The 461,373-nt window shown below is 36.6% G+C and carries 393 protein-coding genes, 10 tRNA genes, 1 other RNA gene and 2 pseudogenes (2 of these 406 only partly in view); 210 read left to right on the forward strand and 196 right to left on the reverse strand.

What is annotated here, in order from left to right:
• Both atpA and prwr041_RS11290 read left to right on the forward strand, forming a co-directional pair.
• Positions 1 to 1,518 carry the 3' portion of a F0F1 ATP synthase subunit alpha gene (atpA, locus tag prwr041_RS11285; protein WP_207153869.1) on the forward strand. Its footprint begins 69 nt before the window's first position, so the window shows 1,518 of its 1,587 coding nt (coding positions 70-1,587); the start codon falls outside the window, past its left edge; it ends in the stop codon at positions 1,516 to 1,518.
• Between the two features lie 31 nt (positions 1,519 to 1,549).
• Complete coding sequence (locus prwr041_RS11290) at positions 1,550 to 2,518, forward strand: F0F1 ATP synthase subunit gamma (RefSeq protein ID WP_207153870.1); 969 nt, start codon at positions 1,550 to 1,552, stop codon at positions 2,516 to 2,518.
• A gap of 1,054 nt (positions 2,519 to 3,572) precedes the next feature.
• Here prwr041_RS11290 and prwr041_RS11295 read toward each other — a convergent pair.
• Positions 3,573 to 3,953, reverse strand: coding sequence for a rhodanese-like domain-containing protein (locus tag prwr041_RS11295; protein WP_207153871.1), 381 nt, complete (start codon positions 3,951 to 3,953; stop codon positions 3,573 to 3,575).
• Positions 3,954 to 4,105: 152 nt separating this feature from the next.
• Here prwr041_RS11295 and prwr041_RS11300 point away from each other — a divergent pair, with 152 nt between their 5' ends.
• From prwr041_RS11300 to prwr041_RS11405, 22 genes are all read left to right on the forward strand, one after another.
• The gene (locus prwr041_RS11300) at positions 4,106 to 4,390 is read left to right on the forward strand and encodes a GNAT family N-acetyltransferase (protein ID WP_207153872.1); all 285 of its coding nucleotides are present in this window, start codon (positions 4,106 to 4,108) and stop codon (positions 4,388 to 4,390) included.
• Between the two features lie 405 nt (positions 4,391 to 4,795).
• Positions 4,796 to 5,218: a SoxR reducing system RseC family protein gene (locus tag prwr041_RS11305; RefSeq protein ID WP_207153873.1), complete on the forward strand. Its 423-nt coding sequence runs from the start codon at positions 4,796 to 4,798 to the stop codon at positions 5,216 to 5,218.
• Between the two features lie 18 nt (positions 5,219 to 5,236).
• Positions 5,237 to 6,088, forward strand: a complete 852-nt coding sequence (locus tag prwr041_RS11310) for a Fe-S cluster domain-containing protein (protein WP_207153874.1) — start codon at positions 5,237 to 5,239, stop codon at positions 6,086 to 6,088.
• Positions 6,085 to 7,437 carry an electron transport complex subunit RsxC gene (rsxC, locus tag prwr041_RS11315; protein ID WP_207153875.1) on the forward strand — a complete coding sequence of 451 codons (1,353 nt, stop codon included), beginning with the start codon at positions 6,085 to 6,087 and terminating at the stop codon, positions 7,435 to 7,437. Before prwr041_RS11310 ends, rsxC begins: the two co-directional genes overlap by 4 nt.
• A gap of 23 nt (positions 7,438 to 7,460) precedes the next feature.
• On the forward strand, positions 7,461 to 8,456 hold the full coding sequence (locus prwr041_RS11320) for an RnfABCDGE type electron transport complex subunit D (RefSeq protein WP_207153876.1): 996 nt from the start codon (positions 7,461 to 7,463) through the stop codon (positions 8,454 to 8,456).
• A 35-nt stretch (positions 8,457 to 8,491) separates the two neighbouring features.
• Positions 8,492 to 9,076 carry an RnfABCDGE type electron transport complex subunit G gene (locus prwr041_RS11325; protein WP_207153877.1) on the forward strand — a complete coding sequence of 195 codons (585 nt, stop codon included), beginning with the start codon at positions 8,492 to 8,494 and terminating at the stop codon, positions 9,074 to 9,076.
• A 23-nt stretch (positions 9,077 to 9,099) separates the two neighbouring features.
• Complete coding sequence (gene rsxE, locus prwr041_RS11330) at positions 9,100 to 9,687, forward strand: electron transport complex subunit RsxE (RefSeq protein ID WP_207153878.1); 588 nt, start codon at positions 9,100 to 9,102, stop codon at positions 9,685 to 9,687.
• 32 nt (positions 9,688 to 9,719) lie between these two features.
• Positions 9,720 to 10,322, forward strand: a complete 603-nt coding sequence (gene rsxA / locus prwr041_RS11335; protein WP_207153879.1) for an electron transport complex subunit RsxA — start codon at positions 9,720 to 9,722, stop codon at positions 10,320 to 10,322.
• An 86-nt stretch (positions 10,323 to 10,408) separates the two neighbouring features.
• The gene (gene galE / locus prwr041_RS11340; RefSeq protein ID WP_207153880.1) at positions 10,409 to 11,446 is read left to right on the forward strand and encodes a UDP-glucose 4-epimerase GalE; all 1,038 of its coding nucleotides are present in this window, start codon (positions 10,409 to 10,411) and stop codon (positions 11,444 to 11,446) included.
• Positions 11,447 to 11,671: 225 nt separating this feature from the next.
• Positions 11,672 to 12,220, forward strand: coding sequence for a 30S ribosomal protein S16 (locus tag prwr041_RS11345; RefSeq protein ID WP_207153881.1), 549 nt, complete (start codon positions 11,672 to 11,674; stop codon positions 12,218 to 12,220).
• Positions 12,221 to 12,564: 344 nt separating this feature from the next.
• Positions 12,565 to 13,560 (forward strand): AAA family ATPase, encoded by a 996-nt coding sequence (locus prwr041_RS11350; protein ID WP_207153882.1) that lies wholly within the window; start codon positions 12,565 to 12,567, stop codon positions 13,558 to 13,560.
• Between the two features lie 46 nt (positions 13,561 to 13,606).
• Positions 13,607 to 14,476 (forward strand): DUF58 domain-containing protein, encoded by an 870-nt coding sequence (locus prwr041_RS11355; RefSeq protein ID WP_018463252.1) that lies wholly within the window; start codon positions 13,607 to 13,609, stop codon positions 14,474 to 14,476.
• The gene (locus prwr041_RS11360) at positions 14,477 to 15,556 is read left to right on the forward strand and encodes a BatD family protein (RefSeq protein WP_237072232.1); all 1,080 of its coding nucleotides are present in this window, start codon (positions 14,477 to 14,479) and stop codon (positions 15,554 to 15,556) included.
• A gap of 4 nt (positions 15,557 to 15,560) precedes the next feature.
• Entirely contained in the window at positions 15,561 to 16,559 is a 999-nt protein-coding gene (locus tag prwr041_RS11365; RefSeq protein ID WP_207153883.1) for a vWA domain-containing protein, read from the forward strand.
• A gap of 12 nt (positions 16,560 to 16,571) precedes the next feature.
• Positions 16,572 to 17,597, forward strand: coding sequence for a vWA domain-containing protein (locus tag prwr041_RS11370; protein ID WP_207153884.1), 1,026 nt, complete (start codon positions 16,572 to 16,574; stop codon positions 17,595 to 17,597).
• Positions 17,597 to 18,301, forward strand: coding sequence for a tetratricopeptide repeat protein (locus prwr041_RS11375; protein ID WP_207155676.1), 705 nt, complete (start codon positions 17,597 to 17,599; stop codon positions 18,299 to 18,301). Before prwr041_RS11370 ends, prwr041_RS11375 begins: the two co-directional genes overlap by 1 nt.
• Positions 18,302 to 18,325: 24 nt before the next feature.
• Positions 18,326 to 20,167 carry a BatD family protein gene (locus prwr041_RS11380; protein ID WP_207153885.1) on the forward strand — a complete coding sequence of 614 codons (1,842 nt, stop codon included), beginning with the start codon at positions 18,326 to 18,328 and terminating at the stop codon, positions 20,165 to 20,167.
• A 12-nt stretch (positions 20,168 to 20,179) separates the two neighbouring features.
• The gene (locus tag prwr041_RS11385; RefSeq protein ID WP_207153886.1) at positions 20,180 to 20,938 is read left to right on the forward strand and encodes a tetratricopeptide repeat protein; all 759 of its coding nucleotides are present in this window, start codon (positions 20,180 to 20,182) and stop codon (positions 20,936 to 20,938) included.
• 192 nt (positions 20,939 to 21,130) lie between these two features.
• Entirely contained in the window at positions 21,131 to 21,664 is a 534-nt protein-coding gene (locus prwr041_RS11390) for a phosphatase PAP2 family protein (protein WP_394370796.1), read from the forward strand.
• A 29-nt stretch (positions 21,665 to 21,693) separates the two neighbouring features.
• Complete coding sequence (locus tag prwr041_RS11395; protein WP_207153888.1) at positions 21,694 to 22,944, forward strand: S-adenosylmethionine:tRNA ribosyltransferase-isomerase; 1,251 nt, start codon at positions 21,694 to 21,696, stop codon at positions 22,942 to 22,944.
• Positions 22,945 to 22,956: 12 nt separating this feature from the next.
• Positions 22,957 to 24,159, forward strand: a complete 1,203-nt coding sequence (locus tag prwr041_RS11400; protein ID WP_207153889.1) for a DUF2027 domain-containing protein — start codon at positions 22,957 to 22,959, stop codon at positions 24,157 to 24,159.
• Between the two features lie 31 nt (positions 24,160 to 24,190).
• Entirely contained in the window at positions 24,191 to 26,119 is a 1,929-nt protein-coding gene (locus prwr041_RS11405) for an NAD(+) synthase (protein WP_207153890.1), read from the forward strand.
• 76 nt (positions 26,120 to 26,195) lie between these two features.
• Here the strand turns inward: prwr041_RS11405 and prwr041_RS11410 are convergent, their stop codons facing one another.
• On the reverse strand, positions 26,196 to 27,305 hold the full coding sequence (locus prwr041_RS11410; protein WP_207153891.1) for a porin: 1,110 nt from the start codon (positions 27,303 to 27,305) through the stop codon (positions 26,196 to 26,198).
• A 32-nt stretch (positions 27,306 to 27,337) separates the two neighbouring features.
• Entirely contained in the window at positions 27,338 to 28,777 is a 1,440-nt protein-coding gene (rlmD, locus tag prwr041_RS11415) for a 23S rRNA (uracil(1939)-C(5))-methyltransferase RlmD (protein ID WP_207153892.1), read from the reverse strand.
• Between the two features lie 218 nt (positions 28,778 to 28,995).
• Here rlmD and ppdK point away from each other — a divergent pair, with 218 nt between their 5' ends.
• Positions 28,996 to 31,716: a pyruvate, phosphate dikinase gene (ppdK, locus tag prwr041_RS11420; RefSeq protein ID WP_207153893.1), complete on the forward strand. Its 2,721-nt coding sequence runs from the start codon at positions 28,996 to 28,998 to the stop codon at positions 31,714 to 31,716.
• Between the two features lie 1,970 nt (positions 31,717 to 33,686).
• Here ppdK and prwr041_RS11425 read toward each other — a convergent pair.
• From prwr041_RS11425 to prwr041_RS11460, 8 genes are all read right to left on the reverse strand, one after another.
• A complete protein-coding gene (locus tag prwr041_RS11425; protein WP_207153894.1) occupies positions 33,687 to 34,004 on the reverse strand; it encodes a hypothetical protein in 318 nt (105 codons plus the stop codon).
• A 266-nt stretch (positions 34,005 to 34,270) separates the two neighbouring features.
• Complete coding sequence (locus tag prwr041_RS11430) at positions 34,271 to 35,014, reverse strand: peptidylprolyl isomerase (protein WP_207153895.1); 744 nt, start codon at positions 35,012 to 35,014, stop codon at positions 34,271 to 34,273.
• 83 nt (positions 35,015 to 35,097) lie between these two features.
• Positions 35,098 to 36,576, reverse strand: coding sequence for an alpha/beta hydrolase (locus prwr041_RS11435; RefSeq protein WP_207153896.1), 1,479 nt, complete (start codon positions 36,574 to 36,576; stop codon positions 35,098 to 35,100).
• A gap of 18 nt (positions 36,577 to 36,594) precedes the next feature.
• Positions 36,595 to 37,146: a hypothetical protein gene (locus prwr041_RS11440; RefSeq protein ID WP_207153897.1), complete on the reverse strand. Its 552-nt coding sequence runs from the start codon at positions 37,144 to 37,146 to the stop codon at positions 36,595 to 36,597.
• Positions 37,147 to 37,161: 15 nt separating this feature from the next.
• Positions 37,162 to 38,886 (reverse strand): glycoside hydrolase family 9 protein, encoded by a 1,725-nt coding sequence (locus prwr041_RS11445; RefSeq protein WP_237072233.1) that lies wholly within the window; start codon positions 38,884 to 38,886, stop codon positions 37,162 to 37,164.
• 137 nt (positions 38,887 to 39,023) lie between these two features.
• Positions 39,024 to 39,452 (reverse strand): DUF4186 domain-containing protein, encoded by a 429-nt coding sequence (locus prwr041_RS11450; protein WP_207153898.1) that lies wholly within the window; start codon positions 39,450 to 39,452, stop codon positions 39,024 to 39,026.
• A gap of 6 nt (positions 39,453 to 39,458) precedes the next feature.
• The gene (locus prwr041_RS11455) at positions 39,459 to 39,689 is read right to left on the reverse strand and encodes a hypothetical protein (protein WP_207153899.1); all 231 of its coding nucleotides are present in this window, start codon (positions 39,687 to 39,689) and stop codon (positions 39,459 to 39,461) included.
• 20 nt (positions 39,690 to 39,709) lie between these two features.
• Positions 39,710 to 40,003: a glutaredoxin gene (locus tag prwr041_RS11460; RefSeq protein WP_207153900.1), complete on the reverse strand. Its 294-nt coding sequence runs from the start codon at positions 40,001 to 40,003 to the stop codon at positions 39,710 to 39,712.
• A 336-nt stretch (positions 40,004 to 40,339) separates the two neighbouring features.
• Between prwr041_RS11460 and prwr041_RS13725 the strand changes: the two genes are divergently transcribed.
• From prwr041_RS13725 to prwr041_RS11470, 3 genes are read left to right on the forward strand one after another with little or no spacing between them, the layout of a single operon-like run.
• The gene (locus prwr041_RS13725) at positions 40,340 to 40,474 is read left to right on the forward strand and encodes a hypothetical protein (RefSeq protein WP_262897001.1); all 135 of its coding nucleotides are present in this window, start codon (positions 40,340 to 40,342) and stop codon (positions 40,472 to 40,474) included.
• The gene (locus prwr041_RS11465; RefSeq protein ID WP_207153901.1) at positions 40,471 to 41,505 is read left to right on the forward strand and encodes a glycoside hydrolase family 130 protein; all 1,035 of its coding nucleotides are present in this window, start codon (positions 40,471 to 40,473) and stop codon (positions 41,503 to 41,505) included. Before prwr041_RS13725 ends, prwr041_RS11465 begins: the two co-directional genes overlap by 4 nt.
• Positions 41,502 to 43,694: a glycosyltransferase gene (locus prwr041_RS11470; protein WP_207153902.1), complete on the forward strand. Its 2,193-nt coding sequence runs from the start codon at positions 41,502 to 41,504 to the stop codon at positions 43,692 to 43,694. The genes prwr041_RS11465 and prwr041_RS11470 overlap by 4 nt, the downstream gene beginning before the upstream one ends.
• Positions 43,695 to 43,839: 145 nt before the next feature.
• Here the strand turns inward: prwr041_RS11470 and prwr041_RS11475 are convergent, their stop codons facing one another.
• The gene (locus prwr041_RS11475) at positions 43,840 to 44,751 is read right to left on the reverse strand and encodes an alpha/beta fold hydrolase (RefSeq protein WP_207153903.1); all 912 of its coding nucleotides are present in this window, start codon (positions 44,749 to 44,751) and stop codon (positions 43,840 to 43,842) included.
• A 255-nt stretch (positions 44,752 to 45,006) separates the two neighbouring features.
• Between prwr041_RS11475 and prwr041_RS11480 the strand changes: the two genes are divergently transcribed.
• Together prwr041_RS11480 and prwr041_RS11485 are read left to right on the forward strand one after the other, a co-directional pair.
• Positions 45,007 to 45,615 carry an HAD family hydrolase gene (locus tag prwr041_RS11480; protein WP_207153904.1) on the forward strand — a complete coding sequence of 203 codons (609 nt, stop codon included), beginning with the start codon at positions 45,007 to 45,009 and terminating at the stop codon, positions 45,613 to 45,615.
• Between the two features lie 147 nt (positions 45,616 to 45,762).
• Entirely contained in the window at positions 45,763 to 46,287 is a 525-nt protein-coding gene (locus prwr041_RS11485; RefSeq protein ID WP_207153905.1) for a flavin reductase family protein, read from the forward strand.
• A 114-nt stretch (positions 46,288 to 46,401) separates the two neighbouring features.
• On the opposite strand, the gene prwr041_RS11490 is transcribed toward prwr041_RS11485, so the two are convergent.
• Genes prwr041_RS11490 through prwr041_RS11505 form a run of 4 tightly spaced genes read right to left on the reverse strand, consistent with a single transcriptional unit; the run spans position 46,402 to position 50,578 of the window.
• Positions 46,402 to 47,418 carry a zinc-binding alcohol dehydrogenase family protein gene (locus tag prwr041_RS11490; RefSeq protein WP_207153906.1) on the reverse strand — a complete coding sequence of 339 codons (1,017 nt, stop codon included), beginning with the start codon at positions 47,416 to 47,418 and terminating at the stop codon, positions 46,402 to 46,404.
• Between the two features lie 33 nt (positions 47,419 to 47,451).
• Positions 47,452 to 48,708: an L-fucose:H+ symporter permease gene (gene fucP, locus prwr041_RS11495; protein ID WP_207153907.1), complete on the reverse strand. Its 1,257-nt coding sequence runs from the start codon at positions 48,706 to 48,708 to the stop codon at positions 47,452 to 47,454.
• Between the two features lie 8 nt (positions 48,709 to 48,716).
• Complete coding sequence (locus prwr041_RS11500) at positions 48,717 to 49,640, reverse strand: amidohydrolase family protein (protein WP_207153908.1); 924 nt, start codon at positions 49,638 to 49,640, stop codon at positions 48,717 to 48,719.
• A 5-nt stretch (positions 49,641 to 49,645) separates the two neighbouring features.
• On the reverse strand, positions 49,646 to 50,578 hold the full coding sequence (locus prwr041_RS11505; RefSeq protein ID WP_207153909.1) for an aldo/keto reductase: 933 nt from the start codon (positions 50,576 to 50,578) through the stop codon (positions 49,646 to 49,648).
• A gap of 167 nt (positions 50,579 to 50,745) precedes the next feature.
• Here prwr041_RS11505 and prwr041_RS11510 point away from each other — a divergent pair, with 167 nt between their 5' ends.
• The 3 genes and pseudogenes from prwr041_RS11510 to prwr041_RS13680 form a co-directional block, all read left to right on the forward strand.
• A complete protein-coding gene (locus tag prwr041_RS11510) occupies positions 50,746 to 51,771 on the forward strand; it encodes a LacI family DNA-binding transcriptional regulator (protein WP_207153910.1) in 1,026 nt (341 codons plus the stop codon).
• Entirely contained in the window at positions 51,768 to 52,832 is a 1,065-nt protein-coding gene (locus prwr041_RS11515; RefSeq protein WP_207153911.1) for an acyltransferase family protein, read from the forward strand. The genes prwr041_RS11510 and prwr041_RS11515 overlap by 4 nt, the downstream gene beginning before the upstream one ends.
• Positions 52,833 to 52,875: 43 nt before the next feature.
• A pseudogene (locus prwr041_RS13680) lies at positions 52,876 to 53,004 on the forward strand (flavin reductase family protein); the annotation flags it as partial.
• A 121-nt stretch (positions 53,005 to 53,125) separates the two neighbouring features.
• Here prwr041_RS13680 and prwr041_RS11520 read toward each other — a convergent pair.
• Positions 53,126 to 53,536 (reverse strand): secondary thiamine-phosphate synthase enzyme YjbQ, encoded by a 411-nt coding sequence (locus prwr041_RS11520; protein ID WP_207153912.1) that lies wholly within the window; start codon positions 53,534 to 53,536, stop codon positions 53,126 to 53,128.
• Positions 53,537 to 54,003: 467 nt separating this feature from the next.
• Between prwr041_RS11520 and prwr041_RS11525 the strand changes: the two genes are divergently transcribed.
• Complete coding sequence (locus prwr041_RS11525) at positions 54,004 to 54,969, forward strand: hypothetical protein (protein ID WP_207153913.1); 966 nt, start codon at positions 54,004 to 54,006, stop codon at positions 54,967 to 54,969.
• On the forward strand, positions 54,962 to 55,390 hold the full coding sequence (locus tag prwr041_RS11530) for a hypothetical protein (protein ID WP_207153914.1): 429 nt from the start codon (positions 54,962 to 54,964) through the stop codon (positions 55,388 to 55,390). Before prwr041_RS11525 ends, prwr041_RS11530 begins: the two co-directional genes overlap by 8 nt.
• 428 nt (positions 55,391 to 55,818) lie before the next feature.
• On the opposite strand, the gene prwr041_RS11535 is transcribed toward prwr041_RS11530, so the two are convergent.
• Positions 55,819 to 57,291 (reverse strand): hypothetical protein, encoded by a 1,473-nt coding sequence (locus tag prwr041_RS11535; protein ID WP_207153915.1) that lies wholly within the window; start codon positions 57,289 to 57,291, stop codon positions 55,819 to 55,821.
• Between the two features lie 308 nt (positions 57,292 to 57,599).
• Here prwr041_RS11535 and prwr041_RS13730 point away from each other — a divergent pair, with 308 nt between their 5' ends.
• The 15 genes from prwr041_RS13730 (at position 57,600) to prwr041_RS11605 (ending at position 71,642) form a co-directional block, all read left to right on the forward strand.
• Entirely contained in the window at positions 57,600 to 57,734 is a 135-nt protein-coding gene (locus prwr041_RS13730; protein WP_262897002.1) for a hypothetical protein, read from the forward strand.
• A gap of 367 nt (positions 57,735 to 58,101) precedes the next feature.
• The gene (locus prwr041_RS11540) at positions 58,102 to 58,980 is read left to right on the forward strand and encodes a tyrosine-type recombinase/integrase (protein WP_207153916.1); all 879 of its coding nucleotides are present in this window, start codon (positions 58,102 to 58,104) and stop codon (positions 58,978 to 58,980) included.
• A gap of 413 nt (positions 58,981 to 59,393) precedes the next feature.
• Entirely contained in the window at positions 59,394 to 59,957 is a 564-nt protein-coding gene (locus prwr041_RS11545) for a DUF3575 domain-containing protein (RefSeq protein ID WP_207153917.1), read from the forward strand.
• A 41-nt stretch (positions 59,958 to 59,998) separates the two neighbouring features.
• Positions 59,999 to 61,468 (forward strand): tetratricopeptide repeat protein, encoded by a 1,470-nt coding sequence (locus prwr041_RS11550; protein ID WP_207153918.1) that lies wholly within the window; start codon positions 59,999 to 60,001, stop codon positions 61,466 to 61,468.
• Positions 61,469 to 61,533: 65 nt separating this feature from the next.
• The gene (locus prwr041_RS11555) at positions 61,534 to 62,754 is read left to right on the forward strand and encodes a fimbrial protein (RefSeq protein WP_237072234.1); all 1,221 of its coding nucleotides are present in this window, start codon (positions 61,534 to 61,536) and stop codon (positions 62,752 to 62,754) included.
• A 231-nt stretch (positions 62,755 to 62,985) separates the two neighbouring features.
• Positions 62,986 to 63,714: a FimB/Mfa2 family fimbrial subunit gene (locus prwr041_RS13805; RefSeq protein ID WP_394370821.1), complete on the forward strand. Its 729-nt coding sequence runs from the start codon at positions 62,986 to 62,988 to the stop codon at positions 63,712 to 63,714.
• Positions 63,715 to 63,771: 57 nt separating this feature from the next.
• Positions 63,772 to 65,574, forward strand: coding sequence for a DUF4906 domain-containing protein (locus prwr041_RS11565; protein ID WP_207153919.1), 1,803 nt, complete (start codon positions 63,772 to 63,774; stop codon positions 65,572 to 65,574).
• Positions 65,575 to 65,643: 69 nt separating this feature from the next.
• Complete coding sequence (locus prwr041_RS11570) at positions 65,644 to 65,946, forward strand: four helix bundle protein (RefSeq protein ID WP_207153920.1); 303 nt, start codon at positions 65,644 to 65,646, stop codon at positions 65,944 to 65,946.
• A 2,167-nt stretch (positions 65,947 to 68,113) separates the two neighbouring features.
• Positions 68,114 to 68,599 (forward strand): outer membrane beta-barrel protein, encoded by a 486-nt coding sequence (locus tag prwr041_RS11575; RefSeq protein ID WP_207153921.1) that lies wholly within the window; start codon positions 68,114 to 68,116, stop codon positions 68,597 to 68,599.
• 26 nt (positions 68,600 to 68,625) lie between these two features.
• Positions 68,626 to 69,237, forward strand: a complete 612-nt coding sequence (gene recR / locus prwr041_RS11580) for a recombination mediator RecR (RefSeq protein ID WP_207153922.1) — start codon at positions 68,626 to 68,628, stop codon at positions 69,235 to 69,237.
• A complete protein-coding gene (locus prwr041_RS11585; RefSeq protein WP_207153923.1) occupies positions 69,234 to 69,680 on the forward strand; it encodes a hypothetical protein in 447 nt (148 codons plus the stop codon). The genes recR and prwr041_RS11585 overlap by 4 nt, the downstream gene beginning before the upstream one ends.
• Complete coding sequence (locus prwr041_RS11590; protein WP_207153924.1) at positions 69,680 to 70,873, forward strand: glycosyltransferase family 2 protein; 1,194 nt, start codon at positions 69,680 to 69,682, stop codon at positions 70,871 to 70,873. Before prwr041_RS11585 ends, prwr041_RS11590 begins: the two co-directional genes overlap by 1 nt.
• The gene (locus prwr041_RS11595) at positions 70,866 to 71,399 is read left to right on the forward strand and encodes a GNAT family N-acetyltransferase (RefSeq protein ID WP_207153925.1); all 534 of its coding nucleotides are present in this window, start codon (positions 70,866 to 70,868) and stop codon (positions 71,397 to 71,399) included. The genes prwr041_RS11590 and prwr041_RS11595 overlap by 8 nt, the downstream gene beginning before the upstream one ends.
• A 66-nt stretch (positions 71,400 to 71,465) precedes the next feature.
• Positions 71,466 to 71,542, forward strand: a tRNA-Asp gene (locus prwr041_RS11600).
• Between the two features lie 26 nt (positions 71,543 to 71,568).
• Positions 71,569 to 71,642, forward strand: a tRNA-Asp gene (locus prwr041_RS11605).
• 54 nt (positions 71,643 to 71,696) lie between these two features.
• On the opposite strand, the gene prwr041_RS11610 is transcribed toward prwr041_RS11605, so the two are convergent.
• The 4 genes from prwr041_RS11610 to rsmG are packed head-to-tail and all read right to left on the reverse strand — an operon-like array spanning position 71,697 to position 75,073.
• Positions 71,697 to 73,181 (reverse strand): ATP-binding cassette domain-containing protein, encoded by a 1,485-nt coding sequence (locus tag prwr041_RS11610; RefSeq protein ID WP_207153926.1) that lies wholly within the window; start codon positions 73,179 to 73,181, stop codon positions 71,697 to 71,699.
• Between the two features lie 33 nt (positions 73,182 to 73,214).
• Positions 73,215 to 73,784: a crossover junction endodeoxyribonuclease RuvC gene (gene ruvC, locus prwr041_RS11615; RefSeq protein ID WP_207153927.1), complete on the reverse strand. Its 570-nt coding sequence runs from the start codon at positions 73,782 to 73,784 to the stop codon at positions 73,215 to 73,217.
• 4 nt (positions 73,785 to 73,788) lie between these two features.
• Entirely contained in the window at positions 73,789 to 74,433 is a 645-nt protein-coding gene (locus tag prwr041_RS11620; protein WP_207153928.1) for an MBL fold metallo-hydrolase, read from the reverse strand.
• A 10-nt stretch (positions 74,434 to 74,443) separates the two neighbouring features.
• Entirely contained in the window at positions 74,444 to 75,073 is a 630-nt protein-coding gene (rsmG, locus tag prwr041_RS11625) for a 16S rRNA (guanine(527)-N(7))-methyltransferase RsmG (protein ID WP_207153929.1), read from the reverse strand.
• Positions 75,074 to 75,237: 164 nt separating this feature from the next.
• Between rsmG and prwr041_RS11630 the strand changes: the two genes are divergently transcribed.
• From prwr041_RS11630 to prwr041_RS11640, 3 genes are all read left to right on the forward strand, one after another.
• On the forward strand, positions 75,238 to 75,897 hold the full coding sequence (locus prwr041_RS11630) for an HAD family hydrolase (RefSeq protein WP_207153930.1): 660 nt from the start codon (positions 75,238 to 75,240) through the stop codon (positions 75,895 to 75,897).
• A 60-nt stretch (positions 75,898 to 75,957) separates the two neighbouring features.
• The gene (gene panB, locus prwr041_RS11635; protein WP_207153931.1) at positions 75,958 to 76,776 is read left to right on the forward strand and encodes a 3-methyl-2-oxobutanoate hydroxymethyltransferase; all 819 of its coding nucleotides are present in this window, start codon (positions 75,958 to 75,960) and stop codon (positions 76,774 to 76,776) included.
• Positions 76,777 to 76,878: 102 nt separating this feature from the next.
• Positions 76,879 to 78,300, forward strand: a complete 1,422-nt coding sequence (locus tag prwr041_RS11640; protein WP_207153932.1) for a choice-of-anchor Q domain-containing protein — start codon at positions 76,879 to 76,881, stop codon at positions 78,298 to 78,300.
• A gap of 19 nt (positions 78,301 to 78,319) precedes the next feature.
• Here the strand turns inward: prwr041_RS11640 and prwr041_RS11645 are convergent, their stop codons facing one another.
• From prwr041_RS11645 to uvrB, 14 genes are all read right to left on the reverse strand, one after another.
• On the reverse strand, positions 78,320 to 79,531 hold the full coding sequence (locus tag prwr041_RS11645) for an L-serine ammonia-lyase (RefSeq protein ID WP_207153933.1): 1,212 nt from the start codon (positions 79,529 to 79,531) through the stop codon (positions 78,320 to 78,322).
• 59 nt (positions 79,532 to 79,590) lie between these two features.
• Positions 79,591 to 79,662: transfer RNA gene (locus prwr041_RS11650), tRNA-Glu, on the reverse strand.
• Between the two features lie 25 nt (positions 79,663 to 79,687).
• Positions 79,688 to 79,774, reverse strand: a tRNA-Ser gene (locus tag prwr041_RS11655).
• A gap of 251 nt (positions 79,775 to 80,025) precedes the next feature.
• Positions 80,026 to 80,098, reverse strand: a tRNA-Lys gene (locus prwr041_RS11660).
• Between the two features lie 33 nt (positions 80,099 to 80,131).
• Positions 80,132 to 80,204 (reverse strand) — tRNA-Lys (locus prwr041_RS11665).
• Between the two features lie 130 nt (positions 80,205 to 80,334).
• A complete protein-coding gene (locus tag prwr041_RS11670) occupies positions 80,335 to 80,778 on the reverse strand; it encodes a T9SS type A sorting domain-containing protein (protein ID WP_207153934.1) in 444 nt (147 codons plus the stop codon).
• 118 nt (positions 80,779 to 80,896) lie between these two features.
• Positions 80,897 to 80,969, reverse strand: a tRNA-Gly gene (locus prwr041_RS11675).
• 8 nt (positions 80,970 to 80,977) lie between these two features.
• A tRNA-Thr gene (locus prwr041_RS11680) sits at positions 80,978 to 81,050 on the reverse strand.
• Positions 81,051 to 81,117: 67 nt separating this feature from the next.
• The gene (locus tag prwr041_RS11685; protein WP_207153935.1) at positions 81,118 to 81,750 is read right to left on the reverse strand and encodes an HD domain-containing protein; all 633 of its coding nucleotides are present in this window, start codon (positions 81,748 to 81,750) and stop codon (positions 81,118 to 81,120) included.
• Between the two features lie 21 nt (positions 81,751 to 81,771).
• Positions 81,772 to 82,689: a 1,4-dihydroxy-2-naphthoate octaprenyltransferase gene (menA, locus tag prwr041_RS11690; protein ID WP_207153936.1), complete on the reverse strand. Its 918-nt coding sequence runs from the start codon at positions 82,687 to 82,689 to the stop codon at positions 81,772 to 81,774.
• A 19-nt stretch (positions 82,690 to 82,708) separates the two neighbouring features.
• A complete protein-coding gene (locus prwr041_RS11695) occupies positions 82,709 to 85,027 on the reverse strand; it encodes a putative porin (protein WP_207153937.1) in 2,319 nt (772 codons plus the stop codon).
• Positions 85,024 to 85,275: a mechanosensitive ion channel protein MscS gene (locus prwr041_RS11700; RefSeq protein WP_207153938.1), complete on the reverse strand. Its 252-nt coding sequence runs from the start codon at positions 85,273 to 85,275 to the stop codon at positions 85,024 to 85,026. The genes prwr041_RS11695 and prwr041_RS11700 overlap by 4 nt, the downstream gene beginning before the upstream one ends.
• A 10-nt stretch (positions 85,276 to 85,285) precedes the next feature.
• Positions 85,286 to 86,095, reverse strand: coding sequence for a DUF4468 domain-containing protein (locus prwr041_RS11705; RefSeq protein WP_207153939.1), 810 nt, complete (start codon positions 86,093 to 86,095; stop codon positions 85,286 to 85,288).
• Between the two features lie 108 nt (positions 86,096 to 86,203).
• Complete coding sequence (uvrB, locus tag prwr041_RS11710; RefSeq protein ID WP_207153940.1) at positions 86,204 to 88,246, reverse strand: excinuclease ABC subunit UvrB; 2,043 nt, start codon at positions 88,244 to 88,246, stop codon at positions 86,204 to 86,206.
• A gap of 142 nt (positions 88,247 to 88,388) precedes the next feature.
• Between uvrB and prwr041_RS11715 the strand changes: the two genes are divergently transcribed.
• The 3 genes from prwr041_RS11715 to prwr041_RS11725 are packed head-to-tail and all read left to right on the forward strand — an operon-like array spanning position 88,389 to position 90,036.
• A complete protein-coding gene (locus tag prwr041_RS11715; protein WP_207153941.1) occupies positions 88,389 to 89,228 on the forward strand; it encodes an outer membrane protein assembly factor BamD in 840 nt (279 codons plus the stop codon).
• A gap of 8 nt (positions 89,229 to 89,236) precedes the next feature.
• The gene (locus tag prwr041_RS11720) at positions 89,237 to 89,575 is read left to right on the forward strand and encodes a DNA-directed RNA polymerase subunit omega (RefSeq protein ID WP_018463315.1); all 339 of its coding nucleotides are present in this window, start codon (positions 89,237 to 89,239) and stop codon (positions 89,573 to 89,575) included.
• Positions 89,575 to 90,036 (forward strand): DUF4293 domain-containing protein, encoded by a 462-nt coding sequence (locus tag prwr041_RS11725; RefSeq protein WP_207153942.1) that lies wholly within the window; start codon positions 89,575 to 89,577, stop codon positions 90,034 to 90,036. Before prwr041_RS11720 ends, prwr041_RS11725 begins: the two co-directional genes overlap by 1 nt.
• A gap of 297 nt (positions 90,037 to 90,333) precedes the next feature.
• Here prwr041_RS11725 and nifJ read toward each other — a convergent pair whose 3' ends face one another.
• The 6 genes from nifJ to prwr041_RS11755 form a co-directional block, all read right to left on the reverse strand.
• Positions 90,334 to 93,903 carry a pyruvate:ferredoxin (flavodoxin) oxidoreductase gene (nifJ, locus tag prwr041_RS11730; RefSeq protein ID WP_207153943.1) on the reverse strand — a complete coding sequence of 1,190 codons (3,570 nt, stop codon included), beginning with the start codon at positions 93,901 to 93,903 and terminating at the stop codon, positions 90,334 to 90,336.
• A gap of 67 nt (positions 93,904 to 93,970) precedes the next feature.
• Positions 93,971 to 95,158: an ATP-binding protein gene (locus prwr041_RS11735; RefSeq protein WP_207153944.1), complete on the reverse strand. Its 1,188-nt coding sequence runs from the start codon at positions 95,156 to 95,158 to the stop codon at positions 93,971 to 93,973.
• 99 nt (positions 95,159 to 95,257) lie between these two features.
• Positions 95,258 to 95,827 carry a phosphoribosylglycinamide formyltransferase gene (purN, locus tag prwr041_RS11740; protein WP_207153945.1) on the reverse strand — a complete coding sequence of 190 codons (570 nt, stop codon included), beginning with the start codon at positions 95,825 to 95,827 and terminating at the stop codon, positions 95,258 to 95,260.
• Between the two features lie 33 nt (positions 95,828 to 95,860).
• Entirely contained in the window at positions 95,861 to 96,274 is a 414-nt protein-coding gene (locus prwr041_RS11745) for an RNA-binding S4 domain-containing protein (protein ID WP_207153946.1), read from the reverse strand.
• 4 nt (positions 96,275 to 96,278) lie between these two features.
• Positions 96,279 to 96,851, reverse strand: coding sequence for an aminoacyl-tRNA hydrolase (gene pth / locus prwr041_RS11750; RefSeq protein WP_207153947.1), 573 nt, complete (start codon positions 96,849 to 96,851; stop codon positions 96,279 to 96,281).
• Between the two features lie 6 nt (positions 96,852 to 96,857).
• Positions 96,858 to 97,469: a 50S ribosomal protein L25/general stress protein Ctc gene (locus tag prwr041_RS11755; RefSeq protein ID WP_207153948.1), complete on the reverse strand. Its 612-nt coding sequence runs from the start codon at positions 97,467 to 97,469 to the stop codon at positions 96,858 to 96,860.
• 220 nt (positions 97,470 to 97,689) lie between these two features.
• On the opposite strand from prwr041_RS11755, the gene nusB reads away from it, so the two are divergent.
• From nusB to prwr041_RS11780, 5 genes are read left to right on the forward strand one after another with little or no spacing between them, the layout of a single operon-like run.
• A complete protein-coding gene (gene nusB / locus prwr041_RS11760; protein ID WP_207153949.1) occupies positions 97,690 to 98,634 on the forward strand; it encodes a transcription antitermination factor NusB in 945 nt (314 codons plus the stop codon).
• A gap of 24 nt (positions 98,635 to 98,658) precedes the next feature.
• Positions 98,659 to 98,976 (forward strand): preprotein translocase subunit YajC, encoded by a 318-nt coding sequence (yajC, locus tag prwr041_RS11765; protein ID WP_207153950.1) that lies wholly within the window; start codon positions 98,659 to 98,661, stop codon positions 98,974 to 98,976.
• A complete protein-coding gene (locus tag prwr041_RS11770; protein ID WP_207153951.1) occupies positions 98,969 to 99,949 on the forward strand; it encodes a CdaR family protein in 981 nt (326 codons plus the stop codon). Before yajC ends, prwr041_RS11770 begins: the two co-directional genes overlap by 8 nt.
• 38 nt (positions 99,950 to 99,987) lie before the next feature.
• Positions 99,988 to 100,536, forward strand: coding sequence for a dephospho-CoA kinase (coaE, locus tag prwr041_RS11775; protein WP_207153952.1), 549 nt, complete (start codon positions 99,988 to 99,990; stop codon positions 100,534 to 100,536).
• A 26-nt stretch (positions 100,537 to 100,562) separates the two neighbouring features.
• Entirely contained in the window at positions 100,563 to 101,006 is a 444-nt protein-coding gene (locus tag prwr041_RS11780; RefSeq protein WP_207153953.1) for a DUF5606 family protein, read from the forward strand.
• 90 nt (positions 101,007 to 101,096) lie between these two features.
• Here prwr041_RS11780 and prwr041_RS11785 read toward each other — a convergent pair.
• The 4 genes and pseudogenes from prwr041_RS11785 to gnd all read right to left on the reverse strand — a co-directional run.
• Positions 101,097 to 101,517: pseudogene (locus tag prwr041_RS11785) on the reverse strand (transposase); the annotation flags it as partial.
• A gap of 9 nt (positions 101,518 to 101,526) precedes the next feature.
• Complete coding sequence (locus tag prwr041_RS11790) at positions 101,527 to 102,255, reverse strand: 6-phosphogluconolactonase (protein WP_207153954.1); 729 nt, start codon at positions 102,253 to 102,255, stop codon at positions 101,527 to 101,529.
• Positions 102,236 to 103,723, reverse strand: coding sequence for a glucose-6-phosphate dehydrogenase (gene zwf, locus prwr041_RS11795; RefSeq protein ID WP_207153955.1), 1,488 nt, complete (start codon positions 103,721 to 103,723; stop codon positions 102,236 to 102,238). Before zwf ends, prwr041_RS11790 begins: the two co-directional genes overlap by 20 nt.
• Positions 103,724 to 103,746: 23 nt before the next feature.
• A complete protein-coding gene (gene gnd, locus prwr041_RS11800) occupies positions 103,747 to 105,216 on the reverse strand; it encodes a decarboxylating NADP(+)-dependent phosphogluconate dehydrogenase (RefSeq protein WP_207153956.1) in 1,470 nt (489 codons plus the stop codon).
• Between the two features lie 392 nt (positions 105,217 to 105,608).
• Between gnd and prwr041_RS11805 the strand changes: the two genes are divergently transcribed.
• The 9 genes from prwr041_RS11805 (at position 105,609) to prwr041_RS11845 (ending at position 110,249) form a co-directional block, all read left to right on the forward strand.
• On the forward strand, positions 105,609 to 105,815 hold the full coding sequence (locus tag prwr041_RS11805) for a helix-turn-helix transcriptional regulator (protein ID WP_207153957.1): 207 nt from the start codon (positions 105,609 to 105,611) through the stop codon (positions 105,813 to 105,815).
• Positions 105,816 to 105,817: 2 nt separating this feature from the next.
• Positions 105,818 to 106,156, forward strand: a complete 339-nt coding sequence (locus prwr041_RS11810; RefSeq protein WP_207153958.1) for a HipA N-terminal domain-containing protein — start codon at positions 105,818 to 105,820, stop codon at positions 106,154 to 106,156.
• Entirely contained in the window at positions 106,149 to 107,090 is a 942-nt protein-coding gene (locus tag prwr041_RS11815) for a HipA domain-containing protein (protein WP_207153959.1), read from the forward strand. Before prwr041_RS11810 ends, prwr041_RS11815 begins: the two co-directional genes overlap by 8 nt.
• 273 nt (positions 107,091 to 107,363) lie before the next feature.
• Positions 107,364 to 107,660: a thioredoxin gene (trxA, locus tag prwr041_RS11820; protein ID WP_207153960.1), complete on the forward strand. Its 297-nt coding sequence runs from the start codon at positions 107,364 to 107,366 to the stop codon at positions 107,658 to 107,660.
• Between the two features lie 5 nt (positions 107,661 to 107,665).
• Complete coding sequence (locus tag prwr041_RS11825) at positions 107,666 to 107,929, forward strand: GlsB/YeaQ/YmgE family stress response membrane protein (RefSeq protein WP_207153961.1); 264 nt, start codon at positions 107,666 to 107,668, stop codon at positions 107,927 to 107,929.
• A 128-nt stretch (positions 107,930 to 108,057) separates the two neighbouring features.
• Positions 108,058 to 108,462: a translation initiation factor gene (locus prwr041_RS11830; protein ID WP_207153962.1), complete on the forward strand. Its 405-nt coding sequence runs from the start codon at positions 108,058 to 108,060 to the stop codon at positions 108,460 to 108,462.
• Between the two features lies 1 nt (position 108,463).
• Positions 108,464 to 108,850, forward strand: a complete 387-nt coding sequence (locus prwr041_RS11835; RefSeq protein ID WP_207153963.1) for a VOC family protein — start codon at positions 108,464 to 108,466, stop codon at positions 108,848 to 108,850.
• Positions 108,847 to 109,881, forward strand: coding sequence for a winged helix DNA-binding domain-containing protein (locus prwr041_RS11840; protein WP_207153964.1), 1,035 nt, complete (start codon positions 108,847 to 108,849; stop codon positions 109,879 to 109,881). The genes prwr041_RS11835 and prwr041_RS11840 overlap by 4 nt, the downstream gene beginning before the upstream one ends.
• An 11-nt stretch (positions 109,882 to 109,892) precedes the next feature.
• Positions 109,893 to 110,249: an MmcQ/YjbR family DNA-binding protein gene (locus tag prwr041_RS11845; protein ID WP_207153966.1), complete on the forward strand. Its 357-nt coding sequence runs from the start codon at positions 109,893 to 109,895 to the stop codon at positions 110,247 to 110,249.
• Between the two features lie 52 nt (positions 110,250 to 110,301).
• Here the strand turns inward: prwr041_RS11845 and prwr041_RS11850 are convergent, their stop codons facing one another.
• The 4 genes from prwr041_RS11850 to prwr041_RS11865 form a co-directional block, all read right to left on the reverse strand.
• Positions 110,302 to 111,240 carry an NAD(P)H-dependent flavin oxidoreductase gene (locus tag prwr041_RS11850; RefSeq protein WP_207153967.1) on the reverse strand — a complete coding sequence of 313 codons (939 nt, stop codon included), beginning with the start codon at positions 111,238 to 111,240 and terminating at the stop codon, positions 110,302 to 110,304.
• Between the two features lie 57 nt (positions 111,241 to 111,297).
• The gene (locus prwr041_RS11855) at positions 111,298 to 111,909 is read right to left on the reverse strand and encodes an HAD family hydrolase (RefSeq protein ID WP_237072236.1); all 612 of its coding nucleotides are present in this window, start codon (positions 111,907 to 111,909) and stop codon (positions 111,298 to 111,300) included.
• Positions 111,910 to 112,030: 121 nt separating this feature from the next.
• Entirely contained in the window at positions 112,031 to 112,339 is a 309-nt protein-coding gene (locus prwr041_RS11860; RefSeq protein WP_207153968.1) for a hypothetical protein, read from the reverse strand.
• 2 nt (positions 112,340 to 112,341) lie between these two features.
• Positions 112,342 to 112,905 (reverse strand): flavin reductase family protein, encoded by a 564-nt coding sequence (locus tag prwr041_RS11865; RefSeq protein ID WP_207153969.1) that lies wholly within the window; start codon positions 112,903 to 112,905, stop codon positions 112,342 to 112,344.
• Positions 112,906 to 113,374: 469 nt separating this feature from the next.
• Here prwr041_RS11865 and prwr041_RS11870 point away from each other — a divergent pair, with 469 nt between their 5' ends.
• The 4 genes from prwr041_RS11870 to prwr041_RS11885 all read left to right on the forward strand — a co-directional run bounded on the left by prwr041_RS11870 (position 113,375) and on the right by prwr041_RS11885 (position 116,614).
• The gene (locus prwr041_RS11870; RefSeq protein WP_237072237.1) at positions 113,375 to 114,850 is read left to right on the forward strand and encodes an amino acid adenylation domain-containing protein; all 1,476 of its coding nucleotides are present in this window, start codon (positions 113,375 to 113,377) and stop codon (positions 114,848 to 114,850) included.
• A gap of 1 nt (position 114,851) precedes the next feature.
• Positions 114,852 to 115,295 (forward strand): GNAT family N-acetyltransferase, encoded by a 444-nt coding sequence (locus tag prwr041_RS11875; RefSeq protein ID WP_207153970.1) that lies wholly within the window; start codon positions 114,852 to 114,854, stop codon positions 115,293 to 115,295.
• A gap of 4 nt (positions 115,296 to 115,299) precedes the next feature.
• Positions 115,300 to 116,007, forward strand: coding sequence for an alpha/beta hydrolase-fold protein (locus tag prwr041_RS11880; RefSeq protein ID WP_207153971.1), 708 nt, complete (start codon positions 115,300 to 115,302; stop codon positions 116,005 to 116,007).
• A 124-nt stretch (positions 116,008 to 116,131) separates the two neighbouring features.
• A complete protein-coding gene (locus prwr041_RS11885) occupies positions 116,132 to 116,614 on the forward strand; it encodes a glutathione peroxidase (RefSeq protein WP_207153972.1) in 483 nt (160 codons plus the stop codon).
• A 108-nt stretch (positions 116,615 to 116,722) separates the two neighbouring features.
• Here the strand turns inward: prwr041_RS11885 and prwr041_RS11890 are convergent, their stop codons facing one another.
• On the reverse strand, positions 116,723 to 119,143 hold the full coding sequence (locus prwr041_RS11890) for an alpha-L-rhamnosidase (protein WP_207153973.1): 2,421 nt from the start codon (positions 119,141 to 119,143) through the stop codon (positions 116,723 to 116,725).
• A gap of 217 nt (positions 119,144 to 119,360) precedes the next feature.
• Here prwr041_RS11890 and prwr041_RS11895 point away from each other — a divergent pair, with 217 nt between their 5' ends.
• A complete protein-coding gene (locus prwr041_RS11895; protein ID WP_207153975.1) occupies positions 119,361 to 120,053 on the forward strand; it encodes a DUF134 domain-containing protein in 693 nt (230 codons plus the stop codon).
• A gap of 15 nt (positions 120,054 to 120,068) precedes the next feature.
• Positions 120,069 to 120,896: an MBL fold metallo-hydrolase gene (locus prwr041_RS11900; protein ID WP_207153977.1), complete on the forward strand. Its 828-nt coding sequence runs from the start codon at positions 120,069 to 120,071 to the stop codon at positions 120,894 to 120,896.
• Positions 120,897 to 120,983: 87 nt separating this feature from the next.
• Here prwr041_RS11900 and prwr041_RS11905 read toward each other — a convergent pair whose 3' ends face one another.
• The 3 genes from prwr041_RS11905 to prwr041_RS11915 all read right to left on the reverse strand — a co-directional run bounded on the left by prwr041_RS11905 (position 120,984) and on the right by prwr041_RS11915 (position 122,639).
• Positions 120,984 to 121,637, reverse strand: coding sequence for a hypothetical protein (locus tag prwr041_RS11905; RefSeq protein ID WP_207153978.1), 654 nt, complete (start codon positions 121,635 to 121,637; stop codon positions 120,984 to 120,986).
• 111 nt (positions 121,638 to 121,748) lie between these two features.
• Complete coding sequence (locus tag prwr041_RS11910) at positions 121,749 to 122,336, reverse strand: LysE family transporter (RefSeq protein WP_207153979.1); 588 nt, start codon at positions 122,334 to 122,336, stop codon at positions 121,749 to 121,751.
• A gap of 12 nt (positions 122,337 to 122,348) precedes the next feature.
• The gene (locus prwr041_RS11915) at positions 122,349 to 122,639 is read right to left on the reverse strand and encodes a GNAT family N-acetyltransferase (RefSeq protein WP_207153981.1); all 291 of its coding nucleotides are present in this window, start codon (positions 122,637 to 122,639) and stop codon (positions 122,349 to 122,351) included.
• Positions 122,640 to 122,940: 301 nt separating this feature from the next.
• Between prwr041_RS11915 and ygiD the strand changes: the two genes are divergently transcribed.
• From ygiD to prwr041_RS11930, 3 genes are all read left to right on the forward strand, one after another.
• Positions 122,941 to 123,708: a 4,5-DOPA-extradiol-dioxygenase gene (gene ygiD / locus prwr041_RS11920; protein ID WP_237072238.1), complete on the forward strand. Its 768-nt coding sequence runs from the start codon at positions 122,941 to 122,943 to the stop codon at positions 123,706 to 123,708.
• A 63-nt stretch (positions 123,709 to 123,771) separates the two neighbouring features.
• Complete coding sequence (locus prwr041_RS11925; protein ID WP_207153985.1) at positions 123,772 to 124,293, forward strand: GNAT family N-acetyltransferase; 522 nt, start codon at positions 123,772 to 123,774, stop codon at positions 124,291 to 124,293.
• Between the two features lie 68 nt (positions 124,294 to 124,361).
• The gene (locus prwr041_RS11930; protein ID WP_207153987.1) at positions 124,362 to 124,895 is read left to right on the forward strand and encodes a flavodoxin family protein; all 534 of its coding nucleotides are present in this window, start codon (positions 124,362 to 124,364) and stop codon (positions 124,893 to 124,895) included.
• A gap of 1,088 nt (positions 124,896 to 125,983) precedes the next feature.
• On the opposite strand, the gene prwr041_RS11935 is transcribed toward prwr041_RS11930, so the two are convergent.
• The 3 genes from prwr041_RS11935 to prwr041_RS11945 form a co-directional block, all read right to left on the reverse strand.
• Positions 125,984 to 127,390, reverse strand: a complete 1,407-nt coding sequence (locus prwr041_RS11935; RefSeq protein ID WP_207153989.1) for a tetratricopeptide repeat protein — start codon at positions 127,388 to 127,390, stop codon at positions 125,984 to 125,986.
• Positions 127,391 to 127,399: 9 nt separating this feature from the next.
• Positions 127,400 to 128,278: a hypothetical protein gene (locus prwr041_RS11940; protein ID WP_207153991.1), complete on the reverse strand. Its 879-nt coding sequence runs from the start codon at positions 128,276 to 128,278 to the stop codon at positions 127,400 to 127,402.
• Between the two features lie 532 nt (positions 128,279 to 128,810).
• Positions 128,811 to 129,251 carry a hypothetical protein gene (locus prwr041_RS11945; protein ID WP_207153993.1) on the reverse strand — a complete coding sequence of 147 codons (441 nt, stop codon included), beginning with the start codon at positions 129,249 to 129,251 and terminating at the stop codon, positions 128,811 to 128,813.
• Between the two features lie 347 nt (positions 129,252 to 129,598).
• Here prwr041_RS11945 and prwr041_RS11950 point away from each other — a divergent pair, with 347 nt between their 5' ends.
• From prwr041_RS11950 to prwr041_RS11970, 5 genes are all read left to right on the forward strand, one after another.
• Positions 129,599 to 129,931, forward strand: a complete 333-nt coding sequence (locus prwr041_RS11950; RefSeq protein ID WP_207153995.1) for a nucleotide pyrophosphohydrolase — start codon at positions 129,599 to 129,601, stop codon at positions 129,929 to 129,931.
• 6 nt (positions 129,932 to 129,937) lie between these two features.
• Positions 129,938 to 132,454, forward strand: a complete 2,517-nt coding sequence (locus tag prwr041_RS11955) for a DNA/RNA helicase domain-containing protein (protein ID WP_237072239.1) — start codon at positions 129,938 to 129,940, stop codon at positions 132,452 to 132,454.
• Positions 132,455 to 132,707: 253 nt separating this feature from the next.
• The gene (locus prwr041_RS11960) at positions 132,708 to 133,532 is read left to right on the forward strand and encodes a hypothetical protein (protein ID WP_207153997.1); all 825 of its coding nucleotides are present in this window, start codon (positions 132,708 to 132,710) and stop codon (positions 133,530 to 133,532) included.
• Positions 133,533 to 134,016: 484 nt separating this feature from the next.
• Positions 134,017 to 134,337, forward strand: coding sequence for a helix-turn-helix domain-containing protein (locus prwr041_RS11965; protein WP_207153999.1), 321 nt, complete (start codon positions 134,017 to 134,019; stop codon positions 134,335 to 134,337).
• A gap of 3 nt (positions 134,338 to 134,340) precedes the next feature.
• Positions 134,341 to 135,603 (forward strand): type II toxin-antitoxin system HipA family toxin, encoded by a 1,263-nt coding sequence (locus prwr041_RS11970; protein WP_207154001.1) that lies wholly within the window; start codon positions 134,341 to 134,343, stop codon positions 135,601 to 135,603.
• A 213-nt stretch (positions 135,604 to 135,816) separates the two neighbouring features.
• On the opposite strand, the gene prwr041_RS11975 is transcribed toward prwr041_RS11970, so the two are convergent.
• Entirely contained in the window at positions 135,817 to 136,701 is an 885-nt protein-coding gene (locus tag prwr041_RS11975; protein WP_207154003.1) for an MBL fold metallo-hydrolase, read from the reverse strand.
• 14 nt (positions 136,702 to 136,715) lie between these two features.
• Complete coding sequence (locus tag prwr041_RS11980; protein ID WP_207155683.1) at positions 136,716 to 136,943, reverse strand: hypothetical protein; 228 nt, start codon at positions 136,941 to 136,943, stop codon at positions 136,716 to 136,718.
• Positions 136,944 to 137,517: 574 nt separating this feature from the next.
• Between prwr041_RS11980 and prwr041_RS11985 the strand changes: the two genes are divergently transcribed.
• Entirely contained in the window at positions 137,518 to 138,072 is a 555-nt protein-coding gene (locus prwr041_RS11985) for a hypothetical protein (RefSeq protein ID WP_207154005.1), read from the forward strand.
• A gap of 179 nt (positions 138,073 to 138,251) precedes the next feature.
• On the opposite strand, the gene prwr041_RS11990 is transcribed toward prwr041_RS11985, so the two are convergent.
• Entirely contained in the window at positions 138,252 to 139,358 is a 1,107-nt protein-coding gene (locus tag prwr041_RS11990; protein ID WP_207154007.1) for a DKNYY domain-containing protein, read from the reverse strand.
• Positions 139,359 to 139,817: 459 nt separating this feature from the next.
• Between prwr041_RS11990 and prwr041_RS11995 the strand changes: the two genes are divergently transcribed.
• The 3 genes from prwr041_RS11995 to prwr041_RS12005 all read left to right on the forward strand — a co-directional run bounded on the left by prwr041_RS11995 (position 139,818) and on the right by prwr041_RS12005 (position 143,932).
• Entirely contained in the window at positions 139,818 to 140,630 is an 813-nt protein-coding gene (locus prwr041_RS11995) for a phage exclusion protein Lit family protein (protein ID WP_207154009.1), read from the forward strand.
• A gap of 111 nt (positions 140,631 to 140,741) precedes the next feature.
• Complete coding sequence (locus prwr041_RS12000) at positions 140,742 to 142,799, forward strand: AAA family ATPase (RefSeq protein ID WP_207154011.1); 2,058 nt, start codon at positions 140,742 to 140,744, stop codon at positions 142,797 to 142,799.
• Positions 142,796 to 143,932: an HNH endonuclease gene (locus prwr041_RS12005; protein WP_207154013.1), complete on the forward strand. Its 1,137-nt coding sequence runs from the start codon at positions 142,796 to 142,798 to the stop codon at positions 143,930 to 143,932. Before prwr041_RS12000 ends, prwr041_RS12005 begins: the two co-directional genes overlap by 4 nt.
• 80 nt (positions 143,933 to 144,012) lie before the next feature.
• Here prwr041_RS12005 and prwr041_RS12010 read toward each other — a convergent pair whose 3' ends face one another.
• From prwr041_RS12010 to kdpA, 12 genes are all read right to left on the reverse strand, one after another.
• Positions 144,013 to 144,765 carry an alpha/beta fold hydrolase gene (locus prwr041_RS12010; protein WP_207154015.1) on the reverse strand — a complete coding sequence of 251 codons (753 nt, stop codon included), beginning with the start codon at positions 144,763 to 144,765 and terminating at the stop codon, positions 144,013 to 144,015.
• A gap of 2 nt (positions 144,766 to 144,767) precedes the next feature.
• Entirely contained in the window at positions 144,768 to 145,190 is a 423-nt protein-coding gene (locus prwr041_RS12015) for an NUDIX domain-containing protein (protein WP_207154018.1), read from the reverse strand.
• A gap of 3 nt (positions 145,191 to 145,193) precedes the next feature.
• A complete protein-coding gene (locus prwr041_RS12020) occupies positions 145,194 to 146,048 on the reverse strand; it encodes an agmatine deiminase family protein (protein ID WP_207154020.1) in 855 nt (284 codons plus the stop codon).
• On the reverse strand, positions 146,045 to 146,704 hold the full coding sequence (locus prwr041_RS12025; RefSeq protein ID WP_207154022.1) for a hypothetical protein: 660 nt from the start codon (positions 146,702 to 146,704) through the stop codon (positions 146,045 to 146,047). The genes prwr041_RS12020 and prwr041_RS12025 overlap by 4 nt, the downstream gene beginning before the upstream one ends.
• A gap of 1,031 nt (positions 146,705 to 147,735) precedes the next feature.
• Complete coding sequence (mnmE, locus tag prwr041_RS12030; RefSeq protein ID WP_207154024.1) at positions 147,736 to 149,106, reverse strand: tRNA uridine-5-carboxymethylaminomethyl(34) synthesis GTPase MnmE; 1,371 nt, start codon at positions 149,104 to 149,106, stop codon at positions 147,736 to 147,738.
• Positions 149,107 to 149,985: a nucleoside phosphorylase gene (locus tag prwr041_RS12035; protein ID WP_207154025.1), complete on the reverse strand. Its 879-nt coding sequence runs from the start codon at positions 149,983 to 149,985 to the stop codon at positions 149,107 to 149,109.
• A 10-nt stretch (positions 149,986 to 149,995) separates the two neighbouring features.
• Positions 149,996 to 151,153 carry a hypothetical protein gene (locus prwr041_RS12040; RefSeq protein ID WP_237072240.1) on the reverse strand — a complete coding sequence of 386 codons (1,158 nt, stop codon included), beginning with the start codon at positions 151,151 to 151,153 and terminating at the stop codon, positions 149,996 to 149,998.
• 128 nt (positions 151,154 to 151,281) lie between these two features.
• Positions 151,282 to 152,760 carry a sensor histidine kinase gene (locus prwr041_RS12045; protein ID WP_207154027.1) on the reverse strand — a complete coding sequence of 493 codons (1,479 nt, stop codon included), beginning with the start codon at positions 152,758 to 152,760 and terminating at the stop codon, positions 151,282 to 151,284.
• Positions 152,761 to 152,783: 23 nt separating this feature from the next.
• Positions 152,784 to 153,917, reverse strand: coding sequence for a sensor protein KdpD (locus prwr041_RS12050; protein WP_207154029.1), 1,134 nt, complete (start codon positions 153,915 to 153,917; stop codon positions 152,784 to 152,786).
• A gap of 10 nt (positions 153,918 to 153,927) precedes the next feature.
• Complete coding sequence (locus prwr041_RS12055; protein WP_207155685.1) at positions 153,928 to 154,515, reverse strand: potassium-transporting ATPase subunit C; 588 nt, start codon at positions 154,513 to 154,515, stop codon at positions 153,928 to 153,930.
• Positions 154,516 to 154,565: 50 nt separating this feature from the next.
• Positions 154,566 to 156,608: a potassium-transporting ATPase subunit KdpB gene (kdpB, locus tag prwr041_RS12060; RefSeq protein ID WP_207154031.1), complete on the reverse strand. Its 2,043-nt coding sequence runs from the start codon at positions 156,606 to 156,608 to the stop codon at positions 154,566 to 154,568.
• Positions 156,609 to 156,619: 11 nt separating this feature from the next.
• Positions 156,620 to 158,326: a potassium-transporting ATPase subunit KdpA gene (gene kdpA, locus prwr041_RS12065; protein ID WP_207154033.1), complete on the reverse strand. Its 1,707-nt coding sequence runs from the start codon at positions 158,324 to 158,326 to the stop codon at positions 156,620 to 156,622.
• A 461-nt stretch (positions 158,327 to 158,787) separates the two neighbouring features.
• On the opposite strand from kdpA, the gene prwr041_RS12070 reads away from it, so the two are divergent.
• Complete coding sequence (locus prwr041_RS12070; RefSeq protein ID WP_207154035.1) at positions 158,788 to 160,179, forward strand: sigma-54-dependent transcriptional regulator; 1,392 nt, start codon at positions 158,788 to 158,790, stop codon at positions 160,177 to 160,179.
• 15 nt (positions 160,180 to 160,194) lie between these two features.
• Here prwr041_RS12070 and prwr041_RS12075 read toward each other — a convergent pair whose 3' ends face one another.
• From prwr041_RS12075 to prwr041_RS12115, 9 genes are all read right to left on the reverse strand, one after another.
• Entirely contained in the window at positions 160,195 to 160,563 is a 369-nt protein-coding gene (locus prwr041_RS12075) for a DMT family protein (RefSeq protein ID WP_207154037.1), read from the reverse strand.
• Entirely contained in the window at positions 160,564 to 162,906 is a 2,343-nt protein-coding gene (locus tag prwr041_RS12080; protein WP_207154039.1) for a bifunctional dihydroorotate dehydrogenase B NAD binding subunit/NADPH-dependent glutamate synthase, read from the reverse strand.
• Between the two features lie 101 nt (positions 162,907 to 163,007).
• Entirely contained in the window at positions 163,008 to 164,300 is a 1,293-nt protein-coding gene (gene serS / locus prwr041_RS12085; protein WP_207154041.1) for a serine--tRNA ligase, read from the reverse strand.
• 81 nt (positions 164,301 to 164,381) lie between these two features.
• A complete protein-coding gene (locus tag prwr041_RS12090) occupies positions 164,382 to 166,046 on the reverse strand; it encodes an AMP-binding protein (RefSeq protein WP_207154043.1) in 1,665 nt (554 codons plus the stop codon).
• Positions 166,047 to 166,100: 54 nt separating this feature from the next.
• On the reverse strand, positions 166,101 to 167,768 hold the full coding sequence (locus prwr041_RS12095; RefSeq protein WP_207154045.1) for an AMP-binding protein: 1,668 nt from the start codon (positions 167,766 to 167,768) through the stop codon (positions 166,101 to 166,103).
• A gap of 168 nt (positions 167,769 to 167,936) precedes the next feature.
• Positions 167,937 to 169,184, reverse strand: coding sequence for an ABC transporter permease (locus tag prwr041_RS12100; RefSeq protein WP_207154047.1), 1,248 nt, complete (start codon positions 169,182 to 169,184; stop codon positions 167,937 to 167,939).
• Between the two features lie 4 nt (positions 169,185 to 169,188).
• Complete coding sequence (locus prwr041_RS12105) at positions 169,189 to 170,394, reverse strand: pyridoxal phosphate-dependent aminotransferase (RefSeq protein WP_207154048.1); 1,206 nt, start codon at positions 170,392 to 170,394, stop codon at positions 169,189 to 169,191.
• Between the two features lie 96 nt (positions 170,395 to 170,490).
• Positions 170,491 to 171,165 (reverse strand): YggS family pyridoxal phosphate-dependent enzyme, encoded by a 675-nt coding sequence (locus prwr041_RS12110; RefSeq protein WP_207154051.1) that lies wholly within the window; start codon positions 171,163 to 171,165, stop codon positions 170,491 to 170,493.
• 9 nt (positions 171,166 to 171,174) lie between these two features.
• Positions 171,175 to 171,696, reverse strand: a complete 522-nt coding sequence (locus prwr041_RS12115) for a DUF4494 domain-containing protein (RefSeq protein WP_207154052.1) — start codon at positions 171,694 to 171,696, stop codon at positions 171,175 to 171,177.
• A 238-nt stretch (positions 171,697 to 171,934) separates the two neighbouring features.
• On the opposite strand from prwr041_RS12115, the gene prwr041_RS12120 reads away from it, so the two are divergent.
• Positions 171,935 to 172,312 (forward strand): desulfoferrodoxin, encoded by a 378-nt coding sequence (locus prwr041_RS12120; protein WP_207154054.1) that lies wholly within the window; start codon positions 171,935 to 171,937, stop codon positions 172,310 to 172,312.
• Positions 172,313 to 173,408: 1,096 nt separating this feature from the next.
• Here prwr041_RS12120 and prwr041_RS12125 read toward each other — a convergent pair.
• From prwr041_RS12125 to pyrB, 4 genes are all read right to left on the reverse strand, one after another.
• Positions 173,409 to 174,188, reverse strand: coding sequence for an SGNH/GDSL hydrolase family protein (locus prwr041_RS12125; RefSeq protein WP_207154055.1), 780 nt, complete (start codon positions 174,186 to 174,188; stop codon positions 173,409 to 173,411).
• A 196-nt stretch (positions 174,189 to 174,384) separates the two neighbouring features.
• Positions 174,385 to 175,665 (reverse strand): serine hydroxymethyltransferase, encoded by a 1,281-nt coding sequence (gene glyA / locus prwr041_RS12130; protein ID WP_207154057.1) that lies wholly within the window; start codon positions 175,663 to 175,665, stop codon positions 174,385 to 174,387.
• Positions 175,666 to 175,756: 91 nt separating this feature from the next.
• Positions 175,757 to 176,212, reverse strand: coding sequence for an aspartate carbamoyltransferase regulatory subunit (gene pyrI / locus prwr041_RS12135; protein WP_018462321.1), 456 nt, complete (start codon positions 176,210 to 176,212; stop codon positions 175,757 to 175,759).
• Positions 176,213 to 176,214: 2 nt separating this feature from the next.
• Complete coding sequence (gene pyrB / locus prwr041_RS12140; protein WP_207154059.1) at positions 176,215 to 177,171, reverse strand: aspartate carbamoyltransferase; 957 nt, start codon at positions 177,169 to 177,171, stop codon at positions 176,215 to 176,217.
• 108 nt (positions 177,172 to 177,279) lie between these two features.
• Between pyrB and prwr041_RS12145 the strand changes: the two genes are divergently transcribed.
• From prwr041_RS12145 to prwr041_RS12155, 3 genes are read left to right on the forward strand one after another with little or no spacing between them, the layout of a single operon-like run.
• Positions 177,280 to 179,592 (forward strand): transglycosylase domain-containing protein, encoded by a 2,313-nt coding sequence (locus tag prwr041_RS12145; protein WP_207154060.1) that lies wholly within the window; start codon positions 177,280 to 177,282, stop codon positions 179,590 to 179,592.
• A complete protein-coding gene (locus tag prwr041_RS12150) occupies positions 179,585 to 180,268 on the forward strand; it encodes a tetratricopeptide repeat protein (RefSeq protein ID WP_207154061.1) in 684 nt (227 codons plus the stop codon). Before prwr041_RS12145 ends, prwr041_RS12150 begins: the two co-directional genes overlap by 8 nt.
• 23 nt (positions 180,269 to 180,291) lie before the next feature.
• Complete coding sequence (locus prwr041_RS12155; RefSeq protein WP_207154062.1) at positions 180,292 to 181,176, forward strand: FAD-dependent thymidylate synthase; 885 nt, start codon at positions 180,292 to 180,294, stop codon at positions 181,174 to 181,176.
• Positions 181,177 to 181,240: 64 nt separating this feature from the next.
• Here the strand turns inward: prwr041_RS12155 and prwr041_RS12160 are convergent, their stop codons facing one another.
• Positions 181,241 to 181,705 (reverse strand): MaoC family dehydratase, encoded by a 465-nt coding sequence (locus tag prwr041_RS12160; RefSeq protein WP_207154063.1) that lies wholly within the window; start codon positions 181,703 to 181,705, stop codon positions 181,241 to 181,243.
• Between the two features lie 7 nt (positions 181,706 to 181,712).
• The gene (locus prwr041_RS12165; RefSeq protein WP_207154064.1) at positions 181,713 to 183,461 is read right to left on the reverse strand and encodes a phospho-sugar mutase; all 1,749 of its coding nucleotides are present in this window, start codon (positions 183,459 to 183,461) and stop codon (positions 181,713 to 181,715) included.
• A gap of 161 nt (positions 183,462 to 183,622) precedes the next feature.
• Between prwr041_RS12165 and prwr041_RS12170 the strand changes: the two genes are divergently transcribed.
• Positions 183,623 to 183,907, forward strand: coding sequence for a DUF4491 family protein (locus prwr041_RS12170; protein ID WP_207154065.1), 285 nt, complete (start codon positions 183,623 to 183,625; stop codon positions 183,905 to 183,907).
• Positions 183,904 to 184,374, forward strand: coding sequence for a 23S rRNA (pseudouridine(1915)-N(3))-methyltransferase RlmH (rlmH, locus tag prwr041_RS12175; protein WP_207154066.1), 471 nt, complete (start codon positions 183,904 to 183,906; stop codon positions 184,372 to 184,374). Before prwr041_RS12170 ends, rlmH begins: the two co-directional genes overlap by 4 nt.
• Before the next feature lie 20 nt (positions 184,375 to 184,394).
• Here the strand turns inward: rlmH and prwr041_RS12180 are convergent, their stop codons facing one another.
• Both prwr041_RS12180 and prwr041_RS12185 read right to left on the reverse strand, forming a co-directional pair.
• Positions 184,395 to 185,465, reverse strand: coding sequence for a hypothetical protein (locus prwr041_RS12180; protein WP_207154067.1), 1,071 nt, complete (start codon positions 185,463 to 185,465; stop codon positions 184,395 to 184,397).
• A gap of 6 nt (positions 185,466 to 185,471) precedes the next feature.
• Entirely contained in the window at positions 185,472 to 186,260 is a 789-nt protein-coding gene (locus prwr041_RS12185) for a tRNA threonylcarbamoyladenosine dehydratase (RefSeq protein WP_207154068.1), read from the reverse strand.
• Between the two features lie 328 nt (positions 186,261 to 186,588).
• Here prwr041_RS12185 and ftsY point away from each other — a divergent pair, with 328 nt between their 5' ends.
• The 10 genes from ftsY (at position 186,589) to prwr041_RS12235 (ending at position 193,756) form a co-directional block, all read left to right on the forward strand.
• On the forward strand, positions 186,589 to 187,539 hold the full coding sequence (ftsY, locus tag prwr041_RS12190; RefSeq protein WP_207154069.1) for a signal recognition particle-docking protein FtsY: 951 nt from the start codon (positions 186,589 to 186,591) through the stop codon (positions 187,537 to 187,539).
• An 18-nt stretch (positions 187,540 to 187,557) separates the two neighbouring features.
• Positions 187,558 to 188,856 (forward strand): 30S ribosomal protein S12 methylthiotransferase RimO, encoded by a 1,299-nt coding sequence (gene rimO, locus prwr041_RS12195; protein WP_207154070.1) that lies wholly within the window; start codon positions 187,558 to 187,560, stop codon positions 188,854 to 188,856.
• 6 nt (positions 188,857 to 188,862) lie between these two features.
• On the forward strand, positions 188,863 to 189,156 hold the full coding sequence (locus prwr041_RS12200; protein ID WP_207154071.1) for an HU family DNA-binding protein: 294 nt from the start codon (positions 188,863 to 188,865) through the stop codon (positions 189,154 to 189,156).
• Entirely contained in the window at positions 189,149 to 190,453 is a 1,305-nt protein-coding gene (locus prwr041_RS12205; protein ID WP_207154072.1) for an HU family DNA-binding protein, read from the forward strand. The genes prwr041_RS12200 and prwr041_RS12205 overlap by 8 nt, the downstream gene beginning before the upstream one ends.
• A 101-nt stretch (positions 190,454 to 190,554) precedes the next feature.
• A complete protein-coding gene (map, locus tag prwr041_RS12210; protein ID WP_207154073.1) occupies positions 190,555 to 191,415 on the forward strand; it encodes a type I methionyl aminopeptidase in 861 nt (286 codons plus the stop codon).
• A 31-nt stretch (positions 191,416 to 191,446) separates the two neighbouring features.
• Positions 191,447 to 192,478, forward strand: coding sequence for a tRNA (adenosine(37)-N6)-threonylcarbamoyltransferase complex transferase subunit TsaD (gene tsaD, locus prwr041_RS12215; RefSeq protein ID WP_207154074.1), 1,032 nt, complete (start codon positions 191,447 to 191,449; stop codon positions 192,476 to 192,478).
• Between the two features lie 5 nt (positions 192,479 to 192,483).
• Entirely contained in the window at positions 192,484 to 192,984 is a 501-nt protein-coding gene (locus prwr041_RS12220) for a CinA family protein (protein WP_207154075.1), read from the forward strand.
• Positions 192,985 to 193,114: 130 nt separating this feature from the next.
• Positions 193,115 to 193,378 carry a 50S ribosomal protein L28 gene (gene rpmB / locus prwr041_RS12225; protein WP_207154076.1) on the forward strand — a complete coding sequence of 88 codons (264 nt, stop codon included), beginning with the start codon at positions 193,115 to 193,117 and terminating at the stop codon, positions 193,376 to 193,378.
• Between the two features lie 5 nt (positions 193,379 to 193,383).
• The gene (rpmG, locus tag prwr041_RS12230; protein ID WP_207154077.1) at positions 193,384 to 193,572 is read left to right on the forward strand and encodes a 50S ribosomal protein L33; all 189 of its coding nucleotides are present in this window, start codon (positions 193,384 to 193,386) and stop codon (positions 193,570 to 193,572) included.
• A gap of 25 nt (positions 193,573 to 193,597) precedes the next feature.
• Positions 193,598 to 193,756, forward strand: coding sequence for a DUF4295 domain-containing protein (locus prwr041_RS12235; RefSeq protein WP_207154078.1), 159 nt, complete (start codon positions 193,598 to 193,600; stop codon positions 193,754 to 193,756).
• A gap of 275 nt (positions 193,757 to 194,031) precedes the next feature.
• Here prwr041_RS12235 and prwr041_RS12240 read toward each other — a convergent pair whose 3' ends face one another.
• Both prwr041_RS12240 and ispE read right to left on the reverse strand, forming a co-directional pair.
• Positions 194,032 to 194,532 (reverse strand): NUDIX hydrolase, encoded by a 501-nt coding sequence (locus tag prwr041_RS12240; protein ID WP_207154079.1) that lies wholly within the window; start codon positions 194,530 to 194,532, stop codon positions 194,032 to 194,034.
• 3 nt (positions 194,533 to 194,535) lie between these two features.
• A complete protein-coding gene (gene ispE / locus prwr041_RS12245) occupies positions 194,536 to 195,375 on the reverse strand; it encodes a 4-(cytidine 5'-diphospho)-2-C-methyl-D-erythritol kinase (protein WP_207154080.1) in 840 nt (279 codons plus the stop codon).
• A gap of 175 nt (positions 195,376 to 195,550) precedes the next feature.
• Between ispE and dnaB the strand changes: the two genes are divergently transcribed.
• From dnaB to prwr041_RS12280, 7 genes are all read left to right on the forward strand, one after another.
• Complete coding sequence (gene dnaB / locus prwr041_RS12250; RefSeq protein WP_207154081.1) at positions 195,551 to 197,080, forward strand: replicative DNA helicase; 1,530 nt, start codon at positions 195,551 to 195,553, stop codon at positions 197,078 to 197,080.
• A gap of 316 nt (positions 197,081 to 197,396) precedes the next feature.
• Positions 197,397 to 198,899: a 2-isopropylmalate synthase gene (locus tag prwr041_RS12255; RefSeq protein WP_207154082.1), complete on the forward strand. Its 1,503-nt coding sequence runs from the start codon at positions 197,397 to 197,399 to the stop codon at positions 198,897 to 198,899.
• Positions 198,900 to 198,929: 30 nt separating this feature from the next.
• The gene (gene leuC, locus prwr041_RS12260) at positions 198,930 to 200,321 is read left to right on the forward strand and encodes a 3-isopropylmalate dehydratase large subunit (protein ID WP_207154083.1); all 1,392 of its coding nucleotides are present in this window, start codon (positions 198,930 to 198,932) and stop codon (positions 200,319 to 200,321) included.
• Positions 200,322 to 200,331: 10 nt separating this feature from the next.
• Positions 200,332 to 200,922 (forward strand): 3-isopropylmalate dehydratase small subunit, encoded by a 591-nt coding sequence (gene leuD, locus prwr041_RS12265; RefSeq protein WP_207154084.1) that lies wholly within the window; start codon positions 200,332 to 200,334, stop codon positions 200,920 to 200,922.
• The gene (locus prwr041_RS12270; protein WP_207154085.1) at positions 200,901 to 202,442 is read left to right on the forward strand and encodes an alpha-isopropylmalate synthase regulatory domain-containing protein; all 1,542 of its coding nucleotides are present in this window, start codon (positions 200,901 to 200,903) and stop codon (positions 202,440 to 202,442) included. Before leuD ends, prwr041_RS12270 begins: the two co-directional genes overlap by 22 nt.
• Positions 202,443 to 202,464: 22 nt before the next feature.
• Positions 202,465 to 203,526: a 3-isopropylmalate dehydrogenase gene (gene leuB, locus prwr041_RS12275; protein WP_207154086.1), complete on the forward strand. Its 1,062-nt coding sequence runs from the start codon at positions 202,465 to 202,467 to the stop codon at positions 203,524 to 203,526.
• Between the two features lie 1,258 nt (positions 203,527 to 204,784).
• A complete protein-coding gene (locus tag prwr041_RS12280) occupies positions 204,785 to 205,306 on the forward strand; it encodes a nucleoside 2-deoxyribosyltransferase domain-containing protein (protein ID WP_207154087.1) in 522 nt (173 codons plus the stop codon).
• 106 nt (positions 205,307 to 205,412) lie between these two features.
• On the opposite strand, the gene prwr041_RS12285 is transcribed toward prwr041_RS12280, so the two are convergent.
• The 4 genes from prwr041_RS12285 to prwr041_RS12300 all read right to left on the reverse strand — a co-directional run bounded on the left by prwr041_RS12285 (position 205,413) and on the right by prwr041_RS12300 (position 210,718).
• Positions 205,413 to 206,549, reverse strand: a complete 1,137-nt coding sequence (locus tag prwr041_RS12285; RefSeq protein WP_317194515.1) for a GH25 family lysozyme — start codon at positions 206,547 to 206,549, stop codon at positions 205,413 to 205,415.
• Between the two features lie 3 nt (positions 206,550 to 206,552).
• Entirely contained in the window at positions 206,553 to 207,494 is a 942-nt protein-coding gene (locus tag prwr041_RS12290; protein ID WP_207154088.1) for a hypothetical protein, read from the reverse strand.
• 2 nt (positions 207,495 to 207,496) lie between these two features.
• Positions 207,497 to 208,105 (reverse strand): LolA-like putative outer membrane lipoprotein chaperone, encoded by a 609-nt coding sequence (locus tag prwr041_RS12295; protein ID WP_207154089.1) that lies wholly within the window; start codon positions 208,103 to 208,105, stop codon positions 207,497 to 207,499.
• A 114-nt stretch (positions 208,106 to 208,219) separates the two neighbouring features.
• Positions 208,220 to 210,718 (reverse strand): FtsK/SpoIIIE family DNA translocase, encoded by a 2,499-nt coding sequence (locus prwr041_RS12300; RefSeq protein ID WP_207154090.1) that lies wholly within the window; start codon positions 210,716 to 210,718, stop codon positions 208,220 to 208,222.
• Between the two features lie 104 nt (positions 210,719 to 210,822).
• On the opposite strand from prwr041_RS12300, the gene prwr041_RS12305 reads away from it, so the two are divergent.
• The 3 genes from prwr041_RS12305 to tilS all read left to right on the forward strand — a co-directional run bounded on the left by prwr041_RS12305 (position 210,823) and on the right by tilS (position 214,088).
• The gene (locus prwr041_RS12305) at positions 210,823 to 211,488 is read left to right on the forward strand and encodes a 3'-5' exonuclease (RefSeq protein WP_207154091.1); all 666 of its coding nucleotides are present in this window, start codon (positions 210,823 to 210,825) and stop codon (positions 211,486 to 211,488) included.
• Between the two features lie 70 nt (positions 211,489 to 211,558).
• Positions 211,559 to 212,740 carry a class I SAM-dependent rRNA methyltransferase gene (locus prwr041_RS12310; protein ID WP_207154092.1) on the forward strand — a complete coding sequence of 394 codons (1,182 nt, stop codon included), beginning with the start codon at positions 211,559 to 211,561 and terminating at the stop codon, positions 212,738 to 212,740.
• The gene (tilS, locus tag prwr041_RS12315) at positions 212,730 to 214,088 is read left to right on the forward strand and encodes a tRNA lysidine(34) synthetase TilS (RefSeq protein WP_207154093.1); all 1,359 of its coding nucleotides are present in this window, start codon (positions 212,730 to 212,732) and stop codon (positions 214,086 to 214,088) included. The genes prwr041_RS12310 and tilS overlap by 11 nt, the downstream gene beginning before the upstream one ends.
• A gap of 87 nt (positions 214,089 to 214,175) precedes the next feature.
• Here tilS and prwr041_RS12320 read toward each other — a convergent pair whose 3' ends face one another.
• Genes prwr041_RS12320 through prwr041_RS12330 form a run of 3 tightly spaced genes read right to left on the reverse strand, consistent with a single transcriptional unit; the run spans position 214,176 to position 216,570 of the window.
• Positions 214,176 to 214,304, reverse strand: coding sequence for a hypothetical protein (locus prwr041_RS12320; RefSeq protein ID WP_018462285.1), 129 nt, complete (start codon positions 214,302 to 214,304; stop codon positions 214,176 to 214,178).
• Between the two features lie 11 nt (positions 214,305 to 214,315).
• The gene (locus prwr041_RS12325) at positions 214,316 to 215,728 is read right to left on the reverse strand and encodes a DUF4270 domain-containing protein (RefSeq protein WP_207154094.1); all 1,413 of its coding nucleotides are present in this window, start codon (positions 215,726 to 215,728) and stop codon (positions 214,316 to 214,318) included.
• A gap of 29 nt (positions 215,729 to 215,757) precedes the next feature.
• Complete coding sequence (locus prwr041_RS12330; protein ID WP_207154095.1) at positions 215,758 to 216,570, reverse strand: glycogen/starch synthase; 813 nt, start codon at positions 216,568 to 216,570, stop codon at positions 215,758 to 215,760.
• A gap of 168 nt (positions 216,571 to 216,738) precedes the next feature.
• On the opposite strand from prwr041_RS12330, the gene panC reads away from it, so the two are divergent.
• The 3 genes from panC to pyk all read left to right on the forward strand — a co-directional run bounded on the left by panC (position 216,739) and on the right by pyk (position 219,529).
• Positions 216,739 to 217,599, forward strand: coding sequence for a pantoate--beta-alanine ligase (gene panC / locus prwr041_RS12335; protein ID WP_207154096.1), 861 nt, complete (start codon positions 216,739 to 216,741; stop codon positions 217,597 to 217,599).
• 2 nt (positions 217,600 to 217,601) lie between these two features.
• A complete protein-coding gene (panD, locus tag prwr041_RS12340) occupies positions 217,602 to 217,946 on the forward strand; it encodes an aspartate 1-decarboxylase (RefSeq protein ID WP_207154097.1) in 345 nt (114 codons plus the stop codon).
• Between the two features lie 122 nt (positions 217,947 to 218,068).
• Positions 218,069 to 219,529 carry a pyruvate kinase gene (gene pyk / locus prwr041_RS12345; RefSeq protein ID WP_207154098.1) on the forward strand — a complete coding sequence of 487 codons (1,461 nt, stop codon included), beginning with the start codon at positions 218,069 to 218,071 and terminating at the stop codon, positions 219,527 to 219,529.
• A 157-nt stretch (positions 219,530 to 219,686) separates the two neighbouring features.
• On the opposite strand, the gene prwr041_RS12350 is transcribed toward pyk, so the two are convergent.
• The 6 genes from prwr041_RS12350 to hisG all read right to left on the reverse strand — a co-directional run bounded on the left by prwr041_RS12350 (position 219,687) and on the right by hisG (position 225,299).
• Positions 219,687 to 220,112, reverse strand: coding sequence for an acetyl-CoA carboxylase biotin carboxyl carrier protein (locus prwr041_RS12350; RefSeq protein ID WP_207154099.1), 426 nt, complete (start codon positions 220,110 to 220,112; stop codon positions 219,687 to 219,689).
• 6 nt (positions 220,113 to 220,118) lie between these two features.
• A complete protein-coding gene (locus prwr041_RS12355) occupies positions 220,119 to 220,268 on the reverse strand; it encodes a hypothetical protein (protein WP_207154100.1) in 150 nt (49 codons plus the stop codon).
• A 21-nt stretch (positions 220,269 to 220,289) separates the two neighbouring features.
• Complete coding sequence (locus prwr041_RS12360) at positions 220,290 to 221,855, reverse strand: acyl-CoA carboxylase subunit beta (protein ID WP_207154101.1); 1,566 nt, start codon at positions 221,853 to 221,855, stop codon at positions 220,290 to 220,292.
• 261 nt (positions 221,856 to 222,116) lie between these two features.
• Entirely contained in the window at positions 222,117 to 223,151 is a 1,035-nt protein-coding gene (hisC, locus tag prwr041_RS12365; RefSeq protein WP_207154102.1) for a histidinol-phosphate transaminase, read from the reverse strand.
• On the reverse strand, positions 223,148 to 224,443 hold the full coding sequence (gene hisD, locus prwr041_RS12370; protein WP_207154103.1) for a histidinol dehydrogenase: 1,296 nt from the start codon (positions 224,441 to 224,443) through the stop codon (positions 223,148 to 223,150). Before hisD ends, hisC begins: the two co-directional genes overlap by 4 nt.
• A gap of 4 nt (positions 224,444 to 224,447) precedes the next feature.
• The gene (hisG, locus tag prwr041_RS12375) at positions 224,448 to 225,299 is read right to left on the reverse strand and encodes an ATP phosphoribosyltransferase (RefSeq protein WP_207154104.1); all 852 of its coding nucleotides are present in this window, start codon (positions 225,297 to 225,299) and stop codon (positions 224,448 to 224,450) included.
• A gap of 159 nt (positions 225,300 to 225,458) precedes the next feature.
• Here hisG and prwr041_RS12380 point away from each other — a divergent pair, with 159 nt between their 5' ends.
• The gene (locus prwr041_RS12380; protein WP_394370822.1) at positions 225,459 to 226,631 is read left to right on the forward strand and encodes an MltF family protein; all 1,173 of its coding nucleotides are present in this window, start codon (positions 225,459 to 225,461) and stop codon (positions 226,629 to 226,631) included.
• 223 nt (positions 226,632 to 226,854) lie between these two features.
• Here the strand turns inward: prwr041_RS12380 and prwr041_RS12385 are convergent, their stop codons facing one another.
• On the reverse strand, positions 226,855 to 228,486 hold the full coding sequence (locus tag prwr041_RS12385) for a M6 family metalloprotease domain-containing protein (RefSeq protein WP_207154106.1): 1,632 nt from the start codon (positions 228,484 to 228,486) through the stop codon (positions 226,855 to 226,857).
• A gap of 10 nt (positions 228,487 to 228,496) precedes the next feature.
• Positions 228,497 to 229,273, reverse strand: coding sequence for an EFR1 family ferrodoxin (locus prwr041_RS12390; protein WP_207154107.1), 777 nt, complete (start codon positions 229,271 to 229,273; stop codon positions 228,497 to 228,499).
• A gap of 296 nt (positions 229,274 to 229,569) precedes the next feature.
• Between prwr041_RS12390 and rnpB the strand changes: the two genes are divergently transcribed.
• The 3 genes from rnpB (at position 229,570) to prwr041_RS12405 (ending at position 230,867) form a co-directional block, all read left to right on the forward strand.
• Positions 229,570 to 229,971: RNase P RNA component class A (gene rnpB, locus prwr041_RS12395), an RNA gene on the forward strand.
• Positions 229,972 to 230,010: 39 nt separating this feature from the next.
• Positions 230,011 to 230,436, forward strand: coding sequence for a hypothetical protein (locus prwr041_RS12400; RefSeq protein ID WP_207154108.1), 426 nt, complete (start codon positions 230,011 to 230,013; stop codon positions 230,434 to 230,436).
• Positions 230,437 to 230,459: 23 nt separating this feature from the next.
• Complete coding sequence (locus prwr041_RS12405; RefSeq protein WP_207154109.1) at positions 230,460 to 230,867, forward strand: YkvA family protein; 408 nt, start codon at positions 230,460 to 230,462, stop codon at positions 230,865 to 230,867.
• A 59-nt stretch (positions 230,868 to 230,926) separates the two neighbouring features.
• Here the strand turns inward: prwr041_RS12405 and prwr041_RS12410 are convergent.
• Positions 230,927 to 230,997: transfer RNA gene (locus prwr041_RS12410), tRNA-Cys, on the reverse strand.
• A 1,665-nt stretch (positions 230,998 to 232,662) separates the two neighbouring features.
• A complete protein-coding gene (locus prwr041_RS12420; protein WP_207154111.1) occupies positions 232,663 to 233,244 on the reverse strand; it encodes a DUF3256 family protein in 582 nt (193 codons plus the stop codon).
• Positions 233,245 to 233,399: 155 nt separating this feature from the next.
• Here prwr041_RS12420 and prwr041_RS12425 point away from each other — a divergent pair, with 155 nt between their 5' ends.
• From prwr041_RS12425 to prwr041_RS12435, 3 genes are read left to right on the forward strand one after another with little or no spacing between them, the layout of a single operon-like run.
• Positions 233,400 to 234,920, forward strand: a complete 1,521-nt coding sequence (locus tag prwr041_RS12425) for a DUF4301 family protein (RefSeq protein ID WP_207154112.1) — start codon at positions 233,400 to 233,402, stop codon at positions 234,918 to 234,920.
• A gap of 59 nt (positions 234,921 to 234,979) precedes the next feature.
• A complete protein-coding gene (locus tag prwr041_RS12430; protein ID WP_207154113.1) occupies positions 234,980 to 237,190 on the forward strand; it encodes a RelA/SpoT family protein in 2,211 nt (736 codons plus the stop codon).
• 5 nt (positions 237,191 to 237,195) lie between these two features.
• A complete protein-coding gene (locus tag prwr041_RS12435; protein ID WP_207155687.1) occupies positions 237,196 to 238,038 on the forward strand; it encodes an N-acetylmuramoyl-L-alanine amidase-like domain-containing protein in 843 nt (280 codons plus the stop codon).
• 3 nt (positions 238,039 to 238,041) lie between these two features.
• Here the strand turns inward: prwr041_RS12435 and prwr041_RS12440 are convergent, their stop codons facing one another.
• Both prwr041_RS12440 and prwr041_RS12445 read right to left on the reverse strand, forming a co-directional pair.
• Positions 238,042 to 239,184, reverse strand: coding sequence for a DUF4421 domain-containing protein (locus tag prwr041_RS12440; protein WP_207154114.1), 1,143 nt, complete (start codon positions 239,182 to 239,184; stop codon positions 238,042 to 238,044).
• A gap of 8 nt (positions 239,185 to 239,192) precedes the next feature.
• The gene (locus prwr041_RS12445) at positions 239,193 to 240,176 is read right to left on the reverse strand and encodes a Gfo/Idh/MocA family protein (protein WP_207154115.1); all 984 of its coding nucleotides are present in this window, start codon (positions 240,174 to 240,176) and stop codon (positions 239,193 to 239,195) included.
• A gap of 68 nt (positions 240,177 to 240,244) precedes the next feature.
• Between prwr041_RS12445 and yihA the strand changes: the two genes are divergently transcribed.
• Complete coding sequence (gene yihA / locus prwr041_RS12450; protein ID WP_207154116.1) at positions 240,245 to 240,841, forward strand: ribosome biogenesis GTP-binding protein YihA/YsxC; 597 nt, start codon at positions 240,245 to 240,247, stop codon at positions 240,839 to 240,841.
• The gene (gene abc-f / locus prwr041_RS12455; RefSeq protein WP_207154117.1) at positions 240,842 to 242,617 is read left to right on the forward strand and encodes a ribosomal protection-like ABC-F family protein; all 1,776 of its coding nucleotides are present in this window, start codon (positions 240,842 to 240,844) and stop codon (positions 242,615 to 242,617) included.
• Positions 242,618 to 243,204: 587 nt separating this feature from the next.
• On the opposite strand, the gene prwr041_RS12460 is transcribed toward abc-f, so the two are convergent.
• Genes prwr041_RS12460 through prwr041_RS12475 form a run of 4 tightly spaced genes read right to left on the reverse strand, consistent with a single transcriptional unit; the run spans position 243,205 to position 249,116 of the window.
• A complete protein-coding gene (locus prwr041_RS12460) occupies positions 243,205 to 243,930 on the reverse strand; it encodes a DUF5932 domain-containing protein (RefSeq protein ID WP_207154118.1) in 726 nt (241 codons plus the stop codon).
• Positions 243,931 to 243,936: 6 nt separating this feature from the next.
• The gene (locus prwr041_RS12465; RefSeq protein WP_207154119.1) at positions 243,937 to 247,371 is read right to left on the reverse strand and encodes a sensor histidine kinase; all 3,435 of its coding nucleotides are present in this window, start codon (positions 247,369 to 247,371) and stop codon (positions 243,937 to 243,939) included.
• Between the two features lie 25 nt (positions 247,372 to 247,396).
• On the reverse strand, positions 247,397 to 248,068 hold the full coding sequence (locus prwr041_RS12470; RefSeq protein ID WP_207154120.1) for a bifunctional 4-hydroxy-2-oxoglutarate aldolase/2-dehydro-3-deoxy-phosphogluconate aldolase: 672 nt from the start codon (positions 248,066 to 248,068) through the stop codon (positions 247,397 to 247,399).
• A 25-nt stretch (positions 248,069 to 248,093) separates the two neighbouring features.
• The gene (locus tag prwr041_RS12475) at positions 248,094 to 249,116 is read right to left on the reverse strand and encodes a sugar kinase (protein WP_018462255.1); all 1,023 of its coding nucleotides are present in this window, start codon (positions 249,114 to 249,116) and stop codon (positions 248,094 to 248,096) included.
• Between the two features lie 247 nt (positions 249,117 to 249,363).
• Between prwr041_RS12475 and prwr041_RS12480 the strand changes: the two genes are divergently transcribed.
• The 6 genes from prwr041_RS12480 to prwr041_RS12505 all read left to right on the forward strand — a co-directional run bounded on the left by prwr041_RS12480 (position 249,364) and on the right by prwr041_RS12505 (position 255,771).
• Positions 249,364 to 250,428, forward strand: coding sequence for a LacI family DNA-binding transcriptional regulator (locus prwr041_RS12480; RefSeq protein ID WP_207154121.1), 1,065 nt, complete (start codon positions 249,364 to 249,366; stop codon positions 250,426 to 250,428).
• 14 nt (positions 250,429 to 250,442) lie between these two features.
• Positions 250,443 to 251,939 carry a UxaA family hydrolase gene (locus tag prwr041_RS12485; RefSeq protein WP_207154122.1) on the forward strand — a complete coding sequence of 499 codons (1,497 nt, stop codon included), beginning with the start codon at positions 250,443 to 250,445 and terminating at the stop codon, positions 251,937 to 251,939.
• A 76-nt stretch (positions 251,940 to 252,015) separates the two neighbouring features.
• Positions 252,016 to 253,245, forward strand: coding sequence for a Na+/H+ antiporter NhaC family protein (locus prwr041_RS12490; protein ID WP_394370823.1), 1,230 nt, complete (start codon positions 252,016 to 252,018; stop codon positions 253,243 to 253,245).
• A 12-nt stretch (positions 253,246 to 253,257) separates the two neighbouring features.
• Complete coding sequence (locus tag prwr041_RS12495; protein ID WP_207154124.1) at positions 253,258 to 253,953, forward strand: hypothetical protein; 696 nt, start codon at positions 253,258 to 253,260, stop codon at positions 253,951 to 253,953.
• Positions 253,954 to 254,009: 56 nt separating this feature from the next.
• On the forward strand, positions 254,010 to 254,711 hold the full coding sequence (locus prwr041_RS12500; protein WP_207154125.1) for a glycoside hydrolase family 25 protein: 702 nt from the start codon (positions 254,010 to 254,012) through the stop codon (positions 254,709 to 254,711).
• 25 nt (positions 254,712 to 254,736) lie between these two features.
• Entirely contained in the window at positions 254,737 to 255,771 is a 1,035-nt protein-coding gene (locus tag prwr041_RS12505; RefSeq protein WP_207154126.1) for a zinc ribbon domain-containing protein, read from the forward strand.
• 190 nt (positions 255,772 to 255,961) lie between these two features.
• Here the strand turns inward: prwr041_RS12505 and prwr041_RS12510 are convergent, their stop codons facing one another.
• The gene (locus prwr041_RS12510) at positions 255,962 to 256,633 is read right to left on the reverse strand and encodes a DnaJ domain-containing protein (protein ID WP_207154127.1); all 672 of its coding nucleotides are present in this window, start codon (positions 256,631 to 256,633) and stop codon (positions 255,962 to 255,964) included.
• 249 nt (positions 256,634 to 256,882) lie between these two features.
• Here prwr041_RS12510 and prwr041_RS12515 point away from each other — a divergent pair, with 249 nt between their 5' ends.
• The 3 genes from prwr041_RS12515 to prwr041_RS12525 all read left to right on the forward strand — a co-directional run bounded on the left by prwr041_RS12515 (position 256,883) and on the right by prwr041_RS12525 (position 261,328).
• Entirely contained in the window at positions 256,883 to 259,408 is a 2,526-nt protein-coding gene (locus prwr041_RS12515; protein WP_207154128.1) for an ATP-dependent Clp protease ATP-binding subunit, read from the forward strand.
• Positions 259,409 to 259,601: 193 nt separating this feature from the next.
• Positions 259,602 to 260,303, forward strand: coding sequence for an iron-sulfur cluster assembly scaffold protein (locus prwr041_RS12520; protein ID WP_207154129.1), 702 nt, complete (start codon positions 259,602 to 259,604; stop codon positions 260,301 to 260,303).
• A gap of 11 nt (positions 260,304 to 260,314) precedes the next feature.
• A complete protein-coding gene (locus prwr041_RS12525) occupies positions 260,315 to 261,328 on the forward strand; it encodes a GGGtGRT protein (protein WP_207154130.1) in 1,014 nt (337 codons plus the stop codon).
• A gap of 55 nt (positions 261,329 to 261,383) precedes the next feature.
• On the opposite strand, the gene prwr041_RS12530 is transcribed toward prwr041_RS12525, so the two are convergent.
• Positions 261,384 to 262,736: an oligosaccharide flippase family protein gene (locus prwr041_RS12530; protein ID WP_207154131.1), complete on the reverse strand. Its 1,353-nt coding sequence runs from the start codon at positions 262,734 to 262,736 to the stop codon at positions 261,384 to 261,386.
• Between the two features lie 148 nt (positions 262,737 to 262,884).
• Here prwr041_RS12530 and prwr041_RS12535 point away from each other — a divergent pair, with 148 nt between their 5' ends.
• Positions 262,885 to 263,670 carry a glycoside hydrolase family 25 protein gene (locus prwr041_RS12535; protein WP_237072242.1) on the forward strand — a complete coding sequence of 262 codons (786 nt, stop codon included), beginning with the start codon at positions 262,885 to 262,887 and terminating at the stop codon, positions 263,668 to 263,670.
• On the opposite strand, the gene prwr041_RS12540 is transcribed toward prwr041_RS12535, so the two are convergent.
• Complete coding sequence (locus prwr041_RS12540; RefSeq protein ID WP_237072243.1) at positions 263,654 to 264,457, reverse strand: gliding motility protein GldB-related protein; 804 nt, start codon at positions 264,455 to 264,457, stop codon at positions 263,654 to 263,656. The two genes, prwr041_RS12535 and prwr041_RS12540, sit on opposite strands and share 17 nt — an antisense overlap.
• Positions 264,458 to 264,662: 205 nt before the next feature.
• Here prwr041_RS12540 and prwr041_RS12545 point away from each other — a divergent pair, with 205 nt between their 5' ends.
• Positions 264,663 to 265,892, forward strand: a complete 1,230-nt coding sequence (locus prwr041_RS12545) for a DUF4861 domain-containing protein (protein ID WP_207154132.1) — start codon at positions 264,663 to 264,665, stop codon at positions 265,890 to 265,892.
• Here the strand turns inward: prwr041_RS12545 and prwr041_RS12550 are convergent.
• The 3 genes from prwr041_RS12550 to prwr041_RS12560 are packed head-to-tail and all read right to left on the reverse strand — an operon-like array spanning position 265,879 to position 269,171.
• Positions 265,879 to 266,904, reverse strand: a complete 1,026-nt coding sequence (locus prwr041_RS12550) for a glycosyltransferase family 2 protein (RefSeq protein ID WP_207154133.1) — start codon at positions 266,902 to 266,904, stop codon at positions 265,879 to 265,881. The genes prwr041_RS12545 and prwr041_RS12550 overlap by 14 nt on opposite strands.
• A 7-nt stretch (positions 266,905 to 266,911) precedes the next feature.
• Complete coding sequence (gene mtaB / locus prwr041_RS12555) at positions 266,912 to 268,252, reverse strand: tRNA (N(6)-L-threonylcarbamoyladenosine(37)-C(2))-methylthiotransferase MtaB (RefSeq protein WP_207154134.1); 1,341 nt, start codon at positions 268,250 to 268,252, stop codon at positions 266,912 to 266,914.
• A 25-nt stretch (positions 268,253 to 268,277) separates the two neighbouring features.
• Positions 268,278 to 269,171, reverse strand: a complete 894-nt coding sequence (locus tag prwr041_RS12560) for a DUF4339 domain-containing protein (protein ID WP_207154135.1) — start codon at positions 269,169 to 269,171, stop codon at positions 268,278 to 268,280.
• A gap of 107 nt (positions 269,172 to 269,278) precedes the next feature.
• Here prwr041_RS12560 and prwr041_RS12565 point away from each other — a divergent pair.
• Positions 269,279 to 269,353: transfer RNA gene (locus prwr041_RS12565), tRNA-Arg, on the forward strand.
• A gap of 950 nt (positions 269,354 to 270,303) precedes the next feature.
• On the opposite strand, the gene prwr041_RS12570 is transcribed toward prwr041_RS12565, so the two are convergent.
• The 8 genes from prwr041_RS12570 to prwr041_RS12605 all read right to left on the reverse strand — a co-directional run bounded on the left by prwr041_RS12570 (position 270,304) and on the right by prwr041_RS12605 (position 280,120).
• Positions 270,304 to 271,164: a retropepsin-like aspartic protease gene (locus prwr041_RS12570; RefSeq protein WP_237072244.1), complete on the reverse strand. Its 861-nt coding sequence runs from the start codon at positions 271,162 to 271,164 to the stop codon at positions 270,304 to 270,306.
• A gap of 91 nt (positions 271,165 to 271,255) precedes the next feature.
• Positions 271,256 to 271,750 (reverse strand): pyridoxamine 5'-phosphate oxidase family protein, encoded by a 495-nt coding sequence (locus prwr041_RS12575; RefSeq protein WP_207154136.1) that lies wholly within the window; start codon positions 271,748 to 271,750, stop codon positions 271,256 to 271,258.
• Between the two features lie 129 nt (positions 271,751 to 271,879).
• Positions 271,880 to 272,872 (reverse strand): TerC/Alx family metal homeostasis membrane protein, encoded by a 993-nt coding sequence (locus tag prwr041_RS12580; RefSeq protein WP_207154137.1) that lies wholly within the window; start codon positions 272,870 to 272,872, stop codon positions 271,880 to 271,882.
• 111 nt (positions 272,873 to 272,983) lie between these two features.
• Positions 272,984 to 273,619, reverse strand: a complete 636-nt coding sequence (locus tag prwr041_RS12585) for a YhcH/YjgK/YiaL family protein (protein ID WP_207154138.1) — start codon at positions 273,617 to 273,619, stop codon at positions 272,984 to 272,986.
• 42 nt (positions 273,620 to 273,661) lie between these two features.
• Positions 273,662 to 275,008 (reverse strand): citrate/2-methylcitrate synthase, encoded by a 1,347-nt coding sequence (locus prwr041_RS12590; RefSeq protein WP_207154139.1) that lies wholly within the window; start codon positions 275,006 to 275,008, stop codon positions 273,662 to 273,664.
• A gap of 63 nt (positions 275,009 to 275,071) precedes the next feature.
• Positions 275,072 to 277,333, reverse strand: coding sequence for an aconitate hydratase (locus tag prwr041_RS12595; protein ID WP_207154140.1), 2,262 nt, complete (start codon positions 277,331 to 277,333; stop codon positions 275,072 to 275,074).
• Between the two features lie 193 nt (positions 277,334 to 277,526).
• Positions 277,527 to 278,822: a DNA recombination protein RmuC gene (gene rmuC / locus prwr041_RS12600; protein WP_207154141.1), complete on the reverse strand. Its 1,296-nt coding sequence runs from the start codon at positions 278,820 to 278,822 to the stop codon at positions 277,527 to 277,529.
• Complete coding sequence (locus prwr041_RS12605) at positions 278,819 to 280,120, reverse strand: MATE family efflux transporter (RefSeq protein WP_207154142.1); 1,302 nt, start codon at positions 280,118 to 280,120, stop codon at positions 278,819 to 278,821. Before prwr041_RS12605 ends, rmuC begins: the two co-directional genes overlap by 4 nt.
• 446 nt (positions 280,121 to 280,566) lie before the next feature.
• Between prwr041_RS12605 and prwr041_RS12610 the strand changes: the two genes are divergently transcribed.
• The 6 genes from prwr041_RS12610 to prwr041_RS12635 all read left to right on the forward strand — a co-directional run bounded on the left by prwr041_RS12610 (position 280,567) and on the right by prwr041_RS12635 (position 285,341).
• A complete protein-coding gene (locus prwr041_RS12610; RefSeq protein WP_207154143.1) occupies positions 280,567 to 282,048 on the forward strand; it encodes a trypsin-like peptidase domain-containing protein in 1,482 nt (493 codons plus the stop codon).
• Positions 282,049 to 282,215: 167 nt separating this feature from the next.
• On the forward strand, positions 282,216 to 283,079 hold the full coding sequence (locus prwr041_RS12615) for a sigma-70 family RNA polymerase sigma factor (protein WP_207154144.1): 864 nt from the start codon (positions 282,216 to 282,218) through the stop codon (positions 283,077 to 283,079).
• Between the two features lie 51 nt (positions 283,080 to 283,130).
• Positions 283,131 to 283,688: a hypothetical protein gene (locus prwr041_RS12620; protein WP_207154145.1), complete on the forward strand. Its 558-nt coding sequence runs from the start codon at positions 283,131 to 283,133 to the stop codon at positions 283,686 to 283,688.
• Positions 283,689 to 283,713: 25 nt separating this feature from the next.
• The gene (locus prwr041_RS12625; RefSeq protein ID WP_207154146.1) at positions 283,714 to 284,601 is read left to right on the forward strand and encodes a hypothetical protein; all 888 of its coding nucleotides are present in this window, start codon (positions 283,714 to 283,716) and stop codon (positions 284,599 to 284,601) included.
• Positions 284,574 to 285,059, forward strand: a complete 486-nt coding sequence (locus prwr041_RS12630) for a S24/S26 family peptidase (protein WP_207154147.1) — start codon at positions 284,574 to 284,576, stop codon at positions 285,057 to 285,059. The genes prwr041_RS12625 and prwr041_RS12630 overlap by 28 nt, the downstream gene beginning before the upstream one ends.
• 15 nt (positions 285,060 to 285,074) lie before the next feature.
• Positions 285,075 to 285,341: a PqqD family protein gene (locus prwr041_RS12635; RefSeq protein ID WP_207154148.1), complete on the forward strand. Its 267-nt coding sequence runs from the start codon at positions 285,075 to 285,077 to the stop codon at positions 285,339 to 285,341.
• A 39-nt stretch (positions 285,342 to 285,380) separates the two neighbouring features.
• Here prwr041_RS12635 and prwr041_RS12640 read toward each other — a convergent pair whose 3' ends face one another.
• Positions 285,381 to 287,585 carry a S9 family peptidase gene (locus prwr041_RS12640; RefSeq protein ID WP_207154149.1) on the reverse strand — a complete coding sequence of 735 codons (2,205 nt, stop codon included), beginning with the start codon at positions 287,583 to 287,585 and terminating at the stop codon, positions 285,381 to 285,383.
• A gap of 179 nt (positions 287,586 to 287,764) precedes the next feature.
• On the opposite strand from prwr041_RS12640, the gene prwr041_RS12645 reads away from it, so the two are divergent.
• A complete protein-coding gene (locus prwr041_RS12645) occupies positions 287,765 to 288,673 on the forward strand; it encodes a TIGR01212 family radical SAM protein (protein ID WP_207154150.1) in 909 nt (302 codons plus the stop codon).
• Here the strand turns inward: prwr041_RS12645 and prwr041_RS12650 are convergent.
• Complete coding sequence (locus prwr041_RS12650; RefSeq protein WP_207154151.1) at positions 288,666 to 289,466, reverse strand: DUF5715 family protein; 801 nt, start codon at positions 289,464 to 289,466, stop codon at positions 288,666 to 288,668. The two genes, prwr041_RS12645 and prwr041_RS12650, sit on opposite strands and share 8 nt — an antisense overlap.
• 103 nt (positions 289,467 to 289,569) lie before the next feature.
• Between prwr041_RS12650 and prwr041_RS12655 the strand changes: the two genes are divergently transcribed.
• The 15 genes from prwr041_RS12655 to prwr041_RS12725 all read left to right on the forward strand — a co-directional run bounded on the left by prwr041_RS12655 (position 289,570) and on the right by prwr041_RS12725 (position 308,836).
• On the forward strand, positions 289,570 to 290,616 hold the full coding sequence (locus prwr041_RS12655) for a PhoH family protein (protein ID WP_207154152.1): 1,047 nt from the start codon (positions 289,570 to 289,572) through the stop codon (positions 290,614 to 290,616).
• 8 nt (positions 290,617 to 290,624) lie between these two features.
• On the forward strand, positions 290,625 to 291,578 hold the full coding sequence (locus prwr041_RS12660; RefSeq protein WP_207154153.1) for a phosphoribosylaminoimidazolesuccinocarboxamide synthase: 954 nt from the start codon (positions 290,625 to 290,627) through the stop codon (positions 291,576 to 291,578).
• Positions 291,579 to 291,618: 40 nt separating this feature from the next.
• Complete coding sequence (gene ubiE, locus prwr041_RS12665) at positions 291,619 to 292,353, forward strand: bifunctional demethylmenaquinone methyltransferase/2-methoxy-6-polyprenyl-1,4-benzoquinol methylase UbiE (protein WP_207155691.1); 735 nt, start codon at positions 291,619 to 291,621, stop codon at positions 292,351 to 292,353.
• 32 nt (positions 292,354 to 292,385) lie between these two features.
• On the forward strand, positions 292,386 to 293,132 hold the full coding sequence (locus prwr041_RS12670) for a shikimate dehydrogenase family protein (RefSeq protein ID WP_207154154.1): 747 nt from the start codon (positions 292,386 to 292,388) through the stop codon (positions 293,130 to 293,132).
• Between the two features lie 16 nt (positions 293,133 to 293,148).
• Positions 293,149 to 294,312, forward strand: a complete 1,164-nt coding sequence (locus prwr041_RS12675; RefSeq protein WP_207154155.1) for an AIR synthase-related protein — start codon at positions 293,149 to 293,151, stop codon at positions 294,310 to 294,312.
• A gap of 62 nt (positions 294,313 to 294,374) precedes the next feature.
• The gene (gene prfA, locus prwr041_RS12680; protein WP_207154156.1) at positions 294,375 to 295,487 is read left to right on the forward strand and encodes a peptide chain release factor 1; all 1,113 of its coding nucleotides are present in this window, start codon (positions 294,375 to 294,377) and stop codon (positions 295,485 to 295,487) included.
• A gap of 27 nt (positions 295,488 to 295,514) precedes the next feature.
• Complete coding sequence (gene pyrF / locus prwr041_RS12685; RefSeq protein ID WP_207154157.1) at positions 295,515 to 296,339, forward strand: orotidine-5'-phosphate decarboxylase; 825 nt, start codon at positions 295,515 to 295,517, stop codon at positions 296,337 to 296,339.
• Positions 296,340 to 296,474: 135 nt separating this feature from the next.
• Positions 296,475 to 297,515 (forward strand): UDP-3-O-(3-hydroxymyristoyl)glucosamine N-acyltransferase, encoded by a 1,041-nt coding sequence (gene lpxD / locus prwr041_RS12690; protein ID WP_207154158.1) that lies wholly within the window; start codon positions 296,475 to 296,477, stop codon positions 297,513 to 297,515.
• A 9-nt stretch (positions 297,516 to 297,524) separates the two neighbouring features.
• Positions 297,525 to 298,916: a bifunctional UDP-3-O-[3-hydroxymyristoyl] N-acetylglucosamine deacetylase/3-hydroxyacyl-ACP dehydratase gene (locus tag prwr041_RS12695; RefSeq protein ID WP_207154159.1), complete on the forward strand. Its 1,392-nt coding sequence runs from the start codon at positions 297,525 to 297,527 to the stop codon at positions 298,914 to 298,916.
• 6 nt (positions 298,917 to 298,922) lie between these two features.
• Positions 298,923 to 299,693: an acyl-ACP--UDP-N-acetylglucosamine O-acyltransferase gene (lpxA, locus tag prwr041_RS12700; RefSeq protein WP_207154160.1), complete on the forward strand. Its 771-nt coding sequence runs from the start codon at positions 298,923 to 298,925 to the stop codon at positions 299,691 to 299,693.
• Positions 299,694 to 300,593, forward strand: a complete 900-nt coding sequence (miaA, locus tag prwr041_RS12705) for a tRNA (adenosine(37)-N6)-dimethylallyltransferase MiaA (RefSeq protein ID WP_207154161.1) — start codon at positions 299,694 to 299,696, stop codon at positions 300,591 to 300,593.
• Positions 300,594 to 300,643: 50 nt separating this feature from the next.
• The gene (locus prwr041_RS12710) at positions 300,644 to 303,196 is read left to right on the forward strand and encodes a transglycosylase domain-containing protein (protein WP_207154162.1); all 2,553 of its coding nucleotides are present in this window, start codon (positions 300,644 to 300,646) and stop codon (positions 303,194 to 303,196) included.
• Positions 303,197 to 303,249: 53 nt separating this feature from the next.
• The gene (locus prwr041_RS12715) at positions 303,250 to 304,944 is read left to right on the forward strand and encodes an ATP-dependent DNA helicase (RefSeq protein WP_207154163.1); all 1,695 of its coding nucleotides are present in this window, start codon (positions 303,250 to 303,252) and stop codon (positions 304,942 to 304,944) included.
• A gap of 71 nt (positions 304,945 to 305,015) precedes the next feature.
• Positions 305,016 to 305,462, forward strand: a complete 447-nt coding sequence (locus prwr041_RS12720) for a hypothetical protein (protein ID WP_207154164.1) — start codon at positions 305,016 to 305,018, stop codon at positions 305,460 to 305,462.
• Positions 305,463 to 307,690: 2,228 nt separating this feature from the next.
• Positions 307,691 to 308,836, forward strand: a complete 1,146-nt coding sequence (locus prwr041_RS12725) for an IS4 family transposase (protein WP_237072245.1) — start codon at positions 307,691 to 307,693, stop codon at positions 308,834 to 308,836.
• 65 nt (positions 308,837 to 308,901) lie between these two features.
• Here prwr041_RS12725 and prwr041_RS12730 read toward each other — a convergent pair whose 3' ends face one another.
• The 3 genes from prwr041_RS12730 to prwr041_RS12740 form a co-directional block, all read right to left on the reverse strand.
• Complete coding sequence (locus prwr041_RS12730; protein ID WP_207154165.1) at positions 308,902 to 310,434, reverse strand: DUF723 domain-containing protein; 1,533 nt, start codon at positions 310,432 to 310,434, stop codon at positions 308,902 to 308,904.
• Positions 310,435 to 310,440: 6 nt separating this feature from the next.
• Complete coding sequence (locus prwr041_RS12735) at positions 310,441 to 311,190, reverse strand: hypothetical protein (RefSeq protein ID WP_207154166.1); 750 nt, start codon at positions 311,188 to 311,190, stop codon at positions 310,441 to 310,443.
• Between the two features lie 475 nt (positions 311,191 to 311,665).
• Entirely contained in the window at positions 311,666 to 313,531 is a 1,866-nt protein-coding gene (locus prwr041_RS12740; RefSeq protein WP_207154167.1) for an NERD domain-containing protein, read from the reverse strand.
• A gap of 657 nt (positions 313,532 to 314,188) precedes the next feature.
• Between prwr041_RS12740 and prwr041_RS12745 the strand changes: the two genes are divergently transcribed.
• Entirely contained in the window at positions 314,189 to 314,521 is a 333-nt protein-coding gene (locus prwr041_RS12745; protein ID WP_237072246.1) for a DUF4372 domain-containing protein, read from the forward strand.
• A 102-nt stretch (positions 314,522 to 314,623) separates the two neighbouring features.
• Here prwr041_RS12745 and prwr041_RS12750 read toward each other — a convergent pair whose 3' ends face one another.
• The 5 genes from prwr041_RS12750 to prwr041_RS12770 all read right to left on the reverse strand — a co-directional run bounded on the left by prwr041_RS12750 (position 314,624) and on the right by prwr041_RS12770 (position 321,489).
• Positions 314,624 to 315,751, reverse strand: a complete 1,128-nt coding sequence (locus prwr041_RS12750; RefSeq protein WP_237072247.1) for a PDDEXK family nuclease — start codon at positions 315,749 to 315,751, stop codon at positions 314,624 to 314,626.
• Complete coding sequence (locus prwr041_RS12755; protein ID WP_207154169.1) at positions 315,729 to 317,333, reverse strand: DUF4209 domain-containing protein; 1,605 nt, start codon at positions 317,331 to 317,333, stop codon at positions 315,729 to 315,731. The genes prwr041_RS12750 and prwr041_RS12755 overlap by 23 nt, the downstream gene beginning before the upstream one ends.
• A gap of 45 nt (positions 317,334 to 317,378) precedes the next feature.
• Positions 317,379 to 318,383 (reverse strand): FRG domain-containing protein, encoded by a 1,005-nt coding sequence (locus prwr041_RS12760; protein ID WP_207154170.1) that lies wholly within the window; start codon positions 318,381 to 318,383, stop codon positions 317,379 to 317,381.
• 71 nt (positions 318,384 to 318,454) lie between these two features.
• Complete coding sequence (locus tag prwr041_RS12765; RefSeq protein WP_207154171.1) at positions 318,455 to 320,794, reverse strand: DEAD/DEAH box helicase; 2,340 nt, start codon at positions 320,792 to 320,794, stop codon at positions 318,455 to 318,457.
• Positions 320,788 to 321,489, reverse strand: a complete 702-nt coding sequence (locus prwr041_RS12770) for a hypothetical protein (protein WP_207154172.1) — start codon at positions 321,487 to 321,489, stop codon at positions 320,788 to 320,790. The genes prwr041_RS12765 and prwr041_RS12770 overlap by 7 nt, the downstream gene beginning before the upstream one ends.
• A gap of 878 nt (positions 321,490 to 322,367) precedes the next feature.
• Between prwr041_RS12770 and prwr041_RS12775 the strand changes: the two genes are divergently transcribed.
• Positions 322,368 to 324,746, forward strand: coding sequence for a TonB-dependent receptor (locus prwr041_RS12775; protein ID WP_207154173.1), 2,379 nt, complete (start codon positions 322,368 to 322,370; stop codon positions 324,744 to 324,746).
• A gap of 157 nt (positions 324,747 to 324,903) precedes the next feature.
• Here prwr041_RS12775 and prwr041_RS12780 read toward each other — a convergent pair whose 3' ends face one another.
• The gene (locus prwr041_RS12780; protein WP_207154174.1) at positions 324,904 to 325,800 is read right to left on the reverse strand and encodes an RluA family pseudouridine synthase; all 897 of its coding nucleotides are present in this window, start codon (positions 325,798 to 325,800) and stop codon (positions 324,904 to 324,906) included.
• Between the two features lie 2 nt (positions 325,801 to 325,802).
• Positions 325,803 to 327,293, reverse strand: a complete 1,491-nt coding sequence (locus tag prwr041_RS12785; RefSeq protein ID WP_207154175.1) for a glycoside hydrolase family 10 protein — start codon at positions 327,291 to 327,293, stop codon at positions 325,803 to 325,805.
• A 125-nt stretch (positions 327,294 to 327,418) separates the two neighbouring features.
• Between prwr041_RS12785 and prwr041_RS12790 the strand changes: the two genes are divergently transcribed.
• From prwr041_RS12790 to prwr041_RS12810, 5 genes are all read left to right on the forward strand, one after another.
• On the forward strand, positions 327,419 to 329,479 hold the full coding sequence (locus tag prwr041_RS12790) for a DUF5686 family protein (protein WP_207154176.1): 2,061 nt from the start codon (positions 327,419 to 327,421) through the stop codon (positions 329,477 to 329,479).
• A complete protein-coding gene (locus tag prwr041_RS12795; protein ID WP_207154177.1) occupies positions 329,479 to 332,712 on the forward strand; it encodes a UvrD-helicase domain-containing protein in 3,234 nt (1,077 codons plus the stop codon). Before prwr041_RS12790 ends, prwr041_RS12795 begins: the two co-directional genes overlap by 1 nt.
• On the forward strand, positions 332,709 to 335,561 hold the full coding sequence (locus tag prwr041_RS12800; protein ID WP_207154178.1) for a PD-(D/E)XK nuclease family protein: 2,853 nt from the start codon (positions 332,709 to 332,711) through the stop codon (positions 335,559 to 335,561). The genes prwr041_RS12795 and prwr041_RS12800 overlap by 4 nt, the downstream gene beginning before the upstream one ends.
• 248 nt (positions 335,562 to 335,809) lie before the next feature.
• Positions 335,810 to 336,091, forward strand: a complete 282-nt coding sequence (locus prwr041_RS12805; RefSeq protein WP_018464664.1) for an HU family DNA-binding protein — start codon at positions 335,810 to 335,812, stop codon at positions 336,089 to 336,091.
• A 223-nt stretch (positions 336,092 to 336,314) separates the two neighbouring features.
• Entirely contained in the window at positions 336,315 to 337,889 is a 1,575-nt protein-coding gene (locus tag prwr041_RS12810) for an Rne/Rng family ribonuclease (RefSeq protein ID WP_207154179.1), read from the forward strand.
• A gap of 233 nt (positions 337,890 to 338,122) precedes the next feature.
• Here the strand turns inward: prwr041_RS12810 and prwr041_RS12815 are convergent, their stop codons facing one another.
• Positions 338,123 to 338,659, reverse strand: a complete 537-nt coding sequence (locus tag prwr041_RS12815) for a nitroreductase family protein (RefSeq protein ID WP_207154180.1) — start codon at positions 338,657 to 338,659, stop codon at positions 338,123 to 338,125.
• A gap of 410 nt (positions 338,660 to 339,069) precedes the next feature.
• On the opposite strand from prwr041_RS12815, the gene prwr041_RS12820 reads away from it, so the two are divergent.
• The 17 genes from prwr041_RS12820 (at position 339,070) to rpiB (ending at position 360,602) form a co-directional block, all read left to right on the forward strand.
• Positions 339,070 to 339,525, forward strand: a complete 456-nt coding sequence (locus tag prwr041_RS12820) for an AraC family transcriptional regulator (protein WP_207154181.1) — start codon at positions 339,070 to 339,072, stop codon at positions 339,523 to 339,525.
• A gap of 338 nt (positions 339,526 to 339,863) precedes the next feature.
• Positions 339,864 to 341,489: an ABC-F family ATP-binding cassette domain-containing protein gene (locus prwr041_RS12825; RefSeq protein WP_207154182.1), complete on the forward strand. Its 1,626-nt coding sequence runs from the start codon at positions 339,864 to 339,866 to the stop codon at positions 341,487 to 341,489.
• A gap of 108 nt (positions 341,490 to 341,597) precedes the next feature.
• Entirely contained in the window at positions 341,598 to 342,215 is a 618-nt protein-coding gene (locus prwr041_RS12830) for a nucleotide exchange factor GrpE (protein ID WP_207154183.1), read from the forward strand.
• Between the two features lie 20 nt (positions 342,216 to 342,235).
• On the forward strand, positions 342,236 to 343,408 hold the full coding sequence (dnaJ, locus tag prwr041_RS12835) for a molecular chaperone DnaJ (protein ID WP_207154184.1): 1,173 nt from the start codon (positions 342,236 to 342,238) through the stop codon (positions 343,406 to 343,408).
• Between the two features lie 2 nt (positions 343,409 to 343,410).
• Positions 343,411 to 344,682: a bifunctional folylpolyglutamate synthase/dihydrofolate synthase gene (locus tag prwr041_RS12840; RefSeq protein ID WP_207154185.1), complete on the forward strand. Its 1,272-nt coding sequence runs from the start codon at positions 343,411 to 343,413 to the stop codon at positions 344,680 to 344,682.
• A 121-nt stretch (positions 344,683 to 344,803) separates the two neighbouring features.
• Positions 344,804 to 345,892, forward strand: a complete 1,089-nt coding sequence (locus prwr041_RS12845) for an aldose epimerase family protein (protein WP_207154186.1) — start codon at positions 344,804 to 344,806, stop codon at positions 345,890 to 345,892.
• Positions 345,893 to 345,901: 9 nt separating this feature from the next.
• Positions 345,902 to 347,215: an MFS transporter gene (locus tag prwr041_RS12850; protein ID WP_207154187.1), complete on the forward strand. Its 1,314-nt coding sequence runs from the start codon at positions 345,902 to 345,904 to the stop codon at positions 347,213 to 347,215.
• Positions 347,216 to 347,295: 80 nt separating this feature from the next.
• A complete protein-coding gene (gene galK, locus prwr041_RS12855) occupies positions 347,296 to 348,456 on the forward strand; it encodes a galactokinase (RefSeq protein ID WP_207154188.1) in 1,161 nt (386 codons plus the stop codon).
• A gap of 268 nt (positions 348,457 to 348,724) precedes the next feature.
• Entirely contained in the window at positions 348,725 to 349,915 is a 1,191-nt protein-coding gene (locus prwr041_RS12860) for an aldose epimerase family protein (protein ID WP_207154189.1), read from the forward strand.
• 35 nt (positions 349,916 to 349,950) lie between these two features.
• Entirely contained in the window at positions 349,951 to 351,696 is a 1,746-nt protein-coding gene (locus prwr041_RS12865) for a sodium:solute symporter (protein WP_207154190.1), read from the forward strand.
• A gap of 75 nt (positions 351,697 to 351,771) precedes the next feature.
• Positions 351,772 to 352,449, forward strand: coding sequence for an NUDIX hydrolase (locus prwr041_RS12870; RefSeq protein ID WP_207154191.1), 678 nt, complete (start codon positions 351,772 to 351,774; stop codon positions 352,447 to 352,449).
• Positions 352,450 to 352,464: 15 nt separating this feature from the next.
• Positions 352,465 to 353,163: an L-ribulose-5-phosphate 4-epimerase gene (locus prwr041_RS12875; protein WP_207154192.1), complete on the forward strand. Its 699-nt coding sequence runs from the start codon at positions 352,465 to 352,467 to the stop codon at positions 353,161 to 353,163.
• A gap of 35 nt (positions 353,164 to 353,198) precedes the next feature.
• Positions 353,199 to 354,743 carry an L-arabinose isomerase gene (gene araA, locus prwr041_RS12880; RefSeq protein WP_207154193.1) on the forward strand — a complete coding sequence of 515 codons (1,545 nt, stop codon included), beginning with the start codon at positions 353,199 to 353,201 and terminating at the stop codon, positions 354,741 to 354,743.
• A gap of 2 nt (positions 354,744 to 354,745) precedes the next feature.
• Complete coding sequence (locus prwr041_RS12885; protein ID WP_207154194.1) at positions 354,746 to 356,401, forward strand: ribulokinase; 1,656 nt, start codon at positions 354,746 to 354,748, stop codon at positions 356,399 to 356,401.
• Positions 356,402 to 356,541: 140 nt separating this feature from the next.
• A complete protein-coding gene (locus tag prwr041_RS12890; protein ID WP_207155692.1) occupies positions 356,542 to 358,044 on the forward strand; it encodes an alpha-N-arabinofuranosidase in 1,503 nt (500 codons plus the stop codon).
• 27 nt (positions 358,045 to 358,071) lie between these two features.
• Positions 358,072 to 360,087 carry a transketolase family protein gene (locus prwr041_RS12895; protein ID WP_207154195.1) on the forward strand — a complete coding sequence of 672 codons (2,016 nt, stop codon included), beginning with the start codon at positions 358,072 to 358,074 and terminating at the stop codon, positions 360,085 to 360,087.
• Positions 360,088 to 360,158: 71 nt separating this feature from the next.
• On the forward strand, positions 360,159 to 360,602 hold the full coding sequence (gene rpiB, locus prwr041_RS12900) for a ribose 5-phosphate isomerase B (protein WP_207154196.1): 444 nt from the start codon (positions 360,159 to 360,161) through the stop codon (positions 360,600 to 360,602).
• Between the two features lie 486 nt (positions 360,603 to 361,088).
• Here the strand turns inward: rpiB and prwr041_RS12905 are convergent, their stop codons facing one another.
• Positions 361,089 to 362,621 (reverse strand): OmpP1/FadL family transporter, encoded by a 1,533-nt coding sequence (locus prwr041_RS12905; RefSeq protein ID WP_207154197.1) that lies wholly within the window; start codon positions 362,619 to 362,621, stop codon positions 361,089 to 361,091.
• A 27-nt stretch (positions 362,622 to 362,648) separates the two neighbouring features.
• Positions 362,649 to 363,578 (reverse strand): hypothetical protein, encoded by a 930-nt coding sequence (locus prwr041_RS12910; protein ID WP_207154198.1) that lies wholly within the window; start codon positions 363,576 to 363,578, stop codon positions 362,649 to 362,651.
• Positions 363,579 to 363,718: 140 nt separating this feature from the next.
• Here prwr041_RS12910 and prmA point away from each other — a divergent pair, with 140 nt between their 5' ends.
• Positions 363,719 to 364,588 (forward strand): 50S ribosomal protein L11 methyltransferase, encoded by an 870-nt coding sequence (gene prmA, locus prwr041_RS12915; protein WP_207154199.1) that lies wholly within the window; start codon positions 363,719 to 363,721, stop codon positions 364,586 to 364,588.
• An 11-nt stretch (positions 364,589 to 364,599) separates the two neighbouring features.
• Here the strand turns inward: prmA and prwr041_RS12920 are convergent, their stop codons facing one another.
• Positions 364,600 to 365,472 (reverse strand): glycoside hydrolase family 25 protein, encoded by an 873-nt coding sequence (locus tag prwr041_RS12920; RefSeq protein ID WP_207154200.1) that lies wholly within the window; start codon positions 365,470 to 365,472, stop codon positions 364,600 to 364,602.
• Positions 365,473 to 365,548: 76 nt separating this feature from the next.
• The gene (locus prwr041_RS12925; RefSeq protein WP_207154201.1) at positions 365,549 to 367,189 is read right to left on the reverse strand and encodes a diphosphate--fructose-6-phosphate 1-phosphotransferase; all 1,641 of its coding nucleotides are present in this window, start codon (positions 367,187 to 367,189) and stop codon (positions 365,549 to 365,551) included.
• 196 nt (positions 367,190 to 367,385) lie between these two features.
• Here prwr041_RS12925 and prwr041_RS12930 point away from each other — a divergent pair, with 196 nt between their 5' ends.
• The 7 genes from prwr041_RS12930 to prwr041_RS12960 all read left to right on the forward strand — a co-directional run bounded on the left by prwr041_RS12930 (position 367,386) and on the right by prwr041_RS12960 (position 377,447).
• Complete coding sequence (locus tag prwr041_RS12930) at positions 367,386 to 367,655, forward strand: hypothetical protein (protein WP_207154202.1); 270 nt, start codon at positions 367,386 to 367,388, stop codon at positions 367,653 to 367,655.
• Between the two features lie 48 nt (positions 367,656 to 367,703).
• A complete protein-coding gene (locus prwr041_RS12935; RefSeq protein WP_394370799.1) occupies positions 367,704 to 368,210 on the forward strand; it encodes a 1-acyl-sn-glycerol-3-phosphate acyltransferase in 507 nt (168 codons plus the stop codon).
• Positions 368,211 to 368,222: 12 nt separating this feature from the next.
• On the forward strand, positions 368,223 to 371,135 hold the full coding sequence (locus tag prwr041_RS12940; protein ID WP_207154204.1) for a golvesin C-terminal-like domain-containing protein: 2,913 nt from the start codon (positions 368,223 to 368,225) through the stop codon (positions 371,133 to 371,135).
• A gap of 44 nt (positions 371,136 to 371,179) precedes the next feature.
• Positions 371,180 to 371,509: a hypothetical protein gene (locus prwr041_RS12945; RefSeq protein WP_207154205.1), complete on the forward strand. Its 330-nt coding sequence runs from the start codon at positions 371,180 to 371,182 to the stop codon at positions 371,507 to 371,509.
• A gap of 57 nt (positions 371,510 to 371,566) precedes the next feature.
• Positions 371,567 to 373,615, forward strand: a complete 2,049-nt coding sequence (locus prwr041_RS12950) for a YgiQ family radical SAM protein (RefSeq protein ID WP_207154206.1) — start codon at positions 371,567 to 371,569, stop codon at positions 373,613 to 373,615.
• Positions 373,616 to 373,724: 109 nt separating this feature from the next.
• A complete protein-coding gene (gene feoB / locus prwr041_RS12955) occupies positions 373,725 to 376,187 on the forward strand; it encodes a ferrous iron transport protein B (protein ID WP_207154207.1) in 2,463 nt (820 codons plus the stop codon).
• 6 nt (positions 376,188 to 376,193) lie between these two features.
• Positions 376,194 to 377,447 carry a type IX secretion system plug protein gene (locus prwr041_RS12960; RefSeq protein WP_237072248.1) on the forward strand — a complete coding sequence of 418 codons (1,254 nt, stop codon included), beginning with the start codon at positions 376,194 to 376,196 and terminating at the stop codon, positions 377,445 to 377,447.
• A gap of 78 nt (positions 377,448 to 377,525) precedes the next feature.
• Here the strand turns inward: prwr041_RS12960 and prwr041_RS12965 are convergent, their stop codons facing one another.
• The 10 genes from prwr041_RS12965 to prwr041_RS13010 form a co-directional block, all read right to left on the reverse strand.
• Positions 377,526 to 378,083 carry an NADH peroxidase gene (locus prwr041_RS12965; RefSeq protein ID WP_207154208.1) on the reverse strand — a complete coding sequence of 186 codons (558 nt, stop codon included), beginning with the start codon at positions 378,081 to 378,083 and terminating at the stop codon, positions 377,526 to 377,528.
• A gap of 347 nt (positions 378,084 to 378,430) precedes the next feature.
• On the reverse strand, positions 378,431 to 378,988 hold the full coding sequence (locus tag prwr041_RS12970) for an NADH peroxidase (protein ID WP_207154209.1): 558 nt from the start codon (positions 378,986 to 378,988) through the stop codon (positions 378,431 to 378,433).
• A 123-nt stretch (positions 378,989 to 379,111) separates the two neighbouring features.
• Positions 379,112 to 380,380 carry a Y-family DNA polymerase gene (locus tag prwr041_RS12975; RefSeq protein ID WP_207154210.1) on the reverse strand — a complete coding sequence of 423 codons (1,269 nt, stop codon included), beginning with the start codon at positions 380,378 to 380,380 and terminating at the stop codon, positions 379,112 to 379,114.
• Positions 380,381 to 380,384: 4 nt separating this feature from the next.
• On the reverse strand, positions 380,385 to 381,017 hold the full coding sequence (locus prwr041_RS12980; RefSeq protein ID WP_207154211.1) for a LexA family protein: 633 nt from the start codon (positions 381,015 to 381,017) through the stop codon (positions 380,385 to 380,387).
• Positions 381,018 to 381,111: 94 nt separating this feature from the next.
• The gene (locus prwr041_RS12985; protein ID WP_207154212.1) at positions 381,112 to 382,527 is read right to left on the reverse strand and encodes a C10 family peptidase; all 1,416 of its coding nucleotides are present in this window, start codon (positions 382,525 to 382,527) and stop codon (positions 381,112 to 381,114) included.
• A gap of 345 nt (positions 382,528 to 382,872) precedes the next feature.
• Positions 382,873 to 388,071: a DEAD/DEAH box helicase gene (locus prwr041_RS12990; protein ID WP_237072249.1), complete on the reverse strand. Its 5,199-nt coding sequence runs from the start codon at positions 388,069 to 388,071 to the stop codon at positions 382,873 to 382,875.
• On the reverse strand, positions 388,064 to 388,888 hold the full coding sequence (locus tag prwr041_RS12995) for a hypothetical protein (protein ID WP_207154213.1): 825 nt from the start codon (positions 388,886 to 388,888) through the stop codon (positions 388,064 to 388,066). Before prwr041_RS12995 ends, prwr041_RS12990 begins: the two co-directional genes overlap by 8 nt.
• Positions 388,875 to 390,779, reverse strand: a complete 1,905-nt coding sequence (locus tag prwr041_RS13000; RefSeq protein ID WP_207154214.1) for a hypothetical protein — start codon at positions 390,777 to 390,779, stop codon at positions 388,875 to 388,877. Before prwr041_RS13000 ends, prwr041_RS12995 begins: the two co-directional genes overlap by 14 nt.
• Entirely contained in the window at positions 390,760 to 392,331 is a 1,572-nt protein-coding gene (locus prwr041_RS13005) for a hypothetical protein (protein WP_207154215.1), read from the reverse strand. Before prwr041_RS13005 ends, prwr041_RS13000 begins: the two co-directional genes overlap by 20 nt.
• A gap of 1,239 nt (positions 392,332 to 393,570) precedes the next feature.
• The gene (locus prwr041_RS13010; RefSeq protein ID WP_207154216.1) at positions 393,571 to 394,512 is read right to left on the reverse strand and encodes a TraB/GumN family protein; all 942 of its coding nucleotides are present in this window, start codon (positions 394,510 to 394,512) and stop codon (positions 393,571 to 393,573) included.
• A 1,772-nt stretch (positions 394,513 to 396,284) separates the two neighbouring features.
• Here prwr041_RS13010 and prwr041_RS13015 point away from each other — a divergent pair.
• Positions 396,285 to 397,097: a Cof-type HAD-IIB family hydrolase gene (locus tag prwr041_RS13015; RefSeq protein WP_207154217.1), complete on the forward strand. Its 813-nt coding sequence runs from the start codon at positions 396,285 to 396,287 to the stop codon at positions 397,095 to 397,097.
• A 50-nt stretch (positions 397,098 to 397,147) separates the two neighbouring features.
• Here prwr041_RS13015 and prwr041_RS13020 read toward each other — a convergent pair whose 3' ends face one another.
• The 7 genes from prwr041_RS13020 to prwr041_RS13050 form a co-directional block, all read right to left on the reverse strand.
• Positions 397,148 to 398,140 carry a rhamnogalacturonan acetylesterase gene (locus tag prwr041_RS13020; protein ID WP_237072250.1) on the reverse strand — a complete coding sequence of 331 codons (993 nt, stop codon included), beginning with the start codon at positions 398,138 to 398,140 and terminating at the stop codon, positions 397,148 to 397,150.
• A 69-nt stretch (positions 398,141 to 398,209) separates the two neighbouring features.
• A complete protein-coding gene (gene hisS, locus prwr041_RS13025) occupies positions 398,210 to 399,574 on the reverse strand; it encodes a histidine--tRNA ligase (protein ID WP_207154218.1) in 1,365 nt (454 codons plus the stop codon).
• Positions 399,575 to 399,585: 11 nt separating this feature from the next.
• The gene (locus tag prwr041_RS13030) at positions 399,586 to 400,863 is read right to left on the reverse strand and encodes an adenylosuccinate synthase (protein ID WP_207154219.1); all 1,278 of its coding nucleotides are present in this window, start codon (positions 400,861 to 400,863) and stop codon (positions 399,586 to 399,588) included.
• Between the two features lie 12 nt (positions 400,864 to 400,875).
• Entirely contained in the window at positions 400,876 to 401,361 is a 486-nt protein-coding gene (locus tag prwr041_RS13035) for a Fur family transcriptional regulator (protein WP_207154220.1), read from the reverse strand.
• Between the two features lie 81 nt (positions 401,362 to 401,442).
• Complete coding sequence (locus prwr041_RS13040; protein ID WP_207154221.1) at positions 401,443 to 402,066, reverse strand: DNA alkylation repair protein; 624 nt, start codon at positions 402,064 to 402,066, stop codon at positions 401,443 to 401,445.
• A gap of 3 nt (positions 402,067 to 402,069) precedes the next feature.
• Complete coding sequence (locus prwr041_RS13045; protein ID WP_207154222.1) at positions 402,070 to 404,004, reverse strand: dipeptidyl-peptidase 3 family protein; 1,935 nt, start codon at positions 404,002 to 404,004, stop codon at positions 402,070 to 402,072.
• A gap of 107 nt (positions 404,005 to 404,111) precedes the next feature.
• Positions 404,112 to 404,609, reverse strand: a complete 498-nt coding sequence (locus prwr041_RS13050; protein WP_207154223.1) for a helix-turn-helix domain-containing protein — start codon at positions 404,607 to 404,609, stop codon at positions 404,112 to 404,114.
• A 128-nt stretch (positions 404,610 to 404,737) separates the two neighbouring features.
• On the opposite strand from prwr041_RS13050, the gene recQ reads away from it, so the two are divergent.
• The 4 genes from recQ (at position 404,738) to prwr041_RS13070 (ending at position 410,184) form a co-directional block, all read left to right on the forward strand.
• Positions 404,738 to 406,570 carry a DNA helicase RecQ gene (gene recQ / locus prwr041_RS13055; protein WP_207155696.1) on the forward strand — a complete coding sequence of 611 codons (1,833 nt, stop codon included), beginning with the start codon at positions 404,738 to 404,740 and terminating at the stop codon, positions 406,568 to 406,570.
• A gap of 3 nt (positions 406,571 to 406,573) precedes the next feature.
• Entirely contained in the window at positions 406,574 to 407,752 is a 1,179-nt protein-coding gene (locus tag prwr041_RS13060) for an alkaline phosphatase family protein (protein WP_207154224.1), read from the forward strand.
• Positions 407,753 to 407,884: 132 nt separating this feature from the next.
• Entirely contained in the window at positions 407,885 to 409,366 is a 1,482-nt protein-coding gene (locus prwr041_RS13065; RefSeq protein WP_207154225.1) for a tagaturonate reductase, read from the forward strand.
• 74 nt (positions 409,367 to 409,440) lie between these two features.
• Complete coding sequence (locus tag prwr041_RS13070; protein ID WP_207154226.1) at positions 409,441 to 410,184, forward strand: TIGR02757 family protein; 744 nt, start codon at positions 409,441 to 409,443, stop codon at positions 410,182 to 410,184.
• Positions 410,185 to 410,204: 20 nt separating this feature from the next.
• Here the strand turns inward: prwr041_RS13070 and prwr041_RS13075 are convergent, their stop codons facing one another.
• Positions 410,205 to 411,125, reverse strand: coding sequence for a glucosaminidase domain-containing protein (locus prwr041_RS13075; protein ID WP_207154227.1), 921 nt, complete (start codon positions 411,123 to 411,125; stop codon positions 410,205 to 410,207).
• Between the two features lie 89 nt (positions 411,126 to 411,214).
• Here prwr041_RS13075 and prwr041_RS13080 point away from each other — a divergent pair, with 89 nt between their 5' ends.
• Both prwr041_RS13080 and prwr041_RS13085 read left to right on the forward strand, forming a co-directional pair.
• Complete coding sequence (locus tag prwr041_RS13080) at positions 411,215 to 411,601, forward strand: 2-amino-4-hydroxy-6-hydroxymethyldihydropteridine diphosphokinase (RefSeq protein WP_207154228.1); 387 nt, start codon at positions 411,215 to 411,217, stop codon at positions 411,599 to 411,601.
• The gene (locus prwr041_RS13085) at positions 411,598 to 412,875 is read left to right on the forward strand and encodes a M64 family metallopeptidase (RefSeq protein WP_207154229.1); all 1,278 of its coding nucleotides are present in this window, start codon (positions 411,598 to 411,600) and stop codon (positions 412,873 to 412,875) included. Before prwr041_RS13080 ends, prwr041_RS13085 begins: the two co-directional genes overlap by 4 nt.
• A 53-nt stretch (positions 412,876 to 412,928) precedes the next feature.
• On the opposite strand, the gene pdxT is transcribed toward prwr041_RS13085, so the two are convergent.
• The 11 genes from pdxT to prwr041_RS13140 all read right to left on the reverse strand — a co-directional run bounded on the left by pdxT (position 412,929) and on the right by prwr041_RS13140 (position 424,685).
• Positions 412,929 to 413,498, reverse strand: coding sequence for a pyridoxal 5'-phosphate synthase glutaminase subunit PdxT (pdxT, locus tag prwr041_RS13090; RefSeq protein ID WP_207154230.1), 570 nt, complete (start codon positions 413,496 to 413,498; stop codon positions 412,929 to 412,931).
• The gene (gene pdxS / locus prwr041_RS13095) at positions 413,498 to 414,373 is read right to left on the reverse strand and encodes a pyridoxal 5'-phosphate synthase lyase subunit PdxS (RefSeq protein ID WP_207154231.1); all 876 of its coding nucleotides are present in this window, start codon (positions 414,371 to 414,373) and stop codon (positions 413,498 to 413,500) included. The genes pdxT and pdxS overlap by 1 nt, the downstream gene beginning before the upstream one ends.
• 5 nt (positions 414,374 to 414,378) lie before the next feature.
• Positions 414,379 to 415,320 carry a hydroxymethylpyrimidine/phosphomethylpyrimidine kinase gene (locus prwr041_RS13100; protein WP_207154232.1) on the reverse strand — a complete coding sequence of 314 codons (942 nt, stop codon included), beginning with the start codon at positions 415,318 to 415,320 and terminating at the stop codon, positions 414,379 to 414,381.
• Between the two features lie 100 nt (positions 415,321 to 415,420).
• Positions 415,421 to 417,562: an alpha-amylase family glycosyl hydrolase gene (locus tag prwr041_RS13105; RefSeq protein WP_207154233.1), complete on the reverse strand. Its 2,142-nt coding sequence runs from the start codon at positions 417,560 to 417,562 to the stop codon at positions 415,421 to 415,423.
• Positions 417,562 to 418,449, reverse strand: a complete 888-nt coding sequence (gene fabD, locus prwr041_RS13110; RefSeq protein ID WP_207154234.1) for an ACP S-malonyltransferase — start codon at positions 418,447 to 418,449, stop codon at positions 417,562 to 417,564. The genes prwr041_RS13105 and fabD overlap by 1 nt, the downstream gene beginning before the upstream one ends.
• A gap of 202 nt (positions 418,450 to 418,651) precedes the next feature.
• Positions 418,652 to 419,161: a 50S ribosomal protein L9 gene (rplI, locus tag prwr041_RS13115; protein ID WP_207154235.1), complete on the reverse strand. Its 510-nt coding sequence runs from the start codon at positions 419,159 to 419,161 to the stop codon at positions 418,652 to 418,654.
• A 20-nt stretch (positions 419,162 to 419,181) separates the two neighbouring features.
• Positions 419,182 to 419,454 carry a 30S ribosomal protein S18 gene (gene rpsR / locus prwr041_RS13120; RefSeq protein WP_018464589.1) on the reverse strand — a complete coding sequence of 91 codons (273 nt, stop codon included), beginning with the start codon at positions 419,452 to 419,454 and terminating at the stop codon, positions 419,182 to 419,184.
• Between the two features lie 2 nt (positions 419,455 to 419,456).
• Complete coding sequence (rpsF, locus tag prwr041_RS13125) at positions 419,457 to 419,801, reverse strand: 30S ribosomal protein S6 (RefSeq protein WP_207154236.1); 345 nt, start codon at positions 419,799 to 419,801, stop codon at positions 419,457 to 419,459.
• Positions 419,802 to 420,048: 247 nt separating this feature from the next.
• On the reverse strand, positions 420,049 to 420,747 hold the full coding sequence (rprY, locus tag prwr041_RS13130; RefSeq protein WP_207154237.1) for a response regulator transcription factor RprY: 699 nt from the start codon (positions 420,745 to 420,747) through the stop codon (positions 420,049 to 420,051).
• A gap of 43 nt (positions 420,748 to 420,790) precedes the next feature.
• Entirely contained in the window at positions 420,791 to 422,356 is a 1,566-nt protein-coding gene (locus prwr041_RS13135; RefSeq protein ID WP_207154238.1) for a sensor histidine kinase, read from the reverse strand.
• 163 nt (positions 422,357 to 422,519) lie between these two features.
• The gene (locus prwr041_RS13140) at positions 422,520 to 424,685 is read right to left on the reverse strand and encodes an elongation factor G (RefSeq protein ID WP_207154239.1); all 2,166 of its coding nucleotides are present in this window, start codon (positions 424,683 to 424,685) and stop codon (positions 422,520 to 422,522) included.
• A gap of 141 nt (positions 424,686 to 424,826) precedes the next feature.
• On the opposite strand from prwr041_RS13140, the gene hemW reads away from it, so the two are divergent.
• Positions 424,827 to 425,963, forward strand: coding sequence for a radical SAM family heme chaperone HemW (gene hemW / locus prwr041_RS13145; RefSeq protein ID WP_207154240.1), 1,137 nt, complete (start codon positions 424,827 to 424,829; stop codon positions 425,961 to 425,963).
• 28 nt (positions 425,964 to 425,991) lie between these two features.
• On the opposite strand, the gene prwr041_RS13150 is transcribed toward hemW, so the two are convergent.
• Positions 425,992 to 426,945, reverse strand: coding sequence for a DUF362 domain-containing protein (locus prwr041_RS13150; protein ID WP_207154241.1), 954 nt, complete (start codon positions 426,943 to 426,945; stop codon positions 425,992 to 425,994).
• A 265-nt stretch (positions 426,946 to 427,210) separates the two neighbouring features.
• Here prwr041_RS13150 and prwr041_RS13155 point away from each other — a divergent pair, with 265 nt between their 5' ends.
• The 8 genes from prwr041_RS13155 (at position 427,211) to prwr041_RS13190 (ending at position 437,544) form a co-directional block, all read left to right on the forward strand.
• Positions 427,211 to 428,065, forward strand: a complete 855-nt coding sequence (locus prwr041_RS13155) for an AraC family transcriptional regulator (protein ID WP_207154242.1) — start codon at positions 427,211 to 427,213, stop codon at positions 428,063 to 428,065.
• Between the two features lie 17 nt (positions 428,066 to 428,082).
• Complete coding sequence (locus prwr041_RS13160) at positions 428,083 to 429,861, forward strand: alpha-L-fucosidase (protein WP_207154243.1); 1,779 nt, start codon at positions 428,083 to 428,085, stop codon at positions 429,859 to 429,861.
• Between the two features lie 659 nt (positions 429,862 to 430,520).
• Entirely contained in the window at positions 430,521 to 430,871 is a 351-nt protein-coding gene (locus prwr041_RS13165; protein ID WP_207154244.1) for a P-II family nitrogen regulator, read from the forward strand.
• Between the two features lie 11 nt (positions 430,872 to 430,882).
• The gene (locus prwr041_RS13170; protein ID WP_237072251.1) at positions 430,883 to 432,433 is read left to right on the forward strand and encodes an ammonium transporter; all 1,551 of its coding nucleotides are present in this window, start codon (positions 430,883 to 430,885) and stop codon (positions 432,431 to 432,433) included.
• An 817-nt stretch (positions 432,434 to 433,250) separates the two neighbouring features.
• Complete coding sequence (locus prwr041_RS13175; RefSeq protein WP_207154245.1) at positions 433,251 to 434,369, forward strand: M12 family metallopeptidase; 1,119 nt, start codon at positions 433,251 to 433,253, stop codon at positions 434,367 to 434,369.
• Positions 434,370 to 434,698: 329 nt separating this feature from the next.
• Positions 434,699 to 435,283, forward strand: a complete 585-nt coding sequence (locus prwr041_RS13180) for a TetR/AcrR family transcriptional regulator (protein WP_207154246.1) — start codon at positions 434,699 to 434,701, stop codon at positions 435,281 to 435,283.
• Positions 435,284 to 435,335: 52 nt separating this feature from the next.
• Complete coding sequence (gene fabF / locus prwr041_RS13185) at positions 435,336 to 436,583, forward strand: beta-ketoacyl-ACP synthase II (RefSeq protein ID WP_207154247.1); 1,248 nt, start codon at positions 435,336 to 435,338, stop codon at positions 436,581 to 436,583.
• A gap of 154 nt (positions 436,584 to 436,737) precedes the next feature.
• On the forward strand, positions 436,738 to 437,544 hold the full coding sequence (locus prwr041_RS13190; protein ID WP_207154248.1) for an SDR family NAD(P)-dependent oxidoreductase: 807 nt from the start codon (positions 436,738 to 436,740) through the stop codon (positions 437,542 to 437,544).
• 81 nt (positions 437,545 to 437,625) lie between these two features.
• Here prwr041_RS13190 and prwr041_RS13195 read toward each other — a convergent pair whose 3' ends face one another.
• Positions 437,626 to 437,847, reverse strand: a complete 222-nt coding sequence (locus prwr041_RS13195) for a hypothetical protein (protein WP_207154249.1) — start codon at positions 437,845 to 437,847, stop codon at positions 437,626 to 437,628.
• Positions 437,848 to 438,204: 357 nt separating this feature from the next.
• On the opposite strand from prwr041_RS13195, the gene prwr041_RS13200 reads away from it, so the two are divergent.
• The gene (locus prwr041_RS13200) at positions 438,205 to 440,307 is read left to right on the forward strand and encodes a KamA family radical SAM protein (RefSeq protein WP_207154250.1); all 2,103 of its coding nucleotides are present in this window, start codon (positions 438,205 to 438,207) and stop codon (positions 440,305 to 440,307) included.
• Between the two features lie 153 nt (positions 440,308 to 440,460).
• Here the strand turns inward: prwr041_RS13200 and prwr041_RS13205 are convergent, their stop codons facing one another.
• From prwr041_RS13205 to prwr041_RS13300, 20 genes are all read right to left on the reverse strand, one after another.
• Positions 440,461 to 441,720, reverse strand: a complete 1,260-nt coding sequence (locus tag prwr041_RS13205; RefSeq protein WP_207154251.1) for an Nramp family divalent metal transporter — start codon at positions 441,718 to 441,720, stop codon at positions 440,461 to 440,463.
• A gap of 181 nt (positions 441,721 to 441,901) precedes the next feature.
• Positions 441,902 to 442,336: an NTF2 fold immunity protein gene (locus tag prwr041_RS13210; protein ID WP_207154252.1), complete on the reverse strand. Its 435-nt coding sequence runs from the start codon at positions 442,334 to 442,336 to the stop codon at positions 441,902 to 441,904.
• Between the two features lie 3 nt (positions 442,337 to 442,339).
• Positions 442,340 to 442,777, reverse strand: coding sequence for an NTF2 fold immunity protein (locus prwr041_RS13215; protein ID WP_207154253.1), 438 nt, complete (start codon positions 442,775 to 442,777; stop codon positions 442,340 to 442,342).
• Positions 442,778 to 442,828: 51 nt separating this feature from the next.
• Positions 442,829 to 443,263, reverse strand: coding sequence for a hypothetical protein (locus prwr041_RS13220; protein WP_207154254.1), 435 nt, complete (start codon positions 443,261 to 443,263; stop codon positions 442,829 to 442,831).
• A gap of 117 nt (positions 443,264 to 443,380) precedes the next feature.
• On the reverse strand, positions 443,381 to 443,845 hold the full coding sequence (locus prwr041_RS13225; RefSeq protein WP_207154255.1) for an energy transducer TonB: 465 nt from the start codon (positions 443,843 to 443,845) through the stop codon (positions 443,381 to 443,383).
• 290 nt (positions 443,846 to 444,135) lie between these two features.
• Entirely contained in the window at positions 444,136 to 445,158 is a 1,023-nt protein-coding gene (locus prwr041_RS13230) for a nucleotidyl transferase AbiEii/AbiGii toxin family protein (RefSeq protein ID WP_207154256.1), read from the reverse strand.
• Positions 445,159 to 445,162: 4 nt separating this feature from the next.
• Positions 445,163 to 445,777, reverse strand: coding sequence for a DUF6088 family protein (locus prwr041_RS13235; protein ID WP_207154257.1), 615 nt, complete (start codon positions 445,775 to 445,777; stop codon positions 445,163 to 445,165).
• Between the two features lie 680 nt (positions 445,778 to 446,457).
• Positions 446,458 to 446,565 carry a DUF6486 family protein gene (locus prwr041_RS13690; protein WP_237072218.1) on the reverse strand — a complete coding sequence of 36 codons (108 nt, stop codon included), beginning with the start codon at positions 446,563 to 446,565 and terminating at the stop codon, positions 446,458 to 446,460.
• A gap of 73 nt (positions 446,566 to 446,638) precedes the next feature.
• The gene (locus tag prwr041_RS13240; protein WP_237072252.1) at positions 446,639 to 447,088 is read right to left on the reverse strand and encodes an HU family DNA-binding protein; all 450 of its coding nucleotides are present in this window, start codon (positions 447,086 to 447,088) and stop codon (positions 446,639 to 446,641) included.
• Positions 447,089 to 447,835: 747 nt separating this feature from the next.
• Positions 447,836 to 448,126, reverse strand: coding sequence for a helix-turn-helix domain-containing protein (locus tag prwr041_RS13250; protein ID WP_207154259.1), 291 nt, complete (start codon positions 448,124 to 448,126; stop codon positions 447,836 to 447,838).
• Between the two features lies 1 nt (position 448,127).
• Positions 448,128 to 448,394, reverse strand: coding sequence for a type II toxin-antitoxin system RelE/ParE family toxin (locus prwr041_RS13255; RefSeq protein ID WP_207155699.1), 267 nt, complete (start codon positions 448,392 to 448,394; stop codon positions 448,128 to 448,130).
• 645 nt (positions 448,395 to 449,039) lie between these two features.
• A complete protein-coding gene (locus tag prwr041_RS13260; protein ID WP_207153688.1) occupies positions 449,040 to 449,543 on the reverse strand; it encodes a DUF2335 domain-containing protein in 504 nt (167 codons plus the stop codon).
• 10 nt (positions 449,544 to 449,553) lie between these two features.
• Positions 449,554 to 449,823: a hypothetical protein gene (locus prwr041_RS13265; protein ID WP_207153689.1), complete on the reverse strand. Its 270-nt coding sequence runs from the start codon at positions 449,821 to 449,823 to the stop codon at positions 449,554 to 449,556.
• A 1,088-nt stretch (positions 449,824 to 450,911) separates the two neighbouring features.
• Entirely contained in the window at positions 450,912 to 452,993 is a 2,082-nt protein-coding gene (locus prwr041_RS13270) for a VapE domain-containing protein (protein ID WP_207154260.1), read from the reverse strand.
• A gap of 465 nt (positions 452,994 to 453,458) precedes the next feature.
• Positions 453,459 to 455,324 (reverse strand): bifunctional DNA primase/helicase, encoded by a 1,866-nt coding sequence (locus tag prwr041_RS13275; protein ID WP_207154261.1) that lies wholly within the window; start codon positions 455,322 to 455,324, stop codon positions 453,459 to 453,461.
• Positions 455,325 to 455,327: 3 nt separating this feature from the next.
• Positions 455,328 to 456,401, reverse strand: a complete 1,074-nt coding sequence (locus prwr041_RS13280; protein WP_237072253.1) for a hypothetical protein — start codon at positions 456,399 to 456,401, stop codon at positions 455,328 to 455,330.
• A 9-nt stretch (positions 456,402 to 456,410) separates the two neighbouring features.
• On the reverse strand, positions 456,411 to 456,863 hold the full coding sequence (locus tag prwr041_RS13285; RefSeq protein ID WP_207153732.1) for a D-Ala-D-Ala carboxypeptidase family metallohydrolase: 453 nt from the start codon (positions 456,861 to 456,863) through the stop codon (positions 456,411 to 456,413).
• Positions 456,864 to 457,167: 304 nt separating this feature from the next.
• Positions 457,168 to 457,428 (reverse strand): RteC domain-containing protein, encoded by a 261-nt coding sequence (locus prwr041_RS13290; protein WP_207154262.1) that lies wholly within the window; start codon positions 457,426 to 457,428, stop codon positions 457,168 to 457,170.
• Positions 457,429 to 458,824: 1,396 nt separating this feature from the next.
• Complete coding sequence (locus tag prwr041_RS13295; protein ID WP_237072254.1) at positions 458,825 to 460,675, reverse strand: DUF4906 domain-containing protein; 1,851 nt, start codon at positions 460,673 to 460,675, stop codon at positions 458,825 to 458,827.
• On the reverse strand, positions 460,675 to 461,373 hold the 3' portion of the coding sequence (locus tag prwr041_RS13300) for a FimB/Mfa2 family fimbrial subunit (protein ID WP_207154263.1). It continues 18 nt past the right edge of the window; only the last 699 of its 717 coding nucleotides appear in the window; its start codon lies beyond the right edge, outside the window — the gene reads right to left on this strand; its stop codon occupies positions 460,675 to 460,677. The genes prwr041_RS13295 and prwr041_RS13300 overlap by 1 nt, the downstream gene beginning before the upstream one ends.

Raw genomic sequence — 461,373 nt, forward strand, 5'->3', positions numbered from 1 at the left:
AGTGAGAAGTTTGATGAGGTGGGTACTGTGCTCCAGGTGAGTGATGGTGTTGCCCGCATCTATGGACTTCGCAATGCTGAGGCCAATGAATTGTTGGAGTTTGAGAACGGAACAAAGGCAATTGTGATGAATCTGGAGGAAGACAACGTAGGATGCGTGCTTCTTGGATCTACCGCTGGCATTAAGGAGGGAATGACTGTTAAGCGCACAAAGCGTATTTCTTCAATTCTCGTTAATGACAACATGCTTGGGCGTGTGATCAATCCTATTGGTGAAGCTATAGATGGCAAAGGCGATATAGATTTGACTGATGCCTTTGAAATGCCTCTTGATAGAAAAGCTCCAGGAGTTATCTTTCGTCAACCTGTTAAGGAACCGTTACAGACTGGTTTGAAGGCTGTCGATTCAATGATTCCTATTGGTCGTGGTCAGCGCGAACTTATCATTGGTGACCGTCAGACTGGTAAAACTGCAATTGCTGTAGATGCGATTATCAATCAGAAAAGTCTTTATGATGCTGGAAAACCAGTATATTGTATATATGTAGCGATAGGTCAGAAGGCTTCTACCGTAGCTACATTGGTTGCTACTCTTAAGGAGCATGGTGCAATGCCATATACTATTATTGTAGCTGCCACAGCTGCAGATCCTGCTGCTATGCAATATTATGCACCTTTTGCTGGTGCTGCTATCGGTGAATATTTCCGTGATCGTGGATATAGTGCTCTTGTGGTATATGATGACCTTAGTAAACAGGCTGTTGCATATCGTGAGGTATCTTTGATATTGAGACGTCCTTCTGGACGTGAGGCTTATCCAGGTGATGTGTTCTATTTGCACTCTCGTCTTTTGGAACGTGCTGCACGTATCAACAATCAGCAAGAAATTGCTGAGCAGATGAACGACCTTCCTGATTGTATGAAGGGCCATGTTCGTGGCGGTGGTTCGTTGACGGCTTTGCCTATCATTGAGACACAGGCTGGTGACGTTTCTGCATACATTCCTACAAATGTTATTTCCATTACTGATGGCCAGATATATTTGGAAACAAATCTGTTTAACCAAGGTTTCCGTCCAGCTATTAATGTTGGTATCTCTGTATCTCGTGTAGGTGGTTCTGCACAGATTAAGAGTATGAAGAAGGTTGCCGGTACACTTAAGATTGACCAAGCTCAATATAGGGAACTAGAGGCTTTCTCTAAATTCTCAAGTGATATGGATGCCGTTACAGCAATGACTTTGGATCGTGGACGTAAGAACAATCAACTTCTTATCCAACCACAGTATAGCCCAATGTCAGTAGGTGAGCAGGTTGCTATCCTTTATTGTGGAGTACATGGTTTGATGCATGATGTTCCTGTTGAGCAGGTTCGTGAATGTCAGAATCAGTTCTTGGATGCAATGCGTTCTTCTCATAACGATATACTTGATACCTTGGCTGACGGACAGTTGAGTGATGAGGTCATAAAGGTTATTGAGGACACAATGGCTAATGTTGTTGGACAATATAAAGGTTGATAGTTTTAACAATTAAGATTAATAGTTAGCAATGCCGTCATTAAAAGAGATAAAAACACGTATCGAATCTGTTAATAGCACTCGTAAAATTACAAGTGCTATGAAGATGGTGGCTTCTAGTAAACTTCATCATGCCCAGACTGCCATTCAGAGTATGCTGCCTTATGAGAATTTACTTGAGCATATCCTCAAGTCTTTCTTGTTGACAGTGCCTGAAGCGTGGAATGAGCTAAAGTCTGAGCGTCAGGTAAAAAAGGTTGCGCTTGTTGTTTATACCAGCAATAGTTCTTTGTGTGGTGGATTCAACAATAACATAATAAAGATGCTCGGCTTGGCTATAGATGATTATAAAGCTCGTGGCATTGATGACATCATTGTTTACCCGATCGGTAGAAAGGTTGAAGAATATGTCGTTAAGCAAGGGCTAACTAAAGCTGGGAGTTATCTTGAACTTGTAGATAAACCAAATTCAGCAGGATGTGCGGCTATCGCAAAGGAACTGCGTGATAAGTTTATTGCTCATGAAATAGATAAGGTTGAAATTATCTATCATCATTTCAAAAGTGCAGGTTCGCAGATTCTTACGCGTAAGACTTATTTGCCTATCGACTTGTCTACAGAGTCTATCGGTAATGAAAACGATCGTGATTTGAGTGGTAACACAACTACCGCTAAGGCGCAGGAATATCTAAAGAAGCGTAAACTAGAGGAAGAAAGAGAGAAGGCTGAGGCAAAACCTCTTAATGATAATTTCATTGTCGAGCCTGATCTTAATGCTGTTTTGGGTATTTTGATACCAAAACAACTTAATCTTCAGCTATATACAGCGTTATTAGATAGTAATGCCAGTGAACATGCTGCTCGTATGGTAGCAATGCAGACAGCCACAGATAATGCTAATGATTTATTGCGTGGATTGAATTTGCAGTATAATAAGAGTCGTCAGCAGGCAATTACTAATGAGTTGCTTGATATTGTAGGAGGAAGTTCCAACAGATAACGATTTCTTCAAATAAATATGAAAAAGGAATATTGCATTATAGCAGTATTCCTTTTTTGTTTATCACATATATGTAATTTTATAGGCATATCTCTCTGCATTTATATTTTATATTAGCTAGGTTATGTTCTAATAGCTTTAAAATAAAGTCTTTAGCAGCAATTATCTTTAAATTATAGCTATGCCAAGCTATATTGATTTGCGGCGTTATTACGATGAGATGTATAAATTAGCTTGAAATTCATGTTGTTTTATAACGACATAATGCAAACGTTTGATCGACATAATGCAAACTTTATATCGTAGAAACGCAAACGTTTGATCGACATAATGCAAACTTTGTATCGTAGAAACGTAAACTTTTGATCGATGAAACGTAAACTTTGCATCGTAGAAACGCATTTCAGAATTGAAAACACGAATTATATGGCTTAAAATGTTGGCCTGTAAACATACAAAACTTACTATTTATTACTAGGATATTATTATTTATTACGCATCTATATAACTTTAAAATCAACAATTCCCTACATAGGTTTTTAAAAAATATAAGCGTCTAAGTGACTTTTTGCTGATTATCAGCAAGTTATAATTCTTTCTATACATTTATTGTGTCGAAGTAACGTCATATATAATAAATCAGCTATAAAATATACTATCATTTGCATTATATCGTAGAAACGCAGGTTTTAACGACACTTGCACATAACCATTCATTATCACAAAAAGTTTCTAATTGATTGATGGTCAGTGCGTAGACACATAGACACTAAAAAGACGAAAGATCTGTAGTGCATGTGCGTGCGTACATTATGGATAATAGAATATATATTTTGTGTTTGCGTATCTTCTAGTTATAAAATCATCTCTAGTTTCGCTTTCAAATATCCACTATTACGTAGACACGCATTTCCATGATGTAGTTTAAACATAGCTTAAACTATCTTTTGTATTCTCTTATCACCTTTGTTTAAAGGCAAAGAGAATGAAGACATAGTTGCGTAGCTAAAAAACAGTAAAAGCAAGTAACCTAATTCAATAACTTCAAATGGATTTATTTAGAGATACTTTTTCCTGCTTGTTCCCATTCCATGATTCCTCCACGTAGGTTTATTACTTTAAACTTAGCCTTTTGAAGTATACCAGCACCAATCAAACTACGCTTACCAGAACGACAATATATAGCAACAGGTTTATCTTTACTTAGTTTCTCTTCTGCTAATTGTTTAAAGTTACCTTTTTTCACATCAATGTTTGTTGCTCCAGGTATTCTTCCACTGGCATATTCTTCGGCAGTACGAGCATCAACAAGTTGCACTTTAGAAGATTTTACTAGTCCTTCAAACTTATTTGCATCAACTGTTACAATTTTATTTGTATTACAACTGGCTAGAGACAAAACAGTTCCTAATACAGCTAACATTACTTTCTTCATTTCTTTACATTTAATATTTTGCCGGTAAAGTTAGGGAATAATATTGAAGTATCAAAAGTTAATTTACATAATTTAATGATCATCATAATGTAAATATCGTTTTTATTTCATATTTTTACAGTTGCAATTATTGAATTTAAAACGTAAACATTATGAAGTATATTACAGAAAATAATCGTATATATGTAGATGGCAGTGACGATAAGGTCATTGCTGAAATCACATTTAAAACAAATGATGGTGTAACAACAATTGACCATACATTTGTTGATAATTCTCTTCGGCGCCAAGGGGTAGCTCCAGAACTTGTACAAATGGCGGTAAATAAAATCATTGCTGATGGTAATAAGATTGCTGCAACTTGTCCGTATGCGCTTAAATGGTTAAAACAACATCCTGAGTATAAAATTGTAGATACTGATGATACAATTTCATAAGAGACAGACTACATACATAAGGGTGGATATTATATAAATTAAATCCTATAATTTGTACAGAATCTACTTGAGGTTCAGTATGATTATGTTTCTTTTCTAAAGGAGAAGGAATAGATGATTTTGTGCCTAATACTGATAATCTAGCGTTTGTAAATACAGATAAAAAGAAACCATAGAAAATAATTCTGAATTATAACAGAAGAGTATATGATGAATAAATTAAGATGTTCTATTGTATATATTAACTCAACAATAATCATTTTATGCAAACGTTTACGTTTAAGAGTTGTTAACTAAAAGCCCGTTTTGGGTAATAATAATGTCGAATTTTTTGCATATTGGAAAAATCATACTATCTTTGCAATTGCCAACTGGAGATTACAATCTAGTATAATAAAAAACAACATGAGCAATAGAATCGAACATTTAGGAGTGATAGATGCTATAGAGGGGAATTGCCTCCATGTCGCAATATCACAATCATCAGCATGTGCGGAGTGCAAAGTTGCCGGACACTGTAACGCATCAGAATCAAAAGATAAAATAATAGATATTATTACAGATAAAGCCAACGAATATAGCATTGGAGAAAGTGTCAAGGTTTCAACTACAAATGGAGTCGGGATGATGGCAACTATATATGCTTATGTGTTGCCGTTGGTGATTATGATGGCCGTTTTGTTCATTGTTAAGGCGATAACTGAAAGTGATGGTTGGGCTGCTATGTCAGCTTTGTTTTCATTAATACCATATTATTTTTGCGTATATATATTGAGAAATAAGATAAGCAATCAGGTGTATTTTGAAATAGAAAAAATGAATAACTAAAACAAATACAAACAAATTATGAATTTTATTTTAACTTCGGTAATCGCTCTTGGGGCAATAGCACTAATATCCTCTGTGGTGCTATATCTTGTGTCCAAGAAGTTTGCCGTTAATGAAGATCCGCGTATTGGCACGGTCTCAGAGTTGCTGCCCGGTGCTAATTGCGGTGGCTGTGGCTTTGCTGGATGTTCCGGTATGGCTTGCGCTCTGGTGGCAGGTGCCGACAAAGGTTCCATAGAAGGACTTCGTTGCCCTGTTGGTGGAGACGAAGTGATGGAAAAGATCGCCGATACATTGGGTATGGCAGCTTCATCATCAGAACCTTTAGTGGCTGTTGTACGTTGTAATGGAACTTGTGATAATCGCCCTCGCATAGCTGAGTATGATGGTTTGCATACATGTGCAGCTGTAAATTCAACAAGTGCCGGTGAAACAGAGTGTGGTTATGGATGCCTTGGTTGTGGAGATTGCGTAAGCGTATGTCAATTTGATGCAATTCGCATGAATCCAGAAACAAGTCTTCCAGAAGTGGATGAAGAAAAGTGTACAAGTTGTGGCGCATGCGTAAAAGCATGTCCTCGCACCATAATAGAACTTCGCAAAAAGGGACCTAAAGATCATCGCGTTTACGTGCAATGCGTGAATAAAGACAAGGGAGCTGTCGCAAAAAAGTCTTGTAGCGTTGCTTGTATAGGTTGTGGTAAATGTGAAAAGGTTTGCCAGTTTGACGCTATAACAATAGAAAATAATCTCAGTTATATTGATTTCAACAAGTGTAGCGTGTGTACAAAGTGTGTTGATGAATGCCCTACTGGGGCTATCGTAAAGACAAACTTTACAATAGAGAAAAAAGCGGAGGTTGAAGCATGAAATTACATACATTCAAGATAGGTGGTATACACCCTGAGGAAAACAAGATAACAGCTGAGGTTAAGACAAGGAATGCCGCATTGCCTAAAGTTGCAATATTCCCATTGGGACAACATATTGGCGCTCCTGCAAAGCCAGTTGTTAAACGTGGCGATGTCGTAAAGGTCGGTACGTTGATAGCAGAAGCCGGTGGTTTCGTTAGTGCTCCGATATACAGTTCTGTTTCAGGAACTGTTGCGAAGATTGATACACGTATTGATGCTACAGGATATCGTAAGCCTGTGATTATAATCAATGTTGAAGGAGATGAATGGGAAGATAGCATTGACAGAAGTGAAAAACTTGAAAGTCTTGCTGAGCATCCAGAACTTACTCCAGAAAATATTTCAGATATAATAAAGAAATCTGGCATTACCGGTATGGGTGGCGCTGGTTTCCCAACTTTTATTAAGTTATGTCCTCCGCCAACAGCAAAGGCTGAATGTGTGATAATTAACGGAGTGGAGTGTGAACCATATATTACGTCAGACTATCGATTAATGATGGAGCATGCTGAGGAAGTAATAGTAGGTTTGCAACTGCTAATGAAAGCAGCTAAGGTAGAGCGTGGATATATAGGTATTGAGGAAAACAAACCAGAGGCTATCAAGTTGTTAACGCAGCTCACGGCTGATGATTCACGTATAGAAATAGTGGCACTTGCACAGAAATATCCACAAGGTGGTGAAAAGCAGCTTGTGGATGCCGTCATAAATCGTCAGGTTCCAGCACCTCCTGCAATTCCAGTGAATGTTGGAGCGATAGTTCAGAATGTGGGTACTGCCTATGCTGTATATCAGATGGTTATGAAGCATAAGCCTTTGTTTGAAAGATATACTACTGTAACAGGAAAAAAACTAAAGAATCCAGGTAACTACCTTGTAAGAATGGGAACAACCTTTGCTGAACTTATACATGCATGTGGTGGAATGCCCGAAGGCGATAATAAAGTATTAGCAGGTGGTCCTATGATGGGTAAATCAGTTATGTCTTTGGATGTACCTGTTACGAAAGGCACAAACTCAATAACAATCCTTAGTGGTGACGAAGCCCACCGAAAGTCTGTTCAGCCATGTATACGTTGTGGAAAATGCGTTGATGTATGTCCTATGGGATTGGAACCATATCTTTTGGCTACGCTTTCCGCAAACAAGTTGTATGAGCGTCTTGAAAAAGAGGACGTTACATCTTGTATGTCATGTGGCTCATGCCAGTTTACTTGTCCTTCTCATCGCCCTATACTTGATAATATCCTTCAAGGTAAGGGTGTTGTAATGGGAATGATTAAGGCTAGGAATGTTAAGAAGTAGTATTTTAAAAAGAATTATCAAAAATGGGAAAATTAATTGTATCTCTTTCACCGCATGCCCATGGAACAGACAGTGTCGAGAAAAATATGTTTGGAGTTGTCATTGCACTTATTCCGGCAATACTCGTCTCTTTCTTTTATTTCGGACTTGGTTCAGTTGTTGTATTGCTTAGTAGTGTTGCTTTCTGTATGTTCTTTGAGTGGGCAATTACAAAATATATGTTGAAACGCGAACCTACATTAACAGATGGTTCGGCTATAGTTACTGGTTTACTTCTAGGCATGAATCTGCCTAGTAACCTTCCTGTATGGATCATAATTATAGGTGCGCTTGTTGCAATAGGCGTAGGAAAAATGACTTTCGGAGGACTTGGAAACAATCCATTCAATCCAGCACTAGTAGGACGTTGCGTATTGCTTGTAAGCTTTCCTGCCCAGATGACGTCATGGCCAATGGCAGGACAGTTGACTAGTTATCTTGATGCCCAGACTGGAGCCACTCCGCTTGCAATAATGAAGCAAGCGATAAAGAGTGGTGATGTGTCCATATTGGATAAGTTGCCATCTGCCACACAACTGCTTTTAGGTTCAAATCCAACATTGGGACTTGGCACTATTGGTGAGGTTTGCGCGTTGGCTCTTTTACTTGGTTTAGCTTTCCTGTTGTGGAAGAAGATCATAACATGGCATATTCCTGTATCAATAATTGCAACGGTATTGGTCTTCAGCGGTTTGCTTCATTTGGTAAATCCTATTTATGCCAATCCTTTGAGTGAAATTCTTAGTGGAGGATTGATGCTAGGCGCAATCTTCATGGCTACGGATTATGTGACATCACCAATGACTCATAAAGGACAGTTGATATATGGTATAGCAATTGGATTTCTTACCGTAGTAATACGTAACTGGGGAAGTTATCCCGAAGGAATGAGTTTTGCTATACTTATAATGAACGCTTTCACGCCGATAATCAACTTATCAACAAAGCCAAAGCGCTTTGGTGAAGTTATGAAGAAGTAAATAAATAAATGTATTTAAAGTAAAAACATACGAAGATGGAAAAATTAAAATCATCTTTACCAAATATGGTTGGCGTTCTTGTTGGCTTCTCTATTATAATAGGAGGTTTACTTGCTTATGTCAATCACATCACGGAAGGACCGATAAAGCAAAAGCAAGAAAAAACTCTTGCGGCAGGAATAAAAACCGTTATGCAGAACAATAATGTGCAAGTTGCTGATCCTGAAACTTTAAACGAGACAATAGATGGCAAGGTTGCCACTTTTATCATTCATCCATGTAAAGACAATGCTGGAAAGAATATAGGCTCAGCTATTGAAAGCACAACTAACGGATTTGGTGGTGACCTACAAGTTCTTGTAGGTTTTGATAATGACGGAAAGATTCTTGGCTATACAATCCTAAAGAGTTCAGAGACACCTGGACTGGGAGCAAAGGCTGGAGTATGGTTTCAGAAGGATGGTAAGGGCAATGTCATCGGTATGAGTCCTAAAGATAAACCGTTGGTAGTAAGCAAGGATGGAGGAGATGTTGACGCCATTACTGCTTCAACAATAACTAGCCGTGCTTTTTTAAAAGCCATTAATCAGGCTTATGCTGCTTATGCAAAGAAAAAATGATGTGTATTTAAAAATTAGAAAGAATGAGCAATTTTAAAATATTACTGAATGGACTGATCAAGGAAAATCCTACATTTGTATTGTTCCTTGGTATGTGTCCTACATTGGCGACAACAACCAGTGCTATAAATGGACTTTCCATGGGATTGGCAACAATGGCTGTGCTGGTATGTACAAACTTTGTGATATCTTGTATAAAGAAGGTCACTCCAGATATGGTTAGAATTCCTGTGTTTATTGTCGTTATAGCAGCTTTCGTAACTATTCTTCAGATGTTTATGAGCGCCTATGCACCAGATTCTATAAACAAGGCTTTAGGTATCTATATACCACTTATCGTAGTAAACTGTATCATCCTTGGGCGAGCAGAAAGTTTTGCCTGCAAAAATAGTCCAATAGCAAGTGTTTTTGATGGTTTAGGTATCGGCTTGGGATTCACTTTTGGTCTTACATTGCTTGGTTGCGTAAGGGAATTCCTTGGAGCAGGAAGTCTTTTCGGAGTAGTGGTGATGCCTGAGACGACAAACATACTCTTGTTTGTGCTTCCTCCAGGAGCATTCCTTACATTAGGTTATCTTGTTGCTATTTTCAATAAATTGAAGAGTGAGTAAATGAATAATAAACACATATAATAATAAAATATATGGAATACTTATTGATCTTTATATCAGCGATATTCGTTAATAATATCGTGCTGTCCCAATTCTTGGGAATATGCCCTTTTCTGGGAGTCTCAAAAAAGATAGATACAGCAATTGGCATGGGCGGTGCATTGGCTTTCGTGCTTACTCTTGCTACAATAATAACATGGCTAGTCCAGAAATATGTTCTTGATGTATTAGGACTAGCTTATTTGCAGACTTTGTCATTTATTCTTATCATAGCCGCACTTGTGCAGATGGTGGAAATAATTTTGAAAAAGGTATCTCCAGCTTTGTATCAGGCTTTGGGAATTTTCTTACCGCTTATCACAACAAACTGCTGCGTACTTGGTGTTGCAATTCTTGTAATTCAAAAGGATTATAATCTAGTTGAGAGTATAGTCTATGCTTTCTCAACAGCTTTGGGATTCGCATTAGCTTTGGTCTTGTTTGCAGGAATACGTGAACAACAGGAACTGGTGAAAATACCAAAAGGTATGCAGGGAATGAGTATTGTCTTAATAACAGCTTCGTTATTGGCCCTTTCTTTTATGGGATTCAGCGGATTGGAAAGTGGACTTCGTACATTGTTTGGATTGGCATAAAGTCAATAAAACAAAAAAATATTTCAAAGGTATATAATTTTAAATAAATTGTGTACCTTTGTGCGGTTTAAACATTTTAAAATCTTATGAAACAAACAATACTTGTTACAGGTGGTACAGGCTTCATTGGCTCTCACACCACTGTGGAATTGATTGAAGCAGGCTATAAAGTAGTTATTGTCGACAATCTGAGTAATTCAAAGGTAGAGGTTCTTGACGGTATCGAAAAAATTACTGGTGTGCGTCCAGCATTTGAAAATGTAGATCTTCGCGATAAAGCAGCAGCAGAAAACGTATTCAAAAAATATCCTGATATTGAGGGTATTATTCATTTTGCAGCTTCAAAGGCAGTGGGCGAGAGTGTAAAGATACCTCTTGTTTATTATCGTAACAACATAGTTTCACTCGTTAATCTTTTGGAACTTATGCCAGAGTATAATGTAAAGGGAATTATTTTCTCTTCAAGTTGTACTGTATATGGTCAGCCAAAACCAGAGAACCTTCCTGTAACCGAAGACGCACCTCATCAGAAGGCTACATCTCCTTATGGTAACACAAAGGAAATCAACGAGCAGATAATTTATGACTACATACATAGTGGAGCAAATATAAAGAGTATTGTACTGAGATATTTCAATCCAATTGGAGCTCATCCTAGTGCTTTAATCGGTGAATTGCCAAACGGTGTTCCTGCTAACCTTATTCCTTATGTAACACAGACCGCTATCGGAATTCGTAAGGAACTTACAATCTTTGGTAATGACTATGATACAGAAGACGGAACATGCATCCGTGATTATATTTACGTAGTAGATTTAGCAAAGGCACACGTAGCAGCAATGAGCCGCGTTCTTGATAAAGAAACAGATAAAATTGAATATTTCAATATAGGTACAGGTCGTGGAAATTCAACAAAGGAACTTGTTGATACATTCGAGAAAGCAACCGGTGTAAAGGTTAATTGGAAGTTTGGACCACGTCGTGAGGGAGATATTGAAAAGATATGGGGTGATTGCAGTAAAGCCAACAATGTTTTAGGTTGGAAAGCAGAAGCCTCACTCGAAGAAGTTATGGCCAGTGCATGGAAATGGCAGTTGAAACTTCGTGAAGATGGAATAATGTAATTTTATGAATTATAGATTCTGTTATCGGTAAGTCGAACAGAAATTTTGTGTTTGTGTTGTTTAAGTCCACGATGCGATATCGTGGACTTTTTTTTTGTTAAATATGATTAAAGTTTAGCGTTATCAGTTTTTCAGTTCAGTCTATTCCAACAATTCTTGTTACCTTTGCAGGCGCTGTCACGAGATGGCAGCATTAATTCAAACCTAATTAAATATTAAATTAAAATGGCAACAAAAATCAGATTGCAGCGTGGCGGTCGTAAAGGCTATGCTTTTTATGGTATCGTAATCGCTGATGTTAGAGCACCACGTGATGGTAAATTTACTGAGAAGATTGGTACATTCAATCCAAACACCAATCCAGCTACTGTAGATTTGAATTTCGAACGCGCCCTTTACTGGGTAGAGAGTGGCGCACAGCCAACAGACACAGTTCGTAACATTCTTAAAAGCGAAGGCGTTTACATGATGAAGCATCTTCGTGGTGGTGTTAAGAAGGGTGCATTTGACGAGGCTGCTGCTCAGAAGAAGTTTGACGCTTGGAAAGAAAACAAGTTGAAGGGCTTTGAAGCTATCAGTGAAAAGGATGCAAAGGCTAAACAGGATGCTCTCGCAGCAGCTCTTGAGGCAGAGAAGAAGGTTAATGAAGCTATCGCTAAGAAGGTGGCTGACAAGAAAGCTGCAAATGCTACTGCTGAGGCAGAGGCTACTGCAACAGAAGAGACAACAGAGGCTCCTGCAGAGGAGGCTACTGAAGCTCCAGCTGAGGCTTAATCTTCTTAGATTAAAATCTATAATAAGGATGATTTCTGTTGAAGTCATCCTTATTTTTTTGAATTTTATCAATTTTTCTTGATGTTAATATGTAAGCGATATTAACATTGTTATGTAAATTTATTAACGTTGTAACGAAATTTAGGAAGTTACCATCATAAACTGCTATAACATTAAATGTTGTTCATTTTATCGGATATTTGGGTGCTTGCGATTGAAAGTTTCTTAAAATATACGTTTTTGGAAACTTTTTTAATATTATTTAGTTGCTGATGTTAGTTACTCTAAGCGATTTATTGTAATTTTGTGGTCACTAATTTATAATCGGTTAAATACAAATAATTATGGCTGAGACGATTGATATTCGTGAACTAAATATTATGATTGAGCAGCAGAGCGGTTTTATAACTAATCTTGTTGCTGGTATGGATAAGGTTATCGTGGGTCAGAAACATCTTGTTGACTCACTTCTTATCTCACTTCTTAGTGATGGACATATTTTGTTGGAAGGTGTTCCTGGTTTGGCAAAGACTCTTGCTATAAAGACTCTTGCTCAGCTTATAGATGCCGATTTCAGTAGAATTCAGTTTACTCCTGATCTCCTTCCTGCTGATGTCATTGGTACACAAATATATTCACAGAAAGATGAAACTTTCCATGTAAAAAAAGGTCCTGTATTTGCTAATTTCATTCTTGCTGATGAGATTAACCGTGCTCCAGCTAAGGTTCAGAGTGCTCTTCTTGAAGCAATGCAAGAGCATCAGGTCACTATTGGTGATCATACATTTGCTTTGCCAAAACCTTTCTTGGTTATGGCAACTCAAAACCCAATTGAACAAGAAGGCACATATCAGTTGCCTGAGGCTCAGATTGACCGTTTTATGCTAAAGGTAGTGATTGATTACCCTACAATAGAAGAGGAAAAACTTATCATTCGTGAGAATATCAACGGAAGTCTTCCTACTGTTACAGCTGTAACTTCAGCAAAGGAAATAATGGCCGCTCGTGATGTTGTCAACAAAGTTTATATTGATGAGAAAATAGCCCAATATATTGCTGATATCGTTTTTGCAAGTCGTTATCCTGAGCGTTATGGACTTTCTGAATTGAAGGGAATGATTACTTATGGAGGTTCTCCACGTGCAAGTATCAACTTAGCTAAGGCAAGTAGAGCTTATGCTTTTATAAAGCACCGCGGTTATGTTGTTCCTGAAGATGTACGTGCTGTTGTTCATGACGTTATGCGTCATCGCATTGGTCTTTCTTACGAAGCAGAGGCTAGTAATGTTTCTTCAGAGGAAATCGTATCAAAGATTGTAAACAAGGTTGAAGTTCCATAATTCGTACTTTGCAATCTAAAGAAAACAAGAACAAAGGATTAAGTTAATGGAAACATCTGAAATCATAAAGAAAGTAAGGAAGGTAGAGATAAAAACTCGCGGACTGAGTCAAAACATCTTTGCTGGTCAGTATCATTCTGCCTTTAAAGGTAGAGGTATGGCTTTCAGCGAAGTGCGTGAGTATCAGTATGGCGATGATGTACGCGATATTGATTGGAATGTAACTGCCCGTTTTCATCATCCTTACGTCAAGGTGTTTGAGGAAGAAAGAGAGCTTACTGTCATGTTACTTGTTGACGTGAGCGGTTCACTTGACTTCGGTACTATTCACCAAACAAAACGTGACATGGTAACCGAGATTGCTGCAACTCTGGCATTCAGTGCCATTCAGAATAATGATAAAATCGGTGTGATTTTCTTTTCTGATAAGATCGAAAAATATATCTTGCCAAAAAAGGGTAGAAAGCACATCCTGTATATTATCAGAGAATTGTTGGATTTCAAACCGCAAAGCCGTCGCACAGATGTTGGTATGGCTGTTTCATATCTCACTAGAATGATGAAGAGACGCTGCACCGCATTCCTACTAAGTGACTTCTATACACGTGATGATTTCTACAAAGAAATGCAGATCGCTAATTCAAAGCATGATATGATAGCCATTCAGGTATATGACCAGCGTGCCAAAATGTTGCCTGATATCGGACTAATGAAAGTTCGAGATGCAGAAACAGGACACGAAATGATTATAGACACGAGTTCAGCTAAATTTCGTCATGCTCATACTGCCTATTGGTTGGAGCGTGAGGAAGATTTGCGTAGGCTCTTTGCTATGAGTAACGTAGACTGGACTTCTATTGCTACAAATGAGGACTTTGCTAAAGCTCTCATGCTATTATTTAAGAAAAGAGCGTAAATGAGATATCTGAAAACCATAATATGTTTGATGTGTCTGTTGGGAATGACTTTCAGCGGGCATGCACAAACTGTTCAGGTGGAACAGAAAATAGATTCTGTTTCTATACTTATCGGACAGCAGGCTCACATGACTGTAACTGTTACAGCCCAGCATGGTGCTAAAATTGATTGGCAGAAATTCAAACCATCACAGTATATTACTCCAGGTGTTGAAGTTGTCAATTCTGTGAATGGCGAGACATCAGAAGTAGATGGAATGACAAAGGTGAGCAAGATTTATACTCTCACTAGTTTTGACGAAAGATTATATGCTATTCCTCCTGTAAAGGTGAGTGTAAACGGTAAGCCTTATGTTGGAACTCAATTGGCTCTGAAAGTACTGACTGTTGATGTTGATACAGTGCATCCAAATCAATTTTTCCCACCAAAAGACGTTCAGAGTAATCCTTTCCAATGGGCGGATTTCAGTTTGGCTTTTTGGTTGAGCGTAGTATTGGTAATTCTTTGCTGCATAGTATATTATCTGTATAGTAGACTGAAAAGTAATAAGCCTGTTATAACAAGAATACGTATCGTAAAACATATACCTGCCCACAAGAAGGCTTTGAACGAAATCGATAAGATCAAGTCAGAACACATGCAGGTGTCTGAAAATCAAAAAGAATACTACACAAAGCTTACTGATACTGTTAGACAGTATATTCAGGAAAGATTTGGATTCAATGCAATGGAAATGACGAGTAACGAAATCATTTACAGACTTCGTGAAAGTGGTGACCAAAAAAGTATTGATGAACTTCATGAGTTATTTGAAACTGCCGACTTGGTAAAATTCGCAAAGCATAGCGCGTTGATTAATGAGAATGATCTTAATCTTGTGAATGCTATTAATTTTATTGATGGCACGAAGACGGCTGCTGAAGAAACAGAAGAAAAAATTATACCACAACTAAGTGATGACGAAGAGAAATCTAGAAAGAGTAGAACGACTATAAAGTCGCTTATTTCTGTTATTACTGTAGCTGTTGTTGTACTATTGGTATATATTATATATAGTGTATATCAGTTGTTAGGATAAGATTATGGAATTTGCAAGTAAAGAATACTTCATATTATTGATATTGCTTATACCGTATATATTATGGTATTTCCTATATCGAAAGAAAAGTGAACCGACAATGCAGTTGAGTGATACTTTTGCATATCGCTATGCACCAAAAAGTTGGCGCATGCGACTTGTAAACCTGCCCATGGTGTTGCGTTGCATTGCTTTTACTCTTATTGTCATTGTTATGGCGCGTCCACAGACACATAATTCATGGGATAATAAGCAAGTTGACGGAATAGATATTATGATGGCAATGGATGTTTCAACATCAATGCTTGCCGAAGACTTAAAACCAAACCGTCTTGAGGCTGCCAAAAATGTTGCGTCTGAATTTATCGCTGACCGTCCAAACGACAATATCGGTCTGACTATATTTGCTGGTGAAGCATTTACTCAATGTCCAATGACAACAGATCATGCGTCACTTATTAATTTGTTGCAAAGTGTGAGGACTGATATTGCATCTCGTGGACTTATTTCTGACGGTACAGCTATTGGCATGGGATTGGCGAATGCTGTAAGCAGACTTAAAAATTCAAAGTCAAAAAGTAAAGTTGTAATTTTGCTTACCGACGGTAGTAATAATATGGGTGATATATCTCCTATGACAAGTGCACAGATTGCGCGTAGCCTTGGTATAAGAGTTTACACTATTGGTTTGGGTACAAATAAGGTAGCTCCTTATCCAATGCCTGTAGCAGGTGGTGTTCAATATGTGAATATTCCTGTAGAAATAGACACAAAGACGTTGAGTGATATTGCTGCTGTAACCGAAGGAAATTTTTATAGAGCAACAAATAATAGGGAATTAAAGCAAATATATAAGGATATAGACAAATTGGAAAAGACCAAGATGGATGTTAAGACATACTCAAAGCGTTATGAGGCTTATCAACCTTTTGCAATAGCTGCTTTGCTAGTCTTGCTTTTTGAATTGATATTGCGTACAACGGTATTACGTCGTATCCCGTAAATATATATAACTATGTTAAGATTTCAAGATTCAATATATCTGTGGTTGCTGCTCATTTTGCCTGTAATGGCAATAGTGAGATTTGTAGTTTGGCGACAGCGTCGCAGCAAACTACGTAAGTTTGGTGACCCTGAATTGCTAAAACAACTCATGCCGGATGTTTCTAAATATCGTCCAACAGTGAAGTTTTGGCTACTGATGTCGGCAATAGCGATTCTTATTTGTATGATAGCTCGTCCGCAAATGGGCACAAAGGTGTCTCATGAGAAACGAAATGGAATAGAGGCTATCATTGCTCTTGATATAAGTAATTCTATGATGGCAGAAGATGTAATGCCATCACGATTGGCAAAGAGTAAATTGCTAGTTGAGAATATGGTCGACCATTTTAATAATGATAAAGTGGGACTTGTTGTCTTTGCGGGTGATGCATTCGTTCAGTTGCCTATTACAAGTGATTATGTTTCGGCAAAAATGTTTTTGCAGAATATTGAACCGTCGCTCATTGCTACTCAAGGTACTGATATCGCAAGAGCTATTACTTTGTCTGAAAGCAGTTTCACTCAGCAGGATAAGGTTGGCAAAGCTATTATTGTAATAACTGATGGCGAAGATCATGAAGGTGGTGCTCTGGAAGCTGCTAAAGATGCTCGCAAAAAAGGTATTAACGTATTCATACTAGGAGTTGGTGATCCAAAAGGGGCACCTATTCCTGACGGGAATGGTGGATATCTTAAAGACAATACCGGACAGACCGTTATGTCGGCTTTGAATGAGCAGATGTGTCAACAGATTGCTGAAGCGGGTAGCGGCACATATATTCATGTAGACAACACTAATGAAGCTCAAGAAAAACTTAATGACGAATTGACAAAATTGCAGAGTGGTGAGACCAACAGTGTGATTTTTAGTGAGTACAATGAACAGTTCCAGGCATTTGGACTGATACTTATATTTTTGCTTATTGCTGAAATTTGTGTATTGGAATCTAAGAATCCATTGGTTAAGAATGTCAGATTGTTTAAAAAGAAAAAATGATGAGAGGTATTAAATACATATTCATTCTTTTGTCTATCTTTGTTTGTGCAGGTGCATTTGCTCAATCAGATAGGCAATATATCAGAAATGGCAATAAACTATTTCATCAGCAAAATTATGCAAAGGCTGAAGTGGAATATAGAAAGGCAATCTCAAAGAATCCGAATAATTCTCAAGCTATATATAATCTCGGTAATGCTTTGCTAATGCAGCAGAAGGACTCTGCCGCAACATCTTTGTTTCAGAAATCAGGACGAATTGAAACTAGTAAGATAAGGAAGGCTATGAGCTATCATAATATCGGTGTAATTTGTCAGAAACATCAGATGTATGGTGACGCAATTAATGCCTATAAAGAGGCTTTGAGAAACAATCCTAATGATAATCAGACGAGGTATAATCTTGCGTTATGCAAAAGACTGTTGAAAAATCAACCAAAGGATAAGAACAAGCAGAATAATAAACAGAAGGACAAGAAAAATAAAGATAAAAATAAGAAAGATAAGGATAAAAATAAACAAAATAACAATAACAAGGACAAAAATAAGCAGGACAAGAAGCAACAGCAGCCTGAAGACAGAATGAGTAAAGAGAATGCAGAGCAGTTACTTAATGCTGCACTGCAGGAAGAAAAGGCTACTCAGCAACGTATCAGCAAGGCTATGCAGCAAGCTGGAAGTAAAAAGTTGCAGAAAAATTGGTAAAATGATTATTTTATATTGACTTATATGTATAGATATATTCGTTATATTGTATTGATATTGGCTATAACTCTTTGTGATATAGGATGTTCTTATGCACAAAGCATTTCTGTACAAGCACCTTCTAAAGTGCCTGCAGGTGATAATTTTAGACTTTCTTATACCGTAAATACTCAAGACGTAGAAGATTTCCGTGCTGGCAATATTCCTTCAGGGATAGAAGTTATTGCTGGGCCTTATACATCTCAACAGTCTAGTTATCAGATGGTAAATGGACATACTAGTTCTTCTTCTTCGATTACGTTTACATATACATTATACGCAGTAAAACATGGTACGTATAAAATTCCAGGTGCTCATGTTGTTGTGAATGGTAGAAGAATATCTTCACGTCCTGTAACTATAACGATTGTTGGCAATGCTGCTGCCGGAAGAGGTTCGCAGGGTGCTAACAATTATGATGACGATGGTGGTGCAGCTATGAAAGCTGCAGGTTCTCGTATTTCAGGTAATGACTTGTTTATCCGTGTGAGTGCTAATAAGCGTAATGTGCATGAACAGGAGCCTGTATTGCTTACATATAAGGTGTATACATTAGTTGAACTGACACAGTTGGAAGGTAAAATGCCTGATTTGACAGGTTTCCATACTCAGGAAGTACAGTTGCCTCAACAGAAGAGTTTTCATGTTGAACGTATAAACGGAAGAGCTTACAGATGTGTCACATGGAGTCAATATGTGATGTATCCACAGATGACAGGCAAACTGACAATTCCAAGTATAACATTCAAAGGAATTGTAGTTCAGCAGAATAGAAACGTTGACCCATTTGAGGCTTTCTTTAATGGTGGATCTGGATATGTTGAAGTTAAACGAGACATCAAAGCGCCTAGCCTTAGCATAATGGTTAGTCCTCTGCCTAAACGTCCTGTTGGTTTTTCTGGAGGTGTTGGTAAGTTTAATATATCAGCACAGCTTAACAAAAAGAGTATAAAGGCAGGCGAACCGCTTCAACTTCGTATTGTTGTTGGTGGAATGGGCAATTTGAAACTAATCAAGCAACCTGTTGTAAATTTCCCTAAGGACTTTGAAAAGTATGATGCTAAGGTTACAGATAAGACTAAACTTACAGCTAATGGACTAGAAGGAAATATGGTTTATGACTTCCTTGCAGTTCCTCAGAATCAAGGACATTATACTATTCCAGCAACACAATTCACATATTATGATACTGGTAGTAACACTTATAAGACGATCAAAACTCAGGCATTTGATATAAATGTAGATAAGGGAGATGGCAAATCTGGCAGTGTTACAGACTATGCAGAAAAGGATAATGATATTCATCCATTAATGGAGGAAAATTCGAAGATTCATAATATTAATGAATTCTTTTTTGGTTCTGCTGAATATTGCGTAGTTTTATTCTTGCCATTAATCGTTTTCGTTGTATTGCTTATACTATTTAGAAAGCGTGCAATGGATTTGGCTGATGTTGTTAAGACTCGTGGTAAGAGGGCTAACAAGGTTGCTACAAAGCGACTTCGTAAAGCTAAAAAACTGATGCAAGCATCTAAGGCTAATGAATTCTATGATGAGGTGTTGCGCGCATTGTGGGGATATGTAGGTGATAAACTAAATATGTCAGTAGAGAAGTTGTCACGTGAGAATATCTCCGATAATCTTAAAGGTAGTGATGTTGATGACAATACGATAGATAAATTTATCAATGCTATTGATGAATGCGAATTTGAAAGGTATGCTCCAGGTGATGTAGCCGGCAATATGAGTCGTACTTTTGAATCGGCAATGTCTGCAATCATGGAGATTGAAAATGTCTTTAAAGGCAAGTCTAAAAGAAAACATTAATGTGAATTGAAAATGAAAAGACATATTTTACATATCATATTTTGCGTAGTTGCTTTTCTTGCTTTCAGCATGACTGTTGGTGCTGTGACAAAAGATATGGCTGATGCAGAGTATAAGAAAGCTAATTATCAGCAAGCTATAAAAGATTATGAAGAGTTGTTGAAACATGGAGTAAGTCCTGAACTCTATTATAATTTGGGTAATGCTTATTATAAGGTTGATAATATTACTCGTGCATTGCTTAATTATGAGCGTGCTTCAATGCTTGATCCTGGTAACAAGGATATAAGATTCAATCTGCAATTTGTGCGAAACAAGACAATAGATAAGGCAGCTGACGATGACGAGATGTTTTTCGTTACATGGTATAAGTCTGTTGTAAATTTTGAGAGTGTTGACGGATGGGCTAAAATAAGTGTTGTGTCGATAATTATGGCTTTGCTGTTATTATTGGTATATTTATTCTGCGAAAAAGTCAGTCTCAGAAAAGTTGGTTTCTTTGGATCGCTTACTTTTATCGGCTGTTTTATTTTAAGCATATTATTTGCTTATCAGCAGAAATATTTTTTTGAAAACCGTTGCGGGGCTATTGTTACATCTCCTGTTGTTAATGTGAAAAAGACGCCGTCAGCAGGAAGTGCTGATGAATTTATTATTCATGAAGGAACAAAAGTCTATATTACTGATCGTGGTATGAAAGGCTGGACAGGAATTAGGCTCCCTGATGGTCGTGAAGGTTGGATTCTTAAAGGCAAGATAGAAGAAATTTAGTATATTAACATATATAATTAAAAAGCTTTGGATGCTGTTAGCATTATAGAATTGGACAGAGAATTGCTTTCATTTTTTAATCAGAATGACAATCTCTTTATCGATGGGGTCATAAAAACACTTACATCGGGGATTACGTGGATACCTCTGTATTTGGCGTTGTTTTATATCGTCGTGAAGAATAATGAGACGATGGCTCAAATATTTTTTATTGTTGGTGGGGTACTACTGAGTGTTATGCTTGCTGGTGGTGTTGATGACTTAATAGTGAAACCACTTATTGCACGTCCCAGACCGGTAAATGATTTAGCTACAAAATATATTATCGATACCGTTTATGGAGTAAGCAGTGATCAGTTCAGCTTTTTCTCAGCTCATGCAGCAAATACATTTGCAATAGCAACATTCATGGCTTTATTGGTGAGAAGTGGAATTCTTAATTTTGGATTATTTGCTTGGGCAGCAATAAATGCTTATACTAGATTATATTTAGGAATGCATTATCCGTCTGATGTAATTGTCGGCACTTTGTGGGGAATGATTTGTGGTGCCGTAGCATATTTCATGTATTCCTATTTATATTACAAGCGCAATCCTCACATTAATTACATATCTTCTCAATATACGTCAACAGGATATAGTTTTATTGATGTAGATATGGTAATAACAACACTTTCGCTTACTGTATTATATGCCTTGATTTTGGCAACAGTAAATGTATTTTAGAAACAACAATATTGAGAAATTAATTGATAATGGATACAAAACATATTAAAATTAGTGATTTTAACTACGAGTTGCCTGATTGCAGAATTGCGAAATTCCCATTAGAGGAACGCGATCATAGCAAACTTCTGATATACAATCATGGCAGTCTGAGTGATGATGTTTTTTATAATCTACCACAATATCTTCCAAAGAATGCCTTAATGGTATTCAATAATACAAAGGTCATACAAGCGCGTATGCATTTTAGAAAAGAGACGGGTGCTCTGATTGAGGTGTTTCTTATGGAACCGGCTGAACCTGTAGATTACGAATTGATGTTTCAGACTACAGGACATTGCTCATGGCTTTGTATGATTGGTAATCTAAAAAAATGGAAGGATGGTTCGCTGAAACGTGACTTTGAAATTAAAGGTCAAAAACTAACTTTGGCAGCCACACTAAACAGAGATGAAAGTGAGCATAGTGCTACTGGAACAAACTATTGGGTGGATTTTGATTGGGACAATGATAATATAAACTTTGCTGATATTTTGGAAACAGTTGGCGAGTTGCCTATTCCTCCATACCTTAATAGGGAAACACAGGAAAGCGACAAAACTACTTATCAGACTGTTTATAGCAAGATAAAGGGTAGTGTAGCTGCTCCAACAGCTGGACTTCATTTTACTGATAGAGTGCTTAGTGCACTTGATGAACATGGCATAGACCGTGAAGAGGTGACTTTACACGTTGGTGCTGGAACTTTTAAACCAGTTAAGAGTAAGGAGATTGATGGACATGAGATGCATACTGAATATATAGTTGTTCATCGCCATAGTCTTGTGAAATTGGTTAATCATGAATGTAATGCTATCGCTGTTGGTACAACGAGTGTTAGAACTTTGGAGAGTCTGTATTACATAGGTGTGAAGTTGGCTACTAATTCTGATGCTACAGAGGAAGAACTGCATGTAAATCAGTGGGAACCTTATGATAATGGCAGAGACGGAAAGATTGCAGAGGGTATTTCTCCTGTTCAGGCTATACAGAATATCATTGACTGGTTAGACAGATGTGGAGTAGAGGCATTGCATAGCAGTACGCAGATTATCATCGCTCCAGGATATGAATATAAAATCGTGAAGATGCTTGTTACTAATTTTCATCAGCCACAGAGCACATTGTTGCTTTTGGTGAGTGCTTTTGTTAAAGGTGACTGGAAGAGCATTTATGATTATGCTTTGGGACACGATTTCCGTTTCCTTAGTTATGGTGACAGTTCTTTATTAATTCCATAAATATATTTGAATATGAAAATTGGAGATAAAGTAAGATTTCTTAGTGAGACAGGTGGCGGAAAGGTTGCAGGTTTCCAAGGAAATAATATAGTGCTCGTTGAAGATGAGGACGGTTTTCAAATACCGTTCCCTATAAACGAGGTTGTTCTTATTGGGGAGGATAACTATGCAACATCAAAACTTGTGAGTTCAAAAATGGCGGCTGAATCCAAACAAAATGGAATCGAACCTGATGGACGCAGTATAAAGACATTATTGAAAGACGGTCAGGATGATGTTGATGTTTCTCTTAATGAAGAAGATAAATATGACACTGTTGACGACGAAAAGGAAGTTACTTTTCGTGCGCCAGTAGAGGAACGCAAAGGCGGTAATATGCTTAGTGCATATATAGCATTTGTTCCAATGGATATAAATAATGTTACTTCGACTCGTTTTGAAACATATTTCGTTAACGACAGTAACTATTATATTCAGTTCTGTTACATGATAGCTGAAGGTAATAGTTGGAACCTTAAATATAAAGGAGAGGTAGAACCAAATACCAAACTGTATATTGAAGAGTTCGGTCGTGATGCTCTTAATGATATGAACCACATTGCGGTACAGTTTATATCATATAAATTAGAAAAGGGCTTTATATTAAAGCCTAGTGTGGATGCACAGTTCCGAATTGATCCAGTGAAGTTTTATAAGCTTCATACTTTTCAAGATACACAGTTTTTTGAATCTCCTGCTTTACTTTACAGTCTCATTGTTGATGATGTACCAGCAAGACCTCTTGTAATAGATCCTAAAGCTTTGAAAAAGGAAATGTTTGCAAGTGCTGATAATGAAAAGAAAGAATCACAAGAGCATGTAGGAAGTTATATCCGCAGATATGAAGACGGAAAAAATGGAAATGCCTTTAAGATAAAACATCGTGGAGATGATGATATCGTTGTTATAGACCTTCATGCTGATGAGTTATTGGATACAACTGCAGGTATGAATACTGCTGATATTCTGAATTATCAGATGAAGAAATTTCGTGATATCTTAGCTGAATATGCAAACAAAAAAGGACAGAAAATAGTATTCATTCATGGAAAGGGTGAAGGTGTGCTGAGAAGTTCTATAATTAATGAATTACATTATAGATATAAAAAATATGCTTATCAGGATGCTTCTTTCCAAGAATATGGATACGGTGCCACTCAAGTTACTATACGATAAGACATTAAGTAGAATATAATTTGTAGTAATAATGAATTACGGATTTATAAAAGTCGCAAGTGCCATACCGTCAGTGAAAGTCGGTGACGTAAAATACAACACTGCCCAGATTGAGAATCTTATTGCTCAAGCTGAAGGACAGGGCGTTGAAGTTATAGTTTTTCCGGAGCTTTCCGTTACAGGATATTCTTGTCAGGATTTATTTCGTCAGGATATCCTTTTAGAGTCTGCTGAGACAGCGGTTATGATATTGCTGGATTTTACAAGAAAACTTAATATCATAACTATTGTCGGCGTTCCGGTTATAGCTGGTGACTTGTTGTTGAATTGTGCAGTAGTGATTCAGCAAGGAGAAATCTTGGGTATTGTTCCAAAAACATATCTTCCAAACTATAACGAGTTTTATGAGCGACGTTGGTTTGCGTCTTCTGCTGATTTGTGCCATGAAGAAATTCGTTTTGCTGGACACAAGATGATTATGCCTGCTAAATCTCCAGTCTTTACTACTTCTCAGGGAGTAAGGTTTGGCGTTGAGATTTGTGAGGATGTCTGGGCCCCGACACCACCAAGCAATAATCTTACTTTGGCTGGTGCTGATATAATTTTTAATATGTCGGCTTCTGATGAACTTATCGGAAAGCATGACTATCTCAAGACTCTTTTGTCTCAACAGAGTGCACGCACAATGTGTGGATATGTTTATAGCAGTTGTGGATTTGGTGAGAGTACTCAGGATGTTGTATATGGAGGTAATGCTATTATACATGAAAATGGCAAGTTACTTGCTGAGGGCGAGAGATTCTCTTTGTCAGCCCAGATTGTAACTGCGCAGATTGATGTCGAGAGATTGCGTGCAGAACGAAGAAACAATACAACTTTCGTTACAGCGCAACATAATGCTATTATAGGTGATCATGATGTTGATTGCCATGGAATTGACGTGAAATCTGATTTTAAATTGGAACGTGAAGTTGACCCACATCCGTTTATTCCTCATACAGATGACATGAAAAAGTCGTGCGAGGAGATTTTCAATATTCAGGTTATGGGGTTGGCTAAGCGTATCGTGCATACCAATTGTAAATCTGTAGTCATTGGTATCAGTGGTGGACTTGATTCTACGTTGGCTTTACTTGTATGCGTTAGGACATTTGACAAACTGCAACTGGAAAGACGTGGTATTGTAGGTGTCACTATGCCTGGTTTCGGAACTACCGATCGTACTTATAATAATGCCTTAAGTTTGATGAAACGACTTGGCATTACAATTCGTGAAGTTAGTATCGCAAAAAGTGTTACACAACATTTTGAGGATATCGGTCAAGATATAAGTGTTCACGATGTTACTTACGAAAATGGTCAGGCACGTGAGCGCACTCAGATACTTATGGATTTAAGCAATAAGCTGAATGGAATGGTTATCGGAACAGGTGACCTTTCTGAGTTGGCTCTTGGTTGGGCAACATACAATGGAGATCACATGAGTATGTATGGTGTCAACTCAAGTATACCAAAGACTTTGATTAAATATCTTGTTAGATATGTTGCTGAAACGATGGAAGGTGGAACTTCTGCTATTTTGAATGATATTATTGATACTCCTATAAGTCCAGAACTTATTCCAGCAGATGAAAATGGAAATATCAAACAGAAGACAGAAGACCTTGTAGGACCTTACGAGTTGCATGATTTCTTTTTGTATTATTTCTTACGCTTTGGTTTCCGACCACGTAAGATTTTTATGTTAGCACAAAAGGCTTTCTACAACACTTATAACGATGAAGTTATAAAGAAGTGGCTTACTACCTTTTGTCGGAGATTTTTTGCGCAACAGTTCAAGCGCAGCTGTCTACCTGATGGACCTAAAGTGGGTAGCGTAAGTCTCAGTCCTCGTGGTGATTGGCGAATGCCAAGTGATGCAGCAAGCACACTTTGGATAAAGGAATGCGAAGAATTATAATATAAATAATAAAGGCATCCGATTCGGATGCCTTTATTATTTCATATAGTCTGCTACTTAATATAGCAATTTTATCTTAGAATCTGAAATCAACTTGTGCGTCTAATATGTTGTAATCAGATTGAGCACGATTGTTAACTCGTGCATATTCCAAATCTATTTGGAAATTCTTATTAATCATATAGTTTACACCAGCTTCGTATTGTGTGTTAGAAGTAGCCCATGTTGCACTTGGACGATACATATCGTAACGAACTTTTGCATATAATTTTTTGCTTACAACTGGAGCTATAACCATTCCGTAGAAACCATCAGCTTTGTCACCAATAGTAGTGTTTAAATCGCATTTAGAATTGTCTTCATTGCTGTTTATTGTAGTCTTGAATGCTTTACCTGTTGAGTGAACGTATTCAGAACGGAATGTCCAATCGTTGGCAATATATTCACCGCTTATTGCATATCTATATTTTGGTAATGAGCGAACACCTGTTTGTGTTTCACCATTTTCATCTTTCCATGTACCTTTTCTTGCACTAGAACCTTCCCAGCCAAATGCTCCAAGTCTCATCCCCTTTACAGGCATTATCCAGAAGCCACCAATGATATCTTTGCGTTGGTCTACATCTTTAGTATTGGTACCTTGTCCGTTGAATACACCGATTTGGTAATGAAGAAGATTTCTACCTTCACCATTTCTTAGGAAATCACCTTGGATTTGCAAACCGATATCACGGCCGTTACTTGCCTGTTCGCCATTGCGGTCATTGAATCCTGCTAGTTTTGAAACAGCTTGACTATAACTCATAAAACCTTCGTCAATAGGGTGAAGAGGGTTTTCAAATGTAAACGGACGTTTGAATTGTCCAATTTTAACTTTGAAGAAATCGTATTTCTGCCATTCTGTAAACAAGTCAACAACACGAGGACTATTTCCAAGTGTAGATGTGTTGCCATTAAATTGAATCTGGGCTTTCCAATAAAAGTCATTCTGGATTCTTCCGTCAAGAACAAGACGCAACATTCTAATATTGAAACTGTTGCTTTCTTCGTCCTTTTGCCCTTTATAAGTATACTGGGCCATACCATAACCTGACAGTTTGATATTGTTGAACAATGGTTTAGACTCTTGGGCATTGCTGGATATTGCAGCTAATGCCATCGTTGTAATTAATAAAAGTTTTTTCATATTATATTTATACTCTCTTAATAAATGTTTTTCTACTTTTTTTCCAATAGCACAACATTTTCAACATGTGGAGTGTGTGGAAACATGTCCACGGGTTGTACCTTGGCTACTTTATATTCAGCATCCATCAAAGCTAAATCACGCGCCTGTGTTGCTGGGTTACAACTTACATAAACGATTCTCTTTGGTGCTGCGTTTAGTATCACGTCTACCACGTCTTGGTGCATTCCTGCACGTGGTGGGTCAGTGATAATAATGTCTGGATGTCCGTGTTCAGCAATGAAATCATCTGTAAGAATGTCTTTCATGTCACCGGCATAGAATAACGTATTGGTGATATTGTTGACTTCACTGTTTACTTTTGCGTCTTCTATTGCTTCTGGTACATATTCTATACCTATAACCTTTTTTGCTTTGTGAGCAACAAAGTTTGCAATCGTTCCTGTTCCTGTATATAGGTCATATACAAGTTCGTTACCAGATAGGTTGGCAAAGTCTCTTGCCACGGAATATAGGTGGTAAGCTTGGTCTGTATTTGTTTGGTAGAAACTCTTTGGACCTACTTTAAATTTAAGGTCTTCCATCGTTTCATATATAAAGTCTGTTCCCTTGAATGTGGTAAGTTCTAAATCTCCGAATGTGTCGTTTCCCTTTTGGTTGTCTACATAGATTAGACTGGTTATTTCTGGGAATTTGTCGGCTACATGTTCAAGTAATGCTTTAGCTCTGTCTTCGTCACCTTCAACATCATAATGGAACTGAATCAGAACCATGAATTCACCGGTATTTGAATTTCTCATCATGATGTCGCGTAGCAATCCGTGCTGTGCTCTAATGTCATAGAAAGTCATACCCGTTTCTTTTGCGTATCTTTGTATTTCATTACGAATAGAGTTATGGAAATCGTCCATAAGCCAGCATTTCTTAATAGGGTATATTTTGTCGAAAGCTCCTGTAATGTGAAAGCCGATAGCACTTTCATTCAGATTACCTTCTTTTCCTTCTTCACGAGGTGGCATCGCATTTATTTCCTCTTGCGTATACCAACGCTTATTAGCGCAACCGAATTCAAGTTTATTGCGATATTCACTTGTCTTAACACTTCCAAGAATTGGATTTATTTCTGGTAGTTCTATTTTACCAATGCGAGTAAGTTGATCAAAAACCTGTTGCTGTTTTGCCTTTAATTGTTCTTCATAAGGTAGGTTCTGCCATTTGCAACCACCACAAATTCCGAAGTGAGAACACATTGGGGTAGTGCGTACCTTACTATATTGAATGAATTTAATAACACGTCCTTCCATGAAGCTGTGTTTCTTTCTTGTTATCTGTATGTCAACAATGTCACCAGGAACACAGAAAGGTACAAATACTACTTTATCCTCATGATGAAAGAGGCATTTGCCTTCAGCTGCAATAGCTTCAATCTCGACATTCTCCAATATAGGGTATGGCTTATGTTTTCTTGTCATATATATATTATTATTTCCGTGCAAAATTACTAAAATAATCCCAAATTCCTTTATTCACTGTGTAATTAAATTATTCTGTGTCCGCTAACATCCTAAAATGTAAGGTCTAGTTTGCAAAAAAGCATATAAAAGTTTTGGCTATTAATATATTTACATTATATTTGCATTATGAATTTGAAATTTTAACGTATAAAAACATTTAGAATACCTAATCAACTATGAGTGAAAAAAGAATTTATACCTTTGGAAATGGTATGGCGGAAGGTAAGGCAGATATGAAAAATCTGCTTGGCGGAAAAGGAGCTAATTTAGCCGAAATGAATCTTATTGGAGTACCAGTTCCTCCTGGCTTTACAATAACTACCGATGTTTGTAATGAATACTTTGAAAAAGGCAAACAACTGGTCGTCGATCTTCTTAAAGACGATGTAATAAAATCAGTAAAACATATTGAAACTTTGATGAATTCAAAGTTTGGTGATATAGAAAATCCCCTTTTGATGAGTGTACGCTCTGGTGCACGCGCAAGTATGCCAGGTATGATGGATACTATTCTTAATCTTGGATTGAACGATGAAGTCGTTGAAGGCTTAGCTCGTAAAACAGGCAATGAATGTTTTGCTTACGATAGCTATCGTCGTTTTGTTCAGATGTATGGTGATGTTGTTATGGGTATGAAGCCTGTAAATAAGGAGGATATTGATCCTTTTGAAGCTATTATCATTAAGGTAAAGAAACAGCGTGGAATATCTCTAGACAATGAAATGAATGTTGACGAGTTGAAACAGCTCGTTGCTGAATTCAAGGCTGCGATCAAGGAACAGACAGGATTTGATTTCCCTGTAAATCCAATGGATCAACTTTGGGGTGCCATCTGTGCTGTATTTGATTCTTGGATGAATGAGCGTGCTATTCTTTATCGTAAGATGGAAGGTATTCCTGCAGAGTGGGGCACAGCTGTTAGTGTGATGGCTATGGTATTCGGTAACATGGGTAAAACTAGTGCTACTGGTGTTTGCTTTAGCCGTGATGCTGCTACTGGTGAAAACCTTTTCAATGGTGAATATCTAGTAAATGCTCAGGGAGAGGATGTTGTTGCTGGTATTCGTACACCTCAGCAGATTACGAAGGAAGGTTCTTTGCGTTGGGCTAAGCAACAGTCTGTTGATGAAAAAATTCGTGCATCTAAATATCCTTCAATGGAAGAGGCAATGCCTGAGATTTTCGCACAATTGAATGATATTCAAGATAAGTTAGAGAAGCATTATCATGATATGCAGGATATGGAATTCACTGTTCAGGAAGGACATCTTTGGTTCCTACAGACTCGTAATGGTAAGCGTACTGGTACAGCTATGGTAAAGATTGCTATGGATTTGCTTCATGAGGGAGATATTGACGAGAAAACAGCTCTTGAGCGTTGTGAACCAAATAAACTTGATGAACTTCTTCATCCTGTTTTCGATAAAGAGGCTTTAGTTTCTGCAAAGGTTCTTACTCGTGGTCTTCCTGCAAGTCCAGGTGCAGCTTGTGGACAAGTTGTCTTCTTTGCTGATGATGCTGCAAAGTGGCACGATGAGGGTCATCAAGTTATCATGGTTCGTATAGAGACCAGTCCTGAAGATCTAGCTGGAATGAATGCTGCCGAAGGTATTCTTACTGCTCGTGGTGGTATGACTAGTCATGCTGCTGTTGTTGCGCGTGGCATGGGTAAATGCTGTGTAAGTGGTGCAGGAGCTATCAATATAAACTATAAAAATAGAACTGTAGAGATTGACGGAGTTCTTGTTCGCGAAGGTGATTACATATCACTGAATGGATCTACCGGTGAGGTCTATCTTGGTGAGGTTAAGACTAAGCCAGCTGAGGTTACTGGTGATTTCGCCAAACTGATGGATCTCTGTAAAAAATATACCAAATTAGTTGTTCGCACTAATGCTGATACTCCACATGATGCTGAGGTTGCTCGCAATTTCGGAGCTGTTGGTATTGGTCTTTGCCGTACAGAACACATGTTCTTCGAGAACGAAAAGATAAAGGCAATGCGCGAGATGATCCTTGCTGATACGAAAGAAGGTCGTGAGATTGCTTTGGAAAAACTTCTGCCTTATCAGAAGCAGGATTTCTATGGCATTTTTAAAGCGATGGACGGTTGTCCTGTTAATATTAGATTGCTTGACCCTCCTTTGCATGAGTTCGTTCCTCATGATATTGAAGGTCAAAAAATCATGGCTAAGGAAATGGGCATTTCTGTAGATCAAATTCAGCATCGTGTAAATTTGTTGAGCGAACATAATCCAATGTTGGGACATCGTGGTTGTAGACTTGGTAATACTTATCCGGAAATTACTGCTATGCAGACTCGTGCTATTATTGGGGCTGCTATTGAATTAAAGAAAGAAGGTTATAATCCTCAACCAGAAATAATGGTTCCTTTAGTTGGTATAGTTAATGAGTTTGATGCTCAGGAGGAAGTTATCCGCTCTACAGCTAAAGAGATATTTGAAAAAGAAGGTGTTGAAATACCGTTTAAGGTTGGTACGATGATTGAAATTCCACGTGCAGCCCTCACAGCTGATTATATTGCTCAAAGAGCAGAATATTTCAGTTTTGGAACTAATGACCTTACTCAAATGACATTTGGTTATAGTCGTGATGACATTTCAAGTTTCTTGCCTGTATATATTGATAAGAAGATTCTTAAGGTTGATCCTTTCCAAGTTCTGGATCAGGCAGGTGTCGGTCAGCTTGTTGAGATGGCAGTAAAGAAAGGTCGTGCAACTCGTCCAGATTTGAAGTGTGGAATATGTGGTGAGCATGGTGGTGAACCAAGTTCAGTTAAGTTCTGCCACAAGGTAGGCTTGAACTACGTAAGTTGTTCACCTTTCAGAGTTCCTATTGCAAGACTTGCTGCGGCTCAAGCTGCGATTGAAGAATAAAGCTAAGATTTAAATATCAATTATTTAGGCGGTTCTCCCTGATATAGTAGGGGGGGCCGCCTAATAATTTAAAGTGCGCTTTTGCTTATATAATTGGTAGAACAAAAGTATATGTTTATAATGATCATGATATTAAAAAACTATTAATCTTAATTACTAGAAAAAGTTTTTTTAATGCCACTAATGTCATAATGTCACAAACCCTGTGTTTATAAGGGTTTAGCGAGTGACATTAAGTGACATTATCGGGCTAAAAGTGACATTAAGTCCTAGAGTACACCTATTTTTTGCGTTTTTTTCATAATTATGCTATTTGTATAATATAGGTTTATTCTTAATGGAGTCTTATCTAACATCAAAGCAGACTTCGACTCTGTTCATAAACTTGTGGATTTAATAATTCTACGCATTGTTTTTAGCAACCCAAAAGAGGAAGAATCTTGTTATGTGCAAATTAGAAATTCTATATTACTTTATCAAAATTAATCACACGATTCTCTCCAATATAGTTCTTTCCATCAGTCAAATTATGAAACCAATAGGATTATGATGATCAAAAACATTTTTTGTTTTCAGATCTTTTAATGCCGTTTCCTACATGTTTTTGCGAAACGTATTGTTATACAATATGTTAGGCCATGTAGGTAAGTCCGTTGTTATACATTTTAGGGAGTGATTAGGGCCTAATCACTCGGTAATCCTACATGCTTTGCAGAGTGATAAGGCCCTTATTACCCAAAGACGCTCCGAAAAAGGTAATTTTATATTTGTTGTACTTCATACATTTTGACTATGATCGGAATCAATATACACATTTGTAGTTATACATTCTGAAACACTATACATATTTTTAAATCATTACTGGTATACTTTACGTATTCTGAAATCCTTTACTAAAAGGGTTGATGTATCAAGATGGTTTATAAATCAGTTTGTTTTATGAATTTAATTTATAAATAAAAATAAGATTCCGATATTCATAATTTCTAAGAAAGGCATCATGATGATTTGCTTTACAGTCGGATACACGACCTAATGTTCCAACCTAAAAAGAGAATTTCGTATTGCGATATCATCAAAATTCATCTTTTCATGCAAAAATGTGTGCTTATAATGTAGGAATCATGTAGGAAAGATGTAGGAAAAGGCACTAATATACATGGGTTAATATATTGATTGTTAATCGTTTAAGTCAAAAATGTATATAATGTAGGTTTGTTCTATATTTTTTTTTGGGATTATTTATTTATTAGAGGGGGATGTCTTCGGTAAATGGTCTTTGATCTTAGTAATTTTTATCCCTGATCTATTAAATATTAATCTTTTTATTATCTTAATTTTATTGACGATTTAATTTAAACACAGTAAGCCCAAACTTATGAACTAAGCCCAGATTCTTCCTTTTCTGAGTTGCTAAACTTTATGAGTAGAATTGTTAAATCCCCCAAGTTTACGAACTGAGCCAATATAAGACCTATTTAAATTGGTTGACAAGAAAGGGATATATCAATCAAAATGACTTTGAATTGTTGTCAGGGATCCTTAATAAATTCTGCCATAATGAATTTCTAGACTAGGTAAAGATTGATTTTTTGCCGTCTTTTGATGTCACCCAATATAATTTTTCCCATCAGATTGTATCATGGTATGAGAAAAAGATAAATATAATAATGGAGAATTTGGGCAATGATGCTAGTATTGCGTAATGTTGTTTATTATAATAAAATATAGCTGTCCGATAAAAATAGCATAGTCATATAATTAGGACTGGTTCCATTTGAAGTGAACCCGAAGTCCTATTTAAAAGGGCTCCGGGAACTATCTATATCTTATTTTTAGTTTATCGGACAGCAATATATGTAAATAAAAAAAACGCTAAAAACAGATGTAATCTAGGGCTTAATGCCACTTTTGATATATAACAGGAGTAATTGTTCTGTTTATATATATGTATTTGCTTAGTAAAATTTTTACACAATACCAATGGTGTTGTTCTGTGGATCTTTTATTTCAAAGAAAGAGTCATCAGAATTATCATGTAACCGTTCTAATTTTAAACCAATGGCTCTTTTTCTAATAGCATTTTTATTTGATTCTCTTACTGTAAACCTAATGCCGGTAGTGTCTTTATCTGATTGGATAAAGGTAAAACCGCCGCAATCATCATTACAGTTGTAAATATCTATTGACTTAAAATCAACTTTTTCAATTTTAAGATTGAATAGCTTGGCATATAAATCTGCCATTTCTTTTGCATTTCTGCTATCTATTATTATCATTATGTTCATAACTATTTGTTTTTTTTGCAAATATATATAATATATTGCATAAAAACAATGTCTTTATGAATAAATATTATTTTTATCTATATTTATACTGCTAGTTCAGTAAGAATAAATACAGTATATGTTCAATGTTAACTTATCAGAGAATTTAGATATAGCATATCTAACAGTAGATGCAATGCATTATAGGCTTAAATATGTAGGTTAGGCAGACTTGATAATAAAGTCTCACGGTCTTAAATCTATTTTAAACCGTGAGACTTTTGGGGTTACATAATTTCAACAGTCATACTGATGTCTGTTTTTGGGCGATCGTTACGTGATGTATCACTGTTTTGTATTTTCTCAACAACATCAAGTCCACTTTCAACCTCTCCAAATACAGTGTATTGGTTGTCAAGATATGGTGTTCCGCCAATTGTGGTGTATGTTTCTACTTGTTGGGCTGTAAATTTTGGAATACCAATCTCCTTGCATTTTGCCTTTGTGTCAGCAACAAGTTTTTCTTGTAATGCCTGGACTCCAGCACGGTCTTTATTGCGACGCAAATCCATTAACTCAGCTTTATGTTCTTGCGTAATTTGATTGAAAACAGTTTGTTCTTGTTGCATAGCCATTTGACGTTCAAGCTGTTTTAGTTCCTGTGACTTGAGAGTGTCACCCCATACAATATAAAACTGACTACCACTGCTTTCGCGGTTAGGATTCACTTCATCTCCTAGACGTGCTGCACTTAATGCTCCACGCTTATGGTAGAGTTGCGGGTACACAAATTCTGCTGGAATAGTATAATCTGGTCCACCAGCACCTAGATTCTTTCCAGCTGGTGCACCTTTACTATCTGGGTCACCACCTTGAATCATGAAGTCTTTTATTACACGATGAAACAATGTTCCGTCATAAAATCCTTCGCTAGCTAATTTGATGAAGTTATCTCTGTGAAGAGGTGTCTCGTCGTAAAGGCGAACAATGATGTCACCCTCTGTTGTCTTGATTTTAATTCTGCTTGCCATATTTTTTTGATTACAAAGTTACAAAAAGTATTTGAAATAGTCTACTTGGTATTTAAATACTTTTTTCAGACTATCAACAACCATTAGTTTGATTTGTTGGCAGTCATAAGCATCTCGCCGTCTTTCGATATGTGTACTTTGTCTATTTTGCCTGAATCGTCTTTTGTGAATGTAATTTCAAGATTTAAACCGCTAATCCTTATTAAAAACTTATTTGTTGCTATAGCATACATTTTTGATGTAGCCATGCCTGTTGATATCATAAGCGAGTTGTTAACTATCGAAATTTTAAAGCTATTACTGGGAATAGATGCTATATAGTTGCCAACATATTCTTTCTTAGACTGTTCAGAAAGCGATATTAATGGTGAAGAAATAACTTTCTTAGCGCCGAAATATGTTATGCCATTTGCATACATCGTAAGTGAATCTTTAGGAGAAAATTCAAACTGAATGAGTGCATTCTTTAAGTGCATATCATTAAGAGCCGTCTCTGTTTTAATAAAGAATTTGTTTTTAGACTCAGGATATACTGTAAACGAAGGCAAACTATCACATGAGATAACAAGAGAATTCTGCAACTTCTCTATTGAAATTAATCTTCCATACGAATCTTGGTATAGTCCACTATAGTTAATCAAATCTGCTGTTGACACTTTTGCTATCTTTGGATTCGCTACTGTTTTATCTTTTGATGGGACCGTGAAAGATTTTTCAGCAGAGGCGAAGTCAACCAAAGGATAAGACCAGTTGCTAAATATAAATTTCACGCCATCCCAAATTCCCTTATAATTAATAGTGTTGTGTATTTCGTCAGGATGCTTGTCATATCTCCATACAAGTTGTTTGGGTGAATATTTTTTTAGCAATGATGCCAGCGAATCAACTCCCATTGACTCTCCCTCATTTGCCAACGTAATGAATAGGCGAGTGGGGAGCTGTGTCGATTTAGAAAGTAGCTTTTCTGTGTTTTGCAAAGCAATCTGATTGTCCCACCACATACTAGGACTCATTGCTATGTAGCCATTAAAATATAAAGGGTCTTTTACAAATGCATTCATCACGAATAGTCCACCATAAGATGCACCACCAAGTATTCGATAATTGTATGTATGGTAGTTTTGTTCTACAAATGGTATCACTTCTTTTTTAATAAACATGTATAAACTATCAGCTCCTCCACCATTTCCTGTACCAATAGTAGGTGTGAGGTCGTGTTCACGTTTATCTCCTCCCGAACTTATACCAACGACAATTGATTGTGGAATAACTTTGTTATCTGGGCTAGACAGCCATGCAAGATTTTGTGAAGCGTGATTAAAACTCCATTGAGCGTCTAATATGTAAACTACTGGATATTTCTTATTTGAAGTAGCATATCCTTCAGGAACAGAAACCATAATCGTGCGGTCTTCATTAAGAATCGCAGAATGGAATTTCATAGTATATCCTGTAGTAACCTTTATTGTGTCAGGTTTAAGGTCGGCAATTGTGGGAGATTGCGCTGATGCAAAGGCTGAAGTTAGAAGCCATATTGCACATGATAGAATCACTTTATTCATTATTGCTAGATATTATCATTATTTTGCTAGAGATGGGCATTTACGCATTATTTTCTTCATGACATTCTTTCGTGTTGATTTTAAAGCCGGAGAGAGTGGTTCTTGCGAAAGCATGTCAAGGCATGAATTGAGTTCCGTCAACAGCTCTGGGTAAAACTTGCATTGTTCGTATGCTAGTTTCATGCAAAGTGCCCTTATAGCGTATGGCTCTACTGCTGATGGAATCTTTGAAATACAGAAATCAATAAAATCTGTCCTTAACGAATCTTCATGAAAAGGTTGTTGGTTTAAAAGTGATAGCAGAAGACGTCGCTTTCCAACGTGACTTTCGTTTATTGTATGATCTATTATTTCATTTTGTTTCTGATATAGCCATTTAGTTGCAACAGAATCAAAATGAGATAATATCCATAGCGCATTATATGCTATGCGTTCATCTTTTCCTATTGTAAGATTGTAGATTTCTTCTTTAATTCTATTATCATCATGTGCGAGAAGGCATATTTCGTGTATCATATTCATTTGAAGTCTGCCTGATAGATTCTCACGTAGATTGATGCTTTTGTTCATATACTACTTTATAATTTATTTGTATGTTGTTGCGTCCAGCCAACATGAAATTCCTACTAGAGCCGCATTCCAGTTAATTGCTATCTCGTTAGAAGCATAAGATTCTGTCTGGTCCAGATACGACTCGTCTGGACTGTTTGAAGGATATATTAGATTCTTTTCAACCTTGTCTTGTTGCGCTGGGTTTGGACCTCCGACAAGTAGTCCTGGAAAAGGAGCATCTATTCCGTCAGAAGCTGAAATACGGTGATGCGGATGCATAGGACTAAGATATCCGAATCCTGTTACATAGCAATATCCTGTCGCATTGCGACCAAGTAAATAGTCCATATTTTCTATAGCGTATTTCTTGTATTTTCCAGGATCAATATATTTGTCGGCATAAAGCATTGCTATTGCAGGAAAACAGCAACTACCTCCAAGACATCCCCAACCAAAATCAAATTTTCTACTTCCAAATGGCGATTGAAAATCAGATTTGTCAACATTGGCTATGATATTGTCACAATATCTTTTTAGCATGTTAAGCGACTTTGTTCGCATTTCGGAGTCATTGCTTGATATCCATGAAAAAAGTCCAAGTTCGCTCACCATGCCCCATGATGAATTCATGAAAAACGATGGCATCATCTTCGCGGCATCTTCCTTATATTGTGACATGCCCGTGAGCCTATATAGTTCTGTTGCTGCCCAGAATATTTCATCATTACTGCGAAAATCTCCATATTCACCAGTAGTTATGCTGGGCTTGAAATTCATGTTAATATTGATTTGCTTATAAAAAGCATTCGGGTTTTTCTTAGCCCACTCATAAGCTTTTATTGCAGCTTCGCGAGCTTTTGATGAAAACTCAGGATAGTCTTTGCTTCCTTGTAATAGTCGTGCAGCTTGAGCCATACACGCGGCAAAGTCCAATGTTCCTGTTACGCTTTTTGCGACAACATATCTTGGTTGATGGCATTTGTCGGGCATGATAAAATTCTCGAAGTGAGGTGTTGTAAGTTTATGATACACACCGCCGTCTGATGGATCCTGCATAGTTAGAAGCCATTTCAGATTAAACATCATTTCGTCAAGAATGTCGGGAGTAGAGTTCTTACTCTCAGGTATGTTTGTATTTAGCTTTGCAAAATAATTTTGATTTTGCTCATATACATCAAGCATCAGCCCTATTGAATATGCTGAGTTTACAGTGTATTTATTGTAATCGCCAGCATCATACCAACCATAAGGTGATGAAATGATTGTTCCTGAAGGTCTGGCAGCTGAGGCAGCTGATGGATGCACTATCACTGTTGTGTCTGGATGACCGCAATGACGAGCATATTTACCCGCATACTTCCTTGATATGTCTATGCCAGAGCGTATTAGATAGAAAGCTTTTAGCGAACTTGTAGCTAAATTGTGAAAGGCCTTTTCTGATATGTTGAATGATGATTGATATTTATCCAACTTAATTGTGTATCTACCTGGAGCCTTTATTTCGCTAAGGTCCACAATATATCTAATTTTACCAGACATGCTTGATTTTGCAGTGCGGACAACTTTTGGTCTGCAAACAACATGACCTTTTTCGTTTTTTACAATAAGCTTGTTCTGCGGATTAATCTGGTCTATAACCACGTATTTCTCTTCTTGTGGTAGATAGCCTACTTGATTAAGCCTGATAGGATTGGCTGATTTGGCAGAAAGTCCCAATGCAGTCATAATTACTATTGATGCTAAAATGATTCTTTTCATGGTATTCAGTATTATTCCATTGAGCATAATTATTTTGCAAATATAAGTAATGTTTCTGATAAAATCAATATATTGTAGCCAATATATATCAACATTTGTTATTGTTTAAATAAACATATTTAATTACACATATTTAATTACACATGCCTTTTAAGCCATTCCATAATAACGTCTACAGCATATTGCTGCTCATCTTCAGATAATTGTCTGCCTTTAGGAATATTGTGCCACTTTTCAAAACATCCTCGGCAACAGCATCCTGTAGCATGTTGTGCAATGAAAGGTGGAAAAATTCCATGACGCATAGGTGTTTGTCTGCCGTCATTAGGTATGTCGGCAGGTGCGAGACGTTTTGATATTATGTCTGCAGTATTTTTACGAATTGTATTCCAATCTCTTTTTGCAATATAGTCCTTGTCTTTGTTGTTAAGATAGAAACTACTGCGAAACTTAGAGTGGGAGAGTCTGTCAAAGATATTGTCGAAATCAAGTTTGCTTTTAACTTCACTGCTGGGACATTCTTTCTGATTATCTATTGGAAATAAATCAAGTTCTTGCGTCTTCATTGTTGTTTATGTATATATAGTAAAACATGAACCGTTAGATCCAATTCCTTTATAATCAGTAAATAATGACATCTGTGAACATAAATCGGATGCATTGTCGTCTGTCAAACTTTCGTTTAGTTCCAAATAAAAGTAATCAGCTTCACGGTCATATTTTAAATCCCAAATAGTATAACCTAAAGCGTTGACTGTTGATGTTATCTGATCTTGCCACATCCATGCATCTTCATATCTCATCTCGCAGACCTAATTCTATTTTAGCATCCTGTTCCGTCAATGCTACATACAGGTCCGTCTGGCATTGGTTCTAATCCAACTTCAGCCGAAGATAAAGTAATAGTTCCATCTTCCTTAACATAGCAAGGAATACCTACATCACCTATCTTTTTGGCTTCATCGAAAGCGGAATTATTGTCTCTAAGATCCAAAAACTCCTTCAGCTTCTTTACATGTGTGCTAATATCAATAACCTCAAATTGATTATTTCCCTTAACCTGCTTCTCAACATATTCACAATATGGACAGGTTTTCATTACATACATTTTAATCATAACTATTCCATTTTGAATTTACCCTCAATTTATTCTTCAATGTTGAAGTTTATAAAATTGGCTCTTAATGCAAAGTTAGTAAAAAAACATCAATTAGCAAGAATGTAGATTGAATTTTTTAAATGGCTCAATGGTTTAACATCGCTGTATTGTATTGAAAATGAAGCATATCGGTTAAATAATGTATTTATAAGCACCAAATGTGTAATTTGAGAGTTTTAAATCGAAATAAGTCTTATTTTTCTCGTCTTTCTCGAATATTTTGACTATATTTACAAGAAATCAATATGTCTATATATTTTGTAGACAAGTATTTAACATTTTAAATTTAAGATTATGAAGGATAAAGGTACTCGAGAAATTAAGAAAAAACCTCAAACAGATAAGATAAAGGTTAAAAGTGATTATCAGATTGAGAAAGATAGAACTGGAGACAGTTTCACCCGAAGTATAACAAAGAAAGCACAATGATAGCAGTAAAAAGAGAAGGTGTTATTCTTGAAACAACCAATTTAGACTTTGAAGATGAAAGTGTTATTAATCCAGCTGTAATTGTTGATGGTGGCGTGATACACATGTTTTACAGAGCAGTAAAGACAGGTAATATTTCGTCAATAGGCTATTGTAGGCTTGAAAATCCATTAAAAGTAGTTTATAGGGCAAGTAAACCTATATTATTTCCAAGTCTTGATAATGAATGCCATGGTATAGAAGATCCTCGAATAGTAAAAATAGATGATACTTTCTATCTGACATATACAGCTTATGATGGCGATAATGTCGTTGGAGCGCTTGCTACTTCAAAAGACTTAAAGCATTTTACGCGTTCTGGGGTAATTACATCTCAGATTTCTTATTCAAAATTTGTTGAATGGCTAAAGAATGATAAGCATCCCCACAACGATAAGTACTTTAGATTATATAATCGACGACAATTTGCCACAAATACGGGTAAGCTTCTTTATATACTGGACAAGGATTTAGTTATGTTTCCAAGTAAAATAAATGGAAAATTCTTCTTTCTTCATCGCATAAGACCTGATATTCAGAGCTTATCTATCAATAAGATTGATGATCTTACTCTTCCATTTTGGAAAGAATACTATTCTAATTTTAGCAAGCATATATTTTTTAAGCCACATTATAATCATGAATCAAGCTATATAGGGGCAGGCTGTCCGCCAATAAAGGTAGATGAAGGCTGGCTTATGATTTATCATAGTGTTTATGATACAACAGAAGGATATGTTTATTCTGCAAGCGTGGCTTTGCTAAATAAATTCAATCCATCTATAGAAATTGCAAGATTGCCATATCCTTTACTAAAGCCAGAAAAAGATTATGAGACTAAAGGTGTCGTTAATCATGTTTGCTTTCCTACTGGTGCGATAATCTGGGACGACAGACTTTATATATATTATGGGGCAGCAGATAAATGCATTGCATGCGCTTCTGTGTCTTTAAAAGAATTAATTGATGAATTACTAAATTATACAAAATGAAACACGTATTATGTATTACAACTTTTCCTCCACGTGTATGCGGGATAGCAACCTTTTCTTACGACTTGATACAAGCTATAAATAAGAAATTTCAAGACGATTATATTGTTGATGTGTGTGCTGTAGAATCAAGCCTTGAACATCATTCATACGACGACAGAGTAAAGTATGTTTTAAATACATCAGATAAGAAAGATTTTGATATAATTTCAAAAAGAATTAATAATGATACCAATGTTGATTTAGTCTGTATTCAGCATGAGTTCGGACTTTATATTGAGAATCAAGATGCTTTTTTGAAATTTGTTAAAGCTATAAAGAAGCCTGTAGTTATTGTTTTTCATACCGTATTGTCTAATCCTAAAGATTTCTCACGAGAGTATTTGTGTAATGTGATAGATGCTTGTCAGGCTGTTATAGTGATGACAAAATCATCATCAGATATTCTGCAAAAAGAGTATCATGTTGAAAACAGTAAAATAAGCATCATTCCACATGGAACTCATTTGGTTTCACAAATTAGTAAAGATGAGCTAAAAGAAAAATATGGATACTCCGGGCGCAAAATACTATCTACATTTGGATTACTAAGTCCTGGTAAAAGCATTGAGACAACTCTTGATGCTTTACCTGCTATCATAAAGGAACATCCATCTGTTTTATTTTTAATTATAGGAGAGACTCATCCTACGTTGGTTAAAAAATATGGAGAAGTTTATCGTGATAGTCTTGAGGCAAAAGTGAAGAAACTTGATTTGTCTAACAATGTAAAGTTTATCAATAAATATCTTGATACAAATATATTGCTTGAATATTTGCAGATGACAGATTTATATTTGTTTACATCTTCTGATCCTAATCAGGCTGTGAGCGGCACTTTTGTTTATGCACTTAGTTGCGGATGCCCAATCATTGCTACGCCAATACCTCACGCATTTGAACTGTTGAGCGATAATACTGGAGTCATTTTTAATTTCAATGATTCATTGCAGTTAGCAAAGTCTACAAATATACTACTGAATGATGATAATCTTCGTGCACAAATGAGTATTTCTGGATTGCAAAAAACTGCATTCACAGCTTGGGAAAATACAGCCATAGCTTATACTTTGCTTTTTGAAAAGATTCTGCAATCTGATAAAAGGTTGACATATTCGCTACCAGAGATTAATCTAGATCATATTCTGAGTATGAGTCAACAGTTAGGAATGATACAATTCTCAAATGGAAACCAACCTGATTTAGAATCTGGATATACTCTTGATGATAATGCAAGAGCACTTATTTCTATCTGTATGGTAGAGGAGGGCGATGAGCATCCCAAATACGGTGAATACATTGAGCGTTATTTAAATTTCATTTCGTTGTGCCAGCAAGAAGACGGAACACTGAAAAACTATGTAGATAAAGATGGTAAGTTTACTGCTCAAAATGAAGATGTGCTACTTGAAGATAGTAATGGACGTGCTATATGGGCTCTTGGATATTTTATTTTACATGGTAACAGCATTCATAAATCATATATTTGGGCAGCAGAAAAAGCGATCAGACTCACATTTCCAAATCTTAGTAGAATAAAATCTCCTAGAAGCATTGCGTTTGCGATTAAAGGATTATACTATTATTATATGAAAAAGCCTTCTCCATATTTATATGATAAGATAGAAATGCTTGCTAACAAATTATCTGACTTGTATATTTCTGCCAAATGTAATGGATGGAAATGGTTTGAACCTTATCTTACATACGAGAATGCTACTTTGCCAGAGAGCATTTTATGTGCATATAATGTGACCCAAAGTCAGAAGTTTAAAGATATTTCTAAAGAGTCGTTTGACTTTTTGTTAGAGAAAATATTTATTGATGGAAAAATCAAAGTTATCTCAAATCATAATTGGCTGAATAAGGGTGAGCAGAACAATAAATATGGCGAGCAGCCTGTTGATGTTGCCGGCACTGTAATTGCTTTAGCTAAATTCTATGATGAATTTCAAGATAAAGAATATATTCAAAAACAAAAGGTAGCTTTCAGTTGGTTTATGGGCAACAATCATCTTCATCAAATCATATATAATCCTGCTACAGGTGGATGTTATGACGGACTTGAAAAGAATAATATAAATTTGAATCAAGGTGCCGAGTCAACCGTATGTTATCTTATGGCCCGACTTTCGCTTATAAAAGAATAAGATAGATAGTTATTTCTTATACAAGAGCCCCAATACATTATTTTGTATTGGGGCTCTTAATATTATATATTACTTATTCTGTTTTATCTTAGCCGATTTATTCTTTTAGTGGCAAACTCAGGAATAAGTTCCACTATTTGCTTAGTTAGTTGTGTCGTTTCAACATCTTCACATATTTATTTAGCGCATTGTCAAGAATCTTTGGAGCTTCGATAAAAGGGAAGTGACCGCAATCAGCTCCTACTAGTAGCATATCAGGGAAATGGACACTTTTATAGAATTTCGGACCAATAGCATAATCTTTTTTGCCATAGAAGAATAGTACAGGTTTATTTACTGTTTTTGTAAGTGGACGGAAATCTCTCCAATATTCATCCATAAATATAACTTTGCTGCCATCACTATTGTGTTTGGAATAGTCTGTAGCCGAGTCTACTATGTCATTATACTTCTTCTGTGGAGTAAAAATCTGCCATCTGTTGTCATTATTCAAAAATGGAAAGACCGCCATCATTCTATCTATTGTTTTGATATTTGGATCGAGTGCTGTTTTATTAGCTTTGTTGCCAATTATTTCGATAGCTTTAGGTAGCCAACTTTCCTGGAAACTTGCATCCATGCATAGAGTGCAATTCATAAAGATCAGCCCATCAATATCATCTTTATGTGCTTCCCAATATGCCATAGTAAGTATTCCCCCGAAAGAATGACCTAACACAAGCCATGAGTGAAATCCTAAAGCTTTTCTTACTTCCTCGAAGTCTTTGATTTGTCGTGAGAGAGTATAATCGCTATCACGTGGACTCTCAGACCGTCCGACTCCTCGTTGATCAAGGTATATCATCTTGAAATGCTTTTCAAGTATATTTCCCCCAAGCTTTTGCATCCATTCTGATCCAGAACCAGGTCCGCCATGTAGATATAGGCAGGGAGTGCCTTCTCCGCGTACTTCAACATATAGTCTTGTCCCGTCAGACATTTTAATCATCTGTTGAGCGGATGATTGTAATGTAGAGAGTAACATCATTATTATTGCTATTTTTCTTAGTACTTTCATATTATTCTTAAATCTCAAATTTGTAATCGATAATATACCGATATAGTAGCAATACATGTTAGCTACTCATTAAATGGCATTATATTCAAAGCACAAAGATAATGTAGTTTATTCATACTTCAAAGTAATTAATTAGATATTTGTTGAATAGATAAGTTGCATTTCAGTTGACACTCGCTACAATTAAAAGATTACCGGTCTTATTTCTTTGAAATCCCAATCGTTTCAGTTATCTTTGCAGAAAAAGATAGTCTTATGATTAAAAATGTAGTTTTTGATTTCGGTGGTGTGCTTGTTCAGTATGACTTTGTGGGTTTCTTCGCTAAGATATTAGGTAGCAGGGAACAAGGAGAATGGTTTATGCAGAATGTTTTGCCACATAGCATTAATAATGATATGGATCTTGAGTTTCATAATTTCCGTTATTATATTGAACAGCAGCAGAGACTCTGGCCTGACTATGCTGAGGCTTTGGATATCTTTGATGAGCATTATATTGATGTCTTTACTTGCGAAACAGAAGGCATTAGAGACTTGATACTAAGTCTTAAAGCTCGTGGTTATAGAATTTTGGGACTATCTAATTGGTCGAGTAGAGTATATGATGTGATTGATAAATTTGATATTTTCAATTTGATTGAAGATAGTCTTATTTCTAAGGATGTGCATCAGCTTAAACCTAATAAGGATATATATGAATCATTTCTCAATAAGTTCCATGTTAAAGCTGACGAATGCGTATTCATAGATGATAAACCAGAAAATATAGAAGGCTGTAAAACTGTTGGAATGAACGGAATCGTTTTTAAGAATAGCAAACAGCTTAAGCAAGAACTTGATAAACTTTTGCAATCTGATAACTAGATTTATAGTTCATAACTAGTTGCGTAATTTAGTTTAATGATTATCAATTAAAACTATCATTTACAGTTCTTTATGTGCTTAGTATATTTTATATAACTTGCCATATTGAGCAATGCGTAGTAGATGAATAAATATAAAAGGAGTAATATGAAAGAGATTAACTACAAGGACATGAAGTTTAATCCGTTTAACCTCATTGGTGGTGAATGGATGTTAGTGACTGCTGGTAACGAACAGTCTGGTTGTAACACAATGACTGCATCTTGGGGGCATCTCGGATGCTTATGGGGACATAATGATCCTACGGCTGTTATTTATCTGCGCCCATCACGTTACACGAAGGAATTTGTTGACAAGGAAGAGTATTTCACACTTTGCGTAATGGACAAGTCCTTCAAGAAACAAATGGCATATTTAGGTAGTATGTCTGGTCGTAATGAGAATAAGATAGAAAAGGCTGGTCTTACCCCAGTATATACAAATGAATCTGTTTACTTCTCAGAGGCTAAACTTGTACTTATCTGCAAGAAAGAATATAAGGCAGAACTTCAGGATAGCGGTTTTATTTATCAAGACACGATAGATGAGTGTTATCCCAAAGGTGACTTCCATACGATGTATGTGGGCAAGATTGAGAAAGTTTTGGTACGTGATGATGAGTATCTAAAATAAATGAGCTATGCCCGATTTACTAATCGTGGCTACCTTCTATATATAAAATTTGCCTTCAATCTTCGCAGACATACACCATGCAGATTGAAGGCAATATTTTAAATCTTGGTTCTATTAGAATTTAACGAGAATACGGAAAACTTTACCTGGATTAGAAGCCCATTCTTTCATAGCATCAAAGGCTCCATCAGGGCCAGTCTCGTTTGATATAAGTTCGTCTACAGGACAATTACCCGCCTTAAGATAATTTATCACTGCACGGAAATCAGCAGGAAGGGCATTTCTTGAACCACGAATATCAAGTTCTTTCTGAACAAACAATTTGGTTTGAAAACTTACTTCTGTTTTGCTATAACCAATGTATGTTACTCTGCCCGTAAAACTAACTTCTTCTACAGCCATAACATATGTAGCCGGACTTCCTACTGCCTCTATAACTACATCCACGCCGAATCCGCCTGTAATACTCTGTATCCGTTCGTGAACATTTTCTGTCATCGAATTAACAGTATATGCCGCTCCTATTCTTTTAGCCAAAGCAAGTTTCTCATCATCTATGTCTACTGCGATCACTGATGCACCTCGCTGAGATGCACGGATAACAGCACCTAGACCGACCATTCCACAGCCTACAACCATAACAAACTCATTGTCAATAACCTGAGCACGAGAAACAGCATGAAATCCAACACTCATCGGTTCGATAAGCGCACATGTGCGACTTGATATTCCTTCGGCTGGTATTATTTTCTGCCATGGCAATACTGCATATTGGCACATTACTCCATTACGCTGTACACCTAATGTCTCGTTATGTTCGCAAGCATTAACACGACCATTTCTACATGATGCGCATTTACCACAATTGGTATATGGATTTAGCGTTACGTTCATTCCTTTTGTGAAACCTTCGGGCACTCCTTCGCCTATTTTTTCTATTACGGCGCCTACCTCATGACCTGGGATAATGGGCAGATTTACCATTGGGTTTCTTCCTAAAAATGTATTCAAATCTGAACCGCAGAAACCTACATACTCTATTTTAACCATTACCTCACCGACACCTAATACAGGTTTGTCGATATCTACTACTCTCATTTCATGAGGGTTTACTATTTGAACTGCTTTCATAATTTATATATTTAAATCTTTAATTTCTTGATATTACGATTTTATTTTGTAACCTTTCCATCCGTAATATGCACAGAAGGCGAAACATATCATCGGCACTATATATGCGATGTAATATATATGTTCGTTGCAGTGCATGATATAGGCTGTAAACTGTGGTAGGCAGGCATTACCGACGATGGCCATGACCAGAAACGCCGAGCCACTTTTGGTCTGATCACCAAGTCCTTTAAGTGCCAACGAAAACTGTGTAGGATACATGATAGACATGAAGAACGATACTCCAAGCATACAATACAGTCCGACCATTCCTCCTGTTGTTACAATAACGCAGCATAATATTATATTGATTATTGCGTATGTAAGCAACATATTTTGAGGGCGGAACTTCACCATCAGTGCGGTGCCAATCCAACGGCCCGCCAAAAACGATAGCATATACAGACCAAAGAATGTTGTAGCTGTTTTCTCATCTATCCCTGCATACGAGCAACAGTAGACTAAGAATAGGCTGTTTACGGCTGTTTGTCCTCCGTTGTAGAAGAACTGAGCTATTACTCCCCAACGAAGATGTGAATGTTTCAATACTTTGAAGTCGATAAGCTTCTCATCTTTTGTTTCTGCTTTGCTCTTCATTTCATCGCCAGTCTTTGGAAGTCGATAGAAAATAAATACCACTGCAACTATGATCAGTAATATCGCGAGCATGAGGTAGGGTAGTTTCATTGCATCCGTTTCTGTTTGGATGTATCCTGCCCACCCGCCAGGATATGTAGACGGAAGTGTTTCTTTTGTATAGTTTGCGCCAGAAAGTACTAACTTGCTAAGAAACATAGCTGCAATGAAAGCTCCAAGTCCATTAAACGACTGAGCTAGATTGAGTCTGCGTTCTGCTGTTTCTGGTCTTCCTAATATTGTAACATAAGGGTTTGCTGCTGTTTCGAGGAAACACATTCCTGTAGCTATAACGAAAAATATACACAGGTATGCCCAATATGCTTTCAATATCGCTGCAGGGAAGAATAGCAAGCCTCCACAAGCAGCAAGTAGCAGACCGAAGATGATACCTGCCTTGTAACTATAACGTTTAAGAAACATAGCTATTGGTATTGGGAATATGAAGTATGCCAGCCAATATGCGCTCTCTGTAAATGAAGCTTGAAAAGGATTCAGTTCACAGGTCTTCATCAACTGTCTTATCATTGTAGGCAATAGGTTGCTGCTTATCGCCCATAAGAAGAAAAGGCAAAAGATTAATGCCAAAGGTATTTTATAAGATTGTTTTTTCATAATAATGTTTATTCAGACATGTTTTTAATATAAGGTATCTCTGGGAAAGAACCGAATCCATAGAACTTACGTGCATTCTCACCAAGGAACAGGCATTTCTCTTGTTCGGTAAAATCAGAAGACTTTGTAATAAAGTCATACGACATACGATAGGTTATCGCTGTAATTGTACGTGGATAATCTGATCCCCACATCAGTTTGTTCATTCCCACAAGATCGGCTGCCTCACGTATAGCTTTTACAGCTCCCTTGAAAGGGTAGAATTCATCGTTAAAGAGCCATGTTATACCGCCTGATTCTATCATGACATTCTCATTGCGGGCAAGCATTATCTGGTCTTTCCATCCACTGCAAGTTACCATTCCGAAATGTCCCAAAGCTATTTTCAGATTTGGACACTCTTCAATCACTTCTTTTATTTCTGGTATCTGGGTAGTGCCTTCCTCTAATACCAAGGAGAGAATGATGCCGTTGTCGTCCATATAATGGAACATCTGCATCATTTCTTCACAGTTAAGTTTTACGCGCCCATCGGGTGTCTGCAATCTATGACCGGGGATGGCTATAGCTTTAAATCCCTTTGAAACTAATTGTTTAGCTTCTTCAAGGTAACCTCCTCTGTGATAATCACATAACCCACATACAAAGAATCTATCACCGAAGCGTGATGCTACATCAGCAAGATAATCATTCTGACATCCGTCTATGAATTCTTGAGTAACCACAGCTGCCTCAACCTGAGCATAATCCATGTTAGAGAGAAATACTTCAGCGCTGTTTTTCCCGTCTATCATAAACGGTGGCAACATCTGGCGCATCTCGCCCATAAACATAGACCTTCCGTTGTTGCATGTCTTTATCTGTTTTCCATTCACCATTGTGTCTTGTTTAAGCCACAGGTGAGAATGTGCGTCTATAATATGATAATACATGTCTCTTATGTATTAGACCAACTCACACGTTGCTGATCACCTATAATATCTCTTACCTCTTTTACTAAGTCCCAATCTATTGGCTCATTTATTGAGTCAATGTTTTTCTTCACATTCTCTGGGTTAGTCGTGCTGAATAGTGTTGTAGCTATTCTGTCATTACTTACAGAGAACTGCATGGCGAGTTTTTCAATTGGGAAATTCTTCGTCTTACAATATTCAGCAGCTCTGGTGCAAGCCTCAATCAATGATTTTGGTGCAGGATGCCAATCTGGTACTCCTCTTTCTGTGAGCAATCCCATAGACAGAGGTGAAGCATTAACGATTCCAACTCCTTTCTGTTCGAAATAATCAAGGAAATCAGCAAGTTTATCATCGCACAGACAGTAATGGCAAAAGTTAAGTACTGATTCTACTGTACCCTCTGGCACACGGTCAATGACCCATTTCAAGTTTTCAAGTTGCAGGTCTGTTATGCCGACGTGCTTTACAACGCCTTCTTCTTTCAACTTAACAAGAGCAGGCAAAGTCTCGTCTACCACCTGATGAAGATCTGCAAATTCAATATCGTGTACATTGATAATATCCAGATAATCCACATTTAGACGTTCCATACTTTCATATACACTGGCGGTGACCTTCTTTGCAGAATAATCCCACGTGTTTTTATCGTTTTCGCCGTATCTTCCAACCTTTGTTGAAAGATAATATTTGTCTCTCTTAATATCTTTAAGAGCCTTCCCAAGCACCGTTTCGGCCTTGTAATATCCATAATATGGAGATACATCAATAAAGTTAATACCCGATTCTATCGCAGTAAAGACAGCTTCGATGCCCTGTTTTTCTTTAAGGTCATGGAATACGCCACCCAAAGAAGAGGCACCAAAACCAAGAGAAGATACTTTCATACCGGTTTTACCGATTTCATGATATTGCATAATTGTTTATTATTTAGTTATTACGTCGCAAAGATAAAGATAAATAAATCACCTACAATTCTAATGATAAGCAAAACGTAACGTAATGGATTACGTTAAAACTAGTTTCTTATACTTTTTAATTTATTTATTTTTGTACATTTGTGCACTTAAACGATTTACTACAGATGGAAAGCAAGAAATATATCTCCATGAAGGATATGGCAAAAAAGCTAGGTGTGTCTATACCTACAATATCCAGGGCGTTGAAAAACAGTCCTGAGATAAGCGACGAGCTATGTGAAAAAGTGAAAAGACTAGCTAAAGATATGAATTATCGTCCCAATCCTTTTGCAATGAGTCTGCGCAAAAACGCTCCACGTACAATAGGTTTGATAGTGCCTGATATTGTTACTCATTTTTTTTCTTCTATAGTTAAAGGTATTGAAGAGACGGCTGTGGCTAATGGATATTTTGTTATTATAACCACAAGTAGCGAAAATAGTGAACATGAGAAACGCAACATCGAGAATCTTGTTAATATGAGGGTAGAGGGCATCATCGCATGTCTATCACAAGACACAACAGATTATTCGCATTTTCTTGCACTCAAAGATATTAATATGCCGGTAGTTCTGTTCGATCGCACCTGTATGCCGGATAAGTTTTCTACGGTAATAGCTGACGGAGAAAAATCTGCTCAAATGGCTACGCAGCACTTTATAGACAATGGCAGTCACCGCATTGCTTTTATCGGTGGTCCTAATCATCTTGATATAGTAAGAAGGAGAAAACATGGTTATCTGGAAGCATTGCGTGCCAACAAAATACCTATAGAAAAAGAATTAGTGGTATGCAGAAAAATAGATTATCAGGAAGGTAAAATAGCTACACAACAATTATTGTCATTACCCAATCCCCCCGATGCAATACTTGCGATGAATGATACTCTTGCCTTTGCAGCAATTGATGTTATCAAGAGTCATCATCTCAATATTCCCAATGATGTCGCTATCATCGGATACACTGATGAGGAGCATGCCAATTATGTGGAACCTAAATTGTCGGCTGTATGCCATCAAACGTACCAAATGGGACAGTCAGCTTGTGAACTGCTATTATCGCAGATAAAAGGTGATACCAAAGTAAGGCAAATTATAGTACCTACACAACTGCAAATAAGGGAAAGTAGTAAAAAAACACACAATTTATGAATAAAACTCGTTATTATTATCTTGATGCCTTGCGCGTCTTTCTTTCATGTATAGTATTCTACCATCATGCTGCTATCGCTTTTGGAGCTTCTGGTGGTTGGTATAATAAAGCTGTTGTTACAACTACAGGTTTAACACAAGCATTGCTTTCTGCATCAATGGGGATAGACCAATCCTACTTTATGAGCCTTTTCTTCTTCATTTCCGCACTACTGATTCCTTCATCTTTTCATAGGAAAGGAACTAAAGTATTCCTTATTGATAGACTTAATCGACTAGGTATTCCACTGGCAATATATTTTTTCATTCTCAACCCATTACTAAATTATTGGATATATGGTTGTTGGGGAAGTTTCGGTCTAGGTCCAATGTGGTTTGTCTTTACATTACTATTATTTGAATCATTATATGTAGTTTGTCAAAAGTTACCCAATGTGTCATTTCGTCATTGCAGTAAACCATCTACGCTAGGAATAATATTTTTCATGTTTATAAGTGGGGCTGTAGCATTTCTTGTAAGACTTATCGTTCCTACAGGGAATACTGTTTTTGGATTGCAACTGGGCTATTTCCCACTATATATAGGGATGTATGCACTCGGTATAGTTGCCCAACACAACAAATGGATGGATAATATAAATATCAAAGACTCAAAACCATGGTTTCTTTTAGCTATATTAATTGGAATCCCAGCAATGCTCATAACGATGGGCAGTTGTAGTAATAAAATGGAAAACTTCTCTGGAGGATGGAATATGCAGGCCGTTTTCTATGCATTTTGGGAACCTATAATGTGTGTTGGTATATCTTATTTTTTATTGACATTGAGTAAGAAAATTTTCAATAGACCCAATCGTATTATACAAAAACTATCTGATAATAGTTTTGCATTCTATTTTATACATCCATATGTTGTTGTAGGATTCACATTTTTAGTAGGATTATTTGTAATTTCCCCAATCACAGGTCTTGCCATAGTATGTATTTTGGGTATACCCGTATGCTTCATTATAGCAATGATTATAAAGTATTGCTTTAGATTTATAGGGATAAAACTATAATAATATACCCGTTGGCGGAATTAAATTTTCAAATAATAAGGTTGAACTCCAGAATAGTGGATTTATCTATCAAGACACGAGAGATGAAAGTTATCCAAAACGTGACTTCCATACTATGTATGTAGGTAAGATTGAGAAAGTTTTGGTACGTGATGATGAGTATCTAAAATAGTCAATAGATCATTGGTTAAATGAACAAAAGAGTAGGGAAGTTTACATTTGTAAACTTCCCCTTTTATTATGTTAGTATTTATGCCGTTTTTAGAAAATGTTCTCTAATGGCATCACTTATTTTATTCAATAATTGTAGCCACAACGTGTCTGCTTCCTCCATGATTACGGAATTCACATAAATAAATACCTTGCCATGTACCAAGATTCAATTTGCCGTTTGTGATGGGAATATTGATGCTAGCTCCTGTAATAATGCTTTTTGCATGAGCCGGCATGTCATCTGCTCCTTCGAGTGTATGTTCGTAGTAGCTTTGATTTTCAGGTATAAGATGATTATAAATACTTTCCATATCACCACGCACAGAGCTATCCCAGTTTTCGCAAATAGACAGAGCACAACTTGTGTGCTGAATAAATAAATTAAGCAGTCCTATTCTTGGTAATTGTGGAATATGTTCCATAATCTCATCTGTGATAAGATGAAATCCTCTGCGTCGAGCCCTTAATGAAAACTCTATTTGTTGTGCCATTGTTATTGTCTAGTTTTTACTGATAAAGCAAAAGTAAAAAGAAAAATCGATAAAACATATCTATTAATCAAAAAATGTAAGTCATGCCGATTATAATGGAGAAATTTACACAATTTTCCAAATCTAAATGTTTCAGACAGTGGTAATCGGAATCGTAAAATAATAGTATGCATTATTTTTACTTTCGAACATAGTGCCGACATGATGATAATTATGTTTTTATTTTTTTTAATATGTATTTTACTATCATAACATCAAATAACTTGCAGAAATAATCTGCAATACAAAATATTTCACTAACTTTGTCCTCGGTGATTATAGCGGTTATTGTTTGTTATATTGATTCTTAACACATTAAATTTACAACAATTTTTGCAAATCACTAAATTTTTAAACATTTATAATTAGTCAAACTTACGTGAATTACGCAATAAACCTGAATAAGCAAATATAATTGTAATAAAAAGATGGGAAAAAATAGAAGTAAACAAAAAAAAGAAAAGAAATCAAAGAGTTACTTGATAAAGATGCCTGTTTATACCACTACATCAATTGATAATTTAGAAGGATTTTTCGGAGGAATATCTTTTATAGATTTAGTTAATTTCCTTAAAAGAAAGCTTGATAATTTTCAGCCAATTACTAGCCCTAATAGGAACCAAACTTCAATAACAGTTGTCAATACAATTGAACCTATCGATGTGAATATAGGTGCTGTCCCATGTCTTTTATTGAAAGTTTCTTACTATAAAACAAATGTATATGATGGATACTTTGAAAGCAACGAAAAAATTAAATTCAGTCAAAACTCCAAAATAGGAAGCGATTCGAATTATATACTTTTTTACCCTCGAATAGTTGGAACAGAAAATCAAACTTGTTTTTATCTAATGGTTGCATATGAAGACCCTGGTAAATTAAATAATGAAGTGGCTAAACTTGGAAAACTAATATCAAATAAGGTATTTGATAGGCCTGTTAAGAATATTAAGATATCAGAAATTCTACAAGAACTAAAAGAAATTGGTACAATTCCAGAACTTGAGATTCGTTTCTCTAGTTTAGAGAATATGGACGATGATATTGATATTAAGTATCGTGAATATCTTCAAAAAAGTGAGTTAACTAAGTCACGTAAGCAAAACTTTAGGAATATCCCTGCTGATACAGCGGAGGAATTGGTTATGGATTCGGGTGCAAATGATCCTTATCAGAAGAAAACTTCATTTTATAAGATAGGTAAGAAAGAATTCCGTATTACTAAAAAGATTATAAACGATACAAGCGCTGAAATTAATGAATTTGGTGAAAAAATTTTTAATGCAGAGTCTGCAATTACGGAACAGGAACTTAAAAATAAAGTTTATAATATAGATTTTATGACAGAAAAAATGAACAATGTAATATCTAATTTTTTAGAATCAGATGAATGATAAGATAGATATCATTAAGATATTGCTTCAGGACTCTAATACAGCATTCCTAGCAATCTCAAGTGTAATGGCTTCTGTTGTTACATTATTATATTCTATTGCTTTTAGTAAACATGATGAACTAATAGTTATCTGTGGTATTATTAAACACGGCAATAAAGACCCCCTTGTTAAGGCAAAGAAGAAATCTACTATAAATCACATAAAGAGGGTAAAAAAGGCACTTAAACAAAGTTTTCTAATATTCGTTGTTTCCTTAATCAACTGTGTGCTTAGTTGGATTGCATTGGGTTGTCGTGATTCTCCATTTAAGGTGTTACTTCTAGTAGTAATATCAATTACAGCAATTCTAATTATTTATTTGGTCATAAAGCTTATTTGCAAGTTGGTTCGTTTATATTATACTGAACTAAAAACTTAAAAAGTTTGAATGACAAATACAAGGGGTATATTCATCTTTCTAAGGTTTATTTTAAACGCAAAGCTTAGGGTCGATCGGTTTTTATATTCACATAATCTGTTCCTTAATCACGAAAACCGCATCTTCGAGCACTAATGATACCTTAAATTGTCGGTTCTGTTGTAACCTCTCGCAGATAACGCAGATTTCGTAGAGGAATGCAGTAAGGCTGCATTATTTCGCAGAGAAAGACAGTTAGTGTAGTTTGGGGCTTGTCTGCGTAATCAGCGAGATCTGCGAGAGAATAATCATATGAGTCAATCTATCTACAAAGAACCCACAACGTCTCCCGCAGATCTCGCTAATTCTCGCAGATAATCACACTTTAATATGCAATCATCTACGAAATAAGTTAAGCCTCATAAAGTTTACTTAATTAGCTTCTTGTTTTAATCAAATAATTTCTTTAGTTCATCATGGCCGTTATCAATTTGTTTGATACAGTCATCTTTATCTTTTTCTGGCATGTTAGAATTACCAATTAATTGCTTTATTTTGTTTATAGGCTCAAGCAATTCCTGTTTATATTTATTGTCTTCTTGTGCTGAATCAATACGTATAATGGCATCAGATAATTTATATATATTAGGTAATATATTAATAAAATCTAGGACTTTGGCTAATTCATTAAATTCATTTAGTTTTGATAGCTCGTCTAAAAGAAATGGTAGATTAAATGCTCTTTTTTCTCTTAGATGTATATAATAATGGCGAATGCTTTTAATTATATTATTGTTTTCGTATGAATTTAGTATCTGTTCCACAGAATCACTTTCTTTTTTTAAATCATTATATTCTAAGGGAATAGACTCGTATATATTTTTTTCCCAAAGAGATTTCTCTCCTGCATTTTCTGGAACATATATTTTCTTCCATCCTTCATAAATTATTAAATTTATTCTAATAAGATTCCAACGCTTTTCTATATTTGATTCTGATTTAATATATCCTCGGATAGCTGTACCTAGGTCTAGGTAAATATAGGGTAATAGTATTCCTAATTTACATTTATCTAGTATCTCTTTTATTTTAGTAAGTCCGTTATCTCCTAATGAAGATAACAACTCCTTAGGTAAATTCTCTGGCATATTGTATACTCTCATATTTTTATCTAGAATTGTAGAAAACGTTTGTAATGAGTCACCTATTTTGGGGTATAAATCATTTTTGAACTTTCTAAATATAATATCATCTTTTTCCGTAGCGAAAGATCCTGTTTTTACGTCTTTATTAAGAACTGCTATAAGTATAGTTGATGGGAGTAATAATAATTTATTCAAAGGTTGTACAATAGATAAAAAATGACATAATCTTTTTGCCTCAGCTTCTTCACTAATATCAACCAAGTATTTATATAATTTATTTATATCAAAATCATAATGGACACTAATATCTCGCTTTTCTTTATCTTTATCATAATAAATATTTTTATATGTGTTAACATGATCATTAATACAATTTATTGTTTCATTTAAATCATCGTTATTATCTGATGACAGCAAATATTCAGAAACCTTATTCCACATTCCATTTGATGACGTAAATGTAGCTTTAAAAAATTCAGAAATGATAAATACAATATATTTAAGGTTGATTCTCTTCTCTATCACTTTTTCCGAATGTAAATCTGCACGAAAAGCAATTCCTACCTCTATTATAGCATATAACACAGAAGCATGAAGTTCTAGTATATTCTTATAATTGTTAAAGCTATCTTGGTCTATTCTTCCTTCTGATAGCATATTATTTAGTGCCGCTAATGAATTAATGCGTTCTTGTAACAAAGGGAACATTTCTTGAACCGAATTTCCTAATACATCACACAAATGAGAAAGCGACTCTTTTGATATTGGCTTATCCATAATATTTATTTTTTGGTTAATACTATTTTAATTGTTCTATTCTTAATTTTAAAGTCCTTATTAATTGAATATAGAGAACTGTCTTTTAATTATATCGTTTCATCTTATGTCGACTTAACTTGTCATGGTGCAAATATAATACAACCGGAACACAATTCAAAATAAAAAGTGTTTTCATTTTTAGATTTATTTAATATTTTGTATATTCCTTGCATATTTTTAAATAAGCAAACTAAATTGAACGTAAATTATTAGAAGAAGAAATTAGAGTTATTAATAATGTGGTGGATAAAAAGATTAAAAATGTAATGGATAATTTTTTAATCAAAGTTGAAAGTCTTGACAGGCGAATATCTAATCTTGAAAAAGAGAGTCAGACTATTTATCAAGCGCTGAATTTTTATGTTGCTGAGATTAAGGCAAATTCTGCAAATAATGTATAAAGAAAAATATATCAGCGCCATCTGCGAGAGAATATGCCGTTCACATGTAAAGAAAAGAATATCTGCGGGAACAACATAATCCCAGCGGGAATATCTGCGGGAGACAAATGCCATTTATGCATGTAAAGAAGAAAATTTGTGGGAGAATGCATATGGTTTTGCAGATACTGCAAATATATACAGAAAAGAAAATATGCGAGGAGCAACCTTTGTCTATTATTTTGAACATCATATATAATCTGTACTTAAATAACAGTGATTCGTGTGTTATTAAATTTAAAATGAGATTGTAGGTTCTTTTTATTGGTCTTTGATTTGTAAATTTGTAATTCACTTTTTAAATATTATTTTTATTATTATCATTATTATGTCAGTAACATTCTCTTCTTTTACCCAGACCTGTATTCGTGACCTTCGGCAAGAGGGTCGTTTTTCAACCGCCCATTTGTATGACATTTCACTGCGCTCTTTCTGTAAATGTCTCGGTCACGATGTTATCCGTTTCAGTGAGATCAACCGTAATTCCCTTCATGTTTTTAAAATGTATCTCATTCAGCGGAATTATTCCCCCAATACTCAGTCCACTTATATGCGCATGCTCCGTGCCCTATATAACAAAGCTGTGTATGCAGGGCTTACCAAACATGTTTATAATCTGTTTCACGATGTTTATACGGGCATTGACAAAAGCCATAAGAAGGCGATGTCGCCCGTTGACCTGAATAAACTCTTTTTTGGCAAGGTAAGCAGTCCAGCCCTTATCCGTGCCCAGCAGATAGCCAGGCTGATGTATTGTCTCTGTGGTATTCCCTTCGTTGATTTTCAGCATGTCGGCGCTGACTCTGTCAAGGACGGATCTCTGAACTACAGCCGCCGTAAGACAGGAGTCTGTGTCAGCATTCCTGTCAATAAAGAAACAGTTGCTCTTATAGAGAAAGCGGCAGTATGCCCTTCAGACATGAATACCGAGGAGGGCTACCGCCATTACCAGTCATTGCTTCGCAAGTTCAACGCCAGTCTTTCGCGTCTTGCCAGTAAGCTTGGTATCAAGGCTCATGTGTCCTCTTACACCATCCGCCATTCCTGGGCTACCACGGCTCTGTACTGTCATGTTCCTGTGGAGGTGATCAGTTCTGCTCTCGGTCATGCCGACATCAAGACCACACAGATATATCTCAAGGGCTTCAATGCCAAAGAGATCGGGCTTGCCAACAGAAAGGTATGCAGGTGCGTGGAAAATAAATGAAGTGTTGAATTGTCTTTTTGACAGGCGATTACGCCCATAACACAGACTCTCAGGTACAAATAAAAACAGCCGTTACTTTACAAGTAACAGCTATAAATATTATTTGGCAAATGTAGTGATTAATTTATTGAGTTACATATAATTTTGCATTAATTAACCAAAAACCGCGGAAAAACATATTAATGAGGACACAGACGTTCAAAACATACTCGTATTTGAACATATTTTAAATATTTTCTCATCTATATCCTCCTGTCACACGTAACAATATTTACGCGTGCCAGCCCTCTTCGTGCAATTTTATACTCTAAAAGTCCTTTTTTCCTTTCTGTTACTTGTAAAGTAACGGAACGTGTAATTATAGAAGAGATAATTGGATGAGTAAATTAAAATTTCATAGTACGAAATGTAGGATGAGTGATATTATATTAAAGTCAATTTTGCTTTTATTGGTATCTATGCCATCCTTGCGCCTTCATGCGCAGCATGTCGCGCTGAAGTCCAATTTGCTTTATGACGCATTATGCATTCCATCCCTGGGTGCTGAGGTCCGCCTTGACAGTACTCTTACCCTGAGTGTTTCCTCAACCTATTGCCCGATATCCTACGGCAGTGACCGTAAATGGAAGAACTGGTCAGTTCAGTACGAAGCCCGTCACTGGTTCCGTAAGGCATTCAATGGTCCCTATATCGGAGCCTTCGGCATTCACGGAGGTTTCAACTTAAGCCGACTTCCCTTTTTTCATCTTACCAGTCATCGTGCTGAAGGCAACTTCAACGGTGCCGGACTCACCTTTGGCTGGCACAGGATTCTCTCTCCCCACTGGGGCATAGATACTTCGCTGTCTGCGGGCTACCTTCATCTGCGCTATCGCCATTACCGTGAGGGAACCTATGGCTACCTTGAATATACAAAGGGTAGGGACTATGTCGGTCCGGTCTCCCTTTCCGTATCGCTGGTATATATAATCAAGTGATAATAATAAGATAATAACAATGAAATAATATTTATAGAGAAATGAAACTATTACATTCTGCATTCTTTCTTCTTGCCTTTAGCGGAGTCGCATCCGCAGCATCCGCCCAGACTGTCTACGGCGGACAGATCTACGTCAACTCCGAGAACTTCACCCGTCAGGGCGACCTTCTCCGTGTACGCATGAAGGTAAGCTATGACAGCAGCGTTGTCGGCAGCTGTGAGTCGCTCGTCTTCACTCCAGTGCTTAAGACCGACAGTGCCGTCTCTGTGCTTTCCTCAGTGGTCATCAATGGTCGTGAGCGTGAGCGCGATGCTCATCGCACAGAGGTCCTTTCCGACAATCGCCGCAACATGCCCATCGTTGTCAAGGACAGCCATGCCGCCAAGCGTTACTTCATCTACGACACGACAGTTCCTTATAAGGACTGGATGCAGGAGTGCCGCATGTATGTAGAGAGCGAAGAGCTTAACTGCACAGGTCACCGCGGACATACCTATGAGGACCTTGTGCTGAAAAATATCTACCTCCACGATATGAGCAACGACAATCCCGATCCCAATGTGCACTATTATAATCTGATGGACTATGTACAGTTTCTTCAGCCACAGGGCTCAGATATAGATAAGTTCCACCGCAGCGGTGAGATTCAGATCTTCGGTAATAAGTCGCTTGCCAAACTCAGCGGCAGCAGATTCAACCGCACTGTGTTCAATACCATCGCCTCTGACGTGAAAAGTGAATTGCAGCGCTACGGAACGAGCCTTGTCGGGCTTCGTATCAATGGCTTCGGTGCTCCTATCGGCAACTACCGCCGCAACGAGAGTGAGGCTATGGAGCGTTCTCTTGATTTGAAGAAATATCTGATGAGGCAGAAGCTCACCAACCGCAACGATCTTACTGTAGGCTGGCTTGCAGAGGACTGGGACAGCATCTCTTCTCTTGTAGCAGGTAGCGGTATGAATCTTCGCGAAGCCGTTGTAGATATCATCAAGAGCATCGACGTTGTCAACGGTCGTGAGCGTGAAATCCAAGATATTGGTCACGGCATGCCTTATGAGTATATGGTGAAGTTCATCTTTCCGAAAGTCTACCGCATCAAATATACGCTGACGTTCCGTCACGATGGTTTCGACAGCAACTCTGCTATGCAGCATCTAGGCTCAAACCCTGCCACGATGACGCTGGGTGAACTCTATGCCACCGCGGGATTCTATAAGAAGGGCTCTCGCGAATACAACGATATCGTGGATCTCACAGCCCGTCTCTTCCCAGATAATCCAGAGGCAAACATCAATGCAGCCGGTGTAGCCCTGACACGCAACGACGTAGCCCTTGCGCATAAGTATCTCAAGCGCTGGGAAACTGATCCAAGAGCCTACTGCAATATGGGACTCCTTTACCTTAGCGAGGGAAACCGCGATAAGGCTGAAGTATACCTGAAGATGGCAAAGGCAGCTGGAGTTGTACAGGCAGACAAAGCCCTGAGTGAACTGATGAAGATGAAATAAAGGAATAAAATGAAAAGAGATATAAGGACTAAATATAGTATTAATAATTAAAAAGAAATAAGATTATGAGAATTAAAACCATCATGACCGCCTGCCTTGCAGTGCCTGCATTGTCAGTGCTGTGCCTAATGTCCTCATGTTCAAGTGAGGAGCTTCCTACAACAGAGAAGCCTTCAACGGGTCTTCAGACCTTAACCCTGAATCTGAAACCTGCCGGTACCCGTGCCGCCATCTATACAGATCCTGCTTCCCTTACTCCCAATCCTGAGAGCGCCATCAGTATTGTGACCATCGGTATCTTTGACCAGACTGCCGACGTAAATGGTAACTATCCGGTAAAGACTATTCAGGAGGTAACCACGAGTTCCACCAGTCCTTCCATTACGACCAGTCAGCTTGCCTCCGGTGATAAGGTCCTTGTTGCTGTGAATGCGAAGGCAGGAACCTTTACCGGTGCCAAGAATCTGACCGAATTCGAGAACAAAACTCTTGCTATTGATGACGCCCTTGCAGGCGGAAACCCTTCTGCCACAACAGTTGCCACCGGTAATCTTCCCATGTTCGGTACCAGCACCATTACTGGATCATCACCGACCTTTTCTGCCTCTGTAGACGTATATCACATGGTATCAAAGATTACGCTTAGATCACTCAGCGTGAACTTCAGTGCCACTGGTGCCTACTCGGCTGCAACGTTCAAACCTACTGCTGTTTTCCTGTCAAACGTTCCAGACAAGCTTGACTTTTATCCTGTAGACGCCGCTAATATGACAAGCTACTCTACCTTTGCCACCGTGGGAACCCTTCAGCAGGGAGAATCAGGAGTTTCTTCAAACCTTAAGGCATATCTCGGTACAGCTTCACCCATAGGTTTCACTCCAGTGAATGCTACGCTGAGCGGTGTGAATACAGGTAGCACTTATAACTGGGGAACGGTATCACCGTCAGTGACCAACATTCTCTATCTTTATAGCATGCCTAGTAGTGCAGCAACTTCAACCCGCCTTGTCATCAGAGGTGATTTCGATCCTGACGGTCCAGGATCAGCTTCAGCTGTTCCAGTTTACTATCCTATTAACATTAACTATAATTCATCTGGCAGCACCATTCCAGACGGAGGCACTGTTGCAAAGCAGATCTATCCAAACAAAAACTATATCATTGATGTGACTATTCAGGGTAAGGGTTCATCAAGTCCTACAGTAGCTATTGATCCTCAGACAGCAACGGCAAACATCACAGTGAAGGATTTCACACCCGCTAATCAGAGTAATGTGTTCAACTAAAACTGCATATTCTGAATAACAGTAATCAAATAACAACAATAAAACTAAAGCTCAATGAAAATTAGGCATATACTTATCACCTGCATCCTTCTGGCAATGCTTTCGCCCCTAATGTGTAGCTGCATCAACGACGACGATAGCCTTCGTGTGCAGTACAATGTCGGCGTTCGCCTAACCACGAGGACAGGCGAAGTATTGCCTGATTCTGTGGCAGGCAGCGTGCATGCCTATATGTTTATAGACGGCCGCTACTCCCATGAGGTATCCAGAGAGCCTGATGGTCGCTACTATCTCTGCTTCGACAACCGCCAGACGATGCGTCTTGTTGCAGTGGGCTTAGGCAGTAGTGACAGCGTTCAGCTCGTTCCTCCAGTCTTGGGAGATTCCCTTGGCAGTGTCTGCGCAAGACTCCGCAGCTCTGGTGAGTCCCGCTCTGTGACACGAACCTCAGGCACAATCACCGAGGTCACTCCGATGAGCTATATCTGCTACGGCGGTTTCAGCTACAGTCCCGGCGATGCACTTCGCGACTCCAGTTTTGCCACTCTTACGATGATGAATAAGAACGTGCGCATCCACGTTGTTATCCGTAATCTTCTCAGCCAGATGGGAGAGGGTAACTACACCGTAAAGCTAGAAGGCTTCCGCAGTGCCCTTGCCTTTGACGGAAGTATAAAGGGTGACAGCGTGGTCTATGAGCCTCATGGCGGCTTCGACAGCAATGGTGTGTTCTCTACGGATATCATCAATGCCCTTCCCACGGCTAATGGCGAGAAGGTTACCTTCACCCTTTACAAAAACGACAACCCGATATTTAAGCGTACTACGGACTCCTCTGGAGATCCTATAACCCTTTCACCGGAAGACGACAAGGCAATTGTTGTTGATGTGGGTAAGATGGGCGTCAATATTAATGTGATGCCATGGAGCGATGCAAACAATGGCACCATTTTCTACTAGATATGAAAGTATGTTTGTAATCCCTATACATTCATCATAGTTAAGTTAATAAGTAAAATGAACAAATATCACACTATATATTCCCTTTCAGTCCCAGTATTCTTATTGTCCCTGTGTCTCATTCTTGCATCCTGTGCAGGCGAGGAATTCTCCTCGACTTCGAATAGCGGAGATACAACAACAGTGAAGCTGACTTTCTGCATCAGTGATGGCAACCAGACGCGTGCCATCAATACTACCAATGAGAATATCGTGAGCGATATCACCGTAATGATCTTCGATACAAGTGGTTCTCTGATTGGTAGCACATATCAGTCTTCAGTGGCAGCAGGTTCTGTTTCAGTACCTGTCACCACACGTTCAGCGAGCAACTGTAAAATCTACGCTATCGCCAATACAGGCTCTTCAAGTTATTTTGCTGGTGTGAATACAGTAGATAAGCTGAATACGATGTACACCACGATAACCAACGCTGCAGATTTAGAGAACAACGGCAGTACAGCTGGTAGTACAGGGGCAATGATGATAGGTCATATTGATGTACCGACAATAGATCCTGGCACCAATCAGTTTGCCATCCCATTATATCATCAGTGCGGCAAGGTCACCTTCACGATAACCCCAGCAAGCGGAGTAACAATCACGGGGTATCAGCTCTGCAATGTGCCTCTTAGCAGTTATATCACAGACAGCCATGTGCCAGCATCAGCCTCTGTTGTTGCAGGTCCTCCAGCAGGAGCAAGTAGCTATGGTAACTTTACGGCTGTAAGCAGTCTGAGTCAGACCACAGCCTTATCAAAGACTTACTATGTGTACGAGAATCTCTGCGGCAGCAACAGTAATGCTACGACAGAAGTACTTCGCAACAGCAGCAACGTTCCTGTTTCTGCTTCAGCCAGTGCCAGCTATCTTCTCGTTAATGCGAAGGGTAGTGGTTGGTCATCTACCTATCGCATCTATCTTGGCGGTGTAACGAATGTAGCCACACCTGCGACCGATCTTACCAACTTCAATGTCTACCGCAACTTGAGCTACCAGTGCAATATAAGCCTTGGCGCAAACGGCGGCAACGGCGATGCAAGGGTAACCTATCAGGCAACGATAACTAGTGGTAGAAGTAATATGTATATGGGCGATGCTCCTATAGGTAACTATCTTTATGACGACGGAACTAATGGAAGTGCATATAGCCCTAATCATACGGTAGGTCTCATCTTTTCTAGTGAGGTTACTCAGGCTCAATATAATGACGGTTGCCGTCACGGAAGAGCAATCGCATTGAAAGATGCATATAATGGTAGTCCTTGTGCTTGGTCAAGTAATTCTACTCCTAATAATTCACCTTATCCAGACAAGACCGTTCATCCATACTGCCAGGCATTTAGCACATGTTTTAATGATGTAAGCAGCGGCTATGATGCGGCAAGTAGTGCTTTTGCTGGTTTATCTAGTAATCCTGCATGGTATTATTGTAACATCTACAGCGATGGTACTACACATACCGGTTCATTATTAAATAGAAAATGGTATCTTCCAAGTGCTGGTGACTGGTGGGATATAATGGAAAATCTTTGTACATGGACAGATCCTCAAAAGACGACTATAAAAGGTATGCGTATAAGTTCTAGTGGTATAACTACTATAATATCAGGTTTGTCAGGTTATTATTCAACCTTTGATACGAAATTAACAGCGGCAGGAGGCACAGCTTTGAAACATACTAGTTACTATTGGGCTGCGTCAGAGTATGATGGCGGCAACGTCGTGATTGTGTACTTCAATCCCTCGGCCGTGATCTTGTACTCCAACGGTAAGGGGGTCAGTAACGGCTACTGCGTTAGGGCTGTCCTCGCTTATTAATCACTTTATCTATTTATAACTTTATCTATTTTAAAAAATACCGCCTTTGGCGGTCGAAACATACTTACAATGTCACAATCTGATCATCTTCCTATCTATAAGGACACTTTTACCATGCTAGGCATGGTAATAGAACGAGTAAAAAATTATCCACGTTTCTATCGCTACACAATAGGCGAAAAGATGGTGAATATCAATCTGGATATGTTGTCTCTGATATATAGAGCAAACAGCAGTTACAATAAACTGCCTATAATAACCCAACTTGATGACCGATACCGCATGTTGGTAATGCTGTTCAGATTAAGTGTAGAACAGCGGGTGATACCGCAGAATAACTATGCAAAGTATGCAGAAAATTGTATGGTATAAGAATAAGATATAACTCAATTCTACGATGTCCCTTGTGACTCGTTCATGTGAAGAGTAGGTTCGTGAGAATCGAAGGACGTCTAAATAATTATCACTATAAATAATTAATGAATAGTTAGTTCTATTCATTTTCTTCTAAGGCTATTTAGTCTAAGAAGAGTATATCCCAGTGGGGATGTATTGGAGAGCCTTCACACGCGAGTGTGGGGCTCTTTTTTAAAGAGCCCGCTGATTCCTGTAGATATTTCTTGGGGATATCGCCTTTGTATCTGCTTAAGCAGATGTTGTTTCCCGCAGATTCCCGCAGACAAACGGCCAACAGCATGAACAGCATTGTCTCCCGCAGATAATGCAGAGGAATGCAGCAAGTTGCATTATTTCGCAGACAAACAGCAAAACAACAAACAGCGTGAACCGCATTATATACAGCAGTGTCGCAACTGTCTTTGTCAGCGAGATTTGGGCATCTGCTTGCAGATCCATTTGTCCTAACTGTCTTTTATCTGCGTGAATCAGCGAGATCTGCGGGAGAACGGCCGTTTATATTACGGTTTAGGATGATGGAAGAGCAAGCAAGTGAGAGCAGATCCAAGCTAGCTTGAGCTATGTTGAGGGCAGCTGATATTTATGGAAGAAATAAAATACAAGGAAAAAGCGTCAATAAAATCAACGTAATTAAAAGATTAATTTTTAATAGAGCAAGCGTGAAATGACTTAAAATCAAGGGGTATTTATGGAGAATACTACCCCCCTAAATAGAAAAAGATTCCAGAAAAAAAGAAAAATAACCTACATTACCTACATTTTTGACTTAAATTGTTATTTATCAATAGTTTATATGATGTATATTAGTGCCTTTTCCTACATCTTTCCTACATGGTTCCTACATTATTAGCACGTATTTGTATCTAAAACGATAGAATTTGATTAAAGTATAATACCAAAACCGCTTTTTAGTCTCACCATTAAGTCGTGTCTCTGGCAGTAAAGCAAATCACCGTAATGTCTTTCTTGAGAATTATAAATCTAGAAATGTTACTTCTATTTGTAAAAATAAAATGAAATAATTTGTTGCTGTCCGATAAAAATAAGGAATAGCATGTGAATAGTTCCCGAAGCCCTTTTAAACAGGGTTTCTGGCTCATTTTTTTTGCAGAACAAGCCCCCTTAATCAAAGAGTGATGGTTCGGTGGACTCTCAGCCTTCTCTTTCATATAAAAAAATTAAAACATAAATTTTGCTCAATTCCTTAAGCGCAGAGAGAATCGTGCATCATCCTTTAAATTATTATATAGCTGAAGATAAAATGATGCAATTAAAAGTAGGCTTGTTGGTATTTGTAGAAGTACCAATAACTCTATTCTAATTTGTATTTAAACACAAGTGAATTTATTTATCGATAAAGTAAAAACGTTAGTACTACATAATAGAAAACGTTTGATCGTAGGATTAGAAACTTTATAACGATACAATGCAAACTTTATAACGTAGAAACGCAAACGTTTGATCGTAGGATCAGAAACTTTGTAACGATACAATGCAAACTTTATATCGTGAAAACGCAAACGTTTGATTGTAGAAATAGGAACTTGATGATATAGCTTTGCCTTTATACCAATGGATTTTGGTTGATATTGCTTTGTTATGTGGCATAATGTAAGTATGTTTGAATTTATATTTTTTTTTAAAGTTTAGGTTTACTGTTGATAATAGTAATATATTTTTAAATAGTTTACAAAAACGTGGAGGATAGTGGAAGTATACCTCCACCGATAAAATATTATCAATCAAGTGTTTATGTTACTAGTGGAGGTTATTTGCTCTTTTTGAAAGTTTTGGGATATTTCTATTTTTCAGTAATTGAAAATGTAATAAAAAAGTCTTTTTTAAATTTGATGGAAAGTTCTATAATGATATCTGAAGCTGTTGTGAACTAGGGTAATACTCGTTGCCGGATTTAAATATTTACTAATTTAATTCCGCTAACAGGTTGTTATATCTACTTATAAAAATTAAAGCCGAATAGAACTAGTTACCTTTTAGTGAAATAGTGTTGAGAAATTTGTATGATAGTAAAAAAATGTCTATATTTGCATTGTATAGAAAGATAATATAAGATTTAAAATCTATACATATAGCAAAATATTTATATATCTAAATGCAGATTATGAAAAAGAAACTATTAATGGTTTTTGCCGCTCTTCTGATGACAGTTAGTGCCAGTGCACAATTTGAAGAAGGCAAGATGTATTGCGGAGCCTCGCTTACAGGATTGAATTTGAGTTATAATGGTGCTGATGAACTTAATCTTGGTTTACAGGCTAAAGCAGGATATTTCATTACTGATGACATAATGCTTTCGGCACAGTTAGGTTACCAAACAAGTTCGAGCGATGTAATTCCTAATCATTATGAAGTGGGTGCAGGTGCACGTTATTATATTGAGCAGAATGGCATCTTCCTAGGAGCTGGTGCTAAATATGTGCATACGGGGCACTATAATGATTTTATGCCAGGAGTAGAAGTGGGGTATGCCTTTTTCATAAGTAAAACCGTAACAATTGAGCCGGCTTTATATTATGATCAGAGCCTTAAGGATCATAGTCAGTATTCTACTATCGGACTTAAAGTTGGAATCGGTATATATTTGTAAGATATAATAGTACTTAGAAATATTATATGTCCGAAACTTATCCCTCGGCGTTATTAGAAAAAGCCGTAAGTGAATTCTCAAAACTACCAGGCATAGGGCGTAAGTCAGCTTTGCGTCTTGTCCTGAATATGTTGCGACGTGATGTCTCTGATGTTGATGAATTCTGTAATTCGATAATGACACTAAAGCATGAAGTGAAGTATTGTAAAGTCTGTCATAATATCAGTGATACGGATGTTTGTCCGATATGTTCTGATCGTCGTCGCGATGCATCAACGATATGTGTTGTAGAGAATATTCAAGATGTCATGGCTGTTGAGAAAACGCAACAATTTAATGGACTTTACCATGTGCTCGGTGGAATAATATCACCAATGGATGGTATAGGACCTGGTGATATTGAGGTTGACTCTTTGGTTGATAGAATAAGTACAGGAGATGTTCGGGAAGTTATACTCGCATTAAGTTCCACAATGGAGGGAGATACGACTAATTTTTACATATCGAGGAAACTTATGCAATATGATGTGAAACTCAGTGTGATAGCTCGTGGTATATCTGTTGGCGACGAATTGGAATATACGGACGAAGTTACTTTGGGGCGCTCAATATTAAACAGAACACCATTTAAACAATGAAACAAGCAGTAAAAATACTCACAATAAATTATTTTATCGTGTTGGCGTTTGCTTTGGCAATAATAGTCTGTGGCGAAAACGACTGGTTTAATAATGTTGGGATTATGCATGATAACAAAAGTTCTGATTTCATGATGACTTCATTAATGGAAATCATAACAATATGTTTAATCCCTGTATCATTACGTCTATTTAAATTCAAGAACGTACGTAATGCTATACTATCAGATAATACAGAACTTCATTCTTCGTTTATAGCCTGGGCTATTATACGTTTGGATATGTTGCAAATACCGATGATAGTAAATGCTATTTTGTATTATATGTATATGAATGTAGCTTTTGGTTATATGGGAATAATCTTGTTTCTAGCAAGTTTCTTTATATTTCCAACATTAGAAAGATGTAACTTTGAATACGAAAAGATAAAAGGCGAGCAATAATGCTTCTGTCTGTAATAATTGTAAACTATAATGTGAAGTACTACCTTGGGCAGTGTCTTCATTCCTTAACTAAGGCTTTGAAAGATATAGAGTCAGAAGTTATTGTTGTGGACAATCATTCAGATGATGGAAGCATTGAATATTTAAAGCCTATATTCCCTTATGTAAGATTTGTTCACTGCGGGCATAATATGGGCTTCTCGCGTGCTAATAATATTGGCATAAGGCAGAGCAACGGGGAATACGTCTTGATGGTTAATCCTGATACGATTGTTGGAGAAGATGTTATTGCTAATGCGTTGAATTTTATTAGGACGCATGTTGAAACTGGAGCTGTAGGTGTGAAGATGCTTAAGGCTGACGGTAGCAATGCTATGGAAAGCCGAAGAGGATTGCCTACTCCGATGGCTGCATTTTATAAGATGAGTGGATTGTGTGCAAGATTTCCCAGACATCATAAACTTGCACATTATTATATGAGTTACTTGTCATGGGATGAACCGCATAGAATAGAAGTCGTTAGTGGTGCTTTCTTTATGATTCGTCGTAAGGCATATAATGAAGTAGGGGGACTTGACGAAGATTATTTTATGTATGGTGAAGATATAGATTTAAGCTGCCGTCTTTTAGAAAGTGGATGGCAGAATTGGTATCTGCCATTATCTATACTTCATTATAAAGGTGAGAGCACCCAAAAGACATCTTATAGGTACGTGCATGTGTTCTATGAGTCTATGCTTATTTTTATGCGAAAGCACTATTACAATTCATCTTATTTGATAAATTTACCAGTGAAGGCTGCTATATTTTTCAAAGCGATGGTAGCTCTTGTAAAAAATGGACTGTTAAGCATGTCTAGATCTCTTGGATTCAGAGGAAAAGAAAATAACCCAAAATCAGCATATATGTTTATTGGTGGAAATGACATGTTGGAGCAGTGCAAAGGGATTGCACTTAATAATGGATTAGATGCTGAATATATAAATGCCAGTCAAGATAGTTGTCCTGATGGTCATCTGAAATATTTGCTTTCTGATCCAGAAAGAATGATATATGTTGTATATGACATGACTGTTTATAGTTATTCGCATGTGTTGAGCATATTTGCAGGTTGTCCTATGAAGCATGTATCCATTGGAACATATTATGATAATGTATTAATAACAGCAGAGGAGGTGATGTGTAATGAATAAAACTGATAAATTACCAGAGGTTACTTTGAGGGCAATTGAACCAGAAGATCTGGAACTGCTTTATCATTTAGAGAATGATGATAAGCTGTGGCATGTAGGAGTCACAAATGTTCCGTATTCTCGCTTTCTGCTTCATGACTATATTGCTAATTCAAGTGGCGATATCTATACGGATAAGCAAGTGAGGTTAATGATCGTTGATTCTGATAATAATTGTGTCGGTATTATAGATCTGGTAGATTTTAATCCACAACATCGTAGGGCTGAGATAGGAATAGTTATAATGAGTGAGTATAGAAATCGTGGTTTTGCCAAGGCTGCATTACTTAAGGTTATTTCGTATTGTCACAAAGTAATACATTTAGCACAAATCTATGCTATAATAAGAAATGATAATAAAATTTCAATAAATCTATTTAACTCTTTGGGTTTCAGTAGTAAAACACAATTAGAGGGGTGGCTTTTTGATGGCGAAAAATACAATGATGCTGTTTTAATGCAAATTTTTTTAGAAAAAACACTTTAAAAGTTTTGGAGAAATAAAATATTATCATTACCTTTGCACTCGCAATTCAGAATAAGGCTCTTTTATGGTGCGTTAGTTCAGTTGGTTAGAATGCCTGCCTGTCACGCAGGAGGTCACGAGTTCGAGTCTCGTACGCACCGCCACAAGCCTTTCATGAATTTGTAAAACTGGTGCGTTAGTTCAGTTGGTTAGAATGCCTGCCTGTCACGCAGGAGGTCACGAGTTCGAGTCTCGTACGCACCGCTTAAAATCCTCAAAACTTTATTGTTTTGAGGATTTTTTGTATAAAGAAGTTTCCTATGAATGTCTTATTAAATGTATCTCGTGATCAATGCAGTTTGGTAGTTCTTCTTTATAGTGAGTCACTATAATCATAGTCTTATTGCATCTTTTGCAGAAAGTCTCTATGATATCTTTCACCATTCGTCTATTTGTGTTGTCAAGTCCGTGTAGTGGCTCGTCAAGAATTAATAACTCAGGATCTTTTACAAATGCTCTTGCAAGAAGTACTAGTCTTTGTTCACCGCTAGATAGTTTAAGGAAAGTTCGATCTTGAATTTTATCAAGCCCGAATATTTTCATCCAGAATTTGCATTGTTCAAATTCTTCTTCAGATGGTTTCATGTACAGACCGACAGAATCTTTCATACCACTAGCTACAATTCTTATAGCGGGCATGTCACGTTGATAAGCACGGTGCATTTCAGGTGAAACATATCCTATATGTTTTTTGATATCCCATATACTCTCTCCGCTTCCGCGAGGATTATCAAATAGTGTTATGTTGCATGCGTAGCTTTGCGGGTTGTCAGCGCAAATCAAACTTAACAGTGTTGACTTACCTGCGCCATTTTGTCCGCTGAGCGCCCAATGTTCTCCATTCATAACAGTCCAGTCCAATTTGTCAAGAATAGTTCGCTCGCCATATTTTATGCAAACCTGATCCATCTTAACAACTTCATTGGTATGATATTCGTTGCTTTTATAAGGTAAGTTTATTATTTCCTGTTCATATTCTTTACTTAGTACTCTACTAGGTATAGCCTGACGATTATTGATATAATCCTCAAGTTTAACTTTTGGATATACTTTCATCTTCTTTACTTCAACAACATGTGTTATGAAATCTGGAATATCATCGCTTTTACTTAATACCAATATTATTTGCAGGGCATTCTCCAAAGACAATTCTTTTAATAATTCTTTCAGTTGATCTCTTGTGTTGGCGTCAAGACCAATAAAAGGGTTGTCCATTATTAATATTCTTGGATTGGCAAACAGGGTAGAGGCTAGTTTAAACTTTCTTAGTTCACCGCTTGACAACAAAATAATATATTTATCCAATAGATGCTCTATGTGGAACATCTTGTATATATGCTTTTGTAGTTCTCTTCTTTTTGGTGTGTCCACTCCTGCCAAACTGTAAGCTTCTTCTAGTTTGTCACCAACGGTAGGAGTGTTTTCGTCAATTTCTTGTTGGTTCCATCTTTGTTGCAGGTAATATGTGCGGTCATTGTCACTTCCATAACTATCACGGAAAGTTATGTATTTAATGTTGTCTGAAACAAGTGGTTTTTCACTTGGTGAGAAATCGTATTCCGGATCATGCATAAGCAGTGGATGTGTGCCAACAATAATGTCAACTAGCATTGATTTTCCCCCACCGTTTGGTCCGACGATAGCTATATGTTCGCCATCATTTGTTTCAAAGTTAACAGGTTCAGCCATACGCCATTCTGGCATACGTGTTGTTCCATCCTGAATTTTGATAATCTTTTGCATGATAAGTCTCTATTTAAATCTTTATATTGTTCTTCAAGATTGAATTTTATCTTTGTTTTTTATGGCAAAATCTTTCCAATTGGAATAATGTTTGGCTTCTGTTGATGGTCTTCCCATTTGCATAAAATGACAATATGCAGCTCCGAGTGCGTCTGTTGCATCCATAAACTTAGGCATATCTTTCTCATCAATATTAAGAAGCCATTGAAGCATGCCTGCCACTTGTTCCTTAGATGCTTGCCCCATACCGGTGATAGCCATTTTTATTTTTAATGGTGCATATTCATGTATTGGTATGTCTCTGCATATTGCGGCTGCAATTGCAACTCCTTGAGCTCGTCCTAGTTTTAGCATGGATTGTACGTTTTTGCCGAAGAAAGGAGCTTCAATAGCTAGTTCGTCAGGGAGGTATTCTTCTATCACACCCGTAACTCTTTCAAAAATTTTTCCTAGCCTAAGATATGGGTCACGTATCTTTCTCATATCAATGACCCCCATAGATATCATCTTGGCTTTGTTTCCTGTGACTTTTAGTACACCGTATCCCATGACGTTAGTACCAGGATCAATGCCTAATATTATTTTATCAGTTTTTTTGTCCATATACTTATCTGTCAAGATATGGATTTTCTGCTAGTTCTTGTCCGATAGATGTCTCTTCACCATGTCCAGGGAAGATACGTGTATTGTCGGGAAGTTGACAAATAATTCTAAGACTCTGTATAATCATGAATTTAGAACCTCCTTCAAAGTCTGTTCGCCCTATTGAATTATGGAATAGAGTGTCACCAGAGAATGCGACATGTTCTTTTTCACAATAAAAGAAAACGCTACCCGAAGAATGACCAGGCGTTTCTATGATAGTAAATGTGTGATTTCCAAACTTTACTGTATCTCTTCCCGTAAGATATTTTCCTACAGGTGGCATTTCGTAATCTAAATGGATGCCGGCGATAGATTCAGCCTGAGAATTCAGCTTATTCATCAGTTTCTCATCAGAAGAATGAACCTCAGGTTTTAATCCAAACTGTTCATAAATATAGGCATTTCCAAAATTGTGATCAATATGTGCATGTGTAGCAATAAGATGCTTTGGCACAAGCTCGTTATCACTAATATATTCAGTAATAGCTTTCTTTTCCTCTTCCCAAAATGCACCACAATCGATGATAACACATTCTTTGGTCTCATCGTTAACAACGTAGCAGTTTTCCTGTAGCATGTTGCACGTAAAGCGTTTGATATTCAGCATATATTTAGATTTAAGCCATTGGTAAATAAATAAGTTTCTTATCTTCCTTAAACCACTCCTCGTCAAACATGTCTTCAAGCGGCATGACGTCAATAATATTCAGATATGGTTTAAGTTCTTCTTTAAGGTCACCGCCTTTAAGACAAAGTAGGCCATTAGGAAGTGCATTATTTTGTTTCTTGCTGATATTCTTTTGGATGATTTTTGTCAACAATGGCAATTGCATTACGGCACGACTCACAACGAAGTCATATTCTCCCTTTTCTTCTTCTCCGCGTCTATGCAATGCTTCTACGTTTTGTAATCCCAATGCGTTTGCCACCTCATTGGCAACCATGATTTTCTTTCCAGTCCCATCAATAAGTCTGAATTTGCATTTTGGAAACATAATAGCTAAAGGTATACCAGGAAATCCGCCACCTGTTCCGAAATCAAGTATTCTGGAACCGTCTTTAAATCTTATAGCCTTCGCTATAGCTAGTGAATGTAATACGTGATGCTCATAAAGATTGTCTATATCTTTGCGAGATATAACGTTAATCTTTGCGTTCCAATCACGATATAAAGCATTAAGCATTTCAAACTGTTGCTTTTGCTTTTCGTTAAGCTCAGGAAAGTATTTTGTTATGATTTCTATCATGTGTTATATATTTACTCTATATTTATGATAATGTAATAATTATAAGAACGTGACGATTGTATAATTAAAGTTACTATATGCACAATTATCAAATTCATTATAATAGGGGCAAAGTTACAAAGAAAATTTGTAACTTTGCATAGCAATTACAATAAAAAGGTAAAATGATAGATAATGAAATCGCAGAACTTAAAGCCGCTCTATTTGATTTAGATGGAGTGATTTTCGACACCGAGCCACAATACACAAACTTCTGGCGTAGTCAGTGTCAACTTTACCATCCGGAGATTCCTGGATTGGAGAATGATATAAAAGGACAGACTCTTGTTCAAATTTATGATAAGTATTTTGATGATGTAAAAGATCAGCAACCAATTATTACACAGCGACTTAATGAATTTGAAAAGACAATGAGCTTTCCATTTATTGATGGTGTTGAGGCTTTTATCCTCGATTTGCGTGCTCATGGAATAAAGACTGCTATTGTGACAAGTAGCAATATTGAAAAAATGAATAATGTGTATGCACAGCATCACAACTTCAGAAGTATGTTTGATCGCATTTTGACAAGTGAGGATTTTTGTGCAAGTAAACCTGATCCTGATCCTTATTTGAAAGGTGCAGAATGTGTTGGTGTAAAGCCTGAGGAATGTGCTGGCTTTGAAGATAGTTTTAATGGTTTGAAATCTGTTAGGGCTGCTCATGAATTCACTATAGGACTGTCAACAACTAATACAGCCGAAAGTATAAAAGAATATTCTGATATAGTTATTGAAAACTATATTAATGTTGATTATGAATGGCTGATAGAAAAATTTCATTAACATTTGTTTTGCAATCTCCATCAATTGATGTAATTTTGCACTCAAAATAAAATATATATAATGGGATACTTATCTACTGATAAAAAGAAGATTACTTCTAAGACATTTGTTGATATGAAGCAAGCTGGTGAAAAAATCACGATGCTTACCTCTTACGATTTTACGACAGCCAGCATTATAGATGCAGCAGGAATAGATGGAATATTAATAGGTGATTCTGCTTCAAACGTAATGGCTGGTAATGATGATACAATTCCAATCACCGTAGATCAGATGATTTATCATGCGCGTTCAGTTGCTCGTGCATGTAAGCATTGTCTGGTTGTTTGTGATATGCCTTTTGGTAGCTATCAGATTAGTAGGGAAGATGGTGTACGCAATGCCATAAAGATTATGAAGGAATCTGGTGTTGATGCTTTGAAACTTGAAGGTGGTATAGAAATTATTGATACGATAAAGGGAATTATTGATGCAGGAATACCTGTTATAGGACATTTAGGATTGACACCTCAAAGTATTCATAAATTTGGTGGTTATGGATTAAGAGCCAAAGAAGAGGCTGAGGCAGAGAAACTGTTATCAGATGCTCGTGCATTAGATGAAGTTGGATGTTTTGGTATTACTTTAGAGAAGGTTCCTGCAAAATTGGCTGATGAGGTAACAAAAGCTGTAAGTTGCGCAACTATTGGTATTGGTGCTGGGAGTGGAACTGATGGTCAAGTACTTGTTTATGCAGATGCTTTAGGAATGACACAAGGATTTAAACCAAAGTTCCTTCGTCATTTTGCTGATGTTAACAAATGCATGACAGATGGTGTTCAGGAATATATTCGTACAGTTAAGGAATCTTCGTTCCCTAATGTAGACGAAAGCTATTGAACTATTTAATGGCACCATATTATTGTCATTAATTCTTGATAATTTATTTGTTCATCAATGGTATATGCAAAATAAAATTCTTTAGTTTGCGTTATATCACTGATGAACAAAATCATAACATTTATTTTATTGACTTTTGGTTTGTTATTTTTGTCATGCAATGATGATGAGAGGTTTTCTACATCTACGGCAGACAAACTGACATTCTCTGGCGATATCATATCTCTTGATACCGTGTTTTCGACTATTCCTTCTTCTACAAAATCTTTTTGGGTTTACAATAAGAATAATGCAGGAATAAGATGTAGTAACATTAGATTGGAGTCTGGAAACCAAACAGGATTTAGAGTCAATGTTAATGGTTTGTATCTTAATTCGACGAATGGATATCGTGCAAATGATGTCATGTTATATCATGGTGATAGTTTGCGTATCTTTGTAGAAGTAACGTCTCCCGTAAATAATGAGGTTACACCTAAAAAGATTTCAGACAATCTTATATTTCAACTTGAAAGTGGAGTAGAGCAGAATATTAAATTGCAGGCTTGGTCATGGGATGCGACAAAAATATCTTCATTACATGTTAATAATGATACTACTATAGATGGTAGTTCCAGACCAATATTGGTTTCTGGTGGAATAACCATAGCTAAGGGCGCTGTACTAAATATTGCAGCTGGTTCAGTACTTTACTTTGATTCAGCTGTTGGAATTGATGTTTATGGACGCCTTCATATAGAGGGTCGTAGCGACAACGAGGTTGTCATTCGTGGTAGTCGTCTTGATAAAATGTTTGACTATTTGCCATACGATCGTATGAGTGGTCAATGGAAAGGTGTTCATTTTTATGAATCTTCTTATGGTAACTCAATAAAGTATTGTGATATTCATAGTGCTTTTAATGGAATCGTCTGTGATAGTAGTGATGTAGATAATGTAAAGCTAAATATAGAAGAATCAACTATTCATAATTGTCAGGGATATGGATTGAAGTCTGTAAACAGTAATATAGCTTTGTTGAACACCCAGATAACCAACACGTTGAATAATTGTATTTATATTGATGGTGGAAAGGCGATTATAAATGCCTGTACTATAGCTCAGTTCTATCCATTTGATTCTAATCGTGATGTAGCTTTCTGTTTTCTTTCAAATCATGCTCTGAAATCTATGTCTGTATACAATAGTCTTATTACTGGATATGCAGACGATCAATTGTATGGGGGGAAGACGGCAGGTAAGGATTTTAATTATAAATTCAGTAATAGTATTATAAGGACCCCAGTTGTTTCAACCTCTGATAGTGTTTATTTTAGTAATGTTATTTATGAGTCTACTGTTAATGCTGATAGTGTGGGGAAAAATCATTTTGTTAAAATAGATGCAGACAATCAGTATTATGATTTCCATCTCTCAGCTAAATCTGCCGCAATAAATAAAGCTGATAAAACAACAGCTCCAACTTCTGATCGCAATGGTAAAAAACGCATTGGTATTCCAGATGTCGGAGCTTATGAGTATTAATCTATTGTGTCTAAATATCTTATTTGTCGCTATATCCTTTTGCTAATCCACCTTCTCCTGTCTCCTTGTAAAGTGAAGGTAAATCATGTCCTGTTTGCTTCATGACGTTAACAACTCGGTCAAAACTTACACGGTGACTTCCGTCACTGAATGATGCATATAATTGTGCGTCGAGAGCACGTGTGGCAGCAAAGGCATTTCTTTCGATGCATGGAATCTGAACTAGTCCGCATACAGGATCACATGTCATGCCTAAATGGTGTTCTAGTCCCATTTCTGCAGCGTACTCAATCTGTGCTGGACTACCGCCGAAAATCTGGCATGCAGCTGCGGAAGCCATAGCACAGGCGACTCCAACCTCACCTTGACATCCAACTTCAGCTCCGCTTATCGAAGCATTCTTCTTTACTATACTACCAAACAGTCCAGCAGTTGCAAGAGCTCGTATAATTCTATTGTCGCTGAAGTTGTGAGATTTGTATATGTGATACAGTACTGCAGGTACTACACCGCATGCACCACAAGTAGGAGCTGTGACAATCACACCTCCTGATGCATTTTCTTCACTTACAGCTAAAGCATAAGAATAAACCAATCCACGGCTTTGTAACGATTGTTTGTAGCCGCTAGCCTTAACATTATATGTTGAAGCTTTTCTCGGTAGGTGAAGTGGGCCAGGAAGAACACCTTCATGATTTAATCCCCTTTCTACTGAATCTTTCATTACCTGCCATATCTGTAGAAGATAATCGTTTATATCATCATCTTCATGAATGTCTACATATTCCCAATAACTGCAACCAGTGTTATCACACCATTGTTTGATTTCATCAAGAGAGTTAAGAGGATATACATCTTTTGTTCGGAAATAGTCATCGTCTCCTTTCCCCTCAGACAATGCACCACCACCAACACTATAGACAGTCCAGTCATCAATGGGTTTCCCGTCAATGTCGTAAGCTACGAATTTCATTCCATTAGGATGAAATGGAAGAAACGTTCTAGGTTTCCATGAAATCTGGACCGGTGCAATAGGACGTAATACATCCTCAATAGCAATGTCGGTCATGTGTCCTCTTCCGGTTGCAGCAAGTGAACCGTATAGAATAACGTTGAATGAAGATGCATCTTTGTGGCGTTCTGCAAAGATGGTTGCTGCTTTTTGAGGCCCCATAGTGTGACTACTAGAAGGACCTATGCCAATGCGAAAAATTTCCTTAATAGATTCCATTGTCTAAAGCTTTAAAAATGAAAAAAGCCCACAAATCTTAAGATTTGCAGGACTTGTTGTAGTCGATAGGGGAATCGAACCCCTATGCCAAGATTGAGAATCTTGTATCCTAACCATTAGATGAATCGACCATTGTGCATTCTTGAACTTTGCGTGCGGAAGGAGGGGGATTCGAACCCCCGGTACGATTACTCGCACGGCAGTTTAGCAAACTGCTGGTTTCAGCCACTCACCCATCCTTCCAATAAGGATTGATATCGTTACCGATAAACAAGCATTGTTCTTAAATGCGGTGCAAAGGTAATTCTATTTTCCTATATTACCAAATCTTTTAGCTATTTTTTTTGAAAAAAGTTTCATTAAAAATGTATTATATTGAAAATCAGTATGGTTAGCGATTTTATCTTTTAGGAGAAAACGTGAGTTGGCAGAATAGGATAGAGAAAGTATATGTAAATAAAAAGAGAGAGAACAAAAGTTCTCTCTCTGATTTGTGCGCCCTTAGGGATTCGAACCCTAGACCCACTGATTAAGAGTCAGTTGCTCTACCAACTGAGCTAAGGGCGCTTGGTGCAATTTGTTGTTTCTGAGTTGTGTTTGTGCGCCCTTAGGGATTCGAACCCTAGACCCACTGATTAAGAGTCAGTTGCTCTACCAACTGAGCTAAGGGCGCATATTAAACTCTCCCAGAAATCATATTTCTGAATTGCGTGTGCAAAGGTACGTCCTTTTTTATTAATTGCCAAATCTTTTAGAGACTTTTTTCAAAAAAATATTAATTGGTATTTATAAAGTTGTGTATATTAACGCTTTATAAATTTAATAATTGTGCTGTTGTCTTGTAGTAGATATATACCGGTATTTAGTTTGCTTATATCTATAAATGTTTGATCATTATTTGTAGGCATGTCCTGAATTTTTTTACCTTCAACATTGTATATATTAATATTAGATCCACCTTTTGTACCACTTACAATTATACTATTGTCATAAATACCTCCAATAGATGCAATGTAAGCTTTGTCGATGTCATAATTAGAAACTAGTTTTGCCATTGTTGCCGCAAGTTTGTTTGTCATTATAGTGTTGTCACTCCAATGTAGCGTTATGATAGAATCCTCATAACTTATTTCTGTAACGCTCTTCTCTGCTTTGTTTCCATTAATGCTAATCGCACTTTTATCACTTCCGGCAAATGTGTTTGTCGAAATGAATAGCGTCAAAAATATGGCAATAATGTGTTTCATAGGCAACTATTATAAACAATATAGTCGCAAATATACTAAATAATTGTTTAGTATGTTACTATTTTGAAGAATATAATGCTATTTTTGAAGAATTTTAACCTAATGCTAATATTCATTGAGCGGCATGCGGGGGTCGAACCCGTGACCTTCGGCTTGGGAAGCCGACGCTCTACCAACTGAGCTAATGCCGCAATATCTGAGCCGATACCGGGACTCGAACCCGGGACCTATTCATTACGAATGAATTGCTCTACCAACTGAGCCATATCGGCAATGAAATCAAATTAATGTTTGGTGTTCGGAATGCAAAGGTAATTGATTTTTTCTAAAGGTCCAAATTTATTCAACAATTTCTTTGTCATATATTCTTTCGAATTCGGTCCTTAGTAACTCGTCATCACTTATGATATTTTGTATGGTTTTCAGATTGTTAGCGTTTGGACTTCCTGGAATCCATAGGTGAATGTATCCGTTACATGAATATTTCTCATTCATGTGCTTTTGAAAGCGTGTCCATTGTTCTTCCTTATTTTTAGTTGGTTCGTTTTCAAGACCAAATTCTACCGCTCTTGTAAAAACAGTTTCAGGATCCAGATCACGGTCTGCTTCAGCTACTATTTTCCCATAAAGGCTGCGTGGTACATGACTGGAGCTCGCTCTATGATCTTCTACAGCTTCTTTCATTATCCTTAGTTGGTCATCACTGAACCATTTTTTAAGTCTGTTATCAGAAGATAGAATTTTACCGCTTGTTATATGGTGTATTGCTCTTGGACCACTCATGCCTAAATCATGGTAAGCAGCAATGACGTATGCTATATTGACATCCGCGCCTGTTTGGTGTGCCAGTTGAATGGAATTATCAATAACTCTCATTACATGTTGCAGCCCATGGCTTTTGCCGAAGTCGTTGTATTTTGGAAGAATGTTTCTTTCAATGAATTCCATTATCTCTAGTGATACTTGTTGCATTATAGTATAGATATTTATTCGTTATAGTAAGATTGATAGGGCAGAAAGTGCACAGAATATAAGCATGTTTCGTGATGTCTGTCCTAATATTGAATTTAACTCTTTTCCATGTTTTATTCTGATCATTTTACGATATGCTAAGTAATGCATAGGCACATATAATAAAGGTAGTGCTGTTAAAATCAGATTCTTTCCTGTGATATATGCGGCAAAACACATTGCGATTGCTCCCATAAAACCAATAAAGAAATATAATCTTTCACCTATTTTCTCACCAACCCTAACTATTAGTGTTATCTTGCCGTCATGTTTATCGTTATCTCGGTCTCTATAATTATTTATTATTAATAAGGTATCAATAACTAATCCACAACCAATTGAGGCGGCAAACACATTAAGCTGTATATCTTTTTGTATAAAGGGTACTACAACATAATATGTTATGCATACTGGTATTATCCCAAAGAACACAATAACCAATACGTCTCCGAGACCGAGATATGACAGCATTGTGGTATATAGAAAACAACAAACAACGCATATAAATCCTATTAAAAGCATTTCTATACCACCATAAAGTATAAGTGGCAAACCAATAACGCATGCTATGAGCGTAGTTGCAATAATGCCGTATTTCATGGCATTTAATGTTATCCAGCCTTCAGAACATGCTCTTTTGGGACCAAGACGAGTTTCTGAATCATCGTTTCCTTTAATACAGTCAAAGTAATCATTAATGAAATTTGCGTCAATTTGCATTATTATTGCAAATAGAAAACATAAAGCTGCTGGTATTATGTTGAAGCCGGTTACTCCTGTTTTATTAAAGACAAGCGCTAAAGCTACAATGACAGGTAATGCTGCACCAGTAAGAGTCTTTGGCCTAGCCGCGAGTATCCATGCCTTGAAGCTGTTAGTTATAATATTTTGATTATTCATATTTACCTCTTTCCTGTTTCTAGTTAAAGAAATTCCAACTTATTCCAATTCTGAGTATTCTCTCGTTTAGTGGATAGTGGGGACTCAGGAAGTAGTTCTTGTTTCCATTTCCTGCATTAACATGACTCATCATTATAAAGAAACGTGTATGCTTTAGATGAAAATTAGCGTAAACATTAACGATAGGATAGTTTCCTATATTTACTCTGCTATCTGTTCCGTTTGTTGTACTTGTATTTGTCTGTACTGTATACTGTCCAATTCCAGGGATATATTCTGGAGCATAATATTCCGTAAAATATCTAACATCACTACCCAAATCACATTTCAGTACATGTGCAATCTTGAATCTAAGATACAAATTACTGTATATGTTCAAATCCGGTACAGGAAGAGCATCTTTGTTGCTTGATTTTTGATACGTGATTTCATTCTCCCAGTTAAGAGGCCCTAGTGTGAAATCCTGTGATAACGAAGCTGTTATGAGATTTATTGCTCCACTATTTTGCTTCACAGTAATGGCGTTGCCAAGTCTATTTAGATCTTTGTCTATTGTATACGAAGATGCAAAATAAGTATAATTCTTTATTTCGTCTACTGCTACACGTAGTGACGTGCGCGTCTTCTTATAGCTAAACACACCCTGAATACGTGAATGAATAACCTTGTCCAAATCGTTATTATCCCACCAATAGTGCATTGAGTGGTAATGACGATAGTAGAAAGTTGGATTCAGTCTGTATAAAAAGCCGCTTGCCGCAAGAGTTACAGTGTCGCCAAATAGCTTGAAGTTAAGATCTGCTGTAGCATCAAATTTCACTTGTCCTGCATCTGCACCAGTAAGCCAAGTCTCACCGATAACACTGTAATGGAATGTCTTTCCTTGCGTCTTGTTTATCATTCCTCCAATGCTTATATTATGCTCATTGTAAGATTTTGTACCAATAGAGTCGGGGAGTGTGAAATGACGTAAGTCTGATGTTACAAATGCTTTGATTCCAGATTTCGCCCATTTATTAAATCCTTCAAGAAGAGATATTGCAAATGTATTTTTAAGACTGTAATGGCTCGTTTTATCGTATATAGAGTCGCCTGATAGCTTTTCGTCTACTTTATAAGTATTTGCATAGAACTTGTCTGGAGTTTCATAAGCTTGATATATACGTGTGTAGTTGTTAAATTCCAACGTATGAATAAAACTTGTTACTGGAACGAACTCATTTTTTAACCATGCGGTGTCTTTTTTTGTATTTTTCTCTGCTAAGAGAATACTGTCAGCTGATTCTTTGCTGATTGATAAACGTTTGCTGGTATTCTCTTTTTTGTCTGGTTCTGTGCCGGCAATCTTTGCATTGTCAGGCCTTCCGGCAAAAGATTTTGGCTCTTTTTCGTTGGGGCTGTCATTAAGCTTATTATCTTTATTTTTCTCTGCAGTGGCGTTTTCTTTTTTAGACTCCATCGCAAATTTCTTCGCCTTGATTTCGTCTTCAGTCATTTTCACCTTTCTACTAAAACCAATGTTGTAGCGTTGTGTGAACAGAATATGTTGGTTATCATTTCTATTCCAGTTCTTTTCTAATACAGTTGGTATCTCGTTGGTTGCATAATTATCACTAAAACTTTCGGGATGCTTTATGTAATTATCGTCTTTAATACCTCCATTCTCAGCCATCTTCTGATGATTTGTAGAGACAAGAAGATGTGCTTGGTAATTGTCGTCAATATATGAACCATACATCGTATAGTTGAAATTTGACGCACTTTGGTTTTGGTAATATCCACGACCGTATAGATAGTCAAATTTAAAGCCAACTCCAAGCTTTTTACCGGCGTTGACACCGAATTTAGCCGTGAAATGATCTTCTCCATTTATTCTATCTCCAGCATTATTATACGTAACATTAGTAAATGGTGACAATGTGTTGGTGAAATCGAATTTGTCTTCAGGCGTAATGAAAAAGTCATAAGGTTGTGTGAAGATAAACTGTCCAGTATTGACTCGATCAATAAATACACGGTTGATGCGTGGCGCACCAAGGTTACCGGTGGTATTGAATTCACCTCGCATGCCAGTTGTGAATATTGAATTCATAAACATATGAGGAATGGTGTCAAGTACAGCATCTGTCCTGTCACCAAACCTTTTGTCTATTGTCCAAACCTTAATACCCTTTGGTATTTCTTTGTCAGAGCCTAATGAATCTATTTTATTTTTGCCTCCTCGTTTGGTAATATTTCCTGCTTCGTCCATTTGGTTGTAAGAACCGTTATCATTGAATTGGGCGAATATATTAGATACCGAAAGAAGGAGGACGACTATAAATAATATTCTTTTCATTTATGGAACATTCGTAGTGACACTTCGATAAATTTCAATACTACCGCAATGATAAGTACCACTGCACCTGTAATCTTAAAATCTGATTTTGTGTAAATTATTACTCCAGTAATAGCCAACACCATAAATGCAACGTTTATGATATTGCGATATTTAAACATTGAATCTTTGCCATTATTTAATTTCGGCTGAGTATGATGTGGCTTAACAGCGTATTCTCTCTCGTCTTTATTTATATTTTCTTCCATAATCTTTTTATTATTTTTGTTCTAATGTCAATTTTATATTATTGAAAATTTCGTTTATTCGATCTATAGTCTTGATTCTGAACTTAGCGTTAAGTCTGTTCATTTTTCCTTTACGATTGATGCTTTCCTTATCAGAAATCAGATTTTCGGCAGAATCTTTGAAACCTGTAACACGACCCTGTTCGTAGTTGTAGTTAATACGGCTTATTGTGACTTTAGCCTTGTTGTCATCGCATTCTGCAATGATAGTATATGAAAACTCTGTTCTGTCAAGAGACAGAAAGTTGTTTGAGAAAACAAGCCATTCAATGCACTTTGCAGCAATAATATGTTTTTCTTTGTTTACGAGCGCAATTCTGCTATTTGTTTGATTAGCGTCAGTTGTTATTGAACTGATCGCAGAATAAAGCTTGTCGTATATCTCGCTAGCGTCCATTCCGGGTAAATCTTCGTTGAGCGAAAATACAACGTTACCATTCTCTTCAGGTACGGCTCCTGCAAGGTATTTGGAGTTTTCTTCAGGAATTTCTTCTTTTACAACTGTATTTGTTTTTGGTGCTTGTGTTGGAACCGTCCATTCAGAAGCACTATTATCATCTTTTTTGTTATTTGAAGTAGCTTGTTCTAATTCTTTGGCAGCTTTCAATGCATCATCGGCAGCTTTTTGTGCTTCCTCTGCTGCTTTCTTAGCTTCTGCAGCCTTCTTGGCGGCCTCAGCCTTTAGTTGTTCAATTTTTGTATTACTTTGTGTTGTCTTAATATCTTGTGCAATTCCCAAAATTGGCAAAAAGCAGAGTGACAATATAAATAATTTCTTCATAATGCTAATTTATTACAATAATATAATTACGGCAAAAGTAATAAAAAAAGATGAGAGCAATTAGATAGGTGTAGGTAGATTTCTTAAACTTAACTATAATTAATAGATTTACTCCTTTAATTTTAGCTGGTCTTGCAACCTTATAATTTCATCTCTATATTGAGCAGCCTGAATGAAGTCAAGATTTTTAGCAGCCATTTTCATTAACTCCGTTGTGTTGTCTATACTTCGTTGCAGTTCATCGTGTGACATGTGTTTCACAATTGTATCTGCAGCAAAAGTACCGTACTCAGGTTCAATATATGCGTTTGGTGCTATATTGTTACCACCCCTACCTGAAGCATTGTTCGTGTCATTGCCCATTGCTAGTGATGAACCAATCTTCTTGGTAATCTGCTGAGGAGTAATATTGTGGTCTTGATTATATTTAAGCTGAATGCTACGTCGTCTTGCAGTTTCGTCAATAGTACGTTGCATACTATCAGTTATTTTGTCTGCATACATAATAACCCTTCCGTTGACATTTCGTGCTGCACGTCCGGCTGTCTGAGTCAAACTTCTGTGACTTCTCAGAAATCCTTCTTTGTCTGCGTCGAGAATCGCAACTAATGAAACCTCCGGCAAATCAAGTCCTTCACGAAGTAAGTTTACACCAACAAGAACATCATAAACACCAGCTCTTAAATCATTCATTATTCTTACTCTGTCAAGAGTTGCCACATCACTATGTATATAATTGGCCTTTACGTCATGGTTCAAAAGATATTCTGTAAGTTCTTCTGCCATTCGTTTCGTCAATGTAGTTACAAGAACTCTCTCATTTTTGTTGCATCTAGTAAGGATTTCGTCCATAAGGTCGTCAATCTGATTTTCAGATGGTCTGACATCTATTTCTGGATCAAGTAATCCTGTAGGTCGTATAATCTGCTCAACGACAACACCTTCAGCTTCCTCAATTTCGTAGTTGGCAGGAGTGGCACTAACGTAAATAATTTGGTTTATTAATTCGTGGAATTCTTCAAATCTCAAAGGACGGTTGTCAAATGCAGCTGGAAGTCTGAAACCAAATTCAACAAGATTTTGCTTTCTGGCTCTATCTCCACCATACATAGCGCTGATTTGTGGAACGCTTACGTGACTTTCATCAATAACCATTAGGTAATCTTTAGGGAAAAAGTCCAAAAGGCAGTAAGGTCTTTCTCCAGCATTTCTGCCATCAAAATATCTTGAATAATTTTCTATTCCACTACAGTGACCGAGCTCTTTCATCATTTCCATATCATATTCTACTCTCTCTTTAATTCTCTGAGCCTTAATATTATCTCCTATTTCGCTAAAGTAGTTTACTTGCTTTGTAAGATCATCTTGAATTTGTCTTATGGCTAGTTCAGTCTGTTCTTTCGTCGTGACAAAAAGATTTGCTGGATATATTTCATATTCTTCAAATGATGTAAAGGTATGAAATGTAATGCTGTCAACTTCTTCTATGCTGTCAATTTCGTCATCCCACCATGTCACCCTAAGAGCGTTGTCGCTATAGGCCATAAAGATATCAACTGTATCACCTTTTACCCTGAAGTTTCCGCGTTGCAATTCAATATCATTTCTTACATAGAGAGCACTAACTAATTGTCGCAAAAATTCATTGCGGTCTATAGTCTGTCCTTTTTTTATTTTTATTACGCTTTCCTGCATGGCTGCTGGACCGCCCATACCATATATGCATGATACAGAAGACACGACAACAACATCCTTGCGTCCTGACAATAAGGCAGAAACAGTACTCAATCTCAGTTTGTCAATCTCTTCATTTATGGCAAGATCCTTTTCTATGTATGTATCAGAAGATGGCAGATAAGCCTCTGGCTGGTAATAGTCATAATATGATACGTAATACTCCACAGCATTATTTGGAAAAAATCCTTTCATTTCTTCATAAAGCTGTGCCGCAAGAGTCTTGTTGTGGCTTAATATAAGGGTAGGCTTGTTTATGTTGGCAATAACATTAGCTACTGTAAACGTTTTTCCTGATCCTGTCACTCCAAGAAGTACTTGAGCAGGTGCTCCTTGTTGTAATTCTTCAGTTAATTGTTTTATAGCTTCCGGCTGATCTCCGGTTGGACTATATTTTGAAGTTAGTTTAAAATCCATGTCAAATCCCTTATGTAAACTGCAAAAATACTAAATTATCAGCTAATATGAGTTATAAAGACTAATAAATTGCGAAAAAGTGTATTATTTACTTTGTAAATCAGGGAAAAGTAAGTAACTTTGCATCTCAATATATTTAAATATGAAGAAATATAGTCTATTCCCAATATGCCTGGCGATGCTTTTTTCAAGTTGCGCCAGTGAATTCAATAAGGTTTATAAGACTGATGATTATCAGTATAAATACGAGTACGCTAAAGAATGCTATGCTAATGGTAAGTACACGCGTGCTATAACGTTGCTTACAGATCTTATTACAATAGAAAAGGGAACAGACAATGCCCAGGAAAGTCTTTATATGTTAGCTATGGCTGAATATAATAGCATGGACTATGAAGGGGCTGCTCAAGCTTTCAAGCGATATTATCAGTCATATCCAAAAGGATATTTGGCAGAGATGTCACATTATTATGAGGGACTTAGCTTGTATATGAGTACTCCGGAACCACGTCTTGATCAATCTATGACTATTTCTGCTATTTCTGCTTTTCAAACATATTTAGACTTATATCCTGATGCAAAGTTGAAAGAGTCTGCTCAAAAGAAATTGTTCGAGTTGCAAGATAAGTTGGTTTTGAAGGAACTTTATTCTGCAAGACTATATTATAACCTTGGCCCTTATTTCGGTAATTGCACTGATGGTGGCAATAATTATGAGGCTTGCATTGTAACTAGTCAGAATGCTCTTAAGGATTACCCTTATACAAGTATGCGTGAAGATTTCTCTGTTTTAATTATGAAGAGTAAGTTTGAACTTGCTGAACAGAGTGTTGACGAGAAACGCCTTGACAGATATCAGGATGCAGAAGATGAGTGTTATGGTTTCCTTAATGAATTTCCAGATTCAAAGGATAAGAATTTAGCTCAAAAATTTATTGAGAAATGCAAGAAATATACTGGAGAAAATAATAACGATAAATAAACAAATAAATGGATTACAAGAAGTCAAAAGCACCAGTGAACACAGTCACTCGTAACATTATGGATCTATGTGACGAAACTGGTAATATTTATGAGAGTGTAGCTATCATAGCTAAACGCGCAAATCAGATCTCTGTTGAAATCAAACAAGAACTTAACAAAAAATTGGCAGAGTTCGCTTCTTACAATGATTCTCTTGAGGAAGTGTTTGAAAATCGCGAGCAGATTGAAATTTCACGTTATTATGAGAAACTTCCTAAGCCAATCTTGTTGGCTACTCAGGAATTTGTAGACGGTAACATTTATTGGCGTGATCCTGCAAAGGATACTGTTAATAACGAGAACTAATGATACAGCGTAGACAGACTTTATTTCTGCTTGTAGCTCTTATTCTCACTATTGTATGTCTTTCTTTGCCGGTTGCGGTGTTTGAACCAACTGGTATGGGCGTAAATACAGATGTATATAATTTGTGGATAAAGAACGGAAGTGGTGCATTAGATTTTAAGGTGTGTCCTCTGTTTGTGATTCTTTTACTTACTTGTCCTATCAACTTGTGGGCAATATTCAAGTTTCATGACAGAAAGTTTCAAGCTCGTCTCTGTGTTGTTAATATATTGCTGATACTTTTGTGGTATGTGGCATATATGTATTTCACAATGTTAGGTGGTCTTGCATTTGAAAATCAAACTTTGCACTTCGCATTTACGGCTTGTCTGCCATTTATATCAATAGTTTTGTATATTATGGCACGTCATTCAATAATTGCAGATGAAAAGCTCGTTAGGGCTGCTGATAGAATTAGATAGTAATACACATAACATAGAAGCGCTGGAGTTACCTAAACTCCAGCGCTTTTTTATTTTTAGCTATGTTGACTCTTGAATCGTATATGGAAGTTTACGTAATAACATGGAATTTTAGTATATTGAGCTACGTTATTGACAGCCGATTTAACGATAAAACGATAAATCAATTTCATCTACGTTTCACTCCCTTTGTTTAAAGGCTATCTAAACGATTACGTAGCTTCGTAGCTAAAATAAATAAAAGGGCTGGTACAGAATAGTACCAGCCCTTTTGAATATTTAGTTTAAAACTATTTTTTAAATAGTCTCGCTCCAGTCTTCCTGACTCTTTCTTACATAGCTCTGATAACGGCGTTTTGCCATCTTTTCAGCCTGTGCGAACAATTCATCAGCCTCGTTAGGATAAGCCTTCTGAACACTCATATAGCGAACTTCACCAAGTAGGAAGTCGCGGAAGTTAGTCCAGTTAGGTTCCTTACTATCCAAGATGAATGGATTCTTTCCTTCATCAGCCAATTGTGGGTTAAAGCGCCACAAGTGCCAGTAACCGCATTCAACAGCTAGTTCTTCCTCACGCTGTGAACGTCCCATACCACCACGCTTCAAACCGTGATTGATACATGGAGAGTAAGCAATGATTAATGATGGACCTGGATAAGCTTCAGCTTCACGGATAGCTTTCAATGTCTGAGCATTGTCTGCACCCATTGCAATCTGAGCTACGTATACGTAACCATAAGTTGCCTGCATAAGACCAAGGTCTTTCTTGCAAATACGTTTACCCTGAGCTGCGAACTGTGCGATAGCACCTAGTGGTGTAGCCTTAGAACTCTGACCACCAGTGTTAGAGTAAACCTCTGTATCAAGAACAAGGATGTTTACATCTTCACCAGAAGCAAGAACGTGGTCGAGACCACCGTAACCGATATCATAAGAAGCACCGTCACCACCGATAATCCACTGTGAACGCTTAACCAAGTAATGATCAAGAGTCTTTAGCTCAGAGCAGATCTCGCAACCTGCCTCAGCACCCTTGGCAATAAGAGGTTTAAGTTCAGCGGCAGCAGCCTTAGAACCATCAGCATCATCCTTAGCTTCAATCCACTTTTCAGCAGCAGCCTTGAACTCTTCTGTAGCTCCATTTTCGATGGCGTCGTTAAGTAACTTAACAATGCGCTCTCTCATCTTCTTGTTACCCATAGTCATGCCAAGACCAAACTCGCAGAAATCCTCGAACAAAGAGTTGTCGAATGCAGGACCCTGACCTTCAGCATTTGTTGTATATGGAGTAGCTGGAATAGAAGCTGAATAGATTGAAGAACAACCTGTAGCGTTAGCTATCATCTCACGGTCACCGTAGAGTTGAGAAACCAATTTAACATAAGGAGTCTCACCACAACCAGAGCAAGCACCAGAGAATTCAAACAAAGGTTGAGCGAACTGTGAGTTCTTTGCACTCTGCTTGATATCAACAAGATGCTGTTTAGATTTAACATTCTTAACAAGGTATTCCCAGTTCTTAGCTTCCTTAATCATTTCTGGTCTATCAATGTTGAATGGAATCATAGTCAATGCCTTTTCGCCCTTCTTACCAGGACAAACATCAGCACAGTTACTACATCCAAGACAGTCAAGAACAGAAACTTCTATACGGAATTGCATACCAACAAGAGACTTAGGAGCCTTGATTTCAAGAGTTGTTCCATCGAAGCCCTTAGCTTCATTCTCATCAAGAACGAATGGACGTATAGCAGCGTGAGGGCATGAATATGCACACTTGTTACACTGGATACAGTTTTCAGAATTCCATACAGGAACGAAAGCTTCTACACCACGCTTTTCAAATGCAGATGAACCATTCTGCCATGTACCATCAGCAGTACCATGTTTGACAAAGTCAGAAACCTTAAGAAGGTCACCGCTCTGTCCGTTGATAGGACGAACAAGTTCTTTGATGAATGCAGGTGCGTTATCTTCCTTAGCTGAATCGTCAGCGAGGTTAGCCCATGCTGGATCAACAGCAAGTTCCTTGTATTCGTTTCCGTGTTCAACAGCACCGAAGTTCTTGTCAACAACATCCTGACCCTTTTTAGAGTAAGACTTAACAATAAATGCTTTCATCTGCTCAACAGCAAGATCCAAAGGAATAACCTCTGTAATGCGGAAGAATGCACTCTGAAGGATTGTGTTTGTACGGTTGCCAAGACCAATTTCCTGTGCAATCTTTGTTGCGTTGATATAATATACCTTGATATTATGCTTTGCGAAGTAAGCCTTAACCTTATTAGGGATAAAGTTTGCAAGCTCATCACCTTCGAAGATAGTATTCAACAAGAATGTACCGTTGTCACGAAGACCGCGAGTAACGTCATACATATGAAGGTAAGCCTGAACGTGGCAAGCTACGAAGTTAGGAGTGTTTACCTGATAAGTAGAGTGGATAGGCTCATCACCGAAACGAAGGTGAGAACATGTGAAACCACCAGACTTCTTAGAGTCGTAACTGAAATATGCCTGACAATATTTATTGGTGTTGTTACCAATAATCTGAACAGAGTTCTTGTTAGCACCTACAGTACCATCAGCACCAAGTCCGTAGAACTTAGCCTCATACAAAGTGTCACCACCCATAGGAATTTCTTCCTCTTCTGGAAGAGAAGTGAATGTAACATCATCAACGATACCTACAGTAAAGTGATTCTTTGGCTCTGGCAATTCAAGGTTCTTGAATACAGCAATAATCTTAGCTGGTGTAGTATCGCTAGAACCAAGACCGTAGCGACCGCCAACGATAATAGGCTTGCGCTCGTCGTTGTATAGTGCGCTCTTAACGTCAAGATACAATGGTTCGCCTTCAGCTCCTGGCTCCTTAGTACGGTCAAGAACAGCAATGCGCTTAACTGTAGCAGGAAGTGTCTTCTTAAGGAAGTCAACAGAGAATGGACGATACAAATGAACAGATACCATACCTACTTTCTTTCCCTGCTTTACAAGGAAGTCGATAGCTTCGCGAGCTGCTTCAGTAGCAGAACCCATCAAAATGATAACATCCTCTGCATCCTTTGCACCATAGTAGTTGAACAAGTGATACTCACGACCTGTGATAGAAGAAATCTTACCAAGGTAATCCTCAACAACAGCAGGAACTCTATCATAATATTCGTTGCTTGCCTCACGATGTGTGAAGAATGTCTCTGGATTCTCAGCAGTACCGCGTGTTACAGGGCGTTCTGGTGACAAAGCACGATCACGGAAACGCTTGATGTCCTCAGGATCAACAAGTTCTCTTATAGCTTCCTGATCAATCTCTTCAATCTTATGATACTCATGAGATGTACGGAAACCGTCGAAGAAGTTGATGAAAGGAACACAAGTCTTTAATGTTGCAAGATGTGGAACAGCAGTAAGGTCCATAACCTCCTGAACAGAACCTGAACAGAACATTGCGAAACCAGTCTGGCGACATGCCATTACATCCTGATGGTCACCAAAGATACAAAGTGAGTGTGATGCCAATGTACGAGCAGATACATCGAATACGCAAGGGAGAAGCTCTCCTGCAATCTTATACATATTAGGGATCATCAAAAGAAGACCCTGAGATGCTGTAAATGTTGTAGTCAGTGCACCAGCCTGAAGAGAGCCGTGAACTGCACCTGCAGCACCGCCCTCAGACTCCATTTCTTGAACTGAAACGGTCTGTCCCATAAGGTTCTTGCGACCTTTGGCAGCCCATTCATCTACATGCTCCGCCATTGGTGAAGACGGAGTGATAGGGTAGATGGCAGCTACCTCAGTAAACATATAGCTTACCTGAGCCGCAGCTGTGTTACCATCACATGTGATAAATTTTTTTTCTTTAGCCATTTTATATTTGATAAAATTATTAATAAATGTTTTATATATCTATTCTCAATTTAAGTTTTATAGAATTTCAATATATGAATCCTAGCAACCAAAGTGGTATTCTGTTTTCTTTTCCCACTTCTGTATTGTATCTAGCGTATATGGTGTCGGGATTGCATCTTTGTTTATGCTCGCTTTGAGCATCAGAAATCTTGAATTTGATGTTGCCGTCAACCATGAAGAAATGATCTTTGGATGCTTGGTTTACTTTATGGTCTTTCCATAATGAATTTACAAAAAAAGTTTCCATAACATCCTGATCTTTTATTTGAATCGGGTAGATAGCATACATGAGATTCGTATTATGCATCATCACCTTGCTAGGCTTTTTCGGAAACTCCTGTCCGATTGGGTATATTATATTAATCAATCGTGCGTCAGCTAGATATTTAATATAGTTCATCACTGTAGCTCGACTTGTTTCTATTTCGTGCGCAAGATTACTTATGTTCGGAGCTTTCGGACCTTCTACTGCTAGTAAGTAAAAAAGCTTTTTGATTTTCGTGAGATATTTTAAGTCTATTTGCTTAATAAGAAGAATATCTACTTCAGTCATCATATTCATAGTCTTGAGCAGATTCTCAGAAAAGTTGCGTTGTTCAAGAAAGAATGGATAGAAACCATGATGAATGTAATCATGAAAATATTTCAAAGGACTGACTTTAGGAAGAATATCCTTAATTATGTGTTCGTGGTTTTGTAGAATTTCGTCTAATGTGTATGGACGGAAATTGTTTCCTGTTTGTAAATTCAAAAATTCTCGGAAAGAAAATCCTCTTAAATTATAGCTTTTTACGATGCCGTTTAGTTCTGGATTCTCTTCTTTTAGACGCATTACGCTACTACCTGTAAATACAATTTTCAAATTAGGAAAGTTGTCATAGCACTTGCGTAATTCTTTGCTCCAGTTAGGCTGCTTGAAGACTTGATCAATAAGTAATACTTTTCCTCCTTGTGCGGCAAAATCACCAGCAAACTCAGCAATGCCTTTTCCTTGGAAATAGAAGTTGTTCATATTGATATATAAACAACGGCGATCATCTGGACCGAATTTCTCTTTGGCATATTGCAGTAGGAAAGTACTTTTTCCAACACCTCGTGTTCCCTTAATGCCAATCATACGATCATTCCAATCAATCTCGTCCATCAGGGTTCGACGTACTGAGGCATCTGTATGCTCAACAAGGTAAGCGTGTGTGCTAAAGAAAGCTTCCATATATTTAATAAGTTTGTTTTATTTAATCCAATGCAAAGATAATACTTATTTCTATATTTGCAAACTCTAGTTTGCAAAAAGTTTTCTTTTTTTCATAATTTAGCACATGGAGAGTATTTTTTCAATGTCTCTTGGAAAATGCTCAATTTCAAGTTTATGTTCTTTTTCTGCAATATCCGCGACAGTGTCTTTTTCTTCTATAGGTGTAGAATGCTGAAATATTATTTCGCCACCGTCAATTTCCTTGGTTACCCAATGTACAGTCATTCCGGTTTCTTTCTCTTTGGCGGCTTTGACAGCTTCGTGAACATGTATGCCATACATACCCGGACCTCCGAATTTGGGTAATAGGGCTGGGTGAATATTGATTATTCGCTTATTAAAATTGTTAATAAGAAAATCTGGGATGAAAAGTAGGAAACCTGAAAGAATAATAAAATCAATATCGTTTTCCTTTAGAATAGGCATAAGGATGTTTTCATCGCTGAAATCTTTTTTAGGAACCACAACTGTATTGATGCCTAGTCTTAGTGAATTTTCAACGACTGGTGCTGTAGACTTGTTGGAAAGAACAAGCTTAATGTCGGCAATATCAGAATTTGTGAAATAATTAATAATATTTTCGCAGTTTGTTCCATTGCCAGAAGCGAAGATTGCTAAATGTTTCATTTCAATGCTAATAAATACAGTTCATAAAGCCGTTTAATCATCATCGCCTTCATCTTCAAATCCGAACACAACGGGATCTACGAAAGAGTCTATTGCTCGACGGTCTTTCTTAGTTGGTCTGCCAGTACCTCTTGATCTGTCAATGAAACCGCTTATTCTGCTCATTTCCAATAATTCGTATTGTTTTGCATCTGTGACATTTTCATATATTTCAGGTAAAAGTTTAGCACCAACACGCTGTTCAATGCATTTCAATACCTTAAAGGAATAAGTTATTGGCGACTTTTTAACACTTACGGTTTCTCCAGCTTTTATAGTGTGACTGGGTTTGACATTTATGCCATTGATTGTCACACGCCCATTTTTACATGCATCGGCAGCAAGAGAACGTGTTTTGAAAACTCTCGTTGCCCAAAGCCATTTATCAATTCTTGCTACTTCTGCCATAAAATTATTTCTTTCCTAGTTTATTAAACTGATTCATAGTGATGTCTATACCAGCAAGTGCAAAACTTTTTATTATTTCGCATGCGTTATCAATGCTTGGCTGCAACACTTTCATGTCATCTTCACTATAGTGTCCAAGCACCCAGTCTATTTGAGTACCTTTTGGATATTCGTTACCAATGCCCATTCTTAGTCGAGCATAGTTTTGACCAATAAGCTGCTGTATATTTCCAAGTCCGTTGTGTCCACCATTACTACCGCTGCTCTTTAATCTAAAAGCACCTAACGGCAATGCAACATCATCACTTATGACAAGGAGTCTGCTTTGATCAATATTCTCTTTGTTAAGCCAATATCTCACAGCATTTCCACTAAGGTTCATGAATGTAGTTGGCTTTAGTAATATGATCTTTCGACCTTTTATACTTGTTTCAGCCACAAAACCATAGCGCTTGTCTTCAAAACAAATATTGGACGCCTTTGCAAAAGCGTCCAATATCATAAATCCTGTATTGTGTCGAGTACCCTGATATTCATCACCAGGGTTGCCCAGACCACAAATTAAGTATTTGTCCATACTTGATTATTCAGCAGCGGCAGCAGTTTCATCAGCAGCGCTTGCCTGCTGTGCCTGACGTGTCATCTTGATAGAGCATACGATTACGCTCTTGCTTGTAGCAATCTCAAGACCTTCGTATGAAAGCTCACCAACCTTGATGCTCTTACCAATCTTCAATGCTGTTACATCTACATCAAGATGCTCTGGAATCTGCTGATAAGGAGCTGTAATGTTAATCTTACGTATAGTAAGGTTCATACGACCACCGTCACGAACACCCTGTGCAAGACCAACAAGCTTAACAGGAACACCCATTGTGATAGGCTTTTGATCGTTAACCTCAAAGAAGTCTACGTGAAGAGGAGCATCTGTTACTGGGTGGAACTGAATTTCTTTAAGGATAGCAGTGTGGTGCTCGCCTTCGATGTTAAGATCAATAACATAGATGTGAGGAGTGTAAATAATTTTACGAAGTTCACTGAATGGAGCTGCAAAAGCAAATGCCTCAGGAGCACCGTTAGCGCCTTTCTTCTCACCATAGATATTACAAGGAACCAATCCCTGCTTACGAATTGCTTTAGAAGCTTTCTTACCAAGGTCTGCACGCTTCTGACCTGTCACACTAATCTCTTTCATAATTGTGTTACTCTAAATTAAATATTGTTTATTAATTCGCCATCACACGGGAATATCTCCCGGAAAAAGCGCTGCAAAGTTACGCCTTTTTTGTTTATCGTCCAAATTAATTCCTGTTTTTGTCGAAATATCCTTGTTTTTTCTTGCATATTCAGTTGAAAAGCTATATTTTTGCACCATAAAAATATTATTGTATATAGGAAAACAACAAATTAAGAGAATGATCAATCGCGAACTTATAAGAATTAAGGTAGTTCAGTTAACCTACGCATACTATCAAAATGGTAATAAGAATATTGATACGGCAGAAAAAGAACTCTTTTTCAGTCTTTCAAAGGCTTATGATTTATATAATTATCTGCTTTTGCTGATAGTTGATATTACTAGAGAGGAGCGTCATAGGATAGAAATAGCTACTCAGCGTGCTCAGCGAGAAGGTACAGAGGTGCCATCTCAAAAGTTTGTGTATAACAAATTCGCTGTACAACTGGAAGAAAACAAAATGTTGAATGAATTTGTTGAAAGTCAGAAATTGACTTGGGCAGATGATCTTGAATTTGTACGTAAATTATGTAATCAGATAGAAAGCAGTGAAGATTATAATGAATATATGAATACTGAAGAATCTGATTATGAAACAGATAGAGAGTTATGGCGCAAGCTATATAAATTATTTATACTGAATAATTCGGAGTTGGATTCATTATTAGAGGAAAAGAGTTTATATTGGAATGATGACAAGGAGGTTGTTGATACTTTCGTGTTGAAGACAATAAAGCGCTTTGAGGCTGATAACAAGAATAAGCAAGAACTTCTTCCTGAATATGATGATGAGGAAGATAAGGACTTTGCACGTAAGTTGTTCCGTGCTACAATTCTTAATGCTGACCAATATCAACATTATTTGAGTGACGCTAGTCGTAACTGGGATTTTAGCAGACTTGCATATATGGATATCGTGATAATGCAGATTGCTATAGCAGAAATGCTTACATTCCCAAATATTCCTGCAAGCGTAACTATAAATGAATTTGTAGATTTGGCTAAATTGTATAGTACATCACGTAGTGGTGGATATATAAATGGTATGTTGGATTCAATAGCTCATTTCTTCGTGGATAATGGCATGATGATGAAAACATTAAGAAATAAAGAAAGTAAATAATATATTAACTAAAAGAATTTATTTATGAATACAATGCTATTGGCTGCTCAAGCAGCACAGGGTGGTGGTATGGGCATGATTATCATGATGGTTGCTATCCTTGTTATTTTCTGGTTGTTCATGGTTCGTCCTCAGCAGAAGAAACAAAAAGAAATACGTAAGTTCCAGAATTCTCTTCAAGAGGGATCTAAGGTAATCACCGGAGGTGGTATATATGGTACTGTTAAGCGTATTAACATGGAAGATGAATCTGTTGACGTAGAAATAGCAAAAGGTGTTGTTATTACTGTGAACAGAAGTTATGTATTCGCTAACGCATCATCTCAGATGCATAATGCATAATATAGTAAAAATATATAAATTTGTCAGAAACTTCCTCTTTTCTTCAGTGAATAGGGAGTTTCTGATTTTTTTGTTTTTTCTCGGTCTGAGTGGAACTTTCTGGCTTCTCATGGCATTGAATGAAACTTACGAGGAAGAACTAGCAATACCTGTACGACTTTATGATGTACCAAATAATGTCGTTGTTACTCAACCTTGTACAGATACTGTATATGTAACGGTAAGGGATAAAGGATTTACTCTTGTTACATATTTATATACCAATAGGATTACACCAATTTTGGTAGATTTCGATTCTTATGCAGATAGTGATACCGGTAAAGGTGATGTTCCTTTGTCTGATATCCAGAAAATGACATTGCAAAGGCTTTATGGGTCTTCAAAGATAACTTCTATTAAGCCTCATTCATTGTCATTCTTCTTTAATTATGGTCAATCAAAACGTGTACCAATTCGTCTTTCCGGTAATGTCAATCCAGGGAAAAGCTATTATATTTCTCGCATAAAGTTTTGGCCTTCTACTGTTACGATTTATGCCAACAAGGCATTGTTAGACAGTGTTAAGTATGTTTATACCGACGCATTATATTTAAATAATGTTGAGGATACTGTTATGCGACGGGTTCCACTTCGCCCAATTAATGGTGTCAAAATAGTTCCTTCTATTGTTAAGATCGGGTTTTATGTTGATATCTTAACTGAAGAAAGTGTGGAGGTGCCTATTGTTGCCGTGAATATGCCTGAAGGCAAAGTATTACGTACATTTCCTTCTAAGGTTAATGTTAAGTTTACTGTTGGGTCAAGCATGTTTAGAAATGTCAAGCCTGATCAATTTATGGTTGTCGTGGATTATAATGATATTTTGGCTCATCCTTCAGACAAGTGTATTCTGAGATTGCGACAGCACTCACCTGATGTAACGATGGCGCGATTGGAGATGAAACAGGTTGATTATCTTATAGAACAGCAATAAGGAGTTTCAATATAGTGACAGATAATCGTAAGATAGCCATGACTGGTGGCATAGGTGTAGGAAAGAGTTATATTTGTTCTCTTTTGAAAATTCGTGGCATACATGTATATGATTGTGATGCTGCGGCTAAAAGGCTTATTGCACAGAATGAAGACCTTCAAACAAAATTAAATATACTTTTAGGTATTGACATTTTTATAAATGGTATCTTCAATAAGCAAGCATTAACTCAATTTCTATTGGAAAGCGATGCTAATAGGATTGCTGTAAATAATATCATACATCCCGCTGTTGCTGAAGATTTTATGCGTAGTGGATATAACTGGTTGGAAAGTGCAATCCTTTTTGATAGTGGATTCAACAAGAGAATATCTTTTGATAAAATTATTTGCGTAACAGCTCCGAATGAAGTCCGTATCTCAAGAATAATGCAACGTGATAATATTTCACGTGATAACGCTCTAGAATGGATAAATAAGCAGTTGCCGCAGGATGAAATTTTAAGTATGTCTGATTTTGAAATAGTCAATGACGGCATAGTAGATATTGAAGAACAACTAGATAGAATATTATTAATAATTAAATAATTTATAACAATAAATCATTAAACAAAATGGAAACAATTCTTTCAATCTCAGGAAAGCCAGGACTTTACAAACTGGTTTCTCGTGGTAAAATGAATCTTATAGTAGAAGCATTAGACGAAAGTCATAAGCGTATTCCTGCATTTGCTGCAGATCGTGTAACAAGTCTAGGAGATATAGCTATGTATACTGATGCCGAAGATGTACCATTGTGGAAGGTTCTTGACAATTTGAATAAGAAAGAAGCTGGTAAGGAGTCTTCTTTTAATTATAAAAAATCAAGCAGCAAGGAACTTCGTGATTATTTCACAGAAGTATTGCCTAACTTTGATCAAGATCGTGTTCACGATAGTGATATAAAGAAGCTCATTCAATGGTATAATATTCTAATCAAGGCTGGTGTAACGAACTTTGAAGAGACGATGGCACCAACACAAGGTGATAATATTGATGATCGTAAGGATGCAGAATAAAAGTTATTATAAAAATCCCCGGGATATATTTGTATTCCGGGAATTTTTGATTTTAATACTGTCCGATAAAACAAGTAATAGCATATTTTCATAGTCAATGTAAGCCAGATCCATTGCCATAATATCACCTTTATGCAATACAGCAGGTCTGAGCATAAATGAGTCATTAGTGGCTGCTGAGGTAAACTTTATATCAGAAGGAACTCCTTCATTTACATGGATTACAGTGTGAACCTTAATACCGCCTTTCTTCTTGCCTGTTTTAGGATGACGTCCAACACCTTTAAAGAGTAGGCTCGAAAATAGAGAGATGGTCGTTGAGTCTATTATCTGTAGACGTCTCATCCATTTGGGGTCCTTGTTGCTTCGCTGTCCGATGAAAGAAGAGTATGGTGAGTGGCATACAGATTACGGTATATCGCCTCAAACACAGCTTCTGGACGTCTCCTGTTTGCATCAGACAATCTATTGCGGATGTCATCATGCTTAGATGACAAAGCTTGCGTCCTTGTTTGGTTGACTATATATCCTTTAAAACAGCATTGTCGCCAATTAGCTCAGGAGCCTTTGCTTGTTGCATTACCCGACTAGCAGGGCAGTCGAAGCCTTCATTGATGATACGGTTGATGATATTGAATTTTCCGCTTCCTGTAACCATAAAAATGGTTTGTTTAGCGTGCATCATCGGCTTTCCTGTCATTGCCACACGTTTGATACCTGTTATGGGATGTACTGAAGGCATATACGGTTGTGAGACGGAGAGTAGGTGTTCCTGTCCTGGGAAGATGGACGAAGTATGACCGTCGTCACCAATACCGAGAATGATGCAATCAAATTGCCGAACCTGTGACGTAACCAATTCTGAATATCTCAAAGCTTCTGCTTTTGGGTCGGCTTCACCGATAATGCGAAAAACATTCTCCCCCTCTTTCAAATCCGGTATGCTGTCGGAAAGAAGAACTTTGAAACGACCGTAATTACTGGCATCATCTGTGGGAGGGACACAACGCTCATCCACCCAGAAAAAACGGAATTTCTTCCATGGTGTTATTTGAGCGTATTCGTCTGCCCACAAACGGAAAAGCACATCGGGCGTGGAACCGCCGCTAATTGCTACATCATATTTCTCGTCATCATTTTTTTCCAAAGCTTGCTCATTCATACGAATAATCAATGAGCGTGCTGCCTCCAATGGAGAGCTGAACATGTGGCGGGGAAGTTTTGAAAGTTTAGAGTTCACAGTATTCATCTGTATGTATTAAATTTTTACATGGATTGGTCCAATTACCATTTACGCTTTCTATCAGGGCATTACTCTCCAATGGTCCCCAAGTTCCTGCAGGATAACCATAGAGTGGTGCTTCTGGATATTTTTTCCAGTAATCAAGAATCGCATCGAAATATTTCCATGAAGATTCTACGGCATCTCCACGTGTAAAGAGGGTAGGATCGTTCAGAAGACAGTCCTCGATGAGACGGGCGTATGGATCACCAGTCTTCACATCACTCAGTCTGTCATAAACAAAATCCATTTCAACCTGTTTGGTCTGGAACCCAGTTCCAGGCAGTTTCATGTCGAAGCGCAACACAATACCTTCGTTAGGTTGGATACGCAATACAAGCTTGTTGGCATGTGGATTAGCCCCATTCACATTGTCAAGTAGCAAATGGTGCACTTTCTTAAAATGAACAACGATCTCTGTTACCTTTGTAGGCATTTGTTTGCCCACTCTAAAGAAAAATGGTACGCCGCTCCATCGCCAGTTGTCTATCTCTGCCTTCATCGCAAAGAAAGTCTCTACACGTGAATCGGGTGCTACATGAGCCTCTTGGCGGTAAGCAACTTTATCGCCTCCTGCTGTATATTGTCCACGAATCACATTCTCACGGATATAGTCTTCTGTCAGTGGCACCAGTGAATCATACACTTTCACAACCTCATTGCGGAAGCTGTCGGCATCAAACTTTACTGGAGGTTCCATTGTACAAAGGGCAAGAAGTTGCACCAGATGGTTCTGAACCATATCACGCATTGTACCTGCTGTCTCATAATATCCTCCACGGTTTTCAATACCCAGATTCTCTACCGAAGTAATCTCTATATAATCAATGTAGTTTCGGTTCCATATAGGTTCGAAGATAGAGTTGGCGAAACGGAAAGCAAGAATATTCTGTGCAGTTTCCTTGCCTAAGAAATGGTCCATGCGAAAAACCTGATGTTCCTGAAAGGCGTCTCTGTAAATCGCATTTAGCTGTTTGGCACTGCTTAGGTCATAGCCAAAGGGCTTCTCAACAATGATGCGAGTGTTCTCGCCATTCAGTCCGAAGGTTTTTAAATGTTGTGGAATCACGCCGTAAAGCAGTGGAGGAGTGGCAAGATAATAAATGACACTCTCGCTGTTGCTTGTTTTCAGATGTTCCACAAGTGGTGAGTATTCCTCTTCCTTAGCGGGATCCATCGTTTCGTAGCGGATATGGGAGATGAAACTATTGATCAGTTCATTGTCCCACGCTTCTGGTTTTGTATATTTTGGCAATTGTCCGAGCAGATAATCACGATATTCAGAATCACTGTAAGGAGTACGTCCTACACCTACAATCTCAAACTTCTCCGGTAAATGTTTCTCGGAGAAGATATCAAGAAGTGCCGAAAAGAGCTTACGTTTGGTAAGATCACCTGAGGCACCAAATATGATGAATGATAATGACTTTGGCATAATTACTCATATTTTTAATGTGATTATACATTATAACTACCAGAATGAGTGTTGCCGCCCTTACCGGTCCAGTCTTCATGGAAGAACTCTCCGCGTGGCATATCAATGCGCTCAAAGGTATGTGCGCCAAAGAAGTCACGTAGTGCCTGTATCATATTTGCAGGGAGGTTAGCTGTGGTGAGAGACAAATAGTAGTTGAGAGCCGAACTGAGTGCCGGCACAGGAAGCTCTGCTTGAAGTGCTGTGATTACAAGTCCTTTCCATCCTTTAAGAGCCTGTGCTGTTTCTGCTGCAAACTTAGGTGCAAACAGTAGGTGTTTAGGTTTCTCTGAAGCTTGGTAAGCATCAGAGATATCATTCAGAAAAGCGGAACGGATGATACATCCAGCACGCCACATTCGGGCGATGGAAGCGAGGTCGAGATTCCACGAAAAGTTATCTGAGGCCTTTTGTAAGACAGCAAATCCTTGAGCATAAGATACCAATTTGGACGCATAGAGTGCTTGCTCGATATCATCAACAAGTGATAGGTCAGTCGTAGTGTCTATCTTACGGTCTTTCGCTAATCGTTTGGCAGCTTCCACACGCAGGTTCTTGTCAGAAGAAAGGCTGCGCTCGAACACAGCAGAAGCAATCAGTCCCAGTGGCATGCCGAGTTCCATCGCATTGATGACCGACCACTTACCAGTTCCTTTCTGTCCCGCAGTATCAAGTATCTTATCAATCAGATAGTCGCCGTCCTTATCTCGGTGGCGTAGCACCTGAGCCGATATTTCCATGAGATAACTGTGTAATCTTCCTTCGTTCCAATGTTCAAAAACAGTGGCAATCGCTTCATTATCCATCTTCTTAAGATGTTTCAATAGGAAGTAAGCCTCACTGATGAGTTGCATGTCACCATATTCTATACCGTTATGGATCATCTTCACGAAATGTCCTGAACCTCCTGGTCCAACCCAATCACAACAAGGGGTGCCATCTTCTGCTACTGCAGCAATCCGCTGTAATATAGGTTTTACATCATTCCATGCAGGCTGTGATCCTCCGGGCATGATAGAAGCTCCATTCAATGCACCAAACTCGCCACCGCTAACGCCAGTTCCTATAAATCTGAATCCACGTTTTTCGGTTTCAATCACACGGCGGTTACTATCTTCATAATTAGAATTTCCACCATCAATGATGATATCTCCCGGTGAAAGTAACGGGAAAAGTTGTTCCATGAGTTGGTCTACAGCATTTCCTGCACGTACCATCATCATAATCTTGCGGGGAGTCTTGATATGTTCTACAAAATCATTGATTTCTGTGCAACCTATAATATTCTTTCCTTTGCCACGTCCATTTACAAACCGTTCTACTACACCTTCTTCAATACCAGGTACAGTACGGTTATACACAGCAACAGTAAAGCCTTTGCTTTCCATATTTAAAACTAGGTTCTCGCCCATAACGGCAAGTCCTATTAAACCAATATCTGCTTTTTTGTCCATAATCAATATTTTAAAATTTATATTAATAATGATCCGGGTTGTTCTTAATATCTATAACAACACTTTGCAAATATACATTTTATGTTTAATACTTCAAACTTAAATATGGTATTTCTCAGAAAAAACAGAATAATAGTAAACAGCAGTTGTTTTACTTTGTTGAATGTTCAGTGCAATGTATAGACTTTTGTATTACTGTTTTTCTGATATCTGTAACTCAATGATGCTTAAGGGCGTATGAGCAAGTTAACGAATAGAATTAAGATTAAATACCATTAATAATATATCATTTCGGGTATATTATTATGTTTTTTTGAATAAAATATACCCTTTGTGGTATAAAACAAAAAATATTATGTATATTTGTACCCGAAATGATATAATATGAGGATATGAACAATTTATCTCCCATTGTAAAATCACTGCGAAAGCAGTATAACTTAACACAGGAAGACCTCTCATTGAAGTCGGGTGTAGGTTTGCGCTTTGTCCGAGACTTGGAACAAGGCAAAGAATCGTTACGTTTGGACAAAGTTAATCAGTTGCTGGATTTCTTCAATTATGAAGTTACAGCAACTATCAAAGGTAAAGACATATAGCTATGAAACAAGCCAATGTTTATTATAAAAGTCAATTAGCCGGAGTATTGACAGAAAACGATGAAGGTTATGAATTTTGTTATCTTCCAGCCTATCTGTCGTCAGGAAGTGCTAAGCCTGTAAGTTTAACATTGCCATTGCAGGAAGATATATTTAAAAGTAGCGTATTGTTTCCATTTTTCGATGGACTTATACCAGAAGGATGGCTGCTCGATATTGCTATTCGCGATATGGATATCAGTATTCTTGATCGTATGTCTCTACTATTGCTATGTTGCAAGGACTGTATCGGGGCGGTAAGTATTGAACCTATTCAAGGAAAGGAGGTAGACAATGTGTAAATGTTTGTATTGCTATGGTACACTTGCAAAAGAGGAAAAGGACATGCATCCTGCTTGTGCGAAAAAGTTTTTCGGCACAACGGTTATACCAACTTTGGATTATACAACCGAGCATTTGGAAGAACTTGCTAAGCAGGTGATACAAGGTCAGACTTCGCTTACTGGTGTTCAATCTAAATTGTCTTTGAACTTGAATGAACATGAGGGAAGCAAGCGGCTTACAATAGTGGGCTTATGGGGAGGCTATATCTGTAAACCACAGACAATTGCCTATGAGCAAATGCCAGAAGTTGAAGATTTGACAATGCATCTGGCTGAGTTGGCTCGTATTAAAGTCGTGCCTCATACTCTGATGCGTATGGCTGACAATTCGCTCTGTTATCTTACGCGTCGTATAGACCGAACTTCAAATGGTGAAAAGTTGGCAATGGAAGATATGTGTCAACTTACCGAGAGACAAACCGAACATAAGTATAAAAGTAGTTACGAGCGTATAGGAAAAGCGTTACTTCATTATTCTACTGTTCCCAAGATGGATGTTACTAATTTCTTTGAAATGGTCTTGTTTTCATGGTTGACAGGTAATAACGATATGCACCTGAAAAACTTTTCACTCTATGAGCCCCAAGATGGTGTTATCCGCTTAACCCCTGCCTATGATTTGCTAAATGTAGCTATTATTAATCCTAATGATGACGAAGAGCTGGCTTTGACATTGAATGGGCGAAAGAAAAAGTTGGCGAAAGAAAACTTTCTGAAATGTGCTGAAAGTCTAGGTATTGAAACTATCGTTGTGGATCGTCTTATCAATAAATATGTTAAGCTTCTGCCGAAGTTTGAAAATATGATTAATAACTCATTCTTGGATGAAGAACTGCAAAGGAAATTTTCAGAGTTACTAAAAGAAAGACTTGATAGGCTTATTTTGGAATAGTGATCAATGATTTCTATTGTTGTGGCTGTAAATAAGCGGTTTTGATAATTTATTAAAAGTGTTAAATATAGCCATTGTAAAACAAAATTTTAGACTCAACTCATCATAAAATTGAGAAAATAAGTATATTTGTAGTCATAATAACAAATTGGACTTTTATGATTAAAACTGATCATTTATGTAATCCTTGATTATGTAGTGCCAGGTGTATTAAAACCTCATCATCTTTGTAAAGATGGTTTGGATAAAATAATAAAACTTAAAATACAAATTATGGAAACATTCAATGAAGTAATATCAAGCGATAAACTAGTATTGGTGGACTTCTTCGCAACATGGTGTCAACCATGCAAGATGATGCATCCTATTCTGGAACAATTGAAACAAGCATTGGGCGATAGCATTCGCATCATCAAGATAGATGTAGATAAACAAGATATAACGGCTGGACAGTATAAGATTCAGTCAGTACCTACACTAATGTTATTTCGCAATGGGCAGTCGCTTTGGAGACAAAGTGGAGCAGTGTCGCTGGCAGAGTTAAGAAATATAATCAACGGATATTTATAATAAATATGTTAGAACACATTGCAGAATTTACAGCATGGCCTATACTGACAGGCATCTTCATCGGTTACATTGCTAACAAGATTATGATTGGTAAGGGTAAAGGATGTTGTATGAACCTCTTAATTGGTATAGTTGGTAGCTATGCTGGAGCTTTAATAAGCCATTTGCTGAATATTGAACTATTTGGGAAAGGCTATATCACAAACTTTGTATTCTGCGTCTTTGGCGCAATTGCTGTATTGTGGATTTGGGATAAACTCTTTGATTAAGTAAATCAAAAACAGATATCAAAACTGGTTGGTTATATAATTACAGATAACTGTGATATGTAAAGGTCAATGATAAGTCGCTATGGCGGATTAAGACCAGTAATTTTTTACATTGAAAAAATATAAGAATGGCAGATTGGAAAAGTGCGTTAGCTGCTCTTGGAGCAACAGACAATAATGTAGAAGAATTCGAGAAGAAGGATGTTGAGCGAAAGAAGCGGGTGGGAGTGGTTTATTCCACAGATGCTGATTTTAGCTATTCAGAGGATTCGCAGGAAGGACAAAATACTTTGCCAAAGAATCAGCAGAAATTACGATTGTATATGGAACGCGCTGGTCGTGGTGGAAAAACAGTAACGATCGTAAAATTCTTCATCGGATCGGATGAGGATATGCTGACTCTATGCAAACTCTTAAAGCAAAAATGCGGCGTTGGCGGTTCTGTAAAAGATGGAGAGATTATCATTCAAGGTGATCATCGTCAGCGACTTATAGAGATTTTGAAAAACGAAGGTTATACACAAACAAAGTAATATGAATATTGACCATATCGCAGTTTATTGTATTGACCTTGAAGGTATGAAACGCTTCTTCATGGAGCACTTCGCATGTAAATCAAATGAATTGTATCATAATTCCCGTACAGGACTAAAAACCTATATATTGTCTTTTCCTGATGGGGGTGCCAGATTGGAACTCATGTCTCGACCAGAAGTAATGAAACCTTTGGTAGATGTGTTTCGTGGTGGATTTATCCATATATCAATCGCACTCGGAAGTAAGGCAAACGTAGATGCAAAGACAGACGAATTAAAAGCTGCTGGCTATGAGTGCATCAGCGGTCCGCGTATTACGGGTGATGGTTATTACGAAAGTTGCATAGTGGGACCAGAAGGTATTTTGATAGAGGTAACGATATGAATCCTATAGCAATACGACTTCTCAATCAACAGTTGATCTGTCCAGAATTTGATAATCCAGAGGATGTGGTCAGTTATATGTGTGCGATGCAGGCACAGGAATATCGCATGATGCGATGGGCGGTGGAGATGCGAACGCGCAAACCATCTGCAAAAGCTTTTAAGGAGGCTTTTGACAGTGGGCGAATCATTCGTCTTCATCTCATGCGAGGCACTTGGCAACTTATATCTGCTGACGACTATTGGACTTTGATCGAACTTTGTGCTCCTAAGGCTATAGCCGTAATTAAAGGGTGGATGAGCAGTAATAAGATCAGTATTCCGGATGATGAACTGATGAAGGTTAGAGAAATCCTTGCTCAAACAGCTGCCGACAAAATAAGCGTAACGAAAGAGGACTTTGTTGATGCTCTTGCACAGAAGGATATTTGCATGGATGAACACAGACTCTCGTATCACATCCGTATGGCAGAGTTGTCTGGTACTATTTGTAGTGGAGATTTGTTGCCAATGAAAGCCACGTATGCACTGACTGCAAATAAGGTGAAACCATCCGCAAAAATAGATAGAGATGAAGCCTTGATGCTCTTTACTCGCAAATACTTCAAGAGTCGTCAACCTGCTACATTGCAAGATTTTGCATGGTGGTCGGGATTAAATATGAGCGATTGCCGCAAAGGAATAGCTCTTTTAGGCAACACGATTCATCTTGAGAAATGGGAAGGAAGAGATTTCTACCTAACAGACGATTGCAGAACACGAGGATTCAGAAAGGATAAATATCTTCTTATTTCTCCTTATGATGAATATCTAATCAGCTATAAGAGCCGTGATATTGTACTTCTTGAAGAGTACAAGCATAAGGCTCATAACAACAATGGTATATTTCAGCCCATCATTGCTAAAGACGGTAGAATATGCGGTAACTGGAGTCCTTTTAAAGACGAATGTCAAGTGGCGTTTTTTGATGGAGTGCATGATACTGATATGCAGGAAGAGTGGGTTAGGTACAAGAAATTTAAAACCAAGTAAAACGATATATTATGAATCTAGAAGAAGTTAGAGAATATTGTCTGTTGCTGCCTGGCGTTACAGAGGATTCACCCTATGGTCCTGACATGATAGTATTCAGAATAGAAGGAAAGATATTTCTGCATATGCCATTGGAATATGCAGACCAACGTATTTCTATCAAACTTCCACCAGAGGAAGGACAGCGTCTTCGTGAAAACTATGATGCTATAAGCGCAGGTTATCATCTGAACAAAGTACACTGGAATGATGTTCTAATAGAGCATACTTTCTCAGCTGATCAGATTAAAAATTGGATACTTCAATCTTATAATTTAGTAGTGAGTAAACTACCAAAGAATTTAAGATTAAAGTATTCTGATAATTAAAGACTTCTTCTTTGTTATAACAAGATGTAAAAATACTTAGATGAAAATGCTTTCATCTAAGTTTATCTAATGCCTGATTATACCTTTCTACTAATTCATTCACAATCTTACTGACAGACTTTAGTTCCTTAATACCAGCTACAGCCTGACCAATTTCCATTTCTCCATTTTCTATATCACCTTCAAAGATACCTCGTTTAGCAGCATTTGTACCAAGTATGGTGCGGAGTTCGTCTGCATCGGCACCTCTATCTTCAGCCTCTTTAATACGGTCGTAAAGAGCATTTTTGACGAGTCGTGTTGGTGCAAGCTTCTTCAGAGCCAGTATGGTATCGCCCTCACCAATATTTAAGCATTGTTGTTTGAATGCATCAGATGCCGAACTTTCCTCGCTAACAGCAAAGAGTGTTCCTATCTGTACACCATCTGCACCAAGCGCCATTGCTGCCAACATAGCTTCGCCTGAGGCAATACCTCCAGCAGCAAGTAGCGGTAAAGATGTGGCTTTGCGAATCTGCGGTATTAATGTCATCGTGGTGAGTTCCTCGCGACCATTGTGTCCACCTGCTTCAAATCCCTCAGCAACGATAGCATCAACGCCAGCCTCCTCGCACTTGCGGGCAAACTTGCTGTTAGCTATTACATGAACAACTTTGATGCCAGCTTCATGAAATCTAGACGTGAGTTTGGCTGGACTACCTGCAGATGTAAATACAATCTTAACACCTTTGCTGATGATAAGTTCTACAATCTTGTCAAGTTCAGGATACATCAATGGTAAGTTTACACCCCAAGGTTTATCCGTGGCTGCATTCATCTTATCAATATGCTCGGCAAGAGTTTCGGGGTGCATGCTACCTGCACCAAGAAGTCCAAGTCCACCTGCATTACTTACCGCAGAAGCCAATCGCCATCCACTGCACCATACCATTCCTCCGGCAATGATAGGGTATTTGATTCCAAAAAGTTCTGTTATTTTAGTTGCTTTCATATCTTTTATTTATGCTTTAATTAATACTTAAATATGTAATATCATTGATGTTTAAGATTAACTAAACAGTTTCATCCAATCATCGAATTCTTTGTTCTGAAATGCGTGAATACCATTTCTTTCGGCAGCATTGCAATTCACTTCGAGATCATCAATGAAGATCGTATCATTCGGTTCAATACCGGTTTCTTTAATAACGGTCTGAAATATCTCATCATCAGGTTTCTTCATGTGCATCTTTTGCGAAGTGAATGTGTGTTCGAAATAATCATCAACCGTAAAGTTGTCCATCGGAAAGAGTTCGTCTTTGCAATATCTCCAGTGTAAATCAATGGTGTTGCTCAACAAGAAAGTACGATATCCAGCTTTGCGAAGATCCATCAGCTTTTGTTTTTTCACATCAGGAATTGTAATGAGTATCGCATTGGTCGCATCAGTAATTTGCTTGTCTGTGGCGTTTGGGTTGACGATTCTACGAAAGGCATTAAAGAAGTCCTGATTAGAAATCATTCCAATGCCCATAGCTTGAAATAGTTTAAGAGTTTCTGGATTTTCACGTAGATGTTTATATCTACCCATACCAAGATTTTCAAAAGCCTGCATTGTAGCATCTTCGTCGAGTTTTACTAGCACATTACCTAAGTCGAAAATGATATTTTTATAATTCATTGATATTCAAATTTTGAACAAAGATAATCATTTTCTCGATGATTCCGTAAAAATAGCGAAATATTTCCATAGGGTAGAGTTAATTCACGCTAACTGAATATCGTTATTCGTTAGCCATAAATCAACATTTATCACTATTTGAATTGTCTTTGTCTGCCTGCTTTTTCTTATTTACTTTCAGCCAAGCTTTAACTCGTTTATAGCCTTCAACTCCTAGAATAGTAAGTCCACCATACTGGCATGTTTTAGCCATGCCGAATAGTATCACCCAAAGAATACCTTTAGTTTCTACAGAAAGATATTTTGTGGGTAAAGCCATCTGTGCGAAAGATAGAATATAAAACGGTATGCATAAAGCTAAAACGATGACACCAGTACGGAACGAGAGCCCCTGAAGCCATAACTTGATATGTTTGAGTTTCTTTCCCATTCTTATTTCAACTTCTTGCCTTCACCAAAAGCCTGACCAACACGTTCTCCGAGTGCAATATAGCCCATGTGGATAGGATCAAAAGTAATAAGATTCATTTTCTCAACATCTGGTTTGTCATCTTCTGCAAGATACTTCTCGTCTACGAGTATGTTAATAATCTCTGCAACAATGAAATAACCTGTCTCGCTTTCATAAAGTTTTTCTTTAATGCGGCACTCAAATGTCATTGGATAATCAGTAAATACAGGTGCATTCACGTTAGGAGCCTTCTCGTGGGTCAGACCTGATTTTTGCATCTTATCTGGATGATTCTTCTGACTGACGATTCCTACATAGTCAGATGCAACCATAGTCTCCTTTGAAGCAAATGCAACAGTGAACTCGCTACAATCATTCAGGTTACTAGTCGTCTTGTGATTACCCAGTGAAATGGTGATTACATTCATATTCGCCTGACCTGCCCATGCGGCATTCATAGCGTTAGGAACTCCGTTTTCATCGTATGTACCAATAATAAGTACAGGCTGTGGCAACAGCCAAGGCTTTGCATTAAAACTCTTCATATTTATATGCTGTTAGTTATTCATGCGGTAAAGTTACACATTTTCTCTAAAATAATAAACTCAGTTCGATAATAATTAATTACCTATTAGGTGAACTACCCATTTGTTTACGGTCAATTAATATTATATTGCTAAATTTACAAATACAAGTATGGCATGATAATAAAGCAAAATGATTGTTTTTGTGGTTCAAAGTTTATAAGATAAAGAATTATTTGGAGGCGGTTTATATTATTACTATATTTGTAGCTATAATGGTTTGCAATATAGCAACACGATAATAAAGTCAGCATCACCTGATGTGGTGATGAGAACATATATAATGCCAATACCTTACTCAGGAATATACATTATAACTACATTGAATTATATAAGAAGGAAGAAGAAAACTAGCGTGTTGTACATTCAACATGATTGTTTATTCATCTACAAAAAAATGATTTATAAAATGTAAAATAAATAGTGTGATATGAAAGAGACAATATATAGTTATTTTATGCGACAGGTGGAGATTCATCCAGATGTTGTAGCTGTGTTTGATGATAACAGAAGTCTAACCTTTTCGGAACTCAATGCACTTGTAGACACGATAATAGATGGATTTGAAACAAATGATCCTAAACTTATCGGCGTTGTGATGAATCATAACGTAGAGCAAATTGCTGCAATGCTTGCTATATTGAAGGCTGGGGCAGGATATGTACCGGTTGAACCATTCTTCCCAACAGATAGAATTAAGTTTATCATGGATGAGTGCAAGGTAGACTTTGTGATTACGAATGGGATGTATGCTAAAAAACTTGAAGGGTTGAATTTGCGTTTCATCGAACAGGGAATGGCAATTGACAAGAAAGCAAGGGCTAATGATAAATCTATTGCGGATGGAATAGCTTACGTGCTATATACTAGTGGTTCTACTGGTATGCCTAAAGGTGTGACTGTAGAGAATCGCAATGTATGTCACTATATATCTGCTTTCGAGAATGAATTCCATACCACAGTGGGAGACAAAATGCTTCAGTATTCTGTATGTTCATTCGATATCTTTGTTGAGGAAGTGTTTACTACGCTCTGCAATGGTGCTACACTTGCCATTCCTTCTGACTATGTAAAGGGTAACATTAAGCGGGTGATGGACTTCATCGAGGAACACCATATTACAGAAATAAGTGGTTTCCCATATCTCTTGTTGGAGATGAACAAACTTGATCACGTTCCGTCTACACTTAAATTATTGATAAGTGGTGGTGACGTATTAAGAGAAGATTATGTGACTAATCTTCTTGATAAATTTGAAATATATAATACATACGGTCCAAGCGAAACAACGGTTTGTGCATCTTATTGTCATGTGAATAAGGTTAAGGCAGAGTCCGATGGAACTTATCCTATTGGAAAACCAGTATTTGGAACTCAGATAGAAATAAGAAATGATAAGTTGGAAAAGGTTCCTAATGGTGTCATCGGAGAAATATGTATCTTAGGAGGAGGAGTTTCGCGAGGATATATCGGTGAACATCGTGAGAAGGAAAACGAAGCTTATGTGAAGTTAGAAGATGGTAGGATGATGTATCGTTCAGGTGATCTGGGACTAATGAAAACGGATGGAACCATTATATTTCTACATCGCAAGGATACTCAGGTGATGATTCTTGGCAAAAGAGTGGAAACCGTTGAGATTCAGAACATTCTTTGTAGCTGTCCTGATGTGGAAAAGGGCGTTGTGTTGGCACATAACGACAAGAATGGACTCGCTTATCTAGCGGCTTATATTGTGCCGAAGGATAAACTGGCTTTTAGAATGAGTCGGGTGCGTGATAATATGGCAAAATTTCTACCATCATATATGATTCCTGAGTTTTTCATCAAACTAGACACAATGCCGCTCACTCCTAATGGAAAGGTGGACATAAAGGCTTTGCCGACAGTATTAAAATTAGCTTGATATGAATATAAGAAGAGTAAATGTTGATGAACTCGATACGTTGATGTTGTGGCGTATGGAAGTGTTGCATGAGGTATTTGCAGATTCTGAAAATGTAGATTGGAAAGCATTGGAGGCGGCGAATCGTGAATACTACGTGCAAGAGATTACTCGTGGTGGACATATCGCTTGCCTGTATGATGATGAAATAGGATGTGGCGGCTTATGCCTCTATAATGAAATGCCATCACCTGAAAATCCATCTGGTAGATGTGCTTATTTGATGAACATATATGTTCGTCCCCAGTATCGTTGTCGGGGATATGGCATGGAAATAGTTTCGTGGCTTGTTGATCAGGCAAAAACTCAGGGTATCACAAAAATCTATCTTGAATCATCAGAAAGTGGTAAAAAGATGTATCAGGAGTTGGGATTTAAAGAAATGATAAATTATTATAAACTGTAGAAGTATGAAAGAGATATTAAACGATTACAACATCACGATAACTCCAGCGTTGGAGTCAACAGATGTTATCGTTTATTGCAATAGTTACGGCGATGGAACCGAACCTATTCTTAAATCATGCGAGGATTTGAATTGTTTGCCATTCCATCTTGTCGTTATCTCGAAGATTGATTGGGATGCAGATATGTCGCCATATCAGGCAGATAAAGTGATATGTAAGCATGATAACTTCGAGGGTAATGCCGATAAATATCTAGAATGGATGCTTACAAGTTTGATTCCTCATTGCGAGAAACTGCTGAGAGTGGATAATCCATGCCGAATACTACTAGGCTATTCGATGTCGGGGCTCTTTTCTCTCTATGCAATGTATCGTACAGACAAGTTTGCTGCTTATATCTCTGCCTCAGGAAGTTTATGGTATCCTGATTTCGAAGATTTTGTAATCTCTCATGAACCAATGACAAAGGCTCCTGTTTATCTTTCTATTGGTGATAAAGAATGTATATCAAAGAATGCATATTTACAAACAATCATCGAAAAGACGCAACATATTTTTGAACACTATAAAGTACAAGGTCATGTTACACATTTTGAACTCAATCCTGGAAATCATTTTATTGATGGAGATCTACGTCAGGCTAAAGGAATTAAGTGGGCTATAGCTGCTCTTAGGAAAGAGTCTGATATGGAACTTCATCATGATGCATGATAGAACTTGTGATTATTTGAGTCATACGCGATACAGCTAGACTCTTAATATTTCGCAATTTACTTTTAAATTTCGTGCGATATAAAATATATTTCATACATTTGAATCAAATAAAAATAAAGTTATGGAAGCAAAGAATTTATATGATTTTACAGTTCAGAATAAAAAAGGCGAGTCTGTAAGCCTCGCTGAGTATAAGGGTAAAGTAGTGTTGATTGTCACCATAGCAACTAAGTGCGGATTCACTCCCCAATTAAAGGGACTTGAAGAGTTATGGAATACATATCAGGATAAAGGCTTGGTAATCTTAGGTTTCCCATGCAATCAGTTTGCTAATCAAAATCCAGATTCAGACAATCAGACACAGGAGTTTTGTTCATTAAATTATGGAGTGACATTTCCTGTTCTGAAGAAGATCAATGTTAATGGAAATGATGCTGATCCACTATATAAGTGGCTGAAGAGTAAGAAGGGTGGAATATTATGGAGTGCTATCAAATGGAATTTCACCAAGTTCCTTATCAATAAGAATGGTGAGGTTGTTCAGCGCTTTGCACCGACTGCAGCACCTTCAAGCCTAGAAAAATACATAGTGGACGAGCTATAAATAAATGACTGTAACCATTATTGTTACCAATATAGGAATGTGAAATAGCATAACTTTTATGTTATTATATAATTCCTGAGTTTTCTTTAGGAACTATGTAAACTTTAACTATTCATTAATAGTTAAACAGTATGTATGCTTTCCTGCCTTTACTTCTTTTCGCTGATTGTTAGTTATCAATGTGGCACTGGTTCCCTTCGGAATCGTAACCATATAGTGTATTCTTCCTTGAGTGTCTTTTTTCCATTCCACACTTACTTTACCGTATTTCGTCATCGTTGATCCCTTTGCCCATTGGAGTTTTGTGCCAGGATATGGTTCAAGGATGATGTGGCGGAAGCCTGGTTGCTGTTCGTCAGGGCGAATGCCCAAGATAGAAGAATAGAACCACTCTACAACTGCACCATAACTATAATGGTTGAATGAATTCATATTCCATGGATGTTTATTGAAGCCACTCTCACGAGTATAACTGTCCCAGCGTTCCCATATCGTTGTTGCTCCTTGGTCTATGCTGTAGAGCCATGATGGATTTTGATGCTGGAAAAGTAAACGATAGGCGAGATCCGTCATTCCGCATTCTGTAAGTGTTTCCATAAGAATACCGGTTCCAATGAATCCTGTAGATAACTTATAGTCGTTATTGATGATATTTTTTCGAAGAGAATCTATCGCATGCTGTCTCTGAGTATCCAGAATTAGATTGAAATGCAAAGCTAACAGATAAGCAGTCTGAGTGTCTTTCCCCGTATTTATCTCTCCATCTGTGATGTATCGTTTCTGAAATTCATTGCGAATGTCTTGCCATAGTTTGCTATATTTTGAAGCTTCTTCACTTTTTCCGATGACTTCAGCCATTTTCTGCATCAATTCTGCTGAATAGGCAAAGTAAGCATACGAAACATATCGCGCATCAACTTCCTTATATGCTAGCCAGTCACCGCATTTTGGTTCAGCACCAATATGCGTCCATTGACCATCATGTTGAGAAGAACAGAATTCCATCCATTTTTGCATTGATTGCCAGTTCTCTTTTATAATCTCTTTGTCGCCCGTCATTACGTAAGTATTCCATGGAACGATGATTCCGGCATCTCCCCATCCAGCAGTGCCATATCCCCACATATTGCAGAAAGGTGCTGTCTCTGGATAGGCACCATCCTCACGTTGACTATCGCGCATGTCTCGCATCCATTTACGATAAAATTCGGCTGCATCAGAATTGTAAAGTGCAGTACGTGAGAATATCTGTGTGTCGCCAGTCCATCCCAATCTTTCATCACGTTGTGGGCAGTCGGTTGGAATACTCATGAAGTTGCCTCGTTGTCCCCACCACACATTGCTATAAAGACGGTTGATGTTTGAATCAGAGCATTTGAATGTTCCCCATTCTGTTAGATCAGTGCCTACCACTTGTGCCTTAATATTATTTATGGTTACGTCATCTGTAGCCGTAAGTTCTGCATATCTGAATCCGAAGTAAGTGTGATTAGGGTGATATTCCTCACCTTTCTCATTACCATTCATCACGTATGTAGTTGTAGCTTTCGCATCCCTTAAGTTCCACGTCCACAGACTTCCGCCAGGACCTTTGTCGAGTCGTGATTCGTCTCCATTGAAATTCAGCATCTCGCCATGCTTCCATGTTAATGTTGTTCCGCTATTTCCTTTAACGTTTATGTCAATCCATCCCACAATATTTTGCCCGAAATCAACTAACAATGTTTGTCCTTTCTTTAGATGGATAGGATTCTTAAGATTATTATTGTTGTTAACGATATGGATTTTGCCGAATGTGGTATTTGTTGAATCTGCTCCCTGATAAATAGTAATGTTCTGTGGATTACGCCACAATGACTTGTTTCTAATTTTGATTTGTGGTCCAATCATATTGCATAGTTCGCCCTTACTATCGTGGTTGATGACAGCAGGTTGCCAAGTGTTGTCGTTGTAGGCTGGGGTAGAAACATCAGCAAGATTGTCTTTGCGTGCATCATAAGTTTCTCCATTGTAAATGTCGCCCATTACTAGGGCACCGTTAGTGTAGCATTTCCACGTAGTGTCACTTAGGCAATCTTGGGTAGTACCGTCTTTATAGACAATATGTACATCGCAAATAAATCCCATGTCTGCATTCTTCCCATAGATACCTCTGGATATTCCGCCAGCCCACCAACCTTTACTTACTTCAGAGGCAACGGAGAGTTTGTCGCCTGCGTGTAGTCTTTCCTTAAGATGAAAACTTTGGTATTGTATGCTCTTGCGATAATCAGTCCATCCCGGCATCAACATGTCATCAGTCAAGTTTTTGCCGTTAGCATAAATCTGATATACGCCCAGTGCACTGGCATAAATTATAACATCCTTTACATCTTTCTTAACGACAATGTTTTTTCTGAACATCGGCATTGATGCTGTCTGTGTATGTGGAGCTGAAATCCATTGAGCCTCATGCAATCTCTCTTGTGCTGAAGCAGAATAAACAAAGCAGAATAGGGCGATGATTAAAGATGAAAATATTTTTGTCATAATGGTATTTAATGTTTTACTTGTTAGTTGCATTTAATAATTGCAAAGGTATATCATTAGACATTAATATATGGATTTTCACAAGAATGTAAGAACAATTATAAGATAATTTAAGAATAAAAAGTTCTAAATATTTCTTAATAATGAACTATAGTTCATAATAAAGCATTATATTTGCAGTCGTTAAAACGAACGTACGTTCATTAAAATAGATAATATGCCAAGACCAAAACAGAGTAGAATCATTTCTTCTTCGCCCGTTGTATCAGGCTTTCGCCCTTATGGACGTTGCTGTCATAGAAAGGATAGTATTCAATTAAGATACGATGAATATGAGTCTATCAGACTTATTGATTATGAAGGGCAGTTGCAAGATGTTGCTGCCAAGCAGATGAATGTTTCTAGACCTACATTGACGAGGATTTATGCTGAGGCTAGAAAGAAGATCGCTGTGGCTTTGGTTGAAGGGAAGAAAATAGTTATTTCAAATGATAATATAGAATTTGAAGATTATCAACAACAAAAATCAAATATACAAGTTATGAATCAGAAAATTGCAATCCCTACATCAGAGGGTAAACTGTGGCAACACTTCGGAAAAGCACCAGAAGTTACATTTGTCACTGTAGAAGACGGACAAGTAAAAGAAACTGTTGTACTCAAGGCTCCAGAGCATGAACATGGTGCAATGCCTCGCTTTATTGCGGCTCAGGGCGGAACAGATGTACTTTGTGGTGGATTAGGTCAGGGAGCAGTGACTATGCTTAATGATCTTGGTATTCAGGTTCACGGCGGTGCTCCAACTATAGCTGTAGAAGAGGTGTTGAGCCAGTATCTAGGTGGAACAATAGTATATGGTGATAGCAGTTGTCATCATCATTGCGAAGGTCATCATCACGACCACGAGTAGATAAAACTAAAACGTATGAAAAGAACACGACTTGTAGTGCTGAGTGATAACCGCACTAATAATAAACTGTTGCAGACTGAGCATGGTCTGTCTGTATATTTGGAATCCCCTTCTGGTAAGTATTTGCTAGATACGGGCGCGTCTGATCTTTTCATACGTAATGCAAAGGTTTTGGGAATAGATCTCGCTGATGTGGATTATTGTCTAATTTCTCATGGACATAATGACCATATAGGAGGTCTTCCTTATTTTCTTAAACTTAACAATAAGGCTAAAGTAATTCTTTCGGAAGCTATTCCTGGAACAGAATATGCATCAATGCGGCGTTATCAGCATTCTATTACAGGCAATGTCGATTTCTCACAAGATAAAAAACGCTTTCTATTTGTCAACGAAAGTACTAATATTGGAGCCGTTAATGTTTATGCAAATATTGAGAAGCGGAATCCACTTCCGTTAGGAAATAAGAGTTTACTTTGTAGTGATGCTTATGGACAGTTTATACCAGATAACTTCACTCATGAACTTGCTTTTGTTATTGATGGCGTACTTTTTACAGGATGCGCTCATAGTGGTATTCTAAACATATTGCAATCAATAGATGTTACAATTAATTTGAGTATTGGCGGTTTTCATCTTTTAGATAGCTATCTTGCTCAAACTTATGAGACCGATAAACAACTAAATACCATTGCCGTGCGTTTGCATGAAGATTATCCTCGTGTGCAATTTTATACAGGTCACTGCACAGGCGATCATTGTTTTGAGGTTATCTCACAATCTTATAACATTCATATACACCAATTTTATTGCGGCGAAGAGATACTTCTCGCAAGCAAATAATAAGAGTGCTTGTATGTAGTTGCTAATTTTGTTTTATACAAGAATAGCTATCATATAATTTCAATCCTGTTCCTTACGAAATATGTTTTATATTGAAATAGAGGTAAATAGTGTTACTTGATTAACAGAGGACTCTATAATATTCCAACATACGGTTGCATCTTTCGGAAACGATTCTAAATAGTTGTTCACAGGTAATATATCAAGGAATGTTGCTTCATTATTGTGTTCGTATGTGAATAACAGTAGATATCTGCGATTATTATGCAGCTTAATTTTCTTAAGTTCATTGATAACTTCATCAACGTTCTCATTATAAGAATACGATGCTGTTGATATCATGTTTCTGCCTTTAATCAAATCAAAGATTTCATATTCATCAAACGCTATGTTTCTATTAGTATCCCCGTTAGTGCGAATGAAGTACAATAATGCCTTTATTTCCTTGTATGGGTCTGCGCCATTAAAGAATGAGAGTACTGAATAGTAATTAATATTATCATCAATTTCTAAAGATGGATTTGTCTTAATTATTATATTTCGTTTAGCAGGAGTACTTTTAGAAAGCATATTCGGAATGTTTGCAACTCCTTCAACAGAAGATACGAGTACAATATTCATTGATTGCCATTGATTATCTTCTTGACCGTAAACTCCTTCAGACTTAAGTCTTTCAATGATTTTGCTGCTCTCGTAGTCTGTTGCGATCAAACGAGCCGATTTTAATATTATGTCTTTCATTGTATTTTTATTTTCTGAGCATGTCAGTTTCTAGAACCCAAAAGAGGTTAGTTGTTATGATAACGGTCAATTATACAAAACACATTCTTATGTTATTCAACCCTATTCTAATTAGTTTAATACTATATAAATAGCGCATAATGCAAGAGCAAGTGACATGACAATATCTGATTGCTTGCTGTATTTGCTAAAGAAGTGATTCAAATACGTGCCGATATACACATAAACAAGATTGGCTCCAGGACCAGCAATAAGTAGCATAGCTGATACAACTAGCAGGTCAAAGAGTCTGTTAGAGTAGGGAAGTACAAACGAACTGAAACATGTAAGGTCAAACAATAGTATCTTTGCATTCGTCATTTGTACAATGAAACCACTCCAGAATGTGCAATCTCTATTGTCTTTCTTGGTCTGTCCACTTGTATGATATATCTTCCAGCCCAACCACATGATGTAGGCTGCGCCGAGATACTTCACATATCCAATATATGAACCAAGTACTGTACCTAATAAATGAGTAAGTAAAGCTAGGATAAATATAGCTGTAGAAAATCCAACAAGCAGTCCCAGCCACATGTTAAGTACTCTTCGTTTTCCATGTCTGATAGACATTGAAAGTGCATATATGTTAGCTGGACCAGGTGTATATCCCACAACAAGGATTGCCATCAGTAATGTCGGTAGTAAACTTATTGGCATGTTCCTTATAATTTACTTATCCGTAGTTAGTATCGATTTGTATTGTTTCTTATGATGTTTATACCATAGTCGTGCATATGAACAAATAGGCTTTATTCTTAGGTTATGATGTACTGCATAATCCGTTGCCGACTGAACTAAAATGCCGTCAATACCTTTTTTCTCAAATCCTTCGACAACTTTGGTATGCTCTATTGAAAGCAAATTGTCTGTTATGTTAAAGTTAATCTGTCCTACTTGTACTTCTCCGTCAAAGGCTTGTACTTCCCCTTTCTCGTTATTTCGAATTATCTTTATTTTCATTTTTTGTCTTTTTGTTTCGGCGAAGTTACCAAAAAAAAAAATGATGGCAAAGTAATTGATAATTTATTTATATTTCAATGCATCTAAGATATAGCATTCTGTATATTTTTTCATGATGCCATCAAAAAACTAGTAGCAATCATTTGCAATATAAAATATTTCAGTAACTTTGTCCTCAGTGGCCATTGCGAACTTGGTTTCTAATCTATTATTGTTTAAGACAATTAAGTTATGACTTTTTCGCAGATCATCAACTATTAAGTACTTATAATTAATACAAATAAAGTTGTTTATGAAAACAATGCCGGCATTATTTGTAGGTCATGGCAGTCCAATGATTGCTATTGATGATAATAATATTACTCGTAAGATGAGTGAAATAGGGAATCAGATTATTCGTGACTATGGTAAGCCTAAAGCTATATTGGTTATTTCAGCTCATTGGTATAAGAATCGTACGCTTATTCAGAAAACTGATAATCCTAAACAGATATTCGATATGTACGGATTTCCTAAGGCACTCTATGATGTGAAATATCAGCCGAAAGGATGTGCCGAACTAAGTGATGCAATCCTAGCGATGAAGAACTTAGGTGCAGAGGTAGATAATACTTGGGGCATTGATCATGGTACGTGGTCACCATTTGTACACATGTTCCCCGAAGCAAAAATTCCAATTGTTCAGCTATCTGTGAATGGAGTGCTCACTCCAGAGCAATGCTATGAAGTTGGCAAGCAACTTGCCCCACTTCGCAAGCAACGTTACCTTATAATTGGTAGTGGCAATGTAGTGCACAATCTCCGTCTTGTCAATTGGGATAGTAATCATGGCAGTCCTGAAACTATAGCATTTAATGATTACATTACTGAAGCTGTAGAACGTCGTGATGACGAGAAGGTTATAAACTTTACTCTTCACAAGAATTCTCGTTATTCAGTACCTACATCTGATCATTTCCTGCCATTGTTATATGTACTTGGTGCAAGCGATGGCAAGAAGATAACGACGTTTAATAATCATTGTGAATTAGACTCTATGGCAATGACAAGTTACCTTATTGAGGAATAATCTCAATAGAAGTTTTTGATCGACATCTTTTTGAAACTATATCGGTATTGATTTTATTAAATAATGAAACTAGATCAGGCAACAATAAATGATTTTGAGTCAGTCATCAAATTTTATGATGATGTGACTCTGCGTACTCCAAAGATGGATACCTATGCACGTTGGAAGAAAGGTCAACACCCTACAGAAGAAGGCATTAAAGCTTATATAGAAGAAGGAAGTATGTATCTGTACAAAAAGGATGATGCTATTGTTGGCGCTATGGCTTTAACAATGTATCAAGGTGAGGATTATCATGCAATTAAGTGGTCTAAGCAAGTAAAAGATAATGAGGCAGCAGTGATACATATCCTTGCTGTTAGTCCTGATTATCAAGGTGCTGGTTTGGGTACGGAAATGATTCGCAAGGCTATTAGTATCTCCATTGATTCTGGTATGAAATCTGTTCGTTTGGATGCTCTTGCATCTAATACCCCTGCTCATAAAATTTACGAGCGTATTGGTTTTGAGTATCGTGGCAAACAACATCTATATGCAGAAAATACAGGTTGGACAGATTTCTTTTTCTTTGAACTAACCAAGTAAAATAAGTAGCAGAAATAAGAAAAAATTGAGAAGTTATTATCTCAAATGAATAATGATAAAAACAGATTATGAATATATTAGTATTATCCGGAAGTCCACGTAAAGGTGGCAATACAGACTTTATGGTTAACGCCTTCATCAAGGGTACATCAGAACATCATCACGTGGAAGTTGTATCAGTGCATGATAATAAGGTTGCTCCTTGCATTGGCTGTAATGCTTGTTTCAAGAGTGAGAACAATACATGTGTACAGAAGGATGATATGACAGGTATTTACGAGAAAATGAAACAAGCCGATATGCTTGTGATTGCTTCACCTGTATATTTCTATGGGCTTAGTGCTCAACTAAAAGCTGTAATCGACCGTTGCCATAATCCTATTCGTGATACTTTCAACATCAAGAGGATGGCACTTCTTCTCGTAGGTGCAGCAACCCTTGATGGTTTATTCGACAGTATTATTAGTCAATATAAGCTTTGCTTGAATTTCTTTCATCTTGAAGATGCTGGTCACGTTTTAGTAAGAGGTGCTAAAGACAAGGGAGATATTCTGAATACTAATTCCTTGAACGAGGCTTATGAACTAGGGCAATCATTGTAAATGCAGTAAAATGCAACTAATGAGAGACAATTCAGTAAACAAGAAGTACTATGGATCTTTGGCACAAGTTCCCGCAAAGTTATGTGCAGAGAAATATCACGTCAACGAATTAAGAATAATAAACAGTACATCCATAACAGTTTGATATTTACAAATGTGTAGAATATCAATATTTTGAGATGTATTTAGCTACAATAAAGCATCCATATATTCTACCTACATCGACAAAAAAATATTTTTTTGTGAGTTTTCAGGGCAATTTCCTACATGTTTTTGCAAAACGCATTGTTATACAATACGTTAGCTAATGTATAAGAGTCCGTTCTTATACATTTTAGGGAGTGATTAGGGCCTAATCACTCTGTTGTCCTACATGATTTACCGAGTGATTAGGGCCTTATTACTCAAAAGCACTCCGAAAAAGGTGATTTTATTCTCGTTGCGCTTCATACATTTTGACCATAATTGGTATCTGTATATACATTTGTAGTTATGCATACTGAAACACTATACAATTTTTTAAGTCATTACTGGTGATCATTATATTTTCTCAAATCCCTTACTGAAAAGCTTGACGTGTTAAAATATTTTACAAATCAGCTTGGTGTCCATATTTTATTTACAATTCTAAACGAGATTTCTATATTCTCAATTTTGGTGAAAGAATCCCTAGTGATTTACGTTACTGATGAAAACATGACCTAATGGTCTAAGAAATAAAAGCGATTTCCGTATTGCGAATCGATCAAAATCCATTGTTTTATGCAAAAACACGTGCTTTTAATGTAGGAACCATGTAGGAAAGATGTAGGAAAAAGCACTGTTATACATGGTCTAATATGTTGATTAGTAATTGTTTAAGTCAAAAATGTAGGTAATGTAGGTGATTTTTCTTTTTTTCTGGAAACTTTGTAAATTTAGGAAGAAGTATACCTTTCAAATTTACGATGAATCTTTTTATTTTATAAATTGGATAACCTTTTGATGTCTACTTTATAGCACTTTGATAACAAAGAGTTAAGCGTATAATTAGTATGATAAAAGTTTATAAATTAATATAGCGTGAGTTCGACGAATTTAAAACAATGTTACTTGTTATCAATTCGATTTAATTCCCTCATAAAAGAAGGGCGACGACGATATAACTCTCTAAATTCTGCTAGAAGAATTTTTATGGCTTCCTCGCTACCTTTCAGTTCTTGTAGGTGTTCCATATTGTATCTCATCCTTTGATATTGATGACGTTCTTTGGCTAATGTAGCTTCCTTTCGTAAAGCATCCATATAATAAGGGATGAGTCTTGTTTGGTATTCAACCGCCAGCTGAGTAGCATAATGGGAATACAGCTCTAGCCGATAGTCATTATTCACAGTACACAGATATTCAAACAAAGCTTCATCACCATATTCCACTTTTATTATTTCGGCTTTATCGTTTCTTCCAAGGACGGAATAATAGAAGGTAGTTTCATTCATCAATGCATCCAGATAACCTTTCCACTCATCCTTAGGAATGCGCTCTTTTAGAGTCTTATAGGTTTCAATGTCACCATTGGAGAGTATGAACAATCTTCGATAGGTATCTGTAACCTCTTTATCTCTACCTTGCGACAAATAAATCTCAATCTCTTTCTTAAGCCATATCCTTGTATGGCAGCTTTCTCCAAATTTAATTGCTTTTTCCAAAACTTCTATTGCATGGTTATAATCATGTTTTTCTATCAGAAGCCCAACAAGATGGTCGCACACTTCCTTTTCTAACACATTATTTTCCAAAAAGCGAATAGCATCCTCGTCTTTGTCCATAGCAAATAAAATAGTTGCTTTTTGAATGATTAGATCTGATTGTGATACGCCGTATTCATGTTTTTCGATGAGCTCTTCGATTTTTGCAAGCGCATCCTCTCCTGATAGCGTCATGGCTTCCATTCGCTTGGCAAATGCTTTTAGATTGACAAAGCAGTAGTCATCAAAAATAGTTGTATCTTTGGCTATACCAGATAGTTCTATGCTCACGCCTTCTTTAAAATCGGCATCAGCTTTAGGGCTTCTCATCACCTTCTCAATAATTTCTATTGCTTGTTCGCAAGCATAACTAAACTTAGTTCCTTCGTTATCATAAGAGAAAGAATCCTCGTTAAAGGTATTAGAAAAACAGGATAACCATTGCAATGGATAGGCTACAGCACAACTTAGTTCTCCCATCGAAAGGGCTTGTAATGCCTTTTCGAATAAGTGATCGCAATCCTCCATGACAGCATACCAATCGGTATCTTCATAGTTGTCATATCTGCTACCGCTAGAATGTATCTGACAAAAAGAGGTGGCAACTTCCTCTCGTACATCCTCTTCGGAAACATCTTTTATCTTCCTCTCAATGAAATTCTTGAAGTTTTTTTCAAAAGATTTGTCCTGTTGGGCATATTCCATTAGCATATCGCTTAACTCGCTATAACTCACCTTATTGATGAAGTTTTTCAGTTCGTTATTCTTCACCTAGTCAAACTATTTATTCTGAGGTTCAATGAATGTGAATATTTTATCGAGTATTTCTCTCTTTCTTGTTTTGCTTCCAAAATCAATGCCGCGATCTTTTTCGGTCTTATTAATATCGCAAAGACCGATATAATGAAATACCCTATCAAATGTTCTAAGTTCATAGCACGCTGATGGCGATAAACCAGGAAATGCTTTAAAGTAAGCCTCGGCATAGAATTTTTTATGTCGCCAAGTGTCACCGTAACGATGGAGAAGCCAAAGAGAATAGAGCCTTCCGACATTACCAATTTCGATATCGTTGTATAAATCGAAGTATCCTGCGTTGAAGTCCAAAAGGAGAAAAATCATTAAGGCATGCAAAAGAGCATTGTAGTCCTTTAGCATCTTACCTCCTTTGGTGGTAAGCGACATCTTTCCACAGCGCACTTTAATAAATCCACACTCTTTCAATGCGATGCGTAGCACTTGTACCACTTCAACTCTTGACTCCAATTTTTGCTTATAATAATCTGAACTCCAATCAGACAATCCCATATCATATAGTTCTGTTACCAATTTAGGAGGAATGTAACCTTGTGGCGTGAGCTTTAGTTCTTTTTCAGATAAAGATCTCAGAAGGTAGAGTGCTTGTTTGATGAATGGGATTTCTTCTATTTCACTATCAGAAAGTTTACGTAATTTCACAGGGCATTTCTTTCCCAAAGGATCGTTGAGCATCTGATACATTTGGTCGGGTGTAAATCTTTTGAAATTAGCTATGGGGGTCTCGTTTTGAAAGGTAATAATGTCGCCCAAGAATCTATTGAGGATTTCCTCATTGGGCGTTCCCCCCATCTTTTCTTGTTCGTTAATGTAGGCTTGGAGCTGCTCTGTTATTTTGTTCATAAGATTTTTATCCATAGTTTAATTTATTAAAACGTTATTGTTTATTCGCCCGTAATTTATTGCCATCTCAGTAAGCATGTATTCGCATGTCCCCATGTCAATAGTAATTATAATGGGCAAATATATGAAAATATCTTGATATTACAAACCTTGATGGAACAAAAAAACGTTTTTGTTCGATATTTTATTGTTCAGAGTGCAAAAACGAAAAAACTTAGTTGGAGCTAACAAGAACAATATTTCAATCTTATAGTCTCAGCTTTTCTATTTGTTTTTGAATATCTAAATTTGCTGGCAAGGGCACCTATCGACAAATCCTTATACAGATGCGTGTTGATATAGTCGAGCACCGGTTGCTACTGTTCATCTCTAGACATTACTAGAGGCAGAAGTGGGAGAGAGTAGCTGCAATTATCTTGTTAAAAGATGATGATAGAATACCGAAAGTTATAATATGCAGACTCCCGACAATTCAATGATGAAGTGCCGGGAGCTTTACTTTATATGTAGTGTATTGTAAGTTGGAGTGCTCTTATCGAGTTGAAGCAAGTGCTATCGCCTCGAATATGATACCTGCAGCCGTAACAACTGGGTTATATACATATCCTTCATAAACATAGTATTCGTGATGATCGCGATAGATTCGACGTGCTCCACGTGGCATTTCGCTGATACGATAGCCGATGAATGGATGTGCGTGATGCGCAAACCTTACAGGTGGAGGCTCATGGCGTACCATTCTGTGACCTCTGTCACGTCTACCATAATTGTTGATGATAACCACGTCGTTTCCTCTGTGACCTCTGCCAATGTTATAAACTCTGTCACCACCGTTATGACGATTATGGTCATTGTCCATCATTACTACATGGCCATTGTTATGACGCCAATTTTTCTCATGCCTAGAAGAAGCGTTTGCTGTTATAGAACTTGCTGCAATTGCGATTGCAAGTATTGCCATCATCTTTTTCATAACTTATTCCTTTCTTTAATGCTCTTTCGAGCGGTTAATATTTCTTGTTGTTGATGCAAAGGTATGGCGAAAATCAAGAATTTCAAAAGGATAAATCCTAAAGTGAGAGTATGTTTTCCCTATTAGTTTAAGGGAAATCCATATGTTCCCATGGTTCCCTAAATCTTCTTATTGCTTTGGAGTTCCGAAGCGCAGAAGAAACTCTGCTAGTTATTCCTGCGGTAGCATTTTAATTCTACAGTCTCCAACTTTTCTACAAAATAGAACTTTTAAATTTGCATTTTCTATCTATTTGTATTATCTTTGTGCTTAATATTATACATAATTATATTAACACGAAGCACAAGATGACAAATGATATACAGGAAATAATTGAAACTCTTGCCAAATTTAATGATGATCGTGATTGGGAACAATTTCATAATGCTAAAGACTTGGCTCTAGCTCTTTCTATTGAAGCAGCTGAACTGAATGAGGCATATCTTTGGAAGGATGTTGAAGATGTTAAGATAGAAAAGGTTAAGGAAGAACTTGCTGATGTATTTAACTATGCTTTCATGATTGCTGATAAATACAATCTTAATGTGAAGGATATTTGCCTCAAAAAGATTGCACGCAATGCAGAGAAATACCCTGTAGAAAAGGCAAAAGGCAGTTCAAAGAAATACAACGAACTATAAAAAGAGATGGAGTTTAACTCAAGAATCATATATAGCGCACCGCAATCCCAGTTTTTTAAGGATGTGTTGCTAAACAAGGTGGTTGGGAAAATGGTGGAATCTTCAGCCAAAATAAACCTTTCACCAGGTAAGCCTGAGCTGAACTCTTGGAACAATAATGTTCGTCATATCAAGGATCTTATTGAATTATCAGATGTTAATGATACGTATGTGACTTTTGAATATTTTATTCCATATAGTCGCAAGCGTATTGATTGTGTGCTTTATGGTCAGGATAAGAATAATAAGAAAAATGTTGTTCATATTGAGCTTAAGCAATGGAGTAATTCGGGCGTAAAGGAAAGTAATAGCGACGGAAACTTTATAACAAGCGATGAAGAACCTACTTTTAATGTGACTGCATTTACAGGTGGTGCTTATCGTGTAGTGCCTCACCCATCGCAACAGGTGAAAGGTTATCAAGGTTATTTGACTAACTTTGTAGAAACAGTTAGCAGTCATGAGGTCACATTAACAGGCTTGGCATATTGCTATAACTATTTCCGTGATTCAACATTCTCAACTCTGCTATTTGATGATAAATACAAGCCTTTGTTGAATGAATTTCCTACTTATGCAGCCGATGATGTGGCGGCATTAGCGAAGGATTTATATCGACTATTGGGCAACGGTCAAGGTCTGTCGGTATTCAATAAAATGATGTCGAGTCGTATTCGCCCATCGAAAAAACTACTAGAAGAGGTTTCCACAATGATTGAAAACGGTGATCCTTCATCCTTCTCATTGATTGAAGACCAAATCGTTGCGAGAAATATCATTCGCGATAAGATAAAACTGCTCAGTAAGAATAAAAATCAGAAAAGCGTTATTTTGGTGAAAGGTGGCCCTGGAACTGGCAAGACTGTGATAGCATTGCATCTAATTGCTGAAATGGCTAAGTCTAAGCTCAATGTACACTATGCGACAAAGTCTAAACCTTTACTTGAAGGTGTGCGTACGCAACTGAAGCCTGGCAGTAGAGTGCTTTTTTCAAACGTAGGAAGTTTTGTTCCTTATTACGCAGAGGAAAATAATATTGACGTACTCTTTGTCGATGAAGCTCATCGTATTCTGAAGAGCGCAAACAGTCAATTTACAAAGGCTAATGCTCGAACAGATTTATCTCAGATTGATACGCTTGTTCGCTCAGCAAAGGTATCTGTATTCTTCATAGACGATCGTCAAGCTATTCGTGGTGTGGAAATTGGATCTTCTGAACTCATACGTGAATGTGCTGAACGATGGAATGCAAAGGTTGATGAGGTGGAGCTTGTATCTCAATTCCGTTGTAATGGTTCGGATAATTATCTGAACTGGATAGAGCAAGTTTTATATAACCAAGAGATTAAATCGGTATTTGACAAGACCGAGTATGATTTTCAAGTATTTGATGATCCACAAAATATGTATGATGCCCTTTGTGTAAAAAATGCTGAAGAAGGAATCACTGCTCGTCTTACAGCTGGATTCTGTTGGCCTTGGACTAATCATCTTGTTGATGGTAAATTGGCACCTGATGTACAAATTGGTGATTTTGCTATGCCTTGGGAAACTCATAGTAAAATAACCTCTCCGCCTAATGGTTATGTGAGATGGTATGAGTGGGCTTACAAGCCTGAAGGTATAAAGCAAGTAGGATGCATTTATACTGCTCAAGGATTCGAATTTGACTATATTGGAGTCATTATAGGAGAAGATTTTCGCTATAACGAAATAACAAAGCAAATTATCACAGATAAATCTGCATGTAAAGATAGTGTACTGCGCCAGAATAGGAAAGGAGCAACCATGACCTTTGATGACTACGTACGCAATATATATCGTGTGCTGATGTCACGTGGCATGAAGGGTTGTTATGTATATTGCTGTGATCCAGCGTTAGGAAAATATCTTAAGTCTCTTATAGATGAAATGCCGACATTTATTCTTAAGGCTGCAAAGCTTGTTCCTGAATATACAGAAGAACCTATGATTGCTGCAGAAGAAATTCACGAAGAAGAGGAATTTTTTGTTGCAGAAATAGATCCAGAAAAGCAATATACTGAATATCTTCCATTATATTCTATCCGTGCAGCTTGCGGTCGCTTTGGTGATGGTGAACCTGTACAGGTACAAGGCTGGGTAAAAGCCGAAGGGATTGGACGTTTGAATCTAAATATGTATGTAGTAAAGGCTGTTGGTCACTCCATGGAGCCATTTATCATTGATGGAGAATATTGCGTGTTCCGTACCTATACTGGTGGTTCACGTCAGGGAATGGTAGTACTTGCACAGCATCATAGTTTCTATGATACAGACAATCAAGGAGCATATTCCATCAAGGAGTATCAAAGCGTGAAGCATTACAACTCAGACGGTACATGGGAGCATGATGAAATTCTTCTTATGCCACGCAATCCAGAATACACACCAATAAGAATTAGCGTTGAAGATAGTGATGACTTCCGCATTGTTGGCGAATTTGTCGGTAAGCTTGAAGAATGATAGTTAGATGTAAATTTCAATGGTATGAATGATATAATAAACCAGAATAATATATTGGAGGCAAACAAAAAAATGCGATAAAACATCCTCGATGTTTATATGATTCTTTAATTATCCAAAGCTGTCGCTTAATTGCATTTGAATACCTAAATACCTAAAGAACGATGAAAAAGAAACCATTGGAATAACAAAGGATAAGAACCATAAAAAACGCAGTAAGAAATACTAACTAAATATAGTTTAATCATAACAAATGAAGAAAATGCTTTTTATATTTATATTGCTGTCCCTCGTCTTGATGAAAGGGCATGCTACAGGTCAAGTATCAGAACTTTTGTCTTTTGATGATAAAAGTTGGTCGATGTTCTATTGTCCGCTTGATATGGTCGAGCAGTCTGAAGAGTGGCACCGGAGTAATGACTTCGAAAAGGATAGTTGGAATACTGGATGCTGGAGAGGCTATATAGGTCATTGGAGCATTATAAACAATAAATTGATTTTGACTAAGGTAGTAAGGGAAAAGTCTACGATAGATTCTCTGAACCGAAGTAGGTCTGTATATGTGGAAATGTCACACGTATTTAAATGCTATTCTAAATATGCAACACCTAAAGGAATCTTTGCTTCATGGGTTAATGATACTATACGCATCGGTAGAGGCAGACTTATTAGATATAATCATATGGCTTTTGACCGTAATCAGGAGGAAGAAGCATTACTTATCATAAAGAAGGGAATAGTGACGAAAGTGAAATACTTTCATAATAGAATTGTACAAGGGCACAGTATGCGGGATTTCGGGAAAGCCATCGTTCATGATAGCATTAGTTGGGATGGAATTTCTGATAATGTCAAAAGATTCTTATTTAGGATGAAAGTTAATCATGACGAGAATGGGCATGTTGATTCTTTTGACTTAAAGTTCTATAAGCTCACACCTGAACAAGAAATTATCATGAAGCCTAGAATACTTGAATTAGTTAGTAGGCACAGGAACGACATCCTTGTAATGCAGATTCTAGATAAGTATGTAACAGAAACTTATACGTTCCCAATTGTAAGGCCAAAGAAAGATTAGGCTGAGTAATATTATTACTTTAATAAATTGCCTTTATTCGCTTTATGGAGTAAAGACAAGTATGTATTTCCTAATATTAGTTTTGTACGGAAAATCGCATGAACATAATACTTTTAGTACAAAACTACTACACTAATCAATATTTGTAGTATTTTTGTACTGATTAAAGATGAATAGTAAGCGGGTATCGATAAAATTCAGCAGGTCAGCAGTTATGAAATCTAAGGATAAGATAGCATATTATAATATGTACTATTTTTGATGTTTTCGTTGTGGCTATTTGTTTACTAGTTATCTTCAATCTAAAATGGAGATACAAAAACTAAGTGTACCATGTTCGTTTTCCAACGGTTGTTTGATATTTCAAGCCTTTTATATTTTATTTAGTAAAAATAGGGTTAAAAAAATATATATTAGCTATCAACCTATCATATAATAAATAAAAAACATTATATTTGCACCGTTAATGTAATGTTAAGCTTGTATGAGTAAAACTACAATGGGTACTAAATTGCCCCGAAAATTGGAACAAAAGATGCAGATTGTAGGCGAGCAGATTAAGTTGGCTCGTTTGCGTCGAAATCTTAGTGTGGCTCAGGTTGCTGAACGTGCGACTTGTTCGGCATTGACTATAAATAGAATAGAGAAAGGCACACCAACTGTAGCTATTGGCATCTATCTTCGTGTTTTATATGCTTTGCAGTTGGATGATGATATATTGTTCTTGGCACAAAAAGATGAGATGGGACGTGCTTTGCAAGATTTGGCACTAACTCATCGAGAACGTGCTTCAAAAAAGATTTAAGATATGAATACTTTGTATGTATATGGTGACTTCGATTGGCTAGAAAGACCTCAGTTGATTGGTGAGTTAGGCTACGAATCTCTTCGAGGCTCTGATTCTTATTCGTTTATATACAACAATGAATGGCTTTCAAAATATGGGAGCATTTTCCTAAGTGCCGACATTAATAATTATCCTGGTCAACAGTATACACAACCTGGTAAAGATATCTTTGGATGCTTCAGCGACGCTTTACCTGATCGTTGGGGTAGAACATTACTTAATCGTCGCGAGCAAATACAAGCTGAAGAAGAGAAAAGGCCAGTTAGAAAACTATCCTCGTTTGATTATCTTATTGGTATTGATGACTACTCACGAATGGGTGGTTTTAGGTTAAAGAAAGAACCAAATGGAAGTTTTATTAACTGTGAGCAATCTCTTCGTATTCCGCCACTTACAGATATTCGTTCACTTGTTGTTGCAAGCATAGAAATTGAAAAAAGTGAAGAGAAAAATATCCTTCCTGATAAGAAATGGATACAGCAACTTGTCCACCCTGGAACATCCTTGGGAGGTGCTCGTCCGAAAGCTGGTATTGTTGACGAAAAACAACAACTTTATGTGGCTAAGTTCCCATCTCGTAAGGATGATTATGATGTGGCACTCTGGGAACATCTTAGTCATTTGCTTGCTAAAGAAGCTGGTGTTGTAGCTGCTGAAACAAGAATTATTTCTTCAGGTGAAAAGTACCATGCACTCCTTTCAAAACGATTTGATCGTACAGAAAAGGGTATAAGAATACACTTTGCATCGGCTATGACTCTGTTAGGTCTTACTGACGGTTGTGATGCTAAGACAGGAAACGGATATCTCGATATCGTGGACTTCATTCTCCAAAACTGTTGTGATGTAAATGAGAATCTTAGTCAGTTGTATCGTCGTGTTGCTTTTAATATTGCTATCGGAAATAGTGATGACCATTTCCGTAATCATGGCTTCTTACTTACACCAAGGGGCTGGACATTAAGCCCAGCTTATGATATGAATCCAACACTTAGTGAATACCAGAGTCTCCTTATTAACTCATCAACTAATGAATCAAGCCTACAGATATTGTTTGGTTCTTGTGAGGAATACATGATCAGCAAAGAAGAAGCCCGAATAATCATTAATGAAGTAATTGCGGGAGTTCATAAATGGCATTCTATTGCCGTTTCTCTTGGTATTGCAAAACGCGAGATAGATATGTTTTATCATGTGTACAGTAAGACAATATTAAATCTATAGAAATGATTTTTCTTCTTACTGCAATTTATTGTGGTATAGCAGACTTTATTTCTGTAGATATTGCTTTTATATTAAAAACAGCAAATAATGTGGAAAATAGCTATTTATCATTGGAGTTCTGGAAAATGTTGGATGACTAACTAATGGCTTAACCTATCATAAAAGAAACAATAGTTACCTGTATTGTATGTTTAATGATAAGTAAAGTTATATTCATTTCCTAGTCGCCATTGTTTGTTCCTTTTCTACATTAATTGATTGACCTTCCTTCTCAATGCTCCAAAAAGGTATGTTGTATTCGTCGGTAAACTCTTTCATGCGCCATGCACTCTTAAAACCACTAACAACAAAATGCATTGGGATAAACAATCCAACCTTGAATTGCTCGATGAATTGTCTGGCTCCACGAGTATATCCGTTACCAATACGGCCATCTACAGGGAACATCACGACATCGAAAGAGTCTGCTATCTTTTTGATGTCTTTCAACTCTCCGAGGAATTGTTTCTCATCCTTTATTGGATCAATAACACCAAATTGACCTACGGTCTTCCTCTTCCTTGCAGAACAAAGTTCGAGCGAGCTCGACTCTGCCTCTGCTTCGTTCATCGGTTCTTCACTATCAATAGGATTTCCATCATAGGTATCAGTCAGAAAACGAGCATACCAATTATTTAGATCGCCAGCATGAAAAATACGCTCGACATAAACTTGACTTTCGGTCTCTTTTACTTCAACTATCCATGAAACTCCACTATCATTACTGCCTGTGGCATAGACGTTTAGAATATCTTCGCTCCATACAGAACCTTTTGCCATCCATACGTCAGCATCTTCTTTGTCGGCTCTTCTGCGTTTCAGAATATCCTTTGAAAGAATATAGATGAAAGAAAGAGTTGGGTAATCGGTTCTCCATTTCAGAATATCCTTTGTGAAGTGATCTTCATGGAAATGGCTCGCGAATACATAAACAGGTTTGTTAGTAGTGGATAGAATCTTAGGGATGACTCCTGTAGGATCCATCCAATAATCAAAGATGAGCATACAACTTTCTGTCTCAATTGCAAAACCACTATGATATATATATGTCAGTTTCATGCCTACTATACATTTTAAATCATCTCACATATTCTGTCTTCTCTAATAATCTTCGGCGCAGCCTTACCAGCTAACACCAGCATTTTCTTGCCATTGCGGTAGATATGCAGTTGGCGTGAGCGAACAACTGCTGTCAGCTCATCATCATCTTGTATAGCCATCCAAATATGATGGTAAACGCCATCTTCTTCAAACAACTTCTTTTGCAAGTGCGAGCACATGTTGGTTGTATCTATTGAAATCATATATTTTAAGGGCTTAATACAATATATAAACTTTTAGCTATCATTTGATATTCAACACTATAGATCTATAATAAAAAGACAATAGTAGATTAAACTCAATTTTGCGTTCCTATTACTTGTTTAAAAGTAGAACAGCACTAGTTCTTCCTCAAAGGAAACAAAAGTACAAAAATAAAATGATATGTATGTGATGCGGAAGAGAAAATATACATGGCTAAGATAAAAATGTAAAATAATCGTCTGAGAATCAATAATTACTAAAGAATACTTGTTTGATTGAAATAAATAGTTTATTTTTGCGATGTTATACTTCAATAAAGTGATGATTAAGTGGTTAAATAATAACTAAACATCATCTAAGTGATATTTAAATAGAAAGATTATGGTGGATCTGTATGAGTATTCTACATCAGAACTTACCTGATGCGTAAGGACGAGAAGAAAGTGCAACGTATTCGTCTTCTAAATAAGGAGTTATGGTCTGACAACCATAATCGGATATCTGAAAGAATGAAATGAGTTGGAGTAAAATATTATCTAATTCTTTAACTAATAATTAATTGATAGAACTATGAAATATGATGAATTAGCCATCGTTGGACTCCCAAAGAGTTTCAAGATATATAAAGCAGTAGATTATCTATATCCAAATGGAGAACCTGATAATCCTGAAGAAGTCTTATATGACGAATATTTTGAAGAATGTGACGAAGGAGAGGATGCAAGTATTGTGTTTAAGTATAACGAATCAGCAACAGGTGTATCTGTAGTTTATAATTCTACAGTAAACGCTTTAAATCTATGGCTTTCACCATGGGCAGTGGAAGCCGACGTGCTGTTGTATGTTGCATTTATTAATGCAATTTTGAAGAAGCATCCTCGTGCAAAGTTGTATGATAAATATGATATTATCAAGAATCTGACCGATATTGACCTCAATCGGATGCAGGCAGATAGAAGAAAGTATTTGAAGCGTTTGCTTCAAACCAAAGATGGTTTCACGATGGAGGGAGTAAATAATGATTTCGTTCTTCAAGTTGCTCACCTTCGAAAAGCCGCTTCAATTGATATGCAGGTAATAGAACTGCAACAAGTGTTCACCAAAATGCAATGGGAAGAAGAGTAAGTGGATTTGGATTAATGTAAGAACACTACCTATCATAATATGCAGTTGGCGTGAGTGAACAACTGCAGTCAGCTCATCATCATCCTGTATAGCCATCCAAATATGATGGTAAACACCATCTTCTTCAAACAGCTTCTTTTGCAAGTGGGAGTACATGTTGGTTGTATCTATTGAAATATTTAATTGTGTTCTACTTTCATTTTTCCCATGCGGTATTTCTTAATAAGCGGAGTTGGATGGCCTTCGTAGTAGCGATGCTTGTCAAAGGCGAAAGCAACTTTGTTCAGACCGTCCCAGCCGCAGACGAATGTTGCATAATCAGCATCTTTGAGCAGAGTATCCTTATGGAAGATATGATGAGCATCTTTTGCGTAGTCATAATCTTTATTGTTGTCTGCAGCTGAACCTTCATATAGATAGAGTGATGGCAGCGCATCAAATGATTTTGCATCTGCACCTTTCACGATTCTATTTTTCCAATACACTCTCTTCTGGTCTTTACTCCAATCTCCACAGGCTATATTCGTGAGATGTTTGATATTTGTACCTTCTGGCATTTTCAGAAACTCATGTGTATAGAAATTCTTTCCATCTACATAGAAGTTTTTATTCTCTTTTGCAACTTTCAATTTATTGTAGTCTTTTACCTCTGTTGCTTTATTCTCATAATAGACACAATTTTTGTCCTGCCCAAAATAACGACTTTGCAAGAAGGTGTGAAAGGTTGCAGGATCTGCTCCTTCTACAATTTTTGTTTTAAAATATACATGGTAGATGTCTTTGGCATATTGTTCGTTCAGCCCCTTAAACGACTTGTAGTCTCCCACAGGAATGGAATGAATCTCATCCTTTTCAGTTTGATCGTCAGTGTAGTAGATATAATTTTTGTCTACACTCCAGTTATTATAACCTGGGCGGAACGACTTGTAGTCTGAAACGTGAAATGGAATCCCATAGCTATAATAATCCTTCCCGTCACATGCTATGTTTGCATTCGACATTTTGAAAGTCTTAGGGTGTGCCCCCTTCATGATTTTTCCTGTATAATATACATGATTTTTGTCGGCAGAATATCCCGTGTTTTTCCCGATAAGATGAAAGGTTGCAACATCTGCACCTTCTATTTTATCAAAACAGTAATACACATGTTTATTGTCAAGTGCGTAACTTCCTTGATAATCTTCCCCGATTTTTCTGTAAGAGAAGAAGTCAGAACCATCGGGTCTATTCTCAGCTAAAGGACTAATGGCAATTAAAACACAAAGTAGTAATGATATTAGTGGCAACCCCGAAATGAGATAGAAAAGATAGGGTTTTACCAGTTTCTTAGATATCCGTTTTGCAACGATGACGAGAGGAAACAGATAAAGCGGGTAGCCGAACACGATTAATGCAAATCAAATAATTAAGAAAGAGTGCCTTAATAAAATTAATTAAAAATGGTAATTTGATTTAAATGTATTCTAATTCCAATTATTTCATATCATTTGAAAGAATCTCAACTAGCGTTTTCCTGGAAATAATAATGCTATCATTATTACCAGTGTTACAAAATTTGGCATATATTATTATGAATCCATAATTAGCAGTTAATAATGCAAACAAATTGAAATTCATAAATTGTAATATATATTGTAGAAACTCGATATTTTCGCAAATAATAAGATATAATTCCAATATTTTTACTATTTTTGTAGTGTGAAAATATTATATTTTAAGCTGACTATCATAATTTAGACATAATAATGAAAGATACAATTAACTCTCCTGTATCGTGGTTGTTCAAATATATACTTGGACGATTAGAGAATACTAATCCTGATTACATTGATCGGGTAATAATGCCTTTGGTTGATGATTGTAAACTTAATACTGGTATAGTAATTGATCAAAGTAAAGCAGGAAAATTTCGTGCTTATGTAAATAGTGAAGGTAAAATTACAATAACCGAAAATTTCCTTTGCTATATTTGGAATCTTTGTTATTTTGGTTTAGTAAGTTACGAAGAAGGTGTTGCCAGTTATTGGGATAATAAACAAAAAGGAATTAAAGAGGATAATATTAATCATATTGCTTTGAGGGTTGCAGAGGAATGTAGACAATATGCGATGTCTCTACATTGGGGTTATGACGAATGGCCGGAAAACCTCCCCAAGCCAAACAATCATGATAAGAATGAAGCTGTGAATTTTACTAATCAGTTATTCCTTTATGCCGTTAACTACATTCTTTGTCATGAAATTGCCCATATTTTATTAGGACATTCTGTTGGCGTTTCTAGCGAACGATTTTTTGAACAGGAATATGAAGCAGATGAGATGGCATTTCAAGAGGTATTGAAAGGGCGATATGGCAAAAACAATCTGACTGTTGAATTAGGCGTTTTGATGGGATTCTGTGCTATGATAATGGCTAGTCCTTCTGATAAAGATGGTATAACTCATCCAAGTTCATTGAAAAGATTAAAAAGTTTTATTGACTTTGTTTCACCTGCACCTGATCCAGATTTGGAGTGTTCTTTGTCTATATCTAGGTGTATGGGATTTTGTATTTCATAAAGGCTATGATCCATATTCTATAGAGTTTGAATCTCATAAGGAGCTTTTTGATAAGTTTATGGAAAAAGCCCCAGAACAATAATCGTTTTCATTCATAAAAAAATAAGCTTTATGTTCTCATTAAGAAAACTGATAGTTAAAGATTCTTGCGATAAAAGAATCCTGAAAATTTTAAAGCCAGGAGAATATCTCTTTTCTGATCCAAAATTTGATAATTTCTTTCTTAATAATGTTACGGTTTCATCTATTGTAGGAAAAAATGGCTGTGGAAAATCATCATTGATAGAACTTGTATTCCGCATGGTTAATAATCTTGGCGCAATGATGCTTAAAAAACTAAGCCGGCCTGCGGCTGATGCTCTTTGTTTTGTTGAAGGCATTGAAGCTACATTGGAATATGATCTTGATAGTAAGCACGGAACCCTTATATGTGGACGTAATTCAGTTGAGTTGATGCATGGTGAGTATTTATTTTGTTGGCACAAAGAGAATTCATCTGTTTTATACGAAATCAATGGAAAAAAGAAAGATACCAATGATTATGGAGTAGCTAAATGTGTAGCTGATAATTTCTTCTATCTGATTGCGACCAATTATAGTATGCAGTCTTTCATCGATGCAGACTATAGAAAAGAAATAGTATCATCATGGCAACCAAATAAGGCGTATGATGAAAGTACAAATGAATATGTGTGGGGGCGAGATGATTCTAATTGCTGGATAAATGGTGTCTTTCATAAGAATGATGGATATATGTGCCCTATCGTTCTTAACCCATATAGAGATAACGGAAAGATAGACATGGTAAAAGAAGAGGGATTAACTGTAAATCGTTTATGTGCCCTAATGTTGCAATTTCGAAAAGAGAACTATCAGATTATTGAAGGATATAGGCTAGCCTCTATTCGCTACATATTTAATCAGGGGTATTTGTTGGAGAATTTTGATAGACAAATATTGAGGGACATTCCTGCAGAGAGGATAAGTGATAAATTTTTGTATGTCTATTTTCTTGAAGGTAGCTATGCTAAAGCAATCCTAGATGGATATGGGATAAATGCTGAAAGAGATATGAACTATATAGAGCTGACTCTACGACTTTACTTGGTTTACAAAACATTTAGCATTGCAGAAAAATACCCACAATATTCTCATTTTAGACCATTGGGAAATGTCAACAATGCTTTTAAAACTAATACAAATAAGCATGAACTAAAATTAGTGTATGAGTTGGCTAAAAAAATCATGGTCAATTCTTCACATATTGAATTGAAGGTTCATCAAACAATATATCTCATTAGGAATCTTGATATATTGGATAATAAAAATAGGCTAGAACAGCCAATGACTTACGAAGAATTCAATGAATTTTTGAATGTCAACACAGAATGTGATAATGTAATGCAAAGGTTTAGAACCCTTCCGCCACCTCTATTTCGTCCAACGATATATTTGATAAAGAATGAAGATTATGACAATATCATGCGCCAAGAATTCACTGAGCAAGAGCGAAAGGATGACATTGATCGTCATTCGATACCTTTATCAGATTTAAGTTCTGGTGAGCGTCAGTTTATTTATATGACTAGTACGCTTCTTTACCATGCGCATAATATTCTGTCCATTCCTGATAATGAACGTTTAGCTTACCGAAATCTATGTATGGTGCTTGATGAGGTAGAAATATGCTTTCATCCAGAATATCAACGTACATTCTTAAGCAAATTACTTTCGCTGATAGAACGTAATCAGCTTAATACATTCTTTGGTATAAGCATCCTAATCATTACCCATTCTCCATTTGTTCTCAGTGATATACCTAAAGATAATATTTTATATTTGGAAAATGGAGAGAACGTTTCAGAAAGCAAACACCTGAATACATTTGGTGCAAATGTAAACGAATTACTGGCGCAAAGTTTCTTCTTGTCGGGCGGGTTTATGGGTGAATTTGCAAGTGATAGGATAGATTCATTGGCTAATTACTTATCCGATAATCCGACTAGTTATCCATGGACAGAATCTTTGGCAAAAGAATTAATTGATTTGGTAGGTGACGAGTTGATACAATTTCAATTACAACAGATGTATGCCCAGAAATTTAAAGATACTGATTCATATAAAGTATGGATAAAAGAAGAGGCTGAAAGATTAGGTATAGAACTATGAGAAGAATATTGATTACAAATAAGATTATAGGAATAGCCAATCGCTATACCTCGGAAATGGAGGATATTCACACGTTTAAAACTGGGGAAAATCCCAAAGCTAGATTGTTGAATCTTAGTAATAGACTCAAAAAATCTAGCGCAAAAATAAAAATATTAAGGCAGCCTGCAAAAAAGGGACATCCTGCGGTTTATGAAAATAAAACTGGCAACAAGATGTTGGAATGCTCAAATTATGTGAAGGCTATATATGATAATTATGATGGTTTGAACTCATTACTGCCTTCACAATATGATGAAAAAATATCAAAACTGGTGGATCCTAAGCTTGGTTCTTATGAACTTAATAAAATAAAAGTTAAGCTTCCCAAGAAACGATTGATGTCTCTTTTTGAACTTATTGTCGAAGCAATGCGATACGTTCATGTACAAAAGGAAATAATACCCAAGTACATAAAGGAGATGGGGATAAAAACTTGTGTGTATTGCAATGCACAATTCGCAACTACGGTTACGCTACAAGAGATAAAACCAACCAAAAAAGGTATGGTTAGAATCAAATATCATGAGGCGCCTTGCTATGAACTTGATCATAATAAGGCGAAGTCTAAGTATCCTTACCTTTGTACAAACTTCTACAACCTACAACCATCATGCAGTTCTTGTAATCGTAGGAAAAACGATAGGGAATTAGGTTTCTCTCTTTACTATGAACCTGGTGAAACAGACATTAGTCCTCTCCATTTTAGACTAGATCCAAAAGATATTATTCGATTTAGGATGACCAATGATGGACAGAAAGTTTTGCCACATTTATGCAATGCAGGATCCGATGTCCCTCCGATGAACCCAGAAGATAATTCTGACGCGGGCAGATTTAACAAAATGCTTGGGGTACAAGGAATATATGATGAACATGCAGATATTGTGGAAGAAATATTGTGGAAGCATAAAATCTATTCAAGTGGTTTTATGACAGCTACCATAAACCAAATCAAATCTTTAGGAATAGTTAATTTTGATATGAAGAGATTTATTCTCGGAGGTTATTATGATAGTGATGATGACTTTTTGAAAAGACCTTTGAGTATATTGAAGAACGATCTTTGGGATCAACTTAATAGAAAAAAGTAATATCCCCTGAAGGCTTTTACAAAGTGTCCTCCCCCTTGGAGGGGAGGACTTAGAGGACTAAAATACATAATATTATAGCTTTAATATCCATTCTCCTTGAAATACTTGAGGAGAATCTTGCCAACTTTCTTGTTGTGAAGAATGTATGATATATGGTCTTCACCAGGAATGATCATCACCTTTCCCTTTGGGATATTGCTTGCTATCTGTTCAGTGTGAGAACGTTGTATAGCATCATTTTCTCCAGCCATAACCAATACAGGAACTTGAATATTCTTCATATCCTCAAAGGTCATATCCGGTTCATCAATCATCATTTTCAATAGGGGAGAAGGATTCTTCTCTTTCACCATATTCTCGTATTCCTCAGGAAGAAGTCCCTTTGGAAACAGATTAGCACCACTTGTAGCCATCAATGAGCATGTATTTGGATGCATGAGTTCCAATAACAAAGCATTATTTCCGCCATCGCTCCAACCAAATATAGCAGGCTTCACAATTCCCAATTTATCAATGAATTGATACATATCCTCTGCCATATCCTTGTAATGGTATTCTGACAGAGGCTTGTTTTCACCTTGACCACGAGAGTCAATAACATACACCTTATAACCAGCCTTTGCCAACTGATGAGTTGTAGTTTCCAAGTCTTTGTGACTACCTCCATTACCATGAAGCAATATCACCGGTTTACCCTCACCTTCAACAATATAAGCAAGGCTAATGCCATTAACTTCAACCACACCAGCAGTCTCTTGCATCACGCTCTTACATGATGAAAGACTACCCATACCTAACACCGCACTTACCATATATATAAAAAGCTTTTTCATAACTATAAGAGTTTGATAGCATCCCTCATGATGTCGTCATGATCAAAAGCAAGGGTAGGGTGATCATTAAGAGAAAACCAGCGAGCATCAGCTGCATCATCCTGACCTTGAACCTCTAATGGTTCATCTACACGAATAAGATAAGCCACTGTGATAGTTCGTCCACGAGGATCTCTGTCAACCTTTGAATAAGCACCAATCTGCTGTACTTCAGAAATAACAAGTCTTGTTTCCTCCTGAAGTTCACGGATGGCACACTGCTCTGTTGTTTCATCCATCTCCATAAAGCCACCAGGGAATGCCCAACGACCTTGGTACGGATCAGCCTTTCGTAGAATCAACAACACCTTAGGAGCCGCTTCTTTTGTAATGACTACACTGTCTGCTGTGACAGCTGGTCTTGGATATTTATATGTATAGTTCATATTTTATCTTTTAATATTCCAAGTTATGCAATGTAAGGCTCCTCCTCCAGCTGCAATATCCCGCATTCTGAATATGCTGATCTCACAATCTGGATTGGCTTCTTTAACGTAATTTAGAGCTTGCTTGTCTTCATCAATACCAAATGAAGGAATTACTATTTTGTTTCCAACTCGCAGATAGTTGATGTATGCCCAATTCCAATCTGGTTCTGGATTAGGAACATTAAAAAGCATTTCTGTCACATCAAATCCTCTTTCTTCTAGCCTTCGCTTGATTTCTTCAGCCTCTTCTGGTTCAGCCTCACGATGGTTCGATATCAGTACTTTCTTTCCGTAACACCACCGAATCAATCCGTCTGGATGCCCATACACGTCAGCATTTTCATCATCACGATTGTCGCAATGCCAGGGGATGATTATAATCTCACAATCAAAGACCTTCTGTATTTTTTCAAGAAGATCAAAATCATTCTCTTTGCAATCATTCTCTGCAAATATCTTGTTAGTCATCACGATATAGTCACCACATAAGGTTATATTCCCTCCATCAAGTACCACATCAGTCTCTTTACATTCTCTTTCAAGCTCCCTAAGAGTTATTCGCGGATTTGTAATAGTATTTTTATACACCTTGTCTTTGGTAAGATATTTGGGCAGATATCGATATATCAGAAATTCATTGTCGTTTACCTGTATGGGCATATAATCGCGAGCCCAATACGCTTTCGTATATTTGAGCAAATCCCAATCGATGCTTAGTTTATCCAACAGCGTAGTCAGTCGATAAAAAACATCTGGTTGCTCTTCCTTCAGCTTCTTAGCGAGAAAGACTATATTGGTATCTTTATCTGCTATCATACAGTCTCTTGTCGGGTAAAACTCCATTTCCGGTCACACTTCACATCCTTATCTTTATCATCCTTGACAAATGGTTTATAATCAAAATCGCTTACAGATAAGTACACATTCTGCCGAGTTCCGATAATAGGAGTTCCTGCCTTACGTAGTTCATCTCTCCATCTCACATGATTTTCTTCACCGATCGAAAAACCATTTATGAGTGCATATAGATACGTTGACTGAGTATTGTATTGATAGTCATCATGCTCTGTAAACATCCATTTGCCATTTGATATCTTCTTCCATTTCAAATACTTCCCATCCTTAGTCTTCACTTCGTAAGCACGTATCAATGCTGATGCTCTATATTGCTCTTTTTCATTCTCAAATGTAATATCAAATCCTGAGGAATGTGCGTGCAGCGACATTATAGGGAAGTAAGGGCAATGCTCAACATCTCTGCCGTTTCTATGATAAACAATAGGGTCATGAATACCATCAAATGTCTCACTATGATAGTAGAACTCTACAGTTCGGATGAATATTTTGAATTCATCACCCACCTCGATATGACCGCCATACAAGAAACTTTTTGATAGATCCTTGAATTGTTTTTCCAGTTCATTTAGAACGTCACTTCTATGGAAGTTCTTTAGTTCATTCGATAATTTCATGTCTTATTACTTTTAATTTCTATTGATTTCTCTGCTATATGGACTCAAATCAAACAGCACTTGTTTGATTTGTTCAGAAGGTATTTTCCTTTCCTAGATATTCAGTAATTCTTCTTGTCTTGGTTGTCCCATCGTAAGGCGGTAGAGGGAGAGAACTTTTATCAGTTGATTATAACGTGAATTATTTTTCTGCAAATACCCATGGAAGTCGAGACCATCTTGCTCTACAGATGTAAATGTTAAAACGAAGGGATTTAATAGACTATTAAAGGCTGATCTAACATCCGTTGCATGAACTTGTAAACCATGCAGCAAAGCATCAGTAACCGTGATGGTACAGATTTTATGATCCGTAAACCATTCTTGCTAGAGAGTTGTTCAAAGTCGTAGTCATTTGCAGGAGTTAAACTCCCATCTAATACCAACCGATATCACCTATATTAGCTCCTAACATATTCTTGCTATTATTAATTTGCGACTATAAAACTATAAAAGGGCAGTCTCATCTCATGGGACATGCTCAATAATAGTGGTAATTTGTATGCAAAATTACACATTTCTACCTAAGAAATACAATGAATGCCTTTAAAACTACAGAAATTTAAAGAAAATATAATCTTGGGGTTTCATAGTATCATCCGTTTTATAAATATAGATAAGAGTGTGGGGAAATAAAAAATACAATGATAGTATTTGTATAATGATATTTCTTCAATGCTAAATAATATACTGGTTCAGATTGATTTTTATTTAAAGCACTCCAAGACTCTATCAGAAACTTATACTTTGGTACCGATATCAATGCTGGCATCAAATCAAATTATTCAAAGTTTAATGTAGTAACTTATTATAATTTTAGGCTTATATTTTAATAACGAATTGGATTTCCTTGTTAAATTGAAAAGGGTACGAATATTGATAAAAATGCTTGAAATCGATTATTCTCAATTGTGAACTTCAAAATGAAAAGCGCTCTCTATGAGCGCTTTAACTATATAATGTGCGATTCTCTAATTCTTATTTTTCGAAGATTATTTTCCAATACAGAAGTGCTGGAAAATATTGCCTAAAACTTCATTCGGGGTGATTTGACCGCCTGTTATTTCAGATAGCTGTTCAAGACATATACGCAGATCCTCACTTATTAGGTCACCACTTAAATCGGCTTCCATTGCATCTATCACACGAGTAATGCTTTCGTTGGCACGAGTTAATGCCTCATAATGGCGGGCACTCGTTACGATTACAGAATTCTCGTTAATCTCTGGAATGTTGGCAGATTTGAATAAAGCTTCTTCCAGTTGTGATATGTTTGTACCCAACTTTGCAGATATTTCAAGATGTTGTAAATCGGATGCTATTGTTGTGAGTTGCTTGATAATGTCGGTTGCTAAATTATTATTGTCAATCTTATTAATAATAATGATCAGGTTCTTATCTGCGCAACGCTCTTTAATATTTTCGATTTCCTCTGACAATGGGATAGAGTCGATTAGCCATAATATTATTGTAGCTTCATCAATCTTCTTGAATGTACGTTCTATACCAAGTTGCTCAACCTTATCTTCTGTCTGACGTATACCAGCAGTATCAATGAATCGGAATGTTATTCCGTTTATCTCAGTAGTATCTTCGATTACATCACGAGTCGTACCATGAATGTCACTCACGATAGCTTTGTCTTCGTGAAGAAGTTGATTGAGTAGGGTGCTCTTTCCAACATTTGTCTTACCGATGATAGCTACAGGTATTCCTTTTTTCAGAGCGTTACCAGTTTCAAATGATTTTGCTAATGCAGTTATGCGCTGATGAATCTTCTGAGCAAGTTGCATGAGCTCGCTACGATCTGCAAACTCTAACTCTTCATGATCAGAAAAATCAAGTTCAAGTTCCAGCAGCGATGTTATTTTCAGTAGTTGGTCTCTAAGAATAGATAACTCACTGCTGAAATGTCCCTTCAACTGACTGAGTGCCATTTTATGGGATGCGCGATTGGTTGCTGAAACAAGGTCAGCAACAGCCTCAGCCTGGCTAAGGTCCATCTTGCCATTAAGATAAGCACGCTTGGTATACTCACCTGGTTCTGCTTGGCGACAGCCTGCGTCAATGAGAGTGTGAACCACCTTGTTGAGTATGTAGGCTGAACCATGACAAGATATCTCTGTACTGTCTTCACCTGTATAGCTGTGAGGCGCACGATATACGGAAACTAGTACATCGTCAATTGTAGAACCTTCTTTATCAATTATCTCACCATAGTGTAATGTATTTGGTTTCGCCAAAGATATATCCTTGCTGAATATACTATTGGTGATACTAATTGCTTCAGGTCCTGATACTCTTACTATTCCGATTGCACCTCCAGCAGGTGTAGCCAGTGCACAGATATTGTCGTTATTCATTTAAATTCTTTCAAGTACAAGTTTTATTAATCCATCAATGGTATTCTTATAGCCAGTGTTTGCTTCTTTAGCGCGACGGTTAGCTATAACCATACAGCATGTAAGTGCTTTATGTCCCATCAATGCAGAAAGGCCAGCAATGGCAGAACTTTCCATTTCGAAGTTTGTGATATTCAAGCCATTATATTCAAAGCTTTCAACCATCTCATTCTGATCTGGATCAGCCAAAGGAATACGTAGCTCTCTGCCTTGTGGACCGAAGAAGCCACCGCATGCGATTGTTACACCTCTTACCATATCTGCACCAGCAACGCGATCTAGTAATTCCTTGTCAGCATCAATTACGTAAGGTGCACACAATAGGGGATTCCAATCCATGTGCTTCTTGAATGCTTCTTCAAGTTTCAGGTCGCAAACTTCATTGCGTCCAGCATAAAAGTTGAGTAGTCCATCAAATCCAATACTCTTTACGCTTGCAATATATGTTCCAGTTGGAGTATTTTCCTGAAGACCACCACATGTGCCGATACGTACAAATGTAAGTGTACGATGCTCTGGCTTTTCATGTCTTGTTTTGAAGTCTATGTTTGCCAATGCGTCCATTTCGTTTAAAACAATGTCTATATTGTCACATCCTATACCAGTACTTTGTACTGTTATGCGCTTTCCTTTATATGTACCTGTTATAGAGTGGAATTCACGGCTCTGAACATCACATTCCTGCTCATCGAAGTGTGATGCTACAAGACTTACACGACCAGGATCACCAACAAGGATAACCTTGTCTGCAAGTTGTTCTGGTTTAAGGTGCAAGTGGAAAACACTACCGTCTTCGTTGAGAATCAGTTCTGATTCTGCAAAATATTTTTTCTCATCCATAGTTAATAAATTATTTGATGTTTTCGTTATTTCTTATTTCTTTTTCAAGTTTTGATATCTCATCACATAGTTGTTCATTAGACTTTTCTGCCTTGATAATCTTATCGTATAATGACTTTTTAGCGTTAGCATTTGATATCGCATATTTATCACGCATTAAATCCAATTGATGCGCATCTTGTTCCTGTTCAGAAATCATTTGTATAAGTTTGCTATATTTCTGTCTGTTGCTAGTAGAGAATTCTGAAATACTGTGATATGTTGTATTGTCGTTTATTACAAAGTTTATATCCCCATTATTCTTTGCTGCAGCATTATTGCGGTTAATCATAGCTTTCTGTCTAGCAAGGGCAACATTGCGATCTCCGAATTTCCATGTTTCTGATATAGAATGTATTGTAGCCATTCTATTCAACTGTTTCTCGTTAAGATTATCGCTTGTGAAGTTTAGTCTTTCTTTTGTAGGCACAAAAGTGTAAATACATACTTTCCCTTCTGGTTGATTACGGTCTGTAACAAGCCATCCCAATTGGTCGAAGTCGTCTATAGCAAGCAGGTAGTCGTTGGCTGTAGAGTTGAAAGGAAGTCCATAATTTTCAGGAGGAAAGAATGAATTTTTATCGCTGTTGTATCTTGTCATGAAAATATCATAACCTCCGATACTATTCTTGCCTTTAGCGGCAAAAAACAATGTGACTCCGTCACTTTGCAGAAACGGATATAACGGCATCTCATAGTTTTTGTCAATAGAGTTGATGCTAGTAGGAGTTGTCCATTTGTCGCCAAGTTTATCTGCTGTATAAATGCCTGTTTGAGCAGAATCACCGTCAGCGAAAATGGCTCTATTGCCAAATCCGTTGATATAAACAGTATTGTTATTACTTGTTTTCTTATCAAAGAATTTATTTGAGTATTCTAATCTACCAGATTCCTTGTTTAGTGGAATGTGGCTTAGAAAATCGTTTTTACTTACTACGGTGCTGTCAATAAACATAATCTTGGCTGTAGCAGGCATCAACTGTTTCATCAAATCAAGATTTATTCCTTTCTTGTCAGATGTGATGCTTGTGGCAGCTTTAGCCTTGACAACACGCTTTGCAGGTTGCGCATTTACAGTTAATATGGCTAGCATTGATGCTGCTAAAAGATATATTGCTTTCCTTTGCATTTTGTTTATTCCTTTATAATATAAGAGAAGTCTTTATCCTTCACACTTACAAAATTACAAAATAAATTTCAAAACGCCATGATAATTGTATAAATTGTTGTTTGAATTATCTATTCCTACAAAAGATGTTATACCTCAAGTGTTACAGTGAATGTACTACCGCTGCCAATTTGACTATCAACGGTGAGTGTGCCTCCATGTGCTTCTACGAAATCTTTAGAGATAGAAAGTCCAAGTCCACTTCCTTGTACCTTTGTGCCCGGAACGCGAAAATAATGATCAAATATACTTTGGTGATATCTCGGATCAATACCTTTTCCAAAGTCACTTACATATATTTGTACGTGGGAGTTATCTTGTTGTTGTGCGCCTATTATTACGCGTGCATTTTCTTGAGAATAGCGTATTGCGTTTGACAATAGATTCGTTACTACCCATGCTATTTTCTCACTGTCAACAAACAATTTTGATATGTTATTATCTTTGGGGTATTCAACTTCTATAGAGATATTGAATTTCTCTGCTTGAACTCTATTTGCTTTTATAGCATAATCTATTAATTCAATAGGTCGTGTTATGCGTGGTTTCAGTTGCAATTTACCAGACTCAACCTGAGTCATGTTTAGCAGTTCGCTAGTGATGCTAAGTAATCTTTCACTATTCTGTTTGATGTCATCAGTTAACTCAGCCTGTTCGTTGTTTAGTATTCCAATGCGTGAGTCCTCAAGTAATTTCAGGCTCATCATAATGGCAGCAATAGGAGTCTTTAGTTCATGTGATATAGTAGAAATAAAAGTAGTTTTTGCAGAATCACGTTCCTTAAATTCGGTCACATTCTTAAGCATAATCATGTGACTTCTTTCATCTTTTTCGTTATTGCCTTTTTTATTTACGATTGTGATATACTTAACTTGGAAATAACTTTCTTTTTCATCAGAATAAATCTTGAGAGGTATTTCGTTTGTCTGCTTATTCAGAGATGTGGAATTGTCAATATTACTTTCTTTTTTATCCAGATCTCTTATTAATTGTCTGAGTAAGTCATTGTTTATAGACACTTGATTTGCTGAATGTCCAATAGCATCATTCCGTGAAATGTTAAGTATAGAAAGTGCTGCGTCATTAATGAAAATGATATTTTTATTATTGTCTAGGGTTATTATTGGTTCAGTGATGCTGTTGACGAGTGTTTCCATATACTTTTTAGCAGCAATAAGCTGAGAAATGGAACTTGCGTGATATGCAGCAAGTCTCTCTGCCATAATATTGAAATTGCGAGAAACATCGTCAAATTCTTTTGTACCATATAATTGCAGCCTTCTTTCATAATGCTGAGATGCAATATCCTGAATAGCATTCAATAGTTCTTTTATAGGACGAGCGATAGAAGAGGGGAATGATATCCATATTCCAATACCAGTGAAAATACATATAGCGCCAAGCATGGTTATCCAGAAAAGGGCACGCTCCATACCAGGACCTGCTGCCGGACTTTCTGGGTCGGTAGCGGTGAGTATTTGTACATTTATTACAGATACGACGACAAGAGCGAATGTCATCATCACAAGTAATCCTATTACGAGTGTGAGTTTTGTCTTAATATTCATAATATTGTATTTTTTTTGTTTTACTATGCAAGTATAATCAAATCTATTCTTTTTTTAGCAAGAAATTGTAGAAATTTGCGATATTTCCTTATTTTCATTATAGTAGAAGGCATTTTAAAAGATGGTCGTCCAATACAGACTGTTGTTATATTTCGTTGTATGCACAATGCTTCTATTTCTTTTATTACGTCACTGGATGAAGCTTGTATTACTTCTCCACCAAGTTCTATCGTAAGTTGAAAATGATTTAATACATGTCGTTGTGATGCTAAGCTCACTCTGTCGGGACTTTCAGAAGGACGGCGTACGTAGAGTGTACAAAATGTTGAGTTATGCTGGGCCGCAATTCTTGCTGCACGACGTATGATGTGGCGTGGCGTTAAAGCATTGCTGCTTATGCATGCTAGTATAGAATGCGATTCTACATTAGTTCGTGATAAATCATTTTGTGCCTTGTTAGCAACTCTAAGTGCAACTTCTCCAAGTGCAAGTGAACGTAGTTTTAGTATATTCTCAGTACTGAAAAAGTGATTTAGTGCAGTTTCTACCTTAGCTTTGCCATATATTTTTCCTTCACATAACCGTTGTCTTAGTTCTTCGGCAGTAAGGTCAATATTTACTATTTCCTCTGCTTCACTGAGAATGCTATCAGGAACAAGTTCTCGAATTTCGACACCTGTAATTTTTCCAGCTTCCTCACTAATGCTTTCAATGTGCTGGATATTTACGGCTGTTATAACATTTATACCAACATTTAGCAGCTGTTCAACATCCTGCCAGCGTTTTGTATTTTTACTTCCAGGTAGATTGGTATGAGCCAATTCGTCAACAATAACGACCTCGGGATGTTGCATGATAACATTGTCAAGATCCATTTCTTCAAGTTGCTTCCCTTTATAGAAAAGCTTTCTGCGTGGTATAACAGTAAGTCCGTTGAGTAAATTTTCTGTTTCACGTCTTTTGTGAGTTTCAACAAACGCTATTTGCACGTCAATTCCTTGTTGTTGCATGTGATGGGCATCTTTAAGCATGCGAAAAGTTTTGCCTACACCGGCAATCATGCCGATGTAGATTTTTAACTTTCCGCGTCTTTGCTTTCTTATAATATCAAGAAAGTGCTGTGCAGCCTTGTCGTTATCGTAATAAGTATCGTTCATAATATCAATGCTATTTATTATCTAACATGATGTTTAACTTTAATACATTTAACTTCTCAGGTCCAAATATACCGAGCAAAGGGTGTTGTACACATTTGTCTACAATTTGTTTTACAGATTTCTCAGACATTCCACGTGCCTTTGCAACTCGTCTGATTTGCAAATAGGCACTTTGCAATGAGATATCTGGGTCAAGACCAGAACCACTGGCGGTAACCATTTCAGCTGGAACATCATTATGTTTGATGTATGGATGAGCTTTAATAAATAACTCACGTCGCTGTTCTACCTTTTTCAGATACTCAATGTTTGATGGTCCAGCATTACTTCCTGCAGAAGAAGATGCATCATAGCCACTTCCTGCACTTGAAGGTCTGCCCCAAAAATATTTGTTGCTATGAAACTCCTGTCCAATATTTGCAGCACCTACAATTTTATGTGACTGATCTTTATTTTCTGCTTTAGAATATACAACTTCAGCTTTGCCACTGTTAGGTGAGGCTATTCGTGAAAACGTCCAAAGTACCAATACATATCCTATGCCTAGCAAAAGGCAAAAGGCTATTGTGAGCCTAAATGATTTTATCAAGCCATTTATGATGCTCTTTATATAAACGATCTTCATAATCTTATTTATTAATTATTACCCTATAAACAAAGTCCTACAATCATATCAATAATCTTAATACCTATAAAAGGCGCTACAATTCCACCTAATCCATATACTAATAGATTTCTTCGTAGTAATGCAGAGGCTCCGATAGGTCTATATTTAACACCTCGCAATGCTAAAGGAATAAGTAACGGGATAATGATTGCATTAAATATCACAGCAGATAAAATAGCACTTTCGGCACTGTGTAATCCCATTATATTGAGAGTTGACAATTGTGGTATTGCAACCATGAATAGTGCTGGCACGATAGCAAAGTATTTTGCAACGTCATTAGCGATAGAGAATGTTGTGAGAGTTCCGCGTGTCATTAATAACTGTTTACCTATTTCCACTATTTCTATAAGTTTTGTAGGATCGTTGTCCAAGTCTACCATATTACCAGCCTCCTTAGCAGCCTGTGTTCCGCTGTTCATTGCAACGCCAACGTCAGCTTGTGCCAATGCCGGTGCATCATTAGTTCCATCGCCCATCATTGCCACCAGTTTACCTTGTTGCTGCTCATTGCGAATATATCTCATCTTGTCTTCAGGTCTAGCTTCGGCAATAAAATCATCAACGCCAGCACGTTCTGCTATGAAAGCAGCCGTGAGAGCATTGTCTCCAGTAACCATAACTGTTTTGACACCCATTTTGCGAAGTCTATCAAATCTGTCTTTTATTCCCGGTTTAATGATGTCTTGTAATTCAATGACTCCGGCAATCTTCTTATTTATGCTTACCACAAGTGGAGTACCGCCCATTTTCGTGATCGTTTCAATGACAGTTTGAGCAGAATTTGGAAAAGTGCCTCCTGCGTTTTCTGTTATTTGTCTCATTGTGTCAAAAGCTCCTTTACGGATTTCATTGCCATCAGGTAGATTAATGCCAGAGCAGCGTGTTTCTGCAGTAAAAGGGATCATCTTTGCATGGATGATTTGTTTTTGATCAATGCTTATTCCCATTTTTTGGCCCAATTCAACAATAGATTTTCCTTCAGGAGTATCATCACTTGCCGATGAGAGGACGCAAAGATTTCCAAATTCTTTATCACTGAATCCTTCTACTGGGTAGAAATGCGTAGCTCTTCTGTTGCCAATAGTTATGGTGCCGGTCTTATCAAGTAACAGTGTATCAATATCACCAGCCGTTTCAACTGCTCGTCCAGATTTTGTTATTACATTTGCTCTCAGTGCACGATCCATTCCAGCAATGCCTATAGCTGAAAGTAAACCGCCGATTGTAGTTGGTATGAGGCATACAAATAATGATATTATAGCCGCAATACCTATTGTAGTGCCAGAGTACCAAGACATTGGAACAAGTGATATGCACACAATTATAAATACAAGAGAGAAGGTTGATAATAATATGGTAAGGGCAATCTCGTTAGGTGTTTTTTGTCTTGATGCACCTTCAACTAGTCCAATCATTTTATCCAGAAAACTTTCTCCAGGACGTGTCGTTACTTTTACGCGTATGTGGTCACTGAGTACAATGGTTCCACCAGTAACAGAACTGCGATCACCTCCAGACTCTCTTATTACAGGAGCAGACTCACCAGTTATTGCACTTTCATCTATTGAAGCCATACCTTCAACAATTTCTCCATCAGAAGGTATAATGTCACCGGCTTCGCAAATAAACTCATCTCCAAGTTTTAACAGAGAACTGCTTATTGTTCTATATGCGTTACCTTCAATAAGTTTTGCTGGTGTTTCCTCTCGAGTCTTTCTCAGACTGTCAGCTTGTGCTTTACCTCTAGCTTCTGCTATGGCTTCTGCAAAGTTGGCGAACAGTAGTGTCATGAATAGTATTATAAACACAGCTATATTATATCCTGCATTTCCAAGAACAACAGAGTCGTTTGTTATTGCTGAAGTAACTGTTACCACAGCCATTATAGCAGTGCATATTTCAACAAGAAACATTACTGGATTCTTGATCATCGTTGCTGGAGCAAGCTTCTTTATAGCTTGCCAAACACTATCTTTTACCATCTCCTTATTGAAAAGGGAGGTCTTATTCTTATCTTTCATATTTTAGTCCTTTATATACTTAAATATTCAGCTATCGTACTTAATGCGTGAGCAGGAAAGAAAGCTAAAGCGGCAATAATGAATATAATAACGAAAGTCATTATTCCAAAAGTCAATGTGTCTGTACGAAGAGTTCCGGCACTTTCTGGAATGTGTTTCTTTTTTGCAAGCAAGCCTGCTATTGCTACTTGTCCTATTATAGGAATGTATCTTCCTAAAATCATAACTAAGCCACATATAATATTCCAAAACCATGTGTTATCTTTCAGTCCTTCGAATCCAGAACCATTGTTAGCGGAAGATGATGTAAACTCGTATAGCATTTCGCTCAGTCCATGATAGCCATGGTTGCTTATCCATCCTCCTTCTCTAGATACAAATTCTGGTGCTTTTACAGCGAGCCATGCTGCCAAACCAGTTCCTGCTAAAATCAAGAATGGATGGAGTAGTGCCATTAGAGAAGCTATTTTCATCTCTCTAGCCTCAACTTTTTTGCACAAGAATTCTGGAGTACGCCCGACCATCAGGCCACTTATGAATACTGCTATGATTATGAATGTGAAATAGTTCATCCAACCTACACCAACACCGCCGAACCATGAATTTATCTGCATGTTAAGCATTTCTACCATACCTGATAGAGGCATCATGCTGTCGTGCATTCCATTAACGGAACCGTTTGATGTTGTGGTTGTAGAAACACTCCATAATGCAGTTGCTACAGACCCAAATCTCACTTCTTTGCCTTCCATAGCTCCAGTATGCTGACTTATTCCCATAGAGGTCAGTCTTGGATTACCTTGCATTTCCTGATGAACATTTATGAATACACCAACAAGGTAAGCAAATAGCATGACACCAAAGATGCTAAATCCTAATTTGCGCTTCTTTACATAAAAGCCGAAGGCAAAGACCATTGCCATAGGGATAAGCATTATAGCGATACATTCTACTGTATTAGTAAGATATGTAGGATTCTCTAAAGGATGTGCTGAGTTTGCTCCAAAGAACCCACCTCCGTTTGTTCCAACTTGTTTTATTGCCACAATAGCAGCTGTTGGTCCTTGTGACACATTCTGAACTTTACCTTCAAGAGTATTTACTTCCATTTTTCCGTCAAAAGTCATAGGAACTCCTTGTAGTATAAGGATAAATCCTATTATTAATGACAATGGTAGTAAGATGCGTGTTACGCTTTTAACAAGGAAATTCCAAAAATTGCCTATCGTATTAGTTGTCTTTGCAGCTAAGGCCTTCATTATTCCTGCCATACATGCCATACCTGTTGCTGCTGTGACAAATTGGAATAGCATTACAACTGCTAATTGAGTGAAATAGGTGAGTCCACTTTCACCGCTATAATGTTGCAAATTACAGTTTACAAGAAAACTTATAGCTGTATTGAAGGCCTGATGTATTGTTTGGCCACCATTCCCATCTGGATTTAATGGTAGATATCCTTGGACGACAAGTAGTATTAAAGCCCAGACAAACCAGAATAGGTTGATTGTAAGCATTGCCCTAAGAAATGTCTTCCAGTTCATTTCTTTGTCTGGATTTATACCGCCGACTTTATAAATCAACCTTTCTACAGGTTTTAAAAAGTCGAGGTAAGTCTTTTCGCCTTTATATACACGCGCAATATATTTACCTAATGGATAAGCTAAACTTATCATTATTACTATTTGCAATATCGCACCCCAAATTTCTGTTCCCATAATTTTAGAGTTTTAAAATTTTTCTGGTTTTATCAGTACATATATCATATAACAAAACATGATGATGCTGATGATAAACATAATTAAATACATAGTCTTTTCTTTTTTAATTAAATCTTTTCAAACCATTCAATACATTTATAAAATATGCCAAAGCATGTTATCCCACAGAGCATACATGCAAGCAATTCAAAAATAAGTGTAGTCATTTTATTATTATTTTAAATTATTTGTTATCCTTGTTACTAAAGCCGTGCCATAATTAATTTGTTTTTTGTAATCATCTGTATGATAATTATTTATACTTTATTCGTTAAATATAAACGTTAATTTGGTACCATACCAAAATGGAAGGCTTACCATACCAAAATGAAAAGCCGTAAACATTAGATGCAATAATGTTTTTCCGTTTGTAAAATTATTCCTACTTTTGCAATGATTCAATAAATAAACCAGACAATATGAATACATTACTGATAATAGATGATGAACCAATTATTCGCAAACTTCTTTCGCGAATGATGGAATTAGAAGGTTATGAAGTGTGGCAGGCTGTTGACTGTACTCAAGGAATGAGACAGATTAAGTTGCATAAGCCACAAGTCGTGCTTTGTGATGTATTTTTGCCCGATGGCAATGGTGTTGATATGGTTAAAAAAATTAAGCTGGAGACTCCTCTCATCGAGGTAATTCTGCTTACTGCTCATGGAAATATTGAAGATGGTGTTCAGGCAATTAAGAATGGTGCATTTGACTACATAACCAAAGGTGACGATAACAATAAAATTATCCCTATTATCAGTAGGGCTATGGATCAAGTAAATAGTCAGCAAAATTCAAATAATGATTTGCCTAAGATTGATAAAAAACCATTGCAGGTTAATTCTTTTAATACTATAATAGGTAATTCAGAAACATTACATCGTGTGGAGGAATTAGCGCGTAAGGTTGCTGATACAGATATTCCCGTATTACTTACCGGTGAAACAGGAACAGGTAAAGAAGTATTTGCACAGGCTATCCATAGTGCTAGTTTGCGTAGTAAGTTTCCTGTAGTTGCTATTAACTGTTCGGCTTTTAGTCGTGATTTATTGGAAAGTGAACTATTTGGTTATCGTGCCGGTTCGTTTACTGGAGCGATGAAAGACAAGAAAGGATTAGTTGAAGTCGCAAATCATGGTACGCTATTTCTGGATGAAATAGGAGAGATGGCATATCCACTTCAAGCCAAACTATTGCGCGTGTTGGAATCAGGTGAGTATATAAAAATAGGGGATACTTCTCCTTCACAAGTTGATGTGAGAATTATTTCAGCAACAAATCGTGATTTAAAAAATGAGATAATAGCTGGTAATTTTAGGGAGGATTTATTTTATCGTCTTTCAGTTTTCCAAATACATTTACCTGCATTGCGTGAGCGTCGTGAAGATATACCTTTGTTGGCAAAGTCATTTTTAGCACGATATTCTGAAAAACTGGGTAAACATATAGACGGAATGTCATCAGAATTTTTGAATGCTATCACTAATGCTGAATGGCATGGAAATGTTCGTGAGTTGAAAAATGTTATTGAACGTAGTGCTATTGTTTGTGATTCAAGCCTTACTCTGCAAGATTTACCATTTGATTTACAAGTTCCGTATTCATCTTATAATTCGTCTTCTTTAAGTACAGGTGTGCAAAATTCAGATGATGCTAAGTCGTTTGATTTTGAGTTGGCAGAAATTGAACGTAGGCATATTGTAAGAGTTCTTCAACATACCAACGGAAACAAAACAGAAGCTGCAAGACTATTGAAAATAGGTCTTACCACTCTTTATAGAAAAATAGACGAATATAAGCTTAATAAATAATATTCATTAATTGAATTACTTCATGAATACAAAATACACTGCAGCTATCAAACAGATAAATGCAGCTAAATGATTCCAATGAAGACCTTGACCTTGAAACATTACATTAGCTATAATTGCGAATATAATAAGGGATATAACCTCTTGAATAACTTTTAGCTGAACTAGAGTAAAGGGACCGCCATTATCTATAAATCCGATTCTGTTCGCTGGTACCTGACAACAGTACTCAAAGAAAGCTATAGCCCAACTGAATCCTATAACGCCAATTAGGGGCCAACTGCTGCTGACCCCTGTTTGTTGTAATTTTAAATGTCCATACCAAGCCAATGTCATGAAGACATTACTGCATACTAATAGTAAAATGGTATATATTGTGCTCATTTATCCTTTTAATTCTTTTGCCATGTTAGCAGCGGCTCTTCGTCCGTCACCCATAGCCAATATTACTGTGGCACCACCGCGAACGATATCGCCACCTGCATAGATATTGTTTCTACTTGATTTCATATTATCGTCAACGACGATTGTATTCTTGCGACCTAGCTCTAGTCCTTCAATACTCTTAGGTACTAATGGGTTAGGAGATACACCAACAGCAACAATGACCTGATCACATTCTAATGTAATGGTTTGTCCAGTAGTCTCAGGACGACAACGACCGCTTTGGTCAGGTTCGCCTAATTTCATTACATCAAGTGTGGCTGCCTTGACAGCACCATTCTCATCAGCGATATATTCTTTTGGATTGTGTAATGTCATGAAATTAATGCCTTCTTCCTTAGCGTGCTTTACCTCTTCCAATCTAGCTGGCATTTCAGCTTCGCTTCTTCTGTATACGAGCGTTACGTCTGCACCAAGTCGTTTGGCAGTACGGCATGAGTCCATAGCTGTGTTTCCACCACCAATAACTATAACGTGCTTACCAATATTGATTGGAGTATCAGTATGTGGATTAGCTGCGTCCATAAGGTTTATTCGTGTCAGGTATTCATTACTAGACATGATATTGAGCGCATTTTCTCCAGGTATATCCATGAAATTAGGAAGTCCTGCACCAGAACCAACGAATATACCCTTGAAGTTTTTATCTTCAAGATCCTTTACGCTGATAGTTTTTCCGATAATGCAATCAGTTTGAAAATGGACACCCATTTTCTTAAGATTTTCTATTTCGACATCAACAATCTTGTTGGGTAATCTGAATTCTGGAATACCATATTTCAAAACACCACCTATTTCATGCAAAGCCTCAAATACATATACGTCAAAGCCCATTTTAGCCATATCACCAGCAAAGCTTAGTCCTGAAGGACCAGAACCGACAACAGCAACTTTAATTCCGTTTAAAGGATCCATTTCTGGTACTGTAGCCATACCGCTTTCACGTTCATAGTCAGCTGCAAATCTTTCAAGGTATCCAATAGCAACTGCTTTTTCACCCATTTTAAGATGAACACATTTGCTTTCGCATTGTTTCTCTTGTGGGCAAACTCTACCACATACAGCTGGTAGGGCAGAAGTACTTTTCAGAACTTTAGCTGCTCCAAGGAAATTTTCTCTTTCAATATTTTTAATGAATGATGGAATATTAATGCTTACTGGGCATCCTTCTACACATGATGGTTTAGCGCAATCGAGGCAACGATGAGATTCAAGTACTGCCATTTCTTTAGTAAGACCAATGTTGACTTCTTCTAATCTTGTCTTTGCACGATATTCTGCATCAAGTTCAGGCATCATAACACGCTCAATAGAAGTACGTTCTTTAGGTTTCATCCCCTTGCGTAGTTCTAAACGCCAATTAGAATTTCTGTCAGTCAAGGCTTCAATACTCTCAGTTACATCATTGTGGATATCATCGTTTGCTTTGCAAGGTTCGCATACTGACTCATTAGTTGAAGAAAGGTGTTCTGCATAGTGCTCCATTTCTTCCTTTTCTGCGTTCTTGAATGTTCCCATTCGCTTGAACATTTCATCCCAATCAACTAGTGCTCCGTCAAACTCTGGACCATCAATACACACGAATTTGGTTTTTCCTCCAATTGTGAGTCGGCATGCACCACACATTCCTGTGCCGTCAACCATAATGGTATTAAGAGAAACGTCTGTAGAAATGTTATATTTTTGGGTGAGCATACAACAGAATTTCATCATAATAGGAGGACCTATAGCAAAAACTTTGTCAATATTCTCCTGATTAATCAATTTTTCGATACCTACAGTGACTACGCCCTTTTCTCCATAACTGCCATCATCGGTCATGATTATGGTCTCGTCAGATGAAGCTCTAACTTCATCTTCCATTATGATAAGATCACGGTTTCTTCCTGCAAGTACAGATAACACTCTGTTGCCTGCTTTTTTCAATGCACGAATAATAGGTAGCATTGGCGCAACACCAACTCCACCACCAGCGCATATTACTGTACCAAAATTCTCAATATGAGTAGGATTACCAAGAGGCCCAACGACATCAGCAATAGAATCACCTTCGTTAAGATTGCATAGTTTTGTAGAGGAAAGTCCAACCTTTTGCACAACTAATTTAATTGTACCATTCTCAATATTAGAGTCTGCTATTGTAAGCGGCATACGCTCACTATTCTTGTCCACTCTTATTATGACAAAGTTTCCTGCCTTTCTGCTTTTAGCAATTAAAGGGGCTTCGATGTCAAAGCTGAATACTTTCTCAGAAAACTGTTTCTTGCAAATAATCTTATTCATTGGGTATCAGTTAATATGAATTGATATTAAGTTGTAGTTTTATAAAAGATAAATTCAGTATCGTTGATATTATGTCAATCAATACTGAATTTAATTATTTTTTAATCGAAGTTCTTATCATCTAAGTACTCGAAACCACAGTATGGTACAAGAACCTTCGGAACTTTTATTCCATCTGGAGTTTGGTTGTTCTCGATTATAGCAGCAACTATTCTTGGAAGAGCAAGAGCAGAACCATTGAGTGTGTGGCAAAGTTCTGGTTTCTTAGTATCAGAACGGCGGAAACGGCACTTCAATCTGTTTGCCTGATAGCTTTCAAAGTTAGATACTGAAGAAACCTCCAACCAACGCTTTTGGGCTGCACTCCATACCTCGAAATCGTAGCATATTGCTGAGGTAAAACTCATATCACCACCGCAAAGTCTCAATATATGGTATGGCAATTCAAGTTTCTGTACCAAACCTTCAACATGTGCTAACATCTCTTTCAAAGAATCATAAGAATGCTCTGGTTTGTCTATACGTACAATTTCTACTTTGTCAAATTGATGCAAGCGGTTAAGACCACGAACATCCTTACCATAAGAACCAGCCTCACGACGGAAACAAGCTGAATAAGCACAACGCTTAATTGGAAGTTGGCTCTCTTCAAGGATTACATCACGAAAAATATTTGTTACAGGAACCTCTGCTGTAGGGATTAGGAACAAGTTATCTAAGTTTGCGTGATACATTTGTCCCTCTTTGTCAGGTAACTGACCAGTACCATATCCAGAAGCCTCGTTAACTACATAAGGTGGTTGAACCTCTAGATAGCCTGATTTGCGTGCTTCGTCAAGGAAGAAAGCTTCGAGAGCGCGTTGAAAACGTGCCATCTTACCTAGATATATAGGGAAACCTGCACCTGTAATTTTTACACCAAGGTCAAAATCAACAAGATTATACTTCTTAAGAAGATCCCAATGGCATGGTGCGTCATCTGGAAGATTAGGCTTAATACCACCTTCCTTTACAACGACATTATCATTAGCATCTTTTCCTTCAGGAACATCATTATTAGGAATATTAGGAATACTAAGAAGAACTTCTGTCATATCGCTTTGAGCCTTATCCATGATTTCGTTCAAAGCTTTGTCTGCTGCTTTCAGTTCTGCAACTTTATTCTTTATATCTTCAGCTTCCGATTTCTTTCCGTCTTTCATAAGACTTCCAATTTGCTTGGCAAGCTGATTTTGTTGTTGCTTGTTAGTATCAAGCTTTTGCTGAGCCTCACGACGTAGCTTGTCGTATTCTAATACTTTCTCTATGGCCTCACGTGCACCGTCAAAGTGCTTCTTCTGAAGACCCTTAATCACATGTTCAGTTTCCTCACTGATGAGTTTAAGTGTAAGCATAGCTTGTTATATTTTATTTATAGTTTACTATTATGACCGCAAAGATACAAATTTTTCGTCAATAACAAAAGCAAAAACGTTCTATTTCTGGTAGAGGTAACGCTTAATACTTTTTTTAGGAGTTTTTTCAAACTCTTCTTCGTAAATTCTTATTGCAGCGAGCCTACAGTATGATGGTTGCATCTGATTGAGTTCATTACGATTCTGTTCCATGATGTTTTCCAAATCTTCTTTTGAAAATCCCATATTCTTAGCCTCATCATAGTCAGGATGTACAAGTCCAATCAACTTATCTCCTTCCTGTATAACAACACTCTCATTAACCAAAGCTAATGAATTTAGTTTGTCCTCAATCTCCTCTGGATAAATGTTTTGTCCACTTGCTCCAAGCAACATATTCTTAGAACGACCCTTGATGAATACGTTTCCGTCAGCATCCATTGTTCCGAGGTCTCCAGTATGATACCAACCATCCTTGTCAATTGTTTGGCGTGTTACTTCCTCATTTTTGTAGTAACCAAGCATGACGTTCATACCTTTTGCTAGAATTTCTCCAGGGATATTTTCAGGATCAGAACTATCAATTCTTACCTTCATGTTTACGACAGAACGCCCACAGCTTCCTGGTACATAGTCCTTGTAATCCGCATAGCAAATTATAGGTGCGCATTCTGTAGCACCATAACCAACCGTGTATCTAAATCCAATTTGGTGCATAAAACTCTCCATTTCTTGATTGAAAGCAGCTCCACCAATAATGATTTCGTAGAATTCGCCACCAAAGGCATTTGAAACCTGCTCGCATATTTTATCACGCACTTTCTTTGCTATGACAGGCATATGAAGGAGCATTCTCATGCGGTTGTTTTGTATCTTTGGAAATACTTTTTTCTTTATTATCTTTTCAATGACAAGCGGTACGCTTATAATGATCTTTGGCTTTACTTCGCTAAAAGCTTGTGCAATAATCGCAGGACTTGGTATGCGAGTCAAATAGTATATATGGCAACCTTTTAGAAATTCAAACAAAAATTCGAAAGACATTCCATACATGTGCGCCATAGGTAGAATACTGATCACATTGTCACCGCAATTTACAGCTTTCCCAACAACTTGTTCTGCAAAGTATACATTACTCCAAATAGCACGATAAGGAATCATTACACCTTTTGAAAATCCAGTAGTTCCACTGGTATAGTTAATAAGTGCAAGTTCGTTAGGATTCTGTTCTATATAATAGTTAACGTGCTCTTTTCTGAAATATTTTGGGTATTTTTTTCCGAACATCTCATTAAGATGCTCACGGGCATAGGTTAGTTTGTCTGTACGCGATAATACTAGTGAATAGTCTGGAATATATATAATTCCTTCTAGTGCAGGCATTTTTGTTGCATCTATCTGGGTTGTAACAATATCGCCAACAAACAAAAGCTTTGCTTCACTGTGATTAACAATGTTATGCATTTGGTCAGGAGTGAACTCGTGGAGTATTGGTACAGCAATGGCTCCGTATGTTAAAGTTGCAAGAAACGCAACTGCCCAATTAGCACTATTGCGACCTGCTAATGCGATTTTGTCACCTTTTTCAACTCCACAGTTTTCAAACATGATGTGGAGTTTTTCTATTTTTCTTGCTACATCGTGATATTGTAGTGTTGAACCTTTAAAGTCCGTCAATGCATCTTTTTCCCAATTGTCAATAATTGACTTTTGTATTAGATTGTTGAAACTAGGTATTTGTTCCATAATATTGTTTTTTCGTTTGTTTCAAATTCTATATATTACTATATAACGCTATACTTAAATAGCGTTCTGATAGAGATATCTTTTTATGCTCTTTTTAGGAGTCTTTGCAAATTCTTCATCGAGTAGTTTAATTGCAGAGATCTTTGCGAAAGATGGCAACATTGCGTTGAGTTCTTTTCTGTTTTGTTCCATTATATTCTCTAAATCTTCGATTGAGAACCCCATAGAATTAGCTTCGTCAAGGTCTGGGTGTACCAAACCAACAAGACGTTCTTCTCGTTGAACTATTAGGCTTTCATTAACCATAGCCATAGAGTTTAGCTTATTTTCTATTTCTTCAGGATAGATATTTTGTCCATTAGATCCAAGAAGCATGTTCTTTTTTCTTCCTCGTATAAAAATATTTCCCTCAGCATCCATTGTTGCTAAGTCACCTGTATGAAACCATCCATTATCATCAATAACAGCATTAGTGGCTTCTTGGTTTTTATAGTAACCAGTCATCACATTAAGCCCGCGAGTGACAATTTCACCGGGAATATTATGAGGGTCTTCACTTAAAATATTTACATCCATATTTTTGACAGCAGTTCCGCAACTTCCACCAGCAAAGTTATTCCAATCTCTGAAAGTAATCATCGGGGCTGTTTCTGTAGTACCATATCCCACAGTAATAGGGAATCCTATGCCTAACAGAAAATCTTCTATTTCTTTATTTAGTCCAGCTCCACCAACAATAATTTCATACATATTACTGCCAAATTCAGCTTTTACCAATTCAAGTATCTTTTCTTTTACCTTCTTATTAATCACAGGCATGTTGATAAGAAGTTTCATTATGTTTGTCTGAATTTTTGGGAATATATTTTTCCTTATTATTTTTTCTATTATCAATGGTACAGAAACAATTACTGCAGGATGTATATCCGTAAAAGCTTCTTGTATAACAGTTGGGCTTGGAAGTCGTGTCAGAAAGTATATGTGATTTCCAAGGCAGAATTCCAATATAAACTCGCATGACAAACCATACATGTGTGCCATTGGTAAAATTGCCATCACATCACAATTTGGTTTTAGTTTTGAACCAATAACATCTGAAAGGAAATCATAATTGCTTGATAATGCACGATAGGGTAGCATAACACCCTTTGAAAATCCTGTTGTGCCACTAGTGTAGTTTATCATAGCTAATTCCTCAGGGGAATCTTCATGATAATTAATATGTTCTTTTCTGAAAAATTTAGGATACCTATGTCCAAAAATCTCATTAAGATGTTCACGCGCATAAGTTAGCTTTTCTGAACGAGATAATATAAGTGAATTATCTGGTATATAGATAATACCTTCAAGATGAGTCATCTCTTCAGCATCAATCTGTGTAGCTACAACGTCGCCAACAAATAATAACTTTGATTCGCTATGATTAACTATATTATAGATTTGCTCTGCTTTAAATTCGTTTTGAATTGGAACTGCTACAGCTCCATAGGTGAGTGTTGCAAGAAATGCTACAGCCCAATTTGAACTATTACGTCCACATATAGCTATTTTATCTCCTGATTTAACACCACTATTCTCAAACATAATGTGTAACTTTTCTATCTTCCTTGCCACATCATGAAATTGAAGAGTTGTTCCTTTGTAGTCTGTCAGAGCATCCTTCTCCCAATTGTTGATGATGCTCTGTTCTATATACTTATTAAATTTAGGTACTGAATTCATTGCACAATTTTCAAATTTGTGTGCAAAGATAGCTACTTATCTGCACAATTCAAAACTTATTGTGCACTTTTTGTTTTCTCAGCCTTATTTTTTTGCATAAAATTAAAATGCAAAATTTTTAGTTAAAAAAAATGTTCTATTTCTCGGATAAATAGTATTATTTTGAACTTATTCGTATCTCATTGATTTTGCTGGATGGATGTGTGATATCAAGTAGCTTGGTGCTATAAGCACAAAAATACTAACTAAAAGCGTTGCGATATTTAGAACTATGAATATAGGAATATTAAATTCAACAGGTACTGTACTTACGTAATATGTCTGTGCATCTAGTTTTATTAGTCCCGTGAAATATTGCAATGAAATAAGTCCTAAACCAATGCAATTTCCGATGATCATGCCTTTTCCAATTATAAACACGGCAAACCACATGAAAGTATGTCTAATTGTTTTGTTTCTAGCTCCGAGCGCTTTGAGAATGCCTATCATAACAGTTCTTTCAAGAATTATAATAAGAAGTCCAGAAATCATTGTCACTCCTGCTACTGCAACCATCAAACCAAGTATAATCCATACATTTAGGTCGAGAAGGTCTAGCCATGAGAATATCTGAGGGCTTATATCTCGGATGGTCTTAGAACTATATGTCTCACCATATTTATCAGTTGTTCTGTTTACTTTCTTGATAAATTGGTTTTCTACTTCATTTACTTTATTAAAATCGTTAACGGAAATCTCAGCACCGGTAGCCTGATCATCTTTCCATCCGTTTAGCTTCACAGCTGTGTATAAATCAGTAAAGCAAATAATGTTATCGTATTGTGATAAGTTAGTTTCGTATATTCCTTGAATAGTAAATCGTCTTGTGCGTACGCCATTACCATCAATGAAATATGCAAATATTTTTTGTCCTGTTTTTAGATTTAACTTGTTGGCAATACTTCTTGATATAAGAAGTTTGTTGCTACTTGCTGTGTCGCTAAATTTAGGAATGCTACCTTCTTTGAGGTTGCTGTGTATGAAAGTTGTATCATATTCTGGTCCAACACCTTTGAACAAAACACCTAAGAAGTCTTTATCTGTTTTTAAAATACCTTGTTTCACGGCATAGCGTTGAACATGCTTTACACCCGAGGTTGACTTCAATATGTTCAGCATCGAATCTCCCATTTGAATAGGGTAGGAATCAGATGTTTGGAGAGTCATAAAATCAGCAACTTGTATGTCGCTGCCAAATCCTATGACTTTATCACGTATTGTATGTTTGAAACCAAGTACAACGCTTACCGAAATTAGCATGACGGCAAGTCCTATAGCCACACCAGCTGTTGCTATACTTATGGCTGGGCGTGAAACCTTCTGTTTCTCACCTTTGTCACCATATATTTTTTTTGCAATGAAAAGAGGTAAATTCACTTTTCTATTCTTCAGTTGTTCGTCCTGGATAAATTTCCAAGGCTTTTCTTAATACTAAAAGTGCACGTTCTAGATCAGGTTTTTTAAGTACGTAAGCGATTCGAACTTGATTAATTCCTGCTCCTGGAGTTGTGTAAAAGCCTGCTGCAGGGGCCATCATAACCGTTTCACCTTCGTAATTAAATTCTTCTAGACACCATTTGCAGAATTTCTCACTATCATCAACAGGTAGTTTCGCAACAGTATAAAATGCACCCATTGGTATAGGAGAGTAAACCCCATGAATTCTGTTTAGTCCGTCAATTAGGCATTTACGTCTTTCAACATATTCGTCATATACATCGCGATAGTATTCCTCAGGTGCATCAAGTGATGCTTCTGCCACAATTTGACCTATTAAAGGAGGTGACAGGCGAGCTTGGCAAAATTTCATAACAGCTGTTCTAACTTCTGCATTCTTGGTTATCAAGGCTCCTATACGAATTCCACATTCAGAGTATCGTTTAGATACAGAGTCGATAAGAATTACGTTATCTTCAATGCCTTCCAAATGGCAAGCACTAATATAGGGAGAACCAGTGTATATATATTCTCGATACACTTCATCCGAGAAAAGATACAAATCGTATTTCTTAACAAGATCACGAATTTGGTTCATTTCTCTCCTCGTATAAAGATATCCTGTAGGGTTGTTTGGATTACAAATCATTATGGCACGTGTGTGCTCATTTATAAGTTCTTCAAATTTTTCAACCTTAGGAAGAGAAAATCCTTCTTCAATTGTAGTTGCAATAGTTCTGATTTTTGCACCGGCACTAATAGCAAAAGCCATGTAATTGGCATATGCTGGCTCTGGTACAATAATCTCATCTCCTGGATTCAGACAGCTCATGAATGCAAAGAGCACAGCCTCACTACCACCAGATGTTATAATGATGTCATCAGCAGTTACGTTGATGTCATATTTTTTGTAATAATTTACGAGCTTCTGTCTGTACGTCAGATTGCCTTGGCTTGGTGAATACTCCAACACCTTGCGGTCTATTGTCTTTAATGCGTCAAGACCGCATTGAGGTGTAGGTAAATCAGGCTGACCAATGTTCAGATGATATACCTTTATACCGCGATTTTTAGCAGCGGCTGCAAGTGGTGCCAATTTTCTGATTGGCGACTCTGGCATTTCTAATCCGCGAACTGATATTTCTGGCATTTTAATCTTTTAATTGTGATGGCTTAATTGCCATTCATTCTATTTCAAGGTGCAAAGATAATAATTTATTTTAAACTAATATAGTTTTGTTATAAATTAATAAACTCGTGGCCCGAAAATTGTAGTACCGACACGCACCATTGTAGAGCCATGTTTGATGGCTATTTTATAGTCATGACTCATCCCCCAAGAACGCTCTTTGAATTCAGGGGCGTCTGCAAAGAATTTAACTTTTATCTCATCAAAGAAACTTGTTGCTGTGTCGAATTCTTTTTCTATTAATGATATTTCTGTTGTATTGCTGGCCATCATCATCAAGCCGCATATTTGAACATTTCCCAAATCTTTCCATTCTCCTTTTTCTAACATGTCTCGACAGTCATCAAGTGTTAATCCGTATTTGGTCTCTTCTTCTGCAATATGCAGCTCTAGCAACACTTTAATGATACGACCGTTTTTGGCAGCCTGCTTGTTTATTTCCTTTAATAATTTATAGCTATCTACAGCTTCAATCATAGAAATATAAGGAGCAATGTATTTTACTTTGTTAGTTTGTAAATGACCAATAAAATGCCATTCTATGTCTTTGGGAAGCGTTTCCTGTTTTTGCGCTAACTCTTGCTCATGACTTTCCCCGAATATCCTTTGACCTTCATTATATGCAGTCTCAAGATATTCGTTGGGATGATATTTGCTGATGGCAACCAATCTTACTTCTTTAGGCAGGTTGCCCAGTACTTCATGTAAATTTTTTGCTACATCAACATTCATAATCTTTATTTATTCAGTCATTGTTTCCTCTGCAACAGGAGTTTGTTCATACTCAGGAACGTCATTTTTCTCTTCATGCTTTTTTGCAGCATTGTGTTCGAATACATCCATTATTTGAGTTTCCTGTATTGAAGTCATAACATAGTCAATCATTGTTCCGCCCATAACTTCGTCTATGTGCTTGACCGCACCAGGCAAGCTACCGGCTTGAACAAGGTAAGTTACAGTAGAGCGCTTTTCTTTTTCAGTCTTTTCGTCAATAGTAATAAACTGTAATTTCGATTTATACCATTTGTCGTCAGAGTCTGATTCACTGAAGAAAATTTCTCCGTAAGCAGCCTGTTTGATATCAGTGATTTTAAATTCACCACTTAAATATACTCTCATTTCATTGATGATAGTGCTTTCTGCCTCTGTAAAACTCAGAGCGTCAACTACATATTGTTCTGTAGTTTTCTTCTGCATACCATCTTCCATTGTCTTTTCGTAACGTATTTTGGTTTCAAACCAAACTGCGGTTCTACTTCTCATATTTTTTATTTTTAGTTTTGTTGAGCAAAAGTAGTAATTAAATCTGAAACCAACAAATTAATATTACGTCTATTTGCATAAAGAAATTCAAATAATTGTGTGTTAACTATTTTTTCACAGTTTAGAGTGCTGATATTAATAATAAATGATTATATTTGCAGTATTGATATTCTGCATTGAGTATATTCGGTGTAGATATTATAATAGTTATTATGTTTAATTTTAATATTAAGTAATTATGACAGAACAAAAGCAAATTTATCGTTGTAATATCTGTGGAAATATCGTTGAAGTGGTAGAACCTGCAGGTGGAACTTTGACTTGTTGCGGACAGCCAATGGAGCTGTTGAAGGAAAATTCAAAAGATGCAGCATTGGAGAAACATGTTCCAGTTATCGAGAAAATTGAGGGTGGTTACAAAGTTACTGTTGGTGCAGTTGCTCATCCTATGCTTGAGGAACATTATATAATGTGGATAGAACTTCTTGCAGACGGCAAGGTTATGCGTCAGTATCTGAAACCTGGTGATAAGCCTGAAGCTGTTTTCATGACAGATGCAAAGAAAGTAATAGCTCGTGAGTATTGCAATTTACATGGCTTATGGAAAGCTGAGTAGAATATAATAAATTCAATAAATAAACAAGGCAAACGAATATATTAATATGTTGTTTGCCTTGTTTTTTGTTTTATTTATAAGATTTTTTTTCGGCTCTTCGCCAATTTAAGAAGTTATATGCTTTATAAAAGAGCTGCGCTCTAACAGAAAAAGTTTTTTTAATGCCACTAATGTCATAATGTCACAAACCCTTTGTTTATAAGGGATGAGCGAGTGACATTAAGTGACATTATCGGGTTAAAAGTGACATTAAACCCTAAATTGCACCTGTTTTTCGCGTTTTTTTCGCAATTATGCTATTAGTATAATGTGTATTTGTATTTATGGGTTTTATAGAATATAAAGACTGGTTTCTTGAACAGCATGAATAATTCAAAAATCTACTCCATATATAAATACGAGAGAATGAATTTGAAGGATGCAAATAATTTTTGAAATTGTGTGCAAAAACTATTACCTAAATTTCTTCAACTTTTGAGTGATACGATTATCTTAACATGTGTGTAATTAGATTGCCTTAACATGCGTGCAATTAGATTACCCTAACATGTGTGTAATTAAATTACCTCAGCATGTGTGTAATCCGATTACCCAACGTAGGTAATCGGGTTACCCAACGTGAACAACTCAATTACCCACGTTAGGTAATCGAATTGCCTAACGTGAAAAAAGGGATTACCTGACGCAGGTAAACAAATGATTATCAATTAGACTACAAAAATGGAATTGATGACAATTATCACCATTGTTGCAGTTAATTTCTGAGATAAAACTTAGTATATAGCGATATATAGCTCACAAAATGACGAGTATAGATCATTATAAACAAGAAAGTGTTTATACGTGTATTGCATATTTGGCAAAAAATCGCAAAAAACAGGTGTGACTTGGAGCTTAATGTCACTTTTACCCCCATAATGTCACTTAATGTCACTCGTTCATCCCTTATAAACAAAGGGTTTGTGACATTGTGACATTAGTGGCATTAAAAAAACTTTTTCTGGTAGAGGCTCAAAGGTTATTTATGGAAGAGAAGCCTCTATAAATAACCTTGGTTTTAAGTAGTTATATACTTACTCAATTAAATGTTGACCTTTTAATTATCAAAACTACATGGAAGACTCAGTAGCTGATAGTATAAAGTTTTTGCTATTCTTATATGTCCTGCATCATTTGGATGTAATCTATCTGTATTCTTATCATGGAAATATTGTGAAAACTCATCAAGTATAGGATAAAGTCCGCAGGTAGAATTTAGATCTATAACAGGTATGGCCCATATGTTTCCAGCTTCTTTTACAGAGTTTACATAGCGATCAAGATATTCACCACACTCATTTTGGTATTCTTCGGTTGGTTGTATATTTTTGTCGTTAAAATTAGCGATAGCTCTATGAATTGGTGTAAGCATGACTATCTGTTTAGTAGGGAACATCTTTTTAAGTGTGCTTAGTGCAATATTTATACGTCCACAATAAGTACTATCATTCATTACCATAGTTCGTTTCATTCGTGTGACCATAGCTTTAGGTTTATGTATAGCAGCCAACACTTTTGTGCTATCTTCTGTAAACCATTTTCCAATAGGAACACCTGCATTATAGTCATTAGTACCAATGAAAATTATAATTGCGTCAAAGTCATTACCATGTTCTCTTTTCAATTGCTCTGCTTGTCTTGGAATGTCATTCCATTGTCTTCCACTTACAGCATACACATACGGTGTTATACCTAGCATTTCTTGTAAATAAGCCCAATAATGCTTTTTAGCACCTTTGTTTTTAGGGTCTGTGATAGAGTCTCCAAAATATGCAACTCGTTTACCTTGCCATGGATGTTGAACTTTTGTTGCTGTGATAGCTGGTATAGTAACCATTATACATAGAAAAAAGCAAAATACTTTCTTGATCATAATTTCTCGATAAGTTTGATTTTATATCTTTATAGATATTGATAGTTTGTTATTTATGTTCGATAAAAAAGATAGATATCTGTCTTATGTATGGCAATTGAAATGTTTTTCATATTGCCAAGACAGAGATCTATCTTATATGTAGACGTTTATTTTGAGATTAATAAGCGAACAAAGGATAATCCTTCATTGTTGCATTAACCTTTTCTCTAACTCTAGCAATAACTTTATCGTTTTCAGGGTCGTTAAGAACCTCTTCGATCAGTTCTGCAATAAGATGCATCATATCTTCTTTTGCACCACGTGTCGTCATGGCTGCTGAACCAAGTCGAATACCAGATGTTAGGAAAGCTGATCTTGAATCAAATGGCACCATGTTCTTGTTTGCGGTGATATCTGCTGCAACAAGTGCATTTTCTGCAACCTTACCAGTAAGATCTGGATATTTTGAACGCAAGTCAACAAGCATAGAGTGGTTGTCTGTACCACCACTTACAATGCCGAAACCACGTTGCATCAAGTCATCAGCAAGGGCTGCTGCATTTTTCTTAACTTGTATGGCATAATCTTTCCATGAAGGCTGAAGGTTCTCAGCGAAGGCAACAGCTTTGGCTGCTATAACATGCTCAAGAGGGCCACCTTGTGTTCCTGGGAATACGGCTGAATTAAGAAGCATACTCATCTTCTTCAATTCACCTTTCTTATTTGTTAGTCCCCAAGGATTATCAAAATCTTTACCCATTAAGATGATACCACCACGAGGACCACGAAGAGTTTTGTGAGTAGTGCTTGTTACGATATGAGCATATTTGACCGGGTTTTCAAGTATTCCAGCAGCAATAAGACCTGCAGGATGTGCCATGTCAATCATTAATAATGCGCCAACTTCATCAGCTATTTTGCGCATGCGGGCGTAATCCCATTCGCGACTATATGCAGAACCACCACCGATAATCAATTTTGGCTTGTTTTCAATAGCCAGCTTTTCCATTTCATCATAATCAACACGACCTGTTTCCTTGTTTAGATTATAACCGATAGGATTATAAAGAATACCTGAAGTATTAACATGACTACCATGTGATAAGTGACCGCCGTGATCAAGATTCAAACCCATAAATGTGTCACCAGGTTTCAAAACAGCCAACAGAACGGCAGCGTTGGCTTGTGCTCCAGAATGTGGCTGAACATTAGCAAATTCAGCTCCAAATATTTTCTTTACGCGCTCACGTGCCAGATCTTCAACCTGGTCGACGATTTGGCAACCACCATAATAGCGTTTGCCAGGTAGTCCTTCTGCGTACTTGTTAGTCAGATATGATCCCATAGCTGCCATAACTTCGTCACTGACAAAGTTTTCAGATGCTATAAGTTCCATACCTTTCAGCTGACGCTGATGTTCTTTCTCAATAAGGTTGAAAATCTCCAGATCTCTTTCCATCGTGTTAAAATGTTATATTGTAGTTAATAATCTTTTTATCTTAATAATACGTGCAAAATTACGTAATTTTCTTTTAATTGCAAAGTTTTTGCTAGCAAAGTTTTACATTAGCAATATCTTGCTCCTTATCGCAATAATGGCATTTCAATACTCCATGCTCTTTATCAACCACGTTGAAATATGTCTGCATTGGTTCGTTATTGGTGATGCATTTTGGATTATTACATTTTACAATACCATGAAGTTCGTCAGGAGTTTCAACGGTTTTCTTCTCAACTACTTCATAATCTTTGATAACATTCAATACGATTTTAGGAGCTACGACACTAAGTCTACTTATTTCCTCATTACTGAAAAATTTATTAGTAATCTTAATTATACCTTTTCGTCCAATTTTTTTAGACGGTAGATTATAACCAATAGTGACAGGTGTATCTGATTCTCTTAAACCAAGAAGGTCAACAACCTGATAAGTTTTTTCGGCGGGAATATGATCTATCACTGTTCCATTTTCAATTGCCGAAACCAGCATTTCTTTTTTTCCCATAATTAATACTTGGATTTGATAATGGTTTTGTCGTTTTTAATATCATCAAGAGTAATTCCCAGACAATAGCTGAAAATAGCTTCACGTGCATACAGTCCGTTTTGGGCTTGCTGAATATAATATGCATGTGGATTGTCATCGACATCGTATGCAATTTCATTTACACGTGGGAGTGGATGTAGAATTTTCATATTTTCCTTTGCCATTCCAAGCATATCATTTTGTAGAATATAAACGTCTTTAACGTGTTCATATTCCATAAGATCAGAAAATCTTTCTTTTTGTACGCGTGTCATATATAATATGTCAGCGTTTGCAATGACTTTATCATTGAATTCCGTATGCTCCTGAAATTTTATGCCATATTGGTTGCAATACAATTTGTATTCCTGTGGCATAGCAAGTTCTGTTGGTGCAATAAAATGAAAAGTGGGATTGAAATGGCGCATAGCCATGATTAAAGAATGAACAGTACGACCGTATTTTAAGTCGCCTACAAGATAAATATTTAGATTTTCTAGTGTTCCTTGTGTTTTGTAGATTGAGTAGAGGTCAAGTAGACATTGTGATGGATGCATGTGAGCACCGTCTCCTGCGTTGATAATGGGTACTGGGGCTATTTCTGATGCATATTGTGCCGCGCCCTCAATGTAATGCCGCATCGCTATGACGTCTGCGTAATTACTTACCATAAGAATGGTGTCTTTTAACGTCTCGCCTTTGGAGACACTCGAGGCTTTTGCGTCACTAAAGCCAATCACTCGTGCTCCAAGCCTATTGGCAGCGGTTTCAAAACTAAGTCTTGTTCGAGTTGAAGGTTCGTAGAAAAGAGTGGCAACTACCTTTCCCTTCAGCAAATCCCGGTTAGGATGTTTTTCGAACTCTTGCGCCATTTGAATAAGATACATTATTTCATCTTTATTCAAATCGGCAATCGTTACAAAATTATGCTTTTCCATCTATAATTTGATTGATTGATCCGAATTCGTGTTCAAAGTTAATCATAAATTCTGATTTATGTGCTATATTTGCTAGAAAAGTTGTATTTTTGCTGAAAATTAAACATAATGAGAAAGTCTTTCATTCATTTCTTATGGGCGGTGCTTATATTCTTAATTATGGGAACTGCAGTTGGATTTACAGCTATCTGGAATGGCTGGATAGGTTATATGCCTCCTGTTGAGGACCTTCAAAATCCTATAAACCGTTTTGCGACACAGGTGTATTCATCTGACGGCAAGGTTATGGGTACATATAATTTCAATAAAGAGAATCGTATAGTTATTCCTTATAGTAAGATATCGAAACATCTTGTTGATGCGCTCGTAGCAACAGAGGATTCACGTTTTTATGATCATAGCGGTATTGATTTTATAGCTTTAGGAAGAGCTATAATAAAAAGAGGAATGTTCGGTCAGGCATCTGCCGGAGGTGGTTCTACGATAACGCAGCAATTAGCAAAACAACTTTACTCAGAGCAGGCTCACAGTTCACTTGAACGTGTCTTTCAAAAACCTATAGAGTGGGTAATTGCGGTTAAGTTGGAACGTAATTATACAAAGGAAGAGATCATTGCCTTATATCTTAATTATTTTGATTTTCTGCACAACGCTGTAGGCATCAAGACTGCAGCTAATACCTATTTTAATAAAGAGGCTAAAAATCTTGATGTTGTTGAGTCGGCAATGTTGATAGGTCTTTGTAAGAATCCGTCTTTATTTAATCCAGTGCGTTATCCTGAAAGAGCAAAAGAGCGCAGAAATGTAGTATTAGGACAGATGGAAAAAGCTGGTTATCTGACGCATTCAGAATATGAGCAATATTGTGATACCCCATTGACCTTGAATTTCCATCGTACAGACCATAAGGACGGAGAGGCTACTTATTTCAGAGAATTTCTTCGCCAATACATGATGGCTACCAAACCAGAATTGTCAAATTATCCTTCATGGAAAAAGGCGCAATATACGATAGATTCTATTACTTGGGTTTCAGATCCATTGTATGGATGGTGTAACAAGAACTTTAAAAAAGACGGTAAGCCATATAATATATATACTGACGGCTTGAAAGTATATACAACGGTAGACAGTAGAATGCAGAGATATGCAGAAGAGGCTGTGTATGGTCATGTGGCTAAATTCCTTCAACCAGCATTCAATAAAGAAAATAAAACAAAGCGCAATGCTCCCTTTACGGAAGATCTAACATACGATCAACTTCGTTCGATTCTTACAAGAAGCATTCGTCAGAGTGAGCGCTATCGCAGTATGCGAGCCAGTGGAATGAATGATTCTGAAATTAGAAAAGCTTTTAATAAACCTGTAGACATGACTATCTTCACTTATCATGGAGATATTGATACTGTTATGACTCCTATGGACTCTATTAAGTATTATAAGAGTTTTCTTCGTGCTGGTTTTATGAGTATGGAACCAAAAACAGGTGCTGTAAAGGCCTATGTTGGTGGACTAGACTATAATCATTTCATGTATGATATGGTTACTGGCGGTAGAAGACAGGTTGGTTCTACAATAAAACCATTCCTATATGCATTGGCTATGGAAAATGGTTTTTCTCCATGTGATAAGGCACCTAATAGGCAACAGACATATATTGTTGCTGGTCGGCCATGGACTCCTCGTAATGCATCGCATGCACGATATGGTGAGATGGTAACTTTGAAATGGGGACTTGCTCAAAGTAATAACTGGATTTCAGCTTATCTTATGAGTAAATTAAATCCTAGTCAATTTGTTTCTACTTTGCATGAATTTGGTATAAACAATCCTGATATACATCCATCAATGTCGTTGTGCTTAGGTCCATGTGATGTTAGTGTTGAAGAAATGGTTAGTGCATATACTACTTTTGCCAATCATGGTATAAGAACCTCACCAATGTTTGTAACAAAGATAGAAGATAATGAGGGTAATGTGATATCTACCTTCCAACCTCGTATGAATGAGGTAATTAGTGCTGAGAGTGCTAATAAGATGTTAGTGCTTCTACAGGGAGTAATTGATGGTGGTACCGGTGGTCGCATCCGCTATAAATATCATATGGAGGGCGAAATAGGTGGAAAGACAGGTACAACAAATAAAAATAGTGATGCTTGGTTTATGGGATTTACCCCACAACTTGTATCAGGTGTTTGGGTAGGAGGTGAAGATCGTGATATCCACTTTGATAATATGTCTATGGGACAAGGTGCAACTATGGCTTTGCCAATTTGGGCATATTATATGCGAAAAGTTTATCGAGATGTATCTCTTGGATATAGTGATAAGGCAACGTTTGGATTGCCTGCTAATTTCGACCCTTGTCTAAAAGAGGATAATGGTTATGGTGATGATCAAATAGACGAAGTATATGAGTAGAATATTTTTTGCAGTTTGTCTTTTTTTGTGCAGTAATAGCATTTCTGCACAGAATAAGGATAATCCATTGCGTGATAGTTTGCGCATGGCATCTAGAGACTTGAGTTTTCATCCTGATAGTGTGGATTTGAGATTGAAAAAAGCCTCATGGAATATTCAGTTGCATGAATGGAATTATGCAAAGGATGAGTATGATATCATACTGAAATTTAATCCTAGGAATCTTTCAGCTTTGTTATACAGGGCTTATGTTAATGTACAACTGTTAAGATATAATTTTGCCAGACTTGATTATCAGAATTTATTGAGCATCGTTCCTGGTAATTTTGAGGCACAGTTGGGATTGGCTTTACTCAATGAAAAGGATAAGCATTATACTGAGGCTTATGATGGCATGAATCATCTAATCAGCCAATATCCAGATAGTGCTGTTGCTTATGCCGCACGTGCCAATATTGAATTTGAGCGTAAAATGTATGATTTAGCTGAGGATGATTATTCAAAAGCAATTAGTCTTGATAGTAATAATAAAGATTATTTGCTTAATCGTGCAAATATTTATATTCTAAAAAAGAAAAAAGATTTAGCAATTGCTGATTTGGACAGAATGGTACGTCTTGGTACTCCACGAGCATCAATTAAAGACTATTACCTAAAGGCATATAAAATTAAATAGAATACATATAATATAATAAGGTTATGAAAATACTAAATCCCTCTTTTGAGATATGGCAACAAGAAAACGGACTTGCTGGTGTATATAAATTGATTGAACAGGCGGGAAGAGTCTGTTATAAAAGTGAAAAGAATACAACTGAAACTTCTGCTAAGCCTTTTGTTGAGCGTATGATTGCGTCTCAGCATACGGCAATGCTTGAACATGGCACTATATATCTTACAGCTCCAAAAGATACAATTTATGATAAGTATAACTACAACCGATTCTCTATTGTCGCAACTGACGATAAGAATGATTATGTGACAACAAATCTTCGTGTCATTGTTGAAAATAAATGGTTGGATGATTTGAAATACATCTCTAATCCGACTAAAAATCACGAAATGCGTATCACAGTTCATTTTACTACACAGGTAGCAATTACGCGTGAGTTTAATCGCCATCGTGCTAATTCAATGGCAGAACAATCTACACGTTATTGCAATTATACAAAGGATAAATTTGGAAGTGAAATATCAGTGAATGTTCCTAAATGGATTAAGGATGATTCTGATTTTGATCATGTTCCCTCACAGGTGGATATGGAACTTTTCAAGCAACTTTGCAATGAGATAGCTACAGAGAAAGATAAGTCATGGCATGCAATCAATAATTGGTTGTTTGCCAATCTTGCTGCAGAGTTCTCTTACATGAATCTTATCGCGATGGGAAAGAAACCACAGGAGGCTAGGGTGGTATTGCCATTAGATACAAATACCGAACTTGTTCATACCGCTTTTTTGAAAGATTGGAAACATTTCTTTGATCTGCGTGCTATAGGTACAACTGGTGAACCTCACCCCGATGCTAAAGCGATAGCAATGCCGCTAAATGAGGAATTTAAGAAACTTGGTCTTATTAAGTAATAAATAAAAAAAATGGGAAACATCAAAGATGTCTCCCATTTTTTATTATGATATATTATTCTTATTACTCGAAGTAGTAAAGGAATGTAGCCTCACCTTCAAGAGCAGGCTTCTTTTCTCCTTCAATCTCAATTTTAAATCCAATCTGAGTCTTACATATACCTCTTAGATTCTCAATTGCGTCAAGTTTTGTTACAAGTCTTACTTTGCTTCCTGTAATTACTGGTTTTCCAAAGCGCATCTTGTCCATACCATAGTTCACCATCATCTTAAGATTGTTCACCTCAATAATCTGGTTCCACATGTATGGTAGCAATGATAATGTAAGATAGCCATGGGCGATTGTGCTCTTGTATGGACTTTCTTCCTTAGCGCGCTCCACGTCAACATGAATCCATTGATGGTCCAATGTTGCATCAGCAAATTTATTTATACGGTCTTGATCAACCAATAACCACTCTGATATACCAAGCTGCTCACCTAAATGAGACGCAAACTCGTCATACGAATTAACTACTAATTTTGCCATTTCCTAATTAATCTAGATTTAAACTCTTTTTTATAGCTGCTACTTTCTCAGCGCTCTTTGCATCAAGAGCGTCATATTCTGCTGCTGACTTCATAGTTCCCTTGATTTCAAGATAGAACTTTATTTTAGGTTCTGTTCCTGAAGGACGAACACTTACCTTTGTGTCATCGTCGCAGAACCACTGAAGTACGTTACTTGTATCAGGCATATCGAGTTTTGCTTTTGTTCCGTCTGCAGCTGTTGTCTCTAATGTCTGGTAATCCTTTACAAGAACAACCTTGCTGCCACCCAATTCCTTAGGAGGGTTATTGCGGAAATCAGTCATCATCTGTTTGATTTCGTCAGCACCTGTCTTTCCAGGACGTACAACATTAACGGTAAACTCTTTAGAGAAACCATATTCCATATAAATGTCCATCAAGATGTCATAGAGAGTTTTACCTTGATTTTTAGCCCAAGCGCAAATCTCTGCTAACAAACTCATTGCAGATACTGCATCCTTATCACGAACAAAATCTTGAGCAAGGAAACCATAACTTTCCTCACCACCACCGATATATTTCTGTTTGCCTTCTGAAATACGAATCTCACGAGCAATCCACTTAAATCCAGTGTAGCAGTCACGCATCTCAATACCAGCTTTGTCGGCAACCTTCTTTATTACTTCAGTTGTAACGATTGTCTTTACGATGAAATCAGTAGGTTTTAGCAATCCTTTAGCCTTGCGGTTTGTTATGATGTAATAAAGGAACAATAGACATGTCTGGTTGCCATTGATTAGCACCCATTCGCCCTTGTCGTTTTTGCAAGCCATACCTACGCGGTCTGCGTCTGGGTCACTTGCCATAACGATATCAGCATCAATTTCTTTTGCATCACGAAGAGCCAAAGTAAGAGCTTCGCCATTTTCTGGGTTAGGACTTACTACAGTTGGGAAATTACCATCTTTGACCATCTGCTCTTTCACACAATGTACGTTGTCAAAGCCCCATAATTTCAATGAACGTGGTATAGACATCATACCTGTACCGTGAAGTGGAGTGTAGACAATCTTCAAGTCGTGTTGTTTCTTGATAACTTCAGGATCAATACTTAGAGTATGAATCTCATCAAGATAAAGCTTATCAATGTCTTCACCGATAATCTGGATAAGTTGCTTTTTGCCGGCGAATTTTATATCTTCAACCTTTACATTATTGACCTCATCAATAATACCAGTGTCATGTGGTGCTAAGACCTGAGCTCCATCTTCCCAGTATGCCTTGTATCCGTTGTATTCCTTAGGGTTGTGGCTTGCAGTGATGTTAACACCAGCCTGACATCCAAGATGACGGATTGCATAAGAACATTCTGGTGTAGGGCGCATGTCATCAAAAAGATAAACTTTTATGTCATTTGCAGAGAATATATCAGCAACAGTTTCTGCGAATTTGCGGCTGTTATTACGACAGTCGTGACATACAACAACTGCAATGTCGTTCTTTCCCTTGAAATTTTTCTTCAGATAGTTGGCAAAACCTTGTGTTGCCATACCTACAGTATAAATGTTCATGCGGTTTGAACCGGCTCCCATGATACCACGTAGACCGCCTGTTCCAAATTCCAAATCCTTGTAGAAACTTTCTATAAGTTCAGTTTTGTCCTCGGCTGCAAGTTTTGATTCAACTTCCTTGCGTGTCTCTTCGTCAAAGGATGGTGTTAACCATTGTTTAGCCTTTGTTTCACATTGTGAAATTAGTTGTGCGTTATTTGCCATAAGTTATATATAAGTTGTTTATATCTATATGCAAAGATAGTGCAAATCGAAGACAATACAAAATAAATTTATTTATTTTTATTGTTGGGGTGTGGCTTATCCCATTTTTTATTTTATTTATTGTAACTTTGCACTCAGAGAACAATTCAATAAATAAAATTATGTATTTTACAGGAATTATCATAGCCATTATTACTTTCTTTATTATAGGGATTTTTCATCCTATTGTAATCAAGACTGAATATTATTTTGGAACTCGCCCATGGTGGTTGTTCCTCGTTATTGGTATCGTGTCTATTATTGGCTCTTTATGTGTTGATAATGTTATATTGTCATCAATATTTGGAGTACTTGGAGCTACACTTTTGTGGAGTATCGGAGAACTTTTTGAACAGAAGAAAAGAGTAGAGAAGGGCTGGTTTCCAAAAAATCCGAATAAGAAATGAAGACAACATTACTATTGATTGGTAAAACTGTCAATAAACATTTTGTAGCTAACATAAATGATTATAGTGAGCGCATTTCTCATTATATGCCTTTTGATATTAATGTTATTCCTGAAATAAAAAACACTAAGAATCTAACCGAACAACAGCAGAAAGATCGAGAAGGTGAGTTGATTTTAAAGGCTATTTTATCTTCTGATACAGTTGTTATTCTTGACGAGCATGGTGATAATTTCCGCTCTGTTGAGTTTGCTACTTGGTTACAAAAAAAGCAGAATACTGCTCGTAGGCTTGTATTTGTTGTTGGTGGACCTTATGGTTTTTCGCAAGCTGTATATGAGCGTGCAAATGAGAAAATATCGCTTTCAAAAATGACATTCAGTCACCAAATGGTGCGTGTCGTTTTCACTGAGCAAATTTATCGTGCATGCACTATTATAAAAGGAGAACCCTATCATCACGAATAGGGTTCTCGTTTAACAATATCTTAATTTTTTATTTTAAGAGAATAATGCCCTGCATTGAATTCCATTTGCATTATCCGCTTTTCGGTTATCTTCTGTGCAAGATCAAGTGCAACATGTCCCATAGTTCTTCTTAAATTTAGTTCCACACATGGATGGATTTTACCTCCATTTAAAATCATCATGTCAATACCAAATGGACCAGAATATATACCTTTAAGTTTGTCTTTCATCATGGGTGAAATTGCATTCCTTATTTCGATAAGGATGTCTGCGTTTATATATCTTGATAGCAATTCTTGTTTTTCATCTTCCGGTGCAAGAATGTTACCCATATAAGCGCCGTTTGATGTGCTGAATACAGATAGCCCTAGATATTCAATTTCGCCATTTACATGAGCAGTGAATTCCATTCCAAAATCACGTATTTTATTGTAATAAGGCTCAACCATGACTAGTCCTTGCTTTCTTATTATATTTTTTATCCATCCTTCCAAATGGTCGTTTATCCCTTCGTTTTGAAGATCTAAATATCTCAATCCACGACCGCTACTACTCCAAGGAGCTTTTAATACGTATTGATAAGCTAATCCATTATCACTGTTATCCAATACATCTATTAGATTGTTGTAGTCATTCACCGCTACAGATTCACCAACACATGTGTTGTCACAGTCTAATAAAATTTGTAATAAGTTTTTTGAAGCCCAGTTTCTTCCACTTATTTCACGTATATTTTCTAGCTGTGTGTTATTAGGCAAAATTCCATCTAGCTTTCCTTCAGATGCAACACTTAATTTATATCTTATAGTCTTATCCCATCCCCAAGGTAATACTTCAAGCTTTTGTTTATCTATTTTATGTAAGTCATTCCAATCAATGTACTTTACATTCTGTAAATAGCTCTTGCAGCCATTACCATGGACTGCATTGCTAGAGTTGTCAACAAGCACATAATCAGATTTGTCTGCCCATAAGGCAGGAATAAATCCAAGGTCCATTTGCATTTGTCTTACTGCATGTGGGGCTGTCATTTTTTCATTGTCACCAGCTAGAGCTATGTCATGCCCTGGATTGAATATGTGTAATTTCATTATATTCTATTTTTCATCACCATTCAGACGTAATGTTCCGGCCTTCTTAATGATGTCCTTTATTACTTCTCCGCCGATAATCAGACCTGCTGCTGCTGGTACCCATGCGTTACTTGCCGGAATGGTTCTCCTTTCGGTGCATTTTCTCATGTCCTTATCTGGGCAGATACAATGAAATCTACAACTTATATTAGGGTCGTCTATTGGTGTTAGCGGCTGTTCTTCGCTATATACGACTTTAAGTTTTGGGATATTCAGTTGTTTAAGTTTTTTTCTGATAACTTTTGCCAATGGGTCCATTTTCGTTTTATTGATGTCAGCTATTTTAAAAGCAGTCGCGTCAAGTTTGTTTGCTGCACCCATGCAAGATATTATTGGTATATTCAATTTGTGGCAACGCTTTATCAGTTCTAGTTTAGCACTTACCGTGTCAATACAGTCGACAACATAATCAAACTTACTCAAGTCTATCGTATCAGCATTTTGTGGCAAATAAAACATCTGATACTTGTTTACGATGCATTTCTTATTAATATCATGAATGCGTTCTTCGGCGACGTCAACCTTGTATTTGCCAACAGTTGATAGTAGTGCGTAAATTTGCCTGTTTACATTTGTCAAGCATACTTTGTCATCGTCAAAAACATCCAGTTGTCCAACACCACTGCGTGCTAGAACCTCTACAGTGTATCCACCAACACCACCTATTCCAAATACAGCTACACGTGATTCAGTAAGTGTTTCTATCGCTTCTTTTCCCAATAATAGTTGGGTACGTGAAAATTGATTTTGCATTTATACTAATATCTACTTTTTCAAAATTTCTGCAAAGGTAACGATTTTCGTAAATTATGCCCATGTTTTTTGTGTTTTTTAGTTTTAAAACAAAAAAGTATTGTCTCGAAAATAATAAAATTCCATTTAACTTGCCTATAGTCAGTGGATTGGCTATTCAATACTTATATCTTAAAAGTCTAAATGCTCACATAATAGTGTGTAAGTTTATAAAGGAATGCAATATTATTATTATAAGATAGGCTATACTTCGAAAAACAAAGAAAAAAATGATTTTCCTTTGCTTTTCCACTCGTTTGCACTATCTTTGCAAAAGAATTACGTAATTATGGGAATTTTCGGACTTTTTAATAAAAAGAAAAAAGAGACTCTTGATAAGGGACTCGAGAAAACTAAAGAGAGTGTTTTTAGTAAGCTGACTCGTGCTGTAGCCGGTAAATCTAAGGTTGATGATGAAGTACTTGATAATTTGGAAGAAGTGCTGATCACCAGTGATGTTGGTGTTGATACAACATTGAAAATCATTGGACGAATAGAAGAAAGGGTAGCGCGGGATAAATATGTTTCAACTTCTGAGCTCAATGATATATTGCGTGAAGAGATTGCAGCTTTATTAGCTGAAAATAATACTGATGATAATGATAGCTGGGATTTACCGGCTGATCATAAACCATACGTGATACTTGTTGTAGGTGTAAACGGAGTTGGAAAAACAACTACTATCGGTAAGTTGGCATACCAATTTAAGAATGCTGGAAAGAAAGTTTATATAGGAGCTGCTGACACATTCCGTGCTGCAGCTGTTGAACAGATTTCTATATGGGGCGAGCGTGCTGGAGTTCCTGTAATTAAGCAACAAATGGGCTCAGACCCAGCTAGTGTGGCTTTTGATACTCTTCAAAGCGCAAAGGCTAATGGGGCTGATGTCGTCATTATTGATACCGCTGGTCGTTTGCATAATAAATTAGGACTGATGAACGAGTTGAAGAAGATAAAGGATGTGATGAAGAAAGTTCTTGTAGAAGCTCCTGATGAAGTTATGCTCGTTTTAGATGGTAGTACTGGACAGAACGCCTTTGAACAGGCTAAACAATTCTCAGCAGTTACGAATATTACAAGTCTTGCAATTACAAAACTTGACGGTACAGCAAAGGGCGGTGTCGTTATCGGTATCAGCGATCAGTTGAAAGTGCCGGTTAAATATATCGGACTTGGCGAACAAATGGAAGACTTGCAGTTGTTTAACCGTAAGGAATTCGTAGATTCATTGTTTGCCTAAATCAATTGAAACATTTACATGAAGAAAAATCAGATAGATATAATTACAATGGGCTGTTCTAAGAATCTCGTTGATAGCGAACTTCTTATGAAACAGTTTGAAGCAAATGGTTATCATTGTGTTCATGACAGTAAACGTCCTGAAGGGGAGATAGCCGTTATTAATACCTGTGGTTTTATAGAAACAGCCAAAGAGGAAAGTATTAATACTATATTGGAATTTGTTAAAGCCAAAGAGGATGGGAGATTAAACAAACTTTATGTTATGGGATGCTTGTCTCAGAGATATAAAGATGAACTTGAAAAAGAAATTCCTGAGGTTGATAAATTCTATGGAAAATTTAATTATAAGCAACTGCTTTCAGATTTAGGAAAATCAGAAGTTACTTCTTGTAGTGGGAAGCGTCATCTTACAACCCCACATCATTATGCTTATCTTAAGATAGCAGAAGGTTGTGACAGGCATTGTGCATATTGTGCTATTCCTATTATTACGGGCAAGCATGTTAGCCGTCCTAAAGATGAGATATTACAGGAAGTCAAGGATATGGTAGCAAGTGGAGTTAAAGAATTCCAGATCATAGCCCAGGAACTTACTTATTATGGGGTAGATATAGACGGACATAGACATATTGCTGACTTGATAAGTGACATAGCTGATATAAATGGCGTAAAATGGGTCCGTCTACATTATGCATATCCTAATCAGTTCCCTTTGGACTTGTTGGATGTAATTCGTGAGAAGCCAAACGTATGTAAGTATCTTGATATAGCTTTGCAGCATATTTCCAATAACGTGCTAGATGCAATGCATCGTAATGTTAGTAAGGAGGAAACAAAGGAACTGATCACTAAGATACGTGAGTCAGTACCTGGTATTCACATCCGTACAACATTGATGGTTGGATTCCCTGGAGAGACAGAAGAGGACTTCAATGAATTGGTAGATTTTGTGAAATGGGCTCGTTTTGAACGTATGGGAGCTTTCGCCTATTCGGAGGAGGAAGGGACGTATAGTGCAGAACATTATGAAGACAATGTTCCTGAAGATGTAAAGCAACGTCGCCTAGATACCCTTATGGCTATTCAGCAAGATATAAGTGCAGAGATTGAAGCAGAGAAAGTCGGAAAGGTGATGAAAGTCATCATTGATCGCAAGGAAGGTGAATATTATATTGGTAGAACTGAGTTTTGTTCTCCTGAAGTTGATCCTGAAGTGCTCATAAAAGTCGCTGACAAGAAACTGCGTGTAGGATGTTTCTATAATGCCAAGATAATGTCAAGTGAAGAATTTGACCTTTATGGAGAAATAGTATAAATCAACATGAACAACAAGGAATTTATTTCAGAATTAGCGCAACGTAGCGGTTACACACAAGCTGATACTCAAAGGCTTGTTAACACAGTAATTGCGAGTATGGGTGATGCCTTTGAAGGAGGAGAGAACGTCGCATTGTCAGGTTTTGGTTCCTTTGAAGTGAAGAAGCGTATGGAACGAGTTGTTATTAATCCTGTTACAGGACTTAAAATGCTGGTTCCACCAAAGCTGGTGCTTGGTTTTAAACCTATTGCGGCTATAAAGGAAAAACTTAAAAAAGGAGGAGACGCGCATGAGTAACGTAAAAGATTTATCTCGTATCCTCGCTGATAAGCAAAAGTTGGATTTGGCAGATGCCGAGAAATTTTTGTCATTGATGATAGATGTCGTCAATGATGGACTTCTTGATAATAAGCTTGTGAAAATAAAAGGGCTTGGTACGTTTAAAGTTACTAGCGTAAGTCCTCGTGAAAGTGTTGATGTAAACACGGGAGAGCGAATACTTATAGAAGGTAGAGACAAAATTTCTTTCTCGCCTGATAATGCGATGAAAGAGCTTGTAAACCGTCCTTTTTCTCAGTTCGAAACAGTTGTTGTTAATGATGGTGTTGATTTTGGGCAGGACGAACAGGCTGATGATGATTCGCTTGATGAAACTTCAGAAGATGCGTCTGATGATGTTGAAGAAACAATAGAGTTATCTGTAGAGCAAAAAGAAGAAGAACAAGTTGAATGTGAAACAGAAAAGGTTGCTAAAACCAATGATGACAATACATCCGATTCTTGTGATAAGGAGATAGGAATACAGGAATTAAGTAACACGGTTAAAGAAAAAGTTGAAAGTGTTACCGGTAGTGATGTAGAACAGGAAACAGAAGAAAATATTGAGTTGTCTGCTGAACCGGAACAGGAAAGTGAAACTGTTGACATTAAAATAAAAGAAGTTACTCCTGAACCAGAACCTGTTGTAGAAAGTGCTGTTGGTAAGGTCATAGAACATCATAATCAAAATGTGATTGAAACTTCAGAGAGAATTGACTGTAATGAAGAAAACTCTGAGGAATCGGAACCTGTTAAGAATACAACAGGGATAAATAAGCTCTTGATTATTTCAGTATTTGCATTATTTATATTGTCAGCTGGTGCATTGTGGTATATGTATAATGAAATAACTGAACGTAACTGTCGTATTGAGAGTTTGATTAGTCGGTTAGAGGAACGAAAAGCTACGCCGAAAGCCAAACCTATAAAACCTACGGCAGTAAAGCCTGTACCGGTTGTAAAGAAGCCGACGGAGAAAGTAAAGAGCCCTGATATTATTAGCACAAATAATGTGAAGGTGGAGAATAAACCTGCCGTCACAGAAGAATATGAGGCAATGAATAATAGTGATGCACGTGTACGCACTGGTGCATATAAAATAGTAGGAGTACAAAAGACAGTAAAGGTAAAAGCGGGTCAGACATTGAACTCTATCAGTAGATTGTATTTCGGTCCTGGAATGGAATGCTATATAGAGGTGATGAATGGCAAAAAGGAATTGAAGGAGGGTGAAACCATAAAGATTCCAGAACTTAAAAATAAACGTTCCAAATAAAGTTACTGTAATTCGATGGCGGTAATATATTTCGATATATTAAAAAATTTGCTGAATTCGATTTTATATTGTAATTTTGTGCTCGATTTAAACATTTGAATATGATTCTTAAGAAGAAAAAATGGCATTGCCTGCCTGGTCAGCCAATTACTGAACTTGATAAGCAAGTGATGTCTTGGGAGAAAAAAGGCAAGGAAGTGCCTAGTCGTGACCTCATAAAAACTCCAGAGCAGATTGAAGGCATTCGCAAAAGTGGTGTCATCAATACTGGTTGTCTTGATGAGGTTGCTAAGAATATTCATGTAGGTATGAATACGCAAGAGATTGATGATATTTGCATGGCTTATTGTAAGGAGCATGATGCCACACCTGCATGTTTGAATTATGAAGGCTATCCAAAAAGTGTTTGTACTAGTATAAATGAGGTAGTATGTCATGGTATTCCTAAAGAAGAGGATGTTCTTGAGGAAGGTGATATCATAAATGTAGACATGACGACGATTTTCAACGGATATTATGCTGATGCTAGCAGAATGTTTATCATAGGCAAGACTACTCCTGAAAAGGAACAGCTTGTAAGAGTTGCAAAAGAATGTCTTGAGATTGGCGCTGAAGCTGCAAAACCATATAGTTTTGTTGGTGATATTGGTCACGCAATACAAAAGCATGCCGAGAAATATCATTATGGAGTTGTACGTGATTTATGTGGTCATGGTGTAGGATTGGATTTTCATGAGGAACCTGATGTAATGCATTTTGGTCATAAAGGTTCTGGAATGTTGCTTGTACCTGGTATGGTATTTACGATTGAACCGATGATTAATCAAGGCACATGGAAAGTTTTCCTTGATGCTGATGATCCTTATGAATGGGAGATTGTTACAGGTGATGAATTGCCAAGTGCTCAATGGGAGCACACATTTGTTATGACAGAGCATGGACTGGAAATCCTTACATATTAATAGTAAAGACTTAAAATGAAATTCGAAATATATGGAGAATAAAGATATTTATATATTAGGTATTGAGTCTTCGTGCGATGATACCTCTGCAGCTGTGTTGAAAAATGGTGTGCTTCTTTCTAATGTTACAGCTTCACAGGATGTTCATAAAGCTTATGGTGGCGTAGTTCCTGAGTTGGCTTCACGTGCACATCAGCAAAATGTAGTTCCCGTAGTTGATCAGGCTATAAAGCGTGCTGGTATTACAAAGGAAATGCTAAGCGCAATAGCTTTTACACGTGGTCCAGGATTGATGGGTTCTCTTCTTGTAGGTGTGAATTTCGCAAAAGGATTTGCACGTTCATTGAATATCCCTTTGATAGATGTCAATCATCTTCAAGGTCATGTTATGGCTCATTTTATTAAGGAAAACGACGATGATACAACAGCTCCACCTTTCCCATTTATCTGTCTCTTGGTTTCTGGTGGCAATTCACAGATTGTTAAAGTAAATGCATATAATGATATGCAGGTTCTTGGACAGACTATTGATGATGCTGCTGGTGAGGCGATTGATAAGTGTTCAAAGGTTATGGGACTTGGATATCCTGGCGGCCCTATTATAGATAAGCTTGCTCGTCAGGGTAATCCTAAAGCGTATAAATTTTCAGAACCTCATATTCCTGGATTGAATTATTCTTTTTCAGGATTGAAGACGTCTTTCCTATATAACCTTCGTGAGTGGGTAAGTGAGGATCCTGATTTTGTAGAGCATCATAAGCAAGATTTGGCTGCAAGTTTGGAATTTACAATTGTAGATATCCTTATGAAAAAATTACGTAAGGCTGTAGAAGATACTAATATTACTCATGTTGCAGTAGCTGGTGGAGTATCTGCTAATAATGGACTTCGTAATGCTTTCCGTGAGCATGCTGATAAATATGGTTGGACAATATACATACCTAAATTTAGCTATACAACTGATAATGCCGCGATGATAGCATGTGTAGGTAATTTTAAATATGAGGATAAGGATTTCGGCTCTATAGATATGCCGGCTTTCTCAAAAGTAACCTTTAAGTAAATGATATGGAATTAGAAAGTAAAGTATTAAGTAAAGAAATACAGCAATATTTGTATGATAATGACCTTACTCTCGGAACTGCTGAAAGTTGTACCGGTGGACGTATTGCAGAAGCTATAATCTCAGTACCAGGGGCTAGTAATTACTTCAAGGGAGGAATTATTAGTTATACAAATGAGATAAAGGAAAACCTATTGCATGTTTCTCACGAAACGTTGGAAGAGCAGACTGCTGTTTGTGAAGATGTTGCCAAGCAAATGGTTGCAGGAGCATGTGATGCACTGAATGTTGATTATGCTATTTCTGCAACAGGCGTAGCTGGACCAGCAGGAGGTACACCTTCAATACCTGTTGGTACGATATGGATAGGATATGGTTGCAAGGATGATATACGTACGTTTAAGTTGGAAGAAGACTTTGGACGAGATATAAATCTTGCTATTGCATCAAGAAAAGCTTTGAGATTATTTTTGGATTTTGTTAAAGAAAAGAATCCGAAAGAGTAACTCAAAACAAAAAAATACTTAAATATAAGTATTCTTTAGGGAAATATTTTGGGAAATTCAAAATTATTTGTAATTTTGCACCCTGTTTGGAATAAGTATCAAAAAACGAAAACAAAAATTAAAGATAGTAATGTCTAAGATTTGTCAGATTACAGGAAAGAAGGCACAGTTAGGTTGTAATGTGTCTCACTCAAAGCACCGTACAAAGAGAAGCTTTGATGTTAACCTCTTCAGCAAAAAATTCTACTATGTAGAAGAGAATTGCTGGATTAGCCTTAAGGTCAGCGCTGCTGGTCTTCGTCTCATTAATAAAGTCGGTCTTGACGCTGCCTTGAAGCAGGCTGTTTCTAAGGGTTATTGCGACTGGAAAGACATTAAAGTAATAGGAGAATAATTATCATGGCAAAGAAAGCTAAAGGAAATAGAGTGCAGGTCGTTCTAGAGTGCACTGAAATGAAGAATAGCGGACTTCCAGGAACAAGCCGTTACGTAACAACAAAAAATCGTAAGAACACTCCTGAGCGTCTTGAATTGAAAAAATTCAACCCAATCCTGAAGAAGATGACTCTTCACAAGGAGATTAAGTAATAACCCTTTTAAATTCATATAAGATATGGCAAAGAAAGCGGTCGCTACCCTCCATGAAGGTTCTTCGGAAGGTCGCGCATATTCAAAGGTAATAAAGATGGTAAAGAGCCCTAAGACTGGTGCTTATGTATTTGATGAGCACATGGTTCCTAATGAGGCTGTTAAGGATTTCTTTAAGAAGTAATTCTATTAAGAACTAAATAAAAAAGGTTGTAAAGTTTCGCTTTACAACCTTTTTATTTTTGTATATTTTTATAAGTTGTTTATCAACTAAGATTATCCTATCTTCTAAAACTGCCGTTTACAGATGAAAGCGAATAAGTCTCTTGTGATACATATATGCTCTGGTTGCTATTATAGACAAGAACTTATAGCATATTAATAGAACAAAATAAAAGAATCAGTAAGTAAAATATTCGTAAAAAACAAACCCTGTTATGAATAATCTACTAGTATTGGTTATTTGAAAAACTTCGTATACTCGTTTTCAAAGTTTGGTGTGAAGACATTTTTGCCAATATTGTTTAATAATTCATTATGGCTCCAGAATCTTCCACCGTCCAATTCCTCTTTGCTTGGCTGTACCTCTCCATCATATATCGTTTTGTGTACATAAACCAATTCTTTTTCACGCGCACTTTCAAAAACATAGTGCCCCATATCCTGTGGTGTGAAATCTGTTATTCCTAGTTCTTCCCTTACTTCTCGTTTCAGTGCTGTTTTTACATCTTCACCTAGATCGATATGTCCACCACATGCCGTATCCCATTTTGAAGGTTGAATATCTTTCCATGCAGGACGTTTTTGTAGGTAAAGATCTCCATTGCTGTTGAAAACATGTAGGTGCACCACTGGATGTAATTTTTTGCTTCCGCTGTGTGCTTCTCCGCGACTTATTGCCCCGATAATGTTTCCTTGTTCATCAACAAGAGGAAACATCTCATTTTTGTTATCTTTCATATTTTATAATTTAGCTTTAAAGGTAAAGCAATCCGGGAATAGTCCTTCTAGCTCTTTAGGTTCCTCTTTGAACAGACCGTAAATAGAGCTTCCGCTACCACTCATTTGAGCAAATACAGCGCCTTTTTCATAAAGCTTGTTCTTAATGTTGCTTAGTTCAGGATGATTTGTGAATATTGATAATTCAAAATCATTAACCAACAGATCTTTCCATGTATATATAGATTTGTGAACTATTTCTTTACAGCAAATTTCAGGTGTGCGTGGTGCAACGTTTGCATAGGCCTCTTTCGTAGAAACCGCAATATCTGGTTTAACAAGGAATAAATAGTATCCGTTTAGATTACCCTTTGGTCCATCTGCTGGCATAAGTTGATCACCGATACCTGTAGCGTAACATGGTTCGCAACCAATGAAGAATGCACAGTCTGCACCAAGCTTGGCAGCATATCTTTCCATTTCCGCATTACCTATGTTAAGTCTGAAACGTTCATCAAGAAGTTTTATCATGTGGGCTGCATCACTAGATCCACCACCCAAGCCAGCTTGTGAAGGTATTCGTTTATAAAGATGTGCATGTACTCGTGGAAGTTTATAGTCTTCAGCTATTAAATTGTAGGCTTTTACAACTAGATTGTTGTTCTCGTCACATTCAATAGCGTTTCCAGTAACTTTTAAGTCGCAATCGTTTTCTGATGGAAATTTCTCATCCATATATTTTATCTCTAAAGCATCATATAATGGAATAGGGTAGAATACCGTTTCCAGATTGTGATAACCATCGGAACGTTTGCTTACGATGTTCAGTCCAAGATTAATTTTAGCACATGGAAATATAATCATAGTTTTTTATTTTTAATTATGTACACAAAGATATTGCAAACACGAGCATAATCACCAAACTTGTTTGAATGTTATGCTGCGAGCAGATGTATCTTATGCAAAAATACAAAAAATCTAATAACCATAATATTATATAAACAAAAAAATTATTACCTTTGTCACAAATCATTAATTTATGGCAGAAAATAACAGCAATAATACTAAAAAACGTAAGACTTCTACCCCAATAGATACAACTTATGGTCATCTTCAACCGCAGGCTACAGACATTGAAAGAGCGGTACTCGGTGCTTTAATGATAGACAAGGATGCATTTTCAATGATTTCAGAGATTATACGTCCAGAGACTTTCTACGAGCCAAGAAACCAAAAAATATATCAGGCTATTCAGAACCTGAATATGAGTGAGCGCCCTGTTGATATCATGACCGTTACCGAAGAATTGAAAAAGGAAGGTACTATTGATGATATTGGTGGTCCTGGCTACGTGCTAGATATCAGTGCTCACGTGGCATCTTCTGCTAATGTGGAATATCATGCTCATATCTTGGCACAGAAATTTCTCGCTCGCCAGCTTATTCAGTTTGCTAGTAGGATTGAGGAAAAAGCTTTTGATGATACCGTTGACGTTGATGCATTGATGCAGGAGGCCGAAGGTACATTGTTTGAGATATCACAGAAAAATATGAAGCAGGACTATACTCAGATAGATCCTGTTATTCAACAGGCTGTGGACATCTTGCAAAAGGCTTCAGCCAATACTGGTGGTTTGACTGGTGTTCCAACTGGATATACTCAGTTAGATGAAATGACGAGTGGATGGCAGCAGAGTGACCTTGTTATTATTGCTGGACGTCCAGCCATGGGTAAGACTTCTTTCGCACTTAGTTTGGCAAAGAATATAGCTGTTGATTATAGAATCCCTATTGCGTTCTTCTCTCTGGAAATGAACAACGTTCAGCTTGTAAACCGTTTGATCTCGAATACTTGTGAGATTGCGGGTAGCAAAATGCTGAACGGACAGCTTACTCCTGATGAATGGGAACGTCTTGACAAAAATCTTAGAAAGTTGACAGGTGCTCCTGTCTATGTGGATGATACCCCAGGTTTGTCAGTATTCGAACTCCGTACTAAAGCCCGTAGGTTGGCACGTGAAAAAGGAGTTAAGATTATAATGATTGACTACCTTCAGTTGATGAATGCCAATGGTATGAAGTTTGGTAGCCGTCAGGAGGAGGTTTCAACAATATCAAGATCATTAAAAGGATTAGCAAAGGAATTGAATATACCAATACTTGCACTTTCTCAGTTGAATCGTACGGTTGAAAATCGTGATGGACTTGAAGGTAAGCGTCCTCAGCTTAGTGACTTGCGTGAATCAGGAGCTATCGAGCAGGATGCCGATATGGTACTTTTCGTGCATCGTCCTGAATACTATCATATTTTCAATGATGAAAAGGGTAACGACCTTCACGGAAAAGCTCAAATCATTATTGCAAAGCATAGAAAGGGTGCTACTGGAGATGTAATACTTACATTTAAGGGTGAATATACTAGATTCCAAAATCCAGAAGAATCTTATGGTCTACCTCAGGGTGGTGGAGAGATTATTGGTTCGAAGATGAACAACGGTGATGCTGCTCCTCAAGACAATCCATTTGGTGATATGCCACCTATTCCTCAAGGAGACAATATGCCTTTCTAGTTTGAATTAAATAATAAAAACGATTTAAAAAGTTATCAAAAGTAGTAATCTGAAAGATTTTTAGATAAAAATGTTTTAATTCTTTTGTGTATTTAGAAATATATCATTACCTTTGCATTCGTAAATACAAAATAGTATATGATTACATCTCTAAACATATTGAGCATTATTATTCGAATTCGACTTCAAAAAGTGAGTGGAAGTGGTAAGGTGCGCATATAGATGATGTAAAAAGATATTTAAAGCCTTTCTCACTTCCGTGTAAGTGTGAAAGGCTTTTTCATTGGGAAATAATTAAATATAAATATACAAATATATGAGTGACAGATTGTTTGTTTTTGATACCACTCTTAGAGATGGTGAGCAGGTGCCGGGATGTCAGTTGAATACTGTTGAGAAAATACAGGTTGCAAAGGCTCTTGAGCAGTTGGGAGTAGATGTTATTGAGGCAGGTTTCCCTATATCATCTCCAGGTGATTTTAATTCTGTTGTTGAAATTTCCAAAGCTGTTACATGGCCAACAATATGTGCCTTGACAAGAGCTGTGCAAAAAGATATTGATTGTGCTGTTGATGCTCTAAAATATGCAAAACACAAGCGTATCCATACAGGAATAGGAACTAGTGATTCTCACATCAAATATAAATTCAACTCTAATAGAGAAGAGATAATTGAGCGTGCTGTTGCAGCCGTTAGTTATGCAAAAAAATATGTAGAAGATGTAGAGTTTTACGCAGAAGATGCAGGTAGAACTGATAATGAATATTTGGCAAGAGTTGTAGAGGCTGTCGTTAAAGCTGGTGCTACAGTTGTCAACATTCCTGACACAACAGGTTATTGCCTTCCTGATGAGTATGGAAATAAGATTAAGTATCTCATGGAACATGTTGATGGCATGGATAAGGCAATCCTTTCAACTCATTGTCATAACGATTTAGGTATGGCTACTGCAAATACTCTTCAAGGTGTCTTGAATGGTGCGCGCCAGGTAGAAGTAACTATAAATGGAATAGGAGAGCGTGCTGGTAATACTGCCCTTGAAGAAATTGCTATGATACTTAAATGTCATAAGGGCATTAACATTGACACGAATATCAATACAAATAAGATTGTTCCTATGTCTAGAATGGTTTCTAGCTTAATGAACATGCCAGTGCAGCCTAATAAGGCTATTGTTGGACGTAATGCATTTGCACATTCAAGCGGTATTCATCAAGATGGTATATTGAAGAATGTACAGACTTATGAAATAATCAACCCAAAGGATATCGGCTTAGATGATAATTCGATAGTATTGACTGCTCGTTCAGGAAGGGCAGCTCTGAAATATCGTCTGCATGTAAATGGTATCGATATTGAAGACGAGGAAAAGCTTGATAATTTATATAAGAAATTCTTACTGTTGGCTGATAAGAAGAAAGAGGTTAGCGATGAGGATGTAATGATGTTGGCTGGTGCCGATCAGACAGATGCTCATGGAGTGAAACTTGATTACCTACAGGTAACTACTGGTAAAGGTGTAAAGAGCGTTGCAAGCATTGGACTTGATTTGGCTGGTCAGAAGTTTGAAGAAGCATCTTCGGGCAATGGTCCTGTAGATGCAGCCATCAAGGCTTTGAAAAAAATCATACAGAAGAAGATGTTTTTGAAAGAGTTTACTATTCAGGCAATAGATAAGGGCTCTGATGATGTGGGTAAAGTTCACATGCAGGTAGAATATGATGGTCATGTATATTATGGTTTTGGTGCTGATACAGATATTGTAACTGCCAGTGTAGAGGCATATATAGATTGTATTAATAAGTTTAAGATTCGCTAATTTAGGTAATAATAATAAACAGACATATTTATGAATACATTATTTGACAAGATTTGGGACAAACATGTTGTTCAGACCATTAAAGACGGTCCTACACAGCTATACATAGATCGTCTTTATTGTCACGAAGTAACTTCCCCTCAGGCTTTTGCAGGAATGCGTGAAAGGGGATTGAAGTGCTTTAGATCTGACAAGATATATTGTATGCCAGACCATAATACACCTACCCATGATCAGGATAAACCTGTTGATGATCCTATTTCACGCAAACAACTTGACACGCTTGATAAGAATTGTGATGACTTTGGATTGAAAGAGTTTAAAATGAATACCAAAGATAACGGTATAATCCATGTAGTCGGTCCTGAGAAGGGACTCTCTTTGCCAGGAATGACAATTGTATGTGGTGACTCTCACACTTCAACTCATGGAGCAATGGGGGCTGTTGCTTTCGGTATTGGCACATCAGAGGTAGAAATGGTTATGGCTTCTCAATGTATTCTTCAGCAGAAGCCAAAGAGTATGAGGATAAATATAAATGGAAAACTAAGTCCTAATGTTGTGGCTAAGGACGTAGCTCTTTACTTGATGAGTAAACTTACTACTAGTGGCGCAACTGGTTATTTTGTAGAATATAGTGGTCATGTAGTGCGTGACATGTCTATGGAAGGCAGATTGACTTTGTGTAATCTATCTATCGAGATGGGAGCACGTGGAGGTTTTGTCGCTCCTGATGAAAAGACTTTTGAATATATCAAAGGTCGTGAATATGCTCCAAAAGGAGAAGAATGGGACAAGGCATTGGCTTATTGGAAAACTTTAAAGAGTGGAGACGATGCTATATTTGATAAAGAATTGAATTTTAATGCTTCTGATATTGCACCACGTATAACTTATGGTACTAATCCAGGAATGGGTATTGCTATTGATAAAACAATACCTACTCTTGATACAATAGATGAGAAGGAGCAAGCTTCATTCATGAAGAGTCTTGAGTATATGGGATTTGCTCCTGGTGAGAAACTTCTTGGTCACTCTATTGACTACGTTTTCCTTGGCGCATGCACCAACGGAAGAATTGAGGATTTCCGTGCTTTTGCAAATATTGTGAAAGGAAAGAAAAAGGCTGATAATGTAACGGCTTGGCTTGTTCCTGGTTCTTGGCTTGTTGATGAGCAGATTCGTGAAGAGGGTATAGACAAGATTGTTGAAGCTGCTGGCTTTGAAATTCGTCAACCTGGATGTTCTGCTTGTCTTGCAATGAATGATGATAAGATTCCTGCTGGAAAGTATTCTGTTTCGACAAGTAATCGTAACTTTGAAGGACGACAGGGACCTGGTTCACGTACAATACTTGCTTCTCCGCTAGTAGCTGCCGCTGCCGCTATAACGGGTAAAATAACTGATCCACGAACTCTTTAATATAATAATTATGAAACAGAAATTTAACGTTATAACATCAACTTGTATTCCATTGCCGTTAGAGAACGTGGATACAGACCAGATAATTCCAGCTCGTTTTTTAAAAGCAACAGATAAAGAAGGTTTTGGTGATAATTTATTTCGTGATTGGCGATATAATAAGGATGGTTCAATAAAGAAAGATTTTGTTTTAAACGATTCTAGATACAGTGGAGTCATACTTGTAGCTGGTAAAAACTTTGGCTCTGGTTCATCTCGTGAACATGCTGCTTGGGCTATTGCTGGATATGGATTCAGAGTTGTAATAAGTTCTTTCTTCGCTGATATTCATAAAAATAATGAACTTAACAATTTTGTGCTTCCTGTAGTTGTGTCAGAAGGTTTTCTTCAGGAACTTTTTGATAGCATAAGCGAAGATAACAAGATGGAGGTGAAGGTTGATTTACCAAATCAGGTTGTTACTAATTTAAAGACAAGAAAGAGTGAGCGATTTGAAATAAACGGATATAAGAAACATTGTCTTATGAATGGTCTTGATGATGTAGACTTCCTTGTGGAGAATCGTGATAAAGTTGAATCATGGGAGAACGCAAACAAATAGAAATAATGGATTGCACGCTTCGTGATGGAGAACAGACCAATGGTGTGTCTTTTCTCCCTCATGAGAAGCTGATGATAGCTCGTGCCCTGTTATCTGATGTAAAGGTTGATCGTATTGAGATAGCTTCTGCAGGTGTGTCTGAAGGTGAAAAGGATGCTGTACGCATGATTTGCCGTTATGCCGAACTTAATGGTGTGCTCAATAAGGTTGAGGTTCTTGGTTTTGTTGATGGTAATAAGTCGGTTGATTGGATACATGATTGTGGTTGTCGTGTCATAAATCTTTTGGCTAAAGGTAGTTTGAAGCATTGCGAATTGCAGCTGAAGAAAACTATAGATGAACATATTCATGATATAGTAGAAGTTCTTGATTATGCCAAAAAATCTAATATGCAAGTAAATCTTTATCTTGAAGACTGGTCTTCAGGTATGAAGGATTCTCCAGAATATGTTTTTAAGCTTATAGATTCTCTTCATGACAAGAATATATGTCGTTTTCTTTTGCCTGATACATTGGGGATATTGAGTCCTACTCAGACTATGGATTATATAAGTCAGGTCGTGGAACGTTATCCAGATGTTCATTTTGATTTCCATGCCCATAATGACTATGATATGGCTGTGGCTAATTCGCTTGCGGCAGTTAAGGCTGGTGTTAAAGGATTGCATGTCACTGTGAATGGGTTGGGAGAAAGATGTGGTAATGCTCCATTATCGTCTGTGCATGTTGTATTGAAAGATATGTATGCTTTCTCTACCAATATAGATGAAACTTCATTGGTTTATATAACTCACCTTGTAGAGGGCTATAGTGGTATTGCTGTAGCACCAAATACTCCTATCGTTGGTGATAATGTTTTTACTCAGGTTGCTGGTGTCCATGCTGACGGTGATAATAAAGATAAGCTTTATTGCAATGATTTGGTTCCAGAAAGATTTGGACGTCATCGCGAATATGCCCTTGGTAAAAATTCTGGTAAAGCAAATATTACTCAGAATCTTAATGAACTAGGACTTGTACTTAATCCTGAACAGACAAAGGCGGTGACACAGCGCATCACTCAGCTTGGCGACAGAAAAGAATTAGTTACTCAGGAGGATTTACCATATATTGTCTCAGATGTGTTGAAACATAGTATTCCTGATGAGAAAGTTAGACTTGTAAGTTACATGGTGTCAACCTCTTATGGTATGCGACCTATAGCAAGTCTTAAGGTCTCAATAAACGATGTCTGCTATGAAGCAGACTCCACTGGTGACGGACAGTATGATGCATTTGTTAAGGCTTTACGTAAAGTTTATAAGAATAATCTCAATAGGGAGTTTCCTTTGTTGGATAACTATCAGGTTAGTATTCCTCCTGGTGGACGCACGGATGCCTTGGTGCAGACTATTATTACATGGATTAAAAGTGATGGTAAGATGTTCCGTACTAGAGGACTTGATGCTGACCAGACTGAGGCTGCCATTAAGGCAACAATAAAGATGCTCAATATGATTGAGAATCCTGAAAGTAGATAAAAGAATTTAAAAATATAATATAATGAATTTAAAGATTGCTGTTTTGGCCGGTGATGGTATCGGACCGGAGATAATGAAACAAGGTGTTGCTGTATTAAATGAAGTAGCAGCTAAGTTTAACCACAAGTTTACATACACAGAAGCTCTTTGCGGTGCTCATGCTATTGATGAAGTTGGAGATCCTTTTCCTGACGATACATTTAAAGTTTGCATGGATGCTGATGCTGTATTATTTGCTGCTGTAGGTGATCCTAAGTTTGATAATAATCCAACTGCTAAGGTTCGTCCAGAGCAGGGTCTGCTTGCAATGCGCAAGAAGTTGGGGCTTTTTGCCAATGTACGTCCTGTTGCTACTTTTGAGTGTCTTCTTCATAAGTCTCCTTTGAAGGATGAACTGTTGAGAGGTGCTGATTTTGTGGTAATTCGTGAACTTACTGGTGGTATGTATTTTGGTGAGAAGTATCAGGATAATGACAAGGCATATGATACAGATATTTACACACGCCCAGAAATTGAACGCATCTTGAAGGTTGCTTTTGATACAGCGATGAAGCGTAATAAGCATCTTACAGTTGTTGACAAGGCTAATGTTCTTGCTTCAAGTCGTCTTTGGAGATTGATAGCTAAGGAAATGGAAACATCTTATCCTGAAGTAAACACAGATTACATGTTTATTGATAATGCATCAATGCGTGTCCTTACAGAGCCTACATTCTTTGATGTTATTGTTACAGAAAATACCTTTGGTGACATTCTTACAGATGAAACAAGTTGTATTACTGGTTCTATGGGACTTCAACCATCTGCAAGTCTTGGTGAGCATACTCCTTTGTTTGAACCTGTTCATGGAAGTTGGCCTCAGGCTACCGGTAAAAATATTGCTAATCCTATCGCTCAGATTCTTTCTGCTGCAATGCTTCTTGAGCACTTCGGACTTAACACAGAGGGACAACTTATCCGTAAGGCTGTGGATGCAAGTCTTGACGCAAATGTACGTACTCCTGAAATTCAGGTTGAAGGTGGCAACACTTACGGAACTACAGAAGTAGGAAAATGGATAGCTGATTATATAAAGAATAATTAATAGATATATCTATAAATATTTAATCGCCACAGTAGTGTAATAACTATTGTGGCGATTTAATTTTTCATATTTAGGCATGTCCCTAGTGCTTTTTCGTGTTTTTAGCTACGGAAGCTACGACATCTCTGGTAAGCCTTTAAACAGAGGGGAAGACGAGACATAGCTTGCAATATTTAGCTTCGATGAGCTACGTCTTAGCTACGTCATCCATTTCTGCTTATATAATGTACGCGCATACACGCGCACACTTAGGGTTTTGAAAAATATAAGTGTCGAAGTGTCAACTTAATGAATATCAATATTTTATCGACGAATCTGACTAATAAATGTGACGGTAAATTGACGGTCAAATTTCAAGTTTTGCATGCGTTTCTATATAGAAACGTAACTCTTTCTATATAGAAACACAAGCTTTTCTACGATGTTTTACCTCCTATTGCTTCGTAAAACGCACTGCAATATAACGTAAAACGGACAGCAAAACATCGTAAAACGCATCGCAATACTCCGTAAAGTGTAATTCTATACGATAAAAACTTTCACCAATATTTTGTCGACGAATAGCTTTTACTTTATTCTACTTGAAAAGAGTTCTAACAAGTTGATGTTCAATGGATAGACATTTCGACATTTTTTTCTGAAAAATCCAGAGTGTGTGTGCGTGCGCGTATTTATAGTGTGTAGCACTAGTAATTCAAACTTTGGCTAACAGCTCAAACTTGATTTCATTGCATGAATAAAAATCTTGCAGTATCTTTGCCGAGAATTCAGCGGAATTCGGCTGAACATTAAAACAAGCTTGATTATTCAGTTTTCGTTCGTATAGTTTTAGCACATCTCATCGATTCCTCAGATGCAAGCTAACGATTCTTTGACATAGATAATTTGTAAATTCACCCGAAAAATAGTAGTCTATCCTTAAAATAACGCAAGTTGACGTAGCACGAACGTAGCTTGACGTAGTTAAATCCTGCAAGCTACGTCTCGTTATCCCCTCTGTTTAAAGGCTTTGCGAGAGATACCGTAGCTACGTAGCTAAAACGCACAAGAATTACAGATGAAGAGAGAGTTTTTTGTGTTTTAAGGGACTGACAAACTTGATGTGATATCATTTGTTGATAATCTATTCTTTATGTTGCTGATGGTATATTTCTCAATTCCAATATGATATTTCACTAATATGATATTTTTAGTTACCTTTGCACACAAGGGAGTAATATCTCTGGTACGAGTAAAATTCTGATCTATAAATAAAGCAATGAAAAGAAGAAAGTTTTATATATTCTGTTTGTTTATAATGTCATTTATGATCTCCAAACAAGTTCATGGACAGGTAATTATGCATCATCCTCATGAGTCTATATCTTGCGACACCACAGGTATTCGTAAGATATTTCTTGCTGGTACAATAGATATGGGCAGCAGTGTTGATTGGCAGCAGAATGTTATTGAGTATTTTAAGAATAAGGGTGGAAGATGGCTTTTATTTAATCCAAGGCAAGAGCATTGGAATGGTAGTAAGGCTGGAGAAATGGATTATCAGGTGAACTGGGAGCTGTCTCATTTGGAAGAGGCTGATTTTATTATTATGAATATTCTAGGAACAAGTAAATCTCCTATTTCTTTGTTGGAATTAGGCTTGTTTGCACATTCCAAAAAGATAGCTGTTGTGTGTAACAGTACTTTCTATAGATATGATAATGTTAGAATAACATGTAAAAGATATGGTATTCCATTATATAAAACGCTAGATGAATTACTTTATAATGAAATAAAGTGATAATGGTAAATGGAAACTCGCTGATATTATTTCTTAATATATCAGCGAGCTATAATCTATTTTAAACATTTATTCATTATAATATTGTATGTGTGATACGTATTCTTTATAGCGTATGCTTAGAGACAAACTTATTGAATTCACCTCTATAACCATTAAATACGTTTATATCTACTTTAGGGTGTATTCCATTTACCTTTCCGTCAGGACATAACTGCCAATATACCAAATGCACATCAGGTTTGTATTCTCCATATCTTGCTATCCATACAAGATAGTCTCTTTCTAAATCAGGTGCTAATGGTAGATACCTGTTTACGAATGATTGGCTTATATATAGAATAGGTCTGCTTCCTGTATTGTGTTCTACAATTCTGAGCCATATCCTTATGTTCTTGAATAGTACACCAGCGCCACCAATCTTATTTATCTGTGATGGTAAGGGTTCAATATCAAGTACTGGGGGGAGATCTCCCTTTCTGATATATGATCGTCTAAGAAAATTATACGCCTGAAGTCTTGCTGGTGTGCTAGGAGAGAAGTAATGGTAAGTTCCTGTATAAAATCCTTTAGCTCTGGCTGCATGATAATCTTTTTTGTAGTAGGGATTGAAAAGCTTTTTCCCTTCAGTACTTTTTATATATATAAAGCTTATTGGGTAGTCTATTTTTCCTGTAATTCGCTTTTTGCTTAATGTCCCAAGACTTGTTATACGCAATTGGTTCCAGTTTATTCTATATCTTTTTCTGCCAACCATATGCTGGTATTTTGATATGTCAATTCCGTATATTCGCTCGCTTGTGTAATAAGGGCGCTCACCTTTGTATTTGTTGTTTTTCCATTCACCAATCTTTAGTTTGTTGTTGGAAAGTATAGCCATACCAAATCCATCTTTTTGGTCATTTTCCCAATGTCCTTCATATATGAAACCGTCTTTAGATTTGTAAATGCCATGCCCAAAAGCATTGCCATTAGCATTAAGTTGTCCAACATATATGCCAGCTGAATCAATACGGGTACCACTAGTTAATGTGTCATTATGCCAGATACCAGTAAATGTTCGTTTAAGAGAATCCGTGAAGACTCCCTTGCCATCTTTCTTACCTTTATTTACGATGCCCTTATATATAGAATTGCCTTGTTTAATGATTCCGTAACTAAAGCTTTTACCAACTTTCATTTCTCCACATGCAGCGCATAATAGAGTAAATGATATCACTATATATATATTTAATTTTTTCAATTTCTATTTGTTATTAATAAAGGTATGTATCTGTTCTCTCCAAATAATGCCATTTGAAGTTTTTATTCCTGCAAATAGCCCCTTGTGGAAAAGTGTCTCTGTATATATACCAGAACCGTTATCCGCAATTTCTTCAGGGCACGGAGTTTCGAATTTATAAGATACAGCCATAATCTTTTTTTTCTTATCACTTTTCCATGGCATAATACTTACCACATTTACGTCATGTGGCGTTGTATGATCGTAATTACTTAATAGCTGTATTCTGTTATCTAAGGACTTTTTTACCAAATAGCAAACTTGTTTCGTATTTTGTTTGTCCTTGTTCTTGTAAGTTGCTATATATTGGTCTTTAATATATATATTAATGTCATTAGATTTCTGTATTCCTTTAAGAATAATGATTTCTTTGTTTATGGAGTCTTTATATGCGTGCAATTTCGTAGCATACTTAGCCACCATGTCATATCCTTCATCTTGAACTCCGTGAACTCTAAGGTAGTATTTAAGTTCACTCTGTTTCTGATTTATCTTTTTATTTTCCTTAGTAAGATACTCTATCTGGCGGTCAACAAAACTCTTTGGTGTTATACCCTTTATAATGATATCTGTAGTATCACTCACTGACGACAATATTTTTCCTTCGCATGAAGGATAGAGCCAACTGTTATTAATCCAAAATCCTTCAGATTCGGTTTCGTTATTAATAATATTTTTTTTGTCCCATGTAAGTCCTTGCATAAGACTATCTGCATTGATAAATGCAAAAAATAGACTGTGTCCATTCTTATCAGTTAAGACATAATGGCGCTTACAATCTATTTTAACCACTGAAGCCAATGAACTTTTATTATCATCTGGCCATATTCTTAAAATTGTCCATATAGCTAAACCTGCCACAATGACTGGCAAAGCTATAAAGACAATAATTTTTTTTATTTTCATTTTTATCTCAAGTCAATAATTTCAGCCTTTGGATAGTCCTTTGAATTGAAAGAGAATATATTGTCGCTCTGATTTCTTGCCTTAAAGTTTGTGATATTAATTGTTGTCCAGTTCTTACCTTGCAACATTCTAACATTGCTAGGAGTATATGTTTTCTTGTTGATTGTGATGTAAAGTTCCTGAAGACTACGTTGCTTGTTTTGGGCAGTCATGTGTATTTGGTAAGAACCACCAACAGATTTCATGCTTAGATTGTAGCCAGTCTTATATATAGTAATGAACTTATATGGATTCATCTGAGCCTGTTTTGCTTCATTAGGATTTGTAACATTAACTTCGTTTGTGGTGTTCATGTATGTCCATTGTGTTTTTCCATTGAACCATACTGTGGTCTTTGGAGTGTGGGCATAAAACTTGTTACCTTTTATGGCAATAGTTCCTGATGCTGCGCCAAGGCTTTTGCCACTGACTGAAAAGTTAGCACTTGCGCCTCCTTTGCCTCCAATAACACTAGCTGTTTTGTCTAGTATTCTTGCTGCCTGAGCCGCGTTTTGAGCTGACACACATAAAGTGAGTAGCATCATTAATGAAATAAGAGCAATTTTTTTCATTACTTTTTTGTTTATTTTTTGTTTTATGCAAAGATATATAATAAAAATAGGATTTAAATGATTCTGTAGAAATTTTATCTAACTTTTGAAACATTTAAATCCTATTTAAATTATTTATTCACTTCTTAGTTGACGGAGTAGGGTGTTTAGCTGATTTTCGTCTTGAATTAAAACTTCACGAGGTTTACTTCCTTGAGCTGAACCAACAATTCCTACATGTTCAAGTTGATCCATCAAACGTCCTGCTCTGTTATATCCTATTGAGAAGCGTCTTTGTATCATACTTGTTGATCCTTGTTGCGAAAGTACAATTGCATGTGCTGCTTCCTCAAAATATGGATCCAAATTAGATATGTCTGTATTACCTGCGCTTATGCCACCATTATTACCATCATCAACAGGTTCTGGCAATTCCATAGGTTCAACCGGGCCAGGTTGCCCACAGATATACTCATTGATGTTCTCAATTTCGGGAGTGTCAACAAATGCGCATTGCACACGAACAGGCTCGTTTCCGTTAAGGAATAGCAAGTCACCACGTCCTATAAGTTGGTTAGCTCCTGAACGGTCTAGGATAGTGCGTGAGTCAATTTGTGAGCTTACGCGGAAAGCCATACGTCCAGGGAAATTGGCTTTGATATTACCAGTAATAATCTTTGTTGTTGGTCTCTGTGTCGCAATAACCATGTGGATACCAACAGCACGAGCTAACTGGGCTATACGGGCTATAGGAAGTTCAATCTCTTTACCAGCAGTCATAATTAAGTCGCCAAACTCATCAATCACGACAACGATATACGGCATGTATTCATGTCCTTTTGTGAGATCTAACTTATGATTTACAAACTTTGCGTTGTATTCTTTTATGTTTTTTGCCCCAGCAATCTTAAGTAGATCATATCTGTGGTCCATAAGTCCGCATAAACTGTTAAGAGTCCTTACAACCTTTGTGACGTCAGTAATTATCGGTTCTTCATCATTTTCAGGCAGACAAGCCATGAAATAGTCTGATATCTTATGATATACGCTAAATTCAACCTTCTTAGGGTCAACAAGAACGAATTTAAGTTCGTTGGGATGCTTTTTATAGAGCAGGGATGTGATGATGGCATTCAGACCTACAGACTTACCTTGTCCTGTTGCACCAGCCACAAGCAAATGAGGTATTTTAGCCAAATCAACCATAAATACTTCATTGGTAATCGTTTTACCAAGTGCAAGCGGTAATTCCATTTTTGTTTCCTTAAACTTTTTAGAATTAAGGATACTTTCCATAGAAACAATTTGTGGCTTATTGTTTGGAACTTCAATACCAATCGTGCCTTTTCCTGGGATTGGCGCAATGATACGGATACCAAGAGCCGAAAGGCTCAATGCTATGTCATCTTCAAGATTTCGAATCTTTGATATTCTTACTCCTTCAGCAGGTGTTATTTCGTACAGTGTAATAGTAGGACCTACTGTTGCTTTAATTTCTTTTATAGAGACACCGAAACTATTTAGTACTTCAACAATTCTTGCGTTGTTTGCCTTTATCTCTTCCATGTCAACATTTGGCTTTCCGTCGTTGTCATACTTCTTTAGAAGGTCAAGTGTAGGCTTCTTATATCTGGTAAAAGGCTCTAATGGGTCTATTGGTGTGCTTAATATTTGTTCAATATTGACTTCCTTACCATCTGCTTTTTCTTCATCTTTAGCGACTTCAATCGTTAATTTATTAGCATTGGCATCGTTATCATTTATTTTGGTAACGGCAGCTGCAGGCAATATATTTTCTGGCAAGTTGTCTGTTTTAGTACTTATCACATTTCCAAAGTCTGTGAGGTCAACAATAGGTGAAGGGATGTCCTCTGGCATATTTTCAGGTATGTCAATACCGTCTTGAGGTTCTTCTTCTATGTCAACCTTATCATTATTTTCGGTGTTTATTTCTGTGTTTTCAGTTTTAGGCTCGTGATTTGTTACTGTAAACTTAACTTTTGAAGTGAGATATTTTACCGGATTCATCGCTTTTCTTACTACTTGGATAGTCTCCGCACTAAGATATGTAAGGAAGGCAATTGCTGTAAAAAATAATATTACGGTAAGTCCAGGAGGACCTACAATGTTTTCTAGATGCTGCACACAATAAAGGCCATGATTTCCACCCGGGTTGAATATAAAATTACCCATAATAGGAGTTAAAAACTTGGCAAAAGTCACTGAACTCCAAATCATTACAAGCATTGTCCCGAAGAACCATTTCCATAGATTGATTTTATATATCGCCATCATCTTCAGTCCCGCAAGTATTATAAATGCAGGTATCAGAAATGAAGGTAAGCCAAAGTTTACGTACATTAGTTCGTAGGCTAAAATAGCACCTATGGAACTTCCATAATTGGCAAACTCTCTGTTTGTGTTAATCCATTCACCTGGACGCAAATTGTCTAGCAAGCTTTGATCGGCTTGACCTGTTGATAAATATGATACCATTACAATAATAGTATATATTGCCAATAACAACAAAACTAGCCCTAAAAGGAAGTCTGTTTTTTCACTGTTGAAAATATTTCTAAAGCCAACTGCTTCTCCTATGTTTTTTGGTTTGCGGTCAGATTTTTTTCTTGCCATGCGCTTTTAATATTGAATTTAATGCAAAATTAGCTGAAATATCCGAGAAACGGCATGCTTTTCATAACTTTTTTTTAATTTTGCACGTAGATACGTATTTAAAGATGAAAAAAACTATTTATAGTAAATTTGACAAGAAACTTATACCTGATCTTCCAGCCGTTCTTTTTACTGGTAGGATAATCACAATTATAAGTGAGACCGATGCCGATAAAGCGGTGGAATATTTGCTTTCATGCGATATTTTAGGTGTGGATACAGAAACTCGCCCAACTTTTCATAAGGGCGATCAACATAAAGTTGCCCTTCTTCAGGTGTCATCAAAAGATACTTGTTTTCTTTTCAGGTTGAATTGCATTGGATTGACACCTTCAATTATTCGGTTATTAGAAGATAAAACTGTGCCCAAAATTGGACTTTCATGGCATGATGATATACTGTCATTGCATCGTAGAGCTAATTTTAATCCTGGATATTTTATTGATTTGCAGAATATTGTGGGTAAGGTCGGGGTTAAAGATTTAAGCTTACAAAAGCTTTACGCTAATCTGTTCCATCAGAAAATTAGCAAGAGGCAAAGACTCACAAACTGGGAAGCTGATGTGCTGAACGACAAGCAAAAACAATATGCAGCCACTGATGCGTGGACATGTATTAATCTGTATGAGGAGATTGTAAGATTGCATATTTCAAAAGAATATGACCTTATTACTTTGGAAGAGCCTAAATCTGAAAATATTGCACACGGCTTGGAAGTATCATCTATGTAATTAAATTTAATTATACATATCGTGCCGTTTATTTAACTTCATGTATGTGTTTATTTATTAAAATAATAATATGTATAAATCAATATACCTTAAAAAAGGTAAGGAAGAATCGCTGAAACGCTTTCATCCTTGGATATTCTCAGGAGCCATACATCACATGGATGATGGTATTAATGAGGGAGAAATAGTACGAGTTATTACTGTTTCTGGTGATTTTATTGCTGTAGGACACTATCAGATTGGCTCTATTGCTGTGAGAGTGCTTTCTTTCAGAGATATAGAAATAAATCATGAATTCTGGTGCTCAAGACTGAAAAGTGCATTTGAGACACGAAAAAGTATAAATGCAGCTGATAATCCTTCAAATAATACTTATCGACTGGTTCATGGTGAAGGTGACAACTTGCCTGGGTTGATTATTGATTGCTATGGGGAAACCGCTGTTATGCAGGCTCATAGTGTAGGAATGCACTTGTGCCGCAATGAAGTGTCAAAGGCACTTATTGAAGTTATTGGTGATAGAATTAAAAACATTTATTATAAGAGTGAAACTACGCTTCCGTTTAAGGCAGATTTAGGACAGGAAAATGGTTTTATCTACGGTTCCACCGATAATGATATAGCAGTTGAGAATGGGTTGAAATTCCATGTTGATTGGCTTCGTGGACAGAAAACAGGTTTCTTTGTTGATCAAAGAGAAAACAGAAGCCTATTGGAAAAATACGCAAAAGGACGTAGTGTTCTTAATATGTTTTGTTACACTGGTGGCTTTTCTGTTTATGCTATGCGTGGTGAAGCTAAGTTGGTACATTCTGTAGATAGTAGTGCAAAGGCTATAGAACTTACAAATAATAATATAGAACTTAATTTTCCTGGCGATACCCGTCATGAGGCCTTTTGTGAAGATGCATTTAAGTATTTGGAGAATAATGATGATAAGTATGATCTTATTATTCTTGACCCTCCAGCTTTTGCCAAGCATCGTGCTGCATTACATAATGCATTAAAGGGATATACTAGATTGAATGTAAAAGGTTTCCAAAAAATCAAGCATGGTGGTATTCTTTTTACTTTTAGTTGCTCGCAGGTTGTTACTAAAGATAACTTCAGAAATGCGGTGTTCACAGCCGCTGCACAAGCAGGACGTAAGGTGAGAATTTTGCATCAACTTCACCAACCGGCTGATCATCCTATTAATATTTATCACCCTGAAGGAGAATACCTTAAAGGGTTAGTGCTATATGTTGAATAAATTTGCACTGCGTGTTAAGCGATATGTCGAGATAAATCATTTGCTTAGTGCAAATGGTCGTTATCTTGTTGCCCTAAGCGGTGGAAGTGACAGCGTAGCTCTTCTTCGTGTCATGATTGACTTGGGGTATTGCGTTGAAGCCATGCATTGCAATTTTCATCTTCGTGGTGAAGAGTCAGATAGGGATGAGAAGTTTTGTGAGAACTTATGTAATGAACAAAATGTTCCATTCCATCGTGTTCATTTTGATACAAAATCTTATGCTTCATTGCATAAGGTTAGTATTGAAATGGCTGCACGTGAATTACGATATGATTATTTTGAGAAGCTGCGTAAAGATCTATCTGCTGATGCTATATTAGTAGCTCATCATCGTGATGACAGTGTTGAGACGCTGCTTATAAATCTTATTCGTGGAACTGGATTGCATGGATTACAGGGAATTTCATCTAGGAATGGTTATATTATAAGGCCTCTCCTAGATGTTAGTCGCAACGATATTATTGATTACTTAAATTCTATTCAACAAAACTATGTTACCGATAGTTCCAATAATGTTGATGATGTTACGCGCAACAAGATCAGGCTTAATATAATTCCTCTATTAAATCAAATTAATCCTTCTGCAAGTGCTGATATTGCAAAAACTGCAAATAGAATTAGACAAGCTGCTTGTATATTTGATGAAGCTATAAAAAAATGTATTGATGAGGTTGTTGTGAAAAAAACAAGCTCGTGCACATATATAGATATAGATAGACTGAAATCAATGATTTCATCGGAGTATGTTTTATATTCGATTATTCATGACTATTCATTTACTCCATCGCAAATCGAACAGATTTCAGAAAACTTAGATGCTCCATCAGGTAAAATTTGGACGTCAAAATCGCATAACTTGTTGATAGATAGAGGTATGATAATCATTAATAGTATAAATGTTGATGATAATCAGAATAAGATTATGAAGATTCCTGAGACGGGCAATTATTATTATAATGAAAACTTAGAGTTTCGTTTTAGTGTTTCTGAAATTGATTCTGATTTTAAACCAAGTAAAATATCAGAAGTTGTTACTTTAGATGCAGATAAAGTTAACTTTCCACTTGTTATTCGTCATATAAAAAATGCCGATAGATTCGTACCTTTTGGAATGAACGGTAGTAAATTACTTAGCGATTTCCTAACTGATAATAAGTTAACGCTTTTTGATAAACAGAAACAGCTTGTTATAGAAGATAACGAAGGCAATATCGTTTGGGTTGTTGGACTTAGAACAGACAACAGATTTAAGATAATTAAAGGATCATCACATTGTCTCAAGATCGAAATGCGTAGACATATTTGAATTGAAGCTATAGCATGCTGAGCTTAAGTTTACAATACAAAATAGTAGAAATATAAATCCCCATCATTTTAAATGATGGGGATCTTTTTATAAAGCTTCATCTTCAGGTTTCTGAATAGAAGTTTTCTTTATTTTCGTAAATTGCTTTTTCTTAAGCCATATTGCTTTCCGCTCTTCATAATCGCGGCGTTTTCGCTCAAGATAATTGTCTGCCATAAGTGAATCTGTTATTTGAATTTACTGTATACAACAGTTAGTTTTATAGGTGTATTTCCTCCTACTAGTTTAGTACTCTTAATTGACATGTCATGATAAATACCTGTAAGATATGTATTATTACTTATTGTCATTGTAGAAGTTGTAACAGGAATTATAACAACTTTATTCCAATTATCAGATATATTTCCACTTTTCTTGTTATCAGACATCGTCTTTATCATAGAACCTATGTTGTTGAATGTATATGCATTTGAACTTAGGTTAGCTAGATATGAATTCTTATTGTCAGCAACATCGTGATTCTTGAAGAAAGATGTGATGCTGTCGGCTGGGATCATAAGCAATTGACTAGGTGCTCCCAAAGCATATTCGTTAGGATTCTCGTTGTTAATTCTCTGTAATGTTACCTTTGCTGTATTTATAGTATAGTTCTCTTTGCCTTTTACTATATCATCAACAGGAATTGTCATTTCAGTAAAAATACCAGCAGGTGTCTTTACGTAAGTACAACTGTTGTCAGCAGCCATATTTTTTATTGTGGCAGCATCATTTTTAATGTTTGTTGTCTGCATGACTTCTTCAGTACCTCCAAATGTAGCTGCTACATTATATGTAGAATCTTTTGATGTGTATCTGAAGTAAACATACATAATTGCATTATAGATGTTAGCCATAGCTCCAATTCCATTTGTTGATTTAAAATAGAATCCTGGTGCAACATCATGTATGAAGGTATATGAGTTTTTAAAGTTATTTGGATTCTCATAATACTTGCGCATGATATATGTACCGTAGTTCTTATAAGTTTTTCCGTCTTTATCAGTATATTCTTTATTTAACGGAATGCGAATTGAGGCATTATAATCACTGGAAGAACGCTGGTCAATACTATAATTCAAATCAGCTAGGGTATAGGTCTTGTCTACTTCAAGTCCATTTTCGCGTACATATCCATCTTTTTCTGGATCAAAGTTTGAATAGTAATCCTCATCTTCAACAGGTTTGCCAAGTTCATAAGCTCTAAGCTTCATTGGTGCAAGAGAATCTCCTATTGTATTTGAATGATATAGGCGAATTTCGCATGAGTCAGCATAAGCTAGACCGTCTTGTTTGCTTATTATGCTGTCAATTTTTGGAAATGTGTAGTTTTCAAGTACACTAAATTGAGTCATAAAGTTGCTAGTAATATATGCACCAGTCTCAGGATCACGGAATTTTCCTAGGTATCCTGTTGTGTTGCGTGACAGTACAGAATCTGCAATAACGGATTTCGTACTTACATAGAATGTGTCTGTGCTGATATCCAAGTTATCTCTGTTGTCGGTAAGTGATGTTCCAATGCCGTCAGTGGTATCATCACAAGAAATTATAGTGAATGATGCAAGTATAATGCATGCAAGACCAAGACTTTTAAGTTTCATATTGCTTTGTTAGGGATAAAATTATTATTTCATTCTTCTGTTGGGCAAATTTTTTCGTAAAGCTCATTATAAGCTCCTATGAAATCTTCACCAGGGTAATCAAGAACTGGAATGTTCTTATTATTTGCATATTTTAGGAGATCATTGTTTACATCCTTATTTGCTTCAATAACGCAGTCGCTATAGTCAAGTGCTAACTTGCCTAATTCTAAGAAATCAAACTTTTCGTTATAGCATTTCATAAGTTCAGACTTGGCATCTCTAAAAGCTACGATATCACGGAACTTACTGCCAAGTTCGCCTTTTGGCTGTTCATGGAACAGCGATGTTACAATCTTTGTCTTTGCAAAAGATGGCTCATCGTGATAAGCAGTCTTTATATAAAGAGGTACGACAGCACTCATCCATCCTTGACAATGTATAATGTCCGGAACCCAACGTAATTTCTTGACTGTTTCCAATACTCCGCGTGCAAAGAAAATAGCACGTTCACCGTTATCGGCATATTCATTACCCTCCTCATCAATTGTCATCTGACGCTTGGTGAAATAATCGTCATTATCAATAAAGTAAACTTGAATTCTTGATTGTGGAATAGAAGCAACTTTGATAATTAGTGGATGATCTGTGTCATCGATAATAAGATTCATTCCCGAGAGACGTATGACTTCATGAAGTTGTCCGCGACGCTCATTAATGTTTCCCCATTTTGGCATAAAAGTACGAATCTCTAATCCGGCTTCTTGTGCTTTTTGTGGTAGTTCTTTACCCATAATAGACATATTTGTCTCTGGTACGAACGGTGTAATCTCTTGGTTGATGAATAATACTTTCTTTGCCATGTTTATTTTCAGATTGAATACTGCAAAGGTACAAAAAAACTATTGAAAATGAGCCATAAATGTAATAAAACAAACAAATATGGTCGTTTATTCGCATAATTTTATAATAATTCTTTCTTATTTAAGAAAAAAGTTGTTATTTTGCACACCAATTGGAATTAAAGAATAATGAAAGTTTTTAATAAGATTGTAGATTTGCAGAATGAGCTTTTTTATGCTCGTAAAGAAGGTAAGAGTATTGGTTTAGTGCCAACAATGGGTGCATTGCACGAGGGGCACGCTTCATTAGTGGAGCGTAGCGTTAAAGACAATGATATAACAGTTGTATCAGTTTTCTTAAATCCAACACAGTTTAATGACAAAGGAGATTTGGATAGATATCCAAGAACTTTGGATGATGATTGCAAGTTAATAGAAAAATGTGGTGCAGATTATGTATTTGCTCCGTCTGTTAAAGAAATGTATCCGTCAGAGGATAAACGCCATTTTGAATTCCCTCCTGTCTCTACCGTTATGGAAGGGGCGCGTCGTCCTGGTCATTTCAATGGTGTCTGTCAGGTTGTTAGTAGACTCTTCTATATAGCACGCCCTAATTGTGCATATTTTGGAGAAAAAGACTGGCAACAGATTGCAGTGATAAAACAACTAGTGAAGTATATTGGAAGTGATGTGAAAATTATAGAATGTCCAATAATAAGAGAAAGTGACGGACTTGCAAAAAGCAGTCGCAACACACTCTTAACTGCTGATGAGAGAGCTATAGCCCCTGCTATTTTCAAATCTCTTAGTGCTAGTGTTGAATATGCTATGAGTCATAGTATTTCAGAAACTCGTGATAAGGTTGTTAAGGAAATAAACGCTGTAGAAGGATTGGATGTTGAATATTTCGAAATAGTTGACGGTAATACTCTTCAGAATGTAAGTGATTGGAATAGTAGCGATTATATAGTTGGTTGTATAACTGTCAATTGTGGAAAGACTCCTATTCGTTTGATAGATCATATTAAATATAAAGAACACAAAATTTGACGATGTATATCGAAGTATTAAAAAGTAAATTACATTGCGCTAAGGTTACAGAAGCCAATCTTAATTATATGGGCAGCATCACAATAGATGAAGATCTGTTGGATGCAGCAAATATGATTGCTGGTGAAAAGGTGCAGATTGTAAATAATAACAATGGTGAACGTTTTGAAACCTATATTATAAAAGGCGAAAGAGGTTCAGGGTGCATCTGTCTTAATGGAGCTGCAGCAAGGAAAGCATTGGTAGGTGACATTGTGATAATTATATCTTATGCGCTAATGGATTTTGAAGAGGCTAAAACATTTGAACCTAAAGTCATCTTCCCAAAAGAAGGAAACAAACTCTAAAATACTTTAGCCGTATTGTGCATAATTGTAATATGAAGCTTTAACTAAAAATAAAATACTCAAAAAGCTTTGTTTTGTGCAATAATTGAGCTAACTTTGTAGGAAATTTCAAGATAGCTAATATGAAACAAACAAAAATTGTAGCTTCGATAAGTGATCGCAGATGTGATCAGGATTTCATTAGAAAATTATTTTTTGCTGGTATGAATGTTGTTCGTATGAACACTGCTCATGCCACTGAGGAAGGTATACGCACTATTGTAAAAAATGTAAGGGCTGTATCTCCTCATATTGGTATTATGATTGATACCAAAGGACCTGAAGTAAGAACAACAGGCGTTGATGAACCGCTTGAATATAAAACAGGTGATGTAGTCAAAATTTTTGGTCGCCCTGAAATGGACAGTTCTCATGATATTGTTAATGTTTCATATTCAGACATCACTAAGGACGTTAAGGTTGGTGACGATATATTGTTTGACGACGGAGAATTAGATATGCAGGTCATAGAGAACGTTGGTCCAATGCTTATTGCAAAGGTTCAGAATGACGGTACTCTTGGCTCACATAAAAGTGTTAATATTCCTGGGGAGCATATTGATCTTCCTGCATTAACAGATCGTGATCGACATAATATACTTCTGGCTATTGAGTTAGATATTGATTTTATAGCTCATTCATTTGTTAGAAATGCTGCTGATGTTATGGAGGTCCAGAAAATTCTGGATGAGCATAATAGCGATATTAAGATTATTTCGAAAATTGAGAATCAGGAAGGTGTAGATAATATTGAAGAGATTATTGACGCTTCTTATGGTATTATGGTTGCTCGTGGTGACCTTGGTATAGAAGTGCCTATTGAGAGAATACCTGGTATTCAGCGTTCAATAATCCGCAGTTGCATTCAAAAGAAGAGACCTGTCATAGTAGCTACGCAAATGTTGCATACTATGATAAATAATCCTCGTCCTACGCGTGCCGAAGTTACTGATATAGCAAATGCAATTTATTACAGAACTGATGCTCTAATGCTCAGTGGTGAAACTGCTAGTGGAAAGTATCCTTTGGAAGCTGTTCAGACTATGGCTCGCATTGCAGAACAAGCTGAAAAAGATAAATTGCGTGATGATGATATAGAAATTCCAACTGATGGAGATTGTGATCTTAGAGAATTTTTGGCACATGCAGCTATTGAATCAACAAAGAAAGCTGGTGTAGCTGGAATTATAACTGATAGTGAAACTGGAAGAACTGCTCGTAATCTTGCCGCATTCCGTGGCCCAGTTCCTGTATTAGCTATATGTTATAAGGAAAAGACTCAACGATGGCTCAATCTTAGTTATGGAGTAACTCCAATATATCAGAGAGAGCAGGTTAGTTCTCAGTATATGTTTTTTGCTGCATTGAGAATGCTTCGTCAAAAAGGATATATTAAGGATGAAAATAAGATAGCATATCTTAGTGGAAGTTTTGGTGAAGGCGGCGGTACTACTTTCCTTGAAATCAACAAGGTTAAGGAAGTCTTTGATAGAAGTTATCAATTCCATCTTCCAGGAAGTGCAAAGGTTGACGTAGATGAATAATATTTTTATTATATAATGAAATATGGGATAGTAAATAGCTTTCCCATATTTTTTTGTATTAATCCAAGCATGGATGAAAATGAAAAAAGGAAGAAGACAAATTGTCTTCTTCCTTTTTTTTCCTTATATCTATCTAAAGTTGAAAGGTATGGAATTATTATTCAATAACAACCAAAGGATCCTCTTCAAGAACACTTTGACCAACTTTTACACAGATAGCAGTAATCTTACCATCTTTTTCAGCCTCAATGTTGTTAGCCATTTTCATTGCTTCAAGAACGACAACAGCATCACCGGCTTTTACTTCCTGACCAACTTCAACATTGATTGCAGTAATTGTTCCAGGTAGTGGTGCTTTAACGGCATTGTTTGTATTTACATTGGCTGCTGGAGTAGCCTCATCATCAGAGTTGTCGGCAGGTTTGCCTAATACAACCTTCTTCTTCTCAGACTCAGCTTCTTTTTCCATCTGAACATTGTAGTCTTCACCGTTTACACTAATACTGGCTACATTATTCTCGTCTATTTCGCCAATGGTAACGTTATATTCTTTACCATCGATAGTATATTTAAACTCTTTCATATCTTTTTATGGTTTCTTTGTTAATGATAGGAATTTAGCGTTCCAAAGTGTATGCCTTGGCTTAATCGTTATTATGCCCGGTTCCTTATCGTGAGCATTGTTGCCAGCAAACTCATAGAGAGCCATGGCAATTGCTGCGTATACATTTTTGTCCATTTTATATAATGTTTAAATGTTTTACATTGGCATACATCCGTGCTTCTTTGCAGGAAGACTGTCGCGTTTTGTAGCTAGTTGCGCCAAACCACGGCATATGCGGAAACGAGTATTGCGAGGTTCTATAATATCATCAATATATCCGAATTGCGCTGCCTGATATGGATTAGCGAATTTATCGGTGTATTCTTCTTCCTTTTCAGCAAGGAATGCCTTAACATCTTCTCCTGCTTCTTTCTTAGCTTTTGCTTCTTTTGCACAAAGTATTGCAACAGCACCGCTTCCTCCCATAACAGCAATCTCTGCAGATGGCCATGCGAAGTTCAAGTCTGAACGAAGCTGCTTACATCCCATAACGATGTGAGAACCACCGTAACTCTTACGAAGAGTTATTGTAATCTTAGGAACTGTAGCTTCACCGTATGCATATAGTAACTGTGCACCATGCTGAATAACAGCGTTATACTCCTGACCTGTTCCTGGAAGGAATCCTGGTACGTCAACAAGGCTGACGATAGGAATATTGAATGCATCGCAGAATCTAACGAATCTAGCTGCCTTGCGGCTGGCGTTTACGTCAAGTACACCTGCGTAAGCTGCTGGCTGATTAGCAACAACACCAACGCTTTGACCATTGAAACGAGCAAAACCGGTAATGATGTTCTTTGCGAATTTAGGTTGAACCTCAAAGAATTCTCCATTATCAGTTACTGCTGCAATAACCTTATACATATCGTAAGCCTGATTTGGATCTTCAGGAATAATTTCATTAAGAAGGTCTTCCTTGCGGTCAATAGGGTCGTTGCATTCTGTTCTTGGCGCCTCCTCTGTATTGTTAGAAGGAATATAAGATAGAAGAGTCTTTATCAGTTCCATGCACTCTTCTTCTGTTTTAGCTGTGAAATGAGTAACACCGCTCTTGCTTGCGTGTACGCTGGCGCCACCAAGATGTTCAGCATCAATATCTTCACCAGTTACAGTCTTTACAACTTTAGGACCTGTAAGGAACATATAAGATGTGCCTTCTGTCATAAAGATGAAGTCTGTCAATGCAGGTGAATATACAGCACCACCGGCACAAGGGCCCATTATTGCACTAATCTGTGGTATAACACCACTTGCTAGAATGTTGCGTTCGAAAATTTCACCATAGCCAGCGAGAGAAGAAATACCCTCTTGAATACGTGCACCACCAGAGTCGTTCATGCAAATGAAAGGAGCACCCATCTTCATGGCCATATCCATAACTTTACATATTTTCTGAGCCATTGTTTCAGAAAGAGAACCTCCGTTTACGGTGAAGTCTTGAGCATATAGATATACGAGTCTGCCACAGATAGTTGCAGAACCAGCAACAACTCCATCACCGAGGTATTGCTTTTTTTCCATACCGAAGTTGTGGCAACGATGTAGCTTGAACATATCATATTCTTCAAAGCTATCTTTATCCACTAACATTTCAATACGTTCGCGAGCTGTGTATTTGCCACGTGCATGCTGCTTGTCGATAGCCTTTTCACCACCACCAAGATAAGCCTGTTCGCGCTTTGCAATCAGCTCCTTGATTTTTTCTACTTGCTTACTCATAATTTATTTATTAATTTTGTTGTCTGTTTATTTCTGAATTAATGTATAATTCCACTTTTCAGCATGCAAAGATACTAATAAATATCGAAAACATAAAACTACTTATTGTAAATTATGTTATTAGTAAGTGAAAACAATATGTATGTTTACTGATATTCGCCTTTCTGTATCTAATAACTTTTGATTCGTAGTCTTAAATATAAAATGGGTTGACAGCTTAACTGTCAACCCATTTTAGTTGTTTTATATTTGCTTCTTAATTTACAAATCTCTTAGCGCAGCAAGTAAATCCTGATTTTCCAATTTTGTGCCAATTGTTATGCGAAGACAATTTCCGCAAAGACTTATTCTTGTGCGGTTTCTTACGATTATACCTTTGTCAACAAGGTAGTCGTATGTTTTCTGCGCATCTTTCATTTTTGCCAAAAAGAAGTTAGCATCTGTGTTATAAACCTTTTCGCATATAGGTAAGTCATTGAATGCTTGAATCATACGTAAACGTTCTTGCAATATTATTTTTACCCACTTGTCTACTTCATACGGATCCTTTAATGCCTCTAGCGCTTGCTTTTGCGTAAGGCTGTTAACATTATATGGATATTTTACCTTGTTAAATATTGAGATTATATCTTTACTTGCAAAAGCCATTCCAAGACGTATGGCTGCACAGCCCCATGCTTTACTGAAAGTATTCAGTACAATCATGTTAGGATGTCTGTCAAGTTCATCTCTTAAAGGCTTTTGTGAAGAAAAGTCAGAATAAGCCTCGTCAACTATAACTAATCCTTCGAAAGAGTCAATCAGTTTTATTATCTCATCGCGGTTTATATTGTTACCTGTTGGATTATTTGGTGAACATACCCATATAAGTTTGGTATTTTTATCAGTAGCCTTTAATAGTTTTTCTGCTGTTATTTGATAGTTTTCATCAAGCAACACAGGTCTATATTCCACATCGTTGATGTCAGCACACACCTTGTACATTCCATAAGTCGGTTCTATTGCAACGACATTGTCAATCCCTGGACGGCAAAAACAGCGATAGGGTAGATCAATTGCTTCATCACTACCATTACCAAGAAAAATCTGCTCAGGTCTAACGCGTTTCACCACAGAAAGTTTAGCCTTTACATCTTCTTGTAGAGGATCTGGGTAGCGATTGAGTGGCTTATTGTATGGATTCTCATTTGCATCAAGAAACACGTGTGCAGCACGCCCATTATATTCGTTTCTTGCACTACTATATGGGGCTAATGACCAAATATTTGGTCTTGCCAATTCTTCTAATGATTTCATTCTGCCTTATTTTTTAATGCTTGTAGACGAACTGTCATTGCATTTTTGTGAGCTATTAGTTGTTCGTTTTCAGCCATTATCTCTACAGCTGGTCCAATGTTCTTTACACCTTCTTTCGTGAGGTGTTGGAATGTAACCTTACGGTTATAACTGTCTAGATTTACGCCATTATATGCTAGTGCATAGCCATGCGTAGGTAGAGTATGATTTGTTCCGCTAGCATAGTCTCCAGCACTTTCACATGCATATTGACCTAAGAATACACTACCGGCATTAATTACCTTTTCTGATAATTCATCATAATCATTTGTAGATAAAATAAGATGTTCTGGAGCATAAGTGTTACTTAACTCCATAGCTTCTTCTTTGTCTTTCACTAAAACAAATTTACTATTATCTAAAGCTTTAGATGCTATTTCTTTACGTGGTAATTGTTCAAGTTGAACTTTAACCTCATCGTTAACTTTATAGAGGAAGTCTTCTGATGTTGTAATAAGAATAACTTGTGAGTCAGTACCATGTTCAGCTTGCGATAGCAGGTCGGCTGCTACAAAAACAGGATTACTTGTTTCGTCTGCAATAACGCAAACTTCAGAAGGACCTGCTGGCATATCTATAGCCACGTCATGTAGTGAAACCTGTTGCTTTGCAGCCATTACATATTGGTTGCCAGGTCCGAATATCTTGTAAACCTTTGGCACAGATTCTGTTCCGTAAGCCATAGCACCAATAGCTTGAACACCGCCGGCTTTATAAATCTTATTTACTCCTGCGATTTTTGCAGCAACCAATATTGCAGGATTAACTTTTCCTTCACGGTTGGGTGGGGTGCATAGTACTATTTCGTCACATCCAGCAATCTTTGCAGGAGTAGCAAGCATCAATACAGTGCTGAATAGTGGTGCCGTTCCTCCAGGAATATATAATCCTACTTTTTGTATTGGAACCGATTTTTGCCAGCATGTAACGCCAGGCTGTGTTTCTATTTTAGAACCATCAAATTTCTGAGATTCGTGAAATTTAGCAATGTTATGATGTGCTAGAACCAATGCATGATGAAGTTTGTCACTAATAAGTCTTTCAGCTTCGTCCATTTCTTCTTTTGAAACAGCCAAAGATTGTAGATTAACATGATCGAACTTTGATTCAAACTCTATAACAGCGGCATCGCCTTCGTTCTTAATTTTTTCAAGTACGCTTTGCACAGTAGTATTAAGTTGTGATACATCCAAATGTGGACGCTCCACAATAATACTCCATTCACTCCTCTTCGGATATTTGATAATATTCATTTTCTTATAATATCATTTTTTCTATTGGGGTAACCAAAATTCCTTGTGCACCAAGTTCTTTTAGCTTTCCTATTATTTCCCAAAAACATTTTTCATCAAGCACTGTGTGTATAGAGCACCAGTTCTCATCAGCTAGTGGTATAATTGTAGGGCTCTTAATGCCTGGTAATACAGCTGTGATTTTCTTGATTTTATCTTTAGGGGCATTCATCATGACATATTTCTTGTCTTGAGCAGAACGCACAGCTTCAAATCTGAACAGCATCTCGTTGAGAACTTGATGCTTCTCTTCATTCATATTCCAATTGCCGACAAGCAAAGCCTCGCTCTTCATCACTAATTCAACTTCATGAAGGTTGTTGCTTACCAGCGTACTCCCAGAACTGACAATATCAAATATACCATCAGCTAAGCCTATACCAGGACTAATTTCAACGCTGCCAGTTATTACATGAACTTCAGCATTTATGTTATGCTGTTTCATAAACTTGCGAAGGATACCTGGATAAGAAGTAGCAATTTTCTTTCCGTTAAACCATTCCAGACCGGTATAGTTTATTTCTTTTGGAATTGCAAGTGACAGTCTGCATTTGCTAAATCCTAGTCTACTAATAATTTGAGCATTCTCATCACGCTCAACAAATTCATTCTCACCAACGACACCGATGTCTGCAACACCGCTAGCTACACTTTGTGGTATATCGTCATCCCTTAGATAGAGAATCTCCAATGGGAAGTTTGACGATTGCACCAATAACGTGCGCTTGCTGGCACTAACTTTGATATCTGCCTCGGCAAGTAAGTTCATTGTGTCATCAAATAGACGACCCTTTGATTGTACAGCTATACGTAACATAATAATTCTAATTTTCTTAAAAATGCAATGCAAAAATACTCTTTTTTAAGGATATCTGCAAATAATGTTGTAATTTTGTGACCCAAAGGCATATATGCCTTATAATTATAAAGAATTCACATTCGTATTATGCGATATTTATACATCCTTATATATATAATGTTCATGGGAGCTTGTGTTACTTCATGTAGTGATAAGAAGAAAGTCGAAATCACACCATGGGGAGAAGAAATCGGTAACGATTCTATTCAAGAAAACAAAAGTTTTACATTGAATGATATTGTCTCTAATGGTGAACTTATCATGCTTACAATGTCTGGACCAGAGACTTATTATGACTATCATGGTCATGGTATGGGCTTGCAGTATATGTTGGCAGAGAAATTTGCTCAAAAGTTAGGGGTTTCATTGCGTGTAGAAGTGTGTAAAGATACATTAGAGATGGTTAACAGATTGAAAGCGGGAGATGCTGATATTATAGCATTTCCACTTCCACGGGGATATAAAAATATTGAATATTGTGGGATGAAGGCTTATTCTTTGCATGCTCAATGGGCCGTGAAAGAAGGTAACAACGAATTGGCTGACTCGTTGAACAATTGGTTTAGATCAGGAATGATTGCCGCAATAAAGAAGGAAGAAAACTTTTTGCTCTCTACTAATAGTGTAGTGCGCCATGTCTATTCTCCAATGCTGAGTCGGTCTGGTGGTGTAATATCTCGTTACGATAATCACTTTAAGACTTATGCGCCTTTGGCTATGTTTGATTGGCGTTTACTAGCAGCACAATGCTATCAAGAATCAACTTTTGATTCTGGTGCTCATTCTTGGGCGGGCGCATGTGGATTGATGCAGATTATGCCTGGAACAGCAGATCATATAGGACTTCCTCGTTCAGATATGTATGATCCTGAAAAAAATATTGCGGCTGCTGCAAAATATATTCGTGAACTCCATTCGCATTTTAGAGATATACAAAATCCTTTGGAGCGAAGTTATTTTGTATTAGCTAGTTATAACGGTGGCTTCTTCCATGTCCGTGACGCAATGGCACTTGCACGTAAATTCGGCAAAAATCCATATCATTGGGCTGATGTACAGGAATTTGTATTGAGATTGCGTGTCCCAGCATATTATAATGATCCAGTTGTTAAGCATGGTTACATGCGTGGTGACGAAACGGTGGATTATGTGACTCGTATCTGTAATCGTTGGGCACAGTATCGTGGTTTTGCACATTCTTTTGGTGGTGGATTCAGCGGTGGATTTAATGGCGGTTTTGAAAACATGACACCGTCAAGAGCAAAGCATAAAAATAGGTTTAAAATATAAAGCATAAAAAAAAGCGATGACCTTCTCAGGCAACCGCTCCAAATCTTCAATAGGTATTAGTTTCTTTTAAGGTAAAAAGATTGTTTTCAGGATAACGTTTGCAAAGATATATGCTATTTTTTAAATTACCAAATAATTTGCAAACTTTTTTTAAAAATATCATTTGTGTGGGCACACACATCAAAAATAGTTCATTTTTTCTTATAATGCGTGTCTTTTGTTTCTATTTGATAATTAATTTTTTCTTGTTTATAATATAAATGCCTCGTTGAAGTGATGAAATTGAATCTCCAACATACCGTCCATCAATAGTATAAATACGTGTCGTTTTATTTTTACCATCTGTATATATATTATTGATATTCGTTGTGAAATTATTTATATAATCGAATGTTATTACTCCATCTTTCTCGGCAATGTTTTTAATAGCTTTATTCACCTTATAATAAGTCGTATTGAATTTGGCTTTTTCATTACTTGTATCTGGTGTGTACCAATAGAAGTTTGGCAGTCCAAGCGTATCATTCAGTACAGTTATATTGCTTGTTCCTGGAAATAAGTCACCTTTATGTTGCTCTTCATAGGCTATTGTACTAGTCTTTAGATATGAAGACATGGAATTTCCATCAGCAGGGACTATTGCCATGCCTGGTTTCCCAAGTATGTTGTTTGGATGTGTGTATATGTATATATATGTATCTTTAGTGTCATTGACATGATATACTTGCAGACCATGATACATAGCTCCTGAGTTCCAGCCTGTCTGTTGTATGTTTTCGATTAGAAAATATTCATTTGGACTTTTACTATTTGGTATTTTGTATGCTGGACCGCCTTCCTCGGTGGTCTTATCCATAGTTATAGTTTTATTGTCGTTAAGATTAATGATGTCTACGTTCCAGCCCATCTGCATCTTTTCCCATGCGGTGTAGGGAGCCGGGGTAAAGCTATTATTGGCATATTCACCGCCGTCCATTAGATCCCATAATTCCATTTCTTGATTATCTGCTATTGCATTATTTGTAGTCGGGTATATATCCGGTAGCCCTAAAGCATGGGAAAATTCGTGGCATGCTACTCCTATGCCGTTTATCTGTGCTATTTTCTGTTCAGCATTTACGTATGCAGGATACAACTCAGAAGAGAGGCTGAACCAGCCAACCTTTTTTCCACCAAAAGTTCCACTGGTGTTCCCTGTGCAAGCCCATACGCAATTACCAGTTCCACCATTGTTTTGTCCAAGATATGCAGATATAATACAGACGCAGTCAATATATCCGTCACCATCGGAGTCATATTCGGATGCGTCTTTTATCGTGTCGCTCAATTGTATCAATGCGTCTTTTACTAGTTTGCCTATGTTTTCATCTCCGTTAGAATCATTATTGCTTCCTCCATATGCCTTCATTGAATCTGGTAGATTTATCGGACCATGAACGTCAAATATAGGAGAAAAAGAATTTGAACTCATTTTTTCGAAATACTGCTTAACGCTTCCATAATTAAGCTTATTACCATTACCGTAGTCTATAAATCCGTTTTCAGTATTAAAGAATTCGTTAAAAGCTTTCTTGGGATAGTTTACTTTGAAAGCTTTATCCTTAAAGTTAGCAAGTATAACTAGAATTTTTGGACTTCCTTTATGTGGTGTATATGCAGGATTTGAAGTTCCAATAGCTCTAGTATGAACATCGTAATACGATCTTTTACGAGGCGTTATTGAGTTCGCTTCAATGCTGCCATATTGAGGCATCGGTATAATCTTTCCATTGCTGCCTATTATGGAATCATTATCATCAGCCATTGCAGTACACGAAATCATGGCTAATACAACAACGATAAAAAGCTTTTTCATATATAATTTGCTATTTAAAAAAGTATTGTCCCTTTCCACTTGTCCTTTTACCATATACTATAGCATGTTTGGGGCAGTGATGATAGCAGGCGAAGCATGTCAGACACATATTATTGTGCTTCCATTGTGGAATTTTTCCAAACCCACCATTAATATCATTTACAGGACATACATTTGAACAAATGCCGCATTTTACACACTTATCAGTGTCAACATGAAACGGCTTGTCTGTAATTAACCATTTTGTAAATGCTTCGCCTAAAATCTTGCTGTTTATCCATGGCCAGTGACTGTGATGCAATATGTTGATTCCACGTTCTCGATCATAAATTTTCTCAGCGAAATCTTGTAGCATTATTGCAGCTTCTCTTTTCTTTTCAATTTCTTTTTCTTTAGAGTCTACATCCATAAAAGGCAGCCCAACATAACTTTCTGGCATTTTTAGTGAGAAAGTGGAGTGGGTGTGTAGGTCTTTTTCAGCAAGATCTTTGTTGAGATATTCCATTGTCATTCCTATATCGTCTCCTGCAGTACACAATGCGTAGCAATAATGCGATTGAAGACTATTGGATTGTATGGTCATCTTCTTTATAAATTCTCGTACTATTTTTGGGGGTCTCCAACCATGTACGGGAAAAACAAATCCAATCCTTTCATCTTCAAGAATTGTATACTTGCATTCTCCGTTTATTTCATTTGGTATAGAAAAGCATGTGTCGCCAGTTATATTGGCAATTTTCCTCATTGCCCATAACGTGTTACCTGTAGCGGAAAAATAGAATATCATATATCAAAATTTTATATGTTGCTGAAATGTAGAATTTAGCAAAGATTATACCTCATTGGATATCTATGTAAACCTTGCCTATGCAAAGATACTATATTTTTTCTATTGTCGCTTGATTTGATTAACAAAATTGACATATTGAATTTAATGTATTGATGTTTTAACGTCGCCCATTTTGGATCATAATGTATCATATAAGTAATCAGCCAAATTCTATTAAATATTTATATACCTTAATAAAAGTAGATTAATTATTTTCATATTCTTTCAAATTGTATTATCTTTGCAGAAAGAAAGTAGTGCTCCGGCTCTGCCGCTGGCATTTTATGCGAGAGGAAAGTCCGGGCAGCATAGAGCACTTCACTTCCGAAAATAGAAGCTATTGGTGACAGTAGGTGTCGACAGAAGAAAATAACCGCCTTTTTTGAAACTTGCAAGTCTTGACTTGTAATGTCTATTAAGGTAAGGGTGAGAAGGTGGTGTAAGAGACCACCAGATGGCGGGTGATCGTCATGCTGTGTCATCTGGAGGCTGCAAGTTCATGTATACCGCAGGCAAAGAGCTGCTCGCTTGATTAACTTCGGTTTACTGCGGAGGGTAGAACGCTTGAGCCATGAGGTGACTCATGGACTAGATAAATGACAGAGCTTCATATTTTTGTATGAATACGGAACCCGGCTTATCAGAGCACTACTTTCCTTTTATATAAATACCGAAAAATTAAAAATCTAAACAATATGGCATTTACTCTAAATAAAATGAATCGTGAAGTAGACGATTTACAGCAGATGGTATTTCGAAGAATAGAGATCTGGGGCAATAATATTGATTTCCCACAAATGAATGACTATGGAATAAGTAAAGAGACACTTACTGATTATCTTTTTGACAAGCAAGCTATTCTTGATACAATAGGCAGTGAAAGGTTTCAATACACACTTTTAGGATTCTTTGTTGTCATCCCTATATTTATAGTTGCATGTTTCCCTGATTCAAAACTTCCTTGGGGAATTAATACCGCTTGGATAGCTGGTGCTGGTGGGGTAGTGCTATTTGGAATTTATCGGTTGATTATGAAAATGATAATCAGTATTCGACTTAAGAAGATGTATGATTCAAAGCATGAAAGTTACATTAATAAGGTACTTTCATACAGATTATAAAATATTTATTTCAATTTTACAGTATGGAACTACCTGATTTTTTATCTTACAAAGATAAGTTCTCAACCTCAGGATTTATCGAGAAAATTTCTAGAATAGCTAAAAGAGCTGGTGTGAAACTTGTATATTCAGCTTTTATTTTGTATTATACTCTTCAGAGTGATAAAGTTAGTACAAAAGACAAGGCTATTATCATTGGTGCGCTCGGTTATCTTATTAGTCCTCTTGATCTTGTGCCTGACGCGATACCTATAGCTGGGTTAAGCGATGACATGGCTGTTCTGTTTTATGTGATACATAAAGTATGGGGTAATGTGAGTGAAGACATCAAGTTAAAAGCAAAAGAAAAACTGTCAAAATGGTTTGACGATGATGAAATAGAGGCCATAAATCACCTATTTGACGAGGACCCAACTGATACTCCCGTGTAATATAAAATATTCATTATAAAAAGAAAAAGGTTGAGAAATAAATCTCAACCTTTCTTTTGAGGTACCTAGCAGAGTCGAACTGCTCTGCACGGTTTTGCAGACCGTTACCTAACCGATCGGCCAAGGTACCATGCTTTTGTTTAGCGAGTGCAAAGGTAAGACAAAAAAATTATATCACCAAATTTTTCTTTTACTTTTTTTGCTTATTTCTGCATTTCTCATAGAATGCACAACCAGCGCATTTATAATCTTTGCATTTTATATTGTCATTAACAGATTTATAACTTCGCAGCACAGCATATAGTATTGCAGCGAAAATAACTATTCCTATTATAATGTATTGTAATATCATATGTTTTATTTCTTTGGTATGGAATACTGCAAATGATAGACAAGTATAATCAAACTTGATTGAATATCTCGTCGCATGCAGCTATCTTTTACAAAGATAAAAATAAAATTTTCAATAAAGAAACTATTATCAGAAAAGTTTTAGATTTCTTTACCTGTAAGATTACATATTTTTATCTACATTGCTCTACGCTTATATCTGAAAGTTACTATTTAAAGGGCTATTAACAGGTGATTTTGTAACAAACAAGATGCACGAACATAAAAATGCAGTACTTCCTATTAATAATGTACGCATGCACGCGCACTACAGGTTTTTTGTCTTTTTTAGTGTCTAAGTGTCGACACGCTGACTATCAGTTAATTAGAAACGGTTTCCGATGATGACTAGTTACGTGCAAATGTCGGTAAAACTTGTGTTTCTACGATGTAATGCAAATGATGATTTGTTTTATAGCAGATTCTATTATAGGTGACATTTCTTCGACACTGTAAGAGTATAAAAAGCATTATAACTTACTGATAATCATGATAGAGTCACTAAGACGCTTGCATTTTCGAAAAACCTATGTAAGGAATTAAATAGTAAAGTTATATAGATTTGTTATTATTCATAATGTCCTAGTAAATAAATAATAAGTTTTGTTTGTTTAAATGCCAATATTATAAGACTTATAATTTGTATTCTCAATTCGGGAATGCGTTTCTACGATACAAAGTTTGCGTTTGATCGATCAAACGTTTGCATTTCTACGATACAAAGTTTACGTTTCATCGATCAAACGTTTGCGTTTTATCGTTATAAAGTTGTTTTAATATTAAAGGTTCTTTATATTTAAGCATAGTAATGCTAATTTAGTCGTAGCTAGAACGCATATTTTGTCACAGCTACAATTATATTTATTTCTCCGTGGCCCCTTAAGATAGAGACTTTACATATTTAAATGTAGCTACTAGCTAAAAACGGATGAATAAGTATGGACACTAGGTATTTATTCTGTCTGGTAATTCCTTATAAAAATAAATATAATCAGGATTATGATAAATAAAGATAATTGTTATCTTGAGTTGAAGATGTATTCTCGAGTTTTTATTGTTCTAATAAGAATTACTATGAAGGCATTTCTGAAAGAAAAGTTTAGCTGTACCCTCGCTTGCTGTATTTTATTATATAATAAGTTGCTTGCTATGTGATTATAAAGATAAACTTAATCTATCTTTTTAAATGGATATGCAAAATTATCAGCATGCTTTGAAATTTAAATAAGTAAAATGAGTGGATTTAGATACTTATCATGATATATAAATTAGCTACATCTATAAACAAAAAAAATTGATTGTCTCACGACAACCAATCTTTTCTTAACCTTAATAATCTAATACCATGAAAAACACGATGCAAAGGTAATAATAGTTTTGTTACTTGCAAATGTTTACACGATATTTATAATATTTTTGGTGTGTATTTAACACTTTTTGAGTTCCATTTCAAAGTTGTTAACGGTTTTGCGGCATTTTCAAAATCTTTTTCTTCAATAAACACCTTAGGGTGTAATTGTATCACAGAAATATCACATGATGAAATTTGTTGTTGCAAGACAATGTTTTTATTATTATTTTGAGTAGGCAGATCCACGTCTATTTTTATAGGCTCCCATTTGGAATTAAAAAAACATATACTACTCTCTTTTTCACTGCCGGCTGTATATGTGCGAACCATACAAATCAGACTATCGTTACCATCAACCGGTAATTTTTTGATTGTTAGTTTCATCGCAGAACTCAGTGTGGCAGACATAAAATCGTTGGTTATAGTATCAACAGTTGATGTCTCACCTAGCATATTTTTAACGTCGCTTTTTACTTTCATCTCTAGATAATCCAAAGATTCTATGCGACTGTTCTTATCCAGATATCCGATAACAGAGTCAGGCATGTTTATCCATAGATTGCGCATGCTTTGTGCATTGATATTATCAAAGATAGATAACATCAAAAGTAAACATATTGTTGTTTTTCTTATCATAATAGTTGCAATATTACCTATTTTTTTCCAAATGTGCAAATGGGTGAAGGATGTTTTTAATATTTAACTAGATTTTATGGGTTTTATCTTTAAAGTATGAAATATAATTGCTATTTTTGCATAAGGATATAATAAATTAAAACAAAATAAGAAATATGGCATTATCAAAACAAGACATCAATCAAATTGAAGCTCACGGAATTAGCGAAGAACAGGTTTATTTTCAGCTGAAGCAGATCGAAAAAGGCTTCCCTTTTCTTAAATTGGAATCTGCTGCGTCAATAGACAAAGGAATTATAGCTCCAAAGGAAGATGAACAGGATAAATATGTAAATATATGGAATGATTATAAAAACGAAGGCCATAAAATCGTTAAATTCGTTCCTGCCAGTGGTGCTGCAAGTCGTATGTTCAAAAATATGTTTGCTTTTCTGAGTGCAACATACAATGTTCCTACAACAGATTTTGAAAAGGAATTTTTTGATAATATTAAGAATTTTGCATTTAAAAAAGAACTTTGTAATAAATGTAAGGCTAATGATGATCATTGCATTACTAAGTTAATGGAAGAAGGCAAATATAAAAATATTGTTGCCAACATGCTTAATGAGAATGGACTTAACTATGGTAGTTTACCAAAGGGATTGCTACTCTTTCATAATTACGAAGACGGTCCGAGAACTCCAATGGAAGAACATCTTGTAGAAGCTGCTTTATATGCAAGTAGTAAGGGTAAGGCAAATGTTCATTTTACCGTAAGTCATAGTCACTTAGAATTATTCAAGGCTAAAGTCGCTGAAAAAATAAACAAGTATTCCGAGAAATTTGGAGTTGAATATAATATTACTTTTTCTGAACAAAAGCCAAGTACAGATACTATTGCTGCAAATCCTGATAATACACCTTTCAGAAATGAAGATGGTAGTTTGTTGTTTAGACCAGGCGGCCACGGTGCATTAATCGAAAATCTTAATGAGATAGATGCTGATATAGTTTTTGTTAAGAATATCGACAACGTAGTACCTGACAGATTGAAGGATGTAACTGTGAAATATAAGCAGGTATTGGCTGGAATATTAGTTAATTTGCAGAATAAGGCTTTTGACTATCTCAGACTACTTGATTCAGGAATGTACAATCATGCAAAACTTGAGGAAATAATAAGATTTGTACAACGTGATTTATGCTGCAGAAAGCAGGATATAAAAGATTTGGAAGATACTGATTTGGTTATATATTTAAGAAAGAAATTAAATAGACCAATGCGTGCCTGCGGAGTTGTAAAAAACGTAGGCGAACCAGGCGGTGGTCCATTCCTGACATATAATCAAGATGGAACTGTGAGTCTGCAAATATTGGAAAGTTGTCAGATTGATACAAATAATGCTGAATACATGGATATGTTCAAGAATGGAACACATTTTAATCCTGTAGATTTGGTTTGTGCAATAAAAGATTATAAAGGAAATGATTTTAATCTTCCCGAATATGTTGACAGAAATACAGGCTTCATAAGCAGCAAGAGCAAGAATGGAAAAGATCTTAAAGCTTTGGAATTGCCAGGATTATGGAATGGAGCAATGAGTGATTGGAGTACTATTTTTGTAGAAGTTCCTTTGGAAACATTTAACCCCGTAAAGACCGTTAACGACTTGCTAAGAGATCAACACCAGTAAATTTTATATAATAGATTGGTGGCTCGATTAAGTTGTAACGCAAAATATGAAATCGAATAATGACAGAAAAATTTGAATTTACACAATCAGAGCTAGATGAGACACGAGAAATTATGTCTCATCTGAGAGAAACCATAGGCGACACTTTGAAATCTGATGACGAAGATAAAATTAAAAAGCATCTGAAAAAAGCAATATATGACAACCAGATACAACGAGACGTGTTTGGTTTAAACCCTATATTGCATGCTTTGAGGACAGCACAGATAGCTGTTGATGAAATCGGACTAAAGAGAGACGGAGTGCTTGCCACCCTACTCTATACTCTTGTCGTAAACAATTACTCTACCATAGAGGATATGCAAGATAAGTTTGGAGAGAGTGTGGCTCATGTAATACGCGGATTGGTAAGAATACAAGATTTGTATAAACGAAATCCAATTATCGAAAGTGATAATTTTAGAAATTTACTTATTTCGTTTTCTGAAGACATGCGCGTAATACTTATCATGATTGCCGACAGGGTTAATCTGATGAGACAAATTCGTGACACCAATGCTGTTAATGAAAAGCATCAGGTGAGTGAGGAAGCTAGTTACTTGTATGCCCCACTCGCCCATAAACTTGGTTTGTATAAGTTAAAGAGTGAACTTGAAGACTTGAGTCTGAAATATCTTGAGCACGATGCTTATTATATGATTAAGGAATCTCTTAACGCAACAAAAGCAGCACGTGACGCATATATAAAGAGATTTGTTAGTCCAATAAACGAAAAACTTACATCCAGCGGATTGAAATATCATCTTAAAAGCCGCACTAAAAGCATTCATTCCATCTGGCAAAAGATGAAAAAGCAAAAGTGCGGTTTTGATGGTATATATGATTTATTCGCTATAAGAATTATAGTTGATACTCCTATTGAAAAGGAAAAGATGCAATGCTGGCAGGTCTATTCAATAATTACGGATATGTATCAACCTAATCCTAAGCGACTACGTGACTGGTTGAGTGTTCCAAAGAGCAATGGTTATGAAAGTCTGCATATAACAGTTCTCGGACCAGAAAACAAATGGGTAGAGATACAGATCAGAACTGAGCGTATGGACGAAATAGCCGAGCATGGACTCGCTGCGCACTGGCGTTATAAAGGTGTAAAGAGCGAAGGCGGTATTGACGACTGGTTGGCAAACATAAGGGCTGCATTGGAAAACAATGATGACTTGCAACTGATGGATCAGTTTAGAATGGATCTATATGAGGATGAAGTTTATGTGTTTACTCCTAAAGGTGATTTGCTCAAATTCCCTAAAGGAGCGACAATTCTTGATTTTGCTTATTACATACATTCTAATATTGGTAACACCTGTGTAGGTGGAAAGATAAATAGTAAGGTTGTTAGTTTCAGAGAGGTTCTGCATTCTGGAGATACAGTCGAAGTACTTACACAAAGCAATCAAAAACCCAAAAGGGATTGGTTGAATATTGTAAAAAGTTCTAAGGCAAAGGCGAAAATCCGTCTTGCTTTGAAGGAAACACAAGCAAAGGAAGGTTTGTATGCAAAGGAACTTATTGAGAGAAGATTTAAAAATAAGAAAATAGAAATAGAAGAAAGTGTCATGTCTCATGTGATAAAAAAGATGGGATATAAGGAAAATTCTGATTTCTATAAGGATATTGCCGACGAAAAACTTGATCCGAATGTTGTAATAGATAAATACATAAAGACTCGTGATCATGATCAAAATTTAAATGCTGCCAAATCAACGGAAAGTGCAGAGAACTTCGCTTTTGAAAATCCAAATGAAGAACTTGCATACAAAAATGATGATGTACTTGTAATTGATCGCGACCTGAAAGGTATTGATTATAAGTTGGCGCAATGCTGTCACCCTATCTATGGTGATGATATATTTGGATTTGTTACAGTAACTGGTGGAATAACCATTCACAGAAAATCATGTCCGAATGCACCTGAACTTAGAAAAAGATTTGGGTATAGAATAGTAAATGCTAAATGGAGCGGAAAAGGTTCTAATCAATATATTATAACATTACGTGTAATAGGTAATGATGATATAGGTATAGTAAGCAACATAACAAACATTATATCAAAACAAGACAAACTGACTATGAGGTCTATAAATATTGATTCTCACGACGGATTGTTCAGCGGAAATCTTGTCTTGATGATTGAAGATACTGGTAAACTTAATTCGCTTATCAAAAAGCTTAAGACCGTAAAGGGTGTCAAACAAATTATAAGAATATAAGTATGATGAAAAAAGTTATCGTTGGCTTATTCTTGCTTCTTTTTGCTTGTCAATTAAATGCTGTAAGCTATACAAAGGCAGATAGCATAAGAGTTACAAAATTGCTTGCAGAAGGATTACGCCAAAATAAGAACACCAATATGATGATTTATTTTGCACGAAGACTTAAAGGTGTGCCTTATGTAGCAAAGACATTGGAAGTAAATCCTACAGAACAGTTGATTGTAAACTTACGACAATTAGATTGTACTACATACGTAGAAAATGTATTAGCATTGACACTATGCATAAAGAAATCATCGGTTAGTTTTAACGACTTTTGCCGAAATCTTCAAAAGATAAGATATGATAGAGGTAATATTGAATATACCTCTCGCCTACACTATTTTTCTAATTGGATAGCTAATAATGCAAGGAATGGCTTTGTTACAGAAGTTCAAAAGAACAGTTCACCTTTCACAGCTATTCAGACAGTGAATACAAACTATATGACAAATCATGTTGAAAGTTATCCTATGCTGATGGAACATCCTGAATGGATTAGAAGTATTAGTGTTATGGAAAAAGAACTTTCTGGTAAAAGATATAGATATATTCCTAAGAACATGATTTCTAATACAAATTTGTGTAGAAACATAATTAAGGATGGTAATATCATAGCCATATTGACATCAAAGGCTGGACTTGATACAAGTCATATTGGTATTGCAGTATGGCATAATGACGGACTGCATCTGCTAAATGCAAGTCAGATTAGAAAAAATGTAGTTGAAGAATCAATGACGCTGCATGATTATATGAAACAGCATCCATCGCAAATAGGAATAAGAGTTATAAGAGTAAGATAAGTATTAGCTTTTCTTGTGTCCGAAATTGAATCCTATATAAAAATTCAGACTTCCAAATACGCTGTTAGTGTAGAAATTCGATTTGTGGTAGTTATATGCGTGTAGGATGGCGCTTGATCCTATATACCATTTTGTATTATTCCAAACGATTCCAAAACGTGCAACTCCGTCGATATTGAAATTGTCAAAATTGAAATCACGGAAGGTAAAACTCTTATGGTCAGAATCTCCACTTGAATGTTTATATGCTAACGCCAATGAAAGTGATGCATTAAAAAGAAAGTTTCTTGCAAAAACCCAATTATATCCATATCCAAATTGCAATGATAAATCATCGTAATTAACTTCACCTTTAACAAGAGAACTATCGAAAACGGATTCTGTTATTTCTTTGCCAAGATATTTATTCATGGTTTCGGCCAAAGCCTCCCAATCAACACTTAGCTTTTGACTAGTATATCCAATACCGAAGAGCAGTGAACCTGCACTAATGCGCTGGCATGTGCTTTGACTATATGCAGCTGGATATGAGAACTTATGATGATTTGTTATGTAATAAAGATTAAATCCTCTTATACTTGATTTCAAGCCACTAAAAGATGCACCCTCAATATTTCTTGTGTCATTTTTTTTATCAAGAGTCAAATTGCTAATGTGATAGTCGTTCCCTGATGTTCTATAAAATACATCTAATCCTATTTGATTGCTATAAAGGCTTACATCAAATTCGTGTTTGTTGTTTGAACCGCCTATATGTGATACGTCCAGAGTATAACCAAGAAAAATCCAACGCCATCCAAAATATGGTCCAAACTTCACATTCAAATCTGGCTTAAACGTCACCGTCATATTTTTACCGGTTTGAAGCCTATATATCTCATAGGTGTTGGTGTTTTGAAGCATAAAAGCATAATTATAATGTTGTGGTTCAATATAATTAGTGTCTATGCGAGAAAAATCTTTTGCTATATCATAAAGACGATCGAGAAAACTATTCTTTAAATGCTTTCCACATTTTTTTGCAGGCAGTTGCGTACTGTCTGAAACAATTGAGTCGGAGAAGTTATCGCCGCTGTTGGCGGCATAAACTTGTTGGACTTGCAGAATGAAGAAAGCAAATATAAATATATATTTTCTCAAAGCCAAAATATGGTTTATAGTTTTCCTAATATTCTATCCATAACCCAATTCACAGGAGTTGCACTAACACTTGTACATGTGCACGCCCCAAAGCCCTGAAGGTCTTCTATCACAGATTTTATAATAGGTAATTGAACATAAGGAGGATTAGGAACAACAATATTCATATTTCCATCACTTGTAACCAATCTAATAGGGTCATAATTGAATACGGAAAAAGACACTGAACCTTTGTCTCCTATTATTTCAATGCAATCTTCTTTTGCACTTTGATGCCCTACAAAACACCATGATCCACAACCTGGTAGACCGCTCTCAAACAAGAAGCATGCACTAATAGTATCTTCAGCTTTATATAAATGGGCACGATTTGCGCAATAGCCATGAGCACGGGTAATTACTCCGAATAAATCTTGAAGAATGTCTAATTGGTGAGGAGCTAAGTCATAAAAGTATCCGCCTCCCGCAATATCTGGCTGTAAACGCCAAGGAAGTGTCTCATGACTATTATAGTCTAAATAGCGTGGTGGAACAGAGAATCTAACCTGTACATTCGTTACTTCACCTATTATTCCATTATTGATAATATCCCTTACACGTTTAAAATATGGTAAATAGCGGCGATAATATGCTACGAAACATGGTACACCTGTCTGTTCGCTAATTCTGTTTATACGCGCACAATCCTCATAGCTGGCAGCAAGTGGCTTTTCTACATATACAGGTTTTCCTGCTTTCATAGCCATTATAGCAAATGTAGCATGACTTGAAGGAGGTGTAGCAATGTAGATAGCATTTATGTTTGGATCATCCACTAGCTCTTGTGCATCAGTATACCATTTCGGTATATTATGCCTCTCTGCATAAGAACGAGCTTTAGACTCACTGCGACTCATGACAGCTTCGACATGTGAACCATCAACTTCATTGAAAGCTGGCCCCGATTTTTTCTCGGTAACCTCACCACAACCAATAAATCCCCAACTTATTAACTTCATATATAATGCTATTTAAGATGCAAAGATAATATTTTTTATTATCTTTGCAAACAAAAATGAATCCCAATATGGAAATAAAGAAATCAGAATTTGTAATATCAGCACCTTTGGTGAGTAAATGTCCAACGGATGATAAGCCTGAATACGCATTTATCGGAAGATCAAATGTCGGAAAATCAAGCCTAATAAACATGCTTTGCAACAACAAAAAACTTGCGAAGACGTCATCTACTCCAGGAAAGACATTACTGATAAACCATTTTATTATTAATAATGAATGGTATATTGTTGACTTGCCAGGGTACGGATTTGCAAAACATTCAAAATCTATAAAGCAGAGATTGGAAAAAATGATTTCGTCATATATATTGCAACGTGAACAATTAGTTAATGTTTTTGTACTTATTGATGTAAGACATGAACAGCAAAAAATAGATCGTGAGTTTATTGACTGGCTTGGTGAAAGTAATGTGCCTTTTACTATAGTATTTACAAAGTCAGATAAGTTGGGACCAGGAAAGGCAAGACAGAACGCCCAGGATTGGATGAATAAATTGAAAGACAGATGGGAAAGTCTTCCGCCATATTTCATAACATCTTCTGAAAAGAAAAATGGAAGAGATGAAGTACTTGATTACATTGACGGAATAAATAAAAATTTATAAATGGCACAAATACCATATCTTGACGTACAGAATTTGACAAAGAGTTTTGGCTCGCAAGTGTTGTTTGATAATATATCATTTTCTGTAAGCGAGGGTCAGAAGGTAGGACTTGTTGCAAAAAATGGAACAGGCAAGTCTACCCTGTTGTCAATATTGACAGATAAAGAAGGTAAGGATTCAGGAAGTATCATCTATAAGAATGACATTAAGATTGGTTATTTGGAGCAGAGTCCTAAATTCAATCATGATGAGAGTGTACTTGAAGCTTGTTTTAATCATGATAATTCTGAAGAAAGAATAATTAAATACAAGCAGATTCTCACACAATTAAAAATTAAGAATTTCGAGCAACCGATGGGACAGCTCAGCGGAGGTCAACAAAAGCGTGTTGCCTTAGCAAATGTGCTCATCACTGAACCGAATTTCATTATTATGGATGAACCTACTAACCATTTGGATCTTGAAATGATTGAATGGTTGGAAGGATATCTAAATAGAGGTAACAAAACGTTGCTAATGGTTACCCATGACCGATTTTTTCTTGACAGAGTATGCAATACGATATTGGAATTAGATAATGAGCAGATTTACATATACCGTGGAAATTATAGCTATTATCTTGAAAAAAGACAAGAGAGAATCGATAATACTAGGAGCGAAATAGCCAGAGCCAATAATCTTTATAGAAGTGAATTGGAATGGATGAGAAGGATGCCGCAAGCTCGTGGGCATAAAGCGAAATATCGTGAAGATGCTTTTGATGATTTACAGGCTAAAGCCAAACAGCGCATCGAAGACCGACAAATGAGATTAAAAGCTGGCAATGTTTATATTGGCTCAAAGATTTTTGAATGTCAATATGTAAGCAAGGCATGGAATGAGAATGAAGTAATTCTTAAGGACTTTTATTACAATTTCGCACGATTTGAAAAAATGGGAATTGTTGGTAATAATGGTACCGGCAAATCTACATTTATAAAGATGCTTCTTGGTGAGGTAAAACCAGATAGTGGAAAATTTGATATTGGTGAGACGGTGAGATTTGGATATTTCTCGCAACAAGGAATGAAATTTGATGATCAGCAAAAAGTAATTGATGTCATCACAGATATAGCTGAAGATATAGATCTAGGTAAAGGACGTCACATGACTGCGAGCCAATTCTTGCAATATTTCATGTTTACACCCGAACAGCAATATAATTATGTGTATAAACTTAGTGGTGGTGAAAGAAGAAAACTGTATTTGTGTGAAGTTCTTATGACAAATCCAAACTTCTTAGTCTTGGATGAGCCAACAAACGATCTTGATATTCAGACTTTGCAAATATTTGAAGAATATCTTCAAGACTTTCCAGGATGTGTCATTGTTGTGAGTCATGATAGATATTTTATGGATAAGGCTGTTGATCATTTACTAGTTTTTAAAGGCAATGGCGTGGTTAAGGATTTTCCGGGAAACTATACTCAATATAGAGAATGGGAAGGTCTGAAAGCTAAAGAAGATGATAAGGCTGAAAACAAAAATAAAGAGCAAAAATCAGATTATCACAATGTTACTAAGCGTAAAATGAGTTTCAAGGAAAACATGGAATTCAAACGTCTTGGCGAAGAGATTGAACAGCTGGAGAATGAACAAAAGCTGTTGGAAGAAGAACTTTGTTCTGGTACTCTTAGCGTGGATGAACTGACAGAAAAGAGTAAGCGCTTGCCAATCATAAAAGATGAGCTTGATGAAAAAGGAATGCGCTGGCTTGAATTATCCGAACTCAGCTAAAAAATACAAATAAAATAGAATAATATAATTGAGCGGCGAGAATATAAATTATATATATTGGAGCCGCTTTTTTTATGCCTTCACACATAACCGTAAACAGACTTGATATAGAAGTAATTCGTCCTACTGATATTGAATATGTCGCAGATATTACTAATATTGCAAATGCTATATAAGATATCATGCATATAAGAAAGTTAATGCTTAATATATGTCCGTCTATATTTAATAGCACAGCATGTGGAACTATTGTCAAAAGTAATATGGCGACTATAAAAATTAAAACCTCTAATGATACAAGACGTATAGCCAATCTTTGTCTTATATCCATATGTCGTTTAATTGTTAGCAGTCCTGATATAACCAAGCATCCGTAAGCAATGCTAACTACTGTAATCAACGCTAAGATTGGAGATGCGATGTTATATGTGAATTGCCCCATAAACCATCTTATGCCTTCACTGCTTAATAGAGAATGCATGTTTAAATCTGGTATCGCAGCAGTTATGAACCACGAAATCAGAATTAGTAATACCTGGCATGATGCCAGTACTACTGCAGAATAACTTATTATTTTTAATAAACGATTATTCCTCATCAGGGTAAATATTGTCTATATCTATAATTCTTAATTCAATTGCACGAACAACAAGACGAGTCGCATTCACACCAACCTTACCATTGCCATTTGGAAATAATTTCTGTACCAATTCGTTTTGGCGTTTTTCCAAACTTTTCACTCCAAAAGGCATTCCACGTAAGTTTGTTATTTGCTCTTTTGTATATCCAAGTGCAAGGTGGCGTAGAAAACGTTCATCGTATTCATCAATTTCATAATCAACAAATGCTTCTTGTCTCATGATTTGATTTTTCACACTTTCCATGAATTTTGAAACAATCTTTTCAAGTATTGGCTGATTAAAAACGAGTTTTTTACCGTTCATTACGCTAGAAACATCCCCCCTAGTAAGAAGTTCGCCGCTTTTTAGAATAATACCATCACATCCTGCGTCCAGAACATCAACCCAGAGCTTTTCGTTAAGTATTTCACCTGTGAAAATAAGAACCTTTATGTTGGGATAAGTTTCTTTTGTGTGTCGGCAAATTTCAACGCCAACAGTCGTACTTCCACCTAATCCTAAATCCAAAAGAACCAAATCTGGCATTTGTACTTTTAGAAGCTTCCAGTAAGTTGCCTCATTTTCAGCCGTACCGATAATCTGAGCTTCAGGAATATCATTACGAATAATACCTTCTGTACCTTTTAGTTCAAGAGGTACATCCTCAACAATTATGATTTTAAAATTATCCATATACTTTTATATAATGTTTAGTTTAGAGGGGAGTTTTAACTCAATGTCTACTCCACTGGATACGTTATTTGCAGCCTGTATTCCACAACCACGCAAATTAGTAGCTTCTCCAATTTCTCTCACAATCTGTCGACATATCATGTATTCAATATTAACAGATGCTGGCGTAAACAATTCTGCACATTGTTTAGCGTCAAGTTGCAAAGATGGCAATGTAATCTTTATACTAACGTAGTTATTGTCCCTAGTTAATATATTTTTTTCAATTGTTTTTTCACCACTAAGTTTTTTTAACAGATCGAATAGATATTTTATTAGTGCTTCGTCAATTTTAATGTTAGCATCAAGCTGCCTCATGGCTTGTAAACTCAGTAGTGTGTATAACTGTCTGTAATAGTTTGCAGTCTCACTTATCGCATTGAGGTTGTCTTCTTGAGAGTCTACAAGTTGTCGTATTCTTGAAGGATAATACATTGTCTCATGTTTCAAGGTTGAAAGACAATTATCAAGAACATTATTACTGATATGCAAACGCTCATTCTCGTACTCTAGCTTGCGTAGTTCGTCAACAGCGGCCTCTGTACTAACAGTCTGTTTTTTGTCTTCCTCAAGACTTATTAGCAATGCGCTTTCTATCTTTTTAACAACATCGTTCAACTGCGAATCAGAAGCTTTTAAAAGTTTATTTGCGTCGTTCCATATCTTAATGATCTTGTCTAGTTTATTAGAAGAATCTATATCAGAAAGCAGAACATTATTTATATTATTGACTTTCTCCAGACATAATCTATAGTAAAGTCTATGTCGATAATACAGAAAATAATAAGCAGGGAATATAGATACGAGCATTATTATGAGTAATATTATCGCAACATTTTTGTTGTTTTCTGATTTTTGCATCACTATTACATATTCTCCTAGAGTATTATCTGCAGAGCGTTCTCGGAATAGTTGTGTATATAATCTATTGTTATAATGATATACATCCCATAAATGCAAAGCTAATGCTGCTACTGCAGTTTCGTTTCTTATATCTAGAATCACGTCATAACTAGTCTTAAGATGTGATCGAAACCATGCTATTTCAGCAGGAAGAGTCTCACTGCCAATATATTTCATGGTATCTCTTCCATTGATATATTTTGATTTGTAATATTTATTTAAGTAATGTCTGCATAAGTTAGAATATATCAATGTTTTCGGATAAGTCCTTTTTATATTACTATAATATGCACTGTCAGCATATTTTTCAGCAACAGCAAGATTCACGTCTTTAGCAGCGAAGGAAGATAGTGAACTAAAACATATACTAATTAGTAATAATGTACGCATGATACCTTTAGGAAGTCTGAATGCGAAGCGGCTCCCCTGCCCTTTCTTGCTCTCAGCATAAATAGAGCAAACTGAAAATATTTGACTGATTTTGTGATATCTCTCAATTATACCTTTGCAATTCATCAATCCAAAACCATGTGACATTTCTGCCTTTTGACCATCTTCCAATTTCTCATCAATAATTGTCTTATGTTCAAAAATATGAGCAATCTCATCCTCTGTCATACCTTCCCCTGTATCAAGTATTGATATTTCTACATATTCATCGTGTTCTTCACCAGCTATAATAACCTTTCCTGTTGGCGGTGTAAACTTTCTGGCATTATCGGCAAGAGTGTTAATCATAAACAGAGTTAGGGTTTTATCTGCTTTAACGATAGCTTCCGTTGGTTTGATGATTAAATCAATTCCTTTTAGACTGAATCCCATACTTCCGTTACCGACAATGTCAAACAACGATTGCAATCTAAAACTTTCAATATGCATGCTAAGTTGACCTTGGCGGAGTTGTATCCAATGTGTAAGGATATTATTGTAGTCAATAATTTTATCTGTTAATTCGCTTATATATGTATATCTATATTTGCGTATTTCTTCAGACTCGTCACGAGATTCAAGGCATTTTATCTCATTAATTATTCTATTAATAAATGGCAAAATACTGTTTACTAATGATATTTTAGCGCGTTGTTCAAGATTACGTTTATTGTTGTTTGAAAGGTGTAAATTCTCAATTTGAATTTTTTCTGAGATATCCTCATAGGTTTCTTTGCGCTGTTTGATACTTTGTTCTTCATCATATTGCCATTGTCGTAACGGTTTAAGTAGGCTGCTAATAGAAAAATTCTTATCACTTTTTTGGCGCATTCTGTCAAATATGAATAATAAAACTAGCACAAGGATAATCATCATTACAACAGCTAAAATCATTATATTCAGTGTTGAAGAAGATTTATCCAATTGCTCAGCACGAGCTTCTAATAATCTATCTTGGCGTGTCTTTTCCTGTATATCAAGGTATATGTTTCTATTGTAATCACTTAATGACTTATTATCAATAGCAGAATATGCTAGCGACAATTGTTCTCTAATAGAAGATACTAAATCCGGGGCTCTTTCAATAATTGGATTTACATATAATGCATTATTAAGGCAGGTGATGGCCGAATTATAATCTTTTATCTGCCAATAACATTGAGCAAGTGTTCTATATGAACCGGCAATTTGGTAAACATCACCATATTTAATAAAAATATTTAAAGAACGTTGAGCCAAATTTCCTGCCAAAAGAGAATCCGGCATGTAATCTGTGTTGACGTATTTAATATCTGGAAGATTATTTGCAATAAGATATTTTCTCATTTCAGGTTCTTGAAGATGTTCACTTATTGCTTGCATAGAGTTAGCTTCCCAAAATGGATAATGATATCTTTTTGAAAGAATATAACAGCGCATTAAATAGTCAAATTCTTCTTGGCTGATGTTCTTACTAGTACCTTTTGTTATAATTCCTCCTGATCCTATATTATAAAAATATGATAATAATTGTGCCGTATCTTTTTGTATCGGGCCGAATGGATCAATTTTCTTCAGAGCATCTGCAGATTGATTTTTTAATCCTACATAGTAGAAATAAGTTGAATTGATAATATGAAATTCAGTAGTAGCATAAGTCAGACGCATTATTTGGCGATCTGTCAATTCTTTCTTTTCTTCATCAATTCGTCTCATTTTGCGCAATGCATTTTCACGATATGAATAAAAGTCCTTATTACGTGACTGTCTTTGGCAAAGACGCATGCATTGAACATCTGCAATTAGTAACTCAATTTGATTGTCTGTATAACCTGCGATGTTTTTTAGTAGTTTGTACGCTCCGCTGTAATTCATACGAATCGTACTGACGAAAGCTAAATTATTCAAAGCTTCAGCTTTGCCTTCAGGATAGCCGTCTGAAAGTAAAAAAGCTTTTCGTGCGTAAGTATATGTTGAGTCTAGATTTCTGTAATGAAAGGCGTAAGATTTTGTATTCAGCAAATCTACCTCATCCTTATTTGATGGTGAACATGCTGAAAAACAGAAAAGGCTTCCTATGCATATAAGCATTAAGAAGCCTTTTATAATGTTATATTTAATTTCTTGCTTTTGCAATATATCCTAAAGATTCTTTACATTTGTCTGTTATGGCTTGCCAGTTTCCTGATGCAATGGTTTCTTTTGGGAACAATTTAGATCCCATGCCCACACAAAGCACACCAGCTTTAATCCATGATGTAAGATTCTCCTCATCTGGAGATACAGCTCCTGTAACCATGATATTGCTCCAACGTAGTGGCCCCAGTACATTCTTTACAAATGAAGGACCACCAACATTACCTGCTGGGAATACCTTTGTCACATCACATCCTGCAGCTTGAGCATTACTCATTTCGCTTACGCTTCCGCAACCTGGAGAATAAGGAACTAGGCGACGGTTACATACTGGTGCTATTTCTGGATTAAAGTTTGGTCCAACAATGAAGTTTGCACCAAGTTGCATATATAATGCTGCTGTTGCAGCATCAAGAACGGTGCCAGCACCAAGGATAAGTTCTGGACAATCCTTTGATGCCCATTTCACTAACTCACCAAATATCTCATGTGCGAAATCGCCACGATTAGTGAATTCGAAAACACGAACACCACCTTCGTAACAAGCCTTTATTACGTTTTTACATATATCGATATCGCTATTGTAGAATACTGGAACCATACCAGTTTCTTTCATAGCGCAAATAACTTGTACTTTATTAAATTTTGCCATTATTTTTTTGTTATAAGTTCTTAGTTTAGCGCTGAACACGTCCATTAGCATTTCCGCCAGCAAGACTTTCAACTTCTGCCAAAGATACCTGATTGAAATCTCCAGGTATAGTATGCTTCAGCGCACTTGCTGCAACTGCGAATTCCAAAGCCTTGGCTTGATCCTTATATGTTAGCATTCCATGAATCAAACCTCCAGAGAACGAATCACCACCGCCAACACGATCTATAATTGGATTAATGTCATAATGTTTGCTTTGATAGAATTCTTTGCCATCGTAAATCAAGGCTTTCCAACCATTATGAGTAGCAGACAGACTTTCACGAAGTGTAGAAACAACATACTTGAATCCAAATTCTTTCATCATTCCCTTGAAAATACCATAGTATCCCTCTGCATCAGTCTTTCCACCTTCTACATCTGCATCTGGTTTGAAACCAAGACAAAGTTGTGCGTCCTCTTCATTGCCAATACAAACATCAACATATTTCATAAGAGGTTTCATTACAGATATAGCCTTTTCTGAAGTCCATAATTTCTTCCTGAAATTCAAGTCTACAGATACCGTTACATTATGACGCTTAGCAGCTTCACATGCTAATTTAGTTAGTTCTGCAGCTTTATCACTTATGGCTGGTGTGATACCGCTCCAATGAAACCAATCTGCACCTTCCATAATAGCATCAAAATCAAAATCAGATGTTTCGGCTTCAGCAATGGCACTGTTGGCTCTGTCGTAAATAACTTTAGAAGGGCGCATGCTGGCTCCAGTTTCTGCATAGTAAAGACCTACCCTATCACCACCTCTTGCAATAAAATCTGTATTAACTCCATAGCGACGAAGTGCATTTACTGCAATCTGACCGATTTCGTGCTTTGGAAGTTTTGATACGAAATATGTATCATGACCATAATTAGCTAAACTAACAGCAACATTGGCCTCACCGCCTCCAGGTATAATTCTGAAAGAATCAGTCTGGACGAAACGATAATTGCCTTCAGGTGAAAGGCGAAGCATAATCTCACCTAATGTAACGATTTTACCCATTTTAATCTTAAATTTAATTGTTTGTTATAGATTAATTATAACTTGTTTGTCATCGCAAAAATAACTATAATTTTGCAATTTAGAAAATAAAATGAAAAAAAAATGAGCTTTTAGCTAAAATAAATGGTTGTGCGCACGCACAATTCAATATTTATTACTATATTTGCCAACAATAACACCTACTCGTGGGCGCACACAGCCCTTATAATATTAAGGTATAATGCGTTTGCGGTTATTACTTAAGACTATGACTGAAAAAATAAGAATTAAAGACATCGCCGAAATGGCGGGAGTCTCTGTCGGAACAGTAGACCGTGTTCTGCACAATCGTCCTAATGTGTCACCTCCAGCTAGAGAAAAAGTTGAGAAAGCTCTCAAGGAGATGAACTATCAGCCTAATATGTATGCTAGTGCATTAGCATACAACAAATCGTATACTTTCTATCTTTTCATTCCAAATCATGAACAGGAAACTTATTGGGAAGAAATAGAAGAAGGTGCCAATAAGGCTATGGAGTCAAGGCGTGACTTCAATATTGATGTCAGAATAATGTATTATGAAAGATTTAGCGATGAGTCTTTTACTGAAAAAAGCGAAGAATGTCTTGCTAATAATCCTGATGGTGTGATAGTTGTTCCTGCGGAACTAGATATTACTCGTCAATTTACTGATAAGTTGCATGAGTCTAATATTCCTTTTATAATGCTTGACTCTTATATGCCAGACCTATTGCCGCTCTCTTTTTATGGTCAAGATTCTTTCAGTAGTGGATATTTTGCTGCAAAAATTATGATGATGGTTGCTGCAAATGATACAGAAATTATGATCATGAAGCAGATGAAATCAGGTAGGGTTGTTAGTAAGCAGCAGGCTAACCGTGAAGTTGGCTTCAGGCATTACATGAGAGATCACTTCCCAGATATCAAAATATTAGAGGTTAATTTACCACTTGATAGTAGTAAGACAGAATATGATACTATTCTTGATGACTTCTTTAATGAGCATCCACAGTTGCATCATTGCATAACGCTGAATTCGAAAGCTCATATTGTTGGTGAGTTCTTACTTAGAACAAATAGACGTGATGTTCAAATTATGGGATATGATATGGTTGGAAAAAATGCAGAGTGTCTAAGACAAGGTAGTATTTCGTTCCTAATAGCACAGCATGCATACCAACAAGGATATAGTTGCGTTGAGGCTCTTTTTAAAGCCATTGTGTTGAAGAAAAAAGTGCAACCTGTAAACTATATGCCTATAGAATTATTGTTGAAAGAAAATGTTGACTTCTATCGTAGAACTCAATTATAAATACTACATAACAAATGAAACAAACTACTGTACTGAAAATTAATAAGGCTGACTCTGTTGTTGTCTGTCTTAGACCTCTTCAAAAAGGAGAGATTATTAATGTTGACGGTGAGGATATCACCATATTGCAAGATACCCCATCTGGTCATAAAATCCTAATTCGTGATACTGATGAGGGTGTTGATATTATCAAATACGGTTATCCTATTGGTCATGCTAAAGTCAATTTAAAAGCTGGAGAATGGGTAAATGAGAATAACTTGAAGACGAATTTAGCTGGTACTTTAGAGTATACATATTCGCCTGTTAATGAGGATCTTAATATAAAAAACGAGAACAAAAAATTTAAGGGATATATACGTAAAAATGGCGAAGTAGGAACAAGAAATGAAATATGGATTGTACCTACTGTAGGATGCGTAAATGGAGTTGCTGAAAAATTGGTTGACAAATTAAAACAAGAAACTAAATTAGAAGGCATTGATGCTATACATGCATGGCATCATAATTATGGTTGTTCACAATTAAGTGACGATCATGAGAATACTCGTAAGATATTGCGTGATATTTGTCTGCACCCAAATACAGGTGGCGTATTGGTTCTTTCATTAGGCTGTGAAAACAACCAACCTGACGCTTTCATGGAAATGCTTGGTGATTATGACAAAGACCGCATTAAACTTCTTGTTACTCAAAAGGTGAAGGGTGACGAAGTTGAAGAGGGCATGAAGATATTGAGAGACCTCTACTCTTTGGCTAAGGATGATAAACGTGAGGATGTACCACTTAGTAAGTTGCGAATCGGACTTAAATGCGGTGGAAGTGATGGCTTTAGCGGTATAACAGCTAATCCACTTGTTGGAGAATTGTCTGACTGGTTGGTTGCACAGGGAGGGACAAGTGTTCTGACGGAGGTTCCTGAAATGTTTGGAGCTGAGACTATATTGATGAACAGATGTAAAACTCCCGAGTTGTTTAACAAGACAGTTAGTTTAATTAATAACTTCAAGGAATATTTTATCAGTCATGGTGAACCAGTTGGTGAAAATCCTTCACCAGGTAATAAAGCTGGTGGAATTTCAACATTGGAAGACAAGGCTTTGGGATGTACACAGAAATGTGGTCGTGCTAAAGTAAACGGAGTATTGGAATATGGTGATCGTTTATGTGATGATGGACTAAATTTACTTTCAGCTCCAGGAAATGACTTAGTTGCATCTACAGCTTTAGCTTCTGCAGGTTGTCAATTAGTGTTATTTACAACAGGACGTGGCACCCCATTTGGTACATTCGTTCCAACGATGAAGATAAGCACAAACTCTACCCTATTTAACAACAAGCCAAATTGGATTGATTTCAATGCAGGTGAACTTATTGAAGGTAGCGATATGAAAGATGTTCTTAATAAGTTTATTGACAAAGTTATTTCTGTAGCTAGTGGAGAGCTTGTTAGAAATGAAATTAATGAATACAGAGAAATCTCTATATTCAAGAATGGTGTTACTTTATAAATAAAAACAACAATTGAGCAATAAAAAAGGGTTACTGGCACTATCGCCTTTATTTGTTTTGATAGTATTCATCGTAATGTTTACTATCTATTCAGTAGATAAGACAGACAAAAAACCAAATCTGTCACTAAGTGTAGCTTTCATGATTTCCAGCATTTATGCTGTAATTATTTCTGGCGGCATTCCTGTAAAAAAGAGGATTGATACATTTAGTAAAGGTGCTGGTGCTAGCAATCTGATGCTCATGCTTTGGATATATGTACTAGCGGGAGCGTTTGCAGCTTCTGCAAAAAGTATGGGAGCTATTGATGCTACTGTTAATATGGCTCTCAATTTTTTACCGGCAAGTTTAGTCTTACCAGGCTTATTTTTGGCAGCATGCTTTATCTCAATATCTATAGGTACAAGTGTTGGAACAGTTGTCGCATTAGTGCCAATAGCTGCTGGAATTGCCCATTCCACCGGTTCTAATGTTCCGTTAATTACTGCAATTGTTGTTGGTGGAGCATACTTTGGTGATAATCTTTCTTTTATTTCCGACACTACAGTCGTGGCGACGCAGACTCAGAATTGCAATATGTCTGACAAGTTCAAGGTCAATGCTATTATTGTAGCACCAGCGGCAATAATAGTTTTGGCTATATATGCTTTTATGGGAGCTGATTTCAATGCGCCGGCAGATGTAGGGCAAGTAGAATATTTGAAAGTAATACCTTATATAGCTGTTTTGGTAATAGCAGTAATGGGTATTAACGTAATGGGTGTTTTAACAATAGGCTTATTCTTATGTGGTATTATAGGCATTTTTGATGGTGACTATAATGTTTATGGTTGGTTGAGTGCTATGGGCGATGGAATATTGAGTATGGGTGAGCTTGTTATAATCGCGATGTTAGCTGGTGGAATGCTTGAAATCATAAAAGAAAATGGCGGAATTGATTATATAATAGAAAAGATAACCAATAAGATATCTGGTAAAAGAGGTGCTGAATTTTCTATTGCAGCACTAGTCTCTTTCGTGAATTTATGTACAGCCAATAATACTGTTGCTATATTAACTGTGGGAGGCATATCCAAGAAAATCGGCGATCGTTTTGGCGTAGATAACAGAAAAGTTGCAAGTATATTAGATACCTTCTCTTGTTGCATTCAAGGCCTTATCCCGTATGGTGTTCAGATACTTCTTGCTGCGGGATTAGCAAATCTTAATCCTATGCAAATTGTACCATATCTATATTACCCTGTCGCAATTGGATTAGCAGCTATTTTGGCCATTATTTTTAGATATCCAAAAAAATATTCTTAATAAATTATAGTTATGAACATTATACACCGAAACCTATTTGCAAAATTGAGAATTGATAACTTCTCCACCAAAGAATCTCTTGAACCTATGTCTAAGTTTAAGATGAAGAAACTAATGGGCTTGATGAAAAATATAGCAGAAATGCCCGCTGGAGAAGTAACTATGTCAAATCCTATTTTGAAAGCACGATTAAAGAATATTCAGGAGGAAGAACGTCATGCTATTGATATGTCTATAGAGACAATTTACTTATTAAGAATTATTGCTAGTAATGTAAATGCTACTATGAATCATGGTATTCCTGTAAGGGGTATCATCCAATTGGGACAATATATAAGAACACGAGGTGATAGTGTTGATTTTGTAAAACTTGACCATTGGCTGTCTAAATTACATATTTCAAGATTTGCACAGCTTCAAGGAAGTATTTTAATAAGCTTGTTTGGATTTGAAGCCAAAGAACTACCATTTGTAAAGCAACAGGAGAAGAGCGCTGTGCTTTACACACTAAAGTCAATAGAAAATGTCGAAAAAGACACAGAAGATTGGCATTTTAGACAAGGAAATCGTGTTTTTGTGCACAATAACCAAAAAGTGCTTAGAAAAAATTTGCGTCGTAGCCTTAGATATGTCGATTATGCCCCAATAGAAACGACGAGTAATTTCATATCTAATTTCTCTCATAGCCTGTCTGAAATAGAAGAATAAGCAAAATAACATTAATTTATTTTGCAGTTAAAGTCTTTTACTGTACTTTTGCATTTATGGAAATGTTTAAAAAAATATATCTATACTTGTTATTATCAATATCTACAACCGTTGGTGCTAATGCTCAAAACTATGTTCAATGTGAAGATACATGCACACATGTACATGGCATAGATTTAAGTCATTATCAGGGGAATGTATTTTGGGAGACTGTTGGAGATAATTCTAAAATGGCTTATGTTTACCTAAAGGCAACGGAAGGTGGAAGCAAAATAGATGATAAATATGAGCGAAACATAGAGCTGGCTCATAAATACGGATTAAAGGTAGGATCGTATCACTTTTTCAGACCAAAGGCAGACTTGAACAGTCAGTTATTGAATTTTATGACTCAATGCAGACCTTCTGAACAAGATTTAATTCCAATGATTGATATTGAAACTAAAAGTGGAATGGGAACAGAAGAGTTTTGTGATTCTTTGTTCAAATTTCTAGATATGGTTGAGAAGGCTTACAGACAGAAACCTTTATTATACACTTTTGCTAATTTCTACAACCATTATTTGTTAGGAAATGTAAATGGCTACAAACTGATGATTGCGCAATATACAAAACGTGAACCGGAATTAAGTGATGATCGTGACTTCATAATGTGGCAATATACTGGTAAAGGTAGAATAAATGGTGTAAATGGATTTGTGGACAAAAGCCGTTTCATGGGACGACATGGTCTGCGCGAGATAAAATTCAGACATTAAAACAAACTTTAAATATATTAATTATATGGCTATTATAAAATGTCCAGAATGCGGGCACCCAGTCAGTGACAAAGCACCGACATGCCCTAACTGTGGAGTTGAAATCGCAGGTAAGGTAAACCTGAATGTACCACAGCAAAATATCAAGGAAAATACCAATACTCCTAAAAGTGAAAATCCAAAGCCAAAGAAGGGAATTAGCAGAGTTCTTATCGTAAGTTTTGTTATTGCTTTAATTACATGTGGTGTTGTATTCTATTTTTATCATGATGCACAGACAAGTAAGGAACAAGAAGCTTATGAATATGCAATGAAGAGTACAGACCCTGCAGTTCTTCAGTCATATCTTGATACTTATACTGATGCCCCTGAGGAGCATATTGATAGTATACAGAATCACCTTAATAGCCTTCAACAAGTTGATAAAGATTGGACTAATGCACTTGTAAGTGATTCAAAGTCTGCTTTACAGGATTATTTGGATAAGCATCCAGACTCTCCTTATAAGGCTGTCGCTGAACATAAAATTGATTCAATAGATTGGACGCTTGTTTCTACAACAAATACAAATGATGCTTATAACAAGTATCTTGAAGATCATCCTAATGGAGAACATGTTGATGAGGCTAAAGATGGGATTAAGAATCTTAACGCAAATACAGTACAACCTGAAGAGCGTGTTATCATTAATGGTCTATTCCGCAATTTCTTCCAAAGCATTAACTCTCGTGATGAGCAAGCTCTTATGAGTACATGCGAAGGACTACTTACATCTTTCCTTGGAAAGACTGACGCTACAAAGAGTGATGTTGTAACTTTCTTGAATAAAATCTGGAAAGACGATATGACAAATATGAATTGGCATATTAATAACGATTACAAAATAGACAAGAAGGAAGTTGGTGATGGTGAGTACGAATACACCGTAACATTCTCTGCTATTCAAAGCAAGGAGTTTAATGATGCTTCAAAGAATGGTAAGTCTAAATTCCGTATAAGTGCAAAAGTTAGTCCTAATGACAGAATTAGCTCATTCAATATGACTAAGATCATTGAATAGTATTTTTAATGATGCTTTTACATCTAACTACTTAATGAGGAATTAGTAGTTGTGAATTAATTAACAACAATAAGGGAGGTAAAATTATTACCTCCCTTATTATTTATATAAACATACGCAAATTTTATGTTGTTTGGTTTATACGAAAAGAAAAACTTGTCAGCAATTATTCTATATCTACAAATTCAGATTAGGCATCTTTCATTTGTCGCAACAGCTCTTTTTGCCTTTGACTTAAACCAGTTGGCAATTTCACATTATAGACAATAATCAAATCACCATAAGTTCCATCACCACGGCTATAACCTCTGCCCCGCACTCTGACTTTTGTGCCATTCTGTGTTTCAGGTTTTACTTTAAGTTTAATCTTTTGATTATTGTTTAGTTGGATGATAATCTCTCCACCTAACAATGCCGTATAAATATCAATGCTAACCTTAGCTTCCATCTGTCCACTGTCCTGATGTCTACCGGCAGAACTAAACTTATCTGCATTGCGGAATCCACCACCGCCAAATAAGTCCTTGAAGAAACTAGAGAATCCTCCTCCATTTTGTCCGAAGCTACCGAAGTCAAAGCCTTCAAACGGATTTCCACTAGACTGGAATCCACTACCGGCATTATTATATTGGTCAGCTTGTTTCCACTGTTCTCCAAATTTATCATATTTAGCTCTTTTGTCACTATCTCCTATCACATCGTATGCCTCATTTAAAGCTTGAAACTTAGCCTTAGCTTTCGGGTCATTTGGATGTAAGTCTGGGTGAAAAAGCTTTGCGCGCTTCCTGTAAGCAGCGCGTACGTCTTTTTGAGGTATATTCCTATCAACACCTAAAATCTTGTAATAATCTATAAATGCCATAAAATGTCCTCCAATTATATATTGTTTTTGTAAAACTAATATGCAAAAATCATGCCGAATGTGTTTGTTCTCTTATTTTTTTGGCACGCACTTTGCACTATATCTGCAAAAAGAAATATAGTTGAAGTTTTAAATTGTAATTTCTCTATTTGTTACAGTATAATATTGTTGTAAAAGTTTTGAGATTAGCCACAAAACAATTACATTTGCAATAGGGGAGTTAATTAAAGGATAAAAGGAGATTTAAATATGACAAGTCAATTTTCACCAAAGGTTTCCGAAATACTGGCATTTAGCCGGGAGGAAGCGACACGCCTCGCAAGTCGATATGTAGGTCCAGAGCATCTGGTGCTTGGCATATTGCGTGAAAAGGAAAATCCGTTGCAGAATTTGTTTAAACGAATGAATATTGACGAGCAAAGCGTAAAGTTTGAGCTTGAGAAGAAAGTTCGTGAAGATGAACTCTCTGAACCGATAATCACTTCAGAACTTGTACTGAATGAGCAAGCAAGTAACATCTTGAAGCTTGCTGTGCTTGAGGCTAGATTGCAACATACACAGATGGTTGACGTGCAACATTTAATATTGGCGATATTGCATGATCAGGTTAACAATGGTGCCAAGGAAATATTAGAATTAAACAACATGAATTACGAAGATACACTATCATACTTGCAGGTTCAAAAAAGTAATTCACCCGTGCAGAATGGGCTTGAGCTACCTGATGAAGATGATGAAGATGAGTTTGATGCCAGTCCTTCAGGGGGACGTCAGGCAGAATCCTTAAAAGTAAAGAATAACAGCAGTAAAACACCTATACTTGATAATTTTTCAACCGACCTTACACAAGCTGCTCTTGACGGCAAACTTGATGTAGTTGTAGGGCGTGAGAGGGAAATACAGCGTGTAACAGAAATACTTTGTCGCCGCAAGAAAAATAACCCTATTTTAATAGGTGAACCAGGTGTTGGCAAAAGTGCTATTGTAGAAGGTCTTGCTCAACTTATTGTTCAGCATAAGACATCACCAATACTCTTTAATAAACGCGTGGTAAATCTCAACATGACAGCGATTGTTGCTGGAACAAAGTATCGTGGACAGTTTGAGGAACGTATACGTGATCTTATAAAAGAACTTGAGCGAAATAGCGACATAATTGTATTTATTGATGAAATACATACTATAATCGGTGCAGGAAGTACACCTGGAAGTATGGACGCTGCAAATATAATGAAACCAGCTTTGGCTAGAGGCGTTATTCAATGTATTGGAGCAACCACACTTGATGAATACCGACAGAGTATTGAAAAAGATGGAGCTCTTGAGCGTCGATTCCAGAAAGTATTGGTAGAAGCCACATCCGCAGATGAAACATTGTCTATATTGAAAAATATAAAAGACAGATATGAAGAACATCACCATGTGACATATACTGACGAGGCTTTAAAGGCATGTGTCAATCTGACAGAAAGATATATCACTGATAGATATTTCCCAGACAAGGCTATTGATGCTCTTGATGAGGTTGGTTCACATATCCATTTGCAGCATGCAGAAGTTCCGACAGACATCACTGACAAACAGAAAGAACTAGAGGAAACTATAATCAAGAAGAATGTAGCTGTTAAAAATCAGAACTTTGAACTTGCTGCTGGATATCGTGACTATCAGTCAAAACTGGAAGCTGAGATAAAAGATCTGAATGAAAAATGGAGTAAGGGCGAGAATGGAGACAGACATCTTGTCACCGATACCGATGTTGCTGATGTTGTTTCTACAATGGCAGGTATACCTGTGCAAAGAATTGCAGAAAAAGAAAATATACGACTGAAGAATATGGCTAATGTGCTGACTGAAAATGTTATTGCACAGGATAAGGCTATAGAAAAAATGGTAAAAGCCATTCAAAGAAATCGTGTTGGAATTAAAGATCCAAATCATCCTATCGGAGTTTTCATGTTTCTAGGCCCTACCGGTGTCGGTAAAACATATTTGGCAAAGCAGTTGGCAAATTATATGTTTGGCTCTTCTGATGCATTGATACGTATAGATATGAGTGAATATTCTGAAAGTTTCAATACGTCTCGTCTTGTTGGTGCACCTCCGGGATATGTAGGGTATGAGCAAGGCGGACAGTTGACTGAAAAAGTACGTAGACATCCCTACTCTATTGTATTGCTAGATGAAATCGAGAAGGCTCATGGTAATGTGTTTAACATGTTACTTCAAGTCCTTGACGAAGGTAGACTTACAGATGGCAACGGTCGTTTAGTTGATTTCAGAAATACTGTTATCATAATGACATCCAATTCAGGAACTCGCCAACTAAAAGAATTTGGTCGTGGTGTTGGTTTTAATGCTGGTGGAACTCTAGGTTTAAGCATTAATGACAAAGATAAAGAATATGCACGTAGCATCATTCAAAAAAGTCTTAGCAAACAGTTTGCTCCTGAATTTCTCAACCGTCTTGATGAGATTGTAACATTCGATCAGTTGGATCTGACAGCAATAAAAAAGATCATAGATATAGAGCTCAAAGAACTTTTTGCTCGCATTGAGTCTTTAGGTTATAAATTGTCTATAACAGATAAGGCAAAGGAATTTGTTGCGACCAAAGGATACGATGTGCAATTTGGTGCTCGTCCATTGAAGCGTGCTATTCAAAACTATATTGAAGACGGCGTATGTGAGCGTATTCTAAGCGGTGATATTAAGGAGGGAGACACTATAAATATCGGCAAAAATCCAAACAAGGATGAGTTGACATTCAAATAGTCTTTGTAGAAATGCAAACTCCACTTTGCAAAGCGTATTTATAATGCGTTATCAATAAAGTACTGAATAAAAAAAACATTAAATGAGGAAAAAGCATACCAAGAAATAGGTATTTTTCCTCATTTTTTTGTAATTTTGCGGTCAAACTCAATAGAAATTCTATTATACATATTTAATAATCAATTTAGTGAATATGATTTATTCTAAAGAAGTCGACAACATGTGTGTTGTTGCAAAGGGCCCAAATCATGGTCCAGCCCCAATTCCTGAAGAAGGAAAATGGATTCAGGCTAAAGAGATTAAAGACATCTCTGGTTATACTCACGGTGTGGGTTGGTGTGCTCCTCAGCAGGGTGCTTGTAAGCTATCTTTGAATATCAAAGATGGTATTATTCAGGAAGCTCTTGTTGAGACAATAGGTTGTACAGGTATGACACACTCTGCTGCTATGGCATCAGAAATTCTTCCTGGAAAGACTATTCTTGAAGCTCTTAATACCGACTTGGTTTGTGATGCTATCAACACAGCAATGCGCGAACTTTTCTTGCAGATTGTATACGGTCGTAGCCAGAGTGCATTCTCTGAGGGCGGTCTTGTTATCGGTGCAGGTCTTGAGGATCTTGGTAAAGGTCTTCGTAGCCAGACTGGTACACTTTACGGTACAGTAGCTAAGGGTACTCGTTACCTAGAGTTGACAGAGGGTTATATCACAAAGCAGTTCTTGGATAAGGACAGTCAGGTTTGTGGTTACGAGTATGTTCAACTAGGCAAGATGATGGAAGCTATCAAGAATGGCGTGGACGCTAACGAAGCAGTTAAGAAGTTCACAGGTTCTTATGGCCGTACTACAGCTGAGCAGGGTGTTGTTAAAGCTATTGATCCACGTAAAGAATAAGGAGATACAATATGATAAGAAAAGTAATTTTTGAAAGCCAGGAGCGCCGTATAGACAGTGTGCTTGCAACTCTTAAGGAAAACGGTATTAATAGTATCGAAGAGGCTAATGAAATTTGCGAAAAAGCTGGTGTTGATCCTTATCAGATGTGTGAGGATACACAGCGTATCTGCTTCGAGAATGCGAAGTGGGCTTACGTTTGTGGTACAGCAATCGCTGTTAAGAAAGGTGTAAAGAATGCTGCTGAGGCTGCTGAGGCAATTGGTCTTGGTCTTCAGAGTTTCTGTATCAAGGGTTCTGTTGCTGACGACCGTAAGGTTGGTCTTGGTCATGGTAACCTTGCAGCTCGTCTTCTTCGTGAAGAGACAGAATGTTTCGCATTCTTGGCTGGTCACGAGTCTTTCGCAGCAGCTGAAGGTGCTATCAAGATTGCAGAAATGGCAAATAAGGTTCGTGTAAAGCCTTTGCGTGTCATTCTTAACGGTCTTGGTAAAGATGCAGCTATGATCATTAGCCGTATCAATGGTTTCACTTACGTACAGACAAAGTTTGATTACTATACTAGCGAAGTTAAGGTAGTTAAGGAAATCGCTTATTCTGATGGTGCTCGTGCTAAGGTTAAGTGCTATGGTGCTGACGATGTACGTGAAGGTGTTGCTATTCTTTGGAAAGAGAACGTTGATGTTTCTATCACCGGTAACTCTACAAACCCAACACGTTTCCAGCATCCAGTAGCCGGAACTTACAAGAAAGAGCGTCTTGCTGCAGGCAAGCCTTATTTCTCTGTAGCTTCAGGTGGTGGTACAGGTCGTACTCTTCACCCAGACAACATGGCAGCAGGTCCTGCTTCTTATGGTATGACAGATACTATGGGTCGTATGCACTCTGATGCTCAGTTCGCAGGTTCTTCATCTGTTCCAGCTCACGTTGAAATGATGGGATTCCTCGGTATGGGTAACAACCCAATGGTTGGTGCAACTGTAGCTATTGCCGTTGCTCTTGACCTTGCTATGAACAAGAAGTAATTCTAGAATTAGCAATATATATGCTCCTGTAACTCTAAAGGTTACAGGAGTTTTTTTATTCAATAATAACATACATGGCATATAACATGATAAATGATGCCATTGTGCCGAATATTACTTTTATAGAGGGTTTATATCCAAATGTATAATGCGTATAAACAACGACGAAAAGTAATTCCATGAAAGCTGAAATTGAAGTGCCGATACCTAGTCCGATTAAACCACCAATATGATAACCCAATATTGAACTTGTTAAGAGTAATATTGCAGAAACTGATTCCTGAAATAAATACAATAAGGATTTACCTTGAGCTAGAGCAACATATTCTATTGGTAAATACACGGCTCTTGCGATTACACCAAACAAAGCTACTTTCACGAATGATACTGCTCCTATGAAATTATGGCTAAACAATATCGGTAATATATGTGAAACCAACGGCATAAAAACAAGTAGTAATGGCAAAGCGATAAGCAAATTCGTTATTATCTGTCTGTTGATAATCCCCATCATGCTCCCTATTGTACAATTTCTCGCAAGTCGAGGAAAATAATCAGCTTCTAAAGCAGAAAAAGCAACGCCAGAATATGTCATTGTTATCATAAAACCAGCATTGTATAGTCCTACAATCTCCAAAGATGCATTTGTGCTTAGAAATGATCGTATGGCATATTCTGTTCCGCTGCCTGCCAAACATGCTAAAGAAAAAGCAATGCCTAACTTCAATAATGATATATCGCCCTTTAAGCAATTTAATATATCATTTATTGATGGCAAATTACTAAAACGCAGACCTGTTGCGCGACAGCATAACAAGTATATGAAAAGTGCTGATAAAACTAATGAAGGAACAATGGCCTTTGCTCCAAAAGTATAAAGCAGAGGAATGCTAATTATTAATGAAATTACAGTCCCCGCAATCATTAGCTTTGCCAGTTTTGATTGCTTTCCTGTACCTTTAAGTATCGCAATCTCTCCTCCAGAAAGAGTTGTTAGCGATACTGCAAAAGGAATGAAAGTCAATTCAAATAAATGGTTTTCTGATCTGCCAAATGATATGAAATTGAATAGTGGAGACATTACTAATGTAATTATAAAACCGCACAAGGCTGCAAAAATACTCCATGACCTTACCGATATTATAGATTTATCTAGTTTTTCATTGCCTTGTTCATAGTAGTTGGAGATTTTTTTCACTCCCGAAGTTTGTATTCCTAATCCAGTAATGTCACCAGACATTCTCACAATCGAATTATAAATGGAAAACATACCGAAACCATTAGTACCTAATAATAAAGCTACAAATTTGGTTTTTAACAGACCTATAATGATGTTTATTATTTGTACACCACCAAAAAGACCTGCCGATTTTATGTTTCTAATGTATGTACCACGTGTGGAATTCATAGTTTGCAAAGATAAGCAAACTTTTCATCTTACCCAAGAAAAAGGAATATCAAATTGAATGTTGCATATTTTGACACAAATCGTGCTAATGATATTTGTGAGGCATTCAAACTTTCCGTACCTTTGCATCATATTATTTTCATTGGTAATGGTCAAGAAGAGAAACAAGAAAAAGAAAAGCGGAAACTGGTCATTGAAATTGATTATTTTATCTGGAGGTGTCTTGTTTTTGCTATGGTATTATATGCCATGGCAGATGCTCAATACTGCCAAATATGATGCGAATTGGCCATATACAGACATTGATGCTCCGTTTTCTGGAGACTACGATGGAATCGATATTTCCAAACATCAGGGAAAGATACATTGGGACATCCTTTCTAAAAATAGCCATATTAAGTTTATATATATAAAAGCTTCCGAAGGAATATACAATGAAGATCCATGCTATCAACGTAATGTTTCTGAAGCGAAGAAACATGGCTTCTTAATTGGATCGTACCATTTCCTTTCTGAAAATTTTTCAGGTAGAAGACAGTTTAATCACTTTAATGATGTTGCTGATAAAGAGCAACAAGACCTCTTGCCCTTAATAGATGTTGAGGAAGAAGGTACTGAAGGATGGAGCAGAGAAAAAATACAGGCTGAATTACGCAATTTCATTGATGCATGCAAAGGTGAATATGGAAAGGCTCCAATAATATATTGCAGTGAGTCATATTTTAAAGACAATCTTTCACCAGAGTTCGATAAATATATACTCTTCATTGCCAACTATACAGGTACACCATTATTGCCTGGTAAACCAGTATATGATATGTGGCAATTCAGTAAAAAGGGGCATGTTCCTGGAATTTGGAATTGGGTTGATTTAGACAAACTATCACCCAATGCAAATTTAGATGATTTAAAGTTGACTAAAGATACTGACTAAAACATTTATAGTTGTCACTAATAAGCAATTTGTCAAGAGTAACGTTTTTGTTGTCGTGCATGTAACTTTCAACGGCATCAATAAATTTTGTTGTAAACACTTTATATCCCATGATCTTATTAACAGCATACATAACCTTTCCCATGTGCAAATCCTTTTCTTGTTGGCTGCGGTGGTCGAAATTAGGCATCTGATAAATACTTAAAAGATAAAAACTCAGACAATCAGGAACAATATATTCCCTAGACATTGTCTTGCATTGATTCTTTGAATAATATTTTGCATACAACGGATAATCCTCACCAAGATATTTATCAAGACAAATTCCAATAGTCTTATCTCCTACTATAATGCTTTGGTCAAGAGCACCTATCTGTGCATAAACTTTCGGAATCTTAAAATGAGATAACTCTTTTTCTGCCTTACCGAATGCAGCAGATAGCTTTTTATTGATATCGTCAATACTTGCATATTGCGTTTCAGCATCTGTAATCAATGTTTGTAGTGTTGTATCTTGATAGAAATTAAGAAAACGGCTGTTAATGTCCGGTTCGTAAACAGCTCCTAATTTTAGCACATTTTCAACCAAAGTTCTGGTTTCTATAGGGTATTCTGTATTCATTTCTTGAAGAGCTGAAAAGTCACCCGTTGTAAGATATCTGCTCTCTATACGATCATAGCGCAAAATCTCAACTTGTCTTTCCATGTCACTGTTTGGCTTAAGTTTTAATTCACAAGCCACACAGAGTACCATTACAGCAAATAATATGTAATAAATCTTCTTCAAACGAATAGTCTCCCTTAAAATTCAACAACGCAAAAGTACTAAAAAATATTTTTTAATGCAAGCTTTTTGCTAAAAAAATTAAAAATTACGGTCAAATATAACACTTTTAACTCAAAATTAGTAAAAAACTCCAATGAAAATAAAAAATATTTATTAAGCCGAACATTTATAATTATATTTGCATTAACAAACTGAAATATAAACAATGATTAAAACAAGTTTTCTCACATTTGCGCTTTTTGCAGTTGCAAATGGTTGTGTGGCTCAAAATTCTCTGAGTGTTGACGTCACTAATCCTAATAACATTGAAATGAGTAATACTCCAATCGTTATCAGTCTAAAGAATTATCCTTTAACAACGTCATCTATTGTAACATGTAATGGAGTAGAGATCCCTTCCCAAGTAGATGATCTTGATGGTGACGGAAATAATGATGAGATATGCTTCATGACAGATATCAAAGCTAAAGGTGAAAAAATATTCAAAATATTGCTTGATAACAAGTCAGATCAGAAACAATATAAGAATTTAACTTTTGCCGAATTGTTATTGAGAAATCCAAAGGTGAAAGAAAAAAATAAGCATGATTTGTATTTATCACAGATTGCAGCTACTGATGAGATGAAAGATCAGTATCACCTACTTCATCATCATGGCGTAGCTTTTGAAAATGAACTGATATGCATGAGATTTTATTTTGATGAGCGACAGACTCTTGATTTATATGGTAAATTTCACAAGGGATTAGAACTAAAGGATACACAGTTCTATACTTCTAAGGAACAAAAGCTCAATGGATATGGCGATGACATTCTTTGGGTAGGAAACACTTTTGGTTTCGGTGCTCTTCGTGGTTGGAACGGCAGTGCTTCTACAATGATGAGTGACGTTAAGTCTAGAGGACAGCGTATTGTTTGTTATGGACCAGTTCGCACGATCGTTGAACTTACTGATAACGGATGGAGATATAAGGAAGGACAACCACGTATTTCTTTAACAGAAAGATATACATTGTATGCTAATCATCGTGATGTTGATGTTGAGGCATGGACTAATCGAGATTCAAAGAATATGGAGTTCTCTACTGGATTGATAAATATGAAAAACTCTTTGGAGTATTCAGATCATAATGGTCTTCGTGGACTTTGGGGAACTGATTGGCCAGCAGGTAATGATACTATAAATTGGAAGCGTGAGACAATTGGAATGGGTATATATATTCCACAGAATTATCGCATAAAGGAATTGCCTGCTGATAAAGATAATTATGGTTATGTAATTCGTATGGTCGACGGAAAACTTAATTATAAAATTACATATTCAAGTGCTGATGAGTCTTTTGGATATCACGACTCTAAGTCATGGTTTGAATATCTTAAGGAATGGAAGAAGAATATTAACCTACGCCCGATTATTAAAATCAAGCGTGGTTAATAATATCAGTGAATGTCTTCCTGCCGTGAACATAATATTGCCAAAGCAGGGAGATATTCATTCTATCATTTTTACATCCAGCTACCCTATTCTTCTGTATTATATCTCGGTCTGACTTGAAGTCTTTTCGCCATTTTTTGAATGCTCGGCGAGCTTTATATATAGCCTTGAAGTCACCAATATTCTTATCTACAATTAGAGTCTTCCATGCTGCTGTATAGTCAAGTATCCATCTCCAACGCATTGCAGACTTCAACTCTTCTTCACGAAGATTTTTATATAGCATTGTAAGATTGTTGCGGAAGTTCAGATAAGTTTTCATCGGATTACTCTTTGGTAATGTACCGCCTCCAACATGATAGACTTTGCTTTCTGGAATGCATACAATCTTATGACCGTACAGATTAAGTCTCCAGCACAAGTCTATCTCTTCGTTATGTGCGAAAAAGCGACCGTCTAAGGCCCCGACGTTCCAATAGTCTTTTGAACGAATCATTAAGCAAGCACCAGTTGCCCATGAAACCTCAGCAACATCATCATATTGTCCTTTGTCTTTTTCTACTGTGTCGAAAATTCGTCCACGGCAGAAAGGATATCCTAGCTTGTCGATAAATCCACCTGAAGCACCAGCATACTCAAACGAGTCTTTATCGAATATAGATAAAAGTTTCGGTTGACATGCTGCTACATCTTGATGTTCATCCATATATTTCAATAGTGGCTTCAGCCAATTTTCAGTAACTTCCACATCAGAATTCAATAGCAGATAATATTCGCTAGCTACTTGTTTTAAAGCTTGATTATAACCTTCGGCAAATCCATAGTTCTTATCAAGCGTGATAATCTCAACCTCGGGAAAGTCCTTCTTCAGCATTTCAATTGAATCGTCAGATGATGCATTATCCGCAACGATAACTTTTGCATCCTTCTCAGAATGTTTAATCACCGTTGGCAGATATTTCTTCATCATATCACTGCCGTTCCAATTTAGTATTACTATTGAAAGTTTCATATATATATCAAATTATTTCCGCTTTGAGTGCAGATCCGTCATGATTGAAATCACCCAACTTTACGCGGATAATCTCATTGTCATACTCAATGCGAGCACTTGAAGCTGGAAGTTCCACACGGATATAATTATCAGTAAATCCATGCATTGCTTTTCCGCGTGGAGCTTTCTCAAAAAGCACATTCATTTCCTCGCCTATATATTTGGCATAGAAGTCATGTGTCTTTTGGTCGCTAAGTTCAAGCAGCCTCTTTGAACGCTTTTTCTTTTCCTTTTCTTCAACAACGTAAGGTATAGAGAGGGCACTGGTTCCTGGGCGCTCACTATAAGGAAATACGTGTAACTGAGTTACTGGTAGTGATTTCAAGAAGTCGTAACATTCTTGAAAATATTCAGGTTTCTCACCACGACATCCCACCATAACATCAACACCTATGAAGGCGTCAGGCATTTTCTCTTTTATAAGATTTATCTTGTGTGCGAACAAAGCACTGTCATATCGTCTATGCATCAATTTCAACACTTCATCACTTCCACTTTGCAATGGTATGTGAAAATGAGGCATGAACGCACGGCTATGTGAACAACAATCTATCAGTTCGTCTTCCAATAAATCAGGTTCCAAACTGCTAATTCGGAATCTTTCTATACCCTTGACATTGTCAAGAGCCTTCACTAAATCTATAAACTTCTCGTGAGTAGTTTCGCCAAAGTCACCAATATTTACACCTGTAAGAACAATCTCTTTGCCACCTTCAGCAGCAGCTTGCTCAGCTTGCTCAACAAGTGAGGCTATTGATGGATTTCTAGAGAATCCACGTGCGTAAGGTATGGTGCAATAAGTGCAGAAGTAGTTACATCCGTCTTGCACTTTTAGGAAATATCTTGTTCTATTTCCTCTAGAACAAGAAGGCTGGAAAGTCTTGATATCCTTTGTTTTAACAGAATGGAACTGATGCAATGCTTCCTTGTCATCACCTTCTGTAAAGGCATTACTTAAATATTGAATAAGGTTAGCCTTTTCATTAGAACCAAGTACAAGGTCTACCCCATCAATCTTACTAACCTTTTCAGCTTCAAGCTGTGCATAGCAACCAGTAACGACAATAAAAGCACCTGGATTTTCACGTGCCATTCTGTGTATAGCCTGTCTGCATTTATGGTCTGCTACTTCTGTAACTGAACATGTGTTTATAATGCATATATCAGCTTTCTCACCTTTTTCAGCAGTTACAACACCCATTTCGGAAAGCATTTTTCCGAAAGTGGATGTTTCTGAGAAATTGAGTTTGCACCCTAATGTATAATAAGCCGCTTTCTTACCTTGAAAAGCTGAACTATCTATCATATATATTTATTGAATCTTTAATTATTTACAGACCAAGAATTTTGCAGATCTTATCAATTATACCGTCTGTACTGTCAGCAGCCTGATTGAGTTTCTCGCTAAGTTTCTTGTCTACTTTATCCTGAACTTTCTTGCTTACTTTATCTACGATCTTATTAGCAGCCTTGTCTAAAGCATCATCAGAATTATCTTTTGAATCTTTGGCATCCTTTGAATCTTCTTTTGCAGATTCGCTCTCGCTGTCTTTGATATTATCATCGTCGTTTACTTCCTCCTTATTAGAAGAACTATTCATTGTATTCTCATAGCATCTCACAATATCATCAGCGTTAACTGTATATACATGTCCCAAGAAACCATAAGAAACATTATGCTCACGGCCATCAAATTTTACATCACTTACAGAATAAATAATGTAACTGTGGTAATTCAGCATATTGTCTAGTGTAGCATCAACAGTATTGTCATCCAATATCTTTGTGATAATGCTTAATCCCATTGATAGCAAATCATCGTTATAACCATCTTTCTCATTAATCTTGTCCATAGCCTCAGTAAGTTCTTTCTTGATAGCATTCTTATGGCTATCCTTACTTGGGTTTGCTATTGCTAATATAATAATGATGGCTACAGCAACAATTGCGACAGTCTTCCAAATAGGTTTCTTTTCTTTCTCTTTTTGGGCTGCTTCCTGATTATTTACATTATTAATATAAGGAGGAACAGGAGGTGGAGTCTGCTGTACTGGTGTGTTAGCTTGAAGCATAATGCGCAATTCTTCAACCTGCCAAGCTGGAGTCCAGTCTGCAAAGCCGTCAGCCCAAACAAGTGTTTCAGCTGTTATATTTTTATTCTTTACAAGAATCTCGGCACTAAAAGGTCCTACCTGTAGTCCGTTTTCGATAATAAAATAATTCATATAGTCTAATTTATTTTGAAATATGCATGCAAAGTTAGAAAAAGTTTTGATAAAATTTGCATATATGGGAAGAAAAGATTACTTTTGCACCCGATTTAAAGATCAATGGTTCCGTAGCTCAGTTGGATTAGAGCAACAGCCTTCTAAGCTGTGGGTCCTGGGTTCGAATCCCAGCGGAATCACGAAAAAGGAACTAGTACTAGTTCCTTTTTTGTTTTTATAATAATTATATATATTGTATTATTAATAAGTACAAAACCATAATGATTCAATGTTTGATAGAACATGTCCATAATACTAAGATCAAAGCTTATTTATTGAGTATAATTGGCGAACACTTCAGAAAAAACAGTAAATAAACCTACACTACCTACATTTTTGACTTAAGTTGTTTATAGTCAGTCGTTTATCTAATGTATATAAGTGCCTTTTCCTACACCTTTCCTACATGATTCCTACACTAATAAGCACGTTTTTGTATATAAAACGATGGATTTTGCTCAAATCGCAATGCAAAAGTCGCTTTTTAGATTGGACCATTTGTCCATTTCACCAGCTGTAAAGCCAATCACTGCTGTTTCTTTCATGGGAATAGTGAATAGAAATCTCTTTTCTATTGTAAATGAAATTTAGAAGCCAAACTGATTTATAAAATATTACGAGATGTTAACCATGTCAGTAAGAGATTTCAGAAACTATAAATGATAATCAGTAACAGCTTAAAACTATGTATAGTGATTCCGTAAGTATAACTATGAATGTTTATAATCATGTCCTATTATAGCCAAAATACATAAAGCGCAGCAAGAATAAAATCACCTTTTTCGGTGCGCCTTTGAGTGATTAGGTCCTTATCACTCGGTAAAGCATGTAGGACAATAGAGTGATTAGGGCCTAATCACTCCCTAAAATGTATAAGAACGGACTTATATACATTAGCTAACATGTTGTATAACAATGCGTTTGGCAAAAAGATGTAGGAAATCACATTAAAAATTCGCAAAAAAATATTTTTCGTTGATATAGGAGGGATGTCCTCTATATATGAACTTGGAGCTCAACCCAAAAAAGTTTATGTTCATCACCTAATGTCATAACCCCTTTATTTATAAAAGTTGAACATGTGTTGAAATTAATTTAATATATACAGACATTTCTTTTTATAATTTAAAAGAAATATCTTTCCTAAGAGAAAGTCTGTATTGATACGAGGATATTTATTGATAGCTTTACTCGTTATAAAGAAGTTGACGAGGTATTTATCTTCGGCTATTTCTACAGGAGTATTTTCACAAAGTTTCTCTTCCTTCAAAGTTAATTTATCAGCTATGTTTGCACTTTCTATCTCTATTTTTTTTGTTGGTAAAACTTTAAAATATTCAGGCAATTCGTTTTTTCTGCTGCCGGTATCAAAAAAAACACGTGTCTTTTTCCCTGAAATTTTGCCTTCAAAATAAATAGAATTTAAGGCTGCATCAGAATAGTCTTCGTGGTTTTTCCAAGATAAAGTTCTTTTAATGTTTGCTGGTACTGTCTCATATCGTTTCATGACATTTTGATTCAAGTCAAAACCCCAAAGATCTCTTTTTAAAACATCTCCACCAATAATGAATTTAGGTGCATACTGTTTCAACCTACCTGCCAAGTCTACTACATAGCAACAAACATTAGAATATACACGATCCCCCATGGAAATGCTATCTAGATTAATACGAAAAGAATTGATTCGTTTGCCTGATGTATTGCCAATAGTTGCATTGCTTAGTGCTATTTTGATGTGACATGAATCTACTGCAAAAGTTGAGTCAATAAGACAAATGGAAGCCCCTGTGTCGATGATTCCTTGAACGTTATGTGAAGTTTCTTGATGCGATACTGTTACACCTATGAACATCCAATGATTTGTGATTGTTAATGGTGTTTGAGCTTTTAGTCCAAGAATTTGTGAAGCAAAAAGAATAAATAACAAATAACGAAAATTCAAATTCAACATTATCTTTTTTAGAATTAATTATAGCAACCTGATAAACAACGGTTTTGTGACATTATGGCATTAGTGGCAAAAAAAACTTGTATGCAGACTGTTAATCTGCCGCATGCACATGTTTGCACTTTCCACTGAACTCAGTGAAATCAATGCGTATAATATTTACTCTGTGAAATGACTTTTGAGAGTACTTAGCACCAAGTTCTTTAAAATCAGGTGACAACTTATCTACTAACTTTAGTAATGCAGCCATACGCTCTTCTGCAGTCAAGTTGATATGTGCCACTCCTTTCAAGATAACACTCTCATACTCTGTCGTGAATTTGCCAGGCAAAAGGTTTACATTACCAACAATACAAAAACTTACGCTAGGATATTTAGCAAGACCATCAAGTTTATGCCCATCTGGTGCGCAATGAATATAGATAGAACTGCCGCCATCCCAAACATAATTTAATGGTATTCCGTATGGTAAGCCTTTATCATCAATCATACTTAATATTCCATATTCACTGTTTAGGAGCAGTTCCACTGCCCTATCCTCTTCCATTAATCTATCTTTGCGGCGTACTCCGTCATTATTAAATATCATAATCTAATGTGTGTTTATTAATTAGATGCAAATATAAACATATTTTGCCATACAGCTAGTAACAAGTGTTACCATTGCTGTTAAATAAATAAAAAAGGCGACCGTTAATCAGTCGCCTTCCAATATAGTTTATTGTAGTTTTTTCTTTTCAGGAATTACCAATGACAGTCCTATGCTGACCGTGAGAACGGCTAGAATAAATATCAATGATTCTATAGTTCCAATCTCCACATACTTATGTATAAGCAGTTTAACACCAATGAATACAAGAAGTACGCATACACCAGGTTTGAGATATCTAAAACGATCAGCAACACCAGCCAGAAGGAAGAACATTGCTCTCAATCCCAATATCGCAAATATGTTTGAGAAGAATACAACATAAGGATCTAACGATACAGAGAATACCGCAGGGATACTATCAAAAGCAAATATCAAGTCACTGAACTCAATAAATATCACTGTTACCATTAACGGTGATATAAACGGGAAATACTTCCTGAGTAGTTTCACTATAGGATGATGCTCTACATCAACATGACTTTCATCTTTGTTTCTGTCGATAAACATTTTCACACCACTATAAAGTAAGAAGCCACCAAATATAATCAGTATCCAGTCGAATCGTCTTATTACAGCTGCACCAAGGAAGATGAAGATAAACCTCATAACTATAGCACCAAGAATGCCCCAGTTAAGAACTCTTTGATAATCTTTTTTCTTAACTCCGAATGATGTAAATATCATCATCATAACAAACAGATTATCAACGGATAAAGTCTTTTCTATTAAATAACCTGTTATGTAAGAAATAGTCATGTGCTGACGGTACATCTGCACAGAACCTTCAAAATCATTAGGATTGATTTTCATGTGGTCTGCATATCGGGATACAACCAGTTGCAGGTCAGACATGTTGTGTATGCCATGTACTAAATCACCATGAAACCACAAAAAAGCCGAAAAAGCTAAAGCTAGAGTTATCCATACAGCGGTCCAAGTTCCGGCTTCTTTCATTGAAACTTCATGAGCTTCTTTGTCAATAACCAGAAGATCGACCAATAGAATACCTACAATGAATGCGATAAAGCATCCAAAAAATATTATCTCTGAATAATGCATTATTAATTTCTATTACAGATAAAACACTAATATTTTGCAAATTTAGGCATATCTATATGAATTAAACAATAATATTAGTTACAATTCTGTTACAACATGAATAATCATAGCTTATAAAATCGCTTTTTGCTTAACGACAATCACTCTTATCTTTTGATCATTTCCTGAATTGTTTATCTTTGCGATGTGCCAGTCTCTAGGAAAGAAAATAAAGAATTCATCAGGCTTACTGTCATAAAAACGTGTACGATCTGCTTTGTAATTATAATGTATGACATCCTTGCGGGCGTCATATTTACAATTAGGAGTACTTGTGTAATGGTCTAAAATGCCAAATCTCTCTACTCCACTGACAACATACTGAAAATCAATATGATGATAATGGCTTTCACTGTTTTGCTTCTCTAAAGGTCTGTTTTCGCTGTCCTCAACACTTGCTACCAAATCAGTACCTTCAATTTCATGTCTGCCGGCAGGAATAGCTAGTAAATCATGAGTAGCTAACCAATGAAACATGGCTTGCCATGCTTTAGGATTGCGCTGATACTGTTGGTAGAAGTCGATAACGTTAACACTACTGTGAGGAGCTGCACCATTAAAACCTTGTCTCCACTCACCAGATTCTACCCATGTTTTTGCTTGCTTCAATAGTTCAGGGTTATTATAGTATTGCGTATAATAACCATTATGCTGACCATGCGCACATAAAGTGCACATGAACAGCATAAATAAAATAATTTTTTTCATCGTAAATATAATGTTGTTGTCTTTATTGTTTGTTTAATTGCTTCATCGTTTGTCAATTGGCAGATATTCTTTCTGCCCTTGTATATTCTTATACGCTGGACGAATGATTCTTCTTCCATCATAATTCAATTCTTCTATGCGGTGAGCAGTCCATCCAACGATGCGCGCCATCGCAAATATTGGTGTATAAATCTCTTGTGGCAGACCAATCATCTCATAGATAAATCCGCTGTAGAAATCAAGGTTTGCGCAAATAGGTTTCTTTGTCTTTCTGAATGCTGAAACACTTTTAACACCTTCTTGTTCAAGCAAACACAAGAAATCATATTCTTCTCTACGTCCCTTCTCGGTAGCTAACTCGCCTGCAAGTCTCTTTAATTCAACTGCGCGAGGATCACTCATTGTATAAACTGCGTGGCCGATACCATAGATAAGTCCTGTATTGTCATAAGCCTCTTTGTTAAGCATACGATTCAGATATGTGTCTATCTCATCCGTATTTTTCCAATCCTTTATCTGCTCTTTCAAGTGATGGAACATGTTGATAACCTTAATGTTAGCACCACCATGCAACGGACCTTTCAAAGAACCAATACCTGCAGCAATACTTGAATAGGTATCTGTACGAGTTGATGACGTCACACGAACTGTGAATGTAGAGTTGTTACCACCACCATGTTCTGCCTGAATAATCAACAGAAGGTCAAGCGTTCTCGCATCTAGTTCTGTATAGCGATTATGCTTCAGCATAAATAAGAAATTCTCTGCAATACTAAGATTCTCCTTAGGGTAACGTATATGCAAGCTTTGCCCTTGAACGCTATGTCTGTATATATTATATGCGTAAGCTATAATCGTAGGGAATTTAGCAATAAGCTCAATGCTCTGTCGCATAAGATTATCACGGCTTATATCATCAGGATTAGGGTCAAATGTGTACATTTCCAACACGCATCTTGCCAATATATTCATGATATTAGATCCTTCAAGATCAATGATATGAACTATGGTACGATGATCAAGTGGCATGTTGTCATTCAGCAGTTCACGGAATGCAGCTAATTCTTCCTTATCAGGCAATTCACCTGAAAGTAACAGGAAAGCGATTTCCTCAAAACCGAATCTCTTTTCTTTTAGAAGCGGAGATACCAAGTCGTCAACTTCATAACCACGATAGAAAAGTTTTCCTGCGCATGGCTGGAGCTTGCCGTCTTTATCTCGATCATATCCCACAACATTACCTATATTGGTAAGTCCTACAAGGACACCGGAACCGTCTTCGTTGCGAAGTCCTCTTTTCACGCCATATTCCTGGAAAGTTTCCTGTGGAATCTTGCACGTGTTCTTAACTGCATCAGACAGTTTGTAAATTAAATATTCCTTCTTCATAATCAATAAAGTAAAAAAAGTAAAGAGATAAAAAGTAAAATCCTTAGATTAATTACCCTAATCTTATTTGTTTAACCTTGCATAATTGAGAGCACTTCCGGCTTTAAACCATGCTATTTGCGTATCATTATAAGTGTGTTCAACCTCTATCTCTTCTGTTAAACCGTCATTGTGTTTCAATATCACAATCAGATGTTTGCCAGGTGCAAAAGCAGTCAAGCCAGAAATAGAAATGCGATCATCTTCTTGCACCTTGTCATAATCATCTTTGTTTACGAAGGTAAGCGCTAGCATACCTTGTTTTTTAAGATTTGTCTCATGTATACGTGCGAAACTCTTTGCCAATATAACCTTAACATTTAAGAAGCGTGGTTCCATTGCAGCGTGTTCACGGCTTGAACCTTCTCCATAATTGTCTTCAGCAATGACGATCGAGTCTATATTATTCTGCTTATAGTCTTTAGCAGCACTGGATACTTCCTTGTATTCTCCGTCTAATTGATCTTTCACACAGTTACTTTCATCATTGAAAGCATTAACCGCTCCCATAAGAAGATTATCAGAGATGTTTTGTAAGTGTCCTCGGAACTTAAGCCATGGTCCTGCCATAGAGATATGATCAGTAGTGCATTTACCTTTAGTCTTTATGAGCAAAGGCATATTTTTGTAATCCTCACCGTTCCATTCAGCAAAAGGTTCCAACTTTTGTAGTCGATCAGATTGTTCTGATATAATTATTTCTATGTTACCATTGCTTTCTGACGGTGCTATAAATCCATTGTTTTCTACAGTGAATCCCTTTGGAGGGAATGTATATCCAGTTGGCTCATCAAGCTTCACATAGTTCCCGTCTTTATCACAAACCATATCTGTTGCTGGATTAAAGTCTAGCCTGCCAGATATTGCTATTGCCGTTGTGAGTTCCGGACCAGCAATGAAAGCGAATGTATTTGGATTACCGTCTGCACGGCGTCGGAAGTTACGATTGAATGATGTAACAATGGCGTTCTTACGATTATTATCATCGGTATGACGTTTCCACTGTCCTATACACGGTCCGCAGGCATTTGTCATTATCACAGCTCCGATTTTCTTCAAATCGTCAAGAATTCCGTCACGTTCCGCTGTACACCTAATCTGTTCAGATCCAGGATTTATAATTAGTTGTGCTTTAACTGGAATATTTTGCTTATATGCCTGTCGGGCAACACTAGCGGCACGTGCCAAATCCTGATAGCTGGAGTTGGTGCAACTTCCTATCAAAGCCACCTCAACATCCATTGGATAGTCGTTGGCTGGGCCTTTGATCTTCATTTGTGATATAGGTGTCGCGGCATCAGGAGTGAATGGACCATTAAGATGTGGCTCAACTTCATTCAAGTCAATATCAATAATCTGATCGTAATACTTTTCTGGTGTAGCATAAACCTCATCGTCTGCACGAAGATTCTTTATGTTGTTTTTCGCGAAAAATGCAACTTCTTCACGTCCTGTATTTCTCAGATATTCATCGGCATTATTGTCATAAGGGAATATAGAGCATGTAGCTCCCAATTCAGCTCCCATATTACAGATAGTGGCTTTGCCTGTTGTTGAGATAGATTCAAGTCCTTCACCAAAGTATTCCAATATAGAATTTGTACCACCCTTGACAGTAAGTATGCCCAATATTTTCAAAATAACGTCTTTCGGACTAGCCCATCCTGACAATTTTCCATGAAGTCTAACTCCAATAAGTTTAGGCATCTTTAGTTCCCATGGTTGTCCTGTCAATACATCGACAGCATCAGCACCTCCTACACCAACGGCAATCATACCCAAGCCACCGGCATTAGGAGTATGAGAGTCTGTTCCTACCATCATGCCACCAGGGAACGCATAGTTCTCTAATACAACCTGATGAATGATACCAGCTCCAGGACCCCAGAAGCCAATATGATATTTTTTAGATACAGACTTCAAGAAATCATAAACTTCTTTATTTGTAGCAGTGGCTGAAGGTAAATCTTTTTCTACACCAATATCAGCACGGATAAGATGATCACAATGCACTGATGCCGGAACTGCAACTTTGTTTTTTCCTGCATTCATAAACTGCAATAAAGCCATCTGTGCTGTCGCGTCTTGCATTGCTACTCTGTCAGGACGAAAATTCACATAATCAACACCCCTTTTAAAGAGTTTAAGATCTGCATTTTCATACATGTGTGCAAAAAGCACTTTCTCTGCATAGGTGAGCGGGCGCTTGATAGTTTCTTTAGCTTTATCTACGCTTTCTGAATATGAAGCATAAAAACTTCGTAACATTTCTATATCCAGTATCATATCTTATTTTACCTTTAATGTATTAACTTGCATGCAAATATACTAAATAATTGTATAACTGTAACATTTTTGAGCGGTTATTTGTCAATTTGCAACTAATTTTTAATAAAATAGTTATTTAAGATGTAAATAAATTGCATAAAACGGCAAAGGTTTGTATAATAATTTAAAAAGCAAAGCTAAATATGAATTATCATTCAAGTGATGGGTCAGCTTCTGGAATAGGAAGATTAGCACTTTCTTTTGCTCCCAACTGCTTTAAATCGTTTGCTTTCTGAACGATGCTTTGTCTTCCAGTATGTGCTTTTTTATATGCCTCGTCATAATCTTTGTGTAAGGTGTCTATATCCTTTCCAACCTTATCAAATCGCTTAATGAATTCCCCCACTCGTTTAAGTAGTTCGTCAGCCATGTCAAATACACGTTTCTGATTTTCAGACTGTGTGTATTGTCTCCATGCAATCTGTATGATCTTTAGTATAGCCATAAGATTTTGCTGACTGGTGATAAACACGTGTTTCTCAAATGCATCATGCCACAATTTAGGATCAGATGCTAAAGCCAATTGCAAAGCTCCCTCATAAGGAATGTACATAATAACAAAGTCGATGGCGCATCTAGGAGCTTTCACATAAGCACTGTAATCCTTCTTTGATAGTTGCGTGAACTGAGTACGTATGCTCTTAACGACATCATCGGCATACTTCTTCTTTGCGATTTCGTCTTCTGAATTCATGTAATTAGCATAAGCATCAATTGTCATCTTAGAATCGATAATTACATCCTCGTTGTTAGGATAATGCAATACAACGTCGGGAATCATTTTCTTTCCGCTTTCATCATTGATAACAGCATTACCTTTTTCGTCAGTTATAGTCTGCTGCACATCATAATCTATCCCTAGTCGGAGTCCTTGACTGTCTAAAAGATTCATCAATGCAAGTTCTCCCCAATTACCCTGTACCTTATTTGCACCACGCATCACATTTGTAAGTCTTGTAGCCGATTGGTTAATCTTATCAGTCTGTTCGGCCATTGTCTTTAGTTGTTCAGATAGTGATGCAGTATTCTTCGCAGTCTCATTATTTGTTTTACTGATAGCATCTTGGAGTTGAACAATATTCTGTTTCAGTGGTTTTGTAATATTGTCTATCGATTCAATATTATCAGTCTTTAGTTTAGCTGTCGTCTGTTCCAATACTCTTGTTGCAAGATTTTGGAATTGTTCCTTGATTGTATTAAGTTGTTCGTTGAATTGTTGCTGGCGCATTGCATTCTCTTTAGAATTCTGCTCATTACGCAGTTCCAGTTCGTGTTCATATTTATCTTTTAAGGCATTAACATCATTCTCGTGTAATGTCTTTTCGGCATTGAGCTGTGTTTCCAAACTTCCATAAGCAACTTTAGCCTGTGTCAGTTTACCATTTAAAAACATATAGGCAACACCACCTCCAAGTATTAAGCCTACCAAAACATATAATATAATCATAATTGAACTATTTTAGATTTTACTTTATTTAATAATGCATACTGAATAACTCCCCGCATCAATAAAAACAATATAAAAGCTATCCATAGTGCATGATTTCCAAATCTAGACTCTAAGGAAAAATACACTGTGTAGAAACATATTGTAGCTATGAATGATGAAATCAACATATATCGTGTGGCTGTAGAACCGATGTAGATACCATCGAATACAAATGCCATGAATCCACATATTGGTATGAGTATAGCCCATAACATATATGGTGAAGCTGCGGCAATAACATCTTTATTATTGGTTATCAATCCTAATAGATGATTTCCACTACCTATATATAATAATGTAAATACGATTGCCATATATAATCCCCAACGCATGAGTCGCCTTACGGTAAGACTAAATTTAGTTTTATCTTCTTCGCCGTAGGCTTTACCACATAAGGCTTCGGCTGCAAATGCAAAACCATCCATTATATATGAAAATATAGTGAAGAAGGTCATTAATAACGTGTTTACGGAAAGTATTATATCTCCATGACGGGCTCCGACCGCTGTAAATGATAGATTAACAGAAACTAGAAATAAGGTTCTAATAAATATATCACGGTTTACACTAAATATATCAATCCATTTCAGAGTAATATGTGCCTTGCCAAAACCTTTAATGAGTTTAATCCGTTTCATGGCAAAAAACATTGCTATTGCCCATCCGCTCCATTGTGCAATTAATGTTCCATAGGCAACACCCTCTATTTTCATCTTAAAAACCAAGACAAACAGCAAACTAAAAATCACATTGATTATATTCTGTAAAACAGCTACATACATTGGTATCTTTGTATTCTGCATACCAATGAACCATCCGTTTAAGCCATATAATGACAATACAGCCGGCGCCCCCCATATACAGATATTAAAATATATTGCTGCAAGTGATATTACATTTTTAGACGGACCAATTGCCCAAAGAGCCAATTCTCGTAATGGATTCTGCATTATTATCAGTGCTAATCCTATAGAAACAGCTATTACCATAGAGCGCACAAGAAGTTGTCTTAAAGTTTTATTATCCTGACGTCCCAATGCTTGAGATGCCATGCCACTGTTGCCCATTCTTAAAAAACCAAACATCCAATATATAACATTGAATATCATGGTTCCAACGGAAATGGCACCGATATACGATACCGATCCTACATGCCCTATTATTGTGAGATCTACCAGTCCGATAAGCGGTACGGTAATATTTGATATTATCGAAGGTATTGCAAGCTTTAGTATGTTTTTATCTATAGAAATCATTAATGCAAAGATAATGCATGACAGACGTAATTCAAAATAAAAAATGTTTTTTTTGTTATATTACATTTTAAATTCATATTTACTGATTTCTTTATAGCTGCATCTATGCTTGCAGAAATCTGTAGAAGTATCGCTATTTATAAATGCAAAAAAAAACGATAATGCATATCAAATATAGGTATGATACATTAACTATAGTTTGACAACTCACATATTATAATTAAGAATAAGCAATTATCTATTTTTGCCTTTTTATCAATAATCTTTTATTCAGGTCATTAATAAGTTTAAAAAATATATTTTGCACGTTTAAGAGCCGTTAAAGTGTTAAATATAAGTGTTAAAATCGAATAAAGAATTAAACAAAAATACTACTTTTACGATTATTGCTTATATATTTGCAAGCAATTGATAATTGATAGTATAAACTAGATAAATATTAGATTATGAAAAATTACGGTAATCGTGTTTATGTCACCGCGTGCATAATTGCACTCGGTCTCTCAGCGGGTACATTTGTAAGTGCAAATGCTGCACCTGCTATTATGAATGCTGCTCCAGCTCAGCCTGTAGACTTGACTTATGCTGCCGAGAAAGCTGTTCCTGCCGTTGTGCATATTAAATATGTACAGAACTCAAAGGTACAAACTGTTGATGCTGGCCAAGGAGATCCTTTTGATTTCTTCGACCCATTTGGCTTTTTTGGAAATCCAGATCAAAACAATGGCGGTAGTCAAAAGCGTCGAATGCAGACTCCAAAAAGAGAAGCTACTGGAAGTGGTGTTATTATAAGCGAAGACGGATATATCGTAACAAATAATCATGTTGTTAATGGTGCCGATGAACTTACGGTTACATTAAACGATAACAGAGAGTTTTCTGCAAGAATTATCGGTACAGACCCAAATACGGATTTGGCACTTATAAAAATAAATGCAAAGAATCTCCCAACTCTTCCTGTTGGTGACAGTGATAACCTTAAAGTAGGCGAATGGGTCCTAGCTGTAGGAAATCCATATAATCTTAGTTCTACTGTTACAGCTGGAATTGTAAGTGCAAAAGCCCGTTCTATTGGCGGCGGAGGTGGCGAAGGCCCTTCTATTTCAAGTTTCATCCAGACTGATGCTGCCATTAATCCAGGAAACTCAGGAGGTGCTTTGGTAAATACACGTGGTGAACTTGTCGGTATTAATGCTATGCTTTATTCACAGACTGGTTCTTATAGCGGTTACGGCTTTGCAATTCCTACAACAATTATGAATAAGGTCATTAGTGACTTGAAACAATATGGTACTGTTCAGCGCGCCGTACTTGGTATTCAGGGTGGTGATGTACTTAATTATATCAATAGCCAAAAAGACGAGCATAAGGATGTTGACCTCGGTACCAATGAAGGAGTGTATGTAGCAGACGTTGTTGAAGGTAGTTCTGCAGCTGCTGCAGGTATTGCTAAGGGTGATGTGATTATCAACGCAGACGGAAAGAAGATAACAAAAATGTCAGAACTTCAGGAGCTTTTATCAAGGAAACGTCCTGGCGATGAGGTAAACATTGTTTATCTTCACAATAAAAACAAAAAGTCAAAGACCATACAGCTAAAGAATGCACAAGGTAACACAAAGGTTGTTAAGACTGCAGACTTAGATGTATTAGGAGCTAGCTTCCGCCCTATTAGCGAACAGCAAAAGAAAGATTTGGATATTAGTTTCGGTCTTGAAGTAACGAAGGTTAGCAAGGGAGCAATTAAAAATGGTGGCATTGATGAAGGATTTATTATGCAATATGCTAATGATACACCTTTGAAGAGCATCAGCGACCTACAGGATTTGGTAAAGAGTGCTTCTACAAGTAAGGATCCTGTTTTGATTATTAAAGGCGTTTGGCCAACTGGAAAGCGTGACTATAAAGTGGTAAAACTTTCAGAATAATAGTATACGATATAATTTTACATGGTGGGCAGAGATGTTCACCATGTTTTTTATGTATGTGTTTGTCTTTCAATTTGTTGGCATTCGATATAAAAAAACGACAAAATATTTGCATAAGAAATATAAAAACCGTATTTTTGCCACGCACATAATAAATTTAATGCTTAATGAGACAACTGAAAATCACAAAATCAATAACTAATCGAGAAAGTGCATCGCTCGATAAATACTTACAGGAAATAGGTCATGAAGATTTGATTTCTGTAGAGGAAGAAGTTGAACTTGCGCAACGTATTAAAAAAGGTGACCGCATTGCTCTAGAGAAACTCACGAAAGCTAATCTGAGATTTGTGGTCTCTGTCGCGAAACAATATCAGAACCAGGGACTAAGTTTGCCTGATTTGATTAACGAAGGAAATTTGGGATTGATAAAAGCTGCAGAGAAATTTGACGAAACAAGAGGATTCAAATTTATTTCCTATGCAGTGTGGTGGATTAGGCAAAGTATTTTACAGGCTATAGCTGAACAAAGCAGAATTGTCAGACTACCGTTGAATCAGGTTGGGTCTGTAAATAAGATAAACCGGATGCTGAACAAATTTGAACAAGAAAATGAACGTTATCCGAGTATAGAGGAGATTGCCGATAAAATAGATTTACCAGAAGACAAGATAGCAGACGCTATGAAGGTTAATGGTAGACATGTGTCTGTAGACGCACCTTTTATTGATGGAGAAGATAATAGTCTTTTAGATGTGCTTCCAAATAATGATGCAACAATGGCTGACAATGAACTTGTGCAGGAATCGTTGCGTGATGAGATTTCAAGGGCATTGAAAACTCTTAATGAAAGAGAACGTAGTATTGTAGAAGCATTTTTTGGTATAAATCAGTCAGAAATGACATTGGAAGAGATTGGTGATAAGTATGGTTTGACTCGTGAACGTGTCAGACAAATAAAAGAGAAAGCCATACGTCGCCTTCGACATAATACTAAAAATAAATATCTAAAATCTTATCTTGGACAATAATACAATAAGCAATACGTTATAACAAAATATAGAATAATAAATCAAAGGTAAATGAGATTGAGGAAATTAATAATTGCGGCTTTGGCATCTGTAGCCATGCAGCCTGTTTTTGCGGGAAATATAAGCAAAGTTTATATGTATGGATTTGGTGCGTCATTCAATGATTCCACTGTATATTTCACTGATATTCAAGAAGTTGATTCTGCTTGGGTTGGGAAACAGGGATTCTTGTATAGTCGTGACAACTATTCATATCAACTTCGTGATTATCTTGAGAAATTACATATGGAGCATGCGACATGTGTAACTACATGGAGTAAAGATCGTAAAGATTTGGAAAAGAAGTTGCTATATATGAAAAAGAAGTATTCTTTTACGAATACAAAGAAAAAAAGCAAGTTCCATTATTTGATAAAAGATTTATCTATTAATGAATTTCAATTCAAGGGTATTTATCCTGATGATGAAACAGCAAAGAAGATAGAGAAGAATGCCACTGAGGCTAAGAAAAATAACAAAAAACGCGAACGCATGGCGCCAAAGGGAGAAAGACCTAATCACAGAAAAGGTGGCATGATGGGTGGTCAGGGAAATGGTCCTATGAACTAATGTAAACTATAAAACATATTGTTTTATGAATTCATATTATAGGATCGCCGACCATATAATAAATATCAATAATAATGGCAATGAACTTATTTTTTTAAGTTTATTGCCATCATTTATTCCATTTAAATGCGAGAAACCGGTAAACGAAGAATTATTGTTCAAACTAACCATAGATGAGTCTATTGCACTTATTGAAGGCGATAGAGTTCATAGGATTAGAGCTTTTGATACAGGTAATGGTGACACAGTTGTAGACTTACTTGATGACGGTGGCTATCAGTTTGTTATTAAGAATCTCAAGGATGAAGACTGCGTTCTCTTAATCACGAATAAAGATTTTTCTGATTGCAGATGCAGACTGTTTGGTACACGTACAATGCAAAGTTTTGGTTTAAACAATGCACTTATGCTTATAATGGCTTTTGCGGGAAGCTCAAAAGATACCATTCTTGTGCATGCTTCATTAGTTAGACACAATGGATATGGCTACGCATTTATAGCAAAAAGCGGTACGGGTAAAAGTACTCAGGTCAGTTTGTGGCTGAGATATATACCAAATTGTGACCTTATGAATGATGACAATCCCGTAATAAGGTTAATAGATGGTGTTCCATATATATATGGTAGTCCGTGGAGCGGTAAGACTCCATGTTACAGAAACGTAAAAGCGCCACTCGGAGCAATTACACGTATCGATAGGGCTAAATCAAACAGTGTTGAAAAATTATCACCAGTACTGTCGTTTGCCTCAATATTACCATCGTGCTCATCAATGAAATGGGATAACGAAATTTTCAATAATATATGCAATGTCGTAAGTAAGATAATTGAAAAGGTATCTATTTATACTTTGCATTGTACACCTGAAAAAGAAGCTGCAGAAATATGTCAAAGGACGATATCGAAACAATAAAAAAGACTTTTAGCAATGCATTACTATTGCCTGAAATTGCAAACATTCTAAAAGAAGGACATACTGTAACTCTAATACTTAGAGGATATAGCATGCGTCCTTTTTTAGAAGATAACCGCGATAAGGCTTTATTGAAGAAGACTGATTGCATAAAGGTTGGTGATGCTGTACTTGCCGAAATATTACCACATAAATTTGTGTTACATAGAATTGTAAAAATAAACAATGACGCAATAACACTCAGAGGTGATGGTAATCTTAGTGATGAGCATTGCCATAGAAACGATATATTAGGAACGGCAATTGGTTTTTACAGAAAAGGAAGGAACAGAGTTGACAGTACTGACGGAATGAAATGGAAAGTGTATTCGTTTATTTGGATGAGCTTATACCCTATCAGACGTTACTTGCTGGCTTTTTATAGGAGAATTTGGATAAAACTATTTGGAATAGCATAACAATATAATAAACAGATGAAGACAAAAAAAGGATTTAATCTTCGCCAGATATGTGGAGAGAATGTAATTATCGCCGAAGGTGAAGAAAATATAGATTTCAGTAACATCATTAGTATGAATGAAAGTTCAGCTTATCTTTGGAAAAATATACAGGATAAGGATTTCTCTGAAGATGAACTTGTTAAACTATTGACTGATGAATATGAAGTAGATGAGGTTACCGCAAAATCAGACGTTAACTGTTTAGTGAAGTCTTGGCTTGATGCTGGAATAATAGAATAAAAGAATAATGGGCAAGAAATTTAATTCCTGCCCATTTTATTATTTAAGGTGTTCTGTAAACCAATTTGTTATTTGTCTTAGCAAATGGGTCCTGGTGTTTCCACCACTTATACCATGATTCCTGTTCGTATAGAAATTCTCTTTAAAGTCTTTGTCTACTTGAACTAACGCCTCAGAATATTCTATTGTGTTTTGTGGATGAACATTGTCGTCTGCAAGACCGTGACATATAAGTAATGCACCATGAAGATTATTAGCACGTTCTATTGGATTTGTTGCATATCCTTGTGCGTTTTCCTTTGGTGTTCTCATATAGCGCTCTGTATATATTGTGTCATAGAAGTGCCAGTTTGTTGGTGGTGCTACAGCAACACCGGCTGCGAATACAGGAGTCCCCTCACTCATTGACATTAAAGTATTAAATCCTCCAAAGCTCCAGCCCCAGATGCCAATCTTATTTTTATCTACATATTCTTGTTTGCCCAACCATAGTGCTGTTTCAACTTGATCTTTAGATTCCAATTCGCCAATTTTAAGATAGGTACATTTCTCAAAATCAGAGCCTCTACCGCCAGTACCGCGACCATCAACACATACAATGATAAATCCTTGCTGTGCTAAATACTGATCAAATGCACCGCCATTTCCCATAGAACCTGCACTCCATGAATTTAAAACCTGTTGGCTTCCAGGACCACTATACTGGAACATTATTACAGGATACTTTTTGCTCTTATCAAAGTTAGCTGGTTTAACCATCCAACCGTCAAGTTTTACGCCTTCAGATGTTGTGAATGAAAACTCTTCACGTGGTGTGAAACCATATTCCTTTATCTTTTCTTTTAGTCCGCTGTTGGTAACAGGAGTTGATATGATTCTTCCATCATTATTTCTAATCGTGAAAACATAAGGAGTATTGTAATTCCCCCATGTATTCAAGAAATATTTATAATCACCAGAGAAAATAGCAGAGTTATATCCAGCTGCATCAGTCAGTCTTTCTATTTTACCGTTCTTTTTTGAAACATATATCTGTCTGTCATGTGGGTTAAGGGCTGCTGCCTGATAATACACATCACCTGATGATTCGTCAAATCCATAAACGCTTGTTATATCATAATTTCCATTACCAATTTTGCGTAGCAAACTGCCATTCATGCTATATTGGTATAGGTGCATATAACCATCACGATCACTTGGGAAAATTATAGAATTCTTACCTATAATAATATCTTCCATCGCCTCTTCCTTGACATACTTATCTGTCTTTTCTTTTATCAAAAGTTGTGATGTCGTTGTGCGTGGATTTACGCTATATAGATTCAGCTCGTCTTGATGACGATTCATTGTGAAAACAATAATCTTCTCTGCTTCAGTCGTTGGTTTGATTCTTGGTATATATCCGTCTGGATTTAGAGGAACTTGAAGTTTGTTCGTTTTATGACTACTTATATTGTAACTCCAAACAGATACTATAGAGTTATCTTCTCCTGCTTTTGGATATTTATATGAATATATACTAGGATAAACAGAATTTCTGTCAAGACTTGGGGCTTCTCCTTTATATAATTCCAATGGATATTGTTTTACTCTACTCTCATCATATTTTACCCAGCAGAGCATCTTGCTGTCAGCAGTGAAGCATAAAGATTTATTTGTAGAAAACTCTTCTTCGTTTACCCAATCAGGTACGCCATTGATAATCTCGTTAAATTTTCCATCCTTCGTAATCTGGCTTTCAGCGTTTCCATATAACAGTTTTACAAGGAAGATATTATTATCTCTCACGAATGCAATCTGCTGTCCGTCAGGTGACCAAGTCGGTATTTGTTGTGGTCCTCCGTCAGAGAGCTTTTCAAGTTTACGAGTTGCCACATTATATATATAATATACAGCCGTAAAAGAACGTCTGTATATTTTACGAGTATCTGTCTGAATAAGTAAATACTTTGAATCCGGTGATAAAATATATCCGTCAAAGTCCTTGATTTTTTCACCCTGAGTGTTATTCACATCAAACATGACTCCTGTTTGCTTTCCATTTTTGAAAGAGTAAGTCAGAATCTGCTTCTTGTTTTCGCTAATATTAGCGTATTGATCTGTTCCTGGAAGTGGATTTACGCCTGTAACATACTCTGGTGAAAAGGTGTTTCCTGTAACATCTTTCAGTGTTATTATCTTATTAGCATTCATTTGAGATGAAGCAAAAAGTAAAGATATACACATTACAAAAAATTTCTTCATAAGATGAAAATTAAGTGTTTAAAATTTGAATACAAAATTAATGAAAAAATATCTATTATACGCTAGCAATGACTAAAAACAAAACAAATATTTTATAATATTCGTATTTTTGTTACTAATTAGCAGCAAAATAAAGTAAAAGTAATAATACATGGACTTTTTTTTCATATCTTTGCAGCATGAATGGATATTATAATGATTTTTCTACTTGGATAAAAACAGTATTACCATATAAGGTACAAAAAATAAGTATAGATGCTGGCTTTTCATGCCCAAACAGAGATGGTAGAATCAGCTATGGAGGTTGTGTGTTTTGTGATAATAAAACATTTAATCCATCCTATTGTAATCCAGAAAAAACAATATCTCAGCAGATAAAAGAGGGAAAAGAATTCTTTAGGAGTAAGTATCCAGACATGAAATATTTAGCATATTTTCAAGCCTTTACAAATACTTACGCGCCGCTTGACGAGTTAAAGAAAATGTATCTTGAAGCTTTGGAAACTGAAGATGTTGTGGGAATAGTGATTGGTACCCGTCCAGACTGCGTTAGCGATGAATTACTTGATTTTCTTGAAGAACTAAAAGAACGCACTTTCGTTATAGTTGAATATGGTATTGAGAGTGCAAATGATAAAACTCTTAAGGATATAAACAGAGGACATGACTTTGAATGTAGTTGCAAAGCTATACAGCGGACACATGAACATGGAATATTATGCTGTGGTCATGTAATACTTGGTTTGCCTGGTGAAGATGTTCAGGAATGCTTGAAGCAAGCCAGAAAAATTTCGCAACTTCCAATAGATATTCTTAAAATTCATCAGCTACAAGTAATAAAAGGAACAAAACTAGCAACGCAGTATGCTGAAAAACAGTTTAAAGTTTATAGCGTTGATGAATATATACAATTATTAGCAGAGTATATTCGTAATCTTAATCCAAATATTGTGTTGGAACGCTTTGTCAGCCAGTCACCAGCAGATATGCTTATAGCACCGAAATGGGGTCTGAAAAATTATGAATTTACAAACCTTTTTATGAATTATCTAAAGGAAAATAACATTAAGCAAGGCGATTCTATTTAACCGTTATATGAAAACATCCTTGATGAACTTCATATTTGATGTGGCAGCGATTTTGCTCACGCATATCATTGAGAACTTCGCTTAAGACCCATTTCAAGGTGTCATTTCTTACTTTGCGTCTATTCTCCCCTGGTGCTTCTACTGTTTTGTATCTGTTGTAACAAACGTCTACTGTTGTTCCATAAAGGTGACAACTATTTTGTGTAGCGTTACCATTATGACTTCTTAATTTTTGAACATCAGACTTTGAACGCATGACACTAGTTATTATAATTTTATGCAGCGGTATCCTTTTAACTTGCAGTGAATCAAAGAAGTTACGGGCAATATCTTGAAGTAAAACTGCAGCACGTGGAACAAGGTAAGGAATACTTGATTTCAAGTTGTCTACATAATAATATGGATTGCTACCAATATAAACAAGTTCGCCAATACGTTGTTCAGCTTCGTTGCGATTCTGAACTGGATTTACTCCATATTTCTTTGCCGAAATTAATTGTACGTCATTCTGATCAGGGAAGGCTATTCCAAAATTAGGAACACTATATATTTTATTTTTCACCAAAGAACCATCTTTATTAAAGAATTTAGAAGCTACTGGTATCTTTAGTGAAAATTCATCCGTCTTTTCAATAGATTTATTAGCTGATTCTGTAGGTTTATTGCATGAACTATCTGACTTTGATACACTAATATGTGTTTTTACAACATTTGGAAACGAGCATCTTATTATGCCTAAAAACACAACAATAATGCCAAAACCCTGTAAAAATCTATTCTTGGATATCTTCATGATTTTATAAACTTCATTTTTAGTCATGCAAAGATATACTAAATATTTGGTAATCTCAAAAAAAAACAATAATTTTGCACCTAAAATTTAAGTATCTCACACTTTGATAGAGAAGCATATAGTTTTGGAAGAAATTGACCCTGTAGTCTTCTATGGCGTCAATAATAGTCATTTACAGATGATTAAATCACTATTCCCCAAACTCAGAATCGTTGCACGTGATAATGTAATAAGGGTTTTAGGAGATGAGGAGGAAATGGCTAAAATCGAAGAAGACATTGAAACTATGCGTCTGCATGTTTTGAAATTCAATTCAATCACAGACGAAGATATCCTTGATATTATAAAAGGAAAGAAAACCAAGGCAGAAGCAACCAAGGATGTATTAGTTTACAATATATCTGGTCGCCCTATTAAGAGCCGTTCAGAAAATCAACAAAAACTTATTGACGCATTTGAGAAGACCGATATGACATTTGCTGTTGGTCCTGCAGGAACTGGTAAAACCTATCTCAGTATAGCTTTAGCAGTAAAGGCGTTGAAAGAAAAGACAGCAAAGAAGATTATCTTGAGTCGCCCTGCTGTTGAAGCTGGAGAAAAACTTGGTTTCCTTCCAGGTGATATGAAAGATAAGATAGATCCATATTTACAACCCCTGTATGATGCATTGGAAGATATGATTCCTACTGCAAAATTGCAGGAAATGATGGAAAAACATATCATTCAGATTGCTCCTTTGGCTTTTATGAGGGGCAGAACTTTAAGTGATGCTGTTGTAATCCTTGATGAGGCGCAAAATACAACATCTCAACAGATAAGAATGTTCCTGACCAGAATGGGCTCTAGTACAAGAATGATTATAACTGGAGATATTACGCAGATAGACTTACCTAGAGATCAAAGAAGTGGACTTAAGGAAGCACTGAAGATTCTTGAACATGTTGATGGTATTAGTATAGTGAATCTTACCCAAAAAGATATTGTCAGACATAAACTTGTTACTCGCATTGTGAATGCCTATGACAAATTTGATAAGGCAAAGGAAAAAGAAAGGGAAGAAAACAATATTAAGAGAGCACAAAGACGTGAACACTTTAATGATGAGGAAGAGTTTGCGATATTTGAAAAGATTGATAACGATATTAATTAATAATTAAAATGAAGGCTTTAACTAAAACTGATTTCCGTTTCGATGGACAGAAGAGTGTTTACCACGGCAAAGTTCGTGACGTTTACAACATCAATGATGACCTTATGGTCATGGTTGCAACAGACAGAATTTCGGCATTTGACGTCGTCCTGCCAAAAGGTATTCCTTTTAAAGGACAAGTGTTAAACCAGATAGCTGCAAAATTTCTTGATGCAACTAGTGATATCTGTCCAAATTGGAAACTTGCTACACCAGACCCAATGGTTACAGTAGGACTTAAATGTGAAGGATTTCGTGTTGAAATGATTATCCGTTCTATTCTTACAGGAAGTGCATGGCGTTCTTATAGTGAAGGATGCAGAGAACTTTGCGGAGTAAAACTTCCAGACGGAATGAAGGAAAATCAATATTTCCCAGAGCCAATCGTTACTCCTACTACAAAAGCTGACGAGGGTCATGATATGAATATCTCAAAAGAGGAAATTATCTCTCAGGGTATTGTCTCTAAAGAAGATTATGAAGTAATGGAAGACTACACTAAAAAACTATTTAAGCGTGGTCAGGAAATTGCTAAAAAACAAGGACTTATTCTTGTTGATACAAAATATGAATTCGGAAAGCGTGATGGTAAGGTTTATTTGATTGATGAGATTCATACTCCAGATTCAAGCCGTTACTTTTATGCTGATGGATATGAGAGAAAATTCAATGCAGGAGAACCACAGAAACAACTTTCTAAAGAGTTTGTTCGTCAATGGCTTATCGAACATAATTTCATGAACGAGCCTGGTCAGACTATGCCTGAAATTACTGATGAGTATGCAGAAAGTGTTAGCCAGAGATACATTGAACTTTATGAGCATATTACTGGTGAAAAGCTTGATAAGACAACAGAATCTGGGGATATTGCAGCTAGAATTGAGAAGAACGTTTCAGAATATCTTAAAATAGCAAAACACTAAATCGCTTAGAATAGATAAGTGGTGTACACAATACTAAATGATGTATAAACAAGAAAAGATAAAGCCTTATGGCAGAGACGATGACAAGGGCAAATTAGTTGAACAGATGTTTGACAATATTGCCCCGACATACGATACTCTGAATCATAGACTCTCATGGGATATAGACAAAGGATGGCGCAAAAAAGCTATAAAGCAGTTGGCCCCTTTCAAACCTATGAACATTTTAGATATAGCAACAGGAACCGGTGACTTTGCAATCTTATCTGCAAAGATGCTGGAGCCTGAAGCTCTTGTCGGAGCTGATATTTCTGAAGGAATGATGAATGTCGGCAGACAAAAAGTCATAAGAGAAGGATTGCAAGATGTTATTTCTTTTAAAAAGGAAGATTGTTTAAACCTTTCTTTTGAGAATGATACATTTGATGCTGTTACTGCATCTTTTGGAATTCGTAATTTCCAAGACTTAGATAAGGGGTTATGCGAAATGTATAGAGTTTTAAAAAAAGGTGGACATCTGAGTATTGTTGAACTCACACAACCTGTAGGTTTCCCTATGCATCAATTATTTAAAATATACTCACATACTATTCTTCCGACTTATGGAAAGTTAATCTCAAAAGATTGTAATGCATACGAATATTTAACAGCAACGATAGAAGCTTTCCCGCAAGGTGAAGTGATGTTGGAAATATTACATAAGGCCGGTTTTGAAGAAGCAAGTTTCAAGCGATTGACATTTGGTATATGTACAATGTATTTCGCTACTAAATAAAAGCTATTATTATTTTTCTTAAACATCACAATATGGATAAATATGGATTAATCGGTATGCCTTTGGGGCACTCATTCTCTATTGGCTATTTCAATGAAAAGTTTGAGAACGAGAAAATCAATGCTAAGTATATCAATTTTGAGATACCTAACATAGAAACCATGCCTGAGATTATAGCAACTAATCCAGAACTGAAAGGACTTAATGTAACGATCCCTTACAAAGAGAAAGTTATCAGTTATCTTGATGATATTAGTCCTGAAGCTAGGGCAATAGGTGCTGTAAATGTTATCCGCATTTCCCATAAGGGTAAGAATACTATTCTAAAGGGTTTTAACAGTGATGTTATTGGGTTCACAAGGAGTATAGAACCTTTAATTGAAAAATGTCATAAGAAGGCATTGGTTCTTGGTACTGGTGGCGCATCAAAGGCTATTAATTATGGCTTGAAGTCTTTAGGACTTGAAACTCTTTTTGTAAGTAGAAGTGAACGCCCTAATGCTATTCAGTACAATAAAATTACTCCAGAACTTATTCAGGAATATAATGTAATAGTGAATTGTACACCATGTGGAATGTATCCACATGCTGATGAATGTCCTGATTTACCGTATGAGTATATGGATAATCATACTCTCTTGTATGATCTCATATATAATCCAGACATGACATTGTTCATGCAAAAAGGGGCGAAACAGGGTGCAACAGTAAAGAATGGTTTAGAAATGCTTTTATTGCAAGCCTTTGCTAGTTGGGAATTTTGGAACGAAGATAGATAAATACTATAAAAATATTATGGATAATAGATATATGATGCGCGGTGTGTCTGCTGCAAAAGAGGATGTTCACAATGCTATCAAAAATATAGATAAGGGAATCTTTCCACAGGCATTCTGTAAAATAATACCTGATATACTAGGTGGAGACCCTGAGTATTGCAATATTATGCATGCTGATGGAGCGGGTACAAAATCGTCGCTAGCATACATGTATTGGAAAGAAACTGGAGACTTGGATGTTTGGAAAGGTATCGCTCAAGATGCAATAGTAATGAATACAGATGATTTACTATGCATTGGCGCTGTAGACAATATTCTTGTATCAAGTACAATTGGAAGAAACAAGATGTTGATTCCTGGTGATTTGATATCTGCTATTATAAACGGTACAGATGACCTTTTAGCAGAAATGCGCAATATGGGCATCGGTATTTATCCAACTGGAGGTGAAACTGCTGATGTTGGCGATCTAGTAAGAACAATTATCGTAGACTCTACTGTAACTTGCAGAATGAAGCGTAGCGATGTTATTGATAATGCGAACATACGCCCAGGAGACGTTATTGTTGGATTGAGCTCTACTGGTCAGGCAACATACGAGAAGAAGTATAATGGCGGTATGGGTAGCAATGGACTTACTAGTGCTAGACATGATGTGTTCTCAAAATATCTTGCAGAAAAATTCCCAGAGAGTTATGACCATGCAGTCCCTGAAGAATTAGTTTTCAGTGGAAAGTATAAATTAACTGATGCTGTTGAGGGTAGTCCTTTAAACGCTGGAGAATTAGTACTCTCTCCTACCCGTACTTATGCGCCAGTTATTAAGAAAATACTTGATAAGCTACGTCCAGAAGTTCACGGTATGGTACATTGTACCGGTGGTGCACAAACCAAAGTATTACATTTCGTAAGCGATAATTGCAAAGTAATTAAAGATAACATGTTCCCTATTCCACCATTATTCAGAGCGATAAAAGAGTGCTCTGGTACTGATTGGAAAGAAATGTATCAAGTTTTCAATATGGGACATAGAATGGAAATATACGTTAAACCTGAATTTGCTGATGAAATAATCAAGATAAGCAAAGAGTTTAACATTGATGCACAAATTGTAGGCCATATTGAAGAAGGAAAGAAGAGCCTGATAATTAAGTCAGAATTCGGAACTTTTGAATATTAAAGTAAAGGTTGCAAAACCTTTAGGATAATATTTCACAAAAAGATAACAACTAATATACATATATGCCAGAAAATAATAGCATACTAGAGAAATTGGACGGACTTGAGAGCCGTTTCGAAGAAGTCAGTACACTTATCACTGATCCTGATGTAATAGCAGATCAATCACGATATGTAAAACTCACAAAGGAATGGAAAGACCTTGGTGACCTAATGAATGCACGTAAGGACTATCTTGCTTGCCTGAATTCTATCAAGGAAGCAAAAGACATTCTTACAAATGAGAACGACGCTGACATGAAAGAAATGGCTCGTGAGGAATTACAAGAAAATGAAACTCTACAACCACAAATTGAAGAGAAAATCAAAATGCTTTTAGTTCCTAAAGACCCTGAAGACGCTAAAAATGTCCAAATGGAAATTAGAGCCGGCGCTGGTGGTGATGAAGCTGCACTATTTGCAGGTGATTTATTCAACATGTATAAGAGATATAGTGATATAAAGGGCTGGAATCTTAGTATTACTGATATCTCTGAAGGTGCTGTCGGTGGATACAAAGAGATAGATTTTGTTATCAGTGGGGCTGATGTTTATGGCACAATGAAATATGAAAGTGGTGTACATCGTGTACAACGTGTGCCATCTACAGAATCTCAAGGTAGAATGCAGACGAGTGCAGCTACTGTTGCAGTGTTGCCAGAAGCAGACAAATTTGAAGTTAACATCAATGAAGGCAACGTTAAATGGGATACATTCCGCTCTAGTGGTGCTGGTGGTCAGAATGTAAACAAGGTTGAATCTGGAGTAAGATTGCGCTATCCTTGGAAAAATCCAAATACAGGCGAAGTAGAAGAAATTCTTATTGAATGTACAGAGACACGTGATCAGCCTAAGAATAAGGAACGTGCTTTAAGTCGTTTGTATACTTTCATCCATGATCGCGAACATCAAAAATACGTAGATGATATTGCTAGCAGAAGAAAAAGCCTTGTATCAACAGGTGACCGTTCTGCAAAAATTCGAACATACAATTTTCCACAGGGACGTGTTACAGATCATCGTATCGGTTTTACAACCCATGACCTTCAGGGATTTCTTGGTGGAAACATTCAAGAGATGATAGATGCCTTAACAGTGGCTGAAAACGCCGAGAAACTTAAGGCCGAAAGTTTGTAAATATAAGAATCAAAAGAGTTACTTATTATGAATAGAACGGATTTAGTAAAGCAGATATTCAATAAAAAAAGTTTTTTGTGTGTAGGCCTTGATGTCGACATAAACAAAATACCTAAACATTTATTGAAAGAAGAAGATCCGATATTTGCTTTTAATAAAGCCATTATTGATGCTACTGCAAAATATTGTGTAGCCTATAAACCAAATCTGGCTTTTTACGAATGCTATGGTATTAAGGGTATGGTTGCTTTTGAGCGCACCATAAGTTATTTAAAGTCAGCATATTCTGACCATTTTATTATAGCAGATGCTAAACGCGGTGATATAGGTAATACTAGCACAATGTATGCTAAAACATTTTTTGAAGAATATAATTTAGATGCTTTAACTGTAGCTCCTTATATGGGTGAAGACAGCGTTAAACCATTTCTAGAATATAAAGATAAATGGGTTATATTATTGGCTCTTACTAGTAATAAGGGAAGCCATGATTTCCAACTTATTGAGGATAAAAATGGTGAAAGACTCTTTGAAAAGGTATTGAGTAAAAGTCAGGAATGGGGAAATGAAGATAATATGATGTATGTTGTTGGTGCAACACAAGGAAAAATGTTTGAAGACATTCGTAAAATTGCACCTAATCATTTCTTGTTGGTTCCTGGTGTCGGTGCTCAAGGAGGTAGTTTGCAGGAAGTATGCCAATATGGAATTATTAAAGATTGTGGATTGCTTGTAAATTCTTCACGTGGTATAATTTTTGCCAGTAACGGTGATGATTATGCAGATGCTGCTGCGGTAAAGGCTCATGATATTCAGCTAGAAATGGCTAACGAACTATCAAAGCTTGCTTAAGTTCATCTTCAGTTAGTACAAAGTGTATTCTATGACGATCACTGCATTAAAAATCAAATAATATCTTAGTTATTAACCATAACTGAATAAAATTTGCTATATTTGCAAAATTATTATAGAATTTGATATATAAATATGGAATTTACAGCAAAACAAATAGCCCAATTTATTCAGGGTAGTATTGAGGGTGATGAAAACGTAACTATCAATACATTTGCAAAAATAGAGGAAGGTGTACCGGGAGCAATCTCATTCCTTTCGAACCCCAAATATACTCATTACATTTATGAAACAAAGTCATCAGTCGTTCTTGTTGATGAAACTTTGATATTAGATAAGCCTGTAGAAGCAACTATAATTCGTGTGGCTAATGCTCGTGATTGCGTAGCTAAGTTATTACAGATGTATGATGCTGCTATGCGCCCTAAAAAGAATGGTATTGATTCTTTAGCTTTTATATCTTCTAAAGCTCAAATTGGCAAGGATGTTTATATTGGAGCTTTTGCATGTATTGGAGACGGAGCTGTTATTGGTGACGGATGCCAAATATATCCAAATACAGTTATTGGAGACAATGTAAAATTGGGCAATGATTGTATAATGTATCCAAATGTTACTGTTTATATGGGATGCAAATTAGGAAACAGAGTAACTATTCATTCAGGTAGTGTTATAGGTGCTGACGGTTTTGGATTTGCTCCTAATGGAAAAGATGGATATGACAAAATCCCACAAATAGGAATTGTAACTATTGAGGATGATGTTGAAATTGGTGCTAATACATGTGTAGACCGCTCTACTATGGGCAGTACAGTTATACGCAGAGGTGTCAAATTAGACAATCTTATACAAATAGGACACAACGTTGAAGTTGGAGAAAATACTGTAATGTCAGCACAAGTTGGTATTGCAGGTAGCACAAAGGTTGGTCAATGGTGTATGTTTGGAGGTCAAGTTGGCATAACTGGACATATAGAGATTGGTGATAAGGTATTTTTAGGTGCTAAAAGTGGTGTTATTGGTAATCTTAAGAGTAACCAAGCCCTTATAGGTACTCCTCCGATGAGCAAACTATCATATTTTAAGTCGCAAGCCTTGATTCAAAAATTGCCAGAAATATATAAGGAACTAGCAGATTTAAAAAAGGAAGTTGCAGAACTTAAAAAACAAAAATAACGATAAGATATGGAAACTATAAAGCAAACAACTCTAAAGGGTAGTTTTTCTCTCTTTGGAAAAGGATTGCATACAGGATTGGATCTTACGGTAACTTTCAATCCTGCCCCAGAAAATACTGGATATAAAATTCAGCGAATAGACGTTAACGGACAACCTATAATTGATGCTATTGCTGAAAACGTAGTTGATACTCAGAGAGGTACTGTCCTTGCAAAGGGTGATGTTAGGGTTTCTACCGTAGAGCACGGTATGGCTGCGCTTTATGCTTCAGGAATTGACAATTGCCTTATTCAGGTAAATGGACCTGAATTTCCTATATTGGATGGTTCTGCAGCGATGTATGTACAGAAAATTAAGGAAATTGGCACAGTAGAGCAGAATGCAGCTAAAGACTATTATATTATTCGTCATAAAATAGAAATAAAAGATGATGAGACTGGTTCTGTCATCACTATTCTTCCAGACGATCAGTTTAGTTTAACAGCAATGTGCTCGTTTAATTCAAAGTTTATCAATAGTCAATTTGCGACACTTGATAATACAAAAACTTTTGATGAAGAGATTGCTGCTGCTAGAACTTTTGTTTTTGTACGTGATATAGTTCCATTATTGGAAGCAAATTTAATTAAAGGTGGTGATTTAGACAATGCTATTGTTATATATGAGCGTGAAGTTAGTCAAGAGAAACTTGATCGACTTGCAGACGTTCTGAAAGTTCCTCGCCTTAATGCCACTAAAGTTGGTTACATTCAGCATAAGCCGCTTATGTGGGAAAACGAATGTACACGTCATAAACTTCTTGATATTATTGGTGATATGGCTCTCATAGGTAAACCTATAAAGGGCAGGATCATAGCTACAAGACCTGGGCATACTATAAACAATAAGTTTGCCCGACTTATGCGCAAAGAAATACGTAAGCATGAAGTTCAAGCTCCGATATATAATCCCAACGATGAGCCTGTTATGGACAATATTCGTATTCGTGAGTTATTGCCACATAGGTATCCAATGCAACTAGTTGATAAAATTACATCTATCGGTTCTACAAGCATTGTTGGAGTAAAAAATGTAACTGCTAATGAGCCTTTCTTCGTAGGTCATTTCCCTAACGAACCTGTAATGCCTGGAGTTTTAATGATTGAGGCTATGGCACAGTGTGGTGGTTTGTTAGTTCTCAGCCAACTTGAAAATCCGGAAAGATATTCAACATATTTTTTAAAAATTGACGATGTAAAATTTCGTCAAAAAGTTGTTCCTGGTGACACATTACTATTTAAAGTTGAACTTTTAAGTCCTGTAAGACATGGGATTAGTTCAATGAAAGGATATATGTTCGTTGGAGATCAAGTTGTTTCCGAAGCAACATTTACAGCACAGATAGTAAAAAATAAGTAATTATATATGAATCAAATTAGTCCACTTGCCTTTGTTCATCCTGAGGCAAAATTAGGAGATAATAATATTATTGGACCGTTCTGTTATATTGACCGTGATACCGTCATCGGTGATAACAATATATTTCAGAACAGTGTAACAGTAAATGTTGGTGCACGAATTGGTAATGGAAATGAGATTTTCCCAGGTGCCAGCATTTCAACAAAACCTCAGGATTTAAAATTCGCTGGAGAGATTACAACGTGTCAAGTTGGTGACAACAATAGCATACGTGAAAATGTAACAATTTCAAGAGGAACTGCTTCAAAAGAAACAACCATCGTTGGAAGCAACAACTTGCTTATGGAAAATATGCATGTTGCTCATGATTGCTTGTTGGGAAATGGTTTGATAATCGGAAATTCAACCAAACTTGCAGGTGAAGTTACCATTGATGATAATGCGATCGTAAGTGCAGCAATATTATGTCATCAGTTCTGCCACATCGGTGGATATGTAATGATTCAAGGTGGAAGTCGTTTCTCTCAAGACATACCTCCATACATTATAGCAGGAAAATTCCCTGTGAAATATTGTGGATTAAATCTTATTGGACTTAGAAGAAGAGGATTCAGCAATGAGTTGATAGAGCATATTCATTCAGCTTACAGACTGTTATATTCAAAAGGTATTATATCAGAAGGTATTGATGAAATAAAGAATAACCTACAAATTACTCCTGAAATCCAATATATAATAGATTTTGTAGAAACATCTAAACGAGGCATTATCAGATAGATGAAAACTCTCGTTGTTGTTCTTGGACCTACTGGCGTTGGAAAGACTGAATTATGTCTGAACATCGCCAAACATCTAGAATCGCCTATTATTAATGCAGATTCTAGACAGATATTTGCCGAGATGCCCATTGGTACTGCGGCTCCAACTCAAGAACAACAACGTGAGGTTTTACATTATTTTGTTGGTAATCACAGCGTTACTGATTACTATAGCGCAGCCATGTTTGAAGAGGATGCTATAAGTATTATAGAAGAACTCTTCAAAGATAAACACGATAGTTTGTTAATGTCAGGTGGAAGCATGATGTATATTGATGCCGTTTGTAAAGGTATTGATGATATCCCCACTGTAGATGACGTTACTAGAGAAAAATTACAGCATGATTTTGAAGAAAATGGGTTGGAAAAACTCGTTGAGCAATTAAAAGTATTGGATCCTGAGCATTGGAATATTGTAGATAAGAAAAATCCACGCAGGGTAATACATGCTTTGGAAATTTGTTTAATGACCGGGAAAACATATACATCTTTTAGAAGGAACAAAAACAAAAAACGACCATTTAATATTTTAAAAATCGGGTTAAACCGAGATAGAGAAGAGTTATATGAAAGAATCAATAAACGCGTTTTAGATATGATTGACGCTGGGCTCATTGATGAAGTTTCTAAACTATATAACTTTCGCAATTTAAATTCTCTCAACACTGTAGGATATAAGGAAATTCTTGATTATTTGGACGGACTTCTCACTGTTGATGAAGCTATAAGACAAATTCAATCAAACACTCGAAGATACATGCGCAAGCAACTGACATGGTTCAAACGTGATGATACGATTAAATGGTTTGACCCAGACAACGTTGAAGAAATTTTAAAATACATAGATAAAAACGTGTAAATATTAATTTATTTATTACATTTGCACCATAAAAAGATAATTATAGAATTATGAATAAGATAAAGAGATTATTTAAATGGAGTCTGCGTCGTGCTCACGATTTCTGGCCGTGGTACAAATCCCTATATAAAGGGCGCGCTTGGTATACTAAGACTGTTGTAGGCTTCCTTTCATGTATTATTGCATTCATTATCTATCTCGGTATGGTAGATGTGAACTTTCTTTGGTTGTTTGGTAAATCACCAGGCTATTTTTCTGGTATTCTAGATCCAGAAACCAGTGAGGCTTCTGAAATTTACAGTGCAGACGGTAAACTTATCGGTAAATATTTTAATGAGAATCGAACTCCTGTCAAATATGAAGAAGTAAATCCCAAATTCTTTAAGGCTTTAGTAGATACTGAGGACGAACGTTTCTACAAGCACATGGGTATAGACCCTATTGGATTATTTGGTGCTGTGAAAGATGCTATATTACATCATGATGGCCGTGGAGCATCTACGATTACTCAGCAGCTTGCCAAAAATATGTTCCGTGTGAGATCACAATACTCTGCTGGACTTTTGGGAAGAATACCTGGATTGAAAATCCTTGTTGTTAAGAGTAAGGAATGGATTATTGCAACGAAACTGGAGACAGTATATTCTAAGAAAGAGATTATAACAATGTATGCTAATACAGTTGATTTTGGATCAAATTCTTATGGAATCAAAACTGCTGCCAAAACGTATTATAATACTACACCTAGAAATCTTAGCACTGATCAAGTTGCAGTATTAGTAGGAATGCTGAAGGCAACATCATACTATAATCCAAGGACTAATCCTGAGAATTGTATTAAAAGACGTAACACAGTGCTAAACAACATGGTAACTCATGGTGATTTAAGTCGCACTGAAATGGATTCTTTAAAGGAGTTACCAATAAAGCTTGACTTTAAGATTGAAGAAAATTATGATGGTCAGGCAAAGTACTTCCGTGAAGCAATTGCAACTTATCTAAAGAGTTGGTGTGAAGAAAATGGTTATGACCTCTACTCTAGCGGTTTAAAAATATATACTACTGTTGATTCGCGTATGCAAAAATATGCTGAAGAAGCTGCCCAAAAGCAGATGAAACAAGTTCAGCAGAATTTTAATCACCATTGGGATATATATCGCAATCAAACTTCCAATTGGATGCGGCAAGAACCTTGGCAAGATGAAAATCATAAGGTTATTCCTAATTTTATACAGAACATAGCGCAGCATCAACCTTTTTATAAAGCTTTGTTGACTCGTTTCCCGCATAACCCAGACTCTGTGAATTACTATTACAAAGAATGGAAACATCCGGTGAAAGTGTTTGATTATGATAAGGGAGAAGTTACTAAGATAATGACTTCTGAAGATTCAATCAAATATATGACAACATTTATGCACTGTGCTTTTGTTGCCATGGAGCCACAGTCAGGAGCCGTAAAAGCATGGGTTGGTGACATAAATTTCAACTCTTGGAAATATGACAAGGTTACAGCCATGCGTCAACCTGGTTCTACGTTTAAGCTCTTTGTTTATACAGAGGCAATGAATCAAGGACTTACACCATGTGACAAGCGCAGAGATGAATACATTTCCATGCAAGTATATGATAAGTTAAAGCACAAGGTTGTTACTTGGACACCAGGTAATGCGAATGGTTCTTTCAGTGGAGATTCAATGCCTTTGAAGAGCGCTTTTGCAAAAAGTGTCAATTCAGTTGCAGTACGTCTGGGACAAGAAATGGGCATTAAACGTATCATAGAAACAGCCAAGAAAATGGGTATCAATAGCCCTCTTGATGATGCACCTTCGTTAGCATTAGGATCAAGTGATGTGAATCTTCTTGAAATGGCAGATGCATATTGCGTTGTAGCTGACAATGGTAAACATCATGACCCTGTATTGGTTACAAGAATTGTTGATAAAGATGGCAATGAAGTTTATGTTGGACCAACAAAGAGCGAGCAAGTTATACCTTATAAGAGTGCTTTCTTGATGCAGCAGATGTTGCAGGGAGGTATGCGTGAACCAGGAGGTACATCACAATCTCTATGGGGATATGTAGGTGACTATCGAGATACTGAATTTGGTGGTAAGACAGGAACAAGTAACAATCACTCTGATGCGTGGTTTATGGGCGTAAGTCCTAAGCTTGTTGTGGGTGCATGGGTTGGTGGAGAATATCGATGTATCCACTTCCGAACGGGAGCTTTAGGACAAGGATCGCGAACGGCGTTGCCAATTTGCGGTTATTTCTTACAAGCACTCTTTAAAGATCCTGCATTCCAGCATTATCATGGTAAGTTTGATAAACCGCATGATGACGACATTACAAGAGACATGTACACATGCCAGAGTTATTATCAACCTGTTAAGAAAGATACAGCACGGCGTGATAGTGTGATCACTGATGAGGAAGTACTTTTAGATGAAAATGGAAATCCAATTACTGGAAATTCCGAGTCAGATGACGAAAGCACAACTCCAAAGACAAGTAAGTCTACCGATAAGGCTATTAAATCGGTTGAGCCAAAAAAGAAGCATAAGGCTACTGAACAACAAGTGAATCTTGATAACTTGTAAATAATATATTTAAAATAAAAAATATAGAAAACATAGATATTAATAATCTGGAGTTGCAGAATGCGCTCCAGATTATTAATTTTACCCATCGCTCACTTTTCTTAACAGGAAAGGCAGGGACGGGTAAATCTACTTTTTTGCGTTATATTGCAAATACTACAAAAAAGAAACATATAATACTTGCACCTACTGGAATCGCAGCAATCAATGCTGGAGGAACAACGCTGCATAGTTTTTTTAAGTTGCCATTCTATCCTTTACTTCCTGATGATGTTAAGTTTTCTATAAGAAATATACGTAATACATTAAAGTATAATTCTGAGAAAATAAAACTTATCCAAGAGGTTGAACTAATCATTATTGATGAAATCAGTATGGTTAGATCTGATATCATCGATTTCATTGATAAAGTATTACGCATATACTGTAGAAACATGAGAGAGCCATTTGGTGGAAAGCAAATGCTCTTTGTTGGTGACATATACCAGCTAGAACCCGTTTTAAAAGAGGAAGAATGGAAAATCTTACAACCCTATTATCCATCTAAATTCTTCTTTGATGCAAAGATATTCCGTAGTTTCCAACTAATATCTATTGAATTAAAAAAAGTATATAGACAAACCGATCCATTGTTTATTGATATTCTTGATCGCATCCGCACTTCAAACATTAAAAAAGCAGACTTGGATGTCTTAAATAAACGAGTAGGCAAAGAACTCGATGAAAAAGATTCCAGTCTTGCTATTACTTTATCAACAAGAAGAGACACTGTAGATTTCATCAATAATGAGAAGCTGAAGCTGATTGATGAAGAACCTACCATGTTTTATGGCATCATAAATGGTGAGTTCCCACAAAGTAGCCTCCCCACTCCAATTGAACTTGAACTTAAACTTGGCGCTCAAATTCTGTTCGTAAAAAATGATATTAAGAAGCGTTGGGTAAATGGCACGTTAGGTACTGTTATAGGCCTTGACAGTGCTGAGGATGGTTATATATTGATCAGAACAGAGAATGGCGACGATGTCGAGGTAGAACAGGAAATTTGGAGTAACGTAAAATATACCTTTAATGCCAAAGAAAAGAAGATTGAAGAAGATGAAATTGGCACATACAGACAATTTCCACTTAGACTTGCATGGGCAATAACGGTACACAAAAGTCAAGGATTGACATTTTCCCGAGTAAAAATTGATTTTACGGGTGGCGTGTTTGCAGGTGGACAAGCTTACGTAGCGCTATCCAGATGCACATCAATGGAAGGTATTAGCCTGAAGGAACCTATAAGGTGGGAAGATATTTTCATTAGAAAAGAAGTTGTTAACTTTGCCAAGGGATATAATGACGATGTTATACTCAACACCGCCTTAAAACAAAGCAAAGCAGACAAGCAATACCATGATACTGTCATAGCTTTTGACGATGGAAACATGCAGTCAGCACTAGACAATTTCTTTCTTGCAATACATAGCAGATATGATATTGAGAAGCCGTCAGTCATAAGGTATATTCGTAAAAAGTTGAATATAATCAACGAATTGAAAAAACAAAACGAGGTATTGGCTGACAACATAAAAAAGAGAGAGAAATTTCTTAAGAAACTTGCTGTTGAATATGTCATCATGGCTAAAGAATGTGAAGCTGCAAATATGAAAGAAGCTGCTATTAAAAATTATCAAAAAGCCCTTGAACTATATCCAACCATATCTGAGGCTAAGAAAAAATTGACTAAATTAATGAATGAATAAAAAATAAGGTCAAAAAAATTTTGATATCTCTTTCCTTTCTCTTACCTTTGCTAACAATTAAATTATCAAATATGAAACCAACAGAACAGACCACTCAGCAGATCGAGAGATTCATCCATAAAATAGCTCAGAAGTTTCCTGAGAATGAAGATCCTTCATTATTAACTGATATACATATTATTGTCAGTCAGGATAGTGGTGAGATGCTTGCTTTTGATGATGATGATGTGGAAATTACTCGTTGTGTTGTTGAGCAGTGGATTGAGAATAAAGATGATGATTTTTATGATCAGATAACAAATATCTTCCGCTCTATTTTACATGATAATAGTAAAATAGTTGATAACTTTGGTTTATTGAAGCCATATAGCTTTGTGCTTGAAAATGATGACAACGAAAACATCGCAGAACTATACCTTGCTGATGATGAAACTGTTATTCTTGGAGGTGATTTAATGGAAGGTTTAAACCAAGATTTGGATGACTTCCTTGATAATTTGATTAAAGAACGTGATTAAAGGTTGATTTGTTATTTGAGAATTTTAAAGTTAACTTTTTCTTTTGGCGATTTTCATTAACACTATGACTGTTGGTTAGTAATCCAATTACTTTGTGCATTAAAATATTTCTTTGACTAAGAAAAGGAGGCACTTGGAGTTCTCAAAACCTTTATTCTCCCCTATCAAAAGGTATTAGCAATATTATAGTTCATAATAATATTAATTTGTAAACTTTTGTTTCGTCGATTAAATACGTTATATTTCGCTGATAAAGTAGCCGGCAAAGGCGAAAGCTACTTGATAAAGTAAAAAGATTCATTGCTAATTTAGCAGGTAAACCCTCCCCAAATTGAAAAAGTTTCCAGAAAAAAAGAAAAATTACCTACACTACCTACATTTTTGACGTAAACCATTAATAGTCAATAGATTAAGGCATGTATAAGAGTGCCTTTTCCTACATCTTTCCTACATGATTCCTACATTTTAAGCACGTATTTGTACTTAAAACGGTGAATTTTGTCCCAATCTCAATACGAAAGTCGCTTTTGTTTCTTGGACCATTAGTTCATATTTTCATCAGTAACGCAAATCTGAATGGTGCCCTTCATAAGAAATATAAATACAGGAATCTCATTTATCTTTGTAAATGTAATATAGCAACCAAACTAATTTGTAAATACATTTCACCATATCAATCTTTTCAGTAAAGGATTTCAGAATATGTAATGTCTATCAGTATCAGTTTTTAGAAATGTATAGTGTTTCAGTATGCATAACTACGAATATGTATACAGATTCTATCATAGTCAAAATGCATAAAGCGCAACGAGAATAAAATCGCCTTTTTCGGAGCGCCTTTGAGTGATTAGACCCTAATCACTCGGTAAAGCATGTAGGACAACAGAGTGATTAGGGCCTAATCACTCCCTAAAATGTATAAGAACGGACTCTTATACATTAGCTAACGTATTGTATAACAATGCGTTTCGACAAATCATGTAGGAAACAGCACTAAAAACTCAAAAAAAACTTTTTTTTGTTGATGTAGGTAGGGCTTATTGATGTTTTTTGGCTGCCAAAAACCTCTCGAAATATGGGTATTCCACAGATTTGTTAATATAAAGCAGTTATGTATATGATGCTTGTTATTCTTAACACGGGCGTGCAATATTCCTCTGCACATAACTTAGCTGGAATGTCTCCTGAATATGCTTCGTTTAGTTTAGCAACTCTTATCTAATAAAGTTAGAAAAAAAAAGGTAGAATTACTCCTACCCTCTTCTGAATATAACTAAATTTCTTTTTTTTCAATTACCTCAAAAGGCTTTCCGCGTAGCTGACACGATAAAGAATGTTCTATAGAATAACATCTATCAGCTTCTGATAAACAGGGAAGGTCATTCATTGAAACAAAATGATCACTTATTAAGCCTTCGGATTTAATCCGACATACATATTTTTTTTCCTTCATGTTGCTATTTTTAAAAGTTTTAAATTAAATCAATATTCACTGTAAAATATAATGGGACCAGCTCTAATCGTTATAGTAGAGATTAGAAACTTGTGTAATCTAATAAATTGTATTAAATATGTCATAATTATATCTTTTTAAAATTAAAAAATGATACAATTCTGACGCTTTGGTTCTGATTGAATGGTGCAAATATAATACAATTTCAACCAAGTTGTTCTATTTTTGATTAACTCTTAACAAAAATTACCATAAGTTCTTTTAGATCAAAAAAATTATTTTTTAATAGGTATTTGCATAAATATGACATACTCGTTATTGAAGCATATAATATTTATTGTAAATATGACAAACTTGTTGGTAACAAAAGCTGTATCTGCAGGAACTTGTTTAAGAGACTGTTTATATACTGTATACATACCAAGCGAAAGGATAATCTGCAAACAGACAAATAGTTAGAATATTTACTACTATTTTGGATATATATATACAGATAGTAAAGCTAGTTGTTTTATTTACATACCAACCCTTTCTGCATAATGCCACTTATCTTGAGTTGAAACAAAACTTTTGACTAGTTTGTTAAAATAGTATTTACTATAATCCATAATATTTAGTTAATTGATATTATCAATATAAAATATTATCACTAGTGTCTCTTAATTATTTGTAAAATATATGTTTATATCTCTCATTCACAATAAATTAGCTGTTTAAAAAACCGTCCGGGCTTTGAAATTTTTACCTTTGCGGTCGAATTCAAATCACCGCATATATGAATGTTGGACAATACATCTTCACACAGATTACCTCGTTTCTGCCACAGCGCCAATTCAGGCGCATCGTTCAGAAATACAACGATCGGACTCAAGGTTGGTCGCTTTCTCATTGGAATCACATGCTGGTTCTTTTGTTTGGGCAGCTTATAGGTTGCTGCAGTCTGAGAGAACTCACAGATATCACAATTGCACATGGTAAGAAATCGTTTTTCCTCGGGTTTGGTAAAAAAGCTGTCAATCGTCAGATACTGTCCAAGGCTAACTCCATCAGAGATCATCGAATATTCGAAGAATTTGCCTTTTATATGGTGTCCATCGCTCAGAACCTGCGTCTCACGAAAGACTTCGAACTTCATGGCAGATTTTATGCAGTTGACTCCACAACTATCGACCTCTGTATGTCTATATTTAGATGGGCTAAATTCCGAAGCACCAAGTCTGGCATTAAAATCCACACGCAGGTTGATATCGTTACCGAGATTCCAGTATTCTACAGAATCACCAATGCGGTCATCCACGATGTCAACGCAATGGACTGGATCACTTATGAGCCTAACGCCTGCTATGTCTTTGACAGAGGTTACTTTGACCTGGCAAGACTCTATGCAATCCACAGCTCTATGGCTTTCTTCATCATCCGTGAAAAACGTAGACCTGAATATGAAATTGTGGATGGGGAAGAACTTCTTGATGGAGAGGATAATGTTCTTTATGATCAGACCGTACGATTCACAGGTAAGAGGAATAAGTCCAACTATCCAGGTGCTATCAGACGTATTGTTTACTTTGCACCAGACCTGCAACGAACCTTTACTTACTACCAAATAACTTCTATCTTGCTGCCAAGATTATTGCCAGGCTTTATCGCTACAGATGGCAAGTTGAGCTATTCTTCAAATGGGTCAAGCAGCATCTTCGTGTCAAAACCTTCTGGGGAGAGTCCGAGAATGCTGTTAGAATCCAAATCCATGTGGCAATCATCACGTATTGCCTTATTGGAATCATTGAGAGGAGGCTCAACCTCAATCGCCCAATCGTTCAAATCATGCGAATACTCTGCAGTGCGTTGCTCCTCTAAGAGGACATTGCTGAACTGTTCTTCCACTCTGAAGAAGAGGAGGAGCCGTCCGATGGACAGTTAGAAATTGACTTTCATTTTGATTAACATTAATTAAGAGACACTAGTGAAATGTTATTTTATTGAAAATTATAAAGATAGTTTGTCATTAAGAGCACTTTCTATTTCATTGAAATCCGTGTATGGAATAACTATAAGATTTATTTTATTCTTTGAGCAATAGTCAATTAAATCATTATCTCTTTTTTGTCTTCCTTCGAGTCTTTTATAGCCTCCCATAAAGTTTATTGGTTCATAATGTTGAATGCCATTATACTCTATAATTGTATATAATTTGGGTAACCAAAAATCTACTTTGAATAATCTTCTATGATAACCAGGGTGAAGAATGACAAACTCAGCTTGATATTGAATATTGTTGTCTAAAAGAAATTTCTCAATCTTTACCTCTCCCTTGGTCTGCTTACATTTATGACATCCGTTTCCTAACAGGTGACTATTAGGTGTTTGGAAAAATTCACCATGTTTGGGACAAATGATACATACTTTTATGCAATTCCTTTGATATTCAACTTTTGAATAATCATATTTATTACCATGAATTTCTTTAGCTTTTTCAATAAATTGTTCTGTAGTTCCTATAAGGGCTTTTATAGTTTTATCAGCACCACATTTGGGACAACCATATTTATGAAGATGAGCATTAGGGGTTTGTAGAAATTCACCATGTATAGGACAAATAACACGAACTTTTTCTCTGGCATTTTTATAATCAATAAGACTATAATCGTAAAAGTCATCATGAACTTTTTTAGCCTTATTTATAAAGTCATCAGTATTACTTAAAAACCGTTGTCTAGTTTTATCATCTTTACATTTCATACACCCACGCCCAGATAAATGGTCTGCAGGTGATTGCCAAAAGAAACCATGTTTAGGGCACTCTATCATACCTTTTGTTTTGTAGTCCTTAAAAACAAAATGAACATAGCTATATTTGTTTTGGTGTACTACTTTTGCTCTTTCAAAGAACTCGAATACGTTTAATTTTCTATCTTCATGAGAATTAGCACACTTTACACAACCATACCCTTTTAGATGCTCAGAAGGAGATTGGTAGAATTTTCCATGTATAGGGCAGATTATTTTCACCTTTTTGTCCCATCCTCTATAATCTACCATAGAATAATTATACTTATTATTATGTACTTCTGATGCTTTTGAAACAAAATATTCAGTATTATATTGCAATCTCTGCCTTGTTTTCTCACCTTTACATTTAGGACAACCACTTCCTTGTATATGAACATAAGCTATCTGTTCAAAAACACCATGTTGAGGACAAATTATTTTTATCTTCTTGTGCATATCAACATATTGTGTTTGTGAGTAGTCAAATTTACTATTATGAATCTGTAAAGCCTTACATATATATTGATCTTGCGTAACCCTCCTATGAGTTTGTTTATTGCAGCATTTAGGACAACCACGACCTGCAAGATGACTACCAGGTGATTGTAAAAATTGAAAGCCACACTGCTTACAGGTAATTAACACTTTGGTTCGGTTGTTTATATAAACAACTTGTGAGTAGTCGTATTGGTCACCATGAATTATTATAGCTTTCTCTATAAAAACAATTTTGTTACTTCTTTCTGACATTGGTTATTAGCATAGCTTATTATATAACTTAACACGTTCTTCTTCTGCTTTAGTCAAACACTGATTTTTATTATGTATCATATTATGTCCTTGTTTATGCAAGACAATCATATGAGTGTGTGCATTGTGATAGTCAATAAAATCTTCTATCATCTTATTATCTATAAAGGAGGTAATTGTTCCTCCACCAATAGCTGGATTTACATGCTTATAGACTTTTTGGTAACCTCCATTTAACTCAACCCATTCATCTATTATCTTATTCATGGGCTTATCATAATGATGTACTACTGAATTATCCAATGTAAGTTCTAACGTTGACACAGGACATCGCCCATTACAATGTTTAATCTTGAACTTACTTTTAAGTTTATCTATAGCTGTACGGCATGCAGCCTTGACATCGGCTTCAACTCTTAATTTCTTGGATAGCTTACTATATGAAATAGCAGAGTCTTTTAATTCGATGTTTTCAAGAACTATATGAAAACATAAGGTATTTTGCCCTTCGGCTTTCTTTACTCGAAAGCCTATAAGGCGATCCTCACCAATTCGCTCTTGCCACTCAGTATGATACATTTCAAAGACTTTTATTAAAAAAAAGCAAGGGTCACCAATAATCATTTCTGACGAGTCTTTCTCTTTTCTATTATTCCAAAAGTAGTCTTTAATAGCTTTGCATATTTGCTTTACTAATCCTAACTTTCTAAAATCTACGTTGTTACAGTTAATTTCTGTATAATTAATGATTTCCATATTAGTAAATAAGATTACGATTTTTAAAACTTACATATCCATAATATCTATGCTACTATTTTGTTAAAGATTTAAACATTGATATCATTCGTATTATTACACTTGTGAACAAATCAAGATTTCAATCTTATAATTCCAAAAGCGATATATGCTAATTAAACCATAAAGATAAAGAATTACATCTAAGATAACAAGTCTTTTGGTGCAAACTTAACACATTTTTGCAGATAATACATATTTTATCTCACATAAGAGATAAATCGTAACTTAAAACAACAACTTATCCCCATAGATTATAATATCAGTATAATTGTCTATTTTTGCATCCGAAATAGCATAAAAAAATTACGGACATATTTATCGGCAACAATATAGGCTTTGCGCAAAGAATTATATTTTTCTGTGATTTCCTTTTAAAAAGTTCAAATGAAATAATATATTTGGAATGATGAAATTGGAGAGATATACACTAATGCTATAAGTTATCTTCACCTATTATTTTCTCACCTGTTATCATGCTTAAATCAAAACTTCTTGGATAATTTGGTATTTTATAATGCTTTTTGTACTCCATGTCCAACTCATTCTTAAATCCAAGTCCAATGCGGTAATAGGCATCAAAGATAGTTTCCATATTAGGAGTTGTATTGATCATAATGTCTTTATCTGCATATTTTTTGAATTGCTCACGATCGTTTAGATACCAGCCGCAAATTTCTAGTTCATCGAAGCACATCACGTGCCCTTGCAGCCTTTCTCTATAATCAATAAACTCCATGAAACGTGCAGGAGCTATCCCTTTCAGCCTTTTTTTCATCAATAAGAACAAAACTTCTAAGTCATCAATACAAACCGACCAAGGATATAAAGCTTCATTATCCTTTTTCAATAACATACTAAGATTAGTCTGAATTGCACCATACTTAAAGTCTGTAACAACGATAGACCACACATTACTAATATTTCTCTTTTTTAGATGATATAAGATATCTTTTTTGTTATCTGCATCAAGGATATTAATATCCTGATCGGCTAAAAGAATCTTCTCAACACGTCTGCATTGTTCATACCCTAATTGGATGGCATTATGATAATCTCTCTTTATCCGGTCATATGCTTTTATTGGGTCACGGAATGGTTCACGGAATTTGCAATCCTTGATCTCTACAATAATGCAAGCGTTTCCAAATACAACTAGTAAGTCGTTCTCCGCAACACCGTCAATACTATAGTTGGTAAAAATCTTTGTCTTTTTCGGGAAGAACCGCTGAAACACCTCTTTAACCTTCTCCTCGAATGCTGTGTCTTTGTTCTGTTTGTATTTCCCCGTGGGTTCTTCTTTTATTAACACTTCATCCAACCTAAAGTATAACCCCTCAAACAGGAATTTATTGATTGGGCAAATGCATTTCTTACCTATCATAATAAGTGGATGTGATTCAGAGTAGTGCTTGTCAGCATAATAGATTGTTTTGCCTTTTAATGAATCCTTATCATACAAAAAGAAATCCAGGATATGTTGCAAACAATCAGGGCTTATTTCTACATCAATCAACTCCTTTATCTGATGCACATTAACTTCCCCTGGATTTGTACTTATGGTCTTCATCATGCCGCTTAATTCGGGTTGATTCCACCAATCCTGTGGATTATCAATTCCTCTTTCTTTAAATTTCAGAATCAAATTATACCATTCCTCATGATGAGTATCATAGAAAGAGTATGTATCCATAAAAGTTCGAAAAATATCGTTAAATTTGTTGTTATTCAAAGCCCTTATATGCAGAATAAACTTTATTGCATCATCTATTTTAAAGCTATAGTGCGATTGAATATACTCATCATATGGCTTGATATATCTCATAATTCTATCTAGCATCTGTTCCTCATAGCTTAATACTGCATTACTAAAATATCCCAAAAATGTTGCTAGGGACACTTTTATTTTTTCATCGCGCTCGTCATAGAATAAATCGCCGTGATTTGGGAACCCAATATTAACAAAATAAGTCATTTCTATTTCATTGAGCAATATAGCTATTCTATCCCAACGTTCTTCGTTCATTACAACATCTCCCTCCTGTTTATCAATTGAGTAGAATACATCTATCAAATAAAGAGTTTGCCTCATAGGGGATAGCAGATGTTTATACAGCGGTGACGTAGCTTTGAAATCAAGTTCAATAATCAACTGCATGGCGTGAACCAAAAAGGACTCTTCCTGTACAAGTATGAGTTCTTTTTTGAGGTCATCAACGATCTCCTCGATTGTTCGATGATGTTCTTTTACAGCTATCATTTTTTTATAAGCGTCTTGATAATTATACTTAACATCTTCCATTTTTATAATTGTGTTAGCTTTAATAAATCCATATTTAATAATATTATCTTCGCTATATTGAAGTTTATAATAGCAAAGTTATACTATATATTTTATATCAACAATATTTATAAAGAAAAAGTGATTTATACTACATTATTTAATCCTTGTCCATTCAAAAAACGTGAAGTGGCTTTCAATTTCTTTGGACATCCTCTTCTTCCTTATTAAATATTATCCTATCTTTACAACAAGAATAGCATTCAAATGTAGCGGCTTTGATTGAACAACGAAATGGGACAAAATGGAGTGGAAATCACAATTAAAGGGATGAAGTACAGGATGGAGTTTTTTTCGTAAATCATTAACAATAAAGTGGGTACAGATTAAAATACAATTTCTTTACCATCAATGGCGTTGACATTTTACACAGGCATATTGTCCAAAACTACATTAGCAATATTCCATATTATCGTAAGTAATCTCGTTCGCACATAGGTTTTTAAACTAATAAGCGTTAAAGTGTTTTTCTATTGAAATAAGCCTGTTATACATTAAAAAGTATTTTATTGGTGTCCGATATAACTTTTTGAGTAATAACAATAAAAGGCAGAATTCATTTCTGAGTTCAGACTAAAAAGTGTTATCTTTTCCTTTACCACAAGAAAAATCTAACATATGGGCAAAAGTACACATTCTATCGGACTGCCACTCTATAGCCAGGTAATAAATTTACATGATAAGTCAAAATTCTTGAGATTGGTCGTTAATATAGCGGTGAACGAAATATTTAAGCGTTTCGATGGGTTGACTCATCTGGTTGTAATGCTCTATGCCGTAATTATGCGCTTTAATTCTCTTCGTGAAATAAACACCTCGTTACAAGCGAAAGGAAGTAAATTTCATCATTTAAGTACAATGATGAAATCCCGAAATACATTGTCTGATGCTAATAGGAGAAGTCTGAAGCTATGTCTGAGGCAATATACCGTGATCTATATGCCAATCTAGAACAACCGAAGCCAAAAGAAACTTAGATGGATGAGATATCTGCAGATAATAGACCTAACGACAATTATATTATTGTTCAATTTGAATTTTCTGACTAATCTTTTATTCTTCAACAATCTTCGGTATAATAGTTACTTCATCACTTTTTAATTCAGAAGCACTATTAACTTGAATTGTTATTTCTTTATCTTCATATTTAGGAACTATATTTATCCATAAGGTACCCTCCTCTTGGTAATCTTGACATAACAGTTTCCAATACAAAGGCATTTTACTTATTCCATCAGATGGTATTATACTAATAGTGAAGTTTCTATTGTCTTTTTGCACAAAAACAGATTCTTTAGGCTTATATTCAATCACATTACTATAAGTCTTAAATACTTCTCTCTTTGCGTCTTTACTTGCATTAATCTGGGCTTTAACAGCATTATTAAGTCCAAATTCATTACTATAATAGAATTCATCATACAATTTCTCAATATCATTCGAATTGAAAGACACAATTAATTTTGGTGTCTTAATTACTGTGCTACCTATATTATCTATTCGAATATGAAGTTTGCACCATCTCCGATCAATTTTTCTCACAGGATATATTGAGGTAATAGGTGAAGGATATAATACTGCCAACTTGCGAAGCAGCATTTGAGAATCAGTTATAGGTCCGACTGATTGTTTAAGAATATAATGAGTAGTATTCCTTATAAACTCAGGAGAAATCGCTATTTTCTCTTCACCATTAAATGTAACATTAACATCTGTAGCATCATTAAATTGGCAATTATTCACATACCAATTATATGTTTCACGGTAACGTTGCAGATGGTCAACAATATCCTCCCAAGATGATATATCTATCTTAAATAGACCTTGTTTTCTATTATCCAAATCCCTTATCCTAATATACTCTTCTATCTTGGCATCTTTATTTGCTGTAGTTGCAAAAACAAGCAAAGATAAAGATGGCTCAAATGTCTTAGCCTTATTTATTTCTTTATCAATTTCGTCTTTTGTTAGTTGGGCGTTAGTATATTCATCCTTACCTTTACACTGAACACCACAATAACCTTTATACTTATCTACATAGGCATATACGTCCACACCATGTTGATTTTGACCTTGACGGCCATGACGTTTAATAGAATCAGAACATTCCCATATTTCCCCCCACAATAACTGGCAGAGTTTTTCAAAATCTTGCCAATTACTTGGCTTCTTCAGTTGCATTGGTGCTATCATATTCTTTGTTCATAGGTTTAATTTGTGAAAGTAATAGAAATGCATGAACTACTCTATCTGCAAGTGTATCATTGAATGAACTAGCTGCTAGCGCACCGTGGCATAATAGATTTCTTGTATTCCATCCATTCTTGTCGGTGAATACATTCTTAAAATACGCAACAAGATTCTTTAGATTGGCATAATCACCTTCAATGTCATTTAATAATCTATCGAGTGAGACATATTCATTCCCTTCTTGAGAATTAGCATTTGATCTTAATACCTCATGCCCATTAGATGCAGCAACTACCCTAATAGCATTTTCAAAGAGCGGTACAAGCAAATGACAAGCTACAATATAGTCTTGATCAAAATAAGCTTTCATGCCTTTCTCTAATAATGACCTTTGAGACTCTAAAATCAATGGCGAATTCTGAAAGAGATTCATGACCATATCATATGTGAACATTTCCTTTAATTTCATCTTTTGTATGTGCATTTTAATAAAGTATGATGATATCAGCATTCCCTCTTCAATGGTACCTTCTAGTAGCGGTTTAAAATACTCCTCAATTTTATCATTTTCAATAGGCACAGATATCTTTATAGGTCTCATTTCATTAGGGATTTTGCTTGCTAACAATTGAATTTCTAGGTAGAGTCGATTCGCTTCTTTTGCCAGATTGTATTTTCTATATAATCCTTGTAGATTTTTTATCATACCATGTGCCCACATAGCTCCTTGAGTATCGTAAAGCAAAGTTAAACATACATGATATCTATCTAAAAATTCTTTCACCTTCACAATATTTTGCTTAATCATATAGTAATCTGCAAGAAGCTTAGCAGTATCTTTTAATAAATGTATATACTCTGCGCTCATATCCCCATTTTTACAAACTACTTCAAACCTATCAAATCTATCAAGCATGGATTTTACGATAACATTCTCATAAGAAGAGAATTGAGCAATATGATCAAGTAGCATCAGGAATGGACGCCCCCATATGCCAGAATAAGTATCTTTAGAGTATTTCGCTTCATAAGCCAACATTGTCTTGATAGCTCTGTCTGTAAGTTTTAAATTATTTATGCTTATTGCTTTTTTAATAGCACACTCTATATAATTCAATCCACATATTGGGTTATCTGCAAGATCTTGCTCTATGGTTTCAATCGAAGAAATGATGAATTGTAGCTTCATATCCTTAAATGAAGGCTCTTTACCTGTAATTCGCTTGCATAAGTCCCAAACAAGACCTGTATATCTCATTTTTAGGAGTGGATTACTCGTTATATTGGCTCGCTTCGTCCAATAATCAATATGATCAGAAGTTATATTAGTAATATCAGGTAAGTATATGGGGTCGCCTGTATCTTTTTTCAATATCAATTTAGGACCATAATAACACCCCAATTTCTTGTTACCAGCATTCTCCACAAATGACATACCTATGTTTTCAGCCTCTACTTCGAAAGATAATTTATCTTCAGTTTCGCAGGAATTTACGGCGGAACATACATCATTATATGACATTTTCCGAATGTCATTATCAAGTTGATCTATAATTTTGGAAAATTTTGCCATTTCTACAAATTTATAACACCATAAATTATTTGTTTACCATGGATGCTAAACGGACTTATTATAGTTATCCTTAATAGCACAAAGTCTCTTTTTCAGCGCCTCAAACCCTTTTGAATTATCGTATAATTCGATAGGATGTTTTTGTTTCCATTTTAAAATAACTTTTTTATTTATATCTACGCAAGACATCTTCTCCTTTGTGTAAATACCTGAAAAAAGCAATGAGGAGCCAGATGGCAAACTAGATATTAACTTATGTCTTGAAGCATTTGTTCTCATATTCCAATTTTCTTCTAAAGGCATTTTGTCATCAAATTGGTTTATAACAAATGCGCCTTTCTGGTTTAATAAATTAGAATTGGTAGTATCAAGTTCTTGATTATCAAGAGTACGTACTTGAGTAGCAAGCCCTTGATATTCGACCAAAGCTATTTCTAAACTCGCTAAATCATCCCATGTTACAAATTTATTTATTTTTCTCAATTTAGAATCATCTAAATGAATCATAGAATTGGCTTTATTAAATTCATCACACAATTTTTCTGCTTCATGCATACCAGAAGACAACACATTTTGGACATTAGCATTGTTGATCTCCATTTCTTTCGATAAATCAAAATAATAAAGTGAACAATAATCGTCAGTTTCGGTTGTAGTATCATACATCTTAGCACCATCAGCAGCAAATGACAATGCAATATTTATATCAATCGTGAAGTCAAGTAAAGGTGTTGGCATGCCTAAATGTTGCATTAACGACAAACACGACAAATCATTGATATAAATATTATTGTCTTCAAAGAAGTTTTTGATTGTACTGTCTCCTTTTACATTAGACAGCAGTCCACGCATATAGTCTTTATTAGAAATTCCTATAGGACATAGTCTTTGGAGTGATGTTAGCATATAATATTTTGCTTCACATACACCCCTAAATCGATTATTTAAGTTTCGTGAGAGTTTATTCTTTAATTTATCTAACTGATCTAACGTTTCGACTTTTGGTAATAATCCAAAGTTCTCATTTTTTTCTTCAAATGTATTATACATAGCTATCAGTTTTATAAATTTATAATCAAATTATATTCTTACTCTTCAAATTTATCATATCAATGATTAATTTAGATATATCTTTCTAATAGAACACTTTTCTGCTCATCATCTAGATACTGCTTTATATTATCATTAAATGTTATTTGGTTTTCATCGATATCATCAACACATGGCTTAAGCCATTCCATATCCTCTTGTTCAAAACCATATCTTTTTAACCATATTTCCTTTCTATCATTAGTTCCATAAGATATGTAATTTGATAGAGCAAGAGCTCGAGAATCATTAGTTTTATCATAGTAAAGAAAGAATGCAGCACACATAGGATTTTTCAAGGACAATGATATAACCTTATCCATGTAATCATACGTATCATATATGACAAGATCATATGATAATTTCATTGGTGACATATCCTTAAACAATGAGTTTGATTTCGTGTAGCTTTTATCAGGTAAAGAATGTGCTGATGGAGATTCCCTAACACGTAATTTATCTTGCTCCTGCAAAAATATCGGCTCCGATATAAATCCTTCAACGAGTTGCTTAGTTAAACGTGCCTGTTCTTCGCGCATCGAGAGAAACGAATAACGCAGAGATACAATTTCAGCAAATGTTTTACCTTGAATAGTCCATAATAAAAGAGGAATTGCAGTACTCAAAACACTTCGTTCACCACCAACCAATTCCCTCCGATTCAGATGAGATACAAAAATATGCTGGAAAGCCTTCTTAATTTTATCTCGTTGAACTTTGGAAATATTATAATATTCCTTACCGCTTATAGGCTTTCCATTTACAAAAAAACTATCCAATATATACGCAATATCTACATCAATATTACTATCTTTTAGACGTTCTACTTGAATATTTGGCATTTTCAGGTCAATATCAAAGTCGTCATTTATAATTGCATTAATTTCGTCCTCTACGTCTTCAAAAATATCATGTCCTTCCAAATCTAGCAATGAATCTTCTGATATTCTTGAGGTATAAAGTAATCGCTCAGTAAATTTACCTCTGTTTGATTCATTAATCACAACATAACCGAAATCAAAAGTATTACTTTTTTCATTAGTTCTACCAGCACGCCCGATCAAATTCTTTAAGTCCAATGACTTTTCGTCATCTGATCCCCAAAAACGAAAATTATCAATCCAGACAAGATCAAAAGGCATATTTACACCTTGTATTAAAGTTGATGTTGCAAAACATAATCTAGCATACCCAGCAGTAATAAACTGCTCTATAATGCTTCTTACTCGCAAAGGTATAGAGCCATGATGAATAATGATACCGTGTCTCATCATTTCAACAATCATAGATGACTTGCGTTTATTCGAGCCAAGAAACTCCTCAACTTTCTCAATATATTTAAGCGCCCTACTATCCGCAATTAGAGGGCATTGTACTATATATCTTTGTATTTTTTCACTAATAACCGATGTATAAATACTATTTTTTGAAACGTATATTAAACATGTTCCTTTTCTGTTTAAGACACATTCTATAGGATCACCATTGTATACTATATCTCCGTTCGTCTTATCATTGAAGGGAGAAAAATAGACAAAACTATCATTTTTTTTTCTAGTCAAAAAAATCTTACCAACACTTCTTTGCTGGTAATTAGCAAATGAAGATTTACCAATTAACTTATTCTTTATGATTTGGGCTTCAGGATTATCAATAAAAGGATGAGCAAATACCTTCTTTGCTTTAGGACATTTCTTATTTACTCGCCTAACAAAGGAATCAAATTTCAGTCCACGTAACTTATCTTCTGTCAATTGAGCCTCATCAAACATGAAAAGATCAATGTTTAGCTCATCAATCTTTTGAAAAAGATCATCACCTCTTTCTGGGGTAATAACAAATATATTTCTTTTTGTTTTCTTCTTATTTATTATGTCTATAAACGACAAAACCAATACATCTTTACCTACAACTACAGATATTTTACTAATATACTCAGAAAGAAGTGCTCTTGACGGTACGACAACAATAACATCTCCCTTTGCTTCTTGCAAGAGTTTGTTAAATAGAAATGATTTACCGGTACTTGTAGGCGCTGAAAATGAAAAGTTGTTAGAACTCTTAATCTTATTAAATGCATCTGCTTGAACAGGAGTAAAATCACATGAAGTCGTTTCTTTAATCGAATCAGCAAATTCTTGATAGATTAGTTCCTTAAAGTTTGTAGGCTTCGTCGTCTTATAGAAAAGCCCCATATAATATAAGATGTCGTTCTCAAAGGGAGCTATCTTCTCTGGATACAGGCTTTTTATTATAGAGAGGCTTTCCAATACATCGCTATCTACAGGGCCTTCCTTATGTAGCTCTGTACATAAAGAAAAAATAAAGTCAGTAAGCTCGACATCTATATCAAACCACATTTTATCTAGCATACCTGTATTGCAATTAAGTAAAACTCCTGATACTTTCCAATATTTTTCATGGCATCACTATTTAATGCATGTTTAAATATTGTATCAATACTCTTTGAATTAAATGAGAACGCAGCAATATAGCCTCGTTTTCCATCATCCATATTATCTATTACTAAAGAATCAACAAGTGGCTTTAATGATAATAACTCACCATAATCCTTTTCATCCTTAATAAAGTCCGATATTTGATTAATTGCGAGATCTTTTGGTGTCTCTTTCATACTAAATTTTGCTTCACCGAAATTAAGCAACTTTTTTTCAGATATAGTATGAAAATCAAATCCAGGGTTACCTGATATCTTTTCTTTTAAAAGTTCAGCAAGCGGCAGACGGAAATGATTGAAACTGTCAACTAGCATTTTTTGAGCAGTATATGATATCATATATTCACCTACGCTATCATTCAGTTCATTTACAACTCTTGACGTTATAATATTAACAATCTTATCGATAGTCTTTTTTGAGTTAACAGTATAAATCTTCTGATCAATAGAACGAAGTCTATTAATCCATGAGGTGCCAGCAATTACGACCCTCATCTCAGCAATAATCATTTCAAGATCATCAATAAGAACATGCAAGCAAAAAATATCACAATTGGGATACTGCTCTGGTTTAAGATAATTTAATCTGTCTATCTTTGTAACTTTCATAACTTTTTAGGGTCAATATTTATTTTGCACACTGCAAATAATTACTTCTCATCTACTTTTAATTGAAAAGGATACTAAATGATTACTATCTTTTCTGATATTTTTCTGAGTAAAATTAAAGTTGTATCATCAGTATGAAGGATTTTGTATACTCCCACCGTCTTTAAATCCACGATTTAAAAGTTCATCCTCATTAAGAAGTTTTCCATTATACTCTGCTACAAAATGTAATCTATATGTGAACACATTGAAATATGCCCGTCTTTGCGTTTTATACCTTCTGCCTCCACTTGCATTTTGAATCAAACTCTTCGTTCATCAGATATAAACACACACACCGTATCCGCGATAGCAAATTTATAATTTTTAGCCGTCGCCCAACTAATAAATTCCAAATTATGGATAGCATCGGCATTATTGCATTTGGCTCTGTTGGCGTATATTAGACAAGTGCGATTTTGTGTACTCATAGTGTATTAGTTAAATCCAAACTATTGAAGTAGTTTATCCGTTCAATAGTTCTTTATTTTATAATTTTAGCGCAAATATAATAAAAAAAATAATTAAATACAATAATTAATAAGAAAAATTGAATTTTATTTCAAATTACACTGCAAAAGTTCTTAATCATAATTAAAATATAATTCATACGTAAAATTATCAAACAGGAGATCTCCTATTAAATTTTGTAAGGCATGTTAGCCAATATTGCATTAATAATGCTTCACCTTGTAGTAAGCATTATCACACGCACATAAGGTTTTCAAAATTGCCACCCTTTCTTGGACTTCAGTATAAAACGAATATATTCATAATCAATTTTATCATTACTACCCTATATACAATAATCGAATATGATTTTCGTTTGTATATTGTATATGAGGTTAAAGTTATTCCTACTTATAATATCAATTGGATTTGTGCTGAATATTGATGCGCAAAGTTTTCTTCTTCATGGAAGAGTTCTTGACGCAGACAATAAGCCAATAGAATTTGCATCTGTTTCAGTACTGAATCAGGGTAAACTTGCTTTGACTTCTTCTAAAGGAGAATTTTCTATTTCATTATTCTCTGCTGATAGTGTAAAGGTTAAGTTTTCAATGATTGGATATAAGACCAAGACAAAAGTATTAATTAAACCAAGAGGAAGACAAACGTTGTTGGTTACAATGTACCCAAATGACAACACATTAGAAACCGTCGAAGTTACAGGGCAGAAAATACAATCTGGTTTATTACAGAATCTAAAGAAAACCGATTTGCAGAATCTTAATTCTGGCGCTAATTCAAATACTGTTGAAAAACTCGTTCAATTGCAATCAGGTGTATCAACACACAGTGAATTTTCATCGCAGTATAACGTAAGAGGTGGCTCGTTTGATGAGAATAGTATCTATATTAATGGCAATGAAATATACCGTCCTTTTCTTATAAAAAGCGGACAACAAGAGGGCTTATCTGTGATTAGTCCATATATGGTTGAGAATATTGACTTCTCAAACGGTGGTTTTACAGCAAAGTATGGTGATAAGATGTCTTCAGTTCTTGACATAACCTATAAGAAGCCAGAGAAATTTGAATCTGTTGTATCCGCAAGTCTAATGTCTGCTGACGCATATATTGGATTCGGTAATAAGAAGTTTTCATGGACTAACAGCTTTCGATATAACAACAATCGTTTTTTACTAAATTCACTTGAAACATCAGGTGAATATAAACCGAATTTCACAGATTATCAAACATATTTTTCTTATAGACCGAATTCTGAATGGAGCTTTGATATTATAGGAAACTATAATAACAACCATTATAATTTCTATCCTAAAACCCGTGAAACTACATTTGGCACAATGGATAATGTAAAATCATTTAATGTGTATTTTGACGGTCAAGAGAATGATATCTTCAAAACTACTAGTGCTACATTTGGAATAACAAGGCAAATCTACCCTAGTAGCAGTATTTCATTAATGGCTTCGTCATTCACATCAAATGAAAAGGAACAATATGATATACAAAGTCAGTATTGGCTTACACAAACCGAAAGCCAAGAGAATCTCGGTGTCGGTACCTTTTTTGAACATGCAAGAAACTATTTAAAGGCAAATGTCAATATTCTAAAGTTGATATTAAAGCATCATATTGACAAACATCATCTTGAAGCTGGAATAACATTCAAAGATGAACACATAAAAGAATACAGTAATGAGTATGAAATGAGGGATTCAAGTGGTTACAGCATACCACATACAGGGACTGACCTAAATATGATTTACTCTTTAAACGCGAATAATAAGATTAATTCACGACGTATAGAAAGTTATATTCAAGATTCATGGAAGTTCACAAGTCCCAATGAGAATACACTCTTTACATTAAATTATGGTGCAAGAATAAGTCATTGGAGTTATAACAAGGAAACGATCGTATCTCCAAGAATATCATTAGTTGTAATCCCATCTTTCAACAAGAACATCACATTACGACTGGCAACAGGCGTATATTACCAAGCTCCATTCTTCAAGGAACTGCGCGATACAACAAGCACTAACGGAATAACTACAGTTTCGTTGAACAACAAAATTAAGAGTCAGAAGTCTATACATCTTATTGCTGGAATGGATTACCGCTTCAATGTTACGAATAGACCATTCAAGTTTAGTGCTGATGCATATTACAAGATACTAAGTAATCTGATCCCCTATTCAGTGAACAATGTAAAGGTTGTATATGATGGACGTAATGAGGCTTCAGGACATGCTGCAGGAATAGACTTCAAACTATATGGTGAGTTCGTACCGAATACGAATTCATGGATTTCGCTATCATTGATGAATACCAAAATGAATCTTCAGGGTTATAGCATTCCTTTGCCAACAGATCAACGATACGCAATCAATTTGTTTTATACCGACTACTTTCCAGGAACAGATAAATGGAAGATGTCGCTATCATTGAGCTATGCTGACGGTCTACCTTTTTCAACTCCACATAATGAATACGGCCGCAGTTCGTTTAGAGCTCCTGCATATAAACGAGCCGATATCGGTATGAGTTACAGACTTCTATCTAATGCAAACAAAGAAAAGCCAAATGTCTTTAAAAACATTTGGCTTGGTATAGAGTGTCTTAATCTTTTTGGGATTAATAATGTCAATAGTTATTACTGGATAACAGATATTACGAACCAGCAATATGCTGTACCTAATTACCTTTCAGGTAGATTACTTAATACAAAAATTACATTTGAGTTTTAACTGAAATATAAAAAGTATAACAGGGCTAATATTGCAATTAACACAACACCAATAACGCCTTTTATAAGGCAACCTGTAACTTTTTTAATCGTAATTATTCCTACTACTATCGCAATAAGTATAAAGATAAAATATCCAAAATTATGTACCATATATTCTATTTAAAAATGTGACGAAAATGTGGGGGAATAGGAGTTTCAAAATTCATTGGTTCATGCGTTACTGGGTGATAGAATGATAACACATAAGCATGTAGACATAATCTTTTTATTGGATTATCTCCATTACCATATTTTATATCTCCACATACAGGATGACCCATATCGGCTGAATGTACTCTGATCTGATTTTTTCTACCAGTTTCCAGTTTATATTCTACAAGTGAATGATCTGTAGTTCTGTCTAGCACGTGAAAATGTGTAACAGCATATTTTCCACCATTATCTACAGGAGAAGAATATGTTACGTATGCACTATTATCTTTCAACCAGCTAGCGATAGTGCCTTCATTCTGTTCCATTTCACCAGATACCACAGCAACATATCTTCTATCAAAAACGATATTATGCCAATCTTCTTCAAGCAGCATTTCTGTTTCCTTATCTTTAGCATAGATCATCAGTCCACTCGTGTCACGATCTAGACGATGGACAATATGAGCACTACATTTTTGGTTGCTTCTTTTAAAATAATCATCAAGGACTGTTTTAACATTTAGTGATGAGTGACCAGCTGCCATTGATAAGATACCGATATTCTTTTCTATAACGACAAGATATTGATCTTCATATACGATCTTAAGATATCGGCTTTTAAAAGTATTGTTGTTTTGTTTAGTCTTACTTACAGTTATTTTCATACCCTCAGTTAAAGGATAGTCAAATCTGGTAACTATCTTTTTCTCAACTTTTATGCCGCGACCTTGAAGAGTAGACTTTATTTTAGACTTACTCATGCCTTTGACATTTTCCAAGAGCCATTCCAACAACATCCCTTTATGCTCAACGACATAATAGTCGTATTCACCAGGGCGATTATAATTGTTTCTTATCATCTTTACAATTTGATTTTCTTCTTTGCTATCTTACTTTCATTACTCATTCTATCAAGAGCAGTAACAATATAAGTATATTTTGTTTTACCGTCTTCATAAGGCAGTTTATAAAAAGTTTCAGGTGTAATGCTTACTATTTTTGACGGATTAGATATGTCAATATTTTCACCCTTATTAAATCTGTATATAACATATTTAGAAGCGATGTCACCCCAATTCTTTCCTTTTGGAGCACGCCAGAAAAGCACATAACCATCTTTTGTCCAAACAGGTTTAACCCCACGAGGCTTTTTAGGAGCTTTTGAATCAATAAATGGCATAAGAGGTTGTAATGCAGGATTGCGCCAATAAGTGGTACGCATTGTAGATGCATAATTACCGATATTATCAACAAAAGATTTTGCATACCATAGCACTGTTCCGTCTACATTTCTCATCTCATCGTGAAGGCGTCTCTTATATGGCAATTGATTGCTCTGCGGATTTTGCGGATCAGCAAATTTCACAGTTCTTTCTACATCTTCACCAATATATAATGGTCGGTTACTTGCATATCTATTCCACCATTTAATTAGTTCTTCATAATCTGCAGAGCTATGCCCTACTTGCCAATATAATTGTGGAACGCAATAGTCAACCCATCCATTATTTACCCATAATAAAACATCAGCATACAAATCATCATAGTTTTGTAGTCCGCTGGTTTGACTTCCTATAGGAGAGCTTTTCTTGTTTCTATAAATACCGAAAGGAGAAACTCCAAATTTAACCCAAGGTTTTACGGCATGTATGCTGTCAGACAATTGTTTGATAAAAAGATTAACGTTGTATCGTCTCCAATCTCCTCTATCTTTAATTCCATTATTGTATTTTTGAAACTCTTTATCATCTGGAATAGTCTGTCCAGGTGCTGGATATGGGTAGAAGTAATCATCTATGTGAAAACCGTCTATATCATATCTACGAGTAATATCAGCAGCTATCTTACAAATATATTCTCTATTTTCTGGTTGTCCTGGATTTAGAATATATTGATTATCATATTCAAATACACGTTCAGGATGTGTATTTGCAATATGACTGGATGCCAACACAGATGTTGTCTTTGTCTTTGCACGATAAGGATTTATCCAAGCATGGAGCTCCATACCCCTTTTATGACATTCATCTATCATCCACTTCAAAGGATCCCAATATGGTTGTGGGGCAACACCCTGCTGTCCGGTAAGAAATCTACTCCAAGGTTCGTAATTACTTTGATATAGGGCATCACATTCTGCCCTTACTTGAAATATAACTGCATTAACACCGTCGCGTTGCATCTCGTCAAGTTGACTTCTTAGTGTCTGTTGCATACCTTCAGTGCCAAGCCCTATAAATTGTCCATTAACGCACTGTATCCATGCTCCACGGAATTCTCTTTTCTGTTGAGCGTGAAACACGGATATATTTAACACTGATAATAATAAAATAAATAGTAATCTGCGATTCATTATATAATTATATTTTTGTAAATGCAAAAATACTAAAAAAAGAAAGAATACTAACTAAGTTCATTAAAAAGATGCATAAATTTGGTGATTTAAAGCCTTTTTTATAATTTTGTCGCTAAGATAAAATGAAAACACGATTATCTAGCATATATATCAGATGTTTTACGGTAGTATTGATCATACTGTATAGTACAATAGGCGTCAAGGCGAGCGATAAAACTCGTCCTGACAAAATGTTGTTGAATCGAATTTTCAAATACGAAAGTAGCATTGACACTGTCAACATACCAGAATATAGTGCTTACTCTTATACCAAATACTCTCTGTTCATAAAGAAACGTAATATAACTTTGCTTGCTGTTCCTACAATGTGGTCGGTTGCCCATGGTGGAAAGCGAAGATATCTAGGTGAAACTTATGAAAAGATAAACTTCAAAGGATTCAATAATTATAACGTAGAAAAGATTACGGAGTTGTCTACTATTCCGCACAATAGGAATACGATGACCACCGTATTGAAGTATCTTACACCGGAAATATATAGTCCTACCATATTTAATGGAGATATATTGTCACCATTTAATTCTGTAAACAGAATTTATTATAAATACCTTGTTACCTTTTTACTTAATGGCACTGCTAAAATTGACTTCAAGCCAAAGATGAACAACACCCAACTTATTAAGGGGCAGGCTTTAATTGATTATAGTTCCGGTAGAATTATTAGTGCAAGCATGAAAGGGGAATACGATATGGTCAATTTCTCTCTCGATATAAACATGGGAGAAGAAGGAATCAAGTCATTACTCCCTACTGATGTGAAACTCTTATGCAGATTCAGATTCTTTGGTAATGTAACCGAAGGACAATTCCAAGCTTTTTATGGTTTACCACAGTTGGTATCGGATAGCATAAAAAATCAAAAGGATATTCTTGCATTGGTACGTCCTGTGCCGCTTACTTCTGACGAATCACTACTTTACAAGATTGATAAAGAAACAAATGCTAAGAAAGATTCCGTTGATTCCACCAGTGTAAATAGAAATGAGAATAAAATAAAGAAGGTGCTTTGGGATATTGTTGGTGATAATGTTGTAAACAGGATAAAAAGTAATTTCGGAAAGAATAACGAAGGTTATCTTAAAATTAATCCAATCCTCAACCCTCTTTATATGGGGTACGACCATAGGCGTGGATTCACATATAAGGTTGATGTCAGACTAAACTATATGTTTACACCTAACAGTTTGTTGTCAACACGTTTTAGAGCCGGTTATTCATTTAAGCAAAAGCAATTATACTATACTGTTCCTACTATTTTTTGGTATAACAAGAGAAAAAACGGTTTCTTGGAATTTGAATTCGGAAACGGCAACTGGATAAGTAATAGTAAAGTTCTTGATAAGGCGCAACAGGTATTAGGTGACTCCATCATAAATAATCATGCAAAAATGATTTATTTCAAGGATAGATACTTTAAGTTCGTGAACAATTATGACTTTAATGATTACATAGGTTTACAGGCAGGAGTTATATTTCATAACAGATTGGCAGTTGACAAAGTTGGATACAAACTTGCAGGGATGCCTGAAGGATATGTTTCAGTAGCTCCACTCGTAGAATTGCAATATCGCCCTATCGGCTGGAATGGTCCAAGTGTAGAGATAGACTACGAACGTGGAATAAAAGGATTTCTTGGTGGCAACATCAATTACGAGAGAATGGAATTTGACGCACAATGGAAGTTAAAATTAAAGCGACTTGAAACCCTGCAAATGAGATTAGGAAGTGGTTTCTATACTTTGAAAGGCGAACACACTTACTTCCTTGATTATAGTAATTTCAGAGAAAATCACATTCCTGGTGGTTGGAATGATGATTGGAGCGGAGAATTTGAACTTCTTAACTCAAATAAATATAACGATTCCAAATGGTATACGCGCGCAAATATAACGTATGAAAATCAGTTGCTTTTTTGTGCACACATTCCTGTATTAGGGCATTTTATTGAAATGGAAAGAATTTATGCTAGTATTCTTGGTTCACAAGATTGCAAACCATATATAGAATTGGGATACGGGTTCACGACCCGACTCTTTTCAATGGGAGTATTTCTCAGCAATGATAGCGGTCAAGTAAAAGAGTTTGGATGTAAATTCGGTTTTGAACTATTTAGACATTGGTAATGAAAAATTTAACTGTATATAGAGCCAGTGCAGGCTCAGGAAAAACTTTCACTTTAGCTTTAGAATATATCAAGCTATTAGTGGAAAATCCGCAATCATTTAGGCAAACTCTTGCTGTAACTTTTACAAACAAGGCTACAGAAGAGATGAAAATGCGAATCTTAAGTGATTTGTATGGTATTGCAAAAGGATTGAAGAACTCGGAGGCGTTGTTGGAAAAGATAAAAGAATCGTCTGTTTTCAGCGAACAGCAAATACGTGATCGTGCATGGCTTTCATTACAACTGCTAATACACAATTACAATTATTTCCGTGTTGAGACAATCGATGCGTTTTTTCAGACAGTATTGAGAAATCTAGCAAAAGAACTTGATCTTTCTGCTAATCTTAAGATTGAACTTAATGATGCACAAGTAGAACAACAAGCTGTTGACGAACTTATAGAGAGTCTTGATGAAACTTCGCTTCTACTATATTGGATACTTGATTATATCCATGAAAACATAGAAGATGACAAATCATGGAATGTGATTTCACAAATTAAGAATTTCGGTTTAAATATATTCAAAGACTACTATAAGAAAAATCAGAAAGAACTTTCACAAATCCTTGAACAAAAAGATTTCTTCAAGAACTATAGTCAAAAGTTAAGGAGCATAAGAAATAAAGCCAAGACACAACTGGCTGAGGTTGCTGATAATTTCTTTGATACTCTTGAGAAAAATGGCTTCTCAGTTGATGACTTTTCGCGCAAGTCTTCTGGTCCCTGTGGATATTTCATTAAATTAAAAAGCGGTAATTTTGTTGATGATGAAAAAATATTTAATCCGACCGCACAAGAAGCAGTATCTGTTCCTGAGAAATGGGTAGTTAAAAAGCTAGCTAAACCAGGTGAACCTATTTACGATTTAGTATGCGACACCCTGATGCAGATGCTTAATAATGCAGAAAACATCAGGATAAAGCAGGTAAAATTATATAAGAGTGCAGACCTTACGCTACGCCATCTAAGCCAGTTGCGCCTTTTGGGATCTATAGGTGACAAAGTAACCGAGTTGAATAATGAGGTGAATCGTTTTATGCTTAGCGATACACAAACATTGCTCAGTTCGATGATAGAAGATTCTGATTCGCCATTTATCTTTGAAAAAATAGGTGCACAGCTTGAAAATATAATGATTGATGAGTTTCAGGATACCAGCACTGTACAATGGGAAAACTTCAAGGTGTTATTGAAAGAAACAATGAGCCGTGAAGGTAAAAATCTTATCGTTGGAGACGTAAAGCAAAGTATTTACCGATGGCGTTCTGGAGATTGGAGACTTTTAAACGATATAGACAAACAATTCAGCGAAGGTGAAGTTTCTGAATGTAGTCTGGCAACAAACTACCGTTCATCAAAAAATATAGTAAAGTTTAATAATGAATTTTTCAAATATGCTAGCGATGTAGAATATAATGAGTTATCAGACATTTGTGGCGAGGAAGCTGAACAGATGAAAAAGGCTTATGCTGATGTAGAACAGCAAATTCCGGAAAATAAAGATAAAGAAAACACCGGTAAGGTTGAAATAAAATTATTGCCAGACGAGGACTATACCGAAAGTATGCTTGCTCAAACATTAGAAAAAGTGAGAGAGCTGAAAACTTTAGGTGTAGCTGATAAGGATATTGCTATTCTGGTAAGGACCAACCCATTGATAAGACTTGTTGGTGACTATTTCATGCAAAATATGCCTGAAGTTCAATTGGTATCTGATGAGGCTTTTCATTTGGATGCTTCTCAAGCTGTTAATATCATTGTCTATGCAATGAAGGTTTTGGCTATGCCGGATGATGAAATTGTGTTAGCATCATTAGTTAAAGCATATATTAAATCAATTAAGGGTAATGCTCTAAAAGATAATGATATATTTCAAGGTAAAGAATATTCAGAATCGCTTTTACCAAAAACATTTCTTAGTAACAAAGATGCCCTGTTGGGATTACCATTGATGGACTTAGCTGAGGAACTATTCTCTATTTTTGACTTAAGTATTCTTGATAGCCAGAATGCATACGTTTGCGCTTTCTACGATAAACTTAGTGAGTATATGCAAGACGGAATACCCGACTTGAGAGATTTCTTGATTAAATGGGATGACAATATTCATAATAGTTCAATACAAAGCAGTGATGAAAATGGCATTAGATTAATTACAATTCATAAAAGTAAGGGATTGGAATTTAGATTTGTTATTATGCCGTTTTGCGATTGGAAACTTGAAAAGAATAATGTGATATGGTGCCAGCCTAATGTTTCGCCGTATAATGAACTACCAGTTGTTCCGATTGATTTTAGTAAAAAACAAATGTTAGGATCTATTTACGAAGCGGACTATGCGCATGAGCACTTGCAGAATATGGTAGACAATTTAAACTTACTGTATGTTGCATTTACAAGAGCAGAAATGGGGCTTTATATATATGGCAAACGTGATAAGAACGGCACAACTAGATCTGCTATCATAGAAGAATGTTTAGGTAATGTAGGCAAAATCCTTGGGACTCAAGTTGATGGTGATTACAACGATTATCAACAATCTATAGAGTTTGAATTTGGCGAATTACCCCAAGACTTGTCTGTAAAAGAAAAGAATAATGATGGTAATATATTTAGAAGCGTTTCAAAAAACGAAACACTAAGCATTACTAGTCATAAAAACAATGTAAAATTCAGACAAAGTAATAAGAGCGATGAATTTGTTAAAGCTGGCATAGAAGACGAACAAGCTATACAGAAAAAAGAATTTATAAATGTCGGTAATGTCATGCATTCAATTCTTTCTGAAATAAAGACAGAGAAAGATATAGATTACTCTTTAAGAAAGTTGGAAGAAGAAGGCGTAGTTTACGACAATAATATAACATCAGATAAATTACAGAAAATGCTTCGTGACAGCTTTGACAATAAATTAGTTAAAGAGTGGTTTTCTGATAAATGGCAAGTATTTAATGAATGTGCTATATTAAAAGTAAATCCAGAAAATAACAAAGTTGAGACAAAGCGTCCAGATAGAGTTATGACAGATGGCAAAAAGATGATGGTAGTCGATTTTAAGTTTGCCGCACCTAGAGAAGAACATAAGGTTCAAGTCAAGGAATACATGCAACTATTACACGATATGGGATATTCTGATGTAAATGGTTACTTGTGGTATATTTACTCTAAAAATATAATTGAAATAAAATGAGAACATTCTTACACTTCGTTGCAGAAGACATCATAAAGAAATATGGAACCAACCTATCACGTATAGCTGTTGTATTTCCAAACAAACGTGCTGCTTTGTTTTTGAATGAGGAACTGGCTAGATTGGTTGACAAACCAATATGGAGTCCTACTTATATTACAATTAGTGATTTGTTCCGTAATCATTCAGATAAGACTGTTGGTGAACAGATAAAACTTATCTGTGATTTGCATAAGACATATAATGAATGCACAGGGATGAATGAAACCCTAGATATGTTCTATGGTTGGGGACAATTGATGCTGGCTGATTTTGATGATATTGATAAGAACATGGCAGATTCACAAAAAGTATTTGCCAATCTGAAGGATATTCATGAGTTTGATGATTTATCATATCTTACAGATTCACAGAAAGATATATTAAAACAGTTCTTTAGTAACTTTAGCGAAGAACAAGACTCAGAGATTAAACGTAAGTTCCTTACTCTATGGAGTAATTTCGATAACATTTATAGCAGTTATAAAAAGCGACTTGCAGCACAAAACATCGCTTACGAAGGCGCATTATATCGTGAAGTAGTTGAAACAGAAAACTTGGACTTTAAATATGATAATTATCTGTTTGTTGGTTTCAACATGATGCAGAAGGTTGAACAAGAAATGTGCAGCAGATTGATGAAGCAGGGACGTGCAAAATTCTATTGGGATTTTGATGACTATTTCATGAAAGCCCGTGGTGTTGTCAATCATGAAGCCGGCACGTATATTAGGCAGTATTTAAAATACTTCCCTAACGAACTTGATATTTCAAATTCTGATATATATCATAACCTAGACGGTAAAAAAGATATCAAATATCTTAGTGCTACTACTGAAAACATACAAGCCAGATATATATCAAAATGGTTGACTGATAACGACAGGTATAAAGATGGCAAACTAACAGCCATTGTATTAGCTGATGAAAAGCTCTTACAGACAGTCATACATTGTATTCCTTCAGAAGTGGATAATGTTAATATTACAACAGGTTATCCGCTTCAGCAGTCGCCCGTATCTTCTTTTGTAAAGATGCTTATATCGCTAAGAACAATGGGATACCGCTCTGACATTGGGAAATACAGAATGAAATGGGTTGAAACGTTGCTACGACATCCTTATATAAAATATGTGTCAGATAAAGCTCAAAACATACTGGATGATTACAAACAACTGCGCACATTTTATCAGTCCTCTGCAGATCTGTCTAAGGACGAAGGACTTTCTTTGATTTTCAAAGAAGATAATCTGAATATTCTATCTCTCAATATCTGGTTAACCGAAGTGTTACAACTTGTCGGCAATAACTTTTCGCAAGAAAATGAATCAGATCCTTTAATGCAGGAATCATTGTTCAGAATGTATACATTGCTTAACAGGTTGGGAGATTTGATTAAGTCAGGTGATCTTGAAGCAGATATAAAAACGTATACCAAACTAATAAATCAACTTATATCAACAACAAGTATACCTTTCCATGGAGAGCCAGTGGTTGGTATTCAGATAATGGGAGTACTTGAAACTCGTAATCTTGATTTTGACCATGTTTTGGTATTATCATGCAATGAGGGGAATATGCCTAAAGGTGTCAATGACTCCTCTTTTATCCCCTATTCTATCAGAAAGGCTTATGGACTTACAACCATTGACAACAAGGTAGCCATCTACTCATACTATTTTCATAGTCTATTACAAAGGGCTACTGATATTACTTTAATGTATAATAAGTCTACAAGCAATACGAATACGGGTGAAATGAGCCGATTTATGATGCAGCTTATGGTAGAAGGCAATCACGATATACAAAAGGTGAATGTTAATGCTAATCAAAATCCCCTTACCCCTAAGAAGGAAGCTATTATCAAAGACGAGAAGGTGATGACTGTCATAAGATCTATTGAAAAGATGTCGCCTACCGCCTTTTCTGTTTATTTGAGATGCCAATTGCAATATTATTATAGATATATAGCTGGAATAAAACAACCTGACAATGAAGATGACGAAATTGATAACCGTATATTCGGTAATATTTTTCATAAGGCTGCGGAATTGTTCTATCAGAAATATATAAACAGTTCTGTTGTTCATCAGAGTGATTTGGAGGATGATGTAAAGAATGAGGCGCTACTTAGTAGGATTATTGATGCGGCATTTAAGGATGAACTCTTTAAAATACCTAAAAACATCCGAATTGACTATAATGGACTTCAAATAATCAATAGACAAGTTATTCTTGATTATCTGAAACAGATGATTAGAATAGACATAAAATTAGCACCTTTCAGTATTTTAGGATTGGAAAAAACGGTTAGTATGAATTTAACCGTAAATGTAGATAATGAGCAAAAAACTATACGGCTATATGGTAATATAGATAGAATTGATGAAATTGATGAAGGTGGAAATAATAGAATAAGAATAATTGATTATAAAACTGGCAATAACAACAGAGCTATCGTAAACTCTATTGATGATATTTTTGATCCTTCTAAAATTGGTAATCATACTAGCTATTTTTTGCAATCTATGCTATATGCTCTGATAATAAGAGATGACAAGAATATTAATCCTGAAAATATAAGAGTGAGCCCAGCTTTGCTTTTTATTCAACATAGTCTTGCGAAGGATTACGATCCTACATTACTTCTTAATAAAGAAAAAATTATGGATATAGCCCAATTTAAAGATGACTTTATTGCAGGATTGAAGCAATTGGCAGAAGAAATTCTTGATTCATCCAAACCCTTTTTGCCAACTGAAGATAAGAGTCGATGCGAAACTTGCATTTATAAGTCTATATGCGGTTAATAGAATAACATTATTCGTAAATATTTACATATATTCAATACAGCAAAGAAATATTCAATATACTTTTGTGTGGATATGAATTGCTAAATGCATGACAATTAAACACTTCTGAAAAAAAAGAGTGTCGGAATTCGTAAAAAAGTAGCAATAAATTTTTATATGAAACGAAAAACTTGTATATTTGCAAACCTGAAAAGGTAAAGCATATAAAAATATACAACAAAATAATAATAAATACAGATATACAAATGACTAAATCGGATATCATTAACGAAATCACTTTAGCAACAGGCGTACAGAAAAAAGATGTTACAGCTGTTGTTGAAGGTTTCATGGAGACTATCAAAAACAGTTTACTTGAAAAAAAAGAAAATGTATACCTGCGTGGGTTCGGTAGTTTTGTCATAAAGCACAGAGCAGCCAAGACCGCTCGCAATATTCTTAAGAATACCACGATGACTATAGATGCTCATGATCTACCAAGCTTTAAGCCTGCAAAGTCATTTGTTGAGTTAATGAAGAATGAATAATTAAATCATTATATTTTAAAAAATTTAAAATTATGCCAAACGGAAAGAAGAAGAAGGGCCACAAGATGGCTACTCACAAGCGTAAGAAGAGATTACGTAAGAATAGACATAAGAGCAAATAAGCGCTCGGCAGCCTATTAGGACTTAGGGGCATGTCAATGCATCCACCAGGAAGCTGTGACATGCCCTCTTTGTATAACTTAAGAAAAGATTAACAGAAAAAATGACCAGCGAAGTTGTAATTGACGTTAGAGAAAAAGAGATTTCGATTGCTCTGCTGGAGGATAAAAACCTTGTAGAGTATCAGAATGAGCCAAGACAGGCATCTTTTTCTGTAGGTAACATTTATGCTGCAAAAGTTAAGAAACTCATGCCGGGACTTAACGCTTGCTTTGTAGATGTAGGTTATGAACGCGACGCTTTTCTTCATTATCTTGACTTAGGTAGTCAATTTAACTCTTACAGTAAATACCTTAAGCAGGTAGACAGCGACAGAAAAAAACCTTTTCTATTCAATAAAGCATCAAAGCAACCTGATCTTAAAAAAGATGGTAGCATTCAACAGACATTAACTGTTGGACAAGATGTTTTAGTACAAATAGTTAAAGAACCTATTTCAACAAAGGGACCAAGACTCACAGGAGAATTGTCTTTTGCTGGAAGATTTTTAGTTCTTATTCCATTTGGAGATAAGGTTTCTGTATCGTCAAAAATTAAAAGTGGCGAAGAGCGTGCCAGACTAAAACAGCTCATCTACAGCATTAAACCTAAAAACTGCGGTGTTATCGTTAGGACCGTAGCTGAAGGCAAAAGGGTTGCTGAACTTGATACAGAACTGAAAGTACTTGCAAAACGTTGGGAGGACGCTATTGTAAAAGTTCAAAAAAATCAAAAGCGACCACAATTAGCATTTGAAGAAACAGGAAGAGCCATTGCGATGATACGCGACTTATTTAATCCTAGTTTCGAAAATATTTATGTTAACGACGAAGATGTATTTGAAGAGCTAAAACATTACGTAACCCTTATCTCACCTGATAAGGCTAGTATTGTTAAACTTTACACGGGTAAAGTTCCTATCTTCGATAACTTCAACGTTACAAAACAGATTAAGTCAAGCTTTGGTAAGACAATAAATTATAAGCATGGTGCTTATCTTATTATTGAGCATACCGAGGCATTGCATGTTGTAGATGTAAATAGTGGAAATCGCTCTAGATCTGAAAATGGACAGGAAGCTAATGCCTTGGATGTAAACCTTGGCGCAGCCGATGAACTGGCGAGACAATTGCGACTAAGAGATATGGGAGGAATCATAGTCGTCGATTTTATTGACATGAACTTGGCTGAAGACAGACAAATGCTTTATGAACGCATGTGTAAAAATATGCAGAAAGATAGAGCTAGGCATAATATTCTGCCACTAAGTAAATTTGGTTTAATGCAGATTACGCGTCAGCGAGTGCGTCCAGCAATGGATGTTAATGTCGACGAGACTTGTCCTACATGTAATGGGTCAGGTAAAATAAAGTCTAGCATTTTGTTTACAGATCAACTTGAGAGAAAAATAGACAACCTAGTTAACAAGATTGGCGTCTCTAAATTCTATTTGCATGTCCATCCGTATGTTGCTGCATTTATCGACAAGGGATTTATTTCCCTAAAGCGTAAATGGCAATTAAAATATGGTTTTGGGGTGCATATTATTCCTTCACAAAAACTGGCTTTCTTGCAATATGAATTCTATGATAGCAAGGGCGAGTTTATTGATATGAAAGAAGAAATAGAAACAAAATAAAAATAAGCGTTGCAGATTATCTGTGACGCTTATTTTTTTGTATAATAACCGCTAACGGTCTAGGTACACGACGTTGCGCTGAGCATCGGTGAGGTACAGTGTAGCGGAGCGAACCCCGACGAGCTACCAAGATTTAAGTGAGAAGCATGTACTGCGTGTTAGCTAAAGGTTTCCCCCGCCCTTTCTACTTTTTCGTTTTCGTGTCGAACGTCCTGAGGATGAGGCAGGAAATCCTACCATCTATTTTTATGTATTATATCCTCTATATCCTTCCTAGGCCTTTGTTTTGGATTCTCATCTGAATACCCAATCGTTATTATTCCAACAACATATTTATCGTTTGGTATCCCTAATAATTGTCTTATTTCTTTTTGCTCATACCATGCTACCCAACAAGTCCCTAATCCCAATTCTGTTGCCTCTATAACTATATGTTCTACAGATATTGCTGTATCCCTAATAATTTGTTTTAATTCAAAAATACTTGTTTCCTCATCCAGATTTATTTTTTCAGTTTCTTTTACTCTACATTTAATGTCTGCAACACATACAATAAAAACAGGGGCTGTATTCATCCATTTTTGATTATGACAAACAATAGATATTTCCTTTCTAGTTTCAAGATTATCAACAATAATAAAATTCCAAGGTTGTGTATTATTTCCTGAAGGTGCGAGTGATGCATTTCTAATTATCTCAAGAAGCAATTTTTCGTCAATTGGTTGGTCTTTGTATTTTCTTATACTTCTTCTATTCTCGATTGCTTTCATATTTATCCTTAATTCCGCAGTGTTTTTATTGATAAATAGGACAAGTGTTTGATATACAAAAGTTTACATATACTCGGCCATGCCAGAAATTTTACCTATCTTAGTGCTGCGAAATAAACTAATATAGCAAACAACTGACATGGCAAAAGTAGCAACAAAATCTGAAAACAAACCTCTTTTGGAGAAATTTTTCACGTAATAGACACATTTTCTGACGATAACGCTGCATCAGCACCAAGTTTTTTTAGTTCTGCTTTACTTTGTGCAAAGATAAGTGGTTAAACTTAATGAACAGAACCAAAATGGACGTTGGTACCAATTCGCCGATACTATCAAAATTATTTTAAAATCTATTTTGCGCAGATAATATTATGTTATACATTTGCAGAAAGAATTATAAACAAATTAAAATGGATACAAGAACTGAAACGATGCATCCCTGCTCAATAGCTTATATACGAAGAACAGGAGCTTATGGTATAGAATGTAAAACTGTGATGGAACAACTAAAGTCGTGGGCAAAACAAACAAATAATCTGAAAGATGATTCAATTATATTAGGCATAGCTCTTGATAATCCAGAAGTAACGATACCAGAAAGTTGTCGTTATGATGCCTGTTTAGTTGTTTCAAATGATTTTCATACAGATGATAACGATATTCTTACCAGGGAACTGTGTGGAGGAAAATACTGCGTATTTACTGTTGATCACACCACAGAATCCATACAACAGGCTTGGTCAACAATGTTTACCGATATATCAACCCTTGGATATACCATAGATTTTTCAAAGCCAATCATTGAGCGATACGCTATGAAAATGATTAGGAAGCACTTATGCGAGATATGCGTGCCTATTAGATAGATAAGTATAAAAGAAAATATGAGTAACGTTACTTGCAGAGAATCATTTATTAGGTGGGACACCAAGGTCATCAAAAACATCACACACATTTTGTGCCTCCATAATGTAATACTTTGCAATAGAGCTGCAGTTACTTTGTCCCCATTATCTTTGTATTCGCTAAAATATGCAACTAATTGTCTTTCAATATTTTGTTATGATGCAGTAGTTACGTAACTTTATAAGAAATAAAAACTCTTTGTAACATTAGCTTTAAGGATAATTTCGCCTAAAAATTTAATAATACGAATTATTTTGCTTACCTTTGCACCCGTATTATAAAAAGAGGAAAATAAGAAATGATAACAGTTACAAATCTTGCGATCCAATTCGGAAAGAGAGTGCTTTACAAGGACGTAAACATCAAGTTTACACGCGGTAATATTTATGGAGTTATCGGTGCCAACGGTGCTGGAAAATCCACATTGCTACGTGCAATAAGCGGTGACTTGGAACCAAATCACGGAACCGTAGAGTTAGGTCCGGGCGAGCGTTTGTCTGTATTGGAACAGGATCACTTTAAATACGATGAATTTCGTGTTATAGACACTGTACTGATGGGACATCAGCCTTTATGGGATAACATGAACGAGCGTGACCGCTTGTACTCAAAGGCAGAGATGACCGAAGAAGACGGTAACCTAGCAGCAGAACTTGAAGAAAAATTCGCTGAAATGAATGGTTGGGAGGCTGAAAGTAATGCCGCACAGCTATTGCAGAATCTTGGTATTCCTGATAACATGCATCAGAAGATGATGTCTGAACTTAGCAATAATGAAAAGGTACGCGTAATGCTTGCCAAAGCTTTGTTTGGAAAACCAGACAACCTCCTACTCGATGAGCCTACCAATGACTTGGACTTGGACACAGTAGAATGGCTAGAAGATTATCTTGGTGAGATAGATGAAAGTCAGACTGTGCTCATTGTTAGTCACGACCGTCACTTCCTTGACACTGTTTCAACTCAGACTATAGATATAGATTTCGGAAAAGTAACCGTATTCTCTGGCAACTACTCTTTCTGGTATGAAAGTTCACAGCTTGCATTACGTCAGGCACAGAACCAGAAGATGAAAGCTGATGAAAAGCGCAAACAGTTGGAAGAGTTCATTCGCAGATTCTCTGCTAATGTAGCAAAGAGTAAGCAGACAACATCAAGAAAGAAGATGCTTGATAAGTTGAATGTTGATGAAATACGTCCATCAAGCCGTAAATATCCAGGAATTATCTTCCAGATGGAGCGTGAACCAGGTAACCAAATTCTGGAAGTAGAGAAGTTGAAAGCCCTCGATCCAGACGGAAAAGTTTTGTTTGATGACATAAACTTTAATATAGAGAAGGGACAGAAAGTTGTATTCTTGAGCCATAACCCTAAAGCAATGACAGCATTGTTTGATATTATCAATGGTAATCGCAAGGCTGATGCAGGAGAATATAAATGGGGAGTGACAATCACTACAGCCTATCTCCCACTTGACAACACTGACTTTTTCAAGAGCGACGAAAACCTTGTAGACTGGCTAGGCAAATATGGCACAGGCAATGAGGTTATGATGAAGGGCTATCTTGGAAGAATGTTGTTTAGCGGCGAGGAAGTTCTTAAGAAAGTGAACGTTCTTTCAGGAGGTGAAAAAATGAGATGTATGATTGCTAGAATGCAACTTCAAAATGCAAACTGTCTTATTCTTGACACTCCTACAAACCATTTGGACCTTGAAAGTATCCAGGCATTCAACAACAATCTTGTACAATTCCAAGGCAACGTATTATTCTCAAGTCATGACCACGAATTCATTAAGACTGTGGCCGACAGAATAATAGAATTGACACCAAACGGAACTATAGATAAGTTGATGCCTTATGATGAGTTTATTCATGACGAGAGCATCAAGGAACAGAGATTAAAAATGTATGGAAAGCAATAAAAATATTGTAATCATATAATAAGCAAAAGGTCTTCTCCCATTTAAAATAGAGAAGACCTTTTCCTATGGCATGATTATTGCACATACCATATAAAAATTATTATTATTATGGCAAAACAAGAAAATAGCGTAAATACAGAGAATTTAGACAAAGAAACTCTTGACGGTAATACAGCTTGTAATACACAAACTGACAACGATACTGCCAAAGAGACTGACAAAAATGCAGATTGCGCAGAAGATAACGACAAAGAAGAAGATACAGAAACTGCTGAGGAAAAAGATCCTGTAGAACTTCTTAAAGAGGAAAACGCAAAACTTAAAGATCAATTATTGCGCACTATTGCTGAATTTGATAACTTTAGAAAGCGTACAGCAAAAGAGAAGTCAGAGCTTGTTCTTAATGGTGGCAAGAGGGTAATAAAAGAAATACTGACAGTAGTTGACGACTTAGAGCGTGCTGCTATGGATAAGAGCGAGGATCCCACTGCCATAAAGGAAGGCGTAAAGATGATAGATAATAAATTCATTAAAACTCTTGAAAGTTTAGGCGTGAAGAAGATTGAAACTGAGGATGCAGATTTCAATACAGATTTTCATGAGGCTATTGCTATGGTTCCAGGAATGGGTGATGACAAGAAAGGAAAGGTCATTGACTGCGTACAAAGTGGATATACAATGAATGACGAAGTTATCAGACATGCTAAAGTAGCCGTAGGACAGTAACATATAAACAGAAATAATCAATGGCACAAAAAAGAGATTATTACGAAGTTCTTGGCGTTCAAAAAACTGCCACAGATGATGAAATAAAAAAGGCATACCGAAAGATTGCCATCAAATATCACCCAGACAGAAATCCGGGAAACAAAGAGGCTGAAGAGAAATTCAAAGAGGCAGCCGAAGCTTATGATATACTTCATGACCAACAGAAGCGTTCTTCCTATGACCAATTCGGATTCGATGGACCACAAGGAGCCGGTGGATTTGGAGGATTCAATGGCGGAGGCATGGACATGGACGATATATTCTCTATGTTTGGTGACATATTCGGTGGACACAGTGGTGGATTCGGAGGCTTTGGTGGCTTTGGAGGAGGTCAGCAAGGTCACGCAAGACAATATCGTGGTAACGACCTGAGATTGAAAGTTACTCTTTCTCTTCAGGAAATAGCTACAGGCGTAACGAAGAAATTCAAGTTAAGAAAGGATGTTGAATGTAGTCATTGCCATGGTACTGGTGCTGAAAACGGAAGTTCAAGCGAGACTTGCAAGACTTGCGGCGGACATGGAGTCGTAATGAAGACCGTGCGCACAATGCTGGGTATGATGCAGACACAAACAGAATGTCCTGAATGCCACGGAGAAGGTACAGTTATAAAAAATAAATGTAAAGAGTGTGGCGGTTCTGGCGTCGTAAAAGGAGAAGAAGTTGTTGAGATACAGATACCAGCAGGTGTAGCCCAAGGTATGGTAGTAAATGTACCAGGCAAAGGTAATGCTGGTCCTCATAACGGAGTAAACGGAAACATTCAAGTATATATTGAGGAACAAGATAACGATACATTTGTTCGCGATGATAAAGACCTAATATACAACTTGTTGCTTGATTTCCCTACAGCTGCACTTGGAGGTGAAGTTGAAATTCCTACCATTCAGGGAACAAAGGTTAAAGTTAAGATAGACGCTGGCACACAACCAGGAAAGACTCTTAGATTAAGAGGAAAAGGTCTGCCAGCCGTGCAAGGATATGGCAGCGGCATGGGAGACTTGGTAGTCAATATAAGTGTATATGTTCCTAAGACGCTTGAAAAAGACGAAAGAAAAGAAATAGAAAAATTCAAGGATAGTGATAACTTTAAGGGCGATGCTAACACAAAGCAAACCATCTTCCAAAAGTTTAAAAACTATTTCAATTGATTATGAACTATAAAGAAACTGTAAATTACCTATTTAATAGCACCCCTGTTTTTGAACATGTGGGTGCTTCTGCTTATAAGGAAGGTTTGCATAATACTCTTGCGCTGGATGAACACTTTGGACATCCACACAAGAAATTCAAAACTATTCATATCGCAGGTACAAACGGCAAAGGTTCTTGCTCGCATTCTTTGGCCGCAATGCTGCAATATAAGGGGTACAAAGTTGGACTTTACACATCACCACATATTATCGACTTTCGTGAGCGAATAAGAGTTAACGGAAAATGTGTCAGCGAAGATTACGTGGTCGACTTTGTTGAAAAAGAACGCTCGTTTTTTGAACCTTTGAATCCCAGCTTCTTTGAACTTACTACAGCGATGGCATTCAAATACTTTGCAGATCAGCATGTAGATATAGCTGTTATTGAAGTTGGATTAGGCGGGAGGCTTGATTGTACCAATATTATCAATCCTCTATTATCGATAATTACAAACATAAGTTTAGACCATACACAGTTTCTTGGAAATACATTAGCAAAAATAGCAGGAGAAAAAGCAGGGATAATAAAACCAAATACTCCTGTTGTTATTGGAGAATATGTAGCTGAGACGCGTCCTGTATTTGAAAACAAGGCAGCAGAAAACAATTCTCAGATTACTTTTGCACAGGAATCAAACGAAATCATATCCAGTGAAGCTGATGAATTGTGCGGAAGGAAATATGTCACTAAACATTTCGGAACTTTTCATAGCGAACTAGGCGGCGACTATCAGGTATGCAACATGAATACAATTCTTAATGCTGTTACCATATTGAAAAACAATGGATTGGATATAACTGACTGCATTAAAGCCTTAGACAACATCGTAGAATCTACAGGACTTGTAGGGAGATGGATGAAAATAAACAGAAATCCATTTGCAATATGCGATACAGGGCACAATGTTGGTGGATGGCAATATCTATCAAAGCAGATTATGGCTCAAAAATGTGACAAACTGAGAATAGTATTTGGAATGGTCGATGACAAAGATATTGATAGCGTGATGAATATGCTGCCACAAAACGCAATATACTATTGGACCCAAACAAAAAACAAAAGAGCCATTCCTGTTGAAACTGTTGCAGAAAAAGGGTTCACTCATCATTTGAAAGGCGATATATATAAAAATGTAAAGGAAGCATACGAAAAAGCGCTGTCAGAATCTGGCAAAGATGACTTTATATTCGTGGGCGGATCAAGTTATATCGTCGCTGACCTGTTAAGTTAGCTTTAGACATTGCATAAAAAACTTAATACGGATGAATTTTTTCGGTGTATAATTTGGGTTATTCATTTTTTTTCAGTTACTTTGCAATATAAATATTGTAACTAAAAACTTAAAACATATTATGAACTCAGATCCAAATGAAAACCTCTGTGGCTTAAAGTGTGAAAACTTTCAAGCCACAATCAATGGAAAGGAAACTGATTTGTTCATCCTAAAGAATGCTAATGGAAATGAAGTAGCCATAACAAATTATGGTGGTGCTATCGTTGCTATTATGGTTCCAGACAAAAATGGCAATCGTGCCAACGTAATTCAGGGACACGATAACATTCAGGATGTAATTAACTCACCAGAACCTTATCTAAGTACTCTTATCGGTAGATACGGCAACCGTATTAACAAGGGAAAATTCCAGTTGCATGGTAAAGATTACCAATTGGCAATCAATAACGGACCAAACGCACTTCACGGAGGACCAACAGGTTTTCATGCAAGAGTTTGGGATGCTCAGTTGATGAACGACCAAAGCTTAGTTCTGCATTATGTTAGTGCATACGGAGAAGAAGGATTCTCTGGAGAACTAAAGACAACAGTCATTTATACATTTAATAATAATGATGAGTTGGTTATTGACTATTTAGCATGTACTAATAAAAAGACAATAATCAATCTTACAAATCACGGTTTCTTCTCTTTAGCAGGTATTGCTAACCCTACCCCAACGATAGACAATCTTATTTGTGAAATCAATGCTGATTTTTATATCCCTATTGATGACACAAGTATTCCTACAGGTGAGATTCTAAAGGTTGATAACACCCCATTTGATTTCCGTACTCCAAAAGCTGTTGGTAAGGATATTAATGCTGACAATGAGCAAATAAAGAATGGTGCTGGATATGACCATTGCTTTGTACTAAACAAAAAGGAAGAAGACGAGCTAGGTTTCGCAGCTAAAATCACAGAGCCTGTTAGCGGTCGAACAATGGAAGTTTATACTACAGAACCAGGTGTTCAGGTATATACAGACAATTGGGCTGATGGTTACAAGGGACAGAATGGTGCGACATTCCCTCGTAGAAGTGCAATATGCTTTGAGGCTCAGCACTTCCCAGACAGTCCTAACAGACCTTACTTCCCATCAGTAATATTAAATCCTGGTGAACAGTATAAACAAAAAACTATTTATAAATTTGGAGTGAAAAAATAATTATTCAAAATGGAAAATAACAATACACAACATGGGAATATCATTGCGATCATAACAATGATGTTCTTGTTTGCAATGATCTCTTTCGTAACCAATCTAGCTGCACCAATTGGTGTAATCTGGAAGAACGTATTCAGTGGCACAGGTAGTGAAAACATGATTGGTATGCTTGGTAATGCAATGAACTTCCTTGCCTATTTGTTTATGGGTATCCCTGCAGGAAAGTTGCTTACAAAGATTGGCTATAAGAAAACTGCACTTGCAGGTATCGCTACAGGTTTTGTTGGAGTTTTAATTCAGTTCATTTCAGGAAGATTCGGTGCTGATATTAGTGGTTTCGCCATATATCTATTCGGTGCATTCATTAGCGGTTTTGCAGTTTGTATTTTGAATACAGTTGTAAACCCTATGCTTAACCTTCTTGGTGGTGGTGGTAACAGAGGTAACCAGCTTAATTTGATTGGTGGTACTCTTAACTCACTTTCGGGAACATTAACTCCTATGCTTGTAGGTGCATTGATTGGTACTGTAACTGCTAACACGAAAATGGCAGATATAAATCTCGTACTATTTATAGCTTTGGGTGTATTCGCAATGGCTTTCATTGTATTATTGTTCATCCCTATTGCTGATCCGGAAATGGGTAAGACTACAAGTAACACCGTATTCGAGCATAGTCCTTGGGCTTTCCGTCATTTTGTTTTGGGTACAATCGCAATCTTCGTGTATGTAGGTGTTGAGGTTGGTATTCCAGGAACATTAAATTTCTATATTTCTGACGCTTCTGCAAAAGGTGCTGGTTTGGTAGGTAACGCAGCTGCCGTTGGTGGTTTCGTTGCTGGTACATATTGGCTATTGATGCTTGTTGGTCGTTTCATCGGAAGTTTTATCGGTGGAAACGTATCAAGTAGAACAATGATGATAGGTACGACAACACTAGGTATGGTACTGATTATAGCAGCCATGATTCTTGGCAAGACAACGACCGTATCAATGCCAGTATTCACAGGTTCTTCATTCACTTTGGTAACTGTTCCTATCGCAGCATTGCTACTAGTTCTTTGTGGTCTATGTACTTCAATTATGTGGAGTAGTATATTCAACCTAGCAACAGAAGGATTGGGTAAATACTCTGCTGCTGCATCTGGTATTTTCATGATGATGGTCGTTGGTGGAGGCCTTCTTCCATTGGTACAGAATTTCATTGCCGACCACTCTACCTACATGGTTTCATATATAGTTCCATTGCTGGCTATAGCGTTCATGCTATACTACGCATTATTTGGAAGTAAGAATGTAAATAAAGAAATCCCTATTGATTAAAAACTAAATAAATAAGCTCCAACCTGGATAAGGAAGGAGCTTTTTTATACATAATAACAACATTTATAACTATCAAAACTATGGATATTGAAAAAGTAAGAAGCCGTTTCATTAAACATTTCGACGGAAAAACAGGTAACGTATATATGTCTCCTGGACGTATAAATTTGATTGGTGAACACACAGACTACAACGGTGGTTTTGTATTCCCTGGTGCTGTAGATAAAGGTATTATGGCAGAAATCCGCCCTAATGATACCAATACAATACAACTATACTCTATCGACTTAAAAGATCGCGTTGAATTTGACATTGATGATCCAGAAGGTCCTAAAGCTAGCTGGGCACGCTATGTATATGGTGTAGCTAAAGAGATGAAGGCTTTAGGAGTAGATGTAAAAGGATTTAATGCTGCATTCTATGGCGATGTTCCATTGGGAGCAGGTATGTCTTCGAGTGCTGCTTTAGAAAGTTGTTTTGCTTTTGCTATTAACGATTTGTTTGGTGACAATAAAGTTGCTAAATGGGATTTAGTTCTTGCAGGTCAGGCAACAGAACATAAATATATTGGTGTAAACTGTGGTATAATGGATCAGTTTGCAAGTGTGTTCGGTCAGGAGGGCAAATTGATGCGTCTTGATTGTCGCAGCCGTGAATTCGCTTATTTCCCATTTAATCCAGAAGGATATAAATTGGTTCTCATCAATTCAAAGGTTAAGCACGAGCTAGCTGGTAGTCCATACAACGATCGTCGTAATAGTTGCGAGAATGTTGTTAAGCAGATTGCAGCAAAACATCCTGAAAATAAATATGAGACTCTTCGTGATTGCACATGGGAAGAGCTAGAAGAAGTTAAGGCTATCGTTGGTGAAGAAGATTACAACAGAGCTCACTTTGTTCTTGGCGAGAAAGACCGTGTACTAGCTGTTTGCGATGCTTTGGAAAAAGGTGACTACGAGACAGTAGGCAAGAAAATGTTTGAAACTCACGAAGGACTGAGCAAAGAATATGAAGTTTCTTGTGAAGAACTTGACTTCTTGAATTACATAGCACGCGTAAACGGTGTAACTGGTAGCCGTATCATGGGCGGTGGCTTTGGTGGATGTACTATCAACCTAGTAAAAGACGATATTTACAACAAGTTTATTGCTGACGCAAAAGTTAAGTTTGCCGCTAAATACGGTCACGAGCCAGAGGTTTATCCTGTAGTTATAAGTCAGGGTTCACATAAGGTTTGCTAATATCTGCATCTGAATAGATATTATATATTCCCCATAATCAGTTGAAAATGCTGGTTATGGGGCTTCTATTTTTTGTCATAATATCATTTGGTATTAAAGAAGCTTTGTTTAGTTTTTACTGATAATATGCTAATTGATATAAATCAACTGCTTAAAAGTGTTAATTTTACACTTTAGTTAGAAAAAAGACTTCTCAAACGATACGACTTATTACAAAAAGTAGTAAATTTACACCCATAATATTAATTTACTTAATAATCACTCAGTTATGAGAACCCTAAAAGGAATTTTATTGGGAGCAGGAATGACAACCATTCTTCTCTCAGCTTGTGCCTCAAATAATGGTGCAAAAATGACAGTATCTGGTCTTAATCCTGCAAAATTCGATTCAATAATCGGTGGGAAAAAGACAGAGTTGATTACAATCAAGAATCAATCTGGTATGGAAGTATGCCTAACTAACTACGGCGGTCGTGTGGTTTCATTATCCGTTCCTGACAAGAATGGAAAACCTACAGATGTTGTTTTGGGATATGACAATATCTCACAATATGCTGATACGGCGAGAACTCCATCTGATTACGGTTCTTCTGTTGGTCGCTATGCAAACAGAATTAAGAATGCAACAATTAATGTTGAAGGCAAGACTTATAAATTGAGAGCTAACGACATGATGAATTGCCTTCATGGTGGTGGTAATACTGGTTGGTTGAATAAAGTATATGATGTAAAATCAAAGAACGATTCATCAGTAGTATTCGCAATTACAGCCAAAGACGGAGAAAACGGTTTCCCAGGAACTGTAAAAGCAACAGCTACATATACAGTAAAAAGCAATAACACTCTTGACATCGTTTTTCAAGCAACAACAGATAAGGAAACTGTCATTAATATGACAAACCATTCATATTTCAATTTGAATGGTGACCCTTCAAAAGAAGGCTACAATCAAGTTATGTATATAAATGCAGACAAATTTACACCTAGTGATAGATTTTATATTCCAACAGGTGAGATAAAGGATGTAGCAGGAACTCCTATGGATTTCCGCAAAGCAACTGCTATCGCGAATAAATACGATCCATCTTACGATCAGATAAAGAATGCAACAGGTTACGACCACAACTGGTGTCTTAACACATTCAAGGATGGTAAGGGTGACGACAAGACTGTCGCTGCTAGCTTGTATTCTCCTAAGACAGGTATCTTCATGGAAGTATTTACAAATGAGCCTGGTATTCAAGTATATACAGGTAATTTCCAAGGAACAGGAATTAGTTGCAAGCATGGTATTAAGTATCCAAAGCATGTAAGCGTATGCTTTGAAAGTCAGAAATATCCGGATTCTCCAACTAAGTTTGCTGCAAAGACAAAAGGATGGGAAATATCTAATCCATATCTCAAACCAGGTGAGAAGTATTACAGTCATCTTGCTTACAAATTCTCTACAAAGAAATAATAAACTTAATCAAAACATATAAAACTATTAACAAAATGAATTGGAATGCACATGAATTCGTATGGCAAGACTGGACTATTCTAGCAGTTGGCTTCGTACTCATCGTATGGTACGTTTGGCGTACTTTAAAGAAAGATAAGGAAAAAATGAAAGGCGCAGATAGCCAAGACTATCTGTTTGGCAAAGGCGAACCTTGGTATATTATCGGTGCAGCAATCTTTGCAGCAAATATCGGTTCTGAACATCTTGTAGGTTTAGCAGGTACAGGTGCCAAAGATGGTGTTGGTATGGCTCACTGGGAGATGCAGGGCTGGATGATTTTACTATTAGGTTGGCTTTTCGTACCTTTCTATCAGCTGCTGAATAATAAAATGGGCAAGATAATAACCATGCCTGACTTTCTGAAATATAGATATACAAAAAGAACAGGTTCATGGTTGAGTATCATTACATTGATTGCCTATATCCTAACCAAAGTAAGCGTAACTGCATTCACAGGTGGTATATTCTTTGAGTATCTATTGGGATTACCTTTCTGGTATGGCGCACTAGGTCTTATTGCTATTACAGCTATATTCACTGTATTCGGTGGCATGAAGGGTGTAATGACAATGTCTGCAATTCAGACTCCTATACTTATCATCGGTTCATTCTTAGTTTTATTCTTAGGACTTTCAGCACTTGGTGACGGAAGCATAACAGCAGGATGGTCAAATATGATGGCATATTGCGGACACTTGCATGACGGATATGGAACTACTCACATGTTCCATATGGAAACAGGTGATCCTATGTATCATGAATATCCTGGATTCGTAGTATTCCTTGGTGCTTCAATTATAGGCTTCTGGTATTGGTGTACTGACCAACACATTGTTCAACGTGTACTTGGTCAGACTCGTGGAGAAGACAATGTAACTGTTATGAAGCGCGCACGTCGTGGAACTATTGCTGCAGGTTATTTCAAACTTCTTCCTGTATTTATGTTCCTTATTCCAGGTATGATTGCAATTGCACTTTCTAGCAAAACAGGAAGCGGTATTACAATGGACATCACAAACCAACATGATACAGACGGAGCTTTTGCAATGATGGTTAAGAATATTCTTCCAGTAGGGGTTAAGGGATTTGTAACTATAGGTTTCATTTGTGCACTTGTCACATCTCTAGCAGCATTCTTCAATAGTTGTGCCACCCTATTCACAGAAGACTTTTATAAGCCAATGAAGAAAGGCATGAGTGAAGCTCACTATGTTCATGTTGGCCGTATCGCAACTGTTGTAGTCGTAATTCTAGGTCTACTTTGGCTTCCAATAATGATGAACATGGGTAACCTATATAGTTATCTACAAGGAATCCAGTCACTACTTGCTCCTGCTATGGTTGCAGTATTTACATTAGGTATATTCTCTAAGAAAGTTACTCCTAAAGCTGGCGAATGGGGACTTATTGGTGGATTCATCATCGGTATGTTCAGACTATTGACTAATGTTATTACAGATTCTGGAAATGCAGTAATGAATGGTTCATTCTGGAATTCAACAGCATGGTTCTGGCAGACTAACTGGTTGATTTTCGAATGCTGGCTTTTGGTATTCATTATCGCACTTATGATTGTAGTATCGTTCTTCACTCCTGCTCCAACCAAGGAACAAGTTGAAGCTATCACATTTACTGGTGACTATAAGAAGCAAATAAAAGAAAGCTTTAATATATGGGATATTGTTGCAACTCTAGGAGTTGTAGCACTCTGTGCAGCATTCTATATCTACTTCTGGTAAAATATGTAGGAGAGTTTCACAAATGCAGATGAAGCTCTCCACATTATTTATTGAAAGCATATAACAATACAAACTATGACACAATTTTATGGCGAACACACAAGACTGTTAGTTTCTGTGGACTGTATCGTATTTGGATTTGAAGAAGATAAGCTTAAGCTGCTTATCGGTAAACGACAAATGGATCCAGGACGTGGAGAATTCTCACTATACGGTGGATTCGTCGGCATAGACGAAAGTCTTCCTGATGCAGCAAACAGAGTGCTAAGGGATTTGACCGGATTGGACAAACTGTATATAAAGCAGGTTGGCGCCTTTGGTAACATTGACCGTGACCCCGGAGAGCGAGTTATATCTATAGCATATTGCGCACTTATTAACGTCAAGGATTACGATGATAATATAAGACAACAACATGGTTTGGAATGGGTAAACTTGGAAGATATGCCAAAGTTATATTCTGACCATAACATAATGGTCAATAAAGCCATAAATATGTTGCGTAGACGTATCAACACAGAACCGTTAAGCTTTAATCTGTTGCCAGATCTATTTACACTTACCCAACTACAACACGTATATGAAGCAATACTGGGGGAAGAAATAGACAAACGTAACTTTAGAAAACGCATAAAGACAATAGATTTTATAGAAAAGACAGAACTTGTTGATAAAATAACATCTAAGCGTGGAGCTGCTCTTTTCAGATTCAACAAACGCGCTTACGAGGATGATCCTAATTTCAAACTATAAACAACAAACATAATTATGCTGGAAGAATTAAAGGAAAAAGTATTCAAGGCTAATATTGATCTTGTAAAACATAATCTAGTTATCTTTACTTGGGGCAATGTTTCAGGTATAGATCGCGAAAAGGGATTGGTTGTTATAAAGCCATCTGGTGTTAGCTATGATAATATGAAAGCTTCTGATATGGTAGTCGTTGATTTGACAACTGGCAAAGTTGTAGAAGGCGACTTGAACCCATCTTCAGATACCCCAACACATTTGGAACTGTATCGTAACTTTCATGAAATAGGAGGAGTTGTTCATACTCATTCTACTTATGCAACAGCTTGGGCACAGGCTGGATGTGATATTCCAAATATCGGAACTACACATGCAGATTATTTCCATGATGCAATTCCTTGCACTGATGACATGGTAGAATCACAAATGGCAGAATATGAACTGAATACAGGTGTCGTAATAGTTGATAAATTCAAGAAGAATAATATTAATTATGCTCATACTCCAGGCGTCTTAGTGAAAAATCACGGACCATTCTCATGGGGTACTACTCCTGACAATGCAGTTTATAACGCAGTCGTAATGGAGCAAGTAGCAAAGATGGCATTTGTTTCATTCAGCGTTAATCCACAAACAAAAATGAATCCTCTGCTAGTAGAAAAGCATTTCAACCGCAAACACGGTCCTAACGCATACTATGGACAGAAAAAGAAATAAAACTATATTTAAATAATAATTAAAAACATAAAACTATGATCAAAGCATTTGAAAATTTCGAAGTATGGTTTGTAACAGGTGCACAACTTCTTTATGGAGGTGATGCAGTTGTTCAGGTAGACGGTCACTCAAAGGAAATGGTTGAAGGACTTAACAATTCTGGTAACCTTCCTGTAAAAGTTGTTTACAAGGGCACAGCTAACAGTTCAGCTGAAGTTGCTGATGTTATGGCTAAAGCTAATAATGACAAGAAGTGTATCGGTGTAATCACATGGATGCATACATTCTCACCTGCAAAGATGTGGATTCACGGACTTCAGATTCTAAGAAAGCCTCTACTCCACCTTCATACACAATATAACCAGCAGATTCCTTACGACACAATGGATATGGATTTCATGAATCTAAACCAGAGTGCTCATGGTGACCGCGAATATGCTCACATCCTTTCTCGTTTACGTAAGCCACGTAAGACCGTTATCGGATACTGGAAAGACGAGAAGACTCAGGGCCATATCGCAGTTTGGGAAAGAGTATGTGCTGGTTGGGCAGACTCTCAGGATATGCTAATCCTTCGCTTTGGCGATCAGATGAACAATGTTGCTGTAACTGATGGTGACAAGGTTGCTGCAGAGCAGGTTCTTGGATATCACGTAGACTACATGCCTTTCTCTGAGGTTATGCCTTTCTTTGACGCTATCAAAGATGAGGAAGTAACAGCCTTAGTTAAAGATACATATTTCAATGATTACCAGGTTGATGCTACAATTAAGGATGAAAAATCAGAAGCATACAAGAAGGTTTGGAATGCGGCTAAAGCAGAACTTACACTTCGTGCTGTAATGAAGGCTAAGGGTGCTAAAGCATTCACGACAAACTTTGATGATCTTGGCGACGTAAACGTTGAAGAGACAGGCAGAGGTTTCGATCAGATTCCTGGTTTGGCTTCACAGCGCATGATGCATGACGGATTTGGATTCGGTGCTGAAGGTGACTGGAAGAGCGCAGCTTTATATCGTACAGTTTGGTTCATGAGTCAGGGTCTTGAAGGTGGTACATCTTTCCTTGAGGACTATACATTGAACTTTGATGGCGAGAATACATCTATTCTTGAATCACACATGCTTGAGGTTTGCCCAGACATCGCTGAAGAGAAGCCACGTCTTGAGGTTCACTTCCTCGGTATAGGTATTCGTAAGTCACAAACAGCTCGCTTGGTATTCACAACAAAACAGGGTCATGGTGTTACTGCTACAGTTGTTGATATGGGTAACCGTTTCCGTCTTATCGCAAACGATGTAAACTTAATTAAGAGTAAGCCACTTCCAAAGTTGCCAGTTGCATCAGCATTATGGATACCAGAGCCTACATTTGAGGTTGGTGTTGGTTGCTGGATGAATGCAGGTGGTACGCACCACTCTTGCTTCAGCTTTGGCTTGACAGATGAGTATTGGCGTGATTATGCAGAAATCGCTGACATTGAGTGCTGCATCATCAACAAAGATACTGATATTGAGCGCTTCCGTCAGGATCTTAGAGTTAATGAAATTTATTACATGTTGAATAAGGCACTTAGATAATTATGGCAAAATACGTAATCGGACTTGATTATGGATCTGATTCAGCACGCGCACTTATTGTTAATGCTGAAAATGGTGAAACACTTGCAACAAGTGTGAAATATTATCCTCGCTGGAAACAAGGGTTATATTGTAATCCTAAGATTAACCAGTGGCGTCAGCATCCAAAAGATTATCTTGAGGTCCTAGAGAATTCTGTAAAAGAAGCATTGGCTAAATGCGATAAAGAAGTAGCCAAGAATGTTGTTGGTATAGCCTTCGACACAACTGGTTCAACCCCTGCATTTACTGACGAGAATGGAACACCGCTTGCGATGCTTCCTGAATTTGAGGAAAATCCAAATGCAATGTTTGTATTGTGGAAAGACCACACTGCAATAAAGGAAGCTGAAGAAGTAAACCAAAAGGTAGCATTAGAACCAACTAATTATATTAAATATGAAGGTGGTATCTATTCTGCTGAATGGTTCTGGGCAAAGGCAATGCACGTAATCCGTCAGGATGCTGAAGTTGCAAAGAAAGCATATTCTATCGTTGAATATTGTGAGTGGTTGCCAGCTGTACTGACGGGAACTACTGGTCTTGACAAACTGGTACGCTCTCGTTGCGCAGAAGGTCACAAGGCTATGTGGAATGAAGAATGGGGAGGTTTACCACCTGTAGACTTCATAGAGCGTCTTGAACCAAAACTTAAGAGTGTTCGCGAACATCTTGGTAACAATGCAGAAACAGCAGAAAAGCCAATCGGCCATTTGTGTAAAGAATGGGCTGAGAAACTTGGACTATCTGAAAATGTAGTCGTTGCTGGTGGTGCTTACGATTGCCACATGGGTGCTGTAGGTGCAGGCGTTACACCTCATACATTAGTTAGAGTTATCGGAACATCTACATGTGATGTGATGGTAGCTAACTATGCAGAAGTTGGTGACAAGTGCATTAAAGGTATTTGTGGTCAGGTTGATGGAAGCGTTATACCAGGAATGGTTGGACTCGAAGCAGGTCAATCTTCATTTGGTGACGTATATGCAATGTTCCGTAGAATATTGGAATGGCCATTGCGTACATTGATACCTGGAGAGCATAACCAAGATGCAATAGATGCAGCATGTGACAAAATAATTCCTGAACTAACAAAAGAAGCAGAGAAGATACCTGTATCAGAATCTACTGTTCTTGCAACAGACTGGATAAATGGTCGTCGTACTCCTGATGCTAACCAACTTTTGAAAGGAACTATTGCTGGTTTTACTTTGGGTACTACTGCTCCACAGATATTCCGCGCACTTGTTGAAGCAACAGCTTATGGTACAAAAGCTATCGTAGACCGTTTTGAAAACGAAGGCGTACGTATAGATGATGTGATCGGAATTGGTGGAATTGCACTTAAATCACCTTTCGTAATGCAAACAATGTGTGATGTAATCAACAAGCCTATTAAGGTTTGTAAGACAGATCAGGCATGTGCTCTTGGTGCAGCAATGTTTGCAGCTACAGCAGCTGGTGTGTATGGCAAAGTAGAAGATGCTATAGCAGCAATGAATAGCGGATTCTCTAAGACTTATGTACCTAATCCTGAAAATGTAGAAGCTTACGGTGAAATTTACAAATCATATATCAAATTGGGTAAATTCACTGAAACTGAACTATATAAGGACTAAACGCCTATTTTATAATACGTATTGCGTGGGGGATTTCCCTGCGCAATCGTATTATATATAAAGTAAACTGCTAATCACCAAAAGTAACAGTAATGAAAAAACTTATTATCTCAACTGTTTTTTCTGCTGCATGCGTATTTATGGCATCAGCACAGAATACAACAGTAACGATTCATGCCAATCAAGGTAAGAATAAAATTAATAAAGAAATATATGGGCAATTTGCCGAACATCTTGGCTCATGTATCTATGGTGGGCTTTGGGTTGGTCCACAATCAAATATACCAAATACCGATGGATACCGTAATGACGTACTAAAGGCATTAATAGATTTAAAAGTTCCAGTACTTAGATGGCCTGGAGGTTGCTTTGCTGACGAATATCATTGGATGGATGGTATTGGACCTAGAAACAAGCGACCTAAAATGCAGAATAACAACTGGGGTGGCACTATTGAAGATAACTCTTTTGGTACACATGAATTCTTAAATCTTTGCGAAAAAATAGGTGCAGAACCATACATTAGTGGTAATGTTGGTTCTGGTTCTGTTGAAGAACTTGCAAAATGGGTTGAATATATGACCAGTGATGGTGATACACCTATGGCTAATCTGCGTCGCAAAAATGGACGAGAGAAATCATGGAATGTGAAATATCTCGGTGTAGGAAATGAAAGTTGGGGCTGCGGAGGAAACATGCGCCCTGAATATTATAGCGATTTGTTCCGCAGATATTCCACTTATTGCCGAAATTACGACAGTCATAAATTATACAAGATTGCATCAGGTGCAAGCGACTATGATTACGATTGGACGAAAGTGTTGATGAATAATGTTGGCAACCGTATGAATGGTTTGTCATTACATTATTACACTGTAACAGGTTGGAATGGAAGTAAAGGATCTGCTACTAAATTCTCTAATGATGATTATTATTGGACTTTAGGTAAATGCCTCGAAATAGAAGACGTTATAAAGAAACACAGCGCTATCATGGATGAAAAAGATCCTAAACAGCATATCGGACTTCTTGTTGACGAATGGGGTACTTGGTGGGACGAAGAACCAGGAACAATTAAAGGACACCTATTCCAACAGAATACAATGCGTGACGCCTTTGTAGCAGCCCTATCTCTAAACGTTTTCCATCGTCATTCAGATAGAGTACGCATGGCTAATATAGCTCAAATAGCAAACGTATTGCAGAGTATGATTCTCACAGACACAACAGGTAATGGTCACATGGTACTAACTCCTACATATCATGTATTCAGAATGTATCAGCCATTCCAAGATGCTACATACCTTCCACTTGATATAAAGTGCGATTCTATGAAAGTCCGTGACAACAGAACTATTCCTATAGTATCAGCAAGTGCTGCGAAAACAAAAGATGGTAACATGGTTATATCTTTAGCAAACGTGAGTCTTGATAAAGCACAAAATATAGATATTGACATAGAAAATGCTGGTATAAAAAGTATTAATGGGGAAATTCTTACTAGTAAGAACATAAGTGACTATAATGATTTCAACAATCCAGATGTGGTAAAGCCAACTCCTTTCAAGGATGTTAAGATCAAAAGAAACACTATAAAAGTCAAAATTCCAGCTAAATCAATTGTAGTTTTAAATATTAAATAGTATATTTGTAAAATCAATAATACAACAATGAACGATATTAAAGTAATGAACCACGCAGCTGATAACATTCGTATTCTTGCTGCTTCAATGGTAGAAAAGGCTAATTCTGGTCATCCTGGAGGTGCTATGGGTGGTGCAGATTTCATTAATGTACTTTTTTCAGAATTTCTAGTATTTGATCCTGAAAATCCTTCATGGGAAGGACGTGACCGTTTCTTCTTGGATCCAGGTCATATGGCTCCGATGCTTTATTCACAACTTGCATTAATCGGAAAATTCACATTAGAGGATCTACAACAACTTCGTCAATGGGGTTCAGTAACTCCTGGTCACCCAGAGCGTGAAATTGCACGTGGAATAGAAAACACATCAGGACCTTTAGGACAAGGACACACCTTTGCTGTAGGTGCTGCTATCGCTGCAAAATTCTTGAAAGCACGTCTTGGAGATGTTATGAATCAGACGATATATACCTATATATCAGATGGTGGTGTACAAGAAGAAATTTCTCAAGGTGCTGGTCGTATAGCTGGAACACTAGGACTAGATAATCTTATCATGTTCTATGATGCTAATGACATTCAACTTTCTACAGAAACAAAGGTTGTTACAATAGAAGATACAGCCAAGAAGTATGAAGCTTGGGGATGGAAAGTTATTAAGATTGATGGCAACGATTGCGAACAAATCCGTAAAGCTATTAATGAGGCTAAAGCCGAAACAGAACGCCCTACCCTTATTATAGGTCATTGCATTATGGGTAAAGGCGCACGTAAGGATGATGGTTCTAGCTATGAGCATAACTGCAAGACACATGGTGCACCTTTAGGTGGTGATGCATTTGTTAATACAGTAAAGAATCTTGGTGGTGATCCAACAGATCCATTCAAGATTTTCCCTGATGTTCAGAAACTTTATGCTGATCGTCTTGCTGAACTTAAAAATATTGTTGCTAAACGTTATGCTGAAAAAGATAGTTGGTCTAAGGCCAATCCAGACAAGGCAGAACTGTTGAAAGTATGGTTTAGCGGTAAAGCTCCTAAGGTTGATTGGTCAAAGGTAGAACAGAAGGCTGGTGCAGCTACACGTGGTGCATCTGCTACTATTCTTAGTGTACTTGCAGAGCAAGTTCCTAATATGATCTGCGCTTCAGCTGACCTTTCAAATTCTGATAAGACAGACGGATTCCTAAAGAAGACACATAACTTGGAGCGTGGTGATTTCAGCGGCGCATTCTTCCAGGCAGGTGTTTCAGAACTTACAATGGCTTGCTGCTGTATTGGTATGTCACTTCACGGTGGCGTTATCCCAGCATGTGGTACATTCTTTGTATTCTCTGATTACATGAAACCAGCAGTTCGTATGGCTGCATTAATGGAAGTTCCTATTAAATTTATTTGGACACACGATGCTTTCCGCGTTGGTGAAGACGGACCTACACATGAGCCAGTTGAGCAAGAAGCTCAGATCAGACTTATGGAGAAGTTGAAGAATCATCATGGCAAAGATAGCGTAAGAGTTTTACGTCCTGCAGATGCAGAAGAAACAACTGTATGCTGGAGGATGGCTATGGAAAATACTTCTACACCAACAGCACTTATCTTGTCTAGACAAAATATTGAAATGCTCCCTGAGGGTAACGACTACAATCAAGCTGAAAAGGGCGCATACATTGTTGCTGGTTCAGATGAAAACTTCGATGTAATCTTACTTGCATCTGGTTCAGAGGTTTCTACCCTTGAGGCTGGTAAAAAGTTACTTAATAATGATGGCATCAAAGTTCGTGTATTAAGCGTTCCTTCAGAAGGCTTATTCAGAAGTCAGCCTAAAGAATACCAAGAAAGCATTCTCCCAAGAAGCGCTAAGGTGTTCGGTATGACAGCAGGACTACCTGTAACACTTGAAGGTTTAGTAGGTGCTAACGGTAAGGTATGGGGTCTAGAGAGCTTTGGTTTCTCTGCACCATATAAAGTTCTTGATGAAAAGCTTGGTTACACAGGTCAAAATGTGTACAATCAGGTTAAGGAATTACTTGCAGAATAGTAATAGTTAACATATTTGGGGAGTGACTGTAAATCAGTCGTTCCCCTTTAACATCTTAAATTTATATGCCTATGGAAGTTAAAACTGTTGGAATAGCTTGCGATCACGCAGGTTTCCCTTTGAAACAATTTGTTTTAGAGTATCTTGATAAAAAAGGATACGCTGTGAAAGATTTTGGAACATATAGTGATGAGAGCGTTGACTATCCAGATTTTGCTCACCCTTTGGCAGAGGCTATTGAAAGTGGCGAAGTTTATCCGGGTATCGGTATTTGTGGAAGTGGCGAGGGCATGGCTATTACTCTTAACAAGCATCAAGGTGTACGTGCTGGACTTGTTTGGAATAAAGAAATTGCTCAATTGATTCGTCAGCATAATAATGCAAATGTTATTGTACTTCCTGGTCGTTTTATCGATAACAAAACAGCTGAAACTATTTTAGATGAATTTTTCAAAACAACATTTGAAGGTGGACGTCATGAGCGTCGCATAAAAAAGATAGCAATACCAAAATAATAAATTAATCATTAAAGCTTTATTTAGGAGAAGACTGATAATAGTCTTCTCTTTTTTTATATAACTGAATACAATAGAAATGACTTGGGAATATACATAAAATGTTGCACAAACTAATTGATCATGATCAATATAATAATATGCTAGAATCTTTAAACTGTGTAAAAGATATTAGTACAGACATTGTTGATGTTAGTTCTTTAATATAAACAACAGAACTAAAAGGGCTCAGTTTAGTCAACCTAAAGGCTATAAAAGATGAAAGGAATCTGTCTCACGACAAATTCCTTCCACATACTTACTAAAACTAAATTAACCACTAAAAAAACTAATCTTATTTAAAGTTATTGTCTTTAATCATTATAATAGTTCTAAACACATTGCGTATTTAGGTAACTGCAAAAGTAATATATATTTTTGAATTACCAAAATTTCAACGCATTTTTTTTATTATTTCAACACTTTTATCAACTTTGAAAATAAGTATTAAAACCTGTAACCCAAAGTCAACTGCAATTGGCTATGCTTATTACTAACCTTTGTTGCAGAAGCTACATTATCTTCTGTAGATGGAGCTTTACCCTCATAATAGTTCATAAAAGGATAGAAATCACCATTCTGTGCTGAATATTGGTAGGCCAAATCAATATTAAATTTATCAATTGAATAACCTATACCACAAGTAAATCTATTTGTATCTTTCCAGTTTACGAAACTTGTTTCACTTGCATAATATGAACCTGGAGATGAAATTGATCCATTTTTAGATCCATTTTTATCATACATTGCACTAAGATAATTATAACCTACACGAACAGCAAGTTGCGGAGTAACTTTCACTTCTGCACCAACTTTAAAGGTATGAACACCTTTTAAAGTATTTTCTGTGTGGCGATTCATATTCTTATCACTACTACTTGTCTCATAATATGAATCATAATAATCATAATATCCACCATCATTCACTCTTGTGTCCATGCTTCCATAGTCTGCATACTCATAAGTAGCACCTAATGCGATATAATTATCAATAGTATGTCCAAGACTTAAACCAAATTTCCAAGGAGTATAGAGCTTGAAGTCGTAAGACTCTGAAGAGCTTGAAGAAGCTTTACCAGTATTAAGAGTCGTATAATTTGAAGTAGTTAAGTCATACCAAGTTGGTGTGTTGATATACATACCAATTCTAAATGGACTATTTTCTATTGGGCGAAATATCGCACCTATTTTAATATCATAACCAGTACCTGTAATATCACGATTATCAGCCAATGTCATCCCGCCAATATTAGCATTGTTGGCAGCAAAATTTTCCGTGTACTCAGAATAACCTTTGTAATGAACATCATGAATACCGAAAGTCAAACCTAAATAAATACGATCTTGAAGATTTCCACTGATGTTAAAATCATATTCACCAATGTATCCTTTAGATTGCTGATTATACAGATATCCTGTCGCTGGATAGTTATAATAGGTCTTATCTGTTGAATTATAAATAAGATTATTATAATAGAGATTATCTACCTGACTATAAGTAAGGTCAGTAGGTTGGGTTACGACGTTATTACGAAATTTCTGATAAGTCAGCTTGTTTTGAGAAGCATTTGATAATGCACCTGACGCATTTAAAATCTGATCAAAATTGCGACTCTTGTGATAATTAAATCCAAAGTTCAGAAATGAATTTCTACCATTGCGCAAACTATAAACAAATCCAGCTTGGTCGAAACTAGCATTAGTTTTACCTAGCGAACTAAACTTACTTGCATCTTGTTGACTTACAAGTCCAAAAGAAGTTTCGGCTTTAGATTTACGAAACAATCCAATACCAGCAGGGTTGGTACTTATTGTAGAAAGGTCAGCACCTAAAGCCTCCATAGCACCACCCATACCTACGTAACGGGCGGTACCATTAAGGTCATTATCAATCAACTTAGTATTCTCATATGTTTCCTGGGCACTTATAGGAAGTGCAGCAAATGCCATAAAGGCAATTGAATAATATATCTTTTTCATATTCTTGTGAATTTCAGTTTGTTATTTTTATCTATGTCCACCAAAACTACCACCTGAGTGACCGCCGCCGCCACCAAAGCCACCAGAACGGCCACCGCCAAAACCGCCTCCGCCGCCGAAGCTACCTGATCCAAATGAAGAAGAAGGCGTTCTTTCACCAAATGAACGAGAATTGTCAAATGTACGTGTATTGTTCTGATTGTTTACAGCACGTGAACCACCAAAACTTCTGTTGCCAGAACCTTGGAATCCAGAAGATCTACTTCCATTATTTCCGCGTGCGCCTCCAAAAGTGCCCTGTGCAAAAGATCCAGAATTATTACCATTTACAAAAGAATGATTTCTTGTTCCTGTTGGACGGTTATATGAAACATATCCTCCACCATAATATGGATATCCATAATAACCATTGTAACCATAATACCATGGATCATACCAACCGCCATAGCGATAACCATAATAGCCTGTGTACCATGGATCATACCAAGGATCGTAGAACGGATCATAGAAGCCATAACTCCAGCGAGGACCATAGCCCCAATATGGACCAAATCCATAGCTCCAGCTATAATATGATGGATCATAGAAACCATCCCAACGACTCATACGTTGGCTATATCTATAATCATCATCATTATTATCTGTCATTTGAGAATAGTAATTACCTACAAACGTAGTATCCACATAAGTTGAATCTGGATATAATCCATTACCTTGTGTAAATTGTATGATATCATTCCCTTTATTATCTGTGCCAATTTTTTGGTAATGGCTCCAGAACTTTCCATGACGATTATATTCATCAACGTTTCTGTTGCTGCCTGAATAATTGTCATACTTACTATAGGAGTTTGTTGCGGCATCCTTCTTCGGTGTGAAGTAGAGGTCGTCGTCCTGAGCCATCATAGACAATGGTAGAACTCCAGCAAGGACTGAGATGAGAATAAATTTCTTCATTTTCTTGTCTCTTTATTTGTTTACACTATATTTCAATTACAAAAATATATATTATTTTAGTGCAAATGTAAGGAAAATCCCTAATCCGTGATAGGTTTTTCCCTATTTTTTATATATTTGCATTCAAATTTAACAACATTATGAAATATTTTGAAATTAGTTATAGTATTAAGAGTAGTGCAGATGTTTTTCAAACAGCTCGAGACTTGCTAGCTGACGCTGCAGGTGAAGCTGGTTGTGAATCATTCGAAGAAACATCTGATGGTCTTATTGCATACTGTCAGGTAGACAATTGGGATGAGGACTTAATGAAGAAGTCTATTGAAGATTTTATCATCCCAAATGTTGAGATATCTTATAATGTCAAATATGCTGATGATAAAGATTGGAATCAAGAATGGGAAGAAAAAGGCTTTGAGCCAATCAACATTGACAATAAGATTATAGTATGTGATGCTAAGAAACCTTTGCCAAAGGGAATGCCATCAAATACAGAACATATTTTCATTGACGCAAAACTAGCTTTTGGAACAGGTACACACGAAACAACAAGGATGATCGTTTCTACCCTTTTACATCTTGATCTAAAAGATAAAATGGTATTGGATTGTGGATGTGGTACAGGCATATTAGGTATAGCAGCAGCAAAACTTGGTGCAAGCAATGTCGTTGCGTATGACATAGATGAATGGAGCGTGAATAATGCAAGACACAATGCTGAGATTAATGCGATCGGTAACATCAGCGTATATCAAGGTGATTCAAATGTACTTAACCACATCTCTGGTGTTTTTGATATAGTCATGGCAAACATCAATAGGAACATTCTCTTAAACGACATGCCTACTTTTAAAAGTCTAATGACTACAGGTTCTCTACTTATTTTAAGTGGGTTCTATCTGAGTGACATTCCTGTACTTTTAGATAAGGCAAAAGAGCTTGGTCTTGAAGAATATGGCAGAAAGCAAGATGGTGAATGGGCTTGTTTGGTATTGTTGCTAAACCAATAGTTTAGCAATATCTACCAATTATCATTTCCAATGGTAAGTTTCTTCAAATCATAATAACTACCATTGTAAATATTAAAGTCTACATATCCTTTTATACCTGGAAGTCTTCCGGCGTCAGTATGTTGCCAGAACTTCCACGGTCCTTTATATTCTACTTTTTCTACATAGTAGTGAGCTATCCAATATGGATAATCATCAAATACTGGAGCTGAAAGATAATTCTGCTTAAACTTATAATATGTATATATAATGGGTTTAACATGGTATTTATCTTCCACAATATGAAGCCATGTTAAAACATTACGTTGAAAATCCTCAGTACTTTGGTCTTTCGGTTTATGTTCAACATCAAGTATTGGTGGAAGGTCACCTTCATTCAGATGCACTTTATCCAGAAAATAATAAGCCTGTTCACGAGCCGACGACTTATTGCTCCAAAAATGATAAGCTCCTCTTATAAAGCCATAATCACCAGCACTTTGATAATTTTCATAAAAAGTCTCATCAAGATTATTAGCACCTTCAGTACTTTTCATTATTATGAATCTCACAGGACAGCCTTTAATCATAGCATTTGAAAGTGCATCCCAATCAATGTTATCTTGATAATGCGAAATATCAATACCGTGTATTTCGTATCCTTCTGGATATTTTGCATCACCATATAGTGCACGCCATCTGAATCCTGTAGGACTGACAAAGAAATAGTAAAAGCACCAGACGTACAATGAAATAATAGCTATTGCACCGAGCATTACAGCCCATCTAGGATATTTATGAAATGGGTATGACAATTTACGATGCGTGGCATGTCCTTTACGCTTACTTTTGGTCTGCGTAGAACGACTTTTTCCACTGCTTATGCTCTTTTTACTATTTGTCATACCAGATTTATGAAAAAAGGATAGGGTTGTCATTATCTTTCAAACAACTACCCTATCCCTGAAATATCACTTAATATTAATCTTGTTCAAGTTTCAGAGTCTTTGTAGTCTGATCACAAACTTCAGTTGGACCCCAATATTGAATAGGACCTGGGTAAACATAGGCTGTATTCTTAGCCCATTCGTCACGCTTTGCAGCAAATGCCTTGAATGGTTTACCATCTAGTTCAACGAGAGCTTTGCGGATAACTGGTTTCATTTCTCCGTTACGCTTCTCCATATTCATCATCATTGTGATTGGAACACCACCAGCTTTCCACTCATTAGCGTTTGCTGTAGTATTCTTTACGATAGCCATGTAACCAGTCTTTCCTGCTGCAACAAGTTGTGCTGCGCTAGTTCCGAGAGCATAGCAATAGTCAGCGTCGAAGTTTGAAGGAGCTGCACAACGTCCTTCGTAACCGAAGAAGTGATGCTGAGCTGCGAACTTACCATCGAATTTACCTTCTTTAGCCCATTTTGCAAGAAGAGAACCAACCATATCGCTAAGAAGTTTTTCTGTCTCGATAAGAGAAACCTGAACATTTCCATGAGGGTCACGATCAAGACTCAACTGTCTTGCAACACCTTCAGGAAGAGTTTCGAATGTAGCTGCATTTTCTTTTGAAAGATGAGCGATAATATATTTACGCTGAGCGTCTTTATCCAAATCTTTATAGTCTGCACCATGAGCAGCCAACAAGTCATTCAATTCCTGAATCAATCTACCGATTGCTGGAATAAATTCAATAAGACCTTCTGGAATAAGTACAACACCGAAGTTATTACCCTGCTTAGCGCGATATGCAACAACGTTAGCGATGTTCTCTACTACCTGATTAAGTGTCATATCCTTTGCCTCAATCTCCTCAGAAATCAAGCAGATATTTGGCTGAGTCTCCAAAGCACATTCAAGTGCGATATGAGAAGCTGAACGACCCATTAATTTAATGAAGTGCCAGTATTTACGTGCTGAGTTACAGTCACGCTCGATGTTACCGATAAGTTCAGAATATGTTTTAGTAGCTGTATCGAAACCAAAACTTGTTTCAATCTGCTCATTCTTAAGGTCACCATCAATAGTCTTAGGACAACCGATAACCTGTACACCATATTTCTTGGCAGCATAATATTCAGCCAAAACACAAGCGTTGGTATTTGAATCATCACCACCGATTATAACAATAGCGTTAATATCTAGTTCGCGAATAATCTTCAAGCCCTTTTCAAATTGTTCTTCTTCCTCCAGTTTTGTACGGCCAGAACCAATCATATCAAAACCACCTGTGTTACGATACTGGTTCAAGAATTCTGCTGTAATCTCAACATAGTTATGATCAACAAGACCACCAGGACCCATTAGGAAACCATAAAGACGGTTTTCAGAATTGAGTTTCTTTACGGCGTCAAACAAACCACTGATAACGTTATGACCACCAGGAGCCTGACCACCAGAAAGAATAACACCGATGTTAATCTTCTTTTTGTCAGCGTTCTCGCCTGGTACAAACTCGATAAGAGGCATACCATAAGTGTTTGGGAACAATTTTTTAATTTCTTCCTGATTGTCCACACTCTTGGTAGGAGCACCTTCTTTAACTTTTACTGCACCTTGAAGAGCCTTAGGCAGCTTTGGCTGATATGCAGCTCTTTCTTTTTGCAATGCGCTAATTTCCATAATTGCTTTTAGTTTTTATAATCAACGAATAATTGAATTTCCAATAAGACACATGCAAAAATAAGACTTTTCCATGAAATAATGAAAGAAAAAATGATAAAACCGAAAATTAGAAACATTTTTTTGACTTATAGTATTGCATTTCCTATTTTTTTTCTATCTTTGGCAAGTAAAAGACAATAATAAAGGAATAATTATGGCAAACAAGAGAAATTTAAAACGAACTATAAACTATATTTGTAGCGACTTATTTGCAGAAGCTGTGGCAGCTTCTTTGTATGGTGAAAAACCTAATAAGGATAACATAGATGCCCTATTGACATCAATAATCATCATACATAATGACTTTATAAGCCGCATTTCGCACCCAGAACCTGGTATGGAAACAAAGACCTATTACAAAGCTATTATTGATGATTTCAATAAACAAGCTAGCGAGATCGTAGACCAAATACAGAATATTTAAATTCATGCAATGATAAACAGAATCTGTAATTGGATATTGTATAATAAAATGGGATGGACAAAAAATGTTACTGTTGACCACCCTGATAAATTTATTATCTGCCTTGCGCCACATACTAGTAATTGGGATTTCGTCATAGGACAGCTTTACACACGTGCAGAATGTCTAAAAACGAATTTCCTTATGAAGAAAGAATGGTTTTTCTGGCCATTCGGTAAGATGTTCCACAAGTTGGGAGGAATCCCTGTTTGGAGATCTAAGCATACAAGTATGACAGATAATTTAGCTGAGACAGCCCTCAAATCAAAATCATTCAAGTTGTGTATAACACCTGAAGGAACTCGTTCTCCTAACCCAGACTGGAAAAAAGGATTTTATTTTATTGCGCTAAAAGCCAATATACCTATCCTTCTTTATGGTGTCGACTACGAAAAGAAGACTATTACTTGCACGGAAGCATTTATTCCTACAGGTGATATAGATAAAGACATGCCTATCATCAAGGCATATTTCAAAAATTTCAAAGGCAAAAAGCCTAAGAATTTTGCATACTAATTACGTTAAGATATGAATAGATTAATAGTTACTGTTTTCACCCTTTGTTTATCAACATCTTTAATGGCATTGCCACCAAATGATAAATTAGCTATCCAAAGGGAAATTAGCAACTATTTCTTAAGATATGATAATGGCAAAAACTCTCTACCAGAACAAATAAGAATTCTAAATTTCGATATAGATGACAATGCTAAGACTATTAAATTAGAAATTAGCAATTCTTTTGCCGCACAAGAGCTGACGCAGAAATCGGTAAAGAAAATATATAAGAAAATTAGCCATATATTTCCTTCTCAATACAATCAGTATAAGATGATAATAATATCTTGTGGCATGCCTATAGAGCAACTTGCCACAGATGCTACTATTGCTGATAATGAGACTAATAAGTTCTGGGGAGATATAGATTATCATGATCAGCCTTGGGTTACAAATGCATCCCTACCTTACAGCATTACGCATGGACTCTATGACCGACACATCTCTTTGTGGGCGAGTCATGGACGATATTATGACAATGACAAGAGAGTATGGAAATGGCAGCGTCCGAATATGTTTGGCACTACCGAGGATCTGTTCACACAAACTATCGTTGTTCCCTATCTTATTCCAATGCTGCAAAATGCCGGAGCTTGCGTATTTACACCAAGGGAACGTGATTGGCAGAAAAATGAATATATAGTTGATAATGATATTTCTAAGGCTCCAAACTATCTTGAAGTCAATGTTAAGGGCGAATGGAAAGAGTTTGAAGGTAAAGGATTCTCGTTCCATGAAGGAACATATAAGAATGGAGAAAATCCTTTTGAGCAAGGTACTGCCAGAATGATAAAGGCTACCAAAAGCAAGAAAAAGTTTTCTCTAATTTCATATCAACCTACATTCGCTTCTTCAGGAAGATATGCTGTATATGTAAGCTATCAGACAACAGAAAAAAGTGTTCCCGATGCTGAATATATCGTATATCATAATGGAAGTGAAACCCATTTCAGAGTCAACCAGACTATGGGTGGCGGAACTTGGGTATATCTCGGAACATTTGACTTTGCCTCAGGAAATAATCAATACAATCGTGTCGTAATAACAAATAATTCTCGCAACCATGGAGTCGTAACAGCTGATGCCGTTAGATTTGGTGGTGGTATGGGAAATATTGAACGTGGAGGAAGCGTAAGCGGATTCCCTCGTTGCCTTGAAGGCGCACGCTATTCTGCACAATGGGCAGGAGCACCAACGAGTGTTTATGACAGCAAGGAAAATGACAATGACTACGGCGATGACATCAATGCAAGACCCTACATGAGCAATTGGCTTGCTGGCGGTTCATGTTATGTCCCAACTATTGAGGGAAAGAAGGTTCCTATAGAATTGTCTCTAGCTGTACATAGTGATGCTGGATTTGACAAAATCGGAAATAGTATTATCGGTTCACTAGCTATATGCACAACAAACTTTAATGAAGGCAGACTTAATTCTGGAGTTTCAAGAATGTCATCATACGATTTCGCAAAATCTCTCCTTGATGGATTTGACAGAGATTTAGGAGCAGCTGTTGGTAAATGGAGTCGCAGATATCTATGGGATAAGAATTATTCCGAGACTAGGAATCCAGAAGTTCCTTCGGCAATTATAGAGACATTGTCACATCAAAGTTTTCCTGATATGGAATTGGGACAAGATCCTAATTTCAAATTTTGCATGGCCAGATCATTGTACAAGACAATTGTCAGATATATTAATAATGCACATGGCAAACCAACTGTTATTCAGCCACTTGCACCTAATGCGTTCAAGATTGAGTTTATTGATAGAGATGAAGTCAAATTGTCATGGAAGGCAACAGAAGATAAGTTAGAACCTTCTGCCTATCCTACCGCTTACAATGTATATACAGCTACAGGAGAATCTGATTTCGATAATGGGTCGTTAGTATTAAAGAACTATACCATTCTGCATATAATACCTGGCGTCCAATATAATTTCAAGGTAACAGCTGTTAATCGTGGTGGTGAGAGTTTCCCTACAGAAATTTTATCAGCCCTTTATCAACCTTCGGCAACCAAAACAGTACTTGTCGTAAATGGCTTTGATCGCCTTTCGGCTCCTGCCGTCATCGACAATGATAGCATTCAAGGTTTCGATTTCAACAAAGATCCAGGTGTGTCTTATGGTCTTACAGCAGGTTGGAACGGCAAGCAAATATGTTTTGACAAAAAGAAAATCGGTATAGAAGGTCCTGGTGGACTCGGATATTGTGGAGATGAACTGGCTGGTAGTTTCATAGATGGTAATGATTTTGATTATGTTAAAGAGCATACTCAGGCTATAGCCACTGCTGGAAAATATAATGTAGTAAGTTGTTCCGCAGATGCAATAGAAAGGGGCGACATCAAACTATCAAATTATACTGCAGTAGACTTGATACTTGGTCTCCAGAAATATGATGTACATTCTTTGAAATATTACAAGACATTTACTCCTGAAATGCAGAACGCTTTGCAAACCTATTCACAAAATCACGGTAATATTATCGTCAGTGGAAGTTATATTGCAAGTGATATGACAACAGACAGAGAAAAGATGTTCTTGAAAAATACATTGAAAGTAACTACTGCAGAGACGGATTCTACAAATAGTGACATGCAGATTAACGGACTTGGTAAGCAGTTCTATTTATTCAGAGCTCTTAACGATGCTCATTATGCAGCAACATCATCAGACGAAATAACACCTGCACCAGGCGCTATATGCGCCATGCAATACAACAACGGTAGCGGTGCAGCTGTTGGTTATCAAGGCAAAGACTACAATAGCTTTACCGTTGCATTCCCTTTAGAGTGCATTGCCTCAAAGAAAGAACGCAACGACATCATGAGAGGTATTCTCAACTATGTCATGCCTGACACCGTAAAATCGAAATAGAAAATACAGTTAAATATATGTTTAATCTTTAAATAAATAAAACCATGTATAAAATTCAAGCAAATCAGTCTGGTACACGTTCAATAGAAATCACTGACCAGCATTTGGAGACTATCGACAAATATCAGTTAATGCGCAATCTTGTCGACAGCAATGGCATCATTGACGAGATTGTACTTGATAAGTTGAAATTCAATGTGCGCTCACTCATTGAGAGTGAAAACGGCAACGACAAGAATCTTCTTGATTTATGTCTTGACGTAATCTATAACGCTAATATGAAGGCAGTTGGACTACACAATTTCGTATTGTTGTATGCTGACTGGAAGAGTAAGCACAAAGAGCTCGAAGTGGATAGTCCACAGGAAGCGTAGTTAATAATATGGCTTGACATGTTTCGGCATGTCAAGCATTAAAATTTAAAGATAAGATTGGATTCAGAACAATACAAATTGACAGATTTCCTTCCAACTACAAAGAAAGAGTGTGAACTCCGTGGTTGGGATGAACTTGATGTTATTTTATTTTCGGGTGATGCGTATATTGATCACCCTTCTTTTGGCGCTGCTGTTATTGGCAGAGCCCTTGAAGCAGCAGGTTATCGTGTAGCTATCGTGCCACAACCTGACTGGCATGGCGATTTCAGAGATTTCAAAAAATTAGGACGTCCAAAACTCTTCTTCGGTATTTCACCGGGATGCATGGACTCTATGGTAAACAAATATACAGCCAATAAGCGATTACGCTCTATTGACGAGTATAGTCCGGACGGTCGCCACGACTGCCGTCCTGAGTATCCTACTGTTGTCTATTCACAGATATTAAAGAAGATATATCCTGACATACCAGTTATTCTTGGAGGTATAGAGGCATCAATGCGCCGTCTCACCCATTACGACTATTGGCAGGACAAACTACGCCGTTGCATTCTTTGTGACAGTGGCGCAGATATGATATTATATGGTTCAGGTACCAAATCAATTATTCAGGTAAGCAAAAATATTGAGTCTGGAATGTCAATCAATGACATGCACAATATTCCCCAAACAGTCTATCTCGCAAAAGAGGATGATATCTATGGCGGAATAAAAGAAGACGATATCATTCTTCATTCTCATGAAGAGTGTCTAGCTAACAAGAAAGCTGAAGCTGAAAACTACAGACATATTGAGGAAGAATCAAATAAGATTCATGCACAAAGATTGCTCCAGCAGACTGGTAAAGTATATGCTGTTGTAAATCCTCCTTATCCCACAATGACAACCGAGGAACTAGATGCTTCTTTCGATTTGCCATACACCCGACTACCACATCCTAAATATAAAGGCAAGAAGATTCCGGCTTTCGAAATGATAAAGTTTTCCATCAACATGCATCATGGCTGTTTTGGTGGTTGCGCTTTCTGTACAATATCTGCACATCAAGGTAAATTCGTTGTGTGCAGAAGTAAGGAAAGCATCTTGCGAGAAGTCAAGAAAGTAATCAGTATGCCAGACTTTAAAGGCTATCTTTCCGATCTCGGAGGACCGTCCGCCAACATGTATGGTATGCATGGCAAAAATCATAAAGCTTGTGAGCTTTGCAAACGTCCGTCGTGTATCAATCCTCAGGTGTGTCCTAATCTTGATACCGATCATTCACATCTGCTTGACATCTATCATGCCGTAGACGCATTACCTGGAATAAAGAAAAGTTTTATAGGAAGTGGTGTCCGCTATGATTTACTGTTGCATAAGGGAAAAGATGAAAAAGCAAATGCTTCAGCACGTGAATACACTCGTGAACTGATAGAGCATCATGTGAGCGGAAGATTAAAGGTTGCTCCAGAACACACTCAGGATGATGTCTTGAGACTTATGCGCAAACCTTCTTTCAACCAGTTCTATGAATTTAAGAAGATATTCGATCGCATAAACAAAGAAGCAGGATTGAAGCAGCAGATTATACCATATTTCATTAGTTCGCATCCTGGATGCAAGGAAGAAGATATGGCAGAGTTGGCTGTACAAACTAAGGATCTTGATTTTCATCTTGAGCAAGTGCAGGATTTCACCCCTACTCCAATGACGATCTCCACAGAGACATGGTACACTGGCTACGATCCATATACATTAGAACCGGTGTTCAGCGCCAAGACTCCTAGAGAAAAACTTGCACAGCGCCAGTTCTTCTTCTGGTATAAGCCAGAGGAAAGAAGAAATATAGAACAGGAATTGCGTCGTATAGGCAGACATGATTTGATAAAGAAGTTATATCCTAGTGGTCCTGCGCGAACAGATAAATTCCATTCTGACAATGAAAGAAGCAGTCGCAAGCCTACGCATAGCCGCAATTCTAAATATGAGGATCGTCCTGTAGGTAGCACCTACGATAATCCTGGTGTTGGCTCTTATGACAAGACTTCAAAATCTAAAGGTTATAAAGGTAAGAACAAAAAGAGTTATAATCCTAATTTCAGTAATAATAATCATCGAAAATAATGTCTTAGCATCATAATTTCTAGGTATTTTAATGGCAAATAAATAAATATTTGTTTATATTGCACTTATTTTTAGTACTTTTGCAAATAGAAAATAGCAGGTATAAAATATGAAATTATCAGATTTAAAAACCGGAGAACATGGTGTTATTGTAAAAGTAACAGGTCATGGAGGTTTCCGAAAGCGCATAGTTGAAATGGGCTTTATCAAGGGAAAGAAGGTTGATGTATTATTAAATGCACCTCTTCAGGATCCAGTGAAATACAAAATAATGGGCTACGAAGTATCTTTACGTCGTACTGAAGCTGAGATGATAGAGGTTGTGTCAGAATCTGAAGCCAAGGAAATGAGCAGAGTTTCAAGGCATGAATATAAAACAGCTGAGATTATAGATAGCACTGATATTGACGAGCAACCGCTAACTGATGAACAGTTGGAAGAAGCTGCAATCAAACGCAGCCATACTATCAATGTCGCCCTTGTTGGAAATCCAAACTGTGGTAAGACATCACTTTTTAATTTTGCTTCAGGAGCTCATGAGCGTGTAGGCAACTACTCTGGTGTAACTGTTGATGCAAAGGTTGGGCATACAGAATATGAAGGTTATGAGTTTAATCTTGTCGACCTTCCTGGTACTTACAGTCTTTCAGCTTACTCACCAGAAGAACTATATGTTCGCAAGCAGATCATCGAAAAGACGCCTGATGTTATTATAAACGTCATTGATGCTAGTAACCTTGAACGTAACCTTTATCTCACAACACAACTCATTGATATGCACCTTCGTATGGTGTGTGCGTTAAATATGTTTGATGAGACCCAAAAGCGTGGTGATAATGTTGATTACAACAAACTTTCTGAGCTATTTGGTGTTCCAATGGTTCCTACCGTATTTAAGGACGGAAGCGGAGTCAATGAAATGTTTCATCAGATAATAGAGTTATATGAAAGTAATGAGGATGACAAGCCACATTTCCGCCATATACATATCAATCATGGACACGAAATAGAAAACGGAATAAGTCACATACAGGAATATCTAAAGAAGGACGAAACTTTGCGCCAGCGATATTCCACACGTTACCTAGCAATAAAACTCCTTGAGAATGATGCTGAAGCTGAAAAGAAAATAAAGGCTTTGCCTACAGCAGATGCTATATTGAAGGCACGTGATGCTGCTGCTCAAAGGGTATTGGATGAAACAGGAGACGACAGCGAAACCGCAGTGATGGACGCAAAGTATGGTTTTATCCATGGAGCACTTCAAGAAGCACAATACGAGACTGGAAAGAAAAAAGATACTTATCAGATGACTCATTACCTTGATAATATCATCACAAATAAATATCTTGGATTCCCTATCTTTATCCTGATGCTATTTATCATGTTTACAGCAACATTCATAATAGGTCAATATCCAATGGACGCTATTGAGGCAGCAGTATCATGGTTGGGTGATTTAATAGCTAACAATATTCCTGATGGACCTGTTAAGGCGATGCTTGTAGACGGAATTATAGGAGGTGTTGGAGCTGTTATTGTATTTCTACCACAGATTCTTATCCTCTATTTCTTTATCAGTTTCATGGAAGATTCAGGATATATGGCACGTGCAGCATTCATCATGGATAAAATAATGCACAAGATGGGACTTCACGGCAAGTCGTTCATACCGCTTATTATGGGATTTGGATGTAATGTACCAGCCGTAATGGCAACAAGAACCATTGAGAGCAAGCGCTCACGACTCATAACAATGCTTATCATTCCGATGATGAGCTGTTCAGCCCGCCTCCCTATCTACGTAATGATAACCGGAACGTTCTTTGCGCTGAAATATCGCTCTCTCATTATGTTGTCATTATATGTAATCGGCATCGTAATGGCAGTTGTGATCAGTCGTATTTTTAGTTCATTCCTTGTCAAGGGCGAAGACACTCCGTTTGTAATGGAGCTTCCACCCTATCGCTTCCCTACATGGAAGGCTATAGGCAGACACACTTGGGAAAAGGGGAAACAGTATCTTAAAAAGATGGGTGGCATCATCCTCGTTGCAAGTATCATTGTATGGGCATTGGGATATTTCCCTCATAACGAACATCTGTCAAAGCAGCAGCAACAGGAACAGAGTTATATCGGAACAATTGGAAAGACAATAGAACCGGTTTTCAGACCTATGGGCTTTGATTGGAAACTTGATGTAGGACTCGTTGCCGGTGTTGGAGCTAAAGAAATTGTAGCAAGTACTCTCGGTGTACTCTACAGTAATGACGAAAGCGTAGCTGACAATTCTGATTCTGGCAGTAAATATCAGGCCCTACATCGTCAGATGACATCAGACATAGCAAAAGTACATAACATAAAATATGAAGACGCCCAACCTGTGGCAACACTCACAGCTTATTGCTTCTTATTATTTGTGTTACTCTATTTCCCATGTATAGCCACAATAGCAGCTATAAAGGGAGAAACAGGAAGTTGGAAGTGGGCTTTGTTTGCAGCCGGCTACACCACGGTCCTTGCATGGACGGTAAGTACAGTTGTATATCAAATTGGAATGGTTTTAATATAGAAACAGATGCAAAACGTTAAGTTGTCCATATTATCATTGTTAATGCTGGCAGTGCCTTGTAAGGCCCTGTCACAGCACTATGAGATATTAGATGATAACATTGCCTCACTACAGGTTATGAATGGCAACGACTGGCAAAGTCTGTTACCCATTATCACTCTTAATAGCAGTGATGTAGTAAACATCGGTTTTGACAACTTCAACCATGAGTATCATAGATATACATACAAGATAGAGCATTGCGAATCAGACTGGTCTATTTCCAATCAACTGTTTACAAGTGATTATGTCACTGGATTTTCAGAAGGAATACCTATTGAAGACATTTCTCAGTCTGTAAACACAACTGTTGAATATAGCCATTACGCATTTGCAATACCAAACAGCAGATGCAGCATAAAGTTGAGTGGCAATTATAAGGTCACTGTTATGGATGAAGACGACAACAACCGAGTTCTTCTTGTTGCCTGTTTTATGGTTGTCGAACCGCTTATGAATGTTGGTATGGCATATAGAACCAATACTGATATTGACATAAACAGCACGCATCAGCAGGTTGATATGACCGTATCATATAACAATGTGACCGTTTCCAATCCCGACACACAGATAAAGACCATCGTTATGCAAAATGGCCGTTGGGACAATGCTCGCATCAAAGCCCGACCAGACAATATTATGCCAAACGGAATGCAATGGAAACACTGCAAGGACTATATTTTTGATGCAGGGAACGAATATCGAAAGTTTGAAATTCTTGATGTCTCGCATCCTACGATGGGTATTGAAACAACAGACTGGGACGGAAATCACTATAATGCATATATCTGGCGTGATGAACCAAGGTTAAACTATATATATGATGAGGATGCAAACGGTGCATATTGCATAAGAAATAGCGATAACAACGAAAACGATCGCCTTTCAGAATATGTGATAACTCATTTCACATTGAAGACTCCTCCTACTGATCATGACATATATATTGACGGCGGATTTACAAACAACAGTTTTCTACCAAAATACAAGATGACCTACAATCCGTCTACAGGATATTATGAAGACTCCGTATTATTGAAACAAGGATATTATTCATATAAATATATTATGCTCGACAACAATGGAAAAGCAAACAATCTGCAATCAGAAGGCAGCTTCTTCCAAACGGAGAACAGCTATCAGTCGTTGGTGTATTATCGAGGAAACGGAGAACGAACCGACAGACTAGTTGGCTATGCAAATCTCAAGAATAATAAATGAACAAAAAGGATGATACATAAAAAAGGATCAAACCCATATTCATGGATTCAATCCTTTCATTATTATCGTCGGAAAATATTATTTAAAGAATCTCTTGTATAGACCAGCGAAACCTGCTGCATGACGAGCCTCGTCCTTAGCCATTTCGTGAATTGTGTCGTGAAGAGTATCGTTGCCTTCAGCCTTTGCAAGCTTAGCGAATTCAAACTTTTCAGCGCATGCGCCCTTCTCAGCAGAGATACGAGCTTCAAGGTTAGCCTTTGTGTCAGCCAAAACCTCACCTAGAAGTTCTGCGTAGCGGCTTGCGTGATTAGCCTCTTCATAAGCATAGTGTTCAAAAGCTCTTGCTATTTCAGGATAACCTTCACGATCAGCCTGTCGAGCCATTGCTAGATACATTCCAACTTCACTACATTCCCCAGCGAATGTTTCTTTGCAGTGCTGTATAAGTTCCTTAGATACGCCTTCTTTGTAAGCTGCGCCTAGATAATGAACAGTTGCGAAAGTCAAGTCATCGTCAGCAACTTCTAGTTCTTTAAACTTGCTCTTGTCAGCTTTACAGATTGGACACTTTTCAGGAGCTTCAGTACCTTCATAGATATAACCACATACAGTGCAAATAAATTTCTTCTTCATAATCTTTTTGTTATTTAGTTGATTACTAATTGTTATTTTTTTTCTATTGCAAAGATAGAATAAAAACATTCAACCTACAAAAATAACCCCATAGAATTTATGAATGCTAAAATAAGATTTATCTATTCTTTGCCAAATCTGTCGTGTTATTAGCGCATTTACAGTCGATAGAGAATCCTTATCAAACATTTGTATATGATAGAGAACACAGACAACAACTCCATAAACTTTTTCGATTTATGCTAATATTAAAGTGATAGCGAGAATTGAGAAACGCTACTATACAAAAAAGGATTGAATTCACATAATGTAAATCCAATCCTTCCAGCTATTGCAAAATTGAAATCTTATTTAAAGAATCGCTTATATAAACCAGCGAAACCTGCCGCATGACGAGCTTCGTCTTTAGCCATTTCATGAATTGTGTCATGAAGAGTATCGTTACCTTCAGCCTTTGCCATCTTTGCGAATTCAAACTTCTCAGCGCATGCACCCTTCTCTGCAGAGATACGAGCCTCAAGGTTAGCCTTTGTATCAGCCAAAACCTCACCTAGAAGTTCAGCATAGCGACTTGCGTGATTAGCCTCTTCGTAAGCATAGTGTTCAAAAGCTCTTGCAATTTCTGGATAGCCTTCACGATCTGCCTGTCGGGCCATCGCTAGATACATCCCCACTTCACTGCACTCACCAGCGAATGTTTCTTTACAATGCTGAATCAATTCCTTTGATACACCTTCCTTATAAGCTGCACCTAGGTAATGAACTGTAGCGAGATTTAGATCATCGTCAACAGATTCCATTTCTTTAAACTTGCTCTTATCAGCTTTACAAATTGGACATTGGTCTGGAGCTTCTGTACCTTCATAGATGTATCCACATACAGTACAAATAAATTTCTTTTTCATAATCGTTTATGTATTAAGTCTATTATTATTTTTTGTATTGCAAAGATAGATTTAATATTTTCAAACTACAAAAATACCCCCATAGAATTTATGAATACAGAAATAAGAATTATCTATTTGTCTTTAAATTTGTATTGTCATTATCTCGTTTATGTCTGATATATAGTTGCCACTTCGGTGTTCGCTTTTGGAATGCCAGTTCTGTTTCCCCTCGCCTTCCACTGCCAGCCTAATGCTTTTAATTCCATAGCGGTGATTAAGTTTGTCTATTGTGTTCATCAGTTTAAATCTTTGTGGGCGATTCTGTATATCATCAAAAAGGTTTTGCTGAATGGCGGTATCGTTTGTTATATCACTTAATACGACTCCAGCTTTCTTGTAGCAGATGCCTTTTATATAGATGTCATCAACAATCTGCAGGGCGGCTTTTGTTATCTCGATTGTGTCAGATGTGGGAACAGACAAAGTTACTGTAAGTGAATTACTATACGGCCGCAAGTCTTCCCGAAATCTACTAGTCATGATAAACACCGTTACTGCACTGGCTACAGAATGTTGACCACGAAGTTTGTTTGCACTGCCTGCTGCGAAATTCGCCACTGCAGCTCTTAACGAACTAATGTCGGTCACCTTTTCACCAAAGCTCCTACTCGTACATATTGATTGCTTACCTGCAATCTCTGATGTGTCTATACATGAAATTCCATTAAGTTCCTTCCACGTCTGCACCATAGGAAGACTAAACCTGCTTTTAATCCATGATTCTTTCTTGTCTGCTAGTTCCAATGGAGTGTGCACTCCATAGTATTCCAGTTTAGGCAATGTTCGCCTTCCTATTCCCCATACGTCAGAAAGTTCCATCATTGAAAGGGCTTTACGTCGTTTCTCGTCTGTGTCTATCATGCATACAGAATTATATCCCTTATAATTCTTCGCAAACTTACTGCCCATTTTTGCCAAAGTCCTTGATTGAGCAACCCCTACCGATACAGGTATATCAGTATATAGTTTTACTTTCTCGACAACCATTCTCATATAATCCTCCTGATCATACTGTTTATCGTAACCGTCAAGAAAGCAGAAGCTCTCGTCAATACTATAATTCTCTACATGGTTAACAAATGAGCGAAGAATATTTGTTACTCTTCTGGACATCGCAGCATACAGATACATATTTGTAGAAAAAATAGCAACGTTGTTATACTTCACAAGATCGCGCACCTTATATATAGGATCACCACGATGCAATCCTATCGCCTTAGCCTCTGGAGTCAATGCGATAATGCAGCCATCATTAGATGACAACACGCATACCGGCTTACCATTCAATCCGGCATGAAAAGCCTTCTCTACAGAACAGAAGAATGAATTACAGTCAACCAGTGCAATCATATATTTAATATTTCGGTTTACTTATGATATAAGTAACAACGCCCCATACGCTGAATGAATCATTTTCGTTCAACTTTATATTCGGATATTCAGGATTAGCAGGAACTAACCATTTCTTCCCAGCAATTTCCTTAACACGCTTCACAGTATATTCCCCATTCAGTTCACATACCGCAATCTGTTTTTCAGTTGGTTGTCTGTTGCTCTTGTCAACAATCAGAATATCGCCGTCATGAACTCCTGCTTCGATCATCGAATTTCCTTGCACTCTAATCAAGTAAGATGAATCAGGATTTGGACAAAGCATTTTCAGCAGTTCAATATCCTGTGCCATTTCATCATTATTCAAAGGAATAGGAAAACCTGCCACAATCTTAACATCAAAGAAAGGAACATTAACAGGCTTCACCCTATTAGCAGGAATCACCTCACCTAGTTTATCAATCTTCGTTTCTTCAACGGATGTTTGTCGAGCCTGCAAAATACAGTCACGTATAAACTCGGTTTTATTATCGTGTGCATCAATAAAATCGGCGACATCTCTATCTGCCCGAAACGCATACAGTTTGTTATCGCCTTTCGGTCTACCGGCTCCTTCACGTCTGCCCCCACGCTTCTCCTTCTTTTCTTCGTTCATCGTTCAAATAATTAACGCTACAAAGATACAAAGATATTTTGAATTCTGTTATACAGTTTTCAAAAAACATAGAAACAAAAGAGCTTTAGCATACTTAGTTTATTCTCACACGCTTCACCAGAACCCTTTTACCTTTTACAATCTTATATGTACTTTTATATACCCCATTAACAACTAAGAAAGGTTTTTTAGTCATAGGCTTCTGTATTGGGTAACTTTTATCAAGAGACTTATGTGTCTTTCTATCACATATTTCTCCATCAACGATCTCATATTTTGGATTATGAGCATCTATATGAATTTTGACGTTTGGGCAATTTCTCGTGATAGACACTCCTATCTGTGTGGCTGATGCGGGAATATACAAGTTTTCAAGACGAGAACATCTTTCAAATACAGAATAACCGATGGTATCAATTGTAGCGGGAAGTTTCACGTTCGTAAGATACGAGCAGCCAATAAAACTACAGCTCAATATATTTGAGACACCTTCTGGTATTTTAATATCTAGCAGCTGAGAGCAAAGAGCAAAAGCATCCAACCTGATTTTCTTAACCGTAGGCGGTATGTCTACCTGATTGATACCATAACCAAACTTAAAAGCATATCTGCCTATCGTCTCCAACTTTTCTGGCAGTTTAACGTAAGTGAGCCCCGCACAGTAAGTAAATGCACTGTCAGGCAGATAAGTCATATCAGTGGCACTGAGATCAAGTGTTCTAAGGTGACTAGACTGTTCTTTATCATACTTCGCTATTGTTCTTAGCCAACGTACATCGTCATCATTAATGGAGCCCACGATAGAAAGATGTCGTATCTGTCTCCAAGGTCTATTCTGCATCATCGACTGTAGTGTTCCTGCCTGTTTTACATTGATAGTATCTACATGAGGCACATAAGTGGAGTCACCTATATCTATGATCGCTACATTCTTTTGAGAATATTGATAGAGACTATCCAGGGGATAGTAACCATCATGATGTCCATTCCAACCAAGATTTATATGTACTAGGCTACCTTTCAAACCATCCAGAATAAATAGATGCCCGCTCTTTTTCGACTTACCAGAAATGATAACGGGTCTACCCTGTCGGAGTTCATTCGTAATCAGACTGTTCCACTCCTGTTTTCCCTCTTCGCCAAGATACTCATTGCGCTTTACTATGTTCATATAAGGGCTACAATGAAACAACTTCTTCATGGCATTCATACCCTGCATAGTAGATGTACTACTCGCATCCTTTCCGTATCGTGTAAAAGCAGAGATACCACAATCCCGAATAAGTTCCGGCGCTGAATTACTTTTGATACCAAGATAATTTAATACCTGAGCCATTGCAACAGGTCCACATCCAGCGAGTGTACGATTACCAGCACAATCTAGAGGGCACAGAGAATTATAGGGATTACCTTGTCCCCAGTTTGTCTGTATCATTGGAGCTACGTCCTGAGCATGTATATGGATGGTTGCAAGCAGTAAAAAGATAATAAGGTAAATATGTCTATTCATTTTATTTAGGAATACAGTGGTTATTTTTATAAGTATTGCAAAGGTACAAAAACATTCTAAGCTAGGCAAATTTAGGGCTAAATATTGAGATAATAGATGTTTGATTAAATTCTTTAGTTCCAATATTATCTATGATATTGGGTATCTCGTCACCAGAAGAGTAATGATTGATTTTTTTTATTACTTAAATTCAAAGCACCAGTCGGGAAACTATATCATCTTTTCCTCAACGGATGTTTGTCAAGCCTATACAATACAGCCTCACCCTGAAAGGCACGCCTTTCGGGGTGATAGCTCCTTCACGTCAACTTTCACGTTTTTTGTCTTTATCTTCTTAGTTAAGACCTAATACAAAGATCTTGTCAATTCAAATATTGAAATGATTTCAATATTACCTATATTATATTTATCTAACAAACGATTAATATATTCAGCAGACCATAATGGATGCACAATTATTCCTCTTACTTGAGAGTTCTCATCGTAGGCTAAATAAAGTTCGCCATTGTTTTTAATATTAAAATGTCTTTTGCGCAAAAGATATACAAGATTTTTGTCAAGCATATCTTTCCAATAATCTACATTAAAACTAATTTCCGCAGCATCATTAGCTGATAGTCTTGCTAAATCAAGCCCTAAGCGCCAATCTAACAATGCATGGTTCTGTTGGTTTGAATAATCTCTAATGCAATCATAGCATGATGATAAACAACTATCTCGGTGCTGAGAATTTAATAAATGTTCATACAAATATCCACCTTCTAATAAAGGTTTTATCATTGCGTCAAATGGTATATTTGGATATTTTCTGCCACTTAAATAGTTACAGTAACCAGAACCATTTTCAAGTTTTTCAACTATAAAGACTTCTGGCTTATGAGTGACAGGTGAAATGCCATAGCCAATTTCTAGCTCTGTTGTATCTATATCCAAATATATTGCAATAGATCTTCGCAATAAATACCCCCAAGAATAGAATGCAGACTTAACCGCAATATAGTTCTCATTCTCTGATAATGGTACTAAACATATATTGTCTGGAACTTCGATAAAGCCAAGAGTCATAACCCCAGTAGTTTTTGTAACAACAAATGCTAATTTCTTTCTAGATTTTAAGGGCAAAGAGTCTTTTATCTCCTGAGGATATGCATCTGGAGATATCCAAATATCATCGCTATTTAATCCAAAATTATATAGCTTACCATTATTGTCATTTACAAGGTGAACTAACCCCTGGTCTGGGACTATATTGTTTCTTATCTGCAAATTATTTACTGGGGAACAATCTTCAAGATGATCTTCACAGTCTAGTTTTATATCACTATTAGGAGTATACCAATCAAAAGAGCCATTAAAGTCCTTAGCCTCCATATTATAATCTACGCAAAAACCTAAAGGGGAACATACATTTATTCTCTCCATAGGTTTCGAGCAAATAGGACATGTGGCTTTATCGCTCTCTATAGATAAAGTAGAATAGCCACAATTCTTGCATCTAAAAAGTGGTTTACGATAAACATTTAGACTATTTTCTTTCAAAGATACCATATTTTGGCGATTGTATTTATAGTCAGCCACACCAACTGCCTTAAAAATCTTTTTATCTTTTACAAGTTCATGCCCAGGAGCAAAAGAATTAATAGCCATGTCTAAGTCTCTAGTAACGATATCTTCAGCCGGCAATTTGTCAGGTTTGTTCAAATATAAGTTCCTTGTTCTTGTAGGAAATCCAAACATGGGTAACATACCTGCATTGGCCAACCTTTCACTCAATGAATCTTGAGTAAAGTCAGTGCTGGAAGCAATATCAGATATTCTACCAATAAACTCAGTTTGCATATTTTTCAAAATAGATTTCCTATCATTATCTGTTATAAGAGTCTCTTTTGTTACAACCTCAATAATATGTTTAATCTCATTAGTATGATATTTTATCCATTTTTCAGCAATAAGCTTATTCGTTGGTTCCCAATCAAAAACATTTCCAAAATTACCATGAATATTATCATTTGCGGAAGAAACTTGAGAGTTCAAGAATACGTGATAAAGCACTTCCTTATAAATAATTCTTTCAGCGATCTCTTTTATTCTAACCTCAAGATAAGGATCTTTTGGAGAGGAAGACACCATGCGTTCAGGTTCTTGATAGTGTGTCTGATCATGACTACTTCCTTTTGCTATAGTCAACGCTACTGCTAGTGGGTTACCTCTTCTCCCTGCTCGACCTACACGTTGTTGATAATTAAAACGTTGTGGTGGCACATTACCCATCATAACTACAGATAAAGAACCAATATCAACACCAGCCTCCATTGTGGTGGTGACACTAAGTAAATCAATACCATCAACAATTGGTGTTTCATCATTAAGAAAAATATCTTGAAATAATCTCTGACGTCTACGCGAGTCTGACTTAGAAGTTTGTCCTGTCATTTCTTCACAATGTAATCTATAGATATCATTTGTATCATTTACCAACGACAAATAATAATCTTGAGGATCCTGTAAGTCTTGTGCTGTTATAGTTTTATGAATTGTCAATCTACTTTGACAATTGGTACAGATTCCATTTGATGGCTGAAGATGTACTGTTTTACATATTGGACATATCCAATATTCCATTCCCAAGTATGATTTAACAAATGCGATTCCCTTACCTGTTAGCTGTATGTAATTCTTATCAAGAATCTCCATACCACGCATAGTCTCTTTCAGTAATTCTATTATTTGCCTCACATGTTTACTACCATAAATAGAATTAATCATCTTTCTAACAGACATAGGGAAGGACTTTGGAGTTGGATACTTTGAATCATATCCTGTGATCCTCCGCTTTTCTCCAAGAATTCTAACAGTAGAATTTATAAGTTGCTCTAGTCGATTATCCATATTATTAGTTTGAATACAAGAAATATATCCCAACTTCATCGCTTCAAAAGATTTTTTCTTGTTAGCAAACAAACTAATTAGCAGTTCCTGTCTGTTTGCAAGACAAATTTTATTATAATATTCTTCGGCATAATCTCCTAGACCATCTTTTTTTCTATATTCTTTGAAATCAAACAAATTCCACCATGCTCCTGAAAATAAATTAGTAGATAAAGAAGGTTTAGGCCCTGCCGGATTAGTTCCAATTTTTAACAGACCACTAAACACATCAGAAGTTATATATGGGAAACCTATATTTTCAATATTTTTAAACTTAAATTTTAGTTCTATAGCCTCTTGTTCAGTTAATCCATAGCGTTTACTCCGAATCATTTGGATCAAACTAGCATATATATTTTTATTACTAAGAGCTATCATTTTATCGTTTTCTTCTCTAGACTGTATAATTCTATCTTTCGCCTGAAATTGTTTTAGGAAATTAATAACTTCGTCATCGCCTTTCAAAGCATGAAGCATAAGCCACCGAACAACATCACGATAATGATCTAATTCTATTCCTGCCGATAACTTTGCCGCAGCTTGACGACTATCAGAAAACAAAATAACTTTAGCCGTTTCATCCTTAGCATTTTTCATTGATCTTATTAAAGAGTCAGCTAAAACTTGATTTACTTTTTGCAAACCTACGCTATGTCTTCTCAATGGTGTGATGCTATTTTGATCAGTAATTTTATATTTTACTTCGCACTGTGGACAAACTACAGGAAATTTGGTTTCATTCTCTGATTTTTGAATCCGAAGGAGATATTCTCCGCGCTTATCTTTTTTATATTCTCCAGTTAAACTATTATAGTTAACATTCACCCATTCTTCTTCAGAAATCACATGACCCTTCCAAAGAACTCCATACATGGCCTTGCCGATAGGCATATCAGCACTAAGATACGTTTTACCGTTTTTATTAACAATATAACCTCCTAAAAATGCCTCTCCACAACTTTCACATATGATTACTTCTAATGCAGAATGTCCACAACTACAAATTGAGCGTGGATTCTTATATAATTTTCCTAGTAATCGTCCTTTAAATCTATTTTCTTGGCTTACACAATCACAGACTTGATTAGAACAAGCCCATAGACCATTTATAGCACGAAAAAAGAAGTGTACTCTAATTGGTAAAATAAACCCTTTATTACCTTTAGATTTACAAATAATCTTAAGTACAGAAGCAACAAATAGTAAAGCATTCTTTCCTGACACTCCCATTCGTGTTGCCATGTTTATTATATCTGTAGCTGCAATTTTACCATTATCACCATACATAGAAAATATAATCCATTTGTCTAAACTATATTTTTCAGAAACTTCATAAAAACTTTTACAATGCAACGTATGCAATAGTGTCTCTTTTTTTTCTTGCTCAGTCTTACTCGGGTCAGCATACTGAACTAAGGCGTCAATTGGCAATTTTGTCATAGGTTGTTGTGGGATAGATTGTTCATCTCCTGAGAATATACAGAAACGATCTTCAAAGTCAAATTTGTTAAGACCAAAGAACTCACAAAGAAAATCTTTTGTTTGATCATTCATTTCTAGAGATGCACTTGTTGCAAGGAATTGAACCTGAGGAGAATCTGGTGTCAAGCCTAATCTGTCTAATAAAACTCTTATTAGATATGCAACTTCTGTTCCAGATGTTCCACAATATGTATGCAATTCATCAATAATCAAATGGAAAACATGTTTAGGATCTTCTTCAAGCCACTGCTTTGTACTTTCAAAAATAGGTGATTCTATTTCCCTCATCAACATAACATTAAGCATGCTATAATTTGTTATCATTATATCTGGGGAATTATCTTGCATAGACTGACGACTCCACATTTCACCATTGTCACATTCCATACATGGCACATGATAGAGTAATTCTGTATTCTCAGACTTTTGTGCCGCTAAATTCGCAGCTTCCCAATCAACCTCAAGTTGTTTTTTTTCATATTGCAACTTATTCTTTGTATTTTCACTATTACCACTAACAGGAGTACTGCCAGTATACCTACCAAAATAAAACCGGTTCCCTTGACGATTCCTATCTAGCCAATCTAATGCTCCTTTATTATTAGTTCTACGACTATTTAGACATTTACGAAGCCTAATCATTTGATCCTCAGCCAAAGCATTTAACGGATACAGAATCATTGTTCTCATAGCCCTGGTTCGCTCACTTCCCCATTTTTTTGATTCTGTTAGCAAATCTGCAATAATAGGGAGAATAAAACATTCTGTTTTACCAGAACCAGTACCAGTCGTTACAACTATGTTTTTTCTATTAATAAAAGCTTCCTTTAGAGAATCATATTGATGTGAATATAAAACTCTTTTTTCAGATTTATCATTATAAAATAGACCACATTGTACGAATTCCGACAAATCATTAGATATATTTTCCTTACAACAGAATTCATCTATAGAGGCTTTGCCTTTATATTGAGGGATAAGTTCAACAATTGGTGATTTGCATATAGTTCCTGTTTCAGACATCAAATCACGTCTCTCACTATTATAGTGTTCATCAAAGAAAGGAATAGCACTATTAATATACTTTAAATAGGTTTCCTTTAAGTCTTCATATATTTTTATAGGATCATTCATATGAAATTGATTTACATAATATTTTATTTAACTCTTCAACAATTTCTTTCGAAATATTATCAAATATATAATAATCAAAGTCACGAGTAGGTTTGCCTCCCCTCAATATGGACTCAATGAGTAAAATCCGATATAAAATTATTGGGAAGTGGATTTTTTTTACTCTTAAAACATTTTTTTCAGAACTATAAGAACCATTACACTCTTCACATATAACTCTACTATAACAAAAAGCTAAATTATTAGCTTCTGGAGCAGTATCCCAACTTGGAATAGATACAATTTTTCTGTTCGGGTAAATAAAGTAATTGTAAGCAGTAGAATCTATCCGTTTTGCAATTCCAATATTTTTCTTTTTACATTTAAAATCGAAGTTTGTAAAGTCATTTATAGTAAGTCTATTAAAATTATCAACTATTTTGTCTATTGAAGGAATGCTTTTAAGAATAGACTTAGCGTAAAATGTATACTCAATAGAAAAATCATATTTGGGTCTAACATTTGAATAATAAACAAAAGGAAAATCTGTCTCATCTTGGTATTTTTCATTAAAAATATTTGTGTAGACATATCCACATTTCCCCTTTATTAATAAAGGCTCTGTAACTCTAAATTTTCCATCGCCAATTGTATCTATATTACCTTGAATAAACAATGGCATAAAAATTTTCCAGGCGGGACGTTCATCTTCCCCTAAGTGATATTGCTGATTCAAATATTTGCAATAAGACTTAATAACATTATAACTCACTAGTCCCTTAAAACTCATCCATCCGAGTAAAAGACTTTGGGCTTTATATAAATTAGTATTCATCATCTATTAAATATGATTCGTAATCACTTGAAATCAAAGGTGAACTTTCGCGTATTTGCATTATTTGTATAGCGCTCAGGTATCCATTATTGTCAGGTTTCATTCTATTAAAATGTCCTTCATTGCACTCATTTATTGTATATTTTGTTTTAGTTAGACAACCAAAATTGCTTATACATTGTTTGGCAAGTGGCAATCCTTCTTCATCAGTTGAAATTAATAATATTCTGAGGTTTCCTGGAAATTTAATGTCCGTTCCTGGAAAGGTGTCTTCTAACCCTGTTATCATATTTACAATAGGTTGTAAATAGCAAGAAATATAAGATGTATTTATATTCTGCATGACAAAGAAATGTAATTTTGTTGGCTCTTCAGATGAAAGTCTAACAATATCCTCAAACCCATTGTTCCATACATCAAAAAAAGAACGAACCTCAGGCGTTACATTAAACATAAAATATTTACAGCAACCGATTGCATTCAACAAACTAGCGACGATTTTTCCATCAGAAAATAACAACACGTCATAACCAACTAAGAGTCCAAATATTTTTTTAGATATATTAGGCAATCTATTGTTACATTCCAAATAATGACTTAATCGCAATATGAAATTATCATCCGATTTAATTACTTCGCTTTCTAAGTCAATAGTTCGTATGGAATGTGTAGAGATATTTTGAACACATTTTTTTTCAAGATTAGAATTATTAAATATTGAAAAAACATCTTTTACCATTCCAAAGTTTCTGACTATTTCTTGTTTGTTATCTGATAACCTTTTAAAAATTTCAGCTTGATGTTTAATAATTGCATCGTTTTTTTCAATAGTTGAAATCTGGTCTTTAATATGGATATTTAAGACACGTTCTTCTTCTAATAACTTAACCTTAGCCTTTCCTAATTCCATTTGAGCATTCTCTGCAAGAATATTAATTTCGGCTATTTTCTTTTCTGTTCTTGCTTTTGCATCTATAATTTTTTGCTCATTATCTATTTTAAATTGTTTAAATGCATTTGTAAATTTACCACCTTCTTCATTAATATAATGCTGATAGTTGGCTTCCACAGATCGTTCAATAAGCTGGTTCATAATTGGACTTGCAACTAACTGCTTTAACTTCTCATAAGAAAATGAGAAATCGTCAACAATTTCACTAACTCTATTAATTCTTGAATTAATTATAATTTTTGGCGTCCCCTTTATACCAATTATAACTTCTCTTATTGCTAGCATTAAATTATCAGAACTACCACCCCCAATTAATTCAAGCCAAGTTTTTTTGAGCACTTCTCCAGTTATCCAACAGCACAAGGTCTTATTCGACATCATATCAACATATTCTGGTTTCAAAGAAATAGTGTCTTTAATAATGAAATAATGCCTATCATCAGCGGTTACAAAATTATCAAAATCACTATCAATTAAATCGTTTAATTTCCACCTAGAAATATAATGTCTATTAATACTTTCATCTATCTTATAAACATATTTATCTACACCAATATAGAATGCGCCATCTTTAGTATACTTAGCTTTCAATTCATCATATGATTGTGCAATGTCGGTTGATATAGTATTTCTAACATCTAATATAGGTATACCATATTCTTCAACTATACCATTGTTCCAGTCCCAAATATAATTATCCTTGCCATTATTATTTGAATGTTGAACACCTAGAAATACACATTTATGAACAAGATTGGGACATTTTCCTTGAAAATGTGGGGCAAAAACTCGACCTTGACTAGGAAACATTTCAACTGCCTCTGATGGTGTAAGGTGATTAAACTTCCAATCCGTATCTAAATAGCCTATTACAGATATTCTTGCATTATTGGAACTCGATGGTTCAGCAATTCCAACTATTTTAATACTTTCTATTTCCATATTTGTTTTTTTCTTTGATTAGATAATTAATATTATTTTTACGATATAATATATCAGAACACCATTTTCTAAGTGGAGTTATTGTTGATATATATGAATACTTGCTAAAATCTAAGCCTACAACTAACCCTTCTTTAGTTGTTTGCCAACAGTATGGCCGTTTGTTTTGTAGATCCCATCTTTTATTATCATTCCATGGAATGATATCGATATTATCTTCAACTAATGTAAATTCTTTTACTTTATAACCTTTAATTTTTATTTGGTGCTTTCCTTTTTTTAAATCAAAAGTATGCGTCTGTTGTTCAGTATGCGAATCGTACCTAACACCATCAATCCAAAATGCTAATGCTACTTTAGTTATCAATATTGGTGGAGCCCCAACTATATATGTGTTTGGTCTAAGCTTAAAGCCTCCAACTATAGAATATGGACGCTCTTCACCGTAAAATTTTTCATACAATTCATATTTTGGATTTATTCTTATAATTCTAAATAATCCAATGGATGCAACAACATTTCTACCTAAATATCTAGCACCATTTCCTATATATTCAAGCAATAATGCGTCTGCATTGTAGTCATCAATATATCTAGTTTCATTCCACCAATTATCATAATCAGGATCTTTTTGGAATACTATTACATTACTGCGTTTCATATTATAATATGGTTTGAGAAAATCAAAATTTAGTCTAGATTTTAACTGAATTTCTTCAACTAACTCTCCATTATATATACTCAGTACATCAATAAACCAATTTTCATTATCATAATACAAGTTTATATTATATTTTGGTTCTGAAACTATTGACTCTTTGCTTACTCCATAGCAAGTAGGTTTTAAATATTCACCTGTCCACGACAAAAAATATTGATATATTTGCTCATTAGCACGACTTCGGTCATCAGAAAGAATTCTTATAGCTCGTCTAGAATAATATGTTTTTTCATGTCTGATACCAATTAAAGACCAAAATTCATGTTCGCTCAAGTCTTCATTGGGATTTAAGCATTTTTCGATAAATAAGTATGCAATACTTTTTAGATCTTGGCGGTTAAGAATAAGAGAAGAATGTACTTTGGGGTATTGAACATACCTATAAATTCCTGTTGTTGGTTCGCATACGTTGGTTATTATAAACGATTTGTCATTACACCACTCATAATATCGTGTCCAAATATCATCCTGATTCTCACAAGCCCATTTTTGCCAATCATTAACTTTTATATCTAAGACATCATTATCACATATTCTATTTCTGAAGTTGGAAGAAGAAAAACCATCTGCAGTATCCATCTTTGATGCTGCATACATTTGGATAGCAATAATACCTAATATTTCTTCTATACTCGAACATCCAGATATATTATAAAATCTCTGGCAGCTATGTACAGAATCAAAGAAGTCTTTTATACTACATTTTTTGACTTTGCAGAATTGTTTTATGTAGTATTCATCTATGATAGGGAATATAACCTCGCCCCTTTTGTCATCAGCAAAGAAGGTATCAAGAACGAATTTTCCCAAAGTTGAATATGGATCAGTCATTATTTTCTCTTATTTTTCAATATACTATATTATTAAAGGTTATAAAATAGCAACGCTTCCATGTATAGTCCTGCAAAGATAGCAATTACAATCAATAACTATACCTTTATAATATTAACTTGCAAAATTTTTGATAAAATTACTCGTTAAATATTTAGAGCAAAAACATGTAAGAATCTTGTCTATTTTTTATCACATTCAAGTTGGTTTTCCACATCTTTAAAATTTTAGTCCATTAATTTACGTTTAAAGCACAAATATATGAAATATTATTGAAAATAAATAATAATTATTATTAAAACGTAAAAAACAAGCTATAAATTACATAATAATAGCATTAAATCATTGGAATATAAAAAGTAGTATTGTTAAATTACCTATATTCTATTGGCGAAAAAATATGGACTACAAAATACTTAGAAACACCTTGTATTTTTAGAGTAATTACAATTGAATAATTAACAAAAAAGATATCAAATGAGCTATTAATAGACCCAATATCCGAAATATCCTTTTCTTAATGGGACAACTATTGTTGATTTATGGGATGGTCTTTATCGTGTAGCTCATCATGAAGATGTATGCAAATAGTGTCATTAGAAGTTGCATCATAAACATAGACGCTTTTATGCATGAAAATACTTGCGGAATTCTAGCTGATTTCTCAAAACACAGGATACTGTCAAACATATTTGTTCCAAAACAGAGGATACAACGGCTTGTTTTTGTTTCAAAACATAGGATACATACACTGTTTTTTGTTCCAAAATGGAGGATACATCAATAAGTACCTGCTTCAAAATGGACTTAAGGAGTGTCCCCACGCTTTTGTTTTTTTTAGCTACGTAGCTACGTCATCGCATGAATCCCCTTTAAACAAAGCAATCAGCGATAAAGAAGTATGTATTTAAGCTACGACAAGCTACGTTCTAGCTACGTCATAAATTGCGTTATTACGATGAAACGCAAAATAAGAAGTAATATTAAAGTGATTTTATTTGAATATTTAGCGCAGCTATTTTTGGTTTAGCCTATAAGAGTAATACCATAGAGTAACGCAAATTAATATTTTAATCCAAAATATTACTGTATGATAATCATAATTGCTGATAAAGGATGTTTGTACAAATAGTGCGATGCCTATACCACAAAACCTTCTAGAAAGATAATTCGAGTTATTAATTACAGCCATTTGTCTTTTCATATTAATTTATTTTTTCTAATTTGTTCTTACAATCATCAAACAGGTTTTACTGTGTATCCTTGATCACGAAGCATCTTGATGATAGAATATTCTCCCATCATGTGCCTACAACCAAATGCAAATAAGCAAGCATGGTTAGATATATTTTTTTCGATAATTGGAACCCATTTTTTATTTCTGTCACGTACTAATATTTCTTTTTCCTCTTTAGATTCTGGAATTGGTGATTTATCAAAATAACTTTCCATTTTATAATAATCATTTTCTAAATACAAATTAGTTAATTCTTGAAAAGGATGATCAGGCATTAAATTTAATGCATGAATACATATATAAAGAATATTAACTTGTTTCTTTAAAGAGACTGTATCTAGACCATTGCCGACATTCATAGATAAATGAAGAAGAGACAACTGGACTGCATCATCATCTAAGGCTATAATTTTAGCTTTAGTTTTGATAGCTTCGTTATATAAAACCTTATCTACCATTTGTATGCCAGCTCTTTGCTTTACAAATTCCGATAAAGCTATTCGTGAAACCCAATAACTTGGTTTCTTTTTCCAATATTCTGTATCAAACATCTTATCGGCTAAGTATTTATCAATTTCTCGAAATTCGGCTAGGCTGTCACAAAGACGCTTATAATAAATTCCACGTGGCATCAAATACTTAGGATCTGGATTTCTTATCCATTTATAAAACAACATATCTGCTGCTTTGTTATGCTTTGGCTTTGGTTCCATCGTTGATTCAAAACCAATAACGTCCGCTTTTTGAAAAACATCTGCAAGCCCTTTAAATTTAAAGATCTCCTCTTTTGTAAAGTTATAACCATCTCCGTGACATGTTCCAAACAAATAGGATTTCTTTGTTAATCCGTTACCACTTATTTCCCAAAGAAAACCAGCCTTATTCGACAACGTATCTGTATTAGTGTTCAAGTTAGTTTGAGCAAATAAGTTGTTTGATATCATTACTAAAATGATTATAAAACACTTTCTAAAAAACATATTCATAATTTTAGGTATATAAGAATTAAATTTTATCTACAATATTAGCATTAATAATCGGTTGTGATTATAACTTTCAAGTACTATGCACACGCTGAGTTAAAGGAAGTATAGCGGCAAACTTTGTAAGTATGTTCATGGTCTTGTTAAAGTCATCCTAAATCGAGGGCAATATAATTACCCAGATACCACTAAAGGTTGTGGGAGAAATACTTTTCTCCAAAACATTGAGCAAACTAAATAGTTCAAAGACTTTTTCACTACCCAGAGAGAAGTGACCATCATCATATTGTCTTTCAAGTTCATCATAAGTTGTTTCTTCAGGTTTACTTTTTTCAGCAGTTAATTCGTTAACTAATAATACATTAGCAATATCTATGATAGTATAGAATTTGCTATTAAAGTATTATGAAATACAAAGATAATATATATTTTTGAATAAGCCCACTAAATTAAATGTTTTTTTATCTACAAAAATGCGTGACTAAATTCGCACTAAATATAGAGACCATGTAACGACTAGTAATAACGTTTGATCGATGAAATACAAACTTTATATCATAGAAACGCAAACGTTTGATCGATACTATGGAAACTTTATATCGTAGGAATGGAAACGTTATGTCGTAGAAACAGATCTGTTTTATCGTAGAAACGAATGTCCTGATTTGCAAAAACAAATTAGTGACACAAATGCATAGATTTAAAACAAACGAAACACAATAAACTAAAGTTATTTTAGCAATATGATATGATAGGCTTGATAAATAAGACTACTATAATTATGGTAAAATTTTTAATTCTCTACATAGAGTTTTCTAAAATAAAGTGTCGAAGTGTCAACATGTTGATTACTAAGCTATTAAACCAAAAATAAGTGTCGGTGAAGTGTCGGCTAAGTGTCGGTAAATCTTATGTTTGATGGAAGATATGCAAATTCACCATTATTATATAGGCGATTTTATGTTTGATTGATATAACGTAGAATTTACCGACACTTAGCCGACACTTCACCGACACTTAAAACAAGTCTAAAGTACTGATTATAAGTTCATTGACTCTTCGACACTTTATTTTCAAAAACGCCTAGTACGCGCGCGTGTAAATTGTTAGTATTTTAATATATTTATCTTGTTATAAAATCACCTCTTATTTTACTTTAAACATCCATTTCTATATGGAAACACTCTTTCATGACGTAGCTAGAACGTAGCTTGTCGTAGCTAAATGGTCTGTTTAATTTCCACAGTTCTCTTTGTTTAAAGGCTATTCAAGACATGACGTAGCTGCGTAGCTAAAAACTTAAATTACATAAGGGAAGGCTTTGTAAACTTAGGGAGGAGACTAAATAAATACCAAACATAATTTTATTTTGTATTGTCTTCGACTTCTTACTTTAACTGCGTTGAAGATAAGGCTACACTCGGGATAACAAAATTAAAACTTGTTTTAATTTTGCTTTTTCGCTCATTTGCACTACCTTTAAATAAGGTAGGCTGCGTCTAAACAAATTTCGACGAACCGAAATATAACCAAATTTATTTGAGGTATATTGAGGTGAGGATGAAATTCACATGATGTAATAAAAATAAAAGAGACTTTTATTTTGTATTGTTTTCGACTTGCATACTTTAACTACGTTGAAAGTAGGCTGCACTCGGGAGAGCCCCAATTAAAATCAATTTTAATTTGGACTTTCCACTCGTTTGCACTACCTTTGTCACAAAAAGAGGAATATGAAATATAAAATGATTGTACTCGACTTAGACGGTACTTTGACTAACGAGAAAAAGAAGATAACTCCGAAGACAAAGGAAGCTCTGATGCGTGCACAAGAAAACGGAATAAAAGTTGTTTTGGCTTCAGGAAGACCTACTTATGGCATTACTGCCCTAGCAGATGAACTGAACCTGAAAGAATATGGTGGTTACATATTGGCTTTCAATGGTGGAAAGATTATTAGCTGCAAAGATATGAATGTGGTCTTTGAACAAATCCTTGACGAGAATCTTGTCCCAAAGCTATACGAAACTGCTACAAATAACAATATGCCTATTCTTACATATCAAGGCGAAAGCATCGCTACTAGCAAAAAAGATGATCAATACGTTGCTTACGAGGCTTTTATAAACCAGATGCCTGTTATACAATATGATGACTTTCTTGGACAAGTTGTTTACCCGATTAATAAATGCCTTATCGTGGGAGAACCTACCCTACTTCACAAATTGGAATTAAAACTGGCAAAGGAAGTTGAAGGCAAGATGAATATATATCGTTCGGCTACCTGCTTCCTTGAATGTGTACCTCTCGGAATAGATAAAGCTAAATCACTCGACAGACTAATCAAAACGCTTGACATCAAAAAAGAAGAGATTATTGCTTGCGGTGACGGATATAACGACCTTAGCATGATTGAATTTGCTGGTCTGGGTGTTGCTATGGCAAATGCAGCTGAAGATATACAAGCCAAGGCAGACTTCATCACTTATTCAAACGAGGAAGATGGTGTGGCACATGTTATTGACAAATTCATATTTGGTGAATAGTAGACTATACAATATATAAAAAGGCGAGTTTTACACTCGCGTTTTTTAGTTTATTGAATTTGTACAGAACTGTATTTATCTATTTCAACTTTCACACCTTTTGGTATTTTAGGAGTTTTCCATGTCCCGTCAAGAACCAATATTTTATAAGTTCTTCCAGAATGTAAAGCGTTTATTGCCTCCTGTAAAGTGAGATGATTACCACGACCTTGCGTAGACACAACAGAATCATAATGCCTAATGTAAGGTTTGAGTTCAGGAATAACCTCACCAATTGCATCTGCCAATGCTCCAGCAACAACTCTTGCTCCATATATATTGTAATGTGTATTGTCTTTCCTTCCTTTTGGAATAGCAGCACACTCATCAGGTTTCAACCACATGTGAAGATAACGACTACCCTGTATGCCATATTGTTGTTCTATCCTTGTTGTTATGGCATTGGCATCAACATAAGCTACATTTAGTCTACGAGCCACATTAGACGCCGATAGCCTGTATTTTCCGTGAGTGTCTACAAGAGTATCACTATTTATCTTTTCATCGCCATAGGCAACGCTGCGCAAAGCCTCATCTTCAGTAACCGTGTCAACGACATTATAAAAAGATCTGCGTGCAACAGGACTCATCAATATTGGTGTAGCACCCTTTGCTCTTGTCTCATTAACATATCGTTCCAAGTTTGCATCAAATGTTGTACCTGGATCTGTATGACGATCAGGTGAAGGCTTTGAATCATTATGTCCGAACTGAATAACAACGTAATCGCCAGGTTTGAGTTCATCAAGCACCTTCTGCCATCTCCCCTCATCAATGAAACTCTTGCTTGAACGACCGTTTACAGCATGATTGCTCACAGTAACGTCTTCAGTGAAGAATCCTTGCAGAACCATGCCCCATCCACGTTCTGGATTGTTTTGGAAATCGCTTTTCTCAGCAGCTGTAGAGTCACCTATTATATATATAACAGGATGATGATTATCTGCCGACATCATCACCATAAGAATAGCAAACAGGAATAATAATTTTATGATTCGTTTCATAGTATACAGTTTGTTTAAAAAGTATGGGTAGCGAAAAGAATCCACTACCCATTATTTTATGTAATCAAATTATTTAGTTACAATAGCGATAAGTTCATCAGGAGTAACCATAGTCTGCTCTCCTGTCGCCATGTTCTTAAGAGTTAATTTACCCTCATTGATTTCATTCTCACCAGCAAGCGCAACAAAAGGAATATTCTTCGCATTTGCATAGCCCATCTGCTTCTTCATCTTTGCGCTATCAGGATACATCTCTGTTCTGATACCAGCCTTACGAGCCTTTGTTACAGAAGGCAGACAATATGCTGTTTCCTTTTCACCAAAGTTAATGAAAAGAAGTTGGGTTGAGTTTACTGCTTCCTTAGGATATAAGTCAAGTTCGTTCAAGACATCATATATTCTGTCTGCGCCGAAAGAAATACCTACACCGCTAAGTCCTGGCATACCGAATATACCAGTAAGGTTGTCATATCGCCCACCACCAGTGATACTTCCCATAGGAGTATCAAGAGCTTTAACCTCGAAAATGGCACCAGTATAGTAATTCAAACCACGGGCAAGAGTAAGATCCAACTCGATTTCATTATCAAGGCCAGTCTTCTCTAATGCATCAAGAATGAAACGAGTTTCCTCAACACCTTTGACTCCGATCTCAGAATCAGCAAGAATCTTACCTATAACATCAAGCTTCTCACTATTAGAGCCACTCAAAGAAATTATAGGCTGCAACTTCTCAATTGCTTCGTCAGGAATGCCATCCTCTTTAAGTTCAGCATTTACACTCTCAAGTCCAATCTTATCCAACTTGTCTATGGCTACAGTGATATCAACTATCTTGTCAGCCTCACCGATGATTTCAGCTATACCTGTAAGGATCTTGCGGTTGTTGATCTTTATCTGAACTCTTACGCCGAATTTAGTAAATACAGTATCAACAATCTGCATCAATTCAACCTCATTAAGAAGAGAATCTGAACCTACAACATCAGCATCACACTGATAGAATTCACGATATCTGCCCTTCTGAGGACGATCAGCACGCCATACTGGCTGAATCTGATAACGCTTGAAAGGTAGTTGCAATTCTTCACGATGCATAACCACATAACGTGCGAAAGGAACAGTCAAGTCGTAGCGCAATCCCTTTTCACAAAGTTTTGCTGCCAGATGAAGTGAATTTCTCTCGTGCAATTCATCATCTGATACCTTATTCATGAAGTCACCTGAATTAAGCACCTTGAAAAGCAACTTGTCACCCTCTTCTCCATATTTTCCCATAAGAGTTTGGAGAGTTTCCATTGCCGGTGTTTCTATCTGCTGAAAACCATAAAGGGCGTAAACGTCCTTTATGGTATTAAAAATATAATTTCTCTTAGCCATTTCCATAGGCCCGAAGTCACGGGTTCCCTTTGGAATGGAAGGTTTCTGTGCCATATAATATTTATTTATAATACAATTGTCTGATCTCTGTCAGGACCTATTGAAACTACCTTGATAGGAGTTTCGAGGAATTCTGCAAGGAACTTGATATAATTAGCGAATGCTTCTGGGAATTGCTTCTTATCAGTAAACTTAGTCATATCTGTCTTCCAACCTGGAAGTTCCTTGTATACAGGTGTAACAGCATCAATCTCGTATGGTAATTCTTCTGTTACTGTACCGTCAGGCAACTTGTAACCAACGCATGCCTTGATCGTATCGAAAGTATCAAGAACATCGCTCTTCATAAGAATAAGCTTTGTTACACCATTGATCATGATTGAATAGCGTAGCTGAATCAAGTCAACCCAACCACAACGACGCTCACGACCAGTAACAGCACCATACTCATGACCAAGGTCACGGATAGTCTTGCCTGTCTCGTCAAAAAGTTCTGTTGGGAATGGTCCTGCACCAACACGTGTGCAATAAGCCTTCATGATACCATAAACATCGCCAATTCTATTAGGACCGATGCCAAGACCGATGCAAGCACCTGCACAAATGGTATTTGATGATGTTACAAAAGGATAAGAACCAAAGTCAACATCAAGCATTGTGCCCTGAGCACCTTCGCAAAGGATGTTCTTGCCAGAACGCAATATATTGTTGATTTCATGCTCTGAATCTACGAATTGGAACTGACGCATATACTCTATGCCCTGCATCCACTTCTTCTCAACTTCCTCAAATCCTTCAAAATCGTTCCATCCAAGAGCCTTAAGCATTTTCATGTGGCGCTCTTTATGAGCTGCATATTTCTCTTCGAAGTTGTCAAGAACATCACCTACACGGAGTCCATTACGACTTACCTTGTCGGTATATGTAGGACCAATTCCTTTACCGGTTGTGCCAACCTTATTCTTACCCTTGGCAGCCTCGTAAGCACGATCAAGAATACGATGTGTAGGCATGATAAGATGAGCCTTCTTAGAAATGTGCAGACGATCTTTCAATGGATGCCCGCTCTTTTCCAAGTCTACGGCTTCATCCATAAACAAATCAGGAGCCAAGACTACACCGTTACCGATGATATTCACTTTACCACCCTGGAAGATTCCAGAAGGGATAGAACGGAGAACATATTTCTCTCCTTCGAATTCAAGTGTATGACCAGCATTAGGACCACCCTGAAAACGTGCCACTACATCATAGTTTGGCGTTAAGACGTCAACTACCTTACCTTTACCTTCATCGCCCCACTGGAGACCGAGCAGGACATCAACTTTTCCTGTTGTGTTCATTTTATTTGTAGATTATTGCTTTTTAGACTTATCCGACTTTCGAGTTTTCAGTCTTGCAAGCTTTGATTGACATTTACTGCACACACCGTTAACATAAAGCATGAAACTGTCTTTATGAAATCGTCCATATTTAGTTTCGTCTATTGCCTGTTTGATTTCGGGTGAAATGATCTCTGTTACCTTTCCGCATACGTTGCATACCAAATGTATGTGTCCGCTGTCTATGTATGAAGCTTCATACTTTATACCTTCAGGAAGATGATGTCTAACGACGAGCCTTAGTTTTAAAAACAGCTTTAGCGTATTGTATAAGGTGGCTCTGCTAACTCTGAAGTTCTTTTTTAATAATTGTTCACTGAGACTTTCAATGGAAAAGCGTCCTTTCATAGCAAACACAGCGTCGAGAACAGCATATCGTTCCGGAGTCTTGCGGTGCTTGTTTGTTTCTAGATATTTATCTAGAATTTCATGAACTGCTTGTATTACCTCTTTTTCCATTAAAACACTTTAGTAACTTAAAGACGCACAAAATTACGAATTTTAAATCAAAATGAAGAATATAACAACACTTTTTTGAATTTAAATTTCTACAATGCCCTTTAACGTGACACGTGCTGCTTTTTCAAATGTATCTCCCAATTCCACAAATCTCATTACACTATTGAGTGCAGTATGCTTCAAACCAGTATTTTCTGCTCGCAGAGCAACAGCTACCTGATCAAGATATTCATCCATTCCTCTGTCATTAGGTTCCTGACCATTCATGAAAAGACGTGAAAGAATACTGTAACCACATATTTGATAAACATTGTTGTCTAACGCAATCCATTTATAGGCTACAGCTGGCGCATAAGGTGTATGTTGCAACAGATTAAATGCTAACATCTCTGCTAGTTCCTGATTGTCGGTCTGCTCCATCCATAAATCAGCCAAGTCTGCTTCAAACTTATCAACTGGCATTATCATCGTAGCAAGGATCTTACATTCTCTGATATTCTCCTTAAACAGCGCTATTGCCAAATCGTAGTCTTTGCCATACTCTGCTGCCATGTCACGCAAAGTTGTGAAAGGAACGCCCCAATTTATCTTGTAGTTTAGCCCTTTCTCACGCATTGACTGTGATGCAGGTCCATTCATTACAAGTCTGAAACTCTGCTTTATATTCTTTAATTTATCGTTTGTTTCCATATTAATTGAGTTCATTTATTAATATTCCCCAGAATACCTGAGCATCTGGTGTGAATAGGTCTCTGTGTAGTCTAAGACAATATCCTTTATATTTCCATCAGCATCATATTGTGGCTTCATCCACGGATTAATGAATCCCTTGTATGGAGCAATATTTAGTGACGCATATCTATCCAGCACTTCACGATGTAGATCAGGATTGAGTTTAATACCATATTTCTCCACAAGACTCTTTGCTGCATCGAAATCGCCTTCACTCTTTATTCTCTGAATCTCATGAAGTTCCTGAGCAAAGATATTTCTCAAAGCTTCATAGTCTTTGACTTCAACATAATGTTTACCGTCACGCTCCACAATGCTAACAACGCTATTATCCTTATCCATATCAAGTGCCCAGTTTGCTATCAGCGCACGATTTCTCATGTGAGCCTCTTCGATATCAGAACCTAGACTAATACGTACCGACTGAGTAAGCAGTCCATTCTGCATATAAGTATAGTACTGGCTCTTATAAGCCTCTTTATTTGGTACAAGTTCAAGCTCTATCAATTTATCATCAGCAATATAATAAAGCCCGAATAAGTCTGCCCTAGCCTCTTCTATCGTATTTCCATAAGCCTTTAGCGCATCAGGATCTGTACCTTGACGTAATCTTCCGCTACCATGTCCAAGACATTCATGAAGATCAGTATGTAAGTCATCACATATATCACCATATTTCTCGATCAAATCGTTTGTAGCCTGATCTATAACAAACTCAGACATGAAACCATTTCCATGAGCGGCCTTGCTATATGCCTCAGTAAGATTACAGATAGTAATACTTTTTGAACCATGCTCAGCCCTTATCCAGTCAGCATTAGGAAGATTGATGCCTATAGCCGAAGCTGGATATTCATCACCGCCAAGCATTGCTGCACAAATAACGTTTGCTGTAACACCCTTTACCTTTGGTTTGCGGAATTCTAGTGCTACAGGAGAATGATCCTCAAACCACTGAGCATTATCACTAATGGTCTTAGTGCGCTTTGTTGCCTCTATATTTTTATATTCTACGATACCTTCCCAAGAGCCCTTCAAACCGAGCGGATCACCATACACCTCAATAAAACCATTGATAAAATCGACCATGCCATCTTGCTCCTTCAACCATTCAATAGAATATTCATCGAATATTCTTAAATCTCCTGTTTTATAATATTTTATGAGCGTAGATATAACCTTTTTCTGCTGATCGTTCTCTACATATTCAGAAGCCTTGCCAAGCCAATGAATTATATTGCATATCTTGTCACCATACAAAGAATCAGCTTTGCAAACTAATTCTTTAATCTCTCCATTCTGTTTCACTAACTTTGTGTTAAGTCCATAAGATATAGGATGCTTATCATCTGAATCCTTCAACTTAGCATAGAACTGTTCAACTTCGTTTTGATTAACTCCCTCATAATAATTGCAAGCAGATGTTTCTATCAAATCAGCACCATCTGCCTGATTAACTCTTTTAGACATGAAATCTGCATCAAAGATAGCTGGCAGAATATCTTTAAGAAGAGAATCTCTGTCTTCGTCTGAATTTATGCCTAACTGTGAATCAGAAAGAGTATTGAAAGCATTAACAAAAAAGTCACGAGTAAACTCTGGAACGAATTTATTACATCCATAGTGATGATGAATTCCACTAGAAAACCATACACGCTTCAAATACACAACAAGAGACTTGAACTCTTCATCATCTCTGCTGCCAGCATAATTGATATATATAGACTCAAGAACTTTTCTTATTTTCAAGTTATATTTTCCGAATTGTTGGAAAGTTATATCACGTCCGGCAAGAGTTGCTTTGGAAAGATAGTATATATATATTTTTTGTTTTAATGATAAATCTTCAAATCCTGAAAGCTTATATCTCAACATTTGCAAATCTGCAAATCTTTCATCATTATAATTCATTTTATCAACCACCTATTTTAATTGTAATCGTTATTAACTCAAAAGAGTCCGCAGGAAAAGTTATTAACCCTTACCTGCGGACTCATTATTTTATTGTATTCTTCTCATTAATCTTCTACGGAAGACTTTGCTTTATTCTTAGAACCTGGCTTACGTCCACGTTTTTTAGGTTCTTCCAACAAAGTAGGATGCTGTTTTAGATGGCGCAGCTTATAGTCTCTTGGAGTGCACCCATTCAATTTGAAAAATGATGCATAGAAAGATTGTCTGTTTGAAAAGCCGACCATATCTGAAATATCTTCCATGTTCAAATCTTTGAATCTTCTATCAACGAGCAATGTCATAGCTTCTTCTATTCTATACTTATTGACAAAAGATGTATAGTTCATGTGAAATCTCACATTTACAACCGCAGAGATGTAGCGAGTATTTGTTCCCAACTCCTCTGCCAGTTTCTTGGCAGAGTATTCTTTATCCTTGTATTTCTTCTGAATCAGAATAATATCAAGAATTTTCTCTTTAAACTCATCCATGAGCCCGGGGCTAACAAGCGTGCGATAAGCAGCCTCTTTCTCCTTTTTCTCGGTAATGTTATATTTTGCCATAATTATTTAGATTAATTACCTCCCTTATTTGTTGCAAATTTAAATATAAATAATTAATAAATCAAGTTTTAGTGCAACTTTTTTACAAAAAAAGCATTATCTTTGTTGAAATTTTAACATTTATGGGTATTAAGGACATCTTAAAGAAGTATTTCGGGTATGATTTTTTTAGACCAAATCAACTAGAGATAATAAATAATATAATTTCGGGTAAGGACACCGTTGTTTTGATGCCTACAGGAGGTGGTAAGAGTTTATGTTATCAAGTTCCTGCGTTGGCAATGAAAGGTACCGCCATTGTGGTTTCACCACTCATAAGTTTGATGCATGACCAAGTTGAGGCTCTCAAGGCAAACGGTATTCCGGCAGAAGCCCTGAATAGCGGAAATGATGATAGTGAAGACGTTATTATTAGGCGAAGATGCATAAGTGGTGATCTCAAGTTAATTTATGTTTCGCCCGAACGTCTTATATCAGAAATTCCATATCTTTTTGCAAACATAGAAATAAGTCTTTTTGCAATTGATGAGGCGCATTGCATAAGTCAGTGGGGACATGATTTCAGACCGGAATACAACCAACTTGGAATATTACATGAGAAATTTCCCAACGTGCCAGTTATGGCACTCACAGCTACCGCCGACAAAATAACCAGACTTGATATTGTTAAGCAACTAAACTTAAGAGTTACTGATAAAGATATTTTTATCAGTAGTTTTGACAGACCTAACCTATCTCTTGACGTAAAGCGAAACTTTAACAAAAGACAGAAACTTAACTATATAGAGTCTTTTATAACAGGGAACTCAAACCAAGCAGGAATCATATACTGTATGGCAAGAAAGACGACAGAAAGTCTTGCAACAGACTTACAGAAGATGGGTATTGAAGCGCAGCCATACCACGCCGGACTAAGCAATGATGAGCGAAGCAGAATACAGAATCTGTTTAAAATGGATCAAATTCAAGTTATTTGCGCAACAGTTGCTTTTGGTATGGGCATTGATAAAAGTAACGTGAGATGGGTTATACACTATAACCTGCCGAAATCTATTGAGAGCTTTTACCAGGAAATTGGTCGTGCAGGAAGAGATGGAGCACCAGCAGAAACGATTCTATTCTACAGCATGGCTGACATAATAACTCTTAGAAAGTTTGCCCATGATAGCGGCCAACAACGCATAAACGAGGAAAAGCTAACCCGTATGCAGGAATATGCAGAAAGCCAAGTTTGCAGACGTAGAATTCTACTAAACTATTTTGGAGAACCTGCCGATCACGATTGTAATAATTGTGATGTTTGCAGTCATCCACCGAAGAAGTTTGACGGCACTACTACCGTTCAAAAGGCACTTAGTGCAATAGTGAGAACCAACGAACAGATACACATAGGTACAATCGTGGAGATTTTAAGAGGAATGAACACTACAAGTGTATTGCGTAATGGTTACAATGCGATTAAAACTTACGGTGTGGGGAAAGACTTAAGTGTTTCTACATGGCAGGATTTCCTTTTACAGATGTTACAAATGGGATTCATTGAGATTGCTTATAACGACCATAACAAGGTGAAAATCACCACTTTAGGAAAAGACATCTTGTATGGAAGAGAAAAGGCTTCGCTAATTATACCTCAACAAGAAACGACAAAATCGCAAATTACAAAATCAACAACAAGACGCAATAAGATTCCAGAACTTCACGTTTCTTTAATAAACAAAGTTGACACTGTTGAACCAGAAGATATTCAGCTATATGAGAGTTTGAAAAAAGTGAGAAAAACGCTAGCCGACTCACAAGGATTTCCAGCTTATATTGTCATGTCTGACAAAGTGTTACATGCAATAGCGACCATAAAGCCTAAGAGTATCGAGGATTTCGGCAACATACCAGGTATTGGTGAATACAAGAAAATTAAATACGGAAAAGTTTTTATAGACAAAATCAATAACAAAAAATAAAATATGAAAAAAATTCTTACACTGTTTTTTATCGTTATTTTTACAATACCGTCGTTGGCCCGTAAAAATTTCTACACCATTATAGTATCTTTAGATGGTTGTAGATGGGACTATCCTGAATTCTACGACACACCTTTTATTAATTATATAGCAGAAAAAGGCGTAAAATCAGGACTCATACCATCATATCCGTCAAAGACATTTCCGAATCATTATACGCTGGCTACAGGATTATATCCTGACCATCATGGAATTATTGCCAATTCATTTGTAAATAGAAAAGACGGAGAAGTTTTCTCTCTAAGCAACCCTAAAACAAAGACTGATAGCAAATACTATAAGGGTGAACCTGTATGGATTACGGCAAAGAAGCAAGGTAAAAAAGTATATACATATCATTGGCCTGGCTCTGATGTGAAACTTAAAGATGGATATCCTGACGTTTTTTTCAACTATGACACCAATCATCTTTCTGTATCTGAAAGAATAACCCTCGCATCACAGGCTATTAACAGTAAACAGGCACCTGATTTGATCATGGTTTACTTTGAGGAGCCAGACCATAGCGGACACGAATTCGGACCACAGGATCCAAAGACAAAGAATGCACTACGCAATATGGATGGAATGCTTCAAGAACTTTGGGACAATGTACAGAACGGTCCACGCAAAGACAGCGTAAACCTTATTGTGGTGTCTGATCACGGAATGACTCTTGTGACTCCGGAGAGAAAAATTGAATGCCGCAAATATCTAAAACCATATTGGTTTGAGCGCATTGAAGGAAACCTGCCAGCACAGATATACTGCAAGAAACAATATATTGATTCTGTGTACAACGCATTAAAGGATATTCCACATCAGCGAGTTTGGCGCAGAAATGAAATACCAGCTTATCTGCACTATGACAGCAACAAGAACATTGGTGACGTTGTTGTATCACCTGATGAAGGTTGGCTCGTATACGACCAAAAGGTTACTACGGGAGGTATGCACGGATATGATCCGGAATATAGTGACATGCATGCTTTGTTCCGTGCAATGGGACCAGATTTCAAGAAAACAGAAATTCCACATTTCCGCAATGTTGACATATATGATTTGTTATGCCATCTACTGAAAATATCTCCAGCAAAGAATGACGGAAATCTTGAAGAAATAAAAAGTATATTGAAAAATTAGGAACTACTGAATTACGTAAACCTTTACGCATGTTTTTTATAAAAATAAAGACTATCGTAAAGGTTTATTTGTTATCTTTGCAACACAATTAAAAATGAGTAAAATAAAAACAAAATAAATAGGAAACTAATCATGAAAGAATTAAAAGCTTTGAACAAGCGTACCGCTCCTAAGAGCGTAATGCCTGAGAAAATCATTCAGTTTGGCGAAGGCAACTTTTTGCGTGCATTTGTAGATTGGATTATTTGGAATACCAACCAGAAAACAGACTTCAATGGTAGCGTTGTTGTTGTTCAACCTATCGAAAGAGGTATGGTAGACTGGCTCAACGGACAGGATTGCCTTTATCACGTTAATCTTCAAGGTAAGGAAAACGGACAGCCGGTAAACACTCTCGAGCGCATTGACGTTATCAGCAGAGCACTAAACCCTTACACTCAGAATCAAGCTTTCATGGCTCTTGCCGAGCAGCCAGAAATTCGCTTTGTTATCTCAAATACTACTGAGGCTGGTATTGCTTATGATGACACATGCAAATTCACAGACGCTCCTGCATCAAGCTATCCTGGCAAATTGGTTCAATTGCTATATCATCGCTATAAGACTTTCAACGGCGATCCTACAAAGGGATTGATTTTAATGCCTTGTGAACTTATATTCCTTAACGGTCATCACTTGAAGGAATGCATTGAAAAGTATATTGAACTTTGGAAAGAAGATCTTGGTGCTGATTACGCTGACTTCAAGGCTTGGTTTGAAAAATATAACTATGTTTGTGCAACTCTTGTAGACCGTATCGTTCCTGGATTCCCACGCGACACCATCAATGAGATACAGCAGAAGATATCTTACAAGGATAATCTCGTTGTTAAGGCAGAGAGCTTCCACTTGTGGGTAATCGAGAAAGCAGAGAATATGACTGTAGAACAGTTAAAGAATGAATTCCCAGCTGACAAAGCCGGGCTTCACGTTCTTATCACTGATGACGAGAAGCCATATCACGCTCGTAAGGTTACATTGCTTAATGGTCCTCACACTGTATTGTCTCCTGTTACATTCCTAAGCGGAGTAAACATTGTACGTGATGCTTGCGAGCATCCTGTATTGGGCAAGTATATACATAAGGTTCAGTTTGATGAACTAATGCAGACTCTTGACCTCCCAATGGATGAACTTCAGAAGTTCGCAGGCGATGTACTTGAAAGATTTGAGAATCCATTTGTAGACCATCAAGTAACAAGTATCATGCTCAACTCATTCCCTAAGTTTGAGACTCGTGACCTTCCAGGAGTAAAGATTTACTTGCAGCGTAAGGGAGAACTTCCACAGGGACTTGTATTCGGACTTGCAGCTATCATCACTTATTATAAGGGTGGCAAGCGTGCAGACGGAACTCCAATCGTTCCTAACGACGATCAAAAGATAATGGATAAGTTAGCAGAACTTTGGGCTACAAACGATACGAAGAAGATCGCAGAAGGTGTTCTTGCATTCGATTATGTTTGGCATGAAGACCTGAACAAGACGGTTCCAGGACTTGCAGAACTAGTAAAGAAAGATCTTGACCTGATTCAGGAAAAAGGAATGCTTGAAGCAGTTAAGACTATTCTTTAAAAATAAAAAGCAATTAGGTGAAAAGATTTTTTCACCTAATTGCTTTTTATCATATAATGGCATAAACAAAACTTATGGACCAATTCATTATACAGTCTTTGAAAGAATATGCAGAACGATACGAAACAGAAACGTTCTTATTTGAAGACCCTTCAATATTCATGCACAAAGTACAAGGCGAACGCAATCAAGAACTTATAAGCTTTATTGCAGCCGGACTAAGTTATGGTAGAAGAGAGTTATTCTTTCCAAAGATTCAGTATATCATTGATTGTTCAGATGGTGATGTAGAAAAATGGATACTTTCCAATGATTTCTGTAAAGATATCCCCGATAAAAACAATTGTTATTATCGCTTATATACAAACAAAATCATCAATAATTTTATCAGACGCATAAAAGGTCTGCTTGAAGAATATGGATCATTACGTCAGTTTGCCGTAAGTAACACAAAAGATAACAATGCGTTTACACTTATAGAAGCGTTTACAAAATACTTTAATAATAATGAAGTATCACACGTTATCCCTAAAGACACAAAATCAAGTTGCAAGCGATTATGCATGTTCTTGCGCTGGATGGTGAGAAATTCATCACCTGTTGACTTAGGCTTGTGGAGTGACATCGTTGACAAACGCACGCTCATTATGCCAATGGATGTGCACGTGATTCAGGAAGCCGTTAGACTTGGACTGATGACTGGCAAAAGCGCAAGCATGAAGTCTGCACAGAAACTTACAAACCTTATGCTTGATATTTTCCCAGAAGATCCGTTGAAAGGCGACTTTGCGCTATTCGGATATGGAGTAAACCATTAAAAGGCTTACCCCGATATAAATTAATAAACTCTAAGAGAATCCCCCACTCTGATTTGATAATCAGGTGTAAGATCATTTTTCTTGTATAGGCTCTTTAGCTTCATGCCATAGAACTGAGCTATGCTATACATACTTTCTCCAGGTCTAACAATATGTGGACGTCTCTTATATGCCTTATCAGCTTTAGAGCGCTTTTTCTTAAGATAAATAACCTCTCCTTCCTGAAGTATATCGCGCTTATTTCGTTCATTATATCTAGCAATCTTTCTGTATGAAATATCAATCTCTTTGCCTATACTCTTGAAGGTATCACCCTTGCGTGCCTTAATATAATAGTTTTTGTTGTATATATATATAGGATGAAGAATCATACCGCTACGAGCATGAGAACTTTCTACACCATGTTTCGCCATAAACTTGTCATAAGAACTGGCTGTATCATATTGATATAATTTATAGAGTTCAATTATACCAATAAGTTTTGGTGCATATTGCGGATTTGTTGCATAGCCGCATGCCTTTAGTCCATAAGCCCATCCACGATAATCAGTTCTGTCTAATGAGAACAGACGACTATATCTAACATTATTTTTGAGAAACTTGCTATGATCTTCATAACTCTGCAAAGCATTGTCATAAGCACGGAAACACTCATTCACAGCATCATCATCAGTATAAACAGAAGCCCCTAACCAATCATGACATTTAATACCAAAATGATTGTTGCCATTTACTGTCAAAGAACTTCTTCCAGCAGAACTCTCAAATACACCCTGCGCCAGAGTTATACTTGCTGGAATATTATACTTCAGCATTTCCTCTATTGCAAGATCCTTATATTGGTTTATATATGACTGATATGCTGAATTCCACTTCATCTGCGCCATACCATTTATGGAAGAGATGAAAAGAATTAGCAACAAAACGTTTATTTTCCTCATAATAATATGTATATTTTACAAAATTACGAAATATCATAAAAAATACAAAAAAAAACGGCAGCTTTAATAATTATTAGTAATTTTGCTTTATGTTTGACAAAACAAAATTAATAATAGCTTTTGGGTCTAACTTTGAGCCACAGATAAATATTGCAAAGGCAAAACAACAGCTTTCGTCTATTTTTGAGACGACTGAATTTTCATCTGAAATATGGACTGATCCTATTAATATAAAGTCTGAAAAATTCATAAACTGTATCGCTATTGCCGAAACATCATTTGATTTAAATTCTGTATTATCCTCTCTTAAGGATATTGAAGATCTATGTGGCAATACTATTGAAAAGCGCAAATGCGGTAAAGTTATTATGGATGTCGACATATTAAAGTATGGTGACACTATCATGCACAATGATGACTGGAAAAGACCATATATAATACAATTACTTAAAGAACTTCATATCAATATAAAATGAAAAAATATATATTATTGCTTTTTGCATTTGCTTTTTGTATTCATTCATATTCACAGAAATTTAATGAATACTTCAATGACAGTACATTGCGTATAGACTATATCTTCTCTGGAGACGCAAAACAACAGCACATTAGCATTGACAAGCTAAACTGTTCTCCGCGTTGGTATGGAAAACGAAACAAACTTTCTGAAATTCCAGTTGAAGGTAACGGACAGATTACCGTGCGTGATCATAAATCACATAAAACGATATACAAGAACTCTTTCTCAACTTTATTTCAGGAATGGCTTTCTTACGATGAAGCAAAGACTACAAGTAAAAGTTTTCAAAATGTTTTCATCGTACCGATGCCGAAAGATACGGTTGATATAACTGTTGATTTAAGAAACAACAGACGCGATATTATGACAACCTTCACGCATCAGGTAGTTCCGACAGATATATTAATACGAAAAATAGGATTTAAGGATCGCACAAAATTTATAAATATTCTGCAACCTGAAGATACATCAAATTGTATTCACATCGCTTATGTAGCTGAAGGTTACAAAGATAGCGAAATGAATACATTTGTAGATGATGTGAATAAAGCGGTAGAATCATTATTCTATTACGAACCATTTAAAAGTCTAAAGTCGAAATTCAGCATCGTTGCTGTTGAATCTCCTTCTATAGAAAGCGGTACTAGTGAACCTGGTAAAGGAATATGGAAGAAGACCGCACTTAGCAGTCATTTTGATACATTTTACAGTGAAAGATATTTGACTACACTAAATCTTGAAGACCTGCATGATTGGCTCGCAGGAATTCCTTACGAGCACATTATTGTACTCGTAAACTCTTCACGTTACGGTGGTGGCGGCGTTCTTAATTCATATAATCTTACCACCGCTCACAATCCACGCACTAAACCAGTTGTAGTACATGAATTCGGACATAGCTTTGCTGGACTTGGTGATGAATATGGATATGATTTTGAACTTATTCCCATGTACCCTAAGGATGTAGAACCGTGGGAACAGAACCTCACTACCCTAGCTGATTTTCATGGAAAATGGGAAGACATGATTTCACATAAAACAAAGATTCCAACACCTGTAAACGAAAAGACTAAAAAGCAGGTAGGAGTATTTGAAGGTGGTGGATATGCAGTGAAAGGTGTGTATCGTCCAATGTTCGACTGTAGAATGAGAACAAATGAATATCCAGAATTCTGCCCTGTTTGCCGCCGTGCAATTACCAGAATTATTAATTTCTATACAGAGAAATAAATATAAGATAAAAAGTCTGCCGTAAAATATATTACGGCAGACTTTTTTTATTGTTATTTCTTGTTTGCGACCATGTTTATGAAATACTCATGAACAAATGTCGATTCATTTAATTCTGGATGAAAAGACGTAACCAATTGGTTTTTCTCTCTGGCTGCAACAATGTGATTACCAACATTTGACAATACTTCTACATCTTTGTCTACACCTTTTATATATGGTGCCCGAATAAAAGTCATCGGAATCTTATTGCCGGCAAACATATCTTCAGTATAAAAACTTCCAAGCTGTCTACCATACGCATTTCTGCAGACATTAATATCCATTGTTGAAATCCTGTCAAAGTCTTCATTTTCAACCGTCTTAGCTAATAATATAAGACCGGCACATGTTCCAAATACTGGCAGTCCACTCTCTATATCATTCTTTATCGGTTCTAGAAGTTCTAGTTCATTAAGCAACTTAAACTGTGTAGTGCTTTCACCTCCGGGAATAATCAGTCCGTCCTTTTCACGTGACCAGTCCTTTATATTACGGATTTCAAAGCTATCTACACCGATCTTGTTCAAGATGCGTTCATGCTCAATAAAAGCTCCTTGTAATGCAAGAACACCTATTTTCATTATTTACCGCGTTCTGCCATCAGGAGTTTTATTTCCTGTTCATTTATACCAACCATTGCTTCACCTAAGTCACAGCTTAATTCTGCCAACATCTTTGGATCGTTGAAGTTGGTTACAGCCTTAACAATTGCAGCGGCACGCTTTGCAGGGTTACCACTCTTAAAGATTCCACTTCCGACAAACACTCCTTCAGCACCAAGCTGCATCATTAGCGCAGCATCAGCAGGAGTTGCAACACCACCAGCAGCAAAATTCACAACAGGCAGCTTGCCGTTGTCATGAACAAACTTAACTAGTTCGTAAGGCACCTGTAATTGCTTTGCAGCCTCAAACAGTTCATCTTCGCTAGTAGCTGTGAGATTACGCATTTCTTTCTGGATTTGACGCATGTGTGTCACAGCCTGAACTACATCACCTGTTCCTGGTTCACCTTTAGTTCTTATCATTGTGGCGCCTTCTGAAATACGTCTTAGAGCTTCGCCTAAGTTCTTTGCTCCACAAACAAATGGTACATCAAACTTAGTTTTATCTATATGATATACATTATCTGCAGGTGAAAGAACTTCACTCTCATCAATATAATCAATTTCTATTGCTTGAAGAATCTGAGCTTCAGCAACATGTCCTATTCTGCACTTAGCCATTACAGGAATAGAAACAGCTTCCTGAATACCTTTAACCATCTTTGGATCGCTCATTCTTGATACGCCACCAGCTGCTCTGATATCAGCAGGTATTCTTTCAAGTGCCATGACAGCACATGCACCAGCTGCCTCTGCTATCTTTGCCTGTTCAGGAGTTGTAACGTCCATGATAACACCACCCTTTAGCATCTGTGCCAAATTGCGGTTTAATTCTTGTCTCTTTTCATTCATAATCTTTATATATTTTTTCTATAATCGCTAGGTGACTCTCCCTTCATCTTACGGAAGAATTTTGCAAAATGTGCCTGACTCAAGAATCCAAATTCATAAGCAACCTGCTGTATAGTATCTGTAGAAGTCTTTAACTTTGCACAAATCTTATCAATAAGAAAATCATCAATAATAGTCTTTGGTGATTTATCTGCTATCTTTTTACATACCTGCGCAAGATATCTACTACTTACATTCAGGCAATCAGCATAAAATGCAACATCACTGTTTGATGTATGATAGTGTTCTATGTAATCTAGAAAATCATTATAAAGTTCACTACTCCTACCTTTCAAATCACTAGTAATAACCTGTTGCTGATTAACGTAGTTTTTTGCTTTAGAGATAGAATCCTCAATAGAAAAACCTTTACTAAGATACAGTGAGACTGCACTAGAGAATGTATTTGCCATACCATGCATACCATTATCATCCAAAAAATACACATTAGCTTCTTTATTGTCACCTATAACAACATTGAAGTCTTTTTGACGTATGATGATCAGCGAACACAAGGGCAAAAGTTTCTGACGAATACTTTCTATAACTTCAGTAGTCATCAATTTTTCTCCAAGACTGGAATAAACTATCGGGTCATATACTACATACTTTGGTCCATATTTAACTATTGCTTCAACAACAGCTTGCAACGTACTGTTATTCCTTATCATACCAACTTTGATTACATCTAGTTTGATATCATTGATAATAGCTTCTATCTGCCCAGAGACTATTGTTCCCGGAACATCATAAAATTGCTGAATACCCAAAGTATTCTGAACAGTTATGGAAGTGATAGCCGAAAGCGCATACCCACCAAGAGCAGATATGGTTTTAATATCAGCCTGAACACCGGAACCTCCTGTGCTGTCACTACCAGTAATTGTCAAAATAGTATATTTCTCCATATAATTATATGATTACATTTGCAAAGTAAACTAAAAATTATGACATAAAAAAATGATGTTCCCTTTTTGACAAAGAAAACATCATTTTGTATAAACTTCTTTATTGCACAACTTTAAAGCGAATCCTAAATGTATGGGTCATCTCATCCCAATTAGTACCTAAAAGTTCAAACCTTCCTATCTGTGATGTTGACCTTACGTGCTTGCCAATACAAGGGCATGCATCATAATCACCAATTCTCACAACACGAAGCATTTCTGATGCATCTTCTGGTAATCTGTCGATCTGTATATCATCAGGAATATGATACCTGTCTACATATTCATATCTGATATCAATGTCTTCATCTATCAGCATATTCATCCTACGTTCTATCTCATGCTCTTCCTGACGCGAAGGCTTATGATCCAGAACATAGCTAATCTTACTCTTTTTGCGTTCAATGTGGGCATTTCTGCTTCTTTCACATCCAAACATGCGAATCATCAACTGGTTAAGCAGATGTTCAGCAGTGTGAGCAGGAGGAAATTCATCCTTGTTGTGCTCATTGAATATATAATCATTATTATTCATCTTCGTACTGAATTTATATACTCTGCCACCATAGGCAGGAACTTTTATGGATATCACCCCATCACGCTTGAAATCTGCCAATATACTTTCGTCAGAAAACAAATCAAACAATAGAAATTTCTTTTCAGGGATTTTGCAGAAATCAAAAGCATGTGAAGGTATTACAACATCCGTGAGTATTTCCTGTGAAGAAAAGTTTGCTACAACTAGAATTACAGTATCATCCTTGCTGCGCAGAAACGCAAACTCGCGTCGTGTATTGAATGTAGGTCTGTTTGGATTAACATACATCAGATCAAAGAAATCTCCTTCACGCACTGCATCTTCACTGTTCGCTATAAGCAGTAAATGCCTATATGATATAGCCAATTGTTTTTCTGTTTCCGTCATCAATCGCCGATCTGAATATCCACGGCTCAATGTATCTGGTGCCCAGTAATCAAAGATAGATGTTCTTCCATCTTTTCCACTGAAGCCTTCCTTGTCCATACCTTTCTCACCAAATTCCTGTCCGCTATAAAGCATAAAAGGATTACCACGCATCAGTATGCTCACCACAGCAGCAGGAACAGCCATATATCCGTCACCAGCATAATAATCACTGGCAATTCTCTGTTCATCATGATTTTCAAGGAAATAAAGCATATGATCGTGTATATCATCAGTATCCTGCCACTCATAAGTAAGAGCGGAAGCTGGGCGTTCGTCCCTAACAATAGATCTTAAACAGTCATACATTCCTACCTTATCATACAGATAGTCAAAGCCGTTAGCTATATAAGTGCGATAAAGGTTTGTATCATAAACCTCACCGATGAAAATAACTTTTGGATATTTCTTCTTTACAATATTTATTGAATAGTTCCAAAATTCAGTAGGAACCATTTCTGCCATATCACATCTGAAACCGTCAACGCCTTTTGAAGCCCAGAACAATAGTATATCTGTCATCTTAACCCAAGTATTTGGAATTGGGTTGAAATGGCAACTGCGCCCTCCTGCGTCACAATAGTTTATACCATAATTCAGTTTAATGGTTTCATACCAGTCGTTTACAAAAGGTTTAGATGTAAACTTATCATTTCCAGTAGCTTTAGCGGGATTTTCAACATAGTTAGTGTCTACAGAAATATCACTCAAATCCAATTGACCATCACAATAATAGAAATTATTATTTGTAGAGAAATGAATCGTCACGTCGTCATCTTCTCCAAGGTCACGTATTCCTAAAGGCTTACATACCGATTTATACTCTCGTGCAACATGATTAGGCACAAAGTCCATTATAACTTTCATGCCTGCATTGTGCGTTCGCTTAATAAGATTTTCCCATTCAGACATTCTTTTGTCTACATCCTGAGCCAAATCAGGATCTACATCATAATAGTCTGTTATCGCATAAGGAGAACCAGCCTTTCCTTTCACTATTTCAGGATGTTGAACAGGAATACCGTATGATGAATAATCAGTCTGTGTAGCATGGCGAATTACACCTGTAAACCAAATATGGTTAAATCCCATATTATGTATTCGCTTTAATACAGACTCTTCAAAATAATTAAACTTCCCACAACCATTTTCGGCAATCGTGCCGAATTCTTTAAGAACTCTATTACGATTGCCGAAAAGTCTGGGAAGTACCTGATATATTATTATCTTATCCTTCATTATGCAATGCCATGCGCACTAACATTTTTATCGATGCGTCCTATCATGCCCTGAAGAGCTTTACCAGGACCGCACTCAGTAAAATCAGTAGCACCGGCAGCAATCATAGCCTGTACACTTGAAGTCCATCTTACAGAACTTGTCAACTGTGCGATAAGATTATGCTTTATTTCTTCAGAATCAGAGTGAGGCTTACCATCCACATTCTGATAAACAGGACATTTTGGTGCTTTGAATGTTGTTGCTTCGATAGCAGCCTGAAGTTCGTCCTTAGCTGGTTGCATAAGTGGTGAGTGGAAAGCTCCACCAACCTTTAGAGGGAGAGCACGCTTTGCGCCAGCTTCCTTCAACTTCTCGCATGCAATGTTAATTGCATCCATGTTACCAGAGATAACAAGCTGACCTGGGCAGTTATAGTTTGCTGCAACAACGATGTTACCTTCTGTGCTTACCTCGTTGCATATTTCTTCAACTTTTTCGTCTGGCAAACCGATAATAGCAGCCATAGTTCCAGGATTTGCCTCACATGCCTTCTGCATTGCATTGGCACGCGCTGCAACAAGCTTTAAACCATCTTCAAAACTCAATGCACCTGATGCAACAAGAGCTGAAAATTCACCTAGTGAATGACCTGCAACCATTTCTGGTTTAAAGTCTTCGCCCATGCACAAAGCAGAAATTACACTGTGCAAGAATACAGCAGGCTGTGTAACATTAGTTTGCTTTAGGTCTTCATCAGTACCAGCAAACATAGTATCAGTAATTTTAAAGCCTAGAATTTCATCAGCTTTATCAAAAAGTTCCTTTGCAAGAGAATTATTATCATATAGGTCTTTGCCCATACCTACAAACTGAGATCCCTGACCAGGGAATACAAATGCTTTCATTATTTCTTAGTTTAATTATAATTATATATATGTTCTGCAAAATTACAAAAAAAAATGCAAAGCAAGAACTATATAATAAAAAAATGGTTCTTAACTGCCGTTGTAATAATTAATTTGGCATTGAACACAAAAAATCCCAAAAGCAATATAGCTTTCGGGATTTATATAAATTTGCTTTACAGTGCAATAGTATATTACTATATTATTCTGCGGCAGCTTCCTCAGCCTTAGGCGCTTCCTCTACAGGAGCCTCTTTAGCAGCTTTAGGAGCTTTCTCATCAACAACAGTTACAGGAACCTTAATTTCAACCTCCTTGTGGAAGTGAATAGTTGCCTCAAACTCGCCAACCTTCTTGATGTCGTGCATTGTGATGATCTTACGATCAACTTCAATACCCTTCTTTGCAAGCTCTTCGGCTACAGTTGCAGTAGTTACAGAACCATAAAGAGCACCTGTAGTACTAACCTTAGCAGAAATAACAAGAGCAACACCATTCAAAGCCTCGCCCTTCTTTACTGCCTCAGCCTTGATAGCTGCAATCTTATGTGCCTGCTGCTTCAAATCCTCTGCAAGCATTTTCTTAGCAGAAGAAGAAGCGATAATTGCTTTACCTGTTGGAATAAGGTAGTTACGACCGTAACCACTCTTTACATTTAAAATATCGTTCTTGTATCCAAGACCGATGATATCTTCTTTAAGTATAATCTCCATATTGTCTATTCCTCCTTAAATTATTTCATCAAATCGGTTACATATGGAAGCAAAGCTATCTGGCGAGCACGCTTAACAGCCTGTGCGACACGACGCTGGTACTTCAAAGATGTTCCTGTGATACGACGAGGAAGGATTTTACCCTGCTCGTTCAAGAATTTCTTCAAGAACTCTGGATCCTTATAGTCGATATACTTGATACCACTCTTCTTAAAACGACAATACTTCTTCTTGCGGGTATCGATAGAAGGAGCTGTCAAATAACGGATTTCTGAATTTTTCTGATCTGCCATAATTAAGCCTCCTCTTTTTTACCTAGTTTATTTCTACGCTTCTCAGCATAAGCTGCAGCATACTTGTCAAGACGTACAGTCATGTGACGGATAACTTTCTCATCACGGCGATAGCCTGTTTCGAGAGTCTCGATAACGGTAGGCTCAGCCTTAAACTCAACTAGACAGTAGAAGCCTGTTGATTTCTTTTGAATGGCATAAGCCATTTTTTTGAGTCCCCAAGCCTCTTCATTCAAGATTTCTGCACCGTTGTCGGTAAGAATCTGCTTGAATTTAGCGACCGCTTCCTTCATCTGTTCATCAGACAAAACGGGAGTCAAAATGAAAACGGTTTCGTATTGATTCATACTAATTAATAATTAAAAAAATAATTGTTATTTAAATATTTAAACGCATATCTTCTAAGTCATGATCGACTTTTTCTCAAAATGCGCTGCAAAAGTACTGTTTTTTTATGATATAAACAAATAATTCAGCACTTTTGTACCAAATTAATTTAAATATCACAAAAAAGATCTGGCGCTTATCGTTATTGGTATAATTTGTTACACCGCAAACCACAAGCGCCAGAGAATATATTAATGTTATTATGATTTATTCCTCTTCAGGAGTAATCAACTTATATCCTTTTCCGTGTATGTTGATAATTTCTATCTGTTCATCATCCTTTAGGTGCTTACGCAATTTTGTGATATACACATCCATTGAACGAGCATTGAAATAGTTGTCATCAATCCATATTGTCTTCAGAGCGAAATCTCTCTGTAATATTTCGTTTGCGTGTGAGCAAAGAAGAGCCAAAAGTTCATTTTCCTTTGTTGTAAGTTTTGTCTGTTTCTCACCGATAACCAATAATTGCTTTTGAGTATCAAATGTGAACTTACCAATATGATAAAGTGTACTTTCCTTATTCTTCTTACCACGTACACGACGTAGAATTGCCTCTATACGGAATACTAATTCTTCCATTGAGAATGGTTTTGTGATATAGTCATCAGCTCCAATTTTGAAGCCTTCAAGAATATCATCCTTAAGAGTCTTAGCTGTAAGGAATATAATAGGAATTTCAGCGTTTGCCTGACGAATTTCCTGTGCAAGTGTGAATCCGTCCTTCTTTGGCATCATTACGTCAAGAACGCAGATATCAAACTTGTTTTTTAGAAATTCACGATAACCTACCTCGCCATCAGGACAAAGTGTTGCACTAAATCCTTTAGCCTGAAGGTACTCACGCAAAAGCATTCCTAAATTCTCATCATCTTCACACAAAAGAATTTTCAATTTTTCTTCCATAATCTTATATTTTAATGTTAATACTTTTTATATAAACTCTAATTTAATCTTGATCCATAAATGGTATTTTTATTGTAAAAACAGTACCCTCACCGAATTCACTGTCTACATGAATTTCACCTTCATGCAAGTCTACCATTTTCTTTACGTATGAAAGCCCAAGTCCAAATCCCTTCACATCATGCACGTTACCGGTATGAACTCTGAAGAACTTATCAAATACTTTCTTCAAATTGTCTTTCTTTATTCCAATTCCATTGTCCTTTATTGACACACACACCTTCTTACCCTCGTTCCATGTCTTTATATATACATTCAATGGCTGATCAGGCTTGCGATATTTCACAGCGTTGTCCAATAGATTAAAGATGACATTCTGGAAATGCATTTCATCAACATATATCGTTGAGTCTATTGCTTCAATCTCTGTATATACTTTACCACCAGTGTGTTCAACACGCAACGAGAAAGAGTTTCCAATGCTTTCAACCATTTCGTTGATATCTATATCACGCTTTTTAAGCACAGCTTTTTTCCTTTCATACATGCTCATCTGCAATACCTTCTCAACAAGAAATCTCAGTCGTTTGCTCTCATCGCTTATCACACCACTCAGATGTTCCATCATCGATTCGCTCTTTGTCACACTTTTGTCGTTCAGCATCTGTGCTGCAAGAGATATACTTGCTATTGGCGTCTTTAGCTCATGCGTCATATTATTAATAAAGTCATTCTTTATCTCACTGTAACGCTTAGAACGGAATATTACAACTATTGTAAATATGAATGTTAATAGCAGAACCAATGTAAAGATAATACTAGGAATCATAAATCTCACGCTAGAGAATATGTAACTGTTCATATCCGGGAAATGAATTCTCACAACTCCCATCTTCGACTGCGGGTCGTTTCTGAACAATACTTGTGAATATGTATATTCCTCACCGTCATCAGTATAGTCTGGGCAACGATATACCTCACGTCCATCCTGTGTTGAAACAGTAAAATGATATGGAATGTTTATTCCGTTATTCATAAGTTCCGCTTTCAAGTCCTGGTCAAGCAACTTAAAGTTGATGCGTTCCTTTAAAGGTTTGTCTGAAGCTGAATATAATATAGAATATACAACCTCATCTAACAGGGCCTTTTGATATACATATCTATTCTTTACAATTTCCTGCAATGATCTTGATGCTTCTGATATTGAGTTCTTATCTGTCTTCAATATCATTGCTTTTGGCATAGAAGATGGCTTTGTAGCTATTGTCTTCAATTCAAATGATGAATATACGGTTCCATCTTTTCCTACAGTAGAATATTGATGACTTTGCTGGAAAGTTCCGTCATTAGGTTTACCTGAACGTGTGCCAACAGAATCCTGACTAAAAGAACGGCGTTCAGTCTCTTTTACATCCTTCTCAAGGAATCTAAGAGTCTCGTTAAGTTCAAGATTACGTGAAGCCTGATAGAGCGAACGATTGACAGATTCGTCAAACTGTTCCTTCTTCATATCCGCCATTTCCTGAATATAGCTCAATTGCAGGAAAAGCAGTCCCATAAATGAGAGCCCCATTATTGTGGCTATTGTCCATATCGTTCTTTTCTTCATATCGCAAAGATATACTAAATCTTAAATCGTTAACATTCTAATGTTAACGATTTAGGTCGCTTTTATTATAATTAACAATTTATCACTTCCATAATTGCATATATACAACTATAAAAGGTAGAGAACAAGCTCTACCTTTTGTATTGTAAGTCGTATTTTTAAACTATTCTTCATTCGCGTTGGCAAGTTCAGTCTCATGTTCTGAAATAAGTTCTGTCTGAATGTTACCTGGAACAAGTTCATAGCTAGCAAACTTAGTTATAAATGATGCTCGTCCACCAGTGATTGAACTTAAAGATATGCTATAGTTGTTAAGTTCCTTCAGTGGAACTTTAGCAAGCAGTTTCTGATAACCAGCTTCAGAGTCCATGCCTACAATCATAGCACGTCTACCCTGAAGGTCGCTCATTACTTCGCCCATAAAATCAGCAGGCACATAAACCTCCAAGTCATAAATTGGTTCGAGAATCTTTGGACCGGCATTCTTGAATGCGTCAGAGAAAGCATGACGTGCAGCAAGCATAAACGAAAGTTCATTGCTGTCTACAGGATGCATCTTTCCGTCATACACTATCACTCTCACATCTCGGGCATAGCTACCTGTAAGCGGACCATGCTCCATACAATCCAGCACACCTTTTAATATGGCTGGCATAAAACGTGCGTCAATAGCACCGCCTACAACAGAGTTAATAAACACTAGCTTTCCACCCCACTCTAGATTTACAACTTCCTTGCCTTTAATGTTCATCTTGAACTCCTGACCGTTAAAGTTGTAAGTAGTAGGATCTGGCATGCCTTCTGCATAAGGTTCAATAATCAAATGTACCTCACCAAACTGCCCTGCACCACCACTCTGTTTCTTATGTCTATATTCAGCCTTAGCCTTTTTGGTAATAGTCTCCCTATATGGAATCTTAGGATCATAAAACTTAACTTGCAGCTTCTCATTATTTTCAAGTCTCCATTTAAGTGTTCTCAAATGGAATTCGCCTTGGCCATGAACAATGACCTGCCTCAGTTCCTTACTCTGTTCCACTACCCACGTTGGATCTTCCTGACGCATCTTCAACATTGCAGCCATAAGCTTCTCTGTATCCTGCGAGTTTAAAGTCTTTATGGCACGACTGTATTTAGAATTCGGATAACTGATAAAATTAAATTTCCAGTCACAGCCCTTACCGTTAAGAGTATTTCCTGTCTTGACGTCTTTCAATTTTACCGTGCAACCAATATCTCCAGCATTAAGTTGCTCCACCGTAATTCTATTAGCACCAGCTCCTGCATAAATTTGCCCAATGCGTTCCTTACTACCTCTATCAGAATTAGTAAGGTCCTCACCTGGTTTTATACTTCCACTCATCACCTTGAAATAGCTAACCTCACCTATATGCGGTTCCATTCCTGTTTTGAAGAAGTACAGACTAGTAGGTCCAGTTGCATCAGGCGCGACCTCTTCTCCTCTTGTATTATGCAATTTAGGCATTTCATTAACAAAAGGCACCACATTGCCAAGAAATTCCATCAATCTCTGTACCCCCATATCTTTACCTGCGCAGACGCAGAATACAGGGAATATGTTTCTTGTTACAAGTCCCTTGCGAATACCTTCTCTCATCTCGTCCTCAGAAAGAGTATCTGAGTCGAAGAATTTTTCCATTAAAGTTTCATCATTCTCGGCTGCTGCTTCCACGAGTTCCTTGTGAAGTTCCATAGCCTTATCCATTTCCTCAGCAGGAATATCTTCTACAATAGGTGCGCCTCCTTCTGGTGACCATGAATACTTCTTCATTAGAAGCACGTCTATTAGGGCGTTGAAGTTTGGTCCAGTAGTAATAGGATATTGTATCTGTACGCACTTTGAACCATATATTTCTTTCATACTTGAAATAACAGTATCGAAGTCGCATTTGTCACTGTCAAGTTGATTTATCAAGAAGATAACAGGTTTCTGCAGTTTTTCAGTATATCTAAAATTATTTTGCGTTCCTACTTCCGGACCGTATTGTCCGTTAATCACTATAACTGCCTCGTCAGTAACATTAAGAGACGTGATGGCACCTCCCACAAAGTCGTCACTTCCTGGGCAATCTATTATATTAAGTTTTTTATTGTTCCACTCAACATGAAAAACGGTTGGGAATACTGAGTAGCCATATTCCAACTCAACCGGGAAATAATCGCTTAAGGTGTTTTTATTTTCTACACTTCCACGACGCTTTATAACACCGGCTTCAAAAAGCATACTTTCGGCAAGAGTTGTCTTGCCGCAACCCGCACTGCCAAGCAATGCAATGTTTTTAATCTCGTTAGTTTGATAAACTCTCATATCAAAAGATTTAAAGTGTTAGTAATATTTCATGGTTTATAAAGGTTTAATATACCTTTATAGGGCTCTAAGATATGAAATAATCCAATAACATCCAAGTATATTTTAAGAAAATTATTAATTTTGCACAAAAATAATATTATGGCAGGTTTATACATTCACATCCCCTTTTGCGCAAGCCGTTGCATATACTGCGGTTTCTACAGCACCACTAAAACTAATCTTCAAGACAGATATGTCGAAGCACTATGCAAAGAAATGGATTTAAGGAGAAATGAACTTGTTTTAGCTAACGAGAAAATTAATACTATATATATAGGTGGGGGAACTCCAAGTCAACTTACGATTGCTAACATCACAAAGATATTCAGGCATATAAATGATGTATGGGGACCCAGAGTAGATGCAGAAGAAGTAACGATTGAATGCAATCCCGATGACATAACCGACGAATTTGCAAAAGCCATAGCCTCTCTTCCTATAAATCGCGTAAGCATGGGAGCGCAGACTTTCAACGATGACAGACTCAAATTTCTACATCGCCGTCATTGTTCTGACGAAGTGAAATGTGCCGTTAGCCGACTTCAGAAATATGGTATTAAGAATATTAGCATTGACCTCATGTTTGGTTTCCCCGATGAAACTATTGACGACTGGTCAAGCGACATAGATGAAGCCATATCTTTAGGAGTGCAACATATTTCTGCCTATAGCCTTATGTATGAAGAGGGCACTACCCTTTTCAAACTTCTCAATCAAAACAAAATAAAGACCATCGACGAAGAAACAAGTCTTGAGATGTATAATATGCTTATCGACAGACTATCTTCTGCAGGATATGAGCAATACGAGATTAGCAACTTTGCCCAACCTGGATTTCAAAGCAAACACAACAGCAGCTATTGGCACGACATACCATATCTAGGAATAGGTGCATCGGCACATAGCTACGACATAAAGAGTAGGCGTTGGAACATTAGCGACATCACTAAATATATCAGTAGCATAGAGAGTTGCACGTTACCGTTCGAGGAAGAGATTATCGACAAAAATACAAAATACGATGACCTCATTACAACTGCAATGCGTACACGTGAAGGAATTGATACCGAAAAACTTAAGGTTGATTTCGACAATGACTTATACACCTATTTTATGAATGAAGCCAACAAGCATATCAAAAATGGCACCTTGAAAAATGTAAATGGCAGGATTTCTCTCACCCGCAAGGGCTTGTTTGTTTCAGACGACATCATGAGCGACCTCATGCACGTTTAGCCGCTTCCTGCCATAAGCGCAATATAATCTATTTTATTTCAATCAATTTGTATTTTTCACTTCCAAGTCCAATCTTCTGAGCCCAGTCAATTGTATGGGTACCATGCTGTTTGTCTATGCGTTTCAGCATATCAGTAGGATCATTTTCCGCAGTCACTTTCTGTTGATTAATAATGTCAACACATGCCTGGTCAAGAGCTACAGGGTCTGTACTGGCGAGTATTCCATAATCTTTGAGTTTCACTGGTTGTGGATGAGCCACACAGTCACAGTCAATACTCATATTATTCATCACACTGATGTAGATTATGCCGTCTCGCTTTTGAAAGTAGTTCACCACTGCCTGAGCAGAAGCTGCCATACTTTCCAGAAAGCCATCTTGATCACCTACATTTTCCTTTGTCCAAAGATTATCAGGAGTTGTTATTTTGCCCGCAGAATGAATATAAGCCTTTCCGTTTCGTGACGCGCAGCCAATAGACAGGTTTTTCAGAGCACCTCCGTAACCACCCATTGGGTGACCCTTAAAGTGATTAAGGCAAACCATGAAATCATAGTTAGCCAAGTGTCCTCCTACGATGTCATATTTCAGATGTGTATGATCTTTCACTGGTATTCTTATTTCGTCATATTCATCCATCAGGTCAACAGCAAACAAAGAATCGAATCCATGTTGATGTATCACTTGCCAATGGTCCTTCGTTTCCATGCGGTCACCAGGATAAGCTGTTCTATTTTCTACAATAACTCCATCAACGTCGTCAACCAGTTTTTGGATCAATGTTGGTTTCAGATAATTAGGGTTAGAGCCTTCTCCTGTACTTATTTTCACGCATACACGTCCTTTAGCCTTAACCCCTAATGCATTATATATTCTCACCAATGCATCTGGTGATATTTCTTTTATCAGATACACTTTAGTTTGTGCGTTAACCGCTATCACGGCAAGCAGCAATGTCAAAGTCATTATTATTTTTTTCATATTGCTTGATTATTTTTGGTACGATGCAAATATACAAATTTTTATTTATTTTGCATATTCCTTCCTTCATTTATTCACATAATTTATTCTCACGCTGATATTATTGATTCCAGTTGATGTATTGTCGCTGCATGAATCTGCGTGAGTGTATCTTTGCCATAATTATCAATAAAGTGATACTGATATGGCAAAAATATGACATATATAGCAATATTATCACATTTTAATGTTTACTTCAACTTATTTTTAATAATTTTGCGACTAAATGAATATAGATAATTTTCATCCGCTCATTCTCAATGTGGGAAAGGCTGTACTTGATGCCAATTGGAACTGGCAGAATGTTTGCAGCCCTTTTGCACGTATATACTATATTATAAAGGGAGAAGCCGATGTGGAGATTGACGGGGTTAATCATAAATTGAAATCAGGCAGAATGTATATCATTCCCCCCTTCACCACTCACTCTACTAAATGCCAAGGACTCTTTATTCATTATTATATTCATATTTACGATAACAGCCTAACGGGTAATACCCTCTTCGAAGAGTATGACTTTCCATTTGAGATCAAATCAAATCATGGAGAAGATAATCTTTTTGAGCGTCTTTGTAATCTGAATCCATCTATGATACTTCGCCGAAGTAATCCTATAGAATATGACAACAATCAGACTCTCGCACGCTCAATAATTCATAACAAGCAACGCTCTGAATGGCTGAAAATGGAATCAAGAGGTATTATATTCCAAATATGTTCAAGATTCCTTGTTAATGCGACAACTAAGGCTGTTATCAAAAACGAGCGTATACTGAAAACTACAAAACTTATACATGCCAATCTTTCTGGCAATATCACAATAGAGCAGTTAGCAGCAGAGGCAGGAATTTCACAGGAGCATTTCATCCGTCTCTTCAGACAGACTACAGGAACCACTCCTATGCTCTATATAAATCAGAAACGCATTGAGAAAGCAGAACTACTATTGCTTACTACCGAAAAATCTATCCGAGAAATAGCACTCACGCTTGGGTATGAAGACAATTCATACTTCGTCAGAGTTTTTAAGAGGGTCACAAACACCACGCCAAGCGAATACCGTAGACAAAATAAACAATAAATAATAAGAAAATGTTCATGAATAAGAAAACACTTATTGCATTAGGTGCTTTGATGCTCACCGCAACAGCATCGGCACAACATTACAAAACTGACAAAAACGGTCTTATACTCGAAAAAAGTATGCTACCCGAAATGCCGACCATACCTGCTCCTAAAGAAATAGGTAGCGTGAAAATGGGCGACAGCAAAACTTTCAAAGAGGTACAGCTCGACATCCCTATCACTAAGGGACCGTTCAAACCCAACTGGAAATCTATAGAAGCTAACTACCCTGGCACTCCACAATGGCTTAGAGATGCTAAGTTTGGTATATGGGTACACTTTGGTCCTCAGGCTGCCGGAGAAAGCGGTGACTGGTATGCGCGTAATCTATACAAGCAAGGACACTTAGCTTACAATAATCATCTTAAGCGCTATGGACATCCATCAGAAGTAGGTTATAAAGAAGTGCTACACAATTGGAATCCCGATAAGCTCAATCCTGAATATCTCACAAAGCTATACCAGAAGTCAGGTGCCCGCTTTCTCATGATACAAGGTGTGCATCACGACAACTATGATCTTTGGAATTCAAAGTTCCATCCATGGAACTCTATGAGCGTGGGGCCCAAACGTGACCTTCTGCGCGAATGGGTCAACGCCTGCAAGAAATACAAAATGCACTACGGCGTAACATTCCACCACGAGTACACTTGGTGGTGGTGGCAAACTGCTTTTGGCTGTGACGCTACAGGCGATAAAGCTGGCATTCCCTATGATGGTCATCTCACTCTAAAAGATGGAAAAGGTAAATGGTGGGAAGGTCTTGATCCACGCCGTCTATATGGTATAGACCTGCGTGAGTATGAAGATGTAGATGCTATGGCACATACAGGATGGTCACCTCCAAAAGCAGGCATATTCTCTCGTCACCTCGACTATTGCAAGTGGTATGCCACTGAGTGGGCACTTCGCATGATGGACGTTACAGAAAACTACGACCCTGATTTCATTTATACCGACGGAACAGCAGAAGGACCATTTACTGGTACGGGCACCGGCACCGGATATAAGTGCAATGCCATGCAGACTGTGATAGCCGATTATTACAACCGCCAGCTATTAAGAAAAGGTAAAGTAGATGCATTCAGCATTGTCAAGTTCCGCCACCCTACCAATGGCACTGTAAACACAGCTGAGTTCGATTTCCCAGACACGATCAATACATCTCAGGCATGGATTCGTGAGGCACCTGTTGGTGACTGGTTTTATGCTCCTAACTTCACCTACGATTCTGGCAGTATGATACGCTTTATAATTGAGGCTATAGCTCGTGATGGCAACGTAGCCCTCAATATTCCGCTACGTCCTGATGGCAGCATTGAGGATGCTTGCGTCACAATGCTTCAAGAGGTTGGCAACTGGATGAACATCAATGGCGAATCGGTGTATGGAAGCAAAGCATGGAAGACTTTGGGCGAAGGTGAAATAATAAATGGAAAATTGAAGAAACTTCCTGGTGGAGCTTTGGGCAAGAAGCATGCACTATTCAAGTTCAATGCTCAGGATATCCGTTTCACAGAAGGCAAGAATGGTTATTTGTATGCCTTCTGCATGAATGTTCCTGATGCTGGTCAAAAGGTTCTTGTCCATGCATTAAGTACTGACAAAGCATTGGTAAACCATCATATCAAGAAGGTTACTCTGCTTGGATACAAAGGAAAACTGTCATGGAAACAGACTGCAGAGGGACTTGGAGTTACTTATCCTAAGGATGCCAAGCTCAAAACAGCAGTTGTATTCAGAATAGAATAATTTACTATAGGCAATTCATCATTGATAATATTTTAATGCAATTGCATTATATTATCAATGATGAGTGCTATAAACATAATCAAATAATTCGAGTAAGCTTTCTATACTCTCACTTGCAAGATTTTTAAATACTTTGAATATCTAGCTGCGCTCGACATAGTTCAAGCAAACTTGGATATGCTCTTACTTGCAAGTTTTTTTTCGCAAAAAGGTTCGTTATTATTTCAAATATATATAAACATTAAAGTGTATATTAGCCTTAATTTTAAAGCTAAGAGAACACCTATTATAATATTAAAATTGAATTTATAACGGATAAACATAAAACAGCTATACCCTATTTTTGCTATTTTATTGTTTTTTCACGCATAAACTTTCAATTTGATACAATTATTAGTTAAAAGATGCAATATCAAAATAAAAAGCAACACCACACATTACAATATGACACTTTTAGCAAATATATAGAAACAAAAAGATATTAAAACAAAGAATAAACTTACATATTGCGTATCTTTGTACCGTTAATGTAATCAATATGATTTAATTTAACGGTGTTTTCATACAATTTGTTGCCAGAGTGACAGTTTATAAATGCAGATAAATATTATACAATAACAAATATACATCATATTTTAATCATTTAATTGTAATTAGTTATGAAAAAGATTGAAGCAATTATTAGAACTTCAAAGTTTGAAGAAGTTAAAGACGCTCTACGTCAGGTGGGCATTGATTTCTTTTCGTATTCAGATGTTACAGGAGTTGGAAACGAAATTAGGAAAGGAGAACTGTCATATCGTGGTACCGTATATGATACAAGCTACATACCACGGCAGTTGCTAACGATAGTTGTGCGGGATATAAATGCGAAGAAGACTGTCGACGCTATTTTAAAAACAGCAAGAACAGGTGTTATTGGCGATGGAAAGATATTTGTATCTTCAATTGAAGAGTCATATCGCATAAGGACAGGTGAAGAGGGAGATGATTCATTGTATAATAAATAAATATAATTGTTATGAGAAAATTTGTATTAATATTACTGATGGTGATAACTGTTTCAGTAGCTAACTTTGCCTATGCTGGCACTACAAGGCTCCCAGATCCATCTGGAACTGCAACAGGAAATGTAAATGATATAACTGCTGTGACCCAAGGAAAGCCTACACAGAGCGAGGTCGAAGATCAAGTAGGTCACAACAAGGTGGCAATAAATATGGTATGGGTATTGGTTACAGGATTCCTTGTTATGTTTATGCAGGCAGGTTTCGCACTTGTTGAAACCGGACTTACTAGAGCCAAAAATGCTAATCATACCATGGCAATGAACTTTATGGTTTATGCATTAGGTATGATAGGATTCTTTATAAGTGGATTTGCTATTATGTTTGGAGGAATTGGTAGTCTTGGCACCTTAGGTGGATTTGGTGGATTATCTCATGAATTTGCCATTAACCTCTTTGGGCATACCTTTGGACTATTCGGTACGACAGGTTTTTTCCTTAGTGGTGGTACTTATGATGTTGCTGTCTTTGCCCTTTTCTTGTTTGAGATGGTGTTTATGGATACAACAGCAACAATCCCTACAGGATCAATGGCTGAACGTTGGAAATTCTCGTCTTTTGCAATATATGGAATTATAGTTGGAGGTCTTATTTATCCTATATTCGGAAACTGGGTATGGGGCGGAGGCTGGCTCTCACAACTTGGAAGCATGTTTGGACTTGGACATGGAGTTGTAGACTTTGCTGGTTCTGCTGTGGTCCACATGACTGGTGGTGTCTTAGCGCTAGTTGGAGCTATCATGATAGGCCCTAGAGTTGGAAAATACAACAAAAACGGAACGCCAAACGCTATTCCTGGTCATAATATACCATTAGCCATTGTTGGTTGTTTTATATTAGCTTTCGGATGGTTTGGATTCAACTCAGGTTCATCTCTTGCAGGTGGCGATTTAAGAATCAGTGTTGTTGCTGTTAATACAATGATTGCATCTGCAACAGGAGCTTTTGCTTCAATGGCATATATGTGGTGGTTTAAGACAAAGAAGCCAGACCCAACAATGATGATGAACGGTATGCTAGCAGGTCTTGTAGCTATCACTGCTCCATGTGCTTTTGTCAATGTATTGATTGCAGCTCTTATCGGTCTCGTTGCCGGAGTTTTGGTAATCGAAGCCTCTTTCTTCTTTGAACGTAAACTGAAGATTGACGATCCTGTGGGAGCTATTTCTGTACACGGCGTGAATGGAGCTTGGGGAGTATTATCATTAGGTCTATTTGCTGATGGTTCATACGGCAATGGTTGGAATGGTGTAAAAGGCACCGTAACAGGACTTTTTTATGGAGATGCAAGCCAATTCTTTGCACAGCTCATCGGTGTAATCACTAATATTATTTATGTTGCAGCCATAGGTTGGGTTGTATTCAAGATTATCGGATTCTTCACTCATGGACTGCGAGTTAACGTTGATGCAGAACTTGAAGGACTTGACGTTCCAGAAATGGGTATCGAAGGCTATTCTGGTGTAAAAATGGATAAAAATTCAGAGACACCTCTTGCCAGATAATATGATGTATATTGATGTGTCATGAATCAGCATTGTGCTTAACAAAGCGATATCTGGCACATCAATGCTTATACGCACTCATCATTGATAATCTTTCTAATGCAATTGCATTACATTATCAATGATGAGTGCTATAAATATAACCAGATAGGTATTATTGGTTTCTCTGTATAAATTGCAATAATCCTTGTCTTTACTTATCTTCGTTATTTTTTCAAATAAATACCTTTGATATAGGGTGCAAATTAATCCTATTGTAAATACAATTATATATATATCTTCTCTCATAATTTTATTTTTTTATTAGTTACGTTTTTCACATTCAAATCCCCTACTACGTATGCATCAGCATCTTGGGATGGCTATCTAAGTACTAAGTATTAGCAACAATTTTATCTAAACCGAAAATCTGTTGTTCACACCATAATCAGCATGTACATACGCACGAAATAATTTATTATGTTTCATTTTTAATGTTATTTTAGTTAAGTCTCTAGTTATTATTTGATATGTAAATTTATATATATAAATTCATTCATGCAACTTTCATCCTGCTTATTTAACTTATCTTAAACAACCAGGAATAAAGAATAATGCGTTAATATATTCATTTAGAGAAACTTGTTGCTAATTTTGCTGTATTGAAATATATAGCGAAGGGCCAAATTAATACTATCAATAAAGGATATAACCGAACACTCAATTGTTAAAGATAATTATAAAAGCATGCTCTTATACGTTTATCCTTTGATTTTTTATTTATTATCCATACATTTGCCGTCGAATACATACATTAACTTTTTATTATTTAAAGACTATGACCCGAAAAAACAACTCTGTTATACGGTTAGTAATTTTTACATTTATCCCTTTGCTATGTGGTTGTTTCTCATCTGAAGATGATTCAGATAACACGACAATCTGTTTAAAGACAGATCAAGACTCTGTTACTGTGGAAACATTATCATCTGGTGTATCAATAACAAAATCTAAAGATATTTGTTACTATGAGGGTGACATTGTGCTTACACTGGAGCAATTAATCTACTTAGCTGGTTATAGCGAATTGTATCAACCTGGTACACAAGCAACTAAAGCTACAAATTTGGTACCAATTACAAATCTTCCTAAAGATAAGAGTGCCTTAGCGCAATATGCAGCATATACCCCCAGAAATTACAATCTGTGGGCTATGGCTCGCTTCACGTATGATAACAACCTATCATCATCACAACGTGACATAATTAAAAAGGCGCTTCTTAATATTCAATCTAAGACCAATGTCCGCTTTTATAACGCAACAGGTCTTCCTACGCGTGATAACACCTATAATATCGATTATCCATATATTAATTTCAGATATTGTGGACCTCAGGATAGATGTAGTTCAAAAGTAGGCAAAACAGGCGAAAAGCAAGATATAAATCTCGCAGACTTTGCTTTCTCGAAACCTGGAGTTGTAGAACATGAAATATGCCATGCGTTAGGTTTACTGCATGAGCAATGCCGCCCAGACAGAGATGATTATGTTACCATCAATACATCTAATCTTACCACCATAGGTAAGGCTAACTTTCAAAAGAGAGCAAGTAATTATAGCGTGAAAGGTCCTTACGACTTTAATTCCATAATGGGAAACAGTTCTTATACTAGTTCTGCTAATGTTGTGATAGATGCATTAAAACCTATTTATACTAAGCAAGATGGTTCTGTGATAAATCAAGGAATTGACTTATCAGATGGTGATTGCGCATGGCTCAATTACTATTATCTTCCTTATGTAGCACGTTCTGATGACTATGTAGAATTGGATAGCGTTGTGTATGATGGAAATAACAAACGCCTAACTGAAGAGCAAAGACTACAGTTACAATCACAATTAAATAACGGAAATCCAACACCGCCATCTAGTGGTAGAATAAGCAATAATTTTTAAATTAAATGGGATTGATTATATAGTCAATCCCATTTATATATATATATCATGGTCTATCTTACACATGATTCTTCGTTTATAGCTAAGAATGACCAACAGTATATTAATTATCTGATATTCAACATTTTATTGACCAGCTAACTGCTATAGTTATTCAGCTATAAAGTTGCACTAATCTATGATAGCAACCAGTTCTTTTAAAAATCTTTTATCCCGAAACTAAACAAAGCTAATATGTGAAATAAAACAAATAAATAATAAAATGCAATAACAAAAATACCGATTGGTATATTTTCATATTATATTTGCACCCAAAATAATATAGAAACATGTCTAAAGCTGATAAAACAAAGGAATATATTATAGAAAGAACAGCATCAATCTTCAACACAAAGGGCTATGCTGGCACTTCTCTTAATGACATGACCGAAGTAACAGGTTTAACCAAAGGAAGTATTTACGGCAATTTCAAAAACAAAGATGATGTTGCTGTCGAAGCTTTCAAATATAACTTTGGTGTTATGTCTAGTCTTTTTTCCTCTGAAATGGCAAAGAAGAAGACATGTAGAGAGAAACTTTTAGTGTATCCATATTTACTAGGAAACTTTTCTGAAACCAGATTTCCTGAAGGTGGATGCCCTGTTTTAAATACAGCTGTAGAGTCTGATGATACTCACCCACTCCTTAGACAGCAAACGATATTAGCGTTTACCAAATGGAAAAACGGAATAATTAATTTATTAAAAGATGGAATTGCTGCAAATGAATTTCACCCTGATATTCACTTGGAACAAGTTTCCCTTACTATGCTGGCTATGCTAGAAGGCGGAATCATGATACGTAAACTTACAAATAATCAAAAGTATATAGATAATATTATTAGTTCACTGCAAGACTATATAAATAGCTTGTAATTTTTTTATCCAACAATATACCAATCGGTATAATATAAAACAAATATTTAAAATGAAACGAGTAGTAATCACAGGATTGGGCGCAATAACCCCATTAGGAAATAACATCAATGAATTTTGGGAAAACATTGTAAATGGGAAAAGCGGAGCTGCCCCATTGACTAAATTTGATTGTTCTAAATTTAAGACACATTTTGGTTGTGAAGTAAAAGACTTCCACCCTGAAGAGTTTTTAGATCGCAAAGAACTTCGTTCCAATGATCTTTTCACTCAATATGCTATCGCTGCGTCTGATGAAGCTATAAAGGATTCACAATTACATCCTGAGACCATGAGCGAAGCTGAACGCTCAGAAATAGGTGTGATCTGGGCTTCTGGAAATGGTGGTATAGGTACGCTTGAAAAAGAACTCAAAGAGTATTATGCAGGAGATGGAACACCTAGATTCAGCCCTTTTCTAATTCCTAAAATGATTGTAAATATGGCTGCTGGAGTTATTTCCATTCGCAATGGATTGCTTGGCACAAACTATGCTACGGTCTCTGCTTGTTCTTCATCAAATACAGCAATTATAAATGCTTTCGACACGATAAGATTAGGAAAAGCAACTGCCATGATTTGTGGAGGTTCAGAGGCTGCTATTACAGAATCATCAATAGGTGGTTTCAATGCACTACAGGCTCTTTCAAAATCAAATGACGATCCACAGGGAGCATCACGCCCTTTTGATGAGACACGTAATGGATTTGTCATTGGTGAAGGTGCTGGAGCATTAGTTCTTGAAGACTTGGAACACGCACTGAAGCGTAATGCAACGATATATGCCGAAATAATTGGTGGTGGTATGGCTGCCGATGCCTATCACATTACGGGAACTCATCCTGACGGTTTAGGTGCTGTACTGTGCATGCAGAAGGCTCTCGCTGACGCTGGTCTTTCTCCTGATAAAATTGATTATATAAATGCCCATGCCACTTCTACCCAGATGGGTGACATTAGTGAATTAAAAGGCATTAAAAAGGTATTTGGCGATAGGTCTATAAAGGTAACAGGTACAAAATCAATGACAGGTCATCTGCTTGGAGCTGCAGGTGCAATAGAAAGCATAATATCTATTCTGTCAATCAGAGATAATATCATTCCGGCAACTATCAACACCGAGAATCCTGACAAAGAAAATCCTGAAAACATAGACTTGGTTCTGCATCATTCGCGTTATGAGCCTGTAAACTATGTACTTAATAACACATTTGGATTTGGTGGACATACTGCCAGTTCCATTTTTAAGAAATATATATAACACTGCAGATCACACCCGTTTGCACATACCGTAATGTTCTATGCGAACCATGATCTACCGCTAGCAGGAGACTCTCTATAGTATCATACTAATTCAGTATCCTGCATAGCAAAAAAATAATTCTATATAGATTATAATTTAAAATATAACAATTATGAAACAGACAATTTTAGTAACTGGGGCATCTTCTGGTATTGGATTATATATCGCCAATAAGCTCCACGAAAGCGGTTACAACGTAATTGGAACAAGCCGTAGCCCTGAGAAATATCAATCCAAAATACAATTCAAACTATTAGCTCTTGATATTACTGATGTCAATTCTATTAAGTCTTTCACAAAAGAACTTTTCAGTCAAATAGACTCTCTTGAAGTAGTCATTAACAATGCAGGGTTTATGCTTACCGGACTTGTTGAAGAAACATCTATTGAATTGGGTAGACAGCAATTTGAAACAAACTTTTGGGGAACAGTAAATCTCACAAACGAATTACTACCTTACCTCAGAAAGCAGAGACATGGAAAGATCATTACCACGGGTTCATTCTTTGGTTTAGTCGGACATCCAAGTGTAGCCTATTACGCTGCTTCAAAACATGCTTTGGAAGGCTATTTCAAATCATTGAGGTTTGAGTTGAATCTATTCAATATCAAGGTAAGCATCATTGAACCGATGTATACCAAATCAAATCTTGAAAGTCACGGTGTTGTTGGTGATGGTAGAATTGCAGATTACGATTCACTTAGGCATAACATCAGTTCCCTGTATAGCAGAGAGTTTGCCAAAGCTCCAGAACCAACAAATGTAATTAAGGCTGTAATGAAAATTATAAATGCAGTAAACCCTAAATTCAGTTATCCTGTTGGTAAGGCAACATCGCTTATTCTTATATTGCAGCGTTTTGCTTACAAGACATTTGAAAGTATTGTTTTAAAGCTTATAAACTCTATTAAAAGATAGCCAGATGAATGTAGTTTAAGCTAGCATCCTTCAACACTACGTTACAACGAAAGAAAGCTTTCTGCTGAATGTTTCGAAAACTCACTGCTGCTCTGCTAAGTGAGATGCGCCTTGTATTAAGTGCAGATAATGTAGGCTTTTTTTATATATAAAATCCTGCATTATCTGCGTGATAATTCCCATTTTTGTCATCTTTGTGACATCATTTTTTCTACCGTATTCTGCACTCCCCCATGCAGTTTCCTCCATTTTTTTTTGGTATATTGATTTATTTTTTATACCTTTGGGAACATGATTAGTCATTATATGGATATTGTATTGTAAATAATTTGTGTAAATATCATACAAATTATCCTTTCTTTTTTATCGTAGATTTATTTTCGATAAAGGAATTTATTCTAAAAAATATAATATCAATCAGCATGCGAAATTGAAAGTATAACCATACTTTTACGTGTGCAAAAAATAAAGACATGTGTGATAACAAACAAACTATATAAGCTAAACTTACTATAAACTTAACAACCTGGACTTGCCTATAATAAGGCATATCCTCGTTTAAAATAAAATATGATAGACTGCTACCGGCATGTTAGCTCATAATATTATGTTACAAACAAGACAATCAATATATAAACCAACATTAAAAAAGGAATGCATATGAAACAAAAGAAAATGAAGCTCGCATCTAAAGATGTAAAGATCATGTTCGAAACCAATTTACAAAACATTCAGCAGATAGCTATATCGAGCTTAAGTGCTGATGATTTCAAACAACAACTATTAAAAGATCTGCATCTAGAAGGAGAAATTCCATTATCACCAGATAAGGAAAACTTGAAACGACTTATTCTTCATGATGGCATGACAATCAAGGAGGCATCTACCGAAAAGATGATCAAATTAGAAACAATCACATGTCTATACAATTTTCTTACTGGCAAGGGAAATATTGAAGACTATAATCCTGATTTTCTGTTTGATGTATATAAACAATTTGAGGAATCCACATGCAGTCAGTCAACATTACCAGATAAAAAGCAAATGATAAGGTGGATGAAAAGATGGGACTCTGGTACTGACTCGAAAATTATTGAAATAAGAAAAGAAAACAAGCAACGCATTATTAACCGATTGATTGAGCGAATTGATAAACATCAGTATGAGAAAAGCCGATATGCTTTTCCTCCTGGAATTAGTTTTATCGAGAAGCAAGAGATGGTTAACCAATGGTGGTCTGATTTCCGTTTTCATCTTTCTATGGCAGCTAGGAGCAGCAGAGAACTCAACCACTTAATGGGGGATACGTTTTCAGATGAAATGAAAGCTATTTACCAAACAGCAAAGAAGAAGGGTATTCCTATTTTTGTCACTCCCTACTACCTTTCATTAATGGATATTTCCGAAAATAATTATGATGATGCAGCCTTGCGTTCCTATGTGTTCTATTCACAGAATTTGGTAGATACATTCGGTAATATAAAGGCTTGGGAAAAGGAAGACCAAGTAGAGGCTGGTAAGCCTAATGCTGCAGGCTGGCTCGTACCAGAGGGACACAATATTCATAGACGCTACCCAGAGGTCGCAATACTTATTCCTGACACGATAGGTAGAGCCTGTGGTGGTTTATGTGCATCATGTCAGCGACTCTACGATTTCCAGAGTGGTAGATTCAACTTCGATATGGAAGCCTTGAAACCTAAGATAACTTGGGATAGCAAACTTAAACAACTAATGAAATATTTTCTTGAGGATAAACAACTTCGCGATATTCTTATTACTGGCGGTGATGCCCTTATGAGTCGAAACGCAAGCCTTAAAAAAATTCTTGAAGCTGTATACGTGATGGCTAAACAAAAGCATCATGACAACAAGAAAAGACCATTAGGTGAAAAATATGCAGAGATACAACGTGTCAGACTTGGTACACGATTACCTGTATATCTCCCCATGCGCATCAATGATGAACTGATTACCATACTTTCTGATTTTAAGAAGAAAGCTATAAAAATTGGTATTTCCCAGTTTTTTATCCAGACTCATTTCCAAACTCCTTTAGAAATTACACCTGAGGTACGTGATGGTATAAGAAAATTGGATGCTGCTGGATGGACAGTTACCAATCAGTTGGTATATAATGTTGCTGCTTCAAGGCGAGGACACACGGCAAAATTAAGAAGGGAACTTAACAAAATTGGTGTTCTTTGCTATTATACGTTCTCTGTAAAAGGTTTTGAAGAAAACCATGCTGTATTTACACCCAACAGCAGATCTCTACAAGAACAGAAAGAAGAAAAGATATTTGGGCAAATCAATGCCACAGAGGCTAATCAACTCATTAAAAATCTTAATAATAATGGTTCACATGAGAAAGGTATTAACCAGATAGAAAAGAAATTCGATTTACCATTCCTTGCTACAGATAGAAACGTAATGAATCTTCCTGGAATTGGTAAAAGCATGACTTTCAATCTTGTAGCTATCATGCCAGATGGATGCAGATTATTGGCATTCTCACATGACAGCACACGCCGACATAGTCCAGTCATAAGTGATATGCCTATCGTGTACATAAAAGAGAATAAATCTCTTGCTGAATACATCAGACAATTAAGCGATATGGGCGAAAAAATCTCAGACTATTCTTCTATATGGAAATATAACACAGGTAAGACCGAACCACGATTCGCTTTCTACGAATATCCTAAACCTGCAGAAGAATATACAACTGATTATTCAAATATTGATCAGCAATCACATTAGCATAACCTAAAGACACTTAACAGGTCTGCTAATTCATATAAGAGGGGAAAATTTCAATACTTTATTTAGTTTGAAATTTTCCCCTCTAGCTCTTAACTACCGTAAAATTATTATTTTATCTTTCTCGTTGGCGATCACTCCGTCTTACTCCTATTAAATATTTTCATAAAGTAACCATAGGTTTAATATTGTGACAATGCCAGCAAGAGAATACAGGAAAGCAGAATTCCATGGTCTGTTTGCGTATTTCCCCATCACCTGCTTGGAAGATGTAAGGCTCACCTGCAGAAATACCGTGAACGGTAATTGAATACTAAGTATCATTTGTGATATCAGTAGGCACTTAAATGGATTGCTGATAAAGAAAATTATCAATAGCGATATGCCTAGAGATAGACAGATACCAATGATAGAGTGAGAGTCTTTGATATTGTATGACTCACCAAAAAGGCCTGCAAAGATACTGCCAGCAGCCATACCGCTGGTAATGGTACTTGATATGCCGGCTAGCAGAAGTGCTATTGCAAAGATGTTAGCTGCGCTATTGCCAAGTAAAGGCGTAAGTAGAGACTGTGCCTGAGACAGTTCTTCTACATGGATACCATTGTGAAAGAATGTAGCTGCTGCAAGCAAAATCATTGCGCTGTTTATCGCCCACCCCACAATCATTGAAAATAATGTGTCAAAAAACTCATACTTCAATGTCTGTTGAATGTACTTGTCTGATCGTTTCTGGATTTGACGACTTTGAATGATTTCTGAATGCAAAAACAGATTATGAGGCATAATCACAGCGCCGAGCACACTCATGATAATCATCATACTGCCTTGAGGTATGCTTGGCACTACCCATCCGTGTGTGGCTGCGCCCCAATCAATATGCACAAGGAAAAGTTCATAAATAAATGAGAGTCCTATCACGGATACAAATTCAATGATGCCACGCTCCATTCTTTTATACGAATTCGTGAAGATCATAATCATTACTGTTACCGTGGTGAGTATCGATCCCCAGACAATAGGCACGTTGAATAGCATCTGCAGGGCGATAGCACCTCCAAGAATCTCAGCAAGTGATGTGGAAATACTAGCAAGCACGGCAGTGATGATAATCGGGCGTCCTATATATTTAGGCGTATATTTATCAGCAGCCTCACTAAGGCACAATCCTGTAACAATGCCAAGATGGGCAACGTTATGCTGTAGTGCAATCAGCATGATTGTAGAGAGGGTGACTACCCAAAGAAGTGAATATCCGAAGTAGGAACCCGCTGCGAAATTGCTTGCCCAGTTGCCAGGATCAATGAAACCAACTGTGACTAGCAGTCCTGGTCCAATATATTTAAATATGTCAAACCCACCCAACACTCGCGGGTGTGTCTTACTTTTTAATTCTTTTATTATATTCATCATGGTTGCGAAGATACAAATAAATTTTAAATGATACGTAATCTTTGCAGAAAAATACTAACTATTGGGGATGTAATTCGGTCGAAAGTAAACAATTACTTAGTCTGACTTCTCCAGTTTTCAGACAGATTTCGCATACTATCGGCAGTTACATTTTCTTAATTTGAATTTGCAGAAAACCACATTATATTTCTGAGTTCAAATAAATAATTCTACCATCACGTTTATCAATTCCTATTTCATAATACATAAATGGTTGATTATATGGTATTGCCTCTATACTCCATACATAACTATCTTCTAATAGTATTTTAAACGGCTCGGAATAAGCTATCTGATCTTTACCATATGTAGCAATTAATAGAGCATTACTTATTTCATAGGCAGTGGCCGCATCTGGCACGGCCCCTACTTTATTGATATTTTTATAATTACTAATACGATATTTTAATGGTTCTAAGAGGGGAGCTTCCGTTCTTATCTCTCCATCATATTTATATTTTGTAATCTTGGGTGGTTCTGGTTTAGTTGAGAGAAAAAATCTCCCAATGACGATCCCAGATGATAATATAGCCAAAGATATAGCAACATTAACAAATAAAGATTTAGTATTAATCATAAGCTATTTTTTCACTAACAAATAAACAATTCTGCCATTACGTTTATCAATCGCAATATGGTAAGACAAATATCGTGTATCTAGTGATTGTGCCTCTATACTCCAAATATAACCATCTTCCAATTGTATTTTAAATGGCTTGTCATAATTTATTTTATCTTTACCAAATGCACGAATAAAGATAGTATTACTTATTTTATAAGCAGTAGCGACATTTGGTACTACACCAGTTTTATTAATATTATCAGAATTACTTCTACGATATTTTGGTAGTGGCATAGGGGGAGGGTCTCCCGTATTAATCTCTCCAGAATATACATATTTTATAATTTTGGGCGTTGGGAGCTTGATTGAGGGAAGATACTTACCTATAATGATCCCACATACAAATATTACCAAAGACATGGCAACTTTCACAAATAAAGATTTAGTTTTCATCATTAGCTATTTTGTTTGGATTTTTAAATAGTTCACTACTTGTAAAATTTAATTCTATATTTCTACTGTCATATGATCAATTCTACCATCACGTTTATCAATTCCTATTTCGTAATAAAACAAAAAATCTGTATTTTGAGATTGTGCCCTTACAGTCCACATAAAACCATCTTGTAATTGTATACCAAAAGATTCGGAATAATCTATCTTATTTTTACCATATGTGGCAATTAATATAGCATTACCTATTTCATAGGCTGTAGCGGCATCTGGCACCGCACCAACTTTATTAATATTCTTATAATTACTAATACGGTGATCTAGTGGCTTTTCAGGGGGGAAACCCGTTTTTATCTCTCCCATATATTCATATTTTTTGGGGGGTGGTTCTGATTTAGCTGAGAGAAGAAACTTCCCTATAACTATCCCACATATCAATATTGCCAAAGATATAACAACATTAACAAATAAAGATTTAGTTTTCATCATAAGCTATTCTGTTTGAATTTTTAAATTGTTCAATTATATAGGCTTATATGCGTTATTCTTAAATCATAAAAAGAACAGAGAGCATAATAACCATTATATTTATTCTGGCATTAATATTTAATGGATATAGGCATTAAAGTAAACTCTGCATCTAACAGTTCTACCATCTTTTAAACCAGGTTTCCATTTTCCCATATTATTTATAATGTTTCTAATTCGACTGCTATATTCCGATTGCATTGATGTTTTTATTGTAATATTAGAAACACGTCCGTCTTTTTCTACGACAAAGCTCATTATAATATGAAAAGGACGAAATCCTTTTTTTGTCTTTTTCCCAAATTGTTTGATTACATATTCTGGATATGCAACCCCTTTTTTAGAAAAATAAGGAAGTATATCTGGCTGTTCACATATAATAGAGTCCTTAGTACTCTCCATCACTGTATGATGCTGGATGCCATAAATTGGTAATATGAAGAAAGACAACACCATTACCAAAAATGATAGATGTATTTTCTCATCATTAATAATTCCAATAAGAATTTTAAATTGTCTGATGTGTAAGTAGAACTGTTTCATGGTCATTTTAATTTCAGGTATTTATCTCATCTGAGAATAACTTATGAACGCAAAGTTACATAATTTTGAAGCTACTACCAAATTATATTGCTAATCATTTTGATACAACTAATATAAGCACATTTTTTTAGAACAATACAGATAGCCTATTCTCACCCAGATTTCACTGATTTCCACAGAGTAGGTACAGCAGCACGAACTACATTATCTCACGCAGATTCACGCAGATAAACTACAAACAATAATTTACCTATGTGAGAATTAAAATACTTATGATTGAAATATATGAACTATCTTATAGTTCTTACTCTTTTTTGTAATTCCTGCATTCTCAGCATCAATTCATCAAATTCAAGAGACTTGCCATAGATAAAGAAGCGTTTCATGTCCACATAGTCCTGTGCCCAAGATTCACGTTCTTTCTCTGGTATCATGAAGCTGATTGTGGATGGGGCATGTAAATCGTAGTTTACATACTTTAGAGAATAGTACGTTCTTCTATGCTCAACAATGGAATCATATAGCGCACGATTCGCCAAGGCATCTTTTCCATAATCAGTATCCATCAACTTCTCAATATCATATAGGTGACGTGACATACGTATACTTCTTGGTTGATCCTTTTGGAATTCCTCTGCCAACAAAAAAATCTTTTCTAAGAAAGTACGTGTAGGCAAAACTGTTTTTATTTTACTATTAGCTCCGTTATCTTCACCTTCAAAGCCATCTTCGACAAAAGAATGGATATCTCTCAACTCCGAAGGTTCGTCCATCGAAAGACAACTTATTTCAATCTTTACACGAGGAGGAATGTAATTAATTGTATCTTCTATAATCGATGGATAATTCAACAGAATCACAATTGGATCCTTATCTGAATCTATTGGATGCCGTTCACCATCCTTATCTTGGATTTTTGTCACATTCTCTATTGTGTAACCAGAAATACCCATTTCTTTCAACCGAGCATCTAATTGAGCGGAAAGAGTCTCGTGGATATAAGTACGAGCTGTTTTACGCAATTTTTCACGTTGACTTTTACTCGTTTTTACAATATTAAAAAAAGAGTGACTTATGGCCAAATCGATGTCTTCAGAAAAGCGTTCTATGATATTATAGCCTTTAGAAAGAGACGTACCACCTTTGAATATCAATGATTCTGAACAATCTGTTTGAAATAATGCCTTAAGAGTTATGGTCACCCACCAATCTTTTTCTATTGCAACCTGATTGACTCCAGGGTGTCCACTCTCAGTTTGTTGTAACATAGCTAGACGATCGACAATACTGTTATTTAGCCATAATTTTTCCATTTCTCTAATTATTTACAAGCATAGGTTTTACTATTCTTTTCATCCAACCAGGCATTAGATCTATGTCTCTGCCAAGATTTTCCTTATCAGGCTCCTTTGAAATGAGTTCGCGAATAACCAGAAATTCCTCTTCACCAACATTATCTTGTTTTAGTGTCCTAAGGGCCTGAACCAATAAGGCTATAAGTCGTGTGCTATAACAGAAATTTTTAGGTACACCACGTTTAAGTATAACTTGATGATTGCTTAATTTGATGGTTCTTTCACTGCCTGTAGTTAAATAGGTATAATTCATAGGTACTTGAGTAGAAAGCCCCAATGTATTCAAAGCCGTCATTCCAGAAGGTAATACTTCTGCTTTATCACGAATAGCAATAGCCTGAACAATTTTTTCAACTGATGGAAATACCAAACCAAAACGGCTGTTTCTTGGTTTTACATATATTCCTTGAGAAATTTTGACTAATACTCCGGTACATGTCAATTCAGACAAGGTGCTCCCCACAAACTCAGCGTGATACTCAGGGAAGTCAGAACGAAATAAAACGCTATCTTCTGGTAATGCTTCTATCCGTTCCTTAAGAGTAGTTTTCTCTATTATAGTATGTTCATCATTCATATAACCTTTGAAATTTTGCTGATTTTTCAAATGCAAATATAAGCATTTATATTTGAACAACAATAAAAAAGCATGCGATTTTTAATTCTATTTAGCCATTTCTTAATAAGATATGCGTTGAAATATAAATGTTAGTATATTTACAACATCAATTCAAGTGCCATAATAGCTTAGAATAACGTTTGCATTCTTAGACCACCATCAAAGATGATATGCGAAATGTGTTTCATTTGATTCATATAGTTTTAATTAATTATTATTTTGTGGATATTCAGTTAATTGTTTTTTAGTGTGATACACCTCTTTTGTTAATGTTTTACTTTACATATATCAACTTTGATTTAGATTGCGCGTATGAATATCATAATCATACATAGGAGCATCCTCGTTAGTCGATTTTAAATGGCACAATATAAGAGGTTGTATCATGTACATACTTTTGCCAATACACTTGCAAAAGTACACAAAAAATAAGAAACAAGGTTGGTCTTACATATTTTTTTAAAGAATAATTCTAAACTATAAAAATAAAAAGGGAAAATGAGCGTCAGCCCATTCCCCTCTGTTGTTATCCTGCCATCCATACCGTGCAGCTAAGTAGCGCTGTGAGCGCTGCGATTAACCATATTAAGTTGGTTATGATTTTAATTAAGTCGTTGAAATCGTGATAGCTCACTCGACTAGTTCTGTGTTTCGTTCTGTTGCGTTCCAAGCAACCCCAGAAGACTTGAAGCGATAGCGATTACTATCTTTATGATCCACGAAATGTTTACTTTGTTCTTATCCATTGTTTGTGTTTGTTTTTAATTTTTTGTTTGTTTAAAAGCAATGTCCCCCTGTGCGCATCAGGGGGAACTATGTTTAAGGCTTTACGACTCCGCCGTTTGGATCACCTGTTTTTGGTGCACCCTTGATCTTGTTGTACTCTGCGTACTCCTTGACTTGCGTACCTGTTACCAATGCCTTGGTGCGTGTCTTTGAACCTGCGTCTACATGTGCTTCTGGACTGAAGCGGATGTTGACTTTCTTGATGTTCTTGGCTGGTGTGAACTCCTTGATGCTGTCTGCACCTACACATTTCAGGGTGAGCTTGAATGAACCTAGTCCTGCGATCTTTACGATTTTTGAGTCCTGAAGTTCGGCTGTCATCACCTCTGCAAGTTCTGTGAGTACCGCTAGTACATCACTCTTTTTAACTGAGCAGTTTGCCTGAATCTTTTCTGCCATGTCATCAAGTTGAGCTATTCCGAGATAGACGGCACGAGCGTAAAACTTGTTATAGGTTTTCAGATTCTTTTTGTTTTTGTTCATGTAAATTTTGTAATTCAGCATGTTTCTTTTTCCTTTCGTTTTAAATTGTTTATTTACTGTTTGAGACTTGCTGAAAGCATCATATATGTGCACCTATAATGTTCCTCCTTTCATTAAGCCCAGTCACCTGATTTTCAAATGACGATGCAAAGGTACTCGTATTTTTTAAGGCTTGCAATGAAATACTCGTTGGGGTGTTAGCCAAAGTTGCGTTACGGTCTGTTTTCCCATAGATTCCCGCTGATATTCTTTTGTTTTATCACTCGTTCTTTGCATGTGTAAACGGCCTATTCTCTCGCAGATTACGCTGATTCACGCAGAGAAAGACAGATTGGGGCAATAATCTGCTAAAGCAGATGTCGCAGAGAACGCAGACAAAAGACAGTTTGGGATTGCGTAACACTGTGAGAATATATCACAGCAATTCCTTTCTAAGCTATCTGATATTTACTAAAATCGTGCATATCTATAGTTTAGAATAATACAAAACTAAGATTAATTCATTCTTTGTATCTAAAAAATGCCCAAATACTGAATTTAGTACCTCGTTTGCTCTTTACTCGATACCTTACAGATATAATCAGATCAAAGGATTATTAGGTTCAGCATAAAGATTATAAATTATAACTCGCTTTACGTAAGATTCTAATTCAGACATCATCGCCAAGCGCATAATAATATTGTGAAGAGCAATCGTAAGACACCTCATTTAATGTTTTACGATTGCTCTTAAATTAAACATTCAAGTTAGAATTGGACATCAATTCGAAGTTTGCCCCCTAATCCTCGTTCAACAATATCAAAAAGCGTTTTCAATGTGATATTTTCACTATCATTCTCAACTTTTGAGATAAAGGAACGTTTCTTGTCAATTTTAGTTGCAAGTTCCAACTGTGTCATTTTCAAATTTTCACGAGCAGCACGAAGTTTTACGCCTATACGAAGTGCTGCCATTTCGCTCTCCAATTTATCTCGCTTTGGAGTGCCAACAGTACCATAATACTTGTCTTTAATCTGATCTAATGTTTTTGTTTCCATATTACACTCCTTTCTTTTTGTCATTATAATATTCTGCCTTTATCCGTTCGGCGCGTTCAATTTCTCTTTTAGGTGTCTTCTGTGTCTTTTTCTGAAATCCACTTAGCAGCACTATTAGTTTATTGCCGTCAAAGAAACAAAATATGCGAAAGATATTTCCATTGAGTATCACTCTAACCTCAAATAGTCCTTCTGTACCTTCAATATACTTAAGATAGGTAACGGGAATCCGTTCAACCTGCTCTATAAGGTCGAGAATCTTAATAATCTTATCTTGGACCTTAGAGGATTGTTCCTTAAAAAAGTCTTCAAAATAGGATTTCTAAGTGGTTACTTCTCGATATTTCATGTGTACAAAGGTAATATATAAATTACATTCAAACAAGAATATCTTTAAAAAAATGATGATATATTTTTATCTAATGCTAATTTCCGGATAAAAATCGTTTTAAAAGAATACTCAATCTATTGCCAAAGAAGAAATCCATTTGTCCGATGGTTACAAAAAAGTTTTGTTACCTTCGGACAAATGTTTTGAGAGATTTACCCCAATTAATTATATCAATAAGTAAATTTACCATTTCCAAAAAACACAGTCATATCCTTACCTTTTATTTCGCATGTATGAACGGCCTATTCTCACGCAGATTATGCAGACAAACCACACTAACGACCAACTGCCTTTCTCTGCGAAATAATGCAGCTTGCTGCATTCATCTGCGTGATCTGCGCTATCTGCGAGAGAATAACACGCAAGAGGACTCAATCTATTTTTGCGCAATGAACCCCCAATGTCTCTCGCTGATTGACGCAGACTACACTCTAAATGAATTTCGTAAAACAAAACTGAACCCTAAAAGTTTTTGTCTAACTTCTGGAGTTCAGTTCAAATTCATATTATCTTATTTTATCCCTAATCTTTTTGAGGATTAGATTCGTCGTCATTTGATTCTTTTGGATTCTTCTTTAACACAAAAACTATCGCTATTGATATTAAAGAAACAATAATAGTCCCAGCCAACCAGTCATGTCCTTTATATCCTAAGAAAAATGCTACAGCTATAAAGATCAAGGCTAAAATAAACCCCATCCACTGCCCAGTCTTGCTTTCTTTTATCCGTGAAGCTATTATTTTCTTTTCGCATTCAACTCTATGAGTTAATTGCTTTTCTGCCATAATCAAAATTCTTTCGGGTGCATCACGAACAACATTTCCATACTTCTTGAAATCATCAGGAGATGGTAAAGGACCACTAAATGAAGTCTCCTGCATAGCAACAAACGCACGAGCTATAACGTCTCGTTTTTCAGGTTCAATTGTTTCTAGAACTTCATTTAAGTCAATTGTTTTTTCGTTTTCTTCAGACTCAGTTAATGTTGGTGTTTCTTCTTTATTTTGTGTTTTTTCCTTATTCATATTAAAGTGGTTATCTTTTACTGAAATTAATCATTGATAATCTAATATCATTTCCAATCGCTTTCCAATCATTTTTTACATCATCGATGTTATTACCTTTCATATAATCAGATAATAAATCCTTTCTATTTATATCAAAAATAGAAGAAAAACCGCTTTGAAAAGATGGTAAATTTCTCATCAATGCAGAATTACGTCGCAACTGACAATTGATTTTATCAACCAATTTATCATTCCTACGAGTTGAATTTATTTGTCTTTCAGTAATCATTCTTTTCATATTATATGATGCAAATATATAAAGAAAATCATTGATAACAATGATTGACATCAAAAATATAGATTTTTGATGTCAGGAATTAACTCTATTTAATCGTTGTTTAGTCCTAAAACAAAAAAACTTAAAATATATTGATGCTAAAACTTAGACAGCCGATCCATTATATTGTTTCTTTCCTTTGCATGTGTGAACGTTCTATTCTCCCGCAGATTACGCAGATACCCCCCAAAACCATATATCTACACCAACTGTCTTTCTCTGCGAAATAATGCAGCCTGCTGCATTTCTCTGCGACCTCTGCGTTATCTGCGAGAGAATAACACGCAAGAGGACTCAAGCTATCTGTGAGATACGCTCGTTCTTTCCGTTCTTTTTCCTTGTTCTTTCCTTATGTGTTTAAGCGGCCGTTCATGCGTTTCTCGCGGAAATATCTTGCAAGTGAGAGCAGAGCCAAGCTAGCTTGAGCTATGCCGAACGCAGCTAGATATTCATAGAATAAACTTCTTCTAAGAAGAAATTCCACTCACGCATTATACTCCTCTCGCAACTTTCTTGTAGTTTTTTCGTGGCATCTTTAGATGCGGTTTCATGCCAACTTTCCGAAAATACGTGAGCAATTGAGGCCGTTTTTCTTTTGTTTCTGCATTTTATTTATTCCATGAATATCTAGCTGCGCTCGGCATAGCTCAAGCTAGCTTGGCTCTGCTCTCACTTGCAAGATATTTCCGCGAGAAACGCGTGAACGGCCGTTATTGTTGTTAGTTTCATTTCCCCAACCTGTCTTTTGTCTGCGTAAATCTGCGCTATCTGCAGGAGAAGAACACATAAGAGGACTCAAGCTATTGCACAAAGAACCCCCAATATCTCTCGCAGATAATCGCAGACAAACCACACCAACGATAAACTGTCTTTCTCTGCGATCTCTGCGTTATCTGCGGGAGATAATGCCGTTAACTCAAATAGCCACAACCTCATTTCTCTGCGGGAGAACGGGCACACCTCTCGCGCACGTACATAGGGTTTTCAAGAAATACTAGCGTCTAAGCGTCTTGTCATTGATTATCAACATGCTACGTTTCAAATCTGCATTAATCAAGTGTCACCATCGTGTCATTTGTTGCGATGTCATAACGGCGAGATTTTCCCCTTGTCAGCTTAAACTTATTCCTCATCAGAATATGTCCCACACGCATGATGTTGCTGTTGTTGATGCTGATGTTACGATACTTCGTTTTCATTTTCTGTACAATCTCCGTTGCCGTGAGACGCATCGCCTTCTCTTCTTTCGCAGGACGGTGAAACATCTCAAAGAAGATGTCGTCCATGCAGTCAATCTGTAGGAAGTCGGCATTCGCAAGCTGAATCTGATGTTCTGCCTCGTTGTCGAAATATGTTCTTGCTCCCGATTTTATCTCCTCAACTGCCTGAGCATACATCTGTTCATAGTTCACTGCCGTACTTGTGTCTATTCGTTCCTTCACCCTGATACACATGTATCGTCGTGAACCGGTATAGTCTATCAACGGTTGAGGATTGTTGGTCGTACCGATGAAAGCTGCATATCGCTTGTGCTGCTGCGTGATGCTCTCATATAGATTTCTAAACTTCACATCAACAGCTTGCAACATGTATTTAAGAAATGCCGTCTGACGTTTTGAAATACTGTCATATTCATCTATGTTTATCAGCATGAATCGGCTCAATGCCTTCACGGCATCCTCCTTCTTCGTGAAGTCCACACGGTCTGTATAGTAAATCTGCTGTTCTTCGGGGATGATCATTCTGCAAAATGTTGACTTGCCGTCTCCCTGTTCACCTACCAACAGCGGAACAAGTGAATTGCCGTGCATGGAATTTCTGCGCATCCACTGGCTCACCATACCGATAAACCATAGATGAAAGTTCTTCACCCAGTCCTGATTATCCGTTTTCACCCTCTGGGCAAACTTGTCTATGCGGTCTTCTTTGTCCCATTTAGGCAGATAACTTATCCAGTCTGCAATCGGGTCGTAATCTTCTGTGAATGATGATTCTATAAATCGTTTCACGTCCTTGTCCCATGCGTCAATGCCCTCAGCCTTTGCATTGATTGTTATCGTGTTGAGAACCTCTTTTGTAACGGAGTTCCACGAAAATATAAAACTATCACGTTCCCTGTATTCGCAGTCGTTTGTAATCTCATTCTTGCGGAAAACATATCTCACGGCAAGAAACGTGCGCAGTCTTTCCATGTCAATCGTCATCTTTGATACCGCACAGTCTGACTTTGGCGCACTCGTGTCATAGACATTGCGGAAGCAGTTGCGCACGATATAATCAAAATTACAATATGGCGTATGTCGCATCAGTCTCTTGATGCAGAATTCCTCCGCAAGACCGTTGCGCTGACAGTTTTTCGCAAGTTCCGTCACGATTTCGTCCATATCCATATCCACGGCACTATTAATGAGATTCAGGAATATTGTCTGAAACTTCGCCATTGCCATGTGCTGCTTTTCGTAAAAAGGAATCACGCCACTTTCCCTGCCTGCATTGTAGCTTGTCTTCTTCATCTGATAGCGAATATCACTTTTCACCCTCTTCTCTACGCCTTCATGTGGCTGCTGAAGAATCATCGGTATAGCACTGGCATTAAGAAAAACGTGCTCGTCGGTGCTTATTCTGCATACAGTCTGAGTCGTAGGCACTGTTCGCTCGCATTTAATGCCTAGTTCTGCCTCGTAAAACTTAGCACATGTGAAGTAGGCATGCTGATGAAAGAAGCAGATGTCCTGTTCTGTCTGTGGCAGCGTACCGTCTGGCAGTGTAAATGCCACTACGATTTTCAGTGACTTCGCCGATGCGCCAGTAAAGCACATCAATGTCTGCGGAAGTCCCTCTGCAAGAAACTTCAGATTGTTCAGCCAACCGTCCTCTGCCTTGAACGACAGCAAAACATAGCCCGTGTACTGTTTTCTGCACAAAGAAAACTGTATCTGTGGCAGTTCTGCCGTCTCAGCAAGCTTCATACCCGCAATATTGGGGTATGAGTTGAGGGCATATCGCAGTTTATTGCACTGTTTTTGGTATTTTTCACCTCGAATCATGACAAACAAATCGTCAAGACTCGTCAATTTTTGTTTGATTTCTTTTTTTGTCTTATACAAGACGTTGATTTTAGCTATATTCATTCTGTTTTTTCGTTTTTATGATCAAAATTTCCGTTCTACGAAGCATTGTTTGCGTTTGTACGTGGAAACGTTTCTGTTGCTACGACATAAAGTTTGCGTTTCATCGATCAAACGTTTCCGTTTCTACGTAGAAACGTTTTTGTTATTTGCCATTTTACCGACAGTATGTTTTTGAAAAACAGCATCTAATACGTTGATTATCAGTAAATAGACGTTTCGACGCTTATTAATTTGTAAAACCTATGTATCATTTTCAAGTTCCCTGAGTATGCGCCTTACCCGTGAGGGCTTGATGTAGTACTCATATTTGCACTGGTTGCATACCTGTCGATAGGTTCCAGATTTCATGCGTTCTAACTTCTGTTTAGGAAGTTCCCTTCCGCATTTCTGGCATCTGATTGTTTCGGGGAGTGTTCCCCGATTGATAAATTTGACATAATCGTTGTTTGTTTTAAAAGTTAATATTTAGAACGGGCATTCAGGCAGAGTAACTGGGCTGAAGTCAATCTCCTGAGAAGTGGCTTCATGCTTCGTCCAGTCAGCCGTATCCTCACTGATGGGACTATACGTCTTATCGAAGTTCTGATTGCAGCCAGCGTATCGCATTGTGTCCGTGGAATACTTCAGCGCAACGGTACCCGTCTTTCCGATCTCATTCCAACGGCATTTGATGCAGTTCCAGTACGTTACTTCCTTCAGCGGATCCTCATCCTTCTTACGGTCCAGCCAGAACACGTAATCACTCTTGTTTCCGAAGTCACTACTACCGAAGATGTCGTTGATGGTGAGCTTGGTCTTGTCGTCAAACTTGCGGGGATGGTGCATCATGAACACGGGCACTTTGTACTGATGGGCGAACTGCACAATCTTCATCAGCAGCATCGTGTACTTCATCGTGTCCGTGATACCAGTCTGCTCAGGCAACTGAATCCAGTTGAATGGATCTATTATCAGCATGTCGCACAGTCCCTGATAATACTCCTGCTGCGCTATATGCAGGATGCCGTCGATGTCGTTGGTCACGTTGGCGTCAATCTCACGGATGTACTCCCTACAGATGTCCTTTGCCCGCTGATAGGCTGGCTCAATCAGCTTGCCCTTGCTGAACTCCTTACCAGTCATCACGTTGATCATCTCCGAATAGTGACGGGCTGTAGGATATTTCTCAGGACTATAAACGAGGATGTGCGTGCCATAAAGATGCACCATGCTCATCATGATGAAGTTCATCATCGTTGACTTTCCACTGCCCGGAGCAGCAAAACCAAGATAAATCAGTCCGTCCTCAATCCTGAAGATGTTGTTCAGCTTCGCCACGTGCAGGTCCTTCGCCTTCGGAAGTCCGTTCTCGTAAAGGTCATCAAGCTGCGACTCCACGCTGTCGAGTTCCACAAGTCCCGCAACATTCATCTTCTTTGCGTGCTCAATGCACCACACCACGGCATCCCTGCCTTTCTCCATGAGCATCTGGTTGGCATCCTTGGCACAGTGCATGTTGTCCTCGCCCTTGTCATCCTTCCATCTGTAAGTCCAGTCAACGCTCTTCATCCGTGACTCCCCGAAGTAGGCAGCCACCTTGTTGCGTGCCTCAATACCTGGTTCGTCCGTATCTCCCGCATAGATAATCGTTGCCCCGCTGAAATAGTCCTTGTACTTATCGAAACATCGCAGGTCGCTCTGTGCACCATTTGGCAGACTCACCACCGCCTCATAGCCACATTCGGTGCAGGCTGCCGTGTCCATCATTCCCTCGGTGATGAGTATCTGCGAGGCACCTATGGCACTGTTGACATTATAAGGAATCTTCTCGCAGCCCTGTTCAAAGAAGAACTTCTTTTCAGTCTTTGAAGCCAGCTTAAACTGCACGTCAATGGTGTTGCTGCCGTCGATGAAGGGAAATCCTATATATTCTTCTTTCGTCGCTCCGTGCTCAATCACCCTTGTCCGTATTCCAAGTTTATGCGCCGTGTCGGTACTGATGCATCTGTATTTGAGATACTCCATTGTCTTTATGCCGAAGTTGGGCATGAAATAATCAGCCGTTGGCAGGTTGTATTTCTTCTTGGCATATCGCTTTTCCTGTCCTTCCTTCCATGTCTTGAAATGGCTTTCAAGTAGAAACACCGTTCCGCATCTGAAGCAGTGCCCCCAACCCGTATCAAGGTCAATACTCACGCAGTCGGAGTTTGGCTTGTTGCCCTCGTGGCTGCTGCATTCAGGACACTTGCATCTTATCTTTCCGCTCGTCTTTGCGCTTGTTGAGCGTGAGATCTGTAAATCCTCCTTTGCTACAACCTTGTGACCGTAGCCGTCATCATACGTCTGTGCCATGTGCTATTTGATGTTATGAATTCGGCGGTACTCGTCGTAATAGTCAGACCGTGCAGCCATTTCAGGGTCCATCCTGAAATCACCAACTGGAATGAATTCAAGTTTTATCCAGCTCCATATCGTGTTTGGATCAATCTGCCGTGGAGCATCAGGCGGTATAATCTGGTGGTGTGAATCATATCGTCTGCCATTCTCTTTGTAGTCGTAATAATCGTCCTCACAGCATTCCATAGCGGTCTTCCTAACCATTTCGTCGTATTTGTATTGCTTGTAGTATTCATCAAACGCCTCTCTTGTCTTGCGTCCCTGTTGGAGCAGATTACAGAAATACCATCTTGCATTTTCATCCGTGTCAAAGGTCTTACCCTTTGCCTTACACTGCATGCCGAACCATTCCATACAGGCATCAGCAACAGTCTTGTCGGTAAGGTCCAGAGCCGTGACACCCGAAATGGACTTCACCCAGTCGGCGTCAGCAAATGATTTTTTGATAGAATCAGAAGAAGAACCAACGTTTGCGTTTACGTCATCGCTTTTAATATTCGTAGTCGTAGACGAAGAATATTTTTTATCTTTATCTATATTTTCTTTATCTCTATTTCTATCTTTATGTTCTATATAGTGGGAGTGCTGATTTTCAGTGAGTTGCGGAGTTATTTTTGCAACTTTTTTTGAAAATGTTGCAACTTTGTTGGAACTTTTTTGATTTTTCTTACAACTTTCATTGGCTTTCTTTGTGCTTTTCCACCCTCCAATACACTCCTTAATCTCTTCATCAGAAGGGTGTTCTGGCAAGCCAAGCGTAGTACGCAGATAAGGACTGTAAAAAATATCGGTGTCTTTTGGACTGCAAAACAATCCGTAGTTATTAATGATCTCTAGCAGGAACTTTTTATTCTTTCCCATTGCTCTTGCAAGACTTGGGATGCTGATATAACTTCCCAGTCCGTTCCTGCGGTCAACGAGGTACTCAAAGATAAACATGATTGCTCCACGTCCTTCAAGTCGGTGATTGATGTCTAATTTTTGCATTTCCTCACTATTAAGGAAATTTGATGATAGCATATAGTATTTCATGATTATTTGTTAATGTTTAGCTGGATAATTTTCTATTCTCATTCTTCTGTTCTTTTCATCACGTTTAATAGAAACGTGAATCCAGAAGATACCACATCTGTTGTATTCAAAAAGTAGTTGATCGTAAACGCAGTGAGCAACAATAAAGTCAAAATATTTACGAGCCAGATCTTTATCACAGCACCTGATGTCGGCAGCTTCACCAAACTGATGTTGGGAGTTACCAACTCCTCCTACACGCTGATTGAGCAAAGGGCAGCGGAAACCGCTATTGATTCTTATTACGCCGAAATGTTGACGCATAGGTTCTAGGATTTTTTCACACAGATACTTTAAGTTTTCAATCTCTGTTTCGCTAGGCATGTTGTCAATATGATGATTGATAGCAGTCTCAGAATAAATCATTTCATTAAGGGAGAAGTGCGAAGAAAGCATCTTCTTTTGAGTTTTTTTTAAAATCATAATCGTTAAAAAAAAAGGACAAAGCTACCGCTAGAGTGATTGTTCATCATCCTTTAAATAGTGGCTAATAACTAAGTCGTTGTTATATGTTTATTGGTTGCTTTTTATGTAATCATATTAAGATTTACATTATTTGCCCCTGCTTGTTGAAGCAGGGGCAAACATAATCTAATGTAAGTTATTTTTCTAATCATAATCATACAGTTTTAATAGCTTGATTGCTTATACAAATTTACGAAATGTGCAAGCGTTTTTGGGTGTTTTGTCGAAAACTTGCAAAAAACTAGTATGTTTTTGAAATTGTTTAACAATCGAAACACTTTTTAAAAGATTTGTACAAGATACTTGTAGACTCTTTCTTTTTTCTTTTTCTCATGTGTGCCATGCTGTCATAGGGATTATGAGGTAGTTTTTCACCTAATAAATCAAATATCAGACTACATGTTTCCTTGAAATTAAGCATGTGAAGATTCTCGCCTTCAATTAGTTTGTTTGCATAAAGTGCATAGCATATTTCAATAAGTTCAGACTTAGTTCCGTTCCAATAATATTTTTGGTTATTCATTATGATAAATCATTTTTTTGTTGTTAATAATGTTGTTAGTTTACCAAAGCAAAACGGGTATCAGTCTTGTGTTCATGTTAAGGGACATGAATATAGTAATTCATGGACTCACCCCGTCTAATCACATAGTGTTCTGACACGGCATTTATTTTTGGTATGAGATCGCATACATCGCCACATCAAACATATTGAGTCGTTCAGACATGAGGCAGGCATACCGATTCCCATACAGAATTTGTTCTTCTGTATCACAAAGGTATAAAAATATATTTTAACAACAAAATATTAAACAATATATATATAATAAAAATCCATATTTTCCTATCTTACAGTTAGGCATAAATATAATAAACAGATAATGTGTATGATAATAAGACACTTTCAGTAACTTTATTATTTTTGTTTGCTCATTAGCGAAAATATAATACATACCATATAGCTACTATATGGGATATTGTTTTCGTTTGCTTGATTGTTTTTCCTTATATCGTAATATAAACGGCCTATGCTCCCGCAGATCTCGCAGATTTACGCAGACAAAAGACTGTTTGGTTAAATGAGACGAACAACAATAACGGCCGTTCTCGCGTTTCTCGCGGAAAATAAATGCAGAAACTAAAGAAATTCGCTTGAGTTTATTGCTCACATAGTTTCGGAAAAACTTGCATGAAACCGCACCTAAAGGTACCAGGAAAAGCTAGCAAGAAATTCCCTTGAGAAATTCCACTCACGCAACTTTCTTGTATCTTTTTCGTGGCATCTTTAGATGCGGTTTCCTAATAATTAACAAAATAACGTGAGCAATAATGGGCCGTTTTTTTTATAAAGAATTTCGGCTGCGTTCGGCATAGCTCAAGCTAGCTTGGCTTTGCTCTTACTGGCACGAAATTTCCTTAGTTTCAGAATTTTATTTCCGTGAGAACGGCCGTTTATGTTGTTTGCAGTTTGTCTGCGTGAATCTGCGAGATCTGCGGGAGATAATGCCGTTCACATATACAAAGAACGAGCAATAAACAAAAAGGAAAAATAAGCAATCCGCGGACTCTTTAAAAAAAGAGCCCCCACACTCGCGTGTGAAGGCACTTAAATACATCCCCACTGGGATATACTCTTCTTAGCCTAAGTAGACTTCGAAGAAAATGAATAGAACTAACTATCCATTAATTATTTATAGTGATAATTATTTAGACGTCCTTCGATTCTCACGAACCTACTCTTCACATGAACGAGTCACAAGGGACATCGTAGAATTGAGTTATATCTTTTTCTTTTATCATACAGTTACAAATGCCTAACACGATGGAAGTATTCTTATAGACAGGAAGATGATCGGATTGTGACATTGTAAGTATGTTTCGACCGCTAAAGGCGGTATTTTTAAAAATAGATAAAGTGATTAATAAGCTAGAACAGCCCGAACATAGTAGTTACTACCCGTCTTACCGCTGACGTACACGTTCACATAGTTACTGCCGACGAGCACGATCACGGCGGCGCGGTTATCATCAATCTCTGACGCGGACCAAAAGTAATAAGCTCCGCTACCAGGTACTATTGTATTGCCACCTGCTGCTGTTAATTTTGCATTCAAATCACTGAAGTAATTATAAGTCAGACTTTGTGTTACATATGCAACTAAGCTTGTAGTACTTGTGTGCATAGTTTTTAATGTTGTCTTATCTGATACGGTCCATGTACCAAGATTTTCCATAAAATCCCACCATTCACCAGCACTTGGAAGATACCATCCGCTATTGGTGAAAGATTTAGTAGTTCCATCACTATAGTTCTTACAATAGTACCATGCATAGTTAGTGTTTGTACCTACATAACTACTATTTGCACTTAATGCATCATAACCACTGCTTACATCATCAAAACTTGTCTTCAATGTTGTTGCATAAAGATGACCAGTACTGCTATGATCAGTATAAGGAGAATTATAAGCATTTGCCCAATAACAATAGTTACCGCTATTTGCATTTTTAAGAGCAAGAACTCTTCCATGACGGCAACCGGCATTGTATTGAGCCAGAGTAACCTCACTAGAGAAGATGATACCAACCGTCTGACCTGATATGAATGTAGTTCCATTAGTACCGTCAGCATAAAGATAGTTACCTATAGGAGCATCACCCATATACATATTACTTCTGGTGCTTGGTGCCGTTGCTGTATAGGTTACCCTTGCATCTCCATTGCCACCACTTGCACCAAGATTTATAGTGCAATTATAGTTCAAGTTACGATAGACGTTAAAATTTTTTAAATCGGTCGCAGGTGTGGCGGTATTCGTCATTCCACCAAGATAGATTCGATAAGTGGAAGTCCAGCCAGTGCCCTTAGCGTTAACAAGAAGATAACTCGCTGAAGTGGGAGCATTACTGCTGTTTCTGGACTTCTCGTCTGTGACACTGTTGCTGCTACCACACAGGTTCTCATATATATAATAGGTCTTTGACAGATCTGTAGTCTGGGTCAGACCTGTTACAGCAGCAAAGTCGTTGTAGCTACCTGTTCCCGCAGGAGGAGGGGAAACTGGAACATGGCTGTCTGTGATATAACTACTAAGAGGAACATGGCAGAGCTGATAGCCCGTGATTGTTACGCCGGTTGCTGGCTTTATCGTGAAGCTAAACTTACCGCACTGATGATAAAGCGGGATGGTAAACTGATTAGTGCCAGAATCTATCGTCGGTACATCAATATGACCTATCATCATTGCACCCGTACTACCAGCTGTACTGCCGTTGTTCTCTAAATCGGCAGGGCTGCCTATCGTGGTGTACATGGCATTCAGCTTATCTATGGTATTCACACCAGCAAAGTAACCCTCAGGACCAATATTGGCAATAGCATAGATGGTGCATCCTGTAGCAGAACGCGCGGTTACCGAAATATCAACGGGAGCAGGAGAAACAGGTGAGACATACTTGCTGCCGATAAGAGACCCTCCGGCATCAAAAACCAGTATTGTGATATCGCTCACGGTATTCTCATTGTCTGCAGTTATCGAGCGTGTCTGAGCCCCATCGTTGATATTGAAAGTAAGACGCACGATGGTACTGTCTGAGGAGCCATTAGGAAAGGGTCCAACGGAGTCATCGGTGGCACAGGAACTTAAACCCAATGCCATCAAAAGTAACATCAATGAGCCAAATGAGGCTAGTGAAGTATAGATGTTTCGTATGTATCGTGTATAGTGTTTCATCCTTGTAATCATATTCTTATCATCAGTTCTTTTCATCAATAGAAAATAGTGCTTCCATTTACATCGCTCCATGGGATGACATTCAGATTAACACCCATTTTGCCTACGTCAACAACTATTACCTTATCATCCTCTGGCTGAAGAGAGATAAGACTGCCGTCAGAATCGGAATTACTTGTAAAGATAGGGTAACCGTCTTTATAGAGGCTGAACGTGACGTGCTCGCCATCAGCTGTGGGCATGGCGTTGATGATATCGGTTGAGAAAGTGCCATTGCTGTCGAAACTCCCGTGAGGCTCATACTCAATACTGTCGCCCTTGATACTGCCGTCAAAGGCAAGGGCATCACGGAACCCTCTCAACTTAACGGTGTATTTGCCGTCTCCAAGTTGGGTCAGCAGATGCTTGATAACGATGTGTATACGCACGTTTTTGTTCATCATCGTTAGGGTGGCTGTAGTGGAGTCAGTCAGTGACTCTCCTGGAGTGTAGCTGAAATTGCCGTAGCACAGATAGTTCACGGGAGTGGTCTCTGCAATGCTGGCAGAAGAACGGGACTCTGAAGGATACTTCAGACTGGCGCAGACACTACTGATGTCCTCTCCCACTGAAGGGATGACCAGCGAAACGCTGTCTACCGTACCTGCTCCCACAGCGACAAGCTGCATAGGCTGGCTGTTGTCGAAGCAGATATAGTAGCGGCCATTGCTTTCAGGAGTAACCTCCTGAACAAA

It is taken from the genome of Prevotella herbatica (genome assembly GCF_017347605.1).
In the GTDB taxonomy this organism is placed as follows: Bacteria; Bacteroidota; Bacteroidia; order Bacteroidales; family Bacteroidaceae; genus Prevotella; species Prevotella herbatica.

Excerpts from the sequence above, each read along its gene's own strand:
- prwr041_RS11290 (WP_207153870.1), top strand. The coding sequence starts at position 1,550 with ATGCCGTCATTAAAAGAGATAAAAACACGTATCGAATCTGTTAATAGC.
- prwr041_RS11295 (WP_207153871.1), bottom strand. The coding sequence starts at position 3,953 with ATGAAGAAAGTAATGTTAGCTGTATTAGGAACTGTTTTGTCTCTAGCC.
- prwr041_RS11300 (WP_207153872.1), top strand. The coding sequence starts at position 4,106 with ATGAAGTATATTACAGAAAATAATCGTATATATGTAGATGGCAGTGAC.
- prwr041_RS11305 (WP_207153873.1), top strand. The coding sequence starts at position 4,796 with ATGAGCAATAGAATCGAACATTTAGGAGTGATAGATGCTATAGAGGGG.
- prwr041_RS11310 (WP_207153874.1), top strand. The coding sequence starts at position 5,237 with ATGAATTTTATTTTAACTTCGGTAATCGCTCTTGGGGCAATAGCACTA.
- rsxC (WP_207153875.1), top strand. The coding sequence starts at position 6,085 with ATGAAATTACATACATTCAAGATAGGTGGTATACACCCTGAGGAAAAC.
- prwr041_RS11320 (WP_207153876.1), top strand. The coding sequence starts at position 7,461 with ATGGGAAAATTAATTGTATCTCTTTCACCGCATGCCCATGGAACAGAC.
- prwr041_RS11325 (WP_207153877.1), top strand. The coding sequence starts at position 8,492 with ATGGAAAAATTAAAATCATCTTTACCAAATATGGTTGGCGTTCTTGTT.
- rsxE (WP_207153878.1), top strand. The coding sequence starts at position 9,100 with ATGAGCAATTTTAAAATATTACTGAATGGACTGATCAAGGAAAATCCT.
- rsxA (WP_207153879.1), top strand. The coding sequence starts at position 9,720 with ATGGAATACTTATTGATCTTTATATCAGCGATATTCGTTAATAATATC.
- galE (WP_207153880.1), top strand. The coding sequence starts at position 10,409 with ATGAAACAAACAATACTTGTTACAGGTGGTACAGGCTTCATTGGCTCT.
- prwr041_RS11345 (WP_207153881.1), top strand. The coding sequence starts at position 11,672 with ATGGCAACAAAAATCAGATTGCAGCGTGGCGGTCGTAAAGGCTATGCT.
- prwr041_RS11350 (WP_207153882.1), top strand. The coding sequence starts at position 12,565 with ATGGCTGAGACGATTGATATTCGTGAACTAAATATTATGATTGAGCAG.
- prwr041_RS11355 (WP_018463252.1), top strand. The coding sequence starts at position 13,607 with ATGGAAACATCTGAAATCATAAAGAAAGTAAGGAAGGTAGAGATAAAA.
- prwr041_RS11360 (WP_237072232.1), top strand. The coding sequence starts at position 14,477 with ATGAGATATCTGAAAACCATAATATGTTTGATGTGTCTGTTGGGAATG.
- prwr041_RS11365 (WP_207153883.1), top strand. The coding sequence starts at position 15,561 with ATGGAATTTGCAAGTAAAGAATACTTCATATTATTGATATTGCTTATA.
- prwr041_RS11370 (WP_207153884.1), top strand. The coding sequence starts at position 16,572 with ATGTTAAGATTTCAAGATTCAATATATCTGTGGTTGCTGCTCATTTTG.
- prwr041_RS11375 (WP_207155676.1), top strand. The coding sequence starts at position 17,597 with ATGAGAGGTATTAAATACATATTCATTCTTTTGTCTATCTTTGTTTGT.
- prwr041_RS11380 (WP_207153885.1), top strand. The coding sequence starts at position 18,326 with ATGTATAGATATATTCGTTATATTGTATTGATATTGGCTATAACTCTT.
- prwr041_RS11385 (WP_207153886.1), top strand. The coding sequence starts at position 20,180 with ATGAAAAGACATATTTTACATATCATATTTTGCGTAGTTGCTTTTCTT.
- prwr041_RS11390 (WP_394370796.1), top strand. The coding sequence starts at position 21,131 with ATGGCTCAAATATTTTTTATTGTTGGTGGGGTACTACTGAGTGTTATG.
- prwr041_RS11395 (WP_207153888.1), top strand. The coding sequence starts at position 21,694 with ATGGATACAAAACATATTAAAATTAGTGATTTTAACTACGAGTTGCCT.
- prwr041_RS11400 (WP_207153889.1), top strand. The coding sequence starts at position 22,957 with ATGAAAATTGGAGATAAAGTAAGATTTCTTAGTGAGACAGGTGGCGGA.
- prwr041_RS11405 (WP_207153890.1), top strand. The coding sequence starts at position 24,191 with ATGAATTACGGATTTATAAAAGTCGCAAGTGCCATACCGTCAGTGAAA.
- prwr041_RS11410 (WP_207153891.1), bottom strand. The coding sequence starts at position 27,305 with ATGAAAAAACTTTTATTAATTACAACGATGGCATTAGCTGCAATATCC.
- rlmD (WP_207153892.1), bottom strand. The coding sequence starts at position 28,777 with ATGACAAGAAAACATAAGCCATACCCTATATTGGAGAATGTCGAGATT.
- ppdK (WP_207153893.1), top strand. The coding sequence starts at position 28,996 with ATGAGTGAAAAAAGAATTTATACCTTTGGAAATGGTATGGCGGAAGGT.
- prwr041_RS11425 (WP_207153894.1), bottom strand. The coding sequence starts at position 34,004 with ATGAACATAATGATAATAATAGATAGCAGAAATGCAAAAGAAATGGCA.
- prwr041_RS11430 (WP_207153895.1), bottom strand. The coding sequence starts at position 35,014 with ATGGCAAGCAGAATTAAAATCAAGACAACAGAGGGTGACATCATTGTT.
- prwr041_RS11435 (WP_207153896.1), bottom strand. The coding sequence starts at position 36,576 with ATGAATAAAGTGATTCTATCATGTGCAATATGGCTTCTAACTTCAGCC.
- prwr041_RS11440 (WP_207153897.1), bottom strand. The coding sequence starts at position 37,146 with ATGAACAAAAGCATCAATCTACGTGAGAATCTATCAGGCAGACTTCAA.
- prwr041_RS11445 (WP_237072233.1), bottom strand. The coding sequence starts at position 38,886 with ATGAAAAGAATCATTTTAGCATCAATAGTAATTATGACTGCATTGGGA.
- prwr041_RS11450 (WP_207153898.1), bottom strand. The coding sequence starts at position 39,452 with ATGAAGACGCAAGAACTTGATTTATTTCCAATAGATAATCAGAAAGAA.
- prwr041_RS11455 (WP_207153899.1), bottom strand. The coding sequence starts at position 39,689 with ATGAGATATGAAGATGCATGGATGTGGCAAGATCAGATAACATCAACA.
- prwr041_RS11460 (WP_207153900.1), bottom strand. The coding sequence starts at position 40,003 with ATGATTAAAATGTATGTAATGAAAACCTGTCCATATTGTGAATATGTT.
- prwr041_RS13725 (WP_262897001.1), top strand. The coding sequence starts at position 40,340 with ATGAAGGATAAAGGTACTCGAGAAATTAAGAAAAAACCTCAAACAGAT.
- prwr041_RS11465 (WP_207153901.1), top strand. The coding sequence starts at position 40,471 with ATGATAGCAGTAAAAAGAGAAGGTGTTATTCTTGAAACAACCAATTTA.
- prwr041_RS11470 (WP_207153902.1), top strand. The coding sequence starts at position 41,502 with ATGAAACACGTATTATGTATTACAACTTTTCCTCCACGTGTATGCGGG.
- prwr041_RS11475 (WP_207153903.1), bottom strand. The coding sequence starts at position 44,751 with ATGAAAGTACTAAGAAAAATAGCAATAATAATGATGTTACTCTCTACA.
- prwr041_RS11480 (WP_207153904.1), top strand. The coding sequence starts at position 45,007 with ATGATTAAAAATGTAGTTTTTGATTTCGGTGGTGTGCTTGTTCAGTAT.
- prwr041_RS11485 (WP_207153905.1), top strand. The coding sequence starts at position 45,763 with ATGAAAGAGATTAACTACAAGGACATGAAGTTTAATCCGTTTAACCTC.
- prwr041_RS11490 (WP_207153906.1), bottom strand. The coding sequence starts at position 47,418 with ATGAAAGCAGTTCAAATAGTAAACCCTCATGAAATGAGAGTAGTAGAT.
- fucP (WP_207153907.1), bottom strand. The coding sequence starts at position 48,708 with ATGAAAAAACAATCTTATAAAATACCTTTGGCATTAATCTTTTGCCTT.
- prwr041_RS11500 (WP_207153908.1), bottom strand. The coding sequence starts at position 49,640 with ATGTATTATCATATTATAGACGCACATTCTCACCTGTGGCTTAAACAA.
- prwr041_RS11505 (WP_207153909.1), bottom strand. The coding sequence starts at position 50,578 with ATGCAATATCATGAAATCGGTAAAACCGGTATGAAAGTATCTTCTCTT.
- prwr041_RS11510 (WP_207153910.1), top strand. The coding sequence starts at position 50,746 with ATGGAAAGCAAGAAATATATCTCCATGAAGGATATGGCAAAAAAGCTA.
- prwr041_RS11515 (WP_207153911.1), top strand. The coding sequence starts at position 51,768 with ATGAATAAAACTCGTTATTATTATCTTGATGCCTTGCGCGTCTTTCTT.
- prwr041_RS11520 (WP_207153912.1), bottom strand. The coding sequence starts at position 53,536 with ATGGCACAACAAATAGAGTTTTCATTAAGGGCTCGACGCAGAGGATTT.
- prwr041_RS11525 (WP_207153913.1), top strand. The coding sequence starts at position 54,004 with ATGGGAAAAAATAGAAGTAAACAAAAAAAAGAAAAGAAATCAAAGAGT.
- prwr041_RS11530 (WP_207153914.1), top strand. The coding sequence starts at position 54,962 with ATGAATGATAAGATAGATATCATTAAGATATTGCTTCAGGACTCTAAT.
- prwr041_RS11535 (WP_207153915.1), bottom strand. The coding sequence starts at position 57,291 with ATGGATAAGCCAATATCAAAAGAGTCGCTTTCTCATTTGTGTGATGTA.
- prwr041_RS13730 (WP_262897002.1), top strand. The coding sequence starts at position 57,600 with ATGGATAATTTTTTAATCAAAGTTGAAAGTCTTGACAGGCGAATATCT.
- prwr041_RS11540 (WP_207153916.1), top strand. The coding sequence starts at position 58,102 with ATGTCAGTAACATTCTCTTCTTTTACCCAGACCTGTATTCGTGACCTT.
- prwr041_RS11545 (WP_207153917.1), top strand. The coding sequence starts at position 59,394 with ATGAGTGATATTATATTAAAGTCAATTTTGCTTTTATTGGTATCTATG.
- prwr041_RS11550 (WP_207153918.1), top strand. The coding sequence starts at position 59,999 with ATGAAACTATTACATTCTGCATTCTTTCTTCTTGCCTTTAGCGGAGTC.
- prwr041_RS11555 (WP_237072234.1), top strand. The coding sequence starts at position 61,534 with ATGAGAATTAAAACCATCATGACCGCCTGCCTTGCAGTGCCTGCATTG.
- prwr041_RS13805 (WP_394370821.1), top strand. The coding sequence starts at position 62,986 with ATGTTTATAGACGGCCGCTACTCCCATGAGGTATCCAGAGAGCCTGAT.
- prwr041_RS11565 (WP_207153919.1), top strand. The coding sequence starts at position 63,772 with ATGAACAAATATCACACTATATATTCCCTTTCAGTCCCAGTATTCTTA.
- prwr041_RS11570 (WP_207153920.1), top strand. The coding sequence starts at position 65,644 with ATGTCACAATCTGATCATCTTCCTATCTATAAGGACACTTTTACCATG.
- prwr041_RS11575 (WP_207153921.1), top strand. The coding sequence starts at position 68,114 with ATGAAAAAGAAACTATTAATGGTTTTTGCCGCTCTTCTGATGACAGTT.
- recR (WP_207153922.1), top strand. The coding sequence starts at position 68,626 with ATGTCCGAAACTTATCCCTCGGCGTTATTAGAAAAAGCCGTAAGTGAA.
- prwr041_RS11585 (WP_207153923.1), top strand. The coding sequence starts at position 69,234 with ATGAAACAAGCAGTAAAAATACTCACAATAAATTATTTTATCGTGTTG.
- prwr041_RS11590 (WP_207153924.1), top strand. The coding sequence starts at position 69,680 with ATGCTTCTGTCTGTAATAATTGTAAACTATAATGTGAAGTACTACCTT.
- prwr041_RS11595 (WP_207153925.1), top strand. The coding sequence starts at position 70,866 with ATGAATAAAACTGATAAATTACCAGAGGTTACTTTGAGGGCAATTGAA.
- prwr041_RS11610 (WP_207153926.1), bottom strand. The coding sequence starts at position 73,181 with ATGCAAAAGATTATCAAAATTCAGGATGGAACAACACGTATGCCAGAA.
- ruvC (WP_207153927.1), bottom strand. The coding sequence starts at position 73,784 with ATGGACAAAAAAACTGATAAAATAATATTAGGCATTGATCCTGGTACT.
- prwr041_RS11620 (WP_207153928.1), bottom strand. The coding sequence starts at position 74,433 with ATGCTGAATATCAAACGCTTTACGTGCAACATGCTACAGGAAAACTGC.
- rsmG (WP_207153929.1), bottom strand. The coding sequence starts at position 75,073 with ATGATAGAAATCATAACAAAATACTTTCCTGAGCTTAACGAAAAGCAA.
- prwr041_RS11630 (WP_207153930.1), top strand. The coding sequence starts at position 75,238 with ATGATAGATAATGAAATCGCAGAACTTAAAGCCGCTCTATTTGATTTA.
- panB (WP_207153931.1), top strand. The coding sequence starts at position 75,958 with ATGGGATACTTATCTACTGATAAAAAGAAGATTACTTCTAAGACATTT.
- prwr041_RS11640 (WP_207153932.1), top strand. The coding sequence starts at position 76,879 with ATGAACAAAATCATAACATTTATTTTATTGACTTTTGGTTTGTTATTT.
- prwr041_RS11645 (WP_207153933.1), bottom strand. The coding sequence starts at position 79,531 with ATGGAATCTATTAAGGAAATTTTTCGCATTGGCATAGGTCCTTCTAGT.
- prwr041_RS11670 (WP_207153934.1), bottom strand. The coding sequence starts at position 80,778 with ATGAAACACATTATTGCCATATTTTTGACGCTATTCATTTCGACAAAC.
- prwr041_RS11685 (WP_207153935.1), bottom strand. The coding sequence starts at position 81,750 with ATGCAACAAGTATCACTAGAGATAATGGAATTCATTGAAAGAAACATT.
- menA (WP_207153936.1), bottom strand. The coding sequence starts at position 82,689 with ATGAATAATCAAAATATTATAACTAACAGCTTCAAGGCATGGATACTC.
- prwr041_RS11695 (WP_207153937.1), bottom strand. The coding sequence starts at position 85,027 with ATGAAAAGAATATTATTTATAGTCGTCCTCCTTCTTTCGGTATCTAAT.
- prwr041_RS11700 (WP_207153938.1), bottom strand. The coding sequence starts at position 85,275 with ATGGAAGAAAATATAAATAAAGACGAGAGAGAATACGCTGTTAAGCCA.
- prwr041_RS11705 (WP_207153939.1), bottom strand. The coding sequence starts at position 86,095 with ATGAAGAAATTATTTATATTGTCACTCTGCTTTTTGCCAATTTTGGGA.
- uvrB (WP_207153940.1), bottom strand. The coding sequence starts at position 88,246 with ATGGATTTTAAACTAACTTCAAAATATAGTCCAACCGGAGATCAGCCG.
- prwr041_RS11715 (WP_207153941.1), top strand. The coding sequence starts at position 88,389 with ATGAAGAAATATAGTCTATTCCCAATATGCCTGGCGATGCTTTTTTCA.
- prwr041_RS11720 (WP_018463315.1), top strand. The coding sequence starts at position 89,237 with ATGGATTACAAGAAGTCAAAAGCACCAGTGAACACAGTCACTCGTAAC.
- prwr041_RS11725 (WP_207153942.1), top strand. The coding sequence starts at position 89,575 with ATGATACAGCGTAGACAGACTTTATTTCTGCTTGTAGCTCTTATTCTC.
- nifJ (WP_207153943.1), bottom strand. The coding sequence starts at position 93,903 with ATGGCTAAAGAAAAAAAATTTATCACATGTGATGGTAACACAGCTGCG.
- prwr041_RS11735 (WP_207153944.1), bottom strand. The coding sequence starts at position 95,158 with ATGGAAGCTTTCTTTAGCACACACGCTTACCTTGTTGAGCATACAGAT.
- purN (WP_207153945.1), bottom strand. The coding sequence starts at position 95,827 with ATGAAACATTTAGCAATCTTCGCTTCTGGCAATGGAACAAACTGCGAA.
- prwr041_RS11745 (WP_207153946.1), bottom strand. The coding sequence starts at position 96,274 with ATGGCAGAAGTAGCAAGAATTGATAAATGGCTTTGGGCAACGAGAGTT.
- pth (WP_207153947.1), bottom strand. The coding sequence starts at position 96,851 with ATGGACAAATACTTAATTTGTGGTCTGGGCAACCCTGGTGATGAATAT.
- prwr041_RS11755 (WP_207153948.1), bottom strand. The coding sequence starts at position 97,469 with ATGAAAGAGATTAGTGTGACAGGTCAGAAGCGTGCAGACCTTGGTAAG.
- nusB (WP_207153949.1), top strand. The coding sequence starts at position 97,690 with ATGATCAATCGCGAACTTATAAGAATTAAGGTAGTTCAGTTAACCTAC.
- yajC (WP_207153950.1), top strand. The coding sequence starts at position 98,659 with ATGAATACAATGCTATTGGCTGCTCAAGCAGCACAGGGTGGTGGTATG.
- prwr041_RS11770 (WP_207153951.1), top strand. The coding sequence starts at position 98,969 with ATGCATAATATAGTAAAAATATATAAATTTGTCAGAAACTTCCTCTTT.
- coaE (WP_207153952.1), top strand. The coding sequence starts at position 99,988 with ATGACTGGTGGCATAGGTGTAGGAAAGAGTTATATTTGTTCTCTTTTG.
- prwr041_RS11780 (WP_207153953.1), top strand. The coding sequence starts at position 100,563 with ATGGAAACAATTCTTTCAATCTCAGGAAAGCCAGGACTTTACAAACTG.
- prwr041_RS11790 (WP_207153954.1), bottom strand. The coding sequence starts at position 102,255 with ATGAATACTGTGAACTCTAAACTTTCAAAACTTCCCCGCCACATGTTC.
- zwf (WP_207153955.1), bottom strand. The coding sequence starts at position 103,723 with ATGCCAAAGTCATTATCATTCATCATATTTGGTGCCTCAGGTGATCTT.
- gnd (WP_207153956.1), bottom strand. The coding sequence starts at position 105,216 with ATGGACAAAAAAGCAGATATTGGTTTAATAGGACTTGCCGTTATGGGC.
- prwr041_RS11805 (WP_207153957.1), top strand. The coding sequence starts at position 105,609 with ATGAACAATTTATCTCCCATTGTAAAATCACTGCGAAAGCAGTATAAC.
- prwr041_RS11810 (WP_207153958.1), top strand. The coding sequence starts at position 105,818 with ATGAAACAAGCCAATGTTTATTATAAAAGTCAATTAGCCGGAGTATTG.
- prwr041_RS11815 (WP_207153959.1), top strand. The coding sequence starts at position 106,149 with ATGTGTAAATGTTTGTATTGCTATGGTACACTTGCAAAAGAGGAAAAG.
- trxA (WP_207153960.1), top strand. The coding sequence starts at position 107,364 with ATGGAAACATTCAATGAAGTAATATCAAGCGATAAACTAGTATTGGTG.
- prwr041_RS11825 (WP_207153961.1), top strand. The coding sequence starts at position 107,666 with ATGTTAGAACACATTGCAGAATTTACAGCATGGCCTATACTGACAGGC.
- prwr041_RS11830 (WP_207153962.1), top strand. The coding sequence starts at position 108,058 with ATGGCAGATTGGAAAAGTGCGTTAGCTGCTCTTGGAGCAACAGACAAT.
- prwr041_RS11835 (WP_207153963.1), top strand. The coding sequence starts at position 108,464 with ATGAATATTGACCATATCGCAGTTTATTGTATTGACCTTGAAGGTATG.
- prwr041_RS11840 (WP_207153964.1), top strand. The coding sequence starts at position 108,847 with ATGAATCCTATAGCAATACGACTTCTCAATCAACAGTTGATCTGTCCA.
- prwr041_RS11845 (WP_207153966.1), top strand. The coding sequence starts at position 109,893 with ATGAATCTAGAAGAAGTTAGAGAATATTGTCTGTTGCTGCCTGGCGTT.
- prwr041_RS11850 (WP_207153967.1), bottom strand. The coding sequence starts at position 111,240 with ATGAAAGCAACTAAAATAACAGAACTTTTTGGAATCAAATACCCTATC.
- prwr041_RS11855 (WP_237072236.1), bottom strand. The coding sequence starts at position 111,909 with ATGAATTATAAAAATATCATTTTCGACTTAGGTAATGTGCTAGTAAAA.
- prwr041_RS11860 (WP_207153968.1), bottom strand. The coding sequence starts at position 112,339 with ATGGGAAAGAAACTCAAACATATCAAGTTATGGCTTCAGGGGCTCTCG.
- prwr041_RS11865 (WP_207153969.1), bottom strand. The coding sequence starts at position 112,905 with ATGAAGAGTTTTAATGCAAAGCCTTGGCTGTTGCCACAGCCTGTACTT.
- prwr041_RS11870 (WP_237072237.1), top strand. The coding sequence starts at position 113,375 with ATGAAAGAGACAATATATAGTTATTTTATGCGACAGGTGGAGATTCAT.
- prwr041_RS11875 (WP_207153970.1), top strand. The coding sequence starts at position 114,852 with ATGAATATAAGAAGAGTAAATGTTGATGAACTCGATACGTTGATGTTG.
- prwr041_RS11880 (WP_207153971.1), top strand. The coding sequence starts at position 115,300 with ATGAAAGAGATATTAAACGATTACAACATCACGATAACTCCAGCGTTG.
- prwr041_RS11885 (WP_207153972.1), top strand. The coding sequence starts at position 116,132 with ATGGAAGCAAAGAATTTATATGATTTTACAGTTCAGAATAAAAAAGGC.
- prwr041_RS11890 (WP_207153973.1), bottom strand. The coding sequence starts at position 119,143 with ATGACAAAAATATTTTCATCTTTAATCATCGCCCTATTCTGCTTTGTT.
- prwr041_RS11895 (WP_207153975.1), top strand. The coding sequence starts at position 119,361 with ATGCCAAGACCAAAACAGAGTAGAATCATTTCTTCTTCGCCCGTTGTA.
- prwr041_RS11900 (WP_207153977.1), top strand. The coding sequence starts at position 120,069 with ATGAAAAGAACACGACTTGTAGTGCTGAGTGATAACCGCACTAATAAT.
- prwr041_RS11905 (WP_207153978.1), bottom strand. The coding sequence starts at position 121,637 with ATGAAAGACATAATATTAAAATCGGCTCGTTTGATCGCAACAGACTAC.
- prwr041_RS11910 (WP_207153979.1), bottom strand. The coding sequence starts at position 122,336 with ATGCCAATAAGTTTACTACCGACATTACTGATGGCAATCCTTGTTGTG.
- prwr041_RS11915 (WP_207153981.1), bottom strand. The coding sequence starts at position 122,639 with ATGAAAATAAAGATAATTCGAAATAACGAGAAAGGGGAAGTACAAGCC.
- ygiD (WP_237072238.1), top strand. The coding sequence starts at position 122,941 with ATGCCGGCATTATTTGTAGGTCATGGCAGTCCAATGATTGCTATTGAT.
- prwr041_RS11925 (WP_207153985.1), top strand. The coding sequence starts at position 123,772 with ATGAAACTAGATCAGGCAACAATAAATGATTTTGAGTCAGTCATCAAA.
- prwr041_RS11930 (WP_207153987.1), top strand. The coding sequence starts at position 124,362 with ATGAATATATTAGTATTATCCGGAAGTCCACGTAAAGGTGGCAATACA.
- prwr041_RS11940 (WP_207153991.1), bottom strand. The coding sequence starts at position 128,278 with ATGAACAAAATAACAGAGCAGCTCCAAGCCTACATTAACGAACAAGAA.
- prwr041_RS11945 (WP_207153993.1), bottom strand. The coding sequence starts at position 129,251 with ATGAAAAAGATGATGGCAATACTTGCAATCGCAATTGCAGCAAGTTCT.
- prwr041_RS11950 (WP_207153995.1), top strand. The coding sequence starts at position 129,599 with ATGACAAATGATATACAGGAAATAATTGAAACTCTTGCCAAATTTAAT.
- prwr041_RS11955 (WP_237072239.1), top strand. The coding sequence starts at position 129,938 with ATGGAGTTTAACTCAAGAATCATATATAGCGCACCGCAATCCCAGTTT.
- prwr041_RS11960 (WP_207153997.1), top strand. The coding sequence starts at position 132,708 with ATGAAGAAAATGCTTTTTATATTTATATTGCTGTCCCTCGTCTTGATG.
- prwr041_RS11965 (WP_207153999.1), top strand. The coding sequence starts at position 134,017 with ATGAGTAAAACTACAATGGGTACTAAATTGCCCCGAAAATTGGAACAA.
- prwr041_RS11970 (WP_207154001.1), top strand. The coding sequence starts at position 134,341 with ATGAATACTTTGTATGTATATGGTGACTTCGATTGGCTAGAAAGACCT.
- prwr041_RS11975 (WP_207154003.1), bottom strand. The coding sequence starts at position 136,701 with ATGAAACTGACATATATATATCATAGTGGTTTTGCAATTGAGACAGAA.
- prwr041_RS11985 (WP_207154005.1), top strand. The coding sequence starts at position 137,518 with ATGAAATATGATGAATTAGCCATCGTTGGACTCCCAAAGAGTTTCAAG.
- prwr041_RS11995 (WP_207154009.1), top strand. The coding sequence starts at position 139,818 with ATGAAAGATACAATTAACTCTCCTGTATCGTGGTTGTTCAAATATATA.
- prwr041_RS12000 (WP_207154011.1), top strand. The coding sequence starts at position 140,742 with ATGTTCTCATTAAGAAAACTGATAGTTAAAGATTCTTGCGATAAAAGA.
- prwr041_RS12005 (WP_207154013.1), top strand. The coding sequence starts at position 142,796 with ATGAGAAGAATATTGATTACAAATAAGATTATAGGAATAGCCAATCGC.
- prwr041_RS12010 (WP_207154015.1), bottom strand. The coding sequence starts at position 144,765 with ATGAAAAAGCTTTTTATATATATGGTAAGTGCGGTGTTAGGTATGGGT.
- prwr041_RS12015 (WP_207154018.1), bottom strand. The coding sequence starts at position 145,190 with ATGAACTATACATATAAATATCCAAGACCAGCTGTCACAGCAGACAGT.
- prwr041_RS12020 (WP_207154020.1), bottom strand. The coding sequence starts at position 146,048 with ATGATAGCAGATAAAGATACCAATATAGTCTTTCTCGCTAAGAAGCTG.
- prwr041_RS12025 (WP_207154022.1), bottom strand. The coding sequence starts at position 146,704 with ATGAAATTATCGAATGAACTAAAGAACTTCCATAGAAGTGACGTTCTA.
- mnmE (WP_207154024.1), bottom strand. The coding sequence starts at position 149,106 with ATGAATAACGACAATATCTGTGCACTGGCTACACCTGCTGGAGGTGCA.
- prwr041_RS12035 (WP_207154025.1), bottom strand. The coding sequence starts at position 149,985 with ATGGATGAGAAAAAATATTTTGCAGAATCAGAACTGATTCTCAACGAA.
- prwr041_RS12040 (WP_237072240.1), bottom strand. The coding sequence starts at position 151,153 with ATGCAAAGGAAAGCAATATATCTTTTAGCAGCATCAATGCTAGCCATA.
- prwr041_RS12045 (WP_207154027.1), bottom strand. The coding sequence starts at position 152,760 with ATGAATATTAAGACAAAACTCACACTCGTAATAGGATTACTTGTGATG.
- prwr041_RS12050 (WP_207154029.1), bottom strand. The coding sequence starts at position 153,917 with ATGAACGATACTTATTACGATAACGACAAGGCTGCACAGCACTTTCTT.
- kdpB (WP_207154031.1), bottom strand. The coding sequence starts at position 156,608 with ATGAAAGATAAGAATAAGACCTCCCTTTTCAATAAGGAGATGGTAAAA.
- kdpA (WP_207154033.1), bottom strand. The coding sequence starts at position 158,326 with ATGGGAACAGAAATTTGGGGTGCGATATTGCAAATAGTAATAATGATA.
- prwr041_RS12070 (WP_207154035.1), top strand. The coding sequence starts at position 158,788 with ATGAATACATTACTGATAATAGATGATGAACCAATTATTCGCAAACTT.
- prwr041_RS12075 (WP_207154037.1), bottom strand. The coding sequence starts at position 160,563 with ATGAGCACAATATATACCATTTTACTATTAGTATGCAGTAATGTCTTC.
- prwr041_RS12080 (WP_207154039.1), bottom strand. The coding sequence starts at position 162,906 with ATGAATAAGATTATTTGCAAGAAACAGTTTTCTGAGAAAGTATTCAGC.
- serS (WP_207154041.1), bottom strand. The coding sequence starts at position 164,300 with ATGCTTACACTTAAACTCATCAGTGAGGAAACTGAACATGTGATTAAG.
- prwr041_RS12090 (WP_207154043.1), bottom strand. The coding sequence starts at position 166,046 with ATGGAACAAATACCTAGTTTCAACAATCTAATACAAAAGTCAATTATT.
- prwr041_RS12095 (WP_207154045.1), bottom strand. The coding sequence starts at position 167,768 with ATGAATTCAGTACCTAAATTTAATAAGTATATAGAACAGAGCATCATC.
- prwr041_RS12105 (WP_207154048.1), bottom strand. The coding sequence starts at position 170,394 with ATGCCAGAAATATCAGTTCGCGGATTAGAAATGCCAGAGTCGCCAATC.
- prwr041_RS12110 (WP_207154051.1), bottom strand. The coding sequence starts at position 171,165 with ATGAATGTTGATGTAGCAAAAAATTTACATGAAGTACTGGGCAACCTG.
- prwr041_RS12115 (WP_207154052.1), bottom strand. The coding sequence starts at position 171,696 with ATGAGAAGTAGAACCGCAGTTTGGTTTGAAACCAAAATACGTTACGAA.
- prwr041_RS12120 (WP_207154054.1), top strand. The coding sequence starts at position 171,935 with ATGACAGAACAAAAGCAAATTTATCGTTGTAATATCTGTGGAAATATC.
- prwr041_RS12125 (WP_207154055.1), bottom strand. The coding sequence starts at position 174,188 with ATGGTTACTATACCAGCTATCACAGCAACAAAAGTTCAACATCCATGG.
- glyA (WP_207154057.1), bottom strand. The coding sequence starts at position 175,665 with ATGGAAAGAGATCTGGAGATTTTCAACCTTATTGAGAAAGAACATCAG.
- pyrI (WP_018462321.1), bottom strand. The coding sequence starts at position 176,212 with ATGGGAAAAAAAGAAATGCTGGTTTCGGCAATTGAAAATGGAACAGTG.
- pyrB (WP_207154059.1), bottom strand. The coding sequence starts at position 177,171 with ATGGAAAAGCATAATTTTGTAACGATTGCCGATTTGAATAAAGATGAA.
- prwr041_RS12145 (WP_207154060.1), top strand. The coding sequence starts at position 177,280 with ATGAGAAAGTCTTTCATTCATTTCTTATGGGCGGTGCTTATATTCTTA.
- prwr041_RS12150 (WP_207154061.1), top strand. The coding sequence starts at position 179,585 with ATGAGTAGAATATTTTTTGCAGTTTGTCTTTTTTTGTGCAGTAATAGC.
- prwr041_RS12155 (WP_207154062.1), top strand. The coding sequence starts at position 180,292 with ATGAAAATACTAAATCCCTCTTTTGAGATATGGCAACAAGAAAACGGA.
- prwr041_RS12160 (WP_207154063.1), bottom strand. The coding sequence starts at position 181,705 with ATGGCAAAATTAGTAGTTAATTCGTATGACGAGTTTGCGTCTCATTTA.
- prwr041_RS12165 (WP_207154064.1), bottom strand. The coding sequence starts at position 183,461 with ATGGCAAATAACGCACAACTAATTTCACAATGTGAAACAAAGGCTAAA.
- prwr041_RS12170 (WP_207154065.1), top strand. The coding sequence starts at position 183,623 with ATGTATTTTACAGGAATTATCATAGCCATTATTACTTTCTTTATTATA.
- rlmH (WP_207154066.1), top strand. The coding sequence starts at position 183,904 with ATGAAGACAACATTACTATTGATTGGTAAAACTGTCAATAAACATTTT.
- prwr041_RS12180 (WP_207154067.1), bottom strand. The coding sequence starts at position 185,465 with ATGAAATTACACATATTCAATCCAGGGCATGACATAGCTCTAGCTGGT.
- prwr041_RS12185 (WP_207154068.1), bottom strand. The coding sequence starts at position 186,260 with ATGCAAAATCAATTTTCACGTACCCAACTATTATTGGGAAAAGAAGCG.
- ftsY (WP_207154069.1), top strand. The coding sequence starts at position 186,589 with ATGGGAATTTTCGGACTTTTTAATAAAAAGAAAAAAGAGACTCTTGAT.
- rimO (WP_207154070.1), top strand. The coding sequence starts at position 187,558 with ATGAAGAAAAATCAGATAGATATAATTACAATGGGCTGTTCTAAGAAT.
- prwr041_RS12200 (WP_207154071.1), top strand. The coding sequence starts at position 188,863 with ATGAACAACAAGGAATTTATTTCAGAATTAGCGCAACGTAGCGGTTAC.
- prwr041_RS12205 (WP_207154072.1), top strand. The coding sequence starts at position 189,149 with ATGAGTAACGTAAAAGATTTATCTCGTATCCTCGCTGATAAGCAAAAG.
- map (WP_207154073.1), top strand. The coding sequence starts at position 190,555 with ATGATTCTTAAGAAGAAAAAATGGCATTGCCTGCCTGGTCAGCCAATT.
- tsaD (WP_207154074.1), top strand. The coding sequence starts at position 191,447 with ATGGAGAATAAAGATATTTATATATTAGGTATTGAGTCTTCGTGCGAT.
- prwr041_RS12220 (WP_207154075.1), top strand. The coding sequence starts at position 192,484 with ATGGAATTAGAAAGTAAAGTATTAAGTAAAGAAATACAGCAATATTTG.
- rpmB (WP_207154076.1), top strand. The coding sequence starts at position 193,115 with ATGTCTAAGATTTGTCAGATTACAGGAAAGAAGGCACAGTTAGGTTGT.
- rpmG (WP_207154077.1), top strand. The coding sequence starts at position 193,384 with ATGGCAAAGAAAGCTAAAGGAAATAGAGTGCAGGTCGTTCTAGAGTGC.
- prwr041_RS12235 (WP_207154078.1), top strand. The coding sequence starts at position 193,598 with ATGGCAAAGAAAGCGGTCGCTACCCTCCATGAAGGTTCTTCGGAAGGT.
- prwr041_RS12240 (WP_207154079.1), bottom strand. The coding sequence starts at position 194,532 with ATGAAAGATAACAAAAATGAGATGTTTCCTCTTGTTGATGAACAAGGA.
- ispE (WP_207154080.1), bottom strand. The coding sequence starts at position 195,375 with ATGATTATATTTCCATGTGCTAAAATTAATCTTGGACTGAACATCGTA.
- dnaB (WP_207154081.1), top strand. The coding sequence starts at position 195,551 with ATGGCAGAAAATAACAGCAATAATACTAAAAAACGTAAGACTTCTACC.
- prwr041_RS12255 (WP_207154082.1), top strand. The coding sequence starts at position 197,397 with ATGAGTGACAGATTGTTTGTTTTTGATACCACTCTTAGAGATGGTGAG.
- leuC (WP_207154083.1), top strand. The coding sequence starts at position 198,930 with ATGAATACATTATTTGACAAGATTTGGGACAAACATGTTGTTCAGACC.
- leuD (WP_207154084.1), top strand. The coding sequence starts at position 200,332 with ATGAAACAGAAATTTAACGTTATAACATCAACTTGTATTCCATTGCCG.
- prwr041_RS12270 (WP_207154085.1), top strand. The coding sequence starts at position 200,901 with ATGGGAGAACGCAAACAAATAGAAATAATGGATTGCACGCTTCGTGAT.
- leuB (WP_207154086.1), top strand. The coding sequence starts at position 202,465 with ATGAATTTAAAGATTGCTGTTTTGGCCGGTGATGGTATCGGACCGGAG.
- prwr041_RS12280 (WP_207154087.1), top strand. The coding sequence starts at position 204,785 with ATGAAAAGAAGAAAGTTTTATATATTCTGTTTGTTTATAATGTCATTT.
- prwr041_RS12290 (WP_207154088.1), bottom strand. The coding sequence starts at position 207,494 with ATGAAAATAAAAAAAATTATTGTCTTTATAGCTTTGCCAGTCATTGTG.
- prwr041_RS12295 (WP_207154089.1), bottom strand. The coding sequence starts at position 208,105 with ATGAAAAAAATTGCTCTTATTTCATTAATGATGCTACTCACTTTATGT.
- prwr041_RS12300 (WP_207154090.1), bottom strand. The coding sequence starts at position 210,718 with ATGGCAAGAAAAAAATCTGACCGCAAACCAAAAAACATAGGAGAAGCA.
- prwr041_RS12305 (WP_207154091.1), top strand. The coding sequence starts at position 210,823 with ATGAAAAAAACTATTTATAGTAAATTTGACAAGAAACTTATACCTGAT.
- prwr041_RS12310 (WP_207154092.1), top strand. The coding sequence starts at position 211,559 with ATGTATAAATCAATATACCTTAAAAAAGGTAAGGAAGAATCGCTGAAA.
- tilS (WP_207154093.1), top strand. The coding sequence starts at position 212,730 with ATGTTGAATAAATTTGCACTGCGTGTTAAGCGATATGTCGAGATAAAT.
- prwr041_RS12320 (WP_018462285.1), bottom strand. The coding sequence starts at position 214,304 with ATGGCAGACAATTATCTTGAGCGAAAACGCCGCGATTATGAAGAGCGG.
- prwr041_RS12325 (WP_207154094.1), bottom strand. The coding sequence starts at position 215,728 with ATGAAACTTAAAAGTCTTGGTCTTGCATGCATTATACTTGCATCATTC.
- prwr041_RS12330 (WP_207154095.1), bottom strand. The coding sequence starts at position 216,570 with ATGGCAAAGAAAGTATTATTCATCAACCAAGAGATTACACCGTTCGTA.
- panC (WP_207154096.1), top strand. The coding sequence starts at position 216,739 with ATGAAAGTTTTTAATAAGATTGTAGATTTGCAGAATGAGCTTTTTTAT.
- panD (WP_207154097.1), top strand. The coding sequence starts at position 217,602 with ATGTATATCGAAGTATTAAAAAGTAAATTACATTGCGCTAAGGTTACA.
- pyk (WP_207154098.1), top strand. The coding sequence starts at position 218,069 with ATGAAACAAACAAAAATTGTAGCTTCGATAAGTGATCGCAGATGTGAT.
- prwr041_RS12350 (WP_207154099.1), bottom strand. The coding sequence starts at position 220,112 with ATGAAAGAGTTTAAATATACTATCGATGGTAAAGAATATAACGTTACC.
- prwr041_RS12355 (WP_207154100.1), bottom strand. The coding sequence starts at position 220,268 with ATGGACAAAAATGTATACGCAGCAATTGCCATGGCTCTCTATGAGTTT.
- prwr041_RS12360 (WP_207154101.1), bottom strand. The coding sequence starts at position 221,855 with ATGAGTAAGCAAGTAGAAAAAATCAAGGAGCTGATTGCAAAGCGCGAA.
- hisC (WP_207154102.1), bottom strand. The coding sequence starts at position 223,151 with ATGAAATCATTAGAAGAATTGGCAAGACCAAATATTTGGTCATTAGCC.
- hisD (WP_207154103.1), bottom strand. The coding sequence starts at position 224,443 with ATGAATATTATCAAATATCCGAAGAGGAGTGAATGGAGTATTATTGTG.
- hisG (WP_207154104.1), bottom strand. The coding sequence starts at position 225,299 with ATGTTACGTATAGCTGTACAATCAAAGGGTCGTCTATTTGATGACACA.
- prwr041_RS12380 (WP_394370822.1), top strand. The coding sequence starts at position 225,459 with ATGTTCATGGGAGCTTGTGTTACTTCATGTAGTGATAAGAAGAAAGTC.
- prwr041_RS12385 (WP_207154106.1), bottom strand. The coding sequence starts at position 228,486 with ATGAAAAAGCTTTTTATCGTTGTTGTATTAGCCATGATTTCGTGTACT.
- prwr041_RS12390 (WP_207154107.1), bottom strand. The coding sequence starts at position 229,273 with ATGATATTCTATTTTTCCGCTACAGGTAACACGTTATGGGCAATGAGG.
- prwr041_RS12400 (WP_207154108.1), top strand. The coding sequence starts at position 230,011 with ATGGCATTTACTCTAAATAAAATGAATCGTGAAGTAGACGATTTACAG.
- prwr041_RS12405 (WP_207154109.1), top strand. The coding sequence starts at position 230,460 with ATGGAACTACCTGATTTTTTATCTTACAAAGATAAGTTCTCAACCTCA.
- prwr041_RS12420 (WP_207154111.1), bottom strand. The coding sequence starts at position 233,244 with ATGATAAGAAAAACAACAATATGTTTACTTTTGATGTTATCTATCTTT.
- prwr041_RS12425 (WP_207154112.1), top strand. The coding sequence starts at position 233,400 with ATGGCATTATCAAAACAAGACATCAATCAAATTGAAGCTCACGGAATT.
- prwr041_RS12430 (WP_207154113.1), top strand. The coding sequence starts at position 234,980 with ATGACAGAAAAATTTGAATTTACACAATCAGAGCTAGATGAGACACGA.
- prwr041_RS12435 (WP_207155687.1), top strand. The coding sequence starts at position 237,196 with ATGAAAAAAGTTATCGTTGGCTTATTCTTGCTTCTTTTTGCTTGTCAA.
- prwr041_RS12445 (WP_207154115.1), bottom strand. The coding sequence starts at position 240,176 with ATGAAGTTAATAAGTTGGGGATTTATTGGTTGTGGTGAGGTTACCGAG.
- yihA (WP_207154116.1), top strand. The coding sequence starts at position 240,245 with ATGGAAATAAAGAAATCAGAATTTGTAATATCAGCACCTTTGGTGAGT.
- abc-f (WP_207154117.1), top strand. The coding sequence starts at position 240,842 with ATGGCACAAATACCATATCTTGACGTACAGAATTTGACAAAGAGTTTT.
- prwr041_RS12460 (WP_207154118.1), bottom strand. The coding sequence starts at position 243,930 with ATGGATAATTTTAAAATCATAATTGTTGAGGATGTACCTCTTGAACTA.
- prwr041_RS12465 (WP_207154119.1), bottom strand. The coding sequence starts at position 247,371 with ATGCTTATATGCATAGGAAGCCTTTTCTGTTTTTCAGCATGTTCACCA.
- prwr041_RS12470 (WP_207154120.1), bottom strand. The coding sequence starts at position 248,068 with ATGGCAAAATTTAATAAAGTACAAGTTATTTGCGCTATGAAAGAAACT.
- prwr041_RS12475 (WP_018462255.1), bottom strand. The coding sequence starts at position 249,116 with ATGGGTAAAATCGTTACATTAGGTGAGATTATGCTTCGCCTTTCACCT.
- prwr041_RS12480 (WP_207154121.1), top strand. The coding sequence starts at position 249,364 with ATGACTGAAAAAATAAGAATTAAAGACATCGCCGAAATGGCGGGAGTC.
- prwr041_RS12485 (WP_207154122.1), top strand. The coding sequence starts at position 250,443 with ATGAAACAAACTACTGTACTGAAAATTAATAAGGCTGACTCTGTTGTT.
- prwr041_RS12490 (WP_394370823.1), top strand. The coding sequence starts at position 252,016 with ATGTTTACTATCTATTCAGTAGATAAGACAGACAAAAAACCAAATCTG.
- prwr041_RS12495 (WP_207154124.1), top strand. The coding sequence starts at position 253,258 with ATGAACATTATACACCGAAACCTATTTGCAAAATTGAGAATTGATAAC.
- prwr041_RS12500 (WP_207154125.1), top strand. The coding sequence starts at position 254,010 with ATGGAAATGTTTAAAAAAATATATCTATACTTGTTATTATCAATATCT.
- prwr041_RS12505 (WP_207154126.1), top strand. The coding sequence starts at position 254,737 with ATGGCTATTATAAAATGTCCAGAATGCGGGCACCCAGTCAGTGACAAA.
- prwr041_RS12510 (WP_207154127.1), bottom strand. The coding sequence starts at position 256,633 with ATGGCATTTATAGATTATTACAAGATTTTAGGTGTTGATAGGAATATA.
- prwr041_RS12515 (WP_207154128.1), top strand. The coding sequence starts at position 256,883 with ATGACAAGTCAATTTTCACCAAAGGTTTCCGAAATACTGGCATTTAGC.
- prwr041_RS12520 (WP_207154129.1), top strand. The coding sequence starts at position 259,602 with ATGATTTATTCTAAAGAAGTCGACAACATGTGTGTTGTTGCAAAGGGC.
- prwr041_RS12525 (WP_207154130.1), top strand. The coding sequence starts at position 260,315 with ATGATAAGAAAAGTAATTTTTGAAAGCCAGGAGCGCCGTATAGACAGT.
- prwr041_RS12530 (WP_207154131.1), bottom strand. The coding sequence starts at position 262,736 with ATGAATTCCACACGTGGTACATACATTAGAAACATAAAATCGGCAGGT.
- prwr041_RS12535 (WP_237072242.1), top strand. The coding sequence starts at position 262,885 with ATGGTCAAGAAGAGAAACAAGAAAAAGAAAAGCGGAAACTGGTCATTG.
- prwr041_RS12545 (WP_207154132.1), top strand. The coding sequence starts at position 264,663 with ATGATTAAAACAAGTTTTCTCACATTTGCGCTTTTTGCAGTTGCAAAT.
- prwr041_RS12550 (WP_207154133.1), bottom strand. The coding sequence starts at position 266,904 with ATGAAACTTTCAATAGTAATACTAAATTGGAACGGCAGTGATATGATG.
- mtaB (WP_207154134.1), bottom strand. The coding sequence starts at position 268,252 with ATGATAGATAGTTCAGCTTTTCAAGGTAAGAAAGCGGCTTATTATACA.
- prwr041_RS12560 (WP_207154135.1), bottom strand. The coding sequence starts at position 269,171 with ATGAATTATTTTATTATCGAAAACGGACTACAGGTAGGACCTTTTAGT.
- prwr041_RS12570 (WP_237072244.1), bottom strand. The coding sequence starts at position 271,164 with ATGTTGAATTTGAATTTTCGTTATTTGTTATTTATTCTTTTTGCTTCA.
- prwr041_RS12575 (WP_207154136.1), bottom strand. The coding sequence starts at position 271,750 with ATGATATTTAATAATGACGGAGTACGCCGCAAAGATAGATTAATGGAA.
- prwr041_RS12580 (WP_207154137.1), bottom strand. The coding sequence starts at position 272,872 with ATGCATTATTCAGAGATAATATTTTTTGGATGCTTTATCGCATTCATT.
- prwr041_RS12585 (WP_207154138.1), bottom strand. The coding sequence starts at position 273,619 with ATGAAAAAAATTATTTTATTTATGCTGTTCATGTGCACTTTATGTGCG.
- prwr041_RS12590 (WP_207154139.1), bottom strand. The coding sequence starts at position 275,008 with ATGAAGAAGGAATATTTAATTTACAAACTGTCTGATGCAGTTAAGAAC.
- prwr041_RS12595 (WP_207154140.1), bottom strand. The coding sequence starts at position 277,333 with ATGATACTGGATATAGAAATGTTACGAAGTTTTTATGCTTCATATTCA.
- rmuC (WP_207154141.1), bottom strand. The coding sequence starts at position 278,822 with ATGATTATATTATATGTTTTGGTAGGCTTAATACTTGGAGGTGGTGTT.
- prwr041_RS12605 (WP_207154142.1), bottom strand. The coding sequence starts at position 280,120 with ATGATTTCTATAGATAAAAACATACTAAAGCTTGCAATACCTTCGATA.
- prwr041_RS12610 (WP_207154143.1), top strand. The coding sequence starts at position 280,567 with ATGAAAAATTACGGTAATCGTGTTTATGTCACCGCGTGCATAATTGCA.
- prwr041_RS12615 (WP_207154144.1), top strand. The coding sequence starts at position 282,216 with ATGAGACAACTGAAAATCACAAAATCAATAACTAATCGAGAAAGTGCA.
- prwr041_RS12620 (WP_207154145.1), top strand. The coding sequence starts at position 283,131 with ATGAGATTGAGGAAATTAATAATTGCGGCTTTGGCATCTGTAGCCATG.
- prwr041_RS12625 (WP_207154146.1), top strand. The coding sequence starts at position 283,714 with ATGAATTCATATTATAGGATCGCCGACCATATAATAAATATCAATAAT.
- prwr041_RS12630 (WP_207154147.1), top strand. The coding sequence starts at position 284,574 with ATGTCAAAGGACGATATCGAAACAATAAAAAAGACTTTTAGCAATGCA.
- prwr041_RS12635 (WP_207154148.1), top strand. The coding sequence starts at position 285,075 with ATGAAGACAAAAAAAGGATTTAATCTTCGCCAGATATGTGGAGAGAAT.
- prwr041_RS12640 (WP_207154149.1), bottom strand. The coding sequence starts at position 287,585 with ATGAAGAAATTTTTTGTAATGTGTATATCTTTACTTTTTGCTTCATCT.
- prwr041_RS12645 (WP_207154150.1), top strand. The coding sequence starts at position 287,765 with ATGAATGGATATTATAATGATTTTTCTACTTGGATAAAAACAGTATTA.
- prwr041_RS12650 (WP_207154151.1), bottom strand. The coding sequence starts at position 289,466 with ATGAAGATATCCAAGAATAGATTTTTACAGGGTTTTGGCATTATTGTT.
- prwr041_RS12660 (WP_207154153.1), top strand. The coding sequence starts at position 290,625 with ATGAAGGCTTTAACTAAAACTGATTTCCGTTTCGATGGACAGAAGAGT.
- ubiE (WP_207155691.1), top strand. The coding sequence starts at position 291,619 with ATGTATAAACAAGAAAAGATAAAGCCTTATGGCAGAGACGATGACAAG.
- prwr041_RS12670 (WP_207154154.1), top strand. The coding sequence starts at position 292,386 with ATGGATAAATATGGATTAATCGGTATGCCTTTGGGGCACTCATTCTCT.
- prwr041_RS12675 (WP_207154155.1), top strand. The coding sequence starts at position 293,149 with ATGGATAATAGATATATGATGCGCGGTGTGTCTGCTGCAAAAGAGGAT.
- prfA (WP_207154156.1), top strand. The coding sequence starts at position 294,375 with ATGCCAGAAAATAATAGCATACTAGAGAAATTGGACGGACTTGAGAGC.
- pyrF (WP_207154157.1), top strand. The coding sequence starts at position 295,515 with ATGAATAGAACGGATTTAGTAAAGCAGATATTCAATAAAAAAAGTTTT.
- lpxD (WP_207154158.1), top strand. The coding sequence starts at position 296,475 with ATGGAATTTACAGCAAAACAAATAGCCCAATTTATTCAGGGTAGTATT.
- prwr041_RS12695 (WP_207154159.1), top strand. The coding sequence starts at position 297,525 with ATGGAAACTATAAAGCAAACAACTCTAAAGGGTAGTTTTTCTCTCTTT.
- lpxA (WP_207154160.1), top strand. The coding sequence starts at position 298,923 with ATGAATCAAATTAGTCCACTTGCCTTTGTTCATCCTGAGGCAAAATTA.
- miaA (WP_207154161.1), top strand. The coding sequence starts at position 299,694 with ATGAAAACTCTCGTTGTTGTTCTTGGACCTACTGGCGTTGGAAAGACT.
- prwr041_RS12710 (WP_207154162.1), top strand. The coding sequence starts at position 300,644 with ATGAATAAGATAAAGAGATTATTTAAATGGAGTCTGCGTCGTGCTCAC.
- prwr041_RS12720 (WP_207154164.1), top strand. The coding sequence starts at position 305,016 with ATGAAACCAACAGAACAGACCACTCAGCAGATCGAGAGATTCATCCAT.
- prwr041_RS12725 (WP_237072245.1), top strand. The coding sequence starts at position 307,691 with ATGAATGTTGGACAATACATCTTCACACAGATTACCTCGTTTCTGCCA.
- prwr041_RS12730 (WP_207154165.1), bottom strand. The coding sequence starts at position 310,434 with ATGTCAGAAAGAAGTAACAAAATTGTTTTTATAGAGAAAGCTATAATA.
- prwr041_RS12735 (WP_207154166.1), bottom strand. The coding sequence starts at position 311,190 with ATGGAAATCATTAATTATACAGAAATTAACTGTAACAACGTAGATTTT.
- prwr041_RS12740 (WP_207154167.1), bottom strand. The coding sequence starts at position 313,531 with ATGGAAGATGTTAAGTATAATTATCAAGACGCTTATAAAAAAATGATA.
- prwr041_RS12745 (WP_237072246.1), top strand. The coding sequence starts at position 314,189 with ATGGGCAAAAGTACACATTCTATCGGACTGCCACTCTATAGCCAGGTA.
- prwr041_RS12750 (WP_237072247.1), bottom strand. The coding sequence starts at position 315,751 with ATGCAACTGAAGAAGCCAAGTAATTGGCAAGATTTTGAAAAACTCTGC.
- prwr041_RS12755 (WP_207154169.1), bottom strand. The coding sequence starts at position 317,333 with ATGGCAAAATTTTCCAAAATTATAGATCAACTTGATAATGACATTCGG.
- prwr041_RS12760 (WP_207154170.1), bottom strand. The coding sequence starts at position 318,383 with ATGTATAATACATTTGAAGAAAAAAATGAGAACTTTGGATTATTACCA.
- prwr041_RS12765 (WP_207154171.1), bottom strand. The coding sequence starts at position 320,794 with ATGCTAGATAAAATGTGGTTTGATATAGATGTCGAGCTTACTGACTTT.
- prwr041_RS12770 (WP_207154172.1), bottom strand. The coding sequence starts at position 321,489 with ATGAAAGTTACAAAGATAGACAGATTAAATTATCTTAAACCAGAGCAG.
- prwr041_RS12775 (WP_207154173.1), top strand. The coding sequence starts at position 322,368 with ATGAGGTTAAAGTTATTCCTACTTATAATATCAATTGGATTTGTGCTG.
- prwr041_RS12780 (WP_207154174.1), bottom strand. The coding sequence starts at position 325,800 with ATGATAAGAAACAATTATAATCGCCCTGGTGAATACGACTATTATGTC.
- prwr041_RS12785 (WP_207154175.1), bottom strand. The coding sequence starts at position 327,293 with ATGAATCGCAGATTACTATTTATTTTATTATTATCAGTGTTAAATATA.
- prwr041_RS12790 (WP_207154176.1), top strand. The coding sequence starts at position 327,419 with ATGAAAACACGATTATCTAGCATATATATCAGATGTTTTACGGTAGTA.
- prwr041_RS12795 (WP_207154177.1), top strand. The coding sequence starts at position 329,479 with ATGAAAAATTTAACTGTATATAGAGCCAGTGCAGGCTCAGGAAAAACT.
- prwr041_RS12800 (WP_207154178.1), top strand. The coding sequence starts at position 332,709 with ATGAGAACATTCTTACACTTCGTTGCAGAAGACATCATAAAGAAATAT.
- prwr041_RS12805 (WP_018464664.1), top strand. The coding sequence starts at position 335,810 with ATGACTAAATCGGATATCATTAACGAAATCACTTTAGCAACAGGCGTA.
- prwr041_RS12810 (WP_207154179.1), top strand. The coding sequence starts at position 336,315 with ATGACCAGCGAAGTTGTAATTGACGTTAGAGAAAAAGAGATTTCGATT.
- prwr041_RS12815 (WP_207154180.1), bottom strand. The coding sequence starts at position 338,659 with ATGAAAGCAATCGAGAATAGAAGAAGTATAAGAAAATACAAAGACCAA.
- prwr041_RS12820 (WP_207154181.1), top strand. The coding sequence starts at position 339,070 with ATGGATACAAGAACTGAAACGATGCATCCCTGCTCAATAGCTTATATA.
- prwr041_RS12825 (WP_207154182.1), top strand. The coding sequence starts at position 339,864 with ATGATAACAGTTACAAATCTTGCGATCCAATTCGGAAAGAGAGTGCTT.
- prwr041_RS12830 (WP_207154183.1), top strand. The coding sequence starts at position 341,598 with ATGGCAAAACAAGAAAATAGCGTAAATACAGAGAATTTAGACAAAGAA.
- dnaJ (WP_207154184.1), top strand. The coding sequence starts at position 342,236 with ATGGCACAAAAAAGAGATTATTACGAAGTTCTTGGCGTTCAAAAAACT.
- prwr041_RS12840 (WP_207154185.1), top strand. The coding sequence starts at position 343,411 with ATGAACTATAAAGAAACTGTAAATTACCTATTTAATAGCACCCCTGTT.
- prwr041_RS12845 (WP_207154186.1), top strand. The coding sequence starts at position 344,804 with ATGAACTCAGATCCAAATGAAAACCTCTGTGGCTTAAAGTGTGAAAAC.
- prwr041_RS12850 (WP_207154187.1), top strand. The coding sequence starts at position 345,902 with ATGGAAAATAACAATACACAACATGGGAATATCATTGCGATCATAACA.
- galK (WP_207154188.1), top strand. The coding sequence starts at position 347,296 with ATGGATATTGAAAAAGTAAGAAGCCGTTTCATTAAACATTTCGACGGA.
- prwr041_RS12860 (WP_207154189.1), top strand. The coding sequence starts at position 348,725 with ATGAGAACCCTAAAAGGAATTTTATTGGGAGCAGGAATGACAACCATT.
- prwr041_RS12865 (WP_207154190.1), top strand. The coding sequence starts at position 349,951 with ATGAATTGGAATGCACATGAATTCGTATGGCAAGACTGGACTATTCTA.
- prwr041_RS12870 (WP_207154191.1), top strand. The coding sequence starts at position 351,772 with ATGACACAATTTTATGGCGAACACACAAGACTGTTAGTTTCTGTGGAC.
- prwr041_RS12875 (WP_207154192.1), top strand. The coding sequence starts at position 352,465 with ATGCTGGAAGAATTAAAGGAAAAAGTATTCAAGGCTAATATTGATCTT.
- araA (WP_207154193.1), top strand. The coding sequence starts at position 353,199 with ATGATCAAAGCATTTGAAAATTTCGAAGTATGGTTTGTAACAGGTGCA.
- prwr041_RS12885 (WP_207154194.1), top strand. The coding sequence starts at position 354,746 with ATGGCAAAATACGTAATCGGACTTGATTATGGATCTGATTCAGCACGC.
- prwr041_RS12890 (WP_207155692.1), top strand. The coding sequence starts at position 356,542 with ATGGCATCAGCACAGAATACAACAGTAACGATTCATGCCAATCAAGGT.
- prwr041_RS12895 (WP_207154195.1), top strand. The coding sequence starts at position 358,072 with ATGAACGATATTAAAGTAATGAACCACGCAGCTGATAACATTCGTATT.
- rpiB (WP_207154196.1), top strand. The coding sequence starts at position 360,159 with ATGGAAGTTAAAACTGTTGGAATAGCTTGCGATCACGCAGGTTTCCCT.
- prwr041_RS12905 (WP_207154197.1), bottom strand. The coding sequence starts at position 362,621 with ATGAAAAAGATATATTATTCAATTGCCTTTATGGCATTTGCTGCACTT.
- prwr041_RS12910 (WP_207154198.1), bottom strand. The coding sequence starts at position 363,578 with ATGAAGAAATTTATTCTCATCTCAGTCCTTGCTGGAGTTCTACCATTG.
- prmA (WP_207154199.1), top strand. The coding sequence starts at position 363,719 with ATGAAATATTTTGAAATTAGTTATAGTATTAAGAGTAGTGCAGATGTT.
- prwr041_RS12920 (WP_207154200.1), bottom strand. The coding sequence starts at position 365,472 with ATGACAAATAGTAAAAAGAGCATAAGCAGTGGAAAAAGTCGTTCTACG.
- prwr041_RS12925 (WP_207154201.1), bottom strand. The coding sequence starts at position 367,189 with ATGGAAATTAGCGCATTGCAAAAAGAAAGAGCTGCATATCAGCCAAAG.
- prwr041_RS12930 (WP_207154202.1), top strand. The coding sequence starts at position 367,386 with ATGGCAAACAAGAGAAATTTAAAACGAACTATAAACTATATTTGTAGC.
- prwr041_RS12935 (WP_394370799.1), top strand. The coding sequence starts at position 367,704 with ATGGGATGGACAAAAAATGTTACTGTTGACCACCCTGATAAATTTATT.
- prwr041_RS12940 (WP_207154204.1), top strand. The coding sequence starts at position 368,223 with ATGAATAGATTAATAGTTACTGTTTTCACCCTTTGTTTATCAACATCT.
- prwr041_RS12945 (WP_207154205.1), top strand. The coding sequence starts at position 371,180 with ATGTATAAAATTCAAGCAAATCAGTCTGGTACACGTTCAATAGAAATC.
- feoB (WP_207154207.1), top strand. The coding sequence starts at position 373,725 with ATGAAATTATCAGATTTAAAAACCGGAGAACATGGTGTTATTGTAAAA.
- prwr041_RS12960 (WP_237072248.1), top strand. The coding sequence starts at position 376,194 with ATGCAAAACGTTAAGTTGTCCATATTATCATTGTTAATGCTGGCAGTG.
- prwr041_RS12965 (WP_207154208.1), bottom strand. The coding sequence starts at position 378,083 with ATGAAGAAGAAATTTATTTGCACTGTATGTGGTTATATCTATGAAGGT.
- prwr041_RS12970 (WP_207154209.1), bottom strand. The coding sequence starts at position 378,988 with ATGAAAAAGAAATTTATTTGTACTGTATGTGGATACATCTATGAAGGT.
- prwr041_RS12975 (WP_207154210.1), bottom strand. The coding sequence starts at position 380,380 with ATGATTGCACTGGTTGACTGTAATTCATTCTTCTGTTCTGTAGAGAAG.
- prwr041_RS12980 (WP_207154211.1), bottom strand. The coding sequence starts at position 381,017 with ATGAACGAAGAAAAGAAGGAGAAGCGTGGGGGCAGACGTGAAGGAGCC.
- prwr041_RS12985 (WP_207154212.1), bottom strand. The coding sequence starts at position 382,527 with ATGAATAGACATATTTACCTTATTATCTTTTTACTGCTTGCAACCATC.
- prwr041_RS12990 (WP_237072249.1), bottom strand. The coding sequence starts at position 388,071 with ATGAATGATCCTATAAAAATATATGAAGACTTAAAGGAAACCTATTTA.
- prwr041_RS12995 (WP_207154213.1), bottom strand. The coding sequence starts at position 388,888 with ATGATGAATACTAATTTATATAAAGCCCAAAGTCTTTTACTCGGATGG.
- prwr041_RS13000 (WP_207154214.1), bottom strand. The coding sequence starts at position 390,779 with ATGGAAATAGAAAGTATTAAAATAGTTGGAATTGCTGAACCATCGAGT.
- prwr041_RS13005 (WP_207154215.1), bottom strand. The coding sequence starts at position 392,331 with ATGACTGATCCATATTCAACTTTGGGAAAATTCGTTCTTGATACCTTC.
- prwr041_RS13010 (WP_207154216.1), bottom strand. The coding sequence starts at position 394,512 with ATGATATCAAACAACTTATTTGCTCAAACTAACTTGAACACTAATACA.
- prwr041_RS13015 (WP_207154217.1), top strand. The coding sequence starts at position 396,285 with ATGAAATATAAAATGATTGTACTCGACTTAGACGGTACTTTGACTAAC.
- prwr041_RS13020 (WP_237072250.1), bottom strand. The coding sequence starts at position 398,140 with ATGAAACGAATCATAAAATTATTATTCCTGTTTGCTATTCTTATGGTG.
- hisS (WP_207154218.1), bottom strand. The coding sequence starts at position 399,574 with ATGGCACAGAAACCTTCCATTCCAAAGGGAACCCGTGACTTCGGGCCT.
- prwr041_RS13030 (WP_207154219.1), bottom strand. The coding sequence starts at position 400,863 with ATGAACACAACAGGAAAAGTTGATGTCCTGCTCGGTCTCCAGTGGGGC.
- prwr041_RS13035 (WP_207154220.1), bottom strand. The coding sequence starts at position 401,361 with ATGGAAAAAGAGGTAATACAAGCAGTTCATGAAATTCTAGATAAATAT.
- prwr041_RS13040 (WP_207154221.1), bottom strand. The coding sequence starts at position 402,066 with ATGAACTCAATTAATATGGAAACAAACGATAAATTAAAGAATATAAAG.
- prwr041_RS13045 (WP_207154222.1), bottom strand. The coding sequence starts at position 404,004 with ATGAATTATAATGATGAAAGATTTGCAGATTTGCAAATGTTGAGATAT.
- prwr041_RS13050 (WP_207154223.1), bottom strand. The coding sequence starts at position 404,609 with ATGGCAAAATATAACATTACCGAGAAAAAGGAGAAAGAGGCTGCTTAT.
- prwr041_RS13060 (WP_207154224.1), top strand. The coding sequence starts at position 406,574 with ATGAAAAAAATTCTTACACTGTTTTTTATCGTTATTTTTACAATACCG.
- prwr041_RS13065 (WP_207154225.1), top strand. The coding sequence starts at position 407,885 with ATGAAAGAATTAAAAGCTTTGAACAAGCGTACCGCTCCTAAGAGCGTA.
- prwr041_RS13070 (WP_207154226.1), top strand. The coding sequence starts at position 409,441 with ATGGACCAATTCATTATACAGTCTTTGAAAGAATATGCAGAACGATAC.
- prwr041_RS13075 (WP_207154227.1), bottom strand. The coding sequence starts at position 411,125 with ATGAGGAAAATAAACGTTTTGTTGCTAATTCTTTTCATCTCTTCCATA.
- prwr041_RS13080 (WP_207154228.1), top strand. The coding sequence starts at position 411,215 with ATGTTTGACAAAACAAAATTAATAATAGCTTTTGGGTCTAACTTTGAG.
- prwr041_RS13085 (WP_207154229.1), top strand. The coding sequence starts at position 411,598 with ATGAAAAAATATATATTATTGCTTTTTGCATTTGCTTTTTGTATTCAT.
- pdxT (WP_207154230.1), bottom strand. The coding sequence starts at position 413,498 with ATGAAAATAGGTGTTCTTGCATTACAAGGAGCTTTTATTGAGCATGAA.
- pdxS (WP_207154231.1), bottom strand. The coding sequence starts at position 414,373 with ATGAATGAAAAGAGACAAGAATTAAACCGCAATTTGGCACAGATGCTA.
- prwr041_RS13100 (WP_207154232.1), bottom strand. The coding sequence starts at position 415,320 with ATGGAGAAATATACTATTTTGACAATTACTGGTAGTGACAGCACAGGA.
- prwr041_RS13105 (WP_207154233.1), bottom strand. The coding sequence starts at position 417,562 with ATGAAGGATAAGATAATAATATATCAGGTACTTCCCAGACTTTTCGGC.
- fabD (WP_207154234.1), bottom strand. The coding sequence starts at position 418,449 with ATGAAAGCATTTGTATTCCCTGGTCAGGGATCTCAGTTTGTAGGTATG.
- rplI (WP_207154235.1), bottom strand. The coding sequence starts at position 419,161 with ATGGAGATTATACTTAAAGAAGATATCATCGGTCTTGGATACAAGAAC.
- rpsR (WP_018464589.1), bottom strand. The coding sequence starts at position 419,454 with ATGGCAGATCAGAAAAATTCAGAAATCCGTTATTTGACAGCTCCTTCT.
- rpsF (WP_207154236.1), bottom strand. The coding sequence starts at position 419,801 with ATGAATCAATACGAAACCGTTTTCATTTTGACTCCCGTTTTGTCTGAT.
- rprY (WP_207154237.1), bottom strand. The coding sequence starts at position 420,747 with ATGGAAGAAAAATTGAAAATTCTTTTGTGTGAAGATGATGAGAATTTA.
- prwr041_RS13135 (WP_207154238.1), bottom strand. The coding sequence starts at position 422,356 with ATGAAGAAAAGAACGATATGGACAATAGCCACAATAATGGGGCTCTCA.
- prwr041_RS13140 (WP_207154239.1), bottom strand. The coding sequence starts at position 424,685 with ATGAGAGTTTATCAAACTAACGAGATTAAAAACATTGCATTGCTTGGC.
- hemW (WP_207154240.1), top strand. The coding sequence starts at position 424,827 with ATGGCAGGTTTATACATTCACATCCCCTTTTGCGCAAGCCGTTGCATA.
- prwr041_RS13150 (WP_207154241.1), bottom strand. The coding sequence starts at position 426,945 with ATGAAAAAAATAATAATGACTTTGACATTGCTGCTTGCCGTGATAGCG.
- prwr041_RS13155 (WP_207154242.1), top strand. The coding sequence starts at position 427,211 with ATGAATATAGATAATTTTCATCCGCTCATTCTCAATGTGGGAAAGGCT.
- prwr041_RS13160 (WP_207154243.1), top strand. The coding sequence starts at position 428,083 with ATGAATAAGAAAACACTTATTGCATTAGGTGCTTTGATGCTCACCGCA.
- prwr041_RS13165 (WP_207154244.1), top strand. The coding sequence starts at position 430,521 with ATGAAAAAGATTGAAGCAATTATTAGAACTTCAAAGTTTGAAGAAGTT.
- prwr041_RS13170 (WP_237072251.1), top strand. The coding sequence starts at position 430,883 with ATGAGAAAATTTGTATTAATATTACTGATGGTGATAACTGTTTCAGTA.
- prwr041_RS13175 (WP_207154245.1), top strand. The coding sequence starts at position 433,251 with ATGACCCGAAAAAACAACTCTGTTATACGGTTAGTAATTTTTACATTT.
- prwr041_RS13180 (WP_207154246.1), top strand. The coding sequence starts at position 434,699 with ATGTCTAAAGCTGATAAAACAAAGGAATATATTATAGAAAGAACAGCA.
- fabF (WP_207154247.1), top strand. The coding sequence starts at position 435,336 with ATGAAACGAGTAGTAATCACAGGATTGGGCGCAATAACCCCATTAGGA.
- prwr041_RS13190 (WP_207154248.1), top strand. The coding sequence starts at position 436,738 with ATGAAACAGACAATTTTAGTAACTGGGGCATCTTCTGGTATTGGATTA.
- prwr041_RS13195 (WP_207154249.1), bottom strand. The coding sequence starts at position 437,847 with ATGACTAATCATGTTCCCAAAGGTATAAAAAATAAATCAATATACCAA.
- prwr041_RS13200 (WP_207154250.1), top strand. The coding sequence starts at position 438,205 with ATGAAACAAAAGAAAATGAAGCTCGCATCTAAAGATGTAAAGATCATG.
- prwr041_RS13205 (WP_207154251.1), bottom strand. The coding sequence starts at position 441,720 with ATGATGAATATAATAAAAGAATTAAAAAGTAAGACACACCCGCGAGTG.
- prwr041_RS13210 (WP_207154252.1), bottom strand. The coding sequence starts at position 442,336 with ATGATTAATACTAAATCTTTATTTGTTAATGTTGCTATATCTTTGGCT.
- prwr041_RS13215 (WP_207154253.1), bottom strand. The coding sequence starts at position 442,777 with ATGATGAAAACTAAATCTTTATTTGTGAAAGTTGCCATGTCTTTGGTA.
- prwr041_RS13220 (WP_207154254.1), bottom strand. The coding sequence starts at position 443,263 with ATGATGAAAACTAAATCTTTATTTGTTAATGTTGTTATATCTTTGGCA.
- prwr041_RS13225 (WP_207154255.1), bottom strand. The coding sequence starts at position 443,845 with ATGAAACAGTTCTACTTACACATCAGACAATTTAAAATTCTTATTGGA.
- prwr041_RS13230 (WP_207154256.1), bottom strand. The coding sequence starts at position 445,158 with ATGGAAAAATTATGGCTAAATAACAGTATTGTCGATCGTCTAGCTATG.
- prwr041_RS13235 (WP_207154257.1), bottom strand. The coding sequence starts at position 445,777 with ATGAATGATGAACATACTATAATAGAGAAAACTACTCTTAAGGAACGG.
- prwr041_RS13690 (WP_237072218.1), bottom strand. The coding sequence starts at position 446,565 with ATGGATAAGAACAAAGTAAACATTTCGTGGATCATAAAGATAGTAATC.
- prwr041_RS13240 (WP_237072252.1), bottom strand. The coding sequence starts at position 447,088 with ATGAACAAAAACAAAAAGAATCTGAAAACCTATAACAAGTTTTACGCT.
- prwr041_RS13250 (WP_207154259.1), bottom strand. The coding sequence starts at position 448,126 with ATGGAAACAAAAACATTAGATCAGATTAAAGACAAGTATTATGGTACT.
- prwr041_RS13260 (WP_207153688.1), bottom strand. The coding sequence starts at position 449,543 with ATGAATAAGGAAAAAACACAAAATAAAGAAGAAACACCAACATTAACT.
- prwr041_RS13265 (WP_207153689.1), bottom strand. The coding sequence starts at position 449,823 with ATGAAAAGAATGATTACTGAAAGACAAATAAATTCAACTCGTAGGAAT.
- prwr041_RS13270 (WP_207154260.1), bottom strand. The coding sequence starts at position 452,993 with ATGAATATAGCTAAAATCAACGTCTTGTATAAGACAAAAAAAGAAATC.
- prwr041_RS13275 (WP_207154261.1), bottom strand. The coding sequence starts at position 455,324 with ATGGCACAGACGTATGATGACGGCTACGGTCACAAGGTTGTAGCAAAG.
- prwr041_RS13280 (WP_237072253.1), bottom strand. The coding sequence starts at position 456,401 with ATGAAATACTATATGCTATCATCAAATTTCCTTAATAGTGAGGAAATG.
- prwr041_RS13285 (WP_207153732.1), bottom strand. The coding sequence starts at position 456,863 with ATGATTTTAAAAAAAACTCAAAAGAAGATGCTTTCTTCGCACTTCTCC.
- prwr041_RS13290 (WP_207154262.1), bottom strand. The coding sequence starts at position 457,428 with ATGAATAACCAAAAATATTATTGGAACGGAACTAAGTCTGAACTTATT.
- prwr041_RS13295 (WP_237072254.1), bottom strand. The coding sequence starts at position 460,675 with ATGAAAAGAACTGATGATAAGAATATGATTACAAGGATGAAACACTAT.